Annotated in this window: 445 protein-coding genes, 5 tRNA genes, 1 other RNA gene, 5 pseudogenes and 1 riboswitch (2 of these 457 only partly in view); of the genes and pseudogenes, 213 read left to right on the top strand and 243 right to left on the bottom strand. The window is 62.4% G+C overall.

Features of this window, described 5'->3' with window-relative positions:
- Together metH and LB559_RS10010 are read right to left on the bottom strand one after the other, a co-directional pair.
- A protein-coding gene (gene metH / locus LB559_RS10015) for a methionine synthase (RefSeq protein ID WP_224673944.1) crosses the window boundary here: on the bottom strand, positions 1–1,556 show its beginning. The gene continues 2,254 nt to the left of window position 1, outside the view; 1,556 of the gene's 3,810 nt are visible here — the first part of the coding sequence; its start codon is at positions 1,554–1,556; the stop codon falls past the left edge of the window.
- 130 nt (positions 1,557–1,686) lie between these two features.
- On the bottom strand, positions 1,687–2,505 hold the full coding sequence (locus LB559_RS10010; RefSeq protein ID WP_224673943.1) for an alpha/beta fold hydrolase: 819 nt from the start codon (positions 2,503–2,505) through the stop codon (positions 1,687–1,689).
- 190 nt (positions 2,506–2,695) lie between these two features.
- On the opposite strand from LB559_RS10010, the gene LB559_RS10005 reads away from it, so the two are divergent.
- Genes LB559_RS10005 through LB559_RS09985 form a run of 5 tightly spaced genes read left to right on the top strand, consistent with a single transcriptional unit; the run spans position 2,696 to position 7,319 of the window.
- Positions 2,696–3,949 carry an ABC transporter substrate-binding protein gene (locus LB559_RS10005; protein WP_224673942.1) on the top strand — a complete coding sequence of 418 codons (1,254 nt, stop codon included), beginning with the start codon at positions 2,696–2,698 and terminating at the stop codon, positions 3,947–3,949.
- Between the two features lie 3 nt (positions 3,950–3,952).
- A complete protein-coding gene (locus LB559_RS10000; protein ID WP_127366362.1) occupies positions 3,953–4,690 on the top strand; it encodes an ABC transporter ATP-binding protein in 738 nt (245 codons plus the stop codon).
- Positions 4,687–5,400 carry an ABC transporter ATP-binding protein gene (locus LB559_RS09995; RefSeq protein ID WP_013530211.1) on the top strand — a complete coding sequence of 238 codons (714 nt, stop codon included), beginning with the start codon at positions 4,687–4,689 and terminating at the stop codon, positions 5,398–5,400. Before LB559_RS10000 ends, LB559_RS09995 begins: the two co-directional genes overlap by 4 nt.
- Positions 5,401–5,412: 12 nt before the next feature.
- A complete protein-coding gene (locus LB559_RS09990) occupies positions 5,413–6,288 on the top strand; it encodes a branched-chain amino acid ABC transporter permease (RefSeq protein WP_063170049.1) in 876 nt (291 codons plus the stop codon).
- Entirely contained in the window at positions 6,285–7,319 is a 1,035-nt protein-coding gene (locus LB559_RS09985; protein ID WP_224673941.1) for a branched-chain amino acid ABC transporter permease, read from the top strand. Before LB559_RS09990 ends, LB559_RS09985 begins: the two co-directional genes overlap by 4 nt.
- A gap of 24 nt (positions 7,320–7,343) precedes the next feature.
- On the opposite strand, the gene LB559_RS09980 is transcribed toward LB559_RS09985, so the two are convergent.
- Positions 7,344–8,660, bottom strand: a complete 1,317-nt coding sequence (locus LB559_RS09980; RefSeq protein WP_063170048.1) for a M20 family metallopeptidase — start codon at positions 8,658–8,660, stop codon at positions 7,344–7,346.
- A 57-nt stretch (positions 8,661–8,717) separates the two neighbouring features.
- Positions 8,718–9,623 carry a MurR/RpiR family transcriptional regulator gene (locus LB559_RS09975; RefSeq protein ID WP_127366532.1) on the bottom strand — a complete coding sequence of 302 codons (906 nt, stop codon included), beginning with the start codon at positions 9,621–9,623 and terminating at the stop codon, positions 8,718–8,720.
- A gap of 227 nt (positions 9,624–9,850) precedes the next feature.
- On the opposite strand from LB559_RS09975, the gene LB559_RS09970 reads away from it, so the two are divergent.
- The 3 genes from LB559_RS09970 to LB559_RS09960 all read left to right on the top strand — a co-directional run bounded on the left by LB559_RS09970 (position 9,851) and on the right by LB559_RS09960 (position 12,192).
- Positions 9,851–10,933 (top strand): RNA polymerase sigma factor, encoded by a 1,083-nt coding sequence (locus LB559_RS09970; RefSeq protein WP_224673940.1) that lies wholly within the window; start codon positions 9,851–9,853, stop codon positions 10,931–10,933.
- Positions 10,934–11,020: 87 nt separating this feature from the next.
- Positions 11,021–11,557, top strand: coding sequence for a carboxymuconolactone decarboxylase family protein (locus LB559_RS09965; RefSeq protein ID WP_024504783.1), 537 nt, complete (start codon positions 11,021–11,023; stop codon positions 11,555–11,557).
- 110 nt (positions 11,558–11,667) lie between these two features.
- The gene (locus tag LB559_RS09960; protein ID WP_013530204.1) at positions 11,668–12,192 is read left to right on the top strand and encodes an OsmC family protein; all 525 of its coding nucleotides are present in this window, start codon (positions 11,668–11,670) and stop codon (positions 12,190–12,192) included.
- Positions 12,193–12,493: 301 nt separating this feature from the next.
- On the opposite strand, the gene LB559_RS09955 is transcribed toward LB559_RS09960, so the two are convergent.
- Positions 12,494–14,068, bottom strand: coding sequence for a DUF882 domain-containing protein (locus LB559_RS09955; protein WP_063170045.1), 1,575 nt, complete (start codon positions 14,066–14,068; stop codon positions 12,494–12,496).
- Between the two features lie 320 nt (positions 14,069–14,388).
- Positions 14,389–14,463 (bottom strand) — tRNA-Thr (locus tag LB559_RS09950).
- 161 nt (positions 14,464–14,624) lie between these two features.
- Between LB559_RS09950 and LB559_RS09945 the strand changes: the two genes are divergently transcribed.
- The 9 genes from LB559_RS09945 (at position 14,625) to yacG (ending at position 20,283) form a co-directional block, all read left to right on the top strand.
- The gene (locus tag LB559_RS09945; RefSeq protein WP_013530202.1) at positions 14,625–14,819 is read left to right on the top strand and encodes a hypothetical protein; all 195 of its coding nucleotides are present in this window, start codon (positions 14,625–14,627) and stop codon (positions 14,817–14,819) included.
- Between the two features lie 130 nt (positions 14,820–14,949).
- Positions 14,950–16,242, top strand: coding sequence for a UDP-N-acetylglucosamine 1-carboxyvinyltransferase (gene murA, locus LB559_RS09940; RefSeq protein ID WP_013530201.1), 1,293 nt, complete (start codon positions 14,950–14,952; stop codon positions 16,240–16,242).
- Between the two features lie 205 nt (positions 16,243–16,447).
- Positions 16,448–16,882: a DUF2948 family protein gene (locus LB559_RS09935; RefSeq protein ID WP_013530200.1), complete on the top strand. Its 435-nt coding sequence runs from the start codon at positions 16,448–16,450 to the stop codon at positions 16,880–16,882.
- A gap of 7 nt (positions 16,883–16,889) precedes the next feature.
- A complete protein-coding gene (gene hisD, locus LB559_RS09930) occupies positions 16,890–18,182 on the top strand; it encodes a histidinol dehydrogenase (RefSeq protein ID WP_224673939.1) in 1,293 nt (430 codons plus the stop codon).
- Positions 18,183–18,188: 6 nt separating this feature from the next.
- Positions 18,189–18,674, top strand: coding sequence for a UPF0262 family protein (locus LB559_RS09925; RefSeq protein ID WP_013530198.1), 486 nt, complete (start codon positions 18,189–18,191; stop codon positions 18,672–18,674).
- Positions 18,662–19,132: a low molecular weight phosphatase family protein gene (locus LB559_RS09920; protein ID WP_013530197.1), complete on the top strand. Its 471-nt coding sequence runs from the start codon at positions 18,662–18,664 to the stop codon at positions 19,130–19,132. The genes LB559_RS09925 and LB559_RS09920 overlap by 13 nt, the downstream gene beginning before the upstream one ends.
- A gap of 87 nt (positions 19,133–19,219) precedes the next feature.
- On the top strand, positions 19,220–19,438 hold the full coding sequence (gene infA / locus LB559_RS09915; protein WP_006200926.1) for a translation initiation factor IF-1: 219 nt from the start codon (positions 19,220–19,222) through the stop codon (positions 19,436–19,438).
- 21 nt (positions 19,439–19,459) lie between these two features.
- The gene (locus tag LB559_RS09910) at positions 19,460–20,089 is read left to right on the top strand and encodes a Maf-like protein (protein ID WP_013530196.1); all 630 of its coding nucleotides are present in this window, start codon (positions 19,460–19,462) and stop codon (positions 20,087–20,089) included.
- Entirely contained in the window at positions 20,086–20,283 is a 198-nt protein-coding gene (gene yacG, locus LB559_RS09905) for a DNA gyrase inhibitor YacG (RefSeq protein WP_224673938.1), read from the top strand. The genes LB559_RS09910 and yacG overlap by 4 nt, the downstream gene beginning before the upstream one ends.
- 5 nt (positions 20,284–20,288) lie before the next feature.
- Here the strand turns inward: yacG and LB559_RS09900 are convergent, their stop codons facing one another.
- From LB559_RS09900 to LB559_RS09875, 6 genes are all read right to left on the bottom strand, one after another.
- Entirely contained in the window at positions 20,289–21,659 is a 1,371-nt protein-coding gene (locus LB559_RS09900) for an alpha-glucosidase/alpha-galactosidase (protein ID WP_224618678.1), read from the bottom strand.
- Between the two features lie 19 nt (positions 21,660–21,678).
- The gene (locus LB559_RS09895) at positions 21,679–23,346 is read right to left on the bottom strand and encodes an ABC transporter ATP-binding protein (protein ID WP_224673937.1); all 1,668 of its coding nucleotides are present in this window, start codon (positions 23,344–23,346) and stop codon (positions 21,679–21,681) included.
- A 9-nt stretch (positions 23,347–23,355) separates the two neighbouring features.
- Positions 23,356–24,495, bottom strand: a complete 1,140-nt coding sequence (locus tag LB559_RS09890; protein WP_064994576.1) for an ABC transporter permease — start codon at positions 24,493–24,495, stop codon at positions 23,356–23,358.
- 1 nt (position 24,496) lies between these two features.
- Positions 24,497–25,504, bottom strand: coding sequence for an ABC transporter permease (locus LB559_RS09885; RefSeq protein WP_224673936.1), 1,008 nt, complete (start codon positions 25,502–25,504; stop codon positions 24,497–24,499).
- 111 nt (positions 25,505–25,615) lie between these two features.
- Complete coding sequence (locus LB559_RS09880; protein WP_064994575.1) at positions 25,616–27,700, bottom strand: ABC transporter substrate-binding protein; 2,085 nt, start codon at positions 27,698–27,700, stop codon at positions 25,616–25,618.
- Between the two features lie 146 nt (positions 27,701–27,846).
- Positions 27,847–29,313 carry an alpha-glucosidase/alpha-galactosidase gene (locus LB559_RS09875; protein ID WP_224673935.1) on the bottom strand — a complete coding sequence of 489 codons (1,467 nt, stop codon included), beginning with the start codon at positions 29,311–29,313 and terminating at the stop codon, positions 27,847–27,849.
- Between the two features lie 247 nt (positions 29,314–29,560).
- Between LB559_RS09875 and LB559_RS09870 the strand changes: the two genes are divergently transcribed.
- Complete coding sequence (locus LB559_RS09870) at positions 29,561–30,436, top strand: AraC family transcriptional regulator (RefSeq protein ID WP_224673934.1); 876 nt, start codon at positions 29,561–29,563, stop codon at positions 30,434–30,436.
- 27 nt (positions 30,437–30,463) lie between these two features.
- Here the strand turns inward: LB559_RS09870 and LB559_RS09865 are convergent, their stop codons facing one another.
- From LB559_RS09865 to LB559_RS09845, 5 genes are all read right to left on the bottom strand, one after another.
- Positions 30,464–32,491, bottom strand: coding sequence for an aldo/keto reductase (locus LB559_RS09865; RefSeq protein WP_224673933.1), 2,028 nt, complete (start codon positions 32,489–32,491; stop codon positions 30,464–30,466).
- Between the two features lie 35 nt (positions 32,492–32,526).
- Positions 32,527–33,621, bottom strand: coding sequence for an ABC transporter ATP-binding protein (locus LB559_RS09860; RefSeq protein ID WP_224673932.1), 1,095 nt, complete (start codon positions 33,619–33,621; stop codon positions 32,527–32,529).
- Positions 33,622–33,629: 8 nt separating this feature from the next.
- Positions 33,630–34,466: a carbohydrate ABC transporter permease gene (locus LB559_RS09855; RefSeq protein ID WP_224673931.1), complete on the bottom strand. Its 837-nt coding sequence runs from the start codon at positions 34,464–34,466 to the stop codon at positions 33,630–33,632.
- A complete protein-coding gene (locus LB559_RS09850) occupies positions 34,463–35,323 on the bottom strand; it encodes a carbohydrate ABC transporter permease (protein ID WP_013530184.1) in 861 nt (286 codons plus the stop codon). Before LB559_RS09850 ends, LB559_RS09855 begins: the two co-directional genes overlap by 4 nt.
- 209 nt (positions 35,324–35,532) lie before the next feature.
- Positions 35,533–36,804 (bottom strand): extracellular solute-binding protein, encoded by a 1,272-nt coding sequence (locus LB559_RS09845; protein ID WP_224673930.1) that lies wholly within the window; start codon positions 36,802–36,804, stop codon positions 35,533–35,535.
- Positions 36,805–36,889: 85 nt separating this feature from the next.
- On the opposite strand from LB559_RS09845, the gene LB559_RS09840 reads away from it, so the two are divergent.
- The 4 genes from LB559_RS09840 to LB559_RS09825 all read left to right on the top strand — a co-directional run bounded on the left by LB559_RS09840 (position 36,890) and on the right by LB559_RS09825 (position 39,500).
- Positions 36,890–37,783, top strand: a complete 894-nt coding sequence (locus LB559_RS09840; protein WP_024504770.1) for a helix-turn-helix domain-containing protein — start codon at positions 36,890–36,892, stop codon at positions 37,781–37,783.
- A gap of 319 nt (positions 37,784–38,102) precedes the next feature.
- Positions 38,103–38,178: transfer RNA gene (locus LB559_RS09835), tRNA-Phe, on the top strand.
- Between the two features lie 155 nt (positions 38,179–38,333).
- Entirely contained in the window at positions 38,334–38,774 is a 441-nt protein-coding gene (locus LB559_RS09830; protein WP_013533589.1) for a hypothetical protein, read from the top strand.
- Between the two features lie 387 nt (positions 38,775–39,161).
- A complete protein-coding gene (locus tag LB559_RS09825) occupies positions 39,162–39,500 on the top strand; it encodes a hypothetical protein (protein WP_013533590.1) in 339 nt (112 codons plus the stop codon).
- Between the two features lie 26 nt (positions 39,501–39,526).
- Here the strand turns inward: LB559_RS09825 and LB559_RS09820 are convergent, their stop codons facing one another.
- From LB559_RS09820 to LB559_RS09810, 3 genes are read right to left on the bottom strand one after another with little or no spacing between them, the layout of a single operon-like run.
- Positions 39,527–40,426 (bottom strand): alpha/beta hydrolase, encoded by a 900-nt coding sequence (locus tag LB559_RS09820; protein WP_224673929.1) that lies wholly within the window; start codon positions 40,424–40,426, stop codon positions 39,527–39,529.
- A 23-nt stretch (positions 40,427–40,449) separates the two neighbouring features.
- Complete coding sequence (fhuB, locus tag LB559_RS09815) at positions 40,450–42,498, bottom strand: Fe(3+)-hydroxamate ABC transporter permease FhuB (protein ID WP_224673928.1); 2,049 nt, start codon at positions 42,496–42,498, stop codon at positions 40,450–40,452.
- Positions 42,491–43,366, bottom strand: coding sequence for an ABC transporter substrate-binding protein (locus LB559_RS09810; RefSeq protein ID WP_063171224.1), 876 nt, complete (start codon positions 43,364–43,366; stop codon positions 42,491–42,493). Before LB559_RS09810 ends, fhuB begins: the two co-directional genes overlap by 8 nt.
- A 504-nt stretch (positions 43,367–43,870) precedes the next feature.
- Between LB559_RS09810 and LB559_RS09805 the strand changes: the two genes are divergently transcribed.
- Positions 43,871–44,218 carry a hypothetical protein gene (locus LB559_RS09805; protein WP_032808338.1) on the top strand — a complete coding sequence of 116 codons (348 nt, stop codon included), beginning with the start codon at positions 43,871–43,873 and terminating at the stop codon, positions 44,216–44,218.
- A gap of 86 nt (positions 44,219–44,304) precedes the next feature.
- Here the strand turns inward: LB559_RS09805 and ggt are convergent, their stop codons facing one another.
- The 3 genes from ggt to LB559_RS09790 form a co-directional block, all read right to left on the bottom strand.
- Positions 44,305–46,044: a gamma-glutamyltransferase gene (gene ggt / locus LB559_RS09800; protein ID WP_027161698.1), complete on the bottom strand. Its 1,740-nt coding sequence runs from the start codon at positions 46,042–46,044 to the stop codon at positions 44,305–44,307.
- Between the two features lie 308 nt (positions 46,045–46,352).
- Positions 46,353–47,642: an L-rhamnose catabolism isomerase gene (gene rhaI, locus LB559_RS09795; protein WP_224673927.1), complete on the bottom strand. Its 1,290-nt coding sequence runs from the start codon at positions 47,640–47,642 to the stop codon at positions 46,353–46,355.
- Positions 47,643–47,654: 12 nt separating this feature from the next.
- Positions 47,655–49,757 carry a bifunctional rhamnulose-1-phosphate aldolase/short-chain dehydrogenase gene (locus tag LB559_RS09790; protein ID WP_224673926.1) on the bottom strand — a complete coding sequence of 701 codons (2,103 nt, stop codon included), beginning with the start codon at positions 49,755–49,757 and terminating at the stop codon, positions 47,655–47,657.
- Between the two features lie 185 nt (positions 49,758–49,942).
- Here LB559_RS09790 and LB559_RS09785 point away from each other — a divergent pair, with 185 nt between their 5' ends.
- From LB559_RS09785 to LB559_RS09755, 7 genes are all read left to right on the top strand, one after another.
- Positions 49,943–50,752 (top strand): DeoR/GlpR family DNA-binding transcription regulator, encoded by an 810-nt coding sequence (locus LB559_RS09785; protein ID WP_013533598.1) that lies wholly within the window; start codon positions 49,943–49,945, stop codon positions 50,750–50,752.
- Between the two features lie 55 nt (positions 50,753–50,807).
- A complete protein-coding gene (gene rhaS, locus LB559_RS09780; protein WP_013533599.1) occupies positions 50,808–51,803 on the top strand; it encodes a rhamnose ABC transporter substrate-binding protein in 996 nt (331 codons plus the stop codon).
- An 84-nt stretch (positions 51,804–51,887) separates the two neighbouring features.
- Entirely contained in the window at positions 51,888–53,429 is a 1,542-nt protein-coding gene (locus LB559_RS09775; RefSeq protein WP_224673925.1) for a sugar ABC transporter ATP-binding protein, read from the top strand.
- A complete protein-coding gene (locus LB559_RS09770; protein ID WP_224673924.1) occupies positions 53,426–54,400 on the top strand; it encodes an ABC transporter permease in 975 nt (324 codons plus the stop codon). Before LB559_RS09775 ends, LB559_RS09770 begins: the two co-directional genes overlap by 4 nt.
- Positions 54,397–55,392, top strand: a complete 996-nt coding sequence (locus LB559_RS09765) for an ABC transporter permease (protein ID WP_024503129.1) — start codon at positions 54,397–54,399, stop codon at positions 55,390–55,392. The genes LB559_RS09770 and LB559_RS09765 overlap by 4 nt, the downstream gene beginning before the upstream one ends.
- Positions 55,392–55,709, top strand: coding sequence for an L-rhamnose mutarotase (gene rhaM, locus LB559_RS09760; protein WP_013533603.1), 318 nt, complete (start codon positions 55,392–55,394; stop codon positions 55,707–55,709). Before LB559_RS09765 ends, rhaM begins: the two co-directional genes overlap by 1 nt.
- Positions 55,706–57,082, top strand: coding sequence for an FGGY-family carbohydrate kinase (locus tag LB559_RS09755; RefSeq protein WP_224673923.1), 1,377 nt, complete (start codon positions 55,706–55,708; stop codon positions 57,080–57,082). Before rhaM ends, LB559_RS09755 begins: the two co-directional genes overlap by 4 nt.
- On the opposite strand, the gene LB559_RS09750 is transcribed toward LB559_RS09755, so the two are convergent.
- From LB559_RS09750 to galE, 3 genes are all read right to left on the bottom strand, one after another.
- Positions 57,083–58,909 carry an alanine racemase gene (locus tag LB559_RS09750; protein ID WP_224673922.1) on the bottom strand — a complete coding sequence of 609 codons (1,827 nt, stop codon included), beginning with the start codon at positions 58,907–58,909 and terminating at the stop codon, positions 57,083–57,085.
- Between the two features lies 1 nt (position 58,910).
- On the bottom strand, positions 58,911–60,161 hold the full coding sequence (locus LB559_RS09745; protein WP_064995686.1) for a D-amino acid dehydrogenase: 1,251 nt from the start codon (positions 60,159–60,161) through the stop codon (positions 58,911–58,913).
- A gap of 106 nt (positions 60,162–60,267) precedes the next feature.
- Complete coding sequence (galE, locus tag LB559_RS09740; RefSeq protein WP_064995687.1) at positions 60,268–61,263, bottom strand: UDP-glucose 4-epimerase GalE; 996 nt, start codon at positions 61,261–61,263, stop codon at positions 60,268–60,270.
- A gap of 267 nt (positions 61,264–61,530) precedes the next feature.
- On the opposite strand from galE, the gene hemA reads away from it, so the two are divergent.
- On the top strand, positions 61,531–62,808 hold the full coding sequence (gene hemA / locus LB559_RS09735) for a 5-aminolevulinate synthase (RefSeq protein ID WP_024503135.1): 1,278 nt from the start codon (positions 61,531–61,533) through the stop codon (positions 62,806–62,808).
- 72 nt (positions 62,809–62,880) lie between these two features.
- Here hemA and LB559_RS09730 read toward each other — a convergent pair whose 3' ends face one another.
- Together LB559_RS09730 and mscL are read right to left on the bottom strand one after the other, a co-directional pair.
- Entirely contained in the window at positions 62,881–64,047 is a 1,167-nt protein-coding gene (locus tag LB559_RS09730; RefSeq protein ID WP_224673921.1) for a pyridoxal phosphate-dependent aminotransferase, read from the bottom strand.
- A gap of 113 nt (positions 64,048–64,160) precedes the next feature.
- On the bottom strand, positions 64,161–64,583 hold the full coding sequence (mscL, locus tag LB559_RS09725) for a large conductance mechanosensitive channel protein MscL (protein ID WP_013533610.1): 423 nt from the start codon (positions 64,581–64,583) through the stop codon (positions 64,161–64,163).
- 399 nt (positions 64,584–64,982) lie between these two features.
- On the opposite strand from mscL, the gene LB559_RS09720 reads away from it, so the two are divergent.
- The 3 genes from LB559_RS09720 (at position 64,983) to LB559_RS09710 (ending at position 69,063) form a co-directional block, all read left to right on the top strand.
- A complete protein-coding gene (locus LB559_RS09720; RefSeq protein WP_024503137.1) occupies positions 64,983–65,192 on the top strand; it encodes a hypothetical protein in 210 nt (69 codons plus the stop codon).
- Between the two features lie 133 nt (positions 65,193–65,325).
- A complete protein-coding gene (locus LB559_RS33115) occupies positions 65,326–65,457 on the top strand; it encodes a hypothetical protein (RefSeq protein WP_411970034.1) in 132 nt (43 codons plus the stop codon).
- Between the two features lie 120 nt (positions 65,458–65,577).
- Complete coding sequence (locus LB559_RS09710) at positions 65,578–69,063, top strand: NahK/ErcS family hybrid sensor histidine kinase/response regulator (protein ID WP_224673919.1); 3,486 nt, start codon at positions 65,578–65,580, stop codon at positions 69,061–69,063.
- Positions 69,064–69,067: 4 nt separating this feature from the next.
- On the opposite strand, the gene LB559_RS09705 is transcribed toward LB559_RS09710, so the two are convergent.
- On the bottom strand, positions 69,068–69,727 hold the full coding sequence (locus tag LB559_RS09705) for a response regulator transcription factor (protein ID WP_224673918.1): 660 nt from the start codon (positions 69,725–69,727) through the stop codon (positions 69,068–69,070).
- A gap of 120 nt (positions 69,728–69,847) precedes the next feature.
- A complete protein-coding gene (locus tag LB559_RS09700) occupies positions 69,848–70,276 on the bottom strand; it encodes a hypothetical protein (RefSeq protein ID WP_013533615.1) in 429 nt (142 codons plus the stop codon).
- A 186-nt stretch (positions 70,277–70,462) separates the two neighbouring features.
- On the opposite strand from LB559_RS09700, the gene LB559_RS09695 reads away from it, so the two are divergent.
- Positions 70,463–70,813 (top strand): DUF952 domain-containing protein, encoded by a 351-nt coding sequence (locus LB559_RS09695; RefSeq protein WP_024503140.1) that lies wholly within the window; start codon positions 70,463–70,465, stop codon positions 70,811–70,813.
- Positions 70,810–71,886: a quinone-dependent dihydroorotate dehydrogenase gene (locus tag LB559_RS09690; RefSeq protein ID WP_063170027.1), complete on the top strand. Its 1,077-nt coding sequence runs from the start codon at positions 70,810–70,812 to the stop codon at positions 71,884–71,886. Before LB559_RS09695 ends, LB559_RS09690 begins: the two co-directional genes overlap by 4 nt.
- A 268-nt stretch (positions 71,887–72,154) precedes the next feature.
- Here the strand turns inward: LB559_RS09690 and LB559_RS09685 are convergent, their stop codons facing one another.
- A complete protein-coding gene (locus LB559_RS09685) occupies positions 72,155–73,528 on the bottom strand; it encodes an MATE family efflux transporter (RefSeq protein WP_224673917.1) in 1,374 nt (457 codons plus the stop codon).
- Positions 73,529–73,660: 132 nt separating this feature from the next.
- Between LB559_RS09685 and LB559_RS09680 the strand changes: the two genes are divergently transcribed.
- Positions 73,661–74,566, top strand: coding sequence for a histone deacetylase (locus tag LB559_RS09680; protein ID WP_064995690.1), 906 nt, complete (start codon positions 73,661–73,663; stop codon positions 74,564–74,566).
- A 65-nt stretch (positions 74,567–74,631) separates the two neighbouring features.
- Here the strand turns inward: LB559_RS09680 and LB559_RS09675 are convergent, their stop codons facing one another.
- A complete protein-coding gene (locus tag LB559_RS09675) occupies positions 74,632–74,895 on the bottom strand; it encodes a DUF6460 domain-containing protein (RefSeq protein ID WP_013533620.1) in 264 nt (87 codons plus the stop codon).
- A gap of 457 nt (positions 74,896–75,352) precedes the next feature.
- Between LB559_RS09675 and LB559_RS09670 the strand changes: the two genes are divergently transcribed.
- The 9 genes from LB559_RS09670 (at position 75,353) to LB559_RS09630 (ending at position 84,205) form a co-directional block, all read left to right on the top strand.
- A complete protein-coding gene (locus LB559_RS09670; RefSeq protein WP_224673916.1) occupies positions 75,353–75,970 on the top strand; it encodes an outer membrane protein in 618 nt (205 codons plus the stop codon).
- Between the two features lie 315 nt (positions 75,971–76,285).
- Positions 76,286–76,678, top strand: a complete 393-nt coding sequence (locus LB559_RS09665) for a hypothetical protein (RefSeq protein ID WP_224673915.1) — start codon at positions 76,286–76,288, stop codon at positions 76,676–76,678.
- 40 nt (positions 76,679–76,718) lie between these two features.
- Positions 76,719–77,393, top strand: a complete 675-nt coding sequence (locus LB559_RS09660) for a response regulator transcription factor (RefSeq protein WP_013533623.1) — start codon at positions 76,719–76,721, stop codon at positions 77,391–77,393.
- Positions 77,390–78,889 carry a sensor histidine kinase gene (locus tag LB559_RS09655; RefSeq protein WP_224673914.1) on the top strand — a complete coding sequence of 500 codons (1,500 nt, stop codon included), beginning with the start codon at positions 77,390–77,392 and terminating at the stop codon, positions 78,887–78,889. The genes LB559_RS09660 and LB559_RS09655 overlap by 4 nt, the downstream gene beginning before the upstream one ends.
- Positions 78,890–78,969: 80 nt before the next feature.
- Entirely contained in the window at positions 78,970–79,959 is a 990-nt protein-coding gene (locus tag LB559_RS09650) for a glycosyltransferase family 2 protein (protein WP_224673962.1), read from the top strand.
- A 74-nt stretch (positions 79,960–80,033) separates the two neighbouring features.
- A complete protein-coding gene (locus LB559_RS09645) occupies positions 80,034–80,435 on the top strand; it encodes a GtrA family protein (RefSeq protein ID WP_224673913.1) in 402 nt (133 codons plus the stop codon).
- Between the two features lie 14 nt (positions 80,436–80,449).
- On the top strand, positions 80,450–81,940 hold the full coding sequence (locus tag LB559_RS09640) for a hypothetical protein (protein WP_224673912.1): 1,491 nt from the start codon (positions 80,450–80,452) through the stop codon (positions 81,938–81,940).
- 196 nt (positions 81,941–82,136) lie between these two features.
- Positions 82,137–84,050, top strand: a complete 1,914-nt coding sequence (locus LB559_RS09635; RefSeq protein ID WP_224673911.1) for an acyltransferase family protein — start codon at positions 82,137–82,139, stop codon at positions 84,048–84,050.
- 81 nt (positions 84,051–84,131) lie between these two features.
- A tRNA-Gly gene (locus LB559_RS09630) sits at positions 84,132–84,205 on the top strand.
- A 369-nt stretch (positions 84,206–84,574) separates the two neighbouring features.
- Here LB559_RS09630 and LB559_RS09620 read toward each other — a convergent pair.
- Positions 84,575–85,564, bottom strand: a complete 990-nt coding sequence (locus LB559_RS09620; protein ID WP_013533631.1) for a LysR family transcriptional regulator — start codon at positions 85,562–85,564, stop codon at positions 84,575–84,577.
- Positions 85,565–85,875: 311 nt separating this feature from the next.
- On the opposite strand from LB559_RS09620, the gene chvE reads away from it, so the two are divergent.
- From chvE to araD1, 4 genes are all read left to right on the top strand, one after another.
- Positions 85,876–86,946: a multiple monosaccharide ABC transporter substrate-binding protein gene (gene chvE, locus LB559_RS09615; protein ID WP_224673910.1), complete on the top strand. Its 1,071-nt coding sequence runs from the start codon at positions 85,876–85,878 to the stop codon at positions 86,944–86,946.
- A gap of 123 nt (positions 86,947–87,069) precedes the next feature.
- On the top strand, positions 87,070–88,602 hold the full coding sequence (gene mmsA, locus LB559_RS09610; RefSeq protein WP_224618601.1) for a multiple monosaccharide ABC transporter ATP-binding protein: 1,533 nt from the start codon (positions 87,070–87,072) through the stop codon (positions 88,600–88,602).
- Positions 88,599–89,885 carry a multiple monosaccharide ABC transporter permease gene (mmsB, locus tag LB559_RS09605; protein ID WP_027161717.1) on the top strand — a complete coding sequence of 429 codons (1,287 nt, stop codon included), beginning with the start codon at positions 88,599–88,601 and terminating at the stop codon, positions 89,883–89,885. The genes mmsA and mmsB overlap by 4 nt, the downstream gene beginning before the upstream one ends.
- A 305-nt stretch (positions 89,886–90,190) precedes the next feature.
- Entirely contained in the window at positions 90,191–91,183 is a 993-nt protein-coding gene (araD1, locus tag LB559_RS09600; RefSeq protein WP_224673909.1) for an AraD1 family protein, read from the top strand.
- 171 nt (positions 91,184–91,354) lie between these two features.
- Here the strand turns inward: araD1 and LB559_RS09595 are convergent, their stop codons facing one another.
- Both LB559_RS09595 and LB559_RS09590 read right to left on the bottom strand, forming a co-directional pair.
- Entirely contained in the window at positions 91,355–92,128 is a 774-nt protein-coding gene (locus LB559_RS09595) for an ABC transporter substrate-binding protein (protein WP_024503157.1), read from the bottom strand.
- A gap of 100 nt (positions 92,129–92,228) precedes the next feature.
- Complete coding sequence (locus LB559_RS09590) at positions 92,229–93,323, bottom strand: 2'-deoxycytidine 5'-triphosphate deaminase (protein ID WP_224673908.1); 1,095 nt, start codon at positions 93,321–93,323, stop codon at positions 92,229–92,231.
- 74 nt (positions 93,324–93,397) lie between these two features.
- Positions 93,398–93,475: riboswitch (SAM riboswitch) on the top strand.
- Positions 93,476–93,532: 57 nt separating this feature from the next.
- Between LB559_RS09590 and LB559_RS09585 the strand changes: the two genes are divergently transcribed.
- Complete coding sequence (locus tag LB559_RS09585) at positions 93,533–94,720, top strand: O-succinylhomoserine sulfhydrylase (protein WP_127384517.1); 1,188 nt, start codon at positions 93,533–93,535, stop codon at positions 94,718–94,720.
- A 7-nt stretch (positions 94,721–94,727) separates the two neighbouring features.
- Here the strand turns inward: LB559_RS09585 and LB559_RS09580 are convergent, their stop codons facing one another.
- The gene (locus LB559_RS09580) at positions 94,728–95,879 is read right to left on the bottom strand and encodes a ceramide glucosyltransferase (RefSeq protein WP_224673907.1); all 1,152 of its coding nucleotides are present in this window, start codon (positions 95,877–95,879) and stop codon (positions 94,728–94,730) included.
- 233 nt (positions 95,880–96,112) lie between these two features.
- On the opposite strand from LB559_RS09580, the gene apaG reads away from it, so the two are divergent.
- Positions 96,113–96,505 (top strand): Co2+/Mg2+ efflux protein ApaG, encoded by a 393-nt coding sequence (gene apaG, locus LB559_RS09575; RefSeq protein ID WP_224673906.1) that lies wholly within the window; start codon positions 96,113–96,115, stop codon positions 96,503–96,505.
- A 47-nt stretch (positions 96,506–96,552) separates the two neighbouring features.
- Here the strand turns inward: apaG and LB559_RS09570 are convergent, their stop codons facing one another.
- The 3 genes from LB559_RS09570 to LB559_RS09560 all read right to left on the bottom strand — a co-directional run bounded on the left by LB559_RS09570 (position 96,553) and on the right by LB559_RS09560 (position 99,823).
- Complete coding sequence (locus LB559_RS09570; protein ID WP_013533641.1) at positions 96,553–97,584, bottom strand: Hsp33 family molecular chaperone; 1,032 nt, start codon at positions 97,582–97,584, stop codon at positions 96,553–96,555.
- A 110-nt stretch (positions 97,585–97,694) separates the two neighbouring features.
- A complete protein-coding gene (gene argF, locus LB559_RS09565; protein ID WP_013533642.1) occupies positions 97,695–98,606 on the bottom strand; it encodes an ornithine carbamoyltransferase in 912 nt (303 codons plus the stop codon).
- A 17-nt stretch (positions 98,607–98,623) separates the two neighbouring features.
- Entirely contained in the window at positions 98,624–99,823 is a 1,200-nt protein-coding gene (locus LB559_RS09560) for an aspartate aminotransferase family protein (RefSeq protein WP_063170013.1), read from the bottom strand.
- A gap of 358 nt (positions 99,824–100,181) precedes the next feature.
- Here LB559_RS09560 and LB559_RS09555 point away from each other — a divergent pair, with 358 nt between their 5' ends.
- Positions 100,182–100,700: a GcrA family cell cycle regulator gene (locus LB559_RS09555; RefSeq protein WP_013533644.1), complete on the top strand. Its 519-nt coding sequence runs from the start codon at positions 100,182–100,184 to the stop codon at positions 100,698–100,700.
- 146 nt (positions 100,701–100,846) lie between these two features.
- Here LB559_RS09555 and LB559_RS09550 read toward each other — a convergent pair whose 3' ends face one another.
- From LB559_RS09550 to LB559_RS09540, 3 genes are all read right to left on the bottom strand, one after another.
- Positions 100,847–101,857 carry a magnesium and cobalt transport protein CorA gene (locus LB559_RS09550; RefSeq protein WP_013533645.1) on the bottom strand — a complete coding sequence of 337 codons (1,011 nt, stop codon included), beginning with the start codon at positions 101,855–101,857 and terminating at the stop codon, positions 100,847–100,849.
- A 90-nt stretch (positions 101,858–101,947) separates the two neighbouring features.
- Positions 101,948–102,673: a phosphate signaling complex protein PhoU gene (gene phoU, locus LB559_RS09545; protein WP_013533646.1), complete on the bottom strand. Its 726-nt coding sequence runs from the start codon at positions 102,671–102,673 to the stop codon at positions 101,948–101,950.
- Positions 102,674–102,786: 113 nt separating this feature from the next.
- Positions 102,787–104,052, bottom strand: a complete 1,266-nt coding sequence (locus LB559_RS09540) for an ATP-binding protein (RefSeq protein WP_224673905.1) — start codon at positions 104,050–104,052, stop codon at positions 102,787–102,789.
- A gap of 121 nt (positions 104,053–104,173) precedes the next feature.
- Here LB559_RS09540 and ppk2 point away from each other — a divergent pair, with 121 nt between their 5' ends.
- The gene (ppk2, locus tag LB559_RS09535) at positions 104,174–105,082 is read left to right on the top strand and encodes a polyphosphate kinase 2 (RefSeq protein ID WP_063171200.1); all 909 of its coding nucleotides are present in this window, start codon (positions 104,174–104,176) and stop codon (positions 105,080–105,082) included.
- Positions 105,083–105,130: 48 nt separating this feature from the next.
- Here ppk2 and LB559_RS09530 read toward each other — a convergent pair whose 3' ends face one another.
- The 3 genes from LB559_RS09530 to LB559_RS09520 form a co-directional block, all read right to left on the bottom strand.
- The gene (locus LB559_RS09530; RefSeq protein ID WP_013533649.1) at positions 105,131–105,880 is read right to left on the bottom strand and encodes an enoyl-CoA hydratase-related protein; all 750 of its coding nucleotides are present in this window, start codon (positions 105,878–105,880) and stop codon (positions 105,131–105,133) included.
- A 14-nt stretch (positions 105,881–105,894) separates the two neighbouring features.
- On the bottom strand, positions 105,895–106,533 hold the full coding sequence (locus LB559_RS09525; protein ID WP_013533650.1) for an acyl-homoserine-lactone synthase: 639 nt from the start codon (positions 106,531–106,533) through the stop codon (positions 105,895–105,897).
- Positions 106,534–106,629: 96 nt separating this feature from the next.
- Positions 106,630–107,361 (bottom strand): helix-turn-helix transcriptional regulator, encoded by a 732-nt coding sequence (locus LB559_RS09520; protein WP_013533651.1) that lies wholly within the window; start codon positions 107,359–107,361, stop codon positions 106,630–106,632.
- 249 nt (positions 107,362–107,610) lie between these two features.
- Here LB559_RS09520 and LB559_RS09515 point away from each other — a divergent pair, with 249 nt between their 5' ends.
- The gene (locus tag LB559_RS09515) at positions 107,611–108,459 is read left to right on the top strand and encodes a transporter substrate-binding domain-containing protein (protein ID WP_064995699.1); all 849 of its coding nucleotides are present in this window, start codon (positions 107,611–107,613) and stop codon (positions 108,457–108,459) included.
- Between the two features lie 12 nt (positions 108,460–108,471).
- Here LB559_RS09515 and LB559_RS09510 read toward each other — a convergent pair whose 3' ends face one another.
- Positions 108,472–108,921: a tellurite resistance TerB family protein gene (locus LB559_RS09510; protein ID WP_224618591.1), complete on the bottom strand. Its 450-nt coding sequence runs from the start codon at positions 108,919–108,921 to the stop codon at positions 108,472–108,474.
- A gap of 123 nt (positions 108,922–109,044) precedes the next feature.
- Here LB559_RS09510 and LB559_RS09505 point away from each other — a divergent pair, with 123 nt between their 5' ends.
- Positions 109,045–110,691 carry a lysine--tRNA ligase gene (locus LB559_RS09505; RefSeq protein WP_063170009.1) on the top strand — a complete coding sequence of 549 codons (1,647 nt, stop codon included), beginning with the start codon at positions 109,045–109,047 and terminating at the stop codon, positions 110,689–110,691.
- Here LB559_RS09505 and LB559_RS09500 read toward each other — a convergent pair.
- The 7 genes from LB559_RS09500 to LB559_RS09470 all read right to left on the bottom strand — a co-directional run bounded on the left by LB559_RS09500 (position 110,657) and on the right by LB559_RS09470 (position 119,502).
- A complete protein-coding gene (locus LB559_RS09500) occupies positions 110,657–111,508 on the bottom strand; it encodes a thermonuclease family protein (protein WP_411970033.1) in 852 nt (283 codons plus the stop codon). The two genes, LB559_RS09505 and LB559_RS09500, sit on opposite strands and share 35 nt — an antisense overlap.
- A 9-nt stretch (positions 111,509–111,517) precedes the next feature.
- Complete coding sequence (locus tag LB559_RS09495) at positions 111,518–112,168, bottom strand: helix-turn-helix transcriptional regulator (protein ID WP_013533656.1); 651 nt, start codon at positions 112,166–112,168, stop codon at positions 111,518–111,520.
- A gap of 82 nt (positions 112,169–112,250) precedes the next feature.
- Positions 112,251–114,470 carry a 3-hydroxyacyl-CoA dehydrogenase NAD-binding domain-containing protein gene (locus LB559_RS09490; RefSeq protein WP_224673904.1) on the bottom strand — a complete coding sequence of 740 codons (2,220 nt, stop codon included), beginning with the start codon at positions 114,468–114,470 and terminating at the stop codon, positions 112,251–112,253.
- A gap of 14 nt (positions 114,471–114,484) precedes the next feature.
- Positions 114,485–115,693, bottom strand: a complete 1,209-nt coding sequence (locus LB559_RS09485) for an acetyl-CoA C-acetyltransferase (RefSeq protein WP_027161729.1) — start codon at positions 115,691–115,693, stop codon at positions 114,485–114,487.
- Positions 115,694–115,726: 33 nt separating this feature from the next.
- Positions 115,727–116,899 (bottom strand): acyl-CoA dehydrogenase family protein, encoded by a 1,173-nt coding sequence (locus LB559_RS09480; RefSeq protein WP_224673903.1) that lies wholly within the window; start codon positions 116,897–116,899, stop codon positions 115,727–115,729.
- Positions 116,900–116,945: 46 nt separating this feature from the next.
- Positions 116,946–118,736, bottom strand: coding sequence for an acyl-CoA dehydrogenase (locus LB559_RS09475; RefSeq protein WP_013533660.1), 1,791 nt, complete (start codon positions 118,734–118,736; stop codon positions 116,946–116,948).
- A 307-nt stretch (positions 118,737–119,043) separates the two neighbouring features.
- Positions 119,044–119,502: a MerR family transcriptional regulator gene (locus tag LB559_RS09470; RefSeq protein WP_013533661.1), complete on the bottom strand. Its 459-nt coding sequence runs from the start codon at positions 119,500–119,502 to the stop codon at positions 119,044–119,046.
- Between the two features lie 400 nt (positions 119,503–119,902).
- Here LB559_RS09470 and LB559_RS09465 point away from each other — a divergent pair, with 400 nt between their 5' ends.
- The 9 genes from LB559_RS09465 to LB559_RS09425 all read left to right on the top strand — a co-directional run bounded on the left by LB559_RS09465 (position 119,903) and on the right by LB559_RS09425 (position 123,557).
- A complete protein-coding gene (locus LB559_RS09465) occupies positions 119,903–120,178 on the top strand; it encodes a hypothetical protein (protein WP_224673902.1) in 276 nt (91 codons plus the stop codon).
- Complete coding sequence (locus LB559_RS09460; RefSeq protein ID WP_224673901.1) at positions 120,175–120,375, top strand: hypothetical protein; 201 nt, start codon at positions 120,175–120,177, stop codon at positions 120,373–120,375. Before LB559_RS09465 ends, LB559_RS09460 begins: the two co-directional genes overlap by 4 nt.
- A 3-nt stretch (positions 120,376–120,378) precedes the next feature.
- A complete protein-coding gene (locus tag LB559_RS09455) occupies positions 120,379–120,759 on the top strand; it encodes a hypothetical protein (RefSeq protein WP_224673900.1) in 381 nt (126 codons plus the stop codon).
- Between the two features lie 758 nt (positions 120,760–121,517).
- A complete protein-coding gene (locus LB559_RS09450) occupies positions 121,518–121,679 on the top strand; it encodes a hypothetical protein (RefSeq protein WP_224673899.1) in 162 nt (53 codons plus the stop codon).
- A gap of 1 nt (position 121,680) precedes the next feature.
- Positions 121,681–122,202 (top strand): AlpA family phage regulatory protein, encoded by a 522-nt coding sequence (locus LB559_RS09445; protein ID WP_224673898.1) that lies wholly within the window; start codon positions 121,681–121,683, stop codon positions 122,200–122,202.
- A gap of 45 nt (positions 122,203–122,247) precedes the next feature.
- On the top strand, positions 122,248–122,718 hold the full coding sequence (locus LB559_RS09440) for a helix-turn-helix domain-containing protein (RefSeq protein ID WP_224673897.1): 471 nt from the start codon (positions 122,248–122,250) through the stop codon (positions 122,716–122,718).
- Between the two features lie 3 nt (positions 122,719–122,721).
- Complete coding sequence (locus LB559_RS09435) at positions 122,722–122,928, top strand: helix-turn-helix domain-containing protein (protein ID WP_224673896.1); 207 nt, start codon at positions 122,722–122,724, stop codon at positions 122,926–122,928.
- Positions 122,906–123,142 carry a hypothetical protein gene (locus tag LB559_RS09430; RefSeq protein ID WP_224673895.1) on the top strand — a complete coding sequence of 79 codons (237 nt, stop codon included), beginning with the start codon at positions 122,906–122,908 and terminating at the stop codon, positions 123,140–123,142. Before LB559_RS09435 ends, LB559_RS09430 begins: the two co-directional genes overlap by 23 nt.
- A 220-nt stretch (positions 123,143–123,362) precedes the next feature.
- Positions 123,363–123,557 carry a hypothetical protein gene (locus LB559_RS09425; RefSeq protein ID WP_224673894.1) on the top strand — a complete coding sequence of 65 codons (195 nt, stop codon included), beginning with the start codon at positions 123,363–123,365 and terminating at the stop codon, positions 123,555–123,557.
- Here the strand turns inward: LB559_RS09425 and LB559_RS09420 are convergent.
- A complete protein-coding gene (locus LB559_RS09420) occupies positions 123,554–124,429 on the bottom strand; it encodes an RNA ligase family protein (RefSeq protein WP_224673893.1) in 876 nt (291 codons plus the stop codon). The two genes, LB559_RS09425 and LB559_RS09420, sit on opposite strands and share 4 nt — an antisense overlap.
- A 109-nt stretch (positions 124,430–124,538) precedes the next feature.
- Here LB559_RS09420 and LB559_RS09415 point away from each other — a divergent pair, with 109 nt between their 5' ends.
- Both LB559_RS09415 and LB559_RS09410 read left to right on the top strand, forming a co-directional pair.
- Positions 124,539–124,775: a hypothetical protein gene (locus tag LB559_RS09415; RefSeq protein ID WP_224673892.1), complete on the top strand. Its 237-nt coding sequence runs from the start codon at positions 124,539–124,541 to the stop codon at positions 124,773–124,775.
- A 784-nt stretch (positions 124,776–125,559) separates the two neighbouring features.
- A complete protein-coding gene (locus LB559_RS09410; RefSeq protein WP_224673891.1) occupies positions 125,560–125,943 on the top strand; it encodes a hypothetical protein in 384 nt (127 codons plus the stop codon).
- 53 nt (positions 125,944–125,996) lie between these two features.
- Here the strand turns inward: LB559_RS09410 and LB559_RS09405 are convergent, their stop codons facing one another.
- The 21 genes from LB559_RS09405 to LB559_RS09310 all read right to left on the bottom strand — a co-directional run bounded on the left by LB559_RS09405 (position 125,997) and on the right by LB559_RS09310 (position 136,291).
- Positions 125,997–126,191: a hypothetical protein gene (locus tag LB559_RS09405; protein WP_224673890.1), complete on the bottom strand. Its 195-nt coding sequence runs from the start codon at positions 126,189–126,191 to the stop codon at positions 125,997–125,999.
- Positions 126,188–126,583: a DUF6378 domain-containing protein gene (locus LB559_RS09400; RefSeq protein ID WP_224673889.1), complete on the bottom strand. Its 396-nt coding sequence runs from the start codon at positions 126,581–126,583 to the stop codon at positions 126,188–126,190. Before LB559_RS09400 ends, LB559_RS09405 begins: the two co-directional genes overlap by 4 nt.
- Positions 126,580–126,828, bottom strand: coding sequence for a hypothetical protein (locus LB559_RS09395; RefSeq protein WP_224673888.1), 249 nt, complete (start codon positions 126,826–126,828; stop codon positions 126,580–126,582). Before LB559_RS09395 ends, LB559_RS09400 begins: the two co-directional genes overlap by 4 nt.
- Positions 126,828–127,214, bottom strand: coding sequence for a hypothetical protein (locus LB559_RS09390; protein ID WP_224673887.1), 387 nt, complete (start codon positions 127,212–127,214; stop codon positions 126,828–126,830). Before LB559_RS09390 ends, LB559_RS09395 begins: the two co-directional genes overlap by 1 nt.
- A gap of 223 nt (positions 127,215–127,437) precedes the next feature.
- Positions 127,438–128,142: a hypothetical protein gene (locus LB559_RS09385; RefSeq protein WP_224673886.1), complete on the bottom strand. Its 705-nt coding sequence runs from the start codon at positions 128,140–128,142 to the stop codon at positions 127,438–127,440.
- Positions 128,142–128,366 carry a hypothetical protein gene (locus LB559_RS09380; protein ID WP_224673885.1) on the bottom strand — a complete coding sequence of 75 codons (225 nt, stop codon included), beginning with the start codon at positions 128,364–128,366 and terminating at the stop codon, positions 128,142–128,144. Before LB559_RS09380 ends, LB559_RS09385 begins: the two co-directional genes overlap by 1 nt.
- 169 nt (positions 128,367–128,535) lie before the next feature.
- A complete protein-coding gene (locus tag LB559_RS09375; RefSeq protein WP_224673884.1) occupies positions 128,536–129,780 on the bottom strand; it encodes a helix-turn-helix domain-containing protein in 1,245 nt (414 codons plus the stop codon).
- A 29-nt stretch (positions 129,781–129,809) separates the two neighbouring features.
- Positions 129,810–129,935, bottom strand: a complete 126-nt coding sequence (locus LB559_RS32860) for a hypothetical protein (protein WP_263499003.1) — start codon at positions 129,933–129,935, stop codon at positions 129,810–129,812.
- 381 nt (positions 129,936–130,316) lie between these two features.
- The gene (locus tag LB559_RS09370) at positions 130,317–130,505 is read right to left on the bottom strand and encodes a hypothetical protein (RefSeq protein WP_224673883.1); all 189 of its coding nucleotides are present in this window, start codon (positions 130,503–130,505) and stop codon (positions 130,317–130,319) included.
- Between the two features lie 2 nt (positions 130,506–130,507).
- Complete coding sequence (locus tag LB559_RS09365; RefSeq protein ID WP_224673882.1) at positions 130,508–130,972, bottom strand: hypothetical protein; 465 nt, start codon at positions 130,970–130,972, stop codon at positions 130,508–130,510.
- Positions 130,969–131,193 carry a hypothetical protein gene (locus LB559_RS09360; protein ID WP_224673881.1) on the bottom strand — a complete coding sequence of 75 codons (225 nt, stop codon included), beginning with the start codon at positions 131,191–131,193 and terminating at the stop codon, positions 130,969–130,971. The genes LB559_RS09365 and LB559_RS09360 overlap by 4 nt, the downstream gene beginning before the upstream one ends.
- Before the next feature lie 94 nt (positions 131,194–131,287).
- On the bottom strand, positions 131,288–131,851 hold the full coding sequence (locus LB559_RS09355; RefSeq protein WP_224673880.1) for an RNA ligase family protein: 564 nt from the start codon (positions 131,849–131,851) through the stop codon (positions 131,288–131,290).
- A gap of 10 nt (positions 131,852–131,861) precedes the next feature.
- Positions 131,862–132,437 (bottom strand): hypothetical protein, encoded by a 576-nt coding sequence (locus LB559_RS09350; protein WP_224673879.1) that lies wholly within the window; start codon positions 132,435–132,437, stop codon positions 131,862–131,864.
- Positions 132,437–132,910, bottom strand: a complete 474-nt coding sequence (locus LB559_RS09345) for a hypothetical protein (RefSeq protein WP_224673878.1) — start codon at positions 132,908–132,910, stop codon at positions 132,437–132,439. Before LB559_RS09345 ends, LB559_RS09350 begins: the two co-directional genes overlap by 1 nt.
- A complete protein-coding gene (locus tag LB559_RS09340) occupies positions 132,907–133,194 on the bottom strand; it encodes a hypothetical protein (protein WP_224673877.1) in 288 nt (95 codons plus the stop codon). Before LB559_RS09340 ends, LB559_RS09345 begins: the two co-directional genes overlap by 4 nt.
- On the bottom strand, positions 133,194–133,892 hold the full coding sequence (locus LB559_RS09335) for a serine protease (RefSeq protein ID WP_224673876.1): 699 nt from the start codon (positions 133,890–133,892) through the stop codon (positions 133,194–133,196). Before LB559_RS09335 ends, LB559_RS09340 begins: the two co-directional genes overlap by 1 nt.
- 46 nt (positions 133,893–133,938) lie before the next feature.
- On the bottom strand, positions 133,939–134,316 hold the full coding sequence (locus LB559_RS09330; RefSeq protein ID WP_224673875.1) for a hypothetical protein: 378 nt from the start codon (positions 134,314–134,316) through the stop codon (positions 133,939–133,941).
- 25 nt (positions 134,317–134,341) lie between these two features.
- Complete coding sequence (locus tag LB559_RS09325) at positions 134,342–134,554, bottom strand: hypothetical protein (RefSeq protein WP_224673874.1); 213 nt, start codon at positions 134,552–134,554, stop codon at positions 134,342–134,344.
- A gap of 561 nt (positions 134,555–135,115) precedes the next feature.
- The gene (locus tag LB559_RS09320; RefSeq protein WP_224673873.1) at positions 135,116–135,490 is read right to left on the bottom strand and encodes a hypothetical protein; all 375 of its coding nucleotides are present in this window, start codon (positions 135,488–135,490) and stop codon (positions 135,116–135,118) included.
- Complete coding sequence (locus LB559_RS09315) at positions 135,487–135,684, bottom strand: hypothetical protein (RefSeq protein ID WP_224673872.1); 198 nt, start codon at positions 135,682–135,684, stop codon at positions 135,487–135,489. The genes LB559_RS09320 and LB559_RS09315 overlap by 4 nt, the downstream gene beginning before the upstream one ends.
- A 73-nt stretch (positions 135,685–135,757) precedes the next feature.
- Positions 135,758–136,291, bottom strand: coding sequence for a hypothetical protein (locus LB559_RS09310; protein ID WP_224673871.1), 534 nt, complete (start codon positions 136,289–136,291; stop codon positions 135,758–135,760).
- 239 nt (positions 136,292–136,530) lie between these two features.
- On the opposite strand from LB559_RS09310, the gene LB559_RS09305 reads away from it, so the two are divergent.
- Positions 136,531–137,862, top strand: coding sequence for a hypothetical protein (locus tag LB559_RS09305; protein ID WP_224673870.1), 1,332 nt, complete (start codon positions 136,531–136,533; stop codon positions 137,860–137,862).
- A gap of 2 nt (positions 137,863–137,864) precedes the next feature.
- On the opposite strand, the gene LB559_RS09300 is transcribed toward LB559_RS09305, so the two are convergent.
- From LB559_RS09300 to LB559_RS09155, 31 genes are all read right to left on the bottom strand, one after another.
- Positions 137,865–139,460 carry a right-handed parallel beta-helix repeat-containing protein gene (locus tag LB559_RS09300; RefSeq protein WP_224673869.1) on the bottom strand — a complete coding sequence of 532 codons (1,596 nt, stop codon included), beginning with the start codon at positions 139,458–139,460 and terminating at the stop codon, positions 137,865–137,867.
- A gap of 130 nt (positions 139,461–139,590) precedes the next feature.
- Positions 139,591–141,666, bottom strand: coding sequence for a fibronectin type III domain-containing protein (locus LB559_RS09295; RefSeq protein ID WP_224673868.1), 2,076 nt, complete (start codon positions 141,664–141,666; stop codon positions 139,591–139,593).
- A 67-nt stretch (positions 141,667–141,733) separates the two neighbouring features.
- Positions 141,734–142,141: a DUF6950 family protein gene (locus LB559_RS09290; protein WP_224673867.1), complete on the bottom strand. Its 408-nt coding sequence runs from the start codon at positions 142,139–142,141 to the stop codon at positions 141,734–141,736.
- Between the two features lie 22 nt (positions 142,142–142,163).
- Positions 142,164–142,757 carry a hypothetical protein gene (locus LB559_RS09285; RefSeq protein ID WP_224673866.1) on the bottom strand — a complete coding sequence of 198 codons (594 nt, stop codon included), beginning with the start codon at positions 142,755–142,757 and terminating at the stop codon, positions 142,164–142,166.
- Positions 142,754–143,434 (bottom strand): hypothetical protein, encoded by a 681-nt coding sequence (locus tag LB559_RS09280; protein WP_224673865.1) that lies wholly within the window; start codon positions 143,432–143,434, stop codon positions 142,754–142,756. The genes LB559_RS09285 and LB559_RS09280 overlap by 4 nt, the downstream gene beginning before the upstream one ends.
- 12 nt (positions 143,435–143,446) lie before the next feature.
- Entirely contained in the window at positions 143,447–145,900 is a 2,454-nt protein-coding gene (locus LB559_RS09275) for a phage tail length tape measure family protein (protein WP_224673864.1), read from the bottom strand.
- A 445-nt stretch (positions 145,901–146,345) separates the two neighbouring features.
- Entirely contained in the window at positions 146,346–146,711 is a 366-nt protein-coding gene (locus tag LB559_RS09270; protein ID WP_224673863.1) for a gene transfer agent family protein, read from the bottom strand.
- Position 146,712: 1 nt separating this feature from the next.
- Positions 146,713–147,156, bottom strand: coding sequence for a phage tail tube protein (locus LB559_RS09265; RefSeq protein WP_224673862.1), 444 nt, complete (start codon positions 147,154–147,156; stop codon positions 146,713–146,715).
- A gap of 272 nt (positions 147,157–147,428) precedes the next feature.
- Positions 147,429–147,839, bottom strand: a complete 411-nt coding sequence (locus tag LB559_RS09260; protein ID WP_224673861.1) for a DUF3168 domain-containing protein — start codon at positions 147,837–147,839, stop codon at positions 147,429–147,431.
- A gap of 7 nt (positions 147,840–147,846) precedes the next feature.
- Positions 147,847–148,269 (bottom strand): HK97-gp10 family putative phage morphogenesis protein, encoded by a 423-nt coding sequence (locus LB559_RS09255; protein ID WP_224673860.1) that lies wholly within the window; start codon positions 148,267–148,269, stop codon positions 147,847–147,849.
- The gene (locus LB559_RS09250) at positions 148,269–148,610 is read right to left on the bottom strand and encodes a head-tail adaptor protein (RefSeq protein WP_224673859.1); all 342 of its coding nucleotides are present in this window, start codon (positions 148,608–148,610) and stop codon (positions 148,269–148,271) included. The genes LB559_RS09255 and LB559_RS09250 overlap by 1 nt, the downstream gene beginning before the upstream one ends.
- Before the next feature lie 3 nt (positions 148,611–148,613).
- On the bottom strand, positions 148,614–149,027 hold the full coding sequence (locus LB559_RS09245; RefSeq protein WP_224673858.1) for a hypothetical protein: 414 nt from the start codon (positions 149,025–149,027) through the stop codon (positions 148,614–148,616).
- Positions 149,028–149,050: 23 nt separating this feature from the next.
- Positions 149,051–149,440: a hypothetical protein gene (locus LB559_RS09240; RefSeq protein ID WP_224673857.1), complete on the bottom strand. Its 390-nt coding sequence runs from the start codon at positions 149,438–149,440 to the stop codon at positions 149,051–149,053.
- A 26-nt stretch (positions 149,441–149,466) separates the two neighbouring features.
- Positions 149,467–149,997 carry a head-tail connector protein gene (locus LB559_RS09235; RefSeq protein ID WP_224673856.1) on the bottom strand — a complete coding sequence of 177 codons (531 nt, stop codon included), beginning with the start codon at positions 149,995–149,997 and terminating at the stop codon, positions 149,467–149,469.
- Positions 149,960–150,190 carry a hypothetical protein gene (locus tag LB559_RS09230; RefSeq protein ID WP_224673855.1) on the bottom strand — a complete coding sequence of 77 codons (231 nt, stop codon included), beginning with the start codon at positions 150,188–150,190 and terminating at the stop codon, positions 149,960–149,962. Before LB559_RS09230 ends, LB559_RS09235 begins: the two co-directional genes overlap by 38 nt.
- Positions 150,191–150,235: 45 nt before the next feature.
- A complete protein-coding gene (locus LB559_RS09225) occupies positions 150,236–151,510 on the bottom strand; it encodes a phage major capsid protein (protein WP_224673854.1) in 1,275 nt (424 codons plus the stop codon).
- 93 nt (positions 151,511–151,603) lie between these two features.
- Positions 151,604–152,236, bottom strand: a complete 633-nt coding sequence (locus tag LB559_RS09220; protein ID WP_224673853.1) for an HK97 family phage prohead protease — start codon at positions 152,234–152,236, stop codon at positions 151,604–151,606.
- Positions 152,233–153,540: a phage portal protein gene (locus tag LB559_RS09215; protein ID WP_224673852.1), complete on the bottom strand. Its 1,308-nt coding sequence runs from the start codon at positions 153,538–153,540 to the stop codon at positions 152,233–152,235. Before LB559_RS09215 ends, LB559_RS09220 begins: the two co-directional genes overlap by 4 nt.
- Positions 153,540–155,438: a terminase large subunit gene (locus tag LB559_RS09210; protein WP_224673851.1), complete on the bottom strand. Its 1,899-nt coding sequence runs from the start codon at positions 155,436–155,438 to the stop codon at positions 153,540–153,542. The genes LB559_RS09215 and LB559_RS09210 overlap by 1 nt, the downstream gene beginning before the upstream one ends.
- Complete coding sequence (locus tag LB559_RS09205; protein ID WP_224673850.1) at positions 155,383–155,805, bottom strand: hypothetical protein; 423 nt, start codon at positions 155,803–155,805, stop codon at positions 155,383–155,385. The genes LB559_RS09210 and LB559_RS09205 overlap by 56 nt, the downstream gene beginning before the upstream one ends.
- Positions 155,806–156,391: 586 nt before the next feature.
- Complete coding sequence (locus LB559_RS09200; protein WP_224673849.1) at positions 156,392–156,661, bottom strand: DUF2158 domain-containing protein; 270 nt, start codon at positions 156,659–156,661, stop codon at positions 156,392–156,394.
- 165 nt (positions 156,662–156,826) lie between these two features.
- Positions 156,827–156,902: transfer RNA gene (locus tag LB559_RS09195), tRNA-Thr, on the bottom strand.
- Positions 156,903–157,233: 331 nt separating this feature from the next.
- Positions 157,234–157,725 (bottom strand): HNH endonuclease, encoded by a 492-nt coding sequence (locus LB559_RS09190; protein ID WP_224673848.1) that lies wholly within the window; start codon positions 157,723–157,725, stop codon positions 157,234–157,236.
- Between the two features lie 198 nt (positions 157,726–157,923).
- Positions 157,924–158,817 carry a hypothetical protein gene (locus LB559_RS09185; RefSeq protein WP_224673847.1) on the bottom strand — a complete coding sequence of 298 codons (894 nt, stop codon included), beginning with the start codon at positions 158,815–158,817 and terminating at the stop codon, positions 157,924–157,926.
- A gap of 42 nt (positions 158,818–158,859) precedes the next feature.
- On the bottom strand, positions 158,860–159,339 hold the full coding sequence (locus LB559_RS09180) for a VRR-NUC domain-containing protein (protein ID WP_224673846.1): 480 nt from the start codon (positions 159,337–159,339) through the stop codon (positions 158,860–158,862).
- Positions 159,336–159,548, bottom strand: coding sequence for a helix-turn-helix domain-containing protein (locus LB559_RS09175; RefSeq protein WP_224673845.1), 213 nt, complete (start codon positions 159,546–159,548; stop codon positions 159,336–159,338). The genes LB559_RS09180 and LB559_RS09175 overlap by 4 nt, the downstream gene beginning before the upstream one ends.
- Complete coding sequence (locus tag LB559_RS32855) at positions 159,545–159,679, bottom strand: hypothetical protein (RefSeq protein ID WP_263499001.1); 135 nt, start codon at positions 159,677–159,679, stop codon at positions 159,545–159,547. The genes LB559_RS09175 and LB559_RS32855 overlap by 4 nt, the downstream gene beginning before the upstream one ends.
- A complete protein-coding gene (locus LB559_RS09170; protein WP_224673844.1) occupies positions 159,679–159,981 on the bottom strand; it encodes a hypothetical protein in 303 nt (100 codons plus the stop codon). The genes LB559_RS32855 and LB559_RS09170 overlap by 1 nt, the downstream gene beginning before the upstream one ends.
- Positions 159,982–160,051: 70 nt before the next feature.
- On the bottom strand, positions 160,052–160,231 hold the full coding sequence (locus LB559_RS09165) for a hypothetical protein (RefSeq protein ID WP_224673843.1): 180 nt from the start codon (positions 160,229–160,231) through the stop codon (positions 160,052–160,054).
- A 46-nt stretch (positions 160,232–160,277) separates the two neighbouring features.
- Complete coding sequence (gene dnaQ / locus LB559_RS09160; protein WP_224673842.1) at positions 160,278–160,952, bottom strand: DNA polymerase III subunit epsilon; 675 nt, start codon at positions 160,950–160,952, stop codon at positions 160,278–160,280.
- Between the two features lie 319 nt (positions 160,953–161,271).
- Entirely contained in the window at positions 161,272–163,329 is a 2,058-nt protein-coding gene (locus LB559_RS09155; RefSeq protein ID WP_224673841.1) for an AAA family ATPase, read from the bottom strand.
- Between the two features lie 73 nt (positions 163,330–163,402).
- On the opposite strand from LB559_RS09155, the gene LB559_RS09150 reads away from it, so the two are divergent.
- On the top strand, positions 163,403–163,624 hold the full coding sequence (locus LB559_RS09150; RefSeq protein ID WP_224673840.1) for a hypothetical protein: 222 nt from the start codon (positions 163,403–163,405) through the stop codon (positions 163,622–163,624).
- 148 nt (positions 163,625–163,772) lie between these two features.
- On the opposite strand, the gene LB559_RS09145 is transcribed toward LB559_RS09150, so the two are convergent.
- The 16 genes from LB559_RS09145 to LB559_RS09075 form a co-directional block, all read right to left on the bottom strand.
- Complete coding sequence (locus LB559_RS09145) at positions 163,773–164,597, bottom strand: DNA cytosine methyltransferase (RefSeq protein ID WP_224673839.1); 825 nt, start codon at positions 164,595–164,597, stop codon at positions 163,773–163,775.
- A complete protein-coding gene (locus LB559_RS09140) occupies positions 164,594–164,926 on the bottom strand; it encodes a hypothetical protein (protein ID WP_224673838.1) in 333 nt (110 codons plus the stop codon). The genes LB559_RS09145 and LB559_RS09140 overlap by 4 nt, the downstream gene beginning before the upstream one ends.
- Positions 164,919–166,463, bottom strand: a complete 1,545-nt coding sequence (locus tag LB559_RS09135; protein WP_224673959.1) for a DNA-methyltransferase — start codon at positions 166,461–166,463, stop codon at positions 164,919–164,921. Before LB559_RS09135 ends, LB559_RS09140 begins: the two co-directional genes overlap by 8 nt.
- Before the next feature lie 439 nt (positions 166,464–166,902).
- A complete protein-coding gene (locus LB559_RS09130) occupies positions 166,903–167,421 on the bottom strand; it encodes a siphovirus Gp157 family protein (RefSeq protein ID WP_224673837.1) in 519 nt (172 codons plus the stop codon).
- On the bottom strand, positions 167,418–167,753 hold the full coding sequence (locus LB559_RS09125) for a hypothetical protein (RefSeq protein ID WP_224673836.1): 336 nt from the start codon (positions 167,751–167,753) through the stop codon (positions 167,418–167,420). The genes LB559_RS09130 and LB559_RS09125 overlap by 4 nt, the downstream gene beginning before the upstream one ends.
- Positions 167,754–167,933: 180 nt before the next feature.
- The gene (locus LB559_RS09120; protein WP_224673835.1) at positions 167,934–169,697 is read right to left on the bottom strand and encodes a DEAD/DEAH box helicase; all 1,764 of its coding nucleotides are present in this window, start codon (positions 169,695–169,697) and stop codon (positions 167,934–167,936) included.
- The gene (locus tag LB559_RS09115) at positions 169,697–170,215 is read right to left on the bottom strand and encodes a sigma-70 family RNA polymerase sigma factor (RefSeq protein WP_224673834.1); all 519 of its coding nucleotides are present in this window, start codon (positions 170,213–170,215) and stop codon (positions 169,697–169,699) included. The genes LB559_RS09120 and LB559_RS09115 overlap by 1 nt, the downstream gene beginning before the upstream one ends.
- Entirely contained in the window at positions 170,184–171,152 is a 969-nt protein-coding gene (locus tag LB559_RS09110) for an oxidoreductase (protein WP_224673833.1), read from the bottom strand. The genes LB559_RS09115 and LB559_RS09110 overlap by 32 nt, the downstream gene beginning before the upstream one ends.
- Positions 171,153–171,638, bottom strand: coding sequence for a hypothetical protein (locus LB559_RS09105; RefSeq protein WP_224673832.1), 486 nt, complete (start codon positions 171,636–171,638; stop codon positions 171,153–171,155).
- Positions 171,639–171,935: 297 nt separating this feature from the next.
- Positions 171,936–173,000, bottom strand: a complete 1,065-nt coding sequence (gene dnaN / locus LB559_RS09100; RefSeq protein ID WP_224673831.1) for a DNA polymerase III subunit beta — start codon at positions 172,998–173,000, stop codon at positions 171,936–171,938.
- Between the two features lie 62 nt (positions 173,001–173,062).
- Positions 173,063–173,668 carry a hypothetical protein gene (locus tag LB559_RS09095; protein WP_224673830.1) on the bottom strand — a complete coding sequence of 202 codons (606 nt, stop codon included), beginning with the start codon at positions 173,666–173,668 and terminating at the stop codon, positions 173,063–173,065.
- Positions 173,669–173,686: 18 nt separating this feature from the next.
- Positions 173,687–174,436 (bottom strand): hypothetical protein, encoded by a 750-nt coding sequence (locus LB559_RS09090; RefSeq protein WP_224673829.1) that lies wholly within the window; start codon positions 174,434–174,436, stop codon positions 173,687–173,689.
- Positions 174,433–175,194 (bottom strand): ATP-binding protein, encoded by a 762-nt coding sequence (locus LB559_RS09085; protein WP_224673828.1) that lies wholly within the window; start codon positions 175,192–175,194, stop codon positions 174,433–174,435. Before LB559_RS09085 ends, LB559_RS09090 begins: the two co-directional genes overlap by 4 nt.
- Positions 175,195–175,278: 84 nt before the next feature.
- Entirely contained in the window at positions 175,279–175,404 is a 126-nt protein-coding gene (locus LB559_RS32850) for a hypothetical protein (protein ID WP_263499000.1), read from the bottom strand.
- 67 nt (positions 175,405–175,471) lie between these two features.
- On the bottom strand, positions 175,472–176,869 hold the full coding sequence (locus LB559_RS09080; RefSeq protein WP_224673827.1) for a hypothetical protein: 1,398 nt from the start codon (positions 176,867–176,869) through the stop codon (positions 175,472–175,474).
- Positions 176,866–177,048, bottom strand: coding sequence for a hypothetical protein (locus LB559_RS09075; protein WP_224673826.1), 183 nt, complete (start codon positions 177,046–177,048; stop codon positions 176,866–176,868). The genes LB559_RS09080 and LB559_RS09075 overlap by 4 nt, the downstream gene beginning before the upstream one ends.
- A gap of 406 nt (positions 177,049–177,454) precedes the next feature.
- On the opposite strand from LB559_RS09075, the gene LB559_RS09070 reads away from it, so the two are divergent.
- The 19 genes from LB559_RS09070 (at position 177,455) to LB559_RS08980 (ending at position 192,181) form a co-directional block, all read left to right on the top strand.
- On the top strand, positions 177,455–178,153 hold the full coding sequence (locus tag LB559_RS09070; RefSeq protein ID WP_224673825.1) for a LexA family protein: 699 nt from the start codon (positions 177,455–177,457) through the stop codon (positions 178,151–178,153).
- A gap of 135 nt (positions 178,154–178,288) precedes the next feature.
- A complete protein-coding gene (locus LB559_RS09065; protein WP_224673824.1) occupies positions 178,289–178,435 on the top strand; it encodes a hypothetical protein in 147 nt (48 codons plus the stop codon).
- 139 nt (positions 178,436–178,574) lie between these two features.
- Positions 178,575–178,763: a hypothetical protein gene (locus LB559_RS09060; protein ID WP_224673823.1), complete on the top strand. Its 189-nt coding sequence runs from the start codon at positions 178,575–178,577 to the stop codon at positions 178,761–178,763.
- Positions 178,763–178,948 (top strand): hypothetical protein, encoded by a 186-nt coding sequence (locus LB559_RS09055; RefSeq protein ID WP_224673822.1) that lies wholly within the window; start codon positions 178,763–178,765, stop codon positions 178,946–178,948. Before LB559_RS09060 ends, LB559_RS09055 begins: the two co-directional genes overlap by 1 nt.
- A gap of 68 nt (positions 178,949–179,016) precedes the next feature.
- Complete coding sequence (locus tag LB559_RS09050; RefSeq protein ID WP_224673821.1) at positions 179,017–179,247, top strand: hypothetical protein; 231 nt, start codon at positions 179,017–179,019, stop codon at positions 179,245–179,247.
- Between the two features lie 35 nt (positions 179,248–179,282).
- Positions 179,283–179,501, top strand: coding sequence for a hypothetical protein (locus LB559_RS09045; protein WP_224673820.1), 219 nt, complete (start codon positions 179,283–179,285; stop codon positions 179,499–179,501).
- On the top strand, positions 179,498–180,265 hold the full coding sequence (locus LB559_RS09040) for a hypothetical protein (RefSeq protein ID WP_224673819.1): 768 nt from the start codon (positions 179,498–179,500) through the stop codon (positions 180,263–180,265). Before LB559_RS09045 ends, LB559_RS09040 begins: the two co-directional genes overlap by 4 nt.
- A complete protein-coding gene (locus LB559_RS09035) occupies positions 180,262–181,098 on the top strand; it encodes a hypothetical protein (protein WP_224673818.1) in 837 nt (278 codons plus the stop codon). The genes LB559_RS09040 and LB559_RS09035 overlap by 4 nt, the downstream gene beginning before the upstream one ends.
- Positions 181,034–181,480, top strand: a complete 447-nt coding sequence (locus tag LB559_RS09030) for a hypothetical protein (RefSeq protein ID WP_224673817.1) — start codon at positions 181,034–181,036, stop codon at positions 181,478–181,480. Before LB559_RS09035 ends, LB559_RS09030 begins: the two co-directional genes overlap by 65 nt.
- The gene (locus LB559_RS09025; protein ID WP_224673816.1) at positions 181,477–181,716 is read left to right on the top strand and encodes a hypothetical protein; all 240 of its coding nucleotides are present in this window, start codon (positions 181,477–181,479) and stop codon (positions 181,714–181,716) included. The genes LB559_RS09030 and LB559_RS09025 overlap by 4 nt, the downstream gene beginning before the upstream one ends.
- A 169-nt stretch (positions 181,717–181,885) precedes the next feature.
- Positions 181,886–182,197 carry a hypothetical protein gene (locus LB559_RS09020; RefSeq protein ID WP_224673815.1) on the top strand — a complete coding sequence of 104 codons (312 nt, stop codon included), beginning with the start codon at positions 181,886–181,888 and terminating at the stop codon, positions 182,195–182,197.
- Positions 182,194–182,442 (top strand): hypothetical protein, encoded by a 249-nt coding sequence (locus tag LB559_RS09015; RefSeq protein ID WP_224673814.1) that lies wholly within the window; start codon positions 182,194–182,196, stop codon positions 182,440–182,442. The genes LB559_RS09020 and LB559_RS09015 overlap by 4 nt, the downstream gene beginning before the upstream one ends.
- A gap of 40 nt (positions 182,443–182,482) precedes the next feature.
- Positions 182,483–182,794 (top strand): hypothetical protein, encoded by a 312-nt coding sequence (locus LB559_RS09010; RefSeq protein ID WP_224673813.1) that lies wholly within the window; start codon positions 182,483–182,485, stop codon positions 182,792–182,794.
- Complete coding sequence (locus LB559_RS09005) at positions 182,767–184,014, top strand: hypothetical protein (protein WP_224673812.1); 1,248 nt, start codon at positions 182,767–182,769, stop codon at positions 184,012–184,014. Before LB559_RS09010 ends, LB559_RS09005 begins: the two co-directional genes overlap by 28 nt.
- Positions 184,007–184,537, top strand: coding sequence for a hypothetical protein (locus tag LB559_RS09000; protein ID WP_224673811.1), 531 nt, complete (start codon positions 184,007–184,009; stop codon positions 184,535–184,537). The genes LB559_RS09005 and LB559_RS09000 overlap by 8 nt, the downstream gene beginning before the upstream one ends.
- 273 nt (positions 184,538–184,810) lie before the next feature.
- Entirely contained in the window at positions 184,811–188,848 is a 4,038-nt protein-coding gene (locus LB559_RS08995) for a peptidoglycan-binding protein (RefSeq protein ID WP_224673810.1), read from the top strand.
- Positions 188,849–189,040: 192 nt separating this feature from the next.
- A complete protein-coding gene (locus LB559_RS08990; protein ID WP_013533663.1) occupies positions 189,041–189,964 on the top strand; it encodes a sulfite exporter TauE/SafE family protein in 924 nt (307 codons plus the stop codon).
- The gene (locus LB559_RS08985) at positions 189,964–190,755 is read left to right on the top strand and encodes a TIGR02186 family protein (RefSeq protein WP_013533664.1); all 792 of its coding nucleotides are present in this window, start codon (positions 189,964–189,966) and stop codon (positions 190,753–190,755) included. Before LB559_RS08990 ends, LB559_RS08985 begins: the two co-directional genes overlap by 1 nt.
- Positions 190,756–190,924: 169 nt before the next feature.
- A complete protein-coding gene (locus tag LB559_RS08980; RefSeq protein ID WP_224673809.1) occupies positions 190,925–192,181 on the top strand; it encodes an Hsp70 family protein in 1,257 nt (418 codons plus the stop codon).
- A gap of 188 nt (positions 192,182–192,369) precedes the next feature.
- Here LB559_RS08980 and LB559_RS08975 read toward each other — a convergent pair whose 3' ends face one another.
- A complete protein-coding gene (locus tag LB559_RS08975) occupies positions 192,370–192,831 on the bottom strand; it encodes a cupin domain-containing protein (protein ID WP_063173546.1) in 462 nt (153 codons plus the stop codon).
- A 110-nt stretch (positions 192,832–192,941) separates the two neighbouring features.
- Here LB559_RS08975 and LB559_RS08970 point away from each other — a divergent pair, with 110 nt between their 5' ends.
- Positions 192,942–194,504 (top strand): winged helix-turn-helix domain-containing tetratricopeptide repeat protein, encoded by a 1,563-nt coding sequence (locus tag LB559_RS08970; protein ID WP_127369291.1) that lies wholly within the window; start codon positions 192,942–192,944, stop codon positions 194,502–194,504.
- Positions 194,505–194,638: 134 nt separating this feature from the next.
- On the opposite strand, the gene LB559_RS08965 is transcribed toward LB559_RS08970, so the two are convergent.
- A complete protein-coding gene (locus LB559_RS08965; protein WP_224673808.1) occupies positions 194,639–195,541 on the bottom strand; it encodes a LysR substrate-binding domain-containing protein in 903 nt (300 codons plus the stop codon).
- A gap of 278 nt (positions 195,542–195,819) precedes the next feature.
- On the opposite strand from LB559_RS08965, the gene LB559_RS08960 reads away from it, so the two are divergent.
- The 3 genes from LB559_RS08960 to LB559_RS08950 are packed head-to-tail and all read left to right on the top strand — an operon-like array spanning position 195,820 to position 200,420.
- Entirely contained in the window at positions 195,820–198,750 is a 2,931-nt protein-coding gene (locus LB559_RS08960) for a molybdopterin oxidoreductase family protein (protein WP_224673807.1), read from the top strand.
- Positions 198,747–199,481: a 4Fe-4S dicluster domain-containing protein gene (locus tag LB559_RS08955; protein ID WP_027161739.1), complete on the top strand. Its 735-nt coding sequence runs from the start codon at positions 198,747–198,749 to the stop codon at positions 199,479–199,481. The genes LB559_RS08960 and LB559_RS08955 overlap by 4 nt, the downstream gene beginning before the upstream one ends.
- A gap of 3 nt (positions 199,482–199,484) precedes the next feature.
- Entirely contained in the window at positions 199,485–200,420 is a 936-nt protein-coding gene (locus tag LB559_RS08950) for a dimethyl sulfoxide reductase anchor subunit family protein (protein ID WP_224673806.1), read from the top strand.
- 6 nt (positions 200,421–200,426) lie between these two features.
- Here the strand turns inward: LB559_RS08950 and pdeM are convergent, their stop codons facing one another.
- The 5 genes from pdeM to LB559_RS08925 form a co-directional block, all read right to left on the bottom strand.
- Positions 200,427–201,143, bottom strand: a complete 717-nt coding sequence (pdeM, locus tag LB559_RS08945; protein ID WP_013533672.1) for a ligase-associated DNA damage response endonuclease PdeM — start codon at positions 201,141–201,143, stop codon at positions 200,427–200,429.
- Positions 201,140–203,689: a ligase-associated DNA damage response DEXH box helicase gene (locus LB559_RS08940; protein ID WP_224673805.1), complete on the bottom strand. Its 2,550-nt coding sequence runs from the start codon at positions 203,687–203,689 to the stop codon at positions 201,140–201,142. Before LB559_RS08940 ends, pdeM begins: the two co-directional genes overlap by 4 nt.
- Positions 203,690–203,888: 199 nt before the next feature.
- Positions 203,889–204,749, bottom strand: coding sequence for an NlpC/P60 family protein (locus tag LB559_RS08935; RefSeq protein ID WP_027161742.1), 861 nt, complete (start codon positions 204,747–204,749; stop codon positions 203,889–203,891).
- Positions 204,750–204,775: 26 nt separating this feature from the next.
- A complete protein-coding gene (locus tag LB559_RS08930) occupies positions 204,776–205,126 on the bottom strand; it encodes a MarR family winged helix-turn-helix transcriptional regulator (RefSeq protein WP_013533675.1) in 351 nt (116 codons plus the stop codon).
- 72 nt (positions 205,127–205,198) lie between these two features.
- Positions 205,199–206,563, bottom strand: a complete 1,365-nt coding sequence (locus LB559_RS08925; protein ID WP_064995708.1) for a leucyl aminopeptidase family protein — start codon at positions 206,561–206,563, stop codon at positions 205,199–205,201.
- 116 nt (positions 206,564–206,679) lie between these two features.
- Between LB559_RS08925 and LB559_RS08920 the strand changes: the two genes are divergently transcribed.
- Complete coding sequence (locus LB559_RS08920; RefSeq protein ID WP_224673804.1) at positions 206,680–207,501, top strand: tetratricopeptide repeat protein; 822 nt, start codon at positions 206,680–206,682, stop codon at positions 207,499–207,501.
- Positions 207,502–207,591: 90 nt separating this feature from the next.
- Here LB559_RS08920 and LB559_RS08915 read toward each other — a convergent pair whose 3' ends face one another.
- The 9 genes from LB559_RS08915 to LB559_RS08875 all read right to left on the bottom strand — a co-directional run bounded on the left by LB559_RS08915 (position 207,592) and on the right by LB559_RS08875 (position 216,670).
- The gene (locus tag LB559_RS08915; protein ID WP_013533678.1) at positions 207,592–208,614 is read right to left on the bottom strand and encodes a type II secretion system F family protein; all 1,023 of its coding nucleotides are present in this window, start codon (positions 208,612–208,614) and stop codon (positions 207,592–207,594) included.
- A 9-nt stretch (positions 208,615–208,623) separates the two neighbouring features.
- A complete protein-coding gene (locus LB559_RS08910) occupies positions 208,624–209,637 on the bottom strand; it encodes a type II secretion system F family protein (protein ID WP_013533679.1) in 1,014 nt (337 codons plus the stop codon).
- A gap of 29 nt (positions 209,638–209,666) precedes the next feature.
- On the bottom strand, positions 209,667–211,166 hold the full coding sequence (locus LB559_RS08905) for a CpaF family protein (protein WP_224673803.1): 1,500 nt from the start codon (positions 211,164–211,166) through the stop codon (positions 209,667–209,669).
- A gap of 29 nt (positions 211,167–211,195) precedes the next feature.
- On the bottom strand, positions 211,196–212,485 hold the full coding sequence (locus tag LB559_RS08900) for a CpaE family protein (protein WP_064995710.1): 1,290 nt from the start codon (positions 212,483–212,485) through the stop codon (positions 211,196–211,198).
- An 18-nt stretch (positions 212,486–212,503) separates the two neighbouring features.
- Positions 212,504–213,238, bottom strand: coding sequence for a CpaD family pilus assembly protein (locus tag LB559_RS08895; protein ID WP_063171183.1), 735 nt, complete (start codon positions 213,236–213,238; stop codon positions 212,504–212,506).
- Positions 213,239–213,252: 14 nt separating this feature from the next.
- On the bottom strand, positions 213,253–214,773 hold the full coding sequence (locus tag LB559_RS08890; protein WP_063171182.1) for a type II and III secretion system protein family protein: 1,521 nt from the start codon (positions 214,771–214,773) through the stop codon (positions 213,253–213,255).
- Positions 214,770–215,582, bottom strand: coding sequence for a Flp pilus assembly protein CpaB (gene cpaB, locus LB559_RS08885; protein WP_013533684.1), 813 nt, complete (start codon positions 215,580–215,582; stop codon positions 214,770–214,772). The genes LB559_RS08890 and cpaB overlap by 4 nt, the downstream gene beginning before the upstream one ends.
- 214 nt (positions 215,583–215,796) lie before the next feature.
- Positions 215,797–216,315 (bottom strand): prepilin peptidase, encoded by a 519-nt coding sequence (locus LB559_RS08880; protein WP_224673958.1) that lies wholly within the window; start codon positions 216,313–216,315, stop codon positions 215,797–215,799.
- Between the two features lie 172 nt (positions 216,316–216,487).
- The gene (locus LB559_RS08875) at positions 216,488–216,670 is read right to left on the bottom strand and encodes a Flp family type IVb pilin (protein ID WP_013533686.1); all 183 of its coding nucleotides are present in this window, start codon (positions 216,668–216,670) and stop codon (positions 216,488–216,490) included.
- Between the two features lie 334 nt (positions 216,671–217,004).
- Here LB559_RS08875 and LB559_RS08870 point away from each other — a divergent pair, with 334 nt between their 5' ends.
- From LB559_RS08870 to LB559_RS08860, 3 genes are all read left to right on the top strand, one after another.
- Positions 217,005–217,427 carry a pilus assembly protein N-terminal domain-containing protein gene (locus LB559_RS08870; RefSeq protein ID WP_224673802.1) on the top strand — a complete coding sequence of 141 codons (423 nt, stop codon included), beginning with the start codon at positions 217,005–217,007 and terminating at the stop codon, positions 217,425–217,427.
- 137 nt (positions 217,428–217,564) lie between these two features.
- A complete protein-coding gene (locus tag LB559_RS08865) occupies positions 217,565–218,146 on the top strand; it encodes a TadE/TadG family type IV pilus assembly protein (RefSeq protein WP_063169998.1) in 582 nt (193 codons plus the stop codon).
- Positions 218,147–218,184: 38 nt separating this feature from the next.
- Positions 218,185–218,802 carry a TadE/TadG family type IV pilus assembly protein gene (locus LB559_RS08860; protein WP_013533689.1) on the top strand — a complete coding sequence of 206 codons (618 nt, stop codon included), beginning with the start codon at positions 218,185–218,187 and terminating at the stop codon, positions 218,800–218,802.
- Between the two features lie 34 nt (positions 218,803–218,836).
- Here LB559_RS08860 and LB559_RS08855 read toward each other — a convergent pair whose 3' ends face one another.
- Positions 218,837–219,757: a phosphate/phosphite/phosphonate ABC transporter substrate-binding protein gene (locus LB559_RS08855; protein ID WP_224673957.1), complete on the bottom strand. Its 921-nt coding sequence runs from the start codon at positions 219,755–219,757 to the stop codon at positions 218,837–218,839.
- Positions 219,758–220,008: 251 nt separating this feature from the next.
- Between LB559_RS08855 and LB559_RS08850 the strand changes: the two genes are divergently transcribed.
- From LB559_RS08850 to LB559_RS08810, 9 genes are all read left to right on the top strand, one after another.
- Positions 220,009–221,250, top strand: a complete 1,242-nt coding sequence (locus LB559_RS08850; protein WP_224673801.1) for a phosphopentomutase — start codon at positions 220,009–220,011, stop codon at positions 221,248–221,250.
- On the top strand, positions 221,243–222,133 hold the full coding sequence (mutM, locus tag LB559_RS08845; RefSeq protein ID WP_224673800.1) for a bifunctional DNA-formamidopyrimidine glycosylase/DNA-(apurinic or apyrimidinic site) lyase: 891 nt from the start codon (positions 221,243–221,245) through the stop codon (positions 222,131–222,133). The genes LB559_RS08850 and mutM overlap by 8 nt, the downstream gene beginning before the upstream one ends.
- Positions 222,134–222,265: 132 nt before the next feature.
- The gene (locus LB559_RS08840; protein WP_027161752.1) at positions 222,266–223,039 is read left to right on the top strand and encodes an enoyl-CoA hydratase; all 774 of its coding nucleotides are present in this window, start codon (positions 222,266–222,268) and stop codon (positions 223,037–223,039) included.
- Between the two features lie 182 nt (positions 223,040–223,221).
- Positions 223,222–223,488: a 30S ribosomal protein S20 gene (rpsT, locus tag LB559_RS08835; RefSeq protein WP_013533694.1), complete on the top strand. Its 267-nt coding sequence runs from the start codon at positions 223,222–223,224 to the stop codon at positions 223,486–223,488.
- Between the two features lie 925 nt (positions 223,489–224,413).
- Complete coding sequence (gene dnaA, locus LB559_RS08830) at positions 224,414–225,889, top strand: chromosomal replication initiator protein DnaA (RefSeq protein WP_224673799.1); 1,476 nt, start codon at positions 224,414–224,416, stop codon at positions 225,887–225,889.
- A 303-nt stretch (positions 225,890–226,192) separates the two neighbouring features.
- Positions 226,193–227,311, top strand: coding sequence for a DNA polymerase III subunit beta (gene dnaN / locus LB559_RS08825; RefSeq protein ID WP_013527877.1), 1,119 nt, complete (start codon positions 226,193–226,195; stop codon positions 227,309–227,311).
- Between the two features lie 82 nt (positions 227,312–227,393).
- Positions 227,394–228,539, top strand: a complete 1,146-nt coding sequence (recF, locus tag LB559_RS08820) for a DNA replication/repair protein RecF (protein ID WP_013527878.1) — start codon at positions 227,394–227,396, stop codon at positions 228,537–228,539.
- A 31-nt stretch (positions 228,540–228,570) separates the two neighbouring features.
- Positions 228,571–229,326 (top strand): molybdopterin-synthase adenylyltransferase MoeB, encoded by a 756-nt coding sequence (locus LB559_RS08815; RefSeq protein ID WP_224673798.1) that lies wholly within the window; start codon positions 228,571–228,573, stop codon positions 229,324–229,326.
- A gap of 4 nt (positions 229,327–229,330) precedes the next feature.
- Positions 229,331–229,819, top strand: coding sequence for a GNAT family N-acetyltransferase (locus LB559_RS08810; RefSeq protein WP_224673797.1), 489 nt, complete (start codon positions 229,331–229,333; stop codon positions 229,817–229,819).
- 47 nt (positions 229,820–229,866) lie between these two features.
- Here the strand turns inward: LB559_RS08810 and LB559_RS08805 are convergent, their stop codons facing one another.
- A complete protein-coding gene (locus LB559_RS08805; RefSeq protein ID WP_224673796.1) occupies positions 229,867–230,868 on the bottom strand; it encodes a 2-hydroxyacid dehydrogenase in 1,002 nt (333 codons plus the stop codon).
- 209 nt (positions 230,869–231,077) lie between these two features.
- On the opposite strand from LB559_RS08805, the gene LB559_RS08800 reads away from it, so the two are divergent.
- Positions 231,078–231,638, top strand: coding sequence for an SH3 domain-containing protein (locus tag LB559_RS08800; RefSeq protein ID WP_063170456.1), 561 nt, complete (start codon positions 231,078–231,080; stop codon positions 231,636–231,638).
- Here LB559_RS08800 and LB559_RS08795 read toward each other — a convergent pair.
- On the bottom strand, positions 231,611–232,018 hold the full coding sequence (locus tag LB559_RS08795; RefSeq protein WP_063171177.1) for a DUF4260 domain-containing protein: 408 nt from the start codon (positions 232,016–232,018) through the stop codon (positions 231,611–231,613). The two genes, LB559_RS08800 and LB559_RS08795, sit on opposite strands and share 28 nt — an antisense overlap.
- 46 nt (positions 232,019–232,064) lie before the next feature.
- Positions 232,065–232,496, bottom strand: coding sequence for an iron response transcriptional regulator IrrA (irrA, locus tag LB559_RS08790; protein ID WP_024503471.1), 432 nt, complete (start codon positions 232,494–232,496; stop codon positions 232,065–232,067).
- Positions 232,497–232,738: 242 nt separating this feature from the next.
- Between irrA and fabA the strand changes: the two genes are divergently transcribed.
- The 4 genes from fabA (at position 232,739) to LB559_RS08770 (ending at position 237,104) form a co-directional block, all read left to right on the top strand.
- Positions 232,739–233,254, top strand: a complete 516-nt coding sequence (gene fabA / locus LB559_RS08785) for a 3-hydroxyacyl-[acyl-carrier-protein] dehydratase FabA (protein ID WP_013527885.1) — start codon at positions 232,739–232,741, stop codon at positions 233,252–233,254.
- Positions 233,255–233,305: 51 nt separating this feature from the next.
- On the top strand, positions 233,306–234,526 hold the full coding sequence (gene fabB / locus LB559_RS08780; RefSeq protein ID WP_024503470.1) for a beta-ketoacyl-ACP synthase I: 1,221 nt from the start codon (positions 233,306–233,308) through the stop codon (positions 234,524–234,526).
- A gap of 13 nt (positions 234,527–234,539) precedes the next feature.
- Positions 234,540–235,352 carry an enoyl-ACP reductase FabI gene (fabI, locus tag LB559_RS08775; protein ID WP_224673795.1) on the top strand — a complete coding sequence of 271 codons (813 nt, stop codon included), beginning with the start codon at positions 234,540–234,542 and terminating at the stop codon, positions 235,350–235,352.
- A gap of 207 nt (positions 235,353–235,559) precedes the next feature.
- Positions 235,560–237,104, top strand: coding sequence for a putative bifunctional diguanylate cyclase/phosphodiesterase (locus tag LB559_RS08770; RefSeq protein WP_024503468.1), 1,545 nt, complete (start codon positions 235,560–235,562; stop codon positions 237,102–237,104).
- A 68-nt stretch (positions 237,105–237,172) separates the two neighbouring features.
- Here the strand turns inward: LB559_RS08770 and LB559_RS08765 are convergent, their stop codons facing one another.
- The 11 genes and pseudogenes from LB559_RS08765 to rimP form a co-directional block, all read right to left on the bottom strand.
- On the bottom strand, positions 237,173–238,192 hold the full coding sequence (locus LB559_RS08765; RefSeq protein ID WP_224673794.1) for a class I SAM-dependent methyltransferase: 1,020 nt from the start codon (positions 238,190–238,192) through the stop codon (positions 237,173–237,175).
- Positions 238,193–238,292: 100 nt separating this feature from the next.
- Positions 238,293–240,440, bottom strand: coding sequence for a polyribonucleotide nucleotidyltransferase (gene pnp, locus LB559_RS08760; RefSeq protein ID WP_013527890.1), 2,148 nt, complete (start codon positions 240,438–240,440; stop codon positions 238,293–238,295).
- Positions 240,441–240,715: 275 nt separating this feature from the next.
- Positions 240,716–241,027 (bottom strand): 30S ribosomal protein S15, encoded by a 312-nt coding sequence (rpsO, locus tag LB559_RS08755; protein WP_269470859.1) that lies wholly within the window; start codon positions 241,025–241,027, stop codon positions 240,716–240,718.
- 139 nt (positions 241,028–241,166) lie between these two features.
- A complete protein-coding gene (gene corA / locus LB559_RS08750) occupies positions 241,167–242,261 on the bottom strand; it encodes a magnesium/cobalt transporter CorA (protein ID WP_013527891.1) in 1,095 nt (364 codons plus the stop codon).
- A gap of 44 nt (positions 242,262–242,305) precedes the next feature.
- Positions 242,306–242,545, bottom strand: a pseudogene (gene truB, locus LB559_RS33110) (tRNA pseudouridine(55) synthase TruB); the annotation flags it as partial.
- An 86-nt stretch (positions 242,546–242,631) separates the two neighbouring features.
- Positions 242,632–243,301: pseudogene (truB, locus tag LB559_RS08745) on the bottom strand (tRNA pseudouridine(55) synthase TruB); the annotation flags it as partial.
- Positions 243,301–243,741: a 30S ribosome-binding factor RbfA gene (rbfA, locus tag LB559_RS08740; protein WP_013527893.1), complete on the bottom strand. Its 441-nt coding sequence runs from the start codon at positions 243,739–243,741 to the stop codon at positions 243,301–243,303. The pseudogene truB (LB559_RS08745) and the gene rbfA, both read right to left, overlap by 1 nt.
- A gap of 125 nt (positions 243,742–243,866) precedes the next feature.
- Complete coding sequence (infB, locus tag LB559_RS08735; protein WP_013527894.1) at positions 243,867–246,443, bottom strand: translation initiation factor IF-2; 2,577 nt, start codon at positions 246,441–246,443, stop codon at positions 243,867–243,869.
- Positions 246,440–247,090, bottom strand: a complete 651-nt coding sequence (locus tag LB559_RS08730) for an RNA-binding protein (RefSeq protein WP_024503463.1) — start codon at positions 247,088–247,090, stop codon at positions 246,440–246,442. The genes infB and LB559_RS08730 overlap by 4 nt, the downstream gene beginning before the upstream one ends.
- Before the next feature lie 38 nt (positions 247,091–247,128).
- Positions 247,129–248,724, bottom strand: a complete 1,596-nt coding sequence (gene nusA, locus LB559_RS08725; protein ID WP_013527896.1) for a transcription termination factor NusA — start codon at positions 248,722–248,724, stop codon at positions 247,129–247,131.
- Positions 248,725–248,773: 49 nt separating this feature from the next.
- Positions 248,774–249,418 carry a ribosome maturation factor RimP gene (gene rimP / locus LB559_RS08720; RefSeq protein WP_013527897.1) on the bottom strand — a complete coding sequence of 215 codons (645 nt, stop codon included), beginning with the start codon at positions 249,416–249,418 and terminating at the stop codon, positions 248,774–248,776.
- A gap of 299 nt (positions 249,419–249,717) precedes the next feature.
- Between rimP and LB559_RS08715 the strand changes: the two genes are divergently transcribed.
- Complete coding sequence (locus tag LB559_RS08715; RefSeq protein ID WP_013527898.1) at positions 249,718–249,885, top strand: hypothetical protein; 168 nt, start codon at positions 249,718–249,720, stop codon at positions 249,883–249,885.
- A 66-nt stretch (positions 249,886–249,951) separates the two neighbouring features.
- Here the strand turns inward: LB559_RS08715 and trmB are convergent, their stop codons facing one another.
- From trmB to LB559_RS08620, 18 genes and pseudogenes are all read right to left on the bottom strand, one after another.
- Positions 249,952–250,653, bottom strand: a complete 702-nt coding sequence (gene trmB / locus LB559_RS08710; protein WP_063171172.1) for a tRNA (guanine(46)-N(7))-methyltransferase TrmB — start codon at positions 250,651–250,653, stop codon at positions 249,952–249,954.
- Between the two features lie 23 nt (positions 250,654–250,676).
- Entirely contained in the window at positions 250,677–251,942 is a 1,266-nt protein-coding gene (gene metK / locus LB559_RS08705; RefSeq protein ID WP_024503461.1) for a methionine adenosyltransferase, read from the bottom strand.
- A gap of 169 nt (positions 251,943–252,111) precedes the next feature.
- Positions 252,112–252,531, bottom strand: a complete 420-nt coding sequence (locus tag LB559_RS08700; RefSeq protein WP_013527901.1) for a helix-turn-helix domain-containing protein — start codon at positions 252,529–252,531, stop codon at positions 252,112–252,114.
- Between the two features lie 141 nt (positions 252,532–252,672).
- Complete coding sequence (lnt, locus tag LB559_RS08695; protein WP_224673793.1) at positions 252,673–254,265, bottom strand: apolipoprotein N-acyltransferase; 1,593 nt, start codon at positions 254,263–254,265, stop codon at positions 252,673–252,675.
- 101 nt (positions 254,266–254,366) lie between these two features.
- A pseudogene (locus LB559_RS33005) lies at positions 254,367–254,836 on the bottom strand (VOC family protein).
- A gap of 16 nt (positions 254,837–254,852) precedes the next feature.
- Positions 254,853–255,965 carry a hemolysin family protein gene (locus LB559_RS08680; protein ID WP_224673790.1) on the bottom strand — a complete coding sequence of 371 codons (1,113 nt, stop codon included), beginning with the start codon at positions 255,963–255,965 and terminating at the stop codon, positions 254,853–254,855.
- A 28-nt stretch (positions 255,966–255,993) separates the two neighbouring features.
- The gene (gene ybeY / locus LB559_RS08675) at positions 255,994–256,494 is read right to left on the bottom strand and encodes an rRNA maturation RNase YbeY (protein ID WP_013527905.1); all 501 of its coding nucleotides are present in this window, start codon (positions 256,492–256,494) and stop codon (positions 255,994–255,996) included.
- An 18-nt stretch (positions 256,495–256,512) separates the two neighbouring features.
- Positions 256,513–257,505 (bottom strand): PhoH family protein, encoded by a 993-nt coding sequence (locus tag LB559_RS08670; protein WP_023758127.1) that lies wholly within the window; start codon positions 257,503–257,505, stop codon positions 256,513–256,515.
- 83 nt (positions 257,506–257,588) lie between these two features.
- Positions 257,589–258,998 (bottom strand): tRNA (N6-isopentenyl adenosine(37)-C2)-methylthiotransferase MiaB, encoded by a 1,410-nt coding sequence (miaB, locus tag LB559_RS08665; protein ID WP_224673789.1) that lies wholly within the window; start codon positions 258,996–258,998, stop codon positions 257,589–257,591.
- A gap of 74 nt (positions 258,999–259,072) precedes the next feature.
- Entirely contained in the window at positions 259,073–259,873 is an 801-nt protein-coding gene (locus tag LB559_RS08660; RefSeq protein WP_063169990.1) for a lysophospholipid acyltransferase family protein, read from the bottom strand.
- A gap of 21 nt (positions 259,874–259,894) precedes the next feature.
- A complete protein-coding gene (rimI, locus tag LB559_RS08655; protein WP_224673788.1) occupies positions 259,895–260,389 on the bottom strand; it encodes a ribosomal protein S18-alanine N-acetyltransferase in 495 nt (164 codons plus the stop codon).
- Between the two features lie 83 nt (positions 260,390–260,472).
- Positions 260,473–261,150 carry a tRNA (adenosine(37)-N6)-threonylcarbamoyltransferase complex dimerization subunit type 1 TsaB gene (tsaB, locus tag LB559_RS08650; RefSeq protein ID WP_224673787.1) on the bottom strand — a complete coding sequence of 226 codons (678 nt, stop codon included), beginning with the start codon at positions 261,148–261,150 and terminating at the stop codon, positions 260,473–260,475.
- A gap of 73 nt (positions 261,151–261,223) precedes the next feature.
- Positions 261,224–262,351: a DUF1513 domain-containing protein gene (locus tag LB559_RS08645; RefSeq protein ID WP_224673786.1), complete on the bottom strand. Its 1,128-nt coding sequence runs from the start codon at positions 262,349–262,351 to the stop codon at positions 261,224–261,226.
- A gap of 1 nt (position 262,352) precedes the next feature.
- Positions 262,353–263,432: an imelysin family protein gene (locus tag LB559_RS08640; protein WP_224673785.1), complete on the bottom strand. Its 1,080-nt coding sequence runs from the start codon at positions 263,430–263,432 to the stop codon at positions 262,353–262,355.
- Positions 263,432–265,033 (bottom strand): di-heme oxidoredictase family protein, encoded by a 1,602-nt coding sequence (locus LB559_RS08635; protein ID WP_224673784.1) that lies wholly within the window; start codon positions 265,031–265,033, stop codon positions 263,432–263,434. The genes LB559_RS08640 and LB559_RS08635 overlap by 1 nt, the downstream gene beginning before the upstream one ends.
- Before the next feature lie 12 nt (positions 265,034–265,045).
- Positions 265,046–265,531 (bottom strand): bacterioferritin, encoded by a 486-nt coding sequence (gene bfr, locus LB559_RS08630; RefSeq protein ID WP_013527914.1) that lies wholly within the window; start codon positions 265,529–265,531, stop codon positions 265,046–265,048.
- Complete coding sequence (locus LB559_RS08625) at positions 265,497–265,808, bottom strand: (2Fe-2S)-binding protein (protein WP_013527915.1); 312 nt, start codon at positions 265,806–265,808, stop codon at positions 265,497–265,499. Before LB559_RS08625 ends, bfr begins: the two co-directional genes overlap by 35 nt.
- Before the next feature lie 112 nt (positions 265,809–265,920).
- Complete coding sequence (locus tag LB559_RS08620) at positions 265,921–267,210, bottom strand: imelysin family protein (protein WP_224673783.1); 1,290 nt, start codon at positions 267,208–267,210, stop codon at positions 265,921–265,923.
- A 432-nt stretch (positions 267,211–267,642) separates the two neighbouring features.
- Here LB559_RS08620 and LB559_RS08615 point away from each other — a divergent pair, with 432 nt between their 5' ends.
- Positions 267,643–268,896: an NAD(P)/FAD-dependent oxidoreductase gene (locus tag LB559_RS08615; RefSeq protein ID WP_224673782.1), complete on the top strand. Its 1,254-nt coding sequence runs from the start codon at positions 267,643–267,645 to the stop codon at positions 268,894–268,896.
- 30 nt (positions 268,897–268,926) lie between these two features.
- Here the strand turns inward: LB559_RS08615 and LB559_RS08610 are convergent, their stop codons facing one another.
- Positions 268,927–270,204, bottom strand: a complete 1,278-nt coding sequence (locus LB559_RS08610; RefSeq protein WP_224673781.1) for a 4-aminobutyrate--2-oxoglutarate transaminase — start codon at positions 270,202–270,204, stop codon at positions 268,927–268,929.
- A 244-nt stretch (positions 270,205–270,448) separates the two neighbouring features.
- Between LB559_RS08610 and LB559_RS08605 the strand changes: the two genes are divergently transcribed.
- Genes LB559_RS08605 through LB559_RS08595 form a run of 3 tightly spaced genes read left to right on the top strand, consistent with a single transcriptional unit; the run spans position 270,449 to position 275,759 of the window.
- The gene (locus LB559_RS08605) at positions 270,449–271,588 is read left to right on the top strand and encodes an efflux RND transporter periplasmic adaptor subunit (RefSeq protein WP_224673780.1); all 1,140 of its coding nucleotides are present in this window, start codon (positions 270,449–270,451) and stop codon (positions 271,586–271,588) included.
- Positions 271,585–272,664, top strand: coding sequence for an efflux RND transporter periplasmic adaptor subunit (locus LB559_RS08600; protein WP_024503446.1), 1,080 nt, complete (start codon positions 271,585–271,587; stop codon positions 272,662–272,664). The genes LB559_RS08605 and LB559_RS08600 overlap by 4 nt, the downstream gene beginning before the upstream one ends.
- The gene (locus tag LB559_RS08595) at positions 272,661–275,759 is read left to right on the top strand and encodes an efflux RND transporter permease subunit (RefSeq protein ID WP_063171162.1); all 3,099 of its coding nucleotides are present in this window, start codon (positions 272,661–272,663) and stop codon (positions 275,757–275,759) included. Before LB559_RS08600 ends, LB559_RS08595 begins: the two co-directional genes overlap by 4 nt.
- Positions 275,760–275,771: 12 nt before the next feature.
- Here the strand turns inward: LB559_RS08595 and LB559_RS08590 are convergent, their stop codons facing one another.
- From LB559_RS08590 to ffs, 13 genes are all read right to left on the bottom strand, one after another.
- Positions 275,772–276,086: a hypothetical protein gene (locus LB559_RS08590; protein ID WP_206519134.1), complete on the bottom strand. Its 315-nt coding sequence runs from the start codon at positions 276,084–276,086 to the stop codon at positions 275,772–275,774.
- 45 nt (positions 276,087–276,131) lie between these two features.
- The gene (locus LB559_RS08585) at positions 276,132–276,881 is read right to left on the bottom strand and encodes an ABC transporter ATP-binding protein (RefSeq protein ID WP_013527922.1); all 750 of its coding nucleotides are present in this window, start codon (positions 276,879–276,881) and stop codon (positions 276,132–276,134) included.
- Positions 276,878–277,723, bottom strand: coding sequence for an ABC transporter ATP-binding protein (locus tag LB559_RS08580; protein ID WP_024503442.1), 846 nt, complete (start codon positions 277,721–277,723; stop codon positions 276,878–276,880). The genes LB559_RS08585 and LB559_RS08580 overlap by 4 nt, the downstream gene beginning before the upstream one ends.
- Positions 277,720–278,640 carry a nickel transporter permease gene (nikC, locus tag LB559_RS08575; RefSeq protein WP_024503441.1) on the bottom strand — a complete coding sequence of 307 codons (921 nt, stop codon included), beginning with the start codon at positions 278,638–278,640 and terminating at the stop codon, positions 277,720–277,722. The genes LB559_RS08580 and nikC overlap by 4 nt, the downstream gene beginning before the upstream one ends.
- Positions 278,637–279,704 (bottom strand): ABC transporter permease, encoded by a 1,068-nt coding sequence (locus LB559_RS08570; protein ID WP_024503440.1) that lies wholly within the window; start codon positions 279,702–279,704, stop codon positions 278,637–278,639. The genes nikC and LB559_RS08570 overlap by 4 nt, the downstream gene beginning before the upstream one ends.
- Before the next feature lie 18 nt (positions 279,705–279,722).
- A complete protein-coding gene (locus LB559_RS08565) occupies positions 279,723–281,366 on the bottom strand; it encodes an ABC transporter substrate-binding protein (protein ID WP_224673779.1) in 1,644 nt (547 codons plus the stop codon).
- Positions 281,367–281,627: 261 nt separating this feature from the next.
- Positions 281,628–282,941, bottom strand: a complete 1,314-nt coding sequence (locus LB559_RS08560; protein ID WP_224673778.1) for a lytic murein transglycosylase — start codon at positions 282,939–282,941, stop codon at positions 281,628–281,630.
- Positions 282,942–282,967: 26 nt separating this feature from the next.
- Positions 282,968–283,573 carry a recombination mediator RecR gene (recR, locus tag LB559_RS08555; RefSeq protein ID WP_013527928.1) on the bottom strand — a complete coding sequence of 202 codons (606 nt, stop codon included), beginning with the start codon at positions 283,571–283,573 and terminating at the stop codon, positions 282,968–282,970.
- 191 nt (positions 283,574–283,764) lie between these two features.
- Positions 283,765–284,691, bottom strand: a complete 927-nt coding sequence (locus LB559_RS08550; protein WP_013527929.1) for a cell wall hydrolase — start codon at positions 284,689–284,691, stop codon at positions 283,765–283,767.
- A 230-nt stretch (positions 284,692–284,921) separates the two neighbouring features.
- Positions 284,922–285,329 carry a hypothetical protein gene (locus LB559_RS08545; protein ID WP_013527930.1) on the bottom strand — a complete coding sequence of 136 codons (408 nt, stop codon included), beginning with the start codon at positions 285,327–285,329 and terminating at the stop codon, positions 284,922–284,924.
- Between the two features lie 14 nt (positions 285,330–285,343).
- Positions 285,344–285,667, bottom strand: a complete 324-nt coding sequence (locus tag LB559_RS08540) for a YbaB/EbfC family nucleoid-associated protein (protein WP_013527931.1) — start codon at positions 285,665–285,667, stop codon at positions 285,344–285,346.
- A 30-nt stretch (positions 285,668–285,697) separates the two neighbouring features.
- Positions 285,698–287,518 carry a DNA polymerase III subunit gamma/tau gene (locus LB559_RS08535; protein ID WP_224673777.1) on the bottom strand — a complete coding sequence of 607 codons (1,821 nt, stop codon included), beginning with the start codon at positions 287,516–287,518 and terminating at the stop codon, positions 285,698–285,700.
- 104 nt (positions 287,519–287,622) lie between these two features.
- Positions 287,623–287,719: signal recognition particle sRNA small type (ffs, locus tag LB559_RS08530), an RNA gene on the bottom strand.
- Between the two features lie 172 nt (positions 287,720–287,891).
- On the opposite strand from ffs, the gene LB559_RS08525 reads away from it, so the two are divergent.
- Genes LB559_RS08525 through LB559_RS08515 form a run of 3 tightly spaced genes read left to right on the top strand, consistent with a single transcriptional unit; the run spans position 287,892 to position 289,640 of the window.
- Positions 287,892–288,311, top strand: a complete 420-nt coding sequence (locus LB559_RS08525) for an HIT domain-containing protein (protein WP_013527933.1) — start codon at positions 287,892–287,894, stop codon at positions 288,309–288,311.
- Positions 288,312–288,352: 41 nt separating this feature from the next.
- Entirely contained in the window at positions 288,353–289,297 is a 945-nt protein-coding gene (gene nudC / locus LB559_RS08520) for an NAD(+) diphosphatase (protein ID WP_224673776.1), read from the top strand.
- A 37-nt stretch (positions 289,298–289,334) separates the two neighbouring features.
- Positions 289,335–289,640 (top strand): Dabb family protein, encoded by a 306-nt coding sequence (locus LB559_RS08515; RefSeq protein WP_027161785.1) that lies wholly within the window; start codon positions 289,335–289,337, stop codon positions 289,638–289,640.
- Here the strand turns inward: LB559_RS08515 and LB559_RS08510 are convergent.
- Positions 289,637–290,500 (bottom strand): prephenate dehydratase, encoded by an 864-nt coding sequence (locus LB559_RS08510; protein WP_013527936.1) that lies wholly within the window; start codon positions 290,498–290,500, stop codon positions 289,637–289,639. The two genes, LB559_RS08515 and LB559_RS08510, sit on opposite strands and share 4 nt — an antisense overlap.
- Positions 290,501–290,509: 9 nt before the next feature.
- Positions 290,510–291,238: a 3-deoxy-manno-octulosonate cytidylyltransferase gene (locus LB559_RS08505; protein WP_027161787.1), complete on the bottom strand. Its 729-nt coding sequence runs from the start codon at positions 291,236–291,238 to the stop codon at positions 290,510–290,512.
- Positions 291,239–291,430: 192 nt separating this feature from the next.
- Here LB559_RS08505 and LB559_RS08500 point away from each other — a divergent pair, with 192 nt between their 5' ends.
- From LB559_RS08500 to LB559_RS08470, 7 genes are all read left to right on the top strand, one after another.
- Positions 291,431–292,105 (top strand): c-type cytochrome, encoded by a 675-nt coding sequence (locus LB559_RS08500; RefSeq protein ID WP_224673775.1) that lies wholly within the window; start codon positions 291,431–291,433, stop codon positions 292,103–292,105.
- A gap of 157 nt (positions 292,106–292,262) precedes the next feature.
- Positions 292,263–294,140 (top strand): extracellular solute-binding protein, encoded by a 1,878-nt coding sequence (locus tag LB559_RS08495; RefSeq protein ID WP_064995732.1) that lies wholly within the window; start codon positions 292,263–292,265, stop codon positions 294,138–294,140.
- Positions 294,140–296,008, top strand: a complete 1,869-nt coding sequence (locus LB559_RS08490) for an extracellular solute-binding protein (protein WP_063171156.1) — start codon at positions 294,140–294,142, stop codon at positions 296,006–296,008. Before LB559_RS08495 ends, LB559_RS08490 begins: the two co-directional genes overlap by 1 nt.
- A 30-nt stretch (positions 296,009–296,038) precedes the next feature.
- The gene (locus LB559_RS08485) at positions 296,039–297,136 is read left to right on the top strand and encodes a microcin C ABC transporter permease YejB (RefSeq protein ID WP_013527941.1); all 1,098 of its coding nucleotides are present in this window, start codon (positions 296,039–296,041) and stop codon (positions 297,134–297,136) included.
- Positions 297,136–298,281, top strand: coding sequence for an ABC transporter permease (locus LB559_RS08480; RefSeq protein WP_224673774.1), 1,146 nt, complete (start codon positions 297,136–297,138; stop codon positions 298,279–298,281). Before LB559_RS08485 ends, LB559_RS08480 begins: the two co-directional genes overlap by 1 nt.
- Entirely contained in the window at positions 298,278–299,909 is a 1,632-nt protein-coding gene (locus tag LB559_RS08475) for an ABC transporter ATP-binding protein (protein ID WP_013527943.1), read from the top strand. Before LB559_RS08480 ends, LB559_RS08475 begins: the two co-directional genes overlap by 4 nt.
- A gap of 29 nt (positions 299,910–299,938) precedes the next feature.
- Positions 299,939–300,880 carry a 2-hydroxyacid dehydrogenase gene (locus LB559_RS08470; protein WP_013527944.1) on the top strand — a complete coding sequence of 314 codons (942 nt, stop codon included), beginning with the start codon at positions 299,939–299,941 and terminating at the stop codon, positions 300,878–300,880.
- Between the two features lie 13 nt (positions 300,881–300,893).
- On the opposite strand, the gene LB559_RS08465 is transcribed toward LB559_RS08470, so the two are convergent.
- The 3 genes from LB559_RS08465 to LB559_RS08455 all read right to left on the bottom strand — a co-directional run bounded on the left by LB559_RS08465 (position 300,894) and on the right by LB559_RS08455 (position 303,063).
- A complete protein-coding gene (locus LB559_RS08465) occupies positions 300,894–301,421 on the bottom strand; it encodes an AAA family ATPase (RefSeq protein ID WP_224673773.1) in 528 nt (175 codons plus the stop codon).
- A gap of 63 nt (positions 301,422–301,484) precedes the next feature.
- Positions 301,485–301,847, bottom strand: a complete 363-nt coding sequence (locus tag LB559_RS08460) for a hypothetical protein (protein ID WP_027161791.1) — start codon at positions 301,845–301,847, stop codon at positions 301,485–301,487.
- A gap of 286 nt (positions 301,848–302,133) precedes the next feature.
- Positions 302,134–303,063: a class I SAM-dependent DNA methyltransferase gene (locus tag LB559_RS08455; RefSeq protein WP_024503423.1), complete on the bottom strand. Its 930-nt coding sequence runs from the start codon at positions 303,061–303,063 to the stop codon at positions 302,134–302,136.
- A gap of 106 nt (positions 303,064–303,169) precedes the next feature.
- Between LB559_RS08455 and LB559_RS08450 the strand changes: the two genes are divergently transcribed.
- From LB559_RS08450 to LB559_RS08440, 3 genes are all read left to right on the top strand, one after another.
- Positions 303,170–304,180, top strand: a complete 1,011-nt coding sequence (locus LB559_RS08450; RefSeq protein WP_224673772.1) for a ligase-associated DNA damage response exonuclease — start codon at positions 303,170–303,172, stop codon at positions 304,178–304,180.
- 4 nt (positions 304,181–304,184) lie between these two features.
- Complete coding sequence (locus LB559_RS08445) at positions 304,185–305,786, top strand: cisplatin damage response ATP-dependent DNA ligase (protein ID WP_224673771.1); 1,602 nt, start codon at positions 304,185–304,187, stop codon at positions 305,784–305,786.
- Between the two features lie 112 nt (positions 305,787–305,898).
- Positions 305,899–306,612 carry an AbiV family abortive infection protein gene (locus LB559_RS08440; RefSeq protein WP_224673770.1) on the top strand — a complete coding sequence of 238 codons (714 nt, stop codon included), beginning with the start codon at positions 305,899–305,901 and terminating at the stop codon, positions 306,610–306,612.
- A 33-nt stretch (positions 306,613–306,645) separates the two neighbouring features.
- Here the strand turns inward: LB559_RS08440 and LB559_RS08435 are convergent, their stop codons facing one another.
- Entirely contained in the window at positions 306,646–307,785 is a 1,140-nt protein-coding gene (locus tag LB559_RS08435; RefSeq protein ID WP_063169966.1) for a hypothetical protein, read from the bottom strand.
- A gap of 331 nt (positions 307,786–308,116) precedes the next feature.
- Here LB559_RS08435 and LB559_RS08430 point away from each other — a divergent pair.
- From LB559_RS08430 to LB559_RS08395, 8 genes are all read left to right on the top strand, one after another.
- A tRNA-Thr gene (locus LB559_RS08430) sits at positions 308,117–308,192 on the top strand.
- 131 nt (positions 308,193–308,323) lie between these two features.
- Positions 308,324–308,512, top strand: a complete 189-nt coding sequence (locus LB559_RS08425; protein ID WP_013527958.1) for a YodC family protein — start codon at positions 308,324–308,326, stop codon at positions 308,510–308,512.
- 151 nt (positions 308,513–308,663) lie between these two features.
- Complete coding sequence (locus tag LB559_RS08420) at positions 308,664–309,095, top strand: EF-hand domain-containing protein (RefSeq protein WP_224673769.1); 432 nt, start codon at positions 308,664–308,666, stop codon at positions 309,093–309,095.
- A 45-nt stretch (positions 309,096–309,140) separates the two neighbouring features.
- Positions 309,141–309,683: an RNA polymerase sigma factor gene (locus LB559_RS08415; RefSeq protein WP_224673768.1), complete on the top strand. Its 543-nt coding sequence runs from the start codon at positions 309,141–309,143 to the stop codon at positions 309,681–309,683.
- Between the two features lie 86 nt (positions 309,684–309,769).
- Positions 309,770–310,222 (top strand): hypothetical protein, encoded by a 453-nt coding sequence (locus LB559_RS08410; RefSeq protein ID WP_224673767.1) that lies wholly within the window; start codon positions 309,770–309,772, stop codon positions 310,220–310,222.
- Positions 310,219–310,680, top strand: coding sequence for a periplasmic heavy metal sensor (locus LB559_RS08405; protein ID WP_224673766.1), 462 nt, complete (start codon positions 310,219–310,221; stop codon positions 310,678–310,680). Before LB559_RS08410 ends, LB559_RS08405 begins: the two co-directional genes overlap by 4 nt.
- Before the next feature lie 112 nt (positions 310,681–310,792).
- Positions 310,793–311,071 carry a GCG_CRPN prefix-to-repeats domain-containing protein gene (locus tag LB559_RS08400; RefSeq protein ID WP_224673765.1) on the top strand — a complete coding sequence of 93 codons (279 nt, stop codon included), beginning with the start codon at positions 310,793–310,795 and terminating at the stop codon, positions 311,069–311,071.
- Between the two features lie 169 nt (positions 311,072–311,240).
- Positions 311,241–312,977: a sulfatase-like hydrolase/transferase gene (locus LB559_RS08395; RefSeq protein WP_224673764.1), complete on the top strand. Its 1,737-nt coding sequence runs from the start codon at positions 311,241–311,243 to the stop codon at positions 312,975–312,977.
- A 1-nt stretch (position 312,978) separates the two neighbouring features.
- Here the strand turns inward: LB559_RS08395 and LB559_RS08390 are convergent, their stop codons facing one another.
- From LB559_RS08390 to LB559_RS08370, 5 genes are all read right to left on the bottom strand, one after another.
- Positions 312,979–314,559 (bottom strand): indolepyruvate oxidoreductase subunit beta family protein, encoded by a 1,581-nt coding sequence (locus tag LB559_RS08390; RefSeq protein WP_224673763.1) that lies wholly within the window; start codon positions 314,557–314,559, stop codon positions 312,979–312,981.
- On the bottom strand, positions 314,552–316,705 hold the full coding sequence (locus LB559_RS08385; protein WP_224673762.1) for an indolepyruvate ferredoxin oxidoreductase subunit alpha: 2,154 nt from the start codon (positions 316,703–316,705) through the stop codon (positions 314,552–314,554). The genes LB559_RS08390 and LB559_RS08385 overlap by 8 nt, the downstream gene beginning before the upstream one ends.
- A 45-nt stretch (positions 316,706–316,750) precedes the next feature.
- A complete protein-coding gene (locus LB559_RS08380; RefSeq protein WP_013527967.1) occupies positions 316,751–317,233 on the bottom strand; it encodes a MarR family winged helix-turn-helix transcriptional regulator in 483 nt (160 codons plus the stop codon).
- Entirely contained in the window at positions 317,233–318,804 is a 1,572-nt protein-coding gene (locus LB559_RS08375; protein ID WP_224673761.1) for a phytoene desaturase family protein, read from the bottom strand. The genes LB559_RS08380 and LB559_RS08375 overlap by 1 nt, the downstream gene beginning before the upstream one ends.
- A 314-nt stretch (positions 318,805–319,118) precedes the next feature.
- The gene (locus tag LB559_RS08370; RefSeq protein ID WP_063169953.1) at positions 319,119–319,910 is read right to left on the bottom strand and encodes a cyclase family protein; all 792 of its coding nucleotides are present in this window, start codon (positions 319,908–319,910) and stop codon (positions 319,119–319,121) included.
- Between the two features lie 119 nt (positions 319,911–320,029).
- Between LB559_RS08370 and LB559_RS08365 the strand changes: the two genes are divergently transcribed.
- The 13 genes from LB559_RS08365 to LB559_RS08305 all read left to right on the top strand — a co-directional run bounded on the left by LB559_RS08365 (position 320,030) and on the right by LB559_RS08305 (position 333,859).
- Positions 320,030–321,604, top strand: a complete 1,575-nt coding sequence (locus LB559_RS08365) for a phytoene desaturase family protein (protein WP_224673760.1) — start codon at positions 320,030–320,032, stop codon at positions 321,602–321,604.
- A 110-nt stretch (positions 321,605–321,714) separates the two neighbouring features.
- Entirely contained in the window at positions 321,715–323,244 is a 1,530-nt protein-coding gene (locus LB559_RS08360) for an ABC transporter substrate-binding protein (RefSeq protein ID WP_027161803.1), read from the top strand.
- 222 nt (positions 323,245–323,466) lie between these two features.
- Entirely contained in the window at positions 323,467–324,474 is a 1,008-nt protein-coding gene (locus LB559_RS08355; RefSeq protein ID WP_127366625.1) for an ABC transporter permease, read from the top strand.
- On the top strand, positions 324,467–325,315 hold the full coding sequence (locus LB559_RS08350) for an ABC transporter permease (protein WP_013527973.1): 849 nt from the start codon (positions 324,467–324,469) through the stop codon (positions 325,313–325,315). The genes LB559_RS08355 and LB559_RS08350 overlap by 8 nt, the downstream gene beginning before the upstream one ends.
- The gene (locus LB559_RS08345) at positions 325,312–326,190 is read left to right on the top strand and encodes an ABC transporter ATP-binding protein (protein ID WP_224673759.1); all 879 of its coding nucleotides are present in this window, start codon (positions 325,312–325,314) and stop codon (positions 326,188–326,190) included. The genes LB559_RS08350 and LB559_RS08345 overlap by 4 nt, the downstream gene beginning before the upstream one ends.
- A complete protein-coding gene (locus LB559_RS08340; protein ID WP_024503400.1) occupies positions 326,183–327,019 on the top strand; it encodes an ATP-binding cassette domain-containing protein in 837 nt (278 codons plus the stop codon). Before LB559_RS08345 ends, LB559_RS08340 begins: the two co-directional genes overlap by 8 nt.
- A gap of 78 nt (positions 327,020–327,097) precedes the next feature.
- A complete protein-coding gene (locus tag LB559_RS08335) occupies positions 327,098–327,697 on the top strand; it encodes a VOC family protein (protein ID WP_024503399.1) in 600 nt (199 codons plus the stop codon).
- Between the two features lie 141 nt (positions 327,698–327,838).
- Positions 327,839–330,133 carry a bifunctional salicylyl-CoA 5-hydroxylase/oxidoreductase gene (locus tag LB559_RS08330; RefSeq protein WP_224673758.1) on the top strand — a complete coding sequence of 765 codons (2,295 nt, stop codon included), beginning with the start codon at positions 327,839–327,841 and terminating at the stop codon, positions 330,131–330,133.
- Entirely contained in the window at positions 330,130–330,903 is a 774-nt protein-coding gene (locus LB559_RS08325) for an SDR family NAD(P)-dependent oxidoreductase (RefSeq protein WP_224673757.1), read from the top strand. The genes LB559_RS08330 and LB559_RS08325 overlap by 4 nt, the downstream gene beginning before the upstream one ends.
- Positions 330,897–331,367, top strand: coding sequence for a MarR family winged helix-turn-helix transcriptional regulator (locus tag LB559_RS08320; RefSeq protein WP_013527979.1), 471 nt, complete (start codon positions 330,897–330,899; stop codon positions 331,365–331,367). Before LB559_RS08325 ends, LB559_RS08320 begins: the two co-directional genes overlap by 7 nt.
- Positions 331,364–332,176, top strand: a complete 813-nt coding sequence (locus tag LB559_RS08315; RefSeq protein WP_013527980.1) for an enoyl-CoA hydratase family protein — start codon at positions 331,364–331,366, stop codon at positions 332,174–332,176. Before LB559_RS08320 ends, LB559_RS08315 begins: the two co-directional genes overlap by 4 nt.
- Before the next feature lie 75 nt (positions 332,177–332,251).
- Positions 332,252–333,400, top strand: coding sequence for an acyl-CoA dehydrogenase family protein (locus LB559_RS08310; RefSeq protein ID WP_224673756.1), 1,149 nt, complete (start codon positions 332,252–332,254; stop codon positions 333,398–333,400).
- A gap of 63 nt (positions 333,401–333,463) precedes the next feature.
- On the top strand, positions 333,464–333,859 hold the full coding sequence (locus LB559_RS08305) for a RidA family protein (RefSeq protein ID WP_224673755.1): 396 nt from the start codon (positions 333,464–333,466) through the stop codon (positions 333,857–333,859).
- Positions 333,860–333,883: 24 nt separating this feature from the next.
- Here the strand turns inward: LB559_RS08305 and LB559_RS08300 are convergent, their stop codons facing one another.
- Entirely contained in the window at positions 333,884–334,975 is a 1,092-nt protein-coding gene (locus LB559_RS08300) for an LLM class flavin-dependent oxidoreductase (RefSeq protein ID WP_224673754.1), read from the bottom strand.
- Between the two features lie 505 nt (positions 334,976–335,480).
- Between LB559_RS08300 and LB559_RS08295 the strand changes: the two genes are divergently transcribed.
- From LB559_RS08295 to LB559_RS08285, 3 genes are all read left to right on the top strand, one after another.
- Positions 335,481–336,278 (top strand): ABC transporter substrate-binding protein, encoded by a 798-nt coding sequence (locus LB559_RS08295; RefSeq protein ID WP_224673753.1) that lies wholly within the window; start codon positions 335,481–335,483, stop codon positions 336,276–336,278.
- Between the two features lie 151 nt (positions 336,279–336,429).
- Positions 336,430–337,104 (top strand): amino acid ABC transporter permease, encoded by a 675-nt coding sequence (locus LB559_RS08290; RefSeq protein WP_013527987.1) that lies wholly within the window; start codon positions 336,430–336,432, stop codon positions 337,102–337,104.
- A gap of 49 nt (positions 337,105–337,153) precedes the next feature.
- On the top strand, positions 337,154–338,428 hold the full coding sequence (locus LB559_RS08285; protein ID WP_224673752.1) for a cysteine desulfurase-like protein: 1,275 nt from the start codon (positions 337,154–337,156) through the stop codon (positions 338,426–338,428).
- A gap of 85 nt (positions 338,429–338,513) precedes the next feature.
- Here LB559_RS08285 and LB559_RS08280 read toward each other — a convergent pair whose 3' ends face one another.
- The 5 genes from LB559_RS08280 to LB559_RS08260 form a co-directional block, all read right to left on the bottom strand.
- Positions 338,514–339,344, bottom strand: coding sequence for a dipeptide ABC transporter ATP-binding protein (locus tag LB559_RS08280; RefSeq protein ID WP_013527989.1), 831 nt, complete (start codon positions 339,342–339,344; stop codon positions 338,514–338,516).
- Positions 339,344–340,198 (bottom strand): ABC transporter ATP-binding protein, encoded by an 855-nt coding sequence (locus tag LB559_RS08275; RefSeq protein ID WP_224673751.1) that lies wholly within the window; start codon positions 340,196–340,198, stop codon positions 339,344–339,346. Before LB559_RS08275 ends, LB559_RS08280 begins: the two co-directional genes overlap by 1 nt.
- Before the next feature lie 2 nt (positions 340,199–340,200).
- Positions 340,201–341,055 carry an ABC transporter permease subunit gene (locus LB559_RS08270; RefSeq protein ID WP_224618710.1) on the bottom strand — a complete coding sequence of 285 codons (855 nt, stop codon included), beginning with the start codon at positions 341,053–341,055 and terminating at the stop codon, positions 340,201–340,203.
- A gap of 70 nt (positions 341,056–341,125) precedes the next feature.
- The gene (locus LB559_RS08265) at positions 341,126–342,133 is read right to left on the bottom strand and encodes an ABC transporter permease subunit (protein WP_063169936.1); all 1,008 of its coding nucleotides are present in this window, start codon (positions 342,131–342,133) and stop codon (positions 341,126–341,128) included.
- A 50-nt stretch (positions 342,134–342,183) separates the two neighbouring features.
- On the bottom strand, positions 342,184–343,776 hold the full coding sequence (locus tag LB559_RS08260; protein ID WP_013527993.1) for an ABC transporter substrate-binding protein: 1,593 nt from the start codon (positions 343,774–343,776) through the stop codon (positions 342,184–342,186).
- 453 nt (positions 343,777–344,229) lie between these two features.
- Here LB559_RS08260 and LB559_RS08255 point away from each other — a divergent pair, with 453 nt between their 5' ends.
- Together LB559_RS08255 and LB559_RS08250 are read left to right on the top strand one after the other, a co-directional pair.
- On the top strand, positions 344,230–346,236 hold the full coding sequence (locus tag LB559_RS08255; protein WP_224673750.1) for a long-chain fatty acid--CoA ligase: 2,007 nt from the start codon (positions 344,230–344,232) through the stop codon (positions 346,234–346,236).
- A complete protein-coding gene (locus LB559_RS08250; RefSeq protein ID WP_224673749.1) occupies positions 346,233–346,970 on the top strand; it encodes a class I SAM-dependent methyltransferase in 738 nt (245 codons plus the stop codon). Before LB559_RS08255 ends, LB559_RS08250 begins: the two co-directional genes overlap by 4 nt.
- Before the next feature lie 359 nt (positions 346,971–347,329).
- On the opposite strand, the gene LB559_RS08245 is transcribed toward LB559_RS08250, so the two are convergent.
- Complete coding sequence (locus tag LB559_RS08245) at positions 347,330–348,052, bottom strand: HAD family hydrolase (RefSeq protein WP_027161818.1); 723 nt, start codon at positions 348,050–348,052, stop codon at positions 347,330–347,332.
- A gap of 5 nt (positions 348,053–348,057) precedes the next feature.
- On the bottom strand, positions 348,058–349,701 hold the full coding sequence (gene pgi / locus LB559_RS08240; RefSeq protein WP_224673748.1) for a glucose-6-phosphate isomerase: 1,644 nt from the start codon (positions 349,699–349,701) through the stop codon (positions 348,058–348,060).
- Between the two features lie 323 nt (positions 349,702–350,024).
- On the opposite strand from pgi, the gene LB559_RS08235 reads away from it, so the two are divergent.
- From LB559_RS08235 to LB559_RS08225, 3 genes are all read left to right on the top strand, one after another.
- The gene (locus LB559_RS08235; RefSeq protein WP_024503382.1) at positions 350,025–351,518 is read left to right on the top strand and encodes a PLP-dependent aminotransferase family protein; all 1,494 of its coding nucleotides are present in this window, start codon (positions 350,025–350,027) and stop codon (positions 351,516–351,518) included.
- A 191-nt stretch (positions 351,519–351,709) separates the two neighbouring features.
- Positions 351,710–353,299: a trimethylamine methyltransferase family protein gene (locus LB559_RS08230; protein WP_224673747.1), complete on the top strand. Its 1,590-nt coding sequence runs from the start codon at positions 351,710–351,712 to the stop codon at positions 353,297–353,299.
- A 62-nt stretch (positions 353,300–353,361) separates the two neighbouring features.
- Entirely contained in the window at positions 353,362–354,591 is a 1,230-nt protein-coding gene (locus tag LB559_RS08225) for an aromatic ring-hydroxylating oxygenase subunit alpha (RefSeq protein ID WP_063169932.1), read from the top strand.
- A 146-nt stretch (positions 354,592–354,737) separates the two neighbouring features.
- On the opposite strand, the gene LB559_RS08220 is transcribed toward LB559_RS08225, so the two are convergent.
- The 4 genes from LB559_RS08220 to LB559_RS08205 form a co-directional block, all read right to left on the bottom strand.
- Entirely contained in the window at positions 354,738–355,136 is a 399-nt protein-coding gene (locus LB559_RS08220) for a hypothetical protein (RefSeq protein ID WP_082827526.1), read from the bottom strand.
- A 64-nt stretch (positions 355,137–355,200) separates the two neighbouring features.
- Complete coding sequence (gene chrA, locus LB559_RS08215; protein WP_224673746.1) at positions 355,201–356,589, bottom strand: chromate efflux transporter; 1,389 nt, start codon at positions 356,587–356,589, stop codon at positions 355,201–355,203.
- A complete protein-coding gene (locus tag LB559_RS08210; protein ID WP_224673956.1) occupies positions 356,586–357,404 on the bottom strand; it encodes a chromate resistance protein ChrB domain-containing protein in 819 nt (272 codons plus the stop codon). Before LB559_RS08210 ends, chrA begins: the two co-directional genes overlap by 4 nt.
- A 215-nt stretch (positions 357,405–357,619) precedes the next feature.
- On the bottom strand, positions 357,620–359,425 hold the full coding sequence (locus LB559_RS08205) for an IlvD/Edd family dehydratase (RefSeq protein WP_013528004.1): 1,806 nt from the start codon (positions 359,423–359,425) through the stop codon (positions 357,620–357,622).
- A gap of 146 nt (positions 359,426–359,571) precedes the next feature.
- On the opposite strand from LB559_RS08205, the gene LB559_RS08200 reads away from it, so the two are divergent.
- Positions 359,572–360,024 (top strand): SRPBCC family protein, encoded by a 453-nt coding sequence (locus LB559_RS08200; RefSeq protein ID WP_013528005.1) that lies wholly within the window; start codon positions 359,572–359,574, stop codon positions 360,022–360,024.
- Positions 360,025–360,054: 30 nt separating this feature from the next.
- Here LB559_RS08200 and LB559_RS08195 read toward each other — a convergent pair whose 3' ends face one another.
- Positions 360,055–361,236 (bottom strand): Mrp/NBP35 family ATP-binding protein, encoded by a 1,182-nt coding sequence (locus LB559_RS08195; RefSeq protein ID WP_013528006.1) that lies wholly within the window; start codon positions 361,234–361,236, stop codon positions 360,055–360,057.
- A gap of 269 nt (positions 361,237–361,505) precedes the next feature.
- Here LB559_RS08195 and LB559_RS08190 point away from each other — a divergent pair, with 269 nt between their 5' ends.
- Positions 361,506–361,883 carry a VOC family protein gene (locus tag LB559_RS08190; RefSeq protein WP_063169927.1) on the top strand — a complete coding sequence of 126 codons (378 nt, stop codon included), beginning with the start codon at positions 361,506–361,508 and terminating at the stop codon, positions 361,881–361,883.
- 11 nt (positions 361,884–361,894) lie between these two features.
- Here the strand turns inward: LB559_RS08190 and LB559_RS08185 are convergent, their stop codons facing one another.
- Together LB559_RS08185 and LB559_RS08180 are read right to left on the bottom strand one after the other, a co-directional pair.
- The gene (locus tag LB559_RS08185) at positions 361,895–362,899 is read right to left on the bottom strand and encodes an inorganic phosphate transporter (RefSeq protein WP_013528008.1); all 1,005 of its coding nucleotides are present in this window, start codon (positions 362,897–362,899) and stop codon (positions 361,895–361,897) included.
- 3 nt (positions 362,900–362,902) lie between these two features.
- A complete protein-coding gene (locus tag LB559_RS08180; RefSeq protein WP_013528009.1) occupies positions 362,903–363,544 on the bottom strand; it encodes a DUF47 domain-containing protein in 642 nt (213 codons plus the stop codon).
- Positions 363,545–363,695: 151 nt separating this feature from the next.
- On the opposite strand from LB559_RS08180, the gene LB559_RS08175 reads away from it, so the two are divergent.
- From LB559_RS08175 to LB559_RS08130, 11 genes and pseudogenes are all read left to right on the top strand, one after another.
- Positions 363,696–364,610 carry a LysR family transcriptional regulator gene (locus LB559_RS08175; protein WP_013528010.1) on the top strand — a complete coding sequence of 305 codons (915 nt, stop codon included), beginning with the start codon at positions 363,696–363,698 and terminating at the stop codon, positions 364,608–364,610.
- Positions 364,611–364,786: 176 nt separating this feature from the next.
- Positions 364,787–365,266 carry a formate dehydrogenase subunit gamma gene (locus LB559_RS08170; protein WP_023811689.1) on the top strand — a complete coding sequence of 160 codons (480 nt, stop codon included), beginning with the start codon at positions 364,787–364,789 and terminating at the stop codon, positions 365,264–365,266.
- On the top strand, positions 365,263–366,819 hold the full coding sequence (locus LB559_RS08165) for a formate dehydrogenase beta subunit (protein WP_013528012.1): 1,557 nt from the start codon (positions 365,263–365,265) through the stop codon (positions 366,817–366,819). Before LB559_RS08170 ends, LB559_RS08165 begins: the two co-directional genes overlap by 4 nt.
- A gap of 10 nt (positions 366,820–366,829) precedes the next feature.
- Positions 366,830–367,193: pseudogene (locus LB559_RS33105) on the top strand (2Fe-2S iron-sulfur cluster-binding protein); the annotation flags it as partial.
- A gap of 59 nt (positions 367,194–367,252) precedes the next feature.
- Positions 367,253–369,742, top strand: a pseudogene (fdhF, locus tag LB559_RS08160) (formate dehydrogenase subunit alpha); the annotation flags it as partial.
- 2 nt (positions 369,743–369,744) lie between these two features.
- The gene (fdhD, locus tag LB559_RS08155) at positions 369,745–370,575 is read left to right on the top strand and encodes a formate dehydrogenase accessory sulfurtransferase FdhD (RefSeq protein WP_224673745.1); all 831 of its coding nucleotides are present in this window, start codon (positions 369,745–369,747) and stop codon (positions 370,573–370,575) included.
- Positions 370,565–370,876, top strand: coding sequence for a formate dehydrogenase subunit delta (locus tag LB559_RS08150; protein ID WP_013528015.1), 312 nt, complete (start codon positions 370,565–370,567; stop codon positions 370,874–370,876). Before fdhD ends, LB559_RS08150 begins: the two co-directional genes overlap by 11 nt.
- Before the next feature lie 113 nt (positions 370,877–370,989).
- Positions 370,990–372,543 (top strand): alpha/beta fold hydrolase, encoded by a 1,554-nt coding sequence (locus LB559_RS08145; RefSeq protein WP_024503373.1) that lies wholly within the window; start codon positions 370,990–370,992, stop codon positions 372,541–372,543.
- A 110-nt stretch (positions 372,544–372,653) separates the two neighbouring features.
- Entirely contained in the window at positions 372,654–373,133 is a 480-nt protein-coding gene (locus LB559_RS08140) for a carboxymuconolactone decarboxylase family protein (RefSeq protein WP_013528017.1), read from the top strand.
- An 81-nt stretch (positions 373,134–373,214) separates the two neighbouring features.
- On the top strand, positions 373,215–373,577 hold the full coding sequence (locus LB559_RS08135; RefSeq protein WP_024503372.1) for a nuclear transport factor 2 family protein: 363 nt from the start codon (positions 373,215–373,217) through the stop codon (positions 373,575–373,577).
- A 54-nt stretch (positions 373,578–373,631) separates the two neighbouring features.
- The gene (locus tag LB559_RS08130; protein ID WP_013528019.1) at positions 373,632–373,946 is read left to right on the top strand and encodes a hypothetical protein; all 315 of its coding nucleotides are present in this window, start codon (positions 373,632–373,634) and stop codon (positions 373,944–373,946) included.
- Positions 373,947–374,120: 174 nt separating this feature from the next.
- Here LB559_RS08130 and LB559_RS08125 read toward each other — a convergent pair whose 3' ends face one another.
- The 7 genes from LB559_RS08125 to LB559_RS08095 all read right to left on the bottom strand — a co-directional run bounded on the left by LB559_RS08125 (position 374,121) and on the right by LB559_RS08095 (position 381,679).
- Positions 374,121–375,548, bottom strand: a complete 1,428-nt coding sequence (locus LB559_RS08125; RefSeq protein WP_013528020.1) for a gamma-aminobutyraldehyde dehydrogenase — start codon at positions 375,546–375,548, stop codon at positions 374,121–374,123.
- A gap of 102 nt (positions 375,549–375,650) precedes the next feature.
- Entirely contained in the window at positions 375,651–376,466 is an 816-nt protein-coding gene (locus tag LB559_RS08120; RefSeq protein WP_024503371.1) for an ABC transporter permease, read from the bottom strand.
- Complete coding sequence (locus LB559_RS08115; protein ID WP_196815398.1) at positions 376,456–377,406, bottom strand: ABC transporter permease; 951 nt, start codon at positions 377,404–377,406, stop codon at positions 376,456–376,458. Before LB559_RS08115 ends, LB559_RS08120 begins: the two co-directional genes overlap by 11 nt.
- Before the next feature lie 14 nt (positions 377,407–377,420).
- The gene (locus tag LB559_RS08110) at positions 377,421–378,431 is read right to left on the bottom strand and encodes an ABC transporter ATP-binding protein (protein ID WP_224673744.1); all 1,011 of its coding nucleotides are present in this window, start codon (positions 378,429–378,431) and stop codon (positions 377,421–377,423) included.
- A 229-nt stretch (positions 378,432–378,660) separates the two neighbouring features.
- Positions 378,661–379,815: an ABC transporter substrate-binding protein gene (locus tag LB559_RS08105; RefSeq protein WP_224673743.1), complete on the bottom strand. Its 1,155-nt coding sequence runs from the start codon at positions 379,813–379,815 to the stop codon at positions 378,661–378,663.
- Positions 379,816–380,034: 219 nt separating this feature from the next.
- Positions 380,035–380,946, bottom strand: a complete 912-nt coding sequence (locus LB559_RS08100; RefSeq protein ID WP_013528025.1) for a LysR substrate-binding domain-containing protein — start codon at positions 380,944–380,946, stop codon at positions 380,035–380,037.
- A gap of 76 nt (positions 380,947–381,022) precedes the next feature.
- Complete coding sequence (locus LB559_RS08095) at positions 381,023–381,679, bottom strand: DedA family protein (RefSeq protein WP_081714289.1); 657 nt, start codon at positions 381,677–381,679, stop codon at positions 381,023–381,025.
- A 263-nt stretch (positions 381,680–381,942) separates the two neighbouring features.
- On the opposite strand from LB559_RS08095, the gene LB559_RS08090 reads away from it, so the two are divergent.
- Positions 381,943–382,392, top strand: coding sequence for an RrF2 family transcriptional regulator (locus tag LB559_RS08090; RefSeq protein ID WP_063169921.1), 450 nt, complete (start codon positions 381,943–381,945; stop codon positions 382,390–382,392).
- Positions 382,382–383,281 (top strand): NAD(P)/FAD-dependent oxidoreductase, encoded by a 900-nt coding sequence (locus LB559_RS08085; RefSeq protein ID WP_063169920.1) that lies wholly within the window; start codon positions 382,382–382,384, stop codon positions 383,279–383,281. Before LB559_RS08090 ends, LB559_RS08085 begins: the two co-directional genes overlap by 11 nt.
- On the opposite strand, the gene LB559_RS08080 is transcribed toward LB559_RS08085, so the two are convergent.
- The gene (locus LB559_RS08080; protein ID WP_013528029.1) at positions 383,278–384,054 is read right to left on the bottom strand and encodes a DeoR/GlpR family DNA-binding transcription regulator; all 777 of its coding nucleotides are present in this window, start codon (positions 384,052–384,054) and stop codon (positions 383,278–383,280) included. The two genes, LB559_RS08085 and LB559_RS08080, sit on opposite strands and share 4 nt — an antisense overlap.
- Positions 384,055–384,457: 403 nt before the next feature.
- Between LB559_RS08080 and LB559_RS08075 the strand changes: the two genes are divergently transcribed.
- The gene (locus tag LB559_RS08075) at positions 384,458–385,345 is read left to right on the top strand and encodes a phosphotransferase (RefSeq protein ID WP_224618471.1); all 888 of its coding nucleotides are present in this window, start codon (positions 384,458–384,460) and stop codon (positions 385,343–385,345) included.
- Positions 385,342–387,795, top strand: a complete 2,454-nt coding sequence (locus tag LB559_RS08070; protein WP_224673742.1) for an FAD-dependent oxidoreductase — start codon at positions 385,342–385,344, stop codon at positions 387,793–387,795. The genes LB559_RS08075 and LB559_RS08070 overlap by 4 nt, the downstream gene beginning before the upstream one ends.
- Position 387,796: 1 nt before the next feature.
- Here the strand turns inward: LB559_RS08070 and LB559_RS08065 are convergent, their stop codons facing one another.
- Positions 387,797–388,429, bottom strand: coding sequence for a class I SAM-dependent DNA methyltransferase (locus LB559_RS08065; RefSeq protein ID WP_027161836.1), 633 nt, complete (start codon positions 388,427–388,429; stop codon positions 387,797–387,799).
- 103 nt (positions 388,430–388,532) lie between these two features.
- Between LB559_RS08065 and LB559_RS08060 the strand changes: the two genes are divergently transcribed.
- Complete coding sequence (locus tag LB559_RS08060; RefSeq protein ID WP_027161837.1) at positions 388,533–389,435, top strand: phosphotransferase family protein; 903 nt, start codon at positions 388,533–388,535, stop codon at positions 389,433–389,435.
- Between the two features lie 7 nt (positions 389,436–389,442).
- On the opposite strand, the gene LB559_RS08055 is transcribed toward LB559_RS08060, so the two are convergent.
- Entirely contained in the window at positions 389,443–390,366 is a 924-nt protein-coding gene (locus tag LB559_RS08055) for a DMT family transporter (RefSeq protein WP_024503360.1), read from the bottom strand.
- A 153-nt stretch (positions 390,367–390,519) separates the two neighbouring features.
- Positions 390,520–391,821 carry an amidohydrolase family protein gene (locus LB559_RS08050; RefSeq protein WP_224673741.1) on the bottom strand — a complete coding sequence of 434 codons (1,302 nt, stop codon included), beginning with the start codon at positions 391,819–391,821 and terminating at the stop codon, positions 390,520–390,522.
- A 169-nt stretch (positions 391,822–391,990) separates the two neighbouring features.
- On the opposite strand from LB559_RS08050, the gene LB559_RS08045 reads away from it, so the two are divergent.
- Positions 391,991–393,745, top strand: coding sequence for an ABC transporter ATP-binding protein (locus tag LB559_RS08045; protein ID WP_224673740.1), 1,755 nt, complete (start codon positions 391,991–391,993; stop codon positions 393,743–393,745).
- Positions 393,746–393,908: 163 nt separating this feature from the next.
- On the opposite strand, the gene ilvD is transcribed toward LB559_RS08045, so the two are convergent.
- A complete protein-coding gene (gene ilvD, locus LB559_RS08040) occupies positions 393,909–395,753 on the bottom strand; it encodes a dihydroxy-acid dehydratase (protein ID WP_024505783.1) in 1,845 nt (614 codons plus the stop codon).
- 252 nt (positions 395,754–396,005) lie between these two features.
- Here ilvD and LB559_RS08035 point away from each other — a divergent pair, with 252 nt between their 5' ends.
- On the top strand, positions 396,006–396,476 hold the full coding sequence (locus tag LB559_RS08035; protein ID WP_024505784.1) for a VOC family protein: 471 nt from the start codon (positions 396,006–396,008) through the stop codon (positions 396,474–396,476).
- A gap of 75 nt (positions 396,477–396,551) precedes the next feature.
- On the opposite strand, the gene LB559_RS08030 is transcribed toward LB559_RS08035, so the two are convergent.
- The 3 genes from LB559_RS08030 to LB559_RS08020 all read right to left on the bottom strand — a co-directional run bounded on the left by LB559_RS08030 (position 396,552) and on the right by LB559_RS08020 (position 399,767).
- Positions 396,552–398,144, bottom strand: coding sequence for a peptide chain release factor 3 (locus LB559_RS08030; RefSeq protein WP_013528039.1), 1,593 nt, complete (start codon positions 398,142–398,144; stop codon positions 396,552–396,554).
- Between the two features lie 100 nt (positions 398,145–398,244).
- Positions 398,245–399,174: a haloalkane dehalogenase gene (locus LB559_RS08025; protein ID WP_224673739.1), complete on the bottom strand. Its 930-nt coding sequence runs from the start codon at positions 399,172–399,174 to the stop codon at positions 398,245–398,247.
- The gene (locus LB559_RS08020) at positions 399,171–399,767 is read right to left on the bottom strand and encodes a TetR/AcrR family transcriptional regulator (protein WP_063171115.1); all 597 of its coding nucleotides are present in this window, start codon (positions 399,765–399,767) and stop codon (positions 399,171–399,173) included. Before LB559_RS08020 ends, LB559_RS08025 begins: the two co-directional genes overlap by 4 nt.
- A 121-nt stretch (positions 399,768–399,888) precedes the next feature.
- Here LB559_RS08020 and LB559_RS08015 point away from each other — a divergent pair, with 121 nt between their 5' ends.
- On the top strand, positions 399,889–400,965 hold the full coding sequence (locus LB559_RS08015; protein ID WP_127368375.1) for an NAD(P)/FAD-dependent oxidoreductase: 1,077 nt from the start codon (positions 399,889–399,891) through the stop codon (positions 400,963–400,965).
- A gap of 335 nt (positions 400,966–401,300) precedes the next feature.
- Here LB559_RS08015 and LB559_RS08010 read toward each other — a convergent pair whose 3' ends face one another.
- The gene (locus LB559_RS08010) at positions 401,301–401,549 is read right to left on the bottom strand and encodes a DUF6356 family protein (RefSeq protein ID WP_013528043.1); all 249 of its coding nucleotides are present in this window, start codon (positions 401,547–401,549) and stop codon (positions 401,301–401,303) included.
- 115 nt (positions 401,550–401,664) lie between these two features.
- Here LB559_RS08010 and LB559_RS08005 point away from each other — a divergent pair, with 115 nt between their 5' ends.
- The 6 genes from LB559_RS08005 (at position 401,665) to LB559_RS07980 (ending at position 406,268) form a co-directional block, all read left to right on the top strand.
- Positions 401,665–402,135, top strand: a complete 471-nt coding sequence (locus tag LB559_RS08005) for an Lrp/AsnC family transcriptional regulator (protein ID WP_013528044.1) — start codon at positions 401,665–401,667, stop codon at positions 402,133–402,135.
- A 165-nt stretch (positions 402,136–402,300) separates the two neighbouring features.
- Positions 402,301–402,786, top strand: coding sequence for a dUTP diphosphatase (gene dut, locus LB559_RS08000; RefSeq protein ID WP_013528045.1), 486 nt, complete (start codon positions 402,301–402,303; stop codon positions 402,784–402,786).
- A complete protein-coding gene (locus tag LB559_RS07995) occupies positions 402,786–403,448 on the top strand; it encodes an HAD family hydrolase (RefSeq protein WP_013528046.1) in 663 nt (220 codons plus the stop codon). The genes dut and LB559_RS07995 overlap by 1 nt, the downstream gene beginning before the upstream one ends.
- A gap of 69 nt (positions 403,449–403,517) precedes the next feature.
- Positions 403,518–404,372, top strand: a complete 855-nt coding sequence (locus LB559_RS07990) for a hypothetical protein (RefSeq protein WP_224673737.1) — start codon at positions 403,518–403,520, stop codon at positions 404,370–404,372.
- Positions 404,373–404,452: 80 nt separating this feature from the next.
- Positions 404,453–405,256, top strand: coding sequence for an oxaloacetate decarboxylase (locus LB559_RS07985; RefSeq protein WP_224673735.1), 804 nt, complete (start codon positions 404,453–404,455; stop codon positions 405,254–405,256).
- 13 nt (positions 405,257–405,269) lie between these two features.
- Positions 405,270–406,268 (top strand): proline racemase family protein, encoded by a 999-nt coding sequence (locus tag LB559_RS07980; RefSeq protein WP_064995777.1) that lies wholly within the window; start codon positions 405,270–405,272, stop codon positions 406,266–406,268.
- A gap of 9 nt (positions 406,269–406,277) precedes the next feature.
- On the opposite strand, the gene LB559_RS07975 is transcribed toward LB559_RS07980, so the two are convergent.
- Together LB559_RS07975 and LB559_RS07970 are read right to left on the bottom strand one after the other, a co-directional pair.
- The gene (locus LB559_RS07975; RefSeq protein WP_127367141.1) at positions 406,278–406,988 is read right to left on the bottom strand and encodes a sulfate transporter family protein; all 711 of its coding nucleotides are present in this window, start codon (positions 406,986–406,988) and stop codon (positions 406,278–406,280) included.
- A gap of 90 nt (positions 406,989–407,078) precedes the next feature.
- Positions 407,079–408,011 carry a DMT family transporter gene (locus tag LB559_RS07970; RefSeq protein WP_224673734.1) on the bottom strand — a complete coding sequence of 311 codons (933 nt, stop codon included), beginning with the start codon at positions 408,009–408,011 and terminating at the stop codon, positions 407,079–407,081.
- A 230-nt stretch (positions 408,012–408,241) separates the two neighbouring features.
- Between LB559_RS07970 and LB559_RS07965 the strand changes: the two genes are divergently transcribed.
- A complete protein-coding gene (locus LB559_RS07965; RefSeq protein WP_013528052.1) occupies positions 408,242–409,234 on the top strand; it encodes an adenosine kinase in 993 nt (330 codons plus the stop codon).
- Between the two features lie 239 nt (positions 409,235–409,473).
- Positions 409,474–410,175 carry an antitoxin Xre/MbcA/ParS toxin-binding domain-containing protein gene (locus tag LB559_RS07960; RefSeq protein ID WP_127370743.1) on the top strand — a complete coding sequence of 234 codons (702 nt, stop codon included), beginning with the start codon at positions 409,474–409,476 and terminating at the stop codon, positions 410,173–410,175.
- 33 nt (positions 410,176–410,208) lie between these two features.
- Here LB559_RS07960 and LB559_RS07955 read toward each other — a convergent pair whose 3' ends face one another.
- The gene (locus LB559_RS07955; RefSeq protein ID WP_224673732.1) at positions 410,209–412,488 is read right to left on the bottom strand and encodes an NADP-dependent malic enzyme; all 2,280 of its coding nucleotides are present in this window, start codon (positions 412,486–412,488) and stop codon (positions 410,209–410,211) included.
- Between the two features lie 213 nt (positions 412,489–412,701).
- Here LB559_RS07955 and mutS point away from each other — a divergent pair, with 213 nt between their 5' ends.
- Positions 412,702–415,431 (top strand): DNA mismatch repair protein MutS, encoded by a 2,730-nt coding sequence (gene mutS, locus LB559_RS07950; RefSeq protein ID WP_224673730.1) that lies wholly within the window; start codon positions 412,702–412,704, stop codon positions 415,429–415,431.
- Here the strand turns inward: mutS and LB559_RS07945 are convergent, their stop codons facing one another.
- From LB559_RS07945 to LB559_RS07935, 3 genes are all read right to left on the bottom strand, one after another.
- The gene (locus tag LB559_RS07945; protein ID WP_063171107.1) at positions 415,432–416,274 is read right to left on the bottom strand and encodes an aldo/keto reductase; all 843 of its coding nucleotides are present in this window, start codon (positions 416,272–416,274) and stop codon (positions 415,432–415,434) included.
- Between the two features lie 86 nt (positions 416,275–416,360).
- Positions 416,361–416,753, bottom strand: a complete 393-nt coding sequence (locus tag LB559_RS07940; protein ID WP_224673728.1) for a DUF305 domain-containing protein — start codon at positions 416,751–416,753, stop codon at positions 416,361–416,363.
- Between the two features lie 42 nt (positions 416,754–416,795).
- Entirely contained in the window at positions 416,796–419,300 is a 2,505-nt protein-coding gene (locus LB559_RS07935; protein WP_224673726.1) for a heavy metal translocating P-type ATPase, read from the bottom strand.
- A gap of 185 nt (positions 419,301–419,485) precedes the next feature.
- Here LB559_RS07935 and LB559_RS07930 point away from each other — a divergent pair, with 185 nt between their 5' ends.
- From LB559_RS07930 to LB559_RS07900, 7 genes are all read left to right on the top strand, one after another.
- Positions 419,486–420,310 carry a glycosyltransferase family 25 protein gene (locus tag LB559_RS07930; RefSeq protein WP_024501800.1) on the top strand — a complete coding sequence of 275 codons (825 nt, stop codon included), beginning with the start codon at positions 419,486–419,488 and terminating at the stop codon, positions 420,308–420,310.
- A gap of 78 nt (positions 420,311–420,388) precedes the next feature.
- Complete coding sequence (locus LB559_RS07925) at positions 420,389–423,190, top strand: [protein-PII] uridylyltransferase (RefSeq protein WP_024501801.1); 2,802 nt, start codon at positions 420,389–420,391, stop codon at positions 423,188–423,190.
- Positions 423,191–423,236: 46 nt separating this feature from the next.
- The gene (murJ, locus tag LB559_RS07920; protein WP_024501802.1) at positions 423,237–424,844 is read left to right on the top strand and encodes a murein biosynthesis integral membrane protein MurJ; all 1,608 of its coding nucleotides are present in this window, start codon (positions 423,237–423,239) and stop codon (positions 424,842–424,844) included.
- Positions 424,845–425,014: 170 nt separating this feature from the next.
- Positions 425,015–426,082: a tryptophan--tRNA ligase gene (gene trpS / locus LB559_RS07915; protein ID WP_063173534.1), complete on the top strand. Its 1,068-nt coding sequence runs from the start codon at positions 425,015–425,017 to the stop codon at positions 426,080–426,082.
- 92 nt (positions 426,083–426,174) lie between these two features.
- The gene (locus LB559_RS07910; RefSeq protein WP_013528063.1) at positions 426,175–426,666 is read left to right on the top strand and encodes a universal stress protein; all 492 of its coding nucleotides are present in this window, start codon (positions 426,175–426,177) and stop codon (positions 426,664–426,666) included.
- Positions 426,667–426,854: 188 nt separating this feature from the next.
- The gene (locus LB559_RS07905) at positions 426,855–427,424 is read left to right on the top strand and encodes a NifU family protein (protein ID WP_013528064.1); all 570 of its coding nucleotides are present in this window, start codon (positions 426,855–426,857) and stop codon (positions 427,422–427,424) included.
- Between the two features lie 77 nt (positions 427,425–427,501).
- The gene (locus LB559_RS07900) at positions 427,502–427,828 is read left to right on the top strand and encodes an NIPSNAP family protein (protein WP_064992973.1); all 327 of its coding nucleotides are present in this window, start codon (positions 427,502–427,504) and stop codon (positions 427,826–427,828) included.
- Between the two features lie 111 nt (positions 427,829–427,939).
- Here LB559_RS07900 and LB559_RS07895 read toward each other — a convergent pair whose 3' ends face one another.
- Positions 427,940–428,557, bottom strand: coding sequence for a L,D-transpeptidase (locus tag LB559_RS07895; protein WP_224673724.1), 618 nt, complete (start codon positions 428,555–428,557; stop codon positions 427,940–427,942).
- A 226-nt stretch (positions 428,558–428,783) separates the two neighbouring features.
- On the opposite strand from LB559_RS07895, the gene cueR reads away from it, so the two are divergent.
- The 4 genes from cueR (at position 428,784) to LB559_RS07875 (ending at position 431,486) form a co-directional block, all read left to right on the top strand.
- On the top strand, positions 428,784–429,206 hold the full coding sequence (gene cueR / locus LB559_RS07890; protein ID WP_024501803.1) for a Cu(I)-responsive transcriptional regulator: 423 nt from the start codon (positions 428,784–428,786) through the stop codon (positions 429,204–429,206).
- A gap of 58 nt (positions 429,207–429,264) precedes the next feature.
- Positions 429,265–429,696 (top strand): OsmC family protein, encoded by a 432-nt coding sequence (locus LB559_RS07885; protein ID WP_013528068.1) that lies wholly within the window; start codon positions 429,265–429,267, stop codon positions 429,694–429,696.
- A gap of 937 nt (positions 429,697–430,633) precedes the next feature.
- Positions 430,634–430,894 (top strand): hypothetical protein, encoded by a 261-nt coding sequence (locus tag LB559_RS07880; RefSeq protein WP_224673722.1) that lies wholly within the window; start codon positions 430,634–430,636, stop codon positions 430,892–430,894.
- 91 nt (positions 430,895–430,985) lie between these two features.
- Positions 430,986–431,486 (top strand): MmcB family DNA repair protein, encoded by a 501-nt coding sequence (locus tag LB559_RS07875; protein ID WP_050596417.1) that lies wholly within the window; start codon positions 430,986–430,988, stop codon positions 431,484–431,486.
- Positions 431,487–431,500: 14 nt separating this feature from the next.
- Here LB559_RS07875 and nhaA read toward each other — a convergent pair whose 3' ends face one another.
- The 5 genes from nhaA to LB559_RS07850 all read right to left on the bottom strand — a co-directional run bounded on the left by nhaA (position 431,501) and on the right by LB559_RS07850 (position 438,179).
- Positions 431,501–432,709 (bottom strand): Na+/H+ antiporter NhaA, encoded by a 1,209-nt coding sequence (nhaA, locus tag LB559_RS07870; RefSeq protein WP_063171102.1) that lies wholly within the window; start codon positions 432,707–432,709, stop codon positions 431,501–431,503.
- A 62-nt stretch (positions 432,710–432,771) separates the two neighbouring features.
- Positions 432,772–433,335 (bottom strand): ActR/PrrA/RegA family redox response regulator transcription factor, encoded by a 564-nt coding sequence (locus tag LB559_RS07865; RefSeq protein ID WP_013528072.1) that lies wholly within the window; start codon positions 433,333–433,335, stop codon positions 432,772–432,774.
- An 85-nt stretch (positions 433,336–433,420) separates the two neighbouring features.
- Positions 433,421–434,752 carry an ActS/PrrB/RegB family redox-sensitive histidine kinase gene (locus tag LB559_RS07860; RefSeq protein WP_013528073.1) on the bottom strand — a complete coding sequence of 444 codons (1,332 nt, stop codon included), beginning with the start codon at positions 434,750–434,752 and terminating at the stop codon, positions 433,421–433,423.
- A 26-nt stretch (positions 434,753–434,778) separates the two neighbouring features.
- Positions 434,779–437,241, bottom strand: a complete 2,463-nt coding sequence (hrpB, locus tag LB559_RS07855) for an ATP-dependent helicase HrpB (RefSeq protein ID WP_224673721.1) — start codon at positions 437,239–437,241, stop codon at positions 434,779–434,781.
- Between the two features lie 47 nt (positions 437,242–437,288).
- Positions 437,289–438,179 (bottom strand): DMT family transporter, encoded by an 891-nt coding sequence (locus LB559_RS07850; RefSeq protein WP_013528075.1) that lies wholly within the window; start codon positions 438,177–438,179, stop codon positions 437,289–437,291.
- 28 nt (positions 438,180–438,207) lie between these two features.
- On the opposite strand from LB559_RS07850, the gene LB559_RS07845 reads away from it, so the two are divergent.
- The 15 genes from LB559_RS07845 (at position 438,208) to LB559_RS07775 (ending at position 452,026) form a co-directional block, all read left to right on the top strand.
- Positions 438,208–438,897 carry a PIG-L deacetylase family protein gene (locus LB559_RS07845; protein WP_224673719.1) on the top strand — a complete coding sequence of 230 codons (690 nt, stop codon included), beginning with the start codon at positions 438,208–438,210 and terminating at the stop codon, positions 438,895–438,897.
- 276 nt (positions 438,898–439,173) lie between these two features.
- Positions 439,174–440,505, top strand: coding sequence for an ABC transporter substrate-binding protein (locus LB559_RS07840; protein ID WP_013528077.1), 1,332 nt, complete (start codon positions 439,174–439,176; stop codon positions 440,503–440,505).
- Between the two features lie 109 nt (positions 440,506–440,614).
- Positions 440,615–441,562: a carbohydrate ABC transporter permease gene (locus LB559_RS07835; RefSeq protein ID WP_013528078.1), complete on the top strand. Its 948-nt coding sequence runs from the start codon at positions 440,615–440,617 to the stop codon at positions 441,560–441,562.
- A complete protein-coding gene (locus LB559_RS07830; protein ID WP_013528079.1) occupies positions 441,559–442,509 on the top strand; it encodes a carbohydrate ABC transporter permease in 951 nt (316 codons plus the stop codon). The genes LB559_RS07835 and LB559_RS07830 overlap by 4 nt, the downstream gene beginning before the upstream one ends.
- Positions 442,506–442,712, top strand: coding sequence for a hypothetical protein (locus LB559_RS07825; RefSeq protein WP_013528080.1), 207 nt, complete (start codon positions 442,506–442,508; stop codon positions 442,710–442,712). The genes LB559_RS07830 and LB559_RS07825 overlap by 4 nt, the downstream gene beginning before the upstream one ends.
- A gap of 2 nt (positions 442,713–442,714) precedes the next feature.
- Positions 442,715–443,827 (top strand): ABC transporter ATP-binding protein, encoded by a 1,113-nt coding sequence (locus LB559_RS07820; RefSeq protein ID WP_013528081.1) that lies wholly within the window; start codon positions 442,715–442,717, stop codon positions 443,825–443,827.
- A complete protein-coding gene (locus LB559_RS07815; RefSeq protein WP_013528082.1) occupies positions 443,820–444,833 on the top strand; it encodes an ABC transporter ATP-binding protein in 1,014 nt (337 codons plus the stop codon). Before LB559_RS07820 ends, LB559_RS07815 begins: the two co-directional genes overlap by 8 nt.
- A gap of 54 nt (positions 444,834–444,887) precedes the next feature.
- Positions 444,888–446,531 carry a dihydroxyacetone kinase subunit DhaK gene (locus LB559_RS07810; RefSeq protein WP_224673717.1) on the top strand — a complete coding sequence of 548 codons (1,644 nt, stop codon included), beginning with the start codon at positions 444,888–444,890 and terminating at the stop codon, positions 446,529–446,531.
- Positions 446,532–446,603: 72 nt separating this feature from the next.
- A complete protein-coding gene (dhaL, locus tag LB559_RS07805; protein ID WP_224673955.1) occupies positions 446,604–447,206 on the top strand; it encodes a dihydroxyacetone kinase subunit DhaL in 603 nt (200 codons plus the stop codon).
- Entirely contained in the window at positions 447,203–447,592 is a 390-nt protein-coding gene (gene dhaM, locus LB559_RS07800) for a dihydroxyacetone kinase phosphoryl donor subunit DhaM (protein WP_013528085.1), read from the top strand. The genes dhaL and dhaM overlap by 4 nt, the downstream gene beginning before the upstream one ends.
- Before the next feature lie 22 nt (positions 447,593–447,614).
- A complete protein-coding gene (locus LB559_RS07795) occupies positions 447,615–447,917 on the top strand; it encodes an HPr family phosphocarrier protein (RefSeq protein ID WP_224673715.1) in 303 nt (100 codons plus the stop codon).
- On the top strand, positions 447,901–449,487 hold the full coding sequence (gene ptsP, locus LB559_RS07790) for a phosphoenolpyruvate--protein phosphotransferase (protein WP_224673714.1): 1,587 nt from the start codon (positions 447,901–447,903) through the stop codon (positions 449,485–449,487). Before LB559_RS07795 ends, ptsP begins: the two co-directional genes overlap by 17 nt.
- Positions 449,488–449,498: 11 nt before the next feature.
- Complete coding sequence (locus LB559_RS07785) at positions 449,499–449,921, top strand: hypothetical protein (protein WP_013528088.1); 423 nt, start codon at positions 449,499–449,501, stop codon at positions 449,919–449,921.
- A 37-nt stretch (positions 449,922–449,958) separates the two neighbouring features.
- Positions 449,959–450,945 carry a dihydroxyacetone kinase subunit DhaK gene (gene dhaK, locus LB559_RS07780; RefSeq protein ID WP_024501818.1) on the top strand — a complete coding sequence of 329 codons (987 nt, stop codon included), beginning with the start codon at positions 449,959–449,961 and terminating at the stop codon, positions 450,943–450,945.
- Positions 450,946–451,009: 64 nt separating this feature from the next.
- Positions 451,010–452,026: a nucleotidyltransferase family protein gene (locus LB559_RS07775; protein ID WP_024501819.1), complete on the top strand. Its 1,017-nt coding sequence runs from the start codon at positions 451,010–451,012 to the stop codon at positions 452,024–452,026.
- 7 nt (positions 452,027–452,033) lie between these two features.
- On the opposite strand, the gene LB559_RS07770 is transcribed toward LB559_RS07775, so the two are convergent.
- From LB559_RS07770 to LB559_RS07755, 4 genes are all read right to left on the bottom strand, one after another.
- Entirely contained in the window at positions 452,034–453,011 is a 978-nt protein-coding gene (locus LB559_RS07770; protein WP_224673706.1) for a serine kinase, read from the bottom strand.
- Positions 453,008–453,442, bottom strand: coding sequence for a lasso peptide biosynthesis B2 protein (locus LB559_RS07765; protein WP_224673704.1), 435 nt, complete (start codon positions 453,440–453,442; stop codon positions 453,008–453,010). The genes LB559_RS07770 and LB559_RS07765 overlap by 4 nt, the downstream gene beginning before the upstream one ends.
- Complete coding sequence (locus LB559_RS07760) at positions 453,442–453,729, bottom strand: PqqD family protein (protein ID WP_032898709.1); 288 nt, start codon at positions 453,727–453,729, stop codon at positions 453,442–453,444. Before LB559_RS07760 ends, LB559_RS07765 begins: the two co-directional genes overlap by 1 nt.
- Before the next feature lie 442 nt (positions 453,730–454,171).
- A protein-coding gene (locus LB559_RS07755; protein WP_224673703.1) for a DUF2259 domain-containing protein crosses the window boundary here: on the bottom strand, positions 454,172–454,237 show its final stretch. Its footprint extends 747 nt past the window's final position; the window shows 66 of its 813 coding nt (coding positions 748–813); the start codon falls outside the window, past its right edge; it ends in the stop codon at positions 454,172–454,174.

Here is a 454,237-nt window from a genome sequence, read left to right as displayed (position 1 = left end):
ATCTCGACCTTGCGCGCCTTGGTGTCGGCCTGGCCGTCCTCGTCGAAGGCCATAACGACGACGGCGGCGCCATAGGCGCGGACCAGCCTGGCATGATGCAGGAAGGCTTCTTCGCCCTCCTTCATCGAGATGGAGTTGACCAGCGGCTTGCCCTGCACGCATTTCAAGCCGGCTTCGATGATCTCCCACTTCGAACTGTCGACCATGACAGGAATGCGGGCGATGTCCGGCTCGGCGGCGATCAGGTTGAGGTATTCGACCATGGCCTTCTTCGAATCGATCAGACCCTCGTCCATGTTGATGTCGATGATCTGCGCGCCGTTGGCGACCTGGTCGCGGGCGACGTCGAGCGCGGCGACATAGTCGCCCGCCGTGATCAGTTTCCGGAACTTGGCCGAGCCGGTGACATTGGTTCGCTCGCCGACATTGACGAAGGGGATCTCGTCGGTGAGCGTGAATGGCTCCAGCCCGGACAGGCGCATCCTGAGCTCAATGTCCGGAATGGCGCGCGGCGGATACTTCCGCACCGCCTCGGCGATGGCGCGGATGTGCTCCGGCGTCGAGCCGCAGCAGCCGCCGACGACATTGACCAGTCCCTCACGCGCGAAATCCTCGATCTGGGCGGCCATGAAGTCCGGGCTTTCGTCATACCGGCCGAATTCGTTGGGCAGGCCGGCATTCGGATAAGCGCAGACAAAGGTGTCGGCGACACCGGATATTTCGGCCAGATGCGCTCGCATGGCGTTGGCGCCGAGCGCGCAGTTGAGGCCGATGGTGAAGGGGTTGGCATGGCGCACCGAATGCCAGAAGGCGGTCGGCGTCTGGCCCGACAGCGTGCGGCCGGAGAGGTCCGTGATGGTGCCCGAAATCATCACGGGCAGGCGCACGCCCTTCTCGATGAAGATCTCTTCCGCCGCGAAGATCGCCGCCTTGGCGTTCAGCGTGTCGAAGATGGTCTCGATCAGGATGATGTCGGCGCCGCCATCGATCAACCCGCGCAGCTGCTCGCCATAGGCGAGGCGCAAATCGTCGAAGGTCACGGCGCGATAGCCGGGATTGTTGACGTCGGGCGACATCGAGGCGGTGCGGTTGGTCGGCCCGAGCGCTCCGGCGACAAACCTTCGCTTGCCGTCCTGCTGCTCGGCCCGAACAGCGGCGCGCCTGACCAGCCGCGCGCCATCGCGGTTCAGCGCATAGACGGCATCTTCCATGCCGTAGTCGGCCTGGGCGATCGAGGTCGAGGAGAAAGTATTGGTCTCCAGGATGTCGGCGCCTGCGATGGCGTATTGATAATGGATCTCCTCGATCGCCCCGGGCTGGGTCAGGATCAGGAGATCGTTGTTGCCCTGCTGATGGCAGGCGCAGCCGGCGAAAGCCTCGCCGCGGAATTGGTCCTCGTTAAACCCGAGGCCCTGGATCTGCGTGCCCATGGCGCCGTCGAGGATGAGAATGCGCTCGCGTGCCGCCGCTGTCAGCGCGGCAAGCACTTCCGAGCCGTCCGGTTTTGCCGCGACGGGGCCGAACAATGCGTCCAGCGAGGCAGAATTCTGCGACATTTTTTATCCCTTTGGCGACAGGCCTTTTCATGGCACATAAGGATATCTTTATGTCAATATACGACAGATGCGCGTGATTGTCACCCACCCAACGCGAAGGCGGGTCCGTGGCGCCGGTTTTCCGACGGACCTACGCTCTGTCGACGCTCGCCAGGAAGCGGGCGAAGATCGGATCGAAGCGATCGGGCGAATCCCAGAACGGCGCGTGGCCGGATTTGTCGAGCAGATGCGCCTTGCCTTCCCATAGATTGGAGAATTTCACAGCCGAGACGAAATCGGTGTTGACGAATGGCTCGTCGATGCCGTTCAGAACGGCGATCGGCGGCGTCTTGCCGGCCACGATCTCGCGCTGGTTCCGGCCAGTGCCGGCCGCGAACTTTTCGAACATCAGGCGCCGCGCCCGTGCATCGGTGCGCGCCACCGTGTCGATGAGAAACGGCTCGAACGGCTCGCCGCAAGTGCTGCGCGCATAGGCCTCCACGTCGGCGCCGGTGAAGGTCTCCTGCCCGGCGAGATGCATATGCGGGCTCGGCTTGAATCCGCTGCCGACCTCCTCGGGCGAGACAGGCGGCGTGCCGGTGATCATCAAGCCAAGCAGGCCGGGAAAGCGGTCGATCATCTCAAGCCCGATATGGCCGCCGAGCGACCAGCCGAAGACGATGGCCTTGTCGATGCCGAGCAGCCCGAGCACTTCGGTCATGGCATCGGCATAGCCTTCCATGCTGTAGGAACGCTCTGGATCGATCGCATCGCCGGACGCTCCATGGCCGGGCAGGTCGGGAGCGATGAGGTGATATCGCTCGCCCAACGGGCCGTCCAACTGGTTGCGGAAAACGGCACTGGAAGATGAATTGCCGTGGATCAGCATGACAGCGGTTCCCTGGCCGCTGGTCTCACGCACCGCAATCTTGCCGTGGCTGGTTTCAAGGGTCTTCTGCGAGATCGTCATTGTCCGCTCCGTCGGGAATTGCCCTGTTTTAATGCAGTTGCGCAGCAAAGCGCCACGGCTTCCATACCTTTGCGGGAACCTTGTTCCCGGCCAGGTTGCGTTGAAAAATCCTTTTCAAATAAGAACAATTATGCGTAGATTGTCAATTATCCAACTCCCGATGAACGGGAGGAAAACAGGGAACAGCACGATGAAGCCCAAATCCGCCGCAAGTCGAATCCGCCATATGCTGATGAGCACGACGTTGATCGGCATGTTTGCCGCATCAGCCGCCCCCGCCTTTGCCGACGTCGTCAAGATCGGCGTGCTTGCGCCGCTCACCGGCCCTGCCGCGGCGGACGGCCAGGAATTCCAGCGCGGCGTGCAGATGGCCATCGACGAAGCGAACGCAGCCGGCGGCGTTGCCGGAGATACGTTCGAACTGGTGGTCGGCGACGTCAAGGATCAATCCGCCGGCAACGTCACCAGCGCCGTCGAACGCCTGCTTGGCGATCCGGGCGTGCACTTCATGCTGACCGGCTATGCCAGCCTGACCAATTTCGAGATCGACAACATGGCCGAGGCGGAAATGCCCTACATGCTGGCGGCCACCTCGCAGCAGACCAGGGACATCATCGCGCCGAGCCCCGACAAATACATGTGCTGCTGGTCACTGACGCCTTCCTTCGACGCCTACAACACCGACGTCACCCTGTTCGTCGAGAAGCTCGCGGCCGACGGCAAGATCACCCTGCCGACCAAGAAGGTCGCCATCATCTCGTCCGACAATGCCTATTCGAAGACCATCTCCGAAGGCATGAAGAAGACGTTCAAGGAGAAGGGCTGGACCATCACCGTCGACGAGATCGTACCCTTCGGCGAAGTGACCGACTGGCGTTCGATCCTCGCCAAGGTGCGCGAGAACGTTCCCGATGTCGTCATCAACACCGACTATCTGCCGGGCAATTCGGCGTCGTTCCTCAACCAGTTCCTCGAGCAGCCGACCAAGAGCCTCGTCTTCCTGCAATACGCGCCGAGCGTTCCGGAATTCGTCGAGCTGACCGGCAAGAAATCGGATGGCGTCATCTACAACCTGCTCGGCGGCGCGCTGACGACGCCGAAGAACCCGCGCGCCGATGAGGTGGCAGCCAAGTTCAAGGCAAAATACGGCGTCGAGAGCGGCACCTACGGCGTCGGCCTCTACGAAATGACCAATGTCTATTTCGACGCGGTCAAGAAGGTCGGCGGCGCATCCGACCATGCGGCGATCATGAAGGCGCTGTCGGAGACGGACAAGCAGGTCGCGGAAGGGCGGCTGAAATTCGATCCCGCCACCCACCTTGCCACGCAGGGCGACGACTATATTCCGATCACCTTCTTCCAGATCTGGGATGGCCAGCGCACGCTGATCTCACCGGAGAAATATGCCACCGGCGCCTTCAAGCTCCAGCCCTGGATGAAGTAGGGAATGGCCCTGCTTGAACTGGACGACGTGTCGAAGGCCTTCGGTTCGCTGAAGGCCGTCGATGGCGTGTCGTTCAAGGTCGAGGCCGGCGAGATCTTCGGTATCGCCGGCCCGAACGGCAGCGGCAAGAGCACGCTGTTCAACATCATCACCGGCATCCCGTTCGGGCCCGACCGGGGCCAGATCCGCTTTGACGGCATTGCCATAAACGGCAAATCGGGACACGCCATCGCGCGCCTCGGCCTTGCCCGGACCTTTCAGCGCGAGACCAGCTTCGACGGGCTGACCGTGTTCGAGAACGCGCTGATCGGCGCCAGCTACGGCAAGCAGGAAAAGACAGCGGCCACGGCCCGCAATGCCGCCGCCGAGGCGCTGGAGTTCGTCGGCCTTGGATCCCAGTCGTTCGGCCGGCTTGCCGGCGAATTGTCCGTGTTCGAGCGCAAATGCCTGATGCTTGCCACGGCGATCGCCATGCAGCCACGCATGCTCTTGCTCGACGAGCCGGCATCGAGCCTGACCAAACCCGAGATCGAGACGTCGATCGGCCTGATCCGCCGCACCGCCGAACGCGGCATCACCATCCTGTTGATCGAGCACGTGCTGACTTTCCTGATGAGCCTTTCGCAGCATCTGCTGGTGCTCAACAATGGCCGCGTCCTGGCCGCCGGCGATCCGGCAGGCGTGATCGCCGATCCGCACGTCATCGAGGCCTATCTCGGCACGAGGAGGTCGGCGGCGTGAATCCCATTCTCAGCGTCGAAGGCGTCACCGCCGGCTATGGCCGCGTCACCGTGCTGCACGATATCTCGCTGGAGGCCGGCCGTTTCGGCAATGTCGGCCTGTTCGGCCCCAACGGCCATGGCAAGACGACGCTGCTGCGTGCGATCTCCGGGCTTCTGCAGCCGAAGAGCGGCCGCATCCTGTTCGACGGGCAAGACATTGTCGGCCACAGCGCACGCGCCATCGTCGGCGCCGGCCTGATCCATGTACCGCAAGGCAACCGGCTGTTTCCCGATCTCTCGATCGCCGACTGCATGGCGCTCGGCGCCTATTCGCCGCGGGCCCGGCCGCATGAGGCGGAAAACCGCGAAAAGGTGGTCAAGCTGTTCCCGAAACTGGCGGAACGCTGGCGCCAGCGCGTGCGCACGCTGTCGGGCGGCGAGCGCCAGATGGTGTCGATCGGCACGGCGCTGATGAGCCATCCGCGCCTGCTGATCCTCGACGAGCCGACGCTGGGGCTGGCGCCCAAGATCAAGGACGAGCTCTGCGCCTCCGTCATGGACATTTCGCGCGGCGGCGTACCGCTCATCGTCGTCGAGCAGGACATCGAATTCCTGCTGGAACTGACGCAGCAACTCTACCTCGTCAACCATGGCGCCGTTGCGACCGAGATCAAGCCGGGCGAAAGCCTCGACCACGGCGAGATCATGTCGATGTATTTTGGCCATTAGGAAAATCCGAAGATGAGCGCATTGGCGGAAATCCTGTTCGGCGGCCTGTTCCAGGGCTCGCTCTACGCCATGATGGCGGTCGGGCTGGCTCTGGTCTGGACGACGATCGGCGTGTTCAATTTCAGCCATGGCGTGTTCATGATGCTGGGCGCCTACATCGCCTGGCAGTTGGTCGAACTCGGCCTGCCGGCGGCGGTCGCCTTTCCCATAGCCGTCGTCGTCATGGCCGGCGTCGGCTGGATCCTGCAGGCGAGTGTCGTGCGGCCGCTGATCGGCCGACCCAACATCGTGCTGGTCGTCGTCATCACCACGCTGGCAGCCGGGTCGCTGATCGAGAACGGCGCGCTGACCATCTGGGGACCGCGCTCGAAGCAGATCCCGGCGCTGATCACCGGCAACACCACCATCGGCGGCGTCGGCGTCTCCCTGCACCAGATCGCCATCATCGTCATCACGCCGCTGATCCTGGCCGCACTTTGGATGTTCCTCAACCGCACGCGGCTCGGGCTGGCGCTGCGCGCCGTGGCGCAGAATGAAGATGCCAGCCATCTGGTCGGGCTGAACGTCACCGCGCTCTATGGGCTGGCCTTCGCCATTGCCGCGTCGCTTGCAGGCCTCGCCGGCATCTTCATGGGCGGCTATCGTTTCATGTCGCCGGTGATGGGCAGCGACCCGCTGCTCAAGGCGCTGATCGTCGTCGTCTTCGGCGGCATATCGAGCATCTCGGGACCGATCTTCGCCGCCTATCTGATCGGCTTCTTCGAGGCCGCCTGCAGCTATTATTTCGGCCTGTACTGGACGCCGGCGCTGCTGTTCGGCGTGCTGATCCTGACCCTGATGGTGCGCCCCGAGGGCATCTTTGCCAGCCGCTCCCGAGGCCTAGCATGACCGATACGACATCGCCGGTTACCCTTAGCCACACAGCGGCGGCAACCCCGATTGCTCCCGGCCGTACGCCGTGGAAGCAGGAGGCCATCGGCTTCGTGCTCGGCTTCGCCTTGCTGGCACTGCTGCCGTTGATCTTCGGCGACACCTATGCCCGTCACATCCTGATCATGGTCTTCATCTATGCGATCGTCGCCTCGAACTGGGACCTCAGCCTCGGCTATGGCGGCGTCTTCAATTTCGGCCATCTGGCGCTGTTCGGCATCGGCGTCTATGCCTACAGCCTGCTCACCAAGCTGGCCGAATTCGATCCGTGGATCGCACTGTTTGCCAGCGGTGTCATCGCCACCCTGGCGGCGGTCCTGGTGACCATCCCGATCCTGCGGCTGAAGGGCATCTACATCATCCTGGTCACTTTCGGCTTCGCGCAGCTGGTGATGCAGGTGATCATCAGCCAGTCCGCCATCACCGGCGGCACGCAAGGGTTGGTGCGCATTCCCGGGCTATACGTGTTCGACCACAACATGGTCCGTGACGGCAAATCAGCCTATTTCTACATCGCGCTGGCGCTGCTGGTGGCGAGCACCCTATTCCTGCGCGTGTTCGTGCGCTCACGCACCGGGGCCAGCATCGTCGCCTTGCGCGACAATGAGGAATACGCCATCAGCCGCGGCGTCTCGATCGTGCGCCAGCGCATGCTGACGCTTGCCGCGAGCGCCTTCTTCACCGGCATCGCCGGCGCCTTCTACGCCGCCTACCAGCGCAATGCCTCGATCGACGTCTTCGGCATGAGCCTTGCGACCATCATCCTGTCGATGGTGCTGCTTGGCGGCACCAGCACTATTTACGGCGCCATCATCGCCTCTTTCGTGCTGACGATCTTCGCCGAATGGATGGCCGATTTCGGCGCGTGGCGGCCGATGATCACGGCGGTGCTGATCATCGGCGTGATGCTGGCCTACCCGAGCGGCCTGGTCGGCATGATCAAGGCTTCATGGGGCGCCGTCGCCGGACGCCTGAAGCGCCCGGCCTGACCGTTTCGGACTGGCGGCTCCGCCTCAGCGGATGCCGCACCAGTCGATGACCGAAGCGGCGATCACCTTGGCGGTCTCGACCACCGATTCGACTTCGACATACTCGTCGGAACCGTGAAAGCCGTCGCCTGACGGGCCGAAAATGACACCGTCGACGCCGGCGCCGGCATAGTGCGCGGCATCGCACACGGCGACGAAGCCACGCGCCTGCGGCGCCTTGCCGACCATGGCCTTGCGCTTCATCAGCGATCTCACCAGCGGATGGTCGACCGGCGTGTTCATCGGCGGAAAATGCAGCCCGCCGAGCTCCCATTGGATCGCAGGCGGGTTGTCGCGCAGCCACGCATCGGTCTGCGCGAAATGGTGGACGAACGCCTCGAAATCGCGGCGGTAGTCGGCCGAATTCTCGTCGGGCAGGAATTTCATGTCGAGATCGAGCACCGCGACATCGGGAATGATGGCCGGGTTGGTCATGACGGTCGGCAGGCCGTGCTCGCCAAGGCCGGTGCCGCCATGCATGACGCCGATGTTGATGGTGTTCATGCCGAGCGGCAGCAGCGGATGGGATTTTGCTCGCGTCCGGTCCAGCTCATACTGGCGCACGGCGGCAATGAAGCGGGCGGCGATCTCGATCGCATTGACGCCCGGCTCCAGCCGGTCCTTGTCGTGGCGCTGCGGATAGATCTCGTTGTAGCGCAGCGCCGAATGGGCGTTGCGGCCACGGATCGTCACCCGCGCCCATTCCAGCCCGCCTTCGACCGGCAGGACATCGCCCCAGGTCGGTTCGGCGACCAGCACCGCCTTGGCGAGCTTGCCCTTCTTCACCGCGTCCATGGCGCCGAAGCCGCCGGCTTCCTCATCGACGACCGAGTGGATGGCGAGCCGGCCCTGCAGCGTGATGCCCGCCTTGCGGATCGCGCGCGCGGCGGCGATGCAAGCGGCGACGCCGCCCTTCATGTCGACGGCACCGCGGCCATAGAGCCGGCCATTGGTGATTTCGCCGCCGAACGGATCGACCGACCAGTCCTTCATCGCGCCGACCGGCACGACGTCGATATGGCCGCACAGGATCAGGCTGCGGCTCTCGTCTCCCGCCCATTCGCCGACCAGATTGGGCCGCCCGGGCAAGGCATCCCATTGCTCTGTCCTGAACCCGTCCTGCTTGAGGATCGGTTCGAGCAGCGCCTGGACATCCGCCTCGCGGTTGATCGCCGGATTGGGCTCGAATTTGGGGTTGACCGAAGGGATGCGGACCATGTCGCGGGTCAGGCCGATCAACCAGTCGCGATCGGTCTCGATCTCAGCCTGCACGGCGTCGATGATGGTCTGGTTGTCGGGCATTGTCGCTTCCTTTTCTGCGTCGCGGCGCTTTGCATCGCTGCACTGGGCGCAACGACACTACTTCCTTGTGGTTTTGGATTTGGCGGCGTCGTCGGCCGATGACGATAGGACGGTATCGAGCGTGACCGCATTGGCGCTGCGGATCTTCTCGATGTCCTCGATGCGCTTGCGCACCCCGGCGCCATGGCCCTCCAGCGCGTGGGCAAAGACGGTTTCCATCTGGGCAACGGCCGTCGCCAGCGTGTCGAACGGCGAGTTGGCGTCGATCGCCGCGACCATGGTCAGGTCCGCTATGTCAGATATCGGCGACAGCCAGACGTCGGTGAACAGCAGGATGGAGACGCCGCGCTCCTTGGCCTGCTGGGCAAAGCTCACCACGTCCGACTGGTAGCGCCGGTAATCGAACACGACGAGGAGGTCGCGCTTGCCAAGGTCGATCAACAGGTCGAAATCGGCGGGACTCAACGAACCGATGTCGCGCACGCCGGAGCGGAACTGCAGGAGATAGCCGGCCAGCATGGAGGCGATATGCCGGCTGAACCGGCCGCCCAGCAGCACGACCTGGCCCTTGCTCTCGAGCAGCATGTTGACAGCGCGCGTGTAGGCCTGCACCGGCACAGCCGTGCGCGTACGCTCCAGGCTGTCGGAAACCGAATGGAAATAGGCAAGTGCGGTGCCTTCGCTGGAGCCGCCCGGACGCTTGGCTTCCATCATCAAAAGCGGCGAATGCAGCCTGGATTCGACTTCGGTTAGCAGGCGTGCCTGGAAATCGGCAAAGCCGACATAGCCAAGCTTGGTCATCAGCCGCGTCACGCTCGGGTCGCTGACGCCGGCGCGCCGTGCCAGCCGGGTTGCGGTGCCCAGCCCCGACATCGGGTAATCGGCGAGCAGGACCTGGACGATCTTCTCTTCCGCGGAGGTGAACGCCACGGTCGTGTTGGCCAGTTCTTCGCGGATCGACATGGTCATCGCCTATCGCTGACGGAAGATGATTATCTTACAATTTTGTGAAATGGTGTCAAATCTGGAAAAAGTTTTACAGGATTGAATCTAGCCGCGTAGATCGCCCGCATCCGCCAGAATCCAATCCTTGCTCACTGCCATATGCACTTTCGATCTCGCTTGAGTATCTTGGCGGCGAGCCTGGTTCTCACGGACCCCGTTCCGGGGCCGGTTGTTACGGACGTGAAGTGAGGGTCATAACCTCAATCCAAAACCCCATCAAAGCGTCATTGGTGAACTGGTGCCCGCCGAACACGGATCGTGACAAAGCTGAACTGGCATTCGAACTTTTTCGCCAGTTGATGCATCTTAAGCCCATGGGCTACGAAACTCATATCGTGCCGAGTGATGCCGAACTGGCCCTTGCCGCTCGGGGCGGCGATTGTGGTTGCCTCGGCCTGCTGCTGGAACGTCATCGCGCACGGCTCTATGCGATAGCGCTGAACATGCTCGGCTATGGGTCGGACGCCGAAGATGCTGTGCATGAGACTTTCCTGATCGCGCTGAGGCGCATCGGCGAACTCAAGGATCCGCAAGCCGTCGGTGGCTGGCTTCGCACTGTGTTGCACCGCTGTTGCCTGCAACAATTGCGTCGAAGACGACGCGAGATCTTGACCGCCGACATTCCAGACCGCCCAGACGAACGCGCAAGCATTGAGGAGCGGCTGGAGAAAGTCGCGCTTCGCGAATGGGTTTGGGACGCCCTACGCAAGCTTCCCGAGCCGCTGCAGGCTACCGCCATGTTGCGCTATTTCGGAAGCTATCAGTCTTACGAGGAACTGGCCGCCATTCTGGGTGTCCCGATTGGGACGGTTCGCAGTCGTTTGTCGCAAGCCAAACGCAAGCTTGCCGAGATGCTGCTGGAAACGGCGGGCCTTGCCGACACAGAGGCTCGCTCGCAGTCTCGCGAGCGCCAGCGATTCTACTCCGAAATTTTCAATGGGCTCAACCAGCATGGCGAGCGTGACCGCTTCCTTGGGCACTTTGCAGAGGACCTGCATCTTGTCCGCGGGACGAGCAAACCAGTGCTGGGTCGCTCATTCCTTGCCTGGGAAGTCGACGCCGACACGGAAGCCGGCGTCCGCCTGGAACCGCAGCGCATTCTCAGCGCCAGCCAGGTCACTGTGATCGAGGGACTATTCGTCAATCCGCCGGAAGACCCTTTCCACTGCCCGCCGGGTGTCGTCCTGGTGATCTTTCAGCGAGACGGCAAGGCCCGACGCTTGCATCTTCATCTTTCGCCGCGTCCGCCTAGAATCGACGACGACTGATCGAACTTTTTCTCCCGTCCGTGACTCCTTACAGCACGCGGGCATCATCTGGCCCGGACGCAAATGGTTCCAAAGAGGAGAGAGATCATGTTCGCCTTCGCAGTTTCCCATGTTGCTTCCATCGCACACCACGGCGAGCTCGGGCCCAGCCGCTCGCGCCGCCTCCTTCACACGGCGTTCGCATCGACTGTCGTCTGCGCCACATTGTTGTCATCAGGCTTAGGCTGGGCCGGTCAGGCTGAGGTCGACGCCACCTATAAGGACGTCGAGCGGACGCTCGGCTCGGTGCCGACCTTTCTCCATCAGGTTTCAAAAGCAGCGCTGCCGGGCGCCTGGGCAGAGGTGAAGGCTCTGCAGTTCTCCAGCGAAACCGCCCTGCCGCCGAAGGTCAAGGCTCTGATCTCGCTCGCCGTCTCCGCACAAATTCCCTGCCAGTATTGCATCTGGGAAGACACCGAGAGCGCAAAACAGGCGGGCGCAACGGAGGACGAGATCGAAGAGGCCGTCGCTATCGCCGCTCTGTCACGGCACTGGAGCACGATCTTCAACGGCATGCAGGTCGACTTTGAGACCTTCAAGAAGGATCTCGGCGGCGACGCTCAGGCTGCCGCGCCTGCCAAGTAGCGCGAGCCTTGTCGGCACATTGTCGGGATTGGGGCCAGGCCGCGGCAACCGTCGTCGGCATCCGCGGACCGGAATAGGGAGTGGAATTCTCATTTTACAGGGAGGTAAAGATGCCAGTAGTCTTCGGAGAAACCGTCAGCACAGTCAAAGATATCGTGTCCGTGCTAAAGAAACACGGTGACGCGGTGCGTGGCACCTATCGTGCCCGCTACCGCTTCGACCCGCAATCAGGCGATCCTTACACAACACCGCTACTGGAGCGACCGGCGAGCCTCAAGGACAATTCGCCGACCGCCGTCTTTCCCTGGGAGCAGATCTTTGCCGCGGCGGCTGTGTGCGCCGGCTCGGATTATCCGATGCTGGCAGCGCATGCGGGGGTCGATCTTCGTTCGGTCGATTTCATCGCGGAAGGCGTGTTCGACCCGCGTGGCGAGTTCGACGGACTTGATGGGCTCACGGCGCCCGTGGACGCCCGGCATTGCTACGTGTCCCTGCACCTCAGCGCGACCGTGTGTTCTTCGGCGCCCCGCGCCGATCTGGAGAAAATTCATGAGCGCGCGATCTCGCACAACATGGTGCTTGGCGCCCTTAGAGGAATTCCCATGACCAGCGAATTGGTGATTCACCAGGCGTGATCCTTGTCGCAGAACTCGCCCGCTGGGCGGTCTGTGGCTTAGTCCCGCCGGTTGCGGCCGGCGGGCCAAATGTGCCTCGTGCACGTTTGCGCCACCACGATCCTGGCAATTTCGCGGGGCGATCTGCTCGAAAGGCAACGGATGGCGGCCGACAGCAACGAGCCGACTGCCCGCTGCAGTAGCGCGCTGCTCGCCAAGTGTTATAGCGCGGAAGGGTTCGGCATTGCGAACCCCGTGACCGCCCCGGCCATCGATATGGCGCAACACATTTCGATACTGGATCGAACGGTGCTTTCGCCCTCTATTTGAAACTGGCGATGGGCAGGAATTTCACCGCGGAGCCGGTGAAGCGGCGGTGATCGGACGTCCGTCCCCGCGGTTGGAATCCATCGAGATAGACATGCTCCGGCGCCGTGCGGATGAAATTGGCGGCAATCATGGGCGCCCCTGTTGATGCGGCCCCACCGGTAATAGCGCGATCTGCCTCGGAATCGGGGCGCCGCTGGACACGATCGGCCTTGGGGTTCGTCCTGACGCGATCTTCTGGCTTTGACGCCGGCGCCGCGATCCGCTCGCCGGCCAGCCCGTCGTCGGGGTGATGCATGGCCAGCAAGACACCGATGGCATCGCCAGATTTGGCTGCTTCCAACTGGCGCGTCGGGCTTGACTGGCTTTCCGGCCGCCATGTCGGCAATGGGACGTTGAGCGCCATCATCTCCGGCGCGACGCTCGTGGCAGCGGCATCGGCATTCGCGGCGTCCGGCTTGGCAACGGCCAGCTCGGCCTGCGCCGTGGACGCGCCGGCGATTGCCAACGGTGCGGTTTCCGGGGTGGGAACGGGTGCCGTGAACTCGGCGCGCGGTGCGAAGGCCGGCAGCGGCACTGAGCCCGGCGCCATCGCCATGACGATCGCTTCAGGCGTCTTCCCCTTCTGCCCGGCAAGCGGTTCTTCGCCTGGATCGCTGCCAGCAATCTGGATGTCCGCCCGCTGGGCATCCTGCGGCGGCACGATAGCGATACCCTGTCCGGCCGGTCTGGGTTCGACGGACCTCGCCGGTTTGCGTGGCGCCGGCACCGCTTCGGCGACATCATCGGACTCGTCTGCGCCGCCCCCGCCCAAGAGCGTCGCCAGCAGGCCACGCGGCCTGCGTTGGCCGCCGTCGACGCTTGCCAGCTCGATGTTGGGCGTGCCGGCGCCCTTGCGCGATTTGTAGGCGGCAAACGCCTGCTCATAGCCGGGCAGCGGTTTGCCGTCGCTCGGCACATGCAGTGTGTTGCCGTTCGGAAATACCTTGGCGAGTTCCTGGCGGCTGATGCCCGGCCAATGCCGCACATTGCCGACATCCATGTGTATGAAAGGCGAACCGGAGGTGGGATAATAACCCACGCCGCCGCCCTGCATTTTGAGGCCGATGTCGCGCAGTTTCTTCAGCGGCACATCCGGCAGGAAGAAGTCCATCGCGCGGCCAACCATGTGTTGGCTCTCCCGGGCCACACCCTTCGAGCGGCTGCGCAGCATGGCGTTCGTCGCCGGCGAACGATAGGCGCTGACCACATGGATATAGGCTGTCGAGCCGCTGGCGCGATAGGCCTGCCAGACAAGATCGAGCAGGCGCGGATCCATCTTCGTCGGTTCGTTGCGACGCCAGTCGCGCAGCATGAGATTGATCTTCTTCAATCCCGCCGGATCATAGCGCCCATTGCGCTTGAAGACGATTTCAGCCTTCTCGCCCGTATGGAGATGTTGAATCCTCAAAGCACGCGTCTCCGCGAACGCGCCGGTAGCGCACAGGCAAAGGAACGCTGCGATGATAGCAGGCAGGGTCCAAAGACGGGAAGCACCGGGGGCGTTTTGCACGTTTTCGCTCACGTTCATGCCTTGCACGTTCTTTTGTTTCGGGCGATTTAGATTTCCGCCCAGATCAGGAGCCTTTCGGCCCTCTTCCTGACAAGCATGGGTCTGACCGGCGAAGACGGACATCCATGCCACAATACGTCATGTCGATGAATAGCATCTTGGTTAATGAATCGTGTCTTGCCGGGATGCGCTTCGGCTGGATTTGCCTGTGGCAGCCATTTTCTGAAGCAATGAACCGCTGACAGGGTCTGCCGGCACGAGAGCCGCGCCATCCCATGTACCCGCCTCGCCCTCGCAAATGCAGAGGACGATCGTGCGGCAACAGGGATGTTGGAAACTGGTGCTGCGAGAGAGGATTGAACTCTCGACCTCTCCCTTACCAAGGGAGTGCTCTACCACTGAGCTACCGCAGCCGCTGATGGCGGGGCTTCTGCCATATCGAACCGGCAAGCGCAAGGCCAAGTGCAACGCTTCTGTGAAAGGCTTTGCCGGATGGCTTTTAATGACATGGCAGTGCCACAATGTTGGCTATCCCTGAACAGCAAGCTGGTGGGTCGCCGGCGGGGATGGGGCGATGGACGACAAGACAATTCCAGTGAAAAAGGATGGTCCACCGAAAAGCAGCGCAACAATCCGCAAGGATCGGCTCGCCGAGCAATTGCGCGCCAATCTGCAGAAGCGCAAGGCGCAGTCGCGCTCGCGGCGGACCGGCGAGGCCGACCTGCGCCCGGACGGGCTCGCTGCATCGAAGAAAATACAAAAAGATTAACTCAAATAGGTCACTCTTGGCCTGGGGTGGGCGAAATCCTATTTCTTGAACCAGATTGGCCAATGGTCTAGACGGGCCGCTACTCAAACGATTGAACCGGCCCTTTTTTGGCCGAGAGGGACGTTCTTCCATGGATCGCATCAGAATTGTCGGGGGCAACAAGCTCTCCGGAAGCATTCCGATCTCGGGCGCGAAAAACGCGGCGCTGCCTTTGATGATCGCCTCGCTTTTGACCGATGACACGCTGACGCTGGAAAACGTGCCGCATCTGGCCGATGTTGAGCAGCTGATCCGCATCCTGGGCAATCACGGCGTCGATTATTCGGTCAATGGCCGCCGCGAGAAGCAGAATGAGGGCTATTCGCGCACCATCAACTTCTCCGCCCGCAACATCGTCGACACCACAGCGCCCTACGAGCTGGTGTCGAAGATGCGCGCCTCGTTCTGGGTGATCGGCCCGCTGCTGGCCCGCATGGGCGAAGCAAAAGTGTCGCTGCCGGGCGGTTGCGCCATCGGCACGCGGCCGGTCGATCTGTTCCTCGAGGGCCTCCAGGCGCTGGGCGCTGATATCGACGTCGACACCGGCTATGTCATCGCCAAGACCCGGAATGGCCGCCTTGTCGGCAACCGCTATATCTTCCCGAAGGTCTCGGTCGGCGCCACCCATGTGCTGATGATGGCCGCGGCACTCGCCAAGGGCGAGACGGTGCTGGAAAATGCCGCCTGCGAGCCCGAGATCGTCAACCTGGCCGAGTGCCTCAACGCCATGGGCGCGAAGATTTCCGGCGCCGGCACGCCAACCATTGCCATCGACGGCGTCGAATCGCTCTCCGGTGCGCGCGTGCGCGTCATTCCCGACCGCATCGAGACCGGCACCTATGCGATGGCCGTCGCCATGACCGGCGGCGACGTCGTGCTCGAAGGCGCGCGTGCGGACCTGCTGCAGACCGCACTGGACGTGATCGCCCAGACGGGTGCGGAGATCACGCCGACCAATTCCGGCATCCGGGTGAGGCGCAACGGCGCCGGCATTTCGCCGGTCGACGTGACGACAGCACCCTTCCCGGCCTTCCCGACCGATTTGCAGGCGCAGTTCATGGGCCTGATGACCATGGCCAAGGGTAAGTCGCGCATCACCGAGACGATCTTCGAGAACCGCTTCATGCATGTGCAGGAACTGGCGCGGCTCGGCGCTCACATCACGCTTTCGGGCCAGACGGCGATCGTCGACGGCGTGCCGAAGCTGAAGGGCGCGCCGGTCATGGCGACCGATCTTCGCGCCTCTGTCTCGCTGGTCATCGCCGGCCTGGCGGCGGAAGGCGAGACCACGGTCAACCGCGTCTACCACCTCGATCGCGGCTTCGAACGGCTGGAAGAAAAGCTGTCCAACTGCGGCGCGGTGATCGAACGGATTTCGGCGTAGCCCGCGACCTCGGCTCCTCTCTAGCAACGCAGGAGATTGGCGAAATCCTTCGCGGCAGCGTCCTTCTCCCCGTCACTATCCGGGGAGAAGTGCCCGGCAGGGCGATGAGGGGCAGCGCAGAGCTGCAGCTGTTGGTGCGGTTGCACCGATCGCCAAGACCGCCTAACAGAAGGCTGAACAATCAACCTTCAGGTGCGAAATCCGTATGACCGCCCTTAAGCTTATCGCGCTCGACGACCAGGATCTGAGCATCGTTTCGGCTCATGTCCAGGATGCCGTGCTGAAAGTCAGCGACCTCGAATTCCTCCCCGCGGCCAAGCGTTTCCTGCTGACCATGAACCGTTTCGTCTGGGAGGCAAAATCCGGCCTGTTTCGCCAGCATAATGAGCGACGGCAGGCCGTGCTGCATTTCGACCGCGTGCTCGGGGCCAAGACCAGCGGTATTGACCGCGACAAGCCTGCCGAAGTCCTGTCGCTGCTGGCGATCAGCTTCATCGAGATCAGCAAGCCGGCCGGCATCGTCGAGCTGATCTTCTCGGGCGGCGGTGCGATCATGCTCGACGTCGAGTGCATCGAGGCCCGTCTTGCCGACATCGGCGGGGCGTGGGAAGCCACCTCGCGCCCCATCCACAAGGCCTGAGCGTCCGATGGCCATCACGCTTCGTCAGTCCGATGCCGATTTCGAGCAACGTTTCGCCGCCTTCCTCACGACCAAGCGGGAGGTCTCCGCCGATGTCGATGCCGCGGTGCGCGACATCATCGCGCGCGTGCGCGCCGAGGGCGACGCGGCACTGATCGACTATACGCGGAAATTCGATCGCGCCGATTTGACCGGCCTCGGCATTGCCGTGTCTAAGGAAGACATCGCAACCGCCTACGAAACGGCCGACCCAAAGACGATCGAGGCGCTGGAGTTCGCGCGCGACCGCATCCGCTCGCATCATGAACGGCAGCGGCCGAAGGACGATCGCTATACAGATGCCGCCGGCGTCGAGCTCGGCTGGCGTTGGACGGCGATCGAGGCCGTCGGGCTCTATGTGCCGGGCGGTACGGCGAGCTATCCGAGCTCGGTGCTGATGAACGCCGTGCCGGCCAGAGTGGCCGGCGTCGAGCGCATCGTCATGGTCGTGCCGGCGCCGGGCGGCATCATCAATCCGCTGGTGCTGGTGGCAGCGGACATATCAGGCGTGTCCGAAATCTACCGCGTCGGCGGCGCGCAGGCGATCGCCGCCCTCGCCTATGGCACCGAGACAATCCGGCCGGTCGCCAAGATCGTCGGCCCGGGCAATGCCTATGTCGCGGCAGCCAAGCGCCAGGTTTTCGGCACCGTCGGCATCGACATGATCGCCGGGCCATCGGAAGTGCTTGTCGTGGCCGACGGCAGCAACGATCCGAACTGGATCGCTGCCGACCTGCTGGCCCAGGCAGAACACGACGCTTCGGCGCAGTCGATCCTGGTCACCGACGATCCGGCTTTCGGCATCGCGGTCGAACAGGCGGTCGAGCGCCAGTTGCAGAGCCTGCCACGCGCTGAAACGGCAGCGGCGAGCTGGCGCGATTTTGGTGCCGTGATCCAGGTGTCGGCCATCGACGCCGCGCTGCCGCTGGTCGATCGCATCGCCGCCGAACATGTCGAACTGGCCATCGACGACGCCGAGGGCTTCCTGTCGCGGATGCGCAATGCCGGTGCGGTCTTTCTCGGCCGCCACACGCCGGAAGCCATCGGCGACTATGTCGGCGGCTCCAACCATGTGCTGCCGACGGCGCGCTCGGCGCGTTTCTCGTCCGGCCTGTCCGTGCTCGATTTCGTCAAGCGCACGTCGATCCTCAAGCTTGGACCGGAGCAGTTGCGTATCTTGGCGCCGGCGGCGATTGCGCTGGCCAAGGCGGAGGGTCTTGACGCGCATGGACGCTCCGTCGCCATACGGTTGAACATGTAGGCGGCGATGTCTGGCCCCGATCAAACCCGCGCCAGGCTGATCGATGTCGAACTCGATGAATCGATCGGCCGGTCAACGCCGGATGTCGAGCATGAACGTGCAGTGGCGATCTTCGACCTGATCGAGGAGAACAGTTTCCAGCCCGTCAATGACAGCGGCGACGGCCCTTACCGGCTGAAACTGTCGCTGGCCGAGCAGCGGCTGGTGTTTGCCGTGGCGCGCGAGGATGGCACCGCCGTCGTCACCCATATCCTGTCGCTGACGCCGCTCCGGCGCATCGTCAAGGATTACTACATGATCTGCGAAAGCTACTACGACGCCATCCGCTCCTCGACGCCGAGCCATATCGAGGCGATCGACATGGGCCGCCGCGGCCTGCACAATGAAGGTTCGCAGACGCTGATGGACCGGCTGTCCGGCAAGATCGACATCGACTTCGATACGGCGCGCCGGCTGTTCACGCTGGTCTGCGTGCTGCACTGGCGGGGCTAGCCCTGTCGCCCGGCGCCCTGCCCCGTTCGATCCTGTTCCTGTGCGGCATGAATGCCGTGCGCTCGCCAATGGCGGAGCAGCTGGCGCGCCGGATGCTGCCCGCCACCGTCTTTGTCGCTTCGGCCGGCGTTCGCGCCGGCGAGCGCGATCCGTTCGTCGATGCGGTGCTGGCCGAAGAAGATCTCACGCTGGGCGAGCGCCACCCAAGGACGATGGACGATCTCGAGGACGACTATTTCGACCTCATCGTCACGCTGGCACCCGAAGCGCACCACGCCGCACTCGAACTCACCCGCTCGCTCGCCGTCGAGGTCGAATATTGGCCGACGCCGGACCCGACCGACGCCGGTGGCACGCGCGAACAGATCATGGCAGCGTACCGGGACGTCCGCGAGCGGCTGAAGGTGCGCATAGGCCGACGTTTCTTGCTTCCAGAGGCAAAAAACGCGACGGATTAAGCGTGTTCACAAGCGGACGATTATCATATAGGTTCCGCCGAAATTCCGGCCAGGGTGCTGGAACTACCATCCAAGCAAAGGTATCGAATGCCGAAGGAAGAAGTCCTCGAGTTTCCGGGTGTCGTGACGGAATTGTTGCCGAACGCGATGTTCCGGGTAAAGCTCGAAAACGAACACGAAATCATCGCCCATACGGCCGGCCGCATGCGCAAGAACCGCATCCGCGTGCTGACCGGCGACAAGGTTCTGGTCGAGATGACGCCATACGACCTGACCAAGGGCCGCATCACCTATCGTTTCAAGTAAGCAAAGCCCGACTGGTCCGCGATGAGCATTTTGCAGAAGCTGGTGCTTGCCTCGGGTTCGCCGCGCCGAATCGAGCTCTTGCAGCAGGCCGGCATCGAGCCGGACCGCGTGCTGCCGGCCGATATCGACGAGACGCCGCTGCGTGCCGAGCATCCGCGCTCGCTGGCCAAGCGGCTGTCGAAGGAAAAGGCCGAAAAGGCGTTTGCGTCACTGAAGACCGAAGCCGACTATGCGCCGGGTTTCGTGCTGGCCGCCGACACGGTGGTTGCCGTCGGGCGGCGCATCCTGCCCAAGGCAGAAACCCTCGACGACGCCGCCAACTGTCTCGGGCTGTTGTCGGGCCGTTCGCATCGGGTCTATTCCGGCATCTGCCTTATCACCCCGGGTGGCAAGCTGCGCCAGCGCCTGGTCGAGACGCGGGTGCGTTTCAAGCGGCTGCCGCGCGAAGAGATCGACGCCTATATCGCCTCGGGCGAATGGCGCGGCAAGGCGGGCGGCTACGCCGTCCAGGGCCTCGCCGGCGCCTTCGTCGTCAAGCTGGTCGGCTCCTACACCAACATCGTCGGGCTGCCGCTGTATGAGACCATCGCGCTGCTGAGCGGCGAAGGCTTCAAGGTGCATGGCGGCTGGCTGGCGGGAACCCGGCTGTGAATTCCGATCCCAAAGTCACGCCCTTGCGCCCAAAGCGCCCCTGTCCCGAATGCGGCAAGCCCTCGGCGCGCGACAGCTTTCCGTTCTGCTCGACGCGCTGCAAGGACATCGACCTCAACCGCTGGCTGAAGGGCGCCTATGTCATCAAGGCCCGCGATGACGAGGAAGAGACGGAACCCGACGCTCCGAAATGAGGTCGTCAGGCGGCCTCGGTCTTGCGCGCCACCCGCGCCCAGCCCGGCAGCCAGTCGCCGTGAGCGGCCAAGAGATCATCGACCAGTGACCAGATCTGGTCGAGATCGAGTTCGGCCGCGGTGTGCGGATCCATCATCGCCGCGTGGTAGATGTGCTCGCGGTTCTCGGTCATCAGAGCCCGCACCGTCAGTTCCTGCACGTTGATGTTGGTGCGGATCAGCGCGGTCAATTGCGGCGGCAGGTCGCCTATATAGGTCGGCTGGATGCCGGAGGCATCGACCAGGCACGGCACTTCGGCGGCGCAATCGCGGGGCAGCGAGGTGATGCACCCATTGTTGCGGACATTGCCGTAGATCACCGACGGCTCGCCGGTCCAGACTGAATTCATGATCGAGGAGGCATATTCCCGGGACTGCTCTACCTCGATGCGATCGGCCGAGCGATAGGCTTCAGCCTGCCCCTTCCAGCGCTCGATCTGTTCGATGCAGCGCTTGGGATATTCATCAAGCGGGATGCCGTACTTCTCAATCAGGTCCGGGCGGCCGTCCTTGATGAAATAGGGTGTGTATTCGGCGAAATGTTCCGAGCTCTCGGTGACGAAATAGCCGAGCCTGGTCAGCATCTCGTAGCGCACCTTGTTGGGACAGCGCGGGTTCCAGCCGGGCTTGGGCGCGCGGCCTTCGCGATAGGCGCGCACGAGATCTGGGTAGAGGTCGCGGTAGGAACCGTCCGGCTGGCGATGCTCGAACTTCAGATAGAACGCCATGTGGTTGATGCCGGCCGAGCGATAGCGGATCTCTTCGTAGGGAAGGTCGAGGTCTTCAGCCAGTTCCATTGCCGTGCCCTGCACCGAATGGCAGAGGCCGACCTGCCTGATCGCAGGGTATTTCTCTGCTATCGCCCAGGTGTTGATCGCCATCGGGTTGACATATTGCAGCATGATCGCCTGCGGGCAGACGGCGAGCATGTCTTCGCACACCTTCCACAGATGCGGCACGGTCCTTAAGCCCCGCATGATGCCGCCGACGCCGAGCGTGTCGGCGATCGTCTGGCGCAGGCCGTATTTCTTCGGCACCTCGAAGTCAGTGACGGTGCAGGGCTCGTAGCCGCCGATCTGGAAGGCGACGACGACGAAATCCGCGCCGGCCAGCGCCTTGCGCTGATCCGAATGGGTCTCGGTCTTCGCCTTGACGCCAAGCGTCGCGATCAGCTTGTTGACGACAATGGCGCTCTCTTCCAGCCGCTGCGGATTGATGTCCATCAGCGCGATCGTTGCGCCGGACAGCGACGGGCGCTGCAGCACGTCGCCGACAATGTTCTTCATGAACACCGTCGAGCCGGCGCCGATGAACGTGATCTTGGGATTTCTTGCCATGCTAACCTCCGGCATATGTTCAGGCCACATCGAAAGCGGCCCTGACGAGCCGTTCGGTGTAAGCGGTCTTGGGATTGGACAGGATGTCGTCGACGGGGCCCTGCTCGACGATCTTGCCGTTCTGCATGACGATCACGCGATGGCACAGCGCACGCACCACCTTGAGGTCGTGCGAGATGAAGAGGTAGCTGAGGCCGCGCTCGTCCTGCAGCTTGCGCAGGAGGTCGATGATCTGCGCCTGGACGGAGAGGTCCAGCGCCGATGTCGGCTCGTCGAGCAGGATGAATTCTGGTTCGAGCGCTATGGCGCGGGCGATCGCGATCCGTTGTCGCTGGCCGCCGGAGAATTCGTGCGGAAACCGCGACAGTATATCGCCCGGCATGCCGGCGCTGACCAGCGCGTCGCGCACCCGTTCGACCCGCTCGCGCCGCGTCGCCCCTATGCTGTTGACGATCAGCCCTTCCTCGATGATCTGGCCGATCGTCATGCGCGGGTTGAGCGAGGAGAACGGATCCTGGAAGACGATCTGCATGCGCGAGCGCAACGGCCGCATCTCGGCCCGCGACAGGCCGTGGATCGGCTTGCCGTCGAAACGGATCTCGCCGCGCTTGGCGTCGATCAACCGGAGCAGGGCCTGGCCGAAGGTGGTCTTGCCGGAGCCGGACTCGCCGACCAGCCCCAGCGTCTCATGACGACAGAGTTTCAGGCTGAGATCGTCGACGGCGACCAATTCGCGCCAGTCGGGTTTCAGAGCGGTGCCGTGGCGCAGCATGAATGAGACGCGCACGCCGCTGGCCTCGAGAATGGTGCCACAGCCCTCCGGCAGCGGCTTCGGCTGCCCGTGCGGCTCTGAAGCCAGCAGCCGCCTCGTATAGGGATGCCGCGGATCGGCGAACAGCCGTTCGGTGACGTTGTGCTCGCACATTTCGCCATGCTGCATGACATAGACGTAGTCGGAGAACTGGCGCACCACGGTGAGATCGTGGGTGATCAGGATCACTGCCATGCGCAGCTCTTTCTGCAGGCTGCGGATCAGGTTCAGGATCTGCGCCTGGACGGTGACATCGAGCGCCGTGGTCGGCTCATCGGCGATCAGCACGTCGGGATTGTTGGCCAGCGCCATGGCGATCATCACCCGCTGGCGTTGCCCGCCCGAGAGCTGATGCGGGTATTGTCTGAGCCGCGCGGCAGGATCGGGAATCTGCACGTGCTGCAGAAGTTCGAGCGCTCGCGCCCAAGCCTGTTTGCGGCTGACCTTACGATGCACCCGGATCGCCTCGACGATCTGGCTGCCGACCGTATAGATCGGGTTGAGCGAACTCATCGGCTCCTGGAAGATCATCGAGATGCGGTTGCCGCGCAGCTTGCGCCGGGCGCTCTCGGGAAATTTCAGGATGTTTTGCCCGTCATAACAGACGCTCGAGCCGGGCGACACCGTGGCGCGCCGCGACAGCAGGCCCATGACGGTGCGCGCCGTCACCGACTTGCCCGAACCGGATTCGCCGACGATGGCGATCGTCTCGCCGCGATAGAGCTGGAACGAGATGTCCTTGACCGCTTCGACGACGCCATGCTCCACCTTGAAGGCCACGGCGACGTTGCGGGCATCGATGATCGGCTGGTCCTGGCGTCCGTCATGGTCGTGACGGACGATCGGTGCGAAGGATTCGGCGAGCGCGACGGTCATCTCAGCACCTCAATAAGGGTCGACGGCGTCGCGCAGGCCGTCGCCAAGCGCGTTGAAGGCAAAGACGGTGACCAGCACAAAACCGACCGGCGACAGGATCCAGGGATAGGTGCCGATGACGGAATAGGTCGCGGTGTCCTGCAGCATCAGGCCCCACGAGATCAGCGGCGGCTTGACGGCGAAGCCGAGGAAACCGAGGAAGGATTCGAGCAGCACCACGGTCGGGATCGCCAGCGTCACGGCGACGATCACATGGCTCATCACATTGGGGAAGATGTGCTGCATGATGATGCGCCGGTCGGTGGCGCCGACCGCCATGGCGGCGCGCACATACTCGATCCGCGCCAGCGCCAGCGTCTTGCCGCGCACTTCGCGCGACATCTGCGCCCAGCCCAAGGCCGACATGACGATGATGACGAAAGCGAGGAAGACGTTGGTGGGAGCGGTGACCGGGATCAGTGTCGTCAGCGCCAGATAGAGCGGCAGCTGCGGGAAGGCGAGCACCAGTTCGACGAAGCGCTGCATCCAGACATCGAACCTGCCGCCGAAATAGCCGGAAACCATGCCGACGGTGGTGCCAATGACGGTGATGATGAAGACGACCGTCAGGGCGATCATCAGCGAGACGCGCGAGCCGTGGATGGCGCGCGACAGCACGTCACGGCCGAACTTGTCGGTGCCCAGGAAATGCACCGGCTGGCCGTCCAGCGAGCCGAACAGATGCCGGTCCGCCGGCAGCAGCCCAAACAGCTTGTAGGGCGCGCCATGCACGAAGAAACCGAGCAGCCTAGGATGATCATAGTCGGGGCCGACGACGGGCTGGAAAGTGACCGGATCGAGGTCCGCCGAATCGGCCAGCGCATAGACCCTCGGCCGTGCGGTGAAACCGCCGTCTCTGTCATGGAAGCTTGGCACCTGCGGCGGAGCGAAGCCGACATCCGTGACCTTCGGGTCCATTGGCGCGATGAATTCGGCTAATACGGCCATCACCAGCAGCAGCACGACGAGCCAGAGCCCGGCCATGCCGGTCCAGGAGCGCTTCAGCCGGCGCCAGACAAGCGCCATGTAGCTTTCGTTGCCATGCGCCGGTTTGGCGACGATGGGCCCTTCGGCAGGCAGCGGTGGAGGGGATGGATCGCGCGCCAGCATCTCAACGCTCCCCGAACTGGCGCACGCGCGGATCGAGCAGCACGAGCAGCATGTCGGCGATGATGTTGCCGACGATGAGCGTCGCCGACAGGACCATCATGAAGGTGGCAGTGACATAGACGTCGCCGACAGCCATGGAGCCGACGATCGCCGGGCCGACGGTCGGCAGTGCGAAGATGATCGCCGTCTCGATCTCGCCCGTCAGCATATAGGGTAGCACCACGCCCTGATACATGATGAGCGGATGCAGCGCGTTGGGCACGGCGTGGCGCATGACGACGGCAGCACCCGTCAGCCCCTTGGCCCTTGCCGTCTCGACATATTGCGCGTTCAGCGTATCGAGCAGATTGCCGCGCATGACGCGCATATTGTAGGCGAGGCCGCCGAAAGTGGCGATCGCCACCACCGGCCAGACATGTTTGACGAGGTCGACGAATTTGGCCCACGACCACGGCGCACCACCATATTGCGGCGTGAAGAATGAGCCGATCTCAGATACGTTGAACTGGAAGACCAGGAGATAGACGATGATCAGCGCCATCAGGAAGCGCGGCACCGTCATACCGAGGAAGGAGATGGCCGACAGTGTCGAGTCGATCCAGGTGTATTGCCTTGTCGCCGCCCATATGCCGAATGTGATGCCCAGCACCGAGGCCAGCAGATGGCAGACCAGCGCCAGAAGGAGCGTGCGCGGCAGGCGCTCTCCGACCACATCGGCGACCGGTTTGTTGTAGTACAGGCTGTAGCCGAAATCGCCTCGAGTGACGATGCCGACGATCCAGTTGAGATACTGCACGGGCAGCGGCTTATCGAGGCCATGCTCGATGCGATAGGCCTTTGCCTGCGCGTCGGCCTCGGCAAAGGAAGCTCCACCCTGGTTGATCGCCTGCGAGCGGATGTAGTCGGCATAGTCACCCGGCGGCGCCTGGATGATGGCAAAGGTGGCCAGGCTCAAAATGGCGAGGACCGGGATTGCCGACGCTATGCGCGTGAGCAGGAATCGCAGCATGGACGGTTCGTTTCCTTGTCTCGCCGATCGCGCCCTTGGTTGCGTCCGGAGGTTGGTTTGTCCGGCCGCGCCAGCGGCGCGGCCGGAGGTCTCTCAGTCAGGGAGGTAAACCTAATTCATCAGCCCCTTCTCTCCGGGTTTGCCGGGCAGCTCATCGGGGAACAATTCATATTTCGCCTGCTTGTCTGCGGCGACAAATACCCGTTCGCGGATGATCGAATCCTCGGCCCAGTTGAACATGAAGATCGGCGTGCCCTGCGGAATGTTCGAGAAGCGCTTGTTGACGATCAGCGCGCCGGGATATTCCGTCAGGCCGACATTGTAGACGTGTTCCGTCGAGATCTTCTGGAATTGTTTCATCAAGCTGGCGCGCTGGTCATTGTCCTGCGTGGAGACGAACTTGTTGACGATGTCGACGAGGTCCTTTTCGAACGGCATCACATCGACCTCGCCATTTTCCGGCGCACGATGGTCCCAGCTGGTGCGCGGGCCGACAGGGGCAAGCTGCACGGTGTTCTGCACCACCGAGGTCAGTTCCTGTTCGTTGCGCCGGACCAGCCAATCGAAGCGGCCGGAGTATTGCGAAGCGTCCCGCTGGGTGCCGTTGAGGCCGTTGAGCACGACCCGCAGCCCGAGCTTTTCCATCTGGGCGACGACGCCTTCGGCAAGGCTTTTGTCGGTCGTGTAGTCGTTGTTGACCAGCATCACGATCTCGACATTCTTGCCGCCGGCGGTGCCGGAAGGGAAATTCACGAAGCCGTCGCCGTCCGTATCCTTGAGGCCGGCCTTGGCGAGTTCAGCCTTGGCGCCATCGAGGTCGAAGGGGTAGTAGACCGTCGAATTGCGGTCGTAGAAGCTGGTTCCTGACGACAAGCCGCCGGGATAGATGGCGGTGAACGGCCCCTTGACCAGCGAGTCGCCGAGCGCCTTGCGGTCGAGCGCCATGGTGACGGCCTTGCGGAAATCCTCGTTGCGGTTCAGCTCGCGGATCGCCTGGCCGCGTTCGTCCGGATTGCCCCAGCCATTGGCGGAAAAATTAAAGCGCAGATTGTAGCCGATGAGCCGCGGGCCGAAAGCAAGACGGGCAGGCGCGTTCGCCTCCGCCGCACGCTTCAGCGAGGCGACGAAGTTTTCCGGCTGCTCCAGATTGGAAAAATCAGCCGCGCCGGCCACCGCCTGGACGTCGCGATCGGCCCAGGTCGACAGCTTGTAGTGCAGTTCGTTGAGATAGGGCAGTTGATTGCCCTTTTCGTCGACCTTCCAGTAATAGGGATTTCGGCGCATGACGATGATATCGTCCGGCCGGTATTCGACCGGGACCCAGCCGCCCATCACCGGCATGTTCATGAATTCCGGCGGGAAGGCATTTTTGAACTGGTCATAGGTGTTCTTCGAATATTTCGGATGCTGCGGCTTCAGGATGTGCGCGGGGCCAGGACAGAAGGTGCCGTAGGCCATGGCATACAGGTACTGCTTCGGGAAGGCGTCCTTGAAGGTCCATTCGACGGTGTAGTCGTCGATCTTCTTCAACGTCGTGCCGACGCCGAAGGTTTCCGGCGTGGCGCCGTTCAGCGGCGAGACGTTGGGATCGACGACCTCGTCGTCCCAGTAGAACATGACGTCGTCGGCATTGAACGGCACGCCGTCCGACCACTTCGCGCCTTCGATGAGGTGCATGGTCAGCTTGTGGCCATCGCTCGACCAATCCCAGCTGCTGGCCAGGTTCGGCAGCGGCTCGGTGTCCTTGGCCTCGACCTGGAACAGCGGGGCGGTGCGCGTCAGGCATTCGGAGAGGCCGATGTCGATGCCGCCCCAGCCTTGCGTCTGACCGGCGCCGTAGTTCCAGCCTTCCGGCCGCCCTCCGATGACGTGGCGCATCGTATCGCCATAGACGCCGATGCCGTCTTGCATATTGCCCGTCTTGAAGACCAGCGGCTCCTTCGGCAGCCTGTCTTTCACCGGCGGAAGCTTGCCGGTCTTGACGTATTTCTCGGTGACCCAGTCGGGCTCTTGATATTCGGGAAGCGCCTTGAACTCCAGAATGGAGTCGCGCGCGACATAATTGATCTTGCCTTCGGCGGGAAACGGTGTCGGCGCCGGCGGAACCGTCGGCTCGGAAGCGTATGCACTGAGTGCCGAGACCGAGACGCTCAGCGCCAGTCCGGCAGCAAGGCCGATATTGCGTAAATTCCTCACTGTCTCTCTCCCTCTTGTTGGTCCGGAGCGTTTGCACCCGCTCCGCCTCTCCTCGAATTCAAACGGCTTCGTGGCAGTGGATCCGCCTCCCATGGATCCACCATCACCGCATGAATTTCCAGCCGGCCCGTTTCAGCCGGCCCGTTTCAGCCGGCTTGCTTCAGCGCGGCTTTTTCGGCGCGCAATTCCTCGATCGAGCGAACACTGCGCCGTGCGGCGCCCGCCCACTCGCGGGTCTTCACCTTGGATGTCGACAGCCGCTCCCTGGCGGCCGGAACCGCATGGGCGTATTGCGGCAGCCAGGCTGCCTGGGCGACGACCATTTCGTCGACCATCTGCCAAACCTCCTCCGGCGTCGAAACCGCGCCGACCAACGGGTCATGCAGCACGGCGAGCTTCAGAAGATCGATGTCGCCTGATATCGCGGCATGCACCGACATGCGCTGGACGTTGATCGAAGCGATGCAGGTGGCGGCGCAAGCCTCCGGCAACGTGATGCCGGCGGCCATGTTGATGCCGAAACGGTCGACGAAGCCCGGCGACTCGATGATGGCATCGTGCGGCAGGTTGGTGATCACCCCATTGTTCTTGACGTTGAAGTGGCCGCGATAGACGCGGTTGGTCTCCAGCGCCTCCAATATGTGGCTGGCATGCTCGTTGGAGCGTTTCTCGCGGTCGATCGGCTTGGACGCCGCTTCGAGGAACTGCGGATATTCCGTCTCGAACCAGTTGCGGGTTTCGGTGGAGTAGCGGAGATAGCCGCCGGTCTCGCCGTGAATCCAGTCGGACATATCGATCCAGCGCGTGATCTCGTCGGGACGTTTGCGGTACCAGGGCAGATATTCGGAAAGATGACCGTTGCTTTCGGTCGAATAGACGCCGAAGCGCTTCAGGACGTCGATGCGCAGCTTCTCCTGCCTGGAATAGACCGGATGCGCCTCGAAAGCGGCCACCAGTTCATCCTTGCCAATGGGGCGGCCGTTGAGGCGCAGGTCGATGAACCAGGTCTGGTGGTTGATGCCGGAACAGACATAGTCGAGCTCCTGCGTGGACTTCGCGCCAAGCACCTCGGCGATCTGCTCGGCGCCGTGCTGGACGCCGTGACAGAGCCCGACAGTGTCGACCTTGCCGTATTCGATCGCCGCCCAGGTGTTCATCGCCATCGGGTTGGCGTAGTTCAGGAATTTGACGTTCGTCTCGGCGAGCTCGCGTATGTCCTTGCAGAAATCCAGGATCACCGGAATGTTGCGCTGGCCATAGAGAATGCCGCCAGCGCAGATCGTATCGCCGACGCACTGGTCGATGCCGTATTTCAAGGGAATGCGGATATCGTCGGCGTAGGCTTCGAGGCCGCCGACCCGCACGCAGCTGATGACGTAGCGAGCGCCTTCGAGCGCCTTGCGGCGGTCGGTGGTCGCCGTCACCCTGGTCGGCAACCTGTTCGCCTCGACGATCCTGTCGAGGATCGCCTTGATCATCTGAAGATTGTGCTCGCTGACGTCGGTCAGCGCGAATTCGATGTCCTTGAATTCGGGCACGCACAGGATGTCGGTGAACAATTTCTTGGTGAAGCCGACGCTGCCGGCACCGATGATAGCGATTTTGAAACTCATCAGCCGCACCTCATTCCATTTCGAATTGCAAGGCAAGGAATGACAATGGAGGCTGTAGCCACATGCCGCGACATGTATGCAGGACAAGCCGGAATCCGGCTCGCCAACCTCCCTGTCCGCTCCTTGACTGCGGATCTCTCTCGCTTTTCGATGGGGATTATGCGCTTATTCGCGAGCGCGACCAGAGAAGGATTATGCTTTCAGGGGTAATTTTGTGCTGCATGATTTGATAGAACACGGACAGTCCATGCGCACGATCTCGCTGCCGCGCGGCCGCCAGCGCCTGCACGCCATGCCGACGAGCACGGGCTACGAAGTGCGCGAGGACGAAATCTACGACTGGGACGGCCGCAAGCGCGGTCAGACACCGTTCACCGTGCTCCAGCACACGATCAGCGGGACTGGCCGGCTGCGCTACGAAAACCGCAACTACCGCTTGCAGAAGAACGACACATTGCTGGTGCTGGTGCCGCACAACCACCGCTACTGGCTGGCTGGAGATGAGCGCTGGGAATATTTCTGGATTTCGATGAACGGCGAGGAAGCGCTGCGCATCCACAGGTCGATCCTCAGCGTCTCGGGTCCTGTATTTCGGCTGCAGCCGGCGACAATCGATCATCTTGCCGATTGCAGCTTGCGCCTGATCAAAGGCGCCGCTTCGCCGGGTGCTGCTTCCGCGATAGCCTACGAGGCTGCGATGGCGCTCTATGACGATGTCTTCGGTTCCCATGCCTTCGCCGAAAAACTAAGCGCCATGCAGCCGGTCATCGATCACATCAACGCCAATCTCGACAAGCCGCTGCCGGTGGCGGACCTGGTCCAGATCAGCGGCCTCAGCCGAGCCCATTTCTCACGCTGTTTCGCCGAGAGCGAAGGCCTGCCTCCGGCCGAGTTCGTGCTGCAGCAGCGCCTGCAACGCGCGGCGAAGCTGCTGACCAAAGCGGATTTTTTGCCGGTGAAGGAAGTCGCCATCCTGTGCGGCTTCGAGGAAGCGAACTATTTTTCAAAGGTCTTCCGCCGCTGCTACGGCATCACACCGAGCCAGTTCCGCACCACAGGCATGTACGCGAATTTGCGGACTCCGGCCAGGCGCGGCGTCAGGGCGTTCGATGACGAGACCTGACGCCGCCACGGTTAAACAGGCAGCCAACTAGGCAGCGCGCAGGCTGCCGCCGTCCAGCCATTCGAGATCGGCTTGCGAAAGCGTGATGTCGAGAGCGCGCAGGCTGTCGTCCAGTTCATCCAGCGTGCGTGGCCCGATCAGCGGGATGGAGGGGAAGGGCTGAGCGAGCACATAGGCCAGCGCAATATGGATCGGGCTCTTGCCCAGTCTCGCGGCAAGTTCGATCGCCCGGTCGCGGCGGCCGAAATTCCGCTCGGAGTACCAGACCCGCACCAGCTCCTCATTGTCTTGCTTGTCGCGACCCGCCCGATCGGTGAAGAAGCCGCGCCCCTGGCTCGACCAGGCGAAATTCGGCATCTGCCTGGATGTCAGCCAGGCCTTCCAGACATCCGTGGAGGACGTGACGCAGCCAGCCCAGATCGGCTCCAGCATTTCGGCCAGCGAGAAATTGTTGGACAGCGCACCGGGCTTTTGCTTGCCGGTGCGTTCGGCGTAGGCAATTGCCTCATCCATGCGTTCCATCGTCCAGTTCGAACCGCCGAACGGGCCGCGGATGCGGCCGGCCTTGACCTCGCGATCCATCGCATCGACGAATTCGCCGACCGGCACATCCGGATTGTCGCGGTGCATGAAGTAGACATCGACATGATCGGTCTGCAGGCGTTCGAGCGTCTGGTCGAGCTGCTTGCCGATCACATCAGGATAGCACAGCGGCGAGTGCGCGCCCTTGGCGATGACCACCGATTGCGCGCGCACGCCACGGTTTTTCAACCATTCGCCAAGCAGCTTCTCGGTATAGCCGCCGCCATAGACATAGCCGGTATCGAAGAGATTGCCGCCGGCCTCGAAAAAGGCATCGAGCAGGATCGAACCTGAGGAAAACGTACGGAAATCCTCGAAGCCGAGCGCCACCACCGATGCCGGCTTCGACAGGCCAGGAATGGTGCGCTTGGCGACCGCCGTGCCGCCGGACCGTAGCGTCCGGCCGGAGATGGTGTTGGTGCGCTGCTCGGCCTTCTCGATCCCGTATTCGAGGCCGGCTGCCGTCCGCCATTTGTCCAGCACACGCAAGGTGCCGAGGCTTTCCGCCCACGCCATGCCCGGCCAGGCGAATTCTTGGCCGCCGGCGCGGATCGCCTCGCCGGCTGCGTCGACCTCGAAGGAATAGACATGGCGCTTCTCGTCGACGCTGATGTTCTGGCGCGTACCATCGGAGGCGATGACGTCTATCCGGCCGAGACCGACATCGCGGTTGCCGCCGGCGAACCAGAAGTCCGGCACTTCGATGCGGCCCCTTGTGCCCAGGATGCGCAGCACATTGTCCTGGTTGAGCGAGATGCTGCAGGAGACTTCGGCGACAATGCCGCCGGGGAAATGCAGCAGCGCGGAGGCCCATTCGTCGACGCCGGACTGGCCCAGATGGGCGGTGCCGACCACCTTGTCTGGCTCGCTGAAGGGCTTTCCGACGGCCGCACCGGCAATCAGCCGGACCATCGAGACGGGATAGCCGCCGACATCGAGAATACCGCCGCCGGCGAGATCGTTGGCATAGAGCCGGTGCTGCGGCATGAAGCCCGGCATGGCGAAACCGAAGCTCGACTTGATCATCCTGATCTCGCCGATGACGCCGGACCTGATCAGCTCCACCAGCTTCTTGGTCTGCGGGTGCAACCGGTACATGAAGGCTTCGCCGAGGAATGTGCCGGCCTTGCGCGCAGCATGCATCATGGCGTCGGCCTCGAAGGCGGTCAGCGCCAGCGGCTTTTCGCACAGCACATGCTTTCCGGCCTCGGCCGCCTTGATCGCCCATTGCGCATGGCCTGGATGCGGTATCGAAATGTAGACCGCGTCGATGTCGGGGTCGGCGAGCAGCGCGTCGTAGCCGTCGAGGATACGGGCACCGGGAAAACGCTCGGCAAGCCCCGGCTTGGCGGGATTGCGTGCGCCGATGGCGACCAGCTTGCCGGTGTCCGAAGCGGCCACGCCACCGGCAAAGGACTGGGCGATGCTGCCCGGGCCGAGAATGCCCCAGCGAATGGGCGTGGTTGCGGTCATTGTCATTCTCCTTGAAGGCTGGAAAGGGCTGGCGGTCAGCGCAGCCGCAGTCCTTTTTCGTCGAACAGGTAGGATTTGCGGATGGAAACGGTGATCGCGGACGTGTCGGGGACCTTTGCCGCGTCGCGCTGGATCACCACGTCGTCACCGTTGGCCGTTCTGGCATAGAGGAAACTTGTGCCGCCCAGGTGCTCGATCACGTCGATGGCAACCACAAGGTCGGCGTCGCCTTCTCCGGCATTGCCGAAATGTTCGGGCCGCACACCGACAATGACCTTGCTGCCGATTTTTGGGCTGCCTATTTCGGGCGCAGTGCCAGTCAGCGGTTGCGTGATGCGGGTCTTCTCCTGGCCCGCCAGTTCGACCACGACGCCAGGTGCATCGTGCCCGACAACCCGGCCTTTGATGAAATTCATCTTCGGCGAGCCGACAAAGCCGGCGACGAACTGATTGTCGGGGTTGTCGTAGAGATCGAGTGGCCGGCCGATCTGCTCGATATGGCCGGCGCGCATCACGACGATCCTGTCGGCGAGCGTCATCGCCTCGGTCTGGTCGTGGGTGACATAGATCATTGTCGTGCCCAGTTCCTTATGGAGCCGGGAGATCTCGACGCGCATCTGGACGCGCAATTCGGCGTCGAGATTGGAGAGCGGCTCATCGAACAGAAACACCTGCGGTTCGCGCACGATGGCGCGGCCGATGGCGACGCGCTGGCGCTGGCCGCCTGAGAGTTTTTTCGGGCGCCTGTCCATCAATTCGCTGATGCGCAGGATCTCGGACGCCCGCTTCACCCGCCGTTCGGTGTCGGCTTTTGGATTGCCGGTCATGCGCAGGCCGAAAGAGAGGTTCTGTTCGACGCTCATATGCGGATACAGCGCGTAGGACTGGAACACCATGGCGATGCCGCGTTCGGCCGCCTCGACATCATTGACCACCTTGCCGCCGATGGCGATCTCGCCGCCGCTGATGTCCTCGAGCCCGGCGATCATCCTGAGCAGCGTCGATTTTCCGCAGCCGGAGGGGCCGACGAAGACGACGAACTCGCCGTCCTTGATGTCCATGCTGGCGCCATGGACGACCTCGAAGACGCCGAAGCGCTTGACGACATTGGTGAGCGTGACCGTTGCCATGCTGCCCCTTACTTGACCGCGCCGGCGGCAATGCCGGCGATAAAATGGCGCTGCAGCAGCACGAAGACGACCAGCATCGGCACCGTCAGCATTACAGCGCCCGCCATGATGCCGCCCCATGACACCTTGGTGAGGCCGATCAGCGTGCCGAGCGCCACCGGCGCCGTCATCGAACCGGGCTGGCTGTTGATCAAAAGCGGCCACAGATAATTGTTCCAGGAGGCGAGGAACAGGATGATGGCGAGTGCGGCCAGCATCGGCCGCGCCAAAGGCAGCGCGACAAAGAGGAAGATGCGCCACTCCTTCACGCCCTCGACGCGCGCCGCATCGAAGAGGTCGTCCGGCATCATCGAAAAACTCTGCCGCATGAACAGCACGCCGAGCGAATTGAACAGCGGCGGAACGATCAGCGCCACCCAGGTGTTGGCGAGCTTGAAGTCGCGCGCCACCATGATGAACTGCGGGATCAGCACGACCGCATAGGGCAGCGTTATGGTGCCCAGTATGATGGCGGCAACCGCGCCCTTGCCGAAGAACTGGTAGCGGGCCAGCGCCCAGCCGGCCATCGACGTCAGCAGCACCGACAGGATGGTGTAGGTCACCGCCACCGAGACCGAAATGCCGATGGCGCCGACGAAGTTCGTGTCACGCTGCAGATTGTTGAAATTGTCGATGAAATTGCCGTGCGGCAAAAGCTCGATGCCGGGGCTGAAGATGCCGTTGTCGGGCATGGTCGAGAACACCACCATCATCCACAGCGGAAACAGCCAGATCAGCGCCAGCGGCGTCAGGAACAGATGCAGAGCGATGCTGCGTCCCAGCCTGGCGGAGGAGCGCGAACTCATTTCGGTTCCCTCGTCAGCCACAGCTGCGCCAGCGTGATGGCGATCGCCAGCCCGGCCATGGTGTAGGCGACGGCAGAGGCGTAGCCGAAGTTGAGCGACCGAAAGCCCTGGCGGTAAAGCAGCAGGCCAAGCGTCTCCGTGCCGCCGCCCGGCCCGCCGCGCTCGGTGATCAGGAAGGGCTCGGTGAACAGCTGCATGGTGCCGATGATCGACAGCACGAGGCAGAACACGATGACCGGCTTCAGCAGCGGCAGGGTGATGTAGAAGAACTGCTTGAGCTTGCTGACGCGGTCGAGCGTCGCCGCCTCGTAGACGTCTTCGGGAATGGACTGCATGCCGGCGAGCAGGATGATGGCGTTGTAACCGGCCCAGCGCCAGGTCACCGCGATCATGATCAGCGCCATCGCCGGCGTGACGTTGGAGAACCAGTCGATCTTGGGCAGGCCGACGCTGTTCAGGAGCTTGTTGATGATGCCGAAATCGAGGTTGAACATCAGCCGGAACACCGCCGAATAGGCAACCTCGCCGACCACGACCGGGGCGAAGAAGGCGAAGCGGTAGAGGCCACGCGCCTTCAAGAGCGGCGAGTTCAAAAGCACCGCCATGACGAGCGCCAGCGAGATCATCACCGGCACCTGGATGACCAGGATGAGCAGCGTGTTCTTCAGGGCGTTGAAGAAGGCCGGATCGCCGATCAACCGGCCCCAGTTGAAGCTCGGCGCGAACCGCCACGGCACGGTGCGCGTCGCCTGGAAGGAAATCATGAAGGAGCTGATGATCGGCCACACCCAGAAGATCGCGAAGATCAGCAGATAGGGCGTGAGGAAGCGATAGGCCGTGGCGTTACGATTGCGCATCTTCCTCCTCCTCCTTCTACCGATTGTTGTTTCACGCCGTCGCCTGGGTCTTCCCTTCTCCCCTTGTGGGAGAAGGTGTTGCCGAAGGCGACGGATGAGGGGTGTTCCGGGGAACGCCAACGTCTCACTCCGCTGGAGCACCCGTCATCCGTCTCGGCGCTATCGCGCCGATCCACCTTCTCCCACAAGGGGAGAAGGAGAAGCGGTAATCAAGATTTGACGGGCAGTCCGGTCGCCGCCGCGATCTGGCTTGCGGCATCGTCGAGCGCCGCCTTGGCGTCAGGATAGCCGCCGGCCAGATACTTGGTCTGCACGGCGCGGACGATGATTTCGGCGTCGCTCTGGAACTGCGTGCCGCGGCTCGGAACAACCTTCGGCAAGGTGCCGAGAATGTCCTTCCATACCGCCTGGCCGCCCCAGTAAGACAGGCCTTGCGCGACATAGGGATCGTCGAGTGCCGAGACCAGGGACGGTACCAGGCCGAACTCCTTCAGCATCGTGATCTGGCCTTCATTGGTTCCGAGCGTGTATTTCAGATAGGCGTAGGCAGCCTCCTTGTTCTTGGAAGCCGAGGTGATGGCCAGCGAGGACCCGCCGAGATTGGCGGCGCGCGGCCCGTCGGCGGTGAGGCTCGGCATCAGATAGACGCCCCATCTGCCGTTTTCGCCGGCAGATTCGGTGCGAATGGTGCCCTCATACCAGCCGCCATAGATCTGGGTGGCGACGGTGCCGGCGGTGTTGTTGGTGATCTTGGTGCCCCAGTCGGCCGACGAGATGATGCCGGCGTCCTTCATCTCCTTGACCTTGGTCATGGCATCGATGCATTTGGGCTGGTTGACCGTGATCGACTGTCCGTCCTCGGAGAAATAGGCGCAGCTCTGTTCGTTGGAGATCATGCGGAACAATTCCGAGTCGCCGTTGAAATCGGCATTGGTCATCGAGACGCCAGGATTGGCGGCCTGGATTTTCTTGCCGGCGGCGATGAAATCGTCCCAGGTCTTGATCGAAGCCGGATCGACGCCGGCCTTTTCGTAGAAGTCGCGGCGATAAAAGGCGGCCACCGGGCCGGAATCCCACGGCATCGCGTAGGCCTTGTCGCCCACTTCCAACTCGGTGCGCTTGAAATCGGGGAATTTTTTCTGGTCGTCGGCTGTGTAACCGAGCGTATGCAGGTCGACGAAGCAGTCGGGGAACTGGCTCCAGTAATTCTCGGCCTCGCCGTTCTCGATGGTGACGACATCAGGCAGCCCGACGCCGCCGGCGGCGCAGCCGGCGATCGACTTGTCGTAAGTCGGCTGGTTGCCGAGATCCTGGACCGTGACCTTGACGTCGGGAAATTGCTTGTTGAAGCCGGCAATGGTCGCTTTCAGCGATGAAGCCGCGACATTCCAGCTCCAGATGGTGATTTCGCCGGATTGCGCGAAGGCCGGGGCTGAGCCCAGGGCAAGCGCGAGCGCGGCGCAGGTCATTGTGATGCGCATTGAAATCCTCCCATTTCATTTGCTCTCTCACTGTGAGCGTGGCTAGACTATGCACCGGGCAAGGCCTGTCGCCGTCAAAGGGAATATGAAATTGGCGGAAAGTAAGATGCCTGAACGGCCGTTCTACCAGCCTGGGGCCAGCAGCGTGGAAGGCCTGCCGCTGCTCTTGCAGATGTTTCACACCAATCCGTTGGTGATGCTCAAGCCGCATTGGCACGCCCAGGTCGAGGTTAATTTCATCGTGCGCGGCAGCGTGCATTACCGCATGAACGACCACGAGATTTCGCTTTCGGCCGGCGAGATGTGCCTGTTCTGGGGTGGCCTGCCGCACCAGATGGACGATTTGTCCGACGACGCCATCTATGCCGGAGCGCATCTGCCACTGGTGCATTTCTTCCGGCTGCACCTGCCCACGGACATCAGGCACCGGCTGATGACGGGCGCAACACTGGTGACATCAGCCACCGACCAGTCCGACAACCATAATTTCGAGCGCTGGAACCGCTACGCCCGGTCCGGCGACCAGGCCAAGGCCGAACATGCCGTCAACGAATTGCTGCTGCGGCTGGAGCGAGTGCGGTTCGAGCCCTATCGGCTGGTATCCGCAACTCCGACCGACCAGGAAACAGGCAGCCCCTTTGACCAGCAATCGTCGCGGAATGTCGGACGCATGTGCGATTTCATCGCCGAAAACTTCCTCTATGACATCGATTGCGTGAACATCGCCGCGGCCGCCGACATCCATCCCAAATACGCCATGAGCCTGTTCAAGAAATCCACCGGCATGACGCTCAATGAATATGTGAACCTGTTGCGGCTGAGCTATGCGCAGGCGCTTTTGATGCATCAGGACGCCAATGTGCTGCGCGTCGCCATGGATTCGGGTTTCGGCTCGCTCAGCGCCTTCAACAAGTCGTTCCGCAAGCTCGCCGGCATGTCGCCTTCCGATTTTCGCCGCGGCGTGACCGGCGCCAGATAGGCGATGGCGACTTGCGGGCGCCCAGTGCCGCGAGCATTGCTGCGCCTCGACCGCCGGCTAAAAGACATGTCACGGCGTTTCAGCCTGCAATAACGACGCCGACCAGGGTGAAGAAGGCCAGATAGTGCCATGCCGTGCGCGATTCCGGCCCGCAAGCGGCATGGAAACCCGGGCGCCGCACGGCATCGCTTTTCCTGCCTGAAATCGCCACCTAGGCGCTGGACAGGCCGAATTCCCGTGCTATAACCCACGCGCTTTCAAGGGGCGCCCACGGCGCCTCGATGAATTCCGGCCTGCGAGTTTTCGTTTGCCGGAACAGGCCCAGATAGCTCAGTTGGTAGAGCAGCGGACTGAAAATCCGCGTGTCGGTGGTTCGAATCCGCCTCTGGGCACCATTTTTCCCGTGGTCCGTTCTGGGCACCCCCGTCGCGTCGCCGCCTGCATCGCCAAGTGGAATCACTTTGCGCACATTAGCCCGCCGGCGGATTTAATTTGCTTGGCCACCCCTCAACCCTAGGGCAAACTGCCCGTTGGGGCTGCAGGAGGTGAAATGAGAGCACGCGCAGCAACGCTTGGGGATCTGGAGGATGTCTTTCGCGGTCTGTCCAAGCGGATGTCGGACGAATACGTCGCTGCCGGCAAGGACAGCAAGATCGCCTACGACAACCTTATGATGAATTTGAAGGAGGGCCGCGCGCACGCGCTTGTCGAGGGTGACAAGGCCGTGGCGATCATCGCCTGGCATGAGAACAGCGACGCCGCCGACACGCTGTTCGCCGCACGGGAGGACTTCTTCCGGGCCACGACCGTCCGTTTCTGCAAGCGGCATATCAGGCATATCCAGGCGCTCGCCGGCAACCTCGCCATCCATTCGCGCAGTTGGCTCCAGGGGCCGGATGTCGCAAGATGGTTCGGCGTCATCGGCTATGTCGAGCGCGGCCGGGAGAACGGCGCCACTTTGTTCGAGCTGCCGCCGGCTCGCATCGGCTAGGAAACCCTGGGCTGGTCAAGATCCCTTGCCGCAAACACCGCCACCCTCTCGCGATCGCCCGCACAGGTTCGTCGATGCGGGTCACCGTCTTCGGCTCCAGGATCCCTTGCTCGGCGGCCTTCTGAACTGCCTTAGCAAGCGGCTTGCGCCGGGCGCCGATTGGCGGGATGTTATGGGAGGGCAACCGGGGGGCAAACCGGCACGCCGAGACAGATATGGCTGCTGGAAATGTCACGAGCTTGCTTCGCCTTTCTTGCCTTTCTTGCCTTTGTTGCCTTGGTGAGGCCGGTAGGGGCAGGCGAGTGGACGTCTCATCTGCTTGACCGCCCAAGCCTGGCAACCGCCTATTTTCGCCAAGCCGATCTTGTGACTGCATACGCGACCGCAATGGCGCGCTTCCGTCTGCAGCTCGCAGGGCGTGCCGGCGAAAACAACCTTGCGGTCCCTCTCGAACCACTGCTTTTGCGGGCGGAATTCCGTGCGCGGACATGGCGCTCGGCGGACGGCAGCCTGTTGCAAGGCTTCGCCGGCAAGGGCGGCTTCCGGCTGACTATCGGCAACTGCCTGGCGCGCATCTGCGCTGCCAGCGAATGCAGCGATGCCGGTTGGCCGGTTTACGCCTGCAGCGACGGAGGCAAGCGCAAGATGTCCGTCACGGATTTTGTGACGGCAAACTTCGGCGGCGTCTCCTACCGCCGATTGAGCGCCTCCCCTTCACAGGAATGACAGCGCCGACCGTCTTGCTGCGGCGTTCAGCAAAGGGCGGTGTCCCTCCTCACCGCAAACACCGCCTGCACCGCGCGATTGACGGTGACCGGCAGGATCGACATGTGGTTCTCGCCGGCATGCAGTTCGAAACTGGCGCGCACGCCCGGGAGAGCGTCAAGACGCTGCGCCATTGCCCGCGCGAATGCGTCGGTGCGTGTCACCTTTTTCTGCTTCAGGTGCTTTTCCTCGTCCTCGGCGCCAATCTGGAACGGCGCCAGCTTCTCGGTCTCGTACTCGCCGGTCGACAGGATCAAGGTCGCCGCCAAACCATCGGGAATGGCGGCCTCGAAGGCTTCGAGAAAGCGGTCGATGGCACGCTCTTCCCAATAGATGGCGGGGCTCGCCGCGATCCAGGTCTGAAAGGAAGAAGGCCGCGTGAACAGGGCGTAGAGCGCAAACAGGCCACCGAAAGAATGGCCGTAAAGCGCCTGGCGGCTGGCATCGACCGTGACCCGGCTGGCGACCCACGGCTTCAGCTCATCCTCCATGAAAGCAAGGAATTTCCCTGCCCCACCGGTCCGGACTTCGGGCGTGCCTTCGTGGAAGGGCGGGTAGGTCTTGCCTGGCGGCGGGCCGAGATCCCATGAGCGGCGCAGCGGATCATAGGCGCCGTCGACGGGATAGCCGATGGCGACGATGACGCCCCAGCCGACATTGGTGCCCGTGGGATAGAAGGCCTGCGCGCGCATGGCGTCGACCGCCGTGCCGATGACGGCGTTGCCGTCGGTCATGTAGAGGACCGGCCAGCCGGCCTCGGGCACCGGCCCGGACGGCACATGCAGGAATATCCGCCAGGGCGCGCCGCCCTGCGCCGGAACAAGATCGTGGACCGCCGTGTTGGCGATCAGGGCTGGCGTTGCGTTGGACATGGATATCTTGGACATGGATATCTCCAGGGGCAAAACGGTCAGCGGCGGCGCAGCAGCCACATCAGCACCGGGCCGCCGATCAACGTGGCGACGAGACCGGCCGGGATCTGGCGCGGGAAGATGGCGATCCGGCCCACCCAGTCGGCGGCGACCATGATCAGCGCGCCGGCGAGCACCGCGCCAATGGCCTGCGGCAGCGCACGGGAAAGGCCAAGGCGACGAGCAAGATGCGGCGCCATAAGGCCGATGAAGGTCAGCGGACCGACGATCAGCGTCGAAGCCGCGGTGAGTGCCGCGACGGCCAGCAGCACGAGAAGCCGCGCCCTCTTCAGGTTGATGCCAAGGCCCTGAACGGCGGCGGAGCCGAGCGGCAGGATGTCGAGCCAGCGCATGAAGAAAGGCGCGAGCGCGAAGAGGCAGACCGCGATACCACCGGTCAGCAGGGCGTCACCGACATCGACGCCATAGGTCGAACCGGTCAGCCAGTTGAGCAGCAGCATGGCGCGAGGATCGCCGGTCGCGGTGAGCACCAGGATCAGCGCGTCGAACAAGGCCGTCAGAGCAACGCCGGCAAGCAGCAGCCGCTCCGGCGCATAGGCGGCACGACGGCCGATCGCCAGCGTCACCAGCAAAGCGGCGAAGGCGCCGATCGTTGCCGCCGCCGTCTGAACCGGGCGCCCGGCATCGACGAGCGCAAACAGCGCCACCATCATGCCAAGGGCGGCACCGGCACTGATGCCCAGCACTTCGGGGCTGGCCATCGGATTGCCGGTCAGCCGCTGCATCATCAGCCCGGCAAGCGCCAGCATCGCCCCGGCACTCAGCGCGGCAAGCACGCGAGGCCACCGCCACGACAGCAAAGGCTGCAGCTCGTCGCCGAAGGCGAAGGTCCAGCCATGCGGACCCGGTCCATAGAGCAGGGCCAGCCCGAGCAGCAGAAGCAGAGCCAGGCCGAGTGCCATCAGAACAAGGCCGGGCCGGCTTGCGCGCGGCAGGCGCACGGCCATCAAGGTCGGGGCTTCCGAGCCAAGCGCAAGGCGCGGCAGCAGCAAGAGCAGCAGCGGCGCACCGAGAAGTGCTGTGATCGCTCCGGTCGGCAGCAGGTCGCCTTGCGGCCCGGTGGCGATCTGCACGCCTTGATCGGCGGCCCACAGCAACGCGCCGCCGATCAGCGGCGCCATCACCAGCTGTTGGCCAAGCCGCCGGCCACCGCCGATGCGCGCGAGCGTCGCCGCGGCCAGGCCGACGAAGCCGATGACGCCGACAGCGGCAACGACAAAGGCGATCAGCGCGACGGCGGCCGCCAGTCCGGCGAAGCGATAGGCGCCGAGCGGCACGCCAAGGCTGCGCGCGCCTTCATCGTCGAGGCCAAGCAGGGTCAGGGGCCGCACCATGAAGAAGATCGCAAGCGCCGCTGCGCCGATGCGGGGCAAAAGCCACAGCGTCGTCGACCAGTCCTGCTGGCCGAGCGAACCGGCGCCCCAGATGAACAGGCTGGCCAGCCATTCATGCCGCAGCACGATGAGAGCGGCACCGATGGCGCCGGCATAGAGGCTGACCACAAGCCCCGCCAGCACCACCGAAAGCGGCGACAGGCCCTTGTGCCAGGACAGAGCGATGACGGCGGCAAGGGCCATAAATGCGCCGGCCAGCGCCACCCATTCGCGGCCGAAGGCAAGCAGGGACGGTGACAGAAGCGTCGCCAGTGCCAGCGCCAGATAGGCGCCGGCCGAGACGCCAACGGTTTCAGGCGAGGCGAGCGGGTTGCGCAGAACCTGCTGCAGGACAGCTCCGGCAAGCCCGAGCGCCGCACCGCACAAAAGGCTGATCGCAAGCCGGGGCAGGAAGGCATAGTGGACGAGCACCTGCCGCATGTCAGCGATGTCGGGGGCGGCGAGCGATTGGAGCCAGAGCGCCGATGGCAGTTGCACGGTGAGGTTCGAGACGGTTGCCGCTGCCGCAGCCGCGAGCAGCACCGCGCAAAGCAGGATCGCGCCTACCGGCTGATTGCTGGAAAAGCTCCACACGGAGGCCCGGCCGGCCGACGCAGGCTTCCCCCTTTGGGCAATGGCAGCATCCTCAGCCATGGGCGGCCTCCGCGGTCATCGCCGATGCCAGGACCCGGGCAAAACGGCTCGCGGATGGAAGCGCGCCAAACATCAGGACGGCAGGAAGGCGCATGATCGAGCGGTTGCGCACGAAGGGCATGGCATTCCAGACCGGACTTTCGGTCAGCGTGCCGCCGGCGCCCTCAGGCAAGGGTTCGAGATAGGCGAGGCGCGCATCGCTGGATGTCGCCAACCCGTCGATGCCGACGGTCGAAAACCCCCAATAGTTGGTCTCGGCCGTCCACGCGTTGCTGAGCCCGATGCGGTCGAACACCTCCTGAAACAGGCTCTTTGCGCCGTAGACGCGCACATTGCGCGGGTCCAGGAAGCTGACGACATAGATCGGCCGTGCCGAAAGCGGCGCCAACTGCTGGCGAACCTCCAAAAAATACGCGTCTGTCGCCGCGATCAGCGCCTCGCCTTCGCTTTCCTTGCCGACAAGCCCGGCGAGCTGGCGCGTCGCCTCGAGCGCGCGCCGATAGGGCTGCCCGGCCTCGGTATAGAGCCCGATCGTCGTCACTGGAGCCACGCGTTCGAGCAGCGGCTTGATGCCCTCGAGATACGGCATGGACAGGATGATGTCGGGCCTGAGCTGCTGCAGGAATTCGAGATTGGGCTCGAGCAGCGTGCCGAGATCGGCGACGTCGGGCGGCAGCCGCGGCTCGACCACCCATTTCTCCCAGACCTCCCGATCGGCAATGGCGACCGGGCTGACACCGAGCATGAGCAAGGTCTCGGTCAACCCGTCATCCAGGCAGACGATGCGCAACGGACGGGCTTCAGCCGTGGAGGACCTCATGCCGGCGAACGGCAGCGAAAAAAGCCCGAGCGCCTGGCGCCGGGTCATTCGGCTGCGCAAATGATCGGGCGCGGCTCTCGACTGGGGCTCTTGGTCTCTCTGCAATGCGGCCGGCCCTGCTTTTCGGGGGTTGGTCTCCAGTGACCACTGCCCGGTGACTATGAAACATGAGTATACTAGTCAACATTTAAGATGCCTGCCCAGTCAACTTTCACGCAACCGCATGCCAAGCGCAGACGCCCACTGGCCGCAAGGCGATTCGCCCGTACAACAACCCTGTGCGACGTCACCGTCCGAATCACGGTTTGCGAAGCCCAATCCGCGCTTCGCATCATTTTTCCTCCACGAATGCATTCCATGATAGAGGGAGCTACGGTCGCCTTTGGGCAGCCGTTTCCTGGATTGCCTGAGAGACCAAAGACGGCCAAGAACCAAAAGCCGGCAGCAAGCCGCCACCTGAAGACGTCAAGGACCGGTCGAACGCATCAAGGCAGCGTGATCGGGTTGCACTCGGCAAGGCTTGATGATTTGTTGCCGCTATACGGAGAACGAATGATGCGAGAGCCTGCCGGTCAAGACGAATACGGGTCGACGAACCCTTTCGATCCGGACGACCTGCCAACCTTGAACGCAATCGGCCCGAGCATGGGAAGCGGCAATGATTTCGAGAGATATGCCGTTGCCGTGATCATCGTGTTCGGTGCGCTGATCATCGGCGGGCTGATGGCCGCATCGATGGTCTTCGGGCACCGCAACGGCTTCCTCTTCGCGCTTGGCGGCGCCACATCCGCCTGGATCTCCGGAAATGCGCTGCTGCTCGACCGGCCGCGCATCTATGCGCTGTTCGTCGGCATTGCCGCCTTGATGCTGGTTGCGTCCACCCTCACGCTGGTCTTGTGACGGTCAAGTCGGTGTGAGCCGATCCACTTGAGCAGCGGGCGATCAACCCGAATCGCCACGCTGCTCCAAGCTTTTCCTCCGAGCTGTCAGTATCCGAGCGCCTCGCCAGAGGCCGCGCGGCTGTCGATGGCGCCGTTGTAGCGCGCGCCGCCGCCTTTCTCGATTTCCGCCAGGCTCTTGCCGCCGACCAGGATGCCGGCGGCCTGACCCCAGGTCTGGTCGGCGAGATCGAGGTGATATCCCATGCCGGCCAGCAGCTTTTCTGTGTCCGGCGACAGGCCGAACGGCTCGACATACACCTTGTCGGGCAGCCATTGATGGTGGATGCGCGGCGCGTCGATCGCCTCCTGGATGTTCATGCCGTGGTCGATGACATTGACGATCGCTTCCAGCGTGATGGTGATGATGCGCGAACCACCGGGGCTGCCGATGACCATGAACGGCTTGCCGTCCTTGGCGACCACGGTCGGGCTCATCGACGACAGCGGCGTCTTCTTCGGCTGGATGGCGTTGGCCTCCCCCTGGACCAGGCCATAGAGGTTGGGCACGCCGGGTTTCTGGGTGAAATCGTCCATTTCGTTGTTGAGCAGGATGCCGGTGCCGTCGGCGACGACGCCGGCTCCAAAGGAACCGTTCAACGTGTAGGTGACCGCGACCGCATTGCCTGCATCGTCGATGATCGAATAATGCGTCGTCTCCTTGCTCTCGCCAAAGCCCTTCGGCATCAAATCCTGCGACACGCCGGCCCGGAACGGGTCGATCTTGTCGCGGATATCCTTGGCATAGGCCTTATCAAGCAGTTTCGAGACCGGGTTGTCGACGAAATCAGGATCGCCAAGCGCTGAATTGCGGTCGACATAGGCGTAGCGCATCGCCTCGACCATGACGTGGACCGTCTCGGCGGAACCTGCGCCGAGATAGGACAGCGGATAGCCCTCCAGCACGTTGAGGATTTCGCAGATGATGATGCCGCCGGAGCTGGGCGGCGGCGAGGAGGTGATCTCGTAGCCGCGATAGGTACAGGTCACGGGCTTGAGCTCACGCACCGCATACTGCTCGAAATCCGGCTTGGCGAGAATGCCGCCCTTGGCGCCGCTCGCCTTGACGATGGCGTCAGCGATGGCGCCTTTATAGAAGGCATCCGTACCCTTTTCGGAAATGGCGGCGAGCGAGGCGGCGAGGTCGGGCTGGACCAGCCGCTCGCCGATGCCATAGGGCTTGCCGTCGGGTTTCAGGAATATGGCGGCGGCCGCGGGGTCCTTCGCCAGCCTGTCGGCACTGCCGGCAAACGAGGCAGCGTCGCCCTGGTTGAGGATGAACCCGTCCTTGGCATAGCCGATTGCCGGCGCCATCAGATCCTGGCGGGACAATTTGCCGTATTTTTCGCGCGCCATCTCGAATCCAGCCACAGAGCCCGGCACGCCGACGGCGAGATAGCCGTCGAGGCTGGCGCCCTTCACCGGGTTGCCGTCCTTGTCGAGATACATGGTTTTTGTCGCCGCCAGCGGCGCCCGCTCGCGGAAATCGAGAAAGGTCGATTTGCCGTCCTTGAAGCGGATGGTCATGAAGCCGCCGCCGCCGATATTGCCGGCATTGGGGTAGACGACGGCGAGCGCATAGCCGACGGCAACCGCCGCGTCGACAGCATTGCCGCCCTTCTTCAACACCTCGATGCCGACTTCGGACGCCAGATGCTGGGCCGTCACCACCATGCCGTGCTCGCCCTTGGCCGGCGCCGGCGAGGCGGCGAAGACACTCGTCAACGGCGCCAGGACAAAGGTGATGGAAAGACTGGCGGCGATCAGTGTCCGACGGTTGAGAGGCATGGCGGTTCTCCGGGCGGGGGGATGCCTAGAAGACCGTGTTGGACGGATCGAGTCCACTAACAATTAAGGGAGCACGAGAAAGAGCCCCCTCACCCGGATTGCCAACCGAATTGCGAAGGGCAATTCGGGGCAATCCGACCTCTCCCCGAGGGGAGAGGAGGTGTCAGCGCTGACGCCAGTCTCTTCTCCCTGCGGGGGTGAGGCGTGGTCCGCGCAGCGGGCGAAAAGCCAACTGCTTGGCTTTTCGAACAACGAACGCCCGGAGGGCGGTGGCCGCAAAGCGGCCGGATGAGGGGGCCGGCTCGGCCTCAGACAATGCCGCCCGAACCGCCAGCGACTGCAGGGCGTTCCGCTGCAACCTTGGCGCGGTAACCCGCCGCTCGATAGGCGGCGACCGGGTCGATGGCGCCGCCGGTCTTCAGCCGCGCCATGGCGAGGATCGGCTCGACATCGGTGCGGTAGGCCGCTTTCAGCGTCTGCGTCGCCATCAGCGCGTCATTGCTATCCTGAAAATCTTCCAACGCCTTGCGGTCGACCAGCAGCGCCTGCGCATAGGCGCGCTGCACCTCGACCGCCGATAGCATCAGGCTTTCGATCGGATCGGTGACGTTGTGGCTCTGGTCGAGCATGTGGGCCGGGTCGAACCCCTCGGCGCCGGAAAGTTCGGCGTCGACCAGTTCGTTGAAGACGAGAAACAGCCGGTAAGGATCGATCGAACCGGCATCGAGATCGTCGTCGCCATATTTCGAATCGTTGAAGTGGAAGCCGCCGAGTTTTTTGAACTGGATCAGCCGCGACACGATCATCTCGATGTTGACGTTTGGGGCATGGTGGCCGAGGTCGACGAGACAGAACGCCTTGTCGCCCAGCTCCTGCGCGATCATGTAGTTGGTGCCCCAGTCCTGCACGACGGTGGAATAGAAGGCCGGCTCGTACATCTTGTGCTCGCTGAACAGCTTCCAGTCGGCGGGCAGTCCGGCGTAGACCTCTTTCATGGCGTCGAGATAGCGCTCGAATGCCTTGGCGAAATTGACCTGGCCGGGAAAGTTCGAACCGTCGCCGATCCACACCGTCAGCGCCTTGGAGCCGAGCGTCTTGCCGATCTCGATGCATTCGAGATTGTGCTCGACCGCTTGCCGGCGCGTGCCGGCGTCGGCATGCGACAGCGAGCCGAATTTGTAGGAGAGCTTCTGGTCCTTGGCGTCGGAAAAGGTGTTGGAGTTCATGGCGTCGAAGCCGAGGCCAAAGCGCGAGGCCGCTTGCTTCAGCCGGTTCGGATCGGCCTTATCCCACGGAATGTGCAGGGAAACGGTCGGCGTCGCCTGCGTCAATTGCTGGATGACGGCGCAATCCTCGATCTTGTCGAAGATATCGCGTGGCTCGCCGGCACCGGGAAAGCGGGCAAAGCGCGTGCCGCCGGTGCCGACGCCCCAGGACGGGATCGCCACCGCGAATTTCTCGACCTTGTCTCTGATAGCGTCGATGGCGATGCCGCGACGGTCGAGCCGCTCGCCGAGCGAGGCATAGTCGCGCTCGAGGTTTGCCTTGCGCGCGGCGTTGTCCTTGTCGACGAGGCCGGCGGAGATGATGTGTTCCATCGTCCCCTCCGCTCAGCGCGTGAACGACTGGGCGTTGCCCGCGTCGACATTGATGATGTTGCCGGTCGACTTGGCCGACATGTCGGACGCCAGGAAATAGATCGCCTCTGCGATGTCTTCCGGGAAGACCGAGCGCTTCAGCATCGAACGCGAGCGATAGTGCTCCTCCAGATCGTCGGTCGACATCTTGTAGGCGGCGGCGCGCTGTTCCTTCCACTCGCCGGTCCAGATCTTCGAGCCGCGCAGCACCGCGTCCGGGTTGACGACATTGACCCTGATCTGCGCCTCCGCGCCCTCCAGCGCCAGGCAGCGGGCGAGATGGATCTCGGCAGCCTTGGCGGTGCAATAGGCGGCGGCGTTCGGCGATGCGGCAAGGCCGTTCTTGGAGGCGACGAAGACGACGTTGCCGCCAATCTTCTGCGCGCGGAACAGCCGGAACGCTTCCCGCGAGACCAGGAAATAACCGGTCGACAGGATGTCCATGTTCTTGTTCCACAGCGCCAGCGTCGTCTCCTCGATCGGCGCCGAGGAGGCCAGCCCTGCATTCGATACCAGAATGTCGATGCCGCCGAACTCGACCGCTGTCTCGGCAAAGCCCGAAATGACCTGCTCCTCCGAGGTGACATTGATCAGCACCGGCCGCACGAAGTCCCTGCCGTAGACTTTCGCCAGTTCGTCATTGGCGCTGGTCAGTGCTGTCTCGTCGATGTCGGCCAGAACCACGCAGGCGCCTTCGCGCAGCAGGCGGTTGGCCGTGGCGCGGCCGATGCCGCCGGCGCCACCCGTGACCAGCGCGATCTGGCCGGCAAGCGACTTCGGCTTCGGCATACGCTGCAGCTTCAGGTCTTCGAGCAGCCAGTACTCGATGTCGAAGGCTTCCTGTGCAGGCAGGCCGACATAGGACGACACGGTGGAGGCGCCGCGCATGACGTTGATGGCGTTGACATAGAATTCGCCCGAAATGCGCGCCGTCGCCTTGTCGCCGGCGAAGGTGAACATGCCGACGCCGGGCATCAGGTAGACCACGGCATTGGGATCGCGGATGGCGGGCGAGTCCGGATGCTTGCAGCTGTCGTAATAGGCCTGGTAGCCGACACGATAGGCTGCAATGTCGTCGGCAAGACGCGCGATGACGGCATCGACATCGGGTTTTGCCGGATCGAATTCGATGACCAGCGGGCGGATCTTGGTGCGCAGGAAATGATCAGGGCACGACGTGCCAAGTGCCGCCAGCGGGCGCAAATCCCTGGAGTTGACGAATTCGAGCACAGCAGTGGAATCGTCGAAATGGCCTGTTTTGTGGCTCCTTTCCGAGATCAGGCCGCGAATCCTCGGCATCAGTTTGGCCGCGATGGCACGGCGCTCAGTGGCGTCGAGCGACTTGACCGCTTCACCGCCGAAGATAGCGACACCCTCGGAGCGGCGCTCGAACCATTCGATCGCCTGGTTGATCACCGAGATCGTCGTCTCGTAGCATTCCCTGGGGGTGTCGCCCCAGGTGAACAGGCCGTGGCTTTCCAGGATGACGCCCTTGGCGGCTGGGTGTTCGAGGCAGAATTTCTCCAGCCACAGGCCAAGTTCGAAGCCAGGGCGCTTCCACGGCAGCCAGCCGATGGCCTCGCCGAAGATTTCTTTCGTCAGCGCCTTCGAATCCTTCGCCGCGGCAATGGCGATGATGGCATCGGGATGCATGTGATCGACAAAGGGCTTCGGCACGTAGGCATGCAGCGGCGTGTCGATCGAAGCCGCACGCGGATTGAGGTTGAAGGTGCAGTGCGGCAGGAAGCCGACCATCTCGTCTTCGTGCTCGACGCCGCGATAGAGGCCTTTGAGCGCGCGCAGCTTGTCCATGTAGAGCGTGGCAAAGCCGTCCAGCTTGATCGAGGCGCTGTCGCCGCCCGATCCCTTGACCCACAGCACTTCGACATCCTCGCCGGTGAGCGGGTCTTTCTGCCAGATCTTCGACGACGTGTTGCCGCCGCCATAGTTGGTGACCCGCTTGTCGGAACCAAGTGTGTTCGAACGGTAGACCAGAAGTTCCGGCCCGCTCATGGCGTGAGCCTTGGCCTCGTCCCACAGATTGGCGAGGCGCGCGCCGGTGCGCTTGTCGAGCATAAGAAATCCTCCCGAAGGCACGCAAAAGGCGCGGCCATTTGGCCCCGAATTTCCACGGAAGCGGTCGGCTTGTCAATCACAAACGATCAATATCGATCATATTGCACTGCACAATGAAATTATATGATCGGAAATGATTGACATTGCGCGTTTTGGGTGCCTAGATGCCCGGGCAGGGAGGAACCATGCACGAAAAAGAGCGCCACAGGATCATTCTGTCCGCCGTCCAGGAAAAGCCTGTGGTGACGGTGCAGGAGATGGTCGACCTGACGGAGTCCTCCGAGGCGACGATCCGGCGCGATATCGCGGCTCTCCACGTCCAGAAGCGCCTGCGCCGCGTGCGCGGCGGCGCCGAGGCAATCTCGCCGCCGCAGTTCATCGGGTTGGCCGGCCGGCCCTTTTCCGTCAACGAAACCATCAACGCCTCGCAGAAGCGGGCGATTGCGCGTGAAGCGGTCGAGCTGTGCAACGACGGCGAACCGATCATCATCAATGGCGGCACCACCACCTTCCAGATGGTGCATTTCCTGACCGGCCGCCGCATGCCGATCTTCACCAATTCGTTCCCCATCGCCGAGCACCTGCTCAAGCACTCCAAGAATACGGTGATGCTGTCGGGCGGCACCATTTATCGCGAGCAGAACATCATCCTGTCGCCCTTCGACAACGACGTGACGCGCAATTTCTATGCGCGCCGCATGTTCATGGGTGCGCAGGGTCTGGGGCCGCTCGGCCTGATGGAGGGCGATCCGCTCTTGATCCAGGCGGAGCAGAAACTGATCGACCAGGCCGACGAGTTGGTGGTGCTGGTCGATTCCTCGAAATTCCGCAAACGCTCCAGCCTCATCCTGTGCGGCCTGTCGCGCATCGCCACCGTCATCACCGATGACGGCATCGAGGATCGTGAAGCCAAGATGCTGGAGACCGCCGGCGTGACGCTGATCGTCGCCCGCACATCCGCAACCAACAAGGAAGAATCTTCACTGCAGGCCTGAGGCCAACTCGCGCTCGCAGCGGCGATGGAATGCAACGCTCAAGGGAGGAAATTCGATGAGCTTCTTGAAGAAATTGATGGTGACGGCTGCATTCTCAGCCGCCATGTTCGTGAATGCCGCCTATGCCGAAAACGTCAAGATCGCGCTGGTGGTGAAGTCGCTCGGCAACGGCTTCTTCGATGCCGCCAACAAGGGCGCCGAAGAGGCGGCCAAGGAACTCGGCGATGTCGACATCATATACACCGGCCCGACCAAGGCGACCGCCGAAGCGCAGATCGAAGTGGTCAATTCGCTGATCGCGCAGAAGGTCAACGCCATCGCCATTTCGGCCAATGACGCCGACGCTCTGGTGCCGGTGCTGAAGAAGGCCATGGAACGCGGCATCACCGTCATCTCGTGGGATTCGGGCGTCGCCAAGGAAGGTCGCCAGCTTCACCTCAACCCGTCCGACACCGGCCTGATCGGCGAGACCATCATCAAGCTCGCCGCCGACCACCTGCCGGAAGGCGGCGAGGTCGCCATCCTGTCGGCCTCCTCGACCGCGACCAACCAGAACGCCTGGATCGACGCGGCCAAGAAGATCCTGCCGGAGAAGTTCCCCAAGATCAAACTCGTCGCCACCGTCTACGGCGATGACGATTCGGCCAAGAGCACCGACGAAGCCAAGGGCCTGTTGAAGTCCTATCCGAACCTGAAGGCGATCATCGCGCCGACCACCGTCGGCGTCGTTGCCGCCGCCCAGGTCGTCACCGACGAGAACCTGATCGGCAAGGTCAATGTCACCGGTCTCGCACTGCCGTCCGAGTTCAAGAAGTTCATCGACAACGGTTCCAGCCAGGCGGTTGCGCTGTGGAACCCGATCGACCTCGGCTACTCGGCCGTCTACCTCGCCCATGATCTGGCGGTGAAGAAGGAAGAGGCAAAGCCCGGCGCCACGCTGTCGATCGGCCGCGTCGGCAAGGTCACGCTCGACGACACCAACTCGGCTGCAATGGCTCCGCCCTTCCAGTTCGACAAGTCGAACATCGAAAAGTTCTCCAAGATCTATTGATCTGGAGTTCTCTAGAGCTGACGCGGCGGGGCTCACGTCCCGCCGCGGCTTTAAACGAACCTTGTTTCAGGGCTTGATACGACTATGGACACGACAGCCCAACACGGCGCGGTGAAGGAGCGGCCTCCGGCCCCGGCTCCACGCTTGACGCTGTCCGGCATCTCCAAGAGCTTTCCCGGCGTGCGCGCGTTGCACAATGTCAGCCTGTCGCTCTATCCGGGCCAGGTGACAGCGCTGATCGGCGAGAACGGCGCCGGCAAGTCGACGCTGGTCAAGATCATGACCGGCATCTACCAGCCCGACGGGGGCACGATCAGCATAGACGGCCAGGCCGTCACCATGCCGAGCGCGCATGCCGCCTTCGGGCACGGCGTCACCGCCATCCACCAGGAAACCGTGCTGTTCGACGATTTGTCGGTCGCAGAAAACATCTTTCTCGGCCATGCGCCGCGCACGCGATTGCGCACCATCGACTGGCGCACGATGCGCAAGAACGCGCGCGAAGTGCTGGACACCATGCATGCCGGCCATATCGACGCCGACGCGCGGCTGAAGGACCTTGGCATCGCCAACAAGCATCTGGTCGCGGTTGCGCGTGCCATGTCGATCGACGCGCAGATCGTCATCATGGACGAGCCGACCGCGGCGCTTTCCATGAAGGAGATCGAGGAGCTCTTTTTGCTGATCGAATTCCTCAAGAGCGATGGCAAGGCGATCCTGTTCATCAGCCACAAGTTCGACGAGATCTACCGTATCGCCGACCGCTACACGGTGTTCCGCGATGGCGAGATGGTCGGCGAAGGCCTGATCAAGGATGCCGGCCAGAGCCAGATCGTGCGCCTGATGGTCGGCCGCGCGGTCGATCACATCTTCCCGCAGCGCAAGGCCGAGATCGGCGCACCGGTGCTCTCCGTTTCCGGCCTGTCGCATCCGACCGAATTCAACGATATCGGCTTCGAACTGCACAAGGGCGAGATCCTCGGCTTTTACGGCCTTGTCGGCGCCGGCCGCAGCGAGGTGATGCAGGCGATATCGGGCATCACCCGCACCTCAGCCGGCACGATCACGCTGGAAGGCAAGACGATCGCGCCGAAATCGGCTGCGGATTCGATCGATGCCGGCATCGTCTACGTACCGGAAGAACGCGGCAAGCAAGGCGTGGTGATCGGCCTGCCGATCTTCCAGAACGTCTCGCTGCCTTCGCTCAAGCGCACGTCGAAATCCGGCCTGCTGCGGCTGTCGGAGGAGTTCGATCTGGCCCGCTCCTACACCGAGCGACTCGACCTCAGGGCCTCTTCGCTCAGCCAGGATGTCGGCACGCTGTCGGGCGGCAACCAGCAGAAGATCGTCATCGCCAAATGGCTGGCGACGTCGCCCAAGGTGATCATCCTGGACGAGCCGACCAAGGGCATCGACATCGGCTCGAAGGCCGCCGTGCACGGCTTCATGGCCGAGTTGGTGGCGCAAGGCCTGTCGGTGATCATGGTGTCGTCCGAGCTGCCCGAAATCCTCGGCATGTCCGACCGTGTCGTGGTCATGCGCGAGGGGCTTGTCGCGGCGGTCTACGACAACAAGGATCTGGACGCCGAGACGCTGGTTCGGACGGCAGCAGGGATCGCGGCATGAAGGCTTTCCTCAAATACCGCGAAATCTGGCTGGCTGCTGCCATCATCGTCTTGATCGGGCTGATCTCGACGCGTTTTCCGGCCTTCGCCGATCCGGCCAATCTGCGTCAGGTGTTCAACGACACCTCGATCCTGATGATCCTGGCGCTCGGCCAGATGGTGGTCATCCTGACCCGGTCGATCGATCTGTCGATGGCGTCCAACCTCTGCTTCACCGGCATGGTGGTGGCGATGCTGAACGCAGCACATCCGGCGATCCCGATCCCGCTGCTGATCGTCGTCGCACTGCTGGTCGGCCTTGTGCTCGGCGCCATCAACGGCCTTTTGGTCTGGCGGTTGAACATTCCCTCGATCGTGGTGACATTGGGCACGCTGACCATCTATCGCGGCGCGACCTTCGTCCTGTCCGGTGGCGCCTGGGTCAATGCCGACAAGATGAGCCCGGACTTCATCGGCTTTCAGCGCGCCGCCTTCCTCGGCATTCCGGTGCTGTCGTGGATCGCCATCCTGGTCATTGCGCTGTTCTTCGTTGTGATGACACGCACCGCGCTCGGCCGCTCGATCTACGCGATCGGCGTCAACCCGACGGCGTCGGTCTATGCCGGCATCGATGTCGGCCGGACGAAATTCATCGTCTTCTGCATCTCCGGCATGATTGGCGGCCTGTCGGGCTATCTCTGGATCTCGCGCTACGTGATCGCCTCGGTCGAGGTCGCCAATGGCTATGAGCTCAACATCATCGCCGCCTGCGTCATCGGCGGCATCTCGATCGCCGGCGGCATCGGCTCGGTCGGCGGCGCGGTGCTCGGGGCGCTGTTCCTCGGCATCATCTCCAACGCGCTGCCGGTCATCAACATCTCACCCTTCTGGCAGATGGCGATTTCGGGCAGCGCAATCATTCTGGCCGTCGTGCTCAATGCGCGCGGCGAGCGCCAGCAAGGCCGCATCATCCTCAGAAAGGTGGAGGCGTGACCGACATCCCTGCCCCGCGCCACATTCCCGACCGGCTCGACAAGCCGCTGCGTTCGGCGATCTTTTCCTGGGAAGCGCTGCTGGTCGTGGTGGCCGTCGCCATCTTCGCCATCAACAGCTTCGCCTCGCCCTATTTCCTCGACCCGTACTCGCTGTCCGATCTGACCTTCAATTTCACCGAGAAGGGCCTGATCGCCTTCGCCATGGCGCTGCTGATCATCTCGGGCGAGATCGATCTGTCGGTGGCCGCCATCATTGCGCTAGCGTCGACCATGATGGGCATGGCGGTGCAGGCCGGCGCCGGCACGCCAGTGCTGGTGGCAATCGGCATCGTTGTCGGGCTCGGCTGCGGCGCCTTCAACGGTCTGCTGGTGACAAGGCTCGGCCTGCCCTCGATCGTCGTCACCATCGGCACGATGAGCCTGTTTCGCGGCATCGCCTTCATCATCCTCGGCGACCAGGCCTACAAAGGCTATCCCTCAAGCTTCGCCTTCTTCGGCCAGGGCTATGTCTGGTGGGTGGTGTCGTTCGAGCTGGTGCTGTTCCTGATCGCGGCTGTCGTCTACTGGTTCCTCTTGCACCGCACGAGTTTCGGCCGACGCGTCTTCGCCATCGGCAACAATCCGGTCGCTGCGCAATTTTCCGGCGTGCGCGTCGGCCGCACCAAGTTCATCCTGTTTTGCCTGACCGGGCTGATGTCGGGCATCGCCTCGGTGCTGATCACCTCGCGCCTCGGTTCGACGCGGCCCTCGATCGCACAGGGCTACGAGCTGGAAGTCATCACCATGGTGGTGCTCGGCGGCGTCAGTATCCTCGGTGGCGCCGGCAGCATTCTGGGCGTCGTGCTCGCCGCCTTCATCATGGGGCTGGTGACCTTCGGACTTGGCCTGCTCAACGTGCCCGGCATCGTCATGTCGATCTTCATCGGCCTGCTGCTGATCATCGTCATCGCCTTGCCGATCGTCTGGCGGCGGCTGCGCGGAGGGCGTTGATGGCCGAGAAATACGCGTTCAAGATGAAGCTGAAGCCCGGCATGAAGGCAGAGTACAAGAAGCGCCATGACGAGATCTGGCCGTCGCTGGTCGCGCTGCTGAAGCAGGCCGGCGTCTCCGATTATTCCATCCATCTCGACGAGGAGACCAATATCCTGTTCGGTGTGCTGTGGCGGCAAGACGACCACCGCATGGACGAATTGCCCGGGCAGTCGGTGATGCAGCGCTGGTGGGCCCACATGGCCGACATCATGGAAACCAGGCCGGACAACGAGCCGGTGGCCGTGAAGCTGGAAACAATGTTCCACATGGCATGAGTGCGATGCGCCACATCGCCGTCATCGACATCGGCAAGACCAACGCCAAGGTGGCGCTGGTCGACCTCGCTGCGTTGAGCGAGGTGGCGCTGCGCCGCATGGCGAATGCGCCGGTGCCGCAGGCGCCTTACCCACATCACGATGTCGAGGCACTGTGGGCATTCATCCTCGAAAGCCTTGCCGGCCTGAACCGCGAACAGCGCATCGACGCCATTTCGATCACCACCCATGGCGCGACCGGCGTGCTGGTCGACGCGGCGGGTGAACTGGTGCTGCCGGTGCTCGACTATGAGTTCGACGGCCCCGACGGGATGGCCGAGGATTACGACGCGATCCGCCCGCCTTTTGCCGAGACCGGCACGCCGCGCCTGCCGCTCGGCCTCAATCTCGGAGCACAATTCTTCTGGCAGCAGAAGAGCTTCCCGGCGGAATTCGCCAGGGCCGCGGCGCTGCTGATGTACCCGCAATACTGGGCCTTGCGCCTGACCGGCATCGCCGCCAACGAGGTCACCTCGCTCGGCTGCCACACCGACCTGTGGAACCCGTGGACAGCGGATTTTTCATCCCTGGTCGAGAGGCTGGAGTGGCGGAGCCTGATGGCGCCGGTGCGGCCGGCCAGCGATCGCCTCGGCCCGATCCTGCCCACCGTTGCTGTGCGAACCGGACTGGATCCGCACACGCCGGTGTTCTGCGGCCTGCATGATTCCAACGCCTCGCTGCTGCCGCATCTTCTCTCCGACAAGCCGCCTTTCTCCGTCGTCTCGACCGGCACCTGGGTGGTATCGATGGCGGTCGGCGGCAAACAGATTGCGCTGGATGCCGCGCGCGACACGCTGGTCAATGTCAACGCGCTCGGTGATCCCGTTCCCTCGGCGCGCTTCATGGGCGGCCGCGAGTTTTCGGTGCTGACAAAGGATCAGCCGGAGCCGTGGACCGAGGATGATGTCGGCGCCGTGCTGGCGCGAAAGATGCTGCTGCTGCCGTCGACCCAGCAAGGTTCGGGGCCGTTCCCGCACCATGCCGCGGCATGGCTCGACGCCGACGGCATCAACAAAGGCCAGCGCTTTGCCGCCATCTCATTCTATCTGGCTCTGATGACGGCGACCTGCCTCGACTTGATCGGTGCCGACGGGCCGACCACGGTCGAAGGCCCCTTTGCCCGCAACCGGCTCTTTGTCGGCATGCTGGCGGCAGCCACGGCGCGCGCCGTGGTTGCGTCGGAGGCCGCCACCGGCACCAGCATCGGCGCGGCGCTGCTGGCATCCGATCAACTGATGGCACAGGGCAAGGGCGAAAGAATAGAACGGCCTATAGACCCAGCCTGGGTCGACTACGTCAGCGCATGGCGGGCGGCAGTGGAAGTGCAGGGCTGATCAGAGAATCCGTTTGCCGAAGGCAGACATGACGAAGTTGACCGCGTCGGTGCCGATCCGCGGCTCCAGATCCGCCGTCAGGCCCGAAACATCCATCGACAGCAAGCCGCCGGAGAGCGCGATCGCCTCCATCGCCTGATGTGTTTCGCGCACGGTCAGCCCACCGGAGCCCGCAGCCCAGCCGGCGAATTCGGTCGCGGTCGGCGAATAGCTGACATGAAAGCCTTGCGTGCCTGATGTGGCGATACGGATCGCTTCATGCATCAGGTCGCGCATGCCCATGGCGTCGATGTCGGTCATGGTGAAGGCGGAGACGCGCGAATCCTTCAGCACCCGCGCCTCGGCCGGATCGGCGTGGCGCAAGCCGACGATGACGACATTCTCCGGCGACAGTTGCGGCTGCAGGGCGCCCGCCTTGTGGTCGAGGCCAAGCGAGCGCGCCAGGACCGAGCCTTCCGGCAGGTCGATGCCGTCCTCGTCCTCAGGCATCAAGGCGGCGATGGAGTCGATCCAGATCAGGCCGAAGGAATGCGTGGCGCGCGCCGTTGCGGTCAGAGCCTTATGCGCGACGCGACGGTCGGTGCCGGCGGCCAGCCGGATCAGCCCCGATGGCGGCCGCTCGACATCGGCGAGTTCCACGACATCGAAATTCATCGCCTCCAGCCGCGCGCCGGTGCCTTCCCGGGCCAGGATGCCGGCGGCTCCAGGTTCGGCCGTGATCTGCACCATCTTGCGGCCGGAAAAATCCTCGACATCGTGCATCGGGGCCTTCTCGACATATTCCGAGGTCATCGCCAAAAGCATGGCGCCATAGCTCATGCGGAAGGCGACGCGGTCGCCGACGGCCAGCGGCGGGTCGGCATCGGCGACATCCAAAAGCAGATGGTCGCTGGAGGCGCCCAGCACCCGGATCCCCCTGGCGATCGGCGTCAGCCCCTCGACCAGCACGTCCTCGCGGCCGATATTGGCGATGGCGCGCAGCCTGTCGCCTTCGTCGGGGAAGACCGGCTGGTTGCCGAAGGCGTCGTAGCCCGATTGGCCGATCGGCCGTGACGGCTTGAGCTTGACCTCGATAATGTCGCTGGTCAGCCGGCAGGCATCGGGTTCGAGCTCGGCCCACGGCGCATCGCGGAAGGTCTCCACGCCACCTTGCAGGATCGCCTCGCCGACGCGCAGATTGTTGATGCCGGCCGGCAGCCTGCCTTCGAGCAGCAGCGGCAGCGACGACGATGCGCCGCCGGAAATCCAGTCGAGGCTTTTGCCGGACAGGCGCTCGGTCTTGTAGGCATGGGCGACGAGCTGCCCAAGGTTTTCCGGCGTCGGCATGATGGCGCCGAAGCAGCCGAGATTGGTGCCGATGCCGGCGATGCGCACGCCCTTGAACTGCAGGATCTGCTCGACCGTCGGAATAAGGTCATTCGGCCAGATGCCTTCGCGGAGATCGCCGAGATCGATCATCAGCATGATGTCGTGGACGCGGCCCATGCGCTCGGCGATGCGCGAAATTTCGCGGATGGTGGCGAGTTCCGATTGCAGGCTGATGTCGACGGTGCGCACCACCTCCTCGACCCGCGCCATCGGCGGGCTGCGCAGCAGCATGATCGGTGCGTTGATGCCGCTGTCGCGCAGCCGGCGGATGTTCTCGAAACGCGATTCGGCGATGCCGGCGACGCCGCCGCGCAGCATGGCGCGTGCCACTTGCGGCATGCCGCAAGTGCCCTTGGTGACGCCGAACACTTTTATGCCCGAGAGCGCGCAGCGCTCGACGATGGTGCGCGCGTTGCGCTCGATGCGGCCAAGGTCGATGGCGACTTGCGGTCCCGACATCCTAGCCCCCGTAAACCAGCCCCTGCGGGTCGATCTCCGGCTTGCGGCCGGAAACGAGGTCGGCGAGGAATTTTCCCGAACCGCAGGCCATGGTCCAGCCGACATGGCCGTGGCCGGTGTCGAGATAGAGATTCTTGTAGCGCGCCTGGCCGATGACCGGCACCGAGTTGGGCATCATCGGGCGCAGACCCGCCCAGAACACAGCCCTCTTCTCGTCGAAGGCACCCGGGAAAAGATCCTTGCCGGTGCTGATGATCGTCTTGAAATCGGCGGGCTTGAAAGTGCGGTCGAAGCCGGTGAATTCGGCCGTCGAGGACATCCGCAAGCGGTTGCCCAGCCTTGAATAGCCGATCAGCCGGTCCTCGTCGGCGCCGCCCATGGTCGGTCCCTTGCTTTCGTCCTCCAGGGGAATCGTCGCGGTATAGCCTTTTACCGGATAGACAGGCAGGTCGATGCCGTAACGGCGCCCGAGCAGGCCGCTTTCCGGCCCCATCGAGATGACAACCGCATCGCCGGCGACCGGGCCGGCCGAAGTCATCACCGCGCGCACCCGGTCGCCCTCGATGTCGAGGCCTTCGACTGTCGTGCCGAACAGGAATTCGACGCCGAGCTTCTCGGCCGCATAGGCGGCCAGCCTGTCGACAAACTGCTTGGAATCTCCGGTCTGGTCGGTTGGCGAATAGACGCCGCCGGCAATCTTGTCCTTGACGCCGGCAAGGCCCGGTTCCAGCTCGACCAGCCGGTCGCGGCCGACGATTTCGATCGGCAGGCCGTGCTTGGCAAGATAACGGTAATTGTCGGTGCCGGTGTCGAGGCTCTTTTGCGAGCGGAAGAAATAGAGAATGCCCTTCTTGCGCTCGTCGTAATGGATGCCGGTCGCTTCCGAAAGCGCATTGATGCAGTCGCGCGAATAGAGCGCGAGCCTGAGCTTGATGTCGGTGTTGGCGCGCAGGCGCGCCACCGTGCACTGGCGCAGGAAACGCAGGCTCCAGGCGAGGAAATAGGGATCGAGGCGCAGCCTGACCTTGATGCCGAGATCATGGTTGTAGAGCCCGCGCAGGAAAGTCTTCAAAGCCGCCGGCGAGGCCCAGGCGGTGGCGTCACCCGGTGACACCAGGCCGGCATTGGACTGGCTGGTGCCTTGTGCCGCCGCCGGATGGCGCTCGATAACCGTCACCTCATGGCCGTCGCTGGCCAGATAATAGGCGGCCGCCGTACCGACGACACCGGCCCCGAGCACCGTTATTTTCATGCCATTCCCCCAAGATCTCCTCGCGGCGCCGCGCCTCCGCGCCTTGCCGCGAACGCCTTCAATAGCGCTTCGCTGCCCGCCTTGCGAGCCCTTGGGAGAACCCGGCTCAGCCGCGCGCGGAGTTCTTGCCGGTCAGGATGCGCTCCCAGGCGAGCGCGTCGGCGACGATCTGGTCGAGATCGTCGCGTTGCGGGGTCCAGCCGAGCTCGGCGCGGGCGAGATCCGAATTGGCAACCACCGCCGCGGCATCGCCAGGGCGGCGATCACCCATCTTCACCTCGAAATCATGGCCAAAGGCGCGGCGCACGCTGTCGATGACCTCGAGCACCGAATAGCCATGGCTGTAGCCGCAATTGGCGACGAGGCTCTGTCCCCCGGCGCGCAGCCGCTGCAAAGCCAGGCGATGCGCCGCCGCCAGGTCGCTGACATGGATGTAGTCGCGCATGCAGGTGCCGTCCGGCGTCGGATAATCGGTGCCGAACACCTGCATGAACGGCCGCTTGCCGAGTGCCGTCTCGCATGCGACCTTGATCAGATGGGTTGCGCCCGGTGTCGACTGGCCGGTGCGGCCCTTCGGGTCGGCGCCGGCGACGTTGAAGTAGCGCAGCGCGGTATAGCGCAGGCCATGCGCGATCGACGCGTCGCGCAGCATCCACTCACTCATCAGCTTGGACAGGCCATAGGGCGATTCCGGCGCCAGGCGGGCGTCCTCGCGCACCGGCTCCAGCCCGGCGCCGCCATAGACGGCGGCGGTCGAGGAAAAGATGAAATTGGGCACGCCTTCGCGCACCGCGGTTTCGATCAGCGTGCGCGTCTTCGAGGTGTTGTTCTCATAATAGCTGAGCGGGTCGGCGACCGATTCCGGAACCACGATCGAGCCGGCGAAATGAATGATCGCGTCGACCTTGTTCTCCCTGATGACCGCGCCGACCAATTCCTTGTCGGCGACATCGCCGACGACCAGCTTGGCCTCCGGCGCCACCGCCCATTCGAAACCGGTGGAAAGACGGTCGAGAACGACCACGCTTTCGCCGGCATCCAGCAGCTCCCAGACCATATGGCTGCCGATGTAACCGGCGCCGCCTGTCACCAAAACTGTCATCCGCGTCCTCGCTTATCCAAGATTTATCGGAAACTGTCTCAACCCCGCTCTACTGGAAAGCCCGCCGCATGGCCATTGGAACCCCTGGTAACCGGCATTGCCGGCCAGTGGCATTGTCCTGAAACAAAGTTCATCCACATCAAGGGAATAGGCCACGATCCGCGGTCGTTAGGAACAGGTCCGGGGCGTGGCATTTTGACCAAAAAGGCCAGGTGGACGACCAACAGGCCAATGATTATGATCCCGCGCAAAAATTGGGAAGGCGACATGAACTATCAGCGGTTTTTCGAGGAAGCGATCGACCAGCTCCATGCCGAGCGTCGCTACCGCGTTTTCGCCGACCTCGAGCGGATCGCGGGCAAGTTCCCGCGCGCCATCTGGCGTTCCAATGGCCGTGCCGAGGAAATCACCGTCTGGTGCTCCAACGACTATCTCGGCATGGGCCAGCATCCCGACGTCATCGCCGCGTTCCAGAATACCGCTGGCAAGATGGGTTCGGGCGCCGGCGGCACCCGCAACATTTCCGGCACCTCGAACCCGTTGGTCGAGCTCGAGGTGGAGCTTGCCGACCTGCACGACAAGGAAGCGGCACTGGTCTTCACCTCCGGTTTCGTCTCCAACGAAGCCTCGATCTCGACCATCGCGAAGCTTTTGCCCAACTGCCTGATCATCTCGGACGAATTGAACCACGCCTCGATGATCGAAGGCGTGCGGCGTTCCGGCGCCGAAAAGAAGATCTTCCGCCACAATGACGTGGCGCATCTGGAAAGCCTTTTGCAGGCGGCGGGGCGCGAACGCGCCAAGCTGATCGTCTTCGAAAGCGTCTATTCGATGGATGGCGACATCGCGCCGATCAAAGAGATCGTCGAGCTCGCCGAGCGCTACAACGCCATGACCTATATCGACGAGGTTCATGCCGTCGGCATGTACGGGCCGCGCGGCGGCGGCATCACCGAGCGCGAAGGCCTGGCCGACCGCATCGACATCATCGAAGGCACGCTGGCCAAGGCATTCGGCACGCTGGGCGGCTACATCACCGGCACCAGCGCTGTGATCGACGCCGTGCGCTCCTATGCGCCGGGCTTCATCTTCACCACGGCACTGCCGCCGGCGATCGCTGCCGCCGCGACCGCGTCGATCCGCCATCTCAAGCGCTCGCAGGCCGAGCGCGACGCCCAGCAGCAGCAGGCCGCGAGAACCAAACACATCCTGTCGGCCGCCGGCCTGCCGGTGATGGATTCGCCGACGCACATCGTGCCGCTGCTGGTCGGCGATCCCGAGGCCTGCAAGATGGCCAGCGACCGCCTGCTCGGCGTGCACGGCATCTACATCCAGCCGATCAACTACCCGACCGTGCCGCGCGGCACCGAGCGGCTGCGCATCACGCCAACGCCGTTCCATTCCGATGCGCTGATCGCCGAATTGCAGGATGCGCTGGTCGAGACCTGGGATGCGCTCGGCATCCCCTATGGTTCGGCAGGTCGGCCTTCGGTGGCCAAGAGCGACCGCATCATTCCCCTGCTGGTGCCCAAGTCAGGCGGCTGATGCCGTTTGGAACTCTACTCCGGCCGCCATCTGGCTCGCCGGAGCGATTTCAATTCGGGCTTCGTCAGCGGCTCAGGCGCTCTTCATCCACTTCGCCAGCCGGTGTGCCGCTTCCTCGATCTGGTCGAGACGGCGGTGGAAGCACAGCCGCAAAAACGCCTCGCCGCCGGGGCCGAAAGCGGTGCCTGGCGCCAGGCCGACATTGGCCTTGTCAACGATGTCGAAGGCAGCGGTGCGTGAATCGGTGATGCCCTCGACGGTGAAAAACAGATAGAACGCGCCCTGCGGCACCGTAAACCCAGCGCGGCCGGTGGCGCCGAGGATGCCGCAGACAAGGTCGCGCGCCTTGCGCGCCCGCTCCACCTGTTCGGCAACGAAGGCGTCGCCCTCGTCAAGGGCGGCGACCGCACCGCGCTGCATGAACTGGGCGACGCCGGAGCTCGAATACTGGATCAGGTTCTCGAACACCTGCTGCAAGCTCGGATGCGTCTTGATCCAGCCGACGCGCCAGCCGGTCATCGCCCAGTTCTTGGAAAAGGAGTTGACGTACAGGATACGGTCTTCCGCCGACGCTATGTCGAGGAAGGACGGCGCGCGGCCGTGGCCATAGTGGAACAGTGAATAGATCTCGTCGGCGATGATCCAGAGGTTTTTCGCGCGCGCCAGAGCGAGGATCGCCTGCAAGGTCTCGTGATCGGCGGTCCAGCCGGTCGGATTCGACGGCGTGTTGATGAACAGCGCCTTTGTGCGCGGCGTGATCGAAGCGGCGATCTTCTCGACGTCGCAGGACCAGCCATTGCCGGAATGATCGAGCGTGACCGCGACTGGAACGGCTCCCGCTATCCCTGCTGCGGCATCGAAATTCGGCCAGGCCGGCGACAGGTAGACCACCTCGTCGCCGGCGCCGGCGAGCGCGTCGAGCGCCAGCTGGATGGCATGCATGCCGGAGCCGGTGACGATGAATTCTTCCTCCGGGAAATTCTTGCCGAAATGCCTGGCATAGTAGCGGGAGAGTGCCTGCCTGAGATCGGGGATGCCCCGTTGCCAGGTGTAGAATGTCTCGCCGCCGGCCAGCGCCTTCGACGCGGCATCGGTGATGAAGGCTGGCGTCGGCAGGTCGCCCTCGCCGGCCCAGAGCGGAATCATGCCGTCGCGCAGGCGGCCGTAATTGACGACGGCGACAATGCCACTTTCGGGTGCCGCACGGGCCTCGGTGCGCAAGCTGTCGATCAGGGTCATGGGCGGATCCGTTTTTGGTCTGCGGTTTTCGTCAGCGGTCCTTATCAGATGCGAAAACAGAAAACCCCGGCCGCCAACGACCGGGGTTTTGGTCCAGCAAATGCTGCCCGTGGTCAGCGCCTGGCGAGCAGATCGCGAATTTCGGTCAGCAGCGCGACGTCGGCGGGCGGCGGAGCCGCCGGTGCAGCGGGCTTCTCGCGCTCAAGCCGCTTGCGCATGTTGTTCACCGCCTTGACCATCAGGAAAATGATGAAAGCGAGGATGAGGAAGTTCAACGCGACAGTGATGAAGCTGCCGTAGGCAAAGACCGCGCCTTGCTTCTTGGCGTCGGCCAGCGAGGTGGCGTTGACGGCCGAGGAGAGGCCAAGGAAATAATTGTTGAAGTCCAAGCCGCCGAAAATCGCGCCGACGATCGGCATGATGATATCGTTAACAAGGGAATCGACGATCTTGCCGAAGGCCGCGCCGATGATGACGCCGACCGCAAGGTCCATCACATTGCCCTTGGAAATAAATTCCTGGAATTCTTTCAGCATTCGACCCTCCTTGTCGTGACTGGCCGAGCTGCCGTTTCCGTCCTTGCGGCATCGACCTGAGGCAACATAACAAAAACCTCCTGACGCAACATGGGTAAAAGGGAGAAAACAACCGCTTTCTCCTTACCTTACGGCACTTTGGGCGGCAGCTCTGCCGAATTTGACGCGTTGCGTACAAGGGCGTGAAATTTCATATCCCCGCGATGCAAATCGACACAGATGCCGCCGAATCACTGCAAAACGACCACGCTGGACCAGATTGCCGCCGAGCACGGCATGGGCCCCTGGTTGTTGACGCGAGCGATCAATCGCTCTTTGCAAGGTTTCCCGCATTGACGGCACGGCAAAGCCAGCATTGAATTTCTGGAAATTATAGGCGTTTTCGCCTATAATGTTCTCATGAACATGCTCGAAACCATCAGCATTGATGTTTATCCGTGGGCGGCTCCAACAAAGGAGCAGCGCGCTTGGTTTGACGCGCTTTCGCCCGACGAGAAGCGGAAAGCGATTCAGGCGGCGATCAACGAAGGTTTTGAGAGCCCGGTCAGCGAAAAGTCGATCGACGACATTATTCGGGAAGCGCGTGCCGAACTCCCGCATGCGCCATAGGATAACGCATCGCGCCGAACGCGATCTGAAAGACATTTACCGACACACCTTCGAAAACTTCGGCCACACTCAGGCCGAAAAGTAACTGCGCGAACTCGACGCGGTGTTTGAGTTGCTCGGCGACTATCCGAGTATGGGCCGGCTCTATGAAGGCAGGACCCATCAGTTCGTCCACGGCAAGCACATCATCCTCTATCGCATGGGTTTGGAGGAGGTCGTCATTGGCCGTATTTTCCACGGCGCTCAGCGGCGATCTTCACCATAACGACACCGACGCGCCGCCCTGATAGCCGTCCTGCACAGCTCTGCAATGGACTCGGACGCCAAGCTGTGGTTGCGTCCGGGCAAGCCGGATAGAAAGACGGCAGAGGAGGAAAGTCCAAGCGTGCAGGGCTTGTTCATCGTCATCATCGCGGTCGCCTATGTGACGCTGCTGTTTGCCATCGCCAGCCTCGGCGACCGCCGCTCGGCCATCTCCGAGCCGAGCCGGGGGCGGCCTTTCATCTATGCGCTCAGCCTCGCGATCTACTGCACATCCTGGACTTTCTTCGGCTCGGTCGGTCTCTCTTCCGAACGCGGCCTCGAATTCCTCGGCATCTATACGGGCCCGGTGCTCGTCTTCGTCTTCGGCTTCCCGCTGCTCAACCGTATCGTGCGGCTGGCCAAGACCGAGAAGATCACCTCGATCGCTGATTTCCTCGGCGCACGCTACGGCAAGAGTTTCACCGTCGCGGCGATCGCCACGCTGATCGCCACCATCGGCGCGGTGCCCTATATCGCGCTGCAGTTGAAGGCGATATCCGGTTCGGTCAGCCTGATGGTCGAGCACTATACGGGATCGCCGCCTTCGTTCGATCCCTTCGTCAGCGACATCTCGCTGGTCGTCGCCATGCTGTTGGCGCTGTTCGCGGTGCTGTTTGGAACCCGTCACGCCGACGCCACCGAACACCAGGACGGGCTGGTGCTGGCGGTGGCGGTCGAAACCGTCGTCAAGCTCGCCGCCTTCCTGGCGATCGGCCTGATGGTCACCTTCCTGATCTTCGGCGGCCCAGGCGACATGTTCGACAAGCTCGCCGAGAACGCGCAGGTCCGGCAGGCGATGAGCTACAACACCTCGCTCGCCACCTGGCTGGTGCTGACGTGCCTCAGCGGCTTTGCCATCATCATGCTGCCGCGGCAGTTCTACGTCACCATCGTCGAAAACCGCGGCGAGGCCGAACTGCGCACCGCGACATGGGTGTTCCCGCTCTACCTCGTGGCGATCAACCTGTTCGTGCTGCCGATCGCCTTCGCCGGCCTGTCGCTGGTCGGCGCCGGAACCAGCAGCGATCTCTATGTGCTGTCGCTGCCCCTGTTCAGCGGCCATGATGTGCTGGCGATGGCGGCTTTCATCGGGGGCCTGTCGGCGGCGACGGCGATGGTGATCGTCGAAAGCGTGGCGCTGTCGATCATGATCTCCAACGATCTCGTCATTCCGCTGTTCGTGCGCCGCCTGCTCAAGACCTCGACCTCCGAGACCGAGGATTGGTCGACGCTGATCCTCAATGTGCGGCGCGGGGCGATCTTCATCCTGTTGTTCATCGCCTTCCTCTACTACCGCGAGAGCACCAACAGCGCGCGCCTGTCGTCGATCGGCCTGATGTCGTTCGCGGCCATCGCCCAGTTCGCCCCCGCCCTGATCGGCGGGCTGATCTGGCGCGGCGCCAACGGCCGGGGTGCGGCACTCGGCATGGTCGCCGGCATCCTCGTCTGGGGCTACACACTGCTCCTGCCGTCGCTTGCCGCGGCCGATACCGGCATCATCGTGCACGGGCTGTTCGGCTTCGAGGCGCTGCGGCCGCAGGCCCTGTTCGGCACCGTCGCCGAACCGCTGAACCACGGCGTGTTATGGAGCCTGTCGATCAATGCGGTGTTTTTCGTGCTCGGCTCGCTGTCGCGCGCGTCGGTGCCGCTGGAACGCATCCAGGCGTCGATCTTCGTGCCGCGCGATGCCGGCCCGATGCCCAGCCTGCGCCGTTTCCGCACCGCCATCACCGTCAACGACCTGAAGGACACGATCGGGCGCTATCTCGGCGTCGAGCGCACCGAGCGCTCCTTCCAGTCGTTCGAAAAGACCAACGGAGCCTCGCTGCACGGCAACGAGCAGGCGAGCATGGACGTCATCCGCTTTTCCGAGCAGCTGCTGGCCAGCGCCGTCGGCTCCTCCTCGGCACGGCTGATCCTGTCGCTGCTGTTTCGGCGCCACGACCGCGAATCCCGAGATGCCTTCCGCTTGCTCGACGACGCCACCGAGGCGCTGCAGCACAACCGCGACCTCTTGCAGATCGCGCTCGACCAGATGGAACAGGGCATCACCGTCTTCGATCGCGATTTCCGCCTGATCTGCTGGAACCGCCAGTACCGGGCACTGTTCGACCTGCCCGACGAGATGGGCCAGGTCGGCGTCTCGCTCGACCGCATCCTGCGCCATCTCGCCGAGCGCGGCGACATCCCTGCCGATCAGCGTGTGGCCATGCTCAACCGGCTGACCAGCTTCGTCAGCCCATGGCAGATGGAGCTGAAAACCTCGGGCCGCATCCTGGAACTGCGTTCCAACCCGATGCCGGACGGCGGCATCGTCGCCACCTATGCCGACATTTCCGGTCGCGTCGAGCAGGATTTGGCACTGAAGCGTGCCAATGAATCGCTGGAGCAGCGCGTCAAGACGCGCACCATCGAGCTGACCCGGGTCAATGAGGAACTGGCGCAGGCACAGATGCTGGCCGAGGAGGCCAATCTCGGCAAGACGCGCTTCCTCGCCGCCGCCGGCCACGACATCCTGCAGCCGCTGAACGCCGCCCGGCTCTATTGCTCCTCGCTGATCGAGAAGGCCGGCAAGGGGCCTGCCGGCAAGGCGGCCGTGAACATCGAATCCTCGCTGGAATCCGTCGAGACCATTCTCGGCGCCGTGCTCGACATCTCCCGCCTCGATGCCGGCGCGATGAAGCCGGATGACACCGCCTTCAACCTCGACGGATTGCTGCGCCAGATCGGCAACGACTTCCGGCCGCTGGCCGCCGAAAAGAAGCTCGAGCTGACCATCATGCCGTCATCGCTGACGGTGACGACGGACCGCAATTTGCTGCGCCGCCTGATCCAGAATCTCGTCTCCAACGCCATCAAATACACGCGCCGCGGCCGCGTGCTGGTTGGCGTCAGGCGGCGCGGCGAATTGGCCGAGATCCAGGTGATCGACACCGGCATCGGCATCGCCGGCGACAAGCTGAACACCGTCTTTCGCGAATTCACCCGGCTCGACGAGGGCGCGCGCGAGGCCGAGGGCCTCGGTCTCGGCCTCTCCATCGTCGACCGCATCGCCCGGGTGTTGCGCCTGGAGATCCGCATCTTTTCCAGTCCGGGCAAGGGCACGCGATTCTCCGTTATCCTGCCCGTCGCGGCCGTGCAGGCACGACGCGAGATCGAAGCCAGGGCTCCCGCCCGCGCGACAGCCTCGCTGGCCGGTCTGCACGTGCTGTGCATCGACAACGACGCCCGCATCCTCGAAGGCATGCGGCTCCTGCTCGAAGGCTGGGGTTGCAACGTCGACACCGCGTCCGGTTCAAAGGATCTGGAGACCGCGAAGATACATCGCCCGGACATCGTCCTTGCCGACTACCATCTCGACGGCGAAACCGGCCTCGAACTCGTCGTCAGGCTGCGTGCGATCCATGGCGACACCCTGCCGGCCGTGCTGGTCACCGCCGACCGCTCCAACGAGGTGCGCACGACCGCCGGCGGGCTCGAGATTGCGGTGATCAACAAACCGCTCAAACCAGCGGTACTGCGCTCGATGATGGCCAGGGTCAGGCCGCTGGCGCCGGCGGCGGAATAGGGGTCTAACCCGCCGGCTGCAGCGGGTCGCTGCCGATCTTGGACAGCAGGATCACCGCCTGGGTGCGGCTGTCGACGCCGAGCTTCTGCAGGATGGCGGAGACATGCGCCTTGATGGTGGCCTCGGAGACGCCGAGTTCATAGGCGATCTGCTTGTTGAGCAGGCCCTCGGCCAGCATGCCGAGCACCCGGGTCTGCTGCGGCGTCAACGCCTGCAGCCGCTTGATCAGGTCGGATATTTCAGGGTCGCGCTCGATGCCGAGATCGACGCCGACGGGTGCTGCAATATCGCCGGCAAGCACCGATTGCACGGCGCTGCGGATTTCTTCCATGCTGGCCGATTTGGAGATGAAGCCGGAAGCGCCGAGGTCGAGCGCCCGCCTGATGGTCGCCGGATCGTCATGCGCCGACACCACGACCAGCGGCACCGCCGGATGGACGCCACGCAGCGAGATCAGGCCGGACAGGCCGCTGGCGCCCGGCATCGACAGGTCGAGCAGCACCAGGTCGACGTCCTCGTTGGCCACGACCAGCGCCTTGGCGCTCTCGAAATCGCCGGCTTCATGGATGGCGGCGACATTGCCGATGCCGGCGAGCGCTTCGCGCAGCGCACCGCGAAACAGCGGGTGATCGTCGGCGATGACGAAAGAATAGCCTGCCGGCAAATGTCCCTCCCCGAATCCCCGATGATTTTTGGCTTTTCGGGTTCAACTGGACGATTATGAGCGGCTGCGCGCTGTTTTCAAGCGGCAAAGCCAGTGCGCCGCCTCCCGTGGTTGAAACGCTCAGGTCTTCTGCGAATTGGGCTGGGCGCCGTTGTCCTTGTCCATATCCCTGACGATGCCCATGAAGCCGCGCAGGAAGCGCTCCATGTAGCCCATCGTCTTGTTGAAATCCTCTTCGCTCGGCAGTTTCGATTCGAGGCGGGCGGAGAGCGAATTCTCGAGCTTGGTGACGCGCTCGTCCATCGCCTTCATCGAGGTCTGCAAGCGGTCGACCTCGTCCTGGAAAGCGGCGCGTTCGTCGGCCGCCATCTTGCAGACGAGCTGGCCGGAGCGTTCGTCGCAGATCGACATGGCGCCGGTCTGGGTGTCCATGCGGATATAGCCGGTGGCCGACTTTTCCAGCCGGTAGCGGTCGGTTTCTTCCGAATAAGCTGAAGCCGCGACCAGCGAAACGAGCGCGGCGGGGATCAAGATGTGCTGCAGACGCATGTTGTCCTCCATGGCAAAGGCCTCAGATATCGCATGTTTGCGCCGGAAATGGGGAAGACCCTTGGCGTGGCCTTTCCCGAATGGCTGGTTCGGAATCTTTTGAAGCAATTCCCAAGGGAAAGCGCTATGCGCTTTTCCCGGGAAAACCGTTTCACACTTTTCCTGGAACTGCTCTATAGCGCAACCATGTCTCAGATTATCTACAAGATAACCCCGCAGGCGCTTTGGCGCGAGGCCGAAACGCATGGCCGCTTCACCGGCGCGCCGATTGATGTCGCAGACGGCTTCATCCACTTCTCCACGGCGGCGCAGGTCAAGGAAACGGCGGCAAAGCACTTTGCCGGCCAGACCGACCTTCTGCTGGTCGCCATCGACGGCGCCAGCCTGGGTGCTGCGCTGAGATACGAGGTCTCGCGCGGCGGTGCGCTGTTTCCGCATCTTTATGGTCCGCTCGGCCTCAAGGCTGTGCTGTGGGTCCGGCCACTGCCGCTTGGCTCCGATGGTGTGCACCAGTTCCCGGCACTGGAGGGGCAATGAGCGTGCTCGACCGGCTCGGCCAGAAGCTGCTGTTCGCCTTCGATCCGGAAACCGCGCATGGCCTGTCGATCGCGGCCTTGCGATGCGGCGTTCCGGTTGGTGCACCAGCGATCCGCGACCACAGGCTGACGGTCAGCATCTGCGGCCTCGATTTTCCCAATCCGCTCGGCATGGCGGCCGGCTATGACAAGAACGCCGAAGTGCCCGACGCGCTGCTTGGCCTGGGCTTCGGCTTTGCCGAGGTCGGCACGATCACGCCGCTGGCGCAGGCCGGCAATCCGAAGCCGCGCATTTTCCGGCTGACGGCCGACGATGCGGTGATCAACCGATTGGGCTTCAACAATGAAGGCCATGCGGCGGCCGAAAAGCGCCTTGCCGCGCGCAAGGGGCGTGGCGGCATCGTCGGCGTCAACATCGGCGCCAACAAGGACAGCAGCGACCGCATCGGCGACTATGAGCGCGGCGTCGCCCGGTTTGCGCAATACGCCAGCTATCTGACCGTCAACATCTCCTCGCCCAACACGCCGGGCCTGCGCAACATGCAGGCGCGTGAGCAGCTTGGCGAGCTCTTGTCGCGGGTCATGGCAGCGCGCGCCGCGGCAAGCGCCCAGCCGCCGGTGTTCCTGAAGATCGCGCCGGATCTGGTCGAGGCAGAGCTGGAGGACATCGCCGCCGAAGTCACGGAAAAGCGGGTGGACGGCGTCATCGTCTCCAACACCACCATCTCCCGACCGCCACTGCGCAGCGGCGACACCGCGCGCGAGAGCGGGGGGCTCTCCGGCAAGCCGCTGTTCGAGCGTTCGACCATCGTGCTGGCGAAGATGCGCAAACTGCTCGGGCCGGAGCTTGCCATCGTCGGCGTCGGCGGCGTCGATTCCGCCGATACGGCGCTGGACAAGATCCGTGCGGGTGCCGATCTGGTGCAGCTCTACACCGGCATGATCTATGCCGGGCCTTCGCTGCCAGGCCGTATTCTTTCCGGAATGGCCCGTTTCGTCGAAAAAGAACGGCTGAAGTCGATTTGCGAGTTGCGCGACAGCCGCCTCGACTTCTGGGCGTCCAGGCAACTCTGAACTGCTCTCAGGAGCGCAGGTCGCGGCTGACGGCCCGCTCGCAGATGGTGCAACGAACTCGGGTCGACGGGTTCCTTCGGAGCTTTCGCCGGGCGTTGGCTGACGGCGCATCAAACAAAAAACCCGCCAGTGCGGCGGGTCATTGGCGCAAATCAGCACCATGGGCAAAAATCTACCATAGCTGAGGTCACCGAGTCAAGAAAAAATTCCTATCGCGAAGCTGCCGCTCAGTGTCCTGGACGGCGCAGGGCCTTCCGGGGGACACCGTCTAAAACGCCGTCCGCACCCTGAGCCGCAGGATCGTCAGCAGGCTGAAGCCTCGCACCAGCAGGAAGACGTGCAGCGCCGCCCAAAGTCCAGTGTTGCCGAAGGCCGGCGCAAGGGTCAGCAGCGCGGCCGCGAAAACCAGGAACGACAGCAGCATCATGTTGCGCATGTCGCGGGACCAGGTCGCGCCGATGAAGACGCCATCCATCTGGAACGCCAGCACACCGCTCAGCGCCGTGAATGCCGCCCATGGCAGGTAGATGTCGGCCACCGAACGGACGTCCTCCGATGTCGTCACGAGGGCGACCAGATTGGCGCCACCAGACAGCATTACCAGCGTCGCGGCTCCCGCCAGCCCGAAACCCCAGAACAGCGTCAGCCGCACGGCCTGGCGGAACGGTGCGGCGGCACGTGCGCCGACGGCACGGCCCGCCAGCTGTTCGGCGGCGGTGGCAAAGCCATCGAGGAAATAGCCGGCGACGAGGAAGAAATTCATCAGCACGGCGTTGGCGGCCAGCGTCACCGTGCCGAACTGCGCGCCCTGGCGGGTGAACAATGCAAAGGCGGCGAGCAGCGAGAACGAACGGATCATGATGTCGCGGTTGAGCGACAGCATGCGCAGGAAGGCGGTCATGTCGAGCAGGCGATGGCGCGGCAAGGGCGGGGCCGCGCGAAACCGGCGGATCACGACGGCCAGGCCGAGCAGCATGGCCAGGAACTCACCGGTGACGGTCGCCCAGGCAACGCCGGCGACGCCCCAGCCAAGTTCCAGCCCAAGCAGGAAGCACAGCGCGATGTTGATGCCGTTCAGCACCAATTGCAGCACCAGTCCAAGCCCGCCCTCGCCGCGCCCCAGCACGTAGCCGAGGATGGCGTAGTTGATCAGCGAAAAGGGGGCTGCAAGCAGCCTGATCCTGATGTAGACGCCCATCGCCTCGCTGACGCGCGGTTCGGCGCCCATGAATTTTTGCCCGGCGATGGCGACCAGCGGCGCAAGGGCAGCGAGCACGATGCCGGCGATAACCGCGATCAGCACGGCTCGCCAGAACACCGCCTGTTCCTCCAGGGCATCGCCACGCCCAAATGCCTGTGCGACAAGGCCGGTGGTGCCCGAGCGCAGGAAATTGAAAGAGGTGAAGACGACGTCGAAGATCAGTGCGCCGGCAGCCAGGCCGCCGAGCAAGGCGGCATCGCCGAACTGGCCGACGACAGCCGTGTCGACCAGGCCGAGCATCGGCGTCGTCAGATAGGCTAGCGTCATCGGCACCGCGATGGCGAGCACGGAGCGGTTGGTGACGACAAATGATCCGGAGTGAAGCGGCGATCCCGAGAGGATCGGGGATCCGGCGTCTGCTGGGGTTGCACCTTTGTCCAAGGATTCCTGCCTTGCTGATTGCGGCTTGATGGAACCGTCGATGTGCCCCATTTTCCGGCCACCGCGCAATCACCTATCCCGTGACGGCCAACCGAAATCCCGGTCTGGCGTGAGCCAGCCGGATACGAGTTCATGCCTCTGCAGATCGTCCATCATCCCGACTACGACGCCGGCTTCGCCGTCAACCATCGCTTTCCGATGAGCAAATATCCCCTGCTGATGGAGGCGCTGCGGACACGCGGCCTCGCCGGCCCCGAGGCGCTCAGCACCGCCGAACCGGCGCCGGCTTCATGGCTGGAGCTTGCCCATGCGGCGGACTATGTCGACCAGGTCGTCAACTGCCGCGTGCCCGAAAAGATCGAACGCGAGATCGGTTTTCCAATCGGCCCCCGCGTCTCGCTGCGCGCGCAGCTTGCCACCGGCGGCACGGTGCTGGCGGCGCGGCTGGCCTTGCGCCACGGTATCGCCTGCAACACCGCCGGCGGCAGCCACCATGCGCGGCGCGCGCAAGGCGCGGGCTTCTGCACCTTCAACGATGTCGCCGTCGCCGCGTTGGTGCTGCTGGCCGAAGGCGCGGCACGAAACATCCTGGTCGTCGATCTCGACGTGCACCAGGGCGACGGCACGGCGGATATTCTCGCCGATGACCCGCGCGTGTTCACCTTTTCCATGCATGGCGACCGCAACTACCCAGTGCGCAAGATCGCCTCCGACCTCGATGTCGCGCTGCCCGACGGCACGGGTGACGCTGCCTATCTCGAGAGGCTCGCCGCCATCCTGCCGGAGCTGTCCGCACAGGCGCATTGGGACATCGTGTTCTACAATGCCGGCGTCGACGTCCATGCAGATGACCGGCTTGGCAGGCTGTCGCTGTCGGATGACGGCCTGCGCGCCCGTGACGACATGGTCATCAGCCATTTTCGCGCGCAGGGCGTTCCGGTCTGCGGCGTCATCGGCGGTGGCTATTCCACCGATGTGCCCGCTCTTGCCGCGCGCCACGCCATCCTGTTCGAGGTCGCCGCGGGCCACGCCCGATAGTACGATCTTGTCCAAAAACCGGTGCCAAGGTTCGCTGACGCGGACCTGCGGTTCGGGATCATGCTCTACTTCCGGTAGTTGGCAAGCCTGAGCAGGATGAAGGCCGGCACGACGATAGCCGCGCCCAGCAGGATATAACCGAGGAAACGGTCGATGGCATGAAAGCCGAGATTCCACAGGTCCATGAAGAACTTCCGGATGCCGTAGAGCACATCCATCGGCGACCAGCCGAAGGCATTCATGACCAGGCCGACGAGGAAAGACACCACCAGCAGTTTCAGGATCACCTTGAGCGGCGAGTCGCCAAGAAAGCGCGTCAGTGCGGACAAGGCTCGTCTCCCGATTGAGGCACCCAGGCTCGAGGGCGTCGGCCAGACATACGCACTTGGCTTGTCCGCTTCAAGCCGGGAGTTTTGCGGGATGCCAACGGCCTGCACCGCGCGATTGCATGGTAGGCTTGTGCTGCCAAACGGACTAAATCCGCGCCAGACTGTTAAATTTGCGTAAACAACATCGCTTTAATTTATTGAAAACAAAGCGAAAAACCTTCATTTTTCGATTTCCCGCAATGTGCGTGCAATTTTCGCCTGCGAGACGGTCGAAGTCTTTCAGGCGATTGGCCGCGCGGGCGATCTGACCCCCTACCACAACTGGCGAAAGCCAGTCCCAGGACCGCGCAACCATCCCTGAAAGACACCAAATCGGAGCCCGACCGCCTCAACGGTCGAGTTCTTCGGGAAACCTGCGCATCGATTGCCGGATGCGCGCGTGTGTTGGAGTAATGCAGTGTTCTCTCAAGCAAAGATCATCCTGACGGCAAGTGCCCTTGCCATGTGCCTCCTGGGGCCGGCGATGGCCGCCGACCTTTCGCCCGCCTACAATAATCCCCCCGCGTTCCAGTGGAGCGGCGCCTATGTCGGCGTGCATGGCGGCACGGCGTTCACCGGAATGCCGAACCCGTTTGCCGGCAGGAATGGTCTCAGCGGCGGCGTTCAGGCCGGCTACAACCAGCAGATGGGTCCAGCGGTTCTCGGTGCCGAGATCGAGGGCTCCTATCTGGGCGGCGCCGAGCACGATGTCCGGGGCGGCAAGATCAAGGAAAAATGGCGCGGTGCCGCCAAGGCCAAGGCCGGCTTGAGCTTCGACCAGACGCTGCTGTTTGGAACCGGCGGCGTCGCCATGACCAAATTCGACAAGGGCGACAAGGTGAACGATATCGACGGATGGAAACTCGGCTATCTGGTCGGCGGCGGCATCGAGCAGGGTTTTGCCGGCGGCCTCTCGGCCAAGGTCGAATATGACTATGTGCGCACCCCAGGCGTCGAAACGACGTCCGCCCTGGGCAAATCCAAGGCGACGATCGGCAGCCATGAACTGAAGGCCGGCATCAACTACCGGTTCTAGGGCAGGCCATGGGTTCCACCGAACCTGTTCTGTATTCTGCTTGAACGACCTTGCGCGGCGCCCGGATGCAACGGGGCCGCGCGATTGCTTTGCCTCCATCCGCACCGTCATCGACGCGTGTCGGCAGACCGCATTTGGGTGCCAGGTCCTGCGTAATGCCGATGCAATCTTCACGTCCTAAAGCGCGTCGCATCGAAACGGATCATGCGGCCCGCTTCAGGTTTTGTTTTGTGCATGTCGTTGTCCCAAAACCGGGACCACTTTTGGGCGACATGCATTCGGTGCCGCGGATGACCTTGATGACGGGAATCGGATATGTCCAAACGCAGCGCAAACCATCTGGTGTGGATCTCCAAGGCGTTCTTCGTCGCCATCGTGCTGGCGCTGACGGGATGCGCCTCCGACATCATGAAGAACTACATCGGGCAACCGGTCGAATCGGTCATTCTGGACTACGGGCCGCCGACCGCCGTCGTTGATCTCGGCCGGGGCGAGCGGGCCTATCAATGGCGGAAAATATCCACCAATGCGGTTTCCGGAAGCTCCAGCGGCGAAGTTCGCCACACAAAACACGGAACCGTCTACGAAGAAACCGAAACGCCTGGCTATATCGAGCGCCAGGAATGCTTCTATACGTTCTATGCCCGCGCCTCGGGCGGCAGATGGTTCATCACCAATTTTCGTCAACCGAAGCTGGAATGCGAATGAATTGCCACAGCGTGCCGGCTGCCTGTGACGGAGAGTGCGCATGCGCATCCTGCTGATCGAGGACGAGCCGGAAATGGCCTCGGTGCTGAAGACCGCGCTCGAGCGCCAGGACATCATCGTCGACCATGCCGCGACACTGGCGGATGCCGAAGCCGTGGCGCGGCTCGGCCACCATGACGCGGTGGTGCTGGACCGCCGGCTGCCGGATGGCGATGGCCTCAGCCTGATCCCGCGCCTGCGGGCCTTGCATCTGGACGTGCCGGTGATCGCGTTGACGGCGCTCAGCGGGCTCGACGATCGCGTGGCGGGGCTCGACGCCGGCGCCGACGACTACATGGTCAAGCCGTTCGCCACGGTGGAACTGGTCGCCAGGCTCAATGCCTTGCACCGGCGTTCGTTCACCACGCGTGCCAATCAGGTGATGGTCGGCCGCCTCACCTATGATTTCCGCCATCGCGAGGCGCTTGTCGAGGACCAGGCGCTGGAACTGCCGCGGCGCGAACGGCTGGTGCTCGAAACGCTCATCCGCAGGCCGGGGCGGACGATCATGCGCGGGGCGCTGGAAGAAGCCGTCTATGCTCTCGACGACGAGATCGGCTCCAATGCATTGGATGCGCACATTTCGCGGCTGCGTCGCAAGCTCGACGACGTCGCTGCCGGCATCGAGATCAGGGCGATCCGCAACCTCGGTTATCTCTTGCGGGCCGCCTCGTGAAGAAGCCGCGCACGCGATCGCTGCAATGGGTGCTGGTGCGGCGGATGATCCTGCTGCAGGCGGCGACGCTTCTTGTCTTCATCGTGCTGTGCGCGGCCGCGCTGTGGATCGCCGATCCACGGCTTCTTGTCGACAACGAGGCTGCCGTCGCCGCCCTCAAGGATGCCGTCGATCGTGACGGCAACGGCAGATTGATCGTCCATGAGACCGATGGGTTGCGTTCGTTTCGTGAGGGTTTCCCAAATGTCTGGTACATCATCCGCGACAACAACGGCCAGAGCATCCGCTTCGGCAGCATACCCGACGTCTACACCAGGAATTTTGGCGATCTGCTGGGCCAGGCCGATCACGCCACCATCGGATTTTCCGAAGATGATTTGAGGCCGGAGGCCTACCTCGAAAAAGTTTCGACCAAGGCTGGCACGGTTCAGATCATTGCCGCGACGCGATCGTCGCGGGAAGAGACCGACGGCCTCGAAGTCACCATTTCGGCCACCATCGACGTCGCCAAGAACCCGGACGGCAGCAGGAACTGGGAGAAGGCGCTTCCCGCTCTCGCGGCCATCATCGTTATCCTGCTGCTGCCGATCGTCCTCGTCATGGGAGCCACGACCCTGGTGACGACGCCAGCCGTCGTGCGCCGGTCGTTTGCCGGCCTCGTCGACACCGTCCAGCAGGCCGCGCGCATCGACATCGGCACCCGTGCGATGCAGCTGCCGGTCAAGAATGTGCCGCAGGAGATCGCCCCGCTGGTACATGCCTTCAACCAGACGCTGGCGCGCCTCGCCCAGGGCTATGACCGGCACAACCGCTTCCTCACCGACGCGGCGCACGAACTGCGCACGCCGATCGCCATCCTGCGCACGCGCGCCGAATTGCTGAAGCAGGAACCGCAAAGCGCGCGCCTGCTGCATGACATCGAGCGCCTGTCGCATCTTGCGCAACAGCTGCTCGACCACCAGCTGCTCGACCGCCCGGCGGACCAGCGCCAGATCATAGACCTCTGCGATCTTGTCGGCCGGGTCGCCGCCGACTTCGCCCCGCTCGCCATCGAAGCAGGCTACGATCTTGCCTTCGAGCCGCCAGCCAACAAGGTCCATGTCGAGATCAACATGCTGCAGATCGAGCGGGCGCTGGCAAATCTCGTGCGCAATGCCATCGATCATGGCGGCGGTTCCGGCACGATCACCATAGCGATCGATGAAAACGGCGGCGTCGAAATCCGCGACGAAGGCCCAGGCATTCCAGCCGATGAGCACGAGAACGTTTTCGAGCCCTTCTACCGACTGCGGCCGCAATCGCGCGGCGCGGGCCTGGGATTGAACCTTGCCCGGCAGATCGCACTGCTGCACGATGGCTCCATCCGGATATTGGCCGGCTCCTGGCAAGGCGCCCGCATCCGCATGGAGTTGCCGGTTCGGGCGGTGGCCGCGTGCGGCAGAAATGATGGCCGGCCCACGGTTGCGGCCGATCCCGCTGGCTTATCTGTTTTCTAACCAATTGCCGCTATTCCCAATCGGATAGCGGGAGCAAGGCTTTGGTGGAGACGGAGAGAAACACCGCGCGACGCGGCGTCATGCTGTCGGTGGTCATCCCATGCTACAATGAGCTGGATGGCGTGGCCGAACTGCATCGGCGGGTAACGGCCGCATGCCTTGGACAAGGCCCTTCCTACGAGATCGTCCTTGTCATCGATGGCGCGACCGACGGTACGCGCGAGGCCATTCTGCAGCTGGCCGAAAAGGACGACCATATCGTCGCCATCGACCTTGCCCGCAATTACGGCCACCAGATCGCGTTGAGCGCCGGGCTCGAATTCTGTCGCGGCCAGCGCATTCTCATTCTCGATGCCGACCTGCAGGATCCGCCTGAACTGCTCGGCGCGATGATGACGAAGATGAACGAAGGCTTCGATGTGGTTTACGGCCAGAGGCTGACGCGCGATGGCGAAAGCTGGTTCAAGCTCGCCTCCGCGTCCATGTTCTATCGCTTGCTGCGCCGGATGGTGGACGTCGACATAGCCCCGAATACCGGTGATTTCCGGCTGATGAACCGGCGCGCGCTCGACCATCTGAACGCGATGCCAGAACGTTACAGGTTCATTCGCGGCATGGTGAGCTGGATCGGGCTGAGACAGGTGGCTTTCCCCTATGAGCGGCACCGCCGCTTTGCCGGCACCACCCACTATCCGCTGAAGAAAATGCTTCTTCTGGCGATCGACGCGATGACCAGCTTCTCCATCGTGCCCTTGCGCTTCGCCTCGCTGCTCGGAATGGCATTCGGGCTCCTGGGGCTGGTCGTGCTCGGCTACACGCTGCTCGAATGGTCGGTCGGAAACGTGTTGCCCGGCTGGACCAGCCTTGCCGCGATCGTGCTGATCCTCGGCAGCGTCCAGCTTATGGTGCTCGGAATCTTCGGCGAGTATCTCGGGCGCATGTACATGGAGACAAAGCGGCGGCCGCTCTACTTCGTCAACGAGATCGTTTCGCGCAGCCAGGCAGTGGAGGACGGCGAATTGCCGGTCCATCGCCTGCAGGAGATGGCGAAAAGAGCCGCGCGTGGTTGAGGCGAAGGTCGACTTGGCGTAGCGGGAACGGCATGGGCAGGATGCGATCGGCTCTTCCGTCTGATTTCTCGCGGATGCTGCGATTTGGTGCCGTCGGGCTCCTCAACACGGCGCTCGGATATACGCTCATTCTGGCAGGGCTGGCGCTGGGCCTCGGCGATATCGCCTCCAACGCGGCGGGCTATGCCGCCGGCCTCACCCTCGGTTTCTTCCTCAACCGCCAATGGACGTTCAGCCGTGCCGGCGGCCTTCGCCCAGGCGCGGTCGTGCGATACGCGATCACCTTCCTTATCGCCTACGGTGCCAACCTGGGCGTCGTGGTTACCGCCATGTCTGCCGGCTACATCGAAAACCCGTTTGTCCACCTGGCGGGAAACTGCCTTTACTCGGTCATCTTCTATGTCGGCTCGGCTCGTTTCGTGTTCGTCGGCGGCCCCGATGATCCCGATACCTTGACCGGAATGAACGCGAAGTGACCTGGAGCCGCGACATGAACCAGACCGAGGCAATCTTGTCGGCCACGCCGTCGATCGAGGACGCACAGCGTACCAGGCTGGTCTTCTGTCTGCTCGCGGCCTTGGCGATGGCGGGTGCGTTGGGTGCCCAGGCAGGCGCCACCCTGCAGGATCCCGACAGCTGGTGGCAAGTCAAGGTCGGTCTGGATTTCCTGGCAAACCGGACATTCCCGACGGTCGACCCCTATTCCTACACGTTTGCCGGTCAGCCATGGATTGCCAAGGAATGGCTGGGGCAGGTCCTGCTGGCTCTTGCCTACCAGACAGGAGGCTGGAACGGGGTCGTCACCGCGATCATCGCCTCGATCTCCCTGACGGTTTTCCTGATGGGGTGGTTTCTCAGCGCATGGCTGAAGCCGATCCTGGCGATTACACTGGCCTTCGCGGCGGTGTTCCTGATCAACCCGATCTTCACGGCGCGTCCGCATGTCTTCACATTCCCGATCATCGTCATCTGGACGGAGATGCTCTTTCGTGCGGCGCGGGAAGAACGGGCGCCGCCCTGGTGGCTGCTCGTGCTCGTCGTGTTGTGGGCGAACCTGCACGCCACCTTCACCTTAAGCTTCGTCATCGCGGCTTTCGCCGGTCTCGATCTGCTGGCGCGCACCGGCCTGTCGAAACCCGCCCTCCTGGCGAAATGGGTCGCATTCGGTCTGCTTTGCCCGCTGGTGAGCCTGATCCACCCCTATGGCGTCCAGGCCATCCTGGCGACCCTGACCGTGGCCTACGGCAATGAGGCTGTGCCGCTGATCATGGAATGGAAACCGTTCAATCCGCCGGACAGCCCTGTCCAGGAAGTGGCGATGCTGCTCGGACTTTTCGGGCTTCTGGTGTCCCGGTTGCGAATTGGCTGGGCCAAGGCGTTGTTCGTCGTCTTCACCCTGCATGTCTATCTCGCCCATGTGCGTTTCATGTATCTGTTCTTCCTGTTGGTCCCCTTGGTGATCGCGGTCGAAGTCGCACAGCAATATCCCTCGCTTTCAGCCACCGCATGGCTGGCCGAAAAGCGCGACGGGCTGGAGAGATTCTTAGCCAGACGGTTCTACGCCATCTGCGGCACGGCAGCCGTTCTGCTGATCGGCGCGGTCGCCGTGCTCGGCAGCGCCTATCAGGTCACGCCGAGCCCGAAGACGTCGGCCAGCGGGGCGCTGGCCTTCGCGCAAAGCCATCATCTGTCCGGCAATGTGTTGAATTCCTACAATTTCGGCGGCACGCTGATTTTCCACGGGTTCAAGACCTATATCGACGGACGGACGGACCAGCTGTTCCTGGGCGGCTTCACAAAGAGCGACAACGACACCGGACGCGGAGACGGCAAGCCGCTCCTCGAAGCCCGCCTGAAGAAATACGCAATAGATTGGGCGCTGCTGTCGGCCGACGACAGCCGGATTCCCTTCTTCGACCAGTTGGGCTGGAAACGGGCCTACTCGGACGAATACGCGGTAATCTATCTGCCCGGCGCCTGATCCTGTGCGTTCCTGGCGGATTTCGCGACAGCCAATATATGCCTTGACACCCATGTTGCAGCGCAGCAAAATTGCTGCCTGAGGGTAAGCCTGTGAGACCGACGAGCCGGGATTTTCAGCACGACCGAAGGCATCGCCGCATGAGCGTGTCGGGTGCGGCCGCACGGATCATGGTGGTCGCGCGCGAGCCGGCCGGATGAACTATCGGCGCGACATCGACGGCCTGCGGGCCGTTGCGGTGCTGCCCGTCGTGCTCTTCCATTTCGGTGTGTCCGCCATTCCTGGCGGCTTCACCGGTGTCGACATCTTCTTCGTCATATCGGGCTATCTGATCAGCGGCAGCCTGCTCGATGATCTTGAGCGGGGCCAGTTCTCGATCGGCCGCTTTTACTGGCGCCGCGCCCGGCGCATCCTACCGGCGCTGACTTTCGTCATCCTGCTCGCGAGCATTGCCGCCTGGTTCATCCTTCTGCCTTCGGATCTCCACGAATTCAGCCTTAGCGTGATCGCCGCCTCGACCTTCTGGTCGAACATCTATTTCTGGAAAACGACGAACTATTTCTCCATCGACGCCGAACTGCGGCCGCTCCTGCACACATGGTCGCTTTCGGTGGAAGAGCAGTATTATATCTTCGCGCCGATCCTGCTTTGTCTGATCCACCGATACGTCTCGAAGCGCTGGCTGACGGTACTTCTGCCGATGGCCGTCGGCAGCTTTGCCCTGGCAGTCATAGCAACCTCGCTGGCACCGACGGCAGGCTTCTATCTCTTGCCGACGCGCATATGGGAGCTGGCGCTGGGCGCCATGCTGATGTTGCGGAAGCCTCCGGTCCCAGCCGATCGGCTGGCGGTGGAACTGATCGGCCTCGCCGGCTTTGCCCTGATTGCGTTTGGCTTTGTGATGATTTCGGACAGCGATCCGTTTCCCGGCTACAATGCCCTATTCCCCTGCATCGGAACAGCACTGCTGATCTATGCTGGCCAGGATAACGCCGACAGGCCGGCACCTGTCGCCACTCGCGTGCTTCGGTTGGCGCCGCTGGTCTGGGTCGGCCTCATTTCCTATTCGCTTTACCTCGTCCACTGGCCGATCAACTCGTTCGTCCATTATCTCTCGCTGAAGACCGTCGATGTGCCAACGATTGTCGCAATGACGGTGGCCAGTTTCGCCCTGGCGGCATTCTCCTGGAAATATATCGAGCAGCCCTTCCGCCAGAAACGAGCCTATACCGCACCGCTGCCTATCTTCGCCTTTTCGGCGACGGCCATCGCGCTGCTGTGCGCCGGTGGTTTGGCCGGTGCACTGGGCAACGGTTTCCCGCAACGGTTCCCGGACTTCTCGACCGAACGTATCCGGGTCGGCGACTGGCGCAACGGCATCTGCTTCAACGAAAACGGGACCCGCATCGAAGACTGGAATCTCGCCGACTGCACCCGTACAACGGGCTTTGCCACCGATGTGCTGCTGTGGGGCGATTCTTTCGCTGCCCATTATGTATCGGGACTTGAGCCCAACGCCCAGAAAATCCAGGCCAATGTCATCCAATACACCTATGCCGGCTGTCCGCCCGACCTGACCTATTTTTCCTATGCTCGGCCCGCCTGCACCCGCTTCAACGAACGGGCCTTGTCGATCATTCGCGACGCAAACATCCAGGCGGTGATCCTGAGCGGCCGATGGACCGACTACCAGGCCAGGGGCTTCGCCGGTCTGCAGAAGACGATCGACCGGCTTCGCGAGATGGGGGTCAAGGTCTATACCGTCGGCCAGTCTCCGGAATTCATCGCCGACGTCCAGAAGATCGCTTTCTTGGTGAAGCGGGAGCATGCCGGAACCACATCCTGGCCTATGGCTATGGATCCGGGCATCAACGCACGGGTTCTGCCGTTCACCAAAGGGGCCGATTTCATAGATCCGCTGACGTATCTGTGCGACTCGGCCGGTTGTTCATACGCCGACGCCAAGACCAATGAATTTCTCTACTTCGACTATGGCCACTTCTCTTCCGCCGGCGCGACGCTGGCCATCTCGAAATACTGGCCAAGTTTCGCCACCAGCGACAAGGCCGCGAAGGCAAACCGGCAATTCACGGCCGCAGGCGCGCCGTGATCCGCAGCACGACGGCGTCGTGCCGAAACGGACCGCTTTGCGATTGCCCGAAGGCCAACCCTCATGCTAACGAGGGCGCACGCGGGTATGATGTAATGGTAGCTTGTCAGCTTCCCAAGCTGAACGCGCGGGTTCGATTCCCGCTACCCGCTCCAGTATATGGCGTCAGAACCATTTCAGCGCCTGCCTGTTCGTCGAACACAACCGAGCAGCCTCTCGCCAGCGCCACTGCTGCGAGGGCGTTTGCCGCCGCGTCATCCGATGAAACGAAATCGCCGGTCAACACCCGCAATTCTTCCACGCCTTCAGCCATGGACACGAAATTGCCGACCGATCGATCGTGCTTGCAGGCCTCGATCACGCAAAGCAGGTCGATGATTTCGAAGCTGCGCATGTTCAGCCTCCAGAAGAAATCGTCCCTTGCAAGATCATGAACGCATCGGCGGGAAATAATGTTCCCAGTTCGCTTTCGCTGGCCTCGGCCTGGCGGCGCTTTCGCCGGAGAAGCTTACCTGATCCAGCCATCATCCCACTTCCCTCAGAATGAAGTCGTGCAGCATCTTGGCGGCCGGCGACAGCGCGCGATTCCTCACCGTGATCAGGCTGTAGGGCCTGACCTCGATGTCGAATTCGGTCTGGACGACGTCGATGGCGCCGGCCAGCCCGTCAGGGTTCTGGATGAATTTCGCCACCTGGACAGAGACCGGTGCGATGGCATCGGATTGCGCGACCATGACCAGGGTCAGGAGCAGCGAACTGGTGTTCAGGATACGGTCCGGCAAAGCGATGTTGCGGTTGAGGAAGTTGCTCTCCATCGCCTGGCGCAAGGGCGAGCCGCCCGACTGGAAGACCCAGTCATAGGCGGCAGTGTCTTCCAGCCGCACCACGCTGCCCCTGGTGAGCGGGTGGCCACGGCGCACGATCAGGCAGGCCTTCTCGACACCGATGACGCGCGACTCGAACAGCCGCGGATTGAGGTCGTCCGGGATGCGCGCGATGATGAAGTCATGGCGCGTGGCGATCAGCTCGCGTGCCAGTACATTGGAGGTCTCGACCTGCATGGTGATCTCGATGCGCGGATAGATGCGGCGGATTTCACGAATTGCCGGCACCGCCAGCTCGATTGCCGGCGCGGTCACGGCACCCAGGAAAACCGAACCACCCTTGCCCGCCTTGAGCTCGGAAATCTCGCGGTCGACCTCGCGCATCTCCAGCAGGATCGAGCGCGCGCGCCTGGCCAAAGCCTTGCCGTATGGCGTCAAGGTGATGCCGCGCGGCAGCCTCTCGCACAGCCTGACCTCCAGCACCGCCTCCATCTCCGCGATCATGCGCGAGGCCGCCGGCTGCGAAATGTTCAGAACCTGGGCTGCCGCGCTGACCCGGCCATGGTCGTCGAGCGCGACGATCATGCGCATGTGACGCAGACTGAGACCGCTGCGCAGCAGGGTTTCGCCATCGCCCGGTGCTTCTCTGTAACCATCTGAAGCTGTTGTCGGATTCGCTGGCCGCGCCATCGCTTTCCCTGCCTTCTGCTCGTGTACGACCGACATCGGGGTCAGCCCGTCACGTCGCAATACATATACCAACCATGATATAGCAACCATCAAAGATCGCATTTGACAGTTATGGCAAAGACCCACACCCTCCGCGCGTTCCAAGACGTGACGGTCGCCGACGACAAAAATCGTATCGATTGAATCAGCGTCTCGGGACCATGGGAGGATACCGGAGATCGATATGACGGCAGCGGTGCCTTGGCGCTTCTGCACGATTGCGCGGCCCGCGACCCCCGGGGTGCCGCGTCCATCAAACAGGGAGAGTTAAAGTGAAAATCATCAAGACACTGGCCGCCGTCGCGGCCCTTGGCATCACTGCCATGACCTACTCGGCGCACGCAGCCGACAAGGGTCTTGTCGGCGTGCTGATGCCGACCAAGACCTCGCAGCGCTGGATCAATGACGGCGATGCCGTCAAGTCCCAGCTCGAGGCTCTCGGCTACACCGTCGATCTGCAATACGCGCAGGACGACATCCCCAACCAGCTCAGCCAGCTGGAAAACGAAATCACCAAAGGCCCGAAGGCGCTGATCATCGCTTCGATCGACGGCACCACCCTGTCGGATGCTCTGCAGAAGGCCGCTGACGCGGGCGTCGTCGTCGTCGCCTATGACCGCCTGATCAAGAAGACCGCCAATGTCGACTACTACACCACCTTCGACAATTTCGGCGTCGGCGTGATCCAGGCGAATTCGCTGGTCAAGGGCCTCAAGGAACGCTTCCCGAACACCAAGCCGTGGAACGTCGAACTGTTCGGCGGCTCGCCCGACGACAACAACGCCTTCTTCTTCTACAATGGCGCCATCTCCGTCCTGCAGCCGCTGATCGACGACGGCTCGATCAAGATCAAGTCCGGCCAGACCGGCATGGACAAGGTCGGCACGCTGCGTTGGCTCGCCGCCACCGCCCAGGCGCGCATGGACAATCTGCTGTCGGCCAACTATTCGGACGGCAGCCGCGTCGATGGCGTTCTGTCGCCCTATGACGGCCTGTCGCGCGGCATCACCGCCTCGCTGCGCGCCGTCGGCTACGGCACCGAGGCTCAGCCGTGGCCGATCGTGACCGGCCAGGACGCCGAGACCGCTTCGGTCAAGCTGATCATCTCGGGCGAGCAGTACTCGACCGTGTTCAAGGACACCCGCGAACTGGCCAAGGCCACCGTCCAACTCGTCGACAAGGTGCTCTCGGGCGGCAAGCCGGACGGCCTCGATGAAAAGACCTACAACAACGACGTCAAGGTCGTTCCCTCGATCCTGTTGACGCCGCATGAAGTCGACAAGTCGAACTACCAGGCGCTGGTCGTCGACTCCGGCTACATCAAGGCCGACGAACTGAAGTAATCCCGGTTACAAAGTCAGGGGGTCCTGCGCAACGCAGGGCCCCTTTTCGTTCACCAGCGAGCCCGGTATTGTCACCGACCTCGCCGGCAATGTTTGCCGAGCTCTCAAGGAGCGGTAGTCCCCATGGCCCCGACGATTTTGGAGATGCGCGACATCACCAAGACGTTTCCCGGCGTGAAGGCGCTGTCGAACGTCAACCTCAGCGTCGAGGAAGGCGAGATCCACGCCGTGGTCGGCGAAAACGGCGCCGGCAAGTCGACGCTGATGAAGGTGCTGTCGGGCGTCTATCCCTCCGGCACCTATGACGGCCAGATCATCTTCCAAGGCCAGGAATGCCAGTTCAAGGGCATCCAGGACAGCGAACACAAGGGTATCGTCATCATCCACCAGGAGCTAGCGCTGGTGCCGATGCTGTCGATCGCCGAAAACATCTTCCTCGGCAACGAGCACGCGAAATTCGGCGTCATCGACTGGGATGCCAACGAGGCGCGCACCGCCGCCCTGTTGAAGAAGGTGGGCCTCAAGGAGGACCCCAAGACACTGATCACCAATATCGGCGTCGGCAAGCAGCAATTGGTCGAAATCGCCAAGGCGCTGAGCAAGGACGTCAAGCTTTTGATCCTCGATGAGCCGACAGCGTCGCTCAGCGAGAAGGACAGCCAGGCGCTGCTCGACCTGCTGCTCGAATTCAAGCGGCAAGGCATGACCTCGATCCTGATCTCGCATAAGCTCAACGAGATCAACCGGGTCGCCGACAAGGTCACCGTCATCCGTGACGGACGCACCATCGAGACGCTGGCCAAGAAAGATATCTCGGAAGACCGCATCATCACCTCGATGGTCGGCCGTTCGCTCGACGACCGCTATCCGCCGCGTGAGCCCAAGATCGGCGAGATCGTGTTCGAGGTGAAGAACTGGTCGGTCTATCACCCGCTCCATGCCGAGCGGCAGGTGATCAAGGGCATCGACATCAATGTGCGCAAGGGCGAGGTGGTCGGCATTGCCGGGCTGATGGGCGCCGGGCGCACCGAATTCGCCATGAGCCTGTTCGGCCGCTCCTATGGCCGCCGCATCACCGGCGAGGTGATGCTCAAGGGCAAGCCGGTCGATGTCTCGTCGGTAAGCAAGGCGGTTCAGCACGGCATTGCCTACGTCACCGAGGACCGCAAGACCTACGGCCTCAACCTCATCGACCATATCAAGCACAACATTACGCTCGCCAATCTCGGCGGCGTGTCGCGCCACAGCGTGATCGACGACATGCGCGAGCTCGCCGTCGCCAACGACTATCGCAAGAAGACCAATATCCGTGCGTCCAGCGTCTATCAGATGACCGGCAATCTTTCCGGCGGCAACCAGCAGAAGGTGGTGCTGTCGAAATGGCTGTTTGCCGACCCTGACGTGCTGATCCTGGACGAGCCGACACGCGGCATCGATGTCGGCGCCAAGTATGAAATCTACACGATCATCGCGCGCCTTGCCTCGGAGGGTAAGGCGATCGTGGTCATCTCGTCGGAAATGCCGGAATTGCTCGGGATTACCGACCGCATCTACGTCATGAACGAAGGGCGCATGGTGGGCGAAATGCCGGCGGCGGAAGCAAGCCAGGAAAAAATAATGCGCGCCATCGTCCGGGGAGAAGGAAAAGCAGCATGAGCACCGAAACCGCCCCCGCCCCGCAGGGCAATGTCGCCGAGGAACAGCGCCCGCGCATCGCCGTCTCGGCGCTGGCGACGAACCTGCGCGAATACGGTCTGATTATCGCGCTGATCGTCATCATGCTGTTCTTCCAGTTCACCACGTCGGGAACGCTGTTCAAACCGGTCAACCTCAGCAATCTGGTGCAGCAGAACTCCTTCATTATCGTGATGGCGCTGGGCATGCTGCTGGTGATCGTATCGGGCTATATCGACCTCAGCGTCGGGTCGGTCGCCGGCTTCATCGGCGCGCTGGCGGCAAACATGATGGTCATCTGGCAGCTGGGACCGCTCAGCAATCCGCTGGTGGTTTCGATCGTCTGCCTGGTTGCGGGTGGCTTGATCGGGGCGGCGCAAGGCTATTGGATCGCCTATCACCGGATACCGAGCTTCATTGTGACGCTGGCTGGCATGCTGATCTTCCGCGGCATCTGCCAGGCGCTGCTCGGCGGCGGCTCTTCGGTCGGCCCGCTTCCGGACGACTTCAAAATGCTCAGCTCCGGCTTCATCCCTGATGTGATCGGCCCGCTGACGCTCGTCCCGCCGGTGGTGAACGCGGCCGGCAAGACCATCCTGGGCAGCGGCGTGACCCTGCACATGACGACAGTCGTGCTCGGCCTGATCGCCGTGCTGGCCTATGCCTATTTCGGGGTGAGGACGCGTCGCAAGCGCGAACGCCATGGCTATGAGGCCGAGCCCTTTGCCCTGTTCGTCGTCAAGACGCTGGTCGCCAGCGCCCTGGCGCTGTTCCTGGTCTATGAGTTCGCCAGCTACAGAGGCCTGCCGGTCGTGCTGCTCGTCATGGGCGTGCTGATCTCGCTGTTCGTCTTCGTCACCAAGCGCATGACCATCGGCCGCCGTATCTACGCCATGGGCGGCAATGCCAAGGCCGCGCAGCTGTCAGGCATCAACACCGAGCGGCTGACGCTGATGGTGTTCATCAATATGGGCGTGCTGTCGGCGCTCGGCGGCCTGATCATCGCGGCGCGACTGGGACAGGCGGTGCCGGCCGCGGGCCTCGGCAGCGAGCTCGACGTCATCGCCGCCGTCTTCATCGGCGGCGCCTCGGCGATGGGCGGCGTCGGTCAGGTCATCGGCGCGGTGGTCGGCGGCTTCATCATGGGCGTGATGAACAACGGCATGTCGATCATGGGCGTCAATGTCGACTGGCAGCAGGTGGTCAAAGGCCTGGTGCTGCTCGGCGCCGTGATCTTCGACGTCTACAACAAGAACAAGGCTTGAACGGACTTAAGAGCAATTCCAGGAAAAGTGTGAAACGGTTTTCCGCCGGGAATTGCGCCAAGACAATGAGTTAGAGCGGTTCGCCGTTTCCGTGAAACGGTGAACTGCTCTGGTCGAGGAAAGCAGGAGGCATACGATCGCGACGCTGCCGGCAACCCGCCGGTAACAGAAGTCCCTGAGGGACCAGGCCCGCGAGCGCAATCCGAACTGAGAATTTAAACCGTGGCATGGACGAGGTCCCGGCCGCGCTGAGCAAGGTTTGCCGTTTTGGCAGCCCTGCCAAGGCAAATGAGAGAGGATTCATCATGCTGATCTCCCAGATCCTTGACGACGCCGAGACCATCCGCGTCGTCGCCCGCAATGGCGGCAAGACCCGGATCATCAATGGCGCCCGCAGCGTCTATTCGCTGGCGATGGAGGCCGCCCGCACCGGCGTCGGCCTCGTCGCGCTGATCGAACGCAAGGGGCTTGGCGAGACGGTCGATCTCGAGGCCGCTTACAAGAAGGGGCGGCTGCTGTCGCCGATCAATCACCCCGATCCGGCGCATCTGCACCTGACCGGCACCGGGCTGACGCATCTCGGCTCCGCCGCGACGCGCGATTCCATGCACAAGAAGCTGAGCGCCGACGGCGAGGAGCAGCTCACCGATTCCATGAAGATGTTCCGCATGGGGCTGGAGGGCGGCAAGCCGGCGAAAGGCCAGATCGGCGTGCAGCCGGAATGGTTCTACAAAGGCAACGGCACGATGGCGGTGGCGCCAGGCGCCGCACTCCTGTCACCGGCCTTTGCCAAGGACGCCGGCGAAGAGCCCGAGGTCGCCGGCATCTATGTCATCGGCGACGACGGCGCACCTTTCCGCGTCGGCTTCACGCTGTCGAACGAGTTTTCCGACCACGTCACCGAGCGCGTGAACTATCTGTTCCTCGCGCATTCCAAGCTGCGCAACGCCTCGTTCGGGCCGGAGATCCTGATCGGCGAGCTGCCGTCCGACATCCGCGGCACCTCGCGCATCGTGCGCGACAGCGAGGTGCTGTGGGAAAAGCCGTTCCTGTCCGGCGAAGCGAACATGTCGCACACCATCGCCAATCTCGAACATCATCATTTCAAATACGCGGCCTTCCGCCAGCCGGGTGACGTGCATGTGCACATGTTCGGCACGGCGACGCTGTCCTTCGCCGACGGCATCACGACCGAGGCCGGCGATGTCTTCGAGATCGAGGCCGGGGATTTCGGCCTGCCGCTGCGCAACCCGCTCGAGATCGAGCAGCCGGTGAAGGTGGCTGTGAAGGCGCTTTGAGAGCGCGCCTTTTCCTTCTCCCCAAGTGGGAGGTGGATCGGCGCGTTAGCGCCGAGACGGATGAGGGGTGTTCCAGCGGAGTGAGACGTTGGCGTTCCCTGGAACACCCCTCATCCGTCGCCTCCGGCGACACCTTCTCCCACAAGGGGAGAAGGAAAAGGCGCCTCTGCCTCAATAAATATCGAAGTCGAAATACTTGGCCTGGATCTTCTTGTAGGTGCCGTCGGCAACGATCGCGTCGATGGCCGCGTTGAGCTTGTCGCGCAGGGCCGTGTCGTCCAGGCGCACGGCGATGCCGGCCTGGGTCTCGGTGCCCTTGACGTCGCCGACCAGCTTGCAGCAGCCGTCGCTTGCCTTCTTCAGCCAATCCATCAGCACGAACTTGTCCGAGATCACGGCGTCAAGACGACCGTTGGTCAGGTCGGTGATCGCCTCTTCCTGGGTGGGATAGAGTTTGGCCTCCGCGCCCGCCTTGCCATATTCATTCTGGGCATAGTCGGCCTGCGTGGTCGAAGCCTGGGCACCGACCGTCTTGCCGGCAAGGGCCGCCGGTTCGGTCGAGGTGAGATCGGTGTCCTTCGGCGCCACCAGAGCCAGCGGTGTCGTATAATATTTGTTGGTGAAGGCGACCTGCTTCTTGCGCTCTTCGGTGATGCTCATCGAGGCGATGATGGCGTCGAATTTCTTGGCCTGCAAAGCGGGAATGATGCCGTCCCAGTCCTGGGTAACGATCTCGCATTCGACCTTCATCTGCGCGCACAGCGCATTGGCGATGTCGATGTCGAAGCCTTCGACCTTGCCGTCGGCGGTAATGGTGTTGAACGGCGGATAGGCGCCCTCGGTGCCGATCTTGATTTTTTCGGCTGCCTGCACCGACAGAGAGCCGGCCAGTGTTGCCAGCATGGCAGCGCCCGCCGCCGATATGACCCATTTCGAAAATCGCATTTTCTTGGTTCCCCTTGAACGCCGCCAGCTTGACGGGCGGCAAGGCAGCCAAGCATGGCGAGCCGGTACAGGCAAGTATTTTGCCTTGGGGCAATGAGGGTCAGCGCGCGGCGCGGAAATGCTTGGACAGCTTCAGGCCCTGCGCCTGGTAGTTGGAGCCGAGATCGGTACCGTAGAGTGCCTGCGGCCGCTTCAGCATATGCTCGTAGACCAGCCGGCCGACGATCTGGCCGTGGTCGAGGATGAACGGCACTTCATGGCTGCGCACTTCCAGCACCGCCCGGCTGCCGGTGCCGCCGGATGCGGAATGGCCGAAGCCCGGATCGAAGAAGCCGGCATAATGGACGCGGAATTCGCCGACCAGCGGATCGAAGGGCGTCATCTCGGCGGCGTAGAGCGGCGGCACATGCACCGCCTCCTGGCTGACGAGGATGTAGAATTCATCGGGGTCGAGCACCAGTTCGCCGGCGCCGCTCTTGTGGATCGGTTCCCAGAAGTCGACGACTTCCTGGGCCGCGCGCTTGTCGACATCGACGAGGCCGGTGTGATGCTTGCCGCGATAGCCGACCAAGCCGCTTTGATCGCCGTTGAGGTCGATCGACAGCGCGATGCCGCCGCCGGAAATGTTCGGCGGCTCGGTGGCGACCAGCATCTGCGTGCGATGCAGGTCGTGCAACTCGGCTTCCGAGAGCAGCGCATTGCCGATGCGGAAACGGATCTGCGACAGGCGCGACCCGGTGCGGACGACGATCGGGAAGGTGCGCGGGCTGACTTCCAGAAAGAGCGGGCCATGATAGCCGGCCGCGATCTTGTCGAACTCGTGGCCGCGATCGGTCATGACGCGGGTGAAGATGTCGAGCCGCCCGGTCGAACTCTTCGGATTGGCCGAGGCTGAAATGTCCGCCGGCAGCGCCAGGCTTTCAAGCAGGGGCACGATGTAGACGCAGCCGGTCTCCAGCACCGCGCCCTCGGCCAGATTGATCTCGTGCAGCTGCAGCCGGTCGAGCTTTTCCGAGACCTTGTGATTGGGGCCGGGCAGGAAGGAGGCGCGCACCCGCCAGGCCTTGTCGCCGAGCCTGAGATCGAGGCTGGCCGGCTGGATCTGGTCGGTGTCGAGCGCACGCGCCGACTTCAGCGCGCCGGACTGGAGCAGCGCCGATATGTCCTGGTCGGGAAGAATGCCTGTCTGCCGCAAGGCTCCACTCCTGCTTGGTACAAACCTCTTAATGAAGCCGGCAATTGACGCAAGCGCGGTGCGGGTCTAAAGGGTCGTTATCCCGTGGTGATTTGGCCGGTCGGCTTGCAGCCACGTTAAACAAGTCGCTAAAGGACCGTCGGGCCGCAAGGCCGTATGGACCGGTTGCGACTTTCGCGGCCGGTTTTTTTGTGTCTGGAAGAAAAGCGATGAGCACCAAGAAGCGCAACTGGAAGCCTCAGACGGCACTCGTGCACAGCGGAACGCTGCGTTCCGGTTTCGGCGAAACGTCAGAAGCGATCTATCTCACCCAAGGCTATGTCTACGAAACGGCGCAAGCCGCCGAAGCCCGTTTCAAGGGCGAAGAGCCGGGTTTCATCTATTCGCGCTACGCCAATCCGACCGTCGACATGTTCGAGAAGCGCATGTGCGCGCTGGAAGGTGCGGAAGACGCGCGCGCCACCGCGTCCGGCATGGCGGCGGTAACGGCCGCCCTTCTGTGCAGCGCCAAGGCCGGCGACCATATCGTGGCGGCACGCGCGCTGTTCGGCTCCTGCCGCTGGGTGGTCGAGACGCTGGCGCCGAGATACGGCATCGAGGCGACGCTGGTCGACGGCACCGACATCGCCAACTGGGAAAAGGCGGTCAAGCCGAACACCAAGCTGTTCTTCCTGGAAAGCCCGACCAATCCGACGCTGGAAGTGGTCGATATCGCCGCTGTCGCTTCGCTTGCCAATTCGATCGGCGCCAGGCTGATCGTCGACAATGTCTTCGCCACGCCCCTGCAGCAGAAGCCCTTGCAGCTCGGCGCCCATATCGTCGTCTATTCGGCGACCAAGCACATAGACGGCCAGGGGCGCTGTCTCGGCGGCGTCATCCTGTCGGACAAGAAGTGGATCGACGAGAACCTGCACGACTATTTCCGCCATACCGGCCCAAGCCTTTCGCCTTTCAACGCCTGGACGCTGCTGAAGGGCCTGGAAACGCTGCCGCTGCGCGTACGCCAGCAGACGGAAAGTGCCGGCCGGATCGCGGATTTTCTGGCCGAACGGCCGGAAATCGCGCGCGTCATCTATCCCGGCCGCGCCGACCATCCGCAGGCCGACATCGTCAAGAAGCAGATGTCGGGCGGCTCGACGCTGATCTGCCTGGACGTCAAGGGCGGCAAGCAGGCGGCCTTCGCCTTGCAGAACGCGCTCGACATCGTCCTGATCTCCAACAATCTCGGTGACGCCAAGAGCCTGATCACCCACCCGGCGACGACGACGCACAAAAATCTCAGCGACGAGGCGCGCGCCGAGCTCGGCATCGGGCCGGGCACGCTCAGGCTGTCGGTTGGCCTGGAGGATGCCGACGATCTGCTCGAGGACATCGCGCAGGCGCTGAAGGCCAGGTAGGAGGCCTTCAGGCGCCGGACGGCGTCTCTTCCAGCTCGGCCGTCTTGGTGCCGATGGTCATCGCATTGCCGCGCCAGTCGACGGCGCCGCCGAGCCAACCGCGCCCCCACATCGCCGGCAGGATCAGGTCGCGCGCCATGATCGCGGCGACCATGCGTGGCGACAGGTACCAGCCCTTGGACCAGGCCAGGGCGCACTCCGGAAGATAGAAGGCCGCCAGCACGGCAAGGGCGGTTGCCCAGAGGCTGAAGCCGGCGCTTGCCGCTGCAATCAGCGCAAGCACCAGCGGCACCACGGCGCCGGTCAGGATTTCGGGTGCGAAGAACAGCGGGAAAGTGACGCGGCGCAGGCGCGCCCAACGGGCCTGACGCGACCAGATCTCGTCAAACGAGCGCCGGCCAAGCGGCTGCTCGAAGGGGGCGGCGACGAGATTGACGCGCAGGCCGAGACTGTTCACCAGCTTGGTCGCAGCGGCATCCTCGGCGATCTCGGCGGCCAGCGCGCGGATGCCGCCATTGGCATCGAGCATCGGCTTGTTCCAGAGCATGCTCTTGCCCTGGGCAAAGCCGAGGCCGAGCGCCTCGCCGGCATATTGCCAGCGCGCCTGCAGCGTGTTGAGGAAAGCGCATTCGACCTCGGCCCAGAAGCCGGCCGGCCGCGAACCGATCGGCGTCGAGCAGACAAGGCCGGTGCCGGGCCGCCAGGCAGCCATCAGGTGCTGGATGTAGTCCCTCGGCATCAGCACGTTGGAATCGGCCAGGACGACCCAGTCGTGCCGCGCCGCTTCCCAGCCCTTGACGCAATTGTTGAGTTTCGGATTGGCGCTGATGCGGTCGTCGCCGACAAGCAGCCGGGCCGGCACTTTCGGAAACCGGACGATCGTCCTGTTTATCAATTTGACCACCGGATCGTCGGCATGGGCGACGCAGAAAATCAGCTCATAGCGCGGCCAGTCGAGCGAGAAGGCGCGCTCCAGCGTCTCCTGCGTGAACGGCTCGACGCCGCGCGACGGCACGACGATCGACACCGGCCGCGGCTTGCCGGCCGGCGGCGCAATGGTGCGACGCCGTCTCAGACGCGACGCGGCGAGCACGATGCTGGCGAGATTCGAGAGGATGAGGACGGTTGAAAGCGTGGCGGATATGAGAGTGAGTTGCATCGAGATCCGGTCACTCCAGGAAAACCGGTCCGCAAGACGGCCGGTTTCAACAGTTCAGCAGAGCGCCCGAGTCGCGCGTCACCAGTCCGCGCACACCATCATTGTCATATGTCACTTAAATGACATTCTTTGTCGGCACCTGCCCGCGAGGTCGGCCAGAGGAGGCTTCGATCGGTTGACCTAACCGCACGGAGCGCCGAAAGTTCCGCTGGAACCGTTTTTTGGAGCCGCTTATGTATAGCGCCGTCACGCGCAACATCGAAGTGCAGGTCAGGCCGTTCTATCTGGAGGACCGTTCGGATCCCTCTGAGAACCGCTATGTCTGGGGCTATCAGATAACGATCGACAATCAGTCGGACGATTTCGTGCAGCTTCTGTCGCGCTATTGGCACATCACCGACGGCACCGGCCGGGTCGAGGAAGTGCGCGGCCCCGGCGTGGTCGGCGACCAGCCCGAACTCAATCCCGGCGACAGTTACCAGTATACGTCCGGTTGCCCGCTCTCGACACCGTCCGGCATCATGGTCGGGCATTACACGATGCGCAACAAGCGGGGCGAGACGTTCGACGTCGCCATTCCGGCGTTTTCGCTGGACTTGCCGGGGACGCGGCGGACGGTGAATTGATTTCGCCTCACCGGCCGCGGAGCGACCGGTGAGGCGTGGTTTCTACTCTACTGGGCCGCGAATTCCGCCGGGTCGAAATCATATTGCTTCGAACAGAATTCGCAGGCGACGTGGATGCCGCCGTCTTCGGTGCTGTCCTTGATCTCCTGGGCGGAAAAACCCTCGAGGATGCCGCGGATCTTGTCCCTGGAGCACGAGCACTGGTCGGCGACCGGAACGCCGCCGAAGACGCGCACGCCATGCTCGTGGAACAGCCTGTAGAGCAGCCGCTCGGCGCCGATCGTGGGGTCGATCAGTTCGGTCGGCTCGATGGTGCCGAGCAGAGCCAGCAACTCCTGCCAGGAATTGTCGACCGGATCGTGGATCTCCTCACGCGGATCGCCATCGCCGCCCGGCAGGTCCGGGACGCGCATGCGCTCGGGCGACTGCGGCAGGAACTGCGCCAGGATACCGCCGGCGCGCCATTGCTCGCGGGCGCCGCCGGGACCGGGCGTCAAAAGCTTGGCCACCGACAGCCTGATATCCGTCGGGATCTGCTCCGACTGACGGAAATAGGTGCGTGCCGCGTCTTCCAGGGTCTCGCCATCGAGCTGGACGATACCCTGATAGCGCTGCGTATGGGCGCCCTGGTCGATGGTCAGCGCCAGCACGCCACTGCCGAGCAGCGTCTGCTGGGAGGTTTCGCCCGCCGCGACCAGCGCTTCCAGCCGGTCGGCATCGAAACGCGCATAGGCGCGCAGCGCCGAGGGCGTGGAAAAATCCGCAACCAGCATGTCGACGGGCCCGTCGGTGCGGGTCTGCAGGATGAACTTGCCCTCGAACTTCAGCGAAGTGCCGAGCAGCACGGTCAGCACACAGGCCTCCGCCAGCAGGCGGGCGACCGGCTCGGGATAATCGTGGCGGCTGAGGATGGCGTCCAGCATCGGCCCGAGTTGGACCGTGCGGCCGCGCACGTCGAGAGGGCCGACCTCGAACGGCACGACGTGATCGTCGCCGGCATAGCCGAATTCGCCGAGTTTGGGGTGATGTTCAGTCACTTGATAGGTTTCCAACATGACAAAGCTCCAGGGCGCGGCCATGCCGCCCTCCGGGGCGCATGCGTCGAAACGCGCTTGATTTGCGTGATGCGGCGCAAATAGGCATCACACGCCCGCAGATCAAGCTCCCAGGGATCAAGCGCCCAGACACTTCAAGCGCCTAGACACCAGGCAAGCACGGCCTTCTGGGCATGGAGCCGGTTCTCGGCTTCGTCGAAGACCACCGAATGCGGTCCGTCGATAACCTCGTCTGTCACTTCCTCGCCGCGATGCGCCGGCAGGCAGTGCATGAACAGCGCGTCCGGCTTGGCTCTCGCCATCAGCTTGGCATTGACCTGGTAGGGCGAGAACACATTGTGGCCGCGGGCGCGATGCTCCTGGCCCATCGACACCCAGCAATCGGTGACGATGCAGTCGGCCTGGTCGACGGCTTCCTCGGGCGAGCGGGTGAAGTGCAGCTTGCCGCCATGCGCCTGCGACCAGTCGATATGCTTCTGCGCCGGCTCGCTGCCTTCGGGAACGGCGACGTTGAGGTTGAAGCGGAACCGGGCCGAGGCCTCGAGCAGGGAATGCAGCACATTGTTGCCGTCGCCGGTCCAGGCGATGGTCTTGCCGGCTACCGGACCGCGATGTTCCTCGAAGGTCATGATATCGGCCATCAGCTGGCAGGGATGGGTATCGTCGGTCAGTCCGTTGATCACCGGCACGGTGGCGTTCTCGGTCAATTCCAGCAGCCGCTCATGCGAGGTGGTGCGGATCATGATCGCATCGACATAGCGCGACAGCACCTTGGCGGTGTCGGCGATGGTCTCGGAACGGCCGAGCTGCATCTCGGTGCCGGTCAGCATGATGGTCTCGCCGCCGAGCTGCCGCATGCCGACGTCGAAGGAGACGCGCGTGCGCGTCGACGGCTTGTCGAAGATCATCGCCAGCACCTTGCCTTCGAGCGGTTTGGTGCGCTCGCCGGCCTTGAGCCGCGCCTTTCGCACCACCGCGTCGTCCAGCATCAAGCGCAGGTCGCCTTCGGAAACGGTGGAAAGATCGGTGAAATGGCGAACTGACATCAGCAATGATTCCGGGATTACTTCGCCGCGGCGGAAGCGATCGCCTCCGCCAGGCCCTTGGCGCCGGCGCGGATGCGGTTGAGCGCGTCATGGATCTCGGCGTCGGTGACGGTGAGCGGCGGCAACAGGCGAATGACGTTGTCGCCGGCCGGAACCGTCAACAGGTGCTGGTCGCGCAAGGCCATGTTCACCTTGGTGTTGGGCATGGCGCATTTGAGGCCGAGCATCAGCCCGGCACCCCTGATGTCCTCGATGATTTCGGGAAACTCGTCGGCGACCGACGCCAGACCCTGCTTCATCAGCAGCGCCTTGCGCTGGACATCTTCGAGGAAGCCGTCTTCCAGCACGACATCGAGCACGGCGTTGCCGACCGCCATGGCAAGCGGGTTGCCGCCGAACGTGGTGCCATGCACGCCGGCGGTCATGCCGACCGCCGCTTCATCCGTGGCAAGGCAGGCGCCCATCGGGAAGCCGCCGCCGATACCCTTGGCAATCGCCATGATGTCGGGCGTTACACCCGACCATTCATGTGCGAACAGCTTGCCGGTGCGGCCGATGCCGCACTGGACCTCGTCGTAGATCAACAGCAGGCCGTGCTGCTCGCACAATTGCCTGAGCCGCTTCAGCGACTGCGTCGGCACCGGGCGGATACCGCCCTCGCCCTGCACCGGCTCGATCAGGATCGCGGCCGTCTCCGGCGTGATCGCCTTTTCGGCGGCGTCAATGTCGTCGAAGCCAACCTGGTCGAAACCTTCGACCTTGGGGCCGAAGCCCTCGAGATACTTGTACTGGCCGCCAGCCGCGATGGTCGCCAGCGTGCGGCCATGGAAGGCGCCTTCGAAGGTGATGATGCGGAAGCGCTCGGGATGGCCTTTGACGAAATGGTAGCGCCGCGCCGTCTTGATCGCGCATTCCAGCGCCTCGGCGCCGGAATTGGTGAAGAACACCTTGTCGGCGAAGGTGGCGTCGGCCAGCCGTTCGCCAAGCCGGCTCTGCCCGGGGATCTCGTAGAGGTTGGAGACATGCCACAGCTTGGCTGCCTGCTCGGTGAGTGCGGCGACCAGGTGCGGATGGCTGTGGCCCAGCGAATTGACGGCGATGCCGCCGGCGAAATCGAGATATCGCTCGCCCTTGTCGGTAATCAGCCATGTGCCTTCCCCGTGGTCGAAGGCCAGGGGTGCGCGAGCAAAGGTCTCGTAAAGCGCCGAACCGCTCATTATATGCGTCTCCGGTACCGGAAAATCAAAAAAGCCGCCAAAGCGGCGGCCTGTGCGGCTTATCCTGTTTTTCGGCCATGAAGTCAACGAAAACGTCGCGTAGTGGCGCGCGGCAAGCCCCCCGACGGGACGCCGGCTCATAAGCGACCGGGCAAGTTGGGGAAAACCGAAAAAACCGATTCGTGTTGCACTTGGGACTCTTGTCACCGAGTCAGCGCATAGAGTAGTTGTAGTCGAGAAATAACTAGATTTCGTGCGGCGGACCTAATCACCAGATATATGTGGTGTCTGCCCTGGCAAATGTTGCCGGGTCGGGAGAAGGATTCCGATTGCCGCACGCTTAGAGGAGCGCGGTCTCATGAACTGGACTGACGAGCGGGTAGAACTCTTGAGAAAACTGTGGTCGGAGGGTCTGAGCGCAAGCCAGATTGCTGCGCAGCTTGGAGGGGTCAGCCGCAATGCGGTCATCGGGAAGGTGCATCGGCTGAAACTGTCGGGCCGCGGTCGCTCGACCGCCACGCCGGCACGCCAGAAGAAGGCAGCGCAAGGATCGACCGTCCAGAAATCGGTATCACGCGCCGCAACCACGGCACGCCATGTCACGACATCGGTCGGCGCGACCGCTTTGCAGACGCAGTTCGACGCCGAACCCGTGGCACGCCATTACATCCGCCCGGTCGAAAATGTCGTGCTGCCGATCTCGCGGCATCTGCAGCTGGTCGAGCTGACCGAGCGGACCTGCAAATGGCCGAACGGCGATCCGCTTTCAGAGGACTTCCATTTCTGCGGCAACGATGCCGCCGAAACCGGTCCCTACTGCAAGTACCACGCCCGCGTGGCATTCCAGCCGGCATCGGAGCGGCGGCGGAGCAGGTAGATAAGGGAATAGGGGAGTAAGGCAGTAGGGCAGTATGTGCGCGGAAAGTCGCGCTCACGAAATGCCACCCTACTGCCCTACTGCCCTACTGCCCTACTGCCCTACTGCCCTACTGCCCTACTGCCCTACTGCCCTACTGCCCTACTTCACAACCAGCCATTCTTCCTGAACCGCCAATACAGAAACGCGCAGATCAGCGCGATCGTGGCCAGTACCACCGGGTAGCCGTATTCCATCTTCAGTTCCGGCATGTCGCTGAAGTTCATGCCGTAAATGCCGGCGAGCGCCGTCGGCACCGCCAGGATTGCGGCCCAGGAGGCGAGCTTCTTGGTGTTGGCCGTTTCCTGACTCTGGCCGACCAGCAAGCTCGCCTCGAAAGCAAATGCCAGCACCTCGCGCAGGCTGTCGATCTTCTCCTGAACGGTGCGGATGTGATCGGTGACGTCGCGGAACAGCGGATGCATGGCGGTGTGGATCTGCGGCAGCTCGGCGCTGGTCAGCCTTCGGCAGACTTCGACCAGCGGAAGCGCGGCATTGCGCAGGCGCAGGAGATCGCGGCGCAGCATATAGAGCCGCTCTATGTCGGGAGCGGTCATCGGCTTCAGCAGAACCTTGTCCTCGATCGCCTCGACCTCGTCCTCGATCTGCTCGAGCACCGGCATGTAATTGTCGACGATGAAATCGAGGATGGCATAGAGGACGAAATCCTCGCCCTTGGCCAGCGAGTGCGGGCAGCTTTCCCAGTGCTGACGAACGGCGGCATAGGACGTCGAGGGACCGTGCCTGACGCTGACTATGTAGCCTGAGCCGACGAACAAATGGGTCTCGCCGAAGGTGACCCGGCCCTCGATCAGCTGCGCGGTGCGGGCGACGATGAACAAGGCGTCGCCATATTGCTCGATCTTCGGCCGCTGGTGCGGGTGCTCGGCATCCTCGATCGCCAGCTCATGCAGGTGAAACTGCGCCTGGACGCGCAGCAACAGGTTACGGTCGGGCTCCAACAGGCCGATCCAGACGACGTGACCGGATTTTTTTGCCCATTCGCCGGCTTCCTCGATGGGAATGTCGGCGATGCGGCGCCCCGCCGTGTAAACGCCGCAAGCGATAATGCCGGATATCGGCGCAGGCGCCGGGGTCAGGTTCCGAACATTTTCCATCACGACCTCCCGGAGCAAATCCACGGACGAGGATAGAGGCAAAGCCCGGAAAGCTTATCGTAAATCGGGTGACGGTTCGAGAGGCGGCGTTCACTTCACCGGCTGCGTCTCGGAAAGGCTGATTTTGTCGGTCTTGTCGCCCTTGGGCCGCTCAGCCGGCAACTGATCGCCGGTGACGATGTAGTAGATGGTCTCGGCTATGTTGGTGGCGTGATCACCGATACGCTCGATGTTCTTGGCGCAAAACAGCAGATGCGTGCAGGGGGTGATGTTACGCGGGTCTTCCATCATGTAGGTCAGCAATTCGCGAAACAGCGATGTGTACATGGCGTCGATCTGGTCGTCACGATCGCGCACGAAGCCGATTTTCTCCACCGAACGGGACGCGTAGACGTCGAGCACTTCCTTGAGCTGGGTCAACGCCAGGTTGGAGAGGGCCTCGAGGCCGCGGAACAGGCTGGTCGGCTGGCGTCCGTCGGTGACGGCGACCACCCGCTTGGCAACGTTCTTGGCGAGATCGCCAACCCGTTCGAGGTCGGCGGAGATGCGGATGGTCCCGACGATCTCGCGCAAATCCGCCGCCATCGGCTGACGCTTGGCAATGATGATGATCGCCTTGTCGTCGATTTCGCGCTGGCCCTCGTCCAGTACGGTATCGTCGCGGATGACCTTCTGGGCAAGGCCCGGGTCGGCATTGACGAGAGCGGTGACCGCCTGTTCGACCATGCGCTCGGCATGGCCACCCATCGCGGCGATGCGCTTCGACAGATATTTCAACTCCTCGTCATAAGCGCTGACGATGTGCACGGACTGCATGGCAAAATGCCTTCCCACGGGGTGTTTTGATTTTGAGTCGTTTCCTCGAATCCCCGCTGATACGCTAGCCGGATGACAGAAAAAAGAAACAGTCCCCTTGAATTAGGGCGATATCAGTGCGCCGGCAAATGAACCGAGAATGCCGCGCCGTTGCCGACTTCGGACTTGATCGAAAGCCGGGCGTTGTGGCGCGTCAGGATATGCTTGACGATCGACAGGCCGAGGCCGGTGCCTTTCTGGGTCCGGCTGGTCTCGACATCGACGCGGTAGAAGCGCTCGGTAATGCGCGGAATGTGCTCCTCGGGAATGCCAGGGCCAAAGTCCCTGATCGTCACGTCGATGCCCGGCTCTGGTCCGGCATCGCTATGCGCTATGGATACAACCACGCGCCCACCCGACTGCCCGTATTTGCAGGCGTTTTCCAGGAGGTTCTCGAAAACCTGGAAAAGCTCATCGCGATCGCCAGGCACATGAAGCGGTCCATCGGCGTAGCGCCGCTCGATGGCAACGGCGTTTTCGCTGGCCAGCGGTCCGAGCGAGTCGATGACGCTGTCGACGGTCTGGCGCAGGTCCACCTCGGTTCCCGGCTTCAAATAGGGTTTCATCTCGAGCCGCGACAGCGACAACAAATCGTCGATCAGACGCGCCATGCGGCCGGTCTGGCTCTGCATGATCTGCAGAAACTGGTCGCGCGCCGCCGCGTCGTTGCGGGCTGGCCCGCGCAGCGTTTCGATAAAGCCGGCGATGGAGGCAAGTGGGGTGCGCAGTTCGTGGCTGGCATTGGCGATGAAGTCGGCGCGCATGCGGTCGATCCTGCGCGTTTCGCTCTGGTCCTTGAACACCAGCACATAGAGATCGGTGGCGTGACCGACCGAGGACACGCTCACCCGGTAAGCCCGTTCGACCGGCAGCTTCTCCATGTAGTCGACGACATCCGAGGCGACATCGCCCGATAGCACGCCATCCAGCAGAGCCTGCATTTCCGGCGCCCGGAATTTCAGCGACAGCGACATGCCTGGCGCGATGCCGCCGAAAGCGGCGAAGGCGGCGGCGTTGGCATGGACGATGGTGGCAGCCCGGTCGAAGATGATCAGCGGATCGGCGACGGCGGCGGCCAGATATTCACCCGAGAGCCGCTGCAGGCCGATGGCCTCGATGGCAGCGCCGCTGCCGGTGGATTGGCGCGCGCCGGCGGCCGGCAGTATTGCCGCTGCAAACAGCAACAGCAGCGCCGCAAGGACGACATAGGCTGAAATCCCGGCCAAGGCATAAACGGCGACGATCGCGACGACGCCGGCCGCAAGCAGCCAGCGGCTGTTCCACAGCCGTGCGGCCATGGTTTGCGCGATGCCTCTCTGCTCTGTGTCCAGGTCAGCCATCTGCCCGCGGGCCCGCACCCCATGCCTTCGCACCCGGTCCACGGTGGCGGAAAAACTTCCACTAGACCGTTCCGGAGGCTCCCCATAGCATGAGTCCCGAAGCTGGAAAGGGTTCGTCTCGATGAAAAAAGCCAAGGAAAGTCCCGCCGCGCCAACTTCGGGGCCGCTGAAGATCAGGATCGGCGGCAAGGAGCGGGAGTTCGATATCGAAAACCCCGTGCTTCCCGACTGGGTCGAGGACAACAAGCTGACTGCCGGCGGCTATCCCTACGACAAGAAGATGAAAAGCGATGAGTATGACGAAACGCTCGAGAAGCTGCAGATCGAGTTGGTCAAGGCGCAGGCCTGGCTGCAGTCGACCGGCAAACGGGTGATGGCGCTGTTCGAGGGCCGCGACGCCGCCGGCAAGGGCGGCACGATCTTCGTGGTGCGCCAGTACCTCAATCCGCGCACCGCACGCAACGTGGCGCTGACCAAACCGACCCCGACCGAACTGGGGCAATGGTACTACCAGCGCTATGTCGACCATTTCCCGACTTCAGGCGAATTCGTCACCTTCGACCGCTCCTGGTACAATCGCGCCGGCGTCGAGCCGGTGATGGGTTTCTGCACGCCCCAGCAGCACGAGCAATTTCTCGACGAGACGCCGCATTTCGAGCGGATGATCTCCAACGAGGGGATCCACTTCTTCAAATTCTGGCTGAACATCGGCCGGGAAACGCAGCTCGAGCGCTTCCACGACCGCCGCTACAGCCCGCTGAAGAGCTGGAAGTTTTCGCCCATCGACGTTGCGGGCATCACCAAGTGGGACGACTACACCAAGGTGCGCGACACAATGTTCGAGCGCACCCACAAGGAATTCGCGCCGTGGATCATCGTACGGGCCAATGACAAACGGCGCGCGCGGCTGGCGGTCATGCGGCGCATCCTGTTGTCTCTGCCCTATGAGGGGCGCGATCTCGAAATCATCGGCAAGGAAGACAAGAAGATCATCGGCGAAGGACCGTCATTCCTGGGAAAACAGGATTGATGCTTTTTTGCGTCGCGCGGCAGGAACCGCGCGACGCAATCATGATGCTTAAGCCGCCAGCCTGGCGATACGCTGCAATCGCCGCAGCGTCGTATCATCCTGCAGCGCCTGCTGGAAAAGCGAGATCTCCTGATCGATGCGGTCGCAGAGGGCCTCGGTGTTCCCCTTCAGCAGGCCGCGCGTCTGCAGCAGGGCGGCGACCGGCTTCTTGACGAGCTGTCTTGCCCGACCAAGGGCCGCCTCCTCGACGGTGCCTCCCGGCACGATCTCCGCGACCAGGCCGAGCGCCCTGGCATCTTCGGCGCGAAGCGTGTCGCCGAGGCAGAAGAAGCGGAAGGCACCGGCGTAGCCGAGCTTCTGCGGCGCCAGGATGCTGGTCGCCGCATCCGGCACCAGGCCGAAATCGACGAACGGCACCCTGAACGTGCTCTCATCGGACGCGATAACCATGTCGCAATGGAACAGGATGGTGCAGCCGACACCGACGGCATCGCCATCGACGCAGGCAAGGATGGGCTTTGGAAACGTCGCCAGCGTGCGGAACAGGTCGGTGACGGCGGCAATCAGTTTCTGGTGCTTGGTGGCGTCGAGGAATTCGGAGAAGTCGCCGCCCAGACAGAAACAGCCTGCCAGGCCGCGCAAGACGACGACGCGAACCTCCTCATTGTCGGCTGCTTCATGGAAGGTCCTTGCCAGGCTTTCATAGGCCCTCCTGTCCAGCACCGGCCGGCCGTCACTCGACGACACGGTGACCACCAGCGTGTGGTTGCGAAGTTCAGGTTGCGGGTGTGTGCTCATGACTGTCTCCGATCTCATGACGCACGCCTTTGCCCGAGCATGTCGGGATATCCCCTGGCCAGCACGGGAGCAAAATGATTGCGGCGCGACCGCACCACATCGAGTGTGTGCTCGTTGAAGGTCAGCAAGGTGGCGACCACCTGCTGGTTGCCATAGGTGCGCTGATAGCCAAGCGGGGTCGCCAGGAAATGCAGTTGCAAGGCGCGCAGCACCCACATCGGCTCGAACTCGATGATCACCTTGTCGACGCCGCGCTTCAGCCCCCACTCGACGAAACCGGCAATCAGTTCGGTGCCGACGGTCGAAACGCCGCGACGACCATCGCGAAAACCGGGAGCCACCGCATAGCGGGTCAATTCCCAGATGTTTGGACCCGATGGCGGCGTTCCTTCGGAAAGATCGGTCAAGACCTCGGTCAGCAGATGTGGCCGCGTCGTCGGCAACATCCTCTGATAACCCGCCACTTCACCGCCCCTGATGACGATCTGATGGACCGCCTCGTCGTGATCGAACTGGTCGAGTTCGAGCCCGTCGGGGCGCCTGAGGTCATCCCACCCCATCTCCTCGACGAATATCTTGTAGCGCAAACGATGGACGGCCTCCCAAAGGTCGGGACGTTCCATCAATTCCTGGGTTGTAAGGGAAAAAAGCATTCCGCCGTCTCCTGCGTTCAGAGGAAGATACGGCCGTGCTTTGATGAGAAAATTGCGTGATCGCGTAGGCAAGGATTTCAGGTCGGCACGGCCGACCTAACTAATGTAGCCGCGCCGTATCGCTTCCGCGACGGCCTGCACCCTGTTGACGGCACCTAGTTTGCTTTTGGCGTTAAGAAGATGTTTCTCCGAGGTGTGTTCGGAAATGCCGAGGATTTGCGAAATCTCCCATTCGGACTTGCCGACGGCGGCCCATTGCAGGCATTCGCGCTCGCGCGGCGTCAGCACGATATGATCGATGGTCCTGTTCGCCATGGTGTGGAGTTGCATGGCGCGGCCAACCGCGTAGGTCGAGACCAGCGACACCTGGCCGAATTCGGCGGCGGACAATTCCACGGCCTCGCCGCCCAGCGACACCATGACGATCTGGCCGTCGAGCGTGATCAGCGGAAAGGCCAACCCATCGCGCAGTTTGAAGGCGCCGGCATCGCCCATCACCTCGCCGCTGCTCTTGTCTATGCGGATGCCTTGGGACGCTTCGTGCCACTGGAAGGGCGCCTGCAACTGTTTCATATGACTGACGACCGGGTCATGATCGACATAGTTGCGCGCGACATAGCGCTCCAGCCACTCGCCAGGCCAATCGCAGAGAAGCACATGCTGCTTTTGCTGGCCGGCCGGCGTGCCTGGCTGCGGGACGGTTCCCGCCATCAGTGCGGTGAGACCGAAATCCGATGTTATGCCCAGCAGCCTTTCGCAGACCGCCGCCGCCGTTGCGGCGTGCTGCAGTTGGTCTATGTATTCCAGCGTGCGATCGAACTGACCCATCGCAACATCAACCCCATGTTGCCTTGTGCATTGCGGCCAATGATGCGTGCCTGATTTACACTTCGCCACCGACCACGGATTGCAAATCGCATACTTATTTTGTGGCTCCCTCTCACCGAGGCGACCGAAGCTGATTTGCAAACCGGCTAAATCATATCCTGAAATCGGCGTGTTGAAATCAAAAACCATTGTGCCTGTACCATTTTCGTACCAAAACCGGTGCGAGCACGACTGTGGCGGAGTTTTATCTTGGCGTTCCGGTGGAGGTCCTTCGCCTTTGCGATGCTGATCGGGTTGCTGTCGTTCGCCGACGGTGCGCGCGCCGCGGCGCCTCAGGTTCCGGTGCTGTGGGATGCCAAGGAGCGGCTGCCCAAACCAGACCTTTCGACGCTGCCCCGGCTGAGATTCCTCACCACCACGGACTTCCCGCCTTTCAACTTCCTCGACGGTGCGGGAAAGCTGTCCGGCTTCCACATCGATCTGGCACGCGCCATCTGCGCCGAGCTTGGCATTGTCGAAAAATGCCAGATCCAGGCCCTGCCCTGGGCCGAGCTGGAAGGCGCACTGCAGAAAGGCGAAGGCGAGGCGATCATCGCCGGCATCGCCGCAACACCGGAATCGCGCGCGACCTACGCCTTCTCACGCTCCTATCTGCAGTTTCCGGCGCGCTTCATCATGCCGAAGGGCAAGGCGCTGACCGAGCCCGTCTTTGACAAATTGCACGGCAAGCGTGTCGGCGTGATATCAGGCTCGGCGCATGAGCGCATGCTGCGCGACTATTTCAACACGGTCCAGGTCGTCCCTTTCGACAGGCCGGAAGAACTGTATGCCGATCTCAAGGCCGGCAAGGTCGACGCCGCCTTCGGCGACGGCATGCGCCTGGCTTTCTGGCTGGGCGGCTCGGACGCGGCGGGCTGCTGCCGCTTTGCCGGCGGGCCCTATCTGGCGCCCGAATATCTGGGCACGGGCATGGCCATCGCCACCAAGGCTGACAATCCGGCGCTGGCCGCAGCGATCGACTACGCGCTGCAGGAAATTTCGATGAAAGGCACGTTCGCCGAATTTTATCTGCGCTATTTCCCCGTCAGTTTTTTCTAAAGCCAAGGACTTTCAGGTCAGGGTACGCAGCCGCGCCTTGGCCGCGCGGCCGATGGCAGCAACCGTCAGCGTGTCGAGATCGAGCTGACGCCGGATCAGCTGCAGCACCCGCACCTCTTCCATGCGCATTTCGAGGTCGACGGCGGCAACCTCGAAGGCGGCGGCATAGGCGGTGTCGCGCAGCCGCTCGGGCAAGACCACGGCGACTTCAGCCAGCACGCCCTCCAGCCCATCCTTTTCGTGCAGGCGCTTCTGGCAGTCCTGGGCAACGCCGACCAGCCTGTCGTGGTTGAAGTCCTCGAACACCGGCCAGGAGCGGACGACCTCGCCGATCCGCGCCAGTTCAACATCGGTCATGTCGCGGTCGGAGGCCGAGGTGATGACCATCAGATAGATCAGGGCTTCATGAGGTGTCGGCAATTTTTTCTCCTTGAACCGGGCCTCGAAGTTAGGAACGCCCATTCTGCACCGCAAGGAAAAAGCGCCGCACGCGTTGACGCTCCGGCGCTGCACGCCTAGAGACCGGTTGAAAAACCCTTGCTGCGGCCCGCCTTCGGGCCGGCAGATGATTTGGAAAACTGTGACATGGCGGGATCAAACATCATCGATCTCAACCCCGAGCTGCTGGCGGCCGCGACCGAAAGCAAGGCGTGGCCGTTCGAGGAAGCCAAAAAGATCATCGAGCGCTACAAAGGCGCCGACTTTCCGCAAACAGTCCTGTTCGAGACCGGCTACGGGCCGTCCGGCCTGCCGCATATCGGCACGTTCGGCGAGGTGGCGCGCACCTCGATGGTGCGCCATGCCTTCCGTGTCCTGACGCAGGACAAGGTCGCGACCAAGCTGCTGTGCTTTTCCGACGATATGGACGGCATGCGCAAGATACCCGACAGCGTGCCGGACCGCGCCGCACTCGAGCCGCATCTGCACAAGCCGCTATCGTCGGTCCCCAACCCCTTCGGCGGCGACTATGCGAGCTTCGCCGACCACAACAATGCGATGCTCTGCCGCTTCCTCGACACGTTCGGCTTCGACTACGAGTTCGCCAGCGCGACGCAATACTACAAGGCCGGCCGTTTCGACGCGATGCTCAAGCGCGCTGCCGAGCGCTATGAGCAGATCATGGCGGTGATGCTGCCGACGCTCGGGCCCGAGCGGCAGGCGACCTACAGCCCGTTCCTGCCGATCTCGCCGAAGAGCGGCCGCGTGCTTTACGTGCCGATGAAGCATGTCGACGCCAAAGCCGGCACCATCACCTTCGACGACGAGGGCACCGAGACCACGCTTTCGATCACCGGCGGCCGCGTGAAGCTGCAGTGGAAGCCGGATTTCGGCATGCGCTGGGCAGCGCTTGGCGTCGATTTCGAAATGTTCGGCAAGGACCACCAGACCAATGCGGTGGTCTACGACCGTATCTGCAACATTCTGGGCGGACGGGCGCCGGAGCATTTCGTCTACGAACTGTTCCTCGACGAGAACGGCCAGAAGATCTCGAAGTCGAAGGGCAACGGGCTGACCATCGACGAGTGGCTGACCTATGCGCCGACCGAAAGCCTCGGGCTCTACATGTACCAACGGCCGCGGCAGGCCAAGAAGCTGTATTTCGACGTCATCCCGCGGGCCGTGGATGAATACTACACGTTCCTCGCCGCCTATCCCCGCCAGGACTGGAAGGAGCGGCTGGGCAACCCGGTCTGGCATATGCATGACGGCAACCCGCCCGCGATCGACATGCCGGTGCCGTTCTCTCTGCTGCTCAATCTGGTCAGCGCTTCCAACGCGCAGAACAAGGATGTGCTGTGGGGGTTCATTTCACGTCATACGCAAGGCGTGACGCCGGCGACGCATCCAGAGCTCGACCGGCTGGTCGGCCATGCGATCCGCTATTTCGACGATTTCGTGAAGCCGACGAAAACCTTCCGGCCCGCCGACGAGGTCGAGCGCGAAGCGCTGGCAGCCCTCGACGAAGCACTTGGCGCGCTGCCGGCGGACGCCAGCGGCGAAGCGATCCAGAACGCCTCGCTCAACGTCGCACGCAGGATCGAGCGCTATCAGGATCATTCCAAGCAGAGCCCGGAAGGCGGCCCCGGCGTATCGGGCGCCTTCTTCCAGATGATCTACCAGGTGCTGATCGGCCAGGAGCGCGGCCCGCGCTTCGGCTCGTTCGCAGCACTCTACGGCGTTGCCGAGACGCGTGCGCTCATTGAGCGGGCGCTGGCTGGTCAGCTGGCTTGAGCACGCCGTCGACCTCTTCCAGGATCGAACCCGGCGCCTGAGGTGCCGGGCCTGGCGCGGCCGGCATCGCCGGCATGCCCGACAGATCGGGCGCCGATCCGAAAATGCCCTTCTTGCCCATGCGCGCCTTGTCGCCGGCCTCGACATAGGGGCCGCCCTTGGCGGCGCGCGCCCAGCCATTTTCGACCAGCCACTGACCTACATCCTGCTTGCCGATCCGGCACTCGGCTGCGATCAGGTCGCGGCCGCCCTGCGGCGGCACCGTGCAGACCACCGCGCGGCCGCGCAGGAAGGCGCGGAACGCTGTCCTCGCCCGGACGCCGCACGGCCAGGACTTGCCGTCCTCGCTGCAAATCTCGTCCTGCCTGACGATGTCGATGCCGGAAACCGCGACCGAGTAGCCCTTCGCCTCGATCAAGCCGGCGGCCGGCGCAACCGGCTGGAACAGCTTTGTGCCGTTCCAGTCGTCAGGCATTTTCGGCTTGGGCGGCACGGCCAGCGCGAGTTTGCTCAGCGGCTCGCGCGGCTCGATCCGTTCAAGCCCGTCGGCGGGCAGTTCCGGCGGCGCGACGATTTCGGGATCGATCGCCCTCGAATGCGTCGCCGGCTTCGGCGGCTGCGGAACTGCGATGGCCGATGTGGCCGGCTCCTCGGGCAGCGTCCCGGCAGCCTGCTGCGCCATCGCATCGGCGCCCGGCTCAAGCTGGTCCACGGTGATGACGCTTTCACTACCTTTCAGAGTGCGACCGCCAGTGACGACGATGGCTGCCATCACAGGGACCATCAGAACCGCCAGCGCGTGATGGAGAAGCCGCACCAGCTTAACCTATTGGCTTGCCCAGACAATCCGCGCCACCCATTCGACATCGCGCATGGGAATATCGCGGTCGGGATGATCGGGATTGAGCGAGACCAGCGCAATCGACCTGACGGTCTGGCGCTCGAGCACCTTGGCCATCACTTCGCCTGATGTGGTCTTGACGACGACGCGATCGCCCTTGCGGGTAACGGCGCCCGGTTCGACGATGAGGACGTCGCCATTGCGGTAGAGCGGCAGCATGGAATCGCCCTGCACCTGCAAAGCATAGGAACTCTCGGTCGATTGCGTCGGCAGTTCGATCAGATCCCAGCCCTGCCCGGCTGGAAAGCCGGCATCGTCGAAGAAGCCGCCGGCGCCGGCCTGGGCAAAGCCGAGCAGCGGCACGGAGCTTCGGCGGGCGACCGAAGCCGCATGGCTGGCCCCGGCCCGACCTTCAATCAAACCGGTGAATTCGTCGAGAGAGGCGCCCGTTGCCTCCATGATCTTTGCCAGTGATTCGGTCGAGGGCCAGCGCGGCCGGCCATCCGACGACAGGCGCTTCGACTTGTTGAAGGCGGTGGAATCGAGCCCCGCACGCTTGGCCAGCCCCGAGGCCGAAAGCGAATAGCGCTCGGCAAGAGCATCAATGGCAGCCCAGACACGGTCATGCGAGAGCATGTGTCGCTCTCCTTTGAACAGGAAAAAATACCTTCCCTGTTCTAACCCCGGACCGCCATCTTGTCCACAGTGCAAGGCTTACTCACGCCGCTTTCCTGGTCTCGCCTTTCGCATAGGGATCGAAGCGCTGATAGAAGCTCTCACCCTTCTCGGCCATGTCGAGCAGCAGCTTGGGCGCCTTGAACTCGGCGCCGTATTTCTTCTGCAGGTTTCTGGCGATCTTGACGAACGCCTTGGCGCCGATGCCGTCGATGTAGGACAGCGCACCGCCGGTATAGGGAGCGAAGCCGAAGGCGAGGATCGAGCCGACATCGGCCTCGCGCGGGTCGGTGACGATGCCTTCTTCCATCACCCGTGCCGCTTCCAGCGCGATGGTGACCAGAAGCCGCTGCTGCAGCTCCTCATAATCGACCTTCTCGGGCGCAAGCTGCGGATAGAGCTCCTTGAGGCCCGGCCACAGCTTCTTCTTGGCGGGCTTGGCCGGATAATCGTAAAACCCCTTGCCGTTCTTGCGGCCGAAGCGGCCGTGATCGTCGACCATGGTGTTGATCAGCGCCATCTGCTTGGGATCGACCGCCTTGTCGCCCAAATCCCTGATGGTCTGCTTCATGATCTTCTGGGCAAGGTCGATGGCCGTTTCGTCGGTTAGCGCCAGGGGGCCGACCGGCATGCCGGCTGCCTTCGCCGCGTTCTCGATTATCGGCGCGGGCACACCTTCGATCAGCATCTTGTAGGCTTCCGACATGTAGCGCAGCACGCAGCGGTTGACGTAGAAGCCGCGCGTGTCGTTGACGACGATCGGCGTCTTCTTGATAGCGCGAACGAAGTCGATCGCGGTGGCCAGCGCCTTGTCGCCGGTCTTCTTGCCCAAAATGATCTCGACCAGCATCATCTTGTCGACCGGCGAGAAGAAATGGATGCCGATGAAATTCTTCGGCCGCGCCGAATTCTTGGCCAGCGACGAGATCGGGATGGTGGAGGTGTTCGACGCGAAGATCGCCGATGGCTTCAACACGGCTTCCGCCTGTTCGGTGGCGCTCTTCTTGACGCCCGAATCCTCGAACACCGCCTCGACCACCAGATCGCAGCCGGCAAGGTCGGCGTAGTCCGCCGTCGGCGTGATCAGCGACAGCAGTTTGTCCTTGTCCTCCGGCTTGGCGCGGCCCTTCTTGACCTGATCCGAGACCAGGCTGTCGGAATGCGCCTTGCCCTTGGCGGCCGACTCCAGATCACGGTCGAGCAGCACCACCGGGATGCCGGCCTTGGCGGTGACATAGGCGATGCCGGCGCCCATGAAGCCAGCGCCGAGAATGCCGATCTTCTTGAACTTGGTTTCGGGCACGCCGGCCGGGCGGCGGGCGCCCTTGTTCAGTTCCTGTAGCGACACAAACAACGAGCGGATCATCGCCGCCGCTTCCCTGGTCTGCATGATCTCGGTGAAATAGCGCTGCTCGATGCGCAAGGCGGTGTCGAACGGCACCAGCAGGCCTTCATAGACGCATTTGAGGATCGCGGCGGCGGCCGGATAGTTGCCATAGGTCTCGCGGCGCAGGATGGCGATCGCCGGCGGCCACAGATTGAACCCGGCCGGCGAATAGATCTGGCCGCCGGGCAGCTTGAAACCTTTCTCGTCCCATGGCGCCACCGGCTTCAGGCCATTCCTGATCATCGCCTTGGCGGTCTCGACCAACCTGGCCGGCTCGGCGATCTCATGGATCAGGCCCATCGACTTGGCCTTCTGCGGCGACAGCGTCTGGCCGGAGGTCAGCATCTGCAACGCCTGCTGCTGATCGGTCAGCCGCGGCACGCGCTGGGTGCCGCCGGCGCCCGGGAAGATGCCGATCTTCACCTCGGGAAGCGCCATCTTCACCTTGTCGCTATCGGCGGCGACACGGCCGTGGCAGGCGAGCGACAATTCGAAGGCGCCGCCCATGCAGGTGCCGTTGATCGCCGACACCCACGGCTTTCCGCAAGTTTCCAGCTTGCGGAACAGGCCGGTCATCATGCCGGCATTGTCGAACAGCGCCTTCGTCGCCTTTTCGGCGTCCTTGCCCTTTTCCGCGGCGAAGGTCGTCAGCATCTTCTGCAGCAAAGAGATATCTGCACCGCCGGAGAAGGTATCCTTGCCGGAGGTGATCACGGCGCCCTTGATGGCGGCGTCACCAGCCACCTTGTCGACAATGGCGTTCAATTCCCGCATCGCCTCTTCGGTGAAGACGTTCATCGAACGGCCGGGCATGTCCCAGGTGACCAGCGCAATGCCGTCGGCGTCGGTGTCGAGGGCGAAATTGGTGTAGCTCATCGTTTCTCTCCCCGTCAGACGCGTTCGATGATGGTTGCGGTGCCCATGCCGGCGCCGATGCACAGCGTCACCAGAGCGGTGTTGAGATCGCGCCGCTCGAGTTCGTCCAGCACCGTGCCGAAGATCATCGCGCCGGTGGCGCCGAGCGGATGACCCATGGCGATGGCACCGCCATTGACGTTGATCTTGTCATGCGGAATGTCGAAAGCCTGCATGTAGCGCAGCACCACCGAAGCGAAGGCTTCGTTGAGCTCGAACAGGTCGATGTCCGAGAGCTTCATCTTGGCGCGCTTCAACAGCTTCTCGGTGACGTCGACCGGACCGGTCAGCATCAGCACAGGCTCGGAGCCGATGTTGGCGAAGGTGCGGATACGCGCGCGGGGCTTCAGCCCCATCGCCTTGCCGGCCTTCTTCGAACCGAGCAGCACGGCCGCCGCACCATCGACGATGCCGGACGAATTGCCGGCATGATGGACGTGGTTGACCTCTTCCACTTCGGGATGCTTCTGCACCGCGACCGCATCGAAGCCGCCCATTTCGCCGGGCATGACGAAGGACGGGTTGAGCGAGGCCAGCGACTGCATGTCGGTCGACGGGCGCATATGCTCGTCATGGTCGAGGATGGTCAGGCCGTTCTGGTCCTTGATCGGGATGACGGATTTCTTGAAGCGGCCATCCGCCCAGGATTTGGCGGCGCGCTTCTGGCTCTCGACCGCATAGGCGTCGACGTCGTCTCTGCTGAAGCCGTATTTGGTGGCGATCAGGTCGGCCGAGATGCCTTGCGGCACGAACCAGCCGGGCAGGCCGACCGAAGGATCCATGAACCAGGCACCGCCCGAGGCGCCCATGCCGACGCGCGACATCGATTCGACACCGCCGGCAATGACGATCTCGTCCGCTCCCTGCGCGATCTTGGCGGCACCGAAATTGATGGCGTCGAGCCCGGAAGCGCAGAAGCGTGAGATCTGCATGCCGGGCGCCTTGGTGTCGTAGCCGGCCTCGAAGGCGGCGGCGCGCGGAATGACCGAACCCGCCTCGCCGACCGGATCGACGCAGCCGAAGATGATGTCGTCGACGTTTGCAGTGTCCAGCCCATTGCGGTCGCGCAGCGCCTCGAGCGTCTTGGCGGCAAGCCGCACCGCCGGCACCTCGTGCAGCGATCCGTCTTTCTTGCCCTTGCCGCGCGGTGTGCGCACGGCGTCATAGACATAAGCTTCAGCCATTTGCTTGCTCCTTGGGTTTGCCTGATGTCGCCTTCAGAGAGAGCGTCCGATCAGCAATTTCATGATCTCGTTGGTGCCGCCGTAGATGCGCTGGACGCGGGCGTCGCGGAACATGCGGGCGATCGGGTATTCATTCATGTAGCCATAGCCGCCATGCAGTTGAAGGCATTCGTCGACGACTTTTCCCTGCAGGTCGCTGAGCCAGTACTTGGCCATCGACGCTGTCACGGGATCGAGGCCACCCGCGATGTGGCGGGTGACGCAATCATTGTAGAAGACGCGGCCGATGGTGGCCTCGGTCTTGAGTTCGGCCAGCTTGAACTGGGTGTTCTGGAAATCGATGATCGCCTTGCCGAACGCCTTGCGCTCCTTGACGTAGTCGATGGTCAGCGCCAGCGCCCGCTCGATCATGGCGATGGCGCCCGTGCCGATCTGCAGCCGCTCCTGCGGCAGTTGCTGCATCAACTGGACGAAGCCCTGCCCTTCCTCGTGGCCGAGCAAATTGGAGGTCGGCACGCGCATGTCGTTGAAGAACAGCTCCGACGTGTCGTTGGCCTTGAGCCCGATCTTGTCGAGGTTACGGCCGCGCTGGAAACCTTCCACCTCGTCGGTCTCGACGACGATCAGCGAGGTTCCCTTGGCCCCCTTCTCCGGATCGGTCTTGGTGACGACGATGATGAAGTTCGCAAGCTGGCCGTTGGTGATGAAGGTCTTGGAACCATTGATCTTGTATTGGTTGCCATCCTTCTGCGCTCGCGTCTTGACGCCCTGCAGATCGGAACCGGCGCCGGGCTCGGTCATGGCGATGGCGCCGATCAGCTCGCCGGTCGCCAGCTTCGGCAGCCATTTCTTTTTCTGATCCTCGGAGCCGTAGTGGAGGATATAAGGGGCGACGATCGAATTGTGCAGGCCGATGCCGAACCCGTCGACGCCGACATGGCCAATGGCCTCGATGATGGCGCTCTCATGCGCGAAGGTGCCGCCGGAGCCGCCATATTCCTCCGGCATAGAAGCGCAGAGCAGGCCGGCGGAACCTGCCTTCAGCCAGCTTTCGCGATCGACCATCTCGTTCTTCTCGAACTCGTCGTAGCGCGGCGCGATCTCCTCCGACATGAAGCGATGCGCCATGTCGTAGAGCATGCCGACCTCGTCCGCCGCCCAGGCGGGCTTCGGCAAAGAGAGCACTTCGGCGGGATTTGTCGCCACGATTTCCTCCGCGTATCGACAGACAGAAAGGCCAGTGAGGTCGAGCTTAGAACGCTTCCGCCGGCAGTGCCATCAATGTGTCGGCGCCGCTCGAAATGCGGGCGAGATGCGCCGATGTCTCCGGCATGATCCGCTCCATGAAGAAGCGCCCCGTCACGATCTTGTTGTCGTAGAAGGATTGCGCGCCATTGGCGTCCGTCTTGCCAAGTGCCACCTTGGCCATCTGCGCCCACATATAGCCCAGAGCGACCAGGCCGAAGAGATGCATGTAGTCGGTCGAGGCGGCACCCGCATTATCGGGCTTGGCCATGCCGTTCTGCACCAGCCACATGGTCGCCGCCTGCAAATCGTTGAGACCTTTCTTCAACGCCTTGGTGAACGGCGCCATCTTCTCGTTAGCGCGGTTCTCCTCGCAGAATTCGCCGACCTCCTTGAAGAAGGCCTGCACGGCGCGGCCGCCATGCAAACCAAGCTTGCGGCCGACGAGGTCGAGCGCCTGGATGCCATTGGCGCCTTCATAGATCATGGCGATGCGGGCATCGCGCACGAACTGGCTCATGCCGTGCTCTTCGATATAACCGTGACCGCCGAACACCTGCTGCGCCATGACGGCGTGGTCGAACCCTTTGTCGGTGAGCACGCCCTTGACCACCGGCGTCATCAGGCCGGTGTAGTCGTCGGCGGCCTGGCGATCCTTGTCATCGCCGGAGCGGTGGGCGATGTCGGACTTGATCGCCGTCCACAGCGCCAGCGCGCGGCCGGCCTCGTTGAAGGCTTTCATGGTCATCAGGCTGCGGCGGATGTCGGGATGGACGATGATCGGATCGGCCTTCTTGTCCGGCGCCTTCGGCCCAGACAATGAGCGGCCCTGCAAACGGTCCTTGGCGTAGCCGACAGCGTTCTGATAGGCGATCTCCGACAGCGACAACCCCTGCAGGCCGACGCCGAGGCGCGCCTCGTTCATCATCGTGAACATCGCCTTCAGGCCGCCATTGGGTTCGCCGAGCAGCGTGCCCTCAGCCTCGTCATAGTTCATGACGCAGGTCGAATTGCCGTGGATGCCCATCTTCTCCTCGATCGAGCCGCAGGAGACGGTGTTCCTGTTGCCCGGATTGCCCGACGGGTCGAGCTTGAGCTTCGGCACGATGAACAGCGAGATGCCCTTGACGCCTTCCGGCGCACCCTCGATGCGGGCCAGCACCAGATGGACGATGTTGTCCGACATGTCGTGTTCGCCGGCCGAGATGAAGATCTTCTGGCCTGAAATCTTATAGGTGCCATCGCCGTTCGGCACCGCTTTGGTCCGCAACAGGCCGAGATCCGTGCCGCAATGCGGCTCGGTCAGGTTCATGGTGCCGGTCCAGGCACCCTCGATCATCCTCGGCAACCATGTCGCCTTCTGCTCGTCGGTGCCGTGGGTGATGATTGCCGCGATTGCGCCCTGCGTCAGGCCCGGATACATCATCAAGGACATATTGGCCGAGACCATATATTCGGCGACGGCGGTGTGCACGGCATAGGGCAGGCCCTGGCCGCCGAACTCGACGGGTGCGGCCAATCCCATCCAGCCGCCCTCGCGGTACTGGTCGAAGGCCTCCCTGAAGCCTTTCGGCGTGGTCACCGAGCCATCGTCGTGACGCACACAGCCTTCCATGTCGCCGACACGGTTCAGCGGATGCATGACGTTTTCGGCGAGCTTGGCGCCTTCGGCGAGGATCGCCTCGAGCACATCGGGCGTGGCGTCGGCAAATCCGGGAAGGTTCGAATAACGCTGATAACCCAGAACCTCGTTGAGCACGAACAGCGTATCCTGGACCGGAGCCCTGTATGTCGGCATGCTTTTTCTCCACCCTGCAAACCCGGTCCGAATGCCCCGAAGACAAGCCAGGGCGGCATGCGGACCCATATTGGGAGCGGGATAGCAAAAATTGACGTTTGCGTAAACGTCAATTTTCTCGATGCGACAAGATTCCCCGCCCCCTGGAGCAATGAGCGTAGCGGCGCGACGTTGCGCAAGCCAGCGCCGAAAGGCCATAAGAGTGGGCCAGGACAACGAAAAGCCGCGTGGCAGGCCACGCGGCTAGACAGAACTCGGACAATCAGCAGACGACTTGGTGTCTGGCGCAATTCCTGACGGAATTGCTTCAGCTGGCGGCGCTCGCCTGCGGCGCCGAACGCTCGCTCAGCATCTGGCGCACCGCCGACATCGAGCCGCTGAGTTCGTTGATGGCGTCGTCGATCAGCGCCCGTTGCTTCTGCAGGCGGGCAAGCTGCTTTTCCGACTTATCCAGCGCAAGCTTGAGCTGCTTGGTGTTTGAACCGGTCGGATCGTAGAGATCCATCATCTGCTTGACGTCGCGCAGCGAGAATCCGACCTTGCGGCCAAGCAGGATCAGCTTGAGGCGGGCCTTGTCGCGGCGCGTGTAGAGACGGGTCGAACCGTCGCGCTGCGGGTTGAGCAGGCCCTTGTCTTCGTAGAAACGCAGCGTGCGCAGCGTCACTCCATATTTCTTCGCCATCTCGCCGATGCGGACGAGGTCCTCGCCGGCTTCGGCAGACATATTGGTATTGGCCGCGGTCTCGCCGGCCGAGATAAGCTTCATGGTCACTGGCTTTCCCCGTCTGGTGGCGTCGCGGTCCTGGACCATGCGTCGCCTGACTGGAAGCGGGGGCCTGCTTCCAGTCGTGGTTTCAACAAACAAATCGCAAACATGCGCTCAATGCGCCTTTTACGTTTACGTCAATTCTATACCGATTGCCGCAGGATGACGCAAGGGCGTTCTGCGCCCCGCCCTTTATGCCGCACCGTCAGGCCGGCAGCCAACATCCTTTCGATTTCTTAAGTTTGGTTAACGCGTTGTTTACGGATTCGACATGCAAGCCATTGAAATCGCTAGCCAGCGTTATGGCGCGTTACGGGTGCGCGTTATGCGTACAAATTAGGGCTTGACGACCTAGGGCGCGTCGCCCTATATATGGTTCATCGGAACAAGGAGATTCGCCATGAACCAGACACCGGAAAAGTTCATTGACACGGGCGGCAACGGCTATCCGCAGCGCTTTCATTCCGTGAGCACGCTGCCTCGTACGGCGTTCGACGTTTATTACGATGGCTCGTTTGGCCATTGGATGCCGGAAATCAGGGCGCAGGGATATCCGCGCGTTCGCCATCTGCCTGGCGCCGCCACGCGGTATGGCGGCTTCGCAACCAAAGAGGCGGCCGAGCGCGCGCTTGATGCGTTCTATGGCATCGCAATTCAGACGGCGCGCGCAGCATGAACACGACACACAACATTGAAGAGGCCAAGGCGTACCCGTTTCCCTTCGGAATGCGCGCCTTAGCCTCTGACGCGCAGCGGCTTCTCGACTCCAAGTCGATCGACGCCTACGCCATAAAGAAGAACGCCCGCGGCGATAGTGTCATGGGCGTTCGGATTGGTAAGACTGACTGGTCGTACTTGACCACGGAGGATTGAAAGATGTCGGAAGTCACGAGCGGCCCATGGATTGTCGAGGACATTCAGGTCGACGGCGCGCACAAACAGATTTCGGCGTTCGGCGAAGACGGCAACCGTATTCTTTGCATTCGTTTGCAGTCATTCAATCCAGATGAGGACGCAGGACTGGTTGCGGCGGCGCCTATCATGCTTGCTGCGCTGAAGGCCATCGCGACCCCATTGGAGGCGGTTCTCGACGATCAGGCTTCGCAGGGTATTCAATTCGGCAGGACGCATGCAGAGAGAGCCGAGCGCCAACGTGTGCTTGCCGACTGGATTAGAGCAAATGCCGACAAGGTTGACGATGCTCTGGAGTTGATTTTCGGTGCCATTGCCGCATCCGAAATGCGCACAGCGGCATGACGCCAACCGCATTCCGAGCCGCAATCGAGCGCCTAGATATCTCCCAACTAGCCGCAGCGCGGCTGTTGGGAATTGATGGCAGGACTTGCCGCCGCTACGTTCGTGGCGACCTTAAGGTTCCACCACCCGTAGCCCGCCTGCTCTCCTACATCGAGCGGTACGGGCCGGAACTGGCGCGAGAGATGATGGAGGGTGAATGATATGCCTCCCCGCAAGCCCAAACAACCGACCGGCCGCATACTCTATGTGGTCGACAAATTTGAGCCGCCGTCAGTGTGGCGTCACGTTCTGTCAACCTACGACAAAGCGGAAGCCACCGGGCTAAAGAAGACATTCGGCAAGAACGGTCGCGTCACGGAGTTTCCGGAGCGGAAATAGGGTTAGTCGCTGTTGGGTGCCCCTGCCCGTAAGCTCGCACAATCGCGTTGGCTTTGAACGTGCATGGAACGCAGAGTCGCTCGCACTTGGAGTCACAGATCATGCGCGCTACCTCGTCGCGCGTTGGCTTGGTGTCGGCGGTCATGAGCCGCAGGCCGACTAAGTACGCTGTCTCTGGATTGAGTCGCACCGTCTTGCCGGCGTGACTGCGCGCTAGGATCATTGCCGCAAGCTCTTGAGTGGTGGACCAATTGCGCATAGAACGAAATAAGAACGGAGACAAGTGGAGTCAAGTGCCGCAGAGAATAATCGTGTAAACCTAGTTGACATTGGCGACAACTTAGTTTACATAAAGGTCATCAGAAATGGAGGTGACTCGCATGACACAGAAACAGGTTGACGCCATGAAGGCGGCGCTGGAGCGCATCGCCAACATGAACGGACTGACGCTTCTGGGCAGCAATGATTACGAACGCGGCTCAATTGACGCGTTTGTTAAGGCCGCAGAGATAGCGCAGTCCGCGCTGGTTGAGGTGAAGTGACATGGGACGCGATCTGGCAGCGCTGGCTACTGACCTCTATCGCTTCTATGACATGCGCGGTCGGCTGCTTTATGTGGGGATATCTGTCAGCGCGTTGACCCGTATGCAACAGCACATGAAGGATAAGCCGTGGTTTCAAGATGTCAGCGATATCACGATTGAGAAGTTCGAGACGCGGGAATTGGCGGTTGCAGCTGAGGAGTTAGCCATCCGCACTGAAATGCCAATCTATAATAAATCTCAGATGCCTACTATCCGGGAGCATGTTCGGACTTCATCGAAATCTGACAACGACGCGCCAGTTGCAGCGCAATGGGTGCCCGCCGTAGACGGAATCGATTCATTCCTTCGGCTTAAGGAGGTTATGAGGATCGTTGCGCTTGGAAGTTCAACTATCTATCGACGTATTGAAGCCGGAACATTTCCTCGCCCATTTGTGCTTTCCCCGTCCTGTGTCCGGTGGAAAGAATCGGACATCCGCACATGGATGAATGCTTTGCAGGCCACTGGTGTGGCGGCATAACTACTACCCAACAGAAGGAACTAGGATATGGAATATAGTTCGATAATGAGTTTCAGAACCTTTCGCAGAGATCGCGAACGCGCCGGACTCACCATTGAGAAGCTCTCAGAGGTTAGCGGATTATCTGTGACCGTTCTTGAGCGCCTAGAGAATCGCAAACTATGGACCGGCGTCGAGGCGCAGTGGGCGCCGATACTTGATGAAGCATACGCAAAGTTAGAATCACTTGACCGCGAAAAATTCAATGAAGCTGCGGCTAACATAGTCCGGGCCGGGATGGCCATCTCCATCCAGCCACTTGACGTTCATTCATCGCGCACGAAACACTATCGTGTCGAGATTGCGAGCGAGCAACTGAAAACAAGTGGAGTCGGCGCAACGGCTGTGGGGCACGGATGGACGCCATACGTAGCGCTATCCAATGCTCAGATTCAGTTGGATTCACTCGATGCCGATGTGCGTCTTGCCCTGCGCGGCGAGACGCGCGTTGACGGCGGTATTGTTGCGGCCGCCTAACGCATGACCCCAGCCGAACACCGCGCCACGCTCGGCCTATCGGTTGCCGCCATGGCGCAACTGATAGGCGTCACGCGGCAGGGTTGGTACAAGGCGGAACGTACCGGCGTACTCACACCACCCGTCGCCCGCCTGCTCGCCTACATCGAACGGTACGGGGTTGGGTTGGCGAAAGAGATGATGGAGGATGAAGGTGGGAACGGTAAGTGAGAGATTGCGCGCTAAGCGGGAGGAGTTAAAACCAAAGGGCGGTCGTGCATTCCTGTCGCCGCCATCACTGCAATTAGAAGCCGCCGACACCATCGACGCGCTCGTGGCTGCGCTGGAGGAGGCGAAGCGTATGCTTGACGGTGCCGTACTGGACGACCGCAGCGGGCTTAGAAAGATCGACGCCGCACTTGCGCTTGCGCGCGGAGGGAAGTGAAGATGGCTTATTGGCTATTTTTGGGCGCTGCGGTCTACGTCGCCTTTGGCGTCTTCAATTTCTGGTCTTTGTGGCAGGCCGACAAAGCGAAACGTCGCGTAATCACACGCGGCGACGTTTGCTTCTTTCTCTTCATCGCGATCATCGGACCTTGCGGAATCGGCGCCTCATTGTCTGCGTTGGCGGATCACAAAATCAAGAAGTGGGCGGAAACTCCGGTATGGAAGCCGACGCCATGTGGGCGAACTACATGGGTGCTGCGGAGGCTGCGCGGCGAGAAGTCATCAGGGAGGCGGCGCGTATCGTCTTGGAGGCAGAGCCATATGCCGGGCCGTATGTCCATGACATAGTACGCGCCCTTATCGCCCAGCCGGACGGCAGCGACGAAATACCCGCATTCATCGAGCGCCCCTAATCCTCCACAATGCCCTTAACCGACGCGTGCCGTAGCTTGGCCTCGCCGCGCAGATGCTTCACCCGCGCCTTGATGCCAGGCTTGAGCCATTCGACGCCAGCCACGGACGGAGCGCCCACAGGTGCCTTGCGGCCGGCCTGAACGCGCTTCCATAGGCGTTCGCGGATTTCCTTGGGCAGAGTAATGAATGCAGAGCCTGCATACTTCCCGCCCTGCCCCATTAGGGCCATCGCAGGCTTGCCATGCTCGCGTTTGACGCCAAGCAGATCCATTTCCGAAAACTCATAGCATTTGATCTTCAGCCACGCGTCCGACTCGCCACTGCGGTATGGACTTCCCCGGCGCTTGGAGACCATGCCCTCGAGACCCAACTTTTCTACGCCATGGAAGAACTCAGCGCCGCCACCTTCGACGTGCTGGCTGAATTGAATGATGCCGTCTGCTGGCCTCACCAAATCCCATAGCATGGCCCTGCGCTCCACCACGGGCAGCGGACGCAAATCCTTGCCGTCCAGGTGGAGCAAATCGAACGCCACGAACGCCAACCGCTCAGCATTCCAAGCCATTGCTGATCGCAGCGCATGGAAGTCCGGAGCGCCGCTAGCCGTTGGTGCGATCACCTCGCCGTCGAGGATGGCCGAGCGCGCACCAAGCGCCTCCGCAGCGGTCACAATCGGCCAGTACCGCGACGTCCAATCTATGCCGGTCTTTGTATAGGCTCTGGCGCCGTCCCAATCCAAGATGACCTGAGTTCGGTAGCCGTCGTACTTGATTTCGTGGATCCAGTCGTCGCTTGTGGGCGGCTCTTCCACCAAGCGCGGCAACTGCGGCTGGATGAACTTGAGCCGATCCCTGGCTGGCACTCTTTGCATACGCGAACTCCAACAACGTGACTCAAGGCGCCGCTGCGGATTCTGTTCCGCGCATTTTAGCTAAATCGTACACTAGGAATTTATTCCGCGCTGAGATACCATCGGAAATATGGAACTCTCAGCGCTCACCGGCAAGGTCTACTACGAAGTCCGCTTTGATGACATTCCGCCAGCCGTTGCACTGGCCGCCCGCTGTGGCTGCTGCGGGCATGAGGCACCGGTAGATCGCGAGCATTTACAAAAGCGTTCACAGGAAGCCTATCTGCGTTTTGCTGCGCGTTTCGTCCGCTGCACCAAATGCTCAAACAAGTATCACAATCGCATCTTCGCATTAGCCGCTCCTTAACTGTAAGGGTGGCTTCCGGGGTACATCTCAAAAGCAAGTCTGGTCCGACCAATTAGCCCTTGCGCATACTCCGCAAATATAACAGGGTGTAATTGGGCTTGATAACCCGGATTGAGATAGGCGCGAGACAGGCGCCGAAATATGCGCCTGCTTGGCAGCGGCGCATCACCTGGCTTTGGCCGGGAGCGGTGCGCTATGTCCAAGCACGCCTGGCTACGGCCAGCGGCCAAAAGCCTCCGGCTCGTTCTCAACGGGTTATCAACTCCCGGCTTGCCGCGCCCTAACGACGGCTGCCGACGAAGCATTGAGATGCGGACTGGCGCTCTGCGCCACAAAAGAAAAGGGACAGTGCTCCAACGTAAAGGGTTTGGGAAAATTATGGGTAATATGGCAATGCCGATCGCTACTGAACTGATAGCGACGACGGGATCGAAAAACGAAAAGGAAGTAGACTGTACCGAATGTAGCGGGTGGCGCTTTCGAGTAGGCCAATGCATATCGCATAAAGACCAGAGCATGCCGTCACTCGTTCTAAGCAGGGTGCTTTCCGGTAGAGGCGCTGAAATATACGGAGTGCGATCGTTCGCAACCGTGGATCCGAATAGGGACAAGACTATGCTAGGCGAATGCCTGGTCGACGTGGTGCCGGGTACCGGGCCATGTCACGACTGCTTGCTGTTTAATACGGGCATGTGTCCCGGCCAGTAGCGCCGGCGGCCCGCCAGCCGCTTGCAAGGCTTGCCGTAGCAAGCTATAGGCCATGCACACAATCGAGGGACCGTGCATGGCCGCCACTATCGACAAACTCCGCCCCGAATTGCTCGAGATAAGCGACGCTGAGTTTGAGCGCCGGCAGGCCGAACTAGAGATGGCCGCGCGCGAGCGTCGGCGTAGGGCGGAGGTTGCCGCCAAAGAGGCTCTGGCCGCAGAGGCTGCCACACGGATAGAGCGCGTCGTGGCTGATATCAAATGGCTTCACGATAACGACCTGCTGCCCAAGCGCGTAGCAGAAGGCTTTAGCCGCGGCGACGGCATGTTCGTGCCTGGCATGATACTGCGAGCGCCTAGTGCGGAGTCGCTGGTGCCAAAGGCTGCAGGAGAAAAGAAAACGCGGCGGCGTCGGAATGCCAAGGGCGAGTTGGTGCCGTCTAAGGCATCGCAGAAATAGAAAAAGCCGCCCCGAAGGGCGGCTGTAAGAAGTTTGTATAAAGATTTTGGACTCTAGGCGTAGCCGCCAGAAGCGCGCCACAGGAGCGTCCCTGTCATATAGACCATGTCGGCCTTGCGCTTCCTCATGCCGAAACGTCCAGACCACACAAACCAGCCTTTGCGGTATTCGACCTTTTCTGCAGGCTTGCCGTTGGCGGCCTCATATGCCTTGCGATAGCGGTCTATGATTTCATCCGCCTCAATCACGCCGCCACCCTGTTTATCTCAGCGCCTGTAAGCGTATAGCCGACCAAATCAACGAAGCTGTCGCGATGGTCTGGCGTCTCGCACAGGCGCGCTTCCTTCATCAATCTCATCAATGGGCTGACATCGGCCGCCGTCACCTTGGCTTCTGTGCGGCCCGTGTTCTCAAAATACGCCTGCCAAAACTTCGCAATCCGCTCAAAGTTGTCTTCCGGCTTGCCGTAGGCCGAGCGGCGTGCGCCTGACACAATGCGCTTGGCATCGTCAGCAATGGCCGCCTTGACGTCGGTGTCCACGGTAAGCACGCGGTCGCAGAAGGAGTCTTTGGTGGCTGGTGACATGAATGCATCCTCTACTGTGTGGCCGCCCCAAGGGTCGTAGGCGAGCGCGGTCATGCCGGCCTCCCGCACATCGCGCGCGCCTCGGTCAACGTCATGTCTAACGACGCTTCACCGTCTTCCTGCAATTGCTCGTCAAGCTTGCTGCCATCGGCGCAAATCCTTTGTAGATAGACAGGCTCGCAGCGCGCGCGCTGGACGAGATTGCCGACACTAAAGGAATGGCTTTGGTCCACTAGGCGCTCGTCATCAAACAGAAGCGCCCAATCGTTTAGGTCAATCACGGTCAACAGTCTCGCCATCACTCCACCTCCTCCTTCACCTTACGTTTCGGCGCACCCTCGCGCACAGGCTTGCCGCGCACCGGACCTTCTTCGCCGCTCGGCTTAAATTCCGGATCCACTGCAATTCGCCGAAACACGGCCAGCGGATCCTTGACCAAGGGACGAAAGCGCCTGGCATTGAAAGGCGGGTCGTCATGGCCGTAGGTCGGGCACACGCCGCGCTCAACACCTTCAAGCCGCACACCGATGAACTCGCCGTCAACGTAACTGTTGTATGGCCCGACCCAACGCAGCACATAAGTTTTCCCCTCTTCGATCGGGAGAGGTATCGTCACATGCGGCGGCGTCTTGGAGTCAATGCAGATTACCTCGACGCCGGGGTATAGGTCGTGTCGGGCGGTCATGGCTGATCACCTGAATTGATGGCTTCTCTAATGTCCCAAGCGACCGCCGCACGTCTGCCGGAGCCACGACTTACGAGCGTGTGGTGGAATCCATCGGCAATGTCAGCACACCGTTTTCGCTCGGCAAGAATGGCTTTGGCAATGTCTTGACTGGAAAGACCGTCCCAATATCCACGTCTCGCCATATCTAATGCTGTCTTCTGGATATCCTCCGGAATACCACTCACGCCGCCACCCCCATCTTTTGCAACTCCCAAAACGCTGCCAGGAATTCCGCCTCGGCTTCGGCTGGCGTCCAGTATTGCAGCCGAATACCAAGCGGCCCGCCAGTCGAGTACCAAGGCGCAACGCAAGGTGCCATGTTGGCACGCTCGTCGCCGATTATGGCACCGTCCGCCTTGTGCACCTCTACCGGCATTTCTGGCGGCAATCCGAACCGCTCGCACACCGCAGCCATGACCTTGGCCTCTGCCGCCTTGTAGCCAGTCAGAAACGGCTTCACAGGGCGCGGCACGTCGACTAGATAAGCCTCGCTGGCATCGTGCAGGAGTGCCCACATGGCGTTGACCGGTGATACCAACCGCGCAAGGTGCACGGAATGTTCAGCCACCGAGTAGAATTTGCGGCAGTGGCCCGCATACCGGCACTGCATCGATAGCGCGTGCGCGATGTCTACGATGTGGATTTCTTCTGCGCGTGGATCAAGTGGCCAGAACTGAAAGCCGCTGAACGTCTGCATCCAATCGCCCTTGCGCTGTGTTGCGTCAGCAACCGTGCGCAAGTTGTCGTTGGCGTGTCCGCTCGGGATATCAACGCCGGCAGCGTCGACATACGGCCCAAAAGTCTCCTGCGTCGTCGTGTCGTGCTCGACATAGCGGCGGGCTATGGAGTCCCAAGATTTGGACAGGTAGGCGCTTGCCTTGTCCATTATGCCGCCACCTTGTCGTCAGCCCAACTCACCACGCGGTAAGCCGAGAAGCGAGTCCGAAATTCGTTACCTTCTTCGGACATGATAGTGCTGGTGGTGATCCACGTTCCATCACGGAAGCGGCCTTTCGTATCGCCGTACACCTGACCGTGAAGGCATGGTGCACGCGGATCCATTCCAGGCGCTACGCGATAGGCGTTCTTAAGCGTACCGACGATGTCCATGGGTTCCGTTCTCCTCGTTGTTGCTGGCAAAATCATTCGATCTATCTTCACAACCCACACCCCTCTACAAACGCGCGCTCCAATTGCGCCGCAGTCATGTTCGACATGCGGCACGGATTGTCGGGCACGGTGGTACAGGCAGTGAGCATGGCAAGGATGAGGAGATACTTCATGCTGCTTGCTCCATGGGGGAGTTGTCATTCGCGGCCTGCATGCGAGAGGCACCCAGCACCATCTCAGGTCGCAGCACATCGCGCCCGACTTCGCCAAACTGCCTTGAGTACGTCACGCGCTTAGCTGACCTTCCGGACAGCCATCCGCCGCCTGCGGAGTGCGCATCTGGTGCGGCTAGGGTCTGATGCCGCTCTACGATCATCAGTGGCGTCTCAATGACCTCGTCGCTGTGCCTATGCCCACCATGGCCATAGTTGTAGCGGCAGCGACCGAACATCTCGCGGAACATGCCTGCGAACGTCCGGTCGATATCCTTAACGCCGCGCTTGTGCATGTGGTGATAGTAGAGGCCGGTTTGCCCCCACTCGTAGGCATAATAAAGCGACGGGCTGTTATCCACGCTGATGCGCGGCTCGTCCTCGTACATGGTCGCAAGCATCTCGCGCAGCCACGCCGACGAGGCCGGATCATGATTGCCAGACGCCATCACGACATGAACATGCTGATGCGATTGCAGGAGCATGTCGATAATCCGGCGAATGGTGCGGATGACCACCCGGATAACTTTCTGTAGGCGACTGTCCGCATCGAGGACGTGCCTGTGGGCTGGCGTGACGCTCTCTAGGGCGTCGTGATGCATAAGGTCGCCAAGCTGAGCCAGGATAGCAGTGTGGGCCTCTGGTGCCTGCGCTATGGCCGCAGCGAACCAATCGAGCAGAAGTTGTTCGGCGATCCGTAGGTCGTAGTCGGCGCCGGTCTCCTCGCGCCAAGACAGCATGCCGAAATGATTGTCGGTCACGACAAACTGATTGAGCAAATCTTCTCGGGTGTAGGTCGGCCCAAGCAGTGCAGTCGCACGCGGAATCTCTTCCTTGAAGGCGACTAACGCGGCTGACATGATGTCCAGCGTCGCCTGCGCGGCGGTGTCTTCTTTGTTCCAAGTCAGCAGGACGCGGTTATCAGCGCCGGACAGAACCGACCGCTTCTTGATGATCATGCCTGGCGGAGTGGCGTATTCCTCCCCGGCCTCCTTGACCTGCTTAACCCACGCGCCATCAACTTTTGAGGCGACTGACTTGATTGCAAAGCCTGGCATGACAGGATCCAGCGAAAGCAGCCCCCGCTCTGCGGCTTGCCGTAAATGCCGCTGCACGGTCTCGCGCGACACACCAAGCGCCTTCGCGGTTGCAGATTGGTTCTTGTCATTTGCAAGGTACGCGGCGTGCGTGGCAATAAGCACGGCGTTTTCTGTGGGAGGAGTTGGCAAAATCAGGATTCCTTGACTTCTGAAAGCAGAATGAACAAGCCGGCCAGCGCCACCGTGATGCCCGTTAGCGGCTGATGCGAAATCAGGCTGCCCCCGGCGCCGCCCAAAAGGTAGCCAGCGATGTCCATGTATCGGAAGTTCACCATCTCAGGATTCCTTATGGATGCGGTAGGCAATGATTGAGCCGAAGTATGGTCGACCGCCGTTACTCCATATCCAAGTGCTAGCGGGGTTGCCCAATTCGAATCCACCTTCACCCCACTTCGTATCCACCAAAACGTCAGGTCCGACTGGCATCATCCCGCCACGCCACTCAATCCAACCCTCTTCGTTGCCGTCTTTCTCTCTCGCAACGCTCATCGTCAGTCTCCTTGTCCCAATTCAAAGCTTCGCCGTAAGACCAGACGCCGCCCCTTGCGTCCGCGAGCCATACAAGCCCGCGGGCTTTAGCAACAACCGGCCAGCAGTAAGGCCATTCGGGTAGGCGGATGTAGTCGTTGATGGAGATGCTAGACACGCTCAATCCAATGGGTGCCGGCGCCGTAGATTTTGTTCATGCCGCTGGCTAGCCGCTGCGCGTAGAACTTGGTGTCGCTTCGCGAGTCTCGCCCTTTGAGATGGGTTCCTCGCCCCGCAATAAAATCCCACGCCAGGACATAGCGATTGATGCCTAGAAGGTCTTTCAGCCAGTCGGTCATCTTCAACCTCCCACGCTATAAGCAGGCACTTCCGGCGTTTTCGCCTCTTCGCCTTGAACTGGCGGCTCGCCGTCATAAGCCACGCCGCCATCCTCACCCACGCTTGCCGACGCACCACCCTCGCCGTCCATAGCCTCTTGCAAGGCGCTGGCCTGGCCGTTGGTGTACGGCAAGCGGTAAAGCGTGGCGTCGCCATCGCCCTTAAGCAAAACGTCGATGTAGCGGTCGACCTGAATGTCCGCGCCCAACACCTGATAATCACCGGGTGGTGGCACCATTGGCAGCGGTCTGCCCAAGCTAAGCACCACCACGGCTACGGCGGCCATAGAGGCGGGCAGCAGCGCCACGGTCGTCCAGCGCCGCAATGCACCGTAGGCGAACGCGCTAAGCGCTAGCGCTAGCGCCAGGCATGCCGTGGCGGGCGTTGTGTGGGCGTAGGCAGTAGCGAAGATGTCGGCGGCGGTCATGGGTGTACGCCAGAAATAAGAAAGAAGGCGTAGACCGACAGCGCGAATGAGCCAAACAACATTGGCACCAATACCATGAACCCGATGGCCATCCACGCTGGTGTGGCCCACCATTGGCTGCCCATACAGAACTCTAAGACAAACCCGCCTAAAGCGAACACGGCGAATATGCCGGCGCCGAGAGTTGTTAAGCCGGCAACAATTGCGAGTGCAATAATCATTCCAATGGCTCCTGCGGGCCGAGCATGCGGTTGCCGACAATGATGAAGATGGTCATGACAACCGCCACAACGGCGATGTAGATTAGGAAGGCTGTCATGCGGCCTCTCCCTTCGCCACGTCGTCATTCTCGGCAAGCACCTTGTAGGTGTGGCGAGCCGCCGTCATGTAGACGATGATGCCCTCTGGACTAAAGAAGCCCGGCACCGCATAGCTACCCGTTGCCTTCAGGTTGCGCATGGTTTCATCGACAGCATCAGTCGAGAAGTCGCCAGCATAAAGCACGGGAACAACGCCACAGCACGCAGGCCGTTCGCCACCCCACCGGCCAGCATTGAACAGCGAAAATCGCCGTTCATGAAGTCCATAGCCGCGCTGAATGCCAAGACCCCACCACTCGCCAAAGTGCTGACCGGGGCCGAGTTCGCGAAGTCCGTCCGCGTGTTCAGCCACCCATCGCGCAAAGCCAAAGTTGTCGTCCTCTGGCGTAATCCACCTGTTGCGGCTTCCGGCGCGGACTGACCCGTCTTCGCCGACGACTACCTGTGCATTCGTGCCGTCGATCTTCTCTGTGATGACGCAGCCACGCTTAAGGCGCGGGATCTTCGGGAAGGGGATGAAGTTGTCGTTAGAGACATCAAGCCCGATAGAATTTTCCATCAAATCCTCCCTATTTGCCCGCCGAACGGAGCGGCACATAAACGCTGTTAAGGCTACCAGACACCACTCGCCCACCAGCCAGCCTAAACTGCACAACGGTGCGCTCTTGCTTGGAGCGGATGTCGAGATTGAAAGGCGGCACAACCAACTGCAGGCCGTCGCCCATGCGTACTTCAACTCTGACGCGGGCGGCTTTATCCAAAACCGCATAGCCGTGGACGTTCACTATATAACGACCATCAGGCAGACCGCGCCCGAACTGGCATTCCTGCCTTACAGGCTCGTTGTCATCCATGCCGAGATCGTCGCGAACAAGGTCGAGCACCTTGCCTCCCTTGTGGCTGTAGCCGGTCGCAATATCCTGCCCTGGTGCCGTTGCCCACAAATCTAAATCATTGTGACCCTGCCACGTCATGCAGATCATTATGTCTCCGGGTGGCGGCACGTTTTCAGTGGTAGCCTTTGTTGGCGGGTTGATACTGGCCAGCGCAACAAACGCCAGAACGCACATACCGAAGAACGACAGAAGCAAGACGTCGGCATATGTCCACAGCCAGTCATCGGCGTTATCCGCTCGCTTGGTCATTAGAGTTCACCTGCGCGGAGCGCTCCAGCCGTGCGCACAATGCGAACATTAATCATCGACCACAGAGCAAGCGATAGTCCGACAACAGAGGATCCGTATGCGGTACCAGCGCCGGAAAGCATCGACCCGCCAGCCGCCCTTGCACCTTCTGGTGTCGCCATAGCGTCTGCGCTCACGGAGCTAAACGCAGCGGATATCCCGTAGCCGGTTCCGATAACGGCCAGAATGAAGAGTGCCTTGACGACAAGGTCTAGATGTTCAGATCGAACCAGCACGGCATCAATGGTCTGGCTTGTTGCCTTGGCTATGCGGCGAGCCGAGACGAACGATGCGACTACGCCGTAAGCGAACACAGCCAGAAGCACGTAGACGATTGCGTGGCCAGAGAAATGATGTAGTGAGCCGCTCAACCACGCCCACGCAACTAAGCAGGCGCCGGCAAAGTTGATGATGTAGAGTTTGGCGATGGTCATGGCTTTTCGTCCGCAATGGTAGGAGTGAAGTCACCATATGAGCCTACGTACCAACTGTACGATTCTGGCACGTCCTCGATGTAGAGGTTCAGTTCAAGCCACGCCGCAAAGCCATCCTCGGAAGGCTCGTGCCACTCGTAAGCCTTGACGAACTCCGAACGACAGCGGTCAACAACCTCCTTCTGGTCGAAGTCTTGCAGGACATTGTATGGACCGGATGTCCACCTGTCGCTCCACTCGCCGCCGCAGAATGAGAGAATAGTTCCCTTGGCAATCTTAGCCATCACACCCTCCCAAGCAAGCCACAGACCGCCGAACCCGGCACAATGAAAGCCAACCCCATCGACGTCAGATCGAACTTGCCGTCGACTGGATCCGGCGTGTAGTCGAGCGCTCCGCCGACAAGGATGCCGACCACCTCTCCAGCATCATTAAAGACACCGCCGCCGCTAATGCCGTGGCCAGCCGTGACGTTGCCAACAACGACCGACTTCCAAACGGCATTGCTGCGCTCGTTGCCTGCAATCTTGCCGGGAATGTAGAGATTGTCATTGTCGCCGGGACTGCCCGCAGCAACGATGGCGTCACCTACGGTCGGCGTTCGGCACGAGAGCGGCGAAGGTGACATCTGATTTGGATGAACTGGCGCCAGAGCGGCAACGTCGTAAGCCTCATTCACCCAAAGTACGTCTGCAGATTGGACCGTGCCGTTGTCCATCTTCACCATGACCATCTTCTCGCCTTTGGCCACATGCGCAGCCGTGAGAATGACGCCATTGCCGATGTACACGCCTGAGCCGTGACCACCGCCGCTGAGGTCAATGCGAACCACCGACGAGGCGGGAGGCGGTGGGCACATCAGACCGCACCCATCGCCAACGGCGCTCGTTGTGACAGGGTCAATCGTACCAGCCGCACACCCCGCAGCGGCCACAGTAGCCAAGCAAGAGGCAGCAAGAAGGGTGGCGGCAAGAATGCGCATTGGTGTTCCCCTTGTGTTGTTTGGTGGTGGCGGTAGGCGACAGGCGCTACTTGATGTCGATATCAGGAATGATAGACAGAGGCTTGAAGACAACCTTGTAGTGGTAGGCGCTGATGTTAGCGTCTTCCAACTGCTCCACGAAGTAGGTCACGTTGTCGGACAGTCCGAGGAAGTGCTTCTTATAGGCGCTCGCGCCCGTCTTGCATGTCACGGTTAACTGCTTGGACGTGTCGGCATTCCCAAGAGAGCATTTGCCCTCAATGGTAAGCATGTAATCGCCGGTAATGCCGTTATAGAAAACGATGCGGCGGTTGATGTTGAAGTAGTCGGCCGCCTTCGACAGATTGGCAGACGCAATGTCCGCGTCGGTACAGCCTGCCAATGCGGCTAGGCCAAGCATGGCGGCTAGAATGAGTTTCTTCATGGTGCGGCCCTCCTTGCTTTCGCCCTTAAGCGACCAACTCTTCCAACTTCGCCTTGATGCGAGTGGCGCGGAGGACTTCAGCCGCCGCAGTATCGTGAGCTTCCTCAGCGGCCTTGATGTTGTCTAGCTCTGCGGCGGCGCGCTTGCCCTGGTGTGCAATCGCCTTTTCCAAGTGCGAGATGCCGCTCATGATGCTTGCGATGGCGCCGTCAACGGACGGCTTGCTGAAAAGCTTCATTGAAGTCCCCTTTGGCGCTATGCCGATTCGCTAATTACTATCCTCAACAATATGCCCATTTGCATTTCTTGTCAACTGAAAAGGTAAATGGGCATATCTAAGCCCCGAACGCAAAAAAGCCCGCCAACCTTTCGGCTGACGGGCTTGGGTATTTTCGGGTAGGTTTTTGGGCGGCTACTTGCCGCGCCAAACTTTGTAATAAATTTGAACAGCAAGCCACACGATACCAAGGACGGTCAAGGCGAGAGACGCGCCGTCCTGAATGTATGGAAGCCAAAGAACATTAGTGGTGGCGGCTGCGGCTATGCCAGTGGTCACACGCTCTTGAACAACCTCGCCAATCATTTCTTCTGCCCGCCACGGACAGCGGCGTCCCGCTCAGCGTAGAAATCACGCAGCGCCTTGCTTCGGCGCCCGCACTCAATCAGCGCCTTGCGATCGGAGATCCACAGGCGCTCCACATCCTTCTGCGTCAGTTGCCCCTTCGGCAAGCGAACCGGGCCAAGACAAGCCGTCACCAGCCGCGAGTCAGGCTCACTCAGTGTCGGCGGAGGCAATACCTTAATGGACTGAGTCGATACGCAACCCGCTGCCGTCAGACAGGCAAACGCGATCACGATCAGGGTCAGCGTTCGCTTCATCTGAGAGTTCCTTGATGTGGGCTTCCAAAGCAGCGTTGGCGGCCGCCAGTTCTTCAATCCGCTTGGCCTCGAGCGCTTTGGCCAGCGCGTTGGCTTGTGCCTGGCGGCTGATTTCGGCGTTGGTCGCCGCGGTAATAGCGACTTCGCGCTTGTCGTACTTTAGTTGCCATGATGTGGCTGCCGAAGAGTAGCCTGCGTGATAGGTCCAGCCGAATGCGCCAGCGATAGCGGCGGCAAGCAGACCATACACAATCACCGTGCCCCAGCCGCCCGTTGCGGGGTTAAGCCATTTCATTGTGCGTCCCTCATTTCGATTGGCGGCGGGTCGGGCGGCATGACCGCGCCGTAGTCCTGCGTCGGCTTAAGCGCGGCTAGCAACTGGCGAAGATCCATATGGCCGACGCCCATATATGCGCCACCGATGCCCGCAATGAACGTAAAGCCTGCGACCGCGACCGTGGCCTGCGTGGAGTAGACGGCATAGAACATGATCGCCCATGCGAGCGCTACACACACAACCACCAGCCTCTTGCTGAAGGTTCGGCCTGGCTTTTCCGGTATGCTACCCGCCATAGCCGATAGCCTTTAGTGCAGCATCGTAGCCGACCGCGTAGCCTGCAATCAAAGACGCGCAGTCCGTGCCGTTTATGATGCGGCGAGCCGGAATAAACAGCGACTGTTGCAGCGTCACATAGTCGCCAAGCTTCTTGCCTGTGAACCAGCCAGACTTCATACCAAGGACGATGATGTCCGCAGCGTGATCAGGATTCAGCACAAGTTCCGGATTCCCGACGAAATCCGCGCCAAGCTTGGCGCTCGAGAACGTGTAATTACGCCGGCCAGTGATCTGCACAAAGCCGCGACCGCGAAACAGGTAACCGTCGCCCTTGTTGACGTTGCCCAGCCGCCTGCCGATAGAAGTGCCTGGCTCATACTTGTAGAAGTACGAAACCGCGCCTCGCTCATGGATGGGCTGCATGGTGTGGCCGGTCTCGTGCCACGCCGTGGCAAGTAGATAGGCGGCCTGATTGCGCAATAGATGCTGCTCGCCGCACTTGCCTATCAGCAAGCGCGTGCAGCCAATATCGAGGTTCATTGTTGTGTCCTCTTGTGTCAACCCCACCGCAGCCGCTTGGCTGCGTAAGTGCCTCGGCGCTCCCATCGGGCTAATTCCTTGGCACAGTGCGCAGGCTCGACCCACTCTAGCCAGCGGCATAGCCAACAGTTGGGTCGGCTAGTTGCCAATCGAGCGCATAGTGTTTGGCCCTTGATGCCGCCTAGCGCGCGGTTTATAAGGCGGGAGAGGTTGCCAAGGATGGTCATCAAGTATTCCATATGAAGAAACTAGCAACGGCGATTGTAGCCTGTACTGCGGCGGTTCTAAGTTTTTTGGTGCCAGGTTGGCCGTCGGCCCCTCCGCAGATCGGTTTCTTCTCTCCGAGTGGAATGCACCAAGAGTTCGCCGGAAAGGTTCAGTTCGCGGTCATCAATGCCGAGAACATAGATAATCTTCGCACCAGCTTTGAACTAGCCCGGAAGTCAAAGACCGACCTCTTGATCGATCTTGGACCGCTGATTGCCAAAAAAGCCAGTGCTGGCGATCTATCCGTTACTTACGCAGCCCCGGATGGATCAACGCGACTCAAGAAGTATCAACCTGTTCTGCCTATCAAGATCCGTAAGATTCTTGGCGACGAATCGCTCCGAACCGCCCTGGCGCCATATGCGAAGCTGATGGCAGAATACCAGGACCAGCTAAAGGCGGTCTTTCTCGTGGATGAGCCATACCTAAACGGTGTGTCGAAGAGCGAGCTTGAACGCGCGAGTCGGGTGATCCGCGGGGTTCTCGTCAATTCCGGGGTGCGATCGCCACGCATTGGCGTCAATTTCGCAGCTGCGGAATTCGACGCTGGTTTTGGCGCTGAGGTCGCGGAAGCGGCCAATCGCTATGTTGTCGATGTTGAAGCCTACCGAGACAGTCTTATAGGCAAACCGGAGTTTAGGAGTTGGGACGAGGCATTCAGCAAAGCCAGGCTCACCACTTATGATAATGCGGGCAGTCTCTACGCCGAAGGCGGCATCCCAGATGGCGTTGATTTCATTTCATTCGACTTCTACGTCTCGACGCTTCTGGTGGATGCTCTGCATGATCGCTCCTTGGCATGGTTTGCCCGGCACACCAACGAGCCGGCGTGTTCATCTTTCAAAGATTCCACGATGTCCAGCATACGGGGCCGTCTGTCTTTTTTTCGAGACGGCCCCGTCGTTCAAGACCCCACCGCCCAGATATCCGACAGAGCCCTGCTGGATAGCATCTTCAATTGCCGGATGCGGGCTACAGTCGGACTTCTCCATCAGGCCATAGATCGGTCCTCGTCTAAACCGGAGATTTTGCTGATTGGGGAGAGCAGTGGTAACGGGTTTGTTGAATTCGACAAGAGCGGCAGAGTCGAAACGGCCCAACCCGAGAAGTTAATCGAGCTTCGGTCCTTCCAAGAGACGCAGCGTTACATAGATTTTTACAACGCTCACCGGCAGGATTTTGCCGGGTTGGCGTTTTTTACCTTTGGCGACGAACATGACGCATCTATCGCGCTGACCATTCGCGGCGCGGCGGCTATGCCTTCCGTGACCGCTGCAATCTTTGCTGCGTCTGCTGGGCGTTAGTTTTAAGACTTGAGAACCCATGCCTTGAGCGTTCCGCTGGCAAGATCGAGCACACCGCCACTTTCGTTTTGGAAGCGGACGGATACTGTGTTCGCTGCACTCACCCATGCTGTGACCGTAATACCCTGCAAGGCCAGCGAGAAGGACGCCATAGCCATGTCGCCAAGCGCAGCCCCCGTGACCGTCACGGTCGTAGTAACGCCGGCTGCGTCCGCCAAACTTGCCGGGTCGAATGTTGCCGTTCCCTCCAGACGACTATTGCCGTCTACTGTGGTGTAAAGCCTGTTTGCTGTGATGTTCGCGGTTACGCCCGCTGGAGCTTTAGCTCCATTAATCGTACTGCCCGAGACAACAGCCAGGCCATTGTCTGTGATATGAGGTGTTTTTGATGTGTGGTGTTGCGTGTTTACTATTTGTACAACAGCGGTGTCGTAGTAGATGTCGTACGTCGCATTCGCATTGAACGCAAACAGACAATCTCTGATTGAGTTCTGGCCGCTGTTAAATATAACCACACCGCCGCCTGAGTTTGCTTCAAACCAGCAGCCTGAAATCGAGGCTCCAGTTGAATATGGTGCGGTGATTGCTGTGCCGACATTTCTGACTCGTATCGCTCCACTCAGCGGAACGCCGTTGGTTCCGTTACCCTCAATGTCACACGCGTCAACGACAAGCATGTTGCCGTTAGCAAAATCTATACCCCAAGACGTATTATTTTTAATTTTGCTGTCACGCACCACATTGTGATTTGGATACCCACCCCCAGCAGAGGAGACGAATGAAGTAGCAAATATCCCGCGTACATTCCCCTCAACCTCGATGTCGTTTAGCACATTGGCGATGCCGCCGTTTAGCCTCACGCCATCCGTACACCCTTTTGCGAGCACGCGATTGAAGGTACTATGCACAATATCCCAACACTCGATGCCGGCGCTTGGTGTCGAGCCAGCAAAGGCAGAGAATTGGATGTCCTCTACCAAAACGCGCTCAGTAAAAGCCGTGGCCGCACTCCCACCCAATCTCAGAATAGGATTGGAATGCGCAGCAGAGATGATCGTTCGCTGCCGGTTTGCCCCACGTATAATAAGTCCGCCAGCGTTCCCAATCGTTCCCGCGTCAAGCGTGGCTGTCGTTTTATATGTTCTTGCGCGCGGCCACCACGCGACCTTCAGGGCTTTTGCGAGAGCGAGTGTAGCTTGCAGTGCTATGGTGTCGTCCGTTACCCCGTCACCAATGGCACCAAACCAAGACTCGTCTATACCACCGCTAAAAACCCGAACCCAAGCGCCGGCCGAACCGGCGATCGCAGTAGCTTTGACATAAACACCTTCTGACGCATCAGCTGCAATTTGTACGGAATAGTCTCCCGCCCTCCACACGAATACACCTTCCCTGCCGGATTCTGTTAGGCAGGCGATGGTGTCCCTTGTAGTGTCTAAGGCCTTTAGTGCGGCACGCGTAGCGACGTACCTTGCGCGCGTCGCCTCAACATCGGTTCCCCACTCGCGGATTTTAGCCTTCTCGGGCTTTTTAGATCCAGACGAAGGAACGCCATCAATTACATAGTCGCGAAAGATGCTATTGGCGGTGTCGACCAAGGAGGCCTCCTCAAATGAAGAAGGCCCGCCGAGGCGAGCCTGTAAAAAATTAGTGGAGTGGACAGGCCAGTCCTGTTTCAACCCTAAAGGTCAGCGGTATTCTTCCGCCTCACGTTCAGCCGCGGCCCGCTTAAGTCACAACCACCGACCCGGTAGCCACGCTTGCAGATTCCACAGCAGAACCATTGCGCGCCTTGATCCAGTAGTAATAAGTGCCCGCAGCAAGCGCGCTATCGACATAACTGTCAGCCGTCGAAGGTGGACCAAACTCGGTACGCACTAGCACCGCAGTGCCTTCTGTATTGACCGTGTTGCGTCGGATGTTTGCGGCAACATAGTTAGCACTGTTGGGTGCCGTCCAGTTGATCGTCACTTGACCAACTGCGCCTGTCTTGCTGACCGCTGTGACAATCGCCGGAGCCGTAGGGTCAGCAACAGGCGTAATCGTCTGGCTGGCGGTCCATGCACCTTCGCGACCCGTCAAGGTCACAAAGCGAACCTGCGCCTCGTAAAGTACGCCATCAGAAAGGGCAGTCGTGTTTGCCGTCGTGGCGTCATCGCTGATCGCCACGACTGTCCAGTCGGTATCTGACGACTTCTTGTATCGGCCCTGCATTGTGAGAGCATCAGAAGGAGGCAAGTCGAATGTAAGGACGCCAAAGGGAACTTGCGTTCCGCTAACCGTGATGCGGTCCACCAGAAAGTCGAAGTTGGTAGGCAGCGGTATGGTTTTGTCGACCACGGTCTCTTCCGAAATTGGTGCCGTACCTTCCTCGCTCGCCGCATCCCAATCGTATGCCTCAGAAGGCATAGACTGGACCTGCAATGACACACCGGTCAGAATACCGCCTTCACCTATGTTGAAGCGAAAGTCTTGAATTTCGAAGACTTCGTTGATACCGAAAAGCGGATAGCTAATCCGGACAAAGCGCTTGCCGAACACCGCCATAGCGCGAAGATTGCACTGGAACATTCCAACCCAAGAAGGATTGGCACGGTAAGCCTCGAGTTTCATTAAGCGCCGCGCCTGGCCGTGCGATGGTGCCATATTGAACGCTGTGTCCTTGGCTATCTCGCCGCGGAGCGCTACGTCGTCTTCGTCAATCCATTGATCGGCATCGGTCGACTGATAATCGTGGAATGGTGACGTGTAGGTGGCACGAATGATGTTAGCGGTAGTTAGTACATCCCGCCCGCGAGACACCTCGGAGAAGCCCGTAATCGCGTCTGCATCTAGCGTAACGGTCGGCTCTTCCCAAGTCCCAATATCAAGCGTCAGCCCGCCATCAGATGTTGGAACTAGCCGCCCATCACATGCTGCATTCATGCGAGCTAAGACGTCGGCGGGGCGCTCGTCGAGTTGGTATGACCCCCAAAGCCGGTATCGGTTTTCCGTCCCACCGGCTTTTAGCGCAACCGCCTCCGCGCACTTGTTGTGCGCAGTCAGCCAGCCTGCATTGGCAATGGGCGTATTGATGATGCTGGCCGGGAGGCGCATGCCATCCGCATGGGTAATGTAGTCATGCATGATATCGGCAGCGTTGTCGGACCAAATGGTGGTCGCAGTGGACGGATTGTAGACTTTTGATCCGCGCGCGACAACCCGATATAGCGTGTTCAGGATGTTCGGAAACATGTCCGTCAAGCTATCTGACGAGACCGGATCCTGATACGCATAAAGGCTCGAAACGCCATCGCCGCGATGCGACGTGTCCCATTCGGGAAATGCTGAACCTAAATCGGTATAGTGTGTTTCGGTGGCTATCCCGCGGCGGCTTTGAATCCTAAGATTGTAGTCGCCGCCTCCCTGGTTCCACGGAAGCTCCTGAACATAGCCACCACCATTGGTGGTAACTAGATTGTCGTCAACCCAAAGCTCCTCAATGGCGTCAAGCTCGCCCGTTCCCAGCGCTATGACCTTGTGAAGTCCGCCGTTTTTACTCTCGACAAACGCCCATGGGCCGGACGCCTTTACTCGCCCGTAGTGGCGAACTCGAGGCGCAACCGGGTTTTTTACGGATGTCTGGACGTCTTGCGGCTTTGGTGGGTCGGGTCGAAAGATCGAACTTGCTAGGTAAGACAGGCCAATCGCAACGCCAATTTGAATGGCACCGACAATTGCCCCGACCGTAACCGCAATTGCGGTCGCACCACTGACCCCAGCCGACACAACGGCCAGGAGGACAAGGCTCTCAAGGCCACGCACTGGTGGCCCCTTGCGGGGAAACGTGTTCGATATGTAACTAGTTCTCATACCGCGCCACCCCTAATGGTCATACCGACCACGCTTTCCAGAACTGTTCTATGGGCACAGCAAGCGCGCCAGTCTCATGGCGCGTAAACCAGTAGTCACCAGCATGGATGGCAGGTGCCAGGACGCCCTTCTCATTGATGATGAGGCCGATATCGCCTGGTACTGGCTTGGCTGTCTTTTTGAAGCCTCCGGCTCTAGCTGCCCGATTGACCAGGACCGCAAACATCTGCGGTACCTCCAGCCATTCGGCTGCATCGGTGGCGTTGCGCAATTGCTTGCCGAAAGCCGTTACAGGCGACACTCCGGACGCCCTAAGCACCCAGCGATCTATCGTCCCGCCGCAGTCCGTTACGCCTTTTTCGTATGGGCGCGTCATCTCGCACGCGATGTACTCGCGCACGGCTTCTAGCCGCTCGGCTTCGGTCATCGCTAACCTGTGATTTTATTGGTTAATAATCGGGATACGTGACGGTCTTCATCAAGATTGAAGACACAAATCCGAAGAACTTATCGCCTGGCGAGCGCGCCTGTTGATCGCGGTCTGTATTACGACCGTATGGTGGTCTGCTGCGGTTAAAGAAAGCGTTCTCAGCCACAATTGAAATGGACTGTACCGCGCCTTCCGTCCCCTGCATCTCGGATCTGGACACCTTCGGAGGTTGCGCAAAGCCCCAGAAAATCGGAATTGGATTGCCTACGGTTTGCCAAGAGTCGTCAAAAAGTTGCAGATAAACAGTGACCAACTGCTGGTCGATGAGCGGTGTGTCTTCCAGCGCCTTGGCGAGAAAATCTAGCGCTTGGTCCGGCAAGCCGGCCACTGATATGGTGACGCTATCGCTAGCGCCACTACCGGACAGCCCAAGCCCCTCAATGTTGCCCATACCGTGCATGGGTAGGAATGTGTTTCCTCCGGTGACAAGATTGGTATTTCCATTCCACGCGTATTGTGGGCCGGAAGCCCAATCGAATTTCACCAGAAGCGAAACATAGACTCGGCTTGCGGTAAGCAATTCCAATTGCTCTGCCGTGAAGAAGTCACTCATACGTCCTCCACGAACGAAATCGATGGAGACCCGAAGCGCCTTAGCGCCAACTCCAAATCAAGCCCGTCGTCGTTAGCTAGTCGCATGCGGCAAACCGGATCATCAAAATCCAAATGCTCGCCAGCCGTAACAGCCTCACGCAATGGCGGCCTTATCGTCATGACACCGGTATCTGCATCGAACGTCCGTATACGATAGAGCCTTTCACCAAGGCTAAAGTGCATACCTGGTTGGATATCGTCCGCGGCATAGTTCACCGTCACGGTAAGCGTCGTCGCGCGCAATGCCGCGTCTGCAGCCAGCACAACATCGGTCAGCGAGCCGACATAGCCGGTGTCATCATCAAAGAACGCATCGTCGCTGTGCGGCACTTGCGCGAATAACGCTTGCTGGTCGGCGGACAACACCGCGCCAGAACTAGGTCCGTAGGCGCGGCACAAAGGCACCAGGATGCTTCCGAGACGTCCTTCCAATAGGGCCGCCAACGCCCTATGCACCAGCACGGCTTGGCGCGACTTGACTATCACGGAGCCGAACGTCGCCTTCCAAATTCCAGCATCCGACGAAACCACCTGAGTAGCGCCCGACACGGACGCCGGTCCCGCTAGGGACCGGCTGTCAAGATCAAATGAGACGTTCTGCGGACGGAGCACTTCGCACGGCCAACGGATAGTCATCTCGTCTCTCCGTTAAAGCTGCCTGCTCTGGGCATTGGCCAGATAACCCGGCATGTTAGCCTTGGTGGCCTTCTGGCTCTTCTCAACTGCCACCTGCACAATGGTTCCGCTGTGGGTCTGAATGCGGCTATCAGCAATCTCCGACATCCTGCCGCTGTCGTCTTGCAAGACAACGCGGACGACGTCGGTGGAGCCTTTGGCGCCGTTGGGAACGGTTGGCCCGCGCAAATCTACGGGAATACGCCGACCGTCCGGCAGTGGAACGGCGGCTTCGGGTCCAGCCTCGCCAAAGATGGCAGCCGTATTGGACGTCCCGCCCCCAGCGAACCGCTTAAGAGGCACCGGCTTGCCGTGTGCGGCCACACCGCCTTTTGCGAACAGGAAACTGAATAGGCCACCAAGGAGACCACCTCCACCTCCCGCCTGCCCACCAATGCCATCAAAGAGCGCATTAAGGCCAATATCCAGTAGCTTGTCTGCGACCTTGTTGAGCGCACCAGCCAAGGCTTCCGTGGCAGACTTTCCGTCCTTCATGTCTTGGATAAAGCCGCCCAATACATCCTTACCAAAGGCGGAGGATTCTTGAAGCTTCTGCGACAGTTGTTCCTGGCTGGCCCTGAGCTGGTCGCCGGCAGCAGACGCCTTTGCATAATTCCCAGCGAGGGCGTCGATCTGCGCCGCAAGCTCCGGTGTTATCTTAACGCCAGCCTTCGCAGCGTCATTCAGAAGTTGCTGCTTTATGCGAGCCTTCTCAACAGCAAAACCATAATCGTTGATCGCGGGATTAAGCTTAGACTGCGCTTCATACTCGGCATTTAGAAGGGCAATACGAGCCTGTATTTGCTGCATGTTGCCGGCAAAAATGTCATCCGGCGACTTCTTCGATTTTCCGCCTGAACTGCCGCTACCGCTTGCACGATTGTTGGCGTACGAGATGGCATCATTGACTGTGGCTCCACCGCCCAAGATGGTTGGATTGGCCCTGATCGACGCGGCTGAAATCAGCCCCGCCAACGGCGTGCCACTTGCCGCAGACAGCACCTTGGCAGCGTCACCAGCGCCAAGGAAGTGCGCCAACTGAAGCGCGGCTTCATCGACATGGACGCCGGCCGACTGCAGGACTGCAGCATTCTCTTTGGCGTATGCCTCAATCAGAGAACGACTGACATTAGCGTCAGAGCGGAGCGCCAGGATAGCGCCACGAGTCATACCCTCTGCGCGATCGGGAAAATACCGCTTGAACAGGTCTAGCCACGTCGATGCGATGAACTGGCCTGCGCCAGTAGCGCTAGAGTTGGGATTTTTGGCGTTGCTATTGCCGCCGCTCTCGGCTTTTACAACCCTGTCAACGAAGCTTTCAATGGCGCCGCCGGCCTTGTCCAATTCGAGTTCGAACTGCGACTTAGTGTGGCCTGCGGTGTAGTCCTGTTGCTGCTGTGGATTGAGGAAGTTCCCACCATCACTCGTAAGTGGCGTCAAGCCGCCAAGGGAGGAACGCGAGAAGAAGTCCTGAATTGCCGTATCGGCACGCAACTTCTGACCGGCCGCGGCGGCTCGCTCAAACTCATCGGCCATACGGCCAATGGCGTCAGCCATTTCCTTGGCAGCTGGGATATGCGAATTGTTGTAAAGTTCGGTTAGGCCGGCCTGCACATTCCGAAGATGCTCAACTGAGGCGTCGCCCTTTTTGACGTCCTCAAACAGGATGCCAAATGCCTGCTGAAGCTTTACGACGTCGCCGTCCGACGTCCCCGCTGCCTGAAGTTTAGATATCAGTTCTACAAGATCAACGTTGATGTCTTTTATGATCTTACGGAGATCGGCATACTCACCGCTTACCGCGGCCTCGGTTGCACCCTCAAGGTCTTGCTTGTCCTGAAGCTTCTTCTTTTCGTCATTGTATGCCTTAAGTGCAGGGAGTGCGTCTCCCCACTTGTCGGCAACCTTGCCGATAAGTTCCGCCTGCTCCTTAAGAGTCTTTTCGGAGTCCGCGCTATCGGACAGCATTTGTACGAAATACTGTACCGCCGCGCCGCCCAAACCAATGATGGCAAACGTTGCAAGCGAAACAGGATTGACCATGCCAGCAAAAGCACCGCCAAGCGCACGTACGGCACCGAGCGCGCCGCCACCCGCGCTGCTAAGCGCCTGAGAGACCTGGCTGCCCTGTTGTGCCATAATAGTGAATGGCGACGTGCCGCTCATTAGCCCTTGAGCAATGTCGTTAAGCTGGAAAGTCAGGTTGGTGACGGCCGCCTTTGTCTGACCTACAGATACGGTTGCGGTCTTTGCACTGCGCTCAAACGATTTACCAACGTTGGCATTTGCGCGAGCGAAATTACCGTCAATGTTGTTTGCAGCGCGCTCGGCGCTCTTTGCAATAGCAGCCGCCTGCTTTTCGACTTTGGCCTGGCTTAACTCAATCGAAACGACAAGCCGCGCCAAATCTTCTGCCGTTGCAGCCATCGCAAATATCCTGTATAAGCGTCGCCACAATCAAGGACGTCGAGATGTATAAGGCTCTGTTCTGTTCGGTATGCGCAGCGGTTATCTTGGTCTCGGGTGCCCACCTGTATGACCAACACGCCGAGCGTAAAGCCGTCGCTACGAGCGTGCGCAACCTCATAGTTACCCTTGATGATCGCACCAGCCAACCAAAGCGCATCGCGGAGGAGGTTACGGCTAGCAACAATCTCCGCGATGCCTGGTAATTAAAAGCCCTCAATTCCGAACTCGGCCAATTCAGCGTCATCCATGGGCGGTGGGGCATCCTCGCCAGACTTGTGCACTTCTGTGTAGCCAGCAACGCATGCGTTGAACTCCCACAGCGTGCACTCGTCAACCTCGCGCGGGGTGTATCCCAACACCGCGCCACTACCATAGTAGGTAGACCAGCGTGTTTTGTTGTTTTTTAGCGAGGGTCGGGCGTTTCCGCCCCCGCTTTCTGTTCCCCCGCGGAAGATTGGTCCTCCCCGTCCCACATAAGGAAGCGACGAAGGATTTCGGCCGCGGTTACGGTCAGAGTGTACGGGCTTGCCGTCTCGGCCAGGACGCTATCAACTAGCCGCTGCGCATCCTTCTCTAGCATGCCGCCACCAATCAATCCTAGACGGATTGGCGCCAGAACGTCATCGATTTTACACTGGCTCGAAAGCAGGCGCATCATCACAACGAAGCAACCTGCATCGCACTTCTGTTCGATCGCCCGAAGTTCGCCAATCGCCAACCTAAATTGGTGAATTCCCCCCGGCCACACAACCTCCTCAGCACTCCTCATATTAAGCGTCCGTGCGGGTCGGCAGACCGTCGAATTCAATCGAAATCTGTGCCTGGATCTTCTGGCCTTTCTCAACCGAATTCGAGAGTTGCACCAGATATGCGTTGCCGGTTTCGTACTTAGTGTCGCCAACTGCGGCATTCATGTGGGTGACGCGAATGCTCTTGGTCTGACCAGAATACCACCAATCCATTGCGTTGCCGTGAGCCTCAACAGACCACACGCCAGATCCGGAGATTTTAACTTCCTGGCTCTGAACGCTGCGCTCAACCTGGCTCGGCAGGTCTTCCGAATCGCATTCCGGAACCTCTGTGGTCTGCATGTTGGACGTGCGATCAATGCCGCGCGACGTCAGACCACACCACTTCGAATAGATGCCGGATGCGGCAACCCACTCGACTTCAACAACCATTTTAGAAAACGTACCAGTCGAGGCATAAGCCATTTTGTAGCCTTTCGGGCAATAAAAAGCCGCCCAAAAGGCGGCTACAAGGTTGGATATAAGTTGTTCTGTCTATATTCGCTTCCGCTTCGGCCTTATCGCCTCAGCCTCTGCCTTAGTTGGTGACGGGTAGCGCTCTGCCAGCCCTTGCTCAACACAGTAATCGACAAAGTCGTGCGGTCTCTCTTGTGGAACTGGCGAGGCGTGAGCGTTAAAGCTAAATCGCGAATTCGGTCTATGCCAGTTGCATTCTCGGAAGGCTATCATCCATGCCATCATGCTTCCTCCACAATAGCCTGCACCATCACAACACCATGACTTGTCAGTCCATCAGGATCGCGGAATACGCGTCGCATGATGACACGAATCTCGACCAGGGCATTGTTTGTGAGTGTCAATTCGCGCTCATGTAGGGCAACCTTTACCGCGTCCACAATGTCCTTGCACGCCACCTGTCCAACCGCCCTGCTCCAGCAGTCCAACTGAAATGTGTGCTCTCCTGACTCGATACAGTCCGCGCCATCGTCAACAACATCATGTGGGCCGAATGAGATGTATGCTTTCTTGGTCCCGAATGCAGTCGTAGGCACATTGTCGTATACGCCATCTACGAGAGCCATGACGCCAAGGTCGGCTTTAAGCGTTGAGTACAGCAGTCCCTGCAGTTCGGTTGATGGACTGGCCATGTTTGTCCTAACTGCCGGATGCGGCTAGTTCCTTTAGCGCCGTACGCGATGCAACAACGACGCGCCTTTTGGCGCGACTCTTTAGTGTTCGGTACGAAACAAAGAAATACGGATTGGCCGCCATCTTCTGCGTGCCGAATTCCTGCATTCTGGCGTAAAACGCCTTGTCATCGCCAGCGTAAATGACCAGCCGCAGGCTGCCTTCTACGCGCGATCTGGCCGTGCCGAGGATTTTTGTTCCGGCTGGGTTGGTGTCCCAATTCCAGCCGATACTGTCTCGAAGGTCGCCGAACTCCACAGGAACGAGGCGCTTCATCATCGCAACGATTTCGTCTGCGCCCTTTTCCATGGCGTCTCGAGCGCGGCTTTCAACGACAGCCGGCATGCGCATGAGCTTGGCTTTCATCGCAGCAACGCCAGTAACGGCCATCAGGCAGCCACTCCCGACATCACCAGCATCTCGACGTAGCCGCGACTGTCGCTTTCCTGCGGGCTTTCCTTGACTTGGAAAGTCTCGCCTGTGCGTGCGTCTTCGACCTGCCACTCAGGCTGTACCAAGCGAGCGTTGATGCAGTTTCGGATGGTTAGAATGGCAGGCGTCTTCGCTGTGAGGCGGGAAGCCATAACGCTCTCACCGCCGCGCAGATATTTGCGGTTTCCCGCCATCTCAAATTGGAAAACGAATTCAGCAACGGTGTTGCCATGCCCGTCATCTTGTTCGACGCGCCGAAAGAAGCGGTAGCGCCGATCTAGTTTGCCGGCGCCCTCCATGGGTTACGCCAGGACGACGCCAGAATTGTCAATCTTGACCTGAAGCACTGTCGTGCTGAGGCCGTAGCCGATCACGCTTGGATAATCACCGGCCGCGACATCTGCTACAGGGCAAATTCCGCCAGCGGTTCCTGACGCGTAATAGAAGACACCAGCCAGGATGGCGGCACCAATCGTAACAGGGCCAGCCGTAACAAGGGCAATGGGCTGGTTTGCAGAGGCGGCATGCAGCGCAACGCCGGCAACCGTGCGAACCGCCGCAGTGGCCGAATCGGTGTCGGCCAGGCCGTATTTGCCAGATGTAGGATCCAGATAAAGGATTTGGCCCGCGGTAATAGTGGCCGCGGCAATGCCCCGTGCAATAGTTGCTGTATTACCGGCCACAACGTTGGCGGCCGTAATCGTCAAATCAGCCAATGTGGCCTCCTGTTGTGTTGGGTTTAGGCTACGGGCTTCGTCGCGGCATGGCCCTGCATGACCGAAGCGCCGTAAACGGCGCCAGTCGTCGCGCCGGCAACAGTGACGTCGACGCGCAGGTAACGCTTGGTGCCCAGATAGCCGACCTTGTAGACCTTGCTCGCCGTGCCGGAAGAACTCACAACCGGCTTGGATCCCTGCAGGAAGCCTGCGGCAACCGTCGCAAAGGTCGAGTTGTCGTCGGAGTCCTTAATATCAAAAGTGTGTGTGCCGTCCGTCCATGCACCTGCATGAATGACCGCAACAGCGCCGGAGAAGCCAAGAAGGTCAACACCAGTGCCGTTGGCGGTCGCAGTGCGAGCGGCCGGAGCGAACGATTGGGCGAACCCAACGTCGTTGTATGAATCGCGCATTGTTTATCCTTGCGGCTTCGCCGCGGCTAGTAAAAACGATGATTGCTCAATAGCGAATCGAACGACGTCCAATTCGCCTCACCTGCGCTTTCACGAGTCTCATAGAGATCGGCAATGCGCAGCAAAATTGCATGCTTTACGGCAGGTTCGACTTCTGCAAAGCCAACCACTGCGGTTAGCGTAATCAGCGAGTCCTTCCGTATCGACGGCCACACTTGGCCGTACTTGAGGACGACTGTGTCTCCTCGCAGTTCATATACTGTCGTTGCTAGCGTCTGCGTTGCGCCTGCGGCATCAACGTAGGCCAGCGACGCAATCGACTGCGCAGGACGGATAGGCAAATGCGTCAAGTCGCACCAGTCGTCAGCCTGTACAGCAACGGTCTGCTGCGCCAGATATACGCCACAATATTTCTCGGCATGGTTGCGCGCCGTGGCTATCAGGTCCGTAAGATTTTGGTCGTCGTCGTCAAAGTCGACGCGGACCTGCCTCTTGGCCTCTACAAGCGAAACCGGTTCGCTAGTTGCCGCTATCGTTACTGTCGGCTGAAGCCACATCGTCACCGCTCCGCTTGCCGCGTTTTTCAGCGGCGGGCATCGCTACCGCGCGCTCAATCTTTGTTTCTGCGGAAGGAACCGCAAAGCCAGCCTCGATAAGGCGAATGGCGTCTTCATTGTCCCACTCGCACTCGTCGCCAACGTTGAACGCAGCGAAAGCACCGGCGAGACTAACAAGCAATTTGATCTTCATATCGCCTCCGAGATGTGGGGCGCCCTTTCGAGCGCCCCTTCAGAATTAAGCCTGAGCGAGGTACTTCACGGCCTTGGTGTCGAGCAGTTCGCCGTCGAAGCGGATCAAGCCGGCGATGCCGAGATCCGGCCAGAAGCGCTCGCGCAGCACGCCGATCACCGGAGCGCCAACCTTGCGGACCCAATACTTGCCGAAATCACCGAAGAGCACGGTCTTATTGCCTGTGGCAATATTGGCCATGGCCTGGTTAATGTAATAGCGATAGCTAAGCAGCGTACCCGGCTGGCCTTTGGTGATATCGCCCATCTGCCAAAGGTAATTGCCCTGACCGTCCTTCAGTTTGCGGATAGCAGCAAGTGTCAGGTCGTTGAACTGGAACGCAACCTTCGGTGACTGGCGGTAAGCCGGATCGACTGAATGCAAGAGGTCGATCAGTTCGTCCGAGGCGATCGCCGTGGCCGACGCTGCGGTCTTGCCGAGCGAGGATGCGGTAACGATGCCATTCGGAGCGGACGAGCCGGTGCCAGTGGTAAGCTGGGCGTTGGCCAGGCGGCCAAGGCGCTCGCCAAGCAGATCAGCAAGCAGCGACTCCATGTTGAAGATGGAATCCTGCGCCAGCTGCCAGGAGAACTTCACGAACTTCGTGTTGAAGTCGTAAGCCTCGAGCTGCTTCTGGCCGAATGTCGCATCAGCCGAACCATCGTCGGTCAGCGCAGTGCCTTCCGTGCCGGCGACGCCAGTATTGCCGGTGTCGTCAGTGGTCGGGATCGGCAGCGCATTGCCCGAAGAGGTGTTGAGTTCGCTCACGATGTTGCCATCGTACATCGGACCCCAAGCCTTCATGGCCTTGACCAGCATGTTCTGCAGTTCGACCGGAACGGTGTAGCCGCCCGCGGTGTTCGTGCCGCCAGTCTGAACACGCTTTTCCATGTCGGCAACGACACCAGCGCGAAGAACCTTGCGCTCCTCTTCATTCAGCGCATCAAGCGTAGCGCCATTGGAGAGGAACTTGTGGAACACCTCGCGGTATTCGGTCTTGTTGCCATCCGACTGGCCGCGCTGCTCGGTGTCTTCGCCGGTCGGGCGCCTAGCCTTGCGCTCTTCCTCAGCGGCGCGGTTAATGCGCTCTTCGGCAGCAACCATGCGCTGTTCGCGGGCGATGTCGGACTCAATCTTATCGAAATCTGCCATAATTGCGTCGTGGCGAGCGTCAAGCTCTCCGGCGCGGGCTTCGTCAGTGTTGGCCTTGATGGCGTCCAGAGCTTCGCGCGCCTGCGTGACAAGACGGCCACGCTTTTCATTCAGTTCCTTAAGGGTCATTTCAATTTTCCATATGAAAAAGGCCCGCAAGTGCGAGCCGTAGGGGTTGAAATGGCAGGACATTGCGTCCGGCCCTCCGGCTTTGCCGGGTGACTACGGTGCGTCCTGCCGGATGCCCCGAATTCTTTGCTCTTGCTGTGCTTCGCGCTCAGCGATGCGGCGCTTGGCGGCTGCTGCGTCGGCGACGCGCTTTTCAGCGTCCTTGCGAGCTTGATAAATCTCGCCGCGAGCCGTCTCTAGTGAGCGAGCGGCTAGAGTAGTGTCCGGATAGGCCGGATTTGCCGTGGCCGTAACCTCGTAAAGTTCGGCCTCCAGAATGGTTCGATGCGGCAAAGTCTGCGTGTCATCCCACTCTTGTTTCGTTGCGCGAAACGCGAATGACATGCCCGACACATCACCACGCTCAACAAGCGTCCAAAGGTCGTTGCCATCAGAGGTGTCCGGCACGTCGATCTCGACGGCCAAACCCTTGTCGTCCTCGGCCAGACGCAGCGTCTTCGACCTAGTCCGTCCAAGCACGCGGCCCATGTCGTGATCATAGAGCGCGAGGATGTCGCCACCGATCGCCTTGCTGAAGGCGCCAGGAGCGATGCGCTCAACGAAGTAGTCTCCGATGGTCGTGTCTGAATTCCACACGGCGGCATAGCCTACTAGCGTGCGCTTGCCGTCAGAAGCGCGCGCCTCTACGCCTAGCAAGCCGCCGCGCTTCTCAATATTGTTCGTCATGCGGCAGCCGCCCCATCATTTGTAGCGTTGTTGTCGTTCGCCGGTTTTGCTGGCGTCTTTGCAGGCGGCGTCGTCGTGACGGCGCTGGTTCCAAGGGGCACGGTTGCTCCTTGGATATACAAGACGTCGCCGTTCTCCATGGCTGGTCTGTTGTCCAGCGCGCGGCCTTCGTTCGGCGTAATCAAGCCGTTCTGCACACCCTGCGCCAGGCCAGCCATACGAGTCACGAAGTCGCCGCGGAGCAGGCCATCAAGATTGTGCTCGATGTACTTGCCGCCCCCGCTGCTGCGACCGAAAATCTTGAGGTTCAATTCGTCCTCAAAAGCCTCAGCCCATTGGCCAACCAGATGCTGCACCAGCATCAGGTTTTGCTGCTCGGTGTTGCTGAAGGTCGCCCCAATCAAGTCCTGCAAGAAGACTTTCGGCAACTGGTATATGCGGGCGATTTCCTCGACCTGAAAGCGCCTGGCCTCAATCATCTGCCCCTTGGCAGGATCGATGCCAACCGGCTTTAACTCGTATCCTGGTGGAATCGGGAAGACCGCCTCGTTTGCGTTCTTCGCTGCGTCCACAGACCGCTTGATATCGGCTTGCGCCCGCTTCATTGCATCTGGGCCGGCAGGCAGAGGGCCAGTCAGCGCAAGCGGAGGCACGCCGCCACCAGCAAAGAAATTGCTGCCGTAGTCGTTCATGGCCAAGGCAAGTTGAATTGCCTTCGATCCCATTGTGATCGGGCCGTAGTGCCGCAAGCCGTCATGCCAAAGCATGAACGGGACGTCGATGACGTCCCCGGCCGGATATTCCTTAATCGTATGCGTGGCGTCGCTAAACTGGTAAAAAATCTTGCCGCCGCGCCGCTGGATCGTCGTCTTGGTCGGATCCATAGGCCACAGCGAGTCGACGCCTTGCGACGTCCGCTCAATCCATGCCAGCCCGCGGCCACCGGTAAAGACTTGCTGCCAAAACCACTGCCGAAACTTGAATGATCCCTGCTCTGGGTTTGGAGCGTCGTGCACGACAGCCTGTAGCTTGCCGCCAAGCTTCTTTGGCCCGTCCTTCGTGTCGCGATAGGCATTGAGAGGCAGTGATGCCAGCGTGCGCGACAGGAACGCGACCGCGGCCCACACAGATGGAACCGCCAGGGCGCTATCGATCGTAACGGCAGGCAGGTTTAACGACTGAATGCCGAAATAAGCTAGGAAGTTTTCCGTACTTACCGGAATGTTCTGGTTTTCAATAGAATCGCGCGTTTCTGCGGCAATTTTTGTCGTTTTATCCCGGTTTTCGCGGCTAAATGGCCACATTAAGCCGCCTCCTTAACAAGAGAAAATTCTGGATCATCCCACGGCGATTTAGTCGGCTGCTCCGGCGCCCCATCTACGGCGGCTCCAACCGCCATGCACAAGGCCACGGCCGGGTCGATGCGGATGGTCGACTTGCGTTTGGACAGCCATTGGTTGCCCATAAGCGGATCCGTTTCGATCGCCGCACCCATTATGGCCGACATCAACACCGGAGAACGCCGCAAACGAATGCGACCTTCCAAGATGAGCGTTTCCAACGCCGACACCGAACCTGGCATCCAAAGTCCCAACGGGACTTCTTCACCGGCAGCCTTCGCGGCCTCAACCTTGTCCGGATCGGGCTTGGCCCGTTTCTTCCCGCCCTGCGGGTGCGCTACGGTGTTGAGTTCCACACCATACGCGTCGAGTTCGTCTTCGAACTTGTCGAACACGTACCTATCAAAAGCCAGCACGCCAATGCCGTGGTCCGCATGTACGCGGGCAAAATGTGCCGCAACATGATCGTATCGGATACGAGCGCCATCAGGTGCATTGAGATACCCTTGATCCACCCACAAGCGATACGGAACGTGGTCGACCTTCGACCGCTCGTCCATCGTGTCTCGAGGCGTCCATGCCTCAATCCACGCGTCGTAAGTCGGCAACTCGGCCGACGTGCCGTCCGCCCTGGTGACTGTCTTGGTTCCCGTCTCGCGAACGAAAGCCGCGGCGGTCAAATCCTTGGCACCAGACAAATCGAGACCGGCAGCCAGTATCGGGCCGCCGTCCACGTATGGATCGAAGTCGACCATGACCTTTTCGATGAGTGGCCGCGGTATCCATGAGGTGTCGGCTTCGGTCCACACACAGAAGTGAAGACGCAAAATGCCGTTGCGCTTCGAAGGAATGTCCTTCGCCTGCGCAACAACGCCTGCCAGGTAATCGTGCTTCAGCGTCACGCCAAAAAGCGGATTGGCCTTCTGCCAGCAAGTCGGATCCGTAAAAGGATCGTCGTCCTTGTCGAGCGCACAGACGTAGCTAAACGTGCTGTCGTCAACCACCTCGCCGACATAGGTAAAGTCGTCGTCGGGCGTTGCCGTGCCGGCCGCAACTTTGACTGCGTGCTGGTGTTCGTCCCAGCAAATCGTGGTCCTGTCGCTGCCCGAGTTCGTAATCATGAACAGGAGCGGAGCGCGGCGAAACTTGAAGCCACGCTCGAGCATTTCGATGACCTTGCCATCGGGATGCTCGTGGATCTCGTCGGCCAGCGCCACGTATGGCCTAGGCCCGCTGTGCGCACCTTCGCGCGATATCGGGCGAAAGAACGACCGCGCAGCCAGGAACGAAAGATTCCAAATCGGATTGCCACCAGACGGCGTCAGCGCAGACTTCAGAGCGGGCGACTGCTCATACATGGCGACCGCGTCGCGGAACAGAACGAACGCCTGGTCCTTGGTTGCAGCTGCTGCGTAGATTTCGGCGGCAGCCTCACCGTCCGCAATCATGCAGTAGTGGCCGATGCCGGCCGCTAGCGGCGACTTTCCGTTGCCTTTTCCCTCTTCGATGTAGGCGCGGCGAAAGCGACGCAACACAGCGCCATCCGACTCCGTGCGCTTCCAACCGAAGATGGAGCCAATCTTGAACTTCTGAGACGGATGCAGGTTGAACGGCTTGCCTTCGAACTGCCCGCCGTTCAGGCGGAGTACGTCAGGGAAAAAGTTGATGACGTCTAGTGCTGCATCCCTGTCCCAAATCAACCCGCGCTCGTGTCCGTGCGCTCGGTCGTTCAGATGCCTGCGGCATGCGTTCCGCACGTGCGGGCCGGCTACAATCTTCCCTTCGCAGACATCAAGCGCATAAGCGTCAACCGGGTCTGCGCGTGAAATACTTAGCGGCTGGATCTTCTTCGTTGTCGCCATTCGGCTTTGCTCCCGCCTTGCTGGCGTCGGCCGGTGTGGCGCCCATCTGTCCGTAACACTGCCTGAGAAGGTTGAGCGCCTGCACGCCCACATCGACGTCTTTCGGATCCATCATCCGACCGCGTATCCTGGCTGCGATCGCAAGGTGGCCGCGGTGACTTGAATTAAGCCAAGGCACCTCCGAGACGATGTCGCGCCATGCGCGCTTTGCGAAGTCGTCCAGCCAATCGAATGGCTCTCCAACACCATCGGAAACAACCGGCTCTTCACGCGCTTCAAACTTCTTGCGCCTTACGGCTGCCTGACCAGTAACTTTCGCCTTGGCCTTCGGCGTTCTTGGCCGCGCCATGAAATACCTCTTGCCCATTCAGGCGAAATCGAATAATGTATTTGAGGTGACAGATCGAAGACGCACAGCGCCGATTCGGTCACTTAAAACTCCCGCCAGACCCCAACTTCTGAATTGGAAAAATGCGTACGCTTAGGGACGCGCGGTACAGGGCGGCCGACCACTTAGGGATCGACCCACCCCCTACCCCTAGAGCATTCGACGTCATTCGGTAACATCGCACTAGATGTAGTGGTCACAGAGGCCATCCGTCCGCACCGAAGCGAACCACCGTCTTGCCGTGGTCTTCCATCTGCCCTCGGCTCGAGTGGCATGGCTTGCATGTGCTGATGAATGGACCTGACCAGAACAGTTCTAGGTCGCCCTTGTGGGCGACCGCATGGTGGACCTCAGTGGCAGGCTCTACTATCTCCTGCTCTAAGCACCATTGGCACAGAGGCTGCGTCGATAGCTGGTATGCGCGTAAGCGCTGCCACCGTGCCGTGCCGTAGAGGTGGCGCCATGGTCGCTTAGGGTCGTAGGGCATACCTAGATGATGTCGCCTATCCCGTCACGCACCGTAAGGCCACCCCAACCCTCGATGCACTCAGTACCGCTGCCAGGATTACGCATCCTCGCCATCCCAATGCACAAGCGTCTCTTCAGGGAAGGACTCAATAACAAGCCCACGATGGTCGTCATAGAATGCGATCTCAACAGAGCCGCAATCACATACACCAATCACAGTCATAAGCGGGCTGCCCGTAAGCAGCGTTACAATATCGCCTACATCGAAGGCGTCTTCCGTAATAGCCTCAGCAAAGTAGTCGGAAGGCTTACGGCTATCTTCTTGGGCGCCAAGGTCGATGCCCATATACCAAGGTGATCCGTCCATGCTCATCTCTCCTCTGTTGCATGCACTACGAAAAGGCTACTCTCTGTCTTTAGTCTTCATGAAAGCCACGATCTGCGGCCAGAAGTACCAGGCTGCGCCAGCAATGGCGGCTAGAATAATGAGGTTGAACATTGGGGAATCCTTTGGTGAACATGCACTAAGAATTGGCGCCCTAGCGAAGAGTCGAACTCCGGACATCTTGCTTACAAGGCAAGCGCTCTACCATCTGAGCTACACGGGCTGATAAATGACGCGCACACTGGCGCAGTTGATAAGGCTGCGTGTGCACGTCGATGCCATGACGGGCATTGAAGAAGAGAACGGCGCCCGATTACGGATCTTGGTTATCGGCGCGAGGCGTTGCCCATACGTCGACCGCTGAATTTCTGGTGCAATACCTATTGCGTCCAATAGGCGTTAGCACCAACGGACGCCACTTGCGTGGGCCGCAACACTGGTCCCAAGAGCCCAGCATGGATTAGCAGCCCGCTCACTGCCACGCCCCGAAAGGCAAACAGCAGGAGCGGGCAATCAAGCGTCGCTGGAGGAGGACAGCGCCAGCTTGATGGGGTCTACGCCGATCTGGCGTATGATCCATAAAGATCGTTGGCAGCAAGCATGTAAACTACGTGCGCCTCATCCGCCGTGTCGAAGCAGCCTAGATACTTTTTCTTGCCTTCTATCTTCACATCAGCCCTGTATTTAGGGCCGCCGTTGTGAAGGCTAACGCCCTTGAAGCCAGTTTTATTGTTGCTCTGAAGCGGCTTGTTAGCATTGTTCAGCGATTGATTGGCTGGACGTAGGTTTAGCCACACATTATTGGATTTATCTAAATCCTCATGGTCTACGTCTTCGTCTGGCCAATCGCCGGTCATATATAGTACTGCAAGTCGATGGGCGAGATAGTCGACGCCATCGACTTTAATCTGCGTGTAGCCATCTCCCGTGGTCGTTCCGGCAACGTCACCTACGTAGACGCTATTGGCTGTTCTGACTCGGCGAGTGAAAACACCAGTCAGTGGATCGTACAGGAAAAGCTCTTTTAGCCTTTGCTGCGTTGTCATCGCTCGTCTCATGCTTTCCTCCTTCATGAAACAAGATAGTTACCCGGACTCAGAGGTGGCGCCCTGCTGCGAAACTAGTAAGTAGCTGTACCGCCATATGGAACCGGGTCCGTCGCATAGCGCACGGAAGGTGTGGGGCGTTTGCACTACATGCAACACCCTTCACCATACTCCGAACAACTCTGCAAAAAGGGACGCTCAAGCGGATATTGCCCTTGCTTCAGCCAGATTGTCGTTCGCGGCAGATAGTATCTGCTTGCCCATACGCTCCGCTCTCTTGCCTACGAAGCCATGCGCCTCACCGATCTCGCGCATGTTCTTAGCGGTCATTGCCGTGTCGAGCGTTGCGATATCCTCGTCAGCCAAAAATCTAAGCGTAGCGTCCCAAATCTCACGACTCACCATGGATGAGGCCACGTCCTCCCACGCGATCGCACCGCTTTCGCCCTTCTTGCCCTTGGCTATGCCGACGAATGCCTCGTATGGCCTTGTCGACCCGCACGGCAGTCCTGGCGGGTAATGTTTGACGGTGGGCAAAACTGGCGTGTTCGCATATGCCGCAGCAAGGATCTCAACGCTTTCATTGCGTGAATAGCCAGGACCATTCTTGCGTGTCGTTCCTTTAACGTAGATTGGATAATCGGTATCCAGCAGAGCCGCCAAACCATTGTTGCTGCGCTCTACGTCGGATAGCTTGAATCCCGCGCCACCAAGTTGTCCGTCGGGCTTATCTCGTGTGCCAAGCATAGCGCCAAGCGGCATGGGTGCGTCATACTGGATTAACTTGCCTTCCGGGCCATAGCAGTATGCCTTCTCTGTCTGGTTGCCGTCGCTAAAGCGTAGTCTGCCTATGGCCACGACTGCACCATCTTCGTTGCGCGCCTCTGGCCCTGTCGCCACATGCCGCATAATCTCCTCGACCGAGGGCGTTATCCGAAGATGCCTCTCAAAGCCGTAGTCCACAATCTCTTCCGGTTCGGCGTTGTCGTTTGCAGGAACAACGGTCCAGTTGGTCTTTACCGGTTCGATAGGGCCTTCAGGTTTATTGCGCCAGGCAAGCAGCTGGTCGGCAAAGTCTGCATGGCGTGCCATTCTGTTCCCCTTAGCGAAAGCATTCCACCCACTATGTATTGTTCAGGCCGCAATGACTCCAGTCCTGTTGTCGTTAGCGGCCAGCCAACCGCGCACCAGGCCAACGGCTTGCGCTGCTGCATCGTCTTCGGTCACCGCGCGCAACACAACGACATTGTGCCCCAAGCGCGCTAGCGCCGCATGCCTGGCGACTTGGGCGGGAGATAGGCGACCATTGCCAACTTTGTTCTCCCACATCAGCAATTGCCCGCCAGTGCCGTAGCAGCGCATGTCGGCCTCGCCTGGCGTCATGCCGGCAGCCGTAGCCTGTGCCTGCGCTCTAGGCCCGCGCTTGGCGCTGTTCTGGTCGCCTGCGAACAGGAATACCTTACCGTACTCCGGCATAGCACGCAGGGCGCGGCATTGGGCCGCCTGTAGTTCCCACTCCTCCGGCAGTGCCGGCTTGGCAGTCACCTTGCCGTTCTGTGTGGTCAGGATAGTGCGCTTACCGTTTATGCGGACGGTCTGTTGGGTGCGGGTCATTGGTGGTCCTTGTGCGGCCAATCGGGCGGCCTGTAGCCCTCGTCATAAGCGCGCATGAGACGCGCAAGCAGTTCTGGTATTGGGCGAGGGTTGGTGGTGCGCTCCATGGTGCTTACCGTTAGCGGCAAGCCGTAGCCTAGAACGGCTGCAAGCTGAGCCTGCGTGAGGCCCAGCCTTTGCCGTATGGCGCGGAATTCGTGGTTGGTCATTTGCGCAGCCGCTTGATCTCATCGATCGCCAGCGCGACGGTATTGGCTTTAACATACCAGCCATCATCCTCCAGCTTTCGCCAAAGGATTTCGAGACGAGCTAACACCTCGTCGGTTGTAGGGGTGGCCATTAGGCCGCCTCCTTCGTTTCGCTCAACCATGCCTCAAACTCCTGAATTGAATAACTGCAACCGTTTGGATGCTTCGGCACGGGGCCGGCGCCTACATAAGCACGGAAGGTCTCGACGGAAACGCCCTGCTGGCGAGCCATGCGAGCATCGTGCTTCAGAGTGCGCTGGCGGTGGATTTCGGCACGCTCGGCCGCGGTAAGCGTAAAGCCCGTTCCCTCGCACTTAAAGCAGGTGCCGTTCTCGACGCCGCTAAATTTCTGGATGTAGCCAGCGCCGCCGCATTTGTTGCACCTGTTTGCCATTTCCGTATCTCCCGTTTCGATAATCACAATCTAAGCGATACGGCTTACTAAGTCAAGCGGCTTATCGAATTTAGTTTACGGAGCGGTGGCCCTTGAGCCAGTATTTTTCGGCGGTTGAGGTTGCGTAGTAGGGACAGTCCTCAGCCTTGACGCCGAAACTCGCCGCGTTCCACCCCTGTACTTCGTAATCCTTGTTGGTGTTCGGCTTGCCGTTTGACTTGGTCGGGAGCGGCTTGTTCAGGAAGGTCATGTCGGCGTCTCCTTGTTGATGACCTATACATAAGCCATTCAGCTTACTAAGTCAACAGGCTTAGCCATTTATTTTTCGGCATATCAGCAATCATCACAGCATGCGCCGCCAGTTCCGCCTCCGTCAGCCTACAGGGCAGCGGTAGGCGTGTCGGCAACTCGCCCACGGCCACCGTCGCGGCCACAACGGCCAAATCCAGCCCGCCTTGCCGCCCCACAAGCTCAACGTACACTTCGGCCAGCAATTGCGCGTCGATAAGCGCACCGTGCTTTGCGCGGGCCGCGGTGGAGATGCCGTAGCGGCGGCACAGCGCGTCAAGGCTTGCCGGCGAGCCAGGATGCTTTGCGCGTGCCATGGCAAGCGTGTCTATGACGCGGCTAGCCAAGGCAGGCATGCCGTGGCGCTCGAGTTCGGCGTTGATGATGCCAACGTCAAAGCTGGCGTTGTGTGCTACCAGCGGAGCATCGCCGATGAAGTCCACAAGCGCTGGCGCCACTGCTGCGAACTTTGGGCAGCCCGCCAACATGGCGTCGGTATGCCCATGCACCGCAGTAGCGTCCGCAGGCATCGGCACACCAGGATTTACGTAGGTGTGGAACGTGCGGCCCGTTGGGCGAAGGTCGATAAGCTCGACGGCGCCAATCTCTGCCACCCGATCGCGCAGGATGTCGACGCCAGTGGTTTCGGTGTCGATGACGATTTGGCGGGTTGGTTCTTTCATCTTCAGTCCTGCCCAGACAAGCACCCATACACAACACCCCTTCTAAAGAAGGGGGTGTATGTATGGGGTGGGATGCTCAAGTAAGAAAAATCATAATTGCGGTGTATGGGCGTGTATGGGATAGTTGTTTAGTTGTTGATTTAGTTGATGTTTTTGCCCATACATCAACCCAGACACACCCATACACGCCCATACATCCCTTCGATTTTCTGGGCATTTTTGACCTTATGCAACTTCTGATGTTGTATGGGCAGTCAAGCGCAACCTGTGATATTGTATGTATGGGTGTATGGGCGGATGTATGGTCAGCAATGCTGACCTATTTTAGAGACCAAGCCCACTGCCCTTGCTCGCCAATTTTCTTGTACTTCAGCAACGACTTTTTAACGCGAGCAAATGTCGCCTGCTTTGTCGGCTGTGTGGCGTCGCCCATGGTATCGTAGAAGGCTTGTCTCCACGCCTCCTCTGTGACCATGTTGCCTTCTTGCGGGAAGCCCTTTCCGCCTGGCGATACCGTTCCGTCCTCCTGCATTTCACGCAGGATTATCATGGCTCGGTCGTTATGCGTTTTGGCCTCAACCATGTCGCCAACTGCGGCTTCGTCTATCTTAACCACCACGGGCGCATTGGTTGGCTCGCCATCGGCATCCACGCTTAACTCCACCGACTCCATCTTGAATGCCAGGATGTCGCCCTCGTCGCCGTCATTGGTGCCGTCGCACACCAACTTGTAACGCCCATGCTCTTTCTTCACCATGTAGCTGGCGTCTACAGCGCCATCCAAGTCGATCGCGCCCTTACCTCTCTCACCAGACCACGCGCTGTGGTGGATGGCCGAAACGTGCGCCTGTGTGGCAATCAGTATCTCGTCGCAGGACTGGACGAACCTTGTCATGTCCTTAGACGCGTTCTGGTCGCCGGCACCAAAGACGCGCGTGAGCGTGTCGATGATAACCCACACGCAAGGCAAGTCTGTTTCGGTCTCGGCCTCCTTGATGAGCGCTATCAATGCTTTTGCGTCATCTAGATTGCGCGTGAAATCCAGCCGTCCGCCCACCACAAGCAGCGGCACGTCTTTGACGCCGTGGTGCTTGCGAAAGGCCATCATGCGCCGCTCTGTGAGCTTCTTGCGCTCGGCGGCCACATAGATCACCAATCCGCGCTTTTTGAGCTTGCGCCCATGCCAATCCATACCTGCTGCCACATGGCAGGCAAGGTCGGTTACAATGACACTCTTGCCTGTGCCAGGCAGCCCGCTAATAGTGGTGTACTCGCCCACGCCAAGCATGCCCTTGATGAGCGTTTCCTTCGGTGCGCCCTCCTCGATCTCGTCAAACCACGTCTTTTCGAAGCGTTCTTTTTTCTTGGGTGTGGTGGCGGTTGGTTCTGCGGCGGGTGCCGCTTTTGGCGCCGCCTTCTTGGCATCGTGAGCCGCAACCATGTCCGTCGGATCCGATGACGGAGCCATTTCGCGCTGCGGTATCTGCCGCGGACTGTTGGCCGTCTTGTCTAGGCCGCGCTTAATGCGGTCACGCGTCGACTTCGGCCCATCCTTTTTGACGACACCGCTGGACTCTGCCGCGCGGTACAATTCGTCTTCTGCGGCGCCACGGCTTAGCGCGTTGGCGGCAACAAGCTCGCCCAACGCACACGCGCTCGAGTAAAGTTGCTGACCGCGATTACCGACGGCAGCCGAAGCAACCTTGGCGCATTCGTCTTCAATGGCGCGGCCGATGTAACGCTCGTTGATTTCTTCAACTGGACGATAGACGTATTCGGTTCGGGGTGCCTCCGGCTCGGCGTGCTTATTGACGACCATGTCAAGAAGCCACTGCGGAGCCTCTGCAAAGGCCGGCAGACCGTGGCCGTCATGATTGAGCCACTTGTAGGCGCGTCCGTCCGCCATGGCGCTGCCTGGCGCCAAGACATAGCCCCCGTCTCCCCTGGTATCGACGCCAGGCGCTATGGCCGCACGATTGCGCACGCCGTCGACATGGCTGAAGAAGATGTGTGTGCCGCCATTGGCTGTGGCAGCGCGTGCCGTGTCTGGTAACGCGCCGTGCTTCTTCTCCATGGCGGCAAGCCACACATGGCCGTCGTTGCCGTCGTGCGTATCAAGGTCGAGAACCCATGCGGACAGTGGATCGCCAGTCGGAACGCCGATCGCCGCGGACGGGTACTTCTCGCCGAAGAAGATATCCACGATGCGGCTAGACCGCGTGGCGCCCTTCAGGCCGTTTGTCGTGTATGGAGATTTCTCTGGCTTGGTGATGATTTCGCCGGTTGCAGGATCGACTTCCTCCGCTTCGGATTCGTGGCATGGAAATACGGGAATGCCGTGGCTTGTGTACCAGCGTGCGGTTTCAAGTGGGGTCATCATAATTCCAGAATTAGCTGTTGACTATGCGGACCAATGGTCCTAGACTCTAAATAACAGAAGGAGAGACGTTATGAACGCCATGGACCTGATTGCAGCCCGCTTAGCCGCACCGAAGAAGTTTCGCGTTGTCACGCTTTACGAGTGTGGCAAGACCTATACCCACGACACGGAGATGATGGGTCAGGCTGAGAATTGGGCTATTGGCGAGCGTCGCAAAATTGGTCGTGATCTTATTGAACGCGCTACGGGCAAGACGGTTCGCGTTGTTTCTGTTGAGATCTTGGGTCTGTGACGCCTTCCCAACTAGAAACACGCGCCTTCGCCCTGTTCGGTGCCAATTGGCAGACCGACATGGCGAAGAAGGCTGGCGTAGACCCGCGCACGGTACGCCGCTGGAAGGCTGGCGACCGTGCGATTCCCGATTGGCTAGACGCTCTGTTTCAAGCATGGGAGGCTTTGGCGCTGGTTGAACGGTTGAAGTGATTGTCGTTGGCTGGCACCAAGTCTCCTATGGCTTCACATGCGCTTTGGATGAACGCCGTGGCAAGCGGGCCGACGATGGCGTTGCCATAGCCCCGCACACGTCCCACATGGGTGGCAGACCCATTAGCCAGCAAGCGAAGGCCGGGTTTAGTAATCCATCTTTTTCCTCGATACGGATTACCTGTTCCGGCAACCTCACCCCACGCTGAGATTCCGCCATTCTTTCCAGCGAACGCTTCAGAGATACCGACCCCTTGTAGTCGCTCGTCGTTGGCGTGGCATACAAACCAAAGACGCATGCGTTCCTGTGGCGAGCCGATACCGAGAGCCGGCATAGTGGCCGCCCCAACGGCGTAATCAAGTCGCTCCATATCGTCAGCGACTTCGTCCATCCATCCACCGGCAATCGCGTCTGTAACCTGTTCTCCAAAGACGACTGGAGGTTTGCGCTCTGCGATGAGCGCCTTCCAGTATGGCCAAAGATGTCGCTCGTCTTGCTTTCCGCGGCGCCCATAGACTGTGTTCGCACGGCTGAATGGCTGGCAGGGGCAGCTTCCGGTCCAGACTGGCTTGTCGTCTGGCCAGCCAGCTTGCCTGAGTGCGTGAGACCAGACGCCAATTCCCGCAAAGAAGTGGCATTGCGTGTAGCCGGACAGATCGGAAGGTCGAACATCAACAATTGAGCGCTCATCGACGTCTCCATTAGATATAAGTCCAGCCTTTATGAGTTCCCGTAGCCACGCCGCGGCGAACGGGTCGAACTCGTTGTAATAGGCAGTCAAAACGGCATTTCCTCTCGTACCAACTTCCTAATACTATCCCCAAACCCAACCACGACGCACTTCCACAGCGCGCGCCGTTCTTCATCGCTCATTTCCGCCATGTCGGTCTTTTCCAGCGCCCCGCAGAACTCGCCGGCTAGGTCATCCACCAAGGCAATCGCTTTCACCTCGTAGGGATCCATTCGTCTGACACTGTGGACGTATTCCAAGATGTCCAGGCATTGAGCGCAGAGATACCGCGGCGGCTCGCCCTTGCGTTGGGGTTCTAGGCCGACGCCTATGGCATGGCGCTGGCATACGTGGCAGGAGGAGGGATCGTGTTCAGCCATTGGTGCGCTCCTTAATCCGAAACCCAAATCCACCCTTACCCGCCATGATTCCGCCGTCCGTCTTGGTCCGCGAAGTGGCCGTATTTTTTGCGTCCTTCACCGCGTACCCCCCCCCCGCCGCCTCGGCGCCACCGAACAGCGGCAGGTTGTCGTTAGCGACCTGCTTAATCGCCCGCGCCTTACGGGTAGCAGGTCCCTTGTCGGCCAACCGCAGGCGCTCCGCGATGTCAGCTTGGTACTCCTCCTCGCGCTCAATCAGGATTGCGCGGAAGCCTTCTCGCCACGCCGCTTCGCCAGTGCTTCCCGACCCGGCGAACGGATCCAGCACAACTCCACCGGGTGGCGTTACCATCCGGCAAAGCCATTGCATTAGGTCGACCGGCTTTACCGTTGGGTGCTTGCTGCCGATGCGGTCGAGCTTGTCGGCTTTGGCTGTGTAGAAGAAGCGGGCGGCGGATCCGGAGTCGCCAACATGGCCGGCTTCGTCTTTGAGGTCGAATTTACCGAATGCGTTCTTCGTCTTCGGTTTGTTGCGGTGGCCGCTGAACGTCCCACTTGTTGTCTCAGGAAACCCAGCCAGCACCTCATCGCTGCCGTCGTGCACGATGTTGGCGGGCCAGCGGCCTTTTGGATGCTGTGGCGTCGGCCCAATGTCTTTGAAGCCAAAGCCTTTGCGCTTGCCTTTATCTTTGCAACCACCGTTTGTGAGGCCTTCCGCCCCAATCTCAACCCGACACCCGTCGATATTCAGCGCACCAGTGCTGTGCTCCAACACATTGGCGGCAACCGTGCCAATCAGCGGCTTGCGCGCGAGGCAGATAGGCTCCCACGCTGGCTTGAGGGCTGTTCCCCAGCCCTGCCACTCCGCAGCTTGCGGAGTGGCAGGCTCATTGCCGTCTACCTCGTGATAGCCAGCCTCTAGCGCGGCGGTAAGCCACGGACGGCCTGCGCCAGTATTGGCGGTTGGCATGTTCGCAATGCGCGGATTGTCAACGCGAACCTTCTCTCTTACCGCACCAGCCGTCTTATCAATCGCCTTGCTGACGTCATGCGACTTCGGAAATCCCGAACCATACATCCAAGCCAACTGGTCGCGGATTTCAAACCCCGCATCCTCGATCGCCACGGCCATGCGGTGATATGTACGCGTGCCGCTGAACGCTACGACGTGTCCGCCAGGCTTCAGGACGCGCAACACCTCACGCCAGAATGTCTCAGCAAAAGCCGTCTCGCCGGTATCCCATTGCTTTCCCATGAAGCCGCTGGACGCACGCGCGTAAACGTCGTTGTCGTTAGCTGGCGCAGCGTTCGGGCCGCCGAACCGCTTGACGATTGAGACCAAGGCATATGGCGGGTCGCAGACGACGCTATATACGCTGTTGTCCGGCATGGCCTTGATAACATCGCGGCAATCACCGGGACGCAGTTCGACCTTGCCGTTGAGGAAGATTTGGGCGGGTGCTAGCTCGACCGGCACCTTGAATGTCGAAACCTCGGCAATTTGCGCGTCGTAGTCCTGCTTGTGCAAATCATTCATATTCAACAAACCAATCCTCGTAACAGGCTACGTCAGCCTTACCGTCAGCCGTGATCTCCCAACCGCATTCACACCAGTAGTTGCCGGCTATGTAGAGACCCACGCCGACATCAACGCAGTCGGACTCAGCCTGTCCGCCGCACTCTGGGCATTCCATGAATTGGTCGCCGTAATTAGATGACATAGAATGCAGGCTCCATCTCTCTGTCGACTTGGCCTTTCCATACGCACTCGCAGTCCTTATAGATGCGCATTTCTACCGGCCAATTAGCTTCCCATCCGTCATGATTAGAGTGATAGTCATCGGCCAAGTCTGTCGCGACTAATCGCCAATCCTCAGTGTACAGACATTGCCCGCGCGGGAACTCGCAGCGCGACTCTGGTGCGTGATAGTCAGGATGATCGCCAACGCTATAGCGGTATGGTTCTAGTCTCGACATCACGCCACCCTCACGGTAAGCACATCGTCGCCAGTCTTCATTGCAGCGCCGCGAACTTTCTTGCCGGCATCCAGCGCCACCTTGATTGCCGTCTTGTCTGGTGACGTCACAACGCGCATGTACGAGCGCGGCACCTTGGCCTCATCGACAATCTCCACACTGTCACGCCCCTTGCCGACCGACACGGTAGCCTCAACCAGTGGCGCCCTCTGGATGCCTGTTGCCTTCATGATGCGCAGCATAAGCGTGCGCATCGCTTCCTTGCGTTTGTCGGCCCGCAGCTGGCGTGCCCGCAATTCCGAGATGCGCTCCGCAATCGCCTTTCCCATGCTGTCTGCGTCGCGCTCAATGCCAACCAGGCGCGTCAGCACGTCGAATGCCTTGGTTGAGCCTTCTACCATATCGCGCCGCAGGTCTTCGTCTTCGGCAAGTTCCGGATAGGCGGCAAGCAATGCCGCGACGTCGGCAAGCAGGTTGGCGACGTCAGCCTGTAGGAAATTATCGTTTGCGGGTTTCATGCTGCACCTTTGAATTCTGGATTGAGCGCCTTGACATCACCATGCCTGTAGTTTGCCCATGGGTCTTGCGACTGGATATAAAACTCGCGTGGCCAACTAGTCGGGTCTTCTGAATCGTTTGGCTGCGTCGACGTGCAACCGGGATCGGCGTTGAGGACGTAATATTCTGGCGTGACTAATCCAGTGTCGTCAGCCTCCACCAACAGCGCCTCCAGACGCCGTTGCCATTCAACCGGCATAGCCTCGATGGCCAGACGCGGGAGAACCAGATAAGGCGTCCGGTACAGGCGCCCTTCAAGCGGGAGTCTACCGTCCACGATTGGCATTGCCATCAAATCTCTCCTCTTGCTTCTGCTGCACTATGTCCTTGCGCCAACCGGATGGCGTCCTCCCTGACGATTATCCATCCCGAAGACCGCAACGCAGCAATCAACTGCACGGCAAGCGCTGGCGCACCGACGTAGCCATTGCAGCAGCCACGTAGTTCGGCGGTAAGCACTTCGGCTGGGGTCTTAGAATGGAATGTCATCGTCTAGTACCTCTCGCATTCCTGGCGAATAGTAGTTGTCGTTCGTCGCCACCGGCTCGTTGTCATTGTCCGCATGCGCACGCTCAGTGCCAGGCCGCACATCCTTGATCGTCCAGTACTTGCCGTCGGGCTGCACGGATATCTCCGCCGTTGTTAGTAGTTCGCGCTGCCTCTCCAGCCATTCCAAAACTGTTTTCGGAAAGGGCCGCTGGCCCTGGTGGCTAGCCCACCACCGATCGGCCTTCGACTTTGCGAAGCCGCTATGCTGAGGGCATAGCCACTCACGTATTGCGGTCATGCCGGTAGTGTAGCTAACCTTCACTGACGGCGGCTTCTCCCCCTTCCCCTCATGGTAGTCAAAGCGACGGTCGGATACGGGGCGCCACTTCGCATCATCCTTGGACAGAATCGGCTTGCCTTCGGCTTGCGCGGCAAGCTTCAGTTTTGGCTCCGGAAACTCGAAGTCGCAGCCTGGGCAATGTCGAGCGCTAGCCGCTATCTTCTCGCCGCAGCCGTGCTTGCCGTGTGGATCAGTCTGCTCCTGCGGGCAGACCTTGAACGGCGCGTCACCGTCACCGCTGCCAGGCTCCTTGGCTTGTACCGTGTCGACAGGTCCGTGCTCATTCACCAACTTGGCAAAGTCGAGCACAAGACAGTTCGGCTTTGGTCCCGCTGCGATGGCTGCAAGTCGGTGCTCAACGGTATCGACTGGCATTCCTGGCGCGTAGAGTGGTCGCGTGCCGCGGCCCATCATCTGCACAAAAAGCGAAGCGCTCTTGGTTGGCCGCATCGCGGCAATCAGATCGACTCCCTTGTGGTTGAATCCGGTCGTCAGCACCGAGTTGTTGGTCACTGCGCGGATGCGGTATGCCTTGAAGTCCTCAAGGATGCGGCGCCGCTCATCCTTTGGCGTCTCGCCCGTGATCGTCTCGCAGGTGATGCCATAGCCGCGTATCGCATCGCGCACATGGAAAGCATGGTCGACGCCGCTGCAGAACAGAAGCCAGGACCGACGGTCGGCACCGGCCGCCACGGTTTCAGCCACAACGGCGCGCGTAAGTTCGTCCTTGTCGACTGCGGCTTGCATGGCGCTTTGCTTGTAGTCGCCACCAAGCTTCGCCACGCCGCGCATGTCGTACTCGGTTGCGGTAGGCAGGCTGGACAGGCGACAGAGATAGCCGTCGCGAATGCCTTCCGCGATACCGTAGTCATAGACGACGCGATCGAACAGGCGGTCGTCACCGTCGTCCAGCCTGCCGCTATCGAGGCGAAATGGCGTGGCGGTCAGGCCGACGATCTTCAGGTCGGGATTTATCTCACGCAGCGCCTCAATGAAGCGGCGGTACATGGTGTTGCCGTCCGTCGGAATCAGGTGGCATTCATCCACCAACAAGACGTCGATATGGCCGATGCGCTTGGCGTGTCGATGTACGGTCTGGATGCCTGCGAAGATGATTTGCGAATGAGCGTCCCGCCTGCCGAGGCCGGCAGAGAAAATGCCGGCCGGAGCGAATGGCCATACACCAAGCAACTCGAGATAATTCTGTTCGATTAATTCCGCGACATGCGTGGCTACCATCAGACGCAACTCTGGCCAACCCTCGACCAGGCGCTTGATGAGTGACGCCATGAGCAAGCTCTTGCCTGTGCCTGTCGCTGCAACCACCAAAGGATTGCCAGCCTCCTCTGACCAGTAATCGAAGATGGCTTGCTCTGCCTCGGTTTGGTATGTCCGCAGTTCAAGCATTAAGCCGCCACCTTCGTCGTCTTCACCAGCCGTTCACGCGCCCTTGCGGTAAGCTGACGAACGCGCTCCGTGCCGATACCGCGCTTCTCGGCAACCTCACGCAGCATCTCGCCCTTCCCCAAGCGAACCAACATACGGCCGTCGCGGCTACGTGACAGGCGCCGCACAACCTGGTTGGCGTAAGTGATATCCTCCTGGCGCGGAGCAGTGCTCAGCTTGGCTACTGCACGTCCCTCCGGATCGTCCTTGATTGGCAGCCGACGGCTAAGCGTCGCCTGCTTTGCGCGCTGCATCTGGAGAATGGCGCGCATGTTCATCTGCAGCCAGTTCCACAAGCCGCCGTCCTCACGAAAGTTCTGCCAGCGATCGAACGCAAAGGCCATCGTGTCCTGCACCAGGTCTTCGCGTTCCGCGGTGTTGTTGGTCAGTTTGCGGGCAAGCTTGGTGAGGCCGGGAAGGTAGGCCATAACCTTGGCGTCGAATTCTTTAGGCCGCTGCATTTTGTTCACCCGCTCCATCAATCCAAACGCTTCCGTCGTACATCCTATAAGTCACTGTCTCGTCCGCCTCCGAACAATCAATCTGCTCGCCAGCCACCAAGCCGGGAATCGTCAAGTGGGCCGGACATCCTGCCGCCTGTTCATCGGCGCTAAGCGGCTTGCTAAACCGCGCGCACGACCACGACCCGCCTTCTTCCGGCGTCGAGTAGAGGCACGTTCTGCAGTTCACTCGAGGTGGCGCATGTTCGTGACACACAGCGCGGTGCTTGCACCAGCCGCAGGCAAACGCCATTTTGTGAGATGGATCCTCGTGTAGCTTCGCTGGCGGTGTGTCCGCATCGATAATCCGTTGCGCCCTGGCAAGAAGTCGTATTACGAACTCAATGTCTAGCTTGACGCGCTCCGCGTAGAGTTCGTCCGTGTCCTTGTTTACAGCCAGGTAGATTCCGCGATCTCGACCACGTCGGCACATGTAGGTTTGTATCTGGCCGTAGTGCGCTGGTTTGCTCTTTTGAACTCCGTCCTTAAGCAGCTTTGCAAACGACTTGGCATTGTGGGACTTGATTTCTCCGACGTGTATTTTCTTCGGTGATTCCGGCAAGCCAAGGATTTCAGAGTCCAGATAGCCGCGGACATGACCGCCGCAGGCCTCAACCATAATCTGCTTGCCGTTGTCGTCGCGGTCCCACACCTCGCAGCCGATCGCACGCAGGTTTGTAATCCAGCGCTCTTCCTCAATGTTGCCGGTCTCGAAGATGCGAAGCGTGCGACCTGGTATGCTTTCGTGCGGGCTGGCCCACCGGAAGTCATAGAAAAGTTTGCGCTCACACTCTTCGGTTAAGGTTGAGACGGAAATTGAGCGGCCGTCCCTTGGTTCATTCGCAGCCTCGTATGCGGCATAGATAGCCGCCACTGTTGGCGATAGTGCTGGCGCTTCTGTGGGGATGGTTGCCACTTACACCACCTCCACCACAAATGGAGCACGCACGCCAGAGCAATGCGCCTGTGCGGCATCAAGGGCGGCCACCACACGCTGCTCCGGTGCGCCAAGCGAACCATGCAGCCGGCCAAGCGCATACGGCTCACCAGTGCCCGCTGCGGCATATGTGCTGTACTCGGCCACGCTGTAGTCGCTGCTTATTTTAAACAACCGTCCGGCCGTGCCGATAAGCAGTTCGTCTGTTTCTTTGCCGGCGAGTTTTATGAGCAACGGCACAATGGCGTTTACGAGGTGCGCCAGGATGTCGCCTTCAACATCGGGTAGCGTGGCATACTGCAACAACTGCCCAACGCGGAACGATCCGGTGAAGCCAATCACGTAGGAGCCGTTACGGAACACCTTACGGTTGGTGCGCACCTCGATAGCGTCGCCAGTGCTGGCCGCGCTATCGCCACCCATGTAGACTTTGCCGTCGTGGATAATGGCGGCTAGGCAGGTCATCGTGTGCTCCTGTATTCTTCGTCTGCCGCCGTGCGTGCCGCTATGAGCTTGACCCAGCCGCCCCTGTCGAACGCAACAGCCGATGGGCGCATGCATTCCGTGCAGTCGATTTCCAGATAGTCGCCGGGATGCGCATAGCCGTCCTCGCCAACGTGGACAAATCCACCGTGCGGCCAGCCAATCATCACGCGAGACAATGTTGTCGGTGCGTCCCACATGTCAGCGCCGCAATGTGGGCAGTACGGGTGCGCGTCCCCATCAACGCCAGCCCTGGTCATCTTCGGCGCCACCATCGCCCTACACCCGACGCGGCATAAGCACGGCAAGCAGCCCCTCAGCCTTGTCCGAAGTGAACAGCGCAGGAGAGCCGCCATCAGCCAGCGCCAGGCTGATATCGCCAGCCGGGAACTGCCCGATAAGCTCGGTCAGGTATGAGGAGTCGAAACCAATCTCGATTGGGTCGCCATCGTATGAAACTGCGATTTCTTCGGTTGCACTTCCCGAGTCGGGGTTGTTGACAACCAGCGTCGCCAGGTCTGCGGCGAAGTTCAACTTCACGGCACGGGCGCGTTCGCTGGAAACAATGGCGACACGGTCGGCGGCCTTGCTCATCGTCGCAGCGTCGAACACCGCAATCTTGTCGTTGCCGGTCGGGATGACGCGCTGATAGTCTGGAAAAGTCCCGTCGATCAGCTTCGAAGTGATGATGGTTTCGCCTGCCGTCACACGGATCTTCGCCGACGATAGCGAAACAGACACCGCGCCCTTCGGAACAATGCCAACCATCTTGCGCGGCACGATGACGCCATCGAACTTGCCGACGCCTGCGACGGTGTGGCGTGCTAGGCGATGCCCGTCCGTTGCAACCGCAGTAAGTGTCTTGGCGGTGCCAACGATGTAGACGCCATTGAGGTAATAGCGCGTCTCCTCAGTCGAGATTGCAAACGCCGTAGGCGCAAACAGCGCAGCCAGGTCAATGTCAAAGTGCTTGGTGAAGCCGTCCACGCTCCATGCGGGAAAGTCATCCGCAGGCAGCGTCTGCAGGCGCGACGTGTAGCGCCCTGCCTTGACGGTAAGCGTGTTGTCGGCTGCGGTAAGCGTCACGTCCTGAATGGGCGGAAGCTTCTTGACGATATCGTCCAGTAGCTTGGCCGATACGCAGATCGCGCCGTCTTCTTCGGCTTCGACTGTGACCGTGGACGTAATCTCAATATCCAAGTCTGTTGCAGTTGCGGTTAGCTTGCCGCCGTCCGCAACCAACTTGACGCATGACAGGATCGGGAAGTTGTTGCGGCTTTCGACAACGCGAGTTGTGGCAGCCAATAGGCGCGCCAAGTCGGCGCGTGGAATGGTGAGTTTCACGCTGGTATTCTCCTCTTGTGGGGATAGGTGGCGGGCCGAAGCCCGCCGTTAGTTACGCGCCGCTAAGCCGCCTTCTTGCCCCAAGGAAGTTTTTTGGCCGGAGCAGCAGCCTCGACTTTTGCGGCTGGCGCATTGTCGTTGCTGGCCGCCTTCTTCGGTGCGCTGGCGGGCATGCTGCCGTCGCCGATGATGCCCAAGGCGGGAATCTCTTCCTTGGCGTCGTCGTCTTCGTAGTAGAAGTGGCGAATTTCGTTGCGGTCCTTGTAGAACTCGCCACTGCCATCATTCTTGGCCTGACCGGCCTGGATGCCGATCTCTACGACAAACGACTTGAATAGCAGTTCGTCGCTGTCTGTGCCCTTTTCAACTAGAACCTGGACGGCGCGGCAGAATCTATCGAACATCGGTTTCCCAAATTTGTATGCTCCATGCTTGAATTCGTCGGCATGCAACATTGTAAAATAGGACCAGAACTTGCGACCTTTCAGTTCTTCAGGCTCCTGAATCTCAAAGGTAATGGCCGCCTGACGACCCTTCTTATCCTTGGTTTCAGGGAAGTCGATAGCCTCTGCCCAGATGCGGGCATAGCAGTGCGGGATAATGCCACCACCGCCTTGCTTGTCGGTGGCCTCAACATCTACGGAATAGTCAAAATCGATCTTGCTCAAGGTGGTGTTCCTTTTGATTTAAGCAGCCAAGGCTAATGACGGCTGGAATGGTGCTGTTAGTTTGTCGTTCTTGCTCAGGTTGTCTTTTGCCCACAACGGCTGCAGATTGGAGATTGCCCAAGCCCGCTTAAAGTCAATGTCGTCTGGTGTTACATAGTTGTGTGCGGCAAGTGGAATTTTATGGTCTACATGCCACTCGCCATAATTCTCCCATGTCATACCATCTTGGAAAAGTCCCTCCAGGTGGGCACGAAGGTCGTCAACTGTGTATCCGAGGATGTCGAATGTTTTGCGACCCGACTTTGACCCCTTAGCGATTCCTCTGTACATTCCAGACCTGATATTGCTCTCCAGTCTTCCTCTTGGAGTCGATCGTCTCTTGCTCTGGTATCCGCGGGCTTTATTGCGATTTTCCGCAAACCATCTTTTGCTATATGCGCGAACCTCCTCTTCATTTTTCCCACGCCATTTGCGCTGATACTCAAGAGTGAGATCAGGGTTGGCAGCCCACCATCTTCGTTGATACTCACGAGCGGCCTCCGGGTCTGCCGCTCTGCGAACTCTGTTTCGTTCCAAGTAGTACTCCGGATTATCTGCACTCCACTTGCGAAGATAATCAGATTGGCATTCGACGCATCTACCACCGCTTGTATACCGCATCGACACATGCCCATGCTTGCAAGGCTTGCCCGTAAAATACCATTTCGATCCGATCGCCTTAGCCTCGGCGCGAGTGCGCGGAAGCTCGTTGTCATTGTCAGCAATCATTCAGAGGGCAGCCAGAACTTGCTTAGCGCCGCGTAACCGGCACCCTTTTTGTAAACGATGCTATCGGGCATGGAGAACCTGTTCTTAGCCACGAAGCCAGCGCCTTCGGAAAGATGGATTTGGCGCTCCTTGCCGCCTTCTGCGTGCGTGATGGTCTTCTTTGGCGCGATCTCCTTCTCCTTCAAACTGACGCGATAATTCATGAATGCCACCAAGTCGGCCTGCTCACGCACCAGGGCATTGCCGCGCTTGTGAAGCTTTGGTGTGTAGCGGCTGTATGGATCCGTGGTTGGCGAGTCGAAGCGCACGATTTCGGGGTGTGCGAGCATGACGACATTGATGCCGGCCTGCGCCAGCGCTGAGACGCCGCCAAGGAAGTCGCGCCATTCGGTGTCTGCCTCAACGTAGCCTTTGCCGTAGCCTGGCGTTTCGATGGACTCGACACCAAGCCGCGCCGCAGTAGCAGCCCACACCAGGTGCTCGAGGCCGTCGAGACTGTCCACGATCACGGTCTGGAATTCGTGCTCGGTCTGCAGCAGTTCCGAAAAGATATCGATGACGTCGCTGAACGACTCGATAGTGCCAGGCGTGGCCATCTCGACGTCGGACGGCGGACGCTCTCCCTCGGTTGGCAGATAGAGCGGCGACGGCCATTCCGATGCCAGAGTTGACTTGCCGATACCATCCACACCGTAGAGTAGCGTGATTGGCGGATTGGTCGACTTACTGGATTTCAAACTGGATAGGGAAATAGCCATCTTACATCAGCATCCTTGTAGCGATTAGTGCGAGCAGTACGAGTATGCTGCCATAAAACAGCATGGGTCTGGGATCCGGCGCGGTCATTTGAGAAGCGACCAGGCGATAAGCGGCAAGAGCACAATGCCGATGGTGATCCACACTGCCGCATAGCGTGCCGCTGGAGGCGGGATGGTGTCGTCGTATTCCGGGTCGATAAGGTCTTCCATGATTCCTCCTTCTTATTGCCGAGCGCTGCCGGCAATAAGTGATTGGTGGTTGCGGTGCGGTGGTGGGTTAGGCGGCGCGCATAAGGAACTGCTCTACGCCAGTCTTGGCCGCTGCCAAGTCAACGCCAGCAAGATCGCGAAGCGCCTTAATCGCCGGGATTTTGCTTCCTCGTGCCGCCAACCGCTGCCACTCGTGGTCGTACACGCGATCGACCTTGGCGACGGTGCCGAGCGTGTAGACGCCAAACTCCTTGCCGTGATTGGTGCGCGCCAGGCGGTTTGCTTCAGTGGTTGCCGCGTCGGTTGTGTTGTGAACGAACGGGCGGGTATTTGGTCGCGGCGTGCCGTTCTCGAGAACCGCGACGATCGCCGTGCCGGTCTGGCTGTGCTTGGCCACGATGTCGGCGATGGTGGTGACCGATGGCAACAAGACGAGATCGGAAGGCTGTTCGGTGGATAAGCCATCCCAACTATGGCCACCTTGATCGACCTGAATTCCCCAAGTGTCGACATTGATGACCGTCGCTTCCTTGCCGCGCGCGGGTGAATTGTAGTCGTCGCGGAACTTCACCCGATCGCCAACCTTGAACGTCGCGGTTGTTGCGGGAGCAACAACGGGCGAAACGCCAAGCAGCGGAACGTCGTCGGTCCATTCGTCGATGAGGTCGAGGTTGGTAAATTCGTAGTTGCTGCCGTCCACCTTGAAGATGAAGTTATTTGTCTGGTCGCGGTGCGGCTTGTCGAGCGTGCCAATCCAAGGATGATTGCCGCCGTAGCCGTTCCGCCACACCATCGGCCCGACCTTCCGCCCATCGCGCGTCTTGTAGAACTTGCCGGCTTCGATGCGGAGGGTGGTTGCGGTTGCTGGCGCAACGGCAACGAAATAGTTGTGCGGGTAGCTAAGGTTCCGCACCTTGTTACCTGTGTCGATGTCAATCCACACGTCTTTGTCGTTCGCCTTCGTAACGACGTGTTCGGTTCCGATTTCAAGCAAGCAGGTGCCGTCGACGGCGCGAACTCGGTCTCCAGCAACGAACTTCGTCTCAGCCTTCCGCCCACCATACTCGTCGGCCAGGTTGTCGGACTTCGGCCGCGGCGCAGGAGGAGTAGGTGCTGTTGCCCGTGGCAACTGCAGCGGGTTCGATTTCGTGCTCGTAGAAATACCATTCGGAGTCGGTGTGGTATTCATAGTCACCACGCGACCGATTGGGCATTCGTGATGGCTGCCGCCGAACTCATCCCCGTCCTTCACCACACGCACCTTGTCGCCGGCCGCGAACTTCGTGGCGAGTTCGAAGCGGGAAGCCCACATACCATTGCCGCCATTGACGTTGATGTACTGGCCGCTAACGCCTTCGACGGTGTATGTTTCGCCGGCCACGATGACATGAGTGCCGGCCGCATCGACGCACCGCACCCGATCACCCACCTTAAACTTGCCTTCCGCCTTCACATGCATATTCATGCTCTCATCCTCTCCAGAGAAACCACGTTGTCCAAAGCCTCACGGCCATCGAAATTCAGCATCGAAACCGGGTACAGCCGCTCCTGCGGGCCGGCGTCGTCCAGATACCGGACGATGTATTTGTCCTGATCGCCCAAGTAGCTAAGCTTGCCGACCACAAGCCCGTCGACGTCGCCCATTATGATCCTGCAGCGCGCGCCGATCATTGCGCGGCACCCAAGCAATAAAGCGCGTCACCGTTCGGTGAGCGCGTGAATGTGTCCTCGTCAAAGTCAGGATCAACCATCGTTTCGGAATTGCCTCGCATAACGATGGCGGATGTGTTGTAAGCCGTTACTGGCCTGCTCTTAGCGCGCGCCAATCCCCCCGGCGCTTTCGCGCCGCCCAAAACTGCATCCATCAGGATTTTCCTCTTGTTGTTGGAGGCAACGAACCAAGCCCGATTCGTTAACTACACAACCAACAATATGCCCATTTGCCTTTTTCGTCAAGACAGAAAATGATTTTGGGCATTTGACAAAAACGCAAGAAAGGCTTATTTGCATTTTCACGCAGTTGGGGCGTTGAGTTGTACGGGAGTGCATGATGACTGACGATGACAGGAAGAGGCGTGCCGCAGAGCGCGTCCGCGAGCTTCGCGAGTCTTTTGGAATGGAACAGCCGGAATTTGCCCGATTTATCGGTCTGCCGAAGGATGGGCAGTCGTCCATCTCCAAGTGGGAGGCCGGCAAGAGCGCGCCAGGTTCAAAAGCAGCTGCCTTGCTGGCGCGTAAAGGCGGCAAGGACGCAATGTATTATCAGGGTCTCGAGCCGGTCGTATCGGTTCCGGCCGCCAGCGTGAGAATGGCGCCAATTGTGGGTGCCGTTCAGGCTGGCGCATGGCGGGAGGCCATAGAGTTTCCGCCAGAGGAGCGCGACGAGTATCCGATTCCGGCCAACATGCCGAACTTCGATCTGCAGGGCTTCATCGTCCGCGGCACATCGATGGATCAGGTGTTTCCCGATGGAACAGTTGTGCTGGTGGCCGGTACGATATCCAACGGGATCCAACCCCGCAGCGGCGATTACGTTCTGGTTCAGCGCGTCGACAAGGACGGGATGCATGAGGCGTCGCTGAAGCAATACGTTGTTGATGTCGACGGCAGCAAATGGCTCTGGCCGCGCTCGAACGACCCGCGCTTTCAAGCGCCTTTGCTGGTTGAAGAGAATGACGACGCAGTTATTACCGGCCGCGTCATGAAGGCTGAGCTTGACTTCCCGTTGATGCGCCGCGGTGGGCGGTGAAAATGCAATCGGGCTGGTGTCGGTGAAACGATATATGCCTTGTTGCATTTTCCACGTTGACATAAAAGGTAAGTGAGCATATTGTGGTTCCTGTAGCCGCCTGGTGCGGCCTGGCTCCGGTTAGGAGTTGCGGGAATGACAAGAGAATATCTAGAAGATAAGATTTCCAAGGCTCGCAACGCGATCGCCTTTGCCGTCCCCGGCGCTGACATTTCTTATGCCAAGGCTACGCTTGCCTTTGCGGAGGCAAGGCTGGCCAATCTCGCCGAGGCGCAGCCATGATCGCGCTCGGCACCTTCTGCGGTACCCACAACCGCCCTCGTGTTGGTGAGCCGACCGTAAGCTTGCCGCAGGCTATAACAAGCGGCTTGGTGTTGGCCTGTTTCGTGGCTGGCGTTCTCTTGGTTGCGGCGGGCTTGTCATGATCACCGCACAAGCAGAAGCCGAACTGCGCGCCATCACTGAACTCGCAAGAGGCTGCGAGAAGTCGCACGGCAAGAAGCAGACCGCGCTTATGTTCAGCGCCTTGGCTGACAGGCTGGACAGCGTGTTGGAACAACACGGTGAGACCGCTTGGCGGAAGCGCGCAGTCTATAAGTGGACATTCTAATGGCCACGCTCATCGACACCATCAACGCCGCCGACCGTATCGCCAAGTTCTGGCGCTGCGGAAACATACCATCCATCAACGCGCAGGAGCGCTTGGTGGATCTGGGGTTCTATGCCGTCGCGGTGGGAGAGAAGACGATTGTCGGCTGGCTGCGCGGATGCAGGTTTGAGATGCCGGCCGCATAGGCCGCCTCCCACAGCTAATTACCTTGCCGCTTATTGCCCGCAATAATTCGCAACCACTAGGAGCAACCATGCACACCGCACATAACGACAATTACAACGGCACCGAACCCTACTGCGAAGGCGGCAACTTCAACGTCATCGTCGCGGATATCTCGCCTCTTATTGCAAGGAATATCGCCTCCTTCTACGCCAACAAGGACCAGCCTTGGGCAGACGGCATGGCGCGTCGGTTGCGGGCTGCGGCGAATGATAATGGGGCGGGTGGGCGGCGGACGCTCTACGCCGCGAGAACCGCATGACCTCCGCCATCCCATATCTTGAGGAACCGCCAGCTATGAACAACCCTGACCTAGACCCGACACCGGAAGCGCGGATCGCGATGATGATCTGGAGCAACGAATACGCTTTCGGATCCCTTGGCTCGATGGGGTTCTGGAAGTCGCTCCCGATGGGCAGAAAACGCACCTGCTACGCAGCGCTCGCCGATGTTGCCAAGGCGGCGATTTCGCATGGCAGGACGCTAGACAGCCTCGCTTCAGGCTCTCTGCCATGAACAGGGTAGAGACGCTGGACCCGAAGGCGCTGGAAATCGCTCAAGATGCCGCCGAGGTCGCATATCTAGCCGAGGAGCATGAAGGGCTGGCTTTCGACGGCGCGGTCAAAGCTGGCATCGTCTCCTATCTCGGCTCCCTCAGCACCCCTATAGCAGCGGGGAGCGGAGAGGCGGGACAACTGCGCCGCGAGAAGAATGAACTTGTTCTGGCCGCCTATCCAGCCTTGGACGCTATCGATGCAATCCGGGCGTGGTGCGACGAGCAGGAAGCGGTCACCGCGACGGATATCCTACGCGAGTGGTTCGGCGGCGACCGATATGCGCGCGACCATGAATATCTCGACGCCAACTACGGCAAGCAAGCCCGTCAGGTCGCAAACTACCTCGCCCTTCGCGCCGCTCTCTCCCCCGGTCGTATTGGGGAAGAGACGGAGGAAGCGAGCCGGGACATCCTTGAAGGCCTCATGGCTGAAGTTGACCTTCTCCGCCTCGCAGTTGTAGCCAAAGACCCAACCGCCGAATTGCGCATCCGTGTCGATGATATCCGCAAATGCGTTGAAGCCCTCCGCGCCTCTCTATCCAGGAAGACAACCGGGGAGGCGGAGCCGAAGCCGTTCATGTTTGGCGTTCGGGACAAGGCGACGGGCGAAGCTGTGTTCGATGAGCATTGCGTGGCGGCCGAACCCGAACATCTTGTGGACGATTGGGACGCCGACTATTTCGAAGTTGTCCCCCTCTTCGCCTCCGAGGAGAAGGGGCTGTGAAGATCGGATACGCCGACCCGCCTTACGTAGGCTGCGCGCACCTCTACAAGGATCATCCAGACTTTGCTGGGGAGGTGGACCATGCCGCGCTGATCGACCGCCTCCAAGGCGACTATGATGGCTGGGTGCTTCACGCCTCTGCTACAGCCAAGAGCATGGCAGTTCTTGCACCGCTTGTCGAGAAAACAGGCGCGCGCTGGATGTCGTGGGTCAAGGGCTTCGCTGCCTTCAAGCGCAACGTCTCTGTGGCCTACGCTTGGGAACCGGTCATCGTCAAGGCGGCACGGAAGCCAGTCGTCTCCAAGCGGCTCGTCATGCGTGACTGGATTCAGGAAAGCATCACGCTCCGCAAGGGACTTACCGGCGCGAAGCCCGAAGCCGTCTGCCATTGGGCTTTCGAAATGGTCGGCGCGCGGCCGGACGACATGCTGGACGATATGTTCCCCGGAACCGGCGCTGTTTCCGAAGCTTGGCGCACATGGCAGCTCAAGTTTGCGCTTTTCCCGACGATGGCCCGCTTTTCAAAGGTGCGGCATGACCCCCACATCCCCACCCGCTACCAAGGGCGTGACAGAGGCGATGGTCGAGGCATACAAGCATGCGTTCGGCGACTATTTCGCAAAGGTGACGAGCGGTCTAGTGTTTCCGCCAACCGCCGATATCGGGCGGCATGCAACGAAATATGCGCTCGAAGCCGCCCTCGCTTCCCTATCGCTACCCCCTCCAGGGGAGGAGGAGGCCGATCTTTGCCCGATTTGCAAGGAGCCATTGAAGTCCGCCGACCTGTGTTCAACCGATATCGAGCTTGGCACTTGTCATGCAGCGTGTCTTGAGGGTTGCCCGACCGTCGATCTTGAAACGGGCGATCCTGTGGACGGGCCAATCCCCACGTACCGCTATGACGAAGACCTTCTGAAGCGCGCCTTTCTCGCAGGCTTCAGCGCCGGTGAAGCATCGGGCAAATTCGGGGATGACACCGATAGCGAGGCTTGGGACCGATACGCCCTCTCCACCCCCACAGCGCCAGTACTGGCGGTGGAGGACGGCTGGGTGATGGTGCCGAAGACTGCTTTGGATTGGCTGTTCGGCGAAGGCCCCGACAAAGAAGGCCATTGGTTCGGCGACGGCAATTTCTCTACGAAGGGCGCTTATTGGTGGCGCATTCCGTTCCGCGCCATGCTCGCCGCTTCCTCCCAGCAAGGAGAGAAGGCATGAAGCTGACAGAGACGCAAAAACGCAGCTTGATCGAATGCGTGGCCATGGGCGAAGGCTGGTGGCGGTCGCAGCACCTATCCGGCACAAAGGCCGAGCGATCATCAACCACGCTTCTGTCACTCGTAGCGCTCGGCCTACTTGAAGGCGAGAAGAATGGCGGCAACAAGCAGGGCCAATATCACTGGCGCGTCACCGACCTCGGCCGTCTTGCCCTCTCTTCCGTGAGGGAACCATGAGCGCGAAGACAGACAAGATCAAGGTGACTGTGCGGTTCCCGTGCGGTTCAATCACGATGAGTGTGCCTTTCTGGGTAACCGACACCGGAATTATCCGCAAGGCGATTGATGGGCTACCAGCATGTTTCGACATCCGCCCAGAAGATTGCTCTGTCGAAAGGGTGCGCCCATGAGCATCGACAAGCACACGGCGAACGCATCAGCCAGAAAATGGGCAGAGAAAGTCATTGAGCAATCCGATCGCGCGGATAGGGCAGAAGCCCTCGTCGCCTCCACCCAGGCCGAGATACTTCGGCTTAAGGCTGCGCTGGCGGATGCGTATGAGCAGTGCGCAGTCATTGCAGAAACTGACATGCGTTCGCCGATGGCTATATCCACTGGTCACAAACCAGAATGGTATAAGCACGGACTGTCTATCGCCAAGCGTATCCGCAATGCCGCCGCCCGTTCCCTATCTCAAAATGGGGAGGAAGGAGCTTGAGCGACGAGCCCCTGAACAATTGGCGCAGCCGTCGCCTCTATGCATGCCGCGCCGCCGATGAGATGGAGCGCATCATCAACGCGCTCGGGCTTGAGGACGGCTCGGAACTGCCACCTGACGGCGGTCTGCCTACCGTGAGCGAGAACCATCGAAACGAATTGCGTAACCTGACCGCGCTGTGGCTGCGCATGGTCCTTGCCGCGAATGACGGGCACGTTTCGCCATCGAAATTGCAGAGGTGGTGAGCATGAAGCCCTCCCCCAGCAAGACGGTTAAGGAGACAACATGAAACCGGCAAATGATAACAAGCCAACGGCATTCAAGTCGCTGGACAGCCTGCCGCTATTCGCGACCGATCGCGAGATAGCTATTGCAATTGTTGGCAAGACCAAGGCTGACTATTGGCTTAAGGCGGCGCTGCCAACGCTGGAGAAGAGCGGTTTCCCCGCATTGGATCCGCTACATGAAGCGCGCGCAGTGCCACTGGTTCGGCGCTTCTACGATGCATACTTCGGCATCACAGCCGGCATCGCCATGGCTAAGCCAGACGGCGAAGAAAGATTGGGATCATGGCGGAAGAACAAGAAGACCGGCTGACCGCGAAGAACCTTAAGTGGATCAAACGCAGAGCAAGCCATACTCCTGTGTGGGTTTCGCCTGATAAGGCTTACGCACCCGCTACCGTCAACCTAGCAAGCTTGCGGGATAAGCCGCAGGCTATGCTTGCGCGCGTGGTGGACCTTAATGGCGACTTCAATAAGTGGAAGGCGGGAGTCCGCGGACATGTCGGCTCCTATGACGGTACTCTTAGTTTTATTCTAAAGAAGTACCGTGACGATCCAGAGAGCACCATTCACGCGCTAAGGCCGGGATCTCGCCACCCGTATGATTTTTACCTCAAAGCATTGATTGCCGATATCGGCGCGCGCCGCCTCGATAGCGTCACTGGCCTTGACCTAAAGCGCTGGCACGAAGCTTGGTCTGAAGGTGGCGTTCGGCTTGCCGCGTCAAAGATGATGCGCGCCGTGCTGGATGCTGCCATTACCTTTGCCATCATGAGTGCCAAGCCAGGCACCGCAGAGCGACGCGCCGTTACCGAATTGCGCGAGGCGCTGAAGGCGGCCAGCCGCAAGCTTCCAAACCCAAAGCGGCGCGAGTCGATAGTTACGGCTGACCAAGTTGTTGCGCTCCGTAAGGCTGCACACGAGGACGGCAGGCCGTCGTCTGCACTGACCTATGCGCTGGTATTCGAAACCACGCTGCGCCTGTGGGACGTCATAGGCCAGTGGTGGCCTATCGATGCGCCGCTTATCAGCGATGTCGTCATGGCTCCGCACACCAGCATGAAAGGCGCCAAGAAATGGTTCGGCGTTCAGTGGGAGGACATCGGCGCCGATTTGGTGCTGCGCTACATGCCGTCCAAGACGAGCGCCAAGACCGGGCTTTCCGTGACCTTCCCGCTGGCTCGTGCGCCAATGGTCATGGAGGAGCTTGCGCACTGGCCAGAGGATGCGCGCAAAGGCCCGATCATCGTCTGCGAAGGGACGGGCATGCCGTATAGCTCAAACTACTTTGGTGAGTTCTGGCGTAAGGACCGCGCTAAGGCTGGAATAGCTGCGAACGTTTGGGCGCGCGACTTGAGAGCGTCGGGCATTACAGAAGGCCGAGCCAGCGGCGTGTCGACTGATGACGCTGCCAAGGTTGCAGGCCATGCGTCGACCAAGACAACGGCAGCGGTTTATGACCGCGCCAATCTCGAGGCGGCTGAGCGGTTTGCGGACGCCAGGACGAAGAAGAGGGGTAATAGCAATGGGTAACTTCAATTTGCTTTTCGCGATGAACGAGAATCCCAATGATCTGAAGATTCGCAAATATCCTAGCGACGATTTTGGCGACTCGCCCGACGAGCACCGTTGGCGCGCATGGTGGGACAATGATGGTGTCGACGGAACGGTGCGAGGAATCGTTCTTCGATGCTATCCCGTCACGAAGGTAACGCCATGCGGCGCATGGGTTGATCCCGACTCGTGGACGCAAGGCGGACGAAACGGAATCGAATGGAATAAGAGCCACGACTTTGCGCGATGGGTATCAAACGATGGTGGAGCGGCGTGGGCAAAGCGCACGCAAAAGGAGGCCCTTGACAGCATCGCAGTTCGCCACGCCAGGTGGTCGCAGCGGATAATTAGCGATGCCAGATATTTTATTGAGGCAACCAGGGCGCTAAAGATGCTCTTGCCAGAGCGCACCAATCAAGCCGACAGCGCGATACGCAGTCTTGCTGATTTCATTGCTGCCGAATGCGCAAACGACAACCTACCGGTGGCGAACGCAGCGTGAACAAAATCCCGTAACGCCACACGCCTAGAAAATAACGCTCTCTAAATAAATCAATAACCTAGAGTTAACGCGTTGTTTACCACGTTGGGGGAAATGTGGGCGCGTCGGCTACCCGTGTTTATCCTGTATCGAATTTTTCACGGTTTTTCGGAGCGCGGGCGAGAGCCCGGGAAGCTCGTCTTCCGCCGCGGCATCGCCGCCGGTCGCCTTCGTTCCGATAGGGACCTGGGGGAACTGGCCGCGAGCCAGCCATTCTGAAAGACGGACGCACCGATGAACAGCAAGCGGTCCTATCTCGATACACTCAATGCCGGCAGGCAGCGCAGGCCGCAGACCACGCTCGATCAGTTGAACCAGTCGCTGGAGACACTGGAGCAGCGGCTGGAGCGGACGCGCGAGGATCCGATGGCACGTCCCGAACTCCGCCAACCCGATCCCCGCCAATATGGTGCCGATGCGCGCTACCCCGCCGCCCGGCCCTCTGGCCAGCAGCGCTGGTATGAGGACCCGCAGCCCGCGTCGCGTCCGAAGAGCCCGATGCAGGGAGCCGCCGCTTTCGAGCAGAATTACCAGGCCATTGCCCGCGATATCGATCGCGTGCGCGGCCAGGAGGATGGCGTTGCCATGGTCGGCAAGATCGCCGGCGAATTGCGCGGCATGCGCGAGGAATTGCGCCACCAGATGACCGCAGGCCTGCAGCGGGAATTCGAAGCGCTGCGCAAGGACATCGAGCGGGCCTTCCAGTCAGGCGCAAGGCCCGGTGCTTCGGCCAAGGGCAGTGCTGAACTCGGCCTTGAGTTCGAGCGTCTTTCGGGCGCCATCCAGACCCTGGCCGAGAAGAGCGACGACAGAAGCGTCAACATGCTGCGCCTCGAGCTCGAACAGGTCAAAGCCGCACTCGAAACGCTGGCACGCGAAGAGAGCGTGCAGAAGGTCGACCGCCGCTGGGACGATTTCGATCGCCGCTGGACGGCGTTCGAAGACCGCGTCGACGCCGACCAGCGCAAGCGCTCGGACGACCCGGGCCTGTCTGCTCTCACCGCCCGGCTCGAGCAGATCAGCAATGCCGTCAACAATTTGCCGGAATCGTTGTCGCTGCGCTCGCTGGAGGAGAAGGTGCGCACGCTTGCCGGCGCTGTCGACCATTTCGCCAGCCAGCAAGACAATCGTGGCAGCGACACGCTTGGCATGATCGACGAGCGGCTGGACGAGATTTCCCGCGCCATCGTGGCATCGACGGTCGCCGCGCAAGCCAATTCATTCGACCACGAGGCTTTCGAGCGCATAGAGAGACGGATCGACTCGCTTGCCGGCCAGATCCAGGAAGTGGCGCAGGATCGTCCCGGCAACGCGGTCATGGACCGGTTGAGCACGCTGTCGGGCCGGGTCGACGAACTCGCCGGCCGCGCCAATCTGCCGGAGCAGGCGATGGAGCGCCTGGCCAAGCAGATCGCATTCATCGCCGACAAGATCGACCAGGCACCCGCCATGCCTGACGCCGACTACATCTTCCATGGGCTGGAGCAACGCTTCGACGTGCTGTCGAGCATGATGGAACGCCGCCAGGGTGACGCCATCGAACAGGGCAACATGCTGTTCCGCGATCTCGAGCGCAGGCTGGACGAGGTTGCTGACAGGCTCGACCAGCGCATGCCGCAGGTCGACAGCGTCGGCATCATGGAAGCCATCGATGCCCGCTTTACGGCGCTCGCCAAGCGCCTTGAAACGCGTGTGCCCGATCCCGCGGGCGAAGCGGCGATCCGCGGCCTGGAGAGCCGGCTCGAAGACATTTCAAGCCGGCTGGACGCGTCGGCCGCACAGGTCGCCGGCATCGATCCGGCGCTGATCCGCAGCCTGGAAGCACAGGTTGCCGGCCTGTCGGCTCATCTTTCCAAGCCCAGCACCCCGCTGCCGGAATTCGAGGACATCAGCCCGCGTCTCAACGAAATTGAAAAGTCGCTCGCAGGAACCCGCGATTCCATCCTTGGCGCGGCGCGCGAAGCGGCCGAGAACGCAGTGCAATCGCTGGCCGGTTCGAGCGCCAATGCGACCGCGGTTTCCGGCCTCGCCCAGGATTTGAAGACGCTTGAAACGCTGACGCGGCGCTCCGACGAACGCAATTCGAGAACGTTCGAGGCCATCCACGATACGTTGCTCAAGATCGTCGACCGGCTGGGTTCGCTCGAACCCGGCGAGCCGGTCGAGGCGATGAGCGAATTGCTGGATGCGGCACCGGCCGAGCCGAGCAACTGGCGCGGCGTGCGCCGACCCAAAATGGCCGTCGACGCGCCGTCGATGGATATCGATCAGCCCCTGCCATTGACTGGGGACATGGCAGATCTCGATGGCCGTGCCGCCGCCATCCTGCGCAATGAGCCGGGTGCACGCGGCGACCTGGGTATGCGTAGCGACCTCGGTATTGGTATTGGCACGCGCACGCCGGCCGAGGCTGCCGCGGCGGCGGCCATGGCCGCGCTCGGTTCGGACACGATCGCCCAGAAAGGCGGACAGGCCGGCGGCCGCAATTCGTTGTTCGGCGGGCTGGCCCGCGCCTTCAAGGGCAAGAAGGAGGCGGATATCCCGCCACTGGCCGGCTCAGCGCCGAGTGCCCCAATACCGAGCGTCGATCTCGACGAGCCGCTCGATCCGAAAATGGCCAACCGGCCGCTGGAGCCCGGCTCCGGCGCACCTGACCTCAATGCCATCATGAAGCGCGTGCGTGACGAGCGCGGCCAGCCGGCCAAGCCCAGCGACACCGATGCCGCGAAATCGGATTTCATCGCCGCTGCCCGGCGCGCGGCGCAGGCCGCGGCCGCCGAGGCCGATGCGCTGAAGCGCCAGTCGACGGTGACCGGACCGGTGAAGGCACTGCGGATCGGCGACCTGCTCAAGGCACGGCGCAAGCCGATCCTGATGGGGACAACCGCGATCCTGCTGGCGCTGGGCGCCCTGCAACTGGGCAAGGCCTTCTTCGCCGATCCCGCCCAGGTGGCAAGCAACGACGTTGCGCCGATCGTCGCCTCGCAGCCGGTACAAACCGCCTCGCTCGATGCCGCGAGCCAGCCAAAGACGGACGCGCAGCCCGCGGCAGTGGAAAGCATGCCTGACCGCACCGTCAGACAGGCCGAGCCATCCGCACCGGCAACCAAGGACGACATGGCCGCGCAAAGCATGATTGCCACGCCGCCAGGCGCCGAGCCGTCGACGGGTGCCGCGCCGATCGCAGAACCGGTTCCCGCCCCCGTCGCCTTGGCTACATCGGCCGATGCGAACCCAGCGGTGTCCGAGACGACGACAGCCTCGCCTGCACCGGCCTCGACCGTTCCGGTCGCCGCCGAACCTGCCGATACCGATACCGCCACCGGCATCCAGCCTGTGGCGACAGAGCCGACCACCGCCAAGGACACCACGGGCGCGGTTCCGCCGGTGGACGCTTCGCCGGCGACGACGGCAAAATTCGACATTCCTGCTGACGCCGGCCCGGCCGCCTTGCGTGATGCCGCTGCCAGCGGCGACGCCAAGGCGCTGTTCGAAATCGGCTCGCGCTATGCCGAGTCGCGCGGCGTCAAGGAAGACATGGCGGCAGCGGCCAAATGGTACGAGAAATCGGCGGAACTCGGCTTCGCGCCGGCCGAATACCGTATCGGAAATTTCTACGAAAAGGGCATCGGCGTCGCGCGCGACATCAAGAAGGCGAAGACCTGGTACCAGCTTTCCGCGGCACAGGGCAACGCCAGCGGCATGCACAATCTGGCCGTGCTGTTTGCCATGGCGGCTGACGGCGTGACCGACAATGAATCGGCCGCGCACTGGTTCCAGGCGGCGGCCGACGTCGGCGTCAAGGACAGCCAGTTCAATCTCGGCATCCTCGCCGCCAAGGGCGTCGGCATGAAGCAGAACCTCGAGGAGTCCTACAAATGGTTCGCGCTCGTCGCCAAGACCGGCGACAAGGATGCGGCGGCCAAGCGTGACGAGATCGCCAATGCGCTGCGGCCCGAGCAGCTCGAGCGCGCCCGCGCCGCGACCGAGCTGTGGAAGGCCAAGCCGCTGGATGCGGCAGCCAACTCGGCCGACATTCCCGAGTCCTGGCAGGACGGCGCGCCGCAGACGACCGCCAGCATCGACATGAAGAAGGCCGTCCAGAACATCCAGCGCATTCTCAACAAGAACGGCTACGACGCCGGCGGCGCGGACGGCAAGATGGGCCAGAAAACGAAGACCGCGATCATGGCTTTCCAGACCGACAACAAGATGGCGGCGACCGGCGAAGTCGACGAAAACCTGGTGAAGGCACTGCTGGCGCGCAAATAACGGCAGAGGCGTCGCTTCCACGACGCCCTTGCCACACATTCGCCTGTTAACTGATTGAGATGTTTTTTGTTTCGGCGGCGTAGCGCGGTTTGACTTCGCAGCACCTCCGGCGCAAGAACGAATTGGCTTGTCGGTCCAAGATGCCCGCAACGGTTGCATTCGCCGACAGGCAGAACTGATCGAGACTGACGGGTGGGCATCTATCTCCCGATCGCGGAAATTTCCGTCAATATCTTCGTCCTGCTGGCCATGGGCGCGGCGGTGGGTTTCCTGTCGGGCATGTTCGGCGTCGGCGGCGGCTTCCTCATCACGCCGCTCTTGATCTTCTACAACATCCCTCCGGCGATCGCTGTCGCCACTGGCGCCAACCAGGTCATCGCCTCCTCCGTCTCCGGCGTCCTTTCGCACATGAAGCGCGGTACGCTCGACCTCAAGCTCGGCGGGGTGTTGCTGGCCGGCGGCATTGTCGGTTCCACCGGCGGCATCTACGTCTTCGCCTTCCTGCGCAGGCTCGGCCAGCTCGACCTGTTCATCTCGCTGCTCTACGTCGTGCTGCTCGGCACTGTCGGCGGGCTGATGCTGGTCGAAAGCGTCAATGCGCTGCGCGCCACGCGCAGCGGTGCGGCGCCGGTGCTGAAGAAATCCGGCCAGCACAACTGGATCCACCGCTTGCCGCTGAAGATGCGGTTCAGGGCGTCAAAACTGTTCGTCAGCGTCATCCCTGTCCTTGGCCTTGGCGCCGGCATCGGCTTCCTGTCGTCGATCATGGGCGTCGGCGGCGGCTTCATCATGGTGCCGGCACTGATCTATCTGCTGAAAGTGCCGACCAATGTCGTCATCGGCACCTCGCTGTTCCAGATCATCTTCACCTCCGCCTATACGACGCTGGTCCACGCCACCACCAACCAGACAGTCGATGTCGTGCTGGCCTTCCTGCTGATGGCGGGCGGCGTCGCCGGCGCGCAGTACGGCGCGAAGGCCGGCCAGAGGCTGCGCGGCGAGCAGCTCAGGGCCTTGCTGGCACTGCTGGTGCTGGCGGTGGCGATACGATTGGCGATCGATCTTTTCGTCACCCCGCCCAACCTCTATTCGCTGTCTGCCGCGGGCCTCAACTGATGAAGGCTCGCAGCACATTCGCAACCGCCATTGTCCTGTCGCTGCTTGCGGCCGCCGTGCCGGCGAAGGCACAGGTCCCGCTGACCGAAGGCATCCAGATCGGTCTCTCCACCGACAACGTCTCGATCACCGCCGGTTTTTCCGGGGCCGATCTAACCATCTTCGGTTCGCTGGAAAACCCGGATCCACTCGTCGCGCGCCAGGGCCGCTACGACGTCATCGTCGTGCTCGAAGGTCCGCCCAAACCGGTGGTGGTGCGCCGCAAGGACAGGGTGCTCGGCGTCTGGGTCAATCTGGACTCTGAGACCTTCGAAAACGTGCCGGTCTCCTATTCGGTGGCGACGACGCGGCCGCTGCAGGACATCACCGAACCCAACAGCTACAAGCAGCTGTCGCTCGGCGCCTCCAACCTCTATATGCAGCCCGCCGATGCCGGCGACAGCCCGGCGACGATCGAGGAGTTCACGGCAGCACTGCGGGAGCGCAAGTCGGCGACCGGGCTCTACAGCGAGAATGTCGGCGGCGTGCAATTCCTGTCGCAGAACCTTTTCCGCGCCACAGTGAGGCTGGCGCCAAATGTGCCGGTTGGAACCCACAAAGCCCGCGCGTTCCTGTTCAAGAGCGGTCTGTTCATCAAGGAAAGCTCGGCCCAGCTCGAAATCCGCAAATCCGGTTTCGAGCAGTCGATCTTCCGTGTCGCGCACAATTATTCCTTCCTCTACGGCGTCTTCGCGATATCGCTGGCCATGCTGACAGGCTGGCTCGGAAGGCTGATCTTCCGGCGAGATTAGGATTTTCCCCGAAAAGTGGTTTCCCTTTGCCGAGGCATGCGGTAGACCGCGCTCCCCAGCCAAATGGCAGACACAAACAATTCGGTTCGGCAGAGCAGCCCGTCCCCGGACAGCGCGCGATTTCTCATGGCGCCTGTCGGCTCGCCGACGACAAATGCAGGAACTTGTCATGCGACCAGCCTTCGGCGGCATCGACTTCGGCACTTCGAACTCCACCGTGGGCGTGGTCCGCAACGGGCAGCCGCGCCTCGTCGCGCTGGAGAACGGCCAGGTCACGCTGCCCAGTGCCGTGTTCTTCAACTTCGAGGACAACCGCACCTGCTTTGGCCGCCAGGCCATCGCCAATTACACCGACAGCATCGAAGGCCGGCTGATGCGTTCGCTGAAGAGCGTGCTCGGCAGTTCGCTGGCCCATGAAAAGACCCGCATCAAATCGCGGTCGATCGGCTTCATGGAGATCGTCGGCATGTTCCTTGGCCATCTCAAGAAGAGGCTGGAAGCCGATGCCGGCGATACGGTCGAGACCGTCGTTCTTGGCCGGCCGGTGCAATTCGTCGATGACGATGCCGAGGTCGACGCGAAGGCGCAAAGCGAACTCGAGAACGCCGCGCGTGCCCAGGGCTTCAAGCACATCGCTTTCCAGTTCGAGCCGATCGCGGCGGCGCTCGACTACGAGCAGAAGGTGACACGCGAGGAACTGGCGCTGATCATCGATATGGGCGGCGGCACGTCGGACTTCTCGATCGTGCGGGTCTCGCCGCAGCGCTCCCGTTCGCCGGACCGCAAGGACGACATCCTGGCCAGCCGGGGCGTCCATATCGGCGGTACGGATTTCGACCGGCTGCTGAGCATCGCCCATGTCATGCCGCAGCTCGGCTATTTGACGCCGACCAAGGACGGCAAGCGCAACCTGCCGGCAAGCTATTTCATCGACCTCGCCACATGGCAGCGCATCAACCTGGTCTACACCGCCAAGGCGATGACGCATCTGCGCCAGATCCGCTACGAGGCCGAGCGCGCCGACCTGGTCGACCGTTTCATCCACGTCGTCGAACACCGCTACGGACACGCGCTGGCCGCACGTGTCGAGAAGGCCAAGATAGAGCTGACCGACAGGTCATCCGCAGAGGTCGCTGTGAAGCTGCCGGGTGCGGAGTTCACCGCCGAAATCACGCGCAGCGGGCTCGACGCGACGATTGCCAGGGACATCGAGCGGGTCACCGCAACGGTCGGGCAGACTATCAGGGACGCTGAGGTGAAGCCGTCCGACATCACCGCGGTGTTCCTGACCGGCGGATCGACCGCGATCCCGCTGGCCAAACGAGAGATCCTGTCGCTGGTGCCGCAGGCATCCGTCATCGAAGGCGACATGTTCGGCTCGGTCGGACTTGGCCTGGCGCTGGATGCGCAACGCAAGTTCGGCTGAGGCTTTCTTCGAGCGGTCCAGCTTTTCAGAGATTACTGATCCGCTTTAGGCCAGGTCGTGTACCCATAACCTTCGGCGTGATGCGATGAAGATCACGTCCGCTTTGCGCCGATAGCGACCAAGCTCGTGCGCCAGCGCGATATGTCGCAATGGGCCAGAAGCTGTCGTGGGGCCGCCGTGACAGATGCCTACCCGCGTGTCGTCAAAGTCGAGAGCTGGTCAGTATCGTAGCGGTTCCGCAGCTCAGCGAGGGCTTTTGGGTCCGGCGCACCCTGCGCCGCGAGTCTGGCAAGTTCTTCGAAGTAGCGTTCGTGGCCAGGCGGAGAGACGGTCATCAGCACGCGGGCGGGTCTCTCACTGACATTCGTGATGTCGTGCGGCACTCCCGGTGGAATGAACAGATAGGTTCCGGGCGTTGCGCGAACCGTCTTGTCGCCGACATGCCACGCACACTCGCCTTCGAGCAGGTAGAACGTCTCTTCCTGCACACGGTGAACATGCCGTCCGGTGGCGAATCCCGCTGGGATCGTCCAGTCGAACATGCTCGTGTGCTTGGTGTTTTCGCCGGTGACGAGGAAGACCATAGGTTGACCACGCAGCATGATCCCCTTCTTCTCGTCGGGCATGCGAATAATGGCATTGGCGCTCATAGGATCCTCCTTTGACTGGGTGCTTACTTCCGGCAAGCACCTGTGCGACATTGGCCGTCGATGCCGGGAAAGTCGTGAATTCGTTCCCAAAAATTTGCTAAAAGCGTTGGATGACAATCGGAGGCGACCTTTATCAGTTTGGCCCGTTCCGTCTCGATCAGGTGGCGGGCATTTTGTATCACGGCACCGAGCCGACCATGCTTGGGCAACGCGCCGTTTCGCTTCTGCGTTTGCTGCTCCAAAACGCGGGCGTACCGGTATCCAAAGACGCGCTGGTCGAAGCCGGCTGGGGCAAATTGGCGGTTGCCGACAACAACCTGACGGTCCAGATCGCGGCCTTGCGCCGGGTATTGGCCGACGCAGCGGATGCTGAGAGCTGGATCGAAACACTGCCGCGCCGAGGCTATCGCTATGTAGGACCGGCTGTTGCGACGAGTGTCCCTGATCGTTTTGCAGCCGCCCGCACCGCGTCGGCGCCGACCTTGCCTGAGAAGCCTTCCGTGGCGGTCCTGCCGTTCTCGAACTTGAGCGGAGATCCGCAACAGGAGTACTTCGCCGATGGAATGGTCGATGACATCATCACCGGCCTGGCACGCATAAAATGGCTTTTCGTTATCGCGCGAAACTCGACCTTCGCTTACAAAGGCCGCGCCGTGGACGTGAAGCAGGTCGGCAGCGAGCTTGGCGTACGATATGTCCTCGAAGGCAGCGTGCGCAAAGCTGGCGGTAGTGTGCGCGTAACCGCTCAGATGATCGATGCATCGACCGGCGCGCACGTGTGGGCCGAGCGCTACGACCGGAGTTCGGAGGACATTTTCGCGCTTCAGGACGAAATCGCGCTATCAGCGGTGGGCGCGATTGCTCCAAGCTTGCGAAAAGCGGAAATTGAACGTGTCAGGCGGAAGCGCCCAGAGAGTCTCGACGCATACGATCTCGTGCTTCAAGCCCAGCCTGATGTCGATACAGGTATGCCGGAACAAGTTACGAGAGCGCTGGCGCTTCTTGAGCGTGCCATCGCACTCGAGCCTGCCTATGCCCTTGCGCATGGCAATGCAGCAATGTGTCATCATTGTTTGTTCCTTCGTGCCGGGCTGCAGGAATTCAACCGTGCGGCTTCGATCCGGCACGCCCGATTGGCCATTGTCCATGGACAAGACGATGCACTCGCTCTGACATGGGCAGGGTTTTCGATCGGCATGGACGCGCATGATCGCGCCGCTGCATTCACGGCATTAGACGCAGCCCTCGCCATTAGCCCGTCATCGGCGCTGACTTACATTCTTGGCAGCGTCGTTCTCGGATGGGCCGGCGAAGCAGAGCGCGCGATAGAATGGAGCGAGAAGGGTATCCGGCTAAGCCCGTTCGATTCGTGGGCTTGGGCCGCGTTTGACGCCCAAGCAATGAGCCATTTGCTGCGCGGGCGTTACGAAGAAGCTTGTCGCGCAGCCTACAAGTCCGTTCAAGCCAATCCGGCACACAGCATCACCTACGTGCAACTGACCGCTGCGCTCGCCAAACTCGGCCGGCTGGACGAAGCGAGGGCCGCCGCCGCGCGCGTGCGCGAGCTTCAGCCGGGCTTCCGCTACAGGCGCCAATTTGCTGGCGTGCGCTGTGCGCCAGCGCTCGCGGAGACTCTGGGAAGCGCGCTGCGGGACGCCGGATTGCCAGAGTGACGGCTGAGCGTCGAGGCGGACAGCGCTAGCGAGCCCATCTGGGGAGGAAGGTCGTGGTGAGGCGTTTCAATCAGCCACTCGATACAAAGTACCAAGACCTCCGAGCCAACGGCAAAGCCGCAAACTCTGATACTCTAGCCCGCCGACGGGGCATCCGCCTTGCCGTCGAGATGCGCCTTGAGCGCCATCTGGGCCAGGCTTGCCTGGCGATCGCGATGGGTGATCATGGCGAAGTCGCGTTTCGGCAGTTCGAGCGGCACCGATCTCAGACTGCCTTCGGCCACGGCGCGAGCCGCGACAAGCTCGGAGATGATGGTGGCGCCGGCCCCCGCCTCGACCGCCTGGCGAATAGCTTCATTGCTCGGCAGCACCAGGAATATCTGGAGGTCGGCGAGCGAAATGCCTTCGTGGCGTGCCAGATCCTCCAGCACCTCGCGCGTACCCGAACCACCCTCGCGGATAATCCAGCGCAGGCCCTTGATGTCAGGGCGGCCGGGCGCGACTTCGGGGATCTCCGGATGCGCGCTGGCAACCACCAGCATCAGCTTGTCGACGTCGACCTTGGTGCGGCGCAGGATATCGGACTCGGTGCGGCCTTCGACCAGGCCCAGATCCGCCGCGCCATCGAGGACATTGGCCTCGACCTGCCTGGTGTTGCCGATGGAGACGCTCAGCCTGACGGCCGGATAGGCTTCGTGGAAGGAAGCCAGCCGGCGCGGCAGCCAGTAGCTGGCGATGGTCTGGCTGGCGGCGATCGAGAGGCTGCCGGTGACGGTCTGCGAGACATGCTCCAGCACATTGCGGGCAGCGGCGGCCCGTTCGAGCACGGCCTTGGCCTCGGGCAGGAACCGATGGCCGGTCTGGGCAAGCTCGATGTTGCGGCCGACGCGGTTGAACAGGTGGACGCCGTGCTGTTCTTCAAGCGCCCGGATGGCCGCCGATGCCGCCGACTGCGAAATGCCCAGCAGTTCCGCCGCCTTGGTCATATGGCCGCGCTCGGCGACGGCGACGAAAATCCGCAACTGGTCCAGGGTCATGTCCGCATTAAGAACCAATATCGATCGAATTTACAAGAACAACTGATTAGACAGATCGATAGCTTTATTCTAAGTTTTCCAGCGAAGTTAGAAAAAATTCGCCGAAAGATCGCAGAGAGCAGAATGATCGGGCGGTTCAGATCCCTGCTTGCGCATTGGACCCGCGGCTTAAGGCGGCGGCTGGCCGGCGATCGCTATCACCCGGAAGAGCACTACATGCGAGGCCCCGGACCGAAGACGCGGGCCAAATCCATGCGCCGTACAGGCGCCACCGGATCATGATGCAGGGACCGCCGCGCGGCGCGAATTCGGCACCATCGCAACGCCCGCTTGCTGACACGCGAGCGCCCGATGAAGGCGACGGCGTCGACACCTCGCCTGCCGTTTCCGACAGCATCGCCAAGACGACCTGCTACATGTGCGCCTGCCGCTGCGGAATCGATGTACACATCAAGGATGGCAAGGTCCGCTACATCAACGGCAACAAGGACCACCCGGTCAATCGCGGCGTGATCTGCGGCAAGGGCAGCTCCGGCATCCTGCAGCATTACAGCCCGGCAAGGCTGAAGAAGCCATTGCTGCGCAGCGGGCCGCGAGGCTCCGGCGAGTTCCGCGAGATCGAGTGGGAGGAGGCGTTTTCGATCGCTACGGAACGGCTGTCGAACATCCGGCGGACCGACCCCAGGAAACTCGCCTTCTTCACCGGCCGCGATCAATCCCAATCCTTGACCGGCTGGTGGGCGAGCCAGTTCGGCACGCCGAACTTCGCCGCCCATGGCGGCTTCTGTTCGGTCAACATGGCGGCCGGCGGTCTCTACACGATCGGCGGTTCGTTCTGGGAGTTCGGCGAGCCCGACTGGGACAACACCCGGTATTTCATGCTGTTCGGGGTTGCCGAGGATCACGATTCCAACCCGATCAAGATCGGCCTCGGCAAACTCAAGGCGCGCAGCGCCAAGGTCGTCTCGATCAATCCGTGCCGCACCGGCTACAATGCCATTGCCGACGACTGGATCGGCATCCGGCCCGGCACCGACGGCCTGTTCGTGTTCGCCCTCATCCACGAATTGCTCAAGGCGGGTCGCGTCGATCTCGAGTATCTGCTGCGCTACACCAATGCCCATTCGCTCGTCATCCAGGAGCCGGGTGCTGCCGATGACGGACTGTTCGTGCGCGATGCCGACGGCAATCCGCTGGCTTGGGACAGGGCGGCGAAGACACCGGTCAGCGCCGCCGATGCCGGTGCGAAACCGGCGCTGACCGGCAGCTTCACGATCGGCGGGCGCCGCTGCGTCCCGGTGTTCCAGCTGATCGCCGACCGCTACCTCGATGAGAGTTACGCACCGGACTCGGTCGCCGAGCGCTGCGGCATTGCCGCCGACACGATCCGCAGGATCGCCGCCGAACTCGCCCATGTCGCCTTCGAACAGACGATCGAATTGCCGATCGCCTGGACCGACTGGGCCGGGCGCCGCCACGAGACGATCAAGGGGCGGCCTGTCTCGATGCACGCCATGCGCGGCATCTCTGCCCATTCGAACGGTTTTCACACCTGCCGCGCCATCCATCTCCTTCAGGTGCTGTTGGGCACGGTGGATGTCCCCGGCGGCTTCCGCTTCAAGCCGCCCTACCCTCGATCCGCGCCGCCCGGACCGAAGCCGGCGGGCAAGATCGTCAAGCCGATGACGCCGCTCGACGGCATGCCGCTCGGCTTCGTCTGCGGGCCGGACGATTTGCTGGTCGACGAGGCCGGCACGCCGCTTCGCATCGACAAGGCCTATTCGTGGGACGCGCCGCTGGCCGCGCACGGCCTGATGCACACCGTCATCCGCAACGCCTGGGCAGGCGATCCCTACAAGATCGACACGCTGATGATGTACATGTCGAACATGGCGTGGAATTCCTCGATGAACACCGTCGAGACCATGGCGATGCTGACCGACAGCGACGAAGCGGGCAACTACAAGATCCCTTTCATCATCTATTCCGACGCCTATTATTCCGAGACCGTGCCGTTCGCCGATCTGGTGCTGCCGGACACGACCTATCTCGAGCGCCACGACTGCATCAGCCTGCTCGACCGGCCGATCAGTCATGCCGACGGACCGGGCGACGCCATCCGCCATCCCGTCATCGAGCCCGACCGCGACGTCCGGCCGTTCCAGTCGGTGCTGATCGAACTCGGCGCCCGGCTCGGCCTGCCCGGTTTCGTCGACGAGGACGGCTCGGCCAGATACCGCGACTATGCCGACTACATCGTCAACCATGAGCGCACGCCCGGCATCGGCCCGCTCGCCGGCTGGCGCGGCAAGGATGGGACCTCGACCGGCAGGGGTGAGGCCAACCCGGACCAGTTGCAGCGCTACATCGACAATGGCGGCTTCTGGCATCATGATTTCGCGGACGACCAGCGCTATTACAAGATGGCCAACCGCTCCTATCTCGACTTCGCAGTGCAGATGGGTTTTATCCCGAAAGCCGAACCGATCGTTTTCCAGCTCTACTCGGAGCCTATGCAGCGCTTCAGGCTCGCCGCGCGTGGCCATGGCCGTGTGGTGCCGCCGAAAGGCGATCGCCAGCGCATCGAGACCTACATGGACCCGCTGCCGTTCTGGCACATGCCCTTCGAGGAAGCGGTCGTCGACCTCGAAAAATATCCGCTGCATGCGCTGACACAGCGGCCGATGCACATGTACCATTCCTGGGGTTCGCAGAATGCATGGCTGAGGCAGATCACCAGCCAGAACCGGCTGTTCGTGCATCACCGGACGGCAGCCGGTCTTGGCCTTGTCGATGACGACTGGGTGTGGATCGAAAGCATCAACGGTAGAGTGAAGGGGCAGATCAAGCTGATCGACGGGGTGAACGAAAGCACGGTCTGGACCTGGAACGCCATCGGCAAAAGGCGCGGCAGCTGGGGGCTGAAGGACGACGCGGCCGAGAGCAACCGTGGCTTCCTGCTCAACCATATCATCGGCGACCAGACCTCGGCCGACGCGCAGGGCAAACGCTATTCGAATTCCGATCCGGTGACGGGCCAGGCTGCGTGGTTCGACCTGCGCGTGCGCATCGTCAAATGCGCAGCCGAAGAAGCCGGGTTCACCGAGCCGCAGTTCCAGCGTTTCCTGCAGCCGCCGCATTTCGAACCCTCGCCCGACAGACTGACTTTCGGCGCCGAATTCCGCAGGGCGAGAGAGGCGACCAAATGACCTGTCTGCCAAGTCAAAGCGACAAGAAACTCGGCCTTGTGATCGACCTCGATACCTGCGTCGGCTGCCAGGCCTGTGTCACCGCCTGCAAGGAATGGAACACCGGCGGCCACATGGCGCCGCTGACCGACATCGATCCCTATGGCGGCCATGTCGACGGCGTCTGGTTCAACCGCGTGCACAGCTATGAGCACACCACCGAGATGGGCGGACGGACGGTGAACTTTCCGCGCTCCTGCCTGCATTGCGAGACGCCGGCCTGCGTCACCGTCTGCCCGACTGGCGCCTCCTACAAGCGGGCTTCGGACGGCATCGTGCTGATCGACGAGGACAAGTGCATCGGCTGCAAATTGTGCAGTTGGGCCTGTCCTTATGGAGCACGCGAATTCGACACCGATGTCGGGGTGATGAAGAAATGCACGCTGTGTGTCGACCGCATCTACAATGACAATCTGGCCGAAGAAGACCGCGTGCCGGCCTGCGTCGCCGCTTGCCCGACCAGTGCCCGGCATTTCGGCGATCTCGGCGATCCCCTGTCGGCTGTTTCGCAACTGGTGGCGGAGCGTGGCGGCGTCGACCTGATGCCTGAGCTCGGCTATCGCCCGACCAACAAATATTTGCCGCCGCGCGCCCACACCGCGCGCGCCGCATCGGTGGCCGCGCCGGCATTGGAACCGGTGCGGGCCGAAGGCGGTTTCCTCGGCTGGGTCGACCGCATGCTTTCGAACTGACCCATGCATCCAGCCTTCTCCGTCGTCTTCTTCACCACTGCCACCGGCGCGGGCTACGGCCTGCTCGCGCTGCTGGGCACGCTCGGAGGCTTCCAGATCATCCCACCCGATTTCTGGCTGGGCTTCATCGGCATGGGGCTGGCGCTCGGCCTGATCGTAGCCGGCCTGTTGTCCTCGACCGGCCACCTCGGCAGACCCGAACGCGCCTGGCGGGCGTTCTCACAATGGCGCAGTTCATGGCTGTCGCGCGAAGGTGTTGCCTCGGTCATCACCTTCATTCCGGCGGGACTGTTCGGCATCGGTTGGATATTCTTCGGCAAGACCGATGGCTGGGTCGGCATCGCCGGATCTCTGGCCACCATCGGCGCAATCATCACCGTCTGCACCACCGGCATGATCTATGCGTCGCTGAAGCCGATCGCCCAATGGCATAGCCGCTTCACCCTGCCCGGCTATGTCATCTTCTCGGCAATGACCGGCAGCGTGCTGCTGAACGCGCTGCTGCAGGGCTTTGCCTTCGGTTCGAAGATGCTTCTGGCGGCTTGCCTGCTGCTTACCTTGACCGGCTGGGGCTGGAAAGTGGCGACCTGGCGCTACAACGACCGATTGGAGACCGCGACCACCGCCAACACCGCAACCGGGTTGGCCGGCGGTACAGTGCGGTCGCTGGAATGGCCGCATACCGAAGAGAATTACCTGCTCAAGGAAATGGGTTTCCGCATCGCGCGCAAGCACAGCGCGCGGCTGCGCCAGATCACGCAGCTTCTGGCCTTCGCGTTGCCCTTGGGGCTGCTCGCCATTGTGTTCGCCCTGCCCTGGCCGCCGGCAGCGTTGCTGTCGGTACTCGCTGCTGCAATCCAGTTCGCCGGCATGCTGGTCGAGCGCTGGCTGTTTTTTGCAGAGGCGAAGCACACGGTTACGCTCTATTACGGCAGGTAGGGCTGTTTAGCCCGGCCGCAGCATCGAGCCGGAAATGGCAAAGATGCGTTGGGCGCCCAGCATATAGGCCATCAGCGTATCCAGCCGGAACAGCCCGGCATAGGCGCGATCGAGCACGTTGAGCGAGCCTGTATAGGCACCGAAGGCCGGCATGATCATGCGGCCGCCGTCGCCGGCAAAGCAGCGGCGCCGCACCGAGCGGCCCTGCTGGACGATGCGGGCGCAGGGATGCAGATGGCCCGCTATTTCGCCTTCGACACGCTGCTTCGACGGCTCATGCCGGAACAGCAGCGAGCCTATAGCAAGTTCACGCACCGTCTCGCCAGGCAGGTCGGCTGGCGCTTCCGGGTCATGATTGCCGGCGACCCAGAACCATTGCCGGCCTGATATCAGCGCTTCCAGCCGCTCTCGGAAACTTGCATGCATGCGTTGGGCGCCGCCGCCATCGTGAAAGCTGTCGCCCAGGCTGATGACGATAGACGGCTGGTAGTCAGCGATGACGGCCTGCAATCGCAGCAAGGTCGCGCCGGTGTCATAGGGCGGAATCAGCGTGCCGCGGCGTGCCAGCGACGAGCCCTTTTCCAGATGCAGGTCGGACACGGCCAGAAGCCGCAGATCCGGAAAATAAAGCACGCCGCGCGGGTCGCAGACGGCGCGTTCGCCTGATATGCCGACAAGATCGGCCTCGGCGATCAGCGATGTGCGCGCCAGCGAAAAATTCATTCCTCGACCATCTCCGGCCCCATGGCCTCCGCGACCAGCGTCGCCGCATCCATCAGCAATGTCTCATCGGCTTCGCCGTTCACCGGCATCTTGCCGATCTCGAGCATGATCGGCACGGCGAGCGGCGATATCTGTTCGAGAGCCTTATGCACGATTCGACCCTGGATGCGCGAGAGCATGTCGGCAAGTCTGCTGACATCGAGCAGGCCGGCCGCCGCATCGGCACGCGTCGCCTGCAGCAGGATGTGGTCCGGTTCATGGCTGCGCAGCACGTCATAGATCAGGTCGGTCGAGACCGTGACCTGGCGGCCGCTCTTCTCCTGGCCAGGGTGGCGTTTCTCGATCAATCCGGAAATCAGCGCGCAGTTGCGGAAGGTGCGCTTGAGAAGCCAGCTGTCGGCCAGCCAGGCTTCGAGGTCGTCGCCCAGCATGTCCTGGTCGAAAAGTGCGCTCAGCGAAGGCTTCCTGGCTTTGAACATCGCGCCCATGTCGCCCAGTGACCATATCGCTAAGGCATAGTCGGTGGCGACGAAGCCGAGCGGCCTGGCTCCTGCCCTGTCGAGGCGGCGGGTGAGCAGCATGCCGAGCGTCTGGTGCGCCAGCCTGCCCTCGAACGGGTAAGCCACCAGATAGTGGCGATTGCCGCGTGGAAAGGTCTCGATCAGCAGGTCGTCGCGCTTGGGCAGCACCGATTTGTCGGCCTGGAAGCGCAGCCAGTCGGCGACCTGCTCGGGCAGCTTTTTCCATCGCTGCGGGTCATCGAGCATGATGCGGACCTGTTCGGCGAGATAGGTCGAAAGCGGAAACTTGCCGCCTCCATAATAGGGCACCTTGGCATCGCTGCCCGGCGCGTTCGACACGAAGCATTCATTCTCTCGGATGCCTTCGAAGCGCAGCACCTTGCCAGCGAACATGAACGTGTCGCCATGCGTCAACGTTTCGAGGAAGGCCTCCTCGATCTTGCCGAGGACCCGACCGCCACGCGAAGCCGCGCCTTTGCTGCCGGCCTGCACATATCGAACATTCAGCGCCGGCACCTCGATGATGGTGCCGACATTCAGCCTGTATTGCTGGGCAACGCGGGGATTGGACACCCGCCACAACCCGTCCTTGTTCAAACGGATGCGGGCATAGCGCTCGTAGTTCTTGAGCGCATAGCCGCCGGTGGCAACGAAGTCGATGACGCGGTCGAATGTCGGCCGGTCGAGGCTGACATAGGGTGCTGCCGTTCGCACCTCCTCGTACAGGTCATCGGCACGGAACGGCGCGCCGCAGGCGCAGCCGAGCACATGCTGGGCCAGCACATCGAGCCCGCCATTGATCAACGGAGGCGTGTCCTGCGCGCCTAGATAGTTCGCGTCGAGGGCGGCCCGGCATTCCAGCACCTCAAAGCGGTTGGCGGGGATGAGGATCGCCTTGGACGGCTCGTCCATGCGGTGGTTGGCACGGCCGATGCGCTGTGCCAGTCGGCTCGCCCCCTTTGGCGCGCCGACATGCACCACCAGATCGACATCGCCCCAGTCGATGCCGAGATCGAGAGTCGAGGTGGCGACGATGGCGCGCAGCGCGTTTTCGCCCATCGCCTTCTCGACCCGCCGGCGCTGGGCGACGTCGAGCGAACCGTGATGCAGCGCGATCGGCAACGTGTCCTCGTTGACCCGCCACAATTCCTGGAAAAGCAGCTCCGCCTGGCTGCGGGTGTTGACGAACAGCAGTGTCGTCTTGTGGCGTTTGATCTCGCGATAGATTTCCGGCGTGGCGTAGCGCGCCGAATGTCCCGCCCATGGCACGCGCTCTTCGGAATCGAGGATGGAGATTTCGGGCTTCGCACCGCCTGTGACGACGATCAATTCGGCCATGTCTGGGCTTGGGGGACCTTTGGGTGGGTTCTGGCTGACCAGCCAGCGCCGCAACTCGTCCGGTTCGGCCACCGTGGCCGACAGGCCGATCGTCTGCAGGCCAGGGACATAGCCGCGCAGCCGTGCCAGGCCGAGCGCCAGCAGATGCCCGCGTTTCGATGTCACCAGCGAATGCAGTTCGTCGAGCACGACGTAGCGCAGATCTTCGAAGAAGCGTCTGGCATCGCCGGCCGAAATCAGCAGCGCCAGTTGCTCAGGCGTGGTCAGCAGGATATCGGGCGGCACCAGCTTCTGGCGCTGGCGCTTGTGCGCCGGCGTGTCGCCGGTGCGCGTCTCGATGGTGACGGGCAGCCCGATCTCTTCCACCGGCTTGCCGAGATTGCGCTCGATATCGACGGCAAGCGCCTTCAGCGGCGAGATGTAGAGCGTGTGGATACCGCGACGCGCCTGGCCCGGCTTTCTCTTTGGCCGGTTGGCCAGTTCGGTCAGCGAAGGCAGGAAGCCGGCCAGCGTCTTGCCGGCACCGGTCGGCGCGATCAGCAGTACCGACTGACCGGCCTGGGCCTTCGCCAGAAGTTCGATCTGATGGGCGCGCGGCGACCAGCCTTTCTCGCCAAACCATCTGAGGAATGGTTCGGGCAGGGCCACGGCGGCATTCTGTTCGGCAAGGCGCGGCTCAACTGTCACCCGCCAGAGGTAGCGCGACGGCGCGCGAACGCCAAGGAAAATCGGAACAAAAGGTGATCGAGGTGAGCTTTCCTCGCCCCGGTACGGGGAGAGGATGCCGGCAGGCAGGTGGGGGGCGGCGCGAACCTCTCAATGCTGGCGCTGTCCCTCATCCGCCCTCGGGCACCTTCTCCCCGTGAACGGGGCGAAGGAAGAAAGGCTACGGCCTCCTGAACCCTGTCGGGCCACCATAGAGATAACCGATGCGGTCAACCGCATCCTTCAGGCCTTCGCGCGACACCAGCATGGTGTGGCCGTTGGCGTGGATCATCGTGTCGGCATCGGTCATCACGGCGACATGGCCCTTCCAGAACACCAGATCGCCGCGTCGCAAGCCGGAGAAATCAGGTCCCGGTTCCAGCGGCTCGCCAAGGGCCGCAGCCTGCATGTCGGAATCGCGCAGCACGTCTCTGCCGGCCATGCGCATCGCCAGTTGCACCAGCCCCGAACAGTCGATGCCGAAACCGGAAGTGCCACCCCAGAGATAGGGTGTTCCTAGAAACGCCTCGGCAACCGCGACATAGTCGGAGGCAGCTTCACTGAGCGGCCGCAGGTGACCTGCGATCAGCGCCTCGCCGGACGGCAGGACCGCATAGTGCGTACCGCGCGTCTCGGCCGCCTCAGTCACTGTCACCGTCGATCCCATCGACAATTGTCCGGCGATCGGAAAGCGCAGATCCGGCCCGGGGTAGAGGAAGGTGCGCGGCACGCAGACGATGTGCGTCGGCGTATGGTCCCGTTTGCCCAGCATCGTGTCGGCGACGTAGCCGACATAGCCGTCGCGTTCGGCCTGGACCCAGGCCCAGCCTTCAGCGACATCGAAGACCAGGACATCGTCGCCGAACAGGGCTTGCGTGTTGACGCCGGCATCCGGCCGCGGCGCCTTGCGCATATCGGCCACTGACGCGATGACCCGCGCCGGCCGGCCGGCGACGAAGCGGTCAGCGGCGACCTCGCCCTTCAGCCTTGCATCGGCAAGGTCGGAGCGAAAAGCGTGAAGGCGGGCATCCCTGGCAGTCAAATCGAGCACTCTGTTGAAAAGGTCGCTCACATCGGCAGTTCGAGCGCCTTGGCGATGATACCATCGCCGAAGCGCTCGACAAAGAGCGCGCCCTCGACCGTGCGCCTGATCAGAACATTGCGCTTGTCGAGCTCGTCGCGATGGCGCGAGACGAGTTTCAAAGCGCCCATCGTGTCAAGGGCGCGGGTGATCACCGGCTTGGTCACATTGAGCCGGGCGGCGAGCCCGCGCACGGTGTGCGGCGGCGGATCGAGATAGATGGTGAACAGGATCGCCGTCTGGCGCATGGTCAGATCGGGCGCGTCGTCGCGCACCTGCGACAGCATCACCTGCTGCCACAGTCGCAAGGCCTGGCTGGGGCGCATCGCAATCGACATCGCGCCAGCATGACGGCAAATTGTTTCGGTTCCGTTTCAGTCAAAGCGATTGCCGTCTTTCGCCTGCGACTGTCAGCCATAGCGTTTCGCGATGATCCGCTCCAGCGCGCGGATGCCCTGTGCCTCGCCGCCGGCGGGGCCATGCGGACGATCAGCCGGATTCCAGGCGAAGATGTCGAAATGCGCCCAGCCCGCGGTTTTTTCGACAAAGCGCTTCAGGAACAACGCCGCTGTGATCGAGCCGGCGAAACCGTCCGTGGTGACATTGTTGATGTCGGCGATCTTCGACGACAGTTTTGCATCGTAGGGCCGCCACAGTGGCATGCGCCACAGCGGATCCTCCGTCGCGACGGAAGCCTCCGCCAGATCGGATGCCAGCGTTTCGTCGCCGGTGTAGAACGGTGGCAGATCGGGGCCGAGCGCGACACGGGCAGCCCCGGTCAGCGTCGCCATGTCGACCAGAAGCTGCGGCTCCTCCTCGTCGGCCAGCGCCAGCGCGTCGGCCAGCACCAGCCGTCCCTCGGCATCCGTGTTGCCGATCTCGACAGTGATGCCCTTGCGGCTCACCAGCACGTCGCCAGGCCGGAAGGCGTTGCCGGCAATCGAATTCTCGACCGCGGGAATGAGCACGCGCAGCCGCACATTCAGCCCGGCAGCCATGATCATCGAGGCGAGGCCAAGCACATTGGCGGCACCGCCCATGTCCTTCTTCATCAGCAGCATGCCGGACGATGGCTTGATGTCGAGACCGCCCGTGTCGAAGCAGACGCCCTTGCCGACCAGCGTCACCTTCGGTGCGTCTTGCTGCCCCCATCGTATGTCGATCAAGCGCGGTGCGCTGGTCGACGCACGGCCGACCGCATGGATCATCGGGAAGTTCCGGTCGAGGAGATCGTCACCCTTGATCACCGAGACTTCGGCCTTGTGCCTGGCGGCCAGGGTCCGCACCGCCTGCTCCAAATCTTCCGGACCCATATCGCTGGTCGGCGTGTTGACCAGATCGCGTGTCAGGAAGACGCCATCGACAATGCGGCGAACGCGCCCGGCATCGACGTCGGCCGGCAGGCCGAAGCGCAGCGCCCTGCCTGGCTTCTTGCCGTAGCGAGTAAAGACATAACCGCCGAGCAGCAGCGCGATCGCCGCGAGTTCGGCCTCGGCCGGCGCCAAGGCGAAATGCCAGTCGCCTTCCGGCAAGGCTTTCGACAATGCGCCGAGGGCAAGCGCGCCTTCGCCATCGCCGATACCGAACAAGGCGCCGCCGAGCGCCCCGTTTTCGCCGGGCACGACCAGTGTCCTGCCTGCCTCGCCGGAAAAGCCGTTGGCCCTGGCCCAGGCGATGGCGGCCGGCGCAAGACCGGCCGCGTCCAGACCGTCCCTAGCGACCAGATGGACCGGCAACGCGCCCAGCAATGTCTTCCCGACGAGTTCGACAGGCATGCGATGTTCTCCGTGTGAGTCGCCGTTCTTAACCGTCCGTTAGGGTTAACAGAATATTTCTGCGAGAGGGAAGACGGCCACGCAATGGCCGCGCATGAATGGAGGCTTAGGGTGCCATGCCGACCAACCGCAGGATCAATGCCAGGGGAAAACGGCTCATCACCATGGCTCTTGTGCTGGCGCTGACGGCGGGCGTCGCCGGTTGCGGCACCGACAAGCTCTCCACCGGCTCTATCGCACGCACCAGCGGCAAACCGCTTGAAAGCATGTCGGCCGGCGAACTGCACAATGCCACCGGTGCACTTGGCCAATCCTACGCGAAGAACCCCAACGACAAGCGGATAGCGACGAACTATGCGGCGGCGTTGCAGATGGATGGCGACGCCGACCAGTCGCTGGCCGTGATGCGCAAACTCGCCATCGCTTTGCCCAAGGATCGTGACGTGCTTGCCTCCTATGGCAAGGCGCTGGCCGCCAATGGCCAGTTCGAGGCGGCGCTCGACGCCGTGCGTCGCGCTCAGACACCGGAATATCCCGACTGGAGGCTGGTGTCGGCGGAAGCGGCCATTCTCGACCAGACCGGCCAGAAGGACGATGCGCGCCAGCTTTACCGCAAGGCGCTCGACCTCAAGCCGAACGAGCCTTCCGTGCTCTCCAATCTTGGCATGTCATATGTGCTGGAAGGTGATCTGCGCACCGCCGAAACCTATATGCGCTCGGCCGCGCAACAGCCGAATGCGGACAGCCGGGTCGGCCAGAACCTGGCGCTGGTCGTCGGCCTGCAAGGCCGGTTCGACGAGGCCGAGAAGATCGCCTCGCAGGAACTGTCGCCCGAACAGGCGCAGGCAAATGTCGCCTATCTCAGGCAGATGCTGGCCCAACAGAACGCCTGGAGCCAGCTCAAGGACCAGGATAAGCCGAAATCCGCAACCAACTGAGACCACAATTCCGATGCCCCAACGAAGAGGCCGCGCTGCATGCAGCGCGGCCTCTTCGTTTGAAGTGTACTGCAGGAATTTGCCTTGCCGCTACTGGGCGTTTGTTGCCGGCGCCGCATGATCGCCGAAGATACCGCGTTGGCTGACCTGAATGCCGGCGGGACCCAGGATGATGGCGAAAAGCACCGGCAGGAAAAACAGGATCATCGGCACGGTGAGTTTTGGCGGCAGGGCGGCCGCCTTCTTCTCGGCCGCATTCATGCGCATGTCGCGGCTTTCGGCGGCAAGCACGCGCAGTGCATGCGCCACCGGCGTGCCGTAACGCTCGGCCTGGACGAGCGCCTGCGACACCGACTTGACCGAATCCAGGCCGGTGCGGCTTGCCAGGTTCTCGTAGGCCTGCTTGCGCTCCGGCAGATAGGAAAGCTCGGCATTGGTGAGGATGAACTCTTCCGCCAGCGCCACCGATTGCGCGCCGATCTCGTCGGCGACCTTGCGCAATGCTGCTTCCACCGACATGCCCGATTCGACGCAGATCAGCATCAGATCGAGCCCATCCGGCCATGCCATCTGGATCGACTGCTTGCGCTTGGTGGCGCGGTTGTTGACGTAGATGACCGGCGCGTAGAAGCCGCCGTAAGCAACGAGGATGCAGACGAACAGCCTGATGACCAATGGCTTGTCGGGCAGTCCTCCGAGCACGAAGATGTAGATTGCGGCCAGCGCGAAACCGACAAAAGGAAGCACGAGACGAAAGAAAAGAAACCGCGTCAGCGGATTCTGTCCACGAAAACCGGCCACCTTGAGTTTCTGCAAGGTGCCTTCATCGGCGAGCGCGCGTCTCAGATCCAGCCGGTCGACGATGTTGCGCATGCCGATCGACTGTTCCTCACGCAAGCCCTTGCGACGGCGGTCGGCCTCGACCGCAAGCCGGGCGCGCTGTTGCGCACGCAGTTCGTCGCGCTCCAGCGCAACGGATTTCATGCGTGACTTGAGCTGGTTTCCGCCAAACGCCGGCAGCAAGGTGAAGACGGTCGCAAACACCGCTATCGCGACCAGCATCGCGATCAGGAAGCTCGGATCCGTCAGGGTCTTGATGACTTGCTCGGTCATGCCAGCATCCTAGACTTCGAAGTTCATCATCTTGCGCATCACCAGGATGCCGATCGACATCCAGACCGCAGAGCAACCAAGGATCAGGTTTCCGACGCTGGTGTTGAACAGCGGCATCAGGTAGGCCGGGCTCGACAGGTAGACGAGAAAGGCGACGATGAAGGGCAGCGCACCGATGATCGCGGCGGATGCCTTCGCTTCCATCGACAGCGCCGCGACCTTGGCTTTCATCTTCTTGCGATCGCGAAGCACGCGCGAAAGATTGCCCAGCGCCTCGGAGAGATTGCCGCCGGCTTGCGATTGAATCTGGATAACGATGCCGAAGAAGCTTGCCTCGGTGCAAGGCATGGTTTCGGGCATGCGCAAGGTCGCGTCGGGGATAGAGAGGCCCATCTGCTGTGAATCGACGATGCGGCGAAACTCGGTCTTTACGGGTTCGGGCGATTCGTTGGCGATCAGGCGCACGGCATCGTTCAGCGGCAGGCCGGATTTGACCGCGCGCACGATGATGTCGAGCGCGTTTGGAAATTCGTTGAGGAATGCCTTGACCCGGCGGGCGCGGCGAAACGTGACGAACCAGCGCGGCAGGCCCAGCCCCCCGGCCAGCAGCACGCCCGGCAAGGCGATCAGCGGGGCTCCGGCCACGAAAGCGGCCATTGTCAAAACGATGCCGCATATTGCGGAATATATATAGAAACGCTCGATGGTGGTCTTGAGGCCGGCCTGACGAAGCTGGGCTTTCAGCGGCGGCTTCTTGACGCGGCTGTCCTTGGTTTTCTGCTTGGCGTCGAGTTCGTTGAGAGAATCCTGAACCGATTTGCGCCGCTTGGCGGCTTCCGCCACGCGGTCGCGCGAGGCCTTGACGACGGAGCGATCCGTCTCGGCGGTCCTGATTGTTTCGAGCCGCTTGCCGACCTGTTTCTCGTTGCTGATCCGGGTGAACAGAAATGCATAAGCGACGGCGCCGGCGCTGAAGCCGGCGAGCACGACAAACGCCAGTACTGTGCCGTCAATTCCAAACATTGGCCCGAACCCTTACACCCCAGCAGACGTCAGTCAGCGCGTTTCTCCATCGCCTCGAGCGCAATGGCGAGACGCTGCTCCTCGCCGTAATAGCGTGCACGCTCCCAGAAATGCGGACGGCCGATGCCGGTCGATACGTGCTCACCCAACAGCCGGCCGTTGGCGTCCTCACCCTTGATGTTGTAGAGGACGATATCCTGCGTGATGATAACGTCGCCTTCCATCCCGATCACCTCGGTGATGTGGGTGATGCGGCGCGATCCGTCGCGCAGGCGCGCTGCCTGGATGATCACGTCGATGGAGCCGACGACGATTTCGCGCACTGTCTTCTGCGGCAGCGAATAACCGCCCATGGCAATCATGGATTCTATGCGGTTCAGGCATTCGCGCGGGCTGTTCGAGTGGATCGTGCCCATCGAGCCGTCATGGCCTGTGTTCATCGCCTGCAGAAGATCGAACACTTCGGGTCCGCGCACTTCGCCGACGATGATGCGCTCGGGCCGCATGCGCAGGCAGTTCTTGACCAGGTCGCGCATCGTCACCTCACCCTCGCCCTCCAGATTGGGCGGGCGGGTTTCGAGGCGCACCACATGCGGCTGCTGCAATTGCAGCTCGGCCGAGTCTTCGCAGGTGATGACGCGCTCCTCGCGGTCGATATAGTTGGTCAGGCAATTGAGCAGCGTGGTCTTGCCCGAACCGGTACCGCCCGAGATCACGATGTTGCAGCGAACACGGCTGATGATCTTGAGAACTTCGGCGCCCTGCGGCGAGATGGCGCCGAACTTGACCAGTTGGTCGAGCGTCAGCTTGTCCTTCTTGAATTTGCGGATGGTGAGCGTGGCGCCGTCGATGGAGAGCGGCGGCGCGATGACGTTGACGCGCGAGCCATCGGGGAGGCGCGCGTCGCAGATCGGGCTGGATTCGTCGACGCGGCGGCCAACCTGGCTGACGATGCGTTGGCAGATGTTGAGGAGCTGCTGGTTGTCACGAAAGCGGATGCCGGTCTGTTCGACCTTGCCGTTGACCTCGATGTAGACGTTCCTGGAGCCGTTGACCATGATGTCGGCGATGTCGTCGCGGGCGAGCAGCGGCTCGAGCGGCCCATAGCCGAGCACGTCGTTGCAGATGTCCTCGAGCAGCTCTTCCTGCTCGGCGATCGTCATTGCAAAGTTCTTGATCGCGATGATGTCGTTGACGATATCGCGGATTTCCTCGCGCGCACTTTCAGGATCAAGCTTGGAAAGCTGCGACAGATCTATGGTGTCGATGAGTGCGGAGAAGACCTGGCTCTTGGTATCGTAATAGGTTTCGCTTTTTTCGCGCTGTGCCCGCTTCGGCTCAGGCGCCAATGGCGGTGCCTCGACCGCACGGCGCGCCGGCGGCGCGACAGGCGCGCTTGGCGCCGCGGACCGTGTCAGAACCGCCGTGTCCACGGAACCTGCAGCCGGCGGCGCAACAGGCGCCGGTGCTGGCTGGCGAAATTCCGGCGTGAACCGGTTGCCGTCGTCGCTGCCTCTTTTACCAAACATGATCGACTACCGATTCCACTGCTGAAGCGTCACTTCTTGTTGCGCGAGAGCTTGCCGAGCAGGCTGCCGAGCCCGGCCTTCTTCCTGATCTTGATTTCGCTGCGCCCGGTCAGCACATGCGCCATTTCGTTGATCATTGCGACGACCGGGTTCTTGGCATCCATTTCGCCAAGCATACGTCCGTTGTTGGCGGCATTGCCGAACAGCAAGGGATCAAAAGCAATGACCGACATTGGCGACAGACCGAGCGGCTCGGCGAAATCGGCCGGCGAAATCTCCGGGCGTTTCGGGACGCCGGCCTGGTTGATGATAAGCTTGGGCGGCGGATCATTGGGACGAAGCCGCTTGAGCATATCGATGAGGTTCTTGGTGTTGCGCAGATTGGCAAGTTCCGGTGTCGCGGTGATGACGATCTCGTCGGCCTTGACCAAGGTGTTCTTGGTCCAGCCCGTCCAGGCATGGGGGACGTCGAGCACCAGAAGCGGCACGCTGCGCTGGGCGGTGTCGATGAGCTGAACGAAGGCCTCTGGATCGAAATCATAGACCCGTTCGAGGGTCGAAGGCGCCGCCAGCAGCGACAGATGCTCGGCGCACTGGGTCAGCAGCCGGTCGAGATAGACTTCATCGATGCGTTCCGGTGAAAACACCGCCTCGGCGATGCCTTGCGCCGGATCCTGGTCGAAATTGATGTTGGCGGTGCCGAAAGCCAGATCGAGATCAGCGACGACCACTTCGGATTTGAACAGGGAGGACATCGCCCAAGCCACATTGTGGGCGATCGTCGAGGAGCCGACACCGCCCTTGGCGCCGACGAAGGCGATCGAGCGGCCGAGCGGCTCGGCTTCCGGATCGATGAAAATCGACGACACCACGCTGACGATGTCGGCCATCGAGACCGGAGCGATCACATATTCGGAAATGCCGTTGCGGATGAGTTCCCGGTAGAGGCCGACATCATTGTAGTGGCCGATCACCACCACCTTCGACGTCGGATCGCAATATTCCGAAAGCTGGGCGAGTTGTTCCAGCAATTGCTTGGGCTCGCTGCGCGATTCCAGCAGGATCAGATTGGGCGTCGGCGCCGATTGGTAGAATTCGATGGCAGTGGGAACACCGCCCATGTGGACCTTGAGATGCGCCTTCGTCATGCGACGGTCCTCGCCGGCGCGCTCGACCGGGTTGGCAACACCCTCGGTCTCGCAGAATGCCTGGATCGAGATGCGCGGGATCGGCCGCAACGCCTGCATCGCGGCGATGTCCTGCTGCGAGGTATCGCTGCCGTCCACAGGAGTGTCATAGGCCAGATTGTTCATGTCCATGTGCTCCGGAACTGCGCTTTAGTAGCTAACTTCGCCTTCTGCTTGCCAATCAAAGAACGGTTGATTTCGGTACCCGTCGATGACTTTTCCACGCTGCTCGGCGTCGATAGGCGCCTGCTTGCGTGGTCCAAGCAGATCGGCCGGATTGGCCATCTGGGCAGCAAGATTGTTCTGATAGGAGCAGCCGAAATCGGCATAGTGCTTGTTTTCCGATGTCTCCACGAGATCTTCGGGCCAGCGCCCGCATTTATCGGTCTGGGCTTTCACCGAGATATAGGCAACGCGAATGGGGGCCGAGGCTTCGGCGGAAGCGGACTGATAGGAGGTCATGACGATCCGGTTGCGCTTGATGCCGCTGGCAACCGCCAGCCGGGCGAAATCACGCCCGGCAGCGGCCGCCGCGACCTCGTTGGCCGAGCCTGCCGGGATTGCAATCGTCAGCGTCGGGGCGGCGCTCCTGTCGTAGCCGTCGAGGAAGCCCGAAAGCGTGTCACGCTGGGAGCCCGTCATGCCACGGTCACCGGCGCCCACCGGCAGATCTATCTTCTGGTTCTTCTCGGCGATCACGATCGGATGGTTGGTGCGATAATCGTCCGGGATGGAGCCGACCGTGATGCTGTCGCGCTGGGCGCAGCCGGCCAGCAGTGCCGCCATCGCAATCGCCAGAACCGGAACGGACCGCCGGCAGACCCGCGAGCGGCCAAAGCGCATCGTTGCGGCGATGGTGCTTGCCTTCAATGCTGACTGAGACATGTCCGCTTCTCCGCTCACTTGTAGATGAAGCCGACGACGCCGTGGTAGCGGCCGTTGGGCTTGTCGGTCTGCATGGTGCCGTAGACACGATTGACGCGGCCAAGGAACATGGCGGCGCCATCGCTGGCGGCGTTGAAATTGTCGTCCGGCTTGGCAAGGTCGTTGCGTGCCACCGGCTTCACCAGATAGGGGGTGATGATGACGACGAGCTCGGTCTCGTTGCGGACGAAATCCCTGCTGCGGAAGAGCGCGCCAAGCACTGGAATCTTTGTCAGTCCGGGCAGTCCGTTGACGGCTTGCCTGACATCGTCGCGAACCAGGCCGGCGATCATCATGGAGCCGCCCGAGGGCAGTTCAACGGTCGTATCGGCAAGACGCTTACGCAGCGAAAGGGCGTTCATGCCGGAACTCGTCACGCCTTCGGACAACGACACGGATCCCTCGGTTGTCGGCTCGGAAACCGAGGTTCGGACTTTCAGGCTTATGCGGCCGGGAGACAGCACCACCGGCTGGAATTCCAGGCCGATGCCGTACTCGATCTTTTCGACACTGTAGGTCTTCAACCCAGTCCGGTTGTCGTCGGATACCTTCTGGTCGACATTTGTGACCATGTTGTATTCACCACCGACCTTGAAGGTCGCCTTCTCGCCGGATACGGCGGTCAAGGTCGGCTCCGCCAAAGTCTTCATGACTCCGGACTGCTCCATGGCGTTGACATAGGCCTGCAGCCCCGACGCGCCGACCTGGAGGCCCGAGTTCGATAGCTGCTTGCCGAGACCCATGAAATTGTCGCTGACCGCGCCGTAGCTAATGCCGTTGCTGCCCCCGCTGCCGACCATGTTGACGCCGAGCTGCTTCATCACCGAGCGGCTGACTTCGGCGACCGTGACCTTCAGCGTGACCTGGTCGTCGCCAATGATCTGCAAAAGGTTGACGATCTTGCTGGTGCGGCGCTCCTGGTCCGGATTGTTGATGTCGACACCGCTCTGGGCCGAACCGCCGGCAGCGGTCTGCGAATATTGTCCGGTCGTCGCTTCACCACCGGAAACGAAGATCGTCGCCAGGTCGACCGCGCGTTTTGCGTCCAGCGGCGTGTCGACCGTTCCGGTCAGGACGACGTTGTCGTTCAGCAGTTCCACCTTGATGGCCGACGTCGGCAGGAAGCGCCTGATATAATCCTCAAGGCCGGCAACGTCGCGCTCGACGGCCAGGTCCAGACTGACGATCTGCTCGCCATTGGGGCCGAAGACAAAGATGTTCGTCTCGCCGACCGCCTTGCCGAACAGATAGATGCGCCTTGCGGTGCGGGTCACCGCATCGGCAACCGCCGGGTTGGCGACGAGAATGTCATAGGCATCGCTCGGCAGGTCGATGACCACCGACTTGTTGAGGCCGAGCTTGACGCGCTGGGTGGCCGTCGATGCCGTGACCTGCGCGTTCTTTGCCTCGACGACGCTGCCTTGCACATTCGTTCCGACGAGCAGCAGGCCGAATGCCGCGGCTACGATTGCCGGCAGTTTGCCACCTAGCTTCATTTCCTTGCTCCCACTTCGGAAACTTCGCCCGACTTGATCAGCCTCACCGTTCCCCTGCGGCCATTGCCGGAAACGAGATAGTCGGCCTCACCCACATTCTTTTCCTGCGTGTCCGCGACCGCCCGCAGCGCCAGGGTCAGGCGATCCGCCATCTGCTGGGCGACGGTGATAATCTCCGCCTGCTTGGGCGTCAGTTCCAGCGTGGCGGTCTGGCCCACCCTGGTCTTCTTGCCTTCCTCGTCCTCCTGAATGGTCTGGTCGATGGCCAGGACGCGAATGTTCTTGAGGATGGTCTCGGTGTTGAAGCCGGCGGCACCGCTGGCGGCATCGGCCCTGCGGGTCATGATGACGTCGACGAAATCGTTGGGAAGAATGAAGCCGCCGGCCGACGTGTCGGCCGAGATGGCCGTGGCGACCGCCCGCATGCCGGAAGGCAGGATCGACGACATGAAGCTCTGCCCCTCGCCGATCAGCTTGGAACGCCGCAGCGGCTCTCCGGCATACATCGCCACACGGGCAATGGAACCCTTCAGCTTGTCCAGCGCCTCGGGCTCGGCGGTGCGGGTGATGAAATTCGCGTTGACGCCATCGGCGGGCCAGGATTGCCAGGCGATGTTGTTTTGGATCGGGCTGCCCATCGGAACGTCGCCTGAAAGCACAAGCACATCCTGGAGTGCCACTGCCGGGGCCTGGGGAGCGGAATCGACGACGACCTGGGGCGGCGGTGCCACCATGTTCTTCGCGACATAGCCAGCGCCACCCGCCGCGGCCACCGCCACGCTCAGAATTATCAATCGCGATGCTGGCATCTGTCCGAACCCTTGCCCTGGCAAACCACGTAGCCAAGCCGAACTTTGCAGCGGCAATCGTCAAAACAAGGTTAATGTAATGCTTACGATCGTGATTAATTTAAGGTTTACATAAATTAGCCGGACTATAGCCGGACTGGCCAAAACAGCCGGGCCGACCCTGTTGAGAACGGAGGGTTCTGCAATGCCGACAGACAATAAAATAAGGTCGTACTCAAGCCGCCAGCCTGGCAAGCGCCCATAGCATCAAAGGCGAATCCGGATAGGTCAGCAACCCGCCAAGGCCGAGCGCGACGCCATAGGGAACACCTTTGGCCTCGTCGGCGAAATGGCGCAGAAACGGATTTTGGCCGGTAACGGCCGCAAGCAGCGACTTCCGATAGAGGAGGATCGCGAGCGTCAGCAGGCCGCCGATGATTGTCGACGCGACAAGATATTCGACGAGATTGATATTGAGGCCCATCCACATCGCGGTGGCGGCCAGAAGCTTGGCGTCGCCGCCGCCCATGCCGCCCATTGCAAACAGGCCGAACGTCACGGCCAAGACCAGGGCGCCGGCGGCGAAATGTCCGCCGTAGGCTGCCCAGTCCATGCCTGTCAGGGGCGCGACCAGCGCGAAAACGACGACGAGCAGCACCGGCACGCGGTTGGCGATCGTCATCGACAGCATGTCGGAGATCGCGGCAAACAGCATGCAGAACGGAAAGACGACGAAGATCAGGGCTTCAAGCATCGGCGCCACGCCTATTGTCCGATTTTATTGGGCTCAATCTAAGATATGTTCGATTAACGATTGATGAGGCCAGGAACGAAAAGACGACCTATATTGGCAGCGGCATAAAAAGGGCCGCCACGCGGCGGCCCTTTTCCAGAAAATGCGATGCAAGTGCTCGGCGATAAGCCGATCAGCTGCCGGTCGGCGCGTTGTTCAGGGTGCTGCCAATGTTGGTGAACTTGGCATTCAGCGCATTGCCGAGCGTGCCGGCGCCAGTGATGATGGCGAGCGCGATGAGAGCGGCGATCAGACCATATTCGATAGCGGTCGCGCCGGATTCGTCCTTCACAAAACGTGCGATGAGATTAGACATTCGAGAGCTCCTACTCCACGTGTTACAGCACTTCCGTCAACTTCTGTGATGGTTGATCGGATGCTGCCAATCTAGGGAGAAGCTCTTTCGATCGGCTTAAGAAACAGCCTTACCGATTCCTTTCCCGGTTCGAACATATTGCGTGGTTAACTTCGGGCTAAAGTACCGCCGCGCCTTCCAGTCCCGGGTTTGGCAGGCTTGCGCCCCGACTGGACCGCGCCTCGCGGGGCGCCCTTGTCGGCCATTGCAGGATTGGCAACATCGCAGGCTTAACCGTTGGTTCACCAATCTCGTTCATGTTCCGTTGATCAGTCCGCCTGCGTGGAGCGCCTCAATGGCCCAGCCGAGATCGTCAATCCTGATTGCCGCGCTTCTTGCCGTCTTGAGCTTCGTCGCGCCCGCCATGGCCGGCGCCGGCATCGAGGTCACGATGAACCAGGCCAAGATCGTCAAACTGTCGCGTCCCGCAGACACCATCGTGGTCGGCAACCCGGCAATCGCCGACGCTTCCGTGCAGGACGCTTCGACGATCGTGCTCACCGGCAAAGGTTTCGGCGTCACCAATCTGGTCGTGCTCGATACCGACGGCAGTCCCATCGTCGATGAGCAGGTTACCGTCGTGCGGCAGGCTGCTTCGTCGGTGCGCATCTATCGGCGTGCCGAAATCCAGACGATGTCCTGCACGCCGTATTGCGAAAGCTCCTACAAGAGCGAAGCGGAGAAGTCTTCCGAGGCGGAGATGAGCGTCAGCCGATAGGTGGCGTGACCGGCTGCCGGTGCGGTTATTGGCCGGTTAAGAGGTCTGCGCCGACTTTAACGATCATCCAAACCGGACCTCAATCGGTTTGCGTTAATGGTCCTTCCGAGACCGCATAGAGATCGGCAGGATCGGACATGAGCAAGGGATACGGCCGCGCAGGCGACCACAAAGTGAGATGCCCAAGGTTTTTCGCCCGCTTTCTTCGTGACCGGCGCGGCGCCACGGCAATCGAATTCGCGATCCTTTCAGTCCCCTTCGCGCTGCTTGTCTTCGCCATTCTGGAAAGCTGCATCTCGTTTGCCGCGCAGGAAGTGATGGCCAACATCACCGACGATGTCGCGCGCAAGCTTCGCACCGGCCAGTTGAGGGCGGTTGACGTCGCCGGAACCAACTTGCGGGACATGATCTGCACAAAACTGCAGATCATCGTTTCCCAGGATTGTCCCAATCAACTGCTGGTGGATCTTCGCCAATATACATCGTTCGCCGATGCGGCCACGGCCGGCTTCAAGATCCAGAACGGCGATGTCGTATTGACGAAAGGCACCGCAACCCAGTCGTTTTCAGTGACAGCGGGTGCGGCGGAGTCGAGGAACATGCTGCGGGTCTTTTACAAATGGCCGATCATGACCGACCTGCTGGCCAAATCGATGGGCGGCAACAAGACGCTGCACTTCGCATCGGTGACCTGGCAGAACGAACCGTTCGACAACTGAGCGGAATGCACGAGCAGTATAAGAAAAGGGCAATGGGCATGATGCGTGCGGGGGCACATCTTATGATTACGGGAGTTTGGCGGAAAACAAGTCTGTTCTGGTCCGATCGTCGTGGCATCGCGGCGGTCGAATTCGCGTTGATCATGCCAATTCTGCTGATCATGTATTTCCTCACAATGGAAGCGTCGCAAGCCATCGAGACCAGCAAGAAGGTCAGCCGTATCGGCAGCATGGTGGCCGATCTCGTCACCCAGCAGACAAGCGTCCTCAAGGCAGATGTCGACGCCATCATGCAGATCGGCAGCGTCACCCTTCAGCCCTACAACCGCTCAAATCCGACCATCACCGTCACGGCAATCCAGGTCTCGGCCGATGCGACGAGGGCACTGGTGGTGTGGTCACGCAAATTGGTAGCCGGCGTCGCCAGCCCTGGCGCCGCCGCCACCACCGAGACAACGATCCCGGCGTCGCTCAGAGTCGCCAACACTTTTCTCATCCGCGTCGAAAGCAACCTCGGCTATACGCCGGTCATCGCGTGGAGCGCGAGCAGTCAACAGAAGCTTGGGCTGACCTCGGCTTTCAGCAACATAACCATGGGCGAAACCTATTTTCTGCGCCCCCGCAGAAGCGTGACGATCCCTTGCAGCGACTGTTGAACAGAGGCAGCCAGGCGTGCGCAGGCCGCTCCAGCTACTGCTGCGGCCCACGGTCCGAAACGAAGCGCACGATAGCAGCGGCCATCTCGTAGTCTTTTGGCGCCACGGTGGCGAAGCCGCCGGAATGTTTCGATTCCAGGAGATCGTAGATATCGGGCGTCGTCGACTTGAGGTTGGTGAGGAACACGGCAAGCCGGCGCTTGGCTTCGGGGTCGAGATCGCTACGGACCGCATGCGGGCCGTATCTCAACAGGCCCGACGTCCATACGATCCGAAGCGCCGTCACTGAGACCCCTGCCGCCTCCAACCTGGCCTGCGTGCCCGACGGTTCTCGCGGGCCGTCGGCAGCGGCCGTCACCCAGCCGAACAGGCCATCGGCTTTGCCGTCGACCAGCATCGTCTCGGCCGCCGCGGCCGAATCGGCATGGACCAGAAACGGTGCATCTTCCGCGATCTTGCGGCCTTCCGCCGCCAACGCCGCCAATGGCAAGAGAGAACCGCCGACGCTGTCAGAAGGCGCCATGGCGATACGATGGCTGTCCATCGCCGCAAGGTCGGGAAGCTTGCCGTCCCGCGTCAGCAGAACCGAGCGGATGCCGATCGCGCCGTCTGAATCGACCGGAGCCACAAGCGGTTCGATACATAAGCAGCGCTGCGAGGCCGTCGCATATGCAGTGGCCGAATAGATCGCATATTCGATGCGGGCATTGGCCTGCGCCTCGATCAGCGCGGCATAGTTGCGTGCAACGACAAACTCGACCTTCATGCCCAAGGCCTTGGTGTAGGCGTCGGTCAACAGTGCCAGCCCCGGAACGGAGTTGCCGGCGCCTGGCTCGGCAACGATGCCGATGCGAAACGTGCCGATATCATCGCGCCAGTCGGCATGCGCCGGATTGGACCAGAGCGCGACCTGCGCCAGCATGAGAGCGGCATAAGTCTTCAGCGCAACCCTCATGACAGGAACCACGGTCTGTTGTCCTCGATTCATGCCCATGCCCGGAGCATTTGTGCATATCGCAGCCCAAAACTGCTGCGCACCGTTGGGCGACATGCATCTCTGTTTGTGCATGTCGTTATCCCAAAACCGCTGCGCACTTTTGGGCGACATGCACCAGACTATCACGCCAAGCCGTTGCCGTTTGGTTTCCGAATTGCCAATGAAGTCGCGGAACCCTATGTCTGGTCGGTCAAACTGGCAACAACTCGATGGCACGCGCTTTCCTCTTCGTTCTGGACTCCTTCGGCATCGGTGGAGCGGCCGACGCCGACCGCTACGGCGACGCCGGCGCCAACACATTCGCGCACATCGCAGAAGCCTGTGCAGAGGGCCGCGCGGATCGCGAAGGGCTTCGCAGTGGACCGCTGTTTGTCCCCCATATGGCCTCGCTCGGGCTTGGCAAGGCTGCCGAAACCGCAACGGGGCTGGGCTTTGCCAGCAACGGGACGGATGTGCTCCCAACTGCCTTTCACGGCGCCGCACAGGAGGTTTCGAGCGGCAAGGATACCCCGTCGGGCCATTGGGAGATCGCCGGCCTGCCGGTGCGCCTCGACTGGGGCTATTTCCCGGATACGGTTCCCGCCTTTCCGGCCGAACTGACCGAGGCGATGATCCGCGAAGGCAAGGTGCCGGGCATTCTCGGCAATTGCCATGCGCCGGGCACCGAAATCATCGAGCGCTTCGGCGAGGAACACATCCGGACCGGCAAGCCGATCTGCTACACGTCGGTCGACTCGGTCCTGCAAATCGCCGCGCATGAAGTCCATTTCGGCCTCGATCGGCTTTATGAATTCTGCCAGGTGGTGCGCAGGCTGGTTGACCCGCTCAGGATCGGACGGGTGATCGCGCGGCCGTTCGTCGGCGAAACCACCGCCACTTTCGAGCGGACATACAACCGTCATGACTACGCCGTGCCCCCGCCGGAACCGACCCTGCTCGACCGGCTGACGGCGCGTGGCAGCCGTGTCATCGCCGTCGGCAAGATCGGCGACATCTTCGCCCATCGCGGAATTTCGCAAGTGCGCAAGGCGGCAGGCAACATGGCGATGTTCGACGAAGCGCTGGGTGCGATGGATGATGCCGGCGACGGTGACCTCGTCTTCGCCAATTTCGTCGACTTCGACACCGAATTCGGTCACCGCCGCGATGTCGCGGGCTATGCTGCAGCGCTCGAGGCCTTCGACCTGCGGCTGCCGGAGGCATTTGCGAGGCTGCGGCAGGGCGATCTTCTCATCCTGACGGCCGACCACGGCAACGACCCTACCTGGGCCGGGACCGATCACACGCGCGAGCGCGTTCCGGTGATCGGCACTGGACCGGGTCTCAAGGGCGGCGACATCGGACTGAGAACGACATTCGCCGACATCGGCGAAACCGTGGCCGAGCATCTCGGGCTGGCGCCCGGACGCTACGGCACTTCTTTCTATGCGGCGATCGGCGGTCATGCCTGAGTTACCGGAGGTCGAAACCGTCCGGCGCGGACTTCAGCCGGTTCTGGAAGGCGCCACCATCGCCCGCGTCGAGGCGCGCCGACCGGATCTGCGCTTTCCATTTCCCGAGAAATTCGCGCAGCGACTGGCCGGCAAGACGATCACGGCACTCGGCCGCCGGGCCAAGTATCTGACGATGGACCTGGAAGGCGGCCCCGCGCTGATCTGCCATCTCGGCATGTCGGGCTCATTCCGCTTCGAGACGGCCGATGGCAGCGACATGCCCGGCATCTTCCGGCACGACCGCTCGAAGAGCTCCAATCACGACCACGTCGTCTTCCATGTCGTGTCTCCGGCCGGTACCCGATCGCGCGTGATCTTCAATGATCCGCGCCGCTTCGGCTTCATGTTGTTTGCGGAAGGACTGCCGGACGTTCATCCGATGCTGGCTGGACTTGGCGTCGAGCCTACGGGCAACACATTGGACGGTGCGCTGCTTTCCTCATTGATGAAGGGGCGGAGATCACCGCTGAAGGCAGCGCTTCTCGACCAGAGGCTGATCGCCGGGCTCGGCAATATCTATGTGTCGGAGGCGTTGTGGCGTGCGGGCCTGTCGCCGCTGCGCGAGGCGGGCACGATCGCCAGGCCCGGAAAGAAAGCCCAGGCCCAAAGCGAACACCTCGCGCAAGCCATTCGTTCGGTGATATCGGATGCGATCGCAGCCGGCGGTTCCTCACTGCGGGATTATATGCAGACCGATGGGTCGCTGGGCTATTTCCAGCACGCCTTCGCCGTCTACGACCGCGAAGGCGAGGCCTGCTCCAAGCCCAGTTGCGGCGGCCACATCGAGCGTGTCGTGCAGAGCGGCCGATCGACCTTTTATTGCCGGACATGTCAGCGATGAGTCAGAGCAATTCCAGGAAAAGCGAGGGCGGTTTTCCGTCCGAAATTGCGTCAAGACAAGGAGATGGAGCGGTTCTGCGTTTCCGTGAAACGATGAACCGCTCTAGACGAGCGTAAGCAAGGAGAAGCAGCCATGACCTATGAGACGATCATCACCGAGACGCACGGCAAGGTCGGGCTGATCACGCTGAACAGGCCGCAGGCGCTCAACGCGCTGAACTCCCAGATCCTGACCGAGGTGGTGGCAGCCGTGAACGGGTTCAGCGCCGATCCCGGTATCGGCGCCATGGTCATCACCGGTTCCGAAAAGGCTTTCGCGGCGGGCGCCGATATCAAGGAGATGCAGTCCATCTCCTATGCGGACGCCTACGCCCAGGACTTCTTCGTCGGCTGGGAGGAACTGACGCGGGCGCGAAAGCCTATTATCGCGGCGGTGGCGGGCTATGCACTCGGCGGCGGTTGCGAGCTGGCGATGATGTGCGATTTCATCATCGCCGCCGACACGGCCAAGTTCGGCCAGCCCGAGATCACGCTCGGCGTCATTCCAGGCATGGGCGGGTCACAAAGGCTGACCCGCTTTGTCGGCAAGTCGAAGGCGATGGACATGTGCCTGACCGGGCGGATGATGGATGCCGCCGAGGCCGAGCGTTCTGGCCTGGTGTCGCGGGTCGTGCCTGCCGGCGAACTTGTCGAGGAGGCGCTGAAGGCCGCGGCCAAGATCGCCGCTTTCTCGCTGCCATCGGTGATGATGGCAAAGGAAGCTGTCAACCGCGCCTTCGAGACGACGCTTGCCGAGGGATTGCGGTTCGAGCGCCGGCTGTTTCACTCGCTGTTTGCACTGGACGATCAGAAGGAAGGCATGGCGGCCTTTGCCGAGAAGCGGAAGCCGAATTTCACCAACCGCTGACGCCAATCCCTTGGCTTCGAAGAAGATGGCTGTTGGCCGCCAAAAAGAAGGTCAGGCAGCGTTGACGCGCCGGAAAAGCTGAACTATAAGCCGCACCAACCGAGGCGGCCCCGTGGCAGCCCGTTTGTTTTTTGCGCCCTGCGGCATCCCGCATGCGCCGACCAGATCAGAAGAGAGGCATCATGGCCAATACATCCTCGGCCAAAAAGGCAACGCGCAAGATCGTCCGCCGCGCAGCGATCAACAAGAACCGTCGCTCGCGCGTCCGCACCTATATCCGCCAGGTCGAAGAGGCGCTTGCCTCCGGTGACAAGGCTGCCGCACAGGCTGCCTTCAAGATCGCGGAACCGGAATTGATGCGCGCCGCAACCAAGGGCGTGATTCACAAGAACACGGCGTCCCGCAAGGTGTCGCGACTGGCTCAGCGGGTCAAGGTACTGTCGGCCTGACATTACTTGCCTAGACTGACGTTCTTCGAGCCCGGCCGTTTGTGCCGGGTTTTTTCGTTTGCCGGCAAGCACTTAAAAAGAATGTCCGGAAACGGCGTCTTATGCGGATTTCACAATAGGGAATAGTTTGCCGGCATATGCATGCCTGCTGTTGATCGGCACGCTTGAAAATCGCCGGCCTAATGATTCTTGGCTGTCAAAAATAGCTTATATTTTTCAAACGCTTACAGATGGTGATCCACAGCTTGTCCACACCGGACTGGCCCGATCGGGGAGAAGTCGCTGTCAAGCGAATTATTTCAGAATATTTCTGCCAGCGCCCGGTTTTTCATATTCGCCGGAAAAGGGTTTGAATCACAATGGCTTTGTTAAAATGTGCCGTCGCGGCATGCCACTCGAACCCGCCTCCACTAACCAGATTCCTTAAAAATCCGTTAGACGTGGCCTTGCCCTATCCACAGCGATTTCGGTAGTGTCGATCTATCGAAAGGGACGGGCTCTGGCTCTTAACCCAAGCCTGAATCGGCCAGCTTAAATTGGCGGGATTTGCAACGCGGATCAAGTCCGCGGACGGCTTTGGTTTGTCTTTTTCGATACGGTAGGGGACTGGCGTAACTAGACATGGCAGGTAGACGGCGCGCCGGCGCTCTTTTCGCCGGACGGTGTTGTATTGCCCTGACATACCCAACGCGGACTGGCTTCCATGGGCCGGCACCGGTTCCCACGGATAATGGGCGACGTTCACCTGCCGGCGGCGGCAGCGGACATCGTAGCAAAGACTTAGGTCGCCGGAACCGGATGCAGGAGGCGCATCCCCGGCGGAAAACAGGTACGGAAGGACAAGGAAAAGATCATGCAGAGCGGCATCGAAAGGGAACTTACGGGCGACCTCCCATTTCCTGGAACTTTGATCGGAGCAAACGACATGGCGGTGTCCAGCGACGCGGAACAGAAATTCGACCGGGTCAAGACCCAGTTGAAGGCGCGCCTGGGAACCGAAGTCTATTCGAGCTGGTTTGGCCGCATGAAAGTCGCCGAGGCTTCCAAGGGCATTGTCCGCATCTCGGTGCCTACCGCCTTCCTGCGCTCATGGATCAACGGCCACTATCTCGACCTCATCTCCGAACTGTGGAAGCAGGAGGATCCCGATCTTCTCAAGATCGACATCATCGTGCGCACGGCAACCCGTCAGGGACGCGCCCAGGCCGAGCCAGAGGTAACGCCGGCACGCAGCAAGGTGACACGGCAGACGCAGACGGCGCTTGCCGCAGGCACAGTCAGCCCCAGCCGGGTGGAGCGCGCATCGACTCCGCGTCCGGGCACACCCGTCGAGAGCGAATTCCGCCACAACGTTCTGGGGTCACCGCTCGATCCACGCTACACGTTCGGCTCTTTCATCGAGGGGCCGTCGAACCGGGTGGCCTTCGCCGCCGCCAAGGCAGTGGCGGAATCGCAATCGAGCGCGGTGCGCTTCAATCCGCTCTTCCTTCACGCAACCGTCGGGCTCGGCAAGACCCATTTGCTGCAGGCCATCGCCGCGGAATCGCTGAAGCAGAACCCCAAGTCGCGCGTCGTCTATCTCACGGCCGAGTATTTCATGTGGCGCTTTGCCACCGCCATCCGCGACAACAACGCTCTGACGCTCAAGGAGCAGCTGCGCGACATCGACCTGCTCATCATCGACGACATGCAGTTCCTGCAGGGCAAGTCGATCCAGCACGAATTCTGCCACCTGATCAACATGCTGCTCGACAGCGCCAAGCAGGTCGTCGTCGCTGCCGACCGGCCACCATCGGAACTGGAATCGCTCGAACCGCGGGTCCGTTCGCGCCTCAATGGCGGTGTCGCGCTTGAAATGTCGGCGCCCGATTTCGCCATGCGCCTCGGCATGCTCAAATTGCGCCTTGCCACGGCCAGGAGCGACGACGCATCCCTCGACATTTCGGAGGAGATCCTCAATCACGTCGCCCGCACCGTGACCGGCAGCGGACGCGAGCTGGAAGGCGCCTTCAATCAGCTTTTGTTCCGTCAATCCTTCGAGCCGCAGATCACCATCGACCGGATCGACGAAATCCTCGGCCACATCTATCGCACAGGTGAGCCGAAGCGTGTCCGTATCGAGGACATCCAGCGCATCGTGGCGCGTCACTACAATGTGTCGAAGACCGAATTGCTGTCCAACCGGCGCACGCGCACCATCGTCAAGCCGCGGCAGGTCGCCATGTACCTGTCGAAGGTGATGACGCCGCGCTCGCTACCCGAGATCGGACGGCGTTTCGGTGGCCGCGATCACACCACGGTGCTGCATGCCGTGCGCAAGATCGAGGACCTTTCCGGCAACGACAACACGCTGGCGCAGGAACTTGAGCTTTTGAGGCGGCTGATCAACGATCAGGCCTGACCCTCCGGGAGGGCCGAACCGAAACAACGCCGGGATTCAATGGCTTGCCTGTGTAGCGCCGGGCCTGCATCGGGCTCGTGGCGTGGCCTGGAAGCGATCTGGATTTCGGTTTTTCGACACTGGCTCGCGGACTTCGGGCGCGTTATCCCCAGAAAGCCCGCGTAGCCGGCCTGAACCGGCGGCGCGGGCTTGCGTTTGCTGGTTTTTTCCTGTCAGTTTACGCAGATTCTGAGCCTATTCAGACCTTTCGCGGGACGCCGCTCACTGGTGACCCGTCATTCATTCAAGCGAGCCTGTTTCGTCATGCGTGTTATCCTGGAACGGTCAAATCTCCTGAAGTCGCTCAACCACGTCCATCGTGTGGTCGAGCGGCGAAACACCATACCGATCCTGTCCAACGTGCTGCTCGGCGCCGAAGGCGCCAGCCTTGAAATGAAGGCAACCGATCTCGACCTCGAGGTGACCGAAGCGACGCCCGCCAAGGTGGAGCGCGGCGGGGCGACGACGGTCCCGGCACATCTGCTCTACGACATCGTGCGCAAGCTCGCCGATGGCGCCGAGGTGATGCTGAAGACGGACGAGGACGGCAACGCCATGACGGTGACGTCTGGCCGCTCGAGCTTCCGCCTTCAGTGCCTGCCGCAATCCGACTTCCCGGAGCTTTCGGCCGGATCCTTCTCACATATCTTCCGTCTCGACTCGGTTGCCCTGAAAGGCCTGATCGAGAAGACCCAGTTCGCCATCTCCACCGAGGAGACACGCTATTACCTGAACGGCATCTACCTGCACACGCATGAGGTCGGCGGCAAGCTGAAGCTGCGCTCGGTGGCGACCGACGGCCACCGCCTGGCGCGCGCCGAGATCGACGCGCCGGCGGGTTCCGAGGGCATGCCGGGCATCATCATTCCGCGCAAGACGGTGAGCGAGCTGCAGAAGCTTGTCGACGATCCGGATGTTGCGGTGACCACCGAACTGTCGGACACCAAGATCCGCTTCACCATCGGCAGCGTGGTTTTGACCTCGAAGCTGATCGACGGCACCTTCCCCGATTATCAGCGGGTCATTCCGACAGGCAACGACAAGAAGCTGATCATCGACCGCCAGAGCTTTGCCGCCGCCGTCGATCGTGTCTCGACCATCTCTTCCGAACGCGGTCGCGCGGTGAAGCTGTCGATCAGCGAGGGTCAGGTGACGCTTGCGGTCAACAATCCGGATTCAGGCAGCGCCACCGAAGAACTGTCCGCTGACTATTCATCCGATCCGATCGAGATCGGCTTCAACGCCAAGTACCTGCTCGACGTTGCCGCGCAACTGACTGGCACGGAGGCCAAGTTCATGCTGGCGGATGCCGGTTCGCCGACGCTGATCCACGACATGGCCGACGAGACCGCACTCTATGTGCTGATGCCGATGCGCGTGTAGCGGCGCGGTGTCAGCACTTCGGTCCTGTTGTGGACCGGCGGCAAGCGCGATATTTACGGCGACTTCTATAGGCGGATAGCGGTTGCCGGCACAGAACCATATAAGTAAGCTAACACTTACTAATTTCCGCAACTATGCGGCGCTGACGATCGATCTGGCGCCAGGTGCCGTGGTTTTTTCCGGCGACAACGGCGCCGGCAAGACCAATCTCCTCGAAGCGATCTCCTTTTTGACACCGGGACGCGGCTTGCGCCGCGCGCCCTACGCCGATGTCGCGCGCGAGGGCGGCGACGGCGGCTTTGCGCTGCATGCCCGGCTCGACGGACCTGATGGCCAGGTCGAGATCGGAACAGGCATTTCCGGCGGTGACACCGCCGGCGAAGGCGGCAGGCGGGTACGCATCAACGGAGCTTCGGCGCGTTCGGCCGAGGACATGCTGGAATGGCTGCGCGTGGTTTGGCTGACGCCAGCCATGGACGCGTTATTCACCGGACCGGCCGCGGATCGCCGGCGCTTCCTCGACCGGCTGGTGCTGGCGATCGATCCCGGCCACGGGCAACGTGCGATCGACTACGAGAAGGCGATGCGCGGTCGTAACCGACTGCTTACCGAAAGCTCTCGAGACGACCGCTGGTTCGACGCTATCGAGACGCAGATGGCCGAAACCGGTGTGGCGATTGCCGCGGCGCGCGCCGAGATGGTGCGCCTGCTGGCCGCCATGATCGACAGGCTGCCCGACACGGGACCGTTTCCGCAGGCCGATATCGGCCTTTCAGGCGAGCTGGAAGCCGAGATTGCCGTGGCGCCGGCGGTCGATGTGGAGGAACGCTTCCGTCGGACGCTTGCCGAGGGCCGCGAGCGCGATCGCGCCGCCGGGCGCACGCTCGACGGCCCGCACCGTTCGGACCTGGTGGTTCGGCACCGCCCCAAGGCGATGCCGGCCGAGCTCTGCTCGACCGGCGAGCAGAAGGCGCTGCTGGTCGGCATCGTGCTGTCGCACGCGAGGCTGACCGGCGAAATGTCGGGCATGACGCCGATCCTGCTGCTCGACGAGATCGCTGCGCATCTCGACAGCGGGCGGCGCGCGGCGTTGTTTTCCATCCTGGAGGAACTGAACTGCCAGGCATTCATGACAGGAACCGATGCTGCGCTGTTTTCCAGTCTCCAGGGCCGTGCGCAATTCCTGACCGTCGACCATGGGACGGTTGGGCCAACCGAAGACCCCTGACAAGGTTTTTCCGTGCCTGTATGATCAGGCAATGACCACTGCCGCCCTGACCGCAGACGAGATCGAACGCTATGCCCGCCACATCGTGCTGCCGGAAATCGGCGGCGCCGGACAGCAGAGGCTGAAGCAGGCCCGGGTGCTGGTCATCGGCGCCGGCGGGCTGGGCGCCCCGGTGCTTGAATATCTTGCCGCCGCCGGCGTCGGCACACTCGGCGTGGTCGATGACGACACCGTTTCGCTCTCCAACCTGCAGCGCCAGGTCATTCACGGCACCGACACTGTCGGCCTGCTGAAAACCGACAGCGCCAAGGCGGCAATCGCCCGCATCAATCCCAATACCACAGTCGAACCGCATACGTTCCGGCTGACCACGGACAATGCGCCTGCCCTCGTCGCCCGCTATGACATCGTCGTCGACGGTTCCGATAATTTCGAAACGCGCTACGCCGTGGCCGATGCCTGCGCGAGCGCTGGGAAACCGCTGGTGCATGCCGCAGTCGGACGCTTCGACGGCTCGGTCACGGTGCTGAAGCCATTCGAAGACGGCAAGGACGGCAAGCCCAACCCAGGCTATCGCGACCTGTTTCCCGAAGCGCCACCGCCGGGCCTGGTGCCGTCCTGCGCCGAAGTCGGCGTGCTTGGCGCGCTGACCGGCGTCGTCGGCACGCTGCAGGCCATGGAGGCGGTCAAGCTGATCACCGGCGTGGGCGAACCGCTGGTCGGCCGGCTGCTGCTTTATGATGGGCTGGCGGCGCGCTTTGACACCATCCGTTACAAGAGAAGCTGAATTCTTGGACCGGATCGAAGCAGTCTCCATCAGGCGGATCCCGACCGATTTCGACCGTTGGGACGATGTGCTCGCATTGATCATGCGTGCCTTCGCCTCGATGGACGATGTCATCGACCCGCCCTCCTCGGCCCACCTTTTGACCGCAGACACTCTGCGGGACAAGGCAGGGCGGGAGACCGGCTTCGTGGCGCTCAAGGGCGATCGGATCGTCGGCTGCGTCTTTGCCCTTGAAAAGGTGGCAGAGTTCTATGTCGGCAAGCTCGCCGTGGCGCCGGACTGCCAGGGACAAGGCATTGGACGGCAGCTGATGCAGGCGGTCGAAGACCTTGCCCGCAGCCGCGGCAAGGCCGCCATCGAGCTTCAGACGCGGATCGAGTTGACCGCAAACCATGCGGCCTTTGCTCGCCTCGGCTTTCGCGAAACTGAACGGACGGCGCATGACGGCTATGCCAGGCCGACTTCGGTCACCATGCGCAAAGCCCTCCCGTAAGTCTTATCTTACGGTTTGTGGGCCACGGATATTGCACCGCGACAGCATCAGGTCCTGAGCGGCAGCACGCGGTCTGGTGGGCGGTGGCCGTCAACGAAGGCGCGGATGTTGATGATGACCTTTTCACCCATGTCGATACGGCCCTCGAGCGTCGCCGAGCCCATATGCGGCAGAAGCACAACCTTGTTCTTGGCGGCGAGCTTCAGCAGCTTGCTGTTCAAGGCCGGCTCGTGCTCGTAGACATCGAGGCCGGCGCCGGCGATCTTGCCGTCCTGGATCAGCTTGACCAGTGCTTCCTCGTCGATGATGTCGCCGCGCGCGGTGTTGACGACATAGGCGGTGGGCTGCAGCAGCGCCAGCCGCCGCGCCGAAAGCAGATGGAAGGTTGCCGGCGTCGAGGGACAGTTGACCGAGATGATATCCATCCGGGCCAGCATCTGGTCGAGGCTTTCCCAATAGGTCGCCTCCAGCCCGTCTTCCACGGCCGGCAGCACGCGGTGGCGGTTGTGATAGTGGATCGACAGTCCGAAGGCCTTGGCCCGCCTGGCTACGGCCGTGCCGATCCGCCCCATGCCGACAATGCCGAGCCGCTTGCCCCAGATGCGCCGGCCCAGCATCCAGGTCGGCGACCAGCCGGCCCATTTCTTGTCGCCGGTGAGCACATTGGCGCCTTCCGCGAGCCGCCGCGGCACCGCCAGCATCAGCGCCATCGTCATGTCGGCGGTGTCTTCGGTCAGGACATTCGGCGTGTTGGTGACGGTGATGCCCCTCTTGGCCGCAGCCGCGACATCGATCTTATCGACGCCGTTGCCAAAATTGGCGATCAGCTTGAGGTTGTCGCCTGCCTGAGCGATCAGCGCCGCGTCGATATTGTCGGTAATGGTCGGCACCAGAACGTCGGCTTCCTTGACCGCCGCGACCAGTTCCGGCTGCGTCATCGGTCGGTCCTCGACATTCAGCCTTGCGTCGAACAGTTCGCGCATGCGGGTCTCGACCGGGTCGGGCAGCTTGCGCGTGATGACGACGAGAGGCCTTTTTTTGCCTGCCATTGTTTCCCTCTCGAGTATTTGCCGCAATTCCGAACGCAAAACCGCTTCACAGGTTTGCTGGGATTGCTCTAACCCGATCTCGTTGAGACCTCTTTAACCAAGACCGGCGAAACTGAAAGCCGGTCGCGGTGCCGATTACCCATGTAACAAGCGGTGCCGCCGAAGACAAAGAAAAAGGGGCGCCGAGGCAAGCGCCGAAAGGAATGAAAGTGTCTGGTTTCGCGTCGCTTCGCCTGGCCCTCAGTGCAGCATTTTTCGGCGCTCTGCTTTATTCTCCGCTTACGGCGGCACAGAGTGCGGCTGCACCTGCCCAGAGCGTCGTCACGCTCGGGCCGAGCGGCCTGCCGTTGCCGCGATTCGTCAGCCTGAAATCCGGCCGCGTCAACTCGCGCGTCGGCCCCGGCGCCAACTACTCGGTCGATTGGATGTATATGAAGGCCGGCCTGCCGATGGAGATCATCCAGGAATTCGACACATGGCGCCGCGTGCGCGATGCCGATGGTTCGGAAGGCTGGATCAACCAGTCGCTGCTTTCCGGCCGACGCACGGCAATCGTCGCACCATGGCAGCGTGGCAAGGGCACCCGGATCAATCTTCTCAACAGTCCCGACAAGGATGCAAGGGTGGTCGCGATGATCGAACCTGGCGTCATGGGTACGATCAAATCCTGCGACGGCCAGTGGTGCGAAATGACGTTCGACGGCCACACCGGCTGGCTTGCCCAGTCGGTCGTCTGGGGCGCCTATCCCGGCGAACGGGTCAAGGACTGATTCTCTTTCGCGGTCCTGGCTTTATGCCCGATACGGCCGAGATGGGTGTCCTGGAAGCCGGTCGGCAGCTTCAGACCGTAGCCCAGCGCACGGTCGATGGCGATGTGGGCGATCCATATCAGCGCAACCGCCATCGCGGCCGTATTGCCCCACATGTGCCCGCCGAGCAGCAGCAGCACGGGCACGATCAGGATGTGCAAGGCGTTATAGGCAAGGGCACCGACGCGCGGACCGGCCAGATAGCCCGACATCGATAGGTCAGGCGCCAAGATAAGCAATCCGAAGAGCCACCAGGAGATGCCGGTCGAACCGTAGAAAATGACGGCAGCCAGTGCCACGATCGCCCATTCGAGCCGGATTACGAGATCGAGGGGTTTCATCCCTGGCCGATAATTCTGGCTTGGCAGATGATTCCGGCCTCGCCAGTCATTCGCGGCGTTTGGGGCGCAGCCTCACGACGATGTCGACATTGGCGATCTCCATCCCTTCCGGAGGCTCCGGCAGGTTGGCAACCGTCACCGGACCGCTGTCGATGTCGAATATACGGTTTTCGCCTTCGATGTAGAAATGGTGGTGGTCGGAGGTGTTGGTGTCGAAATAGGTTTTCGCGCCTTCGACGGCGAGGATGCGCAAAAGTCCCGCCTGGGTAAACTGGTGAAGGGCATTGTAGACGGTGGCCAGCGACACCGGCACGCCGGCGGCAACCGCCTCCTCGTGCAGTTCCTCGGCCGACAGATGCCGGTCGCCCTTGGCGAAAAGCAGATCGGCCAGCGCAATGCGCTGACGCGTCGGCCTCAGCCCGGCTTCACGGACCCGCTTGTCCACAGCGACATTTTCCTTCCGGCCGTCCAGGTCCATCTTCTCGTCGAACCCCACAGTTCCGCCCCAAGACACGCCCAGAATGGCAAAAAAATGAACGTCTGCCGAAACCGGACCTCTCAGGACATATATTCTGTCGTCCGAATGCGATCAATAGCGCGCATTGACCCAGGCAGACGAGCAGGCTAAGCGCAAACGCCGGTTTCCGGCCTGAAACAGATTGTGTTAGGAAACCAACGACAAGGGCACCCGATGGCCCGGAACGATATGGGATGAGATTGATGGCGGGTAAATCCAGCTACGAGTACGACGAATTGCTGGCCTGCGCCCGCGGCGAACTGTTCGGACCGGGCAACGCCCAGCTTCCCTATCCGCCAATGCTGATGTTCGACCGCATCACCGAGATCAGCGAGACCGGCGGCGCCTTCGAGAAGGGTTTTATCCGCGCGGAGTTCGACATCAAGCCGGACCTGTGGTTCTTTGCCTGCCATTTCATCGGCAATCCGATCATGCCGGGGTGCCTCGGCCTCGACGCCATGTGGCAATTGACGGGCTTCTATCTTGGCTGGCTTGGCGAACCCGGCAAGGGAATGGCGCTGTCGACCGGCGAAGTGAAATTCAAGGGCATGGTCACGCCTTCGGTGAAGAAGGTCGAATATGGCATCGACTTCAAGCGCGTGATGCGGGGCCGGCTGGTGCTCGGCATCGCCGATGGCTGGCTGAAGGCGGATGGCGAACCCATATACGCGGCAACGGATTTGAAAGTCGGTCTGTCCAAGCAGTCGGCGGTCGGCTGACCGGCACCCCTGGCCAGCCCCCTTGGCCAGCATCCCTGGAAGGAGTTGCGAATGAGACGTGTCGTAGTCACAGGCCTCGGCATCGTGTCGTCGATCGGCAACAATGCCAACGAGGTGCAAGCCTCGCTGCATGACGCCAGATCAGGCATCAGCTTCTCGGATTCCTTCGCCGAACACGGCTTCCGCTGCCAGGTCTGGGGAGCGCCGACGCTCGATCCATCGGCGATGATCGATCGCCGTGCGATGCGCTTCCTGAGCCAGGGTGCTGCATGGAACCACGTCGCCATGGACCAGGCGATCGCGGATGCGGGCCTCGGCGAGAGCGACATCACCAATGAGCGCACCGGCATCGTCATGGGATCGGGCGGACCATCCACCCGCACCATAGTCGAAGCTGCCGAAACGACGCTGAAGAACGGCAGTCCGAAGCGCATCGGTCCGTTCGCGGTGCCGAAGGCAATGTCGTCGACCGCATCGGCGACGCTTGCCACATGGTTCAAGATCCACGGCGTCAACTACTCGATCTCGTCGGCCTGTTCGACCTCGGCGCATTGCATCGGCAATGGCTATGAATTGATCCAATGGGGCAAGCAGGACATCGTCTTCGCCGGCGGCCACGAGGATCTCGACTGGACGATGTCGGACCTGTTCGACGCCATGGGCGCCATGTCGTCGAAATTCAACGACAAGGCATCGACCGCCTCCCGTGCCTATGACGTCAATCGCGACGGCTTCGTCATTGCCGGCGGCGCCGGTGTGCTGGTGCTGGAAGAGCTTGAGCATGCCAAGGCGCGCGGCGCCAAGATCTATGCCGAGATCGTCGGCTATGGCGCGACGTCGGATGGCTACGACATGGTTGCTCCTTCAGGCGAGGGCGCGGTCCGCTGCATGCGCCAGGCGCTGGCCACGGTTTCCACGCCGGTCGACTACATCAACACCCATGGCACCTCGACGCCGGTGGGAGATTCCAAGGAAATGGGCGCCATCCGCGAGGTGTTCGGCCCAGAGATGCCGTACATCACCTCGACGAAGTCGCTGACCGGCCATTCGCTGGGCGCGGCCGGCGTGCAGGAATCCATCTACTCGATCCTGATGATGCAGGGCGGTTTCATCGGCGAAAGCGCCCATATCGAGACCCTCGACCCCGAATTCGAGGGCATGCCGATCGTGCGAAAGCGCATCGACGACGCCAGGATCGACACTGTTTTGTCCAATTCGTTCGGCTTCGGTGGTACCAACGCCACGCTCGTTTTCCAGCGCTATTCCGCATAAGGATTTGCCGGCCATGGACGGATTGATGAAGGGCAAGCGCGGGCTTGTCATGGGTGTCGCCAACGATCATTCGATCGCCTGGGGCATCGCCCGGAAATTGTCCGAACACGGGGCGGAACTCGCCTTCACCTATCAGGGCGATGCCTTCGGACGCCGGGTCAAGCCGCTGGCCGACAAGCTCGGCGCCTCGCTGGTCGTGCCGTGCGACGTCGAGGACAGCGCTTCGGTCGCCGCCACGTTCGAGACCCTGGGCAACGAATGGGGCGGGCTGGATTTCATCGTCCACGCCATCGGCTTTTCCGACAAGAACGAGTTGAAAGGCCTCTACGCCGACACCAGCCGGGATAATTTCGTCCGCACCATGGTGATCTCCTGCTACTCCTTCACCGAGGTCGCCCGCCATGCGGCCACCTTGATAAAGGACGGCGGATCGATGATCACGCTGACCTATGCGGGCTCCGTCCGCGTCATGCCGAACTACAATGTCATGGGCGTCGCCAAGGCCGGACTGGAGGCCAGCGTGCGCTACCTCGCCAACGATTACGGTCCGCGCGGCATCAGGGTAAACGGCATATCGGCTGGGCCCGTGCGCACGCTCGCCGGCGCCGGCATTTCGGACGCCCGCCACATGTTCTCCTACCAGCAGCGAAACTCGCCACTGCGCCGCACGGTGACCATCGACGAGGTCGGTGGTTCGGCGCTTTATCTGTTGTCGGATCTGTCTTCCGGGGTTACCGGCGAAATCCACTATGTCGATTCCGGCTATCACATCGTTTCCATGCCGACGCTCGACGAATTGAAGCAGACCGACGGCGGGCGAGACTAACGCCTGTCGGCCAAAGGTGCGCGACGGTTTTGAAATGGCGGACATCTGAAAACACGAAGCTTAAAGCGTGCGGCTAAACCCCGTTTCAGCGCCAGTCGCATTGATCCGCTCAAGAAATACTTTCGGTCCAATAAAATTGGATTCATTCGCGGAAACTCATTTTAAGGAGATATCCGCTAGAAAGCCCCGTACTCAGGGGAACTTTCAATGCTCGCCGTCAGCAACCCGAAGCGAACACCGGTGTTCCGACTGCTCACCATAGCGAGTTCGGGTCTCGGCAGTTTCGTCCTCGGGCTCTGGGGCCTGAAGCTCGGTCTCGGCGATGGCTTTGCCGGCATCTCCGCCGACATGATGGTCTCGGTGATGGCCGCTCTTTGCGCACTGGCGGCGTCGGTCGCCGCGATGTCCTTCTTCGCCGGCGTCGATGAATCGGCGGATTTCGTCTTCACGGAAACCCATTTCGACAAGCTGACCGGCCTGGTGGCACGTCCGGCGATGGTCGGCAAGATTGCCGAGGCGGCATGCGCGACCAGCCGGACCGGCGAGCCGATGTTCCTCATCGATATCGACATCGACCGGTTCAAGCAGATCAATGACGCCATCGGCTACAGCCAGGGCGACGAGCTGATCCGCGCCTTCACCAAGCGCTTGAAGATGTGCGTGCCGCCGCGCGCGCTGATCGGACGCATCGGCGCCGGTGAATTCGCGATCCTGCTCCCCGACAACCAAGTCGCAGGGTCCTTGGAAAGCACCATAGAGAGGCTCATCGACGAGATGATGGAGCCCTATGATCTCGGTACGCACCTGCAATCGGTCAGCCTGTCGGTCGGCATCGTGGCGATGCCAAAGGACGGTGTCGATCCCGTCCTCATCCTGCGCCGCTCCAATCTGGCGCTGCAGAACGCGCGCGCCAGCGGCGTCGGCAACTGGTCCGTCTTCCATGCCGAAATGGGCAGGGTCGCCGACCATCGCCAGTGGATCGAATCCGAACTGCATACAGCCTTCGAGCGCGGTGACTTCGACCTTCATTACCAGCCGCAGCTCGATCTCCCGACCGGCCGCATCGTCGGCTACGAAGCGCTGATCCGCTGGCGGCATCCGGAACGCGGCATGATCCCGCCGATGGAGTTCATTCCGATCGCCGAGGAAACCGGCATGATCGGCCCGATCGGCGAATGGGTGCTGCGCAAAGCCTGCAGCGACGCCCGGCATCTGCCCGACGACTGCTTCGTCGCCGTCAACATCTCGCCCGTCCAGTTCATGACCAAGGACTTCGTCGGCATCGTGCGCGACACCATGACGAGCACCGGCATCAAGCCGTCACGGCTGGAACTGGAAGTGACCGAGACGGCGATGATGCAGGATCGCGACCGCGCCGCCGCCATCCTGAAGGAGCTTGCGGATATCGGCATTTCGGTCGCCGTCGATGATTTCGGCACCGGCTATTCCAATTTGAGCTACCTGATCGATTTCTCATTCGGCAAGCTGAAGATCGACCGGTCCTTCGTCAGCCGCCTCGACACGGATTCCAGCTCCGGCGCGGTCGTCTCGACCATCGTCGGGCTTTCGCGCGCGCTCGGCGTCAGCATCATTGCCGAAGGCGTCGAGACCGAAAGCCAGGCGACACTGCTCAGGGCAGCCGGCTGCGAGGTGGTGCAAGGCTACCTGTATGGCAGGCCCGCCCCCCTCAAGATCAGGGTCGGCGACGTGCATATCACCGATGAGGTCCGGCGCGTTGCCAATCTGCATTGAGTGCGACGCGATATCTGTTTTTGAGCATGATCTTTTCCGAAACCGGTATCCACTTTCGGGATCATGCCTCAACGACGAGCGGAAAGCACCTTGAACATGCCGTCACGAGCGAGTTCGGCATGGCTCGAAAAGACAGCCGCCAAGATCGGTTCGTAGGGAAGCTGACGGTTGGCGACCATGAACAGCCGCCCACCCGGCTTCAAGGCCTTGGCCGCCGCTCGGATCATGCCGGCGCCGATCTCCGGCTCGGCCGCCCGGCTGCGGTGAAAGGGCGGGTTCATGGCAATCGCGTCGTAGCGCTTCTCGACTGGTTCCTTCAGCAGATCGATCCAGAAGAAATTCCTGGCGGTCGGCTGGCTGACCGCTGCCAGATTGAGCTTCGCGGCTTCAAGCGCGGCGAAATCGGCCTCATAGAGGTCGAGCGCCTGAACGCCGGGGGAGCGGGCGGCGATCTCGGCCGCCACATAGCCCCAGCCGGCGCAGAGATCGGCAATGCTGCCACGCAGGTCATTGGGCAGGTTCTCGACCAGCAATTTCGATCCGGTATCGATCCGGTCGAACGAGAACATGCCGGGCGCGGTGTGGAACCGGCCTTCAACCAGCAGAGCGGGGTTGGCAGCGCGCAATTCTTCCGCGGCGGCCAGATCGGCGGGACGTCGCAGCCAGAAGGCAATGCCGTGATATTTGGGCAAATGGCCTTCAAGCGGCACAAGCTCGTCAACGCGCTTGCGCAGGCTGGCAATGCCATCGTCCTTGCCGCCGGCAATGACGACCAGGCCGCCCGGCGCCACGCACTCAAGCGCCTGCGCGATGCGCACTTCGTTCAAGCCGCGATGCCGGCCGGCAAGCACAAGTGCCATATCGAAGCCATCGCCTTCCACTTGCGCGGTGACGACGAAGCCAGACGCTTGCAGCGCGCTAAAATGCGGCCGGAAACCCTGCACGAGGTGAAGTGTCGCCTCAAAGCCTTCAGGCAGGCGAAAACCCGGCTCAGCGCCGAGAAACAGGGCGCGCGTGCCCTTGGCCGGTAGAGGAACAGCCTCCGCCTCGAAGGGATGGAAAAGCGTCTTCAACGGCTCGGCGGACATTGTTCGATCTCGACTTGTCTAAGCGCTTTGAAACCCAGGCTGAAAATGAAAACGGGCGCGACATAAGCCGCGCCCGTTTCGATTCATGATCTCAGACCAATCAGGCGGCGTTTTCTTCGCCTTCGGTCTTCTTGTCGCGGGCGAGTTCCTTGCCGGTGGCCTGGTCGACGACCTTCATCGACAGGCGGACCTTGCCGCGCTCGTCGAAGCCCATCAGCTTGACCCAGACCTTGTCGCCTTCCTTGACCACGTCCGAGGTCTTGGCGACCCGGTCGTTGGCAAGCTGCGAGATGTGGACGAGGCCGTCACGCGGACCGAAGAAATTGACGAAAGCGCCGAAGTCCGCGGTCTTGACGACCGTACCTTCGTAGATCTCGCCGACTTCCGGCTCGGCGACGATGGTGTGGATCCACTTCTTCGCCGCCTCGATCTCCTTGGCATTGGACGAAGCGATCTTGACCGTGCCGTCGTCCTCGATGTTGATCTTGGCGCCGGTCTTTTCGACGATCTCGCGGATCACCTTGCCGCCCGAGCCGATCACGTCACGAATCTTGTCGGTCGGGATGTGCATCACTTCGATGCGCGGTGCGAACTCACCCAGTTCCGAACGCGCGCCGGTCAGAGCATGCGCCATCTCGCCGAGGATGTGCTGGCGGCCATCCTTGGCCTGGTCTAGCGCGATCTTCATGATCTCCTCGGTGATGCCTTCGATCTTGATATCCATCTGCAGCGAGGTGATGCCGTTGGCGGTGCCGGCGACCTTGAAGTCCATGTCGCCGAGGTGATCCTCGTCACCGAGGATGTCGGATAGAACGGCGAAACGCTCGCCTTCCTTGATCAGGCCCATGGCGATACCGGCGACGGGCTTGGCCAGCGGCACGCCGGCATCCATCAGCGCCAGCGAGGTGCCGCAGACGGTGGCCATCGACGACGAACCGTTGGACTCGGTGATCTCCGAGACGACACGCAGCGTGTAGGGGAACTGGTCGGCGCTCGGCAGCATCGGGCGAATGGCGCGCCAGGCGAGCTTGCCATGGCCGATTTCGCGGCGACCCGGCGAACCCATGCGGCCGGTCTCGCCGACGGAATAGGGAGGGAAGTTGTAGTGAAGGAGGAACTTCTCCTTGTACATGCCGGTCAGCGAATCGACATACTGCTCGTCCTCGCCGGTGCCGAGCGTGGCAACGACCAGCGCCTGGGTCTCGCCGCGGGTGAACAGCGCCGAACCGTGGGTGCGCGGCAGGACGCCGACTTCGGAGACGATCTTGCGGACCGTCTTGAGGTCACGGCCATCGATGCGCGAACCGGTGTCGAGGATGTTCCAGCGCACGACCTTGGCCTGGAGTTCCTTGAATACCGAACCGATCTGCTCGGAAGTGTACTTGGCATCTTCGCCTTCGGCCGGGGCAAACGCTGCCTTGACCTTCGCCTTGACGGCGTCGACGGCGGCGTAACGCTTCTGCTTGTCGACGTTCTTGTAGGCATTGCTGAGTTCGTCGCCGACGATCTTCAGCATCTCGGCTTCAAGCGCGGAATAGTCCGGCGCGGTGAAGTCGCGCGGCTCCTTGGCGGCGACTTCGGCCAGCTTGATGATGGCGTCGATGACCGGTTGGAAGCCCTTGTGGCCGAACATGACGGCGCCGAGCATCAGCTCTTCGCCCAATTCCTTGGCTTCGGACTCAACCATCAGCACAGCGTCGGCGGTGCCGGCGACAACGAGGTCGAGCTTGGATTCCTGCATCTCGTCGACATGCGGGTTCAGAACGTATTCGCCGTTGATGTAGCCGACGCGAGCGCCGCCGACCGGGCCCATGAAGGGAACGCCGGAGAGCGTCAGGGCGGCCGAAGTGGCAACGATCGACAGGATGTCGGGATCGTTCTCGAGATCATGCTGGACGACGGTGACGACGATCTGGGTGTCGTTCTTGTAGCCGGAGGCGAAGAGCGGGCGGATCGGGCGGTCGATGAGGCGGGAAACCAGCGTTTCCTTCTCGCTCGGACGGCCTTCACGCTTGAAATAGCCACCCGGGATCTTGCCGGCGGCGTAGGTCTTTTCCTGGTAGTTGACGGTCAGCGGGAAGAAATCGAGGCCGGGCTTCGGCTCCTTCATCGAAACGACGGTGGCGAGGACCTTGGTCTCGCCGTAGGTGGCGAGCACCGCGCCATCAGCCTGGCGCGCGATCTTGCCGGTTTCGAGGATGAGCGGACGACCGCCCCATTCGATTTCCACTTTGTGGTGATTGAACATCTCTTGTCCTTAATATGAGGAAAGGGCCGCGCCGTTTCACGGTGCGCGGAGATGCCCTTTCCCTGGCTTCCTTTCTCGGGCAGCCACGGGCAAGACAACGGGAGGCTCGGGTGTTTCGGCGCGGTGCGCGCGAGCGTCCTGCAATCCTGCCCCATGACCGTCCATGGGCGGTTTCGAGTGCCCTCTGCACGATCGAAACCGGGTCTGGCCAGTCGATACGACTGGCAGAATGCGCGACCGGCGGGCTCTCCTTCGAAAGCCCGCCGGTCAATTCGTCAACGACGCAGACCGAGCTTCTCGATCAGCGTCTGGTAGCGCGCGTCGTCCTTGCGCTTGAGATAATCAAGCAGGCTGCGGCGCTGGGAGACGAGAGCAAGCAGACCACGGCGGGAATGGTTATCCTTCTTGTGGTCCTTGAAATGGTCGGTCAGGTTCTTGATGCGCTCGGAAAGGATGGCCACCTGGACTTCCGGAGACCCGGTATCGCCCTTGGCGGTTGCGAATTCACCCATCAATTCCTGTTTGCGCTCGGCAGTAATCGACATCGTGTTTTTCCTTATCTGTTTGAGGAAACGGGTCGCCCTCAGCCGGGATGTCGTCCAGCAGGGGCCGGTGCAAGCAAAGCGTCATAGCGCTAAGCTGCGGCGCATATAGTGCAATTCCCCGGAAAACACCAGCCCAATTCACAAGCCGGCTTTTCAGGCCAAAATGGCAGGTTTATCCCTGTCAAAGCCATTTCTTCCATTTGAAGAAGGCGATCAGCCCGAACGCGACAAGCGCCATGAACAGCAGCGACAAGGGATAGCCGTAGTAGGCCTTCAGTTCCGGCATGTTCCAGGGCGAAGACTCCGGATCGAAATTCATGCCCCAGATGCCGACCAGGAAGGTGAGCGGCATGAAGATGACCGAGACGATGGTGAGATAGCTGATAACGTCGTTGGTGCGCGCCTGGCTCAGCGACAGGTGCATCTCGATCAGGCCGGTCAGCATATCGCGCTGGGTCTCGACCAGCTCGATCAGCCTGAGCGCATGGTCGAGCGTGTCGTTGAGGAAGATCTTGGTCTCGGCCTTCACATAGGGCACATCGTTGCGGATCAGCGTCGCCAGCGCATCGCGCATCGGCCACAGCACGCCTTTCAGCACGTTGGCGTCACGCCGCAATTCATGCAGCTGCCGCATCTGGTGTTTGTGCGGCGAATGCAGCATCTGGTCCTCGATGCTGTCGACCATGTCACCGGCGGCCTCGATCGGCGGAAAATAGCTGTCGACGATGGCATCGATCAGCGCATAGGCAAGGTAGTCGGCGCCGCGGGCGCGCAGCCGGTTGGGCGCCGAACTTTCGATGCGCTTGCGCACCGGATCGAATGGATCGCCTTCCCGCTCCTGGAAGGTAACGACGAAGTTGCTGCCGAAGAAGACGGCGATCTGCTCATAGCGGTGCGAGGTGACATCGTCGATCATCCTGACGACGACGAAGGCATGGTCCTCGAAGAAGTCGACCTTGGGCCGCTGGCCGGTGTTGACGACGTCCTCCAGCGCCAGCGGATGCAGGCTGAAAATGCGGCCGATCTCCTCGATCAGCGGGATGTTGGCGAGGCCGGTGCAGTCGAGCCAGAGGACCGGCCATTTGTCGCAATGGGTGTTGAGGTCGTCGATGCTGGCATTTTCGATAGTCTTGAATTTTTCGGGCGAGATCAGCGTCAAACGCAGTTCCGAGCGACGCGCCGACGGGTCGGCGATCAGCGTGCCGGGCGACGCACCGACCGGCGGCCGCCGCGTTTTCGCCGGTGCCCGCGTCTTCACGGTCTCAGCCTTTGCCATATTCCCCTCGTGCGAGTCCTCGCCTCGACATTAGACGACAGGAATCAACCGGCAAAGACCCGCTTGGGCTTGAACATGCCTTGCTCAATGGCACCGATGGCGACCAGCTTGCCGCGCGCCGTGGCGCAGGCTTCTTCGGCTTCCACCGGTGCGTCGCGGCCGCGGATGATGACCGGGTTGCCGAGGCGGATCTTGGTTGCCGCGTCATCGCTGATGGCGATCTGCGGCAGGCAATCGAGGGCAGCCGATGTGTCGACCAGAAGCGCATCGATGGCGTCGAAGTCGATTGGCGCTTCCACCTTGTCGGCAGCCTCTGCCTTGTCAGCGGCTTCTGTCGTGTCCGAGCTGTCGACCTCCTCCACACCGAAACGGGCGGCTTCCAGTTCGGCGATGGTGACGAAGTCTTCCGAGGTGAACGGCTCGACCTCGACCCGGCGCAATTCGGAGATGTGACCGAAGCAGCCGATGTCGCGGCCCATGTCGCGGGCCAGCGAGCGCACATAGGTGCCCTTGCCGCACTCGACCTCGAAAACAGTATGGTCGGCGCCATGCTCGACAACGTCCAGACGGCCGATCTCGATCTCTCGCGCGGGTATGTCGACCGTCGCGCCGTCGCGGGCCAGATCATAGGCGCGCTCGCCTGCGATCTTGATCGCCGAGAATTGCGGCGGCGTCTGCATGATGACGCCGGTGTATTTCGGCAGCAGGGCGAGCACTTGGGCTTCCGACGGACGCAGGTCGGATTCTTTCGTCACCGGACCTTCGAGGTCATCGGTCGAACGCTCCTGTCCCCAGGCAACGGTGAAGCGATAGATTTTGGCGCCGTCCTGCACGTAAGGCACGGTCTTGGTAGCCTCGCCGAGCGCGATCGGCAGCATGCCGGACGCCAGCGGGTCGAGCGTGCCTGCATGGCCGGCCTTTTCCGCCTGGAACAGCCATTTGATCTTGGAGACGGCTTCGGTCGAGCCCATGCCGACCGGCTTGTCCAGGATCAGCCAGCCCGAGATCGGCCGGCCCTTCTTCTTGCCGCGACGCGCCACTATTCGGTGTCCTTGTTGTCGTCTTTGTCCTGGTCTGCGTTTTCCTGGTCCTCAGGACCCAGATCGCGCGCCACTTCCGGCGATTTCAAGAGGTCGTTGATCCTGGCAAAATTGTCGAAGGAGGTGTCGAGCTTGAAGCGGAACTCCGGCATGAACTTCATCTGCCGCAGCGCGCCGGAGACACGGCCACGGACGAATTTCGCATGCTTGTTCAGCGCCTCGACCACCGCATCGGTATCCTTGGCGCCGAGCGGCGAGACGAAAGCGGTAGCGACCTTCAAATCGGGCGACATGCGCACTTCCGAGACCGACACCACGGTGTTCTCGATCAGCGGATCGATGATCTCGCCGCGCTGCAGGGTTTCGGATAGCGCATGGCGCACCTGTTCGGCGACGCGCAGCATGCGCTGGGATGGGCTGGATGCGGTTGGACGGGGCATTTTTCTCAATCCTGAAAGCGTGAGGCGCGGGATGGAACCGTGCCGCATGTCTCATATGGGCATTCTCAATAGACTTGGGGCGGCGGCCTTTCGACCACCGCCCGGTATGGACAAGTCACTCGAACTCAGAGTGTCCGGGTCACCATCTCGACGCGGAAGCACTCGATGACGTCGCCGACGCGCATGTCCTCGTAGTTCTGGAAGGCCATGCCGCACTCCTGGCCGCCGGGGACTTCCGAAACTTCGTCCTTGAAGCGCTTCAGCGTCTTCAGCGTGCCTTCGTGGATAACGACGTTGTCGCGGATCAGGCGCACGCCCGCACCACGCTCGACCTTGCCTTCGGTGACACGGCAGCCGGCGATCTTGCCGACCTTGGTGATGTCGAAGATTTCGAGGATCTGCGCATTGCCGATGAAAGTCTCGCGACGCTCCGGCGACAACAGGCCCGACAGAGCCGCCTTCACGTCATCCACAAGGTTGTAGATGATCGAGTAGTAGCGGATCTCGATGCCAGCCGCCGCTGCAGCGGCACGTGCCTGGACGTTGGCGCGGACGTTGAAGCCGATGATCGCGGCACCCGAAGTCTCGGCCAGCGACACGTCGCTTTCGGTGATGGCGCCGGCGCCGGCATGGACGATGCGTGCACGCACTTCGTCGGTACCGAGCTTGTCGAGTGCGGCGTTGATCGCCTCGATCGAGCCCTGCACGTCGCCCTTGATGACCAGCGGGAATTCCTTCAGCCCGCTTGTCTGCAACTGCGACATCATCTGCTCGAGCGAACCGCGCTGGCCGGCATGCTTGGCAACCGCCTTCTCGCGCGCCAGACGCTGGCGGTATTCGGTGATCTCGCGGGCACGGGCCTCGTTGTTGACCACGGCGAAGCGATCGCCGGCCTGCGGGGTGCCCTGCAAGCCAAGCACTTCCACCGGCATCGCCGGCGGCGCTTCCTTGATCTGCACGCCACGATCGTTGACCAGCGCACGCACCCGGCCCCATTCATTGCCGGCAACGAGGATGTCGCCCGGCATCAGCGTGCCGGTCTGCACCAGCACGGTGGCAACGGGACCACGGCCCTTGTCGAGCTGGGCCTCGATGACGACGCCTTCGGCGGTACGGTCCGGATTGGCCTTCAGGTCGAGAATTTCGGCCTGCAGCAGGATCGCCTCGAGCAGTTTGTCGAGATTGGTGCCCTTGGTCGCCGACACTTCGACGTCCAGAACTTCACCGCCCATGGATTCGACGAAAACCTCGTGGCGCAGCAGTTCGGAGCGCACCTTCTGCGGATCGGCATCATGCTTGTCGATCTTGTTGATCGCCACGATGATCGGAACGCCGGCCGCCTTGGCATGGCTGATCGATTCGATCGTCTGCGGCATGACGCTGTCATCGGCCGCAACCACCAGGATGGCAATATCGGTCGCCTGGGCGCCACGAGCACGCATCGCCGTGAAGGCGGCGTGGCCGGGCGTGTCGATGAAGGTGATCTTGTGACCATTCTTCTCAACCTGGTAGGCGCCGATATGCTGGGTGATGCCGCCGGCTTCGCCGGAGACGACATTGGCGTTGCGGATCGCGTCGAGCAGCGAGGTCTTGCCATGATCGACGTGACCCATGATCGTCACGACCGGCGGACGCGAAACCAGGTCCTCGGCATTGTCGGCGATGTTGAACAGGCCTTCCTCGATGTCGGACTCGGCGACGCGGCGGACCGTGTGGCCGAATTCGGTGGCGACCAGCTCGGCCGTGTCGGCGTCGATGACGTCGCCCGGCTTCAGGATCTGGCCCTGCTTCATGAAGAACTTGACCAGGTCGACCGCGCGCTCGGACATGCGTTGCGCCAGTTCCTGGATGGTGATGGTCTCTGGCAGGATCACTTCGCGCATGACTTTCTCGCGCGGCTCATTGTGCATCGCGCGCTTGAATTTTTCCTGGCGGCGACGCATCGACGACAGCGAACGGGCTCGCGCATCTTCGTCGGACAATGCCGAATTCAGCGTCAGCTTGCCACGGCGGCGATCTTCCTCGCTCTTGGTCGGCTTGGCCGGACGCGCCACTTCAGGCGTGACCGGACGGCGCACCGGTGCGCCGGCGCCAACCCGCTTCGGCTTGGCCACTTCCTCGTCATCGACTGTTGCCAGTTCGGCAGCCAATGGCGCGCGGCGACGCGCCTCTTCCTCGGCCCGACGGCGGGATTCGGCCTCGGTCTGCAACCGTGCTTCTTCCTCGGCCTGGCGGCGCGCGGATTCATCGCGTTCGCGCTTGCGGCGCTCTTCGTCCTCGGCGCGACGCTTGGCATCCTCGGCGGCGCGCTGGCGGTCCTCGACCTCGCGAACCTTCGAGCCCTCGAGCGCCCTGCGGCGTGCTTCCATTTCACTGCGCGACAGTTCGTTCAGCACCATGCCGCTGCGCTCGACCGGGGCCGGGGGCGGCGGGGGTGGCGGCGCCTTCGGTGCTTCCGGCACGACGACGGGGGCGGCCACGACCGCCGGCTTCGGTGTGAAGACGGGGGCGGCAACAGGCTCCGGCTTGTCGCCGGGCATCGAGAACTTGCGCTTCTTGGTTTCGACGACGACCTGCTTGGTGCGGCCGTGCGAGAAGTTCTGGCGCACAGTGCCCTGTTCCATACCGGGGCGCTTCAGCGTCAAGGTCTTCTTCGGCGTCACACTCAGCGTATTGTCGTCACCCGATTTCGTATCGCTCATTCCATATCCTCTGCGGCATCATCTTCGTCAGCAACAGCCGCAAGCATTGCCAGATCGTCCGGGGAACCGCCCCGATACCGGTCGAGCGCAACCATGCGCTTCTGGACCGCCCTGCCCGCGTCTCCCGCGAGAACGGCAGCATGTATCACATTTGTACCCCCCAATGCCAAGCTCAACTCGGCCTCGGAGAAAAGTTTGTAGGCAAGGATAGCGGGCCCACCGAGATGGACCGTCGCCCGTCGCGCCTGGCTGATCTTGCGCACGCCGTCATCGGACGCCTCGGAAGCATGCAGCACGAAAAGCGCCAATCCGCCGCGCACCGCGCTCTCGACCTTGGTAGCACCAAGCGAAATTGCGCCTGCCTTGCGGGCAAGACCAAGCATGCCCAGAGCGTGCCTGGAAAGCAGCCCGTCGACCATGCCGCCAAGATCGGGCGGCACGACCACCTGTGCCTTGAAGGCGCGGGCAAAGAGGTTCTTCGCCGCAGCCTTGTCGATATGTAGGCGGTCGGCGCTCACCCAGCAACCGCGGCCGGGCAGATTTCTCTTGATGTCGGGAACGACGGCCGAATCCGGGCCGACGACGAACCGGATCAGATCATCCGGTTCGGCTTGTTTGCGCGTAACGATGCAGGTGCGATCGTTCATCTCGTCCAAGGGCGGGTTCGGTGCGATGCGGTTTCACCTCACGCACCAACGGCTTCGTCAGCCGAGACTTCTTCGGCTGCAAGCTCGTCTTCGGTGATCCAGCCGGCCTTGAGGCGGGCGGCCAGAACCATCTGTTCGGCGTCTGCGCGGGTCACGCCATGATTGGCCAGCACGCCCGGATAGACTTTTGTCTCGCCGTCCTTGCGTTCCTTCCAGCCGGTCAGGTCGTCGGCGGCATAGCCGGCGAAATCCTCGATCGTCTTCACGCCATCCTCGCCAAGCGTCACCATCATGGCGGTGGTGACGCCGGGGATTTCGCGCAATTCGTCCGAAACGCCGAGCGCCTTGCGCTTGTCGTCGTGCTCGGCCTCGATCTTCTCCAGATATTCGCGGGCGCGGGTCTGGATTTCCGAAGCGGTGTCCTCGTCGAAACCGTCGATAGAAGCGATCTCGCCGGAATCGACATAAGCGACTTCCTCAACGCTGGTGAAGCCTTCGGAGGCCAGCACCTGGCCGACCATCTCGTCGACGTCGAGGGCTTCCATGAACAGCGACGAACGCTCGACGAATTCCTTCTGGCGGCGCTCGGATTCTTCGGCTTCGGTCAGGATGTCGATATCCCAACCGGTCAGCTGCGAAGCCAGACGCACATTCTGGCCGCGGCGACCGATGGCCAGCGACAGCTGGTCGTCGGGAACCACGACTTCGATGCGTTCGGCATCCTCGTCGAGCACGACCTTGGCGACTTCCGCCGGCTGCAGCGCATTGACGATGAAGGACGCCGCAGAAGGCGACCACGGAATGATGTCGATCTTCTCACCCTGCAATTCGCCGACGACCGCCTGGACGCGGCTGCCGCGCATGCCGACGCAGGCGCCGACCGGATCGATCGAAGAGTCCCGCGAGATGACGGCGATCTTGGCGCGCGAACCTGGGTCGCGGGCGACCGACTTGATCTCGATGATGCCGTCATAGATTTCCGGCACTTCCATGGTGAACAGCTTGGCCATGAACTGCGGATGGGTGCGCGACAGGAAAATCTGCGGGCCGCGCTGCTCGCGGCGCACATCGTAGACATAGGCGCGGACGCGGTCGCCATATTTGTAGTTCTCGCGCGGGATCAGCTCATCGCGACGGATGATCGCTTCGCCGCGGCCGAGATCGACGATGACATTGCCGTATTCGACGCGCTTGACGGTACCGTTGACGATCTCGCCGATGCGGTCCTTGTACTCGTCATACTGGCGGTCGCGTTCGGCCTCGCGGACCTTCTGGACGATGACCTGCTTGGCCGACTGGGCGGCGATGCGGCCGAAATCCATGGGCGGCAGCTGTTCGGCGATGAAGTCGCCGAGCTGGGCGTCGGGATTGCGCTCGCGAGCCGAGGAAATGGCGATCTGCGTGGCATAGTCATCGACCTTCTCGACCACTTCCATCAGCCGCTGCAGCTTCATCTCACCGGTGTTCGGGTTGATGTCGGCGCGGATGTTGGTCTCCTGACCGTAACGCGAGCGCGCCGCCTTCTGGATCGCATCGGCCATGGCGGCGATGACGATCGACTTGTCGATCGACTTTTCACGCGCGACCGCGTCGGCGATCTGCAGCAATTCAAGTCTGTTGGCGCTTACAACCATCGTTTTTCTCCCGAGCTTGTTTGCCGGACCTTTGCGCCCGGCAGCTCAATCATAGTTCCTGTTCGTGTTCTTCCGTGGCGTCCGCTTCCGCACCCGACTCGTCGTCGTCCGGTTCGCCACGGCGCTTCTTGGCTTCCTTGCGCGCCCTGTTGTCCTTCGACAGGGCATCGCGGATGAGATCGTCGGTCAGGATCAGGCGCACATCGGCAATCGCGTCATAGGGGACGCGCACCGTCGGCTCCTCGCCATAGGCTGCCTTGTCGCGCTCGATCAGCACATCGTCTTCGCCGGCTTCGGCGATCTTGCCCTTGAAGCGCTTGCGGTCGGCGACGACGATCGATGTTTCCATTTTCACCAGATGACCCGTCCAGGTCGTGAAATCCGATTTGCGGACCAGCGGCCGGTCGATGCCGGGCGACGAGACTTCAAGATGGTAGGCCTTTTCGATCGGATCATCGACATCGAGCGCCGGCGACACCGCGCGGCTGACCTCTTCGCAATCCTCGACGGTCATGGTGCCGTCCTCGCGTTCGGCCATGATCTGCAGCGTCAGCCCGTTCTGGCCCGACAGATGCACCCGCACGAGGCGGAAGCCGATGCCGCGCAGAACCGGCTGGACGATCAGCGCGATGCGCGCATCGATGCCGCTTTCGCGGATGATGCGATCGTCGCCCTCGCTTGCCGTTGCAGTCATTGAAGCCCTGTCGTTCTCTACCAAGTTATCGCCAGGTAATAAAAAAGAGCGGGACCGGGTGGACCCACTCTTCGTCATACCGACCAAGAATTTGAGGCTGATATAGACGATCGCGGCCTGTGTTTCAAGCCCGCTATGCTGGTCGGGCAACGCTGCCATCGAGGTGGCCCCCGCCAGCGTTGCATGGAGCGCATGGCGCCCATGCGGCGGCCCCCATGGGATCGGCGCTGAAACGCACCTACTTACGCTGCGCTGCACAAAGGTGGCCGTGCGCCACACGTGCGCGAAAGGACATGATCATGAGCAATCGCAAGATATTTTCTGCAATAGGCGACTTCTTCACCGTATTCGGCAGCGCCGTGGCCGCTTCACGGGCCGTGGAAGCCGGTCGCAGGCCGCGCGCCGACGACCTGCGCAACCTCGGCGTCGAGCCTGCCGCCTTTGATCGCATCGGCCGCCGCTTCTAGCTTTGACGCAATTCCGGACGGAAAACCGTTTCACACTTTTTCTGGAATTGCTCTAAGACAGCGAGCCTATTTCCGAATGAAGGTAAGATAGGCCGGCCGCCGGCCCTCACGAATGGCCTTGGCCTCGTAACGGGTGCCCGGCCAACCATCATAGGGCCGGTGCCAGTCCGCCGCCTCGCAAGCCTGCCATGCGAACGCGCCATGCGCGCGGCAATGCAGCAAGGTCCAGTTGACATAGGTGTCGATGTCGGAGGCGAAGCGGAATTTTGAACCAGGCTTCAGCACGCGCGCGAACCGCTCGAGATTGACCGGGCTTACGAAACGTCGCTTCCAGTGTTTCTTCTTCGGCCAGGGGTCGGGATAGAGCAGATCGATGCCGCCGAGCGAGGCCTGCGGCAGCCAGTCGAGCAGCCTTGTGGCGTCGTCGTCATAAACCCGCAGATTGGCGAGCGGTTTCTCGCGCACCGCCATCATCATCTTGGCCATGCCGTTGACGAAGGGCTCGACGCCGATAAAGCCGATCGAAGGCGCCTCGGTCGCGCGGTGCAGGAGATGTTCGCCACCGCCGAAGCCAATCTCGAGGCGAACCGCGCTGACATCGGTTTGAAACAGAGTTTGCAGATCGGCCGGCGGCTCGGCCGCCAGATCGAGCCGATATGCACCGAAGCCGCTTTCCAGCGCGGCCGCCTGTTGCGGACGCATGGTCTTGCCGCGCCGGCGACCGAAAAAGGCTTCGGTCGCGCGGCTTGGTCTGTCCTTCGGATCCATGGCGGGACTTCGCGGCGCCGCTGTCAGGCGGCGACCGCGTCCTTGAGCGCCTTGGCGAGATCGGTCTTTTCCCAGGAGAAAGACCCATCACGGCCGGCCTTGCGGCCGAAATGGCCGTAGGACGACGTCTTGGCGTAGATCGGTTTGTTGAGATCGAGGTGACGGCGGATGCCCGACGGCGACAGATCCATCACCGTGCGCAGCGCGTCCTCGAGCTTTGCCTCGTCGACCTTGCCGGTACCATGCAAGTCGACATAGACCGACAGCGGCTGGGCGACGCCGATGGCGTAGGAAAGCTGGATGGTGCAGCGGTCGGCGAGTTTCGCCGCCACCACGTTCTTGGCCAGGTAGCGCGCCGCATAGGCCGCCGAACGATCCACCTTGGTGGTATCCTTGCCGGAGAAGGCGCCGCCGCCATGGGGTGCGGCACCACCGTAGGTGTCGACGATGATCTTGCGGCCGGTCAGGCCGGCGTCGCCGTCCGGCCCGCCGATGACGAACTTGCCGGTCGGATTGATGTACCACATGCAATCGTCGGCGATCTTGAGGTCGCCCAGCGCCTCGCGGATATAGGGTTCGACGACCTTGCGGACCTTCTTCGAATCCCAGCTCGCATCGAGATGCTGCGTGGACAGCACGATCTGCGTCGCCTCGGCGGCCTTGCCATCGACATAGCGAACGGTGACCTGGCTCTTGGCATCCGGCCCGAGCCTGCCGGCTTCACCGCTGCCTTCGTGGCGGGCAGCAGCCAGCAGTTCGAGGATCTTGTGGCTGTAGTAGATCGGCGCCGGCATCAAATCCGGCGTCTCGCGGCAGGCATAACCGAACATGATGCCCTGGTCGCCGGCACCCTCTTCGCCCTGACGGTCGGCAGCGTTGTCGACGCCCTGGCCGATGTCAGGCGACTGGCCGTGCAGCAGAACCTCGATCTTCGCCGTTTTCCAGTGGAAGCCGGCCTGCTCGTAGCCGATTTCGCGGATCGCCTTGCGGGCGACCGATTTGAACTTGGCCGGATTGACGACCGGATGGCCGGCGGCATCCTTGAGGATGTTGCCTGCCTTGTCCTTCTTCAGCAGCGTTTCCGGGACGCGCACTTCGCCGGCGATGACGACGCGGTTGGTGGTGGCCAGCGTCTCGCAGGCGACACGGACTTTCCACGGGTCCATGCCGGTCTTCTTGGCTTCGCGATAGACCAGATCGACGATCTCGTCGGAAATCCGGTCACAGACTTTGTCGGGATGGCCCTCGGCAACGGATTCCGAGGTAAAGAAGTAGTTCTGCCGCGTCACGGGTGTCCCCTCTTGAAAAACGATCGGCAGGCTGCCGATTTTGGCGCGCCACGTGTTAGCGGGGCGAAGCGCCGCTCGTCAAGCGGTGCTTCGGCTCTGGCATGAATGTCGATGCCGTTATCTTGTGCCACCGGCGGCGGGGCGCCGCCGGTCCTGGCGTGATTGAGGATCAGTCGGGATCGTCGGCGGAAAGGGACTTGACCAGGTCTATGATCCTGCGGCGCACCTTGGCGTCGGCGATCTTGACAAAGGCCCGGTTGAGCTGAAGGCCTTCAGGGCTGCCGCAGAATTCGACAGCGAAAGCCATCGAAGCGTCCTCGGCAAATCCACGGCCCGCCACAGGCTCCTGGCCGGGCGCATCCTCAAAAAAGAAAGCGACAGGCACGCCGAGTATGGACGCGATCGCCTGCAGACGGCTGGCGCCGACGCGGTTGGTGCCCTTTTCATATTTCTGAATCTGTTGAAATGTGATGCCGAGGTTTTCTCCCAGCTTTTCCTGGCTCATTCCAAGCATGTTGCGGCGAAGCCGAATGCGACTGCCAACATGGATGTCGATCGGATTCGGTTTCTTCTTGTTATCTTCTGTCATTTTTTCCTCGCCGAATTTTTTCGGCTTTCTCTATTTTTTTCCTGCCCAAACAAAGCCGGAGGCAACTGCCCCAACAGAACGATCCACCGGCTTCGAGAAATTTTCAGGCACTTACAGTATGAGTTTCTAATGTGTTGGCTGTCAATTCACCCGTAGCCTTTGCCTTACGTTCAACAGCGCTGCCCCAACGGCAAACAGCAACATGATCAGCATTCCGTTAATGCGCCGTTGGCCGGGAGATATGAGCGCCTGTCCGGAAATCGGTATGTGGGCATCGATGGCGCCGCGCGCGTCGATAGCAAGCGCATCGACGATGCGCCCGCGCGGATCGACGACGGCCGAGATGCCGTTGTTGGCGGCACGCACCAATGGCAATCCATTTTCCACCGCACGGATCTGGGCCTGCCTGAAATGCTGATACGGACCCGGCGTGTCGCCGAACCACGCATCATTGGTAACGTTCACAATAAGCTGCGCTGACGCAGCGTCAACTGCCACAAGATCGGGAAAGATCACCTCATAACAGATAAATGGCAGCGCACGGATGCCGTCGGGCAGCGTAATGGCGTGCCGCTCATTGCCGGCCGCGAAACTCATCGGCCCGGCAACCAGTTGCTCGATGCCGAAACGCTGGAGCAGATCGGCGAAAGGCAGGTATTCGCCGAACGGCACCAGGTGAACCTTGTCGACGGCGTCGGTGATTTCACCCTTGTCGTCGATCGCCACCACGGAGTTGTAGTAGCGGCTGTCGGCATTTGCGGCCGAGCCGCCTTCCTCGCGGACGACGCCGGCAATCAGCATCTGGCCGGGTCCGAGCATATCCCCCAGCGCCGTCAATGCGTCCGGACGCTCGGTGAAGAGGAACGGCACCGAGGTTTCGGGCCACAGGATCAGTTGCGGCTTTTGATGGCCTGGATCCGGCGCCTTGCCCGAGAGCCCCATCAGGACCGCGAAGATGCGGTCGCGCACCGAGGCATCCCATTTTTCCGACAGGTCCACGGCCGGCTGGACAATGCGGACATCCAGGCTGCGTGAAGCTGGCGGTTCGGGAGCGGCAAGCCTGATATAGCCGAAGCCGACATGGGCAGCGACGAGCACGACAAACAGTGCCGCCCCGAGGCGCAGGTGCCGACGTGCCGCCAGCAGTGCCGGCAGTGCGAAGACGAACACCGCGAGCGCGTTCATGCCGATCATGCCCGTCACCGAGACGCTCTGCATCAGCAGCGGCACGGGCATGGCCGCGTAGCCGATGGCATTCCAGGGAAAACCGGTGAACAGGAAATCGCGCAGCCATTCCGCCAGGCCGAAGCCGAAGGCAAGGGCGGCGATGCGGCCAATGTCGTTGCTCCACAGCAGCCGGGCAACGATTGCCGCAAAGCCGTAGAAAAAGGCGAGCATGAAAGGAATGCCGACCACCGCGAAGGGAAGCGCCCAGGCAAAGCTGTCGGCCTCGACCAGCAGCGCCGAGCCGATCCACCAGAGGCCGGCGAGGAAATAGCCGAAACCGAACCACCAACCGACGGCGAAAGCCGGCCGCAGACGCCGGAACAGACTGCCTGAAGCTTCGCCGGTGGCGCCGTCGAGCAGCCAGACCAGCAGCGGGAACGAGACGAAACAGGCGGCGAAGAAGTCGTAAGGCGCCTGCCCAAGCACCGCGAGGGCGCCTGCGAGAAACGCCACGAGCGCACGCCGCCAACCCCAAAGCAGAATTATCCGGCCGGTGAGGCGCTCCATGCATACTTCCGAGTCGCGAATCAGGACACAAGATTTAACAGGCTGCGCTCCGCGCTCCAAACGGCGCATGGGCTGGCTGAGATGCACAGCTCCGGCCCTGCCTACCGGTGCCAACCCTCGATTTGAACGCCCCCCAGCCGCTCGGCCTCCTCGCGCGGAACCGAACGGATGGTCTGCGTGAAGGTCCAGACATGGCCCTCGGGGTCGCGTGCACGATACTGGCGCTCACCGTAGAACTGATCCGCCGGCTCCTGGATTATATCAGCGTCGAGCGCCCGCGCCTGCTCGCAATGCGCATCCAGGCCACCCTTCAGCCTGACATAGATCGACTGCGTGTTCTTGCCCGAGATCGAAGCCGGCTGGCGACGTAATCGCTCCATTCGGAATCGACGATGATGTAGCTGTCGCCGAACCGCATCTCTGCATGGATGAGCTTTCCCTCGGCATCGCTGACCACCATGCTGCGCTCGAAGCCGAAAGCCGCCTCGAGCCAGTCCAGCGCGGCACGAGGATCCTTGTAGAAAACACCAGAGCCCAGACTTGGATGCTTGAACGGGTCGTCGATAGTCATCGTGCGAGCGAAACGCTCACGCCTGTTCGGTGCGCGCCGTGGCACGCCGGCGACGCTCACCCTTCTGGCTCTGCACGATGCGCACGCGCTTGACGCGGCGCGGATCAGCGTCGAGGACGTGAAATTCGAAACCGGGTATGGCCTGCACCACCTCGCCGCGGGCCGGAACACGGCCAAGCGTGTTGAAAATCATGCCGCCGATGGTGTCGACATATTCGCCATGTTCACCGGCGGCGAAATCCCCGCCGATCATCTTGGCGACGTCGTCGATCTCGGCCTTGCCATCGACGATGAACACGCCGTCGCCGCTCTGGGTGATCATCGGCTCGTCGTCGTCATGCTCGTCCTCGATGTCGCCGACCACCATCTCGACGATGTCTTCCAGCGAGGCAAGGCCGTCGGTGCCGCCATATTCATCGATGACCAGCGCCATTTGCGTGCGCGTCGTCTGCATGCGAGCCATCAGGTCGGAGGCGAGCATCGACGGCGGCACGAACAGCACCGGGCGGATCAGATTGAGGTCGCCAATGGTGCGTGCGAGATCGACCTGGGCGAGATCGAGAACCGTGGCGACGGGTGTTTTCCTGGTCGAGCGGCCCTTCTTGACGCGCGCGATCTTGGTGATGTGGGCCAGCACATCACGGATATGGACCATGCCGCGCGGATCATCGAGGGTCTCTGAATAGACCGGCATGCGGGAATGGCCGGATTGCTCGAAGGTGCCCAGCAGATCGCCGAGCGTCGTCGTGATTTCGACCCCTTGAATGTCGGCGCGCGGTACCATGACGTCCTCGACGCGCACTTCGCGCAGCCGCAGGATGTTGTTGAGCATGGCGCGTTCGCCGGGCGAGAAGGCGCCGGCATCGCTCGTTGTCTCGGCAAGCGCGCCGGCGATTTCCTCCCGCAGGCTGGTTCCGTTGCGTTGCCTGAACAGGCCAAGAACGCGGTCGAACAGGGAGGGACCGGCAGGCGATGTCTCGCTGGCAGCGCTGCCGATGCTGGCAGCAGCAGAGGTACTGCTAGCACCAGAGGTAACGGTACTCGGACTTGATCCCTCTTCCGACGTATCGGAAGCCTTGGTTGCACTGCCGGCGTCGGGGCGGGCGGCAGTCTCTGGTTTGTCGTTCATCGTCGTCCGGTCAATTGGTCAGATGTAGTTACGCGTAGGGGTCGGGAATGGCAAGCCTTGCAAGCGCCGCGCGTTCGACGGCTTCCATCGCCTCGGCCTCGGCCTCGGTCTCGTGATCGTAGCCCAGCAGATGCAGCAGGCCGTGGATGACGAGATGGGTGATATGGTTCTCGACAGGCTTGTCTTCCAGTACCGCTTCATGGGCGACCGTTTCGGCGGCCAGCACGATGTCGCCCAGCATCGGCGGCAACGGACCGCCCTGCGCAAACGGAAAAGCCGGGAAAGACAAGACGTTGGTCGGTTTGTCCTTGCCGCGCCAGCCGGCGTTGAGAACCTGGATATGGGCGTCGTCGGAAAAAACGAGACTGAGTTCGGAACGGCCCGCCACGCCGGTTTCGGCAAAAGCCGCCTTAACGGCCCGATCGACCAGCCGCGTCAGGCTTGCCTCGTCGGGCCAGTTGCCCGCCTCAACCGCTATGTCGATGTCGACGGGAATATTCCCGTCGCCGGATATTATGTCCTCAGGCATGAAGCCGCATCGCCAACATCAATTCTCGGCGCCGAGGCCACGCGCCAGCTTGGCGTCCCGGTCGTAGGCCCTGACGATTTCCGCCACCAGCGGATGGCGAACCACGTCGCCGTCGTTGAAGCGCACGGTGACCGCGCCCGCCACGCCGTCCAGCACCCGCAAGGCTTCGACCAGGCCCGATTTGGTGTTCGAGGGAAGGTCGATCTGGGTCGGATCGCCGGTGACGATCATGCGCGAGTTTTCGCCCAGACGCGTCAGGAACATCTTCATCTGCATCGGCGTGGTGTTCTGCGCCTCGTCGAGGATGACGGCGGCATGCGCCAGCGTGCGGCCGCGCATGAAGGCAAGCGGCGCGATTTCGATCACTTCGGCGGCAATGGCGCGCTCGACCTTGTCGGCCGGCATCATGTCGTAGAGCGCGTCATAGAGCGGCCGCAGATAGGGATCGACCTTCTCCTTCATGTCGCCGGGCAGGAAGCCCAGCCGCTCGCCGGCCTCGACCGCCGGCCGCGAGAGAATGATGCGCTCGACCATGCCGCGCTCGAGCAGCATCGCCGCGTGCGCCACCGCCAGGTAGGTCTTGCCGGTGCCGGCCGGGCCGATGCCGAACACCAGTTCCGACCGTTCCAGCGCCCGCATATAGGCGTCCTGGTTGAGCGAACGGGCATAGATCGTCTTCTTGCGAGTGGCGATCTGGGCGGCGGAGACCTTGCCCTTGCGTTCCAGCGTTGGCAGGGTCAACTGATCGTCGGCGGCAATCGCCATGCGCACGGCGCCGTCAACGTCGGACTGGCCGATATCGACGCCTTTCTGGAGAATGCCGTAAAGATTGTCCAGGGCGCGGCGCGCCTGCTCGGCGGCAGAAGCGGACCCTTTGATGGTCAGCTGGTTGCCGCGTGAGCGGATGTCGACGCCAAGCTTCTGCTCGAGCCGGGCGAGGTTTTCGTCGAACTGACCATAAAGGGCGCTGGCAAGCTTGTTGTTGTCGAAAGTCAGAACGATGTGCGCCATGTCAGAAGCCCCAGATGCCGGTACCGGGGGCAGGTTCTTCAGCTCTGCTGCGCTCAACCGTCTCTCCTCATCTGCCGAGACCCTCAGGCCAATTCGGCGAACAGGCTGTTGTAGCCCGTCTTCGTGATTCGCACTTGGATAATGTCACCGATTTCGCCGGCCTTTTCATCAACAATAACCGGCTGCAGCCAAGGTGAGCGGCCAACCTTCTGGCCGGCCTGGCGGCCGGGCTTCTCGATCAGCGTGTCGATGGTGCTGCCGACGAGGCTCAAGCCGAAGTCCTGCTGCTGTTTCACGAGCAAGGCCTGCAGCCGCTGCAAGCGCTCGTCCTTGACCGTTTCCGGCACATGATCGGGCATTTCGGCGCCTGGCGTGCCGGGGCGCGGCGAATATTTGAAGGAGAAGGCCGAGGCGTAATTCACCTGACGCACCAGCTCCATGGTTGCCTCGAAATCCGCCTCGGTCTCGCCGGGAAAGCCGACGATGAAGTCGCCGGAAAGCGCGATGTCAGGCCGGGCAGTGCGGATACGGTCGAGCAGCGCCAGATAATCCCTCGCCGTGTGCCGGCGATTCATCGCCTTGAGGATGCGGTCGGAGCCTGATTGCACCGGCAGATGCAGATAGGGCATCAACGACGGCAGATCGCGATGGGCCGCTATCAGCTCGTCATCCATGTCGCGCGGGTGGCTGGTGGTGTAGCGCAGACGCGCCAGCCCGGGGATTTCGGCCAGCCTGAACAGCAGGCGGCCAAGGCCCCACTCGTGGCCGTTCTCGCCCTGGCCATGCCAGGCATTGACGTTCTGGCCAAGCAGCGTCACTTCGCGCACCCCGGCTTCAGCCAGGCGCTCAGCCTCCGCGACAATCTGCGCCACCGGCCGGGAAACTTCGGAGCCTCTGGTATAGGGCACGACGCAGAAGGTGCAGAACTTGTCGCAGCCTTCCTGCACGGTGAGGAAGGCGGTGACGCCGCGCTTGATGACCTCGGCGCGCTTGGGCTGCGGCAGATGCTCGAACTTGTCCTCGATGGCGTAGTCGGTCTCGACGATCTTTTCGCCGCCGCGCACCCGCGCCAGCACGTCGGGGAGCCGGTGATAAGTCTGCGGGCCGATGACCAGGTCGACGGCCGGCGAACGGCGGATGATCTCGGCGCCTTCGGCCTGCGCCACGCAGCCGGCGACGCCGACCAGCATCTCGCGGCCGGCCAAGGCACGCTCGGCTTTCATGTCGCGGATACGGCCGAGCTCGGAATAGACCTTTTCGGCCGCCTTCTCCCTGATATGACAGGTGTTCAGCAGCACCAGGTCCGCCTCGCCAATGGCATCGGTCGCGGAATAGCCGTCGGCAGCCAGCGCATCGGCCATACGCTGCGAATCATAGACATTCATCTGGCAGCCATAGGTCTTGATGAAGACTTTTCTCGCTGCCGTGGAAAGCACTGCCGGCTGTCCAGCCAAAGTGCCGATGTCGTCGCTTTCTATCGTGTTCAAGTCCATAAGGCGGCTTCTAACGCCTTTCCGTGACAAAAAACAGACGATTCTCAGCCCGCGCCAGCAAGGGCATGCCGGGGCTAGCGGCTCGGCCGCGGGTCGGCAAGCGCCGCCTGCATCATCTCACGCACCTGGCTTTCCATCAGTTTCGACGTCTCCTTGCGGTTCGAACCCTTGGAAAAGGCGATTGCCTCGCCGAAATGCACCTCGACGTCGAGCGCGCCCTCCGCGAGCAATACCTTGAGATGCGGCATCAAATCCTCATCGCCGATCCATGCGGCAAGCGGGCGATGCCGGCGGCCGAGCGGCACGCCGTGCAGACGCGTATAGGCGATCGCCACCGGCTGGATGAACACCTGTTCCGCCGCGCCTTCCGAAATCGCCATCGAGGCGGCGCCGAACAGCGTGCTCTTGAACGGCAGGACCATATTGCCGTCGCCGGTCGAGCCCTCGGCAAACAGCACCATCGCATCGCCCTTGGCCATGCGGCTGGCAATCTCGCTTGCCTGGTCGCCCGACGAACGCTTGCGCTCGCGCTCGATGAACACGGTACGCTGCAGCTTCGAAAGCATGCCGATCAGCGGCCAGCCTTCCATATCAGCCCTGGCGATGAATTTTACGTCGGCAAAAGAGCCGAGCACCATGATGTCGGTCCAGGAGATGTGATTGGACGCAACCAGCAGCGGGCGCTTGTCGGACAGCGTCCCCTTGACATGGATGCGCATGCCGAGCGCCCTGATGATCAGCCTGTGCCAGATCTTGAGGATGAAGGTTTCCGGCCACCAGCCGGTCTTCATCGACAGTATCTGTAACGGCACGAGGACCAGCGAACCGGCGACAACGAGGCCCAGCGCCAGGAAAATCCTGATTTTCTTGATCATCGCCCCATCCCGGCCGTCTCGCTAGCGAAGATCGCGGCGCATGACAAGCGCGCCGGTCGGTCCGTGTTCGGCCGACCTGTAGTAATTCGGCCGCTTGCCGACCTCGCGGAAGCCCAGCCGGCGATAAAGCGCGATCGCCGCGACATTGGTCTCGTCGACCTCGAGGAACAGCGCTTCGGCGCGCTGCGCGTGCAGTTCGCGCAACACCGCGTCCATCAATTGCCAGCCCAACCCCTGCCGGCGATGCGATCGCGCCACCGCGACGGCCAGGATCTCGCCCTCGCCTGCCGCAAGCCGCGCCAGCACGAAGCCGACGGGCGGCTTGGAGCCCTGTCCGGTTTCGCGCGCGGCATAGCCGAACACAGTGCCCTGTTCGAGCAAGGCGGCAAATTCGCCATCGGTCCAGGGGCGGACAAAGTCCTCGCGGTGCAGCAGCGAGACCGCCGGACTGTCGGCGATCCTCAGCGGCTCGAGCGCATAGTCCCGGCGGCGTGGTTGGAGAAAAGGGATGCGCATCTAATTTTTGTTTTCTTGTTTGACCATGATCTCTGGACAAACGGGAACCGTTGTCCGTGAAAACCGGCTTCCACTTTTCGGGATCATGGTCTGATCCTTGAAAGAATGAACCCGGCCTGCGGCTTGGCGTCGGCGCCGCGCAGGTAGAGTGGTTTCGGCCGTTCGCCCGCGCCCTTGGCGGCAGCCAGGCGGGCGTAGGTGACAATGTCGGCGGTGGCCGTCCGAGGGCCGACATCGAATTCGCGCCCGGCCGATGCACTGATGAGCGCTGCAGCGGTGCCGGCAAGCACCGGAGACGTTGCCATCGCCATTGCCACCACGTCGGCCAGCGTGGCCACGGCCGGACCGTAATTCAAGACTAACCTTTCGTCGTAAAAGGCCGCGTGGATCTCCTCACGGCCGGCATCCAGCGCCGCCAGCACGGTGCGACCGGGAAATGCCGTCGCTGCTTCGGCAGCCAGCGCCTCCAGTGTCGTCACTCCGATTGCCGGTATCTTCAGCGCCAGCGCCAGGCCACGCGCGGTCGAGACGCCGACCCGCAGACCGGTGAAGGAACCGGGGCCGACAGACACGGCAATGGCGCCAAGACCTGCATAGTCGGTTGCGCCTGCCTCCAGCGCTTCGGCGATGACCGCCATCAGCTGCTCGGCATGGCCCTTGCCGAGATCGAGCACCGAGCGGCCGAGCTCCCGCTTCGCCGTCGCGTCATAGACGCTAGCGGCGCAGAGGTTGGCGGCACAGTCGATGGCAAGCAATTTCATGAAGCAACCGGTTCGAAAACAATTCCCTGTGCCCGCCACGGCCCGCCACCGCAAGGGGATAGTGCATAATTCGTTAAGCGGCTTCGCTTGTGGCCCATGCGGCATGCTCGATGCGCAGCATGTGGTTGTCCCAGACATAGTCCGGTTCGGAGCGTGTCGCACCACTGCCCTCGACGATCTGGCCAGCGCCGGTGGTGGCCATGAAGCCGGTTCCATCGGGAGCCACCCCGCAGACCTCGACCAGCGCGCTGTTCGCGACGACCCGGCCGCTGGCCGCATCGAGCACGACAAGCGAGTTGCCTTCCGGCGAGGAGACCGCGACCGTGCCGGCAGCCGGATTGGCGGCGACCGAGCCTATGTAGTTGCGGAAGCCGGACAAAACGTCCTGCGGCATGTCGAGCAGTTGCAGATCCTTGCCGCGCGTGGCGCGACCGACCAGCAACGGACGATCGGTGCCCGGCCCCCGGTACTGGCAGCCGAACCAGACGGTTCCGGATGGATCTGTATCCATGTGGCGGATAGACAGCTGATGCAGTGCGGCCGGCAATTCGTGCTTCTCGATAAGGTCGCCGGTGGCGCGGTCTATCAGCACGTAGGACGGCTTCATGGTCGCAATGTTGAGCTCGGCGCGGCCGTAATCCGGATGGGTCTCGATGCCGCCATTTGCTACCGCAATCGTCCTGCCATCGCCCAGGAGCAGAAGCTCGTGCGGACCCATTCCATAGGTCGGGAACTCGCCGACACGGCTGAATTTCGCCCGCGCATCGTAAACGCCGACGACGCCGGCGGCGTTGTCGAAGTCGTTTTCGGTGGCATAGAGCAGCGCACCGTCGGCCGAGAACACGCCGTGGCCGAAGAAATGCCGGCCGGCGATGCTGGCGATGGTCAGCGGCGCATCACGGCCCGAATGGTCGAAAACCACGGCAAAGGTGCCGGGTTGCCGCGCGAAGACCACCGAGCGTTTCGATATGGGATCGAAGGTGACATCGTGGCCGCGATCGGGCAGATCGATCGCATGCAGGACTTTGCCGGCCTCGGACAGGACGGCAGCGCCAAAGCTGCCGTCGCGTTTGACGAAAGCGGTGGCGAAGACGGCGTCGACCGCAAGCGTCCTTGCCCAGGCCGATGGCGCCATCGCGGCCATGAAGCCAACGCCTGCAGCTCTCAGGAAATCGCGGCGATCTATCAGCGGGGTTTTCAATTCAGTCCCCATCCAGCGAGGAGAAGCCTGCGGTCAGGCCGAATTCAGCGGTCAACCTGGTCCCGATCAGGGTCGACAGGCTGGAGGTGATCAGCGCGAAATGATCGAGCTTGTCGCGCAATGCCGGATCGGCAAGCGCCTTGTCGATTGGACCGCTGACGGCCTTGGCGGTGGCGACACCGTTGACCAGCTGGATGTGGATGGATTCGGCCATCCAGCGCGCATCGGCCGGCAGGGCGTCGCCAAGTTTCGAGGCCTGGAACAGCGTATCGATGCCGGAGAGATTGCCGGCCAGTGACGCGGTGGTGTTTTGCGAGCGCCAATAGATCGCTTGTTTCGGCTTGTCCGCGTCCGGCTTGCCGCCGAAAAATCCTTTCAGGCGCACGTCACGCACCATTTCCAGCTCGTTGATGAAGACGCCGACCAGTTCGGTCACCGCTTCATTGCCGTCGCGGTAGAGCGGGTTCTGCGGCCCCGGATTGGCCCAAAGCGCTGCAAAGCCGTCCGGTTTGTTCCAGGCGGCGCTGACCTCGCCGGCCATGGTTTCGATGTTGCCGGCAACAGCAGTGCCATAGGCGCAGCGGTAGGGATCATCCTTGCCGGCCAGTGCATCGGCGCCGTCGCCGTAAAGTACGAACTCCAGCGCGCCCAGCCCCTGCATGGCGACGCTCTTGCTGGCCAGCTGTTCCGGATCTGTGGCGGTTGGATCCTTCGCCGACAGCGCCGCCTGCACCTGCTTCAGGCCAATGCTCTTGCGATCCGGCCAGAACAGCATGCGTTCCAGCCGGTTGTTCTCCTTGATCGGCCCGAAGCCGATGATTTCGGCTGACGACCAGGCATAGACGGTGGCGGAGAATTCGGCGCGTGCGGCATCGAGTTCTCCTTGCGAGGGCGTGACGCACAGCTTGCGCATGGATCCGGTCAAGGCTTCCGCATGCTCGTGCAGGCCGGCATAGGCCGGGCGGACGAAGCCATCGATCGCCCGCTGGATGATGTCGGAGGCTTTGACCGCCGCAGACGCAGGGACAACGCCCAGCAGGGCCAGCGGAAGAGCGAAAAACAATGCAGAACGCTTGAACATCACAGTGACTCCAGGAATTTGAGCAATGCGTCACGCTCGGCCGCGTTAGCGGCGGCAAAACGGTCGCGCGCTTTCTGCGCCTCGCCGCCATGCCACAGGATCGCCTCAGCCAGGCTGCGCGCGCGCCCGTCATGCAGAAAGAAGGAATTGCCGTTGACTGTCTCGGTCAGGCCGATGCCCCACAGCGGCGGCGTGCGCCACTCATTGCCCGTCGCATCGCCCACGGCCTGGCCATCGGCCAGATCAGGCCCCATGTCGTGCAGCAGGAAGTCGGAATAGGGCCAGATCAACTGGAAGGCCTGCGCCTTATTGGGCGTATCGCGGCGCGTGACGAATTTCGGCGTATGGCAGGCAATGCAGCCGATCTCGTAGAATGTCTTTTTGCCCGCGAGCACGTCCGGCCGGTCGAGGTCCCGGCGCGACGGCACGGCCAGGTTCTGCGAATAGAAGGTGACGAGATCCATCACCGGCGGCGGCGCCTCGACCGGGCCAAGACGCTGCTGCACGCCGTTCGGCATGGCGAGGCATTTTGCCTCCGCAGCAGTGCAATCGCCCCAATGCCTCGGCTCTTCGAGCGTCGAGATGCCGATGTCGCCGGCAAAGGCGTCCGCCGCCTGCTGGCGGATCGACGCGGTCTGCGCCTTCCAGCCGAAGCGGCCGAGCGTCAGTTCCCCGTTCAGGCTATCGCGCACGATGTTCGGCCTGCCGGAAATGCCGTCGCCGTCCCTGTCGTCCGGATCGGCTTGGGCGAGAATATCAGACGGCGCGATCTGTTCGATCAGGCCCAGGCCGATCATCGGCGGTGTGAGCCGCGGCGACAGCGTGGTGCGCGGGTCAAGCGGCCCGTAGCCAAGGCCGTCAACCGAATAGCTCGGTTTGCGCAAGGAGATCACAGAGCCGTCCGTCAGCTCCACCTTACGTTCCTGGTAATCGATATGGATCCTGCCTTCACCAGGCAGGCCGGGTACGGCGAGCTCCTGCAATTGCCTGCCGTAGACCGGGTCGGGGAAGTTGAGCACCTGATGGTCGGCAAGCGCCGCCTTCTCTTCCACGCTGCTGGCGTCGCGGGCCAGCCGCAGGAACATCGACGTGGTGCCGGGGTCGCCTTGCGGCGGGCGGCCGCGGCCATCCTTCAGATGACAGTTCTGGCAGGCACGTTCGTTGAACAGCGGGCCGAGCCCGTCCGACGCTTGCGTCGAGGATGGCGACGAGACCCAGTTCTTGCGGAAAAGGGCATTGCCGAGCTTGAAGTCGCCCTCTTCCTCGAAGGTGATGTTGGCCGAGGATTGCGAGAAGGAATCGCGGCTGACGTCCTTTCGGGACGTGCCGGCGCCACCTTGCATCAATTCGAACGGCTCTGGCCTGGAAAAATCCGTGGTCGGCCTGGTGACGGCAATGACGCGCGCCTGATCCTTCGCATTGAGGTCGGTGCGCGTGGTGGCGAAGCCGGCCGGCTGAAGATCACCCGCCATCGCCGAAGAGGTAAGCGCCAACACGAGCATGACACAGCGCCGACGCGCCAATCCGGCTGGCGTCTTCTCAGGGAGCGGCGAGCCATTGGCCCGCCGCGAGCGGCGCACGAATTCTAGCAGGCGCCGCATTCCCGCATGCCCTTACTCCGCCTCGTCTGCCGATGCGGCGTTGAGCTGGCCGTATTTCTCCTCGCCAATCGAGGCAAGCAGGTCGAGCTGCGTCTCAAGAAAGTCGATGTGACCCTCCTCGTCGGCCAGCAATTCCTCGAACAGCTTCATCGTCACGTAGTCGCCGGCGTCGTTGCAAATTTCGCGCGAACGCTTGTAGGCGGTACGTGCGTCATATTCTCCGGCAAGGTCGGATTCGAGCACTTCCTTGACGTTCTGCCCGATGCGCAGCGGCGCCACGGACTGCAGGTTCGGATGGCCTTCGAGGAAGATGATGCGGGCGACGAGCTTGTCGGCATGGTGCATCTCCTCGATCGATTCCGCCCGCTCCTTCTTTGCCAGCTTCGCGTATCCCCAGTCCTCAAGCAGACGGAAATGCACCCAGTACTGATTGACGGCGCCAAGCTCCAGAAAAAGGGCCTCGTTAAGCCGCTCGATGATCTGCGGATCGCCTTTCATGAATTCTGCTCCCGTATTGGATGCGCAGGCCTCTGACGCGATCCAGGTGTGAAACGACATCCACGCCGCTCGCCTCCGAGCGAGCGTGGTAGTTTTCGGTGACCCGAATGATCGTTTCCACCACATTTGGGAAGCAGCCGCAACAGCGACCGCGCTTTTGCATTGCATGATAGATTTTCGCCGGCACGATCAACTGCCAGGGATCCTGGTCCAGCAGCCCGACGATCGTCTGCTCGATCTCCTTCTCGGTGATGATGTTGCAATGACAAATCAGCATTGGCTTGCTCGGCTGGCTGACGGCGTCTCCCGCGCCGTGTGGCTTGATCTTCTGGCGGAGGCCGTTGCAAAGCCGGTTGTCCGGCTCCGGGTCAGTCTCCGTCGTTTACCCCTTACTTGAACACCTTGTCCGGCGCGTCGAGGCTGTCGGACCCTTCGAAGGCGATGGTGCTGAGCTTCAGGGAGCCGACGGCGCGCTCAATCGACTTGGTCTGATCGATCAGCGCATCGATCGCCGCCTGGACGGTGGCATTGCCCTCAATGTTGCCCTCGGCGATCTGCTGGTCATAGGCCTCGCCGGCCAGTGCACGCGCCTTGATCGCCTCCATCTTGGCGACCGAAACATCGAGCTTGTCAGACAGTTCCTTGTCGATCGCCGGGTCGGCCGCCTTCACCATATCGGCCACCGAAGGACCCGAAACGATGGTGCCGTCGAGACGCGTGTAGCTCGCATGATAGGCCGCGCGAATGCCGATGGCGTCGTAGAGATGCGAATTGTAGGTGTTGTCGGAGAAGCAATCGTGCTCCTCTTCCGGATCATGCAGCAGTAGGCCGAGCTTCATGCGCTCGCCGGCCAGTTCGCCGTAGGACAGCGAGCCCATGCCGGTGAAGATCGTCGAGATCGCCGTGTTCGGCTCGCTATCGACAAGAGCCTTGCGGGCGGCGCCGTCTTCCTTCCAGTTGCCGACCATCTCCTGAAGATCCGAAACCAGAAGGTCGCTGGCCGATTTCAGATACTCGGCGCGGCGGTCGCAATTACCGCCGGTGCAGTTTTTGAGGTCGTAGTCGGTGTAGGGGCGCTCGCCGGCACCCGGGCCGGTGCCATGCAGGTCCTGGCCCCAGAGCAGGAATTCGATGGCGTGATAGCCGGTGGCGACATTGGCCTCGATGCCGCCGGCTCCCTGCAGCGTCCCGGAGAGGAATTCCGGCGAAAGCTTCGATGCATCGACCTTCTTGCCGTTGATCTCGATCTCCTTGTTGGCGATCACATTGGCCGTGTAGAGCGCGTTCGCGTCCGATTCGGTGCCGTAGCTCTTGGCGACATAGTCGATCAAGCCTTCATCCAGCGGCCAGGAATTCACCTTGCCTTCCCAGTCGTCGACGATCTTGTTGCCGAAGCGGTAGACTTCGGTCTGCTGGTAGGGAACGCGCGATGCCTTCCAGGCGTCACGGGCAGCGTTGAGGGTTTCCACCGATGGCGTGGCGAGCAGCGCGTCGACCGCCTTGTCGAGCGCTTGCGCGGTGGTCAGCGAATCCTCGTATTTCGCGAGCGCGATGTCGGAATAGGTCTTGATGACCGCCTTTACATCTGTTTCCGCCTTTGCCGGCAACACGAATACCGCCGCCGTCAGCAGGGCAGTGGCGCCGATCGCCGCAAGCCTGCTGCCATATCGTGCTGTCATGATCACTCTCCAGTTTCTCGGAAATTCTGTAAACGGCGCGCGCAGCAACCGGCGCCAGGCCATCTGCGGGCCATTGGGCGCAAGAGATGCCGCGCCATCGCGCGGTTCGCGGAAGAAAGACACCAAAATGCCTCCAATCGAAAGGGTTCAAGGCCCAAACATTAAAGGGATGCGCTGACGCGCGAACTTCCATAAAGCTGCGACACCGTCGGATGTCAATGACAATCCGCAAGAAAAGTCAATCGAAACAACAGTTTAGAATTATTCTAAACTGCAACTGTCAACTTTATGCGTTTCCTGCACCGGTCTTGCCGCTGAACTGTGCGATTGACAGCCGCCATCCCGGATGCGACCCGCAAAAGCTCGCTTGCAGCGGTGCCAGACAATTGCCATCTGGCGGAACATCCTAGGGTAGAATCGGGATCGAGTGCGATGAAGAACGGTGTGGTCATTGTCGGCGCGGGTCATGCGGGCGTGCAAGCGGCCGCAAGTCTGCGCGAGGACGGTTATGACGGACCGGTAATCCTCGTCGGAGATGAGGACGAACTGCCCTACCACAAGCCGCCGCTGTCGAAGACCTTCATCAAGGATGCCGAGGCCAAGCCACAACCCTTGCGCGGCGAGGCCTTTTACACCGGCAGCGCCATCGACTACCGGCCTGGCGTCAGGATCGATCGCATCGATGCCGGACGCCGCAGTTTGGATATTGCCGGCGGTGGTGCGCTTGCCTTCGACCACCTGATCCTGGCGACAGGCTCGCGCCCGCGCACGCTGCCGCTGGCCGGTGCCGATCTGTCCGGGGTGCTGTCGCTGCGCTCGCTGGCCGATGCGCGGCTGATCCGCGACCTCAGCGCGCAAACCGACGAAGTCGTCATCCTCGGCGGCGGTTTCATCGGGCTGGAGATCGCAGCCACGTTGAGGGCCGCCGGCCGCACGGTGACAGTGGTCGAGGCGGTGGACCGGCTGCTTGGCCGCGCCGTAGCGCCGGTGGTGGCGAGCCACGTCCGGCAACGGCTGGAAGCGACGGGCGTGCGCATCCTCACCGGCACCTCGATCGCCAGGCTCGAAGGCGAAAACGGTCATGTCGTGGCCGCGATCACCTCGTCAGGCGAAAGGCTGCCGGCGCGCATGGTCATTGTCGGCATTGGTGCCGTGCCGAATGTCGAACTGGCACAGGAAGCTGGCCTCGGCATCGCCAACGGCATCCGCGTCGATCACCAGATGCGGACTTCGGTGCCGGAGATTCTCGCTATTGGCGATGCTGCCTCTTACCGTCACTGGTTCACCGGCGGCGACGTGCGGCTGGAATCGGTGCAGAATGCCACCGACCAGGCGCGGCTTGCCGCGCGCACGATATCAGGCCATGCCGACGCCTATTCTGCGGTGCCATGGTTCTGGTCCGACATCGGCGACATGAAGCTGCAGATGGTCGGCCTGACCGCCGGCGGCGACAGCCATGTCGTGCTGGGCGACCTGCCCGACAACAAATTCTCGATCTACCACTACGCCGGCGAGCGGCTGCTCGGCATCGAATCGGTCAACCGTCCGGGCGACCATATGCTTGGCCGCAAGATGTTGGGCGCCGGCTTCTCGCCGACGCCACAGACGGTGGCCGCTGGCCCCGAGGGGCTGAAAGCGGCACTGGCTGCTTTCCTCGAGAATGAGCCCGCCAGAGCGGCGGGATAATTCCGTCCCTCAGGCGCGGCACCTTACTGATCAGGCGGCGCAGACTTCGCGGATCGAGCTTTCCAGAATGTCGAGTGCTTCGTTCATGACTTCGTCCTGGATGGTGATCGGCGCCAGGAAGCGGATGACGTTGCCGTAGACGCCGCAGGTCAACAGGATCAGGCCCTTGTCGAGCGCCTTCAACCGGATCGCATTGGCGATCTCGGCTGAGGGCAGGCCCTTCTTGACGTCGTTGAACTCGACCGCGTTCATGAAGCCGAGACCTCTGATGTCGACGATCTCGGGCACGTCGTCGCGGATCGACTGCAGCCGCTGTTTCAGCCTTGCGCCCAGCGTATTAGCGCGATCGCACAGCTTTTCATCCTCGATCACGTCGAGCACGGCGTGCGCCGCGGCAACGCCGATCGGGCTGCCGCCATAGGTGCCGCCGAGCCCGCCGGGGCCGGGCGCATCCATGATTTCGGCGCGGCCGGTGACCGCCGCCAGAGGAAAGCCGCCGGCCAGGCTCTTGGCCATGGTGGTGATGTCGGCGGCCACCTCATGGTGATCCATAGCAAACATCTTGCCGGTGCGGGCAAAGCCGGTCTGCACTTCGTCGGCGATCAGCAGCATGCCGTGCTGGTCGCAAAGCTTGCGCAGCGCAACCAGGAAATCCCGCGGCGCGTCGTAGAAGCCGCCCTCGCCCTGAACCGGCTCGATGATGATGGCGGCGACGCGCGCCGGATCCACATCGGCCTTGAACAACCGGTCGAGCGCCGCCAGCGAGTCGGCGACCGAGGCACCGTGCAGCGGCACAGGGAACGGCGCATGATAGACATCTCCCGGCATGGCGCCGAAGCCGACCTTGTAAGGCACGACCTTGCCGGTCAGCGCCATGCCCATGAAGGTGCGGCCATGGAAGCCGCCGGCGAAGGCGATGACCGCCTGACGGCCGGTGGCATTGCGGGCGATCTTGATGGCGTTCTCGACAGCCTCGGCCCCGGTGGTGACGAAGATCGTCTTCTTCTCGAACTTGCCGGGCAGCATGCCGTTCAGCCGTTCGGCCAGGCGCACATAGCTCTCATAGGGCACCACCTGGTGGCAGGTGTGGGTGAAGCGGTCGAGCTGTGCCTTGACCGCGTCGATCACCCTGGGATGGCGATGCCCGGTGTTGACGACGGCGATGCCCGACGAGAAATCGATATAGCGACGCCCCTCGACATCCCAGATTTCCGAATTTTCAGCCCGGTCGGCATAAATCTGCGTGGTCATGCCGACGCCGCGGGAAATCGATTGGTTCTTGCGTTCGGAAATGGCTGAATTCTTCATCGTATCCCTCACCGGGCCGGCGCCCGTCCTGTTTGATGCCGTTGAGATGTCTTCTGACCTTATTTCACGTTTTCCTCAAGTCGGCACCACCAGCAGGCGATTGGGCCTGCGGTGGGCAGATCCCGGCGCTTAACCAGTCGGGCGATACACGTACGAGACCGGTTTCCTTTTCCCGGGGATCGACTATCCTCTGAGTGTCCGCGAGGCACCGCGATCAGCGAGCGGCCCGCGGTCGGGGGAGCCCATGAGCAGGAACGTGACTTCGCCCGTCTCGCAGCCATCGGTCAGAGCTCCCGGTCTTTTGTCTTTTCCAGCCGCCCCGGCGCTTTTCGCCTGCACGGCGGCGCTGCTTCTGGCCGGCTGTGAGAAGCAGGAGGCGGCGGATAAGAAACTGCAGATCATGGTGCGCACCGAAACGGTGGCGATGGCCGACTATGCGCCAAGGACTTCGCTGACCGGGGTGATCGCGGCGCGTACGCTGAACAATCTGTCGTTCCGGGTCGGCGGTCGCGTCGCCGAACGGTTTGTCGATGTCGGCCAGCATGTCGATCAAGGCACGGTGCTCGCCCGCATCGACCCGCAGGAGCAGGAATCCGACCTGCGCTCGGCGCAGGCCGATCTTGATGCAGCCAAGGCGCAATTGACCCAGTCCGTTGCCGCCTTCGAGCGGCAGAAGACGCTGCTGGCGCAGGGCTTCACCACCAGGCGCGACTATGACGCCGCGGACCAGGCCCTGAAGGTGGCACAAGGCAGCGTCGAAGCCGCGCAGAGCGCTTTCTCCAACGCCCAGCAAAACCTGTCCTTCACCGAGCTCAAGGCCGGTGCCGCCGGCGTGATCACCGCCCGCCAAGTCGAAACCGGCCAAGTGGTGCAAGCCGCGCAAACCGTCTTCACCGTCGCCGAGGACGGCGACCGCGACGCGGTGTTCAACGTGCAGGAGACGCTGATCGCCAAGACACCGGCATCGCCTGCGGTGACGATCACGCTGTTGTCCGATCCGCAGGTCAAGGCAACGGGCAAGGTCCGCGAAATCTCGCCTGCGGTCGACCCGGCTTCGGGCTCAATCCGGGTCAAGGTCGCCATTCCCGACACGCCCGCCGGCATGCCGCTGGGAGCAGCCGTCATCGGCTCGGTAAGCGCCAAGCCGGCGAAGGCGATCCTGCTGCCCTGGCAGGCGCTGACGTCCAGCGCCGGCAAGCCGGCGGTCTGGATCGTCGATCCGTCGACCAAGGCGGTGACGATGGCGCCGGTCGAAGTGCTGGCGTTCAATTCGGGCACGGTCGTGATCGCCAGGGGGCTGGACGAAGGCCAAAGCGTCGTCACCGCTGGAGGACAGCTGCTCAGCCCTGGACAGACGATCGAGATATCGGGAGCGGGCCAATGAGCCGGACGCCGCGCATCCTGCTCGGCGTGCTCATGCTCGGCGCGCTGGCATCCTGCTCCAGGTCGGAGGAAAAGCCGCCCGAGATCATCCGGCCGGTGCTGTCGATGGTGATCGAGCCGCGCACCACGCAAGTCTTCGGTTTTGCCGGATCCGTCGAACCGCAGGTCAGCGCCGACCTGGCCTTCCGCCTGCTTGGCCGGGTCGTCTCGCGCGACGTCCAGGTCGGCGACATCGTCAGCAAGGGCACGACGATAGCGGCACTCGATCCGACCGCGCTGGAGTTGTCGCTCCAGGCGGCCAAGGCGGAACTGTCCAATGCCGAGGCGCAGTTCGCCAACGCCGCCGCCAGCGAGGAACGGCAGCGCCAGTTACTCGCCTCGGCCAACGCCACGCAAGCTGTCTTCGACGCCGCGCAGCAGGCGCGCAAAGCTGCGGAGGCAGGTGTCGAGCGGGCCAAGGCCTCGCTTGCCAAATCGCAGGAACAGCTCGGCTATGCCAGGCTGTTCTCTGATTTCGACGGTGTCGTCACCGCTGTCGGCGCCGAAGTTGGCCAGACGGTCTCGCCCGGCCAGACGGTCGTCACCGTGGCGCGCTCGGACCTGCGCGAGGCGGTGGTCGACATTCCCGACCAATTGACCGGTGATCTCGCGGCCGGCACGCCCTTCCAGGTCATCCTGCAGTCGCTGCCGACGATCCAGACCGGGGCTAAGCTGCGCGAGATCGCACCGCAATCCGAGGGCTCGACCCGCACCCGGCGCGTCAGGCTGACGCTCACGGATCCGCCACAGGCCTTCCGGCTCGGCTCGACGGTGACGGCGACCCGCGTGACCAAGGTGGCACCGACGATCGAACTGCCCATGTCGGCGCTGTTCGAAAAGAACGGTTCCGCGAAAGTGTGGATCGTCGACCCGCAGACATCGAGCGTGAACGCACGCGACATAAAGGTCGCGTCGAAGAATGGCGGCACCTTCACGGTGACCGAGGGGCTGGAGGCCGGCATGCGTGTTGTCACGGCGGGCGTCCACAGCCTGAGCGAAGGCCAGAAGGTGACAGTGCCCGAGGGAGGGGCCTCATGAAAGGCTTTAATCTCTCTGACTGGGCGCTCAACCACCGCTCCATGGTCTGGTATTTCATGCTGGTCTTCGTCGTGGCTGGCGTGTTCTCCTACCTCAATCTCGGCCGTGAAGAAGATCCCAACTTCACCATCAAGACGATGATCATCCAGGCCAACTGGCCGGGCGCCTCGGTCAAGGAAACCGTGCAGCAGGTGACCGACCGCATCGAGAAGAAACTCGAGGAACTCGACAGCCTCGACTACACCAAGTCCGTCACCACGGCCGGCCAGACCGTCATCTTCGTCAACCTGAAGGACACCACCAAGGCACGCGATGTCGTGCCGAACTGGATTCAGGTGCGCAACATGGTCAATGACATCGGGGCGCAGTTTCCGCAGGGTGTGCAGGGACCGTTTTTCAACGACCGCTTCGGCGACGTCTATGGCAACATCTACGCCTTCACATCGGACGGGCTGACGCCGCGCCAGTTGCGCGACTATGTCGAGGATGCCAGAACAAAGATCCTGACCGTGCCCAACGCCGGCAAGGTCGACCTGGTCGGCGCCCAGGACGAAGCGATCTATCTCGAATTCTCAACCCGCCAGATCGCCGCCCTCGGCCTCAACCAGCAAGCGATCGTCGCCAGCCTGCAGGCGCAGAACGCGATCACGCCGTCCGGCGTCATCCAGTCCGGGCCGGAGCGCATCAGCGTGCGTGTCGGCGGGCAGTTCACCTCCGAGGAAAGCCTGCGCGCCATCAATCTGCGCGTCAACGACCGCTTCTTCCGCCTGAGCGACGTGGCGACGATCACACGCGGCTATGTCGATCCGCCGACGGCACTGTTCCGTTTCAACGGCCAGGACGCGATCGGGCTCGCCATCGGCATGAAACCCAACGCCAACCTGCTCGAATTCGGCGAGGCCCTGCACAAGGAGATGGACAAGGTGCTGGCCGACCTGCCGGTCGGTGTCGGCGTGCATCTGGTCGCCGACCAGCCGGTCATCGTCGAGGAGGCCGTCTCGGGCTTTACGCGTGCGCTGTTCGAGGCGGTCGCCATCGTGCTCGCCGTGTCGTTCATCAGTCTCGGCATGCGCGCCGGCTTCGTCGTGGCGCTGTCGATCCCGCTGGTGCTGGCCATCACCTTCACGGTCATGGCCTATCTCGGCATTTCGCTGCAGCGTATTTCCCTGGGTGCGCTGATCATCGCGCTCGGCCTTCTGGTCGACGACGCGATGATCGCGGTCGAGATGATGGTGGCGCGGCTTGAGGTCGGCGACAATCTGCGCAAGGCGGCGACCTATGTCTACACATCGACCGCCTTTCCGATGCTGACCGGTACGCTGGTAACTGTCGCCGGCTTCATCCCGATCGGCCTCAACAACAGCGCCGCCGGCGAATATACCTTCACCCTGTTCGTGGTCATCGCCGTTTCGCTGCTGGTGTCATGGATCGTGGCGGTGCTGTTTGCGCCACTGCTCGGCGTCACCATCCTGCCGGCGACGATGAAAACCAAGCATCACGACCAGCCGGGCCGCTTCACCTCGCTGTTCCGGCGCGTGCTTGTCGGCTCGGTGCGCCATCACTGGCTGACCATCATCGCCACCGTGTTGTTGTTTGCCGGCTCGATCGCCGGCTTCGGCCTGGTGCAGCAGCAGTTCTTCCCGCCATCGGACCGGCCGGAGCTGATCGTCGACTGGAACCTGCCGCAGAATTCTTCGATCGCCGACACGCGCGACCAGATGGAGCGGTTCGAGCAGCGGGCACTGGTCGGCAATCCCGACATCGACCATTTCTCGTCCTATATCGGCCAGGGCGCGGTGCGTTTCGTGCTCGCCTATGACGTGCAGCCGGCCAACCCCTATTTCGGCCAGACCGTCATCGTCACCAAGAGCATCGAGGCCCGCAACCGGGTCAAGCCGGCGCTGGAAAAGCTGCTGCGCGAGGAGTTCGTCGGCACCGACGCCTTCGTCAAGCCGCTCGAACTCGGACCGCCGGTCGGCCGCCCCGTGCAATACCGCGTCGGCGGTCCCGACATCCAGACGGTGCGCGAACTGGCGCAGCAATTCGCCGGTGTCATCTCCGCCAATCCAAAGCTCGCCGCGCCGACCTTCGACTGGAACGAGCCGCAGCGGGTGCTGAGGGTCGACGTGCTGCAGGACAAGGCACGCCAGCTCGGCATCACCTCCTCCGACATCGCCAGCGCGCTGAACAGTACGGTCGGCGGCGCTACCATCACGCAGGTGCGCGACGCCACCTACCTGATCAATGTCGTGGCCCGCTCCCGCGGCGCCGAACGCGGCTCGATCGAGACGTTGCAGAACATGCAATTACCGACCAGCACCGGCGAGGCGATCCCGCTCGCGGCGGTCGCCAACTTCCGCTACGATCTGGAGCAACCGACAGTGTGGCGACGCGACCGCATCCCGACCATCACCGTGCGCGCCGGGCTGGTCGGCGACGTGCTGCCGGCCACGGTCGTCAACGAACTGAAGCCATCGGTCGATGCCTTCACCGCCAAGCTGCCGCCGGGCTATTCGATCGCCACCGCCGGCTCGGTCGAGGAGAGCGCCAAAAGTCAGGGACCGATCGCCGCCGTCGTGCCGTTGATGCTGTTCGTCATGGCAACGATCCTGATGGTGCAGTTGCAGAGCTTCCAGCGCCTGTTCCTGGTCGTCGCGGTGGCGCCGCTCGGCCTGATCGGCGTGGTGGCGGCGCTGGTGCCGAGCGGAGCGCCGCTGGGCTTCGTCGCCATCCTGGGCGTGCTGGCGCTGATCGGCATCCTGATCCGCAATTCGGTCATCCTGATCGTGCAGATCGAGGATCTGGTGCGCGAGGGCAAGGACCGCTGGGCGGCGGTCATCGAAGCGACCGAACACCGGATGCGGCCGATCGCACTGACGGCGGCGGCCGCCAGCCTGGCGCTGATCCCGATCGCGCGTGAAGTGTTCTGGGGTCCGATGGCCTATGCGATGATGGGCGGCATCATCGCGGGTACCGCAATCACGCTGCTGTTCCTGCCGGCGCTTTATGTGACGTGGTTCAGGATCAAGGAGCCGAAGGGCCGGGAAGAGCCACCCGTTCTGGAGAGCGGCGAACTGGCGCAAGGCTCAGCCTAAGGCTTTGCCTGATCATTCGTTGTCGTTGGAGGGCACAGGGCGCGACCTGGCGCGTTGCCATGGCGACGATTTCGAGGTGCGCCAAGCGTGCCAGCCTTCTGGCAAGTCCGCCAACGCCTGGATGCTTTCGTCCCGCTGCACAACGTTTTGCAAGCTGACGATCATGATATCGCCTTCGTCAACAGGTCCGGTTTCGCTGTTGTGGAATTGCCAACTGCCGTCGTCATCGTCATGTGAGACGTATGCAATCCAATCGCCGCGGGTAACGACTGCCCTATCCACAAACACCGCGACATTGGGCGGATCCGCAAACTTCCATTCCTCCATGGGAATTCCCCAAGATGGTTGTTCGGCGCAAAAGAGAAAACGAATTCAAGCGGTTCTCACAAACCCGTCGCTGGCCCGCAACAGATTGCGCGTATAGTCCTTGGTCACACGGCGTTCGACAAGATCCGCCGCCGCCAGATTCTCCACCGCCTCGCCGCTTTGCATCACCATCAGCCGCTCGCACATATGGGTGATGATGGCGAGGTCGTGACTGACCATCAGGAAGGTCAGCTTGCGCCGCTTGCGTACCTCTTCCAGCAGGTTGAGCACTTCCGCCTGCACCGAGGCATCGAGCGCCGAGGTCGGCTCGTCGAGCAGCAGGATCGACGGTTCGAGAATGAGCGCACGGGCGATCGCCACGCGCTGGCGTTGGCCGCCGGACAGTTGGTGCGAATAGCGGAAGCGGAAACCGTTGCCGAGGCCGACCTCGTCCAGCGCCCGCTGGATGCGCTTTTCGCCGTCGGCAAAGCCATGGATGGCAAGCGGCTCCTGCAGCAGACGGTCGACGGTCTGGCGCGGGTGCAGCGACCCGTACGGATCCTGGAAGACCATCTGCACTTCACGGTAGAAGGCTTTGTCGCGGCGCGCGCCGAGCGTCTTGCCGTTGACGACGATGCCGCCCGATGCAACCGGCGCAAGGCCGGCGATGGCCCGCAGCAGCGTCGATTTGCCGGAGCCGGATTCGCCGACCAGGCCGAAGGATTCGCCCGGCTGCACGTCGAGGCTGACGCCTTTCAGTGCGCGAAAACGGTCGAAGATCACTTCCAGCCTGTCGACGGCAATCGCAGAAGTCATGCCGCCCACTCCGGCTTGCGGTCGAGCACCGGCAGCGGGTGGCGGTCGGCACCGATCTTGGGCATGCAATTGAGCAGGCCGCGCGTGTAGGGGTGCTGGGCCTGGCCGAGTTCGGACGCCTTGAGCTGCTCGACCACCTTGCCGGCATACATGACGATGACGCGATCGCAGAAGGACGAGACCAGGCGCAAATCGTGCGAGATGAAGATCAGCCCCATGCCGCGCTCACTGACCAGCCGGTCGAGGATGCCGAGCACATCGAGCTGCACGGTGACGTCGAGCGCCGAGGTCGGCTCGTCGGCGATCATCATTTCCGGACCGGCGATCAGCATCATGGCGATCATGGCGCGCTGGCCCATGCCGCCCGAAACTTCATGCGGATGCAAATTGAAGACGCGAGAGGGATCACGGATCTGCACCGCCTCCAGCATGGCCAATGCACGGTCGCGTGCCTCCGCCTTGCCGACCTTTTCATGGGTGCGCAGCGTCTCGACGATCTGGCGACCGATGCTCATCACCGGGTCGAGCGAATATTTCGGATCCTGCAGGATCATGGCGATGCGCTTGCCGCGCAGCGCCCGGCGTTCGCGTGGCGAGACGGTGAGCAGGTCGATGCCGTCGAAGGCGAGCTTGTTGGCCGATATCCGCGCCTGCGGTGGCGTCAGGCCCATGATGGCGCGGCCGGTCTGCGATTTTCCCGAGCCGGATTCGCCGACGATGCCGAGCCGTTCGCGGCCGAGCGAAAAGGAAACGCCGCGCACCGCCTCGATCAGCCCGGTGCGGGTCGGGAAGGTGACGCGCAGGTCGTCTACGTCGAGAAGCGTCTTCGTCTCCCCGCTCATTGGTCGCCACTCCGCGGATCGAGCGCGTCGCGCAGGCCGTCGCCAAGCAGGTTGAAGCCGAGGCTGACGATGAGAATGGCGAAGCCCGGCGCACCGGCCACCCACCATTGATCGAGCACGAAGCGGCGGCCGGAGGCGATCATCGTGCCCCATTCGGGCAGCGGCGGCTGCGCGCCGAGGCCGAGGAAACCGAGCCCGGCGGCGGTCAGGATGATGCCGGCCATGTCGAGCGTCACCCTGACGATCAGGGACGAAATGCAAAGCGGCATGATATGGCGCAGCACGATGCGGAAGGGCGAAGCGCCCATCAGTTGCACCGCCTTGATGTAGTCGGAATTGCGCACCGTCAGCGTCTCTGCCCGCGCGATGCGGGCGTAGGGCGGCCATGAGGTGATGGCGATGGCCAGCACTGCATTCTCGATGCCGGGGCCAAGTGCTGCGACGAAGGCCAGCGCCAGGATCAGCTTGGGAAAGGCGAGGAAGATGTCGGTGATGCGCATCAGGATGGCATCGGTCCAGCCGCCGGCATAGCCGGCCACCGTGCCGACCAGAAGGCCGATGGGTGCGGCGATGATGGCGACCAGGATGACCACGTAAAGCGTCCAGCGCGAGCCGTAGAGGATGCGCGACAGGATATCGCGGCCGAGATCGTCGGTGCCGAACCAGTGCTCAGAGCTCGGCGCCAGCAGGCGCGCGTTCTTCAGGTCGCCGAACGTTGGCGAATAAGGTGCCAGCACGCCTGCAAGGGCGGCAACGACCAGCAGGGCAATGATGATGAGCAGGCCCAGAAACGCCAACCGGTTGGCGGAAAAGCGCCGCCACGCCACATAGGCGCGGCCGAGCCTTGCCTGCATGCGCGAGGCCGGCCGCTCGCTGAGCAGCCAGTCGCGACGGCTCTGGATGGTGTCGACGCTCATGCGGACTTCGTCCTCGGATCGAGCACCCGATACAGCAGGTCGGAGAGAAGGTTGATGGCGATGAACACCGAGCCGATGACGATGGTGCCACCGAGCACCGCATTCATGTCGGCGTTCTGCAGCGAATTGGTGATGTAAAGGCCGATGCCCGGCCATGAGAAGACGGTCTCGGTCAGCACCGAACCTTCCAGCAGTCCGGCATAGGACAGCGCGATCACCGTCACCATCGGCACCGCTGCGTTGCGCAGCGCGTGGCCCCAGATGATGCGGGTTTCCGACAGGCCCTTGGCGCGCGCCGCGACGATATATTCCTGCGACAATTCGTTGAGCATGAACGAGCGCGTCATGCGGCTGATATAGGCGAGCGAAAAATAGCCGAGCAGCGAGGCCGGCAGGATGATGTGGCGGAAGGCGTCGTAAAAAACGTCCCACTGCCCCTGCATCGCAGAGTCGAGGAGATAGAAGCCGGTGATCGGCGTAAAGGTGTATTCGTAGACGACGTCGAGCCTCGCCGGGAAGGCAACCCATTGCAGCTTGGCGTAAAACAGCACCAGCCCAAGCAGCCCCAGCCAGAAGATCGGCACGGAATAACCGATCAGGCCGATGACGCGCACGATCTGGTCGATGAGGCTGCCGCGCCTGACCGCGGCCAGCACACCGAGCGGCACGCCGAACAACGCGCCGATCAGCGTTCCGAGGGTCGCCAGTTCCGTCGTGGCCGGAAGCGCCCGGCGAATGTCGGTCATGACCGGATTGGTGGTCAGCACGGAGACGCCGAAATTGCCGTTCAGCGCATTCTTCACATAGATGTAGAACTGCTCGATCAACGGCAAATCGAGACCCATCTCGCGGCGCGTGCGCTCAACCACATTGGCCGGCGCCCGGTCGCCGAGCACCGCCAGCACCGGGTCGATCGGAATGACGCGGCCGATGAAGAAGGTGACCGCGAGCAGACCAAGATAGGTCGTGATCGCAATGACCAGGAAACGGCCAAGCGATGATGCAATAGCGACGGCGCGGGCGCTGCCGCGCCCCGCCGCCACTTCTTTTTCAACCGCGCTCATGCGGCGTGTCCGCGAGCACTATTCCTTGGACACCGGTCCGACGAAGTTGGTGTCGAAGCTCGGGCCGAGCGCAAAGCCCTTGAGGTTCTTGCGCAGGCCGGCCACTTCCAGCTGCTGGTGGATGACGACGAAGGGGCTGGTGTCGAGGATTTTCTTCTCGAGATCCTTGTACATGTCGGCGCGCTTGCCGGCATCCTTCTCGAGCAGTGCCGCTTCCGTCTGCTTGGTCAGGTCCGGAATGTCCCAGGCGTTGCGCCAGGCCAGCGTCTTGGTCTTGGCCCCATCCGAATTGTCCGGGTTCGAGGCAAAGGTCTGGGCGTTGGAGTTCGGGTCGAAATAATCCTGGCCCCATTGGCCGATATAGATGTCGTGGTTGCGGGCGCGGTATTTGGTGAGCGTCTGCTTGCCGTCGCCCGGGATGATCTCGAGCTTGATGCCGGCCTGTCCGAGCGTCTGCTGGATCGATTCCGCCATCCCGGTCGTCGGCTGGCCGGTGCGTACGTCCATGGTTACGCTGAAGCCGTCGGGCAGACCGGCCTTGGCCAGCAATTCCTTGGCCTTGGCGACATCGAGCTTGAACGGATTCTCATCCAATTCGCCGAGCACGCCCTTGGGCAGGAAGGTCTGATGGATTTCGCCGATGCCCTTGAGGATGGTGGAGCTCAAGGCATCATAGTCGACCAGATACTTGAACGCCTGGCGCACCTCCGGCTTGGCGAGGTTGGCGTTCTTCTGGTTGAGGCTGATGTAATAGACCGTGCCCTTGGGCGCGCTGGTGGTGGTGAGGTCGGCGTTCTTGGCGATGGCGTCGAGGTCGTTCGGTTCGAGATTGCGGGCAACGTCGATGTCGCCAGCCTCGAGCGCCAGGCGCTGGCCCGAGCTTTCCTTCATGTTGCGATAAATGACGCGGGCAAGCTTGGCTTTTTCGCCGTAGTAATTGTCGTTGCGCTCGAGAACGACGGCTTCGTTGGCCCGCCATTCGCGCAGCTTGAAGACGCCGGAGCCGGCATAGCCGGTCTTCAGCCAGGCATTGCCGAAGTCATTGTCCCATTTGTAGTCGGCGCTCGGCGTGACCGAAGCGACATGCTCCTTGACCAGCTTGGCGTCGACCACCGAAGCCACCGTTGCCGACAGGCAGTTCAGCACGAAGCTCGGCGCATAGGCCTTGTCGACGGTGAACTGGAAGGTGCCGTCGTCGACAGCCTTGGCCTTTTCGGTGACGTTGTCACCGCTGATGCCAAACTGGCCGATGATGAAGGCCGGGCTCTTGTCGTGCTTGATGACGCGCTCGAACGACCAGGCGACATCGGACGCCGTGATCGGATTGCCGGAAGCGAATTTCAGGCCGGGCTTGAGCTTGAACGTGTAGGTCAGGCCGTCATCGGAGACGGTCCAGCTTTCGGCAAGGTCGCCCTTGACCTTGGAGGTGTCGCTGAGGTCGAGACGGACAAGCAGATCATAGGTGTTGCCGGTGACCTCGGCGGTCGACAGCTCGAACGCCTCGCCCGGATCCATGGAGATGATGTCGTCGATCGCGAAACCTTCGACCAGCGTGTCGGCGGGCGTGACCGCACCGGCGGGCGCGCCGGCCAGAAGCAGCGCCGACATGGCGGCACCCGCGAGCAGGAAGCGAGAGCGTAGAGCAAACTTTTCCATCATCATTGTGATTGTTCCCTGTTTTGTTGTTTGTTGACCTGAGTTCCCGGCTCAGGGTTGCGGAATTTTTTCGGGGCCTGGAGACGGCCCCTCTGCCCACTTACCGTCGTGGTTTTTGTCCAGTTGGTCAACACCATACCCGGCGGCCCCGTGGCGGGCAACGAGCATTTATACGACGGCTCATTGGGCCAGAAAGGCCGGTGGGGTGTCGACGCATAGGCCAGCCAATCGAGGCTGCCGATCGAGAAAAATCTGCTAATTTCGGAGCTATTTCAGCACTGCGACCAGGTCGGCGTCAGGAAAGCAGGTGGCGGCGCGGCCGTTCTTGGCTTGCCATATGCCGATCGAGCGGCGGGTCTTGAAGCCGGGCAGGCCATCGGCGCTGCCGACATCATAGCCCTTGGCCTCCAGCGCCCGCTGCAGGGCGGCGATGTCCGAACGGTGCAGCCCGCCGACCGCGCCCCAGCTGCCGGCGAAGTTCTGATCGCGATGGGCGATGCGATCGGCGCCATGGCCGATGAACAGCGCGTACAGGTCGCTGGTGTTGTATTGCTTCAGCACGTAGAAATTGGGCGTGGCGACAAAGGCCGGGCCACTGCGCCCTGCCGGCATCAGCAGAAAGCCTTCGGCCTTCAGCTCACTCACTGGAAACGGTTTGCCGCCGACGCGCTTGATGCCCATATCAGCCCATTGCGAGATTTTCTTGCCCTGGTCCGGGCCTTCCAGCGAGCAGGAAACGCTTTCCGGAACCGTCACCTCGAATCCCCAGCCACGACCCTTTACCCAGCCATAGTGGACGAGATAATTGGCGATCGAGGCCAACACGTCCGGCGTCGAGTTCCAGATGTCGACGCGGCCGTCGCCGTCGAAATCGATGGCATGTTTCAGGAACGAGGTCGGCATGAATTGCGGCTGGCCTAGCGCGCCGGCCCAGGACGATTTCATCGCGCCGACCGGAGCCAGCCCGCGCTCGACGATCTCGAGTGCGGCAAGCAGTTCGGTGCGGAAGAAGTCCTTCCTGGTCGACATGAATGCCTTGGTGCCCAGCACTTCGAAGGCGTCATAAGGCATCTTCGCCGCGCCGAATCCGGTCTCGCGGCCCCAGATCGCCAGCAGCACTTCGCCCGGCACGCCATAGCGCTTTTCGATGGCCGCAAGTGTCCTGGCATTGGCGGCTTCGCGCGCGCGCCCGCCCGCCGTCACCGCGCGAACCGTCTTCTCGGCGAAATAGGCGCCGGGTGAGCCGAATTCGGCCTGGTGCTGCTTCTGGGGCGTGGCCGCCTTCTCGCCCGGCTTGACCAGGTCCGGCAGCTTCAGATTGGGCTTGATGCCGTCGAAGGCGGCATCAAAGGTGGTTTTGGAAATGCCTTTCGCCTTGGCCTGTGGCCAGAGGTCGTTCTGCAGCCAGGCGCGGAACTGGTCGTCGATCTTTGCGGCGGAGGCGGGGGTGGAAAAGACCGAGAGAAGAACTGCAAAAAAGGAAAACAGAACCAATCTGAGAGGTTTGCGTTCCTTCGCACCCCTCTCCGTCCTGTCGAGGGGGGTGCTTGGCACCAGCCTGGAAGGACGCGCAAAAATCATGACCCGCATCCTCTGCCGCAACTTTGTCAAAACGCCGTCCGCGAGCGCAGCGCCGCGGCCAGCGTGCCCTCGTCGAGATAGTCGAGTTCGCCGCCGACCGGCACGCCATGCGCAAGGCGCGTCACCTTGATGTCGAAGCCGGACAACTGGTCGGTGAGGTAATGCGCGGTCGTCTGGCCCTCGACCGTCGCATTGACGGCGAGGATGATCTCCTTGACCTCGCCGCCGGCGACGCGATCAACCAGCGAGCGCATGTTGAGCTGCTCGGGGCCGATGCCGTCGAGCGGCGACAGCGTGCCGCCGAGCACGTGGTAGCGCACATTCATCGCCGCCGCGCGCTCCAGCGCCCACAGGTCGGAGACGTCCTCGACGACGATGATGGTGCCGGCATCACGGCGCGGATCGGTGCAGATCATGCAAGGGTCCGATGTATCGACATTGCCGCAGGTCGAGCAGATGCGCACCTTGTCGGCCGCCTCGGCCATGGCGGCGGCAAGCGGCGACAAAAGCTGCTCTTTCTTCTTGATCAGATGAAGGGCGGCACGCCTGGCCGAACGGGGTCCCAGCCCCGGCACCTTGGCCAGGAGCTGGATCAGACGTTCGATCTCGGGACCGGCGATTCGCTTCGACATCGCTCTGATCTAGAGCAATTCCAGGAAAAGTGCGAAGCGGTTTTCCGTCCGGAATTGCGTCAAAACGAAAAGCTGGAGCGGTTCACCGTTTCCACGAAACGGTGACCCGCTCCAGGATTTTTCAGAGCGCTTTGGAACATCTGCATCCGCATGACCGCCATATTGGGCCTTGGCGGACCGCGGGGCGCAGATCAGTTGGTCTCGAGCGGCCGGCCCTGGCTGACAATCATCGCGCCAATGGCGTCTGTGTTCTCAGGCGTCGACTGGAACCCCATCGACGCCTCTTGCGGCGCGTCTTGAACCGACGAGATGACCCTTGTGTTCAAGCTTCCGCCAAAACGCGCGGCATCCGGCTCTTCCATCGGCTCCTGCATCGCCACCACCGTCGGCTCTTGCGAGACACGCGCGGATTTCGCGGCCGGCGCGGCGGCGGCGGTCACATAGGTCTGCTGGGCGGGAGCGGATCGAACGGTTGCCGTCCTGGCTGGACGCACCGGCTCGGCGGACGCGACCATCGTCACCGGCGCGGCTGACTTGTCGGGCGCCGCCGAGGCAATAGCGACCTGCGGCTCATCCGGCAGCGGCTGCCAGTTGCGGCCGCGCTTCTCGTAGAAGGCATTGCCGCCGGCAACCATGGTGTAGTGCATGTTCTTGTAGGGGAAGCGGAGGCCGGCTGTGTGGAAGAACATGGTGTTCTTGAGCTTGGACTTGCGCTCGCCCTTCAGCACCGCGTCGGCGGCTTCCTCGACATCGGGCATTGCGCGTGAATTCATCGGCCTTGTCATGACACCAGGCGCGAACTGCCCGGGCTCGCCCACCACTTGGCAGATGGTGCTGCCATGGTTGCCGGAGCGCAGCCGGTTCATCACCACCGTGCCGACCGCGATCATGCCGTCGCGGCTCGAGCGGTTGGACTCGAAGAACATCGCCCGTTCCAGGCATTCCTTGTCCTTCGGCGTGTGGCTGTAGGCCCCTGAACTCAGGAAACCCGGCGTGATGGCGTCGGTCAGGCTGGCGACGGACATGCCGTGTGAAGTGGTCTGGCTGCAGGCAGCCAAAAACAGGGGTGAAATGACGGCGCCGAGCAACAGCGGCGTCTTCCATCGCGTGGAAATCAACAGGTAACCCTCTCACTTCGTGCCCGCCCCCAGGCTGCGGCAAGAATGAGACACTTTCGGGCAAAATGATGGCCAAAACGTTATTAACAACGTACTGTTGCCAAATTGGCACAATTTCGTGGCTTTCCAGATAGATCGAGCCGTCATTTCACAAAAGCGATGACCGCTCTCTCTTTGTTTCGCCGCAATTGCCCCTAGGGAAAGCACCACGCGGTTTTTCCTGAAGCGATCTACCGCCCGGCCGCTATCGCGGCCGGCTGGCCAGGCTCAAGCTCCTCGACCTTCTCCGAAAACAGGCCGCGCCGGAGGAACAGCGTCCGCGCCTCCCTGGCCGTCGGCGCGATCTTTCCCGGCCAGTCGCTGTCTATGAACTCAGCCTTGGTGAAGTCCGGATTTGTCTCGCTTGCCGCCTCGAGGAATTCGGCGATCTCCAGCACGATCGCGCGCTCGTCCTTCGAAAGCGCCGATGTGCCGGCTTCGATCGATGGGCGATGGAGGAAATCCTCGAACAGATAGAAATAACCCTTGATGCCGACGAGATCGACGCCGTCGTCACAATCGGCCAGGATTTCCAGGATCTCGTAGATCCTGTTGCGGATACGCTGCTCGATCAGTCTTTCGGACGGCTCTTCGGCCATGGCCGCACCGAAGGCTAGAAGGGCAGTTTCATTCCCGGCGGGATCGGCAGGCCCGCGGTCAGCGCCTTGGTCTTTTCCTGCATGATTTGCTCGACCTTGGTCTTGGCGTCGTTGTGAGCGGCCAGCACCAGGTCTTCCAGGATCTCGACATCGTCTTCCTTGAACAGAGACGGATCGATCTTCAACGACTTCATCTCGAATTTTCCGGTCAACGTCACATTGACCAGGCCGCCGCCGGCCTGGCCGGACGCTTCCAGCGTGGCGATCTCGTCCTGCATGGCCTGGAACTTGGCCTGCATTTCCTTCGCCTTGCCCATCAGGCCGAGAAGATCTTTCATGGTCGGGTCCTTTGCGGATTCGTGGCTGGATCAGGGTTCATCGTCGTCAGCCGGCGGCTCGACCGGCACTTCGGCCTCTGCCGTTTCGGCTTCCGGCGCGTCCGGAATGCGCACGTCGATGATCTTGGCACCGGGAAAGCGCGCCAGGATGGCGGCCACTGTCGGGTCGCTCTTGGCATCGAGAAAAGCCGTCTCGCGTTTGGCCGATTCCATTTCGGCGAGCGTCTGGCCGCCCTCTTCCTTCGACAGCGAGACAAGCCAGCTGCGACCGGTCCAGGCGCGCAATCTCGTCGTCAGGTCGTTGAGCAGCATCTTGGGCGCATCGCTGGTCAGGCCAACGTCGATGCGGCCGGGCTCGATGCGTACAAACCGGATGCAGCTTTTGACCAGCACCTTGAAGGCGATGTCGCGCTGCGCGTCTGCCAGGGCAATGATGTCGGCCAGCGATTTCAGCGGCGCCGATTGCGCCTCCGTGACCGGCTCCGGCGGAGCGACGTAGGCAACGGGCGCAGGCGAGGCTTCGACCAGCCGCATGGTCTGCGCGCCGCCCGGGCCAGACGGCATGCGCGTCTGCGCCACCGCGCTGACGCCGTTGCCGTTGCCTCCTCCCCCTGCGGGCGCCCCATTTGGGCGCAGCGCGCCATTCTGCACCGGCGCGGCGCCTTCAAGCGATCTCAACGCCTCGTCCAGCGTCGGCAGGTCGGCGGCATGCGCCAGCCGGATCAGCACCATTTCGGCGGCACTGACCGGCCGGTTGGAGGACTGCACCTCTGGAATGCCCTTGAGCAGCATCTGCCATGTCCGCGACAGCACCCTGACCGACAGCGTCCTGGCGAAATCGGCGCCGCGCTGCCGCTCGTCCTCGGATAGCGAGGCATCCTCGATGGCCGTCGGCACGAAACGCAGCCGGGTGACGAGGTGGTTGAATTCGGCAAGGTCGGTCAGCACGGCGGCCGGATCGGCGCCGGTATCGTATTGCGCACGGAATTCGCCAAGGGCTGCCGCGACATCGCCTTTCATCACATGTTCGAACAGGTCGACGATGCGGGCGCGGTCGGCAAGCCCCAGCATCGCCCGAACGGCATCGGCGCCGACAGAGCCGGCGCCATGGGCAATCGCCTGGTCGAGGATGGAGAGCGAATCACGGGCCGAGCCCTCGGCGGCGCGCGCGATCATCGCCAGCGCGTCGTCGTCGACCGAAATGCCCTCCTTGGCCGAGATCGAGGCGAGATGCCCGACCAGCGCGCCGGCGTCGATGCGCCTCAGGTCGAAGCGCTGGCAGCGCGACAGGACGGTGATCGGGACCTTGCGGATCTCGGTGGTGGCGAAGATGAATTTGACGTGCGGCGGCGGCTCTTCCAGCGTCTTCAGAAGGCCGTTGAAGGCCTGCGTCGACAGCATGTGCACTTCGTCGATGATGTAGACCTTGTAGCGGGCCGAGACCGGCGCGTAGCGCACGCGCTCGATGATGTCCCTGATGTCGTCGATGCCGGTGTGCGAGGCGGCGTCCATCTCGATGACGTCGACATGGCGGCCTTCCATGATCGCCTGGCAATGTTCGCCGAGGACGGCAAGGTCGACCGACGGCTGGTCGATATCAGCGGTTTTATAGTTCAGGGCGCGCGCGAGGATGCGCGCCGTCGTGGTCTTGCCGACGCCGCGCACGCCGGTCAGCATCCAGGCCTGGGCGATACGGCCGGTGGCAAAGGCGTTGGTGAGGGTGCGCACCATCGGCTCCTGGCCGACCAGCTCGGAGAAGTTCGAAGGACGGTACTTGCGTGCCAGCACGCGATAGGCGGCGGCCTTGCCTATCTCCAGGCTTTTTGGTCCCGAATTTCCGGCTTCGCTCATACGCCCGTAAAGCTCCAAATGGCCCGCCCGAAGGCGGCCGATTCCTGCGCATAGTCTCGCCCGCGCTGCAATGCGTCGTCAATGTCGCGAGAGGGGCCGATGAGGTGGGAGGCTGGAACAATGACCCGTTCCGGGCTCGTTAGGGCTGCTTCCTTCCGGACCTGACCCGGTTGGCGAGTGGATCGTCCACCACCAACCTCCCGCTTTCCATATCGGCAATTGCGCGACGAAATGCAAGTGCGCCGCAGAAATCGCAAAAATATGGAATTGGCGCACCAAAGCGTGAGGGGCGCAATGATTCGCTTGCAGCCCCCCTGCCGCCGCTCTAGCGTTCCTGCGTTTGAGGAAAACAAGAAAAGCAAGGGAAACGCCGATGCTGCCGGGCCTGAAGGCCGGATTCACTCTGGACGCACGGCTGGAGGCGGACAGCGAACAGTTGATGTGGCTTGGGCTGTGCGAGCTGCGGGTGATGAACGACCGCCGCTGGCCCTGGTTGCTGCTGGTGCCGCAGCGCCCCGGCGCGGAGGAAATCCACGACATGACGCCGCTCGACCAGGCGATGCTGACCTTCGAGACCAATATGGTGGCGCAGGCGCTGAAGAAAGCGACCGGCTGCACCAAGATCAACACCGGCGCGCTCGGCAACATCGTGCGCCAGTTGCACATCCATGTCATCGCGCGTTCTGAAGGCGATCCCGGCTGGCCAGGTCCTGTGTGGGGACATGGCCTGCGAGAGCCCTATCAGCGTTCCGACTTGCGACGGTTTGCCGAAACGATCAAGGCGGCGCTATAAGCGTTCCCCGTGTCCATCCCTCAACATATTCCAGAGTCCCCATGAGCTTCCGCCTGTTTGACGCGCCTTTGCGCGAGCCGAGCCAGTTCGTCGGCTTCGCCGGCAACACGATCGACCGGCAGTCCGAGAACCGCGCCGACGATTCGGTCGACAAAGCGCTGGCCGATCCGGCGACGCGGCTGCTTCTGATGCATGGCGGCCGGCTCTATCTGAAGCTCGGCGATGGCGGCGCTCTCGATCCCTGGTTCGGCGCGACCGAGAGCGAGCCCTTCAAGGTTTCCCTGGCGCAAGGCATCCTGCTCGGCTTTTCCGAACGAGGAGCGGTGCTGGCCGTGCCCGCCGGCGTCGAACCCGAACAGCTTCCGGAAACAGTCAAGGCCATCGACTACCGCTCGGTCTACATGCAAGGGCTGATCGACGAGGCGGCGGCCGGCGCGATGGCGCAAGGGGCGGCTTTGCTCGCCTGGCATGCCAGCCATCGCTTCTGCAGCAAATGCGGCACGGAATCGCAGATGCGGGCCGGCGGCTACAAGCGGCATTGCCCGAATTGCGGCACCGAGCATTTTCCGCGCACCGACCCGGTGGCGATCATGCTGACGGCGACGCGGGAGAAGTGCCTGCTCGGACGCGGCCGGCATTTCGCGCCGGGCATGTATTCGGCCCTCGCCGGCTTCATCGAGCCGGGCGAGACGATCGAAGCGGCGGTGCGCCGCGAGACGCTAGAAGAGGCCGGCATCCGGCTTGGCCGCGTCGTCTACCACGCCAGCCAGCCCTGGCCGTTTCCCTATTCGCTGATGATCGGCTGCTTCGGCGAGCCGCTCAATGACGATATCCAGGCCGACCTCAACGAGCTTGAGGACTGCCGCTGGTTTTTTCGCGACGAGGTGCGCCGGATGCTGGAAAGGACGCACCAGGGCAATCTGATCACGCCGCCGAAAGGCGCCATTGCGCATCACCTCATCCGCGCCTGGGTCGATTCAGAATGATGGCAGCGAACACCTAAAGACATTGCAGGAGCAGGACATGATCCGTCACACCGTCGTTTTCACGCTGAAGCATCCGCCGCATTCGCTGGAGGAAAAGCGGTTCCTGGTCGACGCCAAGAGGATCCTCACCGCGATCAGGGGCGTCACGCATTTCGAGCAATTGCGGCAGATCAGCCCCAAGAACGACTATCGTTTCGGCTTCTCGATGGAGTTCGCCGACCAGGCCGCCTACACCAGGTACAACGACCATCCAGACCATGTCGCCTTCGTGCGCGACCGCTGGGTGCCGGAGGTCGAGACCTTCATGGAGATTGACTATGTCCCGCTGGGCGCGGTGATCTAGTCCGCAACCTTCCACTGTTCACGCGACTCGCTGGCCGGATAGACGCCGAGAATGCGCACTTCGCGCGAGAAGAAGCGAAGCTCGTCCAGCGCCAGCTTGACCAGCGGATCGTCGGGATGGCCCTCGATGTCGGCGTAAAACAGCGTCGCCGTGAAAGCGCCCAGCTGGTAGCTCTCCAGCTTGGTCATGTTGATGCCGTTGGTGGCGAAGCCGCCCATCGCCTTGTAGAGCGCGGCCGGCACGTTGCGGACGCGGAAGATGAAGGTCGTCATCATCTTGACGTCGGGCGAAGGGCGCTCGGCCCATTGCTTGTTCTTGGTCAGAACGACAAAGCGGGTGACGTTTGAGTCGGTGTCCTCGACATTTTGCTCGATGATATCGAGCCCGTAGAGGGTCGCGGCCAGGGCCGGCGACAGCGCCGCCATGCTGCGGTCCTTGACCTCGGAGACCATTTTGGCGGCGCCGGCCGTGTCGCCGGCGACGATCGCCTTCCAACCGTTCTTGCGAACGTATTTGCGGCACTGGCCAAGCGCATGGATGTGGCTGTGCACCGTCTTGATCTCGTCGCGCTTGACGCCTGGCAGCACCATCAGCTGGAAATGGATCGGCAGGAAATATTCGCCGACGATGTGCAGCTTCGATTCCGGCAGGAGATGATGGATATCGGCGACGCGCCCGGCAATGGTGTTCTCGATCGGGATCATGGCGAGGTCGGCCTTGTTGGTCTCGACCGCGTTGAAGGCATCCTCGAAGGTCGGGCAGGGCAACGGCTCCATCGAAGGAAACATGTTGCGGCTGGCGGTGTCGGAATTGGCGCCCGGCTCGCCCTGGAAGGATATTCTGTTGGTCTTTTCAGGCATGCCGATATCTCAGGTTGAAAGGATTGTTCTGGCGCGTTCGAGGTCTTCAGGCGTGTCGACGCCGAGCGGCAGCGACTGGACGATCTCGGCGTCGATGCGCATGCCGGCTTCCAGCGCCCGCAACTGTTCCAGCCGCTCGCGCCGTTCGAGCGGCGACGGCTTCAGCGCGACGAAACGCTCGAGTGCTTCGCGGCGATAGGCGTAGAGGCCGACATGATGGTAGAGCGGCCCCTCGCCCCAAGGCGCCGTGGCACGGGTGAAATAGAGCGCCCTCAGCCTGCTGCCGGAAAGCGGCGAGCCGACGATCTTGACGACATTGGGATTGGTCTTTTCCTCATCGCGGACGATCTCGACGCCGAGCGTGGCGATATCCACCGCACTGTCCTCGAAAGGCCTGAGCGACGCGGCGATGATCCGGGGATCGATGGTCGGCAGGTCGCCCTGCACATTGACGATGGTTTCGACCTTGCGCCCGGGGTCGAGCGCGACCAGCGCCTCGTGGATGCGGTCGGAGCCGGATTCATGATCCATGCGTGTCATCACGGCCTCGAAACCGTGCGCGCGCACGGCTTGCGCCACGCTTTGCGTGTCGGTCGCCACCACCACCCGGCCAAGGCCGGCTTCGGCGGCGCGGCGGGCGACATGGACGATCATCGGGGCGCCGGCGATGTCGGCCAGCGGCTTGCCCGGCAGGCGGGTCGAAGCCATGCGGGCCGGGATCAGGATCAGCGTGGACATTTCGGGTGCAAGGCGTCTCGAAAGAGGACAGGGAAAGTGGCAAAAGGTCTCACTGGAAGCGCCCTTATAGGTGTTGCAACGCCGCAGCAAAAGACCTAGTTTCCGCCCGATTTGACCGCCCTGGCAGGACGGTCACGATACCGACGGACGGAGTGGACGGTTCTGTCCGCCGGAAAAGGGAGCAAGGGGCGTATGGATTCCAACGAAGTCAACAAACTGCTCGCCGGATTGCTCGGAACCGTTTTCGTCGTCTTCTCGGTCGGCATTGTGTCCGATGCGCTGTTTGCGTCGCCGGCGCCGGAAAAGCCTGGTTTCGCCATCGAGGCCGCCGAGCCCGCCGAAGGCGGTCCGGCCGCGCCCGCCGCCGCGGCCAAGCCGATCGCCGATCTGCTGGCGACCGCCAATGTCGAGCAGGGTGCTGCCGTCTTCAAGAAGTGCCAGGCCTGCCATTCCGGCGAAAAGGGCGGCCCCAACAAGGTCGGCCCGGACCTGTGGGACCTCGTCGACCGTCCGGTCGCCGAGCATGAAGGCTTTGCCTATTCGGCCGGCATGAAGGAATTCTCCAAGGGCGGCACCGAGAAGTGGACCTACGACAACATCAACCACTTCATCACCTCGCCGAAGAAATTCGTGAAGGGCACCGCCATGGGCTTCGCCGGCCTGCCCAAGGACGAGGACCGCGCCAACGTCATCGCCTATCTGCGCACGCTGTCCGACAATCCCAAGCCGCTGCCGGCACCCGGTGCCGCCGATGCAGGCGCCAAGCCTGCCGATGCAGCCGCTCCGGCAAAGCCGGCTGAGGGTGCCGCGCCGGCCGCTCCCGCCGCCCCGGCTCCGGCCGCACCGGCACCGGCGCCTGCCCAATAATTTCGATATCATCTCAACGACCTTGAAAAAGCCGGGTTCAGCCCGGCTTTTTTATTGGGAAAACCGCATAGGCGGCGACAAAGCCGCGCATGACGGTTTTCACGAGCGCCAAATCATCTAGATTGCCCATGAGCGGGCATCGCGAAGAGGATAGTGCATGACGGTTGGCCGAACGCTTCTCAAGTCGTTGCTGGCGGCAGCCCTTCTGGCGGCGGGATTGCAGGCTGCCCGCGCCGACGAATGGCGCACCACCTCATCGCTGATCGGCGAGTCCAAATACGGCGCCAATTTCCAGCACTACGACTACGTCAATCCGAACGCGCCCAAGGGCGGCACGCTGAATTCGGTGGTGCCAGGCACATTCGACAGTTTCAATCCCTATGTCGTCCAGGGATCACCGGCCGCCGGCCTGGTCGGGTTCGGCGGCGGCCTGCTCTACGACACGCTGATGGAGCAGGCGACCGATGAAGGCAGCACCAGCCATCCGCTGATCGCCGACGCCTACAAATATCCTGATGACTATTCCTCCGCGACTTACCGGCTCGATCCGCGCGCCAAATGGCATGACGGCCAGCCGATCACCGTCGATGACGTGATCTGGTCGTTCCAGGTGCTCAAGGCCAACAGCCCGCAATACAGCCGCTATTTCGAGAATGTCACCGATGCGGTGGCGATTTCGGACCGCGAGGTGGAGTTCCATTTCAACCAGAAGGGCAATCGCGAACTGCCCAAGATCATCGGCGACCTCGCAGTGCTGCCGAAACATTGGTGGGAAGGCACCGATGCCAACGGCAAGAAACGCGACGTGACCAAGCCGACCCTGGAAATCCCGCTCGGTTCGGCGGCCTACAAGATCGCCAGCTTCAAGCCGGGCTCGGAGATCATCTGGCAGCGTGTGCCGGACTACTGGGCGGCCAAGCTGCCGGTGAAGATCGGCCGCGAGAACTTCGACACCCGACGCTACACCTATATCCTCGACGACAATGCTGCCTGGCTCGCCTTCACCAAAGGCGGACTGGAAGACATCAACCGCGAATACAGTTCGCGTAAGTGGGCGACGGCTTACAATTTCCCGGCATTCCAGGCCGGCGATGTCATCAAGAAGGATTTCCAGACCCAGGCGCCGCAACCGATGCAGGGTTTCGTCCTCAACCAGCGGCGGCCGCTGTTCCAGGACCGGCTGGTGCGTGAGGCACTGACCATCCCATTCGATTTCGAGAGCATGAACCGCACCCTGTTCTTCGGCTTCAACACCCGTACATCGAGCTATTTCCAGGGCACAGAACTGGCGTCGAGCGGACTGCCGCAAGGCAAGGAACTGGAGATCCTGGAAAAATACCGCGACAAGCTGCCGCCCGAACTTTTCACCCAGGAATTCAAGCTGCCGGTCTATGATTCGCCGCAGGCGGAACGGAAGTACCTGAAACAGGCAGTCGATCTCTTCGCCAAGGCGGGCTGGGTGATCAAGGGCGGCAAGATGGTCAATGCCAAGACCGGCGCGCCGTTCAAGTTCGAGATCCTCGGCTGGAACGACACTGACCAGGTGATCGCCAGTCCCTACATCGCCAATCTGCGCAAGATCGGTGTCGATGCCACTTTGCGCATCATCGACCAGACGCAGTACATCAACCGCGTCAACAATTTTGATTTCGATGTCGTCACAGGCATCCTCCAGCAGTCGGAATCGCCGGGCAACGAGCAACGCGACTTCTGGAGCTCGAAAGCTGCCGATTCGCCCGGTTCGCGCAATCTGATGGGCATCAAGGATCCGACCATCGACGCGCTGGTCGATCGCATCATCTTCGCCACCGATCGCGACGATCTCGTCGCCGCCACCCATGCGCTCGACCGCATCCTGCTGTGGAACTTCTATGTCTTGCCGCAATATCACCGGTCGGCGGTGTGGCTGGCCTATTGGGACAAGTTCAAATTCCCCGACAAGCAGCCCGCCTATGTCGGCGCCGACATCGATTCCTGGTGGATCGACCCGGACAAGGAGAGGGCGCTGGCGGCCAAATACAAGGGCGGCAATTGATGGCGGCCCTGCCCCGCCGCGACTTTCTCGCCCTGGGCAGTGCCGCGGCAGCCGCTGCCCTGTTGCCCGGCCGGGCCTTCGCCGACATTGCGACCGGCATCAAGCTGCATGGCCTGTCGGCCTTCGGCGACCTCAAATACAAGCCCGATTTCGCGCATTTCGACTACGTAAATCCGGACGCGCCCAAGGGCGGCCAGATGAATTTCGCGCCGCCGAACGCAACCCTCAATCAGAGCTTCCTGACCTTCAACACGTTGAATTTCCTGGTGTTGAAGGGGGAGGCGCCGCCGCGCGCCGAACTCTGTTTCGATTCGCTGATGACAAGCGCGCTCGATGAGCCAGATGCAGTCTATGGCCTGCTTGCCGAAACCATTACCCTGTCGCCAGACCGCAACGGTTTCCGCTTCGTGCTGCGACCGCAAGCGCGTTTCCACGACGGCTCGCCGCTGACCGCGCAAGACGTTGTCTTTGCGCTGAAGCTCTATAAGGACAAGGGCCATCCGAACCTTTCCCAGGCGTTGCGGTACATGACCGACGTGGTTGCGGTCGATCCCACCACCGTCGATCTCACCCTCAACGGCAAGCAGTCGGCGCAAAACGTCCTTGCGATCGTGGGGATGCCTATCGTCTCCAAGGCCTTTTACACGGCCAATGATTTCGATGCTTCGACCATGACGCCGCCGCTTGGCTCGGGACCCTACAAGATTGGACGCGTGGCGGCCGGACAGACGGTCGAATATGACCGCGTCGCCGATTATTGGGGCCGCGATCTCCCGGTGAACCGCGGCCTCTACAATTTCGACCGCATCCGCATCGACTTCTATCTTGACCGGCAGGCGGCATTCGAGGCCTTCAAGAAAGGCGACACGCATTTTCGCGAGGAATTCACCTCACGGGTATGGGCGACCGGATACGACTTTCCGGCGCTGAAGGACGGCAAGGTCCTCAAACGGGAATTTCCCGGCGAGAAGACGCCGGACATGCAGAGCGTCGCGCTGAACCAGCGTCGTCCGCAATTCCGCGATGAGCGGGTGCGGCGGGCGATCGCCAGATGTTTCGATTTCGAATGGATGAAGCGGGCCTTGTTTTACGGCTCCTACGAGCGTTCTCAATCGAACTTCGAACGATCGGATTACAAGGCCGAAGGCCTGCCCTCGCCTGACGAATTGGCCCTGCTGGAGCCATTCCGGGCCGAGTTGCCGCCAGAGGTTTTCGGTGAAGCGGTAACACAGCCCCTGTCCGACGGTTCGGGCCATGACCGCAAGCTGCTGGGCGAGGCTTCGAGATTGCTTGCGCAAGCCGGCTGGAAGCGCGACGGCAGTTTCGTCGTCAATGACAAGGGTGAGCCGCTGCGGGTCGAAATGCTGGCGGAGGACGATGGCATCGTTCGTATCTACACCCCGTGGTCGGAGAATATGAAGGCGATCGGGATCGACGCATCGATCCGGCAAATCGATTCGGCGCAGTATGAGCAGCGGCACAGCAATTACGACTTCGATCTTGCCTTGCTGCATTGGTCGATCGGGGCGACGCCGACTGACGACAGCCTGCAGATGCTCTATGATTCCCGCATGGCGAAAATCCCGGGGCAACGCAATTATCCGGGCACCGAAAGCAAGGCCATCGACGCCCTGATCGCGGCAGCAGCCAAGGCGAAAGACCGTATAGAACTCGTCACGGCGCTCAGAGCGCTCGACCGGGTCTTGCGCGCGCGGCTGGACTGGATTCCAACATACTATCTGGCGAATCACCGCGTCGCCTATTGGGACATGTTCGGCTTTGTCGAACAGAAGCCTGATTTCGGCTTTCCGGTCGAGACGCTGTGGTGGTTCGATAAGGGCAAGGCGGCAAGAATTGGCAAAGGCTGAGATGTTCGCTCAACGAGGGCAGAAGGCCTGATGGGCGCCTATATCCTGCGCCGCATCCTTTTGATGATCCCGACGCTGTTCGGCATCATGGCGATATCCTTCGCCGTCATCCAGTTCGCCCCCGGCGGTCCGGTCGAACAGGTCATCGCCCGGCTGACCAATCAGGGCGGCAGCGACCGCCTCGGCGGTGGTGGCGGCGACGCGGGTGCTGGCGGCAATTTCGATGCCGCCGGTGACGTCAGCTCGAAATATCGCGGTGCGCAGGGGCTCGATCCGGAATTCATCAAGAAGCTGGAAAAGCAGTTCGGCTTCGACAAGCCGCCGCTCGAGCGCTTCGGCATGATGCTGTGGAACTATGCCCGCTTCGATTTCGGCGACAGCTATTTCCGCGACATTTCGGTGCTCGACCTGATCCTGGAAAAAATGCCGGTGTCGATCTCGATCGGGCTGTGGATCACGCTGTTGTCCTATTTGATCTCGATCCCGCTCGGCATCCGCAAGGCGGTCAAGGACGGCACTCCCTTCGACGTCTGGACCAGCGGCGTCGTCATTGTCGGCTATGCCATTCCGGGCTTCCTGTTCGGCATCATGCTGATGGTGCTGTTTGCCGGCGGGTCTTTCTGGGACTGGTTTCCGTTGCGCGGCCTCACCTCGGACAATTGGGATCAATTGTCGTGGTGGGGAAAGATCGTCGACTATTTCTGGCACATGACATTGCCGCTGACCGCGCTGGTGCTGTCGGCCTTCGCCACCACGACGCTGCTGACCAAGAACTCGTTCCTCGAAGAAATCCGCAAACAGTATGTGGTGACGGCGCGAGCCAAGGGTCTGTCGGAACGGCAGGTGCTCTACGGCCACGTCTTCCGCAACGCCATGCTGATCGTCATCGCCGGTTTTCCCGGCGCCTTCATCTCGGCCTTCTTCACCGGCTCGCTGCTGATCGAGAACATCTTCTCCCTCGATGGCCTCGGTCTGCTCGGCTTCCGGTCGGTGGTCGAGCGCGACTATCCGGTGGTGTTCGCCAATCTCTACATCTTCTCGCTGCTCGGGCTGTTCGTCGGGCTCTTGTCCGACCTGCTCTACACCTGGGTCGATCCGCGCATCGATTTCGAGCGGAGAGACGTCTGATGTCGGAGGCTACAGTCCCCGTCGACGCGGCACCCGCGCGGATCAAGCGGCCGTTTCTGTCGCCGCTCAACAAGCGCCGCCTGCAGAACTTCAAAGCCAACCGCCGCGGCTACTGGTCGCTGTGGATCTTCCTCGTCCTGTTCGTGCTGTCGCTGTTTTCCGAGTTCATCGCCAACGACAAGCCGATCATCGCTTCCTACAAGGGCGAAATCCTGTTTCCGGTGCTGGTCGCCTACCCCGAGGAAAAATTCGGCGGCTTCTATGCCGTCACCGATTATCGCGATCCGGTCATCCAGGACGAGATCAACGCCAATGGCTGGATGATCTGGCCGCCGGTGCGCTACTCCTATCAGACGGTCAACAACGCTATTCCCGAAGCAGCACCGGCCAGGCCGTCGTGGCAGTATGACGCCAAGACACGCTGCAACCAGTATCCGCAGGGTGCTGCCGACCCCGCCTGCATCGTCGGCAACTGGAATTGGTTGGGCACCGACGACCAGGCGCGCGACGTGCTGGCGCGCGTCATCTACGGCTTCCGCATTTCGGTGCTGTTCGGCCTGATCCTGACCGCCGGCTCGGCCTTGATCGGCGTCGCGGCCGGCGCCGTGCAAGGTTATTTCGGCGGCTGGACGGATCTCTTGTTCCAGCGTTTCATCGAGATCTGGTCCGCCATCCCGGTGCTCTATCTCCTGCTCATCGTCGCCGCCATCCTGCCGCCGGGCTTCTTCATCCTGCTCGGCCTGATACTGCTGTTCTCCTGGGTGGCGCTGGTCGGCGTGGTGCGGGCCGAGTTCCTGCGCGCCCGCAATTTCGAATATGTCAACGCGGCCCGGGCGCTCGGCGTGCCCAACCGCACCATCATGTTCCGGCACCTGCTGCCCAATGCCATGGTGGCGACACTGACCTTCATGCCCTTCCTGCTCTCGGGCTCGATCTCGACGCTGACCTCGCTCGACTATCTCGGCTTTGGCCTGCCGCCCGGCTCCGCCTCGCTCGGCGAATTGCTCAAGCAGGCGCAGCGCAACCTCAATGCGCCGTGGCTCGGCATTTCCGGCTTCGTCGTCATCTCGCTGATGCTGTCGCTGCTGGTCTTCGTCGGCGAGGCGACGCGCGACGCCTTCGATCCGCGCAAGACGTTCCGATGAGCGAAGCCCCCTTGCTCAGCGTACAGGACCTCAGCGTCGCCTTCAGCCAGGGCGGCGGCCAGTCGACGGCGGTCGACCACATCTCGTTCGACATCGCCAAGGGCGAGACGGTGGCGCTGGTCGGCGAATCCGGCTCCGGCAAATCGGTCTCGGCGCTTTCGGTGCTGAAGCTTTTGCCCTATCCAAGCGCCAGCCACCCCTCGGGAAAGATCGTGTTCCAGGGCAACGACCTGCTGGCGATGGGCGAGAAGCAGTTGCGGCAGGTGCGCGGCAACAAGATCACCATGATCTTCCAGGAGCCGATGACCTCGCTCAATCCGCTGCACACGATCGAGCATCAAATCGTCGAGATCCTGAAGCTGCACCAAGGCATGGCCGACCGCCCCGCCAAGGAGCGCACGCTGGCCCTGCTCAACGAGGTTGGCATCCGCGATCCGCACAAGCGCCTCGATGCCTATCCACACCAGCTGTCCGGGGGCCAGCGCCAGCGCGTGATGATCGCCATGGCGCTGGCCAACGAGCCCGAACTTCTGATCGCCGACGAGCCGACGACGGCGCTCGACGTCACCGTTCAGGCGCAGATCCTCGAACTGCTGGCCGGCTTGAAGAGCCGCAAGGGCATGTCGATGCTGTTCATCACCCATGATCTCGGCATCGTGCGCAAGATTGCCGACCGCGTCTGCGTGATGACCAAGGGCAAGATCGTCGAGACCGGCCCGACCAAGGAGATCTTCGCCAATCCGCAGCATGCCTACACAAGGCATCTGCTGGCGGCCGAGCCGAAGGGCAAGCCGCCGGCCGCCAATGCCGACGCCAAGCCGGTCATGACCGGCAAGGACATAAAGGTCTGGTTCCCGATCAAGCAGGGCTTCTTCCGCCGCACCGTCGACAATGTGAAGGCAGTGGACGGCATCGATGTCACCGTGCGCGCCGGCCAGACGCTCGGCGTGGTCGGCGAATCCGGCTCCGGCAAGACGACGCTCGGCTTGGCGCTGGCGCGCATGATCTCGTCGACCGGCATGATCCAGTTCAACGGTCGCGACATCAACCAGCTGTCCTTCAATGCAATGCGGCCGCTCAGGCGCGAATTGCAGATCGTCTTCCAGGATCCGTTCGGCTCGCTCAGCCCGCGCATGTCGATCGCCGAGATCATCGAGGAAGGCCTCAAGATCCACGAGCCGAAGCTGTCGCCCGACGAGCGCGACGACAAGGTGGCCGCCGTGCTGAAGGAGGTTGGGCTCGATCCGGCGACCCGCAACCGCTACCCGCACGAGTTTTCCGGTGGCCAGCGCCAGCGCGTTGCCATCGCACGCGCCATGGTGCTCAACCCGCGCTTCGTCATGCTGGACGAGCCGACATCGGCACTCGACATGAGCGTGCAGGCGCAGGTCGTCGACCTGCTGCGCAGCCTGCAGGCCAAGCACGACCTCGCCTATCTCTTCATCAGCCATGATTTGAAAGTCATCCGCGCGCTCGCCAACGACGTCATCGTCATGCGCAATGGCAGGATCGTCGAAGCCGGCCCTTCCCAGCAGATTTTTGAAAATCCGCAAACCGACTATACTCGGGCGCTGATCTCGGCCGCCTTCAAGATCGAGACGGCACCGGTCGGCATCGTCAGCGAGTGATTTGCGTAAAGAGGGACTAAAGGACCGCAATGGAAAAAGGCCGCATCCTGCTTGCCGTCACCGGCTTTCATCCGCAGCGCTGGCGCGACCTGCTGTCGGCCGAACGCGAGGTGGTGCTGGAGCCGGACGGCGCCAGCGACCCCTCGATCACCTATGCCGTTGTATGGAAGCAGAAGCCGAACATCCTGGCGTCGCTGCCCAATCTGCGCGCCATCTTCTCGATCGGCGCCGGCGTCGACCATATCTTCGCCGATCCCGGCCTGCCCGACGTGCCGATCGTCAAAATCGTTGCCGACAACCTCACCCAGTACATGACGGAATATGTCGTCTGGCGGGTGCTCGACCATCACCGCCAGGGCCTGCTCTACCGGTCGCAGCAGTCGAAGAAGATCTGGCATGAGCCGCAGCAGAGGCCTGCCGGTGATATTTCGGTCGGCATCATGGGCCTCGGCAGTCTCGGCCGCGCCGCGGCCTCGGTGCTGCTCTCGCTCGGCTTTGCCGTCAATGGCTGGTCGCGCACCGACAAGGCCATGCAAGGCGTCGCGACCTATTCCGGCGAGGCCGGATTGATCCCCTTCCTCAAGGCAACCGACATCCTGGTGGTGCTTCTGCCGCTGACGCCGGAGACCAAGGGCATCATCAACTACGGCGTGCTGAAGGAGCTGCGGAAACGCAACGGCCTCGGCGGCTCGGTGCTGATCAATGCCGGGCGTGGCCGCCTGCAGAAGGATGCCGACATTTTGCGGGCGCTGGATGACGGCACGTTGAAGGAGGCAAGCCTCGACGTGTTCGAGGTCGAACCGCTGCCGAAGACCAGTCCGCTGTGGGGGCATCCGAAAGTGTTCGTGACGCCACACGCGGCGGCGACCTCCGATCCGGTGCATCTGGCGCCGATCATGCTGCGCCAGATGGACGCCTTCGAACGCGGCGAAAAGCTCGACAATCTGGTGGACCGCAAGGCGGGGTATTAGCCAGGACAAGGCCTCATCGGGCCAGGTCCCACTCCCGGAAGCACTTCTTGATTGCCCGCAGTGACGATAACTGCACCTTTGGCAGATCAATCTGCTCGAACATAGCCAGGTAGCGTTTGCGATTTTTCGGCGTGGCGACAGTGATATGGCGGATCATATCCCATTTGACGCCGTCGCGCCCGCCCTCCAAGGCACCGCGCCTCTCCCGCTCCAACAACGTCCGGCGAAAATAGCGCAACAAACTTGCGGGTGTGGAAATGTCCAACAGGATCAATCCCGTCGCCCGCCGAAAACGTTGCGGCATACCTACCGAATAATTCCCATCCATCACCCAACGCTCTCCGGCGATTGCGGCGTCGTGCAAGGCAATGAATTCGTCCCTTGGGCGCGCTTCCCAATCCGTGTTCGGGAGATGGAAGAGCTGATCGAGGTGAACAGTCGCCAGATCACGCTTGCGGGCAATCGCGTCGGCGAGGGTCGACTTGCCACTGTTGGACGGCCCCAAGATACATATGCGGTCCCCGAGCTCCGAGAGATGCATCCGATCGTGCCCTGCAAGGTGGTTTGTTGCCTGCGATTCTCGACCCGTAGCCGCCTCCGACCTCTAGCCAGGCAGAGCGATCTTCTTCTGCTTCTCCGGCTGGCCGCAGTCGCGTCGGTCGATCGACCGGTTCATGGCATCGATCTCACCGCTCGCCTTGTCGGTATCGCGCTTGGCCTTGGAGCGCATGTCCGGCGTGAACGGGCCGAAGCCCATCGCCGGATTGGAGAAGGTCGGCTTGGCCTTGATCGGCAGGTTGTACTGCTGCGCCAAGCCATTGCGCTGCGCCAGCAACTGGTCGCACGGCACGCTGTCGTATTGCAGGGACGACTGGATGTTCGCATCCTGCTGTTCCGACATCGAAGTGCCACCGACACAGCCGGCGGTCAGCAGGCAAGAGGCCAAGATCATCATGTTCCAGCGCATCGGCTATGCTCCTCCTGATATCCCGCCCTGACGCGAGCAGATCGCAAATATCAGTCGCGCATGCAAATCGGACTTTTTCACAGCAGGAATGTTTGCGAGGCGGCGAGGCTGCCCCTCCGCAGGCGCGTGGCTGACGGAGCATCAAACGAAAAACCCGCCTGTGCGGCGGGTCACTGGCGCAAATCAGCACCATGGGCGAAAATGTACCATAGCTGAGGGCAGGGTGTCAAGAAAAAATTCCTATCGCACCCGACGAAAAGCTGCCGACACCGCCGACCGGCTGTCGTCAGGTCTTTTGTTCAGCTGAGTTCGGAGCCCTGGCCACAACGACCAACCCGTTGACGTGTTCCCCGCGATCCTGCCGGATCGCGGTTGGTTCCAGTGACAGGACCGAAAGCCCGTTGGCGGCCAGCACGTCGAGCACATAGCGTTGCGCATGCGCATAGCGGCGTGACGGCAGCAGCGCGAAATCGCCATCGCCAGCCAGCGTCTCGACGGAAAACGCGAACAGGCCATCCGTGGCCAGCAAGCCGGCAATCGTCTTCACCACGCCGCCCAGCGCACCGACATAGATGAAAACATCGGCCACCGTCACCAGATCGGCTTTCGGACCGGCATAGGGAAAATCCCGCAGATCAGCCTTGTCGAGGAAATCGTAGACGCCCTTGGCCCGCGCCTTTCTCAGCATTTTGGCCGAAATGTCATACCCCTCCAGCCGGTCGACGATCGGCCGCAGCCTCTGCCCCATCAGGCCTGTGCCGCAGCCGAGATCGAGCGCCAGCGCGAAGCGGCCCGGCCTTGCCGCTCGAATGGCCTGGTCGAGCATCCCAGGCAGGCGGTAACCCAGCCTGCCGACCAGGGACTCGTCGAAGCTCTCGGCATAATGGTCGAACAAGGTCTCGACGAAGGCGCTGGGGAGCGCATCGACCGCCGGCGCCTTGCCGATCAATTGCAGGTTCAGTGCAGCGCCTTGACGATCCGATGGATCGAGTTGCAGCGACATCGTCCACGCCTGCGCGGCCAGATCCGCCGCGCCCGCCGCCTGCTGCATCTCGCCGAGGCGAAACCAGCCCATCGCCCATTGCGGCGTCATTTCCAGCGCACCGAGCAGCAATTCCGCCGCCGCCGCATGATCGCCATCAGCGTGCAGCATCTCGGCATAGTCGGCGCGACGATCGGCGTTCAAGTCGCCTGACGAGGCCTGAAGCGGTTTCATGGCGATGGGTCCTGCCGGCGGATCGAGCCGGCGGTGCTCTATGCGGGAGTCAGCAGTGACTTACAACAGGCTTCCCGCCGCGGAATTATATCCTATCTTGGAGACCATGCGCACCAGTGTTCTGCTTCATCCCCGGCCCGAGGGCCTCTATTGCCCGCCGGGCGATTTCTTCATCGACCCGGTGCGGCCGGTCAACAGGGCACTGATCACGCATGGCCATTCCGACCACGCGCGTTCCGGCCACCGCTCGGTGCTGGCGACGCAGCAGACGCTCGACATTATGGGGCTGCGCTACGGTGAGGATTTCGCTGGAACAACACAAGCGGCAAGGCTCGGCGAGACGATTGCCCTCGATGGCGTCAGCGTCAGCTTCCATCCGGCCGGCCATGTGCTGGGCTCGGCGCAGATAGCGGTCGAGCATCAGGGCACGCGCATCGTCGCTTCCGGCGACTACAAGCGGCAGAGGGACGCGACCTGCGCGCCATTCGAGCCGATCCAGTGCGATGTGTTCATCACCGAAGCGACGTTCGGCCTGCCGGTGTTTCGCCATCCCCCGGACACCGAAGAAATCGCCCGCCTGCTGAAATCGGCCGCGCAGTTCCCTGAACGCTCGCATCTGGTCGGCGCCTATGCGCTGGGCAAGGCGCAACGGGTGATGCGGCTGTTGCGCGACGCCGGCTACGACAGGCCACTCTACATCCATGGCGCGCTGGCCAAACTCAGTGAGTACTACCAGAGCCAAGGCATCGATCTCGGCACCCTCGAACCGGCGACCGTCGAAAGCGGCGGCAAGGATGATTTTGCCGGCGCCATCGTCGTCGGCCCGCCTTCGGCCTTCGCGGATCGCTGGGCGCGGCGGTTTCCCGATCCGATCTCGTGCTTTGCGTCAGGCTGGATGCGCATCCGCCAGCGCGCCAAGCAGGGCGGCATCGAACTGCCGCTGATCATCTCGGACCATGCCGACTGGGATGAGCTGACCGCCACCATCAAGGAGACCGGAGCCGAAGAGGTCTGGGTGACGCATGGCCGCGAGGAGGCGCTGGTCCGCTGGTGCGAACTCGAAGGCATCGCGGCAAAGCCACTGCACCTGGTGGGCTACGAGGACGAGGGCGATTGAAGCCATGAACCGCTTCGCCGAACTTCTCGACCGCCTGGTGCTGACGCCGTCGCGCAATGGCAAGCTGACCTTGCTGACCGACTATTTCCGCAGCGTCGAGGATCCCGATCGCGGCCTGGCGCTGGCTGCCATCACTGGCGATCTCCACATCGCCGCGGTCAAGCCGGCGATGCTGCGCATGCTCGTCACCGAGCGCATGGATCCGGTGCTGTTCGGCTATTCCTACGACTATGTCGGCGATCTCGCCGAAACGGTGTCGCTGGTCTGGCCGCAAACGCCCGGAAACACCCCGAACCGCGAGCCGACGCTTGGCGAGGTCGTCGCCAAGCTGCAGGCGGCAAGCCGCTCCGACGGACCGAAGGTGCTGGCAGGGCTGCTCGACAGCGCCGGCATCTCGGCACGCTTTGCCATCATCAAGCTGGTCACCGGCGGCCTGCGCATCGGCGTGTCGGCGCGTCTGGCCAAACAGGCGCTGGCGGATTTCGGCAAGGTCGAGGTCGCGGAGATCGAGGAGCTCTGGCACGGGCTGTCACCGCCTTACACAGCGTTGTTCGCCTGGCTGGAAGGCAAGGCCGAAAAGCCCAGGAACACGGCGTTGGCATTGTTTCGCCCGGTGATGCTGTCGAACCCGGTCGGCGACGGCGATCTCGAAAAGCTCGATCCGGCGGATTATGCCGCCGAATGGAAATGGGACGGCATCCGTGTCCAGGCGGTGGCGGAGGGCGGCATCCGCCGGCTCTATTCGCGCACCGGCGATGACGTTTCGGGCGCCTTTCCGGACCTCGCCGAGGCCATGCATTTTTCCGCAACGCTGGACGGCGAACTGCTTGTCGGCGATCCCCGGGAGGCGACGGGAACCTTCTCCGATCTGCAGCAACGGCTGAATCGCAAGACGGTGGCACCGAAGATGCAGCAGCAATACCCGGCCTTCATGCGCTGCTACGATCTGCTCCAGGTCGGCGGCGAGGATTTGCGCGCGCTGCCGTTTCGCGAACGGCGCGGCCGGCTGGAAAGCTTTGTCGCGACACTCGACCCGAGCCGTTTCGATCTGTCGCCATTCGTCGACTTCACGGACTGGCAAACGCTGGAGGAACTGCGCCGGGCGCCGCCGCATCCGATCATCGAAGGCGTCATGCTGAAGCGCTGGGACTCAGCCTATGTCGCCGGCCGGCCGAAAGGTCCGTGGTTCAAGTGGAAACGCGATCCGCACACAGTGGACGCGGTGCTGATGTATGCGCAGCGCGGCCACGGCAAGCGGTCGAGCTTCTATTCCGACTATACGTTCGGTGTCTGGGCAGGTGCCGAAGGCGAAGAAGAACTGGTACCGGTCGGCAAGGCCTATTTCGGCTTCACCGACGAGGAACTGAAGCAGATCGACAAATATGTCCGCGACAACACGATCGAGCGTTTCGGGCCGGTGCGCTCGGTGCGGGCCGACCGCGACAACGGCCTGGTGCTGGAAGTCGCCTTCGAAGGACTGAACCGCTCGACCCGGCACAAATCCGGCGTCGCCATGCGCTTTCCCCGCATTTCGCGATTGCGCTGGGACAAGCCGGCCAACGAGGCCGACCGCATCGAAACGCTGCAGGCGCTGCTCGACCGCTGAGTGATTGTTTTGACAAATTTACACACGGAAACCCGTTTCAAACTTTTCCGTAGCGGCTCAAAGATCGCTTTCATACACTGGCGTGGTGAGAGTGCGTCTTAAAGGGGGGCGGATGACAACGAATTCTGGTAGCCCACTCGCTGAAATTCTAGAGAATATTCAACAGTTAACAAAGAACGCGAAGTCGCTGTGTAGAACGAAAAAATACGCCCTATCAGTTCACGTATCAATTCTCAGCATAGAAGAGAGTGCAAAATACCTCATACTATTCTGTCGGTCACACCTTCCGGAAGAGGTTTTTCGGAAGCGATTTCAACACTTGAATAAACATGCAGTTTCGAGAGCACCATGGTTCCTTGCTGGGCAATTATCAGTCGTATACATGGTCCATGTCGCAAGCGAGATGCAGCAAGGCGACGACGATCTCGCTAAATCCACTCGCACATTTTCAAAATATATTTCTCACTATTTCTATCGTAATGACCCTGAAGCAGTTGCCAGGTCAATACTCGGGGTCCTTGATTTAAAAGACGATAATATAATTAAACAAAATAAGAACGCAATCGCGGAGCAAGAAAGAGATAGACTTTCATCTGTTTATGTTGATATCTCCAATGATCTCGAAATATTATCCAAGCCAAGCGAGTTTGATCGCGAGAAGGCAAAAAAATATACCGATATGGCAGAGTTTTGTATGCGGGTGTCCCAATTCGTGGGCACACCATCCGAAACCATTTCTGACTTCGTCGAGATGCTGCCACCGATTGAGCGGCAGCGAATGAAACGCGAAGCCAGAAAACATGCGCTCGATCTCATACGGAGGTGAGCGAAGGCTAAGTTGCTTCCTGCGCAGATGCCCTTACGGCTCGATCGAAACGCGGATTTCGTAGATGTCGGCGGCCTTGCCCTGCTTGTCGAAGTCGGAATTGATGGCAATGGTGCCGGCCGAGCCCGGATGCTTGTCGGGAAACTGCACGTCGAACAGATATTCGTTCTGCTGCTGGCCGACCGCATAGCGCTTGCGGCCGCAGTCGCCGAGTTCGCCGAAATTGCAGTCGACCGAAATCTGCGTCTCCTTGCCTTCTTCGGAGCGGGCAATGATGTCGAACACGGCATGTTTGCCGGCCAGTTTCTCCAGCACGCCTTGTCCGACGTCGAAGCTGATCGCCGAACCGGACGCGCCGGAACGGATGCGCAGGAACGAACCGGTATCGTCCTTCATCACCTCGGCCCTGGCGTCCGATGGCGCACTGACATGCGATGCATCGGCCGGCGAAAACACATTGATCCAGTCGCGCGACTGGTCGGCGGCGCCGGGTTTTGCCGGACCGCCGTCGGCCGGTGTGAAATCGTCGTCCTCGACGGTCGGCGGCGCTTCAGGTGGTGCGGTGTCGAGTTGGGCCGACGTCTTGAACACGCCGGTCTGCACGGCAAAGAACAGGCCGATGCCAACTGCTGCCAGCAGTGTCACGGTCAGGAAGATGGCGGTCAGCGGCAGGCGACGCCCTCTTATGCGTCGTTCATCGCGGTCGGGCGCCACTTCCGTGGTCGCACCGGCCGAGGCCGGAACCGACATGTCGATGGCCGGAGCATCGGGAAGCGTGGCGTCCGGCATGATGTCGGGAACGACGGGCAGGACGCGCGAGCGCGGCGCATCGGCAGCGGATTGCACGGGGCCGTCGACGACGACATCGGGGGATGATGCCTGTCGGCCGGTTTCGACCGCGGGCGCCGAGTCCGCTCCGAGTTCGACCGCCGGTGCATCGCCCTGCGGGCCGACATCCGGCACCGCCGGCAGGAACTCGGATTCGATTTCGGTGATTTTCGCCTGGATTGCCTTGCGGCGCTTGATGGCGACCTCAACGGTCACACCGGGATTGGCCTGGAGCGCGCGATCAAGCGCGGCAAAAGCCGAGCGATAGACCCTCTCGCGGAACGCGCGGTCCTCGGCATTGCCTTTCTCCAAGGCGTTCCGGATCGCTTTTTCGATCGCGTCCAAGCGGGTCCCTCTGTCTTTGCCAACCTTGCCGTGATCGTTAGCCGCAGGCGACCAATCAATCAACGGGCGAGCGGCGCATTCTGCCTCGCAGAGGTATGCAAAGTCCATTCCGGCGCTGTTCCGGCAACAAAATCAGCATGTTTCACCGATCTTCACGCGCGTGGAGCGCACGCACCGTGCGCCGCATCCCCTTGACGATTGATTGGCGGACAAGGCGGCGGCCGGCTTTCGAGGGTGCCACGACGCCGCCGCAGGAATTGCCAAGTCGCATCTTGAATTCGCGCCCGGTTGCGTCTATCACCGCCGCATCTTGGAGGCGTTGGCTTCCCGGGCCGCTTTAGCTCAGTTGGTAGAGCACCGCATTCGTAATGCGGGGGTCGCGTGTTCGAGTCACGCAAGCGGCACCATCCCCCCTCCTTTTCGTCGTCTACCCCTCCGCATCTGGTGCAAAGGATTGCGGCGCCGGCCTGGCAGATCTGCCATTGTCGTGACCCCGGTTTGGTGTGAAACTCATGGCCTCAGCATGGGAGGTCAAAAAATGCCGAACAATTTCAAGACCGGAGACGTCGTCAAGCTGAAATCCGGAGGCCCCAGGATGACGGTCAGCGATGGCGCAGCCTCGGGCATGTATCTGTGCCACTGGTTCAATCGCGAGGGCGAGGTGTGGACCCCGCAGCATGCCGGGTTCAAGCCCGAACAACTGATTGCGGCCGACCAGTCGGACTAGAGCTCCTTCCATCCCGATCGACGGGATGCGCACCCGAGCACGAACGGATCAGCACGCGCGACCGACGGATTTTCCGGGTCGCGGCGTTTAACGGTTGAAGCGCGATGACGGCACAAGCCGTCTGCGTCGCGCCAAGCTGGAGACGCACAACATGATCAGCCGTTCGATATTAGTCGTTGCCTTGAGTTTGCAGACCGTTGCGGCTCTTGCCCAGGCAACGACCCCGCCTGCACCGCAGACCGCCGCGCCACTTGCCGCGCCAGGCGCGTCGGGGAGCAGGTCCGACATCACGCTGGCCAAATTCCAGAAGCGGCGCGAAAAGGCGATCATGGCGGCCGACACGGATGGCGACGGCAAGATCAGCCTGCTGGAATGGGAGGCCTTTCAGGCGAAGCGCAACGTCAAGGGCGACGCCTCCAGATCCTTCGCGCGGATCGATTCCAACCATGACGGCTTCATCGATCGCGCCGAACTCGATGCCTTCTTCGCCAAGCGCTTCGCCCGGCTGGACAAGAATGCCGATGGCATTCTGACAGCCGACGAATTGCCGGGCCACAAAACCGCTCCCAAGCAAGAGCAATGACCAAGAGGCAATGACGCGCGATGAAGATCGGGAGTGCGCCGACTGATGGCTGCGGATCCGGACGAGGAGCTGGTTCGCCGTGTCGGCGCCGGCGAGCCGGCAGCCGTGCAAACGCTCGTCGCGCGCAAGCTGCCGCGTATCCTGGCGCTTGCCGTGCGCATGCTCGGCGATGCGGCGGAGGCCGAGGATGTCGCGCAGGAAACCTTCGTGCGGATCTGGCGCCATGCCGCGAACTGGCGGCGCGGCAATGCGCGCTTCGACAGCTGGATCCACCGGGTGACGCTCAACCTTTGCTACGACCGGCTGCGTCGCAGGCGCGAGTGGGTGACCGGCGACCTGCCGGACGTCGCCGATCCTGCGCCGCTTCCCGATGCTCATTCCGAGGAAGAAGCCCATCGGGTCGAACGGGCGCTGCAAGCCATAGCGCCGCGCCAGCGCGAAGCGATCGTTCTGGTCTACTATCAGGGGATGTCCAATATCGAGGCGGCAGCGACACTGCAGATCAGCGTCGATGCCCTGGAAAGCCTGCTCGCGCGCGGCCGGCGGTCGCTGCAAGCGATCCTGGCGGAGGATGGCGCCGATGAGTAAACGCCGGGCAAGCAGCAACGCAGCACGGCCATTGCGCCTTGCTGGTGCCGCCTGGCGCTCGGCGCCGACGGGCAAGGGGGAGACACATGGCTGAAGGGTCCAGGAACGAACCCGCAATGGATGCCAAGCGCTTTGCCGCCTTGGCGCAGGCCTATGGCGGCGACTTGCGGCGATGGCCCGAGGCCGAGCGAATGGCCGGCACGGTCTTTGCCGCAAGCGACGCGGGCGAGGCCATCTTGAGGCAGGCCGGGACACTTGACGCGCTGCTCGACAGCTACCGCGTCGACGCCCCGGACAAGGCACTGCACAGCAGCATTCTGCAGGCTGCCGGCCGGCACATCGTCCAGCGCCGGCGTCAGTGGTTCTGGTGGCTGGGACTTGGACTTGCAGGCATTGGTCTGGCCGGTGCCGTGGCAGGACTGGCCCTGGTGACCATCGTCACGCCGGAGGTCCAGCCGGACCATTATGTGCTGGATACCGATGTAACGGCGTTTGGCTATGCCGGCCCGGATGCCGAGAACGGTGAGGAAAACCTATGAGCCCGCGCTGGATCCGTGGTCTGGTCATTACTTCCGTGGTGCTGAACGTCTTTCTTGCGGGCGCATTCGTCGGCGGCGCGGTCTGGCTGAGAAATGCCAAAGCGGGCGCGGCTGTCTCGCTGGAATCGGCTGGCCGACAGCTTGCCAACCAGGACCGCAAGGCGTTCCGCGAGGCGCTGCGCCAGGTTCGCGTGCAGTCCCGTCAGATCATTCTCGATGGCCAGCAGGCGAGGCAGGAGGCAGCGGACCTGTTGCAGCAGCCTGTCATGGACAAGGCCGCCTTGTCCGCCGCCCTGGAACGGGCACGCAATGCCGATGTGACGGTGCGCAGCCGGCTTGAACAGGCCATTGTCGATTTCGCGGCGAGCACATCGCCTGAAAACCGGAGCGTGCTGGCACAGGCGTTGCTGCGCCATATGGAACGCCGCGCCACCGTTGCGCCAAAAAAATCGCCATGACGACCGACGGAAAATGCTCGAGACGCCGTTTAACGAAGGGAAGAGACAAGCCTGCCCGATCGCACCGTGCGGGGCGGCCATCTTCAAACTCGAAAGCACTCGGAGTCCAATTATGAGTCGCCTGAAAAACTATGCAGCAGCCGCCATCCTGGCGGTCAGTGGAACTGTCGTGACCGCCTCCGCGTCCAGCGCAATGCCCATCGTGTCCGTCGCTCAGCCGGCCGCCCTGGTCGAGCATGTCCGTTGGGGTTGCGGCATCGGCTGGCACCCGAACCGATGGGGCCGCTGCGTGCCGAACGGCGTCGTCGTCGTGCGCCCGCGCTACCACTATTGGCGCGGTCCGGCCTACGTCTGGCATCCGCATCATCACTGGCGCCACTGGCACCGCTAATGATCGAAGCGTGGCGGGGGCCAGGCGCCTGGCCCCCCTCAGCGCTGGCGCACACCGGACAATCCCGACCAGCCGAGTTAAGGTTAAATCCACTATACATTTGTTCTTAGCCCGCAAATAATCGAAGAATTTCCCGAAACTATGCTCAGGCATCTTCGTGGGAAAATCTGTGGTTCAGCTTCAAGGTCTTGGACGGGTGCTCTGCCATCCGCTGACGCTGGCCGTGGTCAGCCTTGCAGGCGTCTTCGCCGCCGGACGGGCCGAGCACGAATGGCTGTCGGTGCCGTTCTCGCTGGCGCTGGTGGCTGCCCTTGCCGGACTTCTGTTCCTGGCTTCGGGGCGCCTTGCCTTTTCCGTCTACCTCGCCTGGATGGGCATTGCCTTCGTCACCGTGGTTTCGGCGATCAAGTTCCGGCTGAAAGGATTTTCGCTGCACTTCTACGACACGGTCTTCGTGTCGAGGGACCCGGAAGTGTATCGTTTCCTGCTCGGCTCCTACCTCCATCTGATCGCGCCGGTCGTCATTGCCCTAGGGCTCGGCATCGGGGCGGCGGTGCTTCTGTTCCGGATCGATCGGAAAATCGGCTGGCCGGTGTCGGCACGCGTCCTGGTCATGGCGGCGCTCGTCGTTCTGGTGCCGCTGACCTTTCCGGCCGAGGCCTCGAAGGACCGCTATTTCTACTACATGCAGGGCCGGCACATGTCGGCCTTCTTCGTCTCGCTGCTGGATTTGCACAACCTCGTTGTAGAATCGGGCTTCGAAAAGCGGCTGCAAGCCGTGGCGCCGCAGCCGCCTTTTGCCGACACGGTCGATTGCGGCGACCGGGCTGATCTTCCCGACGTCTTTTTCGTGCTCAGCGAAAGCCAGTCCGATCCCGGCTATTTTCCGCAGGTCGGCAACGGCGCGGGATTCCTGCAGAGATTCGCACCGGGGGCCGGCACGCCGCACCAGATGCAGGTCGAGACGTTTGGCGGCGGCACCTGGATCACCAATCTGTCGCTGATGACCGGCCTGTCGGCCACCGATTTCGGCTGGCGAAGCCCCTATCTGACCATCACCCTGCAGGACAAGGTCGCCGGAGCCTTGCCGGAGGTGCTGGCGCGCTGCGGATATCGGACTGTCGTGATGACGCCGATGGACTTTTCGTTCGTCAATGAAGGGCCGTTCCTGAAATCGATCGGTTTCGAGACCGTGCTCGACATCAAGGACATCGCCGCGCCCTTCTATCACCTGCGCGACAACTTTTATTACCAGGCGGCCGAGGCATTCATCGCCAGGCACCATAGGGAAGACGGCCGGCCGCTGTTCCTCGAAATCCAGACCATGTTTCCGCACTCACCCTATGAGGGGCGGATGGAGCCCGGGCTGAAGGTCGAGGGCGAGCCTTTCTCGGGCGATTTCCAGGCCAATGAGTATCTGCGCCGGATGGCGGTAGCGCGCGGCGATTTCCAGGATTTCCTCGACAAGAGGCAAGCGGATGCCGGTGAACGCGGCGCCGTGGTGCTCGAATTCGGCGATCACCAGTCGTCGGCGACCAAGCCGTTCGTCGAGGCGATCGCCGGGGACGACGCCTTGGCGACCCCTGGCTCGCTTGCCTATCGCACTTTCTACACGCTCACCACCTTCAACCATCCTTTGCGCCATCCGATGCCTGACCTGGCCCCGCTCGACGTCGGCTTCCTCAGCGCAAGCCTGCTCGACGCCGCCGGCCTGCCGATGTCGCCTGTCATGGCCGATCTCGTGCGCCTGCGCGACCGTTGCGGCGGCAGGTTTCATGGTTGTCAGGATCGGGCGGAGGTCGATGCGCATCTGCGTAGGCGCGTCGATTCAGGGCTGCTGCATCTGTTCGCCGAAGCGGTGCCGCTGCATGGGCTGGCGCCGCTCCAATCGGTAGATGCCCGTTAAATCAGCCTATTGTATCCGGCCCCAGCGTCGCCACGGTCTTCAGCGCACCATCCAGCATGTCGCCCTTCTCGTCCTTCAGCGCCATCTCGCGCAGGCGGCGGATCCAGTCGGCGGCGTCGGTGCGGCCCTTGACCAGGTCGAGCGCCGAGAGCACGCGGTCGAATTTCGACTGCGCCCGGACATGGGTGTCGCTGTAGCCCTTGATCAGCCGGCGGCAGTTGAGGATTTCGACGGCCAGTGCGTAATCCTGGGGCACATGGTCGAGCGCCAGCGCGTACCAGCCATCGAGATGCGCGACCTCGACCTTGTGGCGCAGCAGGCTGCGGCGCCAGCGGCGCAGGCCACCGATGAACCAGAGTGCTGCAAAGCCGGCAAAACTGTCGGTGCGGATGCGGCGGCCATGGTTGATGCGGCGGTCGAGAAAGGCGGCGAGCTTCGGCCGGTTCTCGATGTAGCTGCCCAGACCCGCCGGCAGCGTGCCGCAGAACTCCTCGATGCGCGGATGGAAATATTCGGTGACCTGCAGGATCGAGCCATCCTTGACGCCGACCTCGCGGCGCACGCGTTTGTCGCGCGTCGAACGTGTCTTGAGATCGGCGACGCGGATCATGTCGTCGTAGCACAGCGCGTTGGCCAGATGCTTGGCGGCAGCGATGGACAAGCCATAGCCCTGAATCGGCCCGTCCAGCGCGACGGCCTTGTCCAACCGGTCGAGATAGTCGCGCCCATAGGCGATGTCCTGATAGTCGACGACCTTTCTCAAGCCTCGAAGCGCCATGTCGCGCACGGCCACCGGCAACAGATCGATGCGGGCAGCCAAGGCCTGCCAGCCTTGCAGCAGGTTTTGCGGGCCACTCACCTGTCCGGCGCCCAGGGCAGATTCGACGATCGCGGGCTCGGCCGGCTTTGGCGCCGGTGCTGCCGTGCCGCGCGCACGGTCAAACGCGGCACCGAAGGCGGCGAGGCTGGCCTTGACGCCCCGGCCGCCGGCACCGATCGCCTGTTCGTAGCTCTCGCGCGTGAACGGCAGGGCGCCGGACCCTGCCAGCGCGCCAAGCAAGCTGGCCGAGATCATCGAGCCATTGTCGGCGGCGATCTTTTCCATGTCGAAAGCGATGAAGCGCTTCGATGCGGCTTCCGCCGTTGCATGCACCTTGGAGGACGAAGCCCGGCCGTCGCCCGGTTCGATCTTTTCCGACACGGCGGCGATGCGGTGCGACGAGGCGATCAGCGTGGTGCGCTCGGGCGTGACGAAGCCGCGAATGATGGCGCGGCCGGCTTCCATCAACTCCGCCGCGATCAGTATGTCGACGTCGCCTTGCGAGGGCGACAGCGCAAAGACCGGCAGCCGGCCGGTGTCGCGGGCCATCTCGACATAGTAGATGGTGGCGCCGGTACGCTGGGCGACGCCGGCGACCGAGGTCGACTGCGCGACATAGCCGTTGCGCTCGGCGACATCCGTAATCCAGTCGGCGAGCACGCCGCCGCCCTGGCCGCCGACCGCCAGCACGGCGAGCTTGATGACACGCTCACCATCTTGAGCGCCGGCGTGGGCGCGAAGTGGGGGGACGGCGTCAAGCATCGGCGAAAGTCAGGCGCCGGCTTTCGCGGCGACGCTGCAACAGGCTGATGGTGGCGCGGCGTGCGGCTTCCAGGAAGCGATCCCAGCGGCTTGGATTGTGGACGACGTCGGCGCGATAGAAGGACGGGCAGAGCACCGCCGCATCGGCGACCTCGCCGCAATTGCCGCAGCCGACGCAACTCTGGTCGATATGCGCGACCGGATCGTCGCGCAAAGGATCGTCGAGCGACTTGACCGACAGCGATGGGCAGCCGGACAGCCGCATGCAGGCATGGTCACCGGTGCAGATGTCCTCATCGACGCCGAACTTCGGTTTCACGACACGGGTCCCGCCCTTGATCGCCTTGTCGACCAGCGGCTTTTCGCGGCGCTGGCGGTTGAGCATGCATTCGGACGAGGCGACGATGACTTTCGGCCCCTTCTCCTCCGTCGTCAGCGCCTCGCGCAGCGTGTCCTGCATCTTGGTCACGTCATAGGTGCGGTCGACATGGCGCAGCCATTTGACGCCCATGCCTTTGACCGCCTCGGTGATCGGATGCTTCGTCGACTTGGTCTTGTTGCCGGCGCGGGACGAGAGGATGTCCTGGCCGCCGGTGGCGGCCGAGTAAAAATTATCGACGATGACGATGACGCCGTCGTTCTTGTTGAACACCGCGTTGCCAATTGAGGAGGTCAGGCCGTTGTGCCAGAAGCCGCCGTCGCCGACGAAGGAGATGGACCGCCGCTTGGCATCAGGCGAATTGAAGGCCGAGGCGGAGGCCGGGCCCAGCCCGTAGCCCATGGTGGTGGCGCCGAGCTCGAAAGGCGGCATGATCGAGAACAGATGGCAGCCGATGTCGGAGGCGATGTGATGCTTGCCTAGCTCCTGCTCGACCAGTTTTGTCGCGGCAAAGATCGGCCGTTCCGGGCAGCCGATGCAGAAGCCCGGCGGACGGCCCGGCACGACATTGATGAGGTCGGCGGCATCAACGCCGTCGCCGACCTTGTTGGGCGCGCGCACCTCGCCCGGCAAAAGATGCGGCGCCTCGGCGCGCAGGAAGGCGCCGATGCCGTCGAGCATGACCTGGCCGGTGTATTCGCCGGCCATCGGCAGATGCTCCTTGCCGACCAGCCTGGTGCCTCGACCGGCCTTGTGCAGCATCGAAGCAAAGGCCTGTTCGATGTAGTTGGGCTGGCCTTCCTCGACGACCAGCACCGACTGCTTGCCCTCGCAGAACGACAGGAACTCGTCATCGATCAAGGGATAGACGGCATTGAGCACATAGAGCGGCACGTCGGTGTCGCCATAAATGTCGGCAAGGCCGAGCCGCTGCAGCGCGCGGATGACCGAATTGTACATGCCGCCCTGCATGACGATGCCGACCGAGCCATGGTCCGAGCCGAAGAACTCGTTGATCTTGTTCTTGGCGATGAAGTCGACCGCCGCCGGCCAGCGTTTCTGCACCTTCTCCTTCTCATGCAGGAAGGAGGCGGGCGGCAGCACGATGCGGTCGGTGTCGCGGCGCGGCGCGTCGAGGGCATCGGCGACCGTCATCGGCGGCCGCTTGTTGTCCTTGGCGATGAAATGGCCATGCACGTGGCAGCAGCGGATGCGCACCTGCAGCATGACCGGCGTGTTGGAAATCTCCGACAGCTCGAAACCATCCTCCACCGCCTTGACGATCGACGGCAGGTTCGGTCGCGGGTCGAGCAGCCACACCTGGCTTTTCATGGCGAAGGCATGGCTGCGCTCCTGCATGATCGAGGAGCCCTCGCCATAGTCTTCGCCGACGATGATCAGCGCGCCGCCGGTGACGCCGCCGGAGGCGAGATTGGCGAGCGCGTCGGAGGCAACATTGGTGCCGACGGTCGACTTGAAGGTCGCCGCACCGCGAATGGGATAATGCACTGACGCCGCCAGCATGGCGGTGGCAGTGGCTTCCGAGGCGCTGGCTTCGAAATGCACGCCGAGCTCGCCCAGAATGTCCTGCGCGTCGGCCAGCACGTCCATCAGGTGACTGATCGGCGCGCCCTGATAGCCGCCGACATAGCCGACGCCGCATTGCAGCAGCGCCTTGGTGATGGCGAGAATGCCTTCGCCGGCAAACTCCTCGCCGGCACCGAGCCTGAGTTTTTCGACTTCCCTGGCAAAAGACCGTTCGGCCATTCTTTTTCTCCCTTCCGTTACCGCCAGCGCTGGCGGCGCGTAGGTCTAGATGTCGTGCTTGCGAATGTTCTTCAGCATCTTCAAAAGCGTGGCGATGAGCGCGGAATATTCGGCATCGTCGATGTCGTCGAACATCGCTTCGAACGCGTCGTGCATGGCCGGCCAGGCGCGGGTGAACTCGGCGCGGCCCTCGTCGGTCAGGAACACATGGCGGATTCGGCTGTCGGTGACACCCTGCTCGCGTCGCACCAGACCCTGGCCCTCCAGCGTATCGAGGGTCCGGCTCAAGGTCGATTGCTCGATGACCGTATAGACCGAGAGGTCGTTGACGGTGATACCGTCGGTGACCGACAGCACGGCGAGCGTGCGGACCTGCGGGATGGTCAGGCCCTGCTTGCGGAAATCGTCGCGCAAGGTGGCGTTGTAGCGGCCCATGATGCGGTTCATCAGATAGGGCGCGAATTGCTGCAGCCCGATCTGCCCCAGGGTCGAAATGCGCTGGCGCTTTTCCGCGACCTTCTCTTCCATCACAGCCTCCCCGCCAGGAGAAATCCGGAACCGCCGCCGAGACCCGCACCCGGGTGGGTCGAGGCGCCGATATGGTAGAGACCCTTGATGCCGGTCTGATGATTGCGGCTGGTCTTGAACGGCCGCCACAGGAAAGACTGGTCGATGGTCGAGGAACCGCCATAGGGGTCACCGCCGACCAGGTTGATGTTCATCGCCTCCAGATCGGCCGGCGAATAGGCGCGGCGCGCGATGACGCTGTCCTTGAAGCCTTCGATATGGCTGGCGAGGATCGCCTCAATGCGGTCGGCATAGGCTTCGCGCAGCACATCGGTCCATTGCCCGTCTGCCGGCGCCTGCAGCTTGCCGGCCGCGTCGCCCTTGATGTGGCGAGGCGCCTCGGGCAGTTGCAGCCACAGGATCGCCTTGCCTTCAGGGCAGCGCGATGGGTCAAGCGCATGCGGCTGGCCGACACAGATGGTCGGCACCTCCGGCAACATGCCCCGCGCCGCCTCGTTGCAGGCTTTCGAGACGCCATCCAGGCCCGGTGTCAGGTGCAGCAGCGCCACCTTATCCAAGCCTTCGCCCGGCCATGCGGGCGGTTTGTCCAAGGCGTAGTGGATCTGGAAATTGCCTTTGCCGTAGCGGTACTTTTGCGTCGCCTCGACATCGGCTTTGGGTGCATCCGCGCCAAGCAGCCTGCCATAGAGCTGCGTTGGCGTAACCGAGCAGATGACGCTCTTGTCGGCATTGATTGTCTCGCCCGAGGCCAGCCGCACGCCGGTTGCCCGGCCATTGTTTTGAACGATCGAAGCGACATCGGCGCCGGTGCGGATATCGCCGCCGCGTTCCCGAATCAAAGCCTCGAAGGCCGCCAGCAGGTTTTTTGCCCCACCCTTGACGATCGGTGCTCCGGCCGCCTCAAGTGCGAAGGCGATCACCTTGGCGATCTGGCCGGAGAAGGCGTCCTCGGGTCCAAGCCCGGCATGCAGTACCCAGGGTGCCCACAGCGCGCGGATGGTTTCGGACCGGTAGGTGTTTTCGAGCCAGCCGCGCGCCGGCACCAGAGCTTCGCCGAGGAAGGCGGCAAGGCCGCGCGGGCCACGCCGCCAGCCATCACCGGCAAGCAGCTTCGCTGTCGGGTAGGACCACAGGCTGCCGCCGAGCAAGCCAAACAGCAGGCCGGCATTGCGTTCGATGCCGCCGACATCATCCGCGTGCCGGTCACCGTCGCCTGCCGCGATTGCGTTGAGGGCGGCGATGTTGGCGGCACGGTCGGTGCTGAGCACGGCATGGCTGCCATCCGGCCGCAGCACGCCCGTCGGCGTGCCCGTGTGGCAGAACTCCAGCCCGTGGCGCGCGAGATCGGCGCCCAGTGCCGCAAAGGCCGGCGAGGTGATGAACAGCACGAAGGTCGTCGCCATCACATCATGGATGAAGCCGGGTGCGGTGATCTCCTCGGTGCGCAAGCAACCGCCAATGCGGTCGTTGCGCTCCAGGACGAGCACACGCGCCCCTTTGCCGCCAAGCATCGCCGCGCAGACCAGCGCGTTGATGCCGCTGCCGACGATGATGTGATCGGGGGCGGTCATTGGCGGTTGCTCTTTGCTTGCGGGCAGTGGAGTTCAATCGCGTGGAATTGCGCTCTGCGGCGCCCCCCTCTGGCCTGCCGGCAATCTCCCCCTCTTGGGGGGAGATTGGCAGCTTCGGCGCCCCACTCAATCCTGCAACGTCGCAGATTGGCGAAAACCATTGTGAAGGCCAATCTCCCCCCTTGAGGGGGAGATGTCCGGCAGGACAGAGGGGGGCGCCGTAGGGCGCTAGCGCTACAAGCCTGCCACCCTCTACCTGCCATCAACCCGGTTTCGCCTTCTCGCATGATCTTCTCCCGAAGACCCACCTCGCTTTATTGCTTCGACACCAGCGCCAGCGCGCGAATCGGGCTGCCGGTGCCGTGCTCGATCTTGAGCGGCGCCGCGATCAGGATGGCGCCCTTCGGCGGCAGCTGGTCGAGGTTGCAGAGGCTGGCGAGACCGTAGCGGTTGGCCTTGTGCATCAGCGTGTGCGCCGGGAATGGCGGCTCCATGCCACCGGCCTTGCCGGCATCGGTGCCGATCGTCTCCGAGCCCCAGCCCTTGATGTCCTTGCTGATCAGGAACTGGATGGCTTCGGCCGTCGGCCCGGGCGTGTGCGGGCCGGTCTCGTTGGCGTTGAGGAACTCGGCTTCCGAGCCGTTGCGCTTGTACCAGTCGGTGCGCATCACCACCCATTCGCCGGCATTGATCGCGCCGTGCTTGGCTTCCCAGGCCTTGATGTGGTCGACGGTGAGCAGGAAATCGGGGTCGGCGGCGGCTTCCTTCGAACAATCGATGACATTGACGGGGCCGACGAAATTCTGCGCCGGAATGGTGTCGGTGGCGCCGTCCGGATAATCCTTGCCGCTGATCCAGTGCTGCGGCGCGTCGAAATGCGTGCCCGAATGTTCGCCGAGCTTCAGCCAGTTCCAGGCCCACCACGGACCGTTCTTGTCGTAACGGGAGATGTTGTGGATCTCGACCTTCGGCGTGTCGACGGCGAGTTCCGGCGGTAGCTTGATCAACGGCGTGTCCGGCCCGAGCGGCGCCGACAGGTCGACCACCTTGATGGCGCCTGAAAGAAGCTGGCCGGCGACTTCGCCGAGGAGTTTTTGCGTGTCCATGGTTTGAAGTTCCCTCTTTCGTGTGATGATCAAGGCTCGTCTCGGCCCTTAATATCCTACTAGACGAAAACATATGCATCTGCAATTATCTTTAAGCATAAAGGAAATGGGGACAGGGCGTGAGCGAGTTCGACGCCATCTTTGTCGGGGCGGGCCACAACAGTCTGGCATGCGCCGCGCATTTGGCGCTCAAAGGCTGGAAAACAGGGGTTTTCGAGCGCGGCGCGACAATCGGCGGCGCCGTCCAGACGCGCGAATTCGCCCTTCCCGGCTTCCGCCACGATTTCGGCGCGATGAATCTCAGCCTCTTCGCCGGCTCGGCATTCCACCGGAAATATGCAAATGAATTGAAAGCGCAGGGGCTGGAGTTCGCCCCGGTCGCCGACTGTTTTGCCAGCGCATTCCCTGACGGGCGCTGGTTCGGCGTCAGCAACGATCTGGAAAAGACCGCCGCGCGCATCGCCGCCTTCTCAGCCGCCGACGCCGCCACATGGCGCAGGCTGGTTGCCGCCTTCCCGGCAGAGGCCGAACACCTGTTCCGGCTGCTGGGTTCGCCGATGAGTGCCCGCGCGCTTGCCGGCACGGCGTGGAACCTGTGGCGCAAGAAGGGCATCGCCGGTTCGCTCGATACGGGCCGGCTGCTGCTGTCCTCACCCCGCGCCTGGCTGGAGGAAACTTTCGAGTCGCCGCATATCAGGGCAACGCTCGCCACTTGGGGCATGCATCTCGACTTCGCCCCGGATATCGCCGGCGGTGCCGTGTTCCCCTATCTGGAATCGATGGCCAACCAGAGTTTCGGCATGGTGCTGGGCAAGGGCGGCGCCGATACCATCATCCGTGCCCTCTCTGGCATGGTGACCTCCGCCGGCGGCAAGATCGTCACCGGCGCCGAAGTCGCCGAGATCACGGTTTCCGCCGGCAGGGCGACCGGCGTACGGCTCGCTTCGGGCGAGACGCATACCGCCACCAGGGCAGTCATTGCCGGCGTCGCGCCCAAGGCGCTGACGGGCAAGCTGCTGCCCAATGGTTCGGGCGACGCCGGCTTCGACACGGCGATGCAGAAATTCCGCCATGCGCCAGGCACGATGATGATCCACCTGGCGCTGGACGATTTGCCGGATTGGCGTGCCGGAGCGGAGCTTCGGCAGTTCGCCTATGTGCATCTGTCGTCGTCGCTCGACGCTATGTCGCGCACCTATCAGCAGGCCATGGCGGGCATGCTGCCGGACGAGCCGGTGCTGGTGGTCGGCCAGCCGACGGCGATCGACCCGTCGCGGGCGCCTCAGGGAAAGCATGTGCTGTGGGTGCAAGTGCGCATGCTGCCGGCCGAAATCCTGGGCGATGCCGCCGGCAAGATCGCACCGGACCATTGGGACAAGGTGAAGGAGGTCTACGCAGACCGTGTCCTCGACATCATCGAGACCTATGCGCCCGGCCTGCGCAACAAGATTCTCGGCCGCGCCGTCTTCTCGCCCATCGACCTCGAGCGTGAGAACCCGAATCTCGTCGGTGGCGACCAGGTCTGCGGCAGCCATCATCTGGCGCAGAACTTTTTATTCCGCCCGGCGCGCAACTATGCCGGCTGGAACACGCCGGTGGCGCATCTGCACCTCACTGGAGCCGCGACATGGCCGGGCGCCGGCACCGGTGCGGCGTCGGGCTTCATGCTCGCACAACAACTTGGCGGGAGGTAGGAGCCGGAGATTTCCTTGAGGCTACGAGGGGCAAGGCGCTGCTGCCCAAGAAGCCTGAACCAATGACCTGAAGACGCCGCGCAGAAACAAAACCAACAAGGGGAACGACCATGACAATCAACAGACGGGAATTGCTGGGATACAGCGCCGCGGCACTCGGAGTGGCCGCCGTCGGCCTGCCGCAGATCGCTAGGGCGGCTGCCGGCGAACTGACCATCGCCTACAATGTCAACCTGCCATCCTGGGATCCGACCACCGGACCCTCGGCCGTCAACCCGACGATCCAGGGGCTTTACCAGTCGGTATTCGACCAGTTCATCCCGCAGAAGCCCGATTTGTCCTTCGCGCCGGGCCTGCTCACCGAATGGGGCTGGAACGACGACCGCACGAAGATCATGATGACGGTGCGCGAAGGCGTGACCTGGCATGACGGCTCGCCGTTCACGGCCGAGGACGTCGTCTGGTCGCTACAGCGGGCAGGCGACGAAAAGACCGGCAACCCGATCCAGTTCGTCTGGAAGAACGTCAACAACTTCAAGATCGACGGCAACAAGATCACCGGCGACGTCGTGCAGTTCGACCCGGTCTATTTCAAATGGATGTCGTTCCTGACCGGCTACATCATGCCGAAGGCCTATTACGAGAAGGTCGGCGCCGAAGGTTTCGAGAAGGCGCCGATCGGCACCGGCCCCTACATGGTGGAAAAGTTCGAGCGCAACGCTTTCCTGCGGCTCAAGGCAAACCCGAACTACTGGGGCGGCAAGCCGGCCTTCGAGAATGTGACGATCAAGTTCGTCGCCGACGCGGCAAGCCGCGTCGCCGAGATCGAATCCGGCTCCTCGCAAGTGACGCTCGAAATCCCCTACGAGGAGTATGACCGGCTGATCGCCAAGGACGGGCTGGCCGGCTCGTGCAAGAACGTTTCCGACATCGGCATGATCTTCTTCAACGACATCGAGGCGATGCTGGACAAGAACGTCCGTCAGGCCGCCGTGATGGCCGTCGACAAGAAGCTGCTGGTCGATCGCCTGCTGCGCGGCTACGGACAGCCGATCGATACGCTGGAAACGCCGGAATACGCATCCTACGACGCGTCGATCAAGGTCGAGCACAATCCGGAAAAGGCCAAGGAATTGCTGGCTGCCTCCGGCTATTCGCCGGAAAAGCCGGTCAAGTTCACCATCCAGACGACCAAGGGCTTCAAGCCCAAGGACTATGAGATGATCCAGGCGATCGTCGGCATGTGGCGCAAGGTCGGCATCGAGGCGACGATCGAGGTCTACGAGATCGCAAAGCACTACGAACTGCGCGCCGCCGATAAGCTGGCGCCGGCCGCCTTCTACAACTGGGGCAACGCCATCGGCGATCCGACCACCTCGACCGGCTTTGCCATGTACGGCCCGAGCCCGCATTCGGTGTGGGACAGCCAGGATTTGATCGACATGATCAACCCGTTGTGGGGCGAGAAGGACGAGGCCAAGCGCATCGCCGGCTGGAAGGCTGTCGACAAATACATCGCCGAGCAGGCCTATGTGCTGCCGCTGATGCAGTATGCGCAGCCCATCGTCCATGCCAAGGGTGTCAATGTGGTTCAGCATGTGTCGGGCGCGCTGCTGCCGGCCCTGATGACCCCGGCCTGAGAGAGTCGAGAAAGGCGCGCTGTCGCAAAGCCGACATGCCTTCTCCCAACTTGCGCAGGCCCCCTCATCCGGCCCTTCGGGCCACCTTCTCCCCGCTGGAGAGAAGAGACCGGCTCAGCCGTCAGCGACCTCTTCTCCCCTCGGGGAGAAGGTGGCCGCGAAGCGGCCGGATGAGGGGTCTTCGTTCCATCAGTCACTGAAACGCATTAGGCCTACGCCAGAATGCTCCTGCAAAGATTCCTGATCCGTCTGCTGACGATGCTGATCACGCTGTTCGGCGTGGCCATCGTCGTCTTTGTCGTGATCCGCGTCGCGCCCGGCGATCCGATCGCCATGATGCTGCCGCCTGGTGCTACGGATGCCGACATTGCCCGGCTGCGAGCGCTCTACGGCCTCGACAAGACCATCGTGCAGCAATTCTTCATCTGGCTGTCAGGCGTCGCCAGGGGCGATTTCGGCACCTCGATTTCGCTCAGGCAGGATGTGCTGGGTCTCGTCTTCAACCGGCTGCCAGCGACGCTGGAGCTTGCCATCGTCGCGCTTGTGATGGCGGTGGCGCTCGGCGGCACGACGGCAATCATCGGCGCGCGCGAACGCGGCACGGCGGTCGAGGCCGGCATCGACATCGCCAGCGGCGCGGCGCTTTCCATTCCCGACTTCCTGTGGGGCCTGGTGCTGATCCTGCTGTTCGGCGTGCTGGTGCCGATCTTCGACATTTCCGGCCGGGTGTCGCCGCAGCTCGACCTGCCCTTCGTCACCCAGTTTTATCTGTTCGAGAGCTTGCTTCGTCTGCGCCTCGACCTGACCTGGGATCTGCTGAAACACATGCTGATGCCGGCCGTGGCGCTGGCGCTGCCGCTGGCGGCGATCATCTCGCAGCTGCTGAAACAGTCGCTGAAGGAAGTGCTCGACCTCGACTATGTCGTGCTGGCACGGGTCAAGGGTTTTTCGGAAACGCAGGTCATCCTGCGCGAGGCGCTGAAGAATGCCGCTCTGCCGACGCTGACGCTGGTCGGCGTGCAGTTCACCTTCCTCATCGGCGGCACCGTCATCGTCGAGCGGCTGTTTTCCTATGAGGGCCTCGGCAACATGGCGATCGACGCCGTCATCAACCGCGACCTGCCGCTGATTCAGGGCATCGTGCTGGTCTTCGCGCTGCTGTTCGTGCTGATCAACCTCAGCGTCGACATGATGTACGCACTGCTCAATCCAAGGCTGCGCCATGGATGAGGGCCGCGCTCAAAGACGAGCTGTGTCGCCGCGTCTGTGGCTGGCCGGCGGCTGGCTGCTGCTGGCGCTTCTGGCGGCAATCTTCGCGCCGCTGGTCGCGCCGCAGGATCCACTGGCGCAGGATTTGATGCTGGAACGGTTGCCGCCGTTCTGGATGGCCGGCGCCGAACCCGGCTATTGGCTCGGCACGGACAGCCTCGGCCGCGATCTGTTGTCCCGGCTGATCTTCGGCGGCCGCATCGCCTTCATCGTCGCTTTCGCCGCGGCCATCGCCGCCTGCCTGGTCGGCTCGATGCTGGGGCTCATAGCCGGCTATTTCGGCGGCTGGGCCGACCGCATCATCTCGCGCATCGTCGATGTCTGGATGGCGTTTCCGCCGGTGCTGTTCGCCATCCTTTTGGTTGCGGTGCTCGGCACAGGCTTGAGTTCCGTCATCCTCGCCATCGCCATCATCGACTGGACGCGTTTCTGCCGGGTGATCCGTGCCGAGACGATGGGCCAGTCGCGCATGGACTATGTCGAGAATGCCCGCATCGCCGGCTATGGCCGCATCGGCATCATGCTGCGCGAAGTGCTGCCCAATGTGGTGCCGTCAATCGTGGCGCTGCTGTCGCTGGAAATGGGCATCGCCGTCATCGTCGAGGCGATCCTGTCCTTCGTCAATCTGTCGATCTCGACCGACGACCCGACCTGGGGCGGCATCATCGCCGAGGGCCGGCTGTCGATCCACCAGGCCTGGTGGGTGCTCGTATTTCCGCTGATCACGCTGATCCTGACCGTGCTGTCGTTCAGCCAGTTCGGCGAGGCGCTGAAGACGCGTTTCGATCCGGTGCTGCGATGAGCGCCTGTCTCGACATCAGGGATCTGAGCGCCGTGCTGCCCAACGGCCAGCGCGTATTGCGCTCGGTGTCGCTTGCCGTTCAGCCCGGCGAGGTCCGCGCGCTGGTCGGCGAAAGCGGCGCCGGCAAGACGATGATCGGCAAGGCGGTGCTCGGTGTGCTGCCGTCGAGCGTGCGCATCGTCGAAGGCGATATGTTGCTTGAGGGCGAAGACCTCGGCAAGTTGCCGCCCAAGGCACGGCGCACGCTGATCGGGGCATGCACGGCGCTGATCCCGCAGGACCCGCTGACCGCTCTCAACCCGTCACGCCGCATCGGCTCGCAGATGACCGACCGGCTGGTGCGCATCCTCGGCTGGAGTGGCGAGAAGGCCGATACCCGCATTCGCCAGTTGCTGGACGAGGTGCAGATCCGCGACCCCGACCGCGTGCTCAAAAGCTATCCGCACGAACTGTCCGGCGGCATGCGCCAGCGCGTGCTGATCGCCGCCGCCTTCGCCGCGGAGCCAAGGCTGATCGTCGCCGACGAGCCGACCACGGCGCTCGACGTCACCGTTCAGAAGCAGATCCTGCGGCTGATCGCTGCGTTGCAGCGCGAGCATGGCACGGCGATCCTGTTCGTCACCCATGATCTCGGCGTCGTCGCCAAGATCAGCCAGAGGGTCTCGGTGCTCTATGCCGGCAAGGTGGTGGAGGAGGCCGAGACCGCAGCGCTCTTCGCCGCGCCGCAGCACCCCTACACACGGGCGCTGATCGCGGCGACGCCACGCTACACCGATCCTTTCGCCTCGCTAAGACCGGTGGACGAGGCGGTGCTGGCCGGACTTGCTTCGGAGATCGCTGCCGCCGACCAAGCCTGGAGGCGGCCGCATGGTTGAACCGTTGTTCTCCGTGCGCGGGCTGAAGGTCGCGCTGCCCGACATGACGCGCAAGCCACTGATCGGCCGCGCGCCATTGGCCGAAATCCTGAAGGGCCTGGACTTCGACCTGCCGCGGGGCTCGGTGACCGGCATCGTCGGCGAATCCGGTTCGGGCAAGTCGACGCTCGGCCGCGCTTTGGTGCGCCTGCTGGAGCCAAGCGCCGGCAGCATCCGCTTCGACGGCCGCGACATCACCAATCTGCCGGAAGCGGAGCTGCGGCCGCTGCGGCGCAATCTGCAGATGATTTTTCAAGATCCGATGTCGTCGCTCAACCCGCGCTGCACCATTGCCAGCATTATCGCCGCGCCTTTGAAGCAGAATGGTCTTGGCGACAACCTGAAGGCGCGCGTCGCCGAGGCGCTGCAGCGTGTCGGCCTGCCGCAAAGTTTCGCCAGCCGCTATCGGCACGAACTGTCGGGCGGCCAGCGCCAGCGCGTCGGCATTGCGCGCGCTCTGGCGCTGTCGCCGAAATTCGTGCTGGCCGACGAGATCGTCTCGGGCCTCGACGTCTCGACGCAGGCGCAGATCCTCACCCTGCTGGAGGAGCTTGCCGCGGAGATGGGGCTGACCGTCGCTTTCATCAGCCACGATCTGTCGGTCATCCGGCGGCTGTGCCGGCAGGTGATCGTCATGCGCGAAGGCGTGATCGTCGAAGCGAGCGCCACCGACACCTTGTTCGACAAGCCGCGGCAAAGCTACACGCGCGATCTCATCGCGGCCATTCCGCTGCCCGAGATCGATGCGAGTTGGCTGGACATTCCTTCCGCCGCCAAGGCGCCGCCATGAATGCATACGCACGCCGACGAGCGGGCCTCGGACGTGCGACCACAAAGACCCAAGTCCCGCCAAATGGAGAGGACTGACATGAAGACCACAATCGCAATTGCAACGCTCGCCGCCGCAATGCTCGGCAGCGCCGGCATGGCCTCGGCGGATTCGATCCCGGGCATGCGCGGCCACGACCACACCGGCATCACGGTTCCCGACATGAAGCAGGCGGTCGACTTCTTCACCGAAGTGGTCGGCTGCAAGAAGGCGATGTCGTTCGGCCCGTTCGCCGACGACAAGGGCACCTTCATGCAGGATCTCCTGGGCGTCGATCCGAAGGCGGTGATCGAAGAGGTCACCATGGTGCGTTGTGGCTACGGCTCGAACATCGAGCTGTTCAAATACACAGCACCGGACCAGAAGGACCTGACGCCGAAGAACAGCGACATTGGCGGCTTCCACATCGCCTTCTATGTCGACGACGTCGCTGCTGCCAAAGCCTATCTCGAAGGCAAGGGCGTCAAGACGCGGATGGGGCCGCTGCCGGTCAAGGAAGGGCCGGCCGCCGGCCAGACCATCCTCTATTTCCAGGCGCCGTGGGGGCTGCAACTGGAAGCGATCAGCTATCCCGATGGCATGGCCTATGAGAAGGGCGCCGAGACGGTGCTGTGGAGCCCGAAGAACCCGGAAAAGTGATCCGGCAGCGCGCTTGCGCGATGACACGCAGGCGCGCTTTCGCCATGTCAGGACGATCGTTCTGATATAAAACTTTAAGCTTGAAATATCTTGTCGCCGGCGCGATACTGAACTCCAGCAAGCGAAGAGGAGATCGCACAGATGAAGGTTGCGGTTCTCGGCGGCGGACCAGCCGGCCTCTACTTTGCCATTTCGATGAAACTGAGGGACGCCGCCCACGATGTGACGGTGTTCGAGCGCAACCGCGCCGACGACACGTTCGGCTGGGGCGTCGTGCTGTCGGCCGAAACGCTCGACAATCTGTCGAAAAACGATCCGGTCAGCGCCGTCTGGATCAAGAAGCACTTTGCCTACTGGGACGACATCGCCGTCATTCATGACGGCGTGCGCACGGTCTCGTCAGGGCACGGTTTCTGCGGCATCGGCCGCAAGCGGCTGCTGGTCCTGCTGCAGCGCCGGGCGCGTGAACTCGGCGTCAAGCTGATGTTCGAGACCGACATCGCCGATCCCAAGCCTTACATGGAGACGCACGATCTGGTCGTCGCTGCCGACGGCCTGAACTCCAGGGCGCGCAACAGTTTCGTCGACATCTTCAAGCCCGACATCGACACCCGCAAATGCAAGTTCGTCTGGCTCGGCACCAACCAGAAATTCGACGACGCCTTCACCTTCATCTTCGAGAAGACCGAGCATGGCTGGGTGTGGGCGCACGCCTACCAGTTCGACAGCGACACGGCGACCTTCATCGTCGAATGCAGCGAACAGACCTGGGGCGCATTCGGCTTCGGCGCAATGTCGCAGCAGGAATCGATCGCCGTTTGTGAGCGGATCTTCGAAAAACATCTCGGCGGCCACGCCTTGATGACGAACGCCAACCATATCCGCGGTTCGGCCTGGATCAATTTCCCGCGCGTGCTGTGCGAGCGCTGGTCTTACAAGAATCTCGCGCTGATGGGCGATGCGGCGGCATCGGCGCATTTCTCGATCGGCTCCGGCACCAAGCTGGCACTGGAAAGTGCTGTGGCGCTGGCCGAATATGTCGAAACCGAGCCGGACTTGGATGCCGCCTTCCGCAGATATGAGGATGCCCGCCGCACCGAGGTGCTCAAGCTGCAATCGGCGGCGCGCAATTCGCTGGAATGGTTCGAGGAGGTCGAGCGCTATCTCGGCCTCGATCCGGTGCAGTTCAACTATTCGCTTTTGACCCGCTCGCAGCGTATCAGCCACGAGAATCTGCGACTGCGCGATGCCGAATGGCTTGAAAGCGCGGAAGAATGGTTCCAGCGCCAGGCGGGCGCCGGCGGCAACAGCCTGCGCCGCGCGCCGATGTTCGCGCCGTTCAAGCTGCGCGACATGAGGCTGCAGAACCGCGTCGTCGTTTCGCCGATGGCGCAGTACAAGGCTGTCGACGGCTGCCCGACCGACTGGCATTTCACGCATTATGCCGAGCGGGCCAAGGGTGGCGCCGGTCTCATCTATATCGAGATGACCTGCGTCAGCCCGGAAGGGCGCATCACGCCCGGCTGTCCCGGCTTCTACGCGCCCGAGCATGAGGTGGCGTGGAAGCGGCTGGTCGATTTCGTCCACACCGAGACCGAGGCCAAGATCTGCGCCCAGATCGGCCATTCCGGCGCCAAGGGCTCGACCCGGCTCGGCTGGGAGGGCACTGACGTGCCGTTGGTCTCAGGCAACTGGCCGGTGATGGCGGCTTCGGCCGTTGCGTGGTCGCCGCAGAATCAGGTTCCGAAGGCGATGAACCGCGCCGACATGGACCGCGTGCGCGACGAATTCGTCGCTTCGGCCGAGATGGCCGATCGCTGCGGCTTCGACATGCTCGAAATCCACGCCGCGCATGGCTATCTCTTGTCGTCCTTCATCACGCCGGTCACCAACCGGCGCACGGATGAATATGGCGGTTCGCTGGACAATCGCATGCGCTATCCCCTCGAAATCTTCCGCGCGGTGCGCGCCGCCTGGCCGGCGGAGAAGCCGATCTCGATGCGCATTTCGGCCAATGACTGGGTCGGCATCGAGGGCGTGACGCCGGCCGACGCGGTCGAGATCGCGCGGCTGCTGCATGAGGCCAGCGTCGACATCTGCGATGTCTCGGCAGGCCAGACCTCGGCACTGGCCAAGCCTGTCTATGGCCGCATGTTCCAGACGCCGTTTTCCGACCGCATCCGCAACGAGGTCGGCATGGCGACGATGGCGGTCGGCAACATCTACGAGCCGGACCATGTCAATTCGATCCTGATGGCCGGCCGCGCCGACCTGGTGGCGCTGGCGCGGCCGCATCTTGCCGATCCCTACTGGACGCTGCATGCCGCCGTCACGCTCGGCGACCGCGGTGTCAAATGGCCTGATCCCTATCTGCCCGGACGCGACCAGCTCTACCGTCTGGCCGACCGCGACGCCGCAGCGGGGCTGAAAGTATGATGGCCGCCGCGACGATACCCGGCAAGCATGCGCTGGTCACTGGCGGCGGCTCCGGCGTCGGGCGGGCCATCGCGCTGGCGCTGGCTGCTGCCGGCATCGGCGTCACCATCTGCGGCCGCCGGGAAGCAGAGCTCGCCAAGGTGGCCGGCGAAAACGACCGCATCTCTGGCATCGCCGCCGATGTCACCGACGAGGCGGCAATGGCGGCGCTCTACGAGAGGGCGCAAGCCGCGCGCGGCCCGTTCGACATCGTCGTCGCCAATGCCGGCATGGCCGGCAGCGCGCCGGCGCACAAAACCGCGCTCAGCGACTGGCAGCGGACGCTCGACGTCAATCTGACCGGTGCCTTCCTGACGGTGAAGCCCGCGCTGGCCGGAATGGCCGCGCGGAAAACGGGACGAATTGTTTTCATCGCCTCGACCGCCGGCCTGAAAGGCTACGCCTATGTCGCGTCTTACGTCGCCGCCAAGCATGGCGTCATCGGCCTGATGCGGGCGCTTGCCGCCGAAACAGTGAAATCCGGCCTCACCGTCAACGCGGTGTGCCCAGGCTTTGTGGAAACCGAAATGCTGGAAGAGTCCATCCGGCGCATCATCGAAAAGACCGGCCGCTCGGCCGAACAAGCGCGGTCGAGCCTTGCCTCGACCAACCCGCAAGGCCGCTTCATCCAGCCGGATGAAATTGCCGCCGCCGTGCTGTGGCTGTGCGGTGACGCCGCCCAATCGATCACCGGACAGGCGATTTCCATCTCAGGAGGCGAAACATGGTAGCCGGCCCCCTGCCCGCGCCGTCGGGACCCGGCAAGGACCGCTTGCGTCTGTGGATCAGGCTGCTGCGTGCCTCGCGCACGATCGAGGCCGAGCTGCGCGAGCGGCTAAAGAAGGACTTCAACACGACGCTGCCGCGCTTCGACGTGATGGCAGCGCTTTATCGCGCGCCGGAAGGCATGCTGATGAGCGACCTGTCGCGCTTCCTGCTGGTCTCCAACGGCAATGTCACGGGCATCGTCGACCGGCTGGTTTCGGAAGGACTTGTCGCCCGCGCGCGGCGCAATGGCGACCGCCGCACGTCGATGGTGCGGCTGACCGAGGAAGGCACGCAGGCCTTTGCCGCGATCGCCGCGGCGCATGAAGGCTGGATCGGCGAATTGCTGGGCAAGGTCAGTGAGGACGACGCGCGCCGGCTGACCGGCATGCTGACCTCGTTCCGCAGCAACTGGGAGGGACGCGAATGACCGCAATGGCCGGGCGCAAGCCGAAGCATTTCCTCTGGGAGGTCGAGGGCAGGATCGCCAAGGTCCGGCTCGATCGGCCGGAGCGCAAGAACCCGCTGACCTTCGACAGCTATGCGGAACTCCGCGACACGTTCCGCGACCTCGTCTATGCCGACGATGTCGACGCCGTGGTGTTCCTTTCCAATGGCGGCAATTTCTGCTCCGGCGGCGATGTCCACGACATTATCGGCCCGCTGGTCAAAATGGACATGAAGGAGCTCCTGGTCTTCACCCGCATGACCGGCGATTTCGTCAAGGCGATGCTGAATTGCGGCAAGCCGATCATTGCGGCGGTCGACGGCGTCGCGGTCGGCGCCGGCGCCATCATTGCGATGAGCTCCGACATCCGCATCGCCACGCCGGAAGCCAAGACCGCGTTCCTGTTCACCCGCGTCGGCCTCGCCGGCTGCGACATGGGCGCCTGCGCGATCCTGCCGCGCATCATCGGCCAGGGCCGCGCCGCCGAGCTGCTCTACACCGGCCGCACCATGACGGCTGATGAAGGCGAACGCTGGGGTTTCTACAACCGGCTGGTCGATGCCGCATCGCTGGAGGCCGACGCGCTCGACATGGCGGCGCGCATCGTCTCCGGCCCGACCTTCGCGCACGGCATCACCAAGACCCAGCTCAACCAGGAATGGTCGATGGGTCTCGACCAGGCGATCGAGGCGGAAGCGCAGGCGCAAGCGATCTGCATGCAGACCCGCGACTTCGAACGCGCCTACAAGGCGTTCGTGGCCAAGGAAAAGCCGGTGTTCGAGGGGGATTGAGGATGATGCTTTGCGTGGAGATGTTGGCGGGAGGGGGGCGCCGTAGTGCGCAAGGCCTCAATAGCGGGGCCACCAATGCCTGATCGTTCCTTCCTCTCCTGGCCGTTCTTCGAAGACCGCCATCGCGAACTAGCCGAGCACCTCGAGGCATGGTGCACGACCAACCTCCCAGTCGATCACCATGATGTCGACGCCGCCTGCCGCGAGCTGGTCAGCAAGCTCGGCCGAGACGGCTGGCTGAAGCCGACGGCGCTCGACACCGACAACCCGGGTCCCCTCGACGTCCGCACTTTGTGCATCACGCGCGAGACGCTCGCCCGCCATGACGGGTTGGCCGACTTTGCCTTCGCCATGCAAGGGCTGGGCACCGGCGCGCTCAGCCTGTTCGGCACGGTGGAGCAGCAGCAATGGCTTTCGAAGACGCGCGCCGGCAAGGCGATATCAGCCTTCGCCCTGTCGGAGCCGCGCTCGGGATCAGATGTCGCCAACACGGAAATGACGGCGACCCGCGACGGCGATAGCTACGTTCTTACAGGCGAAAAAACCTGGATCTCCAATGGCGGCATCGCCGACCTCTATGTCGTCTTTGCCCGCACCGGCGAGGCGCCGGGCGCCAAGGGACTTTCCGCTTTCCTCGTGCCTGGCGACGCCAGGGGCCTTGGCATCGCCGAACGGCTCGAAGTGATCGCGCCGCATCCGCTGGCGCGGCTGTCTTTCGACCGGGTCCGCCTGCCGGCCACCGCACAGATCGGCAAGCCAGGCGACGGCTTCCGCATCGCCATGTCGGTGCTCGATGTGTTCCGCTCGACCGTCGGTGCGGCGGCACTCGGCTTTGCCCGCCGCGCACTGGATGAAAGCATCAAACGCGTGGCCGAGCGCAAACTGTTCGGCGCGCCGATGGCCGAATTGCAAATGGTGCAGGGGCACATCGCCGACATGGCGCTCGATGTCGATGCGGCGGCGCTGCTGGTCTACCGCGCCGCCTGGACCAAGGACATGGGTGCTGCCCGCGTCACGCGCGAGGCGGCGATGGCCAAGCTGTTTGCCACCGACAAGGCGCAAGAGGTCATCGACAAGGCCGTGCAGCTGCACGGCGGCGACGGCGTCCGCAAAGGCCACATCGTCGAAAGCCTGTATCGCGAAATCCGCGCGCTGCGCATCTATGAGGGTGCCTCCGACGTGCAGAAAGTGGTGATTGCGCGGCAAGTGATGGGCGCGGCCTGACGGCGGCAAATTGACGAGCGTTCGATTTTGAAAATTGGGTTTTGGAATACCGGGAGGTTTTGAATGCACAGGATTCTGCAGCCCGAAGGCTGGGCAAAACCTGTCGGCTACGCCAATGGCGTCGCGGCACACGGGCAGATCGTCTTCGTCGGCGGACAGGTCGGCTGGAACGGGCAATGCCAGTTCGAGACCGACGATTTTGTTGGCCAGGTGCGGCAAACGCTTCAGAACATCGTCGCGGTGCTGGCGGAAGCCGGCGCGGGGCCGCAGCACATCACCTCGATGACCTGGTACTTCACCGACAAGGCCGAATACCTTGCCAATCTCAGGGGTATCGGCGAGGCCTATCGCGAGGTCATCGGCCGGCATTTTCCGGCGATGGCCGCCATGCAGGTGGTGGCGCTGGTCGAGGATCGCGCCAAGGTGGAAATCCAGGCAACTGCCGTCATTCCGGAATAAATTATTGGCTGCCTCAGGAATAAATTATTCGCGAAGCCCCGCCTGCCTCAAGATCGGCAGCACGTGATCGCAGAAATAGGGTAGCTCCTGCGTGTAGTTGACGAAGGACAGCGCGATGCCCTGGTAGCCTTGTCCGGCAATGGCGACCATGTCGGCGGCGATCGTTTCCGGCGTTCCGATCAGCGGGTAGGTGCCGGCGCCGCCGGCGAAACGCTGCCGGTAGCGGTCATAGGCGTGCGGGTCGTGCGATTGCGAGAATTCCTTCTTGCCGGCCATGTGGGCATCGACGGCGTCATGGTCGGCCATATCGACGGCGTAGCGCGTGTAGTAGGCCTGCGCCTCTTCCATCGTCGGGCGGCAGACGACATGCGCCACGGTGTAGACGCCGACATCGCGGCCTGCCTTATCGGCCCGCTCGCTGATGTCGGCGACATGCTTGCCGGCATCGCTCATTTCCGAAAATGTCGTGAACAGATAATCGCACCGGGCGGCAGCGAAATCGCGGCCCGGCCCGCCGAAGGCGGCGTTCATGGTCACGGGGCGCGGAACCTGCAGACTGGCCGGCCGGCTGACAGCCTCCTTGAGGCGGTAATAAGTGCCTTCGTAATCGAGCGGCTCGGCCGACGCATAAAGCTTTTCCAGGATTTCGATCCATTCGGCCGCCTGATCGTAGCCCTTCTCGACCAAAGGCGTGCCGAACATGCCGAATTCCTTCGGGTTCCAGCCGCAGACGATGTTCAAGCCCGCGCGGCCCTGGCTAATATGGTCGACCGTCGCCAGCGCCTTGGCGGCATAGAGCGGATGCACCAGCGGCACATGCACGGTCATGAACAGGCCGATCTGCTCGGTGGCCATGGCGAGTGCCGCCGCCCAGGTGAAGGTCTCGAACGACCATTCGCGCACCTTGTTGCGGCCGCCGAAGCCGCGCCAACGCGCGATCGGCAGCATGAACTCCAGCCCGGCGCGGTCGGCGATCTGGGCTGCGGTCACATTGTCCTGCCAGCTCGCCGCCCAGCGCTCCGGCACATCGGTGATGGCAAGCCCGCCATCGGCATTGGTCGAAAAGACGCCAAGCTTCAGTCTGTTCGAGCCGTGCAAAGGGTGTGGTTTGTTCACGTCGCGACCTCCCGGCGAAGATCGCACGCTAGGCCCGCGCGGAAATATTTCAAGCCTGAAATAGCTTGGCGTCACCATCGCTCGCGGGTATCGGTTCCAGCGGGCCGCACCGTGTCCACCACGCAACGGACATCGCAGCTTTTTAAGCTTAAAACTTTCGCCTTGAAAAGCGCCGCACTTTGGATAAGCATTCCGGAGTCGATGGCGATTGCCGTGCCGGACGGGCTTGCCGGCCAGTCCATCGAGCAGACCAGTCCATCGTGCCGGCCAGTCCATCGTGGGTGCTCCGGGTGGGAGTCTCAGTTCTTGTCGTTCATACTGCCCCAGTCATCATCCAACACGCGCCATGCCTTCGATGACGTGTGCGCGGATTCGCGGTCTGCAACACACAACATCGCCAACCGTGACCGCATGGTCGCTGCCTTGAATTGACGCCCTGCCTGAAGCGGGGCGGCAAATAACCGTGCGGGAGCAACCCGCCCGATCAACAACAGAGGGAACACAAATGAGCTTCACGCGTCGCAAACTGCTTCTTCTCGCCGCCGCCATCGGCATCGCCGCCGGCCCCGCCACCGCTTATGCCGCGGATGTGCTCAATGTCGGCGCCTACCCGACCAACCCGCCCTTCGAATTCAAGAACGAGAGCGGCACTTTCGAAGGCTTCGAGGTCGACATCGTCAACGAAGCCGCCAAGCGCATCGGCATGACCACCGACATCGCCGATCTCGGCTTCCAGGCGCTGTTTGCCGCCACCACCTCGAAGCGCATCGACGTCGCCATCTCGTCGATCACCATCACGGCGGAGCGGCTGAAGTCACAGTCGTTCACGCAGCCCTATTATGATTCCGATATGGGCATCGCCACCAAGGCCGACAGCCCGATCAAGGCCGAGGCCGACCTCAAGGGCAAGATCGTCGGCGTGCTGTCCGGTTCGACCGGCGAAACCTGGGTCAAGGCGCATCAGGAAGCCGACGGCTTCAGCGACGTGAAGGGCTACGACACGCAGCAGAACCTGCTGCTCGACCTCAGCGCCGGCCGCGTCGATGCGGCAGTCAGCGACATTCCGGGCATGGAATATTCCTTCACCAAGATGAAGGACCTGGTGGTCAAGGAGCGCATCAAGACCGGTGAGCAATACGGCCTGATGATGACCAAGGACCACCCGCTGCTCGGCAAGCTGAACGATGCGCTGAGCGCGATGAAGAAGGACGGCACGCTGGCCGCGATCCACAAGAAGTGGTTCGGCAGCGACGCGCCCGCCGACTCTTCGACCATGAAGGAAATGCCGCTGCCGAAGGCCTGAGCTGAAAGCTGCGGTAACATCGTGCCGGCTTTCCAGGCCGGCACGATTCTTTCACGCCTGGCCGCCGGCTTCTGCCGCAGATCTCCTGCCCTCGGCGGGCCCATCGAGTTTAACGTGAGCATTCTTTGCTCTGGGGTTCGGGAACGCTCCCATGTCGCTGATCGACACCTTCTTCAACCCCGACGTCATCATGTCCAGCCTGCCGGCGCTGCTGCGCGGCTTCCTGAACACGCTGCTGCTCGGCATTTTGAGCATCGGCATCGGCATCCCCATCGGCCTGGGGATCAGCCTGGTGCGGCTCTATGCGCCGAAGCCGCTGCGCTGGCTCGCGGTCGGCTACACCGACATCTTCCGCGCCCTGCCGGTGCTGGTCGTGCTGATCCTGATCTACTATGCGCTGCCCTTCCTCGGCATACGCCTATCGTCCTGGGCATCGGCGGTGACAGCCTTCGCCTTCATCATGTCGGCCTACTCGGCCGAGGTGTTCCGCTCCGGTATCGAAAGCATTCCGCGTGGCCAGTTCGAGGCGTCGCAGGCGCTTGGCCTGCCGTTCCTCCTGACCTTGCGCAAGGTGGTGCTGCCGCAAGCGATCCGCGTCGTCATCCCGCCGATGACCAGCAACTGCGTCTCGATGTTCAAGGACACCTCGCTCGCCTCCACCGTGGCGCTGCCGGAACTCTTGAAGGAAGCGACCAACGCGCAGTCGCTCTACGCCAACCCATCGCCGCTGATCGGCGCCGCGCTTGTCTATCTCATCTTCCTCTGGCCGATGGTCCGCCTCGTCAGCCTGCTTGAAGAGCGCTTCAAGACCGAAAAGAAGCGCTGACCTCGCCAACCGATCCCACCCCGTCCAAGCCCTCCGCAGGAGCCTACCCGTGAATAAGCATCAAACCGACAATGCGAATGCCACCGCGTTCCCCGTCGACACCATTCGCGCCATGTTTCCAGCCTTGCAGCGGGCCGGCGATTTCATCTTTTTGGACAACGCCGCCGGCGCGCAGATCCCGCAGAGCGTGCTCGACGCGGTGACCAATCATCTGGTTTCGTACAATGTGCAGCGTGGCGGCCGCTATGGCCGCAGCGTCACCGTCGACCAGTCGGTCGCCGATGCGCGGACAAGCGTCGCTCTGCTCATCAACGCCTACAGCCCGGCGGAAATCTGCTTCGGCATGAATGCCACCTCGTTCATCCGCCTGGTCAGCCTCGGCATCGGCCAGATGCTGCAGGAGCGCGACGAGATCGTCGTCACCGACATGGACCATGACGCCAACATCGCGACTTGGCTGGCGCTGGAATCGGCCGGTGCGAAATTCAAATGGTGGCGGATGCGCGAGGACGGCAATCTGCATGTCGACGATCTGCGTCCGCTGGTTTCGGACCGCACCCGCCTGGTCGCCTGCACGGTCACGGCGCACTCGATCGGCTCGATCGTCGATGTCGCTTCGGTGGCCAAGATCGCGCATTCGGCCGGCGCCGAAGTGTTCCTCGACTGCGTGCATTACGGGCCGCATGGACTGATCGACGTGCAGGCCTGGGACTGCGACTATCTCGTCTGCTCCGGCTACAAGAATTTCTCGCCGCATATGGGCTTCCTGTGGGGGCGCTTCGAGACGCTGAAGCGGCTGCCGACCTTCCGCGAGGATTTCATCCCCGACGAGCCGCCCTACAAGGTCGAGGCCGGCACCTTCATCTACGAGAACGTCTCCGGCATGGATGCCGCCGTGCAATACCTGGAACTGATAGGCCGCAATCTGGCGCCGTCCAACAACCGTTCGCGGCGCGACAACATCGTTGCCGGCATGGGCGCCATCCGCGACTATGAGCTGGTGCTGGCGCGTGAGATGCTGGCCGTGCTGAAAGGTTGCGGCGCGACCATCTACGGCGTTTCCGACGAGGCCCGGATCACCGAGCGCGTGCCGACCTTCTGCTTCAACATCGGCAAATTGTCACCACAACGGATCGTCGAGGAAATGGCCGAGATGCAGATCGGCATCCGCGACGGCCACATGTACGCGCCACGGCTGATGAAGCGTCTCAATCTCTCGATGGATAGCGGCGCCATCCGCGCCTCGCTGGTGCATTACAATACAGTCGAGGAGATCCATAAAGTCGGCGAGGCGCTGCGCGCCATCATCGCCAAGCTGTCGTGAGAGGCGGCCTCTCCAGCGTCGTCATCCATGGGCGGAACAAGGGAGCGTAGCGACACAGTGCAGACCCGAGGATGACGAAGAGACGTTAAGCCGCTTTCTTCTTCGCCAGCCTCGCCTTGATCGACGCGACGTCGGCGCGCGGTGTCGCCGCGAACAGCGTCCGGGTGTAGCTGTGCTTGGGATCGGCAAAGACCTCGTCGCGCGAGCCGTATTCCACCGCCTCGCCGAAATACATCACCATCACATCGTCGGCGATGTAACGCACCACGGACAGATCGTGGCTGATGAAGACATAGGTCAGCTGGAACTCATCCTGCAGGTCGGCAAGCAGGTTGAGCACCTGCGCCTGCACCGACAGATCGAGCGCCGAGACCGGCTCGTCGAGCACCAGCAGGCTCGGGTTCAGCATCAGCGCGCGGGCAATGGCGATGCGCTGACGCTGGCCGCCGGAAAACATATGCGGATAGCGATTGTAGTGCTCGTGGCCGAGGCCAACCTTCTTCAGCATCTTCATCGCAAGGTCGCGCCGCTCGGACGCCGGCTTGTCGGTGTTGATCAAAAGCGGCTCGCCCAGCACGTCGCCGATCTTCTGGCGCGGATTGAGCGATCCGTAGGGGTTCTGGAAGACGATCTGCACCTTGCGGCGCATCTCCTTGGTCAATCCGCCCTTGGCGATGTCAACCTTGTTGCCGTCGATGAACAATTCGCCCGATGTCGCCGGATCGATCAGCGTGATGATGCGGGCAAGCGTTGACTTGCCGCAGCCGCTTTCGCCGACAATGGCCAGCGTCTTGCCCTTGTCGACCTTGAACGAGACGCCCTTGACCGCGTGCACGGTGCGCGGCCCGGTGAACAGGCCGCCGCCGATGTGGTAGTCGCGGACGATGTTCTTGCCTTCGAGAACCGTGGTGCTCATCAGGTGGCTCCCGCAGCAGAAGGCGCCGGCTCGAACATCATGTCGGAAACGGTCGGCAGCCGGTCGCCGACGGCGTTTTCCGGCAAGGCCGACAACAGCGCCCGCGTGTAATTGCTCTTTGGCGATTCAAACAGCGACAGCACGTCGGCCTCTTCCATCTTGCGGCCCTTGTACTGGACGATGACGCGGTCGGCGGTCTCGGCCACCACGCCCATATTGTGGGTGATCATGATCAGGCCCATGCCGTATTTGGCCTGCAGCGAAACCAGCAGATCGAGGATCTGCTTCTGGATGGTGACGTCGAGCGCCGTGGTCGGCTCGTCGGCGATCAGCAGTTTCGGATTGCAGGCAATGGCGATGGCGATCATGACGCGCTGGCACTGGCCGCCCGACATCTGGTGCGGGAAGGAACTCAGCCGCTCTTCAGGGTCGGCGATGCCGACCAGCTTCATCAGTTCGATGGCACGCGCCCGGCGCTGGGCGCGGTCCATGCCCATGTGGAAGCGCAACACCTCCTCGATCTGGAAGCCTACGGTGAAGCACGGATTGAGGCTGGCGATCGGCTCCTGGAAGATCATCGAGATGTCCTTGCCGACGATCTTGCGGCGTTCGGACGGGCTGAGCTTCAGCAGATCGATGCCGTCGAAGGCCATGCGGTCGGCCTTGACGGTTGCCGTGTTGGGCAACAGCCCCATCACCGCCAGCATCGACACCGACTTGCCGGAGCCGGACTCGCCGACGATCGCCAGCACTTCGCGCGGCTCGATCGAGAGGTCGATGCCTTGCACGGCCATGAACGGTCCGGCTGCGGTGTCGAAGGAAACGGTGAGGTTCTTGATCTCGAGCAGAGACATGCTCACGACCTCTTCAGCTTGGGGTCGAGCGCGTCGCGCAGACCGTCGCCGATCAGGTTGATGGCAAAGACGGTGATCAGGATGGCGAGGCCGGGGAAGGTCACCACCCACCAGGCGCGCAGGATGAACTCGCGCGCTTCGGCCAGCATGGTGCCCCATTCCGGCGTCGGCGGCTGCGCGCCCATGCCGAGGAAGCCAAGGGCCGCCGCCTCGAGGATGGCGTTGGAGAAGGACAGCGTCGCCTGCACGATCAACGGCGCGATGCAGTTTGGCAGGATGGTGACCAGCATCAGCCTGAGATGGCTGGCGCCGGCGACCTTGGCCGAGACGACATATTCGCGGGTCTTTTCGGCCATCACGGCGGCGCGGGTGAGCCGGGCGAAATGCGGCTGCAGCACGAAGGCGATGGCGATCATGGCGTTGACGAGGCCGGGGCCGAGCACCGCGACCAGCACCAGGGCCAAGAGCAGCGACGGGAAGGCCAGGATGATGTCCATGATGCGCATGATCAGCGTGTCGACCCAGCCGCGGCAGTAGCCGGCGAGCAGGCCGAGGATGACGCCTGAAATCAGCGCTGACGTGACAACGACGAAGCCGATGGCGAGCGAGAAGCGCGAGCCGTAGATCAGGCGCGACAGCATATCGCGGCCGACGGCGTCGGTGCCGAGCAGGAACTGCGCATTGCCGCCCTCCTGCCAGGCCGGCGGCGTCAGGAAGAAGTCGCGGAACTGATCGTCCGGCGAATGCGGCGCCAGCAGCGGCGCGAAAATGGCGATCAGGATCAGCAGCGCGAAGACGAAGAGCCCGATCACCGCGCCCTTGTTGACGGAGAAGTAATGCCAGAACTCGCCGAACATCTGCAACCTGGCGTCCTGCGGCTTGACGACGGTCGCCGCTTCGATGGTAGCGGGGCCTTCATTGCTCATGTCAGTTGGCCCGGATGCGTGGGTTGATGACGGCGTAGAGCACGTCGACGATGAGGTTCACCGACATGACGATCAGCGCGATCAAAAGCAACCCGCCCTGCACGGTGAAATAGTCGCGCTTGGAAATGGCGTCGATCATCCATTTGCCGATGCCGGGCCAGGAGAAGATGCTCTCGGTCAGGATGGCGCCGGTGAGTAGCGTGCCGACCTGCAGGCCGATGGTGGTGACGACCGGGATCAGCGCGTTGCGGAAGGCGTGCAGGCCGATGACCCTACGCGGCGCCAGGCCCTTGGCGCGCGCGGTGCGGACATAGTCCTCACCCAGCACCTCGAGCATCGCCGAGCGCGTCTGCCTCGCGATGACGGCGAGCGGAATGGTGCCGAGCACGATGGTCGGCAAGATCAGGTGCGACAGCGCCGAACGGAAGGCGCCCTTCTGGCCCGAGATCAGGGAATCGATGGTCATGAAGCCGGTCACCGGCTTGAAGAAGTAGAGGAGGTCGATGCGGCCTGAAACCGGCGTCCAGTGCAGCATGCCGGAGAACACGATGATCAGCAGCAGACCCCACCAGAAGATCGGCATGGAATAGCCGGCCAGCGCCGTGCCCATGGTCAGTTGGTCGAACCAGGAGCCGCGGCGGATGGCAGCGAAAATGCCGGCGGCCACACCCAGGATGACGGCAAAGATCATGGCGAAGATGGCGAGCTCGACCGTTGCCGGAAAGCGGACAAGGAAGTCCTTGAGCACCGGTGTCTTGGTGGAAAACGAGGTGCCGAAATCACCGCCGAGGATGTTCGTCAGATAGGTCAGATATTGTTGCCAGATCGGCAGGTCGAAACCGAACTGGTGCATGAGCGCCGTGTGGCGTTCGGGCGACAGGCCGCGTTCGCCCGCAAGCACCAGCACCGGATCACCGGGCAGGATGCGCACGAAGCCAAAGGCGAGGATGGTTATCCCGATGAAGGTCGGGATGATGAGGGCGAGCTTGCCGAGGATATAACGCAGCATGGCGGGCGAGTGGGGGCGTCACCACATGGTGGCGCCCCCGTTTCGCAACCTTATTCGGCGATATCGACGCCGTCGAAGCGGTGGATACCGAGCGGATCCATCGCAAAGCCGGTGACGGTCTTCTGCATCGGCATGAACACCTTGGAGTGAGCGAGCGTCGCCCAGGGTGCCTGTTCCTTGAAGATGACCTGTGCCTGTTCATAGAGCTTGGTGCGCTCGGCCTGGTCCGAAACGGTCTTGGCCTTGTTGATGAGCGCATCGAAGTCCTTGTTGCACCATTCCGCGCGGTTGTTCGAACCGACGGAAGCGCAGCTCAGGAGCACGCCGAGGAAGTTGTCCGGATCGCCATTGTCGCCGGTCCAGCCGACGATGACGGCGCCGTCGTGATCGACCGCGGAAGCGCGCTTGAGGTATTCACCCCAATCGTAGCTGACAATCTCGACGGTGACGCCGACCTTGGCGAAGTCCGCCTGGATCAATTCGGCGGTGCGGCGCGCGTTCGGCATGTAGGGGCGCGACACCGGCATGGCCCAGACGTTCATCTTGAGGTCCTTGACGCCGGCCTCTTCAAGCAGCTTCTTGGCTGCATCCGGATCGTACGGATCGTCCTTCACTTCCTTGTTGTAGGACCACATGGTCGGCGGGATCGGGTTGACCGCCACCTGGCCGGCACCCTGGAAGACCGCGTCGATGATGGCCTTCTTGTTGATGGCCATGTTGAGCGCCTTGCGCACGCGCACGTCGTCGAACGGCTTCTGCTGGGTGTTGTACATCAGCGCGCCGACATTGAGGCCTTCCTGCTCCTCGACCTTCAGGTTCGCATCGGCCTGCAGGCCGGCGATGTCGGCCGGTGCCGGGTACGACATGATGTTGCATTCGCCGGCCTTGAGCTTCTGTGCGCGCACGGCCGGATCGGTGGTGATGGCGAAGACCAGATCGTCGATCTTCTGCTTGCCGCCCCAATAGTCCGGGTTGGCCTTGTAGCGGATGGCGGCGTCGGTCTGGTAGTCGACGAAGATGAACGGGCCGGTGCCGATCGGCTTCTGGTTGAACAGCTCAGGCGTCTTGTCGGCCTGCAGCTTGTCGGCATATTCCTTGGAGACGACGGAGGCAAAATCCATGCCCAGCGTCGGAATGAAGGTGATCGCCGGCTCCTTGAGGGTGAACTTCACCGTCAGGTCATCGACCTTCTCGACCTTGGTGATGTTGTCGCCGAACTGGTCATTGTAATACTGGTAGGCAATGCCCGGAATGTACTGGAACCAGGGACCGTTCTTGTCGACCTGACGTTCGAACGAGAACACCACGTCGTCGGCGTTGAAGTCGCGCGTCGGGGTGAAATAGTCGGTGGCGGCGAACTTGACGCCCTTGCGCAGCTTGAAGACATATTCCTTCCCATCGTCGGAGATCGTCCAGCTTTCGGCCAGGCCCGGCGAGGTCGTCGTCTTGCCGTGATCGAATTCGACGAGGCGGTTGAAGACGGTGCGCGAGGACGCGTCGAACGTCTGGCCTGCGGTATACGGCGCCGGATCGAAACCTTCCGGCGAAGCTTCCGCGCAGTAGACCAGAGTTTTCGCATTGGCCATGCCGCCCAGGACGCTTGCAGCCAGCAACGCGGCTGCAAAAGTCAGCTTCTTATTCATTGAGCACTCCCTGATGTTCTTCCAAGCCCCTCTATCAGGCTCGCGAAGCGCGCATATAAGCACCGTTTTTCCGGCTTTGGAACACCCCGTTTGCTTACCCCGCGGGAAGCAGGAAAAAAATCCGCAACTTTGCCAAATTGCAGAAAAAATTAGCCGTTTCTTCCGTTCACGAGATTATTAACAGCCGAATTTTTTTATTGATCGCCAGGCTGACGATATAAATGTTCCCGGCGCTTCCGAGCGGCCGTGGGATGCGTCAGGACACCGCCTGGAGCGCTGGCGGCGGCAAAGACTTTCGACGGCAAATCTTTCGCCGCGTTGCCGCAAGGGCAAGACTTGCACGCTCACCAAGGGAGGCAATACATAGGGTGTAGCGGCCGCAGCGGAGGGCGCCCTTGCCAATTCAGGGGCGAGTGCGGCACGGATGAACAAGACTTGTCCAGGGAGGAACGGTTGGCAAAAGCATCAAGGACGACGGCGCCGGTGAAAGCGGGAGCCAAGGCGCCGTCGAAAGCAGCCGGTACTGCCAAGCCGAAAGCACCCGTTGCCAAAGCCGCCAAGCCGAAGGCGGCCGCGGCACCTGTAAGGGCAAGCACAAAGCCGGCGGTGAAAGCCCCGGCCAAGGCTGCGGCCGGAAAGACGGCGCCGGGGCGTAAAGCGGGTGCGGCAAAGCCCGCTGCCAGGCCGGCCTCGAAGGCCGCGGCGGCGGTGAAGGCCCCACCGGCGGCAAAGCCGGCCGACGCCACCGCCAACCGATTGCCGAAAGCATTGACGGCGCTGGCCGCCGGCTTGCCGGAAAAGCCTTGGCTCAAGAGCTATCCGAAAAACGTGCAGGCCGAGATCGGCGCCCTGCCCTACAGCTCGATCGGCGATTTCCTCGTCGCGGCCTGCAAGCAGTTTTCCGCGCAGCCGGCCTTCACCTGCATGGACAAGTCCATCAGCTACACCGATGTCGAGCGGCTGTCGGCGGCCTTCGGCGCCTACCTGCAATCGAAGGGCCTGCAGAAAGGCGCGCGTGTCGCGCTGATGATGCCGAACGTGCTGCAATATCCGGTGGCGATGATGGCGATCTTGCGAGCGGGTTATGTGGTGGTGAACATCAATCCGCTCTACACGCCGCGCGAGCTCGAACACCAGCTGAAGGATTCCGGGGCGCAAGCCATCGTCATCCTGGAGAACTTCGCGAACACCTTGCAGGCGGTGATCGCCAGGACCGCAGTCAAGCATGTGGTGGTCGCCGCGATGGGCGACATGCTCGGCGGGCTGAAGGGCACAATCGTCAATTTCGTCGTGCGCCGCGTGAAGAAGATGGTGCCCGCCTGGTCGCTGCCCGGCCATGTCAAGTTCAATGCCGCCATGAAGGCCGGCGCCGGTTTGGGCTTCAGGCCGGCCAAGGTGGAAGCCGACGATGTCGCCTTCCTGCAATATACGGGCGGCACCACGGGCGTCTCGAAGGGCGCCACGCTGCTGCACAGCAACGTGCTCGCCAATGTGGCGCAGAACGCGCAGTGGATGGAGGACGCCTACACGATCAAGCCGAAACCCGCGCACCCCAACTTCATCTGCGCGCTGCCGCTCTATCATATCTTCGCGCTGACGGTGAACGCGCTGATGGGCATGCAGCAGGGCGCCCGCAATGTGCTCATTCCCAATCCGCGCGACATCCCAGGCTTCGTCAAGGAATTGCAGAAATATCCGGTGCACATCTTTCCCGGCCTCAACACGCTGTTCAACGCGCTGCTCAACAATGAGGATTTCCGCAAGCTCGACTTCAAGCCGCTGGTGCTGACGCTGGGCGGCGGCATGGCGGTGCAGAAGGGCGTCGCCGAACGCTGGAAGGCGCTGACCGGATGTTCGGTCACCGAAGGCTACGGCCTCTCGGAAACCTCGCCGGTGGCCACCGCCAACAAGTTCACCGCCGGCGACTTCACCGGCACCATCGGCTTGCCGCTGCCCTCGACGGAGATCGCCATCCGCGACGAAGACGGCAACAATTTGCCGCTCGGCGAGGTCGGCGAAGTCTGCATCCGGGGGCCGCAAGTGATGGCGGGCTACTGGAACCGGCCGGATGAGACCGCCAAGGTGATGACCAAGGACGGCTACTTCAAATCCGGCGACATGGGCTTCATGGACGAACGCGGCTACACCAAGATCGTCGACCGCAAGAAGGACATGATCCTGGTCTCGGGCTTCAACGTCTATCCCAACGAGCTCGAGGAAGTCGTGGCGATGCATCCGGGTGTGCTCGAAGTGGCGGCGATCGGCGTGCCGGACGAGCATTCGGGCGAGGTGCCGAAACTGTTCGTGGTCAGGAAGGATCCGGCGCTGACCGCCGAGGCACTGACCGCCTTTTGCCGCGAGAACCTGACCGGCTACAAGCGGCCCAGATACATCGAATTCCGCACCGAACTGCCGAAGACGCCGGTCGGCAAGATCCTGCGGCGAGCGCTGCGCGAATGATTGCAGCCGTCGGCGCGGATGCCGTAGATGCACCTTGCCGTCCTGACCCGGCAGAGTTCATCAGGACGAACATGCGCCTCGCCCCGGTGCCGTCGGTGCCTGAGATCCAGCTTTTTACACCGCACCCGGCCAGTGGCCTGAGACGGCTTACCGATACGCACCAAAGCGCTGACGACGATGACGACACGATCGAGGCGGACAACAATGGACCTGAGCCGCAGCCGCCTTACTGGGCTTATGTGTGGGCCGGCGGCGCGGTGCTTGCGCGCCATATACTGGATCATCCGCAAACGGTAGCCGGTCGCCGCGTGCTCGACCTTGGTGCCGGCTCCGGCCTTGTCGGCATCGCCGCCGCCAAGGCCGGTTCGCGCGAAGTGATCGCCGCAGAGATCGACCGTAACGGCGTTGCCGCGATCGGCCTCAATGCCGCGGCCAACGGCGTCGAGATCGCCATTGTCGACAAGGACATTACCACGGGTCCCCCGCCGGCGGTCGAGCTCGTGCTTGCCGGCGACGTGTTCTACGGCCCTGAGGTTGCTCTGCGGGTTATCCCGTTCCTCGACCGCTGCCTGGCGGCCGGCATCGAGGTGTTGGTCGGAGATCCCCGCCGCAACGACCTGCCGCTGTCCCGGCTGCGATTGCTCGCCGAATACAAGGTGCCGGATTTCGGCGACGCGAAGGGGGCTGCGACGAGGCTTAGCGGCGTCTTTTCGTTTGAGGAGGGAGCGCGCTGACGCCACAGAGCAAGCCTAAATTCTACTCATTGTGGACAAACATCGAGGGCAGAAAATAGATTCGACTAGCCGTTGGTCGGAGAAGTCGAGTGGCGTGGATTAAAGTTGTTCAACGTATCGGTTTCACAGTTTGCCCAAAATGCGAAAATCGGGGCTTCGATCTTCAGCCAGGCGAAGACATCGACAGCGCAAAGCGCCAAGATCAGGTGCGGCAAATGCGGGTACGTTTGTTCTGCTGATGAGTGGCCCATTGTGTCCGAAAACAAACCAGAAGCTCGATAGTTTTCATGGACTGCTCCCCCATCTCGGCCATTGGCAGAAAATCCCGAGGTGAATCGAGTTTGACCTAGCCTTTCCCGTCAGATCGTCTCCCTGACCCGCGCCGAGAGAAAATCCGGCAGGTCGGCGACCGAATCCAGAACCACATCGGCAATGCCGGCCAGCGATTCGCGGGTGCCGGTGCCGGAGAGCACGCCGATCGCCAGCCCGCAGCCGCCAGCACGTGCCATTTCGAGGTCGTGCCGGTTGTCGCCGACCATGGCGATTTCCGCCGGCTTGAGGCCGGTGAGATCGCTAAAGGCCTGGATGGTGTCGGGCGCCGGCTTCGGATTGGCCACCGCGTCGTAGCCATAGGCCGCGTCGAACAATTGAGCGACGCCGAGCGTGACCAGCGTCTTTTCCGCGCCGCTGGTCGAATCGTTGGTGGCGACGCCAAGCCGGTAGGATTTCCTGTGCAGTGCCGTCAGCGTATCGACGATGCCCGGCAGCGCCACAGCCATCGCCGAGCCTTGCACGGAGGTGATCTCGTTGAAGCGGGCAACCGCAAGCATCTGGTCCTCGTTGGACAGGCGCGGGAACCACAATTCGACGACGTCGAGATTGGTGCCGGAGGCAAAGATGGAGTCCGGCTTGAAACGCTTGTTGGCGAAATCGAAGCCGGCAGCGGCCAGCAGCCTGTCGGCTTTCCAGCGATCGCCTTCCGACGCATCCATGGCCATGAAGTCGGCAACGCCGAGCCAGGTGGCGTTGAAGTCGACAAGCGTGCCGTCCTTGTCGAACAATATTCCCTTGATGTCTGCCAAGCTTTTCACTCCGAGCCACGCAAATGCTGGATGAATCCCACAAGGCCAGCGGTCGATGCATCCCGATTGGCGGCACTTTCCTTGCCCTCCACGACAGGCAACAGGCCGGTGGCCAGTTCCTTGCCGAGTTCGACGCCCCACTGATCGAAGGAGTTGATGTTGAACAGCGTGCCCTCGACGAAGACGCGGTGCTCGTAGAGCGCGATCAGCCGGCCGAAGGTGCGCGGGTCGAGCTTTCTGTAGAGGATGGTGACCGAGGGACGGTTGCCCGAGAAGACGCGGTGCGGCGCGATCTTGTCGACCTCGGCCGGCTTCATGCCCGTGGCCAGCATCTGGGCGCGCGCCTCGTCCAGCGTGCGGCCCTTCATCAGCGCTTCCGACTGCGCCAGGCAGTTGGCGAGCAGCAGATCATGCTGGTGCTTGAGATCGGGCTCGTGGCCGACGGCCGCGGCAAGGAATTCGACCGGAATGAAATCGGTGCCCTGGTGCAGCAGCTGGAAGAAGGCATGCTGGCCGTTGGTGCCGGGCTCACCCCAGACCAGCGGTCCGGTCGGCGTCGTCACCGCCGTGCCTTCGAGGGTGACGCTCTTGCCGTTCGATTCCATGTCGAGTTGCTGCAAATAGGCCGGCAGCCTGGACAGGCGCTGGTCGTAAGGGATGACGGCGCGCGCCGGGTAACCGCAGATCACGCGATGCCACCAGCCGACCAGTCCCAGCAGCGCCGGCAGGTTCTCCTGCACCGGCGCGGTGCGGAAATGCTCGTCCATCTCATGCGCGCCATCAAGGAAGGCGCGAAAATTCCGCGGGCCGACAGCGATCATCACCGGCAGGCCGATGGCGCCCCAGAGCGAATAGCGGCCACCGACCCAGTCCCAGAAGCCGAAGACGCGATCGGGCGCGATGCCGAACTTGGCCACAAGGTCGAGCGCGGTCGAGACGGCGGCGAAATGCTTGCCGACCGCTTCCTTGCCGAGCGCCTTCTCCACCCAGTCGCGCGCCGTCTGCGCATTGGTCATCGTCTCGACGGTGGTGAAGGTCTTGGAAGCGATGATGAAAAGCGTGGTCTCGGCGGAGAGGCCCTTCAGCGTGTCGTGGATATGGGCGCCGTCTATGTTGGAGACGTAATGCGCGCGCGGCCCGTCATGATAGGGCGCCAGCGCCAGCGTCGCCATGGCCGGGCCGAGATCGGAACCGCCGATGCCGATGTTGACGATGTCGGTGATCTTCTTGCCGGTGGCGCCGGCCGCCTTGCCCGAGCGCACGGCATCGGCAAAGGCGCCCATGGCGTCGAGCACGGCGATGACGTCCGCCTTGACGTCCTGGCCATCGACGGTGACGCCCTTGCCGGTCAGGTTGCGCAGCGCCGTGTGCAGCACGGCACGGTCCTCGGTGACGTTGATCTTCTTGCCCGCGAACATGGCGGCGCGGCGGCCTTCGAGATCGGCGGCCTGCGCGAGCTTTTCCAGCAGCTCCATGGTGGTCGCGTCGACCGCGCACTTCGACCAGTCGAGCAGCAGATCGCCGTCGGTGGCGGAGAATTCCACGAACCGCTTGGGATCGGCGGCGAAGGTCTGGCGCATGCTGGCGGGCGCCGCCGCGCGGTGATCGCGCAAGGCGGCGAGCTGTTTTTGAAAGGACGATTGATCCACTGCCAAACTCCGAGACCTCGAGCCATCATTACGGACCGGATGTTTCCGGCGCGTGTCGTCGCGACAATCTATCGGGCCGAACTCCACCCGTATCAATGCGCAGCGATGACGCACACCCTCACGCCGCCATGACGCACGATGTCATCGCCGGGATGAAGCGCCGCGTCACCCCACGATGCCGCAACGCGGCATCAAAAGGACGTGAAGGATCACTGGCATAAATCCCAACGATCAGAAAAATTGATTGGCGCAACCCCTTGTGCCACGGTTACGTTCGGCTGGTCCAGCCAAACGAAAAAGGCTGGCCATCGAGGAAATCTCCCATGCCACAGCGAAACGACACGGCGATATGGTCCGGCCTGTTCCGGATTTCGGCCGAATCCGGCCAAACCCTGCAGGCGCAGATCCGCCAGGCTATCGTAGCCGCCATTCTCGACCGCCAGATCGCCGCTTCGATGCCGCTCCCTTCCTGCCGCATCCTGGCCGAAAAACTCGGCGTCGCGCGCGGAACCGTGGTGCTGGCGTTCCAGCAGCTCGTCGACCAGGGTTTCCTGGTGGCGCGCGAGCGGCGTGGCCATTTCGTCAATCCCGATGTGCTGGCGACACCGGCCAAGCCGCACCAGAAGGCGCCCGACCAGGCCAATGAGATCGACTGGAAGGCACGCCGCAAGATCGCCGCAAGCGACATGCCGCCGCCGGCCAAGCACGAGAACTGGATCAAGTCGTCCTATCCTTTCGTCTACGGGCAGTTCGACCCGGCGCTGTTCCCGACCGCTGAATGGCGCGAGTGCAACCGCATGGCGCTTGCCGTGCTGGAAATCCGCAACTGGGCGTCCGACATGGTCGACCGTGACGATCCGCTGCTGATCGAGCAGATCCAGGCGCGGCTCCTGCCCCGGCGCGGCATCTTCGCCAATCCCGACGAGATCATCGTCACGCTGGGCGCCCAGAACGCGCTCTACATGCTGGCGACGCTGCTGATGTCCAAGGGCTCCAAGGTGGCGATGGAGGACCCCGGTTACCCCGACGCGCGCTCGATCTTCCGCCTTGCGGGCGCAGAGATACAGCCGGTGCCGGTCGACCAGTCCGGCATCGTAACTGCTTCTATTCCCAATGATTCCGGCTTCGTCTTCGTCACGCCCAGCCATCATTGCCCGACCATGGTGCCGTTGTCGGCGGAACGGCGGCAGGATCTTCTGGCGCGCGCCAACCGCTACAACCAGATCATCATCGAGGACGGCTATGACAGCCAGCTTCTCGACGAGGCACCGCAGCAAGCGCTGAAGAGCCTCGATCGTTCCGGCCGCGTGGTCTATGTCGGCTCTATGTCCAAGACGCTGGCTCCCGGCCTGCGGCTCGGCTACATCGTGGCGTCCGCCGGACTGATCGCGGAGCTCCGGGCGCTGCGCCGCTTCATGCTGCGTCATCCGCCGGCCAACAATCAGCGCGCCGTCGCACTGTTCCTGTCGCTCGGCCACCACGAGGCGCTGGTGCGGCGGCTGTCGTCAGCCTTCGACGAGCGGCGCAAGCGGCTGGTCCATGCGATTTCCGCCTTCCTGCCGGAATGGCGTTCGACCGATTCGGCCGGCGGTACGTCGCTGTGGCTCGAAGGGCCGCGCGGCACCGATTCGCGCGGGCTTGCCGAGGCAGCGGCCTCGCGCAGCGTCATCATCGAGCCAGGCGACCGCTTCTTCGATCGCACTGAAAAGCCTTCGCGTTTCATGCGGCTGGGCATCTCGTCGATCGCGCTACAGCACATCGAGCCAGGCATCCGCGAACTGGCCACGGCCGCCGGACGCAGACCCGCGGCCGCCTGATCCATCATCGACCTCTCGTGACCGGAGCCGCTCGCAGCGGCTCCGGTATTTTAGTTCTGGCACATGGAACTGAGCCAGCTGGCCCATAGGATGGGCCAGTGCCGGCGGCATAGTCGGCGTCATCAGGGGAAGAAGCAGGCCGATGGTGGACCAACCGCCACGAGTTCCTGCCGACGAAGTTGGAGTGCTCCATGCCAGTGGCTGTCGAACAGCAGGACACGCCGGCGAACCGTCGTCCACAACGCTCCGGTCTTCGCGAAACAGGACATGCCATGCGATCATCTCCCCTGGTGGAGGATACCAGACCACAGCACAAGGCCATCGAGGGCGGCGGCTACGGGCCGCTTCGCGGGGATGACCGCGAGCGTATCCACGAAGGCGTGCTGACGCTTCTGGAGACAGTGGGTTTCGCCAACGCCATTCCTTCCTGCATAAAGGTGCTGACCAAGGTGGGGGCGATCCATGGCGACGATGGCCGGGTCCGCTTTCCGCGCGCGCTCGTGCTCGACACCATCAAGCGGGCGGCACGACATTTCACGCTTCATGGCCAGGACCCCAGGCACGACATGGTGGTCCAGGGCAAGCGCGTGCACTACGGCACGGCAGGCATCGCCGTGCACCTGGTGGATATCGAGAAACGCGAGTACCGCGAGTCCAAGCTGCAGGATATTTATGATGCCGCCCGCATCGTTGACGGGCTGGACAACATTCATTTCTTCCAGCGGCCGATGGTGGCGCGCGACATCGCCGATCCGCTCGAGATGGATTTCAACACGCTTTATGCCTGTGTGATGGGAACATCGAAGCACGTCGGAACATCCTTCACGGTGCGTGAGAACGTGAAGCCTGCACTTGAAATGCTGTACGCCATCGCCGGAGGCGAGGAGAATTTCCGCGCCCGGCCATTCGTTTCCAACTCCAATTCATTCGTCGTGCCGCCGATGAGGTTTGCCGAGGATGCCTGCGGCGTGCTCGAGGCCTGCGTCGAAGGCGGCATCCCGATCCTGCTGCTGTCGACCGGCCAGTCGGGCACGACGGCACCCGCGGCGATGGCCGGCGCCGTCGTGCAGGCAGTGGCCGAAGTGCTGGCCGGCCTGGTCTATGTCAACGCGCTCAAGCCCGGCCATCCGGCGATCTTCGGCGCATGGCCGTTCATGTCCGACCTGCGCACCGGCGCCATGGCCGGCGGGTCGGCCGAGCAGTCGGTGGCAACGGCGGCCTGTGCCCAGATGGCGCAATTCTACGACCTGCCCGGTGGCTCCGCCGCCGGCATGACGGATTCGAAATTGCCCGACATTCAGTCCGGCTACGAAAAGGGCATCACCAATGTGATGGCCGGCCTCTCCGGCCTCAACCTCGTCTATGAGGCGGCCGGCATGCATGCCTCGCTGCTCGGCTTCTGCCTGGAGAGCCTGGTCATCGACAACGACATGCTCGGTCATTGCCTGGGCTGCGCGCGTGGCATCGACGTGACTGACGAGGCCCTGTCGATCGACAGCATCGCGGAGGTCTGCCTCAAGGGTCCGGGCCACTATCTCGACAACGAACAAACGCTCAAGCTGATGCAGACCGAGCACTTCTATCCTGCCCTCGGCGATCGTTCCTCGCCGAAGGAATGGAACGAAAAAGGCCGGCCTGATATATTGCTGCGTGCGATCACCGAGAAGAAGCGCATTCTTGCCGAACGATTTCCGCGCCATGTGCCAAAACAGGTCGACGACAGATTGCGTGCCCGTTTCGGCAACCTGATCCACCTGCCGCGCACGCATATGGGCGGCTGACCGGAGACAAGTCTCGTGCAGCCATACAGCCATACACGACCAACCATCGGGCAGAACGACAAATGAGTGTGCATCCTATCCAGCAAGCCCCCACCGACGGCGACGCGATCGATCGGCTGGTGGCATCTCATCGGCCAGGCCACGGCCTGGTGCGTGCCTTCTATCATGACCCGGCGATCTTCGAGCGCGACATGGAACGGGTCTTTCGCCGCCACTGGCATTGCCTGGCCCACGCCAGCGTTATCCCGAACCCCGGCGATTTCGAGCTGTTCAAACTGGGCGACGAGGCGGTCATCCTGACACGCGGCATGGATGGCACCGTGCATGCCATGCTCAACGTCTGTCGCCACCGCGGTGCCGAGGTCTGCACCAAGCAGAAGGGCAACGCGAAGATGTTCGTGTGCCCCTACCACGCCTGGGCCTATTCCAATGACGGATCGTTGCGCGCTGCCCGCCTGATGCCGAAGGATTTCGACCGCACGGCGCACGGGCTGAAGAAGCTTCATGTCCGCGTCGCATCCGGTCTGGTCTTCATTTCCTTCGCCGAGACGCCGCTCGATTTCGATCCTATCGAACAGTCGCTGCGAACGAGCTGCGGCCAGTATGGCTGGGGCGACGCCAAGGTTGCGTATCGTCAGTCCTATCCGCTCGACGCCAACTGGAAGCTCGCCGTCGAGAACTATGTCGAATGTTACCATTGCGGGCCGGCGCATCCGGAATATTCGCAGACGCATGCGCTGGAAAAGCCGGCAGAAATGATCGAGCAGCTCAATGCGGCGATGGAGCAACGCACCTGCGCGCTCGGCATCGAGATCGGCAGCGCCAACCGCTGGCAGAACTCGGCGGCCGGCCAGGAAGCAATCCACACCTTCCGCTATGCGCTCTATGACGGCGTTTCGAGCGGCAGCCAGGATGGATCGCCGGTGGCCCCGCTGATGGGACGCTTCTCCGACTATGACGGTGGCGTCACTTCCATCCATCTCGGCGGCACGACCTTCCTCGTATGCTATCCCGATCACGGCATGATCTACCGCTTCATCCCGAAAACGGCTGGCACCTGCGAGATGGAGCTGATCTGGCTGGTGCGCGGCGACGCGGTCGAGGGCCAGGATTACGATCTGGAGAAGCTGACCTGGCTGTGGAAGATCACCACCGAAGAGGACAAGAAGATCATCGAGCACACCGCGCGCGGCGTGCGCTCGCACTATTTCGTGCCCGGACCTATCGCGCCGATGGAATACAACGAACTGCGCTACATCGGCTGGTATCTCGAGGAGATCAGCCGGGCCTGAACGGCTCGGCTGCCTTAGAGCATTCACCGTTTCACGGAAACGGCGATCTGCTCTAACTCTTTGTTTTGACGCAATTCTAGACGGAAAACCGCTCACACTTTTCCTAGAATTGCTCTAGGAGAATCAGGCAGATCTTGCCTTTCGCGTCATTCCGCGCTGAGCCCGTATCGGTCGACGACTTCGGGGTTGATGAGCTTGGCATGCAGCGTCATCAGCACGATCTGCGCGTCGAGGCTGTCACCGGCTTCAAGCGCCGCCTCGATGCGGCGCTCGGCTCCCAGCGCCCGCTCATGGCCATTGGCTTGCTCGAAGGTTTCGGGACCCGCGATGCAATAGCTGCATAATTGTGCCACCGACGCATAGGTGCCCGGTGGCGGCTCGTCGGGCCAGCGATCCTTCATGAGATTGACGAGGGTAAGCTTCACGCCCTCCGGCACAAGGGCTGGATGCAGATCGGCGCCGCGCAATGCATCGTCGAGCTGCCTCAAGTCGCCCGAACGGCCGAACACTCCGAGGAAGCCGAGGGAAGATCGCCGTCCGGCCATGATGTTTCCTTCCATTTCCAGCCCACTTAGGTGGTGGGCAAGCGGATTGCAAAGGCGGTGCTGTCTAACCAGCCGCCGCCAGCAAGATCCCTGCAAGGGCGGATAGCGCGAGTGTCGGCAGCATGCCGACTTTCAGCTTCAGGATGGCGACCATGGCGGCCACGGAAAGCAAGGCCGCGCGCCAGTCGATCGACGAAGGCACCGGCACGTTCATGCCAAGGCCCGTCGCGTGCACCTCACGGAAGATGACGTGCAAGGCAAACCATAGGGCCAGATTCATAATTACCCCGACAACGGCGGCGGTGATCGCGCCCAGTGCGGCCGACAGTGCCTTGTTGCCGCGCAAGGCCTCGATGTAGGGCGCACCGAGGAATATCCAGAAGAAGCAAGGCGTGAACGTCACCCACAGAGTGAGCAAAGCCCCCAGCGATCCGGCAACCAACGGGTCCAGCGAGCCGGAATGGCGGAACGCGGCGATGAAGCCGACGAACTGCAGCACCAGGATGAGCGGCCCTGGCGTCGTTTCGGCGAGCCCAAGGCCATCGACCATTTCACCCGGCGCCAGCCAGCCGAAGGACTGGACGGCTGCCTGTGCGACATAAGCGAGGACCGCATAGGCGCCACCGAAGGTGACGACAGCCATGAGACTGAAGAACCGGCCTATCTCGGTCCAGACGCTTGCAGAGCCGGTGAACCACCAGATCAAAAGAACAGGCCCGAGCCAGAGCGGCAGCCAGATGGCGACGGTGCGCGGTGCATGCCATCTGGTCGGTTTGACATGGGCCAGTTCGCCACGCTCGAACATCAGGTCGACCGCTCCCTTGAAGTCGGCAACATCGTCCTTGCCATGGGCCGAGCCGGAAAACAGGGCGGGAGCAATGCGATCCCCCAGCCATCCCGTCAGGCCGGCTAGCAGGACGATGAGCGGAAAGGGCACATTCAACGCATAGATGGCGATGAACGCCGCGACCGCGATCGACACCATGACCCGGTTCTTGAGGGCACGCCGGCTGATCCGGACCACCGCCTCGACGACGATGGCAAGCACAGCCGCCTTGACCCCGAAAAATAGCGCCGCGACAAGCGGCACGTCGCCATAGAGGACGTAGAGGCTGCTCAAGGCGAGCATGACGAGCGCGCTCGGCAAGACGAACAGGATGCCGGCGACAAGGCCGCCGGCCGTCCTGTGCAGCAGCCAACCGATGTAGATGGCGAGTTGCTGGGCTTCCGGGCCAGGCAGCAGCATGCAGTAGTTCAGCGCGTGCAGGAAACGCCGCTCACCGATCCAGCGCCGCTCCTCGACCAGTTCCTTGTGCATCAGCGCGATCTGCCCGGCCGGACCGCCAAAGCTGAGCAATCCGATTTTCGCCCAGACCTTCACGGCCTCGGTGAAGGTCGGTGCAGCCGGCACCGGGACGGTTCCCGCCTTATTGTCCGGGACAAGAGCGGTCACGACGGCTTACCCGCAGCCGGCCAGTTGTGCGTTTCTTCGGTGGCGTCGCGACACCAGCGGAAGAACGCGTCGTAGAGCAGCATGCCTGCTTCCAGTTGTTCCAGATCGTCGCGGTACATACGCGACAAACCAAGCGAGGCAGCCAGAAAGCCGGCCGCCTGAGGCACCAGGTCGAGGCTTGCAGTGTCGGCCGCCCGCACGATTGCAGCGAGGCGATCGAGCGCCACGGATTCCAGCCCGAACTCCTCGATCATCGTGTCGAAGGTGCAGCGCTCGCCGCGATGGCTCCAAAACACATTGTCGATGTCGAACGGCACGGCCTGAAAGCGGTCGGCAACAGCCAACACTTCAGCGGGTTCGACGAACAGGAACACCGCGTCGGGGTCGACGAAACGCCGGATCAGCCACGGGCAAGCGATGCGGTCGACCTTCGGGCGCGATCGCGTCACCCAGACGGTGGCGCCCTTTTCATTGCGTGGCGGCATCTTGGCGGTGCGGGCCAAAAGCCCTCCGGCATCGCGCCAGGCCTCAAACCCGCCTTCGAGAGATTCAGCTGATATCCCCTCATGGCGCAGCCATGCGGCCACGCCTTGCGAGAGCTTTTGCCCCCTCTGGCAAACGACGGCCACCGGCTTGCCGGCGAACGTGGCCGCCCAGGTTGAAACGGTTTTGAAATCGCGACGGCACGACGCCGGCAACAGCCGCGGATCGGCGTCGAAATCTTCATCTATGCGAACATCGACAATGACTGGGGCGCCCGGCAGACCTATGAGCCGGGACAATTGCGGTACGGTGATAGCGGTTGTTGACGGCATGGCGTCCACCTCCTGAAAAGAGAAGCTTGGACGCGAACGTTGGGCTGACGCCTCACGGGGTCGTCGCGATGCACCCCTTGTCATGATGGTGGATTTGTTGGGCGCGCTTGTCAAGGACGGTGGCCGTTCTCGACCTACCCGGCCGCGATGCAACACGCTGACCGGAAAACCGACGGCGGCCTGATTTGATCAAGCCGCCATCCGTCGATCCAGAATCAATGATTGTCCCTGGGGACACCGCTGGTGTGCGCGACATCCTGGTATTTCACCGCCGGCTTCAGCACCATTCCCTCCGAAAACTGCGCGACCATACCGCGCTGGATCTCCTGCCAGGGCGTCTGGTGCTCGGGATAGTGGAAGCCGCCATTGTTCTGCAGTTCGGCGCGGCGCCGGGTGATCTCGTCGTCGGTGACGAGGATGTCGGCCGTGCCCTTGCGCAAGTCGATGCGGACCCGGTCGCCCGTCTTGAGCAGCGCCAGTCCGCCGCCGATCGCCGCTTCCGGCGAGGCGTTGAGGATCGACGGCGAACCCGACGTGCCCGACTGGCGGCCGTCCCCGATGCAGGCGAGCGCGTGGATGCCCTTCTTGATGAGATAGGCCGGCGGCTGCATGTTGACGACCTCGGCACCGCCGGGATAGCCGACCGGGCCGGCGCCGCGCATGAACAGGATGGTGTGTTCGTCGATGCCTTGCGCCGGGTCGTCGATGCGGGCGTGGTAATCCTCCGGCCCGTCGAAAACCATGGCGTTGCCTTCGAAAGCCTCGGGATCCCTAGGATTGGACAGATAGCGCTCGCGAAACTCGGGCGAGATGCCGCTGGTCTTCATGATCGCCGAATCGAACAGATTGCCCCGAAGATTGATGAAGCCGGCATTGGCCTTCAGCGGCTTGGCGACAGAGCGGATGACGTCGGGGTTTTCGTTGGCGACGCCCTCGCTATTCTCGCCGATCGACTTGCCGTTGACGGTGCGTGCGCCGGGATGCGGCAACAGGTCGCCCTTCATCAGTTCGGCAATGACCGCCGGCACGCCGCCGGCATGATGGTAGTCCTCGCCAAGATATTCGCCCGTCGGCTGCAAATTGACCAGCAGCGGCACATTGAGGCCGACCGTCTGCCAGTCGTCATTGTCGAGCTTGACCCCAAGGTGGCGGGCGATGGCGTTGAGATGGATCGGCGCGTTGGTCGAGCCGCCAATGGCCGAATTGACGACGATGGCGTTCTCGAAAGCCTCTCTCGTCATGATGTCGGACGGCTTCAGATCCTCATGCACCATCTCGACGATGCGTTTTCCGGTCTCATAGGAAATCTGGCCACGCTCGCGGTAGGGCGCGGGAATGGCGGCCGAGCCCGGCAACTGCATGCCAAGCGCCTCGGCCAGCGAGTTCATCGTGGTGGCGGTGCCCATGGTGTTGCAATAGCCGGTGGACGGCGCCGACGAGGCGACGATGTCCATGAACTCGTCATAATCGATCTCGCCGGCCGACAGGCGCTGGCGTGATTCCCAGACGATGGTACCGGAGCCGGTGCGCTTGCCCTTGTGCCAGCCATTGAGCATCGGCCCGACCGACAGCGCGATCGCCGGAATGTTGACGGTGGCCGCTGCCATCAGCAGCGCCGGCGTCGTCTTGTCGCAACCGATGGTCAGCACGACGCCATCGAGCGGGTAGCCGTAAAGCACCTCGACCAGGCTGAGATAGGCAAGGTTGCGGTCGAGCGCTGCGGTCGGGCGCTTGCCGGTCTCCTGGATCGGATGGCAGGGGAACTCGAACGGAATACCGCCCATCGAGACGATGCCTTCGCGCACACGCTTGGCCAGTTCGATATGATGACGGTTGCAGGGCGACAGATCCGAGCCGGTCTGGGCGATGCCGATCAGCGGCTTGCCGGACATCAGTTCGGCGCGCGTCAGGCCGTAATTGAGATAGCGCTCGAGATAGAGAGCCGTCATGCCCGGATTGTCGGGATTGTCGAACCACTCCTGCGAGCGAAATTTTTTCTTATGGGTGGGGGCGCCTGCCATCATGGTCTCCGTATTTGTAAGACAAATCGATATGGCAACGCGCGGGAGCAGGCAAGAGGGCGTGCGGTCGCAACCGGACTTTGGTGCGATAGACACGCACCAAGCCGTGCGTTACGGGTTCGGACAGTCTTGTCCGGGAGGTTTTCATGGCTTTGGTGATCGAAGGCGAGGAGCGCATTGCCGCACCGCTGCAAAAAGTGTGGGAAGCGCTGAACGATCCCGAGGTCTTGAAGGCGACCATTCCCGGTTGCCAGAGCCTGGAGATGAAGTCGCCGACCGAGATGGCGGCAACCGTGGTGGTGAAGATCGGACCGATCAAGGCGACGTTCAACGGCGAAGTGACGCTGAAGAACCTGAAGCCGCCGCACTCCTACACCATCCAGGGCGAAGGCAAGGGCGGCATTGCAGGCTTCGCCAAGGGTGGCGCCGACGTGACGCTGACGGCAGATGGACCCGACGCCACGATATTGAACTACGCGGCCAAGGCCGATGTCGGCGGCAAGATCGCCCAACTCGGCAGCCGGCTGATCGAATCGACCTCGAAGAAACTGGCCGGACAGTTTTTTTCCAGTTTCGGCGAGAAGGTCGGCGCGGCCTAGGCTGCAGAGCGGCGGCGGCTACCGAACAAGCTACTCGAAAACAATACTCGGCACCGCCGCTGCCGCAGCACCACGCTCTTCGTTAACCCGGTCCCAGACCTTCGAGGCGATGTCGCGGTAGATTTTCGCCTCGGCGCCGTCGGGCTTGGAGACGACAACCGGCGTGCCGGCATCCGAGCTTTCGCGAATGCCCATCTCGAGCGGCACCTCGCCGAGGAAGGTGACGCCAAGGCGCTCGGCCTCGCGCCGCGCCCCGCCATGACCGAAGATGTCGTAGCGCTTGCCGGTGTCCGGGGCGATGAAATAGCTCATGTTCTCGACGATGCCGAGCAGCGGCACGTCGACCTTCTTGAACATGTTGAGGCCTTTTCGCGCGTCGATCAGGGCCAGGTCCTGCGGCGTCGAGACGATGACGGCGCCAGCCAGCGGCACCTGCTGGGCCATGGTCAGCTGCGCGTCGCCGGTGCCGGGCGGCATGTCGACGACGAGCACGTCGAGACGGCCCCATTCGACTTCACGCAGCATCTGCGTCAGTGCCGACATCACCATCGGGCCACGCCAGATCATCGGCGTTTCCTCGTCGACGAGGAAACCCATCGACATCACCTTCAGGCCGTAATTCTCCATCGGTTTCAGGATCTTGCCGTCGACGGTCTGCGGCCGGCCGTGGATGTTGAGCAGCCTTGGCATGGACGGGCCGTAGATGTCGGCATCGAGCACGCCGACGCGCAGGCCGTTGGCGGCGAGGCCGAGCGCGATGTTGACGGCGGTGGTCGACTTGCCGACGCCGCCCTTGCCGGAAGCAACGGCAATGATCGCCTCGATACCGGGTACGCCACGCTTGCCCGAGCTGTGCGAGGCCGGCGCGTGCGGAGCCGCACGCGGCGCGGCGGCAGCGGGCGCAGCCGGCGGAACGGGCCTGGGTGCGGGGCGCGATGGAACCGGCGCCTCCATGCCGCCGCCCTTCTTCTCGGCCGTCAGCGCGACGACGGCGCCGGCGACACCGGGGATCGCCTTGACGACACGCTCGGCAGCGGCGCGCAGCGGCTCCATTTCCTGGGCGCGGGCGGCGGGAACGGTAATCGAGAAGAAGACCTTCCCGTCGGCGATGAAAATTTCCGAAACCATGCCGAGGTCGACGATGTTGCCGGTGAAATCCGGTCCGTTGACCGTCTTCAGACGCTCGGTGACGATTTCCTTGGTGACGGACATGGCAGTTTTTCCTTACGCAGCTTGCGCCTGAGATGCAGCTTGCACCTGAGATAATGCAGTTTCCGGACAGAACCAAGCCGTGGAGCAATGGCTGTCATGGCGTGCCTGAAAAACCGGCGGGTCCTGCCGGATTTCATCCGCGCCAAACGTCCTCCAGATAAGCGAGCGCCGATGCGGCCAGCAATCAATCCAGCCGACAGTCGCCAAACGATCGCGGCGACCTATTTCAACGACCAGCACGGGACCGACAAGCCGAGAAGGAGGCGATTATGCTCGCAAACAGCAACGCAACGGCAAATCTGGCGGTAAGCGATCTGGCAAAGGCCAAGGCTTTCTACGAAGGAACGCTTGGCCTGAAACAGGTGCAGGATGAGGGGGGCGAACTGATCGTGTACAAAAGCGGCGATACCACCCTCAACGTCTATCATTCCCAATTTGCCGGAACCAACAAGGCGACAGCGGTGACCTGGATGGTTGGCGACGAGATCGGCAACATCGTCAAGGAGCTGAAGTCGAAGGGCGTCGCCTTCGAGCACTATCAGATGCCGGGCTTGACGCTGGAGGGCGATCTCCACGTCGGTTACGGAATGAAGGTTGCCTGGTTCAAGGATCCAGACGGCAACATCCTGAACCTTGTGGACAGGTAGATTTCTTCACCTCACCTCGCCAGGCCAACCGCGAGGTAGGTGAGCGCCGAAATCAAAGCGGTGGCCGGCAAGGTAACGATCCAGGCGATGACGATGTTGCCGGCAATGCCCCAGCGCACGGCCGAGACGCGGCGGGCGGCGCCGACGCCGATGATGGCGCCGGTGATGGTGTGGGTGGTCGATACGGGAACGCCGAGCCAGGTCGCCGCAAACAGCGTGATCGCCCCACCGGTTTCGGCGCAAAAACCCTGCATCGGGTTCAGCCGGGTTATCTTCGAGCCCATGGTGTGGACGATGCGCCAGCCGCCGAACAGGGTGCCGAGCGCCAGTGCCGACTGGCAAGTGAGGACCACCCACAGCGGCACGTAGAAAGTCGCGCCGAGCATGCCTTGCGAATAGAGCAGCACGGCGATGATGCCCATGGTCTTCTGGGCGTCATTGCCGCCGTGCCCGAGGGAATAGAGCGAGGCGGAAAAGAACTGCATGACGCGGAAGGTGCTGTCGACCGCAAACGGCGTCTGGCGCACGAAGAGCCACGAGACGACGAGAACCAGGACGAGCGCCAGGATAAAGCCCGTCGCCGGCGACAAGACGATTGCCGCGACCGTCTTGCCAAGCCCGGTCCAAACGATGGCGCCCACGCCTGCCTTCGCAACACCGGCGCCGACCAGGCCGCCGATCAGCGCATGCGAGCTGCTCGAAGGGATGCCGGCGATCCAGGTGACGATGTTCCAGACGATGGCGCCGACCAAGGCTGCAAAGATCACCGCCGGGGTGACGATGCTGACGTCGACGATGCCTTTGCCTACGGTCTCGGCAACGTGGAGGCCGAAGAACATGAAGGCGATGAAATTGAAGAATGCCGCCCACAGCACCGCATATTGCGGCCGCAGCACGCGGGTGGAAACGATGGTGGCGATGGAATTGGCGGCGTCGTGCAGGCCGTTGAGAAAGTCGAAGAACAGTGCGACGGCGACGAGGCCGGCCAGCACGGGAAAGGCAATGGTTGCTTCCATCACCTAGACATTCTCAATGACGATGCCGCTGATCTCGTTGGCGACGTCCTCGAAGCGGTCGACCACCTTTTCCAGTTGGCCATAAATCTCGCTGCCGATCATATAGGCCATCGGATCGCTGCTGCCGTGCTTCCTGAAGAGATCCTTCAGCCCTTGCTCGTGCAGGTCGTCGGCCCGGCTTTCGACGCGCATCACCTCTTCGGCGATGGCGTTGAGGCGCACAGTATGCGTTGCGACCTTGTTGAGCAGCGGGATCGCCTCGGCCACCAGCTTGGCGGCGGCGACGATGACGCCACCCATTTCCTGCATCAGCGGATCGAACTCCTTGCGCTCGAACAGCTTCACCGTCTTGACCGTCTTGTGCATCATATCGATGGCGTCATCCATCGACTGGATCAGGTCCTTGATGTCGCCGCGATCGAAAGGCGTGATGAAGGAGCGCCGTACCGCCAGCAGGACTTCCGCGGTGATGTGGTCGGCCTCATCTTCGAGATCGATGATTTTCTGGCACCAGAGATCGATATCCCTGCCCTGGAGAAGCTGCTCCAGCGCCTCGGCGCCGCCGACCACGGTGCGGGAATGTCGTTCGAACAGGTCGAAGAAGCGATCTTCGCGCGGCAAAAGCTTGCGGAACCAGCCCAGCATGGTCGATCTCCCAGTTTCATCCACATAGCGCCGCATTCAGCCGCGGGAAACAGGTAGCCGGCTTAAAGGTGTGGATGCAGGGCAATTGTGCGTGGCGCTTGCGGTAGAGCACAATTTCCCCGACCTTGCAGCGAACGACCGGAAAGATCACATGATCGACAAGCTGGAATTCTTCATCGCGCTCGCCAGGGAGGAGCATTTCGGCCGGGCGGCGGAGGTGTGCGGCGTCACGCAGCCGACGCTGTCGGCCGGCATCAAGCAGTTGGAAGGCCAGCTTGGCGTCATGCTGGTTCTGCGCGGCTCACGCTTCCAGGGGCTGACGCCGGAGGGAAAACAGGTGCTGGTGTGGGCACGCCGCATCGTCGGCGACACCAGGACCATGCGCGAGGAAATGCGCGCGGCGCGCCACGGACTTTCGGGCCGTATCCGCATCGCCGCCATCCCGACGGCGCTCGCCATGCTGCCGCGGCTGACGACGCCATTTCGCGAAAAGCATCCCGGCGTCACCTTTTCGGTGCTGTCGCGGACTTCGATCGAGGTGCTGTCGCTGCTCGGCAATTTCGACATTGATGCCGGCATCACCTATCTCGACAACGAGCCGCTGGGGCGGGTGACCAGCGTGCCGCTCTATGACGAGCGCTACCAACTGATCACCGCGATGGGAAATCCCTATTCCGACCGCGACAAAGTGACATGGGCGGAGCTCTCAAGCCTGCCGCTGTGCCTGTTGACGCCGGACATGCAGAACCGCCGCATCATCGACCAGCATCTGGCCGAAGCCGGCGTGCAGGTGCGACCGACGCTGGAATCCAATTCGATGATCGTGCTGTTTTCGCACATCCGCACCGGCAAATGGTCGTCGATCATGCCGCTCAACCTTGCGGAAACATTCGGCTTTTCCGAACCGATCCGGGCCATTCCAATCATCGAACCAGACGCCAGCCACACGGTCGGCCTGGTGGCGACACCGCGCGAACCGCACACACCTTTGGTCTCGGCGCTGCTGGACGAGGCAATGGCGCTGGCGGACGATTTCCATGCCAACCGTTCCGCTAGACAGGGTTAGTCACACGGAACGATAGAAGATTTCTATCGTACAACGAAACCGCTTTATTGATTTCAGAGGTTTTCTCTGGTTTCTTAAGCACTTAGCGATAAAGCGGCACGCGCATGTCGTTGTTCCAAAACAGCTTGATGCTTTTGGCCGATATGCGTGGGTCGCTACGATAGGGAGGGCGCTGCATGACAATGCAGCCTGCAAGTACCGAGATTACGTCGCGCACGGCCGCGATCATCCAGGAGATGAAGGGGCTCGAAGGCCCTTTGCTGCCGATCCTCCACGGCATCCAGGAAGAGTTCGGCCATGTGCCCAAGGATGCGCTGCCGGTCATCGCCGAGGCGCTGAACATTTCCAGGGCCGAGGTGCACGGCGTCGTCAGCTTCTATCACGATTACCGAAGCCATCCGGCAGGCCGGCATGTGCTGAAGCTCTGCCAGGCGGAATCCTGCCAGTCCATGGGGTCGGACGCCATCGCCGCCAAGTTGAAGCAACTGCTGGGCATCGGCTTTCATGAAACGACCCGCGACGGTTCGGTGACGCTGGAGCCGGTCTACTGTCTCGGCCTGTGCGCCTGTTCGCCCGCCGCCATGCTCGATGGCGAGGTGATCGGACGGCTCGATGACGAGAAGCTCGACGAGATCGTTGCAGAGGTGCGCTCATGATCCCGCGTATCTACATTCCCGGCGATTCCGGTGCGCTGGCGCTTGGCGCCGAAAAGGTCGCCAAGGCGATCGCCGGCGAACTCGCCGAGCGCGGCATCGAGGCCAAGATCGTGCGCAACGGTTCGCGCGGCGCCTATTTCCTCGAACCGATGGTCGAAGTCGCTACAGCCAACGGCCGCATCGCCTACGGGCCGGTCAAACCGTCCGACGTCAAAAGCCTGTTCGACAGCGGCTTCCTTACCGGCGGCCATCATAAACGCTGGCTGGGCGCGCCGGACAAGATCCCCTTCCTGGCCAAGCAGACGCGGCTGACTTTCGCGCGCTGCGGCGTCACGGATCCGCTGTCGCTCGAATCCTACAAAAAACATGGCGGGTTGAATGGACTGATGAACGCGCTGGCGCTGACGCCTGCCGCCATCGTCGCAGAGGTGACCGAATCGGGCCTGCGCGGACGCGGCGGCGCCGGCTTCCCGACCGGCATCAAATGGAAGACGGTGCTCGATACAGCAGGCGACCGCAAATACATCGTCTGCAACGCCGATGAAGGCGACTCCGGCACTTTCGCCGACCGCATGATCATGGAGGGCGATCCCTTCGTGCTGATCGAAGGCATGACGATCGCCGGTATAGCCACGGGCGCGACCAAGGGCTTCGTCTATGTCCGCTCGGAATATCCGCATGCGGTGGCGGCGATGAACAAGGCCGTCGAGATCGCCCGCAAGGCCGGCGTTCTTGGCGCCAGCGTGCTGGGTTCCCCTCACGCGTTCGACATGGAGATCCGGGTCGGCGCCGGCGCCTATGTCTGCGGCGAGGAGACGGCGCTGCTCGATTCGCTCGAGGGCAAGCGCGGCATGGTGCGGGCAAAGCCGCCTCTGCCTGCGCACAAGGGGCTGTTCGGCAAGCCGACGGTGATCAACAACGTCATCAGCCTAGCCTCTGTGCCTGTCATCATGGACAAGGGTGCGGCCTTCTACAAGGATTTCGGCATGGGCCGCTCGCGCGGCACGATCCCGGTCCAGATCGCCGGCAATGTCAAATTTGCAGGGCTGTTCGAAGCCGCTTTCGGTATGACGCTTGGCGAGATCGTCGACGAGATCGGCGGCGGCACGGCCACCGGCCGGCCGGTCAAGGCAGTGCAGGTCGGCGGACCGCTCGGCGCCTATTTCCCGCGCGCGCTGTTCGACACGCCATTCGACTATGAAGCCTTCGCGGCCAAGGACGGGCTGATCGGCCATGCCGGTATCGTGGTGTTCGACGACACAGCCGACATGCTGAAACAGGCGCGCTTCGCCATGGAGTTCTGCGCCATCGAAAGCTGCGGCAAGTGCACGCCCTGCCGCATCGGCTCGACGCGCGGTGTCGAGACCATCGACAAACTCGCCGCGGGCATCGAGCCGGAGAAGAACCTCGCTCTGGTCACCGACCTCTGCAACACGATGAAATTCGGCTCGCTCTGCGCGCTGGGCGGCTTCACGCCCTACCCTGTCATGAGCTCGATCACCCATTTCCCCGACGACTTCAAGCCCGCGCCCGTGCGCGTGGCTGCCGAATAGGAGCTGGCAGATGAACATCAAGGCCGACTTCCCCTCCCTCGTCGAAGAGATCGACTACGGAACCCCGCAATCGAAGGCGCAGAAGCAGGTCACGCTGAACGTCGACGGGCGCAGCATCACCGTGCCGGAAGGCACCTCGATCATGCGTGCCGCGATGGAGGGCGGGGTCGAGATCCCGAAGCTCTGCGCCACCGACATGCTGGACTCCTTCGGTTCGTGCCGTGTCTGCCTTGTGGAGATCGAAGGACGCGGCGGCACGCCGGCATCCTGCACGACGCCTGTCGGCGAAGGCATGATCGTGCGCACGCAGACCGAGCGGCTCGATGCCATTCGCCGTGGCGTCATGGAGCTCTACGTCTCCGACCATCCGACCGGCTGGAACGAACAGGCCGGAACCGGCGCCAGCGAGTTCGACGCGGTGGCGAAGTCGATCGGCCTGACCGAGAACCGCTACGGCATCGAGGGCCGCAACCACGTCAAGCCGGAAGGTGGCGTGGCGCCCGGCCATGGCTCGCTGGCAGTCGATTACATCGCCCGCGACGAATCCAACCCCTATTTCACCTATGATGCCTCGCAATGCATCGTCTGCTCGCGCTGCGTGCGGGCGTGCGAAGAAGTGCAGGGCACGTTTGCGCTGACCATCGAGGGACGCGGCTTCGAATCCCGGGTTTCGGCGGGAATGCACGAGGCGTTCATCGATTCGGAATGCGTGTCCTGCGGCGCCTGCGTCCAGGCCTGCCCGACCGATGCGCTGCGTGAGAAGACGGTGCTTGCCAAGGGCCTGCCGGAGCGCTCGGCCGTCACCACCTGCGCCTATTGCGGCGTCGGCTGCTCGTTCAAGGCCGAGGTGAAGGGTGACGAAGTCGTTCGCATGATGCCCTACAAGGAGGGCAAGGCGAACCACGGCCATTCCTGCGTGAAGGGCCGTTTCGCCTATGGCTACGCCACCCACAAGGACCGCATCCTGTCGCCGATGATCCGCGAAAAGGTCACCGATCCGTGGCGCGAAGTAAGCTGGGAAGAGGCGATCGCCCATACCGCCAAGGAATTCCGCCGCATCCAGTACCAGTACGGACGCACCGCGATCGGCGGCATCACCTCGTCGCGCTGCACCAATGAGGAAACCTACCTCGTCCAGAAGATGGTGCGGCAGGGTTTCCGCAACAACAATGTCGACACCTGCGCACGCGTCTGCCATTCGCCGACGGGCTACGGGCTCGGCCAGACATATGGCACGTCTGCCGGCACGCAGGATTTCGATTCCGTCGACTTCACCGACGTCGCCGTCATCATCGGCGCCAATCCGGCTTCCGCTCACCCGGTGTTCGCCTCGCGGCTCAAGAAGCGGCTGCGTCAGGGCGCCAAGCTGATCGTGCTCGATCCGCGCCGCACCGAGATGGTCAAGTCGGCCCATATCGAAGCGGATTACCACCTGCCGCTGAAGCCCGGCACCAATGTGGCCGTGCTGACGGCGCTGGCGCATGTGATCGTCACCGAGGGCTTGTTCGACGAAGCCTTCATCCGCGAACGTTGCGACTGGACGGAGTTCCAGGATTGGGCATCGTTCGTCGCCTTGCCGGAAAACAGCCCCGAAACCGTCGGCAAATTGTCCGGCGTCGATCCCGAGCTGATCCGCGGGGCGGCCCGCCTCTACGCCACCGGCGGCAACGGTGCCATCTATTACGGCCTGGGCGTGACGGAACACAGCCAGGGTTCGACCACTGTGATGGCAATCGCCAATCTCGCCATGGCCACCGGCAATATCGGCCGGCCCGGCGTCGGCGTGAACCCGCTGCGCGGCCAGAACAACGTGCAGGGCTCCTGCGACATGGGTTCCTTCCCGCACGAACTGCCGGGCTATCGCCACATCTCCGGCGAAGCCGTGCGCGATATCTACGAGACCTTGTGGGGCGTGAAGCTGGACGACGAACCCGGCCTGCGCATCCCCAACATGCTGGACGCCGCCGTCGACGGCAGCTTCAAGGGCATCTACATCCAGGGCGAAGACATTCTGCAGTCCGATCCCGACACCAAGCATGTCGCAGCCGGCCTTGCCGCGATGGAATGCGTCGTCGTGCACGACCTCTTCCTCAACGAGACGGCGAACTACGCGCATGTCTTCCTGCCGGGCTCGACCTTCCTGGAGAAGGACGGCACCTTCACCAACGCCGAGCGCCGCATCAACATGGTGCGCAAGGTTCTTGAGCCGAAGGCGCGCTACGCCGATTGGGAGGCGACGCAGGAGCTTGCCCGCGCGATCGGGCTGGACTGGAACTATAAGCATCCCTCCGAAATCATGGACGAGATCGCGATGACCACGCCGAGCTTCGCCGGCGTCTCCTTCGAGCTGCTCGACCGTGTCGGGTCCGTGCAATGGCCCTGCAACGAGAAGGCGCCGCTCGGCACCCCGATCATGCATATCGACGGGTTCGTGCGCGGCAAGGGCAAGTTCATCCGTACCGAATATGTGGCGACGGACGAAAGGACGGGGCCGCGCTTCCCGCTGCTGCTCACCACCGGCCGCATCCTGTCGCAGTACAATGTCGGCGCGCAGACCAGGCGCACCGATAACAGCATGTGGCATTCGGAGGACCGGCTGGAGATTCATCCGCACGATGCCGAGAACCGCGGCTTGCGCGACGGCGACTGGGTCCGGCTGACCAGCCGCTCGGGCGAGACGACGCTGCGCGCGCTGATCACCGACCGGGTGTCGCCCGGCGTGGTCTACACGACGTTCCACCATCCGGACACGCAGGCCAACGTGATCACCACCGACTTCTCCGACTGGGCGACCAACTGCCCGGAATACAAGGTGACGGCGGTGCAGGTCGGCGCCTCCAATGGGCCGTCGGAATGGCAGCGCGACTATGACGAGCAAGCCAAGCAGAGCCGGCGCATCGCGTCTTTGCAGGCGGCGGAGTAGCCTTGAGCGCGCGGCGCAAAGCCACGACGCAGGTATCGCGGCTGGCGCACCGCGCCAGCGGCACTGCTACGGCGAACCGCATGGTGCCGGAAGAGACGCCGGTGGCGTTCTCTTTTGCCGGCACCACGCATGCGGTGATGATGGCAAGCCCGGCCGATTTCGAGGATTTCGCGCTTGGCTTCTCGCTGACCGAGGGCATTGTAGCTGCGCCGGAGGAGATCGAAGCCATCGAGGTCGAGGACCATGGCGCCGGCATCGACATCCAGATCCGGCTGAAGGACCGAGCCAACACGCGCTTCGAAGCGCGGCGGCGAAGGCTCGCGGGTCCGGTCGGCTGCGGGCTCTGCGGCATCGAATCGATCGAGGAAGCGATGCGTTCGGTCGACGCGGTTGGTGTGTCAAAGCTTACGCTTGATGCCAACGATATCGTCCGTTCGGTCAAGCTTTTGTCGAAAGTGCAGCCGCTGCACACTGAGACCGGAGCCGTGCACGCCGCCGGCTTCTATGTGCCTGGTAAGGGCATCGTCATGGCACGCGAAGATGTCGGCCGTCACAACGCGCTCGACAAGCTGGCCGGTGCGCTGGCCAAAGCCGGCATCGATGGTGCATCCGGTGCTGTCGTGGTGACATCCAGGGTTTCGGTCGAAATGGTGCAGAAGACGGCTTCTATCGGTTCGGCCTTCATCATCGCCGTCTCGGCGCCGACCGCCCTTGCCATCCGCACGGCGCAAGAGTCCGGCATGACGCTGGTGGCGCTGGTTCGCGGCGACGATTTTGATATTTTCACCCACCCCGACCGGGTGGTTTGCGGAGTTGCCAAGCATGTCGCATGACGAAGAACACATTATGAGCACCGCCGAGAAGCTGGTGCGCATGGCAAACCAGATCGCCGACTTCTTCCATTCCAAGCCGCGCGAGGAAGGCATTGCCGGCGTCGCCGAGCACATCAACAAGTTCTGGGAGCCGAGGATGCGGCGGCAGTTCTTCGAAATGCTGGACGACGGCACCGGGAACTTCAACGAGTTGGTGGTGGCCGCCTCCGCCAGGATCAAGCGACCGATCACGCCGGCTGCGGCCGACCTCAAACTCGGGCTCAAGCCCTCCCCTGCCGACGTCGCCGCCTCGCAGGAATAGCCGCCAAGCCGCGCCAGCTTACATTCACAATCGCTAAAGTTTAAGCTGCCGCAATCTGCGCTGTTCTGCTATGGTTTGACGACCAGAAATCGTCAGGCCGGGGTGGAAATCTCGTGAGGCCGATCGAGACGCGATACGCCTGTAGCGGCGATGTGCGGATCGCCTATCAGGTGGTCGGGCAGGGATCGTTCGATCTCGTCTTCGTGCCGGGCTTCATTTCCAACCTCGACCTGCACTGGGAAGACGAGGGCTACACCAGGCTCTTGAAGCGGCTTTCGGCGTTCTCTCGGCTGATCCTGTTCGACAAGCGCGGCACCGGCCTGTCCGACCGTGTCGACGCGCATAACCTGCCCAGTCTCGAGACGCGGATAGACGATGTGCGCGCGGTAATGGACGCCGCCGGCAGCGGCCGTGCGGCGCTGCTCGGCTCCTCCGAAGGCGCACCGATGGCGATGCTGTTCGCCGCCACCTATCCGGAGCGGACACGGGCGCTGGCGCTCTATGGCGGCTATGCGCATTTCCACAAATGGGTGATGTCGCCCGAACGCCTCGACGCTTTCATCGAGATGGCGGAGACAGCCTGGGGCACTGGCGCCACGCTGCCCCATTTCGCGCCGAGCCGGGTGGACGACGCGCATTTCGCCCAGTGGTGGGCACGTTTCGAACGATTGTCGGCGAGCCCGACGGCGGCGGCGGCGCTGGCGCGCATGAACGCCGACGTCGACATCCGCCATATCCTGAGCGTGATCAGCGCGCCGACGCTTGTAATCCATCGCCGCAACGATGCGCGGGTCGACCCCGATGCCAGCCGCTTCCTTGCACAGAAGATCCCCGGCGCCCGGCTGGTCGAGATTCCCGGACGCGACCATCCGATCTGGACCGGCGATGTCGATGGGGTGGCCGACCTGATCGAGGAATTCCTGACCGGCGAACGCGCCGTGGGCGAAGTAGACCGCGTGCTGGCCGCACTGCTGGTGACACGCATCTACGATACGGCACGGCTCGGCGACCGGATGTGGAGCGAACGCAGCCAACGCTTCCAGGAAACCTGGCGGCTGCTGGTCGGGCGCCATGGCGGGCGCTCTGTGGGCCTGCATGGCGAGTTGATGATTTCGCGCTTCGACGGCCCGGCACGCGCCATACGCTGCGCGGCAGCGCTGCGCGAGGCGGCGCAGGAAATCGGCGTGGCAAGCGCGCAAGGGGCGCATGTCGGCGAGATCGAAGTGCGCGGTCCACCCGTTGGGACGACGGCGCGGGTGGCAATGCAACTGGCCGCCCATGCCGGCCGCGGCGACATTATCGCGTCGCGTCTGATCGCCGATCTGGCGGCTGGGTCGGGCCTGCATTTCACCGACGCCGGGCGCATCAGTGTCGACGAGCTGGAACAGCCGCTGGCGCTGGTCCATGCGACGTCCGAACAGCATCTGGAACCCGCCTGCCGGCCCAAACCCAAGACCGCCGAGCCGGCCGCATTGACGGCGCGCGAAAGCGAGGTGGTGAGCCTCGTCGCCGACGGCAAGAGCAATGCCGCGATCGCCGCCGAATTGCGGCTGAGCGAACACACGGTCAAGCGCCATGTCGCCAACATACTGCTCAAGCTGGATCTGCCGTCGCGGGCGGCGGCGGCGGCGTTTTCGGCCAGGCACCCTGGCCCGCACGGGCCATGAGAGCCATGGCGCTTTCGGGCGAAGCGGCCATGGGCGGGTAAGCGCTATCAATTCTCTCCACGCAGGCTAGGCGGATGTCGCTGGGAAAGGCGCTGCGAACGGAGGAGGAAATGCTGAAGTCGAACCGGACACTCAAATTGCTTGTGATCGCTGCAAGCGTTGGCGCGTTGTTCGCCATCTCTCCCGCAAAGGCCGAGGACGCGTCCGCGGCGGCCGCCTACAAGGACATCGAGGCAACGCTCGGCTCGGTGCCGGACATGTTCAAGACCCTGCCGGATGTGGCCGTCGCCGGCGCCTGGGCCGAGATTAAGGGCGTGCAGCTCAACCCGAAGACGGCGCTTGACGGCAAGACCAAGGAACTTTTGGGCCTCGCCGTCGCGGCGCAGATCCCATGCCAGTACTGCATCTATTTCCACACCGAGGCGGCCAAGCTCAACGGCGCCAGCGACGAGGAGATCAAGGAGGCGGTGGCGATGTCCGCCATCGTGCGCCATTGGTCGACGATGCTCAACGGCAGCCAGGTCGATCTGACGACCTTCAAGAAGCAGACCGACGACGTATTCGCGGCCGTCAAGGCGAAGTCGCAGTAAGAACCACTGCCCGGCGATGAGCGCCGGACGGCACATCGACCATCAACCGCCCGGTCGGAAGACGGGCCAATGGAGGATGAAATGCTGACCAAGACCCAAACAGTGGACGGCGCCGCGATCAAGAAGGCGATCGAAACCCGTGACGGCAAGATGCTGTCGAGCTTCTATGCCGAAGACGCGCTGGTGCGGGTGATCGACCGCAACAACCCGCCGAGCAAGCCGCGTGAAATCCGCGGGCGCGCCGCGATCACCACATTCTGGGACGACATCTGCAGCCGGGCGATGACCCACAAGGTCGACACCACCATCGCCGACGGCGACAGCCTCGCCTTCACCCAGGCCTGCGCCTATCCGGACGGGACCAAGGTGTTCTGCGCAGCGATGCTGGAGCTGAAGAACGGTCGGATCGCAAGACAGACCGTCGTGCAGGCCTGGGACGAGTAGATCAACAACCGTGGATCAACCGCGGCCTGGGCCGCAAACCTGGAGGAGAAGACGATGTTCAGCGCCAGATGGCAGATCGACGCCAAGTTCGGACACAAGCAGACCGTGCTCGATCTGTTGAAGAAATGGGAACGCGAGATCGGGTCACAGGTCGGCCTCGACGAGCTGGAATTCCAGATCATGACCGGTTCGATCGGCGCGCGGGAGGCGACGGTCGAGTCCCATCACCAGGTCGAAAGCCTGGCCCAGTTGGAGGCGTTCTTCGCCAAGATCGGCAAGATCGACGCGCACGCGAAATGGGGCAAGGAGATCGAGCCCTATGTCGTGTCTGGCACCAGCCTGTGGAATATCTATCGCATCGTGGAGTAGTGGTCTGCGGTCTTACCTCTCCTCTTGTGGGAGAGGTCGGATTGCCCCGATTTGTCCTTCACAAATCGGTTGGCAACCCGGGTGAGGGGTAAGCTGGCGTCAAGCTGGAACACCCCTCATCCGTCTCGGCGCTACGCGCCGATCCACCTTCTCCCACAAGGGGACAAGGCAAAACTAGCCATGCGCAACCATCACATGCCGCACGGCGGTGTAATCCTCCAGTGCGTAGAGCGACATGTCCTTGCCGTAGCCGGACTGCTTCAACCCGCCATGCGGCATCTCGTTGGTCAGCATGAAGTGGGTGTTGATCCAGGTGCAGCCATATTGCAGGCGGGCGGCCGTCGCCATGGCGCGCGAGACATCCTTGGTCCATACGGATGACGCCAGGCCGTAGTCGCTGTCATTGGCCCAGTTCACCGCCTCGTCGACTTCCGAAAAACGAGTAACCGAGACGACCGGGCCGAACACTTCGCGGCGCACGATCTCATCTTCCTGCAGCGCGCCGGCGACGACGGTCGGCTGGTAGTAGAAGCCGGAGCCCTCGCCCGGCTTGCCGCCGGTGGTGATCTCGATGTGTTTCAGTTCCGAGGCGCGCTCGACGAAGCTCGAGACGCGGTCGCGCTGGCGGCGCGAGATCAGCGGGCCGATTTCGTTTTCGGTATCGTCGGGGCGGTCGTACTTGATGGTCGAGACGGCCGAGGAGAGATCGGCGACGAGCTTGTCGTAGATCTTCTTGCCGGCGTAGATGCGGCAGGCGGCGGTGCAGTCCTGGCCGGCATTGTAATAGCCGAAGGCACGCAGGCCGTTGACCACGGCGCCGAGGTCGGCGTCGTCGAAGACGATGACCGGCGCCTTGCCGCCGAGCTCGAGATGCGTGCGCTTGACCGACTTGGCGGCCGCCTGCAGCACCTTCTTGCCGGTGGCGACATCGCCGGTGATCGAGATCATGTTGACCTTGGGATGATTGATCAGCGTGTTGCCGACGCTGTCGCCGCGGCCGAGCACGACATTGACGACGCCTTCGGGCAGGATGTCCGCAAGGATTTTTGCCAGCTTCAGCGCCGTCAGCGGTGTCTGCTCGGACGGTTTGAAGACGACGGTGTTGCCGCCGGCGATCGCCGGCGCCAGCTTCCAGGCCATCATCATCAGCGGATAGTTCCACGGCGCGATGGAAGCGACGATGCCAATGGCATCGCGACGGACCATCGAGGTGTGGCCGGGAATGTATTCGCCAGCGACGACGCCCGGCATCGAACGGACGGCGCCGGCGAAGAAGCGGTAGCAATCGACGATCGCCGGGATTTCGTCATTGAGCACGGCGTTGATCGGCTTGCCGCAGTTGAGCGCCTCGAGCGTGGCGAACTCCTTCGCGTCGGCTTCGATGCGGTCGGCGATCTTCAGCAAATAGCCGGAGCGCTGCGCCGGCGTGGTGCGCGACCACAAGACGAACGCCTGTTCGGCAGCAGTGACCGCCGCCTCGATCTGCGCCTGGCTGGCCTCGGGCAGGTTGAGGATGGTCGCCCCGGTCTTTGGATTGAGGATCGGCTCCTCGGTCTCGGTGCCCTTCTCGAATTTCGAGCCGATCAGCATCTGGGTGTCCATAAGGTTTCTCCCTTTACAGAAGCGAGTAGCGAGTAGCGAGTAGCTGAAAGCGAGTAGGGTTTGACCGTCGATCCCTATTCGCTACTCCCTATTCGCTGTTTTTCATTTCCCGCTTCCAGCGATCTGGTCGCCGTCACGGGTGAGGTAATAAGCGGCAAGGATCGGCAGCAACGTCACCAGCATGACGACCATGGCAACGACATTGGTGACCGGGCGCTGGCGCGGACGGATCAGTTCTTCCAGCATCCAGATCGGCAGCGTCTGCTGCTGACCGGCGGTGAAGGTGGTGACGATGACCTCGTCGAAGGACAGCGCGAAGGCCAGCATGCCGCCGGCAAGCAGCGCCGTGGCGATGTTGGGCAGCACGACATGGCGGAAGGTCTGAAAACCGTCGGCGCCGAGATCCATCGAAGCCTCGATCATCGAACCGGAAGTGCGGCGGAAACGGGCGACGGCGTTGTTGTAGACGACGACCACGCAGAAGGTGGCGTGGCCAAGCACGATCGTCCAGAACGAGAACGGGATGTCGGCCAGCGAAAAGGCCGAGCGCAGCGCAATGCCGGTGATGATGCCGGGCAGCGCGATCGGCAGGATGACCAGCAGCGAGATGGTTTCGCGGCCGAAGAATCTTGTCCGCGACACCGCCGCCGAACAGAGCGTGCCGAGGATGAGCGCGATCGCCGTCGAAATCGCGGCCACCCTGACCGACAGCGACAGCGCCTGCCAGACATCTGGCCGGTTCCAGGTCACGGCGAACCACTGCGTCGTCAGCCCTGGCGGCGGCCAGACGAAACTCTTCTCTTCGGTGGTGAAGGCATAGACGAAGATCAGCAGGATCGGCAGGTGCAGGAACAGCAGCCCGCAGGCGGCGGCAATCTTCAGGCCGAGCGGAGCCGACTGGGAACCATCAGAGCGCATCGAAGGCCCCCATGCGCTTGGCGCCCCAGAGATAGAAGCCCATGATGACGATCGGCACCACGGTGAAGGCGGCGGCGAGCGGGATGTTGCCGGCGGTGCCTTGCTGCGAATAGACCGCCTGGCCGATGAACAGACGCGAGGTGCCGATGATCTGCGGGATGATGTAATCGCCGAGCGTCAGCGAGAAGGTGAAGATCGAACCGGCGACGATGCCCGGCAGCGCCAACGGAAACAGCACGTTGCGGAAGGTCTGTCCCGGTGAAGCGCCGAGGTCGGACGAGGCCTCGACCAGATTGCCGGGCACGCGCTCGAGCGCCGCCTGAACGGGGAGGATCATGAACGGCAGCCAGACATAGACGAAGACGATGAAGGTGCCGGTGAACGATACCGACAGGGAATTGCCGCCGACGATCGGCAGCGACAGCCAAGCGTCGAGAACCCACAACAAATGCAGCTTGGCGAGCAGCCAGGTGAGGATGCCTTCCTTGGCCAGGATCAGCTTCCAGGCGTAGATCTTGACCAGATAGCTGGACCACAGCGGCAGCATGATGCCGAGATAGAACAAGGCCTTCCAGCGGCCGCGCGCATAGCGCGCCGCGTAGTAGGCGATGGGGAAGGCGATGACGGCCGAGGCCAGCGTGACCAGAGCCGCCATCGTCACCGTGCGCAGGATGATGTCGAGATTGGCAGCCTGGAACAGATCGCCATAGGTCTTGAGCGTGAACTCGCGGTTGATGAGGCCGGAAAACTCGTCGATAGAGAAAAAGCTCTGCGCCAGCAGCGCAAACAGCGAGCCGATATAGACGATGCCCAGCCACAAAACCGGAGGCAGCAGCATGAGCAGCAACAGGACCTTCGGCTTGCGCCAGAAAAGGTCCGACAGAGCGCCGCGCAGACCGCCGCTACCCGGCAGGATGGCGGGAGCGGTTGCACGCACCATGGCGGCGTCGAGGCTCATGCCGGCTCGTCCATCAGATGCAGGTGCTCGCGGTTGAAGGTCAGCACAACCGCCTCGCCTTCTGCCGGCAAGGCGATGCCGGCCGGCACGATGGCGTGCAGCCGCAGCCCGTCGGCGTCGAGCGCCAGCTTTGTCGTGGCGCCGAGATAATTGGTCGAGACGAGGCGGGCCGACACGCCTTCACCACTTGTGACCCCCTTGGCCGCGCGGCCGACGCGAATGGATTCGGGGCGGAGACTCCCCCAGCGATGCTGGCCGGAATAGCGCTGCACGAAATCCGGCGGCAGCACGTTGGAGGAGCCGACGAAATCGGCGACGAAGCGGGTCCTCGGCCGCTGGTAGATATCTTCCGGAGTGCCGATCTGCATGATCTTGCCATCGTTGAAGACGGCGACGCGGTCGGCCATCGACAGCGCTTCGCCCTGGTCGTGAGTGACGAAGACGAAGGTGATGCCGAGCGCCTTCTGCAGCGACTTCAACTCCTCCTGCATGTTCTCGCGCAATTTGAGGTCGAGCGCGCCGAGCGGCTCGTCGAGCAGCAGCACCTTTGGCTGGTTGACCAGCGCGCGGGCGAGTGCCACGCGCTGGCGCTGGCCACCGGAAAGCTGGCCGGGCCGGCGGGCGCCATAGCCGGGCAGCCGCACCAGTGACAGCGCCTCTTCCGCCGCCTTGTGCCGCTCAGCCTTGCCGACGCCCTTGACCATCAGCCCGTAGGCAACGTTGTCGAGCACGTTCAGATGCGGGAACAGCGCATAATCCTGAAACACGGTGTTGACGTTGCGGCGATAGGGCGGAACGCCCTCGGCGCGGTCGCCGAAGATCGAGATCGAGCCCGATGTCGGCTGCTCGAAGCCGGCGATGAGGCGCAGGCAAGTGGTCTTGCCGGAACCGGACGGCCCGAGCATGGCGAAGAATTCCCCCGGCGCGATTTCGAGATCGACCGCATCGACGGCGCGCACGCTGCCGAAATGGCGCGAGGCCTTCTGGAAGGAGACGGCGGAGGTCATGGGCTGTCAGTCCGTTGCCGGTTTGATGTGTTGATGTCGCGCGACGTCCTATCTCCCCCTTGTGGGGGTGAGAAGTGATCCGCATAGCGGACGAAAAGCCAATTGCTTGGCTTTTCGAGCTTCGAACGCCTGAGCCTTGCGAAGGGCCAGGCACTGCCACGAACTGCCGAGCAGACCCCACCCAGACGCTATGCGTCGACCCTCCCCACAAGGGGGAGGGTAAGGATGCTCATCGTCCGCCGATGACGCCGATATAGTCCGACACCCAGCGATAGTAGGGCACGCACTGATCGTTCTGGGTGGCGCATTTCGACACCGGCGTCTTCCAGAACTTGATCTTGTCGAAGTTCTCGTAGCCGTTGGTCTTGCAACCCTCGTCGGTCAAAAGCTCATTGCCCTTGCAGGCGGCGGGCACGACGGGCAGTGAGCCGAACCAGGCTGAGACATCGCCCTGCACCTTCGGCGACAGCGAATGTTCCATCCACATATAGGCACAGTTGGGGTTGGCGGCGTCGGCCTCCATCATGGTGGTGTCGGCCCAACCGGTGGCGCCCTCCTCCGGGATGGTGGAAGCGACCGGCTTCTTGGCGGCGACCAGCGTGTTGACCTGATACGGCCACGAGCCGGAAGCGACGACGCCTTCGTTCTGGAAATCGTCGACCTGGATGGCGGCGTCGTGCCAATAGCGGCCAACCAGTGTGCGTTGGACGCGCAGCAATTCGAGCGCCGCCTTGTACTGGTCCTCGTTCAGTTCATAGGGATCCTTGATGCCGAGTTCCGGTTTGTGGAACATCAGATAGTTGGCCGCATCCGCAATGTGGATCGGCCCGTCATAGGCCTGGACGCGGCCCTTGTTGGACTTGCCGTCCGGCAGCTTCATTTCCTCAAAGACGATGTTCCAGCTCTTGGGAGCCTCCTTGAACACGTCGGTGTTGTACATCAGGACGTTGGGACCCCACTGGTAGGGAACGCCGTAGTGGGCGCCGCCGACGGTGAACCACGGCGCGTCCTTGAGGCGCTCGTCGACCGTCTTCCAGCTCGGGATGAGATCGGTGTTGATCGGCTGCACGCGCTTGCCGGCAACGAGGCGCAGCGAGGCATCGCCCGAAGCGGTGACGAGGTCGAAGCCGCCCTCATTCATCAGCGAGACCATCTCGTCGGAGGTGTTGGCTGTCTTGACGTTGACCTTGCAGCCGGTTTCCTTCTTGAAGGAGGTCACCCAGTCATAGCCCTTGTCGGTTTCGCCGCGCTCGATGTAGCCCGGCCAGGCAACGATGTTGACCTGGCCTTCGCCCTTGCCAAGTTCCTTGACCTGGGCGACGGCCTGACCGGAAAAGGTCAGCGCGACCGTCAGAGCAGTGCATGACTTCAGGAATGAATTCATTGTCGATCTCCCATTTAGGCGCCTGACCCTGAAAGCCGGTTTCGGTCTTCGTTAGGGGTCACGCGCGGACTGAAAACTGTCAGTTCGTCCGTTGGGCTTGATGCCGCTCTGATGGCGGCTTTGGTCCCTGAACCGAAAATGCTTTGAAAATTCCGGTTTCGCAAATTCATTTATCAGAAGGGCGATATCGGTTTTTCCGATAGATGTGCAGCCGGTCTCTCAGGGACGCTGGCGGACCGTCCGTTGCGACTGGGCAAGACCGATGAAATCGCGCGCGGCCTGCGGCAGACCGGAGCCGCGCCGCCAGACCATGCCGACCTGGACCACCGGCAAGGAGCCGGAAATATCGCGCGATTCGATGCGGTCGCCTTCCAGCGACCAGGGCCGGTAGACGAGATCGGGCAGCAGCGCCACGCCAGCACCGGTGGCGACCAGACTGCGCACGGCCTCCACGGAACGGGTGCGGAAGGCGACATGCGGCTTGGCGCCGATCGCCGTCAGCAGCTTGCCGGTATTCTCCTCGATCTCGTCGACGGTCAGCATGATCAGCGTTTCGGAGGCAATGTCGCCAATGCTGATGATGTCGGCGCCGACGAGCGGATGACCGAGCGGCAGCCACAGCCGATAGGCCGAGACTTCGAGGATTTCCGACTGCAACGCGGTGCGGTCGCGCAAATTGGAGGTGACCATGACGGCAATGTCGAGCTTGCCGCCGATCAGGAGGTGTTCGAGATAATCGCCATTGTCCTCGATGGCAGAGACCTCGACGCCGGGATAGGCACGGCGGTAGCGGGCGAGCAGATCCGACAGCACATAGCCGGCGACCAGCGAGGTGACACCGAGCTGCAGCCGGCCGGCCGCCACCGCCTGCTCGCCGGAGAAAGAGCGACGCGCGTCGGAAACATCGGCGAGGATTTTCGTCGCATGGCGCAGGAACTGGTGACCCTTGTGGGTGATGTTGAGGCCGCGCGGGTGGCGTTCGAACAGTTCGACGCCGAGATCGCTTTCGAGTTCCTTGATCGCTTCGGTGACCGACGATTGCGAGATGGAGAGGTTCTGCGCAGCGCCCGAGACCGTGCCTTGCTCGGCAACGGCGATGAAAAACTGCAGCTGGCGGATGGTGAAAGCCATGGTCCGGACTAAACACCGGCGGCCGAACGAAGGAAAGCCGACTGCAGAGCTTATCCCATGACCTGAGAGCTGGCGCTCAACCGAGCGCCAACTTGATGCGCCGCCGGCATGCGGGGCCATAGCGCAGCGCAAGCATGAATGCCGTCTCCAGAGCCACGACGATGACAATGATGCGCAGGCCCACCGTGAAGGAGTCCCGGCCGCTGCCGCGCAGCAGATAGCCGGTGGTGAGAAAGCCCGCGTTCCAGAACGTGGCGCCGAGCAGCGTCGCGGCCGCGAAGGGCAAAGCGGGCAGGCAGAGCGCGCCGGCGGCGATCGGCAGGTAATTGCGCACAGTCGGGATGAACTGCGCCAGCAAGGACACCCGGACGTGATTGCGCCGATAGGCCTGGCCGAGCCTGCGGTAGGTCGCGTGGCGCAGGAACACGTACTTGCCGAAACGCTCGACCAGCCTGTCGGCACGGTCAGGTCCAACCCGGCGGCCGACCGCATACCAGACAAGGCAGCCGCTGGCGGACGCAAGCGTCGTCACCATCAGCAGGATCGCCAGCGTCGAAGCATCCGGCGCCGCCGTCATGCCGAGGAACAGCAGCAGCACATGCGAGGGCGGAATTGGCAGGATCTTTTCGGTGAAGGCGAGGCAGAAAACGCCCAACAGACCGAAGCCGAGGATGGCTGCCAGCGGCCCCGTCATGCGAAGCGACATGGTGACGCCAACACCAAACGGTGCCACGGTCCATCTCTGGAGAAAAGACAAAGCATCAGGCAACCTCCATCCTGGATCCAACGCTTCGATCGGTCGGCGTGGCGTTTGCTGCAGTCAGCGTCGGACCCGAAATCCGTTGCATATGTCGGGTCCGACGCCTTGGCGCCGGCATACGAGGCGAATCGCGCACCGACTGGTTCTGTTTGCCGCGAATGGATTGCGTGGACATTGCGCCTCGGCGCGGACGAGACGTGTTTGACATCGACACCAATCGTAACTAACTAAGTTACATGAAGCGCAACAGCCGACTGTCCTCTACCCTGCACATTCTCGTCCACATGGCCGAGAAGCCCGAACAGGCGCTGACCTCCGAGCAGCTTGCCACCTTCATCCACACCAATCCGGTGGTGGTCCGCCGCACCATCGCAGGCTTGCGCGACGCCGGCATCGTCACCTCGTCGCGCGGGCACGGTGGCGGCTGGCTGCTCGGGCGGGCGCCCGAGAAAATATCCCTGGCCGAGATCAGCGTCGCCCTTGGCGAGACACTGCTGCCGTTCAGCACCGATCCGGAAAGCCCCGGCTGCCTCGTCGAGCAGGCGGTGATCGCCGTGCTCGACGATTTTCGCAACGCCGCCGAAAGGCTGCTGGCGGAGAAGCTGAGCCGCATCACGCTGGCTGACCTGACCGCCGATTTCCGCCGCCGTTTTGACCTCATTGGAGTCTCCAGCCATGCAGTATGATCTTGCCGTCGTCGGCGGCAGCTTTGCCGGCCTGTCCGCCGCCATCCAGGTGGCGCGGGCAGGACGCAAGGTGCTGGTGATCGACGCCGGCCGGCCGCGCAACCGCTTTGCCGAGCATTCGCACGGCTTCCTCGGACATGACGGGCGCGCGCCCGGCGCAATCCTGGATGACGCAAGGCGCCAACTACTGGCCTATCCGACAGCCAGGGTTGTCGACGGGCGCGCCGACAAGGCCCTTGCCGCTGGCAGCAGCGATTTCGAAATCACCACCGAGGGTGGCGAGACATTCGGCGCGGCACGGCTGGTACTGGCCACTGGGGTGCGCGATATCCTGCCGGAGGTTGCCGGGCTTGCCGAGCTCTGGGGAAAGAGCGTGCTGCACTGCCCCTATTGCCACGGCTACGAAGTTTCCGGCGGGCCGCTCGGCGTGCTCGCAACCGGTCCGATGTCCATGCATCAGGCACAGCTGATCACCGATTGGGGCGATGTCACGCTGTTCGGCAATGGCCTGTTCGAGCCTGACACAGAGCAGATGCGCGCGCTGGAGAGCCGAAAGGTGCGGTTTGAGCCCACCAGCGTTGCCGAGCTAGAGGAAGACGGCTCCGGCGGATTGATCGTCCACCTCGACGACGGCAGAAAGGCCGGCGTCAGGGCGGTGTTCACCGCTCCGCGCAATATCATGGCCAGCCCGCTGGCCGAACAGCTCGGCTGCGGCTTCACCGAAGGCCTCCTCGGCCCGGTGATATCAGTCGACGACAGGCAGCAGACGACCGTGCCCGGCGTCTACGCCGCCGGCGACGCGGCACGTTCGATGCACAACATCGCCCTTGCAGTATCGGGTGGCACCTTTGCGGGCGTCTGCGCCCACCAATCGCTGGTCTTCGGCTAGAACCCGGCTTCCGCGCCGGCGATGCTGAGCCGGGCGCCGGCCTGCGCAAGGGCGGCGGCCAGGTCGTGCGGCGGCGAGCGGTCGGTGGCGAGTTCGGAAAAGCTGTCGAAGCCGCAGACCTGGACCAGACCAAGACGGCCGAATTTCGAGTGATCGGTGATGACGAGGGACCGCTGGCCGCGCGACAGCACCATGCGGGCGAACTCGGCCTCATCCAGATCAAAATCCATGACGCCCATCACCGCGTCGACGCCCCCGGTGGAAATGATGGCGTGACTGACCGAGAAGCGACTGACAAAATCGATCGCCGAGGCGCCGAAAGCAGCACCGGAATCGCTGCGCAACTCGCCGCCGGCCATATAGACCTTGTTGCCGTTGATGGTGGCCAGCGTGCGGGCGATGTCCGAGGAATTGGTGACGACCGTCAGGCGCCGGTGGCCGAGCAGTTCACGTGCAAGGAACGAGGTCGTCGTTCCGGTGTCGAGCATGATGGATTCCCCGTCGCGGATGGTGGCGGCGACCATGCGGGCAATGACGCGCTTGGCGTCGGCGTTCTCACGCATGCGCCGCTCGAACGGCGCTTCGCCGATCATTGACGGCAGGCCGATGGCGCCATGCATCTTGAGGACAGAGCCATCACCGGTCAGCGGCTTGACGTCGCGGCGCACCGTCTCGAGCGACACGCCCAGCCGGTCGGCCAGACTGGCGATGGTGACGGTGCCCTCTTCCTGCAGGAGCCGCAGGATCTCGCCGTGTCGTTTGGACTGCGCCATCTGGTTTCCCGAACTGATGCTCTTGACCGATTCTAAGGTAATTCAATTGCTTTTAAAGGAACTACCTTATGCTTTCAGGCAAAATACCCAAAAAAAGTCACAGCTTTTTATTGACAAGCGGGAAACCCTGGCGTGAAATCAAAGACATTAACAGGCTTCAGATCTGCGACTGGGGGCAGAGCCGCAACTCAGCGATCAGGCCGTTTGGAACGTGCCTGTACAAGGAATTTTCAGATCCGCGGGGGCGGATGCCGGGCTCAAAAACCTGGCCAAGGGGCTCGTCGGTGCGGTGCGGGATACCGATCCTGGCGTCCCGCACCGACGAGATTATTTACGTTTCTCCCCGCAGTCGTTGCGCTGTTCACGGCGCCTTGTCGAAGCCCAGCAAACCAGGGATGATTCCGTGACCGCCGAAGACCGCATCCGCGCCCTGCCCTGCTGGACCGGTGGCATCGAGATCGCACCGCTGCCCGGCGGTCTGAGCAACGCGAATTATGTGGTCACGGACGCGGCGGGACGACACGTCGTGCGCTTCGGCAAGGACTATCCGTTCCACCATGTCTTTCGCGAGCGCGAGGTGATGACGGCGCGGGCGGCGCATGCCGCCGGTTTCGCGCCGGCCGTCCGCCATGCCGAACCGGGCATCATGGTCACAGAGTTTCTCGGCGCCAAGACCTATCTCGCCGAGGACGTACGCGCCAATCTTGGCCGCGTCGCAGCCCTGATGCGCGCCTTTCACCGGGAGATGCCCAGTCACGTCTCCGGCGCCGGCTTCATGTTCTGGGTGTTCCATGTCATTCGCGACTATGCGCGCACGCTTGAAGAAGGCGGCAGCCGCAAGCGCAGCGACCTGCCGCGCCTGCTGACGCTGGCCGACGAACTGGAGCGCGCGCAGAAACTGCTGCCGATCGTCTTTGGCCACAATGATCTGTTGCCGGCCAACATTCTCGACGACGGCAACAGGCTGTGGCTGATCGACTTCGAATATGCCGGCTTCAACACGGCGATGTTCGACCTCGCAGGCGCCGCCTCCAACGCCGGCATGAGCGACGAGGAATCCTTCGCCTTCCTGACCGCCTATTTCATGAAGGAACCGGACGAAGCGATCCGCCGTTCGCACGCGGCCATGCAATGCGCCTCGCTGCTGCGCGAGGCGATGTGGAGCATGGTGTCCGAGCTCTATCTCGACGCGCCCGGTATCGACTACGTCGCCTACACCGAGGAAAACCTCGCCCGGCTCGACACGGCGCTGGAAAACTACAGAACGAAGTACGGGATGCAGAAATCATGACATTGCCGACCCAGGCCGCCATCGTCGTCATCGGCGGTGGCATCATCGGCTGTTCGACGGCTTATCATCTGGCGCGCGACCACAAGGCCGATGTCGTTCTGCTCGAACAAGGCAAGCTGACCTCGGGCTCGACCTGGCATGCCGCCGGCCTTGTCGGCCAGTTGCGCTCGTCGGCTTCGATCACCCGCGTGCTGAAATACTCCGTCGACCTCTACAAGGGCCTCGAGGCCGAGACCGGCCTTGCCACCGGCTGGAAGATGACCGGCTGCCTCAGGCTCGCCACCAATGCCGACCGCTGGACCGAGTACAAAAGGCTGGCGACGACGGCGAAAAGCTTCGGCATGGACATGCAATTGCTATCACCGGCGGAAGTCAAGGCAATGTGGCCGCTCATGGAAACCGGCGATCTTGTCGGCGCCTCCTGGCTGCCGACCGATGGCCAGGCGAGCCCCTCCGACATCACGCAGTCGCTGGCCAAGGGCGCGCGCATGCATGGCGCCAAACTGTTCGAGGATGTCCGCGTCATCGGCTTCGAAATGAAGGACGGCCGCATCACGGCGGTGAAGACCAACAAGGGCGACATTGCTTGTGACAAGGTGGTCAACTGCGCCGGCCAGTGGGCGCGGCAGGTCGGCGCCATGGCCGGCATCAACGTGCCGCTGCAGCCGGTGAAGCACCAGTACATCATCACCGAGAAGATCGACGGACTGGCGACCGACGCGCCGACCATCCGCGATCCGGACCGGCGCACCTATTTCAAGGAAGAGGTCGGCGGGCTGGTGATGGGCGGCTATGAGCCGAACCCGCAGGCCTGGGCTACTGGTCTCCCCGGCGGTGACGTCCCCAATGATTGGGAATTCAGGCTGTTCGACGATGATTACGACCATTTCGAGCAGCACATGAGCCAAGCGATCGCGCGCGTGCCGGCACTGGAAACCGTCGGCGTCAAGCAGATGATCAACGGGCCGGAGAGTTTTACGCCAGACGGCAATTTCATTCTCGGCACAGCGCCCGAATGCGCCAACATGTTTGTCGGCGCCGGCTTCAACGCCTTCGGCATCGCCTCGGGCGGCGGCGCCGGCTGGGTGCTGGCGCAGTGGGTGGTCGATGGCGAAGCACCGCTCGACCTGTGGGTGGTCGACATCAGGCGCTTTGCTAATTTGCACCGTGACCGTCAGTGGGTCTGCGACCGCACGCTGGAGGCCTATGGCAAACACTATACGATCGGCTTTCCGCATGAGGAGTATGCCAGCGGGAGGCCGCGCATCGTCTCGCCGCTCTACGACAGGCTGAAACAGCAAAATGCCGTGTTCGGCTCGAAGCTCGGCTGGGAACGGCCTAACTGGTTCGCGCCCGAAGGCGTCGAGCCGCAGGACATCTATTCGATGGGCCGGCAGAACTGGTTTGTGGCGGTCGGCGACGAACACCGGCATGCGCGCGAAAAAGTCGGCATCTTCGATCAATCCTCCTTCGCCAAATACGAGCTGAGCGGGCCCGATGCGCTGAAGGCGCTGGACTGGGTCTGCGCCAACGACGTCAGCAAGCCGGTCGGCCGGCTGACCTACACGCAGCTTCTCAACACACGCGGCGGCATCGAGGCCGATCTGACGGTGGCGCGGCTGGCCGAAGAGAAGTTTTACATCGTCACCGGCACAGGCTTCCGTACGCATGATTCCTCATGGATCGGCGATCATATCGGCGAAGGGCTCGATGCCAGGCTCGTCGATGTCACCGAGGATTTCGGCACGCTGTCGCTGATGGGTCCTCGGGCGCGCGACGTGCTTTCGGCCGTGACCGAAGCCGACGTCTCAAACGTGAGCTTCCCGTTCGGCCATGTGCGTGAGATTGCCATCGCCGGCCACACAATTCGGGCGCTTCGCGTCACCTATGTCGGCGAGTTGGGCTGGGAACTGCACGTGCCCATCGCGGCCACCGGCGAAGTCTTCGACGCGCTGATGGCGGCAGGCAAAAAGCACGACATCCGCCCGATCGGCTACCGGGCACTGGAATCGCTGCGGCTGGAAAAGGGCTATCGTGCCTGGGGCTCCGACATCACGCCCAACGACACGCCGCAGGAAGCCGGGCTCGGCTGGGCGGTCAAGCTGCGCAAGAACACGGATTTCATCGGACGGCGCGCGCTGGAGAAGACCAGCGGCACGGCAATGAAGAAACGCTTTGCCGGCTTCACGGTCGACGACCCCGAGATCGTGCTGCTCGGCCGCGAAACCATCCTGCGCAATGGCGAGCCTGTCGGTTATCTCACCAGCGGCGGTTATGGCTATACGCTGGGCAAGACCATCGGCTACGGCTACGTGCGCAACGCCGACGGGGTCAGCGACGATTTTCTCGCCTCGGGCGACTACGAACTGGTGGTTGCAATGGAGAGGACGCCGGCCAAGATCCACCTCGAGCCGATGTACGATCCGGCAGGCGTAAGGATCAAAGCGTAGGTCACGTCACGCGCAGTGCGAGGCCGCGGCTGGGCACGGTGTCGGCCTCGCCGGGCATCGAGACATAAGGGCGCGTTTCCTCGACGCGGGTGACGAGGCCTTGCGCCTCAAGCTCAGCGATGCGCGTGGCGAAGCCCTGATCCCACAGCGAGTTCTTGACCGTCAGCACGATGATCCCGCCCGGCCGGCAGATGCGGATCAGTTCGTCCAGCCCCTCGACGCCGACATGACCTGATGTGAAGACGCCGGCCGAGATCACTCCGGCATAGGCATCATCGGCAAAGGGCAGATGACCGCCCAGCGCCAGGCAATGGAGCGCGGAATAGACACCCTTGCGGGCCGCCTGATCCAGCATGCCTTGTGAAATATCGAGTGCCTCGACTTGCGGGTAACCGGCAATATCAAGCCATTCGCCGATGAGACCGGTGCCGGCCCCGGCATCGAGCAGCGGTGCTGAACCGCGCGGCAGATGGCGGGTCAGCAGCGCAAGGCAGATCGTCGGATGGCGATAGCCGGCGGCCGACATGTCGGCGTCGTAGGTCTGCGACCAACGATCATAAAGTGCGGCGACCTCTTCGGGCCGCTTTGCCGCGTAGGCCGCGCCAAGCGCACCCTGATGTTTGTTGTCCGCCACTTTGATCCAGTCCGCCAATTTTTGATCTCGCAGTGATGATAGCCAAAGCGCGAAAATTGTGGAACCGTTGCCGCGACAAATAACAGTGTGTGGGGGCGCAGGCATGATTACAGACGAGGCGCGTGCGGCACTGGACGCCATTCCCATGCTGGCCGGCTACAGCGGGCCGCTGGAACGGCTGGGCGGCCTCACCAACCTCGTCTTCAAGGCCGGCGACTTCTGCCTGCGCATTCCTGGCAAGGGCACCGAGGAATACATCAACCGGGCCAACGAAGCGGTGGCCGCACGCGAAGCGGCAAAAGCAGGGGTCAGTCCCGAGGTGCTGCATGTCGATGCCGGCACCGGGTTGATGGTGACACGCTACATCGCCGGCGCCGAAACCATGTCGGAGGAGAAATTCAAGGTTCGGCCGGGCAGTCCAGCCCGCGCCGGCGAGGCCTTTCGCAAGCTGCACAATTCAGGCGCGGTGTTTCCCTTCCGCTTCGAGCTGTTTGCGATGATCGACGACTATCTCAAGGTGCTGTCCACCAAGGAGATCGCCCTGCCCGCCGGCTATCATGACGTGGTGCGCGACGCCGAGAGCGTGCGGTCGGCGCTGGCCGCCCATCCGCTGCCTCTCGTCGCCTGTCATTGCGATCCGCTGTGCGAAAACTTCCTCGACACCGGCGAGCGGATGTGGATCGTCGACTGGGAATATTCGGGCATGAACGACCCGCTCTGGGATCTTGGCGACCTCTCCGTGGAAGGTAAATTCGATCTGGCGCAAGACGAAGAGATGATGCGCGCCTATTTCGGCGGCGAGGCGAGGCCGGCGGAGCGCGGCCGCATCGTCATCTACAAGGCGATGTGCGACCTGTTATGGACGCTGTGGGGGCTGATCCAGCTCGCCAACAACAACCCGGTCGATGATTTTCGCGCCTATGCCGACGGGCGGTTCGCGCGCTGCAAGGCGCTGATGGAGACGTCCGAGTTTTCACGGCATCTGGCGGCGATCCGCCGGGGGTGAGCCTGGACTAATTGACGCCCTTCGGCACGTTTTCGGGCGGCACGGTGGTCTCGACCACTTTCTGGCGGTGGAAGATGAACAGGCCGGCGAGAACGACAATGCCCGAGCCGATCAGGATGCGCGGACCGGGAACGTCGCCGAAGAACACCAGTCCGAACACCACCGCCCACAGCAGCAGCGTGTAATGCAGCGGCGCCAGCGTTGAGGCCGGCGCCAGCTTGAGCGCCCTGGTGATCATCAGATGGGCGCCGCAGGAGACGATGCCGAGCAGCAGCATGGCGCCGAGATCGAGTGCCGACGGCGTCTGCCAGGCGCCGATGCTCAGCACGCCGCCGACCAGCAGCGTGCCGATGGTCTGCCATGTCACCAGATTGGTGTCGCTGGTGCCACGCAGCCGGCGGTTGAGGATGATGGCGAAGGCGAAGGCGATACTGCCCACCAGCGCAAAGCCTGATGACAGCGAGAACGCCGCCGACGAGGGTTTCAGCATGATCAGCACACCGCAGAAGCCGAGCAGGATCGCCATCCAGCGGCGCCAGCCGACCTTTTCGCCAAGCAAGAGGTGCGAGAGTGCCGCGACGTAGATCGGCCCCGCCATGTAGAAACTCATCACATCGGCCAGCGGCAGATAGACCACGGCGGCATAGAAGAGCGCGGTGTCGAGCGTGGTCATCACCACCCGCAGCAGCTGCAGCTCCAGGCGTTCCATGCGAAACAGCTTGGCCGGGCCCTGGTTGGCGATCATCGGGCCGAGCACGAAGAAGGCGCCGATGGAGCGGATCAGCACCACCTGGCCGACGGAGAAGCTGGCGACCAGCCATTTGCCCATGGCGTCGTTCAGCGCAAACAGGAAATCGCCGGCCAGCATCAGCAGAATGCCGGCCAAAAGCACATTCCTGATCGTCGAATTCTGCGCCACGGGCTGCGTCATGCCGATCCCGATTCCTCCCCCTTGTAAGCCCGCGTCGTAGACGGAAGCAGCGGCTTTGACGAGGAGAATTCGGGCGATGGGTAAGACCAGCGCCGGGAATCGGCTGTATCTAGAGCATGATGCCGAAAAGTGTGAAGCGGTTTTCGGACGACATCATGCTCTATCTCTTTGATTGGAGCCGGATATGTGCCGCCGGTTCACCATTCCCGGCCTTCCGCCGATGGACAGCCTGGTTTCCTGCTTCGTCCGCTCCGCCACCACCTTGCCCCTGGCGATGACGCACAGGCGCTCGGCGCGCAGCCGCAGGGCTTCGACCGGATTGCCGGCATCGAGGACGACCAGGCTGGCGCGCTTGCCGACCGCCAGGCCGAGATGATCGAGGCCCATGATCGCGGCATTGACGTTGGTGACCATGTCGAAGCAGCGCGCCATCTCTGCCGGGCTCGACATCTGAGCGACGTGCAGACCCATGAAGGCGACATCGAGCATGTCGGCGGTGCCCAGCGAATACCAGGGATCGAGCACGCAATCCTGGCCCCAGCCGACGCGAATGCCGAGCGCCAGCATTTCCTTGACCCGGGTCAGGCCGCGGCGCTTCGGGAAGGTGTCGTGGCGGCCCTGCAGCATGATGTTGATCAGCGGATTGGGAATGACCGAGACGCCGGCCTCGGCGATCAGCGGCAAAAGCTTCGAGACGTAGTAATTGTCCATCGAATGCATCGAGGTGAGGTGCGAACCGGCGACCTTGCCGTGCAAACCAAGACGCTGCGCCTCATAGGCAAGCTGCTCGATATGGCGCGACAGCGGATCATCGGTCTCGTCGCAATGCAGGTCGACCATCAGGCCGCGGCTGGCCGCGATCTCGCACAGCTCCGTTACCGAGCGCGTGCCGTCGGCCATGGTGCGCTCGAAATGCGGGATGCCGCCGACAATGTCGACGCCCATGTCGAGCGCGCGGATGGTGTTTTCACGCGCCGATGGAGAGCGATAAAACCCGTCCTGCGGGAAGGCGACCAATTGCAGATCGATGTAGGGAGCGACCGTCTTCTTGACCTCGAGCAACGCCTCGACCGCCAGCAGGCGGTCATCGCAGACATCGACATGGGTGCGGATGGCGAGCAGGCCCATCGACACCGCCCAGTCGCAATAGGCCAGCGCGCGATCACGCACGGCCTCATGCGTCAAAAGCGGCTTCAACTCGCCCCACAGCGAAATGCCTTCGAGCAGCGTACCCGAAGCGTTGATGCGCGGAATGCCGTAGGAGAGCGTCGCATCCATGTGGAAATGCGGATCGACGAAGGGCGGCGAGACCAGATTGCCACGGGCGTCGACCTCGGTCCGCGCGGAACCCTGGAGAACGGGCTCGATCGCCGCGATCGTCTCACCGTTGATGCCGATGTCGGCAACCCTGCCATCAGGCAGTGTGCCGCCGCGAACGATAAGGTCGAAATCCATCCGTCGTCATCCCGTCAAAAGAATCATCTGATATAGCCGAGGCTGAAAATCGCATCCCGTCGATGCCGCTTGCAACAGCGATTTGTCCGCGGCGGCCGCGGATGGTTTCATCCGGCCGCAACTCCCTCTATAAGCCGCCTTCGTTGTCCCGGTTTCAAGGATCCGCCGTTTGTTTCGTTTCTTCCGCTCGACGGAAAACCAGCGCCTCGTCGCGAGGTTGATCCGGGAATCCTTTTATCAGCACAGGTTTGGCTACGGCGCCGCGATCTTGTCGATGCTTGTGGTGGCCGCCACGACCGGCGCCAGCGCCTGGATTCTCAAAGAGATCACCGACGAATTCGTAGTCTTCAAGCGGATTGACCGGGTCAACCTGATTGCGGGCGGGGTCGCCACGATCTTCATCCTCAAGGGCCTCGCCAACTTCATTCAGGCCTATTTCATGAGCCGTGTCGGCAACGCCATCATCGCCGACCGCCAGCGCAAGATCTACGACCGCATCCTGGCGCAAGGCATCGAATTCTACCATTCGACCTCGTCGTCCGACCTGATCACACGCATGACCAACAATGCGCAGGCGGCACGCAACGTGCTCGACCTCGTTGTCACGTCCTATGTGCGCGATCTGTTGTCGCTGGTCGTCCTGGTAGGAGTCATGGTCTGGCAGCAGCCAGCCTTGTCTATAATCTGCTTCGTCGTCGGCCCCTTGGCTATCTACGGGGTCAACCGCATCCTGAAACGTGTTCGCAAGTTCGCCGCGATGGAGTTTCGCTCGGTCGGCCAGATCGTGCAGGTGATGCAGGAAACGGCAATCGGCGTGCGCGTCGTCAAATCCTTCAACCTCGAAGGCGCGATGCGCAACCGCATGTACAAGGCCGTGTCGGACGTCGAGAACCGGGCCAATAACATCGCGACGCTGGAGGCTGCGACAAGCCCGGTGATGGAGACGCTGGCCGGGCTGGCTATTGCCGGGGCCATCTTCGTCAGCGGCTTCCTGGTCTTGCAGGGCGGCCAGATGCCGGGAAACATCATGGCCTTCATCGGGGCACTCCTGTTTGCCTATGAGCCGGCAAAGCGCCTTGCGCGCGTGCGCATATCGCTGGAAAGCGGCATTGTCGGCGTGCGTATGATGTTCGAGCTCGCCGACCAGCCGCTCACTCTGGTCGAGAAGCCGGACGCGAAGCCGCTTCTGGCCGGACCGGGCGAGATCCGGTTCGACGCCGTCGACTTCGCTTATCAGAAAGGGCCGCCGGTGCTGGACAGGTTCGATCTGACGCTTGCGCCCGGCAAGATGACGGCGCTGGTCGGGCCTTCCGGCGGCGGCAAGTCGACGATTCTAAACCTGATCATGCGCATGTATGATCCGCAGAGCGGCAGGGTGCTGTTCGACGGTCAGGATATTTCCCATGCGACGCTCGCATCGCTGCGGGAAAAGATCGCCTATGTCAGCCAGGATACGTTCCTGTTTGCCGGCACCATCATGCACAACATCCGGCTTGGGCGCGAGGGTGCGACCGACGAAGAGGTGATCGCCGCCGCCAAGGCAGCCAACGCGCATGACTTCATCAGCGCACAGGCGAAAGGCTACGAGACGGATGTCGGCGAGAATGGCGGCCTACTGTCGGGCGGCCAGCGCCAACGGATCTCGATCGCACGCGCCATGCTGCGCAATGCGGAGATCCTGCTGCTGGACGAAGCGACCAGTGCGCTCGACGCCGAATCGGAAGCGCTGTTCCGCGACGCGCTGCAGCAATTGACGGAAGGCCGCACGACGATCGTCATCGCGCACCGTCTGTCGACCGTGCACCAGGCCGACACAATCGTGGTGCTCGAAGCCGGCAAGGTGGTGGAAAGCGGCCCGCACAAGACCTTGCTCAAGCAGGGCGGGCTCTATCAGAAGCTTTATGAGTATCAGTTGATGCCGTAGCACTCTCTTCCCTTCCCCCACTTGTGGGGGAAGGTGGATCGGCGCGCGGCGCCGAGACGGATGAGGGGTGTTCCAGCGGAGTGAGACGTCGGTGTTCTCTGGAACACCCCTCATCCGTCGCCTGCGGCGACACCTTCTCCCACAGGGGGAGAAGGAAGAAACCTCACTCCGGCACAAACCTCACCGCGCCCTTGGCCGCGCTGGTGGCCATGGCGGCATAGGCGCGCAAGGCGGTCGTCACCTTGCGCTTGCGCTTTTCCTCCGGCTTCCAGGCCAGGGCGCCCTTGGCTTCCATCGCCGCCCGTCGCGCAACGAGTTCCGCCTCATCGACAGCCAGGCGGATGCTGCGGTTCGGGATGTCGATCTCGATCGTATCGCCCTCCTGCACCAGTCCGATCAAACCGCCTTCGGCAGCTTCCGGCGACGCATGGCCGATCGACAGACCCGAGGTGCCGCCGGAGAAGCGGCCGTCAGTAACCAGAGCGCAGGCCTTGCCGAGGCCCTTCGACTTCAGATAGCTGGTCGGATAGAGCATCTCCTGCATGCCGGGGCCGCCGCGCGGTCCTTCATAGCGGATGACGACGACATCGCCGGCCTTGATCTCATTGGACAGGATCGCCTTGACGCTCGAATCCTGGCTTTCGAACACGCGGGCCGGGCCGGTGAATTTCAGGATCGATTCATCGACGCCCGCCGTCTTCACGATGCAGCCGTCGAGCGCCAGATTGCCCTTCAGCACGGCAAGGCCGCCATCCTTGGAAAAGGGATGTTCGGTCGAGCGGATAACGCCTTTCTCGCGGTCGAGATCGAGCTCGTCCCAGCGGCGCTCCTGGCTGAAGGCGACCTGTGTCGGCACGCCGCCAGGGGCGGCGAGGAAGAAATCGCGCACGCTCTGGCTGGTCGTGCGGGAAATGTCCCAATGGTCGAGCGCCTCGCCCAGGGTTGACGTATGCACCGTCGGCAGGTCGCGGTTGAGCAGGCCGGCATTGTCGAGCTGGCCGAGGATCGCCATGATGCCGCCGGCGCGGTGGACGTCTTCCATGTGGACGTCGGACTTGGCGGGCGCAACCTTGCACAGCACCGGCACCTTGCGCGACAGCGCGTCGATGTCGTCCTGATCGAAATCGATCTCGCCCTCATGCGCGGCAGCCAGGATGTGCAGCACGGTGTTGGTCGAACCGCCCATGGCGATGTCGAGCGTCATGGCGTTCTCGAAAGCGCCCTTCGAGGCGATGTTGCGCGGCAGTGCGGTTTCGTCGTCCTGTTCGTAATAGCGCTGGGCGAGATCGACGATCAGGTGGCCGGCCTCGACGAACAGACGCTTGCGGTCGGCATGCGTCGCCAATGTCGAGCCGTTGCCGGGCAGCGACAGGCCAAGCGCCTCGGTCAAACAATTCATCGAATTGGCGGTGAACATGCCCGAGCAGGAGCCGCAGGTCGGGCAGGCCGAGCGCTCGATGACCTTGACGTCCTCATCGGAGATCTTGTCGTCGGCGGCCGCGACCATGGCATCGACCAGATCGAGCGCCTGCGTCTTGCCGGCGAGCACCACCTTGCCGGCTTCCATTGGACCGCCGGAGACGAAGACGGTCGGGATGTTGAGGCGCAACGAGGCCATCAGCATGCCGGGCGTGATCTTGTCGCAATTGGAGATGCAGACCATGGCGTCGGCGCAATGCGCGTTGACCATGTATTCGACGGAATCGGCGATCAGCTCGCGCGACGGGAGCGAATAGAGCATGCCGTCATGGCCCATGGCGATGCCGTCATCGACGGCGATGGTGTTGAATTCCTTGGCAACGCCGCCGGCCTTTTCGATCTCGCGCGCGACCAATTGGCCGAGATCCTTCAGATGGACATGGCCCGGCACGAACTGGGTGAAGGAGTTGACCACCGCAATGATCGGCTTGCCGAAATCCGAGTCCTTCATGCCGGTGGCGCGCCAGAGGCCGCGAGCGCCGGCCATGTTGCGGCCATGGGTGGTGGTGCGGGAACGATAGGCAGGCATGTTTTTTCCTTGGTGGCTGGCCGCAGCCCAGGGGTTGGCGCGGCGGAGCTGAATTCGGACCGCAGGCGTTATAGACGCGCAAGTATGGTCTGGCCACAATTTTGCAATGCGCCAGATTCTCTCAAAAAGATGCGTGGCATGTCGGATGGCGCGCTGCATGTCCGTCCTTGGGCAGACGGCAAGGAGATGGCACCATGTTCGGAGTCAGCCGTTTCACAGGAACAGCGACCGAAACAGCACGAGGAGCACGACATGCAAAAGATCACCACCTGCCTGTGGTTCGACGGCCAGGCCGAAGAGGCCATGAACTTCTACGTCTCCATCTTCAAGAATTCCAAGGTGCTGAGCGTGATGCGTTGGCCCGAAGGCCACGCCGATGCAGGCAAGGTGCTGGTGACCACGTTCGAACTCGACGGCGTGCAGTTCCAGGCGCTCAATGGTGGACCGCAGTTCAAGCACAGCGAAGCGATGTCGCAGTCGATCGACTGCAAGACGCAGGAAGAGGTGGATTACTTCTGGGACAAGCTCATCGAAGGTGGCGGCCAACCGTCGCAATGCAGCTGGCTGAAGGATAAATTCGGCGTCTCCTGGCAGGTTGTGCCGGAGCAGCTGCCGCGCCTGCTCCTGGATCCGGACCGGGCCAAGGCCGGCCGCGTGATGTCGGCGATGATGCAGATGAGCAAGATCGACATCGCCAAGATCGAGGAAGCTGCCAGAGGATAGTCGAGGGTCGCGCCGCCCCTCATCCGCCCTTCGGGCACCTTCTCCCCGTGAACGGGGAGAAGGAAAAAGCGCGACTTACGCCGCTCTGTCGCGGACCTGATAGTCCTTGATCGTGGCAAACTTGATCGCCTTCCAGCGCTCCGCTTCGTAGTTCAGCGAGAAGGCGTGCTGGGCGAGGAACACCGGATCGTTGTCGAGGTCGCGGGCGATGTCGCCGCGATGCGCCTCGATGAAACGCAGGACCTCGGCCTTGTCGTCGGCCGAGATCCAGCGGCACACGGAAAAGCGCGACATCTCGAATTCGACCGGCAGGGTGTATTCGAAGTTCAGCCGTTCCTTCAGGACGTCGAGTTGCAGCGCGCCGACGACACCGACGATGGCCGGTGAGCCGTCCTCGGGCGAAAACAGCTGCACGACGCCCTCCTCTGCCATCTGGTGCAGCGCTTCCTTCAGCTTTTTGGCCTTCATCGCGTCGCCGAGGCGGACACGGCGCAGGATTTCCGGGGCGAAATTCGGAACGCCGCGGAACAGGATTTCCTCGCCCTCGGTCAGCGTATCGCCAATACGCAGCGTGCCGTGGTTGGGAATGCCGACGACGTCGCCGGCAAAGGCCTCGTCGGCGGTGACGCGTGTGCGGGCAAAGAAGAACTGCGGCGCCGACAGCGACATCGGTTTTCCCGTGCGTACCAGCTTGGCCTTCATGCCGCGCTCGAGCTTGCCCGAACAGACGCGGACGAAGGCTATGCGGTCGCGGTGGTTGGGATCCATGTTGGCCTGGATCTTGAAGACGAAGGACGTCATCTTCTCTTCGGTCGCCTCGACCTTGCGGGTGTCGGCCTCTTGAGCACGCGGCGGCGGTCCAAAAGCGCCGAGCGCCTCGATCAGGTCGCGCACGCCATAATTGCGCAGCGCCGAGCCGAAATAGACCGGCGTCAGGTGACCCTCGCGGAAGGCTTCTATATCAAGGGGTCTGCACGCTTCCCGCGCCAGCTCCAGCTCCTCGATGAAGGCCTCGCGCTCGTTCTCCGGCAAAAGGCCGGCGACGCGGTTGGAATCGGGACCGTTGACCGGCGTGCGCTCCTTCTCGTCGTCGCCCCTGCGCACGGCGTTCAGCGCCAGATGGTAGGTGCCGGAAAAATTCTTGCCCCGGCCGATCGGCCAGGTGATCGGCGCCGTATCCAGCGCCAGCTTCTGCTCGATCTCATCCAGAATCTCGAACGGATCGCGGCTTTCGCGATCCATCTTGTTGACGAAGGTGATGATCGGGATGTCGCGTAGCCGGCAGACTTCGAAAAGCTTCAGCGTGCGCGGCTCGATACCCTTGGCGGCATCGATGACCATGACGGCCGAGTCGACCGCCGATAGCGTGCGATAGGTGTCGTCTGCGAAATCCTCGTGGCCGGGCGTGTCGAGCAGGTTGAAGACATTGTCCTCATACTCGAAGGTCATCACCGAAGTGACGACTGAAATGCCGCGCTCACGCTCGATCTTCATCCAGTCCGACCGCGTCTGGATCTTGTCCTTCTTGGCCTTGACCTCGCCGGCAAGCTGGATGGCGCCGCCGAACAGCAGCAGCTTTTCGGTGAGCGTGGTCTTGCCGGCGTCCGGGTGCGCGATGATCGCGAAGGTGCGGCGGCGCGCCACTTCTTCTTCTATTGCTTCGGGCATTCTCTGGGATTTCCGTGTGACAGGCCGGGCTTCTAGCAGCGCAGTGCGGGCCTGTCGACCGGTCCGGCGGCAGGGAAGCCGCCGGAAGCCATGGCTTGCTTCAGGCCAATTCGGCCGTGCGGCTCGCCTGAACGACCTCGGGGAGCCAGCCGGCAATGGTGCCGCCTATCGCGTCGGCATGGTCTTCCTGCAGATAGTGCGCACCGGGTCCGAGATTGATGAACCGGCAGTTCTTCAGCCCGGCGGCGAATTCGCGTGCGGCCTGCGGCGCAATCAGCGCGCCGGGATCGCCCGCAAACAGCAGTTTCGGATAGGTGGAGAGCCGAAGTGCGCGATGATCATGTTCGCTGATGGCGGCAACGTCGGCGGGCTGGCCCTCGATCGGCAATTCCCGAGGCAGGCGCAACACCGGCTTTCGCGATTGCGGTGTCGGGAACGGCGCCCGGTAGACGGCCATCTCCTCATCGCTCAGTGTACGCAGCACCGAGGCCGGCAACACTTTTTCAACGAAGACATTGTCTTCCAGGACCAGCTTCTCGCCGACACCCGGCGTGCGCAGCGCCTTGAACATTTCGCGGGCTTGCGGGCGCTGATGAAAATCCTCCCAGCGCTCGAAGGGTCGGACGAATTCCATGAAGGCAAGGCCGAGCACGCGTTGCGGTCGCCGCGCCGCGAGATGGAAAGCCAGGGCCGTGCCCCAGTCCTGCGCGACCAACACCACTTCCTGGATGTCGAGCACGTCCAGGAAGGCGTCGAGATAGCGGACGTGATCGAAGAAGCGATAATCGATATCGGGCTTGCCGGATTGGCCGTAGCCGATCAGGTCGGGCGCGATACAGCGACCGAGCGGCGCGACATACGGGATGATGTTGCGCCAGATGTGGGATGAGGTCGGATTGCCATGCAGGAACAGAACGGTGGGGCCGGACGCTCCCGTCTCGACATAGGACATGGTCGAATCGAGCACGGCGATCTGCGAGCGTCTCGGTGCAGCGACGCCAGCTTGAGAAATGTTGGCTTTCGAACTCATGGGGTCGGCTCCTTTGCAAAAACTGTGCTGAAGATGATTTTCTTGAACCGCTCGAGCGGCGCGGGGCTACGTTCAACCTTCATGCGCAGCATGGCGCCCTGCCAAGACGACAGCAGGAAGTCGGCAAGGTCCTCGGCCTCGAAGGTCTTGGAGATGTCGCCGGCTGCCTGGCCTTCGGCGATGCAGGCGGCGAAGGGCTGGCGCCAGCGTTCGAAGATGTCGACGAGTTGCAGGCGCAGCGGCTCGCTGTGGACCGCGGTCTCGAGGCTGAGATTGCCTATCATGCAGCCGCGTGCCCAATCATGCGCCTCAAGCTTCGAGGTGATGACATCGACGTAGCGCCTCAGCCGGCCGATGGGCGGCGTGCCGTCCTGCGCCAAGGCTTTCTCGACCAACGTGCCGACATAGGCGAAATAGCGGTCCAGCACCTCCCCGGCAAACTCCTCCTTGGAGGCAAAATGGTTGGTGAACGAGCCGGGCCGGGCGTCGGCGGCGGCAACGATGTCGCGCACACCGGCGGCGGCATAGCCGGAATTCCAGATGGTCCGGAACCCGGCGTCAAGGAGGTTTTCGCGGAGTGATTGTCTGGCCATACCGATATAATACGTACGTACGTATTGATGTCAAGCCGAATAATTTGCGTTGCCGATGTTGGCAAGCGGGGGTGGCACTGGAAGAGTGTCCCTCAGGGGGTGGCGAGTTTGAGGAGCGAACATGGCTGCGGTGAAACAAGTGATCGTCATCGGCGCCGGCATCATCGGTGCTTCCATGGCCTGGCACCTGACCAGGGCAGGCGCACAGGTGACGGTCATCGCCGCCGACAGCGCCGCCGGTGGGGTCGCCACGCCGAACTCCTTTGCCTGGATCAATGCCACCTGGGGCAATCCGGAGCCCTATTTCCGGCTGCGCACCCGCGCCATGGCCGAATGGTCGCGGCTGGCGCGGGACGTGCCCGGCCTGCCGCTCAACTGGTGCGGCGGCCTGTGCTGGGATCTATCGGCGGCCGACATGGAAGCCTATACCGCGCAGCATTCGGCCTGGGGCTACGGCATCGAGCGCGTCGACCGCGCCGGCGCGGCCCGTATAGAGCCTAATCTCACCGAACTCCCGGACGTCGCTTTGCATGTCGCCGAAGAGGGCGTTGCCGAGCCGGTCGCGGCAACGAAGGCGCTGCTGGCCGATGCCGAACGACGCGGCGCGCGGATCATCTCCAGCACGGTGACGGCGCTTGTCCAGACAGGCGGCAGGATTTCGGGCGTCGACACATCGCATGGGCTGCTTGCCACCGACGAGGTGTTGATCGCGGCCGGCGTCGGCTCGGCGGGCATTGCCGCCACCGCCGGCATAAATCTGCCGCTCGAGACGCCACCTGGCCTGATCGTCCACTCGCGGCCCTACGAGAAACTGCTGAACGGACTGGTGCTGGCCGAGCGGCTGCATATGCGCCAGACCGCCGAGGGCCGTATCATCGCCGGTTCCGATTTCGGCGGCGCCGACCCCGGCATGGATGCGCAAGCCACCGCCAGCGAACTGTTCGCGGTCCTGAAAGCCAGCCTGCGCGGCGGAGACGGGCTGGCGCTCGATTTCCACACGGTCGGTTACCGGCCGACGCCGATCGACGGTTTTCCGATCATCGGCCGCGCCGAGGGCATGGACGGCGTCTATGTCAGCGTCATGCATTCCGGCATCACGCTGGCGCCGGCCGTCGGCCTGTTTGCCGCTCGCGAAATCCTTGATGGCGAGCGCGATCCGCTGCTCGCGCCTTACGGGTTGGGACGGTTTGCTCAATAACCCGGACGGACGGCAGCGTCGGCCGATGTCTGTATAGGTTAACGCCCTACGGCGCCCCCCTCTGTCCTGCCGGACATCTCCCCCTCGAGTGGGGAGATTGGCAGTTTCGGCGCCTCGCTCAGTCCCGCAAGGTCGGCGATTGGCGAAAGCCGTCGCGACATCCAATCTCCCCCCTTGAGGGGGAGATGTCCGGCAGGACAGAGGGGGGCGCTGGCCCGCGGCGTTGCCGCAATTTGCAACTACCCGGCCAACGCCAGCTTCGCCACGGCCGGAGCAAAAGGCCGAATGTTGATCCCGTCCCTGGTCATGGTGACGAAGCTCGATGGCGGGATCGCCTAGGCGCGATCCATAAGAGCCGCAGGCTCCTTGGTCGCGTGCGTGCCTCTGTTGTGCGTCCGCTCGTAAAGCTCGCGAACGATTCGGCTGGCGGTAGTTTCAAACAGAAATGGCAAGAAAGCATGAACGAGCGCGGCGCCCGCCGCCATCAACAGGCGTGACGAAAACCAGGCGGCAAAGCCCATGTGGCTGAAATAGGTTTCGCCGACCTTGGCCGGATGAGAGGTGAAAATCCTTGCGACCGACATGCTGGTTCCCCTTCAGCGCTTGAAGTTCCTGATATGAGTATCCTGACATGCTTCGCCGGTTCATCGGTCTCAAAATGTCCTTGTATTTCGGTGATCCATGGGACAAATATCCCACATGGCGCTGGAAATTGACGAAATCGACCGGAAATTGCTCGCCGAGTTGCAACGCGACGGCACGCTGTCGGTCGACCAGTTGTCGGAACGGGTGGCGCTGTCGCGCAATGCCTGCTGGCGCCGGGTGAAGCGGCTGGAGGAGGCCGGTGTCATCACCGGCAGGGTGGCGCTGGTCGATGCCGAAAAGCTCGGGCTTGGCCTTTCCGTCTTCATCCTGATCCGCACGTCCAACCACGATCCGGAGTGGCTGCAGAGATTCCGGGCGGCGGTGACCGGCTTTCCCGAGATCATCGGCGTCTACCGCATGTCCGGCGACCTCGACTACGTTCTGCGCGCCCGCGTCGCCGACGTGAAGGCCTATGACCGGCTCTACCAGCGGCTGATCGCCAAGGTGGCGCTGTCTGATGTTTCCGCCTCTTTCGTGATGGAGGAGATCAAGGAGACGACGGTGGTTCCGATGGAAGTGCGCTAAGGTATGTCGTTATTCAGGTGATGCCGACCTGCAAACGACGGGTTTCGACTCGGCCTGACCTGAATCTCAACACACCTCAGGCCATACTGATGCCTGAAAGAAAGCCGTTGATAGGCTTGCGGGCGAGTTGACCGAATCGCCGTTCGCGCCGATAGGATCGATTTTATGCGCGCAGCCCTTCAAACTCCCTCCGTCATCGGTCCGACCGTCGGCTTCGTCAGGTTGCCGCATGCTGAAGGACTTCCCCTTCCTGCTTATGAAAGCACCGGTGCTGCCGGCATGGATCTGCGCGCCGCGGTGCCGGACGACCGGCCGCTGCTGATCCTGCCCGGAAAACGCGCTCTGGTGCCGACCGGGCTGATCCTGGAAATTCCCGAAGGCATGGAAGGCCAGGTGCGGCCGCGCTCAGGCCTTGCCTTCAAACATGGGCTGACCGTCCTCAACACGCCCGGCACCATCGACAGCGACTATCGCGGCGAGGTCAAGGTGCTGCTGATCAATCTCGGCGACGAGGACTTTGCCGTGACGCGCGGCATGCGCATCGCCCAGATCGTTTTTGCCGCGGTGACGCAAGCCGCCGTGGAAGAGCGCAACCTGGCCGGCGGCACGGCGCGCGGCGCGGGCGGGTTCGGATCGACCGGCACCGCCTGATGCCTGAACTGCCTAAACTTGTCATCTTCGACTGCGACGGGATCCTGGTCGATACGGAGAACCTGGCCAATCGGCGCCTTGCCGAATGGCTGACCGCTGCCGGCTATCCGACAAGCTTCGAATATTGCCGCAAGAATTTCTCCGGCCGCAGCATGGCGTCGGTGCAGAAAGAGATCGAAGAAGAGACCAGCGTCAGGCTTGGCGCCGATTTTGTCGATCGCTGGAACGCCGGCCTGCCAGACCTGTTCGCCCACGGCGTCGAAGCAATCCCTTATGTCCGCGAATTCGTCGAGGCCGTGCGGTCAGCCGGGATCGCCTACTGCGTCGCCACCTCGGCCCGGGTGTCGAAGATGCACATCACACTTGGCCAGACCGGGCTGTTGCCGCTGTTCGAACACGCGATGTTTTCCTCGACGATGGTCGCACGCGGCAAGCCGTTTCCGGACCTGTTCCTGCATGCTGCGAAAACCGTGGGCTTTGCACCTGCCGACTGCATCGTCATCGAGGACAGCGTCGCTGGCACGCAGGCCGGCATCGCGGCCGGCATGCGGGTGTTTTCCTATCACGCCGATCCCTATTCCGACCGCGACGGCCTTATCCAGGCCGGCGGCATCCTGTTCGACGACATGCGCGAACTGGCCGGGCTGGTGCCGATCCACTGAGCTGGCTGACGGACTGGACGGGTTGGGAGGCTGTGCTACGTTCCGCGCGCCCGACAGCCTGAGGCGACCATGCCGACGAACCTGCTTCGCTTCATCCTCGCCGTGATGCTGCTGCCATTGCTGTGGACCGCAGCCGGCGCGCAAGACGCCAGCCTTCCGGAGCTCGGCAGCCCACTGCCCGGCCAAAAAGACATCACCTATCTTGACCTCGCCAGGATGATCATTCCAGACCTCGCCGCCGACAAGAATGGCTTTTACAGGGGCGGGCTGCCGATCGCGATGCGCCATATCGAGGGACCCGACAGCGGCGGCTCGCCGCCCGAAACCTCAGGCTTTTCCAATGCCTCCGTGCTTGCCATCAAGGCGGGAGGCAAGGACCGCCTGACCATGCTGTTCGATCTCGGCGATTCCTCAGACAGCGCAGAAGGCTATGCGGTGCTAGCGCTCTACGACATTACGGGCAAACCAAGGCTGCTCGACGCCGCCAATGTCGCCCTCGACCGCAGCACCTATTTCCGCGAACCCGGCAAGCTCGGCATCGGCGCCAATGATGATATCCTCATGATCGAGAGTTCGCATTCCAATTCAAACCAGAACTATATGATCGTCCCGCTGATTATGGTCGCCAGGGACAAGTTGAAGCTGATCGACATCATCTATTTGTTCGACGAGCACGTGTGTGCCTATAGCCGGACGCAGGACGTTGCCTTTAAAGCCATCGCAGAGGGCCGACGCCATGCGGCGATCAAGGTAACGGTGACCGATGCCACCGTCGTGAACGACGAAAGCTGCGATGACCAGCCGCCCAAACCTGAATCTCACGACATCTCCGTCACCTATCATTGGGACAAGACAACGTCGCACTACGCCAAGGATTCCGACGCGCTGAACAAATTGGCAGGAGAGAACGCCAAACGCTTCTGAACCAACTGCATTCGTTTGCCCGGCCAAATAGGGCAAGATAAAATCCGCTTCGCCACACCGCATATGATGGGGGAACTACCATGGACAAGGGCAAGATCTTTCGCGACCTGCATGCCTCGACCTTCGTCGTGCCCAATCCCTGGGATATCGGCACGACCAAGCTGCTCGGCTCGTTCGGCTTCACGGCGCTGGCGACGACCAGCGCCGGCTTTGCCTTTTCGCGCGGTCTGCCGGACGGCGCGGTGACCTTCGACCAGATGATCCACCATTGCCGCGAAGTGACCGCGGCGACCAGCCTGCCGGTCTCGGCCGACCTCGAGAAAGGCAAGGGCGACAGCGCCGAGCAGGCCGCCGAAACCATCTTCGCGGCGGAAGCTGCCGGCCTTGCCGGCTGCTCGATCGAAGACCACACCGGCGATCCGGACAAGCCGATCTATGATTTTGCGCACGCCGTCGAACGCGTTGCGGCGGCCGTGGAAGCGGCGCGGGCCCTGAAACGCGATTTCGTCTTCACTGCGCGGGCCGAGAATTTCCTCTGGGGCAAGTCCGACCTCGACGACACGATCAAGCGGCTGCAGGCGTTCGAGAAGGCCGGCGCCGACGTGCTCTATGCGCCAGGCATCGGCAACGTCGAGATGATCCGCACGCTCTGCTCTGCCGTCAGCAAGCCGGTCAATGTCATGGCGGTACCGGGTTTTACCATCGCCGATCTCGCCATGGCCGGCGCCAAGCGTATCTCGCTCGGGCCGTGGCTGACCAATTTCGCCTACGGCATGCTGGAAACGGCGGCACGCGAAATCCAGCAAGACGGCACCTTCGGCTTCACCCGCGCCGCCATGCCGTTCAGCAAATTGCAGGCCCTCTTCGGCAAATCTTCGGATTAATGGGGCCCGTCGCATGACGCTGACCGTGATCGACATGCATACTGGCGGCGAGCCGCTGAGGATCGTCACCGGCGGCTATCCCGGTATCCCCAAGGGCACGATCCTGGAAAAGCGCGCCTATGTGCGCGACCATCTCGATCATCTCAGGAAAATCCTGATGTTCGAGCCACGCGGCCATTACGACATGTATGGCGCCTTGCTGGTCGAGCCGGACCTGCCCGGCGCCGACCTCGCCGTGCTGTTCATGCACAATGAGGGTTATTCGACGATGTGCGGCCACGCCATCGTCGCGCTCGGCCGCTACGCCATCGATGAAGGGCTGGTGGCGAAACAGGAACCAGTCACGACAGTCAATATCGAGGCGCCGTGCGGGCTGGTCGTCGCCTCGGTCGAGGTCAGGGACGGCAAGGCCGGTGCGGTTTCGTTCGAAAGCGTGCCGGCCTTCCTGTTCGCCGGTGGACAGGCGATCGAATTGGCGGGCCACGGCACGATTGGCTTCGACGTCGCCTATGGCGGCGCCTTCTACGCGCTGGCCGATTGTCACCAATTCGGGCTCGAATTCGGCAGAAGCCGGATGCGCGATTTCGTCGATGCGGCAACGGGGCTGACGGACAGGCTCAAGGCTGAATTTCCGCTGTCGCATCCCGACCACGGCGACCTAGCCTACCTATACGGCACCATCCTGACCGATGGCCGCGACACATTTTCCGGCGAGGTGACCAAAAACATCTGCGTCTTCGCCGAAGCCGAGGTCGACCGCTCGCCAACCGGTTCCGGCGTCACCGCAAGGCTGGCGGCCATGCATGCCAAGGGCGAGATCGCGATCGGACAGACGCGCACATTCGAGAGCATCGCAGGCTCGCGTTTTTCCGGAGCCGTGGCGCGGACGGCGAAGGCTGGACGGCATGAGGCGATCATCGCCCGCGTCGGCGGCCGCGCCTATTATTCCGGGCGGGCCGAATTCATCGTCGAGGCCGATGACGAGCTCGGACGCGGATTTCTGTTGCGCTGAAGAAAATGCCTAGCCGCGTGAGGGGCGAGCCACTTCCCGCACCGAGATCGCCTTGTGCAGATGCACCATCATGGCGGCGGCGAACAGCGGCGTCAGCAGGTTAAGCAACGGCACGGCGAGGAAAGCCGCGATGAGCAGCCCGGCGAGAAACACTGTGCCGGCATAGTGCCTGCGCAAGGCCCTGGCCTCGTCTTCGCCGCGAAAGCGCATGGCGGCGAATTCGAAGAACTCGCGCCCGAGCAGATAGCCGTTGACGATGAAGAAGGCGGCTATGTTGACGCCCGGCACCAAGAGAAGCAGCAGGGCGACGATGTTGCCGAGAATGACGACACCGAGGAATCGCGCCGACAGCACCAGCGAGCGCAGCGCCGGCATGGCGCGGCCGGTCGGATCGCGGGGATAGTCGGTGCGCTCGACCACTTCGGCGATATCGTCGAGGAACAGGCCAGCGACAACAGCCGTCACCGGCGCGATGAGCAACGCCATGCCGAAGGCAAGCGCTATTGCCGCGATGATGCCGCCGAGCCACCCGGCCCAGGACGGCATGCCGGGCAACAGCGTCTGCAGCCACGGCAGCGCCAGCCACTCGACGAGGCTGGTCAGGCCGAACCACAGAGCCACCAGTGCCAGCACGGTCAAGCCCAGCGTCTTGACGAACACGGCCCGAAAGGGAGGCGAAATCAGCTCGAGGGCCGCAGCGCGGGCAGCGTCGAAAATCACCTTGTCACACCCCCGGTTAGCGGACGCCGCCTAAAAGGCGGATGCTTCCGAGATAGGCAGCGCAGGCCATGAGCACAAGCGGGCTGGCGTTTACCGCGCAAACGCCGGCTTTCGAACCGGGATGGTCATGGCAGCGACCCCGGCCACGACAAAACCCATGCCCAGCCATGCCGTCGAACCAAGACTTTCGCCGAGGAAGAGAGCGCCGATGCCGACGCCGATCGGCACGCGCAGATAGGCCTGCGAGGTGGTGCCGACCGAACCCAGCGTGTGGATGAGGCGGAAATAGATGACGAAGGCCAGCGCGGTGGAAAAGACCGACAGGCCGAGCAGGGCCAGGATCGACGCGGTCGATGGCGCCAGCGTCCGCGGCTGGTCGAACACCAGACTGAGCGGCACGAGGATGACGGCGCCGCACAGCATGGAACCGGCGGCCGGTAGCATTGGGTCGAGGCCCTTGAAACCGCGGCCGAAAATGGCGGCCCCGGCATAGCAGACCGTCGCGGCGACGATTGCCAATTGCGCCCACAATTCATGACCGAGGCCACTCAGCGCCTGCGTGCCGATAATGAGGCAGATGCCGGCAATGCCGGCGCCCACACCGATCAGTTTGCGCAAGGTGACCGGCTCGTGGCGGGTGATGAGCGCGGTCAAGAGGAAGGTGAAGATCGGCGAGGTCGCGTTGAGGATGGTGGCGAGGCCGGCATCGACCGAGCGTTCGGCCGCGGCGATCAGGGTGAACGGAATAACGCTGTTGAGGCAGGCCTGGAAGGCGAAGCGGCGCCAGCTTGCAGCGTCGCCCGGCAAGGCGAGCCCGCGCCAGCGGATGATGGCCAACAGGATGCCGCCAGCGATCAGGGTGCGGGCGGCAATGAAGGTGACCGGCGGGATGGTTTCGACGCCGATCTTGATGAAGGTGTAGGAGGCACCCCAGAGCACTGCCAGCACGACGAGCAGTACCAGGTCGGTGGTCAGATCGCTTTTTGCAGGTTCGTTTTTCGTCGACATGCTTTTTGTAGACATTGGGGGCTGGCTCGCCTTCGAAGCGGGATCGTCTGATCCAGGCTTATAGGCGGTGCGGCGATGAAATGCTTCGGCCACGGTCGAATTGTCATAGCGCCTCGCGGCTGATGCGCCTTTGCCTGTTCCGCCAAAGTTGCGTGTCACGCCCTAGGCAAACCGGTTTCAAATCGCTAGACCCGCGCCGGGCCGGCGTGGCAAGAAGCCGGCTCGGGTTTTTGGCGGAGATTTTGATGCCGGATTATGACGTGCTTTGCATCGGCAATGCCATTGTCGACATCATCGCCCAGTGCGACGAGGAATTCCTCGAGACTAACGGCATCATCAAGGGCGCGATGAACCTCATCGACACACAACGCGCCGAACTGCTCTACAGCCGCATGGGCCCGGCGATCGAGGCGTCCGGCGGCAGCGCCGGCAACACGGCGGCCGGCGTCGCCAGCTTCGGCGGCCGCGCCGCCTTCTTCGGCAAGGTCTCCAACGATGCGCTGGGCGAAATCTACGCGCACGACATCCATGCGCAGGGCGTCGCCTTCGACACCACGCCGCTCAAGGGAGAGCCGCCGACGGCGCGCTCGATGATCTTCGTCACGCCCGACGGCGAGCGCTCGATGAACACCTATCTCGGCGCCTGCGTCGAGCTTGGGCCGGAGGATGTCGAGGCCGACAAGGCGTCTGGCGCCAAGGTCACCTATTTCGAAGGCTATCTGTGGGACCCGCCGCGCGCCAAGGAAGCGATCCGCCAGACGGCGAAGCTGGCGCACGCAGCAGGCCGCGAAGTGTCGATGACGCTGTCGGATTCGTTCTGCGTCGACCGCTACCGCGACGAATTCCTCGAGCTGATGCGTTCGGGCACGGTCGACATCGTCTTTGCCAACAGCCACGAGATCAAATCGCTCTACCAGACATCCTCGTTCGACGAGGCGCTGGCGCAGATCCGCAAGGATTGCCGGATCGCCGCCGTGACCCGCTCGGAAAAAGGCTCCGTGATCGTGCGCGGCGACGAGACGGTGGTGATCAAGGCGACCGCCATCAAGGAACTGGTCGACACGACGGGCGCCGGCGATCTCTATGCCGCCGGCTTCCTGCATGGCTACACGCAAGGCCGCGACCTGCAAACCTGCGGCGACCTTGGCTCACTGGCGGCCGGATTGGTGATCCAGCAGATCGGCCCCAGGCCCCGGCAGAATCTGCGCCGCGAGGCTGAGCAGGCGGGATTGCTTTAACAACCGTCAAGCTGCCGCCCCTCACCGTCGCGCAGTTGTCATACATCGCACCTACACGCAATCTGGGCGTCCCGCGACTGACATTTCGGTGCGCCCTCAGTCAGTTGGGGTGTCAAGAAATGCTGGACAGCATGCTGTCGGGCGGCAGGATTCGTTGCCGCCGCGATTTCCGTTTTCCGCACTAGAAGTTCAACAATCGGCCGCAGCTGAGGGGGAGCGCGCGGCCAGAAGACAGATGCATGAACAGATTTCAAATCCAGGGCCTCAAGCAGGACGACTTCGCGGAGATGGTCGCGGAAGACGTCGAACGTGCACTTGCCCACTATGACGAGGCCATCAACAAGCCCACCATGGTCTCGGTCGGCAAGATCGCCGGCAGCATAGCGTCCGCCGTCACCTTGCTGTCACCGAAGCACCGGCGCGCCATCGACGCCATCCATGCCGACCTGCCCGGCCTGGCGTCGAAATTCGTGCGCGCGCTGGCGGCGGAAGCCGCGCGCCGCAGCGAAGCCGGTATTGCCGGCGTGACAAATCCGCCGACGACCCCGTTGGCCGATGTCGAGCCTCCTTCGCTGCCAAAGTCCGACGATCTCGAATCGATGCTGATCGAGGACTGGGCCGGCCGCGTCGCCGGTTCGACCTATCTGGAAGAGCATCTGCGCATCGCCCGCTCGACCCTGCACCGCTGGCAGCGGCGGGGTGAGGTCATCGCCTTGCGCAAGGGCGGCCGCAAACATGTCTTCCCGCTGGCGCAGTTCGTCGACGGCCGGCCGGTTGCAGGCATTCGCGACGTGCTATCCCTGATCACTAATCCGAGGCTCGCATGGCTGTGGCTGACGCGGCCCTCGGCGCAGCTCGACGGCCGTATTCCGATCGACCTGCTGCGGAAGGATCAGGTGGACGAGGTCGTCGAGGCCGCGCGCATATTCGCGCCGGGCTGAACGCCTCGCGGACTCACCGCTGAGGCCAGCCCCTCAAGTCCCCGCCGTGTACGCCGCGATCGCCGCCATGTTGACGATGTCGCTATCCTTGGCGTTCAGCGACACGATCTGAACCGGCTTGTTCAGTCCCACCAGCAGCGGGCCGATCACCGTCGAGCCGCCGAGTTCCTGCAGCATCTTGGTCGAGATCGAAGCGGAGTGGAACGCCGGCATGATCAGCACATTGGCCGGGCCGGTCAGCCTTATGAACGGATATTGCGCCATGGCCCGCGCGTTGAGCGCCACGTCGGCGGCCATTTCGCCGTCATATTCGAAATCGACGCGGCGCTTGTCGAGGGTGCGCACCGCTTCCTGGACGCGTTCGGAGCGCTCGCCCTGTGGATGGCCGAAGGTGGAATAGGCGAGCATGGCGAGCCTCGGCTCATAACCCATGCGGCGGGCAAAGCCCGCGGCCTCCTCGGCGATGTCGGCGATCTGCTCGGCATTCGGCATATCGTGCACGGCGGTGTCGGCGACCAGCACGGTCTTGCCTCGCGCCAGCACGATCGAGACGCCGATGACGCGGTGGCCGGGCTTGGCGTCGATGACGCGGCGGATGTCGTCGAGCGCGGTCGAATAGTTGCGGGTGACGCCGGTGACGATGCCGTCGGCGTCACCCAGCGCCACCATGCAGGCGGCAAAGTGGTTGCGATCGTTGTTGATCAGCCGCTGGCAGTCGCGAAACAGGAAGCCTTTGCGCTGCATGCGCTCGTAGAGGTAGTCGGTGTAGATGCCGTTGCGGCGCGACAGCCTTGCATTGATGATCTCGATACCTTGCTTGTTGAGATCGATGCCGGCGTGCTTGGCGTTTTCCTTGATGACGTCGTCGCGGCCGAGCAGGATGGCGGTGCCGAGCTTCTGGTTCACATAGGAGACGGCGGCGCGCATGACCTGTTCCTCCTCGCCCTCGGCGAAGACGATGCGCTTGGGCTGGCGGCGCACGCGGTCGTAGATGCGCTGCAGGGTCGAAGCGATCGGGTCGCGGCGGGCCGACAGCTCCTGCGCGTAACGGTCGAGGTCAAGGATCGGCTTGCGGGCGACGCCTGAATCCATCGCCGCCTTGGCGACCGCAATCGGAATGGCCGAGATCAGGCGCGGGTCGAACGGCACCGGGATGATGTAGTTGGGGCCGAATTTCGGTCGATTGCCCTGATAGGCGGCGGCGACGTCGTCGGGCACGTCCTGGCGCGCCAGGGCCGCCAGCGCCTGGGCGGCGGCGATCTTCATGTCGTCATTGATGGTGGTTGCCCTGACATCCAGCGCGCCGCGGAAGATATAGGGGAAGCCGAGCACGTTGTTGACCTGATTGGGATAATCGGAACGCCCTGTGGCCATGATGGCGTCTGTGCGGATTTCGGCGACCTCCTCCGGCGTGATTTCCGGATCGGGATTGGCCATGGCGAAGATGATCGGGTTCTTGGCCATCGACTGCACCATGGCGGTGGTCAGCGCGCCCTTGGCGGAGAGGCCGAGGAAGACGTCGGCGCCGTCGAGCGCCTCGGCGAGGCTGCGCGCCTCGGTCTTCACCGCATGCGCCGACTTCCACTGGTTCATGCCTTCGGTGCGGCCCTGGAAAACCACGCCCTTGGTGTCGCACAGGATGATGTTTTCCGGCGAAAAGCCCATCGCCTTCATCAGCTCGATGCAGGCGATGCCGGCGGCGCCGGCGCCGTTGCAGACCATTTTCGTGGTCTTCATGTCACGGCCGGTGATCTCCAGCGCGTTGATCAGGCCGGCGGCGGAGATGATCGCGGTGCCGTGCTGGTCGTCATGGAAGACCGGGATGTCCATCAATTCGCGCAGCCGCTGCTCGATGATGAAGCATTCCGGCGCCTTGATGTCCTCGAGATTGATGCCGCCGAAGGAAGGCCCGAGGAAACGCACGCAGTTGATGAACTCGTCGGCGTCCTCGGTGTCGACCTCGAGGTCGATGGAATCGACATCGGCGAAGCGCTTGAACAGCACCGCCTTGCCCTCCATCACCGGCTTGGAGGCGAGAGCACCGAGATTGCCGAGACCGAGAATGGCGGTGCCGTTGGAGATGACGGCGACCATATTGCCGCGCGTCGTGTAGTCGAAGGCGCGCGAGGGGTCTTCGGCGATGGCCAGAACCGGAACCGCGACACCAGGCGAATAGGCGAGGCTGAGGTCGCGCTGCGTTGCCATGGGCTTGGTGGCGACGACCTCCAGCTTGCCCGGCCGACCCATGGCGTGGAATTCGAGCGCTTCCTGCGCGCTGACGGACGGACCGCTGTTCTCGGTTTTCCTGGCCATGATGTTCTTGATTTCCTCACCGGTGCAGCACCTCGTTGAAGCGGGTGCTTTGTGTCGGACCGAATTAAGACCACGCGCCGCCGCGTGTAAACCGCCAGCGTGCGGAATCGCGGTTGGTACGCGCGATTGCGGGCATCCTGCCGTCCCGGTCGTCCCCTGTTTTTCGAAGCCCCGGCATTAAACCGCGCGATCACATCTGCTAGCGTGCGGCGCATGAACATGCACAGCCCGAACGAGCCAGACGCCCCCGAGGCGATGACGCCGGTGCCGACCGCCCACGCCGGCGCCACGCCGATGATCGAGCAATTCATCGAGATCAAGGCGGCAAACCCGGATTCGCTGCTGTTCTACCGCATGGGCGATTTCTACGAGCTGTTCTTCGACGATGCCGAGAAGGCGAGCCGGGCGCTGGGCATCGTCTTGACCAAGCGCGGCAAGTATCAAGGGCTCGACATTCCGATGTGCGGCGTGCCGGTGCATGCTGCTGACGACTATCTGCAGAAGCTGATCGGCCAGGGTTTCCGCGTTGCCGTCTGCGAACAGATCGAGGATCCGGCCGAGGCGAAGAAACGCGGCGGCAAATCGGTGGTGCGCCGCGATGTGGTGCGGCTGGTGACACCAGGCACCATCACCGAGGACAAATTGCTGGCGCCGTCGGAATCGAGCTTCCTGATGGCGCTGGGGCGGGTGAAAGGCGGAGCGGACCACTCCTTTGCGCTGGCCTGGATCGACATCTCGACCGGCGCCTTCCGGGTCACCGACACCACCGCCGACCGGCTTTTGGCTGACATCTTCCGTGTTGATCCGCGTGAGTTGATCGTTGCCGAGCCAGTGTTCCACGATCCGGAGCTGAAGCCGGTGTTCGACGTGCTCGGCCGCGTCGCCAGCCCGCAACCACCGTCACTGTTCGATTCGGCGTCGGCGACAGGGCGCATCGCCCGCTTCTTCGATGTGGCGACGCCGGACAGTTTTGGCGCCTTTTCGCGCGCCGAACTATCGGCGATCTCGGGCGCCATTGCCTATGTCGAGAAGACGCAGAAAGCGGAGCGCCCGCCGCTGTCGCGGCCCGAACGCGAGGAGCAGGGTTCGACCCTGTTCATCGATCCGGCGACACGCGGCAATCTGGAACTGCTGCGCACGCTGTCGGGCAGCCGCGAAGGCTCGCTGTTCAAGGCGATCGACCACACGGTGACCGGCGGCGGCGCAAGGCTGCTCGCCGACCGGCTGATGGCGCCGCTGACCGACCCGGCGGCGATCGGCGCCAGGCTGGACTCAGTGTCGTTCTTCCGTTCCGAAACGCGACTTTGCCAGGCGGTGCGGTCGAGCCTGAAGAGCGTTGCCGACATGCCCCGCGCGCTGTCCAGGCTGGCGCTCAACCGGGGTGGGCCGCGCGACCTTGGCGCGCTGCGCGCCGGCTTCGAGGCGGCAGGCGCGATCGCCGAAATCTTTGCCGCCACCGCCCTGCCCCCGGAACTTGCGGCGGCATTGGCCGCCATCCATGCACTGCCCCAAGCGCTTTCGCAGCATCTGATGCAGGCACTTGGCGACGAACTGCCGCTGCTCAAGCGCGACGGCGGCTTCGTTCGTGGCGGCTACCATGCCGATCTCGACGAGATGCGGGCGCTGCGCGACGAATCGCGAAAGGTGATCGCCGGGCTGGAACGCTCGCTGATCGACGAGACCGGCATCCGCTCGCTGAAAATCCGGCACAACAATGTGCTTGGCTATTATATCGAGGTGACCGCCAACCATCATGCGGTGATGACCGGCAGCGATGGCGCCAAGGCGCGCTTCATCCACCGCCAGACCATGGCCAACGCCATGCGCTTTACCACGACCGAGCTTGCCGAGCTCGAGACCAAGATCGCCAACGCCGCCGACCGGGCGCTCAACATCGAACTGGCCGCCTTCGAGGCGCTGACGACGGAAGCGGTCGGCGAAGCGGAGAAGATCCGTGCCGGCGCCGATGCGCTGGCCGTGCTCGATGTCTCCGCGGCGATCGCGCTTCTGTCGGAAAGCGAAGCCTGGTGCCGGCCGGTGGTGGATTCGAGCCTTGCCTTCGAGATTACGGGCGGGCGGCATCCGGTGGTCGAACAGGCCTTGCGCCGCTCCGGCGAAGGCCCGTTCGTCGCCAATGATTGCGACCTGTCGCCGGAGGGAGCTGCCCGGAACGGCGCGATCTGGCTTTTGACCGGCCCGAACATGGGCGGTAAATCGACATTCCTGCGGCAAAACGCGCTGATCGCCATCCTGGCCCAGACCGGCTCGTTCGTGCCGGCGACATCGGCCCATATCGGCGTCGTCGACCGGCTGTTCTCGCGTGTCGGCGCCTCGGACGATCTGGCGCGCGGCCGCTCGACCTTCATGGTCGAGATGGTCGAGACGGCAGCGATCCTCAACCAGGCCGGCGAGCGCGCACTGGTGATCCTCGACGAGATCGGCCGCGGCACCGCCACTTTCGATGGCCTGTCGATCGCCTGGGCGGCGGTCGAATATCTACATGAGAAGAACCGCTGCCGGGCAATCTTCGCCACCCATTTCCACGAAATGACCTCGCTGGCCGGCAAGCTGGCGCGGCTCCACAATGTCACCATGCGGGTCAAGGAATGGGAAAACGACGTCGTCTTCCTGCACGAGGTCGGCAAGGGTGCCGCCGACCGCTCCTACGGCGTGCAGGTGGCGCGGCTGGCCGGCCTGCCGGAAGCGGTGGTCGACCGGGCCAAGGAAGTGCTGCACCAACTGGAAGAGGGCGAAGTTTCGGGCAAGACCAGCCGGCTGGTCGACGATCTTCCATTGTTTTCGGTGGCGGTGAAGCGAGAAGCGCCGAAGCCGATCAAGAGCGACGCGCTGGGCGCGGCACTTGGCGACATCAACCCGGACGAAATGACGCCACGCGAGGCGCTGGAAGCGCTCTACCGGCTGAAGGGGTTGGCGGGGACGTAGTCAGATCATCTCCAACCCGCGCTTGCGCGCTGGTGGCGGGAAAGCGCGGTCGAGATCGGCGATGTCCTGCGGCGCAAGCTTGATGTCGAGCGCAGCGACATTCTGGCGGACGTGCTCCTCGCTGCTGGCCTTCGGGATGGCGATGACGCCCTCCTGATGCATCACCCAGGCCAGGGCGATTTGCGCTGGGGTCGCATTGTGGCGCCCGGCAATGGCTTCGAGCCTGGCATTGCGCGCCAACGCACCCTGCTCGACCGGAGAATAGGCCATCAAGGGGATGCCGCGCTGCCGGCTCCAGGGCGCCAGATCGAATTCGAGGCCACGCCGGACCAAATTGTAGAGCACCTGGTTGGTCTGGACATTGCCGCCATCGGGCAGGCCGATCAGCTCTTCCATCTCGTCGGTGTCGAAATTGCTGACGCCCCAGTGGCGGATCTTGCCGGCCTTTTTCAGGGCCTCGAAGGCCGCGACGGTTTCCGTCAATGGCACGCTGCCGGGCCAATGCAAGAGATAGAGATCGATGCGGTCGGTGCGCAGGCGTTTCAGGCTGTTTTCGCAGGCGCGCTGCACGCCCGCGCGCGAGGCGTTCGACGGTAGCACTTTCGAGACCAGGAAGGTCTCGTCGCGGCGCCCGGCAATGGCTTCGGCCACCACCTCCTCGGCACCGCCGCTGGCATACATTTCGGCGGTGTCGATCAACGTGATGCCGAGGTCGAGGCCGAGCTTGAGGGCATTGACCTCATCGGCGCGGCGACGGGAATCTTCGCCCATCTTCCATGTGCCCTGGCCAAGCACCTGAACGGCTTCGCCGGAGGACAGTTTGGTGGTTCTGATGGTCGGCATGGCGGGCTCCAGTTGGGGCCGGATCGCATCACAGGCTGGGCGATAAATCCAGAGGCGTTCTCGCCGCGCTGGCGATGGCTGAAGACTTACTTCACCGGATGGGCGGCGAGCCAGGCCTGCATCTGCTTGATCTCTGCTTTCTGCGCGGCGATGACGCCTTCGGCCAGCTTGCGGATTTCCGGGTCCTTGCCATTGGCAAGTTCAACCTTGGCCATGTCGATCGCACCCTGATGGTGCGGGATCATGCCTCTGACGAAATCGACGTCGGCATTGCCGGTGTAGTCGGACGCCATCATGTCGGCATGCATCTTGTCCATCGCCGCCTTGTAGCCTTCCGTCGAAGGACTGGTCGCGTCCGTCGCCATGGCGCCCATGTCGTGTTTCATCTCTTCGCTCTGCGCCGGAACGCTTTCGAGGAAGACGGCAACCAGCATTCCGGCCGCCATCAGCAGCAGCACGAGTTTTTTGGCGAAGGTCATACATGGTCTCCTGTGGATGGGTTTCGTATTTGGGGGCTTGGATCAGAGTTTCAATGTTCTCAGCCGCAATGCGTTTGCGATCACCGACACCGAGGACAGGCTCATCGCCGCCGCTGCCAGCATCGGCGACAGCAGCGTGCCGGTGAGCGGATAGAGCACGCCGGCGGCGATCGGCACGCCAAGCACGTTGTAGAGGAAGGCAAAGAACAGGTTCTGGCGGATGTTGCGGATCGTCGCCTGAGCCAGCGTGCGCGCCCGCACGATGCCGTTGAGGTCGCCTTTGACCAAGGTGATGCCGGCGCTTTCGACGGCGACATCGGCGCCGGTGCCCATGGCGATGCCGACATCGGCGGCGGCAAGGGCCGGTGCATCGTTGACGCCGTCGCCGGCCATGGCAACGCCGGTGCCTTTTGCGCGCAGTTCCTCGACAAGGGCTGCCTTCTGTTCCGGCAGCAGGCCGGCGCGGACCTCGTCGATGCCGAGGCTTCTGGCGATCGCGTTGGCCGTGCGTTCATTGTCGCCGGTCGCCATGACGATCCGCAAGCCGCTTTCATGCAGCGCCTTGATCGCCTCGGCCGTCGTTGTCTTGATAGGGTCGGCGACGGCGACGATGCCGGCCGGTTTTTTGTCGACAGCAACGAACATCGCCGTCTTGCCTTCGAGTTGCAGCGCCTCGGCCTTGGCCGAGATGGATGCGATGTCGACGCCAAGGTCGACCATCATCGCGGCGTTCCCGAGTGCGACCGTCTTTCCCGAGACCGAACCGGACACACCCTTCCCGGTGACCGCCTCGAAGCCGCTGGCCTCTGCAACGGTCACGCCGCGCGTAGCGGCGCCGTCGACGATGGCTTCAGCCAGCGGATGCTCCGAGCCTTTCTCCAGGCCCGCGGCAAGCGCCAGCAATTCGTCTTCGGAGAAGCCGTTTGCCGTGACGACATCGGTCAGCTTCGGCCGGCCTTCGGTCAGCGTCCCCGTTTTGTCGACGATCAGCGTGTCGACGGAAGCGAAGCGTTCGAGTGCTGCGGCTTCCTTGATCAGCACGCCGGCATGCGCCCCGCGCCCGGTGGCGGTCATGATCGACATCGGCGTCGCGAGGCCGAGCGCACAGGGACAAGCGATGATCAGCACCGACACCGCCGAGACGATGGCAAAGATCAGGCTGGGCTCGGGTCCAAACACGGCCCAGGCGATGAAGGCGACAATCGCGACAAGGACGACGGCCGGGACAAAGTAGAAAGAAACGCGATCAGCCAACCCTTGGATCGGGGCGCGCGAGCGCTGCGCCTTGGCGACGAGCTCGACGATGCGCGCCAGCGTCGTCTCGGCGCCGACCTTCTCAGCGCGCATGATCAGCGCACCATTCTTGTTGAGCGTGCCGCCGGTCAGCGCATCGCCCTCGACCTTCTCGACCGGCAACGGCTCGCCCGTGATCATCGATTCGTCGAGCGAGGACCGTCCTTCCAGCACCGTGCCATCGACCGGCACGGCGTCACCGGGGCGTATGCGCAGGCGATCGCCGGCCTTGACGGCGTCCAGAGGCACGTCGTTTTCGGAACCATCGGCGGCGATCAGCCGCGCTGTCTTCGGTGCGAGATCGAGCAAGGCGCGGATCGCCGAACCGGTCTTTTCACGGGCGCGCAGCTCCAGCACCTGGCCAAGGAAGACCAGCGCGACGATGACGGCGGCAGCCTCGAAATAAACCGGCACCGCACCGCCATGGCCGCGGAACTGATGCGGAAAGATATCCGGAAACAGCGTGGCGACGACGCTGTAGAGATAGGCAGCGCCGACGCCGAGCGAGATCAGCGTCCACATGTTGGGGCTGCGGTTGACGAGCGAATCCCAGCCGCGGTGGAAGAAAGGCAGTGCCGCCCACAACACGACGGGGCTGGCCAATGCCAGCTCAAGCCAGACCTTCGTCCGCTCGTCGACAAAAGCCTGGAAAGTCAAGCCAAGCATCGGCGCCATGGCGACGACCAGCAAAGGGACGGATAGAGCGGCACTGACCCAGAATCGCCTGGTGAAATCGACCAGTTCCGGATTGGGACCCTCGTCACCCGTTGGTATGCCCATCGGCTCCAGCGCCATGCCGCATTTCGGGCAGGATCCGGGCTTGTCGCGGACGATCTCCGGGTGCATCGGGCAGGTGTATTGCGTGCCCTTGGGCATCGGCTGCGGTGCTGGCCTGCCGCCGAGATATTTTTGCGGCTCCGCCTCGAATTTCGCCTGGCAAGCGGCCGAGCAGAAATAGAAGCCCTGGCCTTCGTGGCGGGCAAAATGACTGGCTGTCGCGCGGTCGACGCTCATGCCGCAGACCGGATCGGTGGCGGTCAGGAATTTTTCCGGTTCGGCGACGAATTTCGTGCGGCAGCCCTGGCTGCAGAAATGATAGAGATGGCCATCATGCTCGGCCGTCGGCTTGCCAGCCGCCGGATCGACAGTCATGCCGCAGACCGGGTCGCGGACGACGCTCTTCGCGGTGGGCACGGCGCCTTTTGTCGAGCAGCAGCTGCCGTGCGCGTGATGATCGTGATCGGAATGCGTCATTCGAAAATGCCTTGATGGATCGGTGTGTGACGTGTAGGGCTTCCAGTAACTGGAAGGTCAAGGGCTGTTTCGACTTTTCTTCTCCGGTCCACGGCGCGTCCATCCACCCCAGAAAAAGTCTCACGCGGCAACATCAGGCCTGCTAGAAAGCGCGAGCGTCGCGGGGGTGGGGATTTTCTTCGGCAATGAAGCGTCTGGTCATCAATCTCGATCGGTCTCCCGATCGCCTTGCCCGTGTGACGGCGGAGTTTGCCCGCATCGGCGTTGCATTCGAACGCGTTCAGGCCATAGACGCACGCGACCGGCCGGAGCTGGACCAGCTGCCGCAAAATGTCGGATATCGGAACAGGCTGCCATTGACTGACGGCGAGATCGCCTGCCTGCTCAGTCACCGGGCCTGCTGGGCTGTCATCGCGCAAGGCGACGCCCGCTACGGGGCGATTTTCGAGGACGACATCGTCTTTGCCGCAAAAGCCGGCGCATTGCTTCGCGACAGCGACTGGATCCCAGCCGATGCCGAAGTCGTCAAGCTCGAAAGCTACTTCTGTAAGACCGTGATCCGACGCAAGCGCATTGCCATCGGTCACGGCTTTTCCACATCCAAACTCGACGCCGGACATATAGGAACCGCCGGCTACATCATCTCCAGGCAAACCGCGCTCGACCTGATCAAGGCCACCGAGGAGATCGGCATCGCTGTCGACGACCTTGTCTTCAACCCGGAGTTTTCGGTTTTGCGAGGCGAGACGATCTACCAGCTTGTTCCTGCGCTCTGCGCGCAAGATCAGTTCCTTGGCGACAGGGCGCTCCATTTGCCAAGCCTGCTCAGAGAAAAGCGGGATATCCAGTGCGCCGCACCTGCCGGGACCGGGAAACGCAGAAAGACAGCCATAGCGAGGGTCAAAGCCGAGGCTCGGCGAATAGGCAAGCGCATTGTCGATTTCGGTCGACTGAAGCGGAGAATGGTCATTCCATTTACTTATCCGAGCCAAAACTCAGCCGGGTCTTGAACCGGCTTCAACGCCCCATACCCAGCGCCGCCAAAACGCGCTATAGACGCCGCCGAAACGGCAAGGCCGACTGGATATATGGCAAGAATCTCCCTGAAGCTCGACGAATTGATCGACGGCGAAGCCTTGCGCCGCGAGATGACCGCGCTGACCGCGGCCACGGCGGGCGACGGCTCAGGGCAGGCTGCGCGCAATGGTGTGCTCCAACTGCTCAAGGGACGACTGGCGGACGGGCGCGCCATTGCCGAACGCATGCTGAGGGACGATGGCGGCGGCAGCGCCTGCGCGGCGCGGCTGTCGCATCTCATGGACGAGATCATCCGGGCGCTTTACGATTTCGCCGTCACCCATGTCTACCGGGTCAAGAACCCGTCCTCCGCGGAGCGCATGGCCGTCGTCGCTGTCGGCGGCTACGGCCGTGGAACGCTGGCGCCGGGGTCCGACATCGACCTGTTGTTCCTGCTGCCTTACAAGCAGACGCCGTGGGGCGAACAGACAGTCGAATACATGCTCTACATGCTGTGGGACCTGGGGCTGAAGGTCGGCCACGCCACACGCAATATCGACGAATGCCTGCGCCTGTCGCGCACCGATGTCACCATCCGCACCTCGATCCTCGAAGCACGTTTCCTGTGGGGCGAGGAAAAGCTCTATGATGAACTGATGCTGCGCTTCGACCATGAGGTGGTGCGCACGACCGGCCCCGAATATGTCCAGGCCAAGCTTGCCGAACGCGATGACCGCCATGCCAAGGCCGGCGAAAGCCGCTATCTGGTCGAGCCCAACGTCAAGGACGGCAAGGGTGGCCTGCGCGATCTGCAGACGCTGTTCTGGATCGGCAAATATTTCTACCGGGTGCGCACCGGCGAGGAACTGGTCGATAAAGGCGTCTTCACCGAGGGCGAGTACCGCGAGTTCCAGAAGGCCGAGGATTTCCTGTGGGCGGTACGCTGTCACATGCATTTCCTCACCGGCAAGGCCGAGGAGCGGCTGCATTTCGACATCCAGCGCGAGATCGCCGAACGGCTCGGCTACACCACGCACCCCGGCCTGTCGGCGGTCGAGCGCTTCATGAAGCACTACTTCCTCGTTGCCAAGGACGTCGGCGACCTGACCCGCATCTTCTGTGCCGCGCTCGAGGAGGAGCAGGCCAAGCACGTGCCGGGCTTCAACCGCATCTTCCTGACTTTCTCGCGGCGCAAGCGCAAGCTGGCCGGCACGTCGGACTTCATTGTCGACAACCACCGCATCAACATCGCCGACGACCAGGTGTTCGAGCGCGATCCGGTCAATCTGCTCAGGCTGTTCTGGTTCGCCGACAAGCACGGTCTGGAATTCCACCCCGATGCGCTGAAGCTGCTGACCCGTTCGCTCGGCCTGGTCAACAAGTCGCTGCGGCGCGACGAGGAGGCCAACCGGCTGTTCCTCGACATATTGACCTCGGATCGCAATGCCGAACTCAATCTGCGCCGCATGAACGAGGCCGGGCTGCTCGGCAGGCTGATCCCGGATTTCGGCAAGATCGTCGCCATGATGCAGTTCTCGATGTACCACCACTACACGGTGGACGAGCACCTCATCCGCTGCATCGGCGTGCTGGCCGAGATCGAACGCGGCGACGGCGAAAAGGTCCATCCCCTGTCGCACACGCTGATGCCGGGGCTGAAGAAGAGCCGCGAGGCGCTCTATGTCGCCGTACTGCTGCACGACATCGCCAAGGGCAGGCCGGAGGACCATTCCGAGGCGGGGGCCAGGATCGCACGCCGCATCTGTCCGCATATGGGGCTGTCGCCTGCCGATACTGAAACCGTTGCCTGGCTGGTCGAGAACCATCTCGTGATGTCGATGACAGCCCAGACCCGCGACCTCAACGACCGCAAGACCATCGAGGATTTCGCCGCGATCGTGCAGTCGGTCGAGCGGCTGAAGCTGCTTTTGATCCTCACCGTCTGCGACATCAGGGGCGTCGGACCGGGTGTCTGGAACGGCTGGAAGGGCCAGTTGCTGCGCACGCTCTATTACGAGACCGAATTGCTGTTGACCGGCGGGTTTTCGGAAGTGTCGCGCGCGCAACGCACGGCGGCGGCGCGCGAGCGTCTGGCCGAGGCGCTTGCCGACTGGCCGGACAAGACCCGCAAGCGCTATGTCGGCCAGCACTACGAGAATTACCTTTTGACCGTCGATCTCGCAGACCAGCTGCGCCATGCCGAATTCATTCGTGAGGCTGACGCGTCAGGCAACAAGCTTGCCACCATGGTCAAGACCCACCAGTTCGAGGCGGTGACCGAAATCACCGTGCTGGCGCAGGACCACCCCCGCCTGCTCTCGGTCATCGCCGGGGCGTGCGCCGGGGCCGGCGGCAACATTGTCGACGCGCAGATCTTCACGACGTCGGACGGCCGTGCGCTCGACACGATCCTGATCAGCAGAGAATTCGACCGCGACGAGGACGAGCGCCGGCGTGCCGAGCGTGTCGGCCGGCTGATCGAGGACGTGCTGTCGGGCAAGAGCTGGCTGCCGGAAATGATCGAGAAGCGCACCAAGCCGCGGCGCGGCTCCAAGGTGTTCAAGATCCCGCCGCGTGCCGAAATCCGCAACACGCTGTCGAATCGTTTTTCGGTCATCGAGGTCGAGGGCCTCGACCGGCCTGGGCTGCTGTCGGAGATCACCGGAACGCTTTCCGACCTGTCGCTTGACATCGCATCGGCCCATATCACCACCTTTGGCGAAAAGGTCATCGACACTTTCTATGTCACCGATCTCACTGGCCAGAAGATAGATAGCCCGGCCCGCATCGCCACCATCCGCAATCGGCTGATGGCAACGCTCGAGGGCATCGTGCCCGAACGCGGCGGCAAGTCCAGGGCGGCGGCCGAGTGACAACGACCATCACTTTGTCCCAATTCCGCAGGCAGTTCCCAAAAGCATGAGCCTCGTCAAGAAATTCGCAACGGTCGCTTCCGGCACGCTGATGAGCCGCGCGCTCGGTTTCGGCCGCGAGATGCTGATGGCCGCCGCACTCGGCACCGGACCGGTCGCCGATGCCTTCAACGCCGCCTTCCAGTTTCCCAACACCTTTCGCCGGCTGTTTGCCGAGGGCGCCTTCAACGCCGCCTTCGTGCCGCTGTTCGCCAAGGAGATCGAGACCCACGGCACCGAAGGCGCCAAGCGCTTTTCCGAGGAAGTGTTCGGCGTGCTGTTCACGGCGCTGCTGGCGCTGACCATCATCATGGAACTGTCGATGCCGCTGATCGTGCGCTATCTGGTGGCGCCGGGTTTTGCCGGCACGCCGGGGAAGTTCGACACCACGGTGACGCTGGCGACGATCATGTTCCCTTATCTGATCTGCATGTCGCTGGGCGCGATGATGGCGGGCATGCTGAATTCGCTGCGCCGCTATTTCGCCGCCGCCGTGGCGCCGGTGTTCCTCAACATCATCCTGATCGGCGTGCTCGCCTATGCCTGGTACAAGGGCTCGGATGCCCTCACAGTCGGCTACGGGCTGTCCTGGGGCGTGCTTGCCGCCGGACTGGTGCAGCTGGCGATCGTCTGGGTGGCAGTGCGCCATGCCGGCATCTCGATCGGCTTTCGCCGTCCCAAAATGACGCCCGCGGTCAAGCGGCTGCTGATCCTGGCGCTGCCGGCGGCCATCACCGGCGGCATCACACAGATCAACCAGCTGATCGGCACGGCGATCGCCTCGGCGCAGAACAGCGCGGTGTCCTCGCTCGCCTATGCCGACCGCATCTACCAGTTGCCGCTCGGCGTGGTCGGTGTCGCGGTCGCCATCGTGCTGTTGCCCGAACTGTCGCGCGCGCTGAAGTCGGGCAATCTGATCGAGGCGGCCAATCTGCAAAACCGCTCGGTCGAGTTCACGCTGTTCCTGACGCTGCCGGCAGCCGCCGCACTCTGGGTGATGTCGGAGCCGATCGTACGGCTGGTCTATGAGCGCGGCGCGTTCGCCGCCAACGGCTCGACGCCGACGGTGGCGGCGATCCTGGCGATCTTCGGCCTCGGCCTCCCGGCCTTCGTGCTGATCAAGGCATTCACGCCGGGCTATTTCGCCCGAGAGGACACGCGTACTCCGATGATCTTTGCCGCCATCTCGGTGGCGGTGAACGTCACCACGGCGCTGACGCTGTTTCCACGGATGGGCGCGCCCGGCATCGCGGTGGCCTCGGCCGTCGCCGGCTGGGTCAACGCGGTGATGCTGCTCGGCGTCCTGATCCGTCGCGGCCACTGGGGCCGCGACGTGCCGCTGATGAAGCGCATTCCACGTCTGGTGCTGTCGGCTATCGTGATGGGGGCAGCGCTCTATTTTGCCGAGCATTGGTTCGCCGTCAGGCTCGGGCCCGGCTCGCCGCTGGTGGTCAAGGCGACGACGCTGCTGTCGCTGGTCGCGGGTGGGGCGCTGCTGTACTTCATCACGGCGTTTGCCACCGGCGGCGCCGATTTCGGCATGATCCGTCGCAACGTCAAGCGGGGATCTGGCAAGTCGGCGCCACCGATCGCAAAGACCGAACTGGACGAGTAGCGCCCGACACGCTCGCAGCGCCGTCTTGATCGCAGCGCCGTCTTCGTCCATAAGCGCGCCGTCGCAAGACTTTCGCCGCGCGCGGTTTCCAGCCGCGTGATTGGCTCCGAAAAGTCTGCAACTTTTCGGAATCACGCTTATACGGCCCTCCACAAGCCATGAGGACAATCATGACCGCCTTCAAGCCACTCGTCTTTTCCGGTGTCCAGCCGACCGGCAATCTGCACCTCGGCAATTATCTCGGCGCCATCAAGAAATTCGTTGCCCTGCAGGACACCTCCGATTGCATCTATTGCGTCGTCGACCTGCATTCGCTGACAGCCCAACTCGTCTATGAAGACCTGGCCGACCAGACGCGGTCGATCACCGCTGCGTTCCTGGCCTCCGGCATCGATCCGAAGAAGCACATCGTCTTCAACCAGTCGCGGGTCATGCAGCACGCCGAGCTTGCCTGGATCTTCAATTGCGTGGCGCGCATCGGCTGGATGAACCGCATGACGCAGTTCAAGGACAAGGCCGGCAAGGACCGCGAGAATGCCTCGCTCGGCCTGCTCGCCTATCCCTCGCTGATGGCTGCCGACATCCTGCTCTACCGTGCCACCCACGTCCCTGTCGGTGAGGACCAGAAACAACATCTGGAGCTCACCCGCGACATTGCGCAGAAATTCAACAACGACTTCTCCGACCGTATCGCAGCGCTCGGCGTCGGCGTCGAGATGCAGATCGGCGAAGAGACCGTGAACGGCTATTTCCCGCTGACCGAGCCGGTCATCGGCGGGCCGGCGGCGCGCATCATGTCGCTGCGCGACGGCTCCAAGAAGATGTCCAAATCGGACCCGTCTGATCTGTCGCGCATCAACCTGACCGACGACGCCGATGACATCTCGAAGAAGATCCGCAAGGCCAAGACCGATCCGGAAGCGTTGCCGAGCGAGCTGGACGGCCTGGCCGGCCGGCCCGAGGCAGAAAACCTGGTCGGCATCTATGCGGGTCTCGCCGAGATGTCGAAGGCGGATGTGCTCAAGCAATTCGCCGGCCAGCAGTTTTCCGTGTTCAAGCCGGCCTTGGCCGATCTTGCTGTGGAAAAACTGGCGCCGATCGCCAGCGAGATGCGCCGCATTTCGGATGACCGCGCCTATGTCGACGCGGTGCTCAAGGACGGCGGCGAGCGCGCCGGCGTGCTGGCCGAAGCGACGATGAAGACGGTGCGCGACATTATCGGCCTGCTGCAGGGCTGATCGCGACATCGGGTGCACTGGCACAAGGCCGGCGGCTTGCCGCCGGTCCGCCGCAGTGGCAGATTGCGCCGCAAGACACCGAGTAGATAGACATGGTCTCCAAACGCCTCAGCCGCGAAGCCGGCCATCGCAGGAAATTCCTGACGATCATCGACGACACGCCGGAATGCGAGCGTGCCGTCGCCTATGCCTCGAAACGGGCGCAGAGCACCAGCGGCACGCTGGTGCTGCTCTATGTCATCGTGCCGGACGATTTCCAGCATTGGCTGGGTGTCGAGAAGATCATGCGCGAGGAAGCCAACGCCACGGCGCGCGCCGCACTCGACAGCTATGCCAACAAGGTGCGCCAGAAGCTCGGCATCGAGCCCGAGATGGTGGTCCGCGAAGGCAAGCCGACGGAAGAGATTCACAAATTGATCGAGGAAGACCAGGACATCGCCATCCTGGTGCTGGCCGCCGGTGCGGGCAAGGAAGGCCCGGGACCGCTGGTCGGCGCCGTGGCCGGCAAGGGTGCCGCCTTCCCGATCCCGGTGACTGTCGTGCCGCAGAACCTTTCGGACGAGGAAATAGACAGCCTGGCCTGAGGTGTGCTGATTTTCAGGTGATGCCGGCCTGACCTGAATCTCAACACACCTTCGGGCGCGTCCCAGGGGCGCGCAAAAACATTCCGCCAGCCAGCCATTCCGGCGATGCGTTTCGCTTGAATGTCCAGCCAATTGAGCCTATTTAGAATTGTTCCAAACTAGATGCCCAAACGGGCACGGAGACGGCCATGTTCATCCAGACCGAATCGACGCCAAACCCGGCGACGCTGAAATTCCTGCCCGGCAAGGAAGTGCTTGTGGAAGGCACCGCCGATTTCCGCGATGCCGACAGCGCCGCCGTCGCCTCGCCGCTGGCCGGCCGGCTGTTCGAAATTCCTGGCGTCACCGGCGTTTTCTTCGGCTATGACTTCATCACCGTAACCAAGGATGGTCCCGACTGGCAGCATTTGAAGCCGGCGATCCTCGGCGCCATCATGGAGCATTTCATGTCCGGCGCGCCCGTCATGGCCAAGGCTGGCCCGGCCGCCGAGACCAGCCAGACCGGTGAGTTCTACGACAAGGCCGACGAGGAGCTGGTCATCACCATCAAGGAGTTGCTCGACACGCGGGTGCGCCCGGCGGTCGCCCAGGATGGCGGCGACATCACCTTCCGCGGCTTCGAGAATGGCACGGTGTTCCTGCACATGAAGGGTGCCTGCGCCGGCTGCCCGTCATCGACGGCGACGCTGAAGCACGGCATCCAGAACCTTCTGCGCCATTTCGTGCCGGAAGTGCAGCAGGTCGAGCAGGTCTCCTGACGCCCGTTTTGATAATTCTACCCTGCTGACCATCTGGTCCGATTTCTTCCGGCGCATCGGTCAGAAGGAACTCCAAAATGATCTACGAACTTCGGGTTTACCGGGCTTTGCCGGGACGCTTGCCGGCGCTTCTTGATCGCTTCGACAAGATCACGCTCAAATTATGGGATAAGCACGGTATCCGCCAAGCGGGTTTCTTTACCACGCTGATCGGAGCTTCGAACAACGAACTGACCTACATGCTGGCATGGGAATCGCTGGCCGAACGCGAAGAGCGCTGGACGGCGTTCGTGAAGGACCCTGCCTGGACGCAGGCGCGGGAAGACTCCGAGCGTGATGGCCAGATCACCGAGACAATCATCAACCAAATTTTAGTTCCCACCGCGTTCTCGGCGGTGTCCTGACCGCCGAGCAGGCGTCGCATCGCGCAAACAACAAAAAACCGGGCCGAATTGCCCGGTTTTCTGCTTGGGACGTCCGTTGTTGCCTAGACGGTCCGCGTACGAAAACTGCCTCTAGAGAACGATGACCTTGGCGCCGACCGAGGCGCGGTCATAGAGGTCGATAATGTCCTGATTCATCAGCCGGATGCAGCCAGACGACATCGCCTTGCCGATCGAATTCCATTCGGGGCTGCCATGCAGGCGATAGCCTGAATCACCGCCCTTGTTGAACAGGTACATGGCGCGCGCGCCGAGCGGGTTCTTCAGGCCCGGCTCCATGCCGCCGGCAAACTTTTCCAATTCCGGCTGGCGCTGGATCATCTGCCTCGGCGGCGTCCAGGTCGGCCATTCGCGCTTGAGCGCAATGTGGGCGGTGCCATGCCACTCGAAGCCCTCGCGGCCGACGCCGATGCCGTAGCGAATGGCCCTTCCGTCGCCCTCGATGAAATAAAGGAACTTGTTCTGCGTATCGACGATGATCGTGCCCGGCTTTTCCGGGCTATCGTAGTTCACTTCCTGCCGATGGTACTTCATCGGCACTTTCTCGATCGGGATGCGCGGCAGATGATAACCGGCGTCAGTGACCGCGCCGTAGTCGTTGGAGAAGATCTGCGAGCCGATGGTGCTGCAACCGGCGATAGCAGTGGAGAGCGCCAGTGCGGCGATGATTGCAAACGACTTCATGCGCATCAGGTGATCCGGTGCCCCGCCCAAACTCGGCGGCACGAGTCGGCCGCTCTCTCATCATCATTCATGCTGGCATTTGCTTTGCTTGCCAAGCGCGCGATGCCTATATGCCTGCCTTGACGTACCGGTAAGCGTATCACTATGGCATTTTGGCAACAGGACTCACAGGATTGTGAAGCAAATTCAAGGGGCCTGCTCCATGGGTTCCTGGAAATCGAGGAGAACCGTCATGAATGTCGGTGACGCCGCCCACCGCTCCGGCCTGCCGGCCAAGACCATCCGTTACTATGAAGAGATCGGCCTGATCGCCCCGGCACGCGCCGCCAACGGCTACCGCGATTATTCCGGAGACGACATCCATCGGCTGGCCTTCCTGCGCCGCGCGCGCAATCTCGGCTTTTCCATCGACGATTGCCGCCAGCTGATGGCGCTTTACCAGGATCGCAGCCGCGCCAGCCAAAACGTGCGCGAAATCGCCGCCGCCCATGTCACGGCGATCGAGGAGAAAGTGCGCGAGTTGCAGTCAATGCGCTCGACGCTGCAGAAACTGATTCATGCCTGTCACGGCGACGAAAGGCCGGATTGTCCGATCCTTGATGACATGGCGGGCGCGGCATTGCCCAGCGACAAGGGCGCCTCTGCGCCTGCATAATGACCGTACGTCGACGACGCCCGAAGCCTGGTCGACTCCTGCCGGGAGGACATCCGCAATGGTCTCGATGACCGTCGAACTGCGCAATGTGGAGGACACGCGAGCCGCCATGGGCTGGGCCGGCGGCCACACGATCATCGTCGACCGGCCCGAAGGCAAGGCCGGCGGCATGGGCCTGGGCTTCAATGGCGGCCAGTTGCTTGCCCTGGCGATCGGCGGCTGCTTCTGCAACGATCTTCGCTACGTCGCCGAGGAAATGGGCGTAACGCTCGACAAGATCGCCGTGACCGTGACGCTGAACCTCGAAGGCAAGCCTTTGCTCGCGACCTCGTCAACCATGGCGGTTTCATGTACGACGCTGGACGGCTCCGACCCGGCCGAGATCATTACAAGGGCCGCGGCGATTTCCACGGTCAGCAACTCCCTGCGCCAGGGCGTGTCGGTGAGCATTGAAACGGCCGCAACGACGGCCGGCTTGTCGGAGGAATGATCCCCGGGAACAGGCGCATTGGCCGCGTGGATTGTCAGAGATCGCCAAAAAAGGCCCGCCGCCGGCACGGCAGAGCGATTGACCCAATTTTCTTCGGCATCTGGGCGCGTCAATCAGCCGCTCTATGTCTTCCCTTGTCGCAATGATCAACGATGGAGGTTGGCATGGATCGGCGATTGTTTCTGACTGGAATGCTTGGGCTGGCAGGGGCTGCGACCGTCGTCGCAATCGCGCGTCCTGCCACCGCCTTGGCCGGCATCCCGAATACGGGGCCCGGCATTCTCGACGAGCTCGACAAACCGTCCGACGATATTCTCGACCCGGATGGTCCCAGTGTCCAGGATGGCGTCGAGTTGGTGCGGCACCGCAGATGGCACCGCCGCCGTCGCCGACGCGGGTGGAGGCGGGTCTGCCGTCGCTATTGGCGCAATGGCTATTGGCGCCGCAGATGTTTCCGCAGATCCTTCTGGATCCACTTCTGACGAGACCAGCAACGCGAAGGTCCCGGCGCCCGCCGGGGCCTTCGCTATCGCTGCGGGGAATCCAATCGGCAAAAAAGGCCCGCCGCCCCTCGGCAGCGGGCAGGTCCTGGAGTGCCGGGGGATCAACCCGGCATGGGATCAACGAGCGGGTCACCGGTTGGTTGCAGGGATCGGCCCGGTAGCCTTCCTTTGGGTGGACCGCCACCAGGCCTGACCGGAGCGGGGTGTATTGGGGGAGCCCCGGCTGCTTCCAAAATATCACTTTTCTCTTATATTCGCTTTAGCTAATTTACATAAAGCCATGCATCACCCGCAGATGGGGTGCGCACTTCACGAAAGTGTCGAAGTGACGTCTCCCTGCTTATGCCATTCGGCATTCGCGGAACTAAAGCGGTGCATCTGACTTTGGTTGGTGACGCGCAAAGATTTTTTCGCTGCTATCTTAAAGTTACCAAATGGAAATTGACCGGCGCAGCATATCAAGTCGATTTGCGCTGACGATCTCTTTGTTTTTCCAGGAACTGCTTGGCGTGCTCCGCCCAATCAGCCGTCGTGACTTTATGCTCCTGAACGGACTTTCTGAAAGCCTTGCGCAGAGCATCAAGATCAAAGGCCCACAGTTGTTCACCATCAATGCTGTTCAATTTTGTGCCGCCCGTCCCCATGAGAACGATGGTGTGCACCACAAGCTCAATCTTTCAAGGATCAATGCCTGACTTCTTTTGGGTATATCCGGGTATATCGAATATACAATCGCCTGCATAAAACAGGTTCAAACCGTGAACAGAATCTGGCATGGTGCCTCGCATGCCGATCATCTCGCCCATCCCCATCAACCCTCTCATCGACGGTCGCCAGTCCGAACGCGCCATGCTGGTGCGACGCGGTGTACAGCGGCTGCTCATGGATATGGGCGCGCATGTCTTGCCCGAACTGTCGTTGGCCACCGGCCGCCGTGCCGACCTCGTCGCTTTGACCCGGCAGGGCGATATCTGGATCATCGAGATCAAATCCTCGATCGAGGATTTCAGGGTCGACCGCAAATGGCCCGACTACCGGCTGCATTCCGACCGCTTCTTCTTCGCCACCCATCCCGGCGTACCCTCGGAGATCTTCCCGCACGAATGCGGCTTCATCCTTTCCGACGGCTATGGCGCCGAGATCCTGCGCGATGCGCCCGAGCACCGCATGGCAGCGGCAACGCGCAAGGCGCTGATGCTGCGGATCGCGCGGGCCGGCGCTTCGCGGCTGCTGGCGGCGGAGCTTGCCGGCGTGTCGGTGCCGGCGCTGGAGGGTGAGAGCGAGTAGCGGCGTCCTTCACTCTATGACCGGCTCTCCTCTTCGCCGTCCTCCACGCCACCCCTAGCGGACGCCATGAGCAGCACGGCAGCGCCCAGGATGGCCGCGATGAAGGAGCCGGCGAGGATGCCGACCTTGACCGCGTCCTGCAGCGCCACGTCGCCGGCGAAGGCGAGCAGGCCGATGAACAGGCTCATGGTGAAGCCGATGCCGCACAGCAGCGATATGCCGATCATGTGCGTCCAGCCGGCATTGGCGGGTAGGTCGGCAAGACCGAGCCTGATGGCAAGTGCCGAGGAGCCGAACACGCCGACCAGCTTGCCGACAACCAGGCCGGCGGCGACACCCAGCGTCAACGGCTCGATCAGCGCGCCAAAGCTCAGGCCGGCGAGCGAAACGCCGGCATTGGCAAAGCCGAAGATCGGGATGACGACGAAAGCCACAATCTTATGCAGGCCGTGCTCGAGCCGGTGCAGCGGCGAACGGTCCAGATCGTGACCGATCCCGGCGGAGCGCTCAAGCGGGATGGTCAGCGCCAGCGCCACGCCGGCAAGCGTTGCATGGACGCCAGATTTCAGCACCAGAACCCACAGGACGACGCCCAGAACGAGATAGGGCACAAGCGTCATCACCCGCATGCGGTTGAGCACGACAAGCGCGGCAATGATTGCGAAGGCGGCACCCAGATAAGCCAGCGACAGGCCGCTGGTGTAGAAGATGGCGATGATGATGACGGCACCGAGGTCGTCGATGATGGCCAATGCTGTGAGGAACACCTTCAGCGAAGCCGGCACGCGGCTGCCGAGCAGCGACAGCACGCCGAGCGCAAAAGCTATGTCGGTGGCGGTCGGGATCGCCCAGCCGGACAGGGCGGCCGCATTGTTGCGGTTGACGGCGACATAGACGAGTGCCGGGACCAGCATGCCGCCGGCGGCGGCGATGCCGGGCAGCACGCGCCGAGGCCAGGTGGAGAGCTGGCCGTCCAGCATCTCGCGCTTGATCTCCAGCCCGACGAGCAGGAAGAACACCGCCATCAGCCCGTCATTGACCCAGTGCGAGACGCTGAGCGGGCCGAGATAGGCGTGGAGCACGGAGAAATAGGTTTCGGCGAGCGGCGAGTTGGCGACGATCAACGCAAGTGCCGCCGCCGCCATCAGGATGATGCCGCCGGCCGCTTCGCTATCGAGAAATTCGCGGAAGACGGAAATCGGCCGCTGCTTCAGATCCTGCATGTCGCCTCCGTCATGCCGCCTGTTTCGGCGGGTTTCAATCGGCAAGATGGCAAACGGTGACCTTAACGCGGCGCGCGCTTTGCCAGTATGCGCTGCAAGGTGCGACGGTGCATGTTGAGCCGGCGCGCTGTCTCGGAGACGTTGCGCTCGCACATCTCATAGACGCGCTGGATATGCTCCCATCGGACGCGGTCGGCCGACATCGGGTTTTCCGGCGGCGCCGCGCGCTCGCCGGCGGTGCGGGTGAGTGCGGCGAAGATATCATCGGCGTCGGCGGGCTTGGAGAGATAATCGACCGCACCGAGCTTCACCGCGGTCACCGCGGTGGCTATGTTGCCATAGCCGGTCAGGATGATGGTGCGGGAATCCTCGCGCTTTTCGCGGATGGCCGCGACCACGTCGAGGCCGTTGCCGTCGCCGAGCCGCATGTCGACCACGGCGTAGGCGGGTGGATTGGCGCGCGCCTTGGCAACCGCCTCCTCGACGCTCTCGGCCGTCTCGACCACGAAGCCCCTGGCTTCCATGGCGCGAGCCAGACGCGTGAGGAACGGCTTGTCGTCATCGACGACAAGCAGCGAGGTGTCCTCGCCTTCAACCATTGCGCCAATATTCTCGTCGCCTGTCATAGTCTCAAAATTCCTGCTGCCTTAATTTTACGCAAATATAGTTCCTGAGCCTCCTTGTCCAATTTTTAGAGGTCCTTCAAGGCTCTCAGGCAGTGTCGAACATGCTGGCCGAAGTGATTTCCGGATTGAGGAACACACCACGCGGCCACGATATCTGGACCATGGCGCCCTCGCCCAGGCCACTCGAATTGCGGAAATCGAGCACGGCACCAGAGCGTTCGAGCAGGGTCTTGGCGATGAACAGGCCGAGGCCCAGACCACCGCCGGTTTCATTGCCCTGACGCGTCGACATGTAGGGCTCGCCGATGCGGTCGATGATCTCGGCCGGAAAACCGGGGCCGTCATCGACGATCGAGAAGGTGACGGTGGCCTCGTCCCAGCTCCAGCGCACGGTGACGCTTTTGCGGGCGAAATCGACCGCGTTCTCGACCAGGTTGCCGAGGCCGTAGATGACGCCCGGATTGCGCTGCCCGACCGGCTCGGGGCCGATGCGTTCGCCGGGCCGAAGCTTGATCGAGATGCCGAAGTCCCGGTGCGGCGCGGTGACCTCCTCGACCAGCGATGTCAATGGCAGCCGCGAAAGATGCGCCTCACCCTCCGAGGACAGGCTGGTCAGCCGCTTGAGAATCTCGCGGCAACGCTCGCTCTGCGAACGCAACAGCGTCACGTCTTCCCCGTATTTCGGATCCTTGCCGAGCGCCTTTTCCATCTCCTTGGCGACAAGCGCGATGGTGGCGAGCGGCGTGCCGAGCTCGTGCGCGGCCGCGGCGGCCAGCCCGTCGAGCGCCGAAAGGTGCTGCTCGCGCTGCAGCACCAGCTCTGTTGCGGCGAGCGCATTGGCCAGAAGCCGGGCTTCGGCGGCCACCCGGAAGGCATATATGGCGGTGAAGGCGATCGAGGACAGCACCGCCATCCACATGCCGGCGACATAAAGAAAAGGCATGGCCAGCGGCGCATCCTCATGCCAGGGCAGCGGCAGATGGACAAAGACCAGAAAGGTCGCCGCCGACATGACCAGCCCGCCGAGGATGGCAGTCAGGCGCAGGGGCAGCGATGTCGCCGAAATGACGACAGGCACGGTCATCAGCAGCGAGAACGGATTGGTGAGGCCGCCGGTCATGTAGAGCAGGCCGGCAAGCTGCAGGCTGTCGAAGATGAGGATGCCGAAGGCCGCAAGCGGCGTGAGCCGGTGCGCCGCCGGAAAGCGAAAGGCGAGAAACAGGTTCATCCAGGCCGAACAGGCGATCAGGGCAAAGCAGAGGCTGACCGGCAGCGGAAACTTCAGCCCATAGGCGACGACGAGCACCGCCAGGCTCTGACCGACAATGGCAAGCCATCGCAACCGGATTAGCGTGTTGAGGCGCAGTCTCTGGCTCTGCTGGAAATCGGGCGAACGCAAAACGTTGATCATGGCCATGAATTACAGCCGCGAAGCTCCAAAGGCTAGGTCCCGCGCGGCTTGGCCCTGGCGGTGGCGGCGGCGAGCAGCGGGTTTTCCGGCCAGACATGCTTGGGATAGCGGCCGCGCATGTCGGCGCGTACGTCGGCCCAGGAGCCGCGCCAGAAGCCGGGCAGGTCGCGCGTCGTCTGGATCGGCCGGTGCGCCGGCGACAGGAGTTCGAGCGTCAGCGGCACAGTGCCATTGGCGATGGCGGGATGCCGGTCGAGCCCGAACAGTTCCTGCACGCGAACCGCCAGCACCGGCCATTCGCTGTCATAGCGGATAGGCACATGGCTGCCGGACGGAGCGTCGAAATGGGTTGGCGCCAGCGTATCGATCCTGCGCTGCAGATCATGCGGCACGAGGCTGGCCAGTCCGGCCGAGACAACACCTGCATCGATGGCGGCAAACGATGCCGCGCCGGCGAGGTAAGGCAGCAGCCAGTCGTCGAGGCGCTCGACGAGGGCGTCATCCGCCATATCGGGCCATGGTGCGCCCAGGCCGCGATGCAGCCAGCCAAGCCGCTGGCGCAGCGTTTGCGCCTCCTTGCTCCAGGTCAGCAGCGACAGCCCGTGCTGGCGCACGGCATCGAGGACGGCGCGGTCGGCGTCGGCCCCCGTTGGCGGCGGCAGCATGCGCTCGGCGAGCGTGATGGCGCCAAGGCGCACGGTTTCACGTACACGCACGGCGCGCTTGTCCCGATCGAAGCTCGTTTCACGGCGCGCCTCGATCCTGTCCGCCAACGCGACACGGACATCGTCCTCGCCGATCGCCGCTGCCGCCGTGATGCGCGCATTCTGTGCCTTGCCCTGCAGGTCGGCGACGACCAGAAACGGCTCGCCCGCCAGCGGATCGGCGGCGTCGAGCATGGCGCCGGAGCCGTTGGCCAGCACGAAACGGCCACGCTCGCCACGCGCCTTCGCCACCCGATCCGGCCAGGCGTGGACGAGCAGGGGACCGCCCGCCGCAGCTTCGCTGCCCTTCGCCCCGCCAGCCTGCCTTGCCAGCCTTTCGGCGAGTTGCTTGGCGGCGGTAGCGCGCGGAGATCTTTCCCCGCGAAAACGCATCAGCCGCCGCTCCAGATCGGCGCCGTCGCCACCGAGGCCGCGTTCGGTAAGCAGCACGGCGAACATTGCCGCCTCGAAGGCATGGCCGCTCCGGGATGCCTCAGCAACCATATGCGCCAACCGCACCGGCAGAGCGAGCTTGCGCATCTCTGCACCCGCCTCCGTCAGGCGCCCCGTGTGGTCGATGGCATCCAGCGCGCGCAGTAGCCCCCTTGCCTCATTGAGGGCCGGAACAGGCGGCGGATCGAGAAAAGCAAGCGCTGACGGATCGGCAACGCCGAAGGCAGCACAATCGAGCAGCAGTCCGGACAGATCGGCCTCAAGGATTTCCGGCGGCGTGAAAGCAGGAAGTGCAGCCGTTTGCTCGGCCCGCCACAGCCGGATGGCGACGCCTGGCTGCGTGCGCCCGGCACGGCCGGCGCGCTGGTCGGCGGAAGCCTTGCTGACACGCACGGTCTCCAGTCGGGTCAAGCCACTGGCCGGCTCATAGCGCGGCAGCCGCGACAGGCCGGAATCGATGACGACGCGCACGCCGTCGATGGTGATCGAGGTTTCGGCTATCGAGGTGGCCAGCACCACCTTGCGGCGGCCCGATGTTGCCGGCTTGATCGCCGCGTCCTGCGCCTTGCCGTCCAGCATGCCGTAGAGCGGGACGATGTCGGTATCGGTGCCGACCTTGCCGGCCAGCCGTTCGGCGGTGCGCTCGATCTCGCGCTGGCCGGGCAGGAAGGCAAGGACGCTGCCGCTCTCGTCGGCAAGAGCGGCGCGGATCGCCTTGGCCATCGCGTCCTCGATGGCGATGCCGGCCGGCCGTTCGTCATAACGGATATCGACGGGAAAGGCGCGACCCTCGCTTTCGACGACCGGCGCGCCCGACATGAGTTTGGCGACGCGCGCGCCGTCGAGCGTCGCCGACATCACAGCCAAGCGCAGATCCGGCCTGAGCGCCCCCTGCACGTCGAGCGCCAGAGCGAGACCGAAATCGCCGTCGAGCGAACGCTCGTGGAATTCGTCGAAAATGACAGCCGAAACACCGGGCAGTTCGGGATCGTCGAGGATCATGCGCGCCAGCACGCCTTCGGTGACGACCACGATCCTGGTCTTTGCCGAAATGCGGTTTTCCATGCGCATGGCGTAGCCGACGGTGGCGCCGGGTTCCTCACCAAGCAACTCAGCCATCCGGCGAGCGGCGGCGCGAGCGGCGAGGCGGCGCGGTTCAAGCAGGATGATCTTGCCGGCGCCGAGCCAAGGCGCGTCAAGCAGCGCCAGCGGCACCAGCGTGGTCTTGCCAGCGCCGGGCGGCGCCACCAGCACGGCGCTGTTGCCATCGCCAAGCGCTTCCCTCAGCGCCGGCAGCACGACGGACACAGGAAGCTCCGGCAGGGGTTTTGTGGTCATGGCGCCCGCATATCAGCGGTTACGGCCACGGCGCAACCAGAGTCGGTTCAAAGCCGGGTACGCGAAAACGGGTTCCAGCGCACGGTCCCCAGCCGCGCTTCCTCACGCACCATGGTCAACAGGCCGGCGCCGCCAACGACCGCCAGGCCAACCAGCGACAGCCCGTCCGGATATTCCTGGAAAAACAACGCGCCGAGGATCACCGCCCAGGCGATCTGCGAATAATGCGTCGGCGCGACCCGGTTGGCAGGCGCGTATTTCATGGCCAGCAGTTGAAGGAATTGTCCACCTGCTGTGAAGGCACCGGCCGCCACCAACCACAGCAACTGCTTGCCGTCGGGAACGGTGAACGAGGTGGCGGCGGCACCGATGCCGTTGAACAGCAGGCCGTAGCCGACCAGCACGCCGAGCATGGTGGTGCGCTTTTCCTGCTGCGCCAGCGAGCGCATCAGGATCACGCTGGTGGCGGCGAGGAAGGCAACACCGAAGGCGGCAAGGTGGCCGAGATTGAGCTCGCGAAAGCCCGGCCGCACCACCAGCATGACACCGGCGAAACCGGCGACCACCGCCAGCCAGCGCCAGGGGCCGACCTTCTCCTTGAGGATCACCGTGGAGAGAATGGTGACGCAGAGCGGCGCCAGGAATATCAACGCATAGGACTCGGCCAGCGGAATGGTGGTGAAGGCGTAGACACTGAGCACGCCGGAAGCGATGCCCGCCCAGGCACGCGCCTGCACCGCCCATGGCCTTCTGGTGCGCCAGAAATCGCGCCAGCGTTCGCCCGCGGGCCGCGTGAAGAACAGGAAGAAGCCCGCGAACAAGGTTATGAAAAAGCCGATCTCGAAGATCGTGAGCTGACCGCCCAGGCTTTTGACAACGGCATCGCTACCCGAATAGCTTGCGTAGGCGATCAGGGCGAGCAGGATTCCGTTCGTCACGTTGTTCCAATTCCGGGGAGAGAGTGGTTTGAAAATCCTGGCGCTCGGTGCGCATCCGGACGACATCGAGATCTTCATGTTCGGTACGATGGCCGCCTATGCCGCGCAAGGCGCAGAACTCACTTTTGCCATGGCCACGGATGGTGCCAGGGGCGGCACAAGTGATCCCGCTGTTCTCGCTCGTGTCCGTCGCGACGAAGCAACGGCCGCGGCCGCGCTGATAGGCGCAATGCCACGCTTCCTGGACTTTCCGGACGGCGAGTTGATAGCCGATGCGGCGCTGATCGGAGCTCTGAAAGCACTGATCGGTCAAATCGGCCCGGATCTGGTGATCACGCATGCGCCCAACGATTATCATGCAGACCATCGCGCGCTGTCGGACGGCGTTCGTATCGCGGCGTCTTTCGCCGTCCCAGTGCTGCATGCCGACACGATGGGCGGCACCGGTTTTTCGCCGACGCACTATGTCGAGATTTCCGCCCATGCCGACGTCAAGGCCGAGGCGATCCGCATGCATCAATCGCAGGATCCCGACCGCTTCGTCGACATTGCGCGGACACAGAACGCCTTTCGCGCCGGCCAGTGCAACGGCGCGCAAGGCTCATCGGCCGAAGCCTTCCGTTTCGAACCGTCGTTCCCGTTCGCCGATATCCGCGCGCTGCTGCCGCCGGCGCCGGCGATCCGCAAGGTGATGGTGAGCACCAGAAGGGTAGATTGAAAGCCGAGGCTGCCCCACGTCCCGGTCAGAATCGGCCTGAACAGCTTCGGTAAGCCGGCCAGCGACCCGCGCTTTTCCCAACGTTTTCAGCCATCGCCATAAGCATGCTGCGGCGCAGCAACGAATTCGCTTGCCTTGTTTAGTAAAAATTGCATCACTAAACAAATTACTAAACATCCGCAGCGTAACCGCGCCGCCATGTTTGGGCCCCTGAGGAGAGGGGTTGAGGGCTTTTGAAACCGTCATCCGGGCGCGTTTCGCAAATGGGAGGAAATCATGAAATCGAGCTTGAAACTGGCGTTGGGACTGACCTCGGCGATCACAGCGTCGACAGCCGTCGCGAACGCCGCGCACGCTGAAGACCTGACACTGTGCTGGGCCGCCTGGGACCCCGCCAACGCGCTTGTTGAACTGTCCAAGGATTTTACCAAGGAAACCGGTATCGGCATGAAATTCGAGTTCGTGCCGTGGACCAACTATGCCGACCGTTTTCTCAACGAACTGAACTCGCACGGCAAATTGTGCGACCTGATCATCGGCGACAGCCAGTGGATCGGCGGCGCTGCCGAGAACGGCCACTACGTCAAGCTGAACGACTTCTTCGACAAGGAGAAGATCAGCATGGACGATTTCGTGCCGGCAACCGTCGTCGGCTATTCGGAATGGCCGAAGAACACGCCGAACTACTGGGCGCTGCCGGCCATGGGCGACGTCGTCGGCTGGACCTACCGCAAGGACTGGTTCTCCAAGCCGGAGCTGCAGAAGGAATTCAAGGAGAAGTACGGTTGGGACCTCGGCCCGCCAACCACTTTCGACCAGTTGAAGCAGGTCGCCGAGTTCTTCCAGAAGCGCGAGATCGACGGCAAGACCGTCTATGGCGCCTCGATCTACACCGAGCGCGGCTCCGAAGGCATTACCATGGGCGCCATGGACGTGCTCTACAGCTATGGCTTCCAATACGAAAACCCCAAGAAGCCCTACGAGATGGAAGGCTTCGTCAACTCCGACAAGTCGGTGAAGGGGCTGGAATTCTACAAGGCGCTCTATGATTGCTGCACGCCGCCCGGTGCCTCGAACAGCTACATGGGCGAAGGCGTCGATGCCTTCAAATCCGGCCAGGTGGCGATGCACATGAACTTCGCCTTCACATGGCCGGGCCTGCAGAAGGACGAGAATGTCGGCGGCGACAAGATCGGTTACTTCGTCAACCCGAAGGGTCCGGACGGCGAGCAGTTCGCCCAGCTCGGCGGCCAGGGTATCTCCGTGGTGTCCTATTCCGACAAGCAGGAGGCGGCGCTGAAATACATCAAGTGGTTCGCCAACAAGGACGTGCAGGCCAAGTGGTGGTCGCTCGGCGGCTATTCCTGCCTCAACGCGGTGGTCAAGGATCCGAAGTTCCCGGCCAGCCAGCCCTACGCGCAGACCTTCCTCGACTCGATGGCCATCGTGAAGGACTTCTGGGCCGAGCCGAGCTACGCCCCGCTGCTGCAGGCCTCGCAGAAGCGCTTCCACGACTATGTCGTCGCCGGCCAGGGTTCGGCCAAGGATGCGCTCGACGGCCTGGTCAAGGACTGGACCCAGGTCTTCCAGGACGATGGCAAGATGTAACCAGCTCCTCCCGAGCTAAGCCAAGCATCCCGTGCCGCCCCTTGGCACGGGATGCAGTTCAGATAAATTCCATGACAGAGACGACCAAGTGACCGAAGCAGGACTCACCATGCTCAATCGGACCGCGGAGAACGTTGCCCGGGCGACCCCGGAACCGTTGGCCCGCAAGGTCCGGGGCATCAGCGACAAGGGCCTCGCCTGGCTGTTCATCTCGCCGACGATCCTGTTGCTGCTGGCCATCAACATCTTCCCGCTGTTCTGGGCGATCTATCTGTCGTTCACCAACTACCGGGCCAACCGCCCGAACGAGGTGGTGAAAAATCTCGGCCTTGCCAACTACCAGCGCATCCTCGGCGACAAGGACATCTGGATCGCCATGCAGACGACCGCGCATTTCGTGTTCTGGACGATCCTTTTGCAGACGCTGATCGGCTTCACGCTGGCCTGGCTGATCGACAGGAAGTTCCGCGGCCACGCTTTCTGGACGACGCTGATCCTGGTGCCGATGATGCTGTCGCCGGCGGTAGTCGGCAATTTCTGGCGCTTCCTCTATGAGCCGCAGATCGGCCTGTTTGCCTATGCGATCTCCTTCGTCACGAGGATCCCGCCGACCGATATCCAGATGCTCTCCAACGTGTCGCTGGCGCCTTGGTCGATCATCATCGTCGATACCTGGATGTGGACGCCCTACGTGATGCTGATCTGCCTCGCGGGCCTCCGCTCCATCCCCGAATACATCTACGAGGCGGCCGAGGTCGACCGCGCCTCGAACTGGCGGCAGTTCTGGTCGATCACGCTGCCGATGGCGCTGCCCTTCATCATGCTGGCGGTGCTGTTTCGCGGCATCGAGAACTTCAAGATGTTCGACATGGTCAATCTGTTGACCGGCGGCGGGCCGGGCTCGACGACCGAGGTCGCCTCGATAACGCTGAAGCGGCAGGCTTTCGAAAGCTGGCGCACCGGTTATTCCTCGGCCTTCGCCATCATCCTTTTCGTGGCGGTGTTCGGCCTCGCCAACATCTACGTCAAGGCGCTCAACAAGGTGAAGCAGAGATGAGCCTGACCACAGCCCATTCGGTCGTCGCACCGAGCAGCAACTCGAAACGGATCGCCGGCACGATCATCGTGCTTTACGCACTGATCTCGATCGTGCCGCTGCTGTGGATCTTCGCCACCAGCTTCAAGACGCCGCCGGATTCAATCGCGTATCCGCCCAAGATCCTGTTCCAGCCCAGCCTCGAGGGCTACTGCAATTTGTTCACGACGCGGACCCGGCAGACGCCGGAATACATCAACTCGCTGGGCCCGGCGACGGGCTTCTGCGACGAGACCACGCGCAAGCGCAACATGGTGATCGCCGGTCCGTCCAATTTCCTGCCGCGCTTCGTCAATTCGCTGATCATCGCCTTCGGTTCGACCTTCTGCGCCGTCTTCCTCGGCACACTGTCGGCTTACGGCTTTTCGCGCTTCAAGGTGCCGCTCGCCGACGACCTCCTGTTCTTCATCCTGTCGACGCGCTTCATGCCGCCGATCGCCGTCGCCATTCCGATCTATCTGATGTACCGCGAGCTTGGCCTGTCGGACACCGCGCTCGGCATGATCCTGCTCTACACGGCGGTCAATGTGTCGCTGGCTGTCTGGCTGCTGAAGGGCTTCATCGACGAGATCCCGCGCGAATATGAAGAAGCGGCAATGATCGACGGCTACACGCGGCTGCAGGCCTTCTGGCGCACCGTGCTGCCGCAGGCGACGACCGGCATAGCCGCGACCGCCATCTTCTGCCTGATCTTCGCCTGGAACGAGTATGCGTTCGCAGCTCTCCTGACCTCCGGCACGGCGCAGACCGCGCCGCCCTTCATCCCGACCATCATCGGCGAAGGCGGCCAGGACTGGCCGGCGGTCGCGGCCGGCACGACGATCTTCCTGGTGCCGATCCTGGTTTTCACCATCCTGCTTCGCAAGCAATTGCTGCGCGGCATCACCTTCGGCGCGGTGCGCAAATGAGCTTGACCAAGCCTGGGAACCGCAAATCGCGCTGGCCGGCCTGGGCACGGCGCGGGCTGATGGAAAACATCGCGACAGCGCTGATCGCCATCGGCTTCCTGATGCTGTTCCAGCCCTTCGCGCTGTCGCTCTACACCTACTCCTTCATCACCATGCTCGCTGGCACCGTGATGTTCATCATCGTCTCCAAGTTCCCGGAATAATCATGGCCGAAATCCGTGTCCAGCACCTGAGAAAGGCTTTCGGCGATTTCGTCGCCGTGCAGGATTCCAACTTCGTCGTCGAGGATGGCGAGTTCTTCGTCATGCTCGGCCCGTCCGGCTGCGGCAAGACGACGACCTTGCGCATGATCGCGGGGCTTGAGCTGCCGACCGGCGGCCAGATCCTGCTCGGCGGCGACGACGTCACCATGCTGCGGGCCCGCGAGCGCGACATCGCCTTCGTCTTCCAGCTGTTCGCGCTCTACCCGCACATGAATGTGCGCAAGAACATCGGCTTCCCGCTGCTGGCGCAAGGCATGCCTTCGGCCGAAATCCGCACGCGGGTCGAGGAAACGGCGAAGCTGCTGCGCATCGACCATCTGCTCAACAAATCCGTCTCCGGACTTGCCGGCGGCGACCGCCAGCGCGTCGCGCTCGGCCGCGCCATCGTGCGGCGGCCAAAATGCTTCCTGATGGATGAGCCGCTGGGAACCCTTGACACCGAATTCCGCGATTTGATGGTCCATGAGCTGCGCGAACTGCACAACCGCATCCACGCCACGACGGTCTATGTCACGCACGACCAGATGGAAGCGATGTCGATGGCCGACAAGATCGCGGTGATGAACCATGGCGTCATCGAGCAGTTCGGAAGCCCGCGCGAAATCTATGACCGCCCGGCGACCATGTTCGTCGCCGACTTCATCGGCTCGCCACCGATGAACTTTTTGGGATTTGGCGGCGGGCTCGCCAAGGGCGCCAGGGAGATCATCGTGCAAGGCGCGAAGGTCGCGGTGCCGGAGGTGCGCGAGGACATCGCACCTGGCGACATGGCGCTCGGCATCCGCCCTGAACACATCCGCTTCGACGACGCCTCAAAATTGCGCGGCGCCATCTATGGCACCGAATATCTCGGCACCACGCAGATCGTCGCGGTGGAGACGGCGGATGGCATCATCAAGGCACGCGTACCGGCCGAAATCAGGCTCGCCACCGGCGACCATGTCGGCCTGACGCTGAGCAGCGCGCGGCTGTCGCTGTTCGAGAAGGGATCGGGCCGCGCGGTGAGAACCGCGATCCACGATGTCGCCTCGGAACGGAGGGCCCAGCATGGCTGAGGTGCACATCAAGAACGTGACCAAGAGTTTCGGCGACCATGTCGCCGTCGACGGCCTCGACCTGCACATAGCGGATGGTGAATTCGTCGTGCTGCTCGGGCCAACCGGGGCCGGCAAGACGACGACGCTGCGGCTCATCGCCGGGTTGGAACGGCCAGACAGCGGCACGATCGAGATCGGCGGACACAATGCCACGACGCTGTCGCCGGCCGAGCGCGACACCGCCTTCGTCTTCCAGCAATATTCGCTCTATCCGCATCTGTCGGTGTTCGACAATCTCGCCTTTCCGCTGCGCTCGCCGGCGCGGAAAATGCCGGAAGACCAGATCCGCCGCCGGGTCGAGGAGGTGGCGAAGATGGTGCGCATCCATCACAAGCTCGCCAACCGCTCGACCAAGCTTTCGGGCGGCGAAATGCAGCGCGTCGCCATCGGCCGCGCGCTGGTGCGCAAGCCTTCGATCTATCTGATGGACGAGCCGCTGTCATCGCTCGACGCCAAGCTGCGGGCGGATCTGCGGCTCGAGCTGAAGCGCATCCAGACCGAGCTCGGCGCCACCATGCTCTACGTCACCCACGACCAGATCGAGGCGATGACGATGGCAGACCGCATCGGCATCCTCACCGAGGGCGTGCTGGTGCAGATCGGCTCGCCGCGCACCATCTATTCAGAGCCGGCAAACCTGCATGTCGCGGCGAGGCTCGGCCAGCCGGCGATCAATCTTCTGCCGACCGGGCTGCTGCCTGACGGCGGCGCACCGGCCGGCACCAAGACGATCGGCGCGCGCACCGAGCATCTGACGATCGCGAAGGCCGCGAATGGCCATGCTGACGGCGTTGTCGACTGGGTCGAGCATCTCGGTGACCAGAACCATTTGCATGTGACGGTAGGCACCAAGAAACTGGTGACGCTGACCGATCCCGACACGGATCTGGCGCAGGGCGACAAAGTGGTGATCCGCTACCGGGCGCCGCTGTATTTCGGCGCCGATGGACAGCGATTGATGTGAGCGGTTTTCGGTGATTCAGCACCGGTTTTGACTTTGCCAGTACGGGACGAATCGATGAAGCACTTTTTCAATCGCAGGGAAACGATCGTCACCGAGGCGCTGGACGGCCTGCTACGAACCATTGGCTCCGGCGATCTCGCGCGCCTCGACGGCCATCCCGAGATCAAGGTCGTCCTGCGCGCCGACTGGGACAAGACGAAAGTCAGTGTCGTCTCCGGCGGCGGGGCCGGGCACGAGCCTTCACATGCCGGTTTCGTCGGCAGGGGCATGCTGACGGCGGCGGTTTCGGGCGAGATCTTTGCCTCGCCAAGCGTCGAAGCGGTGCTGGCCGCCATTCGCGCGGTCACCGGCCCGGCCGGCTGCCTGCTGATCGTCAAGAACTACACCGGCGACCGTCTCAATTTCGGCCTGGCGGCAGAGAAGGCGCGCGCCGAAGGGTTTCGTGTCGAGATGGTCATTGTCGCCGACGATATCGCTTTGCCCGACATCACCCAGCCGCGCGGCGTTGCCGGCACCTTGTTCGTGCACAAGATATCAGGCCACCTGTCGGAAGCCGGCCACGATCTGGCTGAAATCGCGGCAGCGGCGCGGGCGGCGGCTAAGGACATAGTTTCGCTCGGCATGTCGCTGTCGTCCTGCTCGATCCCGGGCCAGCCGCACGAAGACAGATTTGGCGAGAACGATGGCGAACTCGGCCTTGGCATTCACGGCGAGCCGGGCGTCGAGCGGATTGCGGTGCAGAGCGCCGACAGGCTGGTGGCGATCATGGCGGAGCGCCTCGCGGCACGGCTTGATCCCAAGGCCACCTACGCCTTGCTGATCAACAATCTCGGCTCCGTGCCGCCGCTGGAAATGTCCGTTATCGCCAATGCGGTGCTTGCCTCGCCGTTGGCCAAAACCATCAAACTGACGATCGGGCCGGGCCCGCTGATGACGGCGCTCAACATGAACGGCTTCTCGCTGTCGCTGATCCGGCTGGATGCGGCGCGCGAAACCGCCTTGCAGGCGCCGGTCGGCCCGCATGCCTGGATACCGGCAAAGCCGGTTGTTTCACCTGCCGTCGTGCCGATGGCGAAAGCGGCCGGACAAAGCGTGGCACGCAAGCCCAGCCAGGATGCGCGGACCCGGTCTCTTCTCGTTACCATCTGCGAAAGGCTGATCGCGCTCGAAGCGACTTTGAACGGACTGGACGCCAAAACAGGCGACGGCGACACCGGTTCGACGGTGGCGACCGGCGCGCGCAGTGTTCTCGAGCGGCTCGACACGCTGCCGCTTGCCGAGCCTGCAGCCACCCTTGGCGCGATAGGCGACATTCTGAGCGCGTCGATGGGCGGCTCCAGCGGCGTGCTGCTGTCGATCTTCTTCACGGCGGCGGCGCAGGCTCTGGGCGGCGGCGCGAGCCTGGCCCAGGCGCTGCTTGCCGGCCTTGAACGGATGACCTTTTACGGCGGCGCCAGAATTGGCGATAGAACCATGGTCGATGCGCTTGAGCCGGCGCTCAAAGCGCTCGACGCGAACGGCCTTGAGGAGGCGGCAACAGCAGCCCGCCATGGTGCCGAGGCCACGGCCGCCATGGACAAGGCAAAAGCCGGGCGGTCGGCCTATGTCGGCAGCAAGCTGCGAGGTGTGGTCGACCCCGGCGCTCACGCGGTGGCCGAAGTCTTCGCGGCGGCCGCGGCATTGCATGAAGCGGCCTGACGTATGCTCCAGTTGTCGAATGACCGTTCTTTCGATACTGCCGGCAAGATGGAAACCGGGAATGCGGGTGACATGGCGGCGTTGAACCTTGCCCGGCTGATCGCGGCCGCCGCGGATACGATCGCCGCGCATGCCGAGGAATTGACGGCGCTCGACCAGGCGATCGGCGACGGCGACCACGGGCTGAACATGAAGCGCGGCTTCGAGGCCGTGCGCGCCGAAGCCGAAGCATTTTCGGCCAAACCGCTGCCCGATGCCCTGAAGGCGATCGGCACCAAGCTGGTGATGACGGTCGGCGGCGCCTCCGGCCCGCTGTTCGGCACCCTGTTCCTGGCACTCGGCAAGGAGATTTCGACGAAACCCGATCGCGCCAATCTGACGGCGGCGTTCGGCAAGGCGATCGAAGCTGTGGCAGCACGCGGCAAATCGCAGATCGGACAAAAAACCATGCTCGACGTGCTGCAGCCGGTGCATGACGCGCTGCAGCAGGGAAAGACAGCTCTTGAAATCGCCGATATCGCCGACGCCGCGGCCGACGCGACCGTGCCTATGAAAGCCTTGCGTGGCCGCGCCTCGTTCCTGGGCGACCGATCGATCGGTCATATGGACGCCGGCGCGCGCTCAACCGCGCTGCTGGTGCGCACAGTGGCGCACAGCCTCGGGGAAAGCGCATGAGCAATGTCGGCATCGTCATCGTCTCGCATTCGCCGCTGGTTGCCGAGGGCACGGCCGACATGGTGCGGCAGATGGTGGGCGACGAAGTGCCGCTTGCATGGTGCGGCGGAAACGGCCATGGCGGGCTCGGCACCAATGTCGAGGCGATCATGGGCGCCATCGACAAGGCCTGGTCGGAAGCCGGTGTCGCCATTCTGGTCGATCTCGGCGGCGCCGAGACCAACTCGGAAATGGCGGTGGAGATGATCGGCGAGCCACGCTCGCACAAGATCATAGTCTGCAACGCGCCGATCGTCGAAGGCGCGGTGATGGCAGCGACCGAGGCCTCCGGCGGCGCCTCGCTGCGGGAAGTGGTGGCGACGGCACATGAATTGTCGCCGTCGTGAACGAACGGGAATTTTGAAAGACATGTCCGCATCCGCCGAAGCGACCGTTGTGATCACCCACGAGGTGGGTCTGCACGCGCGTCCTTCGGTGAAGTTCACCAAGCTGGCCAAGAGTTTTGCCGCCGAGGTGGAGATCGCGCTCGCCGCCAACGGGCCATGGTTCGACGCCAAGAGCATCGTCAAGGTGATGGCGGCCAAGGCGCCGAAGGGCACCGTGCTGCACATCAGGGCCAGCGGTGACGGCGCCAATGATGTCGTCGACGCGTTGGTCGAACTGGTGCGGCGCGATTTCGACGAAGGCGCGGACCATGTCCGAACCGCTTAGACTGCAAGGCATTTCTGCCTCGGCCGGCTATGCCGAGGGGCCACTGTTCGACCTCGACCAGACTGTCGTATCCTATGTCGGCAAAGAAACAGCCGACGACGAGAAGGCCGCGCTCGAAGCCGCAATCGCCGTCGCGACAAGCCGTCTCACCGCATTGAGCGAGATGGCCGAGGGCGATGCCGCCGACATTCTCGAGTTTCAGCTCGCCATGCTGCAAGACGATGCGCTGAGCAGCCCGGCCTTTGCCGCGATCCGCACCGGCCTGCCAGCCGACAAAGCCTGGCGGCAAGCGCTTGATACCGAGATTGCCGGCTACGACGCGTCAGACCAGGATTATTTCCGCGCACGGGCCGCCGACATACGCGATATCAGGGACCAGGTGCTGCGGGCGCTGTCCGAGGATGGCGACGTCCAGGCGCCAACCGGCGCCATCCTCTACGGCTGGGATATCGCGCCGACGCGTTTTCTCGAAACCGACTGGAGCAGCGGCGGCGGCATCGCACTGAAGGCGGGCAGCACCGCCAGCCACGTCGCCATGCTGGCGCGTTCACGCGGCGTGCCGATGGTTGTCGGGTTGGGCACTTCGCTGGCTCGTCTAACCGGCACAGCGCTGCTCGACGCCGAACATGGCGGCATTGTGTTGTCACCCTCCAAGACTGAAATCGCTGCTTTTCGCCAATCGTCCTCATCATTCCGGGCGCGCAGCGACCGGGCCGGGACGTTCCTGGCGCGACCGGCGGTGACCAAGGCCGGCACGGCGGTGCGCGTGCAGGTCAACATCGCCGACCCGTCCGATGTCGACCTCATCGACATTACGACCTGCGACGGAGTCGGGTTGATGCGCACCGAATTCCTGTTCGGCAAGACGCTGCCGGATGAGGAGACGCAGTATCGCGCCTATCGCAAGGTGCTGGAGTGGGCCGGTGAAAAACCGGTGACGATCCGCACCGTTGACGCCGGCGGCGACAAGCCGGTGCCCGGCTTTACGATCGAGGAGAGCAATCCGTTTCTCGGCCTGCGCGGGATCAGGCTGTCGCTGGCAAGACCCGAGGTGTTTCGTGTACAGATCCGGGCGCTGCTGCGCGCCGCTGTCCATGGCGGCCTGAAAGTGATGTTCCCTATGATCGCCATTGTGGAGGAATACCGACAGGCAGCGGCGATGTTCGCCGAAGAGCAGACTGCACTTGCCGCACGCGGCGTCGCACACAACATGCCGCCGCTCGGCATCATGGTCGAAGTGCCGTCGGTGGCGATCGTACCGGAAGCCTTTACCGATGCCGCCTTCTTCTCGATCGGCTCCAATGATCTCACCCAGTATGTCATGGCGGCCGCCCGCGACAACGCTGCCGTGGCGCATCTCAATTCGGTCCGTCATCCGGCCGTGCTGCGGCTGATCGCTGCCGTGACCGCGTTTGGCCAGCGGGAAGAGATCCCGGTCAGCCTGTGCGGCGATGCAGCCGGCGATCCAGCCTCGATCCCGTCACTGATCGAGGCCGGCCTGCGCGATCTTTCCGTCGCGCCGGCGCAACTCGCCATGGCCAAGGCGGCCATCGCGGACGTTTCTGTCTAGGCGCGGCCGGCATGGTCGACAGGACACCCGAACCCGGTTCCGAAGAGGCGATCCGCGCCTACAAGACGATCCTGTCGCAGGTTATCGACCAGCGCCCGTCCGGTATGCGCCAGCGCCTGGCCGATGCGCTCGGCAAGCACCGCAGCTTCGTCACGCAGATTTCCAGTCCTGCCTATTCGATCCCGATTCCGTCAAAACATTTGCCGGCTATATTTTCCGTCTGCCATTTCAGCCCGGCCGAGCGCGACCAGTTTCTCGCCGCCTATCACCAGGCGCATCCAGGCAAGATGTCGATCGCATCAGGCATGCGCAAGACGCGGCATGTCTCGCTGATCGTGCCGGATTTCGGCGACGACAAGCAGAACGCCGCGCTCGATAAGGCGGTGAACGATTTTATCCAAAAGATCACCAGCATCACCGGCAAGAGTGGCTGATCACTTGCTATCTGGCCTATTTCGGGAGGAGACGGCCGTGAAGAAGTTTATCAATTCGGTGGACACGGTGCTGACCGAAAGCCTCGACGGCTTCGTCGCCGCCCATGCCGACATCCTCGTGCTCGGCGACGAGCACAAATTCATCCGCCGAAAGACCTTGCGGCCGGGCAAGGTGGCGCTGATCTCCGGCGGCGGTTCCGGTCACGAGCCGCTGCATAGCGGCTTTGTCGGTCACGGCATGCTGGACGCCGCCTGCCCCGGCCAGGTATTCACCTCGCCGACACCGGACCAGATGCTGGCGGCGGCAGAGGCCGTCGACACCGGTGCCGGCTGTCTGTTCATCGTCAAGAACTATGAGGGCGACGTCATGAATTTCGAGATGGCGGCCGAAATGTCGGAAGGCGTCCAGCAGATCGTGACCAATGACGATGTCGCGGTCGAGAATTCTTCCTATACGACGGGCCGGCGTGGCGTTGCCGGCACGCTGGTGGTGGAAAAGATCGTCGGCGCGGCGGCCGAACATGGCCTGGCTCTGGCGTCGCTGAAGGCGCTTGGCGACCGCGTCAACGCTGCTACCCGCTCGATGGGCGTGGCGCTGACCAGTTGCACCGTGCCGGCGGCGGGCAAGCCGACTTTCGATATCGGCGACGGCGAGATGGAGTTCGGCGTCGGCATCCATGGCGAGCCCGGCCGCCGGCGCGATGCGCTGAAAAGCGCCGATGCGATCGCGCAGGAGATTTGCGCCGCGATCCTCGGCGATCTCGGCGACAAAGCGAAAGGCCCGGCGCTGCTGTTCGTCAACGGCTTCGGCGGCACGCCGCTGATGGAACTCTATCTGATGTACAACAGCGCACGGCTAATCTTCGAGAAGCATGGCGTGACGGTGACCCGTTCGCTGGTCGGCTCCTACGTCACCTCGCTCGATATGGCCGGCTGCTCGATCACGCTGACCATGCTCGACGACGAGACGACCGCATTCTGGGACGCGCCGGTACACACTGCGGCGCTGCGCTGGGGCATGTAAAAGCTGGCTTACATTAGGCTTTTCTGCAACCATTCCTGACTTGCTCGCAATGCTAGCTGGGTTGATGCTGCCACCGCTTACTTCCGCCGAAGAAAGACTCTTGCTGCGCTTCGCTGACCCCGAGGCGGCGGCAGGCGGCGAAGATTTGTCGGCAAAGACGCTGACGGCGCTGCTCGACAATGCCGAGTTTCACGGCGTGCTGCCGATCATGTTGCGCAAGCTCAGCGGGGACGCGCGGCTGCCAGCGGATGCCGACCTGCACGGCAAGCTGGAGGATCTGCGCCAGAAGGCAACGATCGCCACCGGCCAGTCGATGCTGTTGAAGTATCATGGCGACCGCATCATGAAGGGACTGGCGGCGGACAATATTCCGGCGCGGATCGTCAAGGGACCCGTCTTCGCGCGAAAGCTCTACCGCAACGTCGCCGACAGGCCCTTCACCGACATCGACATCCTGGTCGAACCCGCCAATCTGGCCAGGGCAAACCAGGTGATCGCGGCATGCGGCTTCGAGCTTGGCAGCAACGAGGCCGAATCCTACGAATTGCAGGAATTCAAATGGCTGGAAAAAGAGAATTCCAGCCTGCTGGTCGAACTGCATGGCGACCTCGTGCATGACACCGGCATGCGGCGGCGCCTGTCGCTGGGTTTCCCTGAATTGCGCGCCATCGACGGCGAAGCCACGGACACGCCGGCGGCTCTTCTAACGATCGCCATCGTGCACGCCGCCGGCGGCCACAAATTCCACCGCCTGCAGCTTTGCGTCGACGTGCTGCAAGGCGTGCGGGCGCTGCAATCACCCGAAGCGGAAGCACGCCTGTTCGACGCTGCCCGTATGACCGGCATCGAACTGGAGTTGGCAATCGTGCTCAATGTGACCGGCCAGCTGTTCGACGAGAGCCGCGCGCTCGAACTCGCCGGCCGCATCAAGCCCGACCTCTCCATACGGCTGGCCAGGCGGTTGATCACAACGAATACGCTGCTTGGCGTCAATTCCAGGGACAGACTGGGCTCGCGCCTGCGCCGCGACGCCTTCCGGTGGATTCAGAGATTGGCCAAGGCCAGGCCGCAAGTAGCCTGACTTGACGTCAATCCAGGGTGCCGCGGATCAGCGCCGCAGCGTCAGCCGGGCGCGCGCCTACTTCGAGCTGGAAGGTCGGCACCGCATTGACCAGCCCGGCGATGGTCGCCAGCCTGCGCTTCTGCATCGGCAGCAGCCCGGTCATGCCGGTGCGGACATTGTCGACTGCCAGCGCCACCATCGCGTCGGTCCTGGCCATGGCGACGAGCCGGGTCTGCCCGTCGGCGGAACGCGCCAGGTGCAGAAGCGCCGCCACCGGCCGGGCGGATGCGTTTTCCACCCGGATGATACCGCCCAACCGTTCTAACGAGACCGGCTGTTCGCCGTTGCGATCCCACGTCTGGCCAAGGCATGGCGCCACCTGCGGGATCATTTCGGCAGTCTTCCGGTGGATTTTGACGGCGCGCGGCAAGCCCCAGGCTACAACCTTGCCCGAAGCGACATTCAGGATCATGGCGTCGTCGGAGCAGAGGCCAAAGCCCTGTGTTGCCAGCGCCAGCGACGTCGTGGTCTTGCCGGTGCCGCTCGGGGCGTGGATCAGCACCACCGCATCGCGGTCAGGCAAGGTCAGCCCGGCCGTATGCAGCATATGCTGGCCACCGGCGTCGAGCGCGGCATCCAGGACCAACATCGACGGCGTCCAGGCGGCTTTCGTACCGGTGCTAATCCGGAGTTCGGCCCAACCTTCCCCACCATTGATCGCAACGGTTTGGCGCCCGGGAAAGACCAGATGGACAATGCCGCCATCCTCGATCATCCGGCAGGGACCATCCTCCGGCACCTCGCCATCGAAGACCAGGGATCCATTGGGTGTCTCGTCCAGCGTGTCTGTTTCGGTGATCTCAAGACGAAAGTCCGGCGCGACGGGTTCCTCTATACGCAGGCTGCCCAGCATCCGGTCGAAATCCTGCCACAGCTCGGAGCGCTCGGCCGATATGCAAAGGATCAGGCCGTTGAGGCCATAGCAGGCTGAAGGTCTGGTCAAGCGGGACGCGCCTTTACGGCATCGGCATGATGACGATAGATCTCGACCATGCCGGGAAGCTTGTCGCTGACCACCGGCTTGCCGTCGAGGCAGACCCAGCAATGCGCCGATAGACGCTGCGCTTGCATCGACTGCGGTTCGACGCCGAAGCGCAGGTCCGGATCGAAGCCGGCTAGTCGCAGGAAACGATGACCGAGCAGACCTTCCCTCAAGCACCTGCGGTCACGCATCAGCCAGGGATGGCGGACCGTGCGGTTGACGCTCTCGACGATGTAGGCGGACGGCAGACCGCGATAGGGCGTCGACGAGGCGAGCGGCGCCCATTTGAGCACCTCCTCGAAGCTCCGGTTGGTGACAAGGACCGGCATCAGCCGCGCGCTCGCCCAGAGATGGCAGAGAAAAAGAGCGCGCAGGAGCGGGCCGTCAGCCATCAAGCACCTGGCGCGGCGAGGATACCTTCCGAGATCAGATCCGTGGCCAGTGCCGCCATGTCCTGATCGAGCGTCCCCTTGTCGACCTCGAACTCCTCGCAAAGCAGGTCGACGATCTGGTCGAGGTTGCGCGCGCCGTCCACCTTGTCGAGAAAGGCTTCGGTCGTGCCGTTGCATGTATAGAGCTGGCCGCTGCGCGCCAAAAGCACGACTGCGCCATCGCCCACATGCTGCACCGAGGCATCCTCGGCCAGCCGCAGAACGGTTCCAGAGACTATTTCCACCACGCCCCCTCCAAGCCATGCTCATCCCGGAAATCAGATAGCGCGGAGGTGGAGCGCTGTCTATCGGCCGATCACGGGAGCCCAGTTCAGGGGACCAACGGCTTTGCTGACAGATTCTCCGCGCCAGTCGCGTTAGAACCTGCTCGGTTGCGTCTTCCCGGCCGCATTCGGCCCAGAAATAGTCATCGATGAAACGTGACAAACAGCGGGCTGCCGGCAGCGGACGTTGCATTTCTTCCCCTAAGTAAGGTAAAACCTGCCTGGGTATTGGGGAGATAGCGTATGCGTTACAATTGGGAGCGAGCTCCGACGAGCTTCGAACGTCATAGAAAAGCGCTGGCGACAGCCATTTTGATCGCTGGCGGCATTGGCCTCATGCTTGTGGCCCTGCCGATCTAGAAACAACCTTCAGACAGATCGGCTGCCAGCGCTTGGGCGTGACCTCTCAGCGTGGCTCCCCGGTCACCGCGAGGAAGCGGCGATCGCGCCCCTCGAAACCCTGGCTGAAACG

This window comes from Mesorhizobium sp. BR1-1-3 (assembly GCF_020165455.1).
GTDB lineage: Bacteria > Pseudomonadota > Alphaproteobacteria > Rhizobiales > Rhizobiaceae > Mesorhizobium > Mesorhizobium ciceri.
Note: the sequence above shows the minus strand (reverse complement) of the source record. Positions and strands in the feature narration are given on the sequence as shown.

Coding starts and splice junctions, on each gene's coding strand:
- LB559_RS10010 (WP_224673943.1), bottom strand. CDS start 2,505: ATGACGATCTCGCAGAAGACCCTTGAAACCAGCCACGGCAAGATTGCG.
- LB559_RS10005 (WP_224673942.1), top strand. CDS start 2,696: ATGAAGCCCAAATCCGCCGCAAGTCGAATCCGCCATATGCTGATGAGC.
- LB559_RS10000 (WP_127366362.1), top strand. CDS start 3,953: ATGGCCCTGCTTGAACTGGACGACGTGTCGAAGGCCTTCGGTTCGCTG.
- LB559_RS09990 (WP_063170049.1), top strand. CDS start 5,413: ATGAGCGCATTGGCGGAAATCCTGTTCGGCGGCCTGTTCCAGGGCTCG.
- LB559_RS09985 (WP_224673941.1), top strand. CDS start 6,285: ATGACCGATACGACATCGCCGGTTACCCTTAGCCACACAGCGGCGGCA.
- LB559_RS09980 (WP_063170048.1), bottom strand. CDS start 8,660: ATGCCCGACAACCAGACCATCATCGACGCCGTGCAGGCTGAGATCGAG.
- LB559_RS09975 (WP_127366532.1), bottom strand. CDS start 9,623: ATGTCGATCCGCGAAGAACTGGCCAACACGACCGTGGCGTTCACCTCC.
- LB559_RS09965 (WP_024504783.1), top strand. CDS start 11,021: ATGTTCGCCTTCGCAGTTTCCCATGTTGCTTCCATCGCACACCACGGC.
- LB559_RS09960 (WP_013530204.1), top strand. CDS start 11,668: ATGCCAGTAGTCTTCGGAGAAACCGTCAGCACAGTCAAAGATATCGTG.
- LB559_RS09955 (WP_063170045.1), bottom strand. CDS start 14,068: ATGAACGTGAGCGAAAACGTGCAAAACGCCCCCGGTGCTTCCCGTCTT.
- LB559_RS09945 (WP_013530202.1), top strand. CDS start 14,625: ATGGACGACAAGACAATTCCAGTGAAAAAGGATGGTCCACCGAAAAGC.
- murA (WP_013530201.1), top strand. CDS start 14,950: ATGGATCGCATCAGAATTGTCGGGGGCAACAAGCTCTCCGGAAGCATT.
- LB559_RS09935 (WP_013530200.1), top strand. CDS start 16,448: ATGACCGCCCTTAAGCTTATCGCGCTCGACGACCAGGATCTGAGCATC.
- hisD (WP_224673939.1), top strand. CDS start 16,890: ATGGCCATCACGCTTCGTCAGTCCGATGCCGATTTCGAGCAACGTTTC.
- LB559_RS09925 (WP_013530198.1), top strand. CDS start 18,189: ATGTCTGGCCCCGATCAAACCCGCGCCAGGCTGATCGATGTCGAACTC.
- infA (WP_006200926.1), top strand. CDS start 19,220: ATGCCGAAGGAAGAAGTCCTCGAGTTTCCGGGTGTCGTGACGGAATTG.
- LB559_RS09910 (WP_013530196.1), top strand. CDS start 19,460: ATGAGCATTTTGCAGAAGCTGGTGCTTGCCTCGGGTTCGCCGCGCCGA.
- LB559_RS09900 (WP_224618678.1), bottom strand. CDS start 21,659: ATGGCAAGAAATCCCAAGATCACGTTCATCGGCGCCGGCTCGACGGTG.
- LB559_RS09895 (WP_224673937.1), bottom strand. CDS start 23,346: ATGACCGTCGCGCTCGCCGAATCCTTCGCACCGATCGTCCGTCACGAC.
- LB559_RS09890 (WP_064994576.1), bottom strand. CDS start 24,495: ATGCTGGCGCGCGATCCATCCCCTCCACCGCTGCCTGCCGAAGGGCCC.
- LB559_RS09885 (WP_224673936.1), bottom strand. CDS start 25,504: ATGCTGCGATTCCTGCTCACGCGCATAGCGTCGGCAATCCCGGTCCTC.
- LB559_RS09875 (WP_224673935.1), bottom strand. CDS start 29,313: ATGAGTTTCAAAATCGCTATCATCGGTGCCGGCAGCGTCGGCTTCACC.
- LB559_RS09870 (WP_224673934.1), top strand. CDS start 29,561: ATGCGCACGATCTCGCTGCCGCGCGGCCGCCAGCGCCTGCACGCCATG.
- LB559_RS09865 (WP_224673933.1), bottom strand. CDS start 32,491: ATGACCGCAACCACGCCCATTCGCTGGGGCATTCTCGGCCCGGGCAGC.
- LB559_RS09860 (WP_224673932.1), bottom strand. CDS start 33,621: ATGGCAACGGTCACGCTCACCAATGTCGTCAAGCGCTTCGGCGTCTTC.
- LB559_RS09855 (WP_224673931.1), bottom strand. CDS start 34,466: ATGAGTTCGCGCTCCTCCGCCAGGCTGGGACGCAGCATCGCTCTGCAT.
- LB559_RS09850 (WP_013530184.1), bottom strand. CDS start 35,323: ATGCGCAATCGTAACGCCACGGCCTATCGCTTCCTCACGCCCTATCTG.
- LB559_RS09845 (WP_224673930.1), bottom strand. CDS start 36,804: ATGCGCATCACAATGACCTGCGCCGCGCTCGCGCTTGCCCTGGGCTCA.
- LB559_RS09840 (WP_024504770.1), top strand. CDS start 36,890: ATGAAATTGGCGGAAAGTAAGATGCCTGAACGGCCGTTCTACCAGCCT.
- LB559_RS09830 (WP_013533589.1), top strand. CDS start 38,334: ATGAGAGCACGCGCAGCAACGCTTGGGGATCTGGAGGATGTCTTTCGC.
- LB559_RS09825 (WP_013533590.1), top strand. CDS start 39,162: ATGGCGCGCTTCCGTCTGCAGCTCGCAGGGCGTGCCGGCGAAAACAAC.
- LB559_RS09820 (WP_224673929.1), bottom strand. CDS start 40,426: ATGTCCAAGATATCCATGTCCAACGCAACGCCAGCCCTGATCGCCAAC.
- fhuB (WP_224673928.1), bottom strand. CDS start 42,498: ATGGCTGAGGATGCTGCCATTGCCCAAAGGGGGAAGCCTGCGTCGGCC.
- LB559_RS09810 (WP_063171224.1), bottom strand. CDS start 43,366: ATGACCCGGCGCCAGGCGCTCGGGCTTTTTTCGCTGCCGTTCGCCGGC.
- LB559_RS09805 (WP_032808338.1), top strand. CDS start 43,871: ATGATGCGAGAGCCTGCCGGTCAAGACGAATACGGGTCGACGAACCCT.
- ggt (WP_027161698.1), bottom strand. CDS start 46,044: ATGCCTCTCAACCGTCGGACACTGATCGCCGCCAGTCTTTCCATCACC.
- rhaI (WP_224673927.1), bottom strand. CDS start 47,642: ATGGAACACATCATCTCCGCCGGCCTCGTCGACAAGGACAACGCCGCG.
- LB559_RS09790 (WP_224673926.1), bottom strand. CDS start 49,757: ATGCTCGACAAGCGCACCGGCGCGCGCCTCGCCAATCTGTGGGACGAG.
- LB559_RS09785 (WP_013533598.1), top strand. CDS start 49,943: ATGCACGAAAAAGAGCGCCACAGGATCATTCTGTCCGCCGTCCAGGAA.
- rhaS (WP_013533599.1), top strand. CDS start 50,808: ATGAGCTTCTTGAAGAAATTGATGGTGACGGCTGCATTCTCAGCCGCC.
- LB559_RS09775 (WP_224673925.1), top strand. CDS start 51,888: ATGGACACGACAGCCCAACACGGCGCGGTGAAGGAGCGGCCTCCGGCC.
- LB559_RS09770 (WP_224673924.1), top strand. CDS start 53,426: ATGAAGGCTTTCCTCAAATACCGCGAAATCTGGCTGGCTGCTGCCATC.
- rhaM (WP_013533603.1), top strand. CDS start 55,392: ATGGCCGAGAAATACGCGTTCAAGATGAAGCTGAAGCCCGGCATGAAG.
- LB559_RS09755 (WP_224673923.1), top strand. CDS start 55,706: ATGAGTGCGATGCGCCACATCGCCGTCATCGACATCGGCAAGACCAAC.
- LB559_RS09750 (WP_224673922.1), bottom strand. CDS start 58,909: ATGTCGGGACCGCAAGTCGCCATCGACCTTGGCCGCATCGAGCGCAAC.
- LB559_RS09745 (WP_064995686.1), bottom strand. CDS start 60,161: ATGAAAATAACGGTGCTCGGGGCCGGTGTCGTCGGTACGGCGGCCGCC.
- galE (WP_064995687.1), bottom strand. CDS start 61,263: ATGACAGTTTTGGTGACAGGCGGCGCCGGTTACATCGGCAGCCATATG.
- hemA (WP_024503135.1), top strand. CDS start 61,531: ATGAACTATCAGCGGTTTTTCGAGGAAGCGATCGACCAGCTCCATGCC.
- LB559_RS09730 (WP_224673921.1), bottom strand. CDS start 64,047: ATGACCCTGATCGACAGCTTGCGCACCGAGGCCCGTGCGGCACCCGAA.
- mscL (WP_013533610.1), bottom strand. CDS start 64,583: ATGCTGAAAGAATTCCAGGAATTTATTTCCAAGGGCAATGTGATGGAC.
- LB559_RS09720 (WP_024503137.1), top strand. CDS start 64,983: ATGAACATGCTCGAAACCATCAGCATTGATGTTTATCCGTGGGCGGCT.
- LB559_RS33115 (WP_411970034.1), top strand. CDS start 65,326: ATGGGCCGGCTCTATGAAGGCAGGACCCATCAGTTCGTCCACGGCAAG.
- LB559_RS09700 (WP_013533615.1), bottom strand. CDS start 70,276: ATGCGTCTGCAGCACATCTTGATCCCCGCCGCGCTCGTTTCGCTGGTC.
- LB559_RS09695 (WP_024503140.1), top strand. CDS start 70,463: ATGTCTCAGATTATCTACAAGATAACCCCGCAGGCGCTTTGGCGCGAG.
- LB559_RS09690 (WP_063170027.1), top strand. CDS start 70,810: ATGAGCGTGCTCGACCGGCTCGGCCAGAAGCTGCTGTTCGCCTTCGAT.
- LB559_RS09680 (WP_064995690.1), top strand. CDS start 73,661: ATGCCTCTGCAGATCGTCCATCATCCCGACTACGACGCCGGCTTCGCC.
- LB559_RS09665 (WP_224673915.1), top strand. CDS start 76,286: ATGTCCAAACGCAGCGCAAACCATCTGGTGTGGATCTCCAAGGCGTTC.
- LB559_RS09660 (WP_013533623.1), top strand. CDS start 76,719: ATGCGCATCCTGCTGATCGAGGACGAGCCGGAAATGGCCTCGGTGCTG.
- LB559_RS09650 (WP_224673962.1), top strand. CDS start 78,970: ATGCTGTCGGTGGTCATCCCATGCTACAATGAGCTGGATGGCGTGGCC.
- LB559_RS09645 (WP_224673913.1), top strand. CDS start 80,034: ATGCTGCGATTTGGTGCCGTCGGGCTCCTCAACACGGCGCTCGGATAT.
- LB559_RS09640 (WP_224673912.1), top strand. CDS start 80,450: ATGAACCAGACCGAGGCAATCTTGTCGGCCACGCCGTCGATCGAGGAC.
- LB559_RS09635 (WP_224673911.1), top strand. CDS start 82,137: ATGAACTATCGGCGCGACATCGACGGCCTGCGGGCCGTTGCGGTGCTG.
- LB559_RS09620 (WP_013533631.1), bottom strand. CDS start 85,564: ATGGCGCGGCCAGCGAATCCGACAACAGCTTCAGATGGTTACAGAGAA.
- mmsA (WP_224618601.1), top strand. CDS start 87,070: ATGGCCCCGACGATTTTGGAGATGCGCGACATCACCAAGACGTTTCCC.
- mmsB (WP_027161717.1), top strand. CDS start 88,599: ATGAGCACCGAAACCGCCCCCGCCCCGCAGGGCAATGTCGCCGAGGAA.
- araD1 (WP_224673909.1), top strand. CDS start 90,191: ATGCTGATCTCCCAGATCCTTGACGACGCCGAGACCATCCGCGTCGTC.
- LB559_RS09595 (WP_024503157.1), bottom strand. CDS start 92,128: ATGCGATTTTCGAAATGGGTCATATCGGCGGCGGGCGCTGCCATGCTG.
- LB559_RS09585 (WP_127384517.1), top strand. CDS start 93,533: ATGAGCACCAAGAAGCGCAACTGGAAGCCTCAGACGGCACTCGTGCAC.
- LB559_RS09580 (WP_224673907.1), bottom strand. CDS start 95,879: ATGCAACTCACTCTCATATCCGCCACGCTTTCAACCGTCCTCATCCTC.
- apaG (WP_224673906.1), top strand. CDS start 96,113: ATGTATAGCGCCGTCACGCGCAACATCGAAGTGCAGGTCAGGCCGTTC.
- LB559_RS09570 (WP_013533641.1), bottom strand. CDS start 97,584: ATGGCCGCGCCCTGGAGCTTTGTCATGTTGGAAACCTATCAAGTGACT.
- argF (WP_013533642.1), bottom strand. CDS start 98,606: ATGTCAGTTCGCCATTTCACCGATCTTTCCACCGTTTCCGAAGGCGAC.
- LB559_RS09560 (WP_063170013.1), bottom strand. CDS start 99,823: ATGAGCGGTTCGGCGCTTTACGAGACCTTTGCTCGCGCACCCCTGGCC.
- LB559_RS09555 (WP_013533644.1), top strand. CDS start 100,182: ATGAACTGGACTGACGAGCGGGTAGAACTCTTGAGAAAACTGTGGTCG.
- LB559_RS09550 (WP_013533645.1), bottom strand. CDS start 101,857: ATGGAAAATGTTCGGAACCTGACCCCGGCGCCTGCGCCGATATCCGGC.
- phoU (WP_013533646.1), bottom strand. CDS start 102,673: ATGCAGTCCGTGCACATCGTCAGCGCTTATGACGAGGAGTTGAAATAT.
- LB559_RS09540 (WP_224673905.1), bottom strand. CDS start 104,052: ATGGCTGACCTGGACACAGAGCAGAGAGGCATCGCGCAAACCATGGCC.
- ppk2 (WP_063171200.1), top strand. CDS start 104,174: ATGAAAAAAGCCAAGGAAAGTCCCGCCGCGCCAACTTCGGGGCCGCTG.
- LB559_RS09530 (WP_013533649.1), bottom strand. CDS start 105,880: ATGAGCACACACCCGCAACCTGAACTTCGCAACCACACGCTGGTGGTC.
- LB559_RS09525 (WP_013533650.1), bottom strand. CDS start 106,533: ATGCTTTTTTCCCTTACAACCCAGGAATTGATGGAACGTCCCGACCTT.
- LB559_RS09520 (WP_013533651.1), bottom strand. CDS start 107,361: ATGGGTCAGTTCGATCGCACGCTGGAATACATAGACCAACTGCAGCAC.
- LB559_RS09510 (WP_224618591.1), bottom strand. CDS start 108,921: ATGGGCGTTCCTAACTTCGAGGCCCGGTTCAAGGAGAAAAAATTGCCG.
- LB559_RS09505 (WP_063170009.1), top strand. CDS start 109,045: ATGGCGGGATCAAACATCATCGATCTCAACCCCGAGCTGCTGGCGGCC.
- LB559_RS09495 (WP_013533656.1), bottom strand. CDS start 112,168: ATGCTCTCGCATGACCGTGTCTGGGCTGCCATTGATGCTCTTGCCGAG.
- LB559_RS09490 (WP_224673904.1), bottom strand. CDS start 114,470: ATGAGCTACACCAATTTCGCCCTCGACACCGACGCCGACGGCATTGCG.
- LB559_RS09485 (WP_027161729.1), bottom strand. CDS start 115,693: ATGGCTGAAGCTTATGTCTATGACGCCGTGCGCACACCGCGCGGCAAG.
- LB559_RS09475 (WP_013533660.1), bottom strand. CDS start 118,736: ATGCCGACATACAGGGCTCCGGTCCAGGATACGCTGTTCGTGCTCAAC.
- LB559_RS09470 (WP_013533661.1), bottom strand. CDS start 119,502: ATGAAGCTTATCTCGGCCGGCGAGACCGCGGCCAATACCAATATGTCT.
- LB559_RS09465 (WP_224673902.1), top strand. CDS start 119,903: ATGAACCAGACACCGGAAAAGTTCATTGACACGGGCGGCAACGGCTAT.
- LB559_RS09460 (WP_224673901.1), top strand. CDS start 120,175: ATGAACACGACACACAACATTGAAGAGGCCAAGGCGTACCCGTTTCCC.
- LB559_RS09455 (WP_224673900.1), top strand. CDS start 120,379: ATGTCGGAAGTCACGAGCGGCCCATGGATTGTCGAGGACATTCAGGTC.
- LB559_RS09450 (WP_224673899.1), top strand. CDS start 121,518: ATGACACAGAAACAGGTTGACGCCATGAAGGCGGCGCTGGAGCGCATC.
- LB559_RS09445 (WP_224673898.1), top strand. CDS start 121,681: ATGGGACGCGATCTGGCAGCGCTGGCTACTGACCTCTATCGCTTCTAT.
- LB559_RS09440 (WP_224673897.1), top strand. CDS start 122,248: ATGAGTTTCAGAACCTTTCGCAGAGATCGCGAACGCGCCGGACTCACC.
- LB559_RS09435 (WP_224673896.1), top strand. CDS start 122,722: ATGACCCCAGCCGAACACCGCGCCACGCTCGGCCTATCGGTTGCCGCC.
- LB559_RS09430 (WP_224673895.1), top strand. CDS start 122,906: ATGAAGGTGGGAACGGTAAGTGAGAGATTGCGCGCTAAGCGGGAGGAG.
- LB559_RS09425 (WP_224673894.1), top strand. CDS start 123,363: ATGGAAGCCGACGCCATGTGGGCGAACTACATGGGTGCTGCGGAGGCT.
- LB559_RS09420 (WP_224673893.1), bottom strand. CDS start 124,429: ATGCAAAGAGTGCCAGCCAGGGATCGGCTCAAGTTCATCCAGCCGCAG.
- LB559_RS09415 (WP_224673892.1), top strand. CDS start 124,539: ATGGAACTCTCAGCGCTCACCGGCAAGGTCTACTACGAAGTCCGCTTT.
- LB559_RS09410 (WP_224673891.1), top strand. CDS start 125,560: ATGGCCGCCACTATCGACAAACTCCGCCCCGAATTGCTCGAGATAAGC.
- LB559_RS09400 (WP_224673889.1), bottom strand. CDS start 126,583: ATGACCGCGCTCGCCTACGACCCTTGGGGCGGCCACACAGTAGAGGAT.
- LB559_RS09395 (WP_224673888.1), bottom strand. CDS start 126,828: ATGGCGAGACTGTTGACCGTGATTGACCTAAACGATTGGGCGCTTCTG.
- LB559_RS09390 (WP_224673887.1), bottom strand. CDS start 127,214: ATGACCGCCCGACACGACCTATACCCCGGCGTCGAGGTAATCTGCATT.
- LB559_RS09385 (WP_224673886.1), bottom strand. CDS start 128,142: ATGGACAAGGCAAGCGCCTACCTGTCCAAATCTTGGGACTCCATAGCC.
- LB559_RS09380 (WP_224673885.1), bottom strand. CDS start 128,366: ATGGACATCGTCGGTACGCTTAAGAACGCCTATCGCGTAGCGCCTGGA.
- LB559_RS32860 (WP_263499003.1), bottom strand. CDS start 129,935: ATGGACATCGCTGGCTACCTTTTGGGCGGCGCCGGGGGCAGCCTGATT.
- LB559_RS09370 (WP_224673883.1), bottom strand. CDS start 130,505: ATGACCGACTGGCTGAAAGACCTTCTAGGCATCAATCGCTATGTCCTG.
- LB559_RS09365 (WP_224673882.1), bottom strand. CDS start 130,972: ATGACCGCCGCCGACATCTTCGCTACTGCCTACGCCCACACAACGCCC.
- LB559_RS09360 (WP_224673881.1), bottom strand. CDS start 131,193: ATGATTATTGCACTCGCAATTGTTGCCGGCTTAACAACTCTCGGCGCC.
- LB559_RS09355 (WP_224673880.1), bottom strand. CDS start 131,851: ATGGAAAATTCTATCGGGCTTGATGTCTCTAACGACAACTTCATCCCC.
- LB559_RS09350 (WP_224673879.1), bottom strand. CDS start 132,437: ATGACCAAGCGAGCGGATAACGCCGATGACTGGCTGTGGACATATGCC.
- LB559_RS09345 (WP_224673878.1), bottom strand. CDS start 132,910: ATGACCATCGCCAAACTCTACATCATCAACTTTGCCGGCGCCTGCTTA.
- LB559_RS09340 (WP_224673877.1), bottom strand. CDS start 133,194: ATGGCTAAGATTGCCAAGGGAACTATTCTCTCATTCTGCGGCGGCGAG.
- LB559_RS09335 (WP_224673876.1), bottom strand. CDS start 133,892: ATGCGCATTCTTGCCGCCACCCTTCTTGCTGCCTCTTGCTTGGCTACT.
- LB559_RS09330 (WP_224673875.1), bottom strand. CDS start 134,316: ATGAAGAAACTCATTCTAGCCGCCATGCTTGGCCTAGCCGCATTGGCA.
- LB559_RS09325 (WP_224673874.1), bottom strand. CDS start 134,554: ATGAAGCTTTTCAGCAAGCCGTCCGTTGACGGCGCCATCGCAAGCATC.
- LB559_RS09320 (WP_224673873.1), bottom strand. CDS start 135,490: ATGAAATGGCTTAACCCCGCAACGGGCGGCTGGGGCACGGTGATTGTG.
- LB559_RS09315 (WP_224673872.1), bottom strand. CDS start 135,684: ATGTTCTATGCCGTCTACTCCACGCAGGCCACGGTCGCGGTCGCAGGC.
- LB559_RS09310 (WP_224673871.1), bottom strand. CDS start 136,291: ATGAACCTCGATATTGGCTGCACGCGCTTGCTGATAGGCAAGTGCGGC.
- LB559_RS09305 (WP_224673870.1), top strand. CDS start 136,531: ATGAAGAAACTAGCAACGGCGATTGTAGCCTGTACTGCGGCGGTTCTA.
- LB559_RS09290 (WP_224673867.1), bottom strand. CDS start 142,141: ATGACCGAAGCCGAGCGGCTAGAAGCCGTGCGCGAGTACATCGCGTGC.
- LB559_RS09285 (WP_224673866.1), bottom strand. CDS start 142,757: ATGAGTGACTTCTTCACGGCAGAGCAATTGGAATTGCTTACCGCAAGC.
- LB559_RS09280 (WP_224673865.1), bottom strand. CDS start 143,434: ATGACTATCCGTTGGCCGTGCGAAGTGCTCCGTCCGCAGAACGTCTCA.
- LB559_RS09275 (WP_224673864.1), bottom strand. CDS start 145,900: ATGGCTGCAACGGCAGAAGATTTGGCGCGGCTTGTCGTTTCGATTGAG.
- LB559_RS09270 (WP_224673863.1), bottom strand. CDS start 146,711: ATGAGGAGTGCTGAGGAGGTTGTGTGGCCGGGGGGAATTCACCAATTT.
- LB559_RS09265 (WP_224673862.1), bottom strand. CDS start 147,156: ATGGCTTATGCCTCGACTGGTACGTTTTCTAAAATGGTTGTTGAAGTC.
- LB559_RS09260 (WP_224673861.1), bottom strand. CDS start 147,839: ATGGCCAGTCCATCAACCGAACTGCAGGGACTGCTGTACTCAACGCTT.
- LB559_RS09255 (WP_224673860.1), bottom strand. CDS start 148,269: ATGGCCGTTACTGGCGTTGCTGCGATGAAAGCCAAGCTCATGCGCATG.
- LB559_RS09250 (WP_224673859.1), bottom strand. CDS start 148,610: ATGGAGGGCGCCGGCAAACTAGATCGGCGCTACCGCTTCTTTCGGCGC.
- LB559_RS09240 (WP_224673857.1), bottom strand. CDS start 149,440: ATGCGCGATTCATACAACGACGTTGGGTTCGCCCAATCGTTCGCTCCG.
- LB559_RS09235 (WP_224673856.1), bottom strand. CDS start 149,997: ATGTGGCTTCAGCCGACAGTAACGATAGCGGCAACTAGCGAACCGGTT.
- LB559_RS09230 (WP_224673855.1), bottom strand. CDS start 150,190: ATGAAGATCAAATTGCTTGTTAGTCTCGCCGGTGCTTTCGCTGCGTTC.
- LB559_RS09225 (WP_224673854.1), bottom strand. CDS start 151,510: ATGACCCTTAAGGAACTGAATGAAAAGCGTGGCCGTCTTGTCACGCAG.
- LB559_RS09220 (WP_224673853.1), bottom strand. CDS start 152,236: ATGACGAACAATATTGAGAAGCGCGGCGGCTTGCTAGGCGTAGAGGCG.
- LB559_RS09215 (WP_224673852.1), bottom strand. CDS start 153,540: ATGTGGCCATTTAGCCGCGAAAACCGGGATAAAACGACAAAAATTGCC.
- LB559_RS09210 (WP_224673851.1), bottom strand. CDS start 155,438: ATGGCGACAACGAAGAAGATCCAGCCGCTAAGTATTTCACGCGCAGAC.
- LB559_RS09205 (WP_224673850.1), bottom strand. CDS start 155,805: ATGGGCAAGAGGTATTTCATGGCGCGGCCAAGAACGCCGAAGGCCAAG.
- LB559_RS09200 (WP_224673849.1), bottom strand. CDS start 156,661: ATGGACGGATCACCTTGGTATATGGGCATCGACCTTGGCGCCCAAGAA.
- LB559_RS09190 (WP_224673848.1), bottom strand. CDS start 157,725: ATGACAACGCAGCAAAGGCTAAAAGAGCTTTTCCTGTACGATCCACTG.
- LB559_RS09185 (WP_224673847.1), bottom strand. CDS start 158,817: ATGGCACGCCATGCAGACTTTGCCGACCAGCTGCTTGCCTGGCGCAAT.
- LB559_RS09180 (WP_224673846.1), bottom strand. CDS start 159,339: ATGACCCGCACCCAACAGACCGTCCGCATAAACGGTAAGCGCACTATC.
- LB559_RS09175 (WP_224673845.1), bottom strand. CDS start 159,548: ATGACCAACCACGAATTCCGCGCCATACGGCAAAGGCTGGGCCTCACG.
- LB559_RS32855 (WP_263499001.1), bottom strand. CDS start 159,679: ATGGCCACCCCTACAACCGACGAGGTGTTAGCTCGTCTCGAAATCCTT.
- LB559_RS09170 (WP_224673844.1), bottom strand. CDS start 159,981: ATGGCAAACAGGTGCAACAAATGCGGCGGCGCTGGCTACATCCAGAAA.
- LB559_RS09165 (WP_224673843.1), bottom strand. CDS start 160,231: ATGACCTTCCTGAACAAGCCGCTCCCGACCAAGTCAAACGGCAAGCCG.
- dnaQ (WP_224673842.1), bottom strand. CDS start 160,952: ATGAAAGAACCAACCCGCCAAATCGTCATCGACACCGAAACCACTGGC.
- LB559_RS09155 (WP_224673841.1), bottom strand. CDS start 163,329: ATGACCCCACTTGAAACCGCACGCTGGTACACAAGCCACGGCATTCCC.
- LB559_RS09150 (WP_224673840.1), top strand. CDS start 163,403: ATGAACGCCATGGACCTGATTGCAGCCCGCTTAGCCGCACCGAAGAAG.
- LB559_RS09140 (WP_224673838.1), bottom strand. CDS start 164,926: ATGGCTGAACACGATCCCTCCTCCTGCCACGTATGCCAGCGCCATGCC.
- LB559_RS09135 (WP_224673959.1), bottom strand. CDS start 166,463: ATGAATGATTTGCACAAGCAGGACTACGACGCGCAAATTGCCGAGGTT.
- LB559_RS09130 (WP_224673837.1), bottom strand. CDS start 167,421: ATGAAACCCGCAAACGATAATTTCCTACAGGCTGACGTCGCCAACCTG.
- LB559_RS09125 (WP_224673836.1), bottom strand. CDS start 167,753: ATGGCAATGCCAATCGTGGACGGTAGACTCCCGCTTGAAGGGCGCCTG.
- LB559_RS09120 (WP_224673835.1), bottom strand. CDS start 169,697: ATGCTTGAACTGCGGACATACCAAACCGAGGCAGAGCAAGCCATCTTC.
- LB559_RS09115 (WP_224673834.1), bottom strand. CDS start 170,215: ATGGAGCGGGTGAACAAAATGCAGCGGCCTAAAGAATTCGACGCCAAG.
- LB559_RS09105 (WP_224673832.1), bottom strand. CDS start 171,638: ATGACCTGCCTAGCCGCCATTATCCACGACGGCAAAGTCTACATGGGT.
- LB559_RS09090 (WP_224673829.1), bottom strand. CDS start 174,436: ATGATTGCTGACAATGACAACGAGCTTCCGCGCACTCGCGCCGAGGCT.
- LB559_RS09085 (WP_224673828.1), bottom strand. CDS start 175,194: ATGGCTATTTCCCTATCCAGTTTGAAATCCAGTAAGTCGACCAATCCG.
- LB559_RS32850 (WP_263499000.1), bottom strand. CDS start 175,404: ATGGAAGACCTTATCGACCCGGAATACGACGACACCATCCCGCCTCCA.
- LB559_RS09080 (WP_224673827.1), bottom strand. CDS start 176,869: ATGAATATGCATGTGAAGGCGGAAGGCAAGTTTAAGGTGGGTGATCGG.
- LB559_RS09075 (WP_224673826.1), bottom strand. CDS start 177,048: ATGGGCGACGTCGACGGGCTTGTGGTCGGCAAGCTTAGCTACTTGGGC.
- LB559_RS09070 (WP_224673825.1), top strand. CDS start 177,455: ATGACTGACGATGACAGGAAGAGGCGTGCCGCAGAGCGCGTCCGCGAG.
- LB559_RS09065 (WP_224673824.1), top strand. CDS start 178,289: ATGACAAGAGAATATCTAGAAGATAAGATTTCCAAGGCTCGCAACGCG.
- LB559_RS09060 (WP_224673823.1), top strand. CDS start 178,575: ATGATCACCGCACAAGCAGAAGCCGAACTGCGCGCCATCACTGAACTC.
- LB559_RS09055 (WP_224673822.1), top strand. CDS start 178,763: ATGGCCACGCTCATCGACACCATCAACGCCGCCGACCGTATCGCCAAG.
- LB559_RS09050 (WP_224673821.1), top strand. CDS start 179,017: ATGCACACCGCACATAACGACAATTACAACGGCACCGAACCCTACTGC.
- LB559_RS09045 (WP_224673820.1), top strand. CDS start 179,283: ATGAACAACCCTGACCTAGACCCGACACCGGAAGCGCGGATCGCGATG.
- LB559_RS09040 (WP_224673819.1), top strand. CDS start 179,498: ATGAACAGGGTAGAGACGCTGGACCCGAAGGCGCTGGAAATCGCTCAA.
- LB559_RS09025 (WP_224673816.1), top strand. CDS start 181,477: ATGAAGCTGACAGAGACGCAAAAACGCAGCTTGATCGAATGCGTGGCC.
- LB559_RS09020 (WP_224673815.1), top strand. CDS start 181,886: ATGAGCATCGACAAGCACACGGCGAACGCATCAGCCAGAAAATGGGCA.
- LB559_RS09010 (WP_224673813.1), top strand. CDS start 182,483: ATGAAACCGGCAAATGATAACAAGCCAACGGCATTCAAGTCGCTGGAC.
- LB559_RS09005 (WP_224673812.1), top strand. CDS start 182,767: ATGGCGGAAGAACAAGAAGACCGGCTGACCGCGAAGAACCTTAAGTGG.
- LB559_RS09000 (WP_224673811.1), top strand. CDS start 184,007: ATGGGTAACTTCAATTTGCTTTTCGCGATGAACGAGAATCCCAATGAT.
- LB559_RS08995 (WP_224673810.1), top strand. CDS start 184,811: ATGAACAGCAAGCGGTCCTATCTCGATACACTCAATGCCGGCAGGCAG.
- LB559_RS08985 (WP_013533664.1), top strand. CDS start 189,964: ATGAAGGCTCGCAGCACATTCGCAACCGCCATTGTCCTGTCGCTGCTT.
- LB559_RS08980 (WP_224673809.1), top strand. CDS start 190,925: ATGCGACCAGCCTTCGGCGGCATCGACTTCGGCACTTCGAACTCCACC.
- LB559_RS08975 (WP_063173546.1), bottom strand. CDS start 192,831: ATGAGCGCCAATGCCATTATTCGCATGCCCGACGAGAAGAAGGGGATC.
- LB559_RS08970 (WP_127369291.1), top strand. CDS start 192,942: ATGACAATCGGAGGCGACCTTTATCAGTTTGGCCCGTTCCGTCTCGAT.
- LB559_RS08965 (WP_224673808.1), bottom strand. CDS start 195,541: ATGACCCTGGACCAGTTGCGGATTTTCGTCGCCGTCGCCGAGCGCGGC.
- LB559_RS08960 (WP_224673807.1), top strand. CDS start 195,820: ATGATGCAGGGACCGCCGCGCGGCGCGAATTCGGCACCATCGCAACGC.
- LB559_RS08955 (WP_027161739.1), top strand. CDS start 198,747: ATGACCTGTCTGCCAAGTCAAAGCGACAAGAAACTCGGCCTTGTGATC.
- LB559_RS08950 (WP_224673806.1), top strand. CDS start 199,485: ATGCATCCAGCCTTCTCCGTCGTCTTCTTCACCACTGCCACCGGCGCG.
- pdeM (WP_013533672.1), bottom strand. CDS start 201,143: ATGAATTTTTCGCTGGCGCGCACATCGCTGATCGCCGAGGCCGATCTT.
- LB559_RS08930 (WP_013533675.1), bottom strand. CDS start 205,126: ATGTCGATTGCGATGCGCCCCAGCCAGGCCTTGCGACTGTGGCAGCAG.
- LB559_RS08925 (WP_064995708.1), bottom strand. CDS start 206,563: ATGCCTGTCGAACTCGTCGGGAAGACATTGCTGGGCGCGTTGCCGGTC.
- LB559_RS08920 (WP_224673804.1), top strand. CDS start 206,680: ATGCCGACCAACCGCAGGATCAATGCCAGGGGAAAACGGCTCATCACC.
- LB559_RS08915 (WP_013533678.1), bottom strand. CDS start 208,614: ATGACCGAGCAAGTCATCAAGACCCTGACGGATCCGAGCTTCCTGATC.
- LB559_RS08910 (WP_013533679.1), bottom strand. CDS start 209,637: ATGTTTGGAATTGACGGCACAGTACTGGCGTTTGTCGTGCTCGCCGGC.
- LB559_RS08905 (WP_224673803.1), bottom strand. CDS start 211,166: ATGTTTGGTAAAAGAGGCAGCGACGACGGCAACCGGTTCACGCCGGAA.
- LB559_RS08900 (WP_064995710.1), bottom strand. CDS start 212,485: ATGGACATGAACAATCTGGCCTATGACACTCCTGTGGACGGCAGCGAT.
- LB559_RS08895 (WP_063171183.1), bottom strand. CDS start 213,238: ATGTCTCAGTCAGCATTGAAGGCAAGCACCATCGCCGCAACGATGCGC.
- LB559_RS08890 (WP_063171182.1), bottom strand. CDS start 214,773: ATGAAGCTAGGTGGCAAACTGCCGGCAATCGTAGCCGCGGCATTCGGC.
- cpaB (WP_013533684.1), bottom strand. CDS start 215,582: ATGCCAGCATCGCGATTGATAATTCTGAGCGTGGCGGTGGCCGCGGCG.
- LB559_RS08880 (WP_224673958.1), bottom strand. CDS start 216,315: ATGCTTGAAGCCCTGATCTTCGTCGTCTTTCCGTTCTGCATGCTGTTT.
- LB559_RS08875 (WP_013533686.1), bottom strand. CDS start 216,670: ATGTCTAATCTCATCGCACGTTTTGTGAAGGACGAATCCGGCGCGACC.
- LB559_RS08870 (WP_224673802.1), top strand. CDS start 217,005: ATGGCCCAGCCGAGATCGTCAATCCTGATTGCCGCGCTTCTTGCCGTC.
- LB559_RS08865 (WP_063169998.1), top strand. CDS start 217,565: ATGAGCAAGGGATACGGCCGCGCAGGCGACCACAAAGTGAGATGCCCA.
- LB559_RS08860 (WP_013533689.1), top strand. CDS start 218,185: ATGATGCGTGCGGGGGCACATCTTATGATTACGGGAGTTTGGCGGAAA.
- LB559_RS08855 (WP_224673957.1), bottom strand. CDS start 219,757: ATGAGGGTTGCGCTGAAGACTTATGCCGCTCTCATGCTGGCGCAGGTC.
- LB559_RS08850 (WP_224673801.1), top strand. CDS start 220,009: ATGGCACGCGCTTTCCTCTTCGTTCTGGACTCCTTCGGCATCGGTGGA.
- mutM (WP_224673800.1), top strand. CDS start 221,243: ATGCCTGAGTTACCGGAGGTCGAAACCGTCCGGCGCGGACTTCAGCCG.
- LB559_RS08840 (WP_027161752.1), top strand. CDS start 222,266: ATGACCTATGAGACGATCATCACCGAGACGCACGGCAAGGTCGGGCTG.
- rpsT (WP_013533694.1), top strand. CDS start 223,222: ATGGCCAATACATCCTCGGCCAAAAAGGCAACGCGCAAGATCGTCCGC.
- dnaA (WP_224673799.1), top strand. CDS start 224,414: ATGGCGGTGTCCAGCGACGCGGAACAGAAATTCGACCGGGTCAAGACC.
- dnaN (WP_013527877.1), top strand. CDS start 226,193: ATGCGTGTTATCCTGGAACGGTCAAATCTCCTGAAGTCGCTCAACCAC.
- LB559_RS08815 (WP_224673798.1), top strand. CDS start 228,571: ATGACCACTGCCGCCCTGACCGCAGACGAGATCGAACGCTATGCCCGC.
- LB559_RS08805 (WP_224673796.1), bottom strand. CDS start 230,868: ATGGCAGGCAAAAAAAGGCCTCTCGTCGTCATCACGCGCAAGCTGCCC.
- LB559_RS08795 (WP_063171177.1), bottom strand. CDS start 232,018: ATGAAACCCCTCGATCTCGTAATCCGGCTCGAATGGGCGATCGTGGCA.
- irrA (WP_024503471.1), bottom strand. CDS start 232,496: ATGGACCTGGACGGCCGGAAGGAAAATGTCGCTGTGGACAAGCGGGTC.
- fabA (WP_013527885.1), top strand. CDS start 232,739: ATGGCGGGTAAATCCAGCTACGAGTACGACGAATTGCTGGCCTGCGCC.
- fabB (WP_024503470.1), top strand. CDS start 233,306: ATGAGACGTGTCGTAGTCACAGGCCTCGGCATCGTGTCGTCGATCGGC.
- fabI (WP_224673795.1), top strand. CDS start 234,540: ATGGACGGATTGATGAAGGGCAAGCGCGGGCTTGTCATGGGTGTCGCC.
- LB559_RS08770 (WP_024503468.1), top strand. CDS start 235,560: ATGCTCGCCGTCAGCAACCCGAAGCGAACACCGGTGTTCCGACTGCTC.
- LB559_RS08765 (WP_224673794.1), bottom strand. CDS start 238,192: ATGTCCGCCGAGCCGTTGAAGACGCTTTTCCATCCCTTCGAGGCGGAG.
- pnp (WP_013527890.1), bottom strand. CDS start 240,440: ATGTTCAATCACCACAAAGTGGAAATCGAATGGGGCGGTCGTCCGCTC.
- corA (WP_013527891.1), bottom strand. CDS start 242,261: ATGGCAAAGGCTGAGACCGTGAAGACGCGGGCACCGGCGAAAACGCGG.
- rbfA (WP_013527893.1), bottom strand. CDS start 243,741: ATGCCCCGTCCAACCGCATCCAGCCCATCCCAGCGCATGCTGCGCGTC.
- infB (WP_013527894.1), bottom strand. CDS start 246,443: ATGAGCGATACGAAATCGGGTGACGACAATACGCTGAGTGTGACGCCG.
- LB559_RS08730 (WP_024503463.1), bottom strand. CDS start 247,090: ATGAACGATCGCACCTGCATCGTTACGCGCAAACAAGCCGAACCGGAT.
- nusA (WP_013527896.1), bottom strand. CDS start 248,724: ATGGTTGTAAGCGCCAACAGACTTGAATTGCTGCAGATCGCCGACGCG.
- rimP (WP_013527897.1), bottom strand. CDS start 249,418: ATGACTGCAACGGCAAGCGAGGGCGACGATCGCATCATCCGCGAAAGC.
- LB559_RS08715 (WP_013527898.1), top strand. CDS start 249,718: ATGAGCAATCGCAAGATATTTTCTGCAATAGGCGACTTCTTCACCGTA.
- trmB (WP_063171172.1), bottom strand. CDS start 250,653: ATGGATCCGAAGGACAGACCAAGCCGCGCGACCGAAGCCTTTTTCGGT.
- LB559_RS08700 (WP_013527901.1), bottom strand. CDS start 252,531: ATGACAGAAGATAACAAGAAGAAACCGAATCCGATCGACATCCATGTT.
- lnt (WP_224673793.1), bottom strand. CDS start 254,265: ATGGAGCGCCTCACCGGCCGGATAATTCTGCTTTGGGGTTGGCGGCGT.
- LB559_RS08680 (WP_224673790.1), bottom strand. CDS start 255,965: ATGAACGACAAACCAGAGACTGCCGCCCGCCCCGACGCCGGCAGTGCA.
- ybeY (WP_013527905.1), bottom strand. CDS start 256,494: ATGCCTGAGGACATAATATCCGGCGACGGGAATATTCCCGTCGACATC.
- LB559_RS08670 (WP_023758127.1), bottom strand. CDS start 257,505: ATGGCGCACATCGTTCTGACTTTCGACAACAACAAGCTTGCCAGCGCC.
- miaB (WP_224673789.1), bottom strand. CDS start 258,998: ATGGACTTGAACACGATAGAAAGCGACGACATCGGCACTTTGGCTGGA.
- LB559_RS08660 (WP_063169990.1), bottom strand. CDS start 259,873: ATGATCAAGAAAATCAGGATTTTCCTGGCGCTGGGCCTCGTTGTCGCC.
- rimI (WP_224673788.1), bottom strand. CDS start 260,389: ATGCGCATCCCTTTTCTCCAACCACGCCGCCGGGACTATGCGCTCGAG.
- tsaB (WP_224673787.1), bottom strand. CDS start 261,150: ATGAAATTGCTTGCCATCGACTGTGCCGCCAACCTCTGCGCCGCTAGC.
- LB559_RS08640 (WP_224673785.1), bottom strand. CDS start 263,432: ATGTTCAAGCGTTCTGCATTGTTTTTCGCTCTTCCGCTGGCCCTGCTG.
- LB559_RS08635 (WP_224673784.1), bottom strand. CDS start 265,033: ATGCGGCGCCTGCTAGAATTCGTGCGCCGCTCGCGGCGGGCCAATGGC.
- bfr (WP_013527914.1), bottom strand. CDS start 265,531: ATGAAAGGCGATCCGCAGATCATCGAGCGGCTTAACGAGGCCCTTTTT.
- LB559_RS08625 (WP_013527915.1), bottom strand. CDS start 265,808: ATGCTGATTTGTCATTGCAACATCATCACCGAGAAGGAGATCGAGCAG.
- LB559_RS08620 (WP_224673783.1), bottom strand. CDS start 267,210: ATGACAGCACGATATGGCAGCAGGCTTGCGGCGATCGGCGCCACTGCC.
- LB559_RS08615 (WP_224673782.1), top strand. CDS start 267,643: ATGAAGAACGGTGTGGTCATTGTCGGCGCGGGTCATGCGGGCGTGCAA.
- LB559_RS08610 (WP_224673781.1), bottom strand. CDS start 270,204: ATGAAGAATTCAGCCATTTCCGAACGCAAGAACCAATCGATTTCCCGC.
- LB559_RS08605 (WP_224673780.1), top strand. CDS start 270,449: ATGAGCAGGAACGTGACTTCGCCCGTCTCGCAGCCATCGGTCAGAGCT.
- LB559_RS08600 (WP_024503446.1), top strand. CDS start 271,585: ATGAGCCGGACGCCGCGCATCCTGCTCGGCGTGCTCATGCTCGGCGCG.
- LB559_RS08595 (WP_063171162.1), top strand. CDS start 272,661: ATGAAAGGCTTTAATCTCTCTGACTGGGCGCTCAACCACCGCTCCATG.
- LB559_RS08590 (WP_206519134.1), bottom strand. CDS start 276,086: ATGGAGGAATGGAAGTTTGCGGATCCGCCCAATGTCGCGGTGTTTGTG.
- LB559_RS08585 (WP_013527922.1), bottom strand. CDS start 276,881: ATGACTTCTGCGATTGCCGTCGACAGGCTGGAAGTGATCTTCGACCGT.
- LB559_RS08580 (WP_024503442.1), bottom strand. CDS start 277,723: ATGAGCGGGGAGACGAAGACGCTTCTCGACGTAGACGACCTGCGCGTC.
- nikC (WP_024503441.1), bottom strand. CDS start 278,640: ATGAGCGTCGACACCATCCAGAGCCGTCGCGACTGGCTGCTCAGCGAG.
- LB559_RS08570 (WP_024503440.1), bottom strand. CDS start 279,704: ATGAGCGCGGTTGAAAAAGAAGTGGCGGCGGGGCGCGGCAGCGCCCGC.
- LB559_RS08565 (WP_224673779.1), bottom strand. CDS start 281,366: ATGATGATGGAAAAGTTTGCTCTACGCTCTCGCTTCCTGCTCGCGGGT.
- LB559_RS08560 (WP_224673778.1), bottom strand. CDS start 282,941: ATGATTTTTGCGCGTCCTTCCAGGCTGGTGCCAAGCACCCCCCTCGAC.
- recR (WP_013527928.1), bottom strand. CDS start 283,573: ATGTCGAAGCGAATCGCCGGTCCCGAGATCGAACGTCTGATCCAGCTC.
- LB559_RS08545 (WP_013527930.1), bottom strand. CDS start 285,329: ATGGCCGAAGAGCCGTCCGAAAGACTGATCGAGCAGCGTATCCGCAAC.
- LB559_RS08540 (WP_013527931.1), bottom strand. CDS start 285,667: ATGAAAGATCTTCTCGGCCTGATGGGCAAGGCGAAGGAAATGCAGGCC.
- LB559_RS08535 (WP_224673777.1), bottom strand. CDS start 287,518: ATGAGCGAAGCCGGAAATTCGGGACCAAAAAGCCTGGAGATAGGCAAG.
- LB559_RS08525 (WP_013527933.1), top strand. CDS start 287,892: ATGCTGCCGGGCCTGAAGGCCGGATTCACTCTGGACGCACGGCTGGAG.
- nudC (WP_224673776.1), top strand. CDS start 288,353: ATGAGCTTCCGCCTGTTTGACGCGCCTTTGCGCGAGCCGAGCCAGTTC.
- LB559_RS08515 (WP_027161785.1), top strand. CDS start 289,335: ATGATCCGTCACACCGTCGTTTTCACGCTGAAGCATCCGCCGCATTCG.
- LB559_RS08510 (WP_013527936.1), bottom strand. CDS start 290,500: ATGCCTGAAAAGACCAACAGAATATCCTTCCAGGGCGAGCCGGGCGCC.
- LB559_RS08505 (WP_027161787.1), bottom strand. CDS start 291,238: ATGTCCACGCTGATCCTGATCCCGGCCCGCATGGCTTCGACCCGCCTG.
- LB559_RS08500 (WP_224673775.1), top strand. CDS start 291,431: ATGGATTCCAACGAAGTCAACAAACTGCTCGCCGGATTGCTCGGAACC.
- LB559_RS08495 (WP_064995732.1), top strand. CDS start 292,263: ATGACGGTTGGCCGAACGCTTCTCAAGTCGTTGCTGGCGGCAGCCCTT.
- LB559_RS08490 (WP_063171156.1), top strand. CDS start 294,140: ATGGCGGCCCTGCCCCGCCGCGACTTTCTCGCCCTGGGCAGTGCCGCG.
- LB559_RS08485 (WP_013527941.1), top strand. CDS start 296,039: ATGGGCGCCTATATCCTGCGCCGCATCCTTTTGATGATCCCGACGCTG.
- LB559_RS08480 (WP_224673774.1), top strand. CDS start 297,136: ATGTCGGAGGCTACAGTCCCCGTCGACGCGGCACCCGCGCGGATCAAG.
- LB559_RS08475 (WP_013527943.1), top strand. CDS start 298,278: ATGAGCGAAGCCCCCTTGCTCAGCGTACAGGACCTCAGCGTCGCCTTC.
- LB559_RS08470 (WP_013527944.1), top strand. CDS start 299,939: ATGGAAAAAGGCCGCATCCTGCTTGCCGTCACCGGCTTTCATCCGCAG.
- LB559_RS08465 (WP_224673773.1), bottom strand. CDS start 301,421: ATGCATCTCTCGGAGCTCGGGGACCGCATATGTATCTTGGGGCCGTCC.
- LB559_RS08460 (WP_027161791.1), bottom strand. CDS start 301,847: ATGCGCTGGAACATGATGATCTTGGCCTCTTGCCTGCTGACCGCCGGC.
- LB559_RS08455 (WP_024503423.1), bottom strand. CDS start 303,063: ATGAAACCGCTTCAGGCCTCGTCAGGCGACTTGAACGCCGATCGTCGC.
- LB559_RS08450 (WP_224673772.1), top strand. CDS start 303,170: ATGCGCACCAGTGTTCTGCTTCATCCCCGGCCCGAGGGCCTCTATTGC.
- LB559_RS08445 (WP_224673771.1), top strand. CDS start 304,185: ATGAACCGCTTCGCCGAACTTCTCGACCGCCTGGTGCTGACGCCGTCG.
- LB559_RS08440 (WP_224673770.1), top strand. CDS start 305,899: ATGACAACGAATTCTGGTAGCCCACTCGCTGAAATTCTAGAGAATATT.
- LB559_RS08425 (WP_013527958.1), top strand. CDS start 308,324: ATGCCGAACAATTTCAAGACCGGAGACGTCGTCAAGCTGAAATCCGGA.
- LB559_RS08420 (WP_224673769.1), top strand. CDS start 308,664: ATGATCAGCCGTTCGATATTAGTCGTTGCCTTGAGTTTGCAGACCGTT.
- LB559_RS08415 (WP_224673768.1), top strand. CDS start 309,141: ATGGCTGCGGATCCGGACGAGGAGCTGGTTCGCCGTGTCGGCGCCGGC.
- LB559_RS08410 (WP_224673767.1), top strand. CDS start 309,770: ATGGCTGAAGGGTCCAGGAACGAACCCGCAATGGATGCCAAGCGCTTT.
- LB559_RS08405 (WP_224673766.1), top strand. CDS start 310,219: ATGAGCCCGCGCTGGATCCGTGGTCTGGTCATTACTTCCGTGGTGCTG.
- LB559_RS08400 (WP_224673765.1), top strand. CDS start 310,793: ATGAGTCGCCTGAAAAACTATGCAGCAGCCGCCATCCTGGCGGTCAGT.
- LB559_RS08390 (WP_224673763.1), bottom strand. CDS start 314,559: ATGCTTGACGCCGTCCCCCCACTTCGCGCCCACGCCGGCGCTCAAGAT.
- LB559_RS08385 (WP_224673762.1), bottom strand. CDS start 316,705: ATGGCCGAACGGTCTTTTGCCAGGGAAGTCGAAAAACTCAGGCTCGGT.
- LB559_RS08380 (WP_013527967.1), bottom strand. CDS start 317,233: ATGGAAGAGAAGGTCGCGGAAAAGCGCCAGCGCATTTCGACCCTGGGG.
- LB559_RS08375 (WP_224673761.1), bottom strand. CDS start 318,804: ATGACCGCCCCCGATCACATCATCGTCGGCAGCGGCATCAACGCGCTG.
- LB559_RS08370 (WP_063169953.1), bottom strand. CDS start 319,910: ATGGACACGCAAAAACTCCTCGGCGAAGTCGCCGGCCAGCTTCTTTCA.
- LB559_RS08360 (WP_027161803.1), top strand. CDS start 321,715: ATGACAATCAACAGACGGGAATTGCTGGGATACAGCGCCGCGGCACTC.
- LB559_RS08355 (WP_127366625.1), top strand. CDS start 323,467: ATGCTCCTGCAAAGATTCCTGATCCGTCTGCTGACGATGCTGATCACG.
- LB559_RS08350 (WP_013527973.1), top strand. CDS start 324,467: ATGGATGAGGGCCGCGCTCAAAGACGAGCTGTGTCGCCGCGTCTGTGG.
- LB559_RS08345 (WP_224673759.1), top strand. CDS start 325,312: ATGAGCGCCTGTCTCGACATCAGGGATCTGAGCGCCGTGCTGCCCAAC.
- LB559_RS08340 (WP_024503400.1), top strand. CDS start 326,183: ATGGTTGAACCGTTGTTCTCCGTGCGCGGGCTGAAGGTCGCGCTGCCC.
- LB559_RS08335 (WP_024503399.1), top strand. CDS start 327,098: ATGAAGACCACAATCGCAATTGCAACGCTCGCCGCCGCAATGCTCGGC.
- LB559_RS08330 (WP_224673758.1), top strand. CDS start 327,839: ATGAAGGTTGCGGTTCTCGGCGGCGGACCAGCCGGCCTCTACTTTGCC.
- LB559_RS08325 (WP_224673757.1), top strand. CDS start 330,130: ATGATGGCCGCCGCGACGATACCCGGCAAGCATGCGCTGGTCACTGGC.
- LB559_RS08320 (WP_013527979.1), top strand. CDS start 330,897: ATGGTAGCCGGCCCCCTGCCCGCGCCGTCGGGACCCGGCAAGGACCGC.
- LB559_RS08315 (WP_013527980.1), top strand. CDS start 331,364: ATGACCGCAATGGCCGGGCGCAAGCCGAAGCATTTCCTCTGGGAGGTC.
- LB559_RS08310 (WP_224673756.1), top strand. CDS start 332,252: ATGCCTGATCGTTCCTTCCTCTCCTGGCCGTTCTTCGAAGACCGCCAT.
- LB559_RS08305 (WP_224673755.1), top strand. CDS start 333,464: ATGCACAGGATTCTGCAGCCCGAAGGCTGGGCAAAACCTGTCGGCTAC.
- LB559_RS08295 (WP_224673753.1), top strand. CDS start 335,481: ATGAGCTTCACGCGTCGCAAACTGCTTCTTCTCGCCGCCGCCATCGGC.
- LB559_RS08290 (WP_013527987.1), top strand. CDS start 336,430: ATGTCGCTGATCGACACCTTCTTCAACCCCGACGTCATCATGTCCAGC.
- LB559_RS08280 (WP_013527989.1), bottom strand. CDS start 339,344: ATGAGCACCACGGTTCTCGAAGGCAAGAACATCGTCCGCGACTACCAC.
- LB559_RS08275 (WP_224673751.1), bottom strand. CDS start 340,198: ATGTCTCTGCTCGAGATCAAGAACCTCACCGTTTCCTTCGACACCGCA.
- LB559_RS08270 (WP_224618710.1), bottom strand. CDS start 341,055: ATGTTCGGCGAGTTCTGGCATTACTTCTCCGTCAACAAGGGCGCGGTG.
- LB559_RS08265 (WP_063169936.1), bottom strand. CDS start 342,133: ATGCTGCGTTATATCCTCGGCAAGCTCGCCCTCATCATCCCGACCTTC.
- LB559_RS08260 (WP_013527993.1), bottom strand. CDS start 343,776: ATGAATAAGAAGCTGACTTTTGCAGCCGCGTTGCTGGCTGCAAGCGTC.
- LB559_RS08250 (WP_224673749.1), top strand. CDS start 346,233: ATGATTGCAGCCGTCGGCGCGGATGCCGTAGATGCACCTTGCCGTCCT.
- LB559_RS08235 (WP_024503382.1), top strand. CDS start 350,025: ATGCCACAGCGAAACGACACGGCGATATGGTCCGGCCTGTTCCGGATT.
- LB559_RS08230 (WP_224673747.1), top strand. CDS start 351,710: ATGCCAGTGGCTGTCGAACAGCAGGACACGCCGGCGAACCGTCGTCCA.
- LB559_RS08225 (WP_063169932.1), top strand. CDS start 353,362: ATGAGTGTGCATCCTATCCAGCAAGCCCCCACCGACGGCGACGCGATC.
- LB559_RS08220 (WP_082827526.1), bottom strand. CDS start 355,136: ATGGCCGGACGGCGATCTTCCCTCGGCTTCCTCGGAGTGTTCGGCCGT.
- LB559_RS08210 (WP_224673956.1), bottom strand. CDS start 357,404: ATGCCGTCAACAACCGCTATCACCGTACCGCAATTGTCCCGGCTCATA.
- LB559_RS08205 (WP_013528004.1), bottom strand. CDS start 359,425: ATGGCAGGCGCCCCCACCCATAAGAAAAAATTTCGCTCGCAGGAGTGG.
- LB559_RS08200 (WP_013528005.1), top strand. CDS start 359,572: ATGGCTTTGGTGATCGAAGGCGAGGAGCGCATTGCCGCACCGCTGCAA.
- LB559_RS08195 (WP_013528006.1), bottom strand. CDS start 361,236: ATGTCCGTCACCAAGGAAATCGTCACCGAGCGTCTGAAGACGGTCAAC.
- LB559_RS08190 (WP_063169927.1), top strand. CDS start 361,506: ATGCTCGCAAACAGCAACGCAACGGCAAATCTGGCGGTAAGCGATCTG.
- LB559_RS08185 (WP_013528008.1), bottom strand. CDS start 362,899: ATGGAAGCAACCATTGCCTTTCCCGTGCTGGCCGGCCTCGTCGCCGTC.
- LB559_RS08180 (WP_013528009.1), bottom strand. CDS start 363,544: ATGCTGGGCTGGTTCCGCAAGCTTTTGCCGCGCGAAGATCGCTTCTTC.
- LB559_RS08175 (WP_013528010.1), top strand. CDS start 363,696: ATGATCGACAAGCTGGAATTCTTCATCGCGCTCGCCAGGGAGGAGCAT.
- LB559_RS08170 (WP_023811689.1), top strand. CDS start 364,787: ATGACAATGCAGCCTGCAAGTACCGAGATTACGTCGCGCACGGCCGCG.
- LB559_RS08165 (WP_013528012.1), top strand. CDS start 365,263: ATGATCCCGCGTATCTACATTCCCGGCGATTCCGGTGCGCTGGCGCTT.
- LB559_RS08150 (WP_013528015.1), top strand. CDS start 370,565: ATGTCGCATGACGAAGAACACATTATGAGCACCGCCGAGAAGCTGGTG.
- LB559_RS08140 (WP_013528017.1), top strand. CDS start 372,654: ATGCTGAAGTCGAACCGGACACTCAAATTGCTTGTGATCGCTGCAAGC.
- LB559_RS08135 (WP_024503372.1), top strand. CDS start 373,215: ATGCTGACCAAGACCCAAACAGTGGACGGCGCCGCGATCAAGAAGGCG.
- LB559_RS08130 (WP_013528019.1), top strand. CDS start 373,632: ATGTTCAGCGCCAGATGGCAGATCGACGCCAAGTTCGGACACAAGCAG.
- LB559_RS08125 (WP_013528020.1), bottom strand. CDS start 375,548: ATGGACACCCAGATGCTGATCGGCTCGAAATTCGAGAAGGGCACCGAG.
- LB559_RS08120 (WP_024503371.1), bottom strand. CDS start 376,466: ATGCGCTCTGATGGTTCCCAGTCGGCTCCGCTCGGCCTGAAGATTGCC.
- LB559_RS08115 (WP_196815398.1), bottom strand. CDS start 377,406: ATGGTGCGTGCAACCGCTCCCGCCATCCTGCCGGGTAGCGGCGGTCTG.
- LB559_RS08110 (WP_224673744.1), bottom strand. CDS start 378,431: ATGACCTCCGCCGTCTCCTTCCAGAAGGCCTCGCGCCATTTCGGCAGC.
- LB559_RS08105 (WP_224673743.1), bottom strand. CDS start 379,815: ATGAATTCATTCCTGAAGTCATGCACTGCTCTGACGGTCGCGCTGACC.
- LB559_RS08100 (WP_013528025.1), bottom strand. CDS start 380,946: ATGGCTTTCACCATCCGCCAGCTGCAGTTTTTCATCGCCGTTGCCGAG.
- LB559_RS08090 (WP_063169921.1), top strand. CDS start 381,943: ATGAAGCGCAACAGCCGACTGTCCTCTACCCTGCACATTCTCGTCCAC.
- LB559_RS08085 (WP_063169920.1), top strand. CDS start 382,382: ATGCAGTATGATCTTGCCGTCGTCGGCGGCAGCTTTGCCGGCCTGTCC.
- LB559_RS08080 (WP_013528029.1), bottom strand. CDS start 384,054: ATGGCGCAGTCCAAACGACACGGCGAGATCCTGCGGCTCCTGCAGGAA.
- LB559_RS08070 (WP_224673742.1), top strand. CDS start 385,342: ATGACATTGCCGACCCAGGCCGCCATCGTCGTCATCGGCGGTGGCATC.
- LB559_RS08060 (WP_027161837.1), top strand. CDS start 388,533: ATGATTACAGACGAGGCGCGTGCGGCACTGGACGCCATTCCCATGCTG.
- LB559_RS08055 (WP_024503360.1), bottom strand. CDS start 390,366: ATGACGCAGCCCGTGGCGCAGAATTCGACGATCAGGAATGTGCTTTTG.
- LB559_RS08050 (WP_224673741.1), bottom strand. CDS start 391,821: ATGGATTTCGACCTTATCGTTCGCGGCGGCACACTGCCTGATGGCAGG.
- ilvD (WP_024505783.1), bottom strand. CDS start 395,753: ATGCCTGCCTATCGTTCCCGCACCACCACCCATGGCCGCAACATGGCC.
- LB559_RS08035 (WP_024505784.1), top strand. CDS start 396,006: ATGCAAAAGATCACCACCTGCCTGTGGTTCGACGGCCAGGCCGAAGAG.
- LB559_RS08030 (WP_013528039.1), bottom strand. CDS start 398,144: ATGCCCGAAGCAATAGAAGAAGAAGTGGCGCGCCGCCGCACCTTCGCG.
- LB559_RS08025 (WP_224673739.1), bottom strand. CDS start 399,174: ATGAGTTCGAAAGCCAACATTTCTCAAGCTGGCGTCGCTGCACCGAGA.
- LB559_RS08020 (WP_063171115.1), bottom strand. CDS start 399,767: ATGGCCAGACAATCACTCCGCGAAAACCTCCTTGACGCCGGGTTCCGG.
- LB559_RS08015 (WP_127368375.1), top strand. CDS start 399,889: ATGGCTGCGGTGAAACAAGTGATCGTCATCGGCGCCGGCATCATCGGT.
- LB559_RS08010 (WP_013528043.1), bottom strand. CDS start 401,549: ATGTCGGTCGCAAGGATTTTCACCTCTCATCCGGCCAAGGTCGGCGAA.
- LB559_RS08005 (WP_013528044.1), top strand. CDS start 401,665: ATGGCGCTGGAAATTGACGAAATCGACCGGAAATTGCTCGCCGAGTTG.
- dut (WP_013528045.1), top strand. CDS start 402,301: ATGCGCGCAGCCCTTCAAACTCCCTCCGTCATCGGTCCGACCGTCGGC.
- LB559_RS07995 (WP_013528046.1), top strand. CDS start 402,786: ATGCCTGAACTGCCTAAACTTGTCATCTTCGACTGCGACGGGATCCTG.
- LB559_RS07990 (WP_224673737.1), top strand. CDS start 403,518: ATGCCGACGAACCTGCTTCGCTTCATCCTCGCCGTGATGCTGCTGCCA.
- LB559_RS07985 (WP_224673735.1), top strand. CDS start 404,453: ATGGACAAGGGCAAGATCTTTCGCGACCTGCATGCCTCGACCTTCGTC.
- LB559_RS07980 (WP_064995777.1), top strand. CDS start 405,270: ATGACGCTGACCGTGATCGACATGCATACTGGCGGCGAGCCGCTGAGG.
- LB559_RS07970 (WP_224673734.1), bottom strand. CDS start 408,011: ATGTCTACAAAAAGCATGTCGACGAAAAACGAACCTGCAAAAAGCGAT.
- LB559_RS07965 (WP_013528052.1), top strand. CDS start 408,242: ATGCCGGATTATGACGTGCTTTGCATCGGCAATGCCATTGTCGACATC.
- LB559_RS07960 (WP_127370743.1), top strand. CDS start 409,474: ATGAACAGATTTCAAATCCAGGGCCTCAAGCAGGACGACTTCGCGGAG.
- LB559_RS07955 (WP_224673732.1), bottom strand. CDS start 412,488: ATGGCCAGGAAAACCGAGAACAGCGGTCCGTCCGTCAGCGCGCAGGAA.
- mutS (WP_224673730.1), top strand. CDS start 412,702: ATGAACATGCACAGCCCGAACGAGCCAGACGCCCCCGAGGCGATGACG.
- LB559_RS07945 (WP_063171107.1), bottom strand. CDS start 416,274: ATGCCGACCATCAGAACCACCAAACTGTCCTCCGGCGAAGCCGTTCAG.
- LB559_RS07940 (WP_224673728.1), bottom strand. CDS start 416,753: ATGACCTTCGCCAAAAAACTCGTGCTGCTGCTGATGGCGGCCGGAATG.
- LB559_RS07935 (WP_224673726.1), bottom strand. CDS start 419,300: ATGACGCATTCCGATCACGATCATCACGCGCACGGCAGCTGCTGCTCG.
- LB559_RS07930 (WP_024501800.1), top strand. CDS start 419,486: ATGAAGCGTCTGGTCATCAATCTCGATCGGTCTCCCGATCGCCTTGCC.
- LB559_RS07925 (WP_024501801.1), top strand. CDS start 420,389: ATGGCAAGAATCTCCCTGAAGCTCGACGAATTGATCGACGGCGAAGCC.
- murJ (WP_024501802.1), top strand. CDS start 423,237: ATGAGCCTCGTCAAGAAATTCGCAACGGTCGCTTCCGGCACGCTGATG.
- trpS (WP_063173534.1), top strand. CDS start 425,015: ATGACCGCCTTCAAGCCACTCGTCTTTTCCGGTGTCCAGCCGACCGGC.
- LB559_RS07910 (WP_013528063.1), top strand. CDS start 426,175: ATGGTCTCCAAACGCCTCAGCCGCGAAGCCGGCCATCGCAGGAAATTC.
- LB559_RS07905 (WP_013528064.1), top strand. CDS start 426,855: ATGTTCATCCAGACCGAATCGACGCCAAACCCGGCGACGCTGAAATTC.
- LB559_RS07900 (WP_064992973.1), top strand. CDS start 427,502: ATGATCTACGAACTTCGGGTTTACCGGGCTTTGCCGGGACGCTTGCCG.
- LB559_RS07895 (WP_224673724.1), bottom strand. CDS start 428,557: ATGCGCATGAAGTCGTTTGCAATCATCGCCGCACTGGCGCTCTCCACT.
- cueR (WP_024501803.1), top strand. CDS start 428,784: ATGAATGTCGGTGACGCCGCCCACCGCTCCGGCCTGCCGGCCAAGACC.
- LB559_RS07885 (WP_013528068.1), top strand. CDS start 429,265: ATGGTCTCGATGACCGTCGAACTGCGCAATGTGGAGGACACGCGAGCC.
- LB559_RS07880 (WP_224673722.1), top strand. CDS start 430,634: ATGGAAATTGACCGGCGCAGCATATCAAGTCGATTTGCGCTGACGATC.
- LB559_RS07875 (WP_050596417.1), top strand. CDS start 430,986: ATGCCGATCATCTCGCCCATCCCCATCAACCCTCTCATCGACGGTCGC.
- nhaA (WP_063171102.1), bottom strand. CDS start 432,709: ATGCAGGATCTGAAGCAGCGGCCGATTTCCGTCTTCCGCGAATTTCTC.
- LB559_RS07865 (WP_013528072.1), bottom strand. CDS start 433,335: ATGACAGGCGACGAGAATATTGGCGCAATGGTTGAAGGCGAGGACACC.
- LB559_RS07860 (WP_013528073.1), bottom strand. CDS start 434,752: ATGGCCATGATCAACGTTTTGCGTTCGCCCGATTTCCAGCAGAGCCAG.
- hrpB (WP_224673721.1), bottom strand. CDS start 437,241: ATGACCACAAAACCCCTGCCGGAGCTTCCTGTGTCCGTCGTGCTGCCG.
- LB559_RS07840 (WP_013528077.1), top strand. CDS start 439,174: ATGAAATCGAGCTTGAAACTGGCGTTGGGACTGACCTCGGCGATCACA.
- LB559_RS07835 (WP_013528078.1), top strand. CDS start 440,615: ATGCTCAATCGGACCGCGGAGAACGTTGCCCGGGCGACCCCGGAACCG.
- LB559_RS07830 (WP_013528079.1), top strand. CDS start 441,559: ATGAGCCTGACCACAGCCCATTCGGTCGTCGCACCGAGCAGCAACTCG.
- LB559_RS07825 (WP_013528080.1), top strand. CDS start 442,506: ATGAGCTTGACCAAGCCTGGGAACCGCAAATCGCGCTGGCCGGCCTGG.
- LB559_RS07820 (WP_013528081.1), top strand. CDS start 442,715: ATGGCCGAAATCCGTGTCCAGCACCTGAGAAAGGCTTTCGGCGATTTC.
- LB559_RS07815 (WP_013528082.1), top strand. CDS start 443,820: ATGGCTGAGGTGCACATCAAGAACGTGACCAAGAGTTTCGGCGACCAT.
- LB559_RS07810 (WP_224673717.1), top strand. CDS start 444,888: ATGAAGCACTTTTTCAATCGCAGGGAAACGATCGTCACCGAGGCGCTG.
- dhaL (WP_224673955.1), top strand. CDS start 446,604: ATGGCGGCGTTGAACCTTGCCCGGCTGATCGCGGCCGCCGCGGATACG.
- dhaM (WP_013528085.1), top strand. CDS start 447,203: ATGAGCAATGTCGGCATCGTCATCGTCTCGCATTCGCCGCTGGTTGCC.
- LB559_RS07795 (WP_224673715.1), top strand. CDS start 447,615: ATGTCCGCATCCGCCGAAGCGACCGTTGTGATCACCCACGAGGTGGGT.
- ptsP (WP_224673714.1), top strand. CDS start 447,901: ATGTCCGAACCGCTTAGACTGCAAGGCATTTCTGCCTCGGCCGGCTAT.
- LB559_RS07785 (WP_013528088.1), top strand. CDS start 449,499: ATGGTCGACAGGACACCCGAACCCGGTTCCGAAGAGGCGATCCGCGCC.
- LB559_RS07775 (WP_024501819.1), top strand. CDS start 451,010: ATGCTGCCACCGCTTACTTCCGCCGAAGAAAGACTCTTGCTGCGCTTC.
- LB559_RS07765 (WP_224673704.1), bottom strand. CDS start 453,442: ATGGCTGACGGCCCGCTCCTGCGCGCTCTTTTTCTCTGCCATCTCTGG.